This is a genomic window from Pseudomonas sp. AC070 (assembly GCF_979258635.1).
Genome location: NZ_OZ409871.1, coordinates 1,735,310 through 2,184,748 on the forward strand (window position 1 = coordinate 1,735,310; position 449,439 = coordinate 2,184,748).

Here is a 449,439-nt window from a genome sequence, read left to right on the forward strand (position 1 = left end):
AGACCAGTTGTTCGGTAAAGCCAGCGACAAAACCCTGGCCTCGGTGAAGGCCAAGGGTGAGCAGGTGTACGAGGCAGCGAAAGAGCAGGCCAAGCCGGTTGCCCAGGCAATGAAAGGCAAGGCCGACGACGCCAAGAACACTGCGCCTGCGAAGGATGAGGCGGGTACGGACTTGTCTGCCGGGTTGGGCATTCGCCCCTGAGGCGAAAACCACCAGGGCGGATTTATTCCGCGGCGCTGCGTTTGGCGTCGTGAACTAAATCCGTCCTTTTTTATGCGCGCGCTGGCAATGCCAAACGTGGCTTGCCCAGCACCCGCGTGGCCACCCACGAGGCTGCCGGGCGGGACAACAAGCGCACGCCCAAGCACGTCAGCTTATTGAACAACCCCGGCACCACGGTGCGCTTACCGTCGAGCATCGCCTCGATGGCGGCGTGGGCCACGAAGTCGGCGCTCTTGGTCGAGGCGTTGGCGATCCACGAATAATCGCCTCCGCCTGAGCTGGCATGAAACGCGGTTTCGGTGCCGCCGGGACAGATGCACGTCACCGACAGCGACGTACCCCGGTGTTCGTCATGCAGGGCTTCGCTGAAGTTGCGCACGAACGCTTTCGAGGCAGCGTACAGCGCCATATTCGGCACCGATTGATAGGCGCCTGTGGAGGCGATATTGACCATGTGCGCCGGCGCCTTGTTGCCGCTGTGAGCATCGACGAAGCAGCGCGCCAACGCCACCAGCGAGGTCATGTTCAGTTGCATCAGCTCCGCATCGCGCGCCCAGTCGACCTCGTCGAAGCGGCGGAAGTAACCGAACCCCGCATTGTTGATCAGGATGTCTACCGGGCCGTTCACTGTGGCGGCGCGCCACAACGCTTGAGCCGCATCGGGCTGGCCGAGGTCGGCGGTAATGATCTCGACGTTGACGCCAGTACAAGTGGCGGCCACTGCCTCCAGTGCGTCGCGGCGTCGGGCCGTGAGCACCAGGTTGATGCCCCGTTTAGCGAGCGCTTGCGCGATGGCCGCGCCAATGCCGCTGGACGCGCCAGTGACCAATGCGCGCGTGCCGAGGGTAGCGGTTGTATTCATATGCTTCTCCACTGATGGGCCTCGGTAATCCGCGACCCGCCGCGCTAAATGACCTGAACCACGACCTTGCCCTTAACGCGGCCGCTGTCCGAATAGGCCAGGGCTTTTTGCGTATCGGCAAAGGCAAACACGCTGTCGATCGTGGGCCTGATAACGCCGCTGTCTACAAGCGTCGCCAGCTCACGCAACTGCCCGCCATCGGCACGCATAAACACAAAGCTGTAGGCAACGCCGCGCTTTTTCGCCTTGCGCCGGATGCCGGAACTGATCAACCGCAGCACCTGCTTCAACGGCCAGGCCAGCCCGCGTGCGGCGGCGAATGCTGGCGTGGGCGGGCCGGAAATGGAGATCAGGTGGCCGCCGGGTTTGAGGATCTGTAGCGACTTGTGCAGCTCGTCGTTGCCGAGGCTGTTGAGCACCACGTCGTAGTCGTGCAGCACGGTGGCGAAGTCTTGGGTTTTGTAGTCAATCACCAGGTCCGCGCCCAAAGCCTTAGCCGAGGCGACGTTGGCGGTACTGGTGGTGGTCGCCACAAACGCGCCCAGGTGCTTGGCAAGTTGAATGGCGACCGAGCCGACGCCACCGGAGCCGGCTTGGATAAATACTTTCTGGCCCTTCTTCAACTTCGCGGTCTCGACCAGCACTTGCCAGGCAGTCAGCCCCACCAGCGGCATGGCAGCGGCTTCGATCATGCGCAGGCTTTTAGGCGTGTGCGCCACAGACGAAGCCTTCACGGCAATGCGCTCGGCGAAGGTGCCGATGCGGTCATCGTCGGGGCGTGCGTACACCTCGTCGCCCGGCTTGAAATGCTTCACCTTGGCGCCGACGCGCAGCACTTTGCCGGCCACGTCATTGCCCAGAATCAGCGGCAGACGGTAGGGGAGAATCAACTTGAATTCGCCACTTTTGATCTTGCCGTCCAGCGGGTTAACGCCGGCGGCGTGCACCTCAATCAGTACGTCATCGTCGCGTACTTCAGGCTCGGGCATGTCGGCGAGGCGGCCGGGCTCTTTCTTGCCGTAACGATCAATGGTGAACGCCTTCATGGTGACTACTGCTCTCTGGACGGGTAAGTGGAATGCGGGTCGGCACGCGGGGAGGCGTTATCAGTTTTCTCTGAGATCGAGCGCTTGCGTCCAGGCCGATTTCTGCTGGTTGTGCAGCATCGTTGGCTGACTCATTTCGCCGTTCCCGTTGTGATGAGAAAAAGCCGCTGAACCTGACGGTCAGCGGCACATGCGGTTAATGATGTTGTTCGTAATCTAAGCTGTCAATGGTTTTGATTGTGTCCGACATCAAAAAGTGTGTTCTATCACGGCGCATTGCTTGCGCGGGCTTCCTCCAGCAATTGCTGAATCACCTGCTCCTGCTGCTCGTAGCGGCCTTCGCCGAAGTGACTGAAGCGCACCTGGCCTTTGACGTCGATGAAGTAATGGGCGGGCCAGTACTGATTATCGAAGGCGCGCCAGATCGCGTAGTTGTTGTCGATGGCCACCGGGTAGGCGATGTCGCGTTTTTGTACTTCGCGCTGCACATTGCTGATGATTTTTTCAAAGGCGTATTCAGGTGTGTGCACGCCGATGACCACCAGGCCTTGGTCTTTGTATTTCTTCGCCCACTGATTCACGTAGGGCAGGCTGCGTTTGCAGTTGATGCAGTCGAAGGTCCAGAAGTCGACCAGCACCACCTTGCCGCGCAGCGACTCGGTAGTAAGCGGCTCGGCGTTCAGCCACTGCACGGCGCCGTTTAGCGACGGCATCGGCTGGCTGGCGTCCGCCGGCATCAGCGAGACGGCATTGGCTTTGCTGATGACGTAGTCGATGAGCTTCGGCGCGTTCTCCAGCACGCTCTGTTCGATTGCTGTGCTGCGTTGCGACGACGCCTGTTCATAGAGGTAACGGTCGGCGCCGGTGGCAATCGCGACCGTGGCCAGCAACGCCGCCACACCGGTGGCGCGTCGCAGCCACGAAGTAATCGGCAGCAGCGGTTTTAGCCGCGTGACCAAGCCGCGTCCGGCTACCAGCAGCACACCGAGCGAACAGGCACTGCCGGCGCCGTAGGCCAACAGCAGCAAACTGGTGTGCGTGTTGGCGCCTTGCAGCATGGCGCTGGACAGAATCGCGCCCAGAATCGGCCCCGCGCACGGCGCCCACAGCAGGCCGGTGGTAACGCCGACTGTCAGCGCTGCAAACGGTCCGCCATTGCCGCCGGAACCGAGCCGGTTGGCCAACGCCACAAAGGGCGTGGCCAGCCAGCTGCCTAGCCGGGCAGAAATCAGCGACAGGGCGAATACGCCGAGAATTACCAACGCCACCTGGCGCCCGGCGACGTTGGCTTGCGCCACCCATTCACTGCTGACCACCGCCAGGCTTGAGACCAGGGCGAAGGTCAGCGCCATGCCCGTTAACACCAAGGCGATAGAGCGGCGTGAATGGCTGATGCCGGCAAACAGCAGCGGCACAACCGGAAGAATGCAGGGGCTGAGGACGGTGAGCATCCCGCCCAGGAATGCGATAAGCAGCATGGCGCTACCTCTGAGTTAAAAGACCAAGCCTGAAGGGGCGCGAGCGGCGATTAGTTGCCGCTGTTGCAAGCGTCGGCGAGCTTGCTGTACGTCAGCGCGCGCTTGTCGCCCATGGAATCGAGGTAAACCATCTGCGCGCTGACTACGCCGCAGGAGTGGCTGCTTTCTTCGCTGACGGACAGCACGCGGTCGATGTCCAGCTGGGTGCCGTAGGTGTAGGTTTCGCTGGCAACGTGGCTGGCGGCACTTACGCCCTGGGCCAAGGCGGGGAGGGCGCCGGCGCTCAGAACGGTCAGCAGGCAGGCGGCGGAAAGGGCTTTGAAGTTCATGGTGGTGTCCTTTGCAGTCAATGAGTTCGATGTGGTTTGTCGAGGCCGGATGTGTGCGCTCGATGGGGCTCATTGAATGCCGGTGAGGTATCTCGCCTGTGTCGAGAAACCCGCCCGTTAAATTCATTACGTGTCTGAGGTCGGCTGAGATACACAGCGATACAATCGCCACCGTTTTTGCTGGCGTCCACGTGCGCGGTTCGGTAGATAGACTGAGCACGCCCGCAGCAGCCGGCACTTCACCCCATGCGCATACTTCGGAGAACAAGGAATGGCACACACCGATCACGTATTGATCGTGGATGATGATCGTGAAATCAGGGAGCTGGTCGGCAACTACCTGCAAAAGAACGGCTTGCGCACCACCGTGGTTGCCGACGGCCGCCAGATGCGCGCGTTTCTGGATGCCAACCAGGTCGACCTGATCGTGCTCGACATCATGCTGCCGGGCGACGACGGCTTGCAGCTGTGCCGCGAATTGCGGGTGGGCAAACACAAGGCCACGCCGGTGCTGATGCTCACCGCGCGCACCGATGAAACCGACCGCATCATCGGCCTGGAAATGGGCGCCGACGACTACCTGACCAAACCCTTCGCCGCCCGTGAACTGCTGGCGCGCATCAACGCCGTGCTGCGGCGCACGCGCATGTTGCCGCCCAATCTGGTGGTGACCGAAAGCGGTCGGCTGCTGCGCTTTGGCCGCTGGCGCCTGGACACCACGGCCCGCCATCTGCTCGACGACAACGACACCTTGGTCGCCCTCAGCGGCGCTGAATACCGCTTGTTGCGCGTGTTCCTCGATCACCCGCAGCGCGTGCTCAGCCGCGACCAACTGCTCAACCTGACCCAGGGCCGCGAAGCCGATCTGTTTGACCGCTCCATCGACCTGTTGGTCAGCCGCCTGCGCCAGCGCTTGCTCGATGACGCCCGCGAACCGGCTTATATAAAGACGGTGCGCAGCGAAGGCTATGTGTTCACCTTCCCCGTGGAGTTGCTTGAGGAGCAGGTATGAGGCGAGTGCTGCACTGGCCGCACACATTGGCCTCGCGCTTGTGGCTGATTTTCCTGATCGGCTTGGTATTGGCTCAGGCGCTGACCTTCGGCGCGCAATATTACGAGCGCTACCAAAGCACCAAAGACGCCATGCTCGGCAACTTCGAACACGACACCGCCACCTCCATCGCCATTCTCAACCGCGTGCCCGCCGCCGAGCGTCCGGCCTGGACCAAACGCCTGCAGCGTCGCAATTACGATTACCTGCTGCGCGAGCACGACGCCGGCATACCGCTGACCTCAGACGACCTGGCGGCCACTGTCGCGCAGTCACTCGAAGCCTCGCTGGGGCGCGACTATGACCTGACCATCGTGCAGATTCCCGGCCCGCGCGAACACTTCCAAGCCCAACTGCAACTGGCCGATGGCAGCCCCGTCACCATTGATGTGCGGCCCACCGTTCGACCGCTGGCGCCGTGGTTGCCGGTTGTATTGTTTGGCCAGCTGGTTCTGATGATTATCTGCACCGGGTTGGCGGTGGGCATTGCCACCCGCCCGCTCAGTCGTCTGGCCGAGGCGGTGGAAAACCTCGACCCCAACGCCCACCCCGTGCCGCTGGATGAAAACGGCCCCCGCGAAGTGGCGCACGCTGCCCGTGCCTTCAACACCATGCAGGCGCGCATCGCTGACTACTTAAAGGAACGCATGCAACTGCTGGCGGCGATTTCCCACGACCTGCAAACGCCCATCACGCGCATGAAACTGCGCGCCGAGTTCATGGCCGACTCGGCCGAAAAAGACAAACTCGACAGCGACCTCAACGAAATCGAGCACCTGGTGCGCGAGGGCGTCGCCTATGCGCGCAGCGTGCATGGCGCCTCGGAAAACAGCTGCCGCATCAACCTCGATTCGTTCCTCGACAGCCTGGTGTTCGACTACCAAGACACCGGTCACGACGTCAGCCTGAGCGGCAAAAACGGCGCCGTTGTTGAAACGCGCCCCCATGCCCTGCGGCGCATTCTGGCGAACCTGGTGGACAACGCCCTCAAGTACGCCGGCACGGCTGAGCTGGAAATTGCTGGCACCGAGCAGACCGGCCTATCGATCAGCGTGCTCGACCGGGGCCCCGGCATTCCTGACGAGGCGTTGGCCGACGTCACCAAGCCGTTCTACCGCGTCGAAAGCTCACGCAACCGCAGCACCGGCGGCACCGGCCTGGGCTTGGCCATTGCTCAGCAATTGGCCGTGGCCATTGGCGGCTCGCTGCGAGTCAGCAACCGCGACGGCGGCGGCCTTTGCGTCACCCTGACGCTGGCCGCCACGGCCTGAGCGTTTCCTGCCTGCGCCGCCCTTAGGAAAGGGCGCGCGGGTAGGGTTTTGTAAGCCACTGTATCCAACGCCCCTCCATACGCATGCGCTTGCATAACGGCGCCTTGCCGACATAGCCGGTATACACGCGCCAGCAAGAATTCTCCCCGTCGACTCGCTACTCGGACAGCGAGCCAAAACAAGGAGAACTTGCTATGAACAACCCACCCCACAGCCTTCGAGGCTGGACGCTTTTCGGTTTTATCGCCGCCTTGGTTGTGGTGATGAGCGCCCTGGCCGTAGCCGCCCAACCTGAACTGGTTGAAGGCCTGCGCAGCGCCATCCGCGCCACCGCCCGTTCCTCGTTCGTGCTGTTCGTTGTTGCCTTCACCGCCTCGGCCTTCGCCGTGCTGGTGCCCTCGCCGCTGACCAAATCGCTGGTGCGTGAGCGCCGCTTTATCGGCCTGGCGTTTGCCTTTTCCCATCTCGTTCATGCGGTACTCATTTACTTCTACGGGCAAGTGAACACCGAGTTCTGGCCGGGCCGCACGGTGGCCAACAACATTCCGGGCAGCACCGCGTACGTGTTCATTCTGCTGATGGCCCTGACCTCGTTCAAAGGCCCTGCGCGGCTTATCGGGCCCAAGGCCTGGAAGGCGCTGCACGTGACCGGCATGTGGATCATCGCCGCGGTGTTCACCTACTCCAACTTCAAACGCATCCCCATGAGCGACTGGTACGTGCTGCCGTTCGGCATCGCTTGCGCCGCCATTGCCATTCGCTTGGTCGGCAAGCTGGCCCAGGCCAACAGCCGCCGCCAAACCGCCATTCGCCGAGCCGCCGTCGCCTCCTGACGAGCCCGTTATTCGCAATCTTATGTAATCGCTTGAACCGATCTTTTCGATCATCAACCTGAGGAAATTGTAATGAGCAAAATCACCCACGCACTTCTGGCCGTTAGCGCAGCGTTCGCCACCTTGGCCGCCGACTTCACCCTGGCCGACACCGCGCCAACCCGTGGCAACAGCTACATCACCACCCGCGACGGTGTGCAGCTGTACTACAAAGATTGGGGCCCCAAAGACGGCCAGGTCGTCACATTCAGCCACGGCTGGCCGCTGAACTCCGACAGTTGGGAATCGCAAATGCTGTTCCTGGCCGACAAAGGCTACCGCGTGATTGCCCACGACCGTCGCGGCCACGGTCGCTCCAGCCAGCCGTGGGAAGGCAACGACATGGACCACTACGCCGACGACCTGGCGACTGTGATTGAAACGCTCGATCTCAAAGACGTAACTCTGGTTGGCTTCTCCACCGGTGGTGGCGAAGTGGCGCGCTACATCGGTCGGCACGGCACCAAACGGGTGAAGAAAGCGGCACTGATCAGCGCTGTTCCGCCGCTGATGCTGAAAACCGCAGACAACCCAGGCGGTTTGCCGATGGAGGTGTTCGACGGTCTGCGCAAAGCGTCGTTGGAAAACCGTTCGCAGCTTTACCGCGACATCGCCAGCGGCCCGTTCTTTGGCTTCAACCGCGAAGGCGCCAAACCCTCGCAAGGGCTGATCGACTCGTTCTGGGCGCAGGGCATGCAAGCCGGCCACAAAAGCACCTACGACTCCATCGCCGCGTTCTCGGCCACGGACTTCCGGGCGGATCTGGCCAAGTTCGATGTGCCGACCCTGATCGTTCACGGTGATGCCGACCAGATCGTACCGATCGATGCTTCAGCCCACGCCGCTGCCAAGCTGATCAAAAACGCCAAACTGATCGTGTACCCCGGCGCACCTCATGGTCTGGCCGACACCCACAAAGACCGTCTCAACCAAGACTTGCTGGCCTTCCTGCAACAAAAGTAACGAAAGCGCCCCGCGAAAGCGGGGCTTTTACCAGGCTAGCCGCTCTGCAACGAGGGTTTCGTAGCCCCGCCTCACGCCCGTGACGCGGGGTTTTTGTGTATGCAGAATCTTCTTGCTGGCGTTAATCGTCGTAAATAGCGCTTAAGTTTTTACTGAACTGTTGACCTTTGACCTGTCTATGCCATGAGATACGCACGCTGGCCAGGCGAACCCAGATGATTCGCTTAAATGAAGGTGGCTTTGACAGCCCGGAGTAGTGCAACACATGCAACTGACTGAAAACGAAATGCGCCGCGCCCTTGGATTGGAGCCGGTGGTTACTCCAGTCAAGGAAGACGTGAAGAAAAAGAGAGTGGAGCTTCCCCACACGCTGATTACCTACAGCGTGCGAAAAGCCAGCGGCGGGCCAGCTTTTAAATACCAACACAAATCGCGTTCCATCAGCACCGACATCGCCAAGCTTGAAGCCGAGCAAGAAATCAAACGGCAAGGGTTGGTGGTATGGGCATTGCTGGATGTGGAACAGTTTTCGTAGCGCCGGAACGATCAGCACCATTGCCGTTTCCAGGCTCGGCCAATCGCGGCTAAAGCCGCTCCCACACAAGCAACTACGACTTCATCTTTCTGTGGGAGCGGCTTTAGCCGCGATTCCCGCAAACGCTATCAATCCCCCTGACTTACCCCCCACAAATCCCCTGAATAATCTGCGGCCACAACGGCTCGGGCAGGTCGTGGGCCATGTCGGGGATCAACTGCAACCGAGCCCCATGAATCGCCCGTGCAATCGCGCGGCCGCAGGCAGGGCGCACCAGTTTGTCTGCCAGCCCGTGAATGACGACCGTGGGCGCCTGCACGCGTTTGCAATACGGCCGCAAATCGCCGCTGCCCAGCACCGCCGCGAATTGCCGGGCGGTGGCCTTGAAGTCAGCGCCACGGGCGATTTGCAGGCGAATCAAGGCATCCAGCTCCGCCTCCGGCATCGGATACGCCGCGCTGCCAATGGCGCAAATCAGCTCGCGCTGGCGCTGCACAATCACGTCCTCGCTGGCGCCCGCAGGCGGTGTCGACACCAGTTTCAAAAACACGCTTGGCGCCGGTGGCGGCAGCAGCGGTTGGTTCGTCGAGGAAAACAGAATGGTCAGCGCGCGCACTTTGTCGGGGTATTTGCCGGCAAATATCTGCGCAATCATGCCGCCCATCGAAGCGCCGACAATGTGCGCGGAGGGCACCTCCAACGCGGCCATCAGCTGCGCCACGTCGTCAGCCATGTCTTCGAGCGAATAGGGCGTCGACGACCGTAAGCCCAACTGCGCGCGGGCAAACAGTTTCCACTGCGCGGTGGTGTAGGGCTTGCTCACGCGGCTCGACAGGCCGACATCGCGGTTATCAAAGCGAATCACCCGCAAGCCGCAATCGACCAGGCGCTGGCAAAAGCCGTCGGGCCACAACACCAACTGCGCGCCTAACCCCATGATCAACACCAGCGGCGGCGCGGCGCTGTCTCCCCAGTCTTCATACGCCAGGTCAACGTCGTTGCAGTGGGCAATGCCGGTACGCATGGGGGTCCTTAAATGCACGAATCGAAGGGCCACACGATGCATGAAGTGCCGGGGCAATTTCCAGCGGGGGCGCTGGCAAGCAAAAACCTATGCAAAAAATGAAATTTGTATAAGTATTCGAGCTGTTCCCGTTGCCGCCAAACCGGCCTTACCCAGAAAAAATCATGAGGACGTCGACCATGCGTGTCGCACTAATAATGCTGTGCTGCCTGTTGTTCAGTGGGTGTGGCGGGGTGGGCGTTGAGCACTACGCACAAGAACGCCCACAGCTGGACTTGCCCGGTTACTTCTCCCAGCCCGTGCAGGCGTGGGGCATTTTTCAGAATCGCTCGGGGGAGGTGGTGAAGCGCTTCACCGTGAATATCAGCAGCCGCCGCGACGGTGAAAAGCTGATTCTTGACGAGCGCTTCCTCTACAGCGACGGCACCCGCCAACAACGCGTCTGGACCCTGGTGCCAACCGGCGACGGCCACTGGCGCGGCACCGCTGGTGATGTGGTTGGCGAGGCCGACGGCGAGATCGCCGGCAACGCCTTGCGCTGGCGGTACAAGCTGAACCTGGACGTTGACGGCTCCACCTGGGTGGTCGACTTCGACGACTGGATGTACCTCATGGACCAAGACACCCTCATCAACCGCTCCAGCATGAGCAAGCTCGGCGTCGAGCTGGGCCAGGTGACCCTGTTCTTTCGCCGAGGCGCACCGCTCGCGCAGAACTAACCAATACTGCCAATAAAATTCGCCAGCTCCGGAGTTCCCGGTGCCTGGAACAGCTCCTTGGGCGCGCCCACTTCGTGCACGCGCCCTTGGTGCATAAACACCAGCTTGTCGCCGACCTCGCGGGCAAAACGCATTTCGTGGGTGACCATAATCAGCGTCATGCCTTCCTTGGCCAGCTCGCGCACCACGCTCAGCACCTCGTTGACCAATTCCGGATCGAGCGCCGAGGTGATCTCGTCGCACAGCAGCACGCGTGGCGACATGGCCAAGGCGCGAGCAATGGCGACGCGCTGTTGCTGACCGCCAGACAACTGCTCGGGAAAGGCATTGAATTTGTCCGCCAGGCCCACGCGCTCGAGCATTTTTTCCGCGAGCCGGCGCGATTCAGCGCGGTCGGTTTTCTTCACCACCTGCGGTGCGAGCATCACGTTTTCGCCGACGCTCAAGTGTGGGAACAGATTGAATTGTTGAAACACCATGCCGACTTTTTGCCGTAGCGCGCGCAGGTCGGAGCGCTGGGCGTCGAGGTATTGGCCGTCCACTTCAATCACGCCATCGTTGATCGACTCCAAACCATTGAGCGTGCGCAGCAGCGTGCTTTTGCCCGAGCCGCTGCGCCCGATAATGGCCACCACTTCACCTTCCTCCACCTTGAGGTCGACGCCCTTGAGCACGTGGTTTGAACCGTAATACTTGTGCAGGCCCGTAATACTAAGCAGCGACATGCAACCTCCTTTCTAGGTAGCGGGCGCCCATGGAGAGCGGGAAACACAGCAGGAAATAGCCGAGGGCAATTAGCGAATAAACGAGGAAAGGCTCGAAGGTGGCGTTGGCGATCATGCTGCCGGTCTTGGTCAGCTCGGTAAAACCGATGATTGAGGTCACCGCTGTGCCTTTAACCACCTGCACCGAAAAACCCACGGTCGGCGCCACGGCAATGCGCAGCGCTTGCGGCAAAATCACATAGCGCAGTTGTTCCAATCGATTCAGCGCCAGGCTCGCCGACGCCTCCCATTGGCCCTTGGTGACCGACTCGACGCAGCCTCGCCAGATTTCGGCGAGGTACGCGCTGGTGAACAGCGTCAGCGCCACGGCAGCGGCCAGCCAGGCCGACACATCCACGCCCAGCAAGGCGATGCCGAAGAACACTAGAAACAGTTGCATCAGCAACGGCGTGCCCTGGAACAACTCGATGTAACCGCGCGCCAAAACACGCAACGCGGTCAGTTGCGAGATGCGCGCAAGCATCACCAGCAGCCCCGCCACGCCGCCACACACAAAAGCCACCAGCGACAGCAGCACCGTCCACTGCAGCCCGGTTAGCAGGTTGCGGATGATGTCCCACAGGGTGAAATCCATCAGCGTCTCCCCACAATCACGTGGCGGCCAACCAGGTTCAGCAACTGACGCAGGGCGATGGCCATGCACAGGTAGAGCAGGGTGGTCAGTAGGTAGGTTTCGAACGCACGAAAGTTGCGCGACTGAATAAAGTTGGCGGCGAACGACAACTCCTCGGTGGCAATTTGTGAACACACCGCCGAGCCGAGCATCACGATAATGATTTGGCTCGACAGCGCCGGCCACACCTTGGCCAACGCCGGGCGCAGCACCACATGGCGGAAGATTTCATAGCGGGTCATCGCCAGCGCCGACGCCGCTTCGATTTGCCCGGCCGGAATAGCCTGGATACCGGCGCGGATAATTTCCGTGGAGTAGGCGCCCAGGTTGATCACCATCGCCAGCGACGCCGCTTGCCACTCCGTCATGCGCACGCCGAGCGAGGGCAGCCCGAAAAAGATAAAGAACAGCTGAACAATAAACGGCGTGTTGCGGATCAGCTCCACATAGGCGCTGAACAACCAATTGAACGGGCGCACCTGCCAGGCGCGCATTACCGCGCCCAGTACGCCGATGCCCACTCCGGCGAATACGCCGATGGCCGTCAGCTCCAGGGTGAATAACGCGCCCTTGAGCAGCTGATCGCTATGGGCCAACACCGCCGCGAAATCAAATGAATAAGCCATCGGCTGCGGCCGCTCAGAGGTCAGCGGGCAGCGGTTGTTTCAGCCACTTTTCAGCAATGCCATTGAGGCTGCCGTCGGCCTTGGCGGCGGTCAGAATGCCGTTCACTTTTTCAAGCAGCGCCGGTTGCTCTTTGGCCAGGCCGACATACACGGGCGAGTCTTTGAGCTTGAGTTTCAGCACCGGCACTTTCTTCGGATTCTTCTCGGCAATGGCGCTCATCACCACGCTGCCGCTGGCGATCAAATCGACCTGACCGGACAGGTAGGCGGCGATGGTCGAGTTGTTGTCTTCAAAGCGCTTGATGGTGGTGCCTTCGGGCGCCACGGCGGACAGTTCCATGTCTTCGATGGCGCCACGGGTCACGCTGATGGTTTTGCCCTTGAGCGCATCGGTGCTGGCGATGTCGGCTTCAGCCGGGCCGAACACTGCGAGGTAAAACGGCGCATAAGCCTTGGAGAAATCGATGACCTTTTCGCGCTCCGGGTTTTTGCCCAGGCTGGAAATCACCAAGTCCACTTTGCCGGTGGTGAGAAAAGGAATGCGGTTGGTGCTGTTCACGGGCGTGAGGGCCAGCTTCACCCCGAGTTTGTCGGCAATCAGTTTCGCTGTGTCGATGTCCAGACCACGCGGCTGCATGTCGGGTCCCACCGAACCGAATGGCGGGAAGTCTTGCGGCACCGCCACCTTCAATGTGCCGCTGGCCTGGATGTCGGCAAGCGCATCGGCATTCGCCGCCGAGTGCATTAACGCGCCGCTGGCGAGAAGGGCGGAGAGCAGCAAATGACGAACTGTACGCATGGGAAAAACCTCGTGGCGTCGCAATAAAGTGTGCAAAGGCGATAGCACGGGACATGCCACTTTTGCCGAAACGAAGGGCAAATTGCCTGCGCTCGTTGCGAATCAAGGTCTTACTGGTCTGAACAGTTGGCGCTTCCTGATTAGGCCGACAAGTTTTAATCGCACCCTTGCAGGGCGTGGGTTTCAGCCAGGGTGCCAGGCTGGTGCGTGACTTGCCTGGTGGATAAAAACCAGCGTAAAAAGCAGCAACTCCTTCCGACTGGTCTGAACAGATGGCCGATACAGCAGTGCGTGGCGCGGTGCCCGAGCAGGCCCTTCAGGCCATTCAAAAACTGATTCGCGAGGGCGGCTATCAAGCTGGAGATGCCTTGCCCTCGCAACGCGATTTAGCCGAGCGCCTGGGCGTTAGCCGCGCCTCATTGCGCGAGGCGTTGTCCTCATTGAGCGCCCTGGGCGTGGTCAGCGTGCAAGCGGGGAAGGGCGTGTACGTGCAAGCCACCCGAGCCGCCAACAGCCCGGCCGCCCGCGCGTTTTCCTGGCCCTACGCCGAGCAGGTTTCGGCCGCCGACACCTTCCAGCTTCGCTATGTACTCGAAGGCTTCGCCGCCGGCCGAGCCGCCAGCACCCTGACCGCACTCGACATCGACGAGCTGCACGACAACGTAGAAGCCATGCGCCTGGAACTGCGTGCCGCCAACTTCGAAGCGGCCGCACGGTTGGACTTCGAATTCCACCGACGCCTGCTCCAAGCCAGCGGCAACCTGGCCATTGAACACATCATCAGCGCCAACGAAACCGTGTTCCTCGAAAGCCAAAAGCTGCCCTTCATTCGCCCTGAACGGGCCATGGAAACCTGGCAGGAACACCGCAAAATCCTCCGCCAGCTCGCCCGCCACGCCAACGAGCCTGCACGTAAAGCCATGCAGGAGCACATTCGCAATGCGGCGTCGCGCACGGGGATTATTTTTCCGATTTGAGGGGCAGAAAAAAGCGGCCGACAGCCCCCTTCGTGAATACAGCGCGAGTTTTGAGCCTTTAACAACTCTGTACCGTTTTACTCTCGCTCTGTTGCCGCACCCTCAATCCACAATAAACAACCTGGCGCCGGTGGCAGTCGACGACCGATGCGCCTCCGCATGATCTGCCACCTGATAGCTCATCCCGGCGCTCAGCATAAACGTGCGGCCATCCTCAAGCTCAGTCTCAAGCTGCCCGTCCAGGCACAGCAAAATGTGACCCTTGTGGCACCAATGATCGGCCAGGTAACCGGCGCTGTATTCAACCATTCGCACTCGAACGCTGCCGAACTGGCAGGTGCGCCAGTAGGCCGTACCGGTTTCGCCGGGATGAACGCTGGGTTCGATTTGGGACCAGTCGGTGGTGCCAAAAGGGATGTCGGTGAGTTGCATAGGTGCTTCGCCTGTGGGAGGAAGCCGAAATCCTATCGGGGCGGCGAAGCGGGCAATAGATACAGATCCGGCTGATTACGCCAATACTTCGGCAGCAGCGGCGCTTCGTGTTCCTGGCGGCTTGGCGGGCGGCGACATAGCGCTATTCGAACTGCGGCAAATCATCCTCAATCGCCCACCAGTTGGCTTTCGACCCAGTATGAAAATGCGCCTCGGGCTTAACCGAAACCGGCTCATTGATCAGCCCGACTCGAATGCGCAGCACGCCGGGCAGGCTGTCTCTTTTGCTGTAAATCGGCGAACCGCAGCGGCTACAAAAGGCGCGTTGTTTGCCGGGCGAGGACTCGAAAACAGTAATCAGCTCGGCGCCGCTCAGCAGATGAAAAGCGGTTGTGCTAACCGGCGTATTCGTCGCGAACGGTGTGCCCTGTGCTTTGCGGCACTGGGAGCAATGGCATAGCTGAATAGGCTCCAGTTCGGAGTCAATGCGGAACTGGATTCCGCCGCATAAGCACGTGCCTGTGTACATCGGTGTCTCCCGGTTTCACGAGAAGGGTAAAGATGGGGTTGATCAAGCCACTCTCTCCCGGAAATAACTAAGGGAGAGCGTCTGTCATTCAACTCGCCATAGAGCTAATAAAGGTCCCGATTTGCCCTCATTCCGAACTCCCTATCAAGCCGCCGGATGGTGCACGGAAAAACGATTCGCTCGCTGCAGCGCATTTAAATGCGCCAGAACCACTCCAATACGTTGTTTTGGCGCATTAAATTGCGCTAAGCCGCCGCGCGGCCGCCGTTCAATTTCCCTAGCAAGCCGATGTAACGCTTAACCCACTAGCGCAGGTGTTACGGGCCACCGGCGCCAGCCTCGGTCTCTTCCACTGCCTGCCAACTGCTGTCGGGGTCGAAGCGGGTCATGGTTTGGGCTTGCTTGCCGCTGTCAGAGCCCAGGTCTTTTTCGAACACGGTGCCTTCGTGGCTGATCATAAAACTCATCACGCCGCTGTCGCCGTAGGTGACCGGCCAGGCGATGAGGGCGAAGCCGCGGCTCATGTTGGGACCCAGCCGGTAGTCGTAGGCGCCGCCGGGTGCCGATGGCCCTTGTGCGATGAGGATGCGGTAGTGGTAGCCGTGCCAGCCGCCGTTGGGTAGTTCGTCGCCGAACAGTTGGCCCAAAGGGCTGTCGGGTTCGCCGTTTTGTTCGGGCCAATACAAGCCATCGTGCTGACCCGCGCTGCTGACGAATTTCTGCGCGTATTCGAGCACGCCGTCGCCGTCGTGGTCCGCTTCGGCGTAGTCCACCTGCGCGTCGTGGTAAGCGCGTACGGCCTGTAAAACGGCTTCTTCATTGCGCCCAATCCGACGTTGGCGAATAAGCGGCACGCCGGCTTTGGTGTCGAAGCGCCAACCTTGTTTGTCGTGAACCAGCGGCAGTGGCAATTCCCAGCCCTGTTCGCCAACTGCCAGCAGCGAGTAGCCCTGCGCCTGGCTGCGTATTTCATGCTTGGCGCGGTACAGGCTGAGAAACGCTTCGACGTCTTCTCGCTCCACGCCCACCAGTGGAATGTAGTGGCGCCAGTCGTTGCCCAGCAGCGCGGCCAGGCGTTGCTCGTCGGCTCGCTCAGTGCCGAGCGCGGCAACGAACGCGTCGACAGCGGCTTGCGGGTTTTGGAACGGTTGCTGCGCGTGCGCCCACGAGGTTGTCAGTGCCAACACCGTGATCAGCGCAAAACGTATGGCTGTATTCATGCCGGACTCCCTGTCAGCGCCGCCGGGCGCCACCGCGTGAAGAGGATGCCGCCGGGCGGCTGACAGGCTGGCCACTGGCACGGGCTGACGGTGGGCGCCGTGCGGCGGCCTGGCTGGTTTGCCCGCGTTGTTGGTAGGCACGGTCACGCTCGGGCGAACGCGCGCCGGTGAACGCGTTGTCGCGGGTACTTCGGGTATCCGAGCGCTGTGTTTCACGGCGTGGCGTGGAGTCTGAAGTGCGCAGCGTGCGATCTGCAGTCTGGGCGCGGTCACGCGCCTGACGATTGGTGGTCGCTGGGGTTTCGAAACCGCGCTTCTCCAGGCTTTGCCGGGCACGGTCGCGCTCGGCGGCACGCGCTGTATCGCGTCCGCGCAGGGCTTCGCGCTGGTCACTGTTGGCCAGCCGCTTGCCGTATTGCTCGCGGCTGGCGCGGTCGCGGTAGGGCACGCCGTCACGGTGCACCGGGTCGTGTTTCCAGGTTTTGTCCTGAATGTTCAGCTGACGGTTGTCGTTGATTGTGTTGTAGCGGTTTACGTCGATATCGATGTCGTTGCTGCCCCAGTCGCAGTCGCCCCAGAGCGAATCGATGACGGCCACGCCCACGGCAAAACCGATGCCGGCTGCCACCGCGCCGCCCAGGTAATAACCAGGCGGCGGTGGGTAATACACCGGTGGGTAGGCGGGGTAGGGCCAGGTGCCATACACCACGGTCGGGTTGTAGGTCGGCACGTAAACCACTTGCGCGTCGGCGGACTCGATAATGATGGTTTGGCTGCTCGATGCGTTGGCAGTGGTTGCCGGCTGCTCGCTGACCGTCTGTTTATCGTTGGAATTGAGGTTGCCGGCATCTTTAGCCTGCCGACGCAGGCGCTGTACCGACTCCATCACCGCGTCGGGCTGTGCCAGAAAGGCATCGCCAACCCGCTGCACCCACGCGGGGTCCTGTTCGAGCGTGGCCAGCAGCGCCGGGAATGCCACCAGTGACTGCACGCTGGGGTCCCACGGTTGGCTGGCGACCTGGCGCACCGCATCGTCGCCTTTGGCCGCCGGGTTGGTCTTGGACCAGGCGGCCGCATCGGCGACATCGCCGGGGTAGGTGGCGGCCATCAACACCTGCGCGAGCAAAGCGTCGGGGTACAGGGCTAGCGGTGCGAGCATCTGATCCAACTCCTGCTCGGCGAACGCAGGCTCTGAGCTCGCGGCTGCACCGGGCTCGGCAGCCCATAGGGAGAACGGCCCGGCAGACAACACGAGCACTAACGACCACATCGAGATGCCGCGAAGGACATACATGACGATTCTCCTTGTGCCAGGCAGCACGGTCGGTGGCGCTTCGCTGGTGCCCTTCAAGGCTGCTGGTGGCGGCAATAGCGCAGCGTGTTCAGCAGTGGGCTAAATCGGTCTAGCACAGCTACGCGCACCGTGCCGCAAATAAGGCGTGTGGCGAACACTGTTGAAAGCGGGCAGGGGCGGTCTCCATTGGGCACCGTGGCCATCTCCGGTAGCGTTTGGCGCTGAAAAAAATTTTCCAGCGAATGGCCAAAACTGTACCTAAGCTCCTTCGGACACGCGTCGGCGGCCGACGGTAACTCGCTTCAACCCACCCGTTGCCGACAGGTAAACAATCCTGATTCTGGAGCGGCCAAGCGTTGGGCGCCGGGCAATTTCAGGGCAAGCGAAAACGGGGTGGTTCACCCGCGCGAAGGGTTCAGTTCAGTAGTCGGGCCTCGATTAAAAAAGGAGAGCAAATCGATGAAAGCCGCTTACAGATGGACCCAGATCGCAACCGTTACCGCCTTGCTAATCGCCGGTATCACAACCGGCCACGCCGAGAATATTCCGCTGTACGCCACCTTTGAACAGGGCCAGGTTGTGACCACCGTAGTGTCGGTGGATGCGGCCAACCATGTTGTCGTGCTGAAGGGCCCGGATGATCGCCCCGTGACCCTGCAGCTCGGTGACGACGCCAAAAATCTCGCCCAGCTGAAACCCGGCGACACGGTGAAAACGGTGGTCACCCGCTCGGTGGCCACGATGCTCGACACCGAAGTGGACAAAGCCCCCGGCAAGGCCTCAGAGCAAAACGCCGAGGTGCGTGCCGCCCAAGGTAATCCTCATCCGGGTGGCTACGCCTATCGCCAGGTTCAGGTGCAGCTGAAGATCAAACACATTGATGTCGGCAAGAACCAAGTCACCTTCGAAGGGCCCGCAGGCGCGCAGAAAGTGGTCGACGTGCTTGATCCAAAAAATCAGGCGCGGCTCAAAGACCTGAAAGTCGATCAGAGTGTCTGGGTCACCTACACCGATACCCTGGAAGTCACCACCCAGCGCTAACCGCCGTTACGGTTGCGTCGCCCTTGAGACTCTGGATCCCCGCGTGCGCGGGGATGACGGTGGGGTGTGGGAGTTACTCGTCATTCCCGCGCAGGCGGGAATCCAAAGTCGGGAGTCCAGCGCGCCGCGCAAGCCCACACGCCGCCCTGTGGGAGTGGCTTTAGCCGCGATGCTTTTGATTCCGTGCGTTGCAGGAATCGCGGCTAAAGCCGCTCCTACAGTCCGCGTTGATTTGGAGATTCTGGATCCCCGCGTGCGCGAGGATGACGGTGGGGTGTGGGAATTACTCGTCATTCCTGCGAGGGCGGGAGTCCAGGATCGCAGCTCCAGCGCGCCGCGCCAGGCCACACACCGTCCTGTGGGAGCGGCTTTAGCCGCGATGCTTTTGATTTCGTGCGTTGCAGGCATCGCGGCTAAAGCCGCTCCTACAGTCCGCGTTGTCTTCAAGATTCTGGATCCCCGCGTGCGCGAGGATGACGGTGTGGTTTGGGAATTCCTCGTCATTCCCGCGAGGGCGGGAGTCCAGGATCGCAGCTCCAGCGCGCCGCGCCAGGCCACACACCGTCCTGTGGGAGCGGCTTTAGCCGCGATGCTTTTGATTTCGTGCGTTGCAGGCATCGCGGCTAAAGCCGCTCCTACAGTCCGCGTTGTCTTCGAAATTCTGGATCCCCGCGTGCGCGAGGATGACGGTGGGGCGTGCGAATTCCTCGTCATTCCCGCGAGGGCGGGAGTCCAGGATCGCAGCTCCAGCGCGCCGCGCCAGGCCACACACCGTCCTGTGGGAGCGGCTTTAGCCGCGATGCTTTTGATTTCGTGCGTTGCAGGCATCGCGGCTAAAGCCGCTCCTACAGTCCGCGTTGACTTCAAGATTCTGGATCCCCGCGTGCGCGAGGATGACGGTGTGGTTTGGGAATTCCTCGTCATTCCCGCGAAGGCGGGAATCCAGAATTGCGAATTCAGCGCTCCGCTCAAGTCCCCACGCCGTCCTGTGGGAGCGGCTTTAGCCGCGATGCTTTTGATTTCGTGCGTTGCAGGCATCGCGGCTAAAGCCGCTCCTACAGTCCGCGTTGACTTCAAGATTCTGGATCCCCGCGTACATGGGGATGATGGTGACTCGTCATCTATCGACTTACCCATTCTGCTAACCTCGCCCAACCGTCAGCCTCACCATACGACCGCCTCCCATGACTATCGCAGACAACCTCTTAGCCTTCACTTTCGCCGCCACGCTGTTGACCATCACGCCGGGGCTCGACACGGCGCTTATTCTTCGCACCGCCACCGTTGAAGGGAGGCAGCAGGGCTTTCGGGTGGCGCTGGGGATTAACCTCGGTTGCTTGCTGTGGGGCGCGGCGGTGGCGTTTGGGTTGGGGGCGTTGATCGCGTTGTCGGAGTTGGCGTTTAACGTGTTGAAGTATTGCGGTGCGGCGTATCTGGCGTGGCTGGGGCTGACCATGCTGTTGCGGCCACGGCGCTCGTTTGCAACGGCGGATGCAACCTCGGATGCCCGAACCAATTGGTTGCTCAAGGGCATGATGGGCAACGTGCTGAATCCCAAGGTCGGGGTGTTTTATGTGTCGTTCCTGCCGCAGTTCATTCCGCAAGGCCAACCGATGATCGCGTGGACCTTCGGCCTGGTCAGCATCCATGTGGTGCTGGGTTTGCTGTGGTCGACGGCGTTGATCACGGCGACGCAGTCATTGGCGGTGTGGCTGCGCCGGGAGCACGTGGTGGCCTGGATGGATCGGGTGACCGGCGTGGTGTTCGTGCTGTTTGCCGTGCGCCTGGCGCTTAGTCGGCGCTAAGGGTTGCCCGCGCTTCAAGCGCGCGGTAGTGGGCAATTTTCTCCTTCAGGGCGGTCATCGCCTGTTGCATGGCTGCGATTTGCGCCTGCACATCGGCTAAATGGTTTTCCAGCATGTGTCGGCGTTCGGGAACGGTGTCGTCCCCGGCGCTGCGCAGGGCGGCAAAGGTTTGCATCTTGCCGATGGACATGTGCGTGGTGCGCAGGCGCAGCAGGAATTCCAGCCACGCAATGTCGCTGGGCGCGTACAGCCGTTGCCCGCTCGCCGCGCGGGCAACGGGTGCCAGCAGTCCGATCTTTTCGTAGTAGCGCAGGGTGTAGGCGGTGAGGCCCGTGCGCTTGGCGACGTGCTCGATCGTGTGGTGTGCATCCATAAGCGCGATCCTCGGTCCTGGGTTAGCAAAGCGGCGGCGCCGCTTATTTCGGGCTTGCCGTCGCGACGGTAATGCCCCGTTTGGCAAACACTTCACGGGCGGCGCTGATGCCATTCAGTGCGCTGGGAAAGCCTGCATACACCGCCATCTGAATAATAATTTCAACGATCTCTTGCGGTGTGCAACCCACATTCAGCGCGCCCTCGATATGCACTTTGAGTTGCGGTTGCGCGTTGCCCATGGCGGTGAGGGCCGAGATGGTCGCCAGCTCGCGCGTGCACAGCGCAAGGCCGGGCCGCGAGAACACATCGCCATAGGCGAAATCGACAATCCAGGCGCCGAGCTCGGGGGAGATGTCGCTCAGCGAATTCACCACCGTGTTGCCGGCTGCGCCGGTGATTTTTTCCAGGGTTTCGATGCCCTTTTCGCGCCGAGCGTCCGGTTCGCTGGCCTGCGCGGACATGCCAATTGCGGACAGCATAAGGCCGGTCGCGACGTTAAGTGTGGTTGATGCCATGACAGTGCTCCTCTGGTTAAACCGCGCAACGGCAGAGGCCGTTTTTGGCGGTGCAACACGGAGGCTATTGGTTAGAGCGCGCTCTAAGTCAAGGGGCGAAAAAAACCACGCCGTACGCCGTGGCCGCGTCAGGCAACTGGGGCGCCAACAATGGCATGAATGGAGCGCAATAAGCGCCGCAGGCAGTCTCTTGTCAGTGAAAAAAGTCGAGCTACAGTCGGCATGGATCCATCCAATAACAAGAAAAAGGACCTTCAATGAAGCGCGTTTTAAACCCGCTCGCCGCAGCGTGTCTGCTGGCTGGCGCCGTCTCGTTTTGCCCCGCCCAAGCCTCCCCCTATTCTTCCCTCATCGTCTTCGGCGACAGCCTGAGCGATGCCGGCCAATTTGCCGATCCCGGCGGCCCGGCCAATGCCACGTTGCGCTTCACCAACCGCACAGGTCCGACCTACCTGGCGGGAAGTGGCGAAGAGATTGGCGCGTCTGCGCCCATGCTCCTCGGCGGGCGTCTTGGCATCGGTGGCCTCGGCCCTTCAACCTCGCCGGTGTATCAGGCCAATGGCTGGGTCGACGGCGATAACTGGGCAGTCGGCGGCTATACCACCAGCCAGATTTACAACTCCATCACCTCGGTCTCCGAGACCGTCATTCCACCGGGCGGCCCCGGCGCTGGGGTAGTGCTCAGAAACCGTCCGGGCTACTTGGTGGATACGGGCTTTCGCGCCGATCGCAATGCGCTCTACTACATCACCGGCGGCGGCAACGACTTCCTGCAAGGACAGGTAGTCAGCGCGGCGACTGCCCGTGCATCGGCGGGTCGTCTGGTGGATAGCGTCGAGGCGCTGCAGCAGGCTGGCGCTCGCTACATCATGGTTTGGCTGCTGCCGGACGTGGGCAGAACCCCGGCCATTTCGGGTACGCCGTTGGCAGGCACCATTTCCCTGCTCGGCGGCACGTTCAACACGGAGCTGGTTAGCCAACTGGCTGGCATCAATGCCGAAATCATTCCACTGAACGTGCCGTTGAACCTTGCCGAAACGCTGGCCGATCCAGGGCGCTACGGGCTGGCTGTCGGGCAGAACCTGACCGGCACCTGCTTCGACAGCTGCGCGGTGCAAAACCCGATTTATGGCATTAACGGCACCAACCCCGATCCCACCAAGCTGCTCTATAACGACGGCGTGCACCCGACCATTACCGGCCAACGGCTGATCGCCGACTACGCCTATTCGCTGCTGGCAGCGCCGTGGGAACTCAGCCTGTTGCCGGAGATGGCTCACGACGCATTGCGTTCGCACCAGGACCAATTGCGCGCGCAGTGGCAGGCTGATTGGCAGGCGTGGCAAGCGGTCGGCCAGTGGCGCTCCTTTGTCACAGCAGGCGGTCAGCGGCAGAGCTATGACGTCTATGAAAGCGACGCCGATGGCGATGGCTACAACCTGAACGTCGGTGGCAGCTACCGTCTCAACGACGCCTGGCGCGTCGGCCTGGCAGGCGGGTTTTACCAGCAAGACATGGAGGCCGGCGACGCCGATTCCGACTACAACCTGCGCAGCTACCTGGCCACCGGCTTTGCCCAGTATCAGCAAAACCGCTGGTGGGGCGAGCTGGCTGCCAGCGTCGGCTACCTGGACTTCAATGACCTCAAGCGCCAGTTCAACCTGGGCCCGGCTACGCGCAGCGAAAAGGGCGACACCGATGGCGAGCTATGGGGCCTGAGTGGCCGTGTGGGCTACGACATTGCCCCAAACGCCGACAGCCAGTGGCACCTGAGCCCCTTCGTCAGCGCCGACTACGCGCGGGTCGAGGTGGACGGTTACGCCGAGAACAGCGTGAGCTCCACTGCGCTCAACATCGGCGACCAGAAGCGCGACTCCAAACGCCTGGGCGCCGGCTTGCAGGGCGTGTTCAACCTCAACGCGCAAACCCGCCTGTTCGGTGAAGCGGCGATGGAGCGCGAGTACGAGGACGATGCCACCGACGTGGACATGGCCCTGCGCAGCCTGCCGACGCTCGGCTACACCCTGGAAGGCTACACGCCGGACGACAAAACCTGGCGTGCCAGTGTCGGCGTCAGCCATTCGCTCGCCCCCGGTTTGTCGCTGCGCGGTGCCTACAGCTACCGTGGCGCCGACGACAGTGACCAGCAGGGCATCAACCTGTCGCTGGCTTGGGATATTTGAGTTTGCTGCGGGTTGCGGGTCAGCCGACGCGGATCAACCGCGCGCGGCTGACCTGCTGCCGAGCCAGTGTCAGAGGTTGTCTGGCGAGTGGCTGCCCAGCATGTCGCTGGCCAAATCGGCCAGTGCACGCAAGCGATCCATTTGCCGCATATCGTGGTGATACCCCATCCAGATTTCCCGCGACGGCGGCGTCTCACTCAGTTCGATGCGCCGCAACGTGGGCACCTGGTCGCCTAGCGAACGCGGCAGCACAGCCAGGCCCAAACCGAGGGCGCACAGCTGCGCTTGCACCGTGCGGCTGCTGCTGGTGAAGACGTTTTGCGCAGCGGGGAACATGCGCTGCAGCCATTGCACGTCCGGGTAATGCGCCTGGGCGGTGTTCATCAGAATCAGCTTGCAGCCGCTGCCATCTGCCGGCGGCATCGCCGTTGCCGAAGCGCTGGTGTACAGGCCATACGGCATGGTCATCAGCCGACGCTGAACGATGTCCGGCTGGTCGAACGGCACGATGCGAAAGGCGATATCGGCTTCGCGGCGAGTCAGGTCGGAAAGCCTGTGCCCGGCAAGCACTTCCGGCACCACAGCCGGATACCGCCGTACCAACTCCACCAACACCGGCGCCAGCACATAACCGGCAAACCAGTCGGCCGATGAGATGCGCAATAAGCCTTCGGGGTGTTCAGCGCTGCCGTCCACTCGGCGGGCAATGGCCAGTGCGCTGCGTTCCATTTCTTCGGCCAGGCACAGAATCCGGTCACCCCTATCAGTGGGCACCAGGCCTTCGGGTGTGCGTCGGAAAAATGGCTGCCCGCTGGCCTGTTCCAGGGCTTGCAGGCGTCTGCCCACGGTCGGGTGACTGACCCCCAATTGCTTGGCCGCCGCGCCCAGCGAGCCCGCCCTGGCAATGGCCAGAAAAAACCGCACGTCATCCCATTCCACGCTGTACCCCTTACAAAAATGCACACGCAATGTGCAGCGTTGGCAGTGCCGCCAGCCCTGTGCTGCGGCTGACAATGCGCTCCAGTTTCAGCCGGCACTGCCGCAGTTCGTGCCTTCAAAAGCGCCGGCGCAGTGTACGTAGCTGTACGCCGGGTTCGCCAGATAACAGTGGGCGGCGAGCCAGCCATTGAGCCTTTTTTGTGGAGCCTGCCATGTCCTTTGCAACCCCAACAACCCGCGCAGCAGCACCCCATCGGTGGCTGGCTTTTGCCGTGCTGTTGGCCGGCGCGTTCTTGCCGCCTTTGGATTTTTTCATCGTCAATGTGGCGTTGCCCTCGATTCGCAGCGGGCTCGGCGCCAGCCCGGCGCAAGTGCAGTTGGTGATCTCGGCATACGCCGCAACCTATGCGGTTTTCCTGATTACCGGCGGGCGGCTGGGCGACCTGTTTGGCCGACGCCGGGTGTTTCTGTCGGGCATGGCAGGCTTCGGCATGGCCTCGCTGATCTGCGGCCTGGCCACCACGCCAACGTTGCTGATAGCGGGCCGGGCCCTGCAAGGGCTCAGCGCTGCCGCCATGGCGCCGCAAGGCCTGGCCTCCATCCATGCGCTGTTTCCCGAACAGGAACGTGCCCGGGCCTTGGCGGTATATGGCGCGGCGCTGGGCTTGGCCGCTGTGCTCGCCCAGGCGCTCGGAGGGGGGCTGATTGCCGCGAATCTGTTTGGTCTGCACTGGCGGATCATTTTTCTGATCAATCTGCCCATCGTGGCGGCGGTGTTCATCGCCGGCATTCCATTTTTGCCTGATACCCGCAGCCCGACGCCGCTGCCATTGGACCGCCTGGGCGTGCTGCTGTGCGCCCTCACGTTGGGGCTGTTGGTGGTGCCGTTGGTGGAGGGGCGAGAGTGGGGCTGGCCTTGGTGGCTGTGCGTGATGTTGCTCAGCGCGCCGGTGTTGGCGATGGCCTTCTGGCGCTATGAAATTGCCTTGGAGCGGCGCGGCGGCACGCCACTGGTAAGCCCACAGCTGAGTCAATCGCCGGGGTTGCTGGCGGGCCTGACCGGGGTGCTGCTGTTCTATGTGGTGTCGGCCTTTTTCCTCACATTTTCGGTGTACCTGCAAGACGCCCTCGGCGCTACGCCGCTGGTCACCGGCCTGATGTTTGTGCCGTTCGGCATTGGTTATGTGATCGGCCCGTTGACCACACCGGCGGCCATCCGCCGATTCGGCCGTTATGTGCCGGCCTTGGGCATGGCCTTGGAAGTGCTCGGCTGTTTGCTCTTGAGCGCGGCGGTGGCCGCTGCGCCGCCCGGTAAAAGCCCGGCCTATGCGGTGGTCGTGCTGGCTGTCGGGCTGCTGGGTTTTGGCCAGGGCTGGGCGCTGCCCACATTGATTCGAACGGTCATCGACCGCGCGCCGGCCGGTGGCGCTGGCATGGCGGCGGGCTTGGTCAACTCGGCATTGCAGATCAGCGCGGCATTGGGTGTCGCGGTGTTGGGCGGGCTGTTTTACGCGGTCGCCGCGCCGGCTAACAGCGCCGCGTCATTTGCCGACGGCTTCGTTGCAGCGCTGCTGGGCATCGCCGTGTGCCTGAGCATTGCCGCCTGCCTTTCGGTGTATGCCGCCAGACCCCGTTCGCAGCCCAATCAACTTTCGTAAAACCATCAACGCGTCAAAAGGAGCTCTGTTATGTCGGGTAAATTTTCCGGTCAGGTCGCCGTGGTCACGGGCGGCTCAACGGGCATCGGCTTTGCCATCGCCGCTGCGCTTATCGCCGAAGGCGCCGGGCGTGTTTATCTCACCGGCCGCTCGGCGGCGACCCTCGAAACGGCCGCGCGCGCTCTGGGCGAAAAGGCCGTCGCGGTGGTTTCCGATGTCACCCAACAGGCCGACCTCGATGCCCTCAAAGCCTTGGTTGAAACGCAGGACGGCCGCCTCGACGTGGTGTTCGCCAACGCGGGCATCTGCGAGAAAAACTCGTTGGGCAGTACCAGCGAAGCCAGTTACTACAGCCTGTTCGACATCAATGTGAAGGGCGTTTTTTTCACCGTGCAAACCTTGCTGCCCCTGCTCAAAGACGGCGCCGCTATCGTGCTCACCGCGTCCATCTGTTCCAGCAACGGCATGGAAGGCCTCAGTTTGTACAACGCCTCGAAAGCGGCGGTGCGCTCGTTTGCTCGAACCTGGGCCAATGAATTAAAGGACCGAAAGATTCGCGCCAACGTGCTCAGCCCTGGCTTCACGCGAACGCCCCTGATGGACAACGGTTTGAAGATGGACAAGCGCCAGATCCAGGCGCTAAGCGAGCACGTCGCGCACATCGTGCCCTTGGGCTACATGGCGCAGCCCCATGAAATCGCCTCCGCCGCCTTGTTTCTTGCCAGCGCCGATGCCGGCTACGTGAATGGCGTGGAGCTGATGGTCGACGGCGGGCTTTCACAAATCTGACAGGGCGAGGCGGCTGTCATCTGTCTCGGTTAACGGGCGGTCGCGTGGTGCGCCAACCGTTTCACAGCGACAGCCCGCCGCTATACAGCCCATAGGCAGCGAGCGCCGCGGCGCCGATAACGGCGGCAAAAATGAGCTTCTCGATGGTGGTAAACACAGGTTCACCTTGCTCACGTTTGGCCTTGGCAAACAGCAGCACGCCGGGTGCGTACAGCAGCGCCGACAGCAGCAAGTATTTCACCCCGCCGGCGTACAACAACCACACGGCATAGACCAAGGCGATGGCGCTGACGATCAGGTCTTTACGGCGCGCGCCGGCGTCTTGCTCGTAGGTTTCGCCGCGCTGGCTGAGCAGCAGCGCGTACGCCGCCGACCACAGGTACGGCACCATGATCATCGACGAGGCGAGGTAGATCAGGCTGGTATAGGTGCCGGCCGAGAACAGGGTGATCAGCAAAAACAGCTGGATCATCGCGTTAGTCAGCCACAACGCATTCACCGGCACGTGGTTGGCGTTTTCCTTTTTCAGGAAGGCCGGCAGGGTGTTGTCTTTGGCGGTGGAGAACAGAATTTCAGCGCACAGCAGGGCCCACGACAGCAACGCACCCAGCAGCGAAATGGCCAGACCGACGCTGATGAATAACGCGCCCCATGGCCCGACAACGTGTTCCAGCACAACGGCCAATGACGGGTTCTGCAACGCGGCCAATTCCGGTTGGGTCATGATGCCCAGCGACAGCAGATTGACCAGCACCAACAACGCCAGCACGCCGAGAAAACCCAGCACCGTGGCGCGGCCGATGTCCGAGCGTTTCTCGGCCCGCGCCGAATACACGCTGGCGCCTTCGATGCCGATAAACACGAACACCGTCACCATCATCATGTTGCGCACCTGGTCCATCACGCTGGTGAAGTTGGGGCTGCTACGACCCCAGATATCGCGGGTAAAAATGTTCGCATCGAAGGCCACAAAGGTGATGCCGATGAAGGTCACCAGCGGCACCACCTTGGCCACGGTGGTCAGCTGGTTGATGAACGCTGCCTCCTTGATGCCCCGCAGCACCAGAAAATGCACCGACCACAGCAGCAACGACGCGCAGCCGATGGCGATAGGCGTATTGCCTTGACCGAATACCGGAAAGAAATAACCGAGGGTGCTGAACAGCAACACGAAGTAGCCGACATTGCCCAGCCAGGCGCTGATCCAATAGCCCCACGCCGAGGAAAAGCCCATGTAGTCGCCAAAGCCTGCTTTGGCGTAGGCGTAGACGCCGGAGTTCAGTTCAGGCTTGCGGTTGGCCAGGGTTTGAAACACCAGCGCCAGGGCCAGCATGCCAACCGCCGTGATCGACCAGCCAATGATGATCGCCCCCACGTCGGCGCGCTCAGCCATATTCTGCGGCAGCGAAAAGATCCCGCCGCCAATCATCGAGCCCACCACCAGCGCCACCAAAGCGCTCAATCGAAGCTTCTGCGTCGGTTCTGACATCGCCTGTCTCTCTGCTCGCGCGCTCTTACCATAAGAGCGGCGCCACCCTGGTTTAACCAAGCACAGAAAGTACAAACGTGCCGAATAAATTGGCAGGGAATGCCCAGACAGCCGCGCAACGCCGTACCTGTAGGAGAGGCTTCAGCCTCGATAGCTGCAAACGTTATTCTCCAAGCTCAGCGCCGACTCGCCCGCTCCCGGCACGCCTGCCCAAACGCTTCAAAAATCACCGCGTAATCCGGGTTATCGGTCACCTGCCATTCCGGGTGCCACTGCACGCCCAGCGCAAACGCGCGGCTGCCTTCCACCGACAGCGCTTCCACCAAGCCATCTTCTGCCACCGCCTCGATACGCAAGCCGCTGCCGACGTCGGCAATGCCCTGGCCGTGCACCGAATTGACCTTCAGTACACCCTTGAGTCCCAACTGCTCCAGCACGCCGCCCGGTTGCACGGTGACGGTATGAATACGCGCGTATTGCGCTTCGATGGGTTCGTCGTCCGGCGGTTCGTGCTGCAGGGGCGAGCTTTTTAGCGACTGATGCAACGTGCCGCCAAAGGCCACGTTCAGCTCTTGCAAACCGCGACACGCACCCAACACTGGCAGCCCGGCGTCTATCGCGGCGCGCCACAAGGCCAGCGCTTGTCTGTCGCGTGCGTCATCGTGCTCGGTGCCGGGCGCGCTCGGTGGGCCACCGTAATGATGGGGTTCGATATTGGAGGGCGCGCCGGTGAAAAACAGCCCGTCGAGCGAATCGATGATATCGGCCAAGGCCAGTAAATCCGGGAACTGCGGCAGTATTAGCGGCATCCCTTTTGCCGTGGTGGCAATGGCTTGTGAGTTCTTGTCGTCGTTGATTTGCACCGCGTGTGGGCCGATCTGATACGAGCAGGCCGTAACGCCAATCACTGGAAGACGCGGCATAACTCCCCCTGTTTTTTTCGTTGCGCGTAACCGTTTGGATTACGTGAACGGCGAAAGCGCACAAGGTTTCTGCGCAGCGACTAAGCGCTTCACCGAAATAAATCCGGCCCGACTACTGCTGCGCTCCGGCAAACCTTCCCATGCGCTACTACGCTGGTGAGCGACCTAAATCACCCGCCAGGCCGGCGCCTGGCATTTACGGAGAACGCGGCATGCACATCGACTTGAGCGGCAAGACAGCCTTGGTTACCGCCTCCACCGGCGGCATCGGTTTCGCCATTGCAGAGGGCCTGGCGGCAAGCGGCGCCAGCGTGATTGTTAACGGCCGCAGCGATGGCTCCGTACAGAAAGCGTTGGCCCGCCTGCGCGAAACGGCGCCGAACGCCACCCTCACCGGCGTGGTCGCCGACCTGGGCGATGCCAGCGGTGCCGACGCCTTACTCGCCGCGCTGCCCGCCGTCGACATTCTGGTCAACAACGCCGGCATTTATGGGCTGGTGGATTTCTTCGAAACCGATGACGCCTGCTGGGAAAATTATTGGCAAACCAACGTCATGTCCGGCGTGCGCCTGAGCCGCGCGCTGGTGCCGGCCATGGTTGAGCGCAAGTGGGGCAGGGTGGTGTTTATCTCCTCCGAATCGGGCCGCAACATTCCGGCCGACATGGTCCATTACGGCGTCACCAAAACCGCCCAGCTCGCCGTCTCGCGCGGCCTGGCCAAACGCGTGGCCGGCAGCGGCGTTACCGTGAACAGCGTATTGCCGGGCCCGACCTTATCCGACGGCCTGGCCACCATGCTCGAAGAACAGCGCGCCAAGTCCGGCAAAAGCATCGAAGCCGTCGCCGCCGAATTCGTCATGGCGCACCGGCCAACTTCACTCATCCAGCGCGCGGCCTCGGTAGAGGAGGTGGCCAATATGGTCGTCTATCTGTGCTCGCTTCAGGCATCTGCCACCACCGGTGCGGCTTTGCGGGTGGATGGTGGGGTGGTGGACGATATTCTCTAGCCCTCCCGCTGCCACACCGGCGCACTCAAATGCTCGGCGAAAAAGTCGGCCAGCGCTTTCACCTTCGCCGGCCGGGTGCGTGAGGAGGGCGTCACGAAATACAGGCCGCCGCGCGCCATGTGCCAGTGGGGGAGCAGGGCGACGAGGCGGCCGTCGGCGAGGTATTCGCTGGCGATGAATTCTGGCAGTTCAGCGATGGCCAGCCCTTCGAGTAATACCGGCAACAGCGCGTCGGAGTTAGTGACGCGCAGCGGGCCGGTCGGCACCACGTCTTCTTCGCGTCCGTCGTCGTGGGTGAAGCGCCACACTTGGCTGCGTGCCCGGTAGGCGTAGCTCAGGCACGGACGGTTGGCGAGGTCTTGAGGGTGTTGCGGGTGGCCGTGGGCTTGCAGGTACGCGGGGGCGGCGACCAGGTATTGCGCGACGCCGCATAAGCGCCGGGCCACCAGCGACGAGTCGGGCAGTACGGCGATGCGCAAGGCGGCGTCGAAGCCCTCGGCGATCAGGTCTACCGAGGCGTCGGACAGGTGCAGGTCTACCGAGAGCTCGGGAAACTGACGCAACAAGGTTGGCATCAGCGGCGCGACCCAGCGCAGGCCGAAAGCCATTGGTATGGCCAGCCGAACCTGGCCCCGCGGCTGTACCGACAGTTCTTGCGCTTCGCTTTCGACTTCTTCGGCTTTCCGATAAATATCGCCGGCCTTGGCGGCCATGCTGGCGCCGAATTCTGTCAGCGAAAGCTGGCGCGAGGTGCGGTTGAACAGGCGCCCGCCGAGCCGCTCTTCCAGCCGTGCCACGGCTCGCGACACGGTCGGCACCGACACGCTCATTACCCGCGCCGCGGCGGCGAACGAGCCTTCTTCGGCCACCTTGGCAAACATTGCCAACCCTTCGAAATCGGGAAGTCTGCTCATTTCAATTCTGCAATGATGGCTTTCATACAATTCTATTTTGAAAGGATGCTCGCGTCGATACGCTTCTCCCACACCGCAACTCACTCACTGCAAACGGGAGAAACACCATGACCAATAAACTCGAAGGCAAGATCGCACTCGTCACCGGCGGCACCTCCGGCATCGGCCTGGCCACTGCCAAACGCTTCGCTCAGGAAGGCGCTCACGTGTATATCACCGGGCGTCGCCAGGCAGAACTGGAGGCTGCCGTAGCGGCAGTCGGCAACGCCACCGGCGTACAAGTGGATTCCACCCAACTGGACCAACTCGATGCCTTGTACCGCCGCATCGGTGAGGCTCACGGCCGCATCGACGTACTGTTTGCCAATGCCGGCGGTGGCTCGATGGTGCCGCTGGGCGAGATCACCGAACAGCACTATGACGACACCTTCGACCGCAACGTAAAGGGCGTGCTGTTCACTGTGCAAAAAGCGCTGCCACTGCTGGCAGACAAGGCGTCCGTCATTCTTGCCGGCTCCACGGCAGGCAGTTCCGGCACGGCGGCGTTCAGCGTGTACGCCGCCTCGAAAGCCGCCGTTCGCTCGTTTGCACGTAACTGGATTCTGGATCTGAAAGACCGTCACGTGCGCATCAACACCATCAGCCCGGGCGCCACCCGCACGCCGGGCCTGGTCGACCTGGCCGGCCCGGACGCCGCGCAACAGCAGGGCCTGCTCGACTACTTGGCATCGCAAATCCCGATGGGGCGCGTGGGTGAAGCAGAGGAAATTGCCAGCGCGGCACTGTTCCTGGCCTCGGATGACGCCAGCTTCGTCAATGGTATTGAGCTTTTTGTCGACGGTGGTCAGGCGCAGGTCTGAATAGCGGCGCCCGACCGCATCCACGGTCGGGCGGCTCACCAAAGAACCTCTGAACTCCCGCTCGCTGCGCTGGCTCTTAAACCTTAGGACCCCAACCTAACAATAAGACCTGAAGGATGCGGCGATGAATTCAGTGGAGCGTGCCTACCAGCCTGGCGAAGTATTTGAAACGGACCTTCCTTCCCGGCTCGACCGGTTGCCTTGGGGGCGCTTTCACACGTTGTTAGTGTTCGCCTTGGGCATCACTTGGTTGCTCGATGGTTTGGAAGTAACCCTGGCCGGTTCTGTCTCCGGCGCGCTGAAAGACAGCCCGCAACTGCACATGGACAACGCCGATATCGGCCTGGCCGGCGGCGTGTACATTGCCGGCGCGGTGCTTGGCGCACTGCTGTTTGGCTGGCTCACTGACCGGCTGGGACGGCGCAAGCTGTTCTTTATCACCTTGTGGTTGTACGTGGGCGCCACGGCGGCGACGGCGTTTTCCTTCAACCTGGAAACCTTTCTGTTGTTCCGCTTCCTCACCGGCATGGGCATCGGCGGGGAGTACACAGCCATCAACTCGACCATTCAGGAGTTCACCCCGGCGCGCTATCGCGGTTGGGTTGACCTCACCATCAACGGCACCTTCTGGTTGGGCGCAGCACTGGGCGCGGGCGGGGCGATTGTGCTGCTCGACCCGCAAGTGGTGGGCGGCGACATGGGCTGGCGCCTGTGCTTCGGCATTGGGGCGGTGTTGGGGTTGGTGATTTTGGTGATGCGCTTGTGGCTGCCGGAGAGCCCGCGCTGGCTACTTATTCACGGCCAGCCCGACGAGGCACGGCGCATTGTTGAAGGCATCGAACAACGCATGATCGAGCACGGCCACACGTTGCCGGCCATCACCAGCGCACCGCTGCGCTTGCACGCCCGCGACCACACGCCGTTAAGCGAAATTTTCCACACCCTGTTTCACACCTTCCGCCAGCGCTCCTTGGTCGGCTTGACGCTGCTGACTGCGCAAGCGTTTTTCTACAACGCGATTTTCTTCACCTATGCGCTGGTGCTCACCGACTTTTACAACGTGCCGTCCGAGCATGTGGGCTGGTACGTGTTGCCGCTGGCCTTGGGTAATTTCTGCGGTCCGCTGTTGCTCGGCCGGTTGTTCGACGTAGTCGGGCGCCGCGTCATGATCAGCGCCACCTATGCGATTTCTGGCGTGTTGCTGGTCATCAGCGGTTATTGCTTCCAGCAAGGCTGGTTCGACGTCACGCAACAGGCCATCGCCTGGATGGTGATTTTCTTCTTCGCTTCGGCCGCTGCCAGCTCGGCGTACCTGACCGTGGCGGAAACCTTTCCCTTGGAAATTCGCGCCCTGGCCATCGCCGTGTTCTATGCATTCGGCACCGGCCTGGGCGGCATCATCGGCCCAACGCTGTTCGGCGAACTGATTGAAAGCGGTGAGCGGGGCAACCTGTTTATCGGCTACCTGATCGGCGCCGGGCTGATGGTGATGGCGGCGGTGGTGCAGGCCATCTGGGGCGTGGCGGCGGAGCGTCAGTCGTTGGAAACAGTGGCGCGGCCGTTGTCGCAAGCCAAGGACTGAGCGCGCCGTTCGCTGGCGCTCAAGGCCGCGCGCGAAAACGTGTGGCCCATTGCTGAACACGGGCGTGCTCGGCCAGAAAGTCGACAAACGCCCGGGTTTTTGCTGGCAGCAATTTCTGGCTGGAGAAGTACAGCGAGATCTGCCCGGCATCCACGTACCAGTCGGGCAGCAGCCGCTGCAGCCGACCGTCTTGCAAATAGGGCAGCACATCGGACACCGCCAGCAGCGCCACGCCCAAGCCCAAGAGAGCACTCTGGCACAGGGCCTGCGGGTCGTTGACCAACAGGCGCGGCGACAATTCAAGCGGCACCTGTTGGCCTTTCGGGCCTTGCATTAACCAACTTCGAACTTTGCCGGTTTGCACTGAGCGCATGGCCAAGTGGTCGAGTTTGCTCAGGTCTTCCAAACGCTTGATGCGGCCGCGTGCTTCCACATGGTCTGGCGCCGCAACCAGAATTAAATGAGCCGGCGCCAATTCGCGCGCCACCAGCCCGGGCGCCAATTCCAGGCCGCCACCAATCGCCGCATCGAAGCCTTCGGCGACCAGATCGACCTGGCGATTTTCCAGGTACCACTCCGGAACGATGCCCGGATAGCGCTGCAAAAACGCCGGCATCAACGGCAGCAAAATGTCCCGCCCAAACCCCGGCGCCGCCGACAGGCGCAGCACGCCGGCTGGCTCGCCGGCATTTTGCGTGACGTCGGCAATGGCCGCTTGAACGCTCTCCAGGCCGCCGCCTACGGTCAGTAAAAAACGCTCGCCGGCTTCGGTAAGCGTGATGCGCCGGGTGCTGCGTTGGAACAGGCGCACGCCGAGGTTGGCCTCCAGCTGCGCGACGTTACGGCTGACCGCCGCTGGCGTCAGCCCCAGGCGCCGCGCCGCCGCTGAAAAGCTTCCGCTTTCAGCGCTGCGTACGAATGACAACAGGTTGGCAAAGGTTTCCACGGCTTATAGCCTTCAAGTTTTACTTGAAAGCAATACTAGTGATTACCCGCTACTGACGAAAGAACAAAAAGCGTCTTATAGCCTCACTTAACCCATCACGAGGCTTTAACCATGACCACTGACACACGCTCACTCACCGGCAAAATCGCCATCGTTACCGGCGGCTCACGCAGCATCGGTGCCGCCATTGCCAAGCGCCTGGCCGCCGACGGCGCCACAGTCGCCATCACCTATAACGCCTCGGCAAGCAGTGCTGAAGCCGTGGTCGCCGCCATTATCGCCGCGGGTGGCCAGGCCGTTGCGCTGCGAGCTGATGCCGGCGATGCCAACACGGTTCGCGCCGCCATCGAGGACGTGGCTGAGCGTTTTGGTCGCATCGATATTCTGGTTAACAACGCCGGCATCAGCGTGCTCGGCGCACCGCAAGACATCGCCTTCGACGACTTCCAACGGATTCTGGCCGTCAACGTGACCGGCGTATTCGTCGCCACGCAGCAAGCGCTCAAACACATGGCTGAGGGCGGCCGCATTATTCACATCGGCAGCTCCATGGTGCAGTACGCCGCCTTCCCCACGGCCTCGGTGTACACCCTGACGAAAGGCGCAGTGGCCGGCTTCAGCCGTGGCTTGGTACGCGACCTGGGGCCGCGCGGCATCACCGTGAACACCGTGCACCCAGGTCCAACAGACAGTGACATGAACCCCGCCGACGGCGCCGTCGCCGACTTTGTTCGCCCCAACATCGCCGTGGGCCGGTATGGCGAAGGCAAAGACATCGCCAGTGCGGTGGCTTACCTGGCCAGTCCCGAGGCCGGCTTTGTCAGCGGCGCTGAGCTGCTTGTAGATGGTGGCTTCACCGCCTAATGACGCAACCTTCCACGTCGTCAGACGGCGACGTTGCAACCTTCCGAACAGGTGATCCATGAACGATTCAACGGCAACACCCGAAACCGATTTCGACGCGCTGCTGCGCGCCAACCTTGAGCGTGTATTCAATGAACGCAACGCCGCCACGCGCGCCAGCGCCGTGAGCGACCTGTTCGCCAGCGCGCCGACGCTGTATGAACCGGCCGGCATCGTCCACGGCCAAGCCGCCATCAGCGAAGTGGCGGGCGCGTTGCTTGAACAGTTTGGCCACGACTTCGCCTTCACCCCAACCGGCCCCGCAGTTGGGCACCATGGCTTGGGCCACTTGCGCTGGCAGGCCGGGCCGAAAAATGGGCCGGTGGTGGTGAGCGGCGTGGATGTGGCGCGCATCAGTGACGGCAAAATTACCGAGCTGTGGGTGCTGTTGGATGCGCCGGTGTAACCACCAAAAAGCCCGGCGTCGGCCGGGCTTTGCGTGGGGCTTTAGCCGAGGTTTACACCCTGAAGCGGCTCACCAGCCCATTCAGGCTGGTCGCCAGGTGGGACAGTTCCTGACTCGCAGCCGTGGTTTGGTTAGCGCCGGCAGAGGTTTGCACGCTGAGGTCGCGGATGTTGACCAGGTTTCGATCAACCTCGCGAGCCACCTGGGCTTGCTCTTCCGAGGCGCTGGCAATCACCAGGTTCCGTTCACTGATCTGGCTGATCGCATCGGTGATGCGCTGTAAGGCACCGCCGGCATCCTGAGCAATTTCAAGGGTCTGGCGAGCACGCTGGGTGCTGGTTTCCATCGCACTCATGGCGCCGGCCGAGCCTTGCTGAATGGTGCCGATCATCTGCTCGATTTCCTGCGTCGAGGTTTGCGTGCGGTGCGCCAAGGCGCGTACTTCATCGGCCACCACCGCAAAACCGCGCCCGGCTTCACCTGCTCGCGCCGCTTCAATGGCGGCGTTGAGTGCCAACAGGTTGGTTTGTTCGGCAATGGCACGAATCACGTCGAGCACTTTGCTGATGCTACTCACGCCGTCGCCCAGGTTTCTCACTTGTTCGGCGGTACGGGTGACGTCGTCCGACAGCAGGCCGATGGAGTCTACGGTTTTGGTGACCTGTTGCTGACCATGCTTGGCGGTCTGGGTCGATTCTTTGGACGCTTCGAAGGTGGCGACGGCGTTGCGCGCTACCTCATCGACCGCAGCGGTCATTTCATTCACTGCCGTGGCGGCTTGGTCAATCTCGTTACTTTGCTGGTGCAGCCCGCGCGTGGAATCTTCCGTGACCGCGTTGAGTTCTTCGGCGGCGGAGGCCAACTGATTGGAGGAGTCGGCGATGGCGGAAATGGTTTGCTTCAGGTTTTGTTGCATCACCTTCAGCGCGGCCAGTAATTGCGCGGGCTCGTCGGTGCCGGTCGCCTCGAACGACTCGGTGAGATCGCCTTTGGCAATTACCTGTGCCACGGCCAGGGCTTCGGTTAATGGCCGGGTAATACTGCGGGTGAACAGCAGCGCCATCAAACCGGTGAGCACTGCGGCCACCACGATAAACACCATCACGCCACTCATGGCGGCGGCATATCCGTCGTCCGCTTTTTTATCGGAATCGGCGGCGCCGTCTTGGTTGATTTTGATCAGCTGCGCCATCTGCACGCCCAATTCATCTGAGGCTTTTTTGTAGTTACCGCCTAACAGTGCACGCATTGCGTCGGGCTGGTTGGCGTTGGAAAGCTGCACCAGCTCGCGGTTGGCTCCTTTGTAATCGCCGACCACGCGCTGAAAGCTTTGGTACTGGGCGCGCTCCTGGTCATCGTCGATCAGTTTTTCATAGCGCGCCAATGCCTGATCGACCTGGCCGCTCAGCTCATCAATACGCGCCACCGTTGCAGCGAGTTTGTCTGCGTCGCGGTCAACCAGCAGGCGGTAGGCCGTGATGCGCAGGCGCAGCATGCTTTCGTTCACGCTACTGAGCGCCGAAAGGCTTGGAATGCCTTTGTCGGAGAGGTCTTCGCCTTGTTGACGTACGGATTTGAGCTGATACATGGCAAACAAACCCAACAGAATCACCAGCACTCCGATGAGGGAAAAACTAATGACGGCTCGAGGGGCAATTTTTAGCTGACGCATGGAGGGAGGCTCTCGATTTGTTTTTGGCGTATGCAAATTATCGTCCGGCCGGAAATAAGCATTAGTGCCGTCTGGCGGGACATGACGGTGCGTGTGCAACAACCATGGATCAGCGCGAAGGCGCCTGGCCTAGCGCGGCGTGCCCGCAGTTGGGTGCACTGAATGAATTAATTGGTCTATCGCCGATCTACGTTTGCGAGCCCAATCGACAGGAAGTGCTGCGTTGAACGAACCCGATATCCGTACATTTATTGCCCGATGGGACTCGCTTGGCCTGGCTCCGGCTGCCCCTTGGCAGGTGACACAGGCGTGCGAGGAACACGTAGGGGCGCTGCTGGCGCGGCTTCCAGAGGGCTATCGGCGCTACGCAAATTGCGCCATTCACGAAACCGCCACCGTCGAAGAAGGCGCCGTGCTCAAGGGCGCCATCATTGTTGGCAAAGGCGCGTTCGTAGCGGCGGGCGCGTACTTGCGTGGGGGCGTTTTCCTTGGCAGTCATTGCATCGTCGGGCCCAGCTGCGAGATCAAAAGCAGCTTTATGCTGGCGGGCAGCAAGCTGGCGCATTTCAACTTTGTTGGCGATTCAGTGATAGGCGAGGGCGTGAATATCGAGGCCGGCGCGATCATTGCCAACTACCGCAACGAGCTGGACGGTGCGGATATCAAAATTCGCGACGGCGATCGGGTGATCGACACGGCCGTAAACAAGTTCGGCGCGCTGGTGGGCGATGGCAGCAAAATCGGTGCAAATGCCGTCATCGCTCCGGGCGCTTTGCTCCTGCCCAACAGCCGGGTGCCCAGGCTGGGGCTGGTTGACCAGTTCGCCTACGATTAAGCGCGGCTGTTGATCACACGCTCGCGAGCACGCTCGCTCCTATAGAGACCGCGTTTGACCGGCTCTTCATATCTCCACGCAAGGATCGCCCATGAGCTTATTCGACAAACTGCGCAACGCACTTCGCCCCTCCACAGCACCGACCGCCGGGCAGGCAAGCTGCCTAGCGGAGCCCTCTCTGGTAGACAGTGCCGACGAAGCGCGCAGGGCCACTCATGCCGCAATGGATCGCCACTGGCAGGGTGTGGGAACGGTAGAAAAGGATGTGCTGGGGTATTTTCTCAGCCCTTCATTCACAGGCGGGCCGGCGTGGCCGTCAACACGCCAGGCGTATCGCGTGGTGCGCCGTGGCGAGCGAATTATTCTGGCCACCGACGGCCTGAGCGACCCGTTCGATGACGCCGAAGGCTTGGGCAACGGCTTTGAAATGGAGCTGTTTGTTGAAACCGCAGACATCAGCGCGGCGCATCGCGGCACGCCTGGCGATGTGTCGAGCTTGAGTGCTTCGTGGGCCTTTGAGCTGCTCGAACACGTCGCGCAGATTGTGGCTGACGCCGGTGGTATTACCGCGCAGTTGGAGCAGTACGGCGCGTTGTCGATGGAGTTGCCGGGCGTCAGCCAGTCGCGCGCAATCGGCGCCGCGCTACCGGCCCGTTTCGTGACCGATGACGACGCCTTGGGCGTGCTGCTCGGCGGTCCGAAACCGGACTTCAACGACTCGCTTGATGACATGCCGCTGTCGCCGGTCAAGCTGGTGCCCATCGTGGTGCTAACGGCGAAGGAGCTGGAGTTTGTGCGCGCAGGCGGCGGTAAGGCGCGCGCTGAGTTGGTTGAGCGATTGGTCGCCGCAAGCGTCGGGCATGTGAGTGATTTGCAGCGAGACAGCGTGGTTTAAAGGTTGCGCACGGGTTCGAGCTCAAGCGGGCGCGTGCGCTGCGACGTCGGTGCATGTTTTTTCGACATTTACTGAGCACGGCTGCGCTGCTAAAGAAGTTTCCCGAGAGCCCTACGCCTGCCTAAAATTTTTCCTACAAACGAATTGCACATCTTCGTTAAAGCTAAACGCATCAGCGCGAGCAACTGCTTGGTGCGAGTTCAGTTATAAGGAAAATCAGATGGCAAATTCCACGTGGTTAATGTTCCAGGCATTGCGGCAGAACTCTGTAGAGAGCCGTCGGGCCTACACGCTGCTCATGGAGCTGTCGCGCTACGCTCAAGACAACGAGACCGCGACACGCATCTGGAACGCAGCCCAGGGCTTGATGGAAAACGCCGGAACGCTCAGCCGGATTTCCCGGGAACTGCAGTCGGGAGTGCTGTGCCGCAGAAATTGCCTGAGCCGCGTTCCGTCGCTGGACTCGTTAGGGATGTTCAGCGCAGCGGCCTTGCAGCAGCCGCACGCGGCAGTGCAGGACCAGTCGTCTCAGGATCGGTAAGCAGCGAGCAGGTTCGGGACCGGCCTTCAGCGTTTCAATGACATTGGACGTTCGCCACCCTCAGTCAATCCGAATCCGCGTCGAACCACGTTTAGAAAGGCGCCGTAAGGGCGCCCCAGTACCAGCATGATTACGCTTACGCCCAGGGTGCCGCGCAACACGGCCTCGCCGTCGGCGCCGGCCAACCCGAGCAACGCGGCATAGATGGGCACATGAAAACTCAACAGGGCGAAGGAATCCCAGGCCAGCTGCGACAGACGACCAGCGCCGGCGAAGCGCATCACCCAATCTCGCCACAGGCCATAGGGCCGTCCGCAAAACACCATCAATGCAGCGCCAATAAGTCGGGCCTCCAACACCTGTTGCCAGCTCATGCCCGCGACGAAACGCTCATTGATGATGCCGGTGGTGGTGAAGAACAGCAGCAGAGCAAGCGTGTCCGCCACAAAAGATCGCCACTGAGCGCGGTTGGCGTTGGGTGAGTCAGACAACGTTTACGTTCCCCGTTTGCAAAAAGTCGCTCGTAATGGAGTCGACGCAAACGGCGAACGTTCCCGGTAAAACGGCAGGGCCTGTTAGACGGCTTGTCGGTTACCGCTACCCCCTCAATATTTCTCAGCCACCATCCTGAACGGATAAGGCGCCGCCTTGTACTTGCCGATCTGCCCACGCTTGGGCAGTTTCACCGGCTGTTTGTCGACCACGGCTTTATAGGGAATTTGCTTGAGCAGGTGGCTGATGATGTTCAGGCGTACGCGCCGTTTGTCTTCGGAGCGCGCCATGTACCAGGGCGCCCAAGAGGAGTCTGAAGCGGCGAACATGTCGTCGCGGGCGCGGGTGTAGTCGTCCCAGTGGCCGTAGGATTTCACGTCCATGGCGGTGAGCTTCCACAGTTTTCGGCCATCGGTGATGCGTTCTTGCAGGCGCCGGGTTTGTTCTTCGGCGCTGACTTCCAGCCAGTACTTGAGAAGAATGATGCCCGACTGCACGAGCATCTTTTCAAACAGCGGCACCACTTTCAAAAACGTGTGCGACTGCTCGTCGGTACAAAAGCCCATGACCCGTTCCACGCCGGCGCGGTTGTACCAGCTGCGGTCGAAGATCACCACTTCGCCAGCGGCGGGCAAATGGGTGATGTAGCGCTGGGCGTACATCTGGCTTTTTTCCCGCTCGGTGGGCGCCGGTAGCGCCACCACACGAAACACGCGCGGGCTTACCCGTTCGGTCAGCGCCTTGATGGTGCCGCCCTTGCCGGCGCCGTCGCGGCCTTCAAAAACCACGCACACTTTCAAGCCTTCCTGCTGCACCCACTGCTGCAACTTCACCAATTCCACGTGGAGCTTTTTCAGCTCGGCGTCGTACACCTTGCGTTTGAGCCGTTCGCCGCCTGCGGTCGATTCGGCGCTGGGTTTTTTCTTCGCGTTGGCCATGGTGATTCCTCCGCCGGGGCTGTTAATGGAAGGGGAAGATGTAGTTCATCCAGGCGGCCATGCGCAGCAGAATCTTGCGCATGATGGCCACGTGGTGGAAATGCTCGCTGTAGAGCGCCGCCTGACCGTAAGCGCCGCCTGGCATGCGCGCGGCGTACTCGGCGTAGGCGGGGTCGGTGATTTCGATGATCACCGGCACGCGCCCCGGTGGCGGCGAGCCGCTGTAGCTGATCAAGGTGCCCGAGGGTTGCACCTGGCCCTCGCCAATTACGCCGAGCACTTGCTTGACCTTACCGGCGAATACCTTTCCGGGAATGCCATCGAACGCCACTTCGGCTTCGTCGCCGGCGCTCAAGCGCAGCTGGCTGTTCTGGCGCATCCATGCGGTGAAGTACGGACCTTCATCCGGCACGAACACCATCGAGGGGCGCAGCGGCAGTTGGCTGGCCATCATGCCGGGGCGCAACGACACATGGGTGACGAAGCCACGCGCTGGTGCGCGCACCACGGTGTTGTCCAGTTCGAACTGAGCCAGGCCCAACTGCGCTTCAAGGTTGTCGACTTGCGCGGTGGCGAGGTCGACGTTGCGGCGGTTGCCCACTTCGCGTTTAACCAGTTCGCTGGCGCGGTTCTGGTCGGCGCGCGCAGACACCAGTTGCGCCTTGATGGCTTTGACCCGCCATTCAAATGGCTTGGGATCGATGCGAAACAGCACGTCACCTTTTTCGATCATGCGGTTGCCTTCCACCGGCACCTCGATGACCTTGCCCGTGACCACCGGAATAACCGGCGTGGTGACGAAATACGAGCGCGCCACCTCGGAGTAGGGGTGGTTGTAATTCATCACAAAAATCAGCGCACCGATCAGCAAAATGCCGCCGAGCACGGCGGTGGGCACGGTCCATTTGTTCAGGGGAATTCGGAAGATTTTGAAGATGGCCACGCAGATCGCGGTGTACGTCAGGATCAGCAGCAAGTCCATGGCTAAACGTCCTTGTCGATGGCAGCTTGGGTCGGCGTAGGAGCAGGAACCTCCACCTGCGGCGGCTCAGGTTCAGCCGCGTCGCGCTCGAGCCGCTCTATGCGTTCGCGCAGTTCGCTCAGTTGCAATTCCAAGTCGGACGAGGGCAGCGCGGCACCGGTTGCCGGGTTGAAACCCCAACCGCGGTCGCTGCGGTACAACATGGCCCAGATCCATAAAAACGGCCAAAGCGCATGCAGGGTAAACAGGCTGACCCAACCTGCTGCATGAATGGCGTCCTGGTGCGGGTGGTTACGGTGTACGGCGATTTCGTACGGAATGTCGTGCATCACGATAATTCCGTAGAACAGCACCAAGCCCGCAAAAAACAGAATTCCCAATGCGATGTAATCAAGCATACGCAGCCTCCAGCCCCGTCCCTTGTAGGACCAATGCTGGCTGAGTATGGACGAGCGTTTCATTTTTGCCGGCTGGGCCGATTTATTTGTTAACGCCCGCCTGTGACCCGCCGCAGGCTTAAAACTTATCGATCTGCGCGTACACCTGAAGCCACTCGCCTTTGGCGGTGGCACCGGCCGCTGGCGGAGCGGCGGCATCGTCCTTGGCCACCTCGTTAAGCAGCGACAGTTTGGTGGTGTCGGCGCTGAGCAGCTTCACCGCGTACTGCTTCCAGATGGCCTTGCCTTCTTTATCGGTGGTGGCGGCCAGCACCCGGGCTTCGGGTTCTTCCAGCTCCGGATAGTCGACGGCGTCGGGCGTTTTAAAACCTGCGTTTTCCCAATCGGCCAGCTCGATGGTCAGTGACGAAGTGGTGTAGTCGAGCGTGGATTTTTCGGCCTCGCTCATGCCCGTCAGCAGTTTGAGCTGGGCTTTGAGCATCATCGGTTTGGTGTCGTTGTCGTTGTCGTTCTTGATTTCGGCGTCGTTGATGCGCTTGTAGGTTTCGTCCCAGAAACGCGAGTCGCCGGCGTCCATTTCACGCATGGCGGCGGCGATTTCGCTGGTGGTGTAGGTGCCGGTGTCGTCGTAGCTGATGGTCGACAAGGTTTGCCGGCTCAGGCCTGAGAAGGGGTTGTCGGCTTTGTCCAAAAGAAACTGGTTGGCCTGCTCGACGAGGGCCAGACGCGTTGGGTCTTCACTGGCGGGCTTCTCTTTGAACACCTCGGCGTCTTTGCCTTCGGCCAGAATCTGCTGGTTAACCGAGGCCAGCAATTCGGCCGGCAGCGGCTTGGAGCGCCAGCCATCAAGCCGTTTGGGTTCGTCAGAGTAAGGGTCTACTTTTGGCGTGGTGCCGATGGACAAGGTAATGCCCACGGTCGGCATTTTGTTCTCCGGCAGCGGCGCAATTTTGCTCGCGTTCGGGTCAGGCGCTTTGCTTAGCAAGCGCGTGTAAAAACGGTTTTCCAGTTGCTGGAATCCCGCGCTACGAATGCCTCGGTCCATCACGTTGAGCTTCCTTTTAACGTGGTTCTGAAGACCGTATCGGCCAAGCTTCAGCGGCCTTGAGCACCGCATCGGCGCGGCGGCGTTTTGCTGACCCGCTTATGGCTCTACAAAAAACTCAAAATCGCGCGCGATGGTGCCATCGTCGCGGTAGCTGATGTACACCACTTGGCCGTCGCTGCCAGCGACAAACGCATACGGCCATTTGCCGTTGGCTTTATGCATTTGCTCATACACCGGCATGAAGAAATCCAACGTTTGGCCTTGCGGGTCGTACGGCAAATCGACAAAGAAAATTGGATAGTGGCCGCCATTGCACAGCTGCAAACGGTTCAGCTTGATGCCGTTTTTCTCCAACACCAACCGCGTTGGATGCTGCCAGGTAGTGAGGTCCACATCGTGGCAGTCGCTCGCCAGCTTGGTATAAAGCTCGGTTTTTTCAAGGGGTGTGCCAGCCATCGCCAGGCTCGGCAGCAGGAGAAGCAACGAGAGGAAACGCGGCACGGTGGTGCTCCGGAAGAGGGCGTTTGGGGGAGGGCGGATTGTAGTGGGATCTGGGAGTGGAAACTGAGCGAGTTTTGGAGGCAGGCAGTAGGTTCGGTCGGGAGCGGGCCATTCACAGAAATCCGCTTTATGCGCCACCTTACTTAACCGGCACTGGATTCAGAACTCGCTCCATCACAATCGTTTTTTCCTGCCCGTGGAGCACCTCACGGACCGCCCGGTACCCAAGCTGCGCGTAAAAACGCTCAGCGGTAAGCGAGGAGGGGACGCTCAACTTTTCGATCCCTGAATCCCGAGCAGTTCTTTCAACGACCTGCATAAGGGATTTGCCTATGCCTCGGCCGTGGCATCGCGGATGTACAAACACCGAGCGAATCACATCGCCGTCCAGGCTGGCGGTTCCCACGATGTGCTCGAACTCCAAGGCCACGAACACCGTTCGTCTATTGATGAGCGCCGAGACTCCCATTGGCGAAAAACTCAGTTCGACCTGCGCGATGACGGTCGGCGAATAATCCTGCGCATTGGCAATTCGCAGGGCGGCGATGATCACCTGGCTTACTGCCTCGGCATCTTCTGGTCTGGCACGTCTGATTTCGGTTGCCATGGTCTGGCCTATTGATGAACGTGATCGCTGAAGAGGAAATGTACCCGTTGCGCTTCAGGGTTGCGTTATAAAGTGCGCCAATCCGGATCAGCATCGATTCACTAGTAAGGAAGGAACCTATGGCTCTTAGCGACTATTGGAACGGCCCAGCACATCGTCAGCGCGCGGATGATTTGGACAGCCAACTTACGGTTGTTCAAGCGCGCTATGCGCAGTTGCAAGAAGTCAGTCGTAAGACCGGCGCCTTGGCGGCTTTTGAAATACAGCAGTTGATCGAAAAGGAACTGAGCCGCCTTGCTTCCGTTCGCCATGAAATCAAACAAGCGGAACAAAACAAGGGCGCGATAGCGCGACAGGCAGATGACCTGCGCGCGCAGATCCTCGTGTGGGAGGAGACGATACTTCTGGAAAGCTTCGCGCTGTACGAGCCCAAGTTCAAACTCAATGCCAGTCACGAATACAAGGCCCGCCTGGACATCACCCGCGAGCGCCAAAAGGCAATGATCAAGAGCGGTGAAGCAGCCGTAGGAAACATGGACTGGACTGTGAGCGGAAGCAAGACTCAAGGCCGCAAGCTCGTAAACGACATGATCAAGCTGGTAATCCGATCGTTTAATAACGAGGCGGATTTTTGCGTAGACAGCGTCAAGTTTGACAACGTTGAGCTCGGCGAAAAACGGATTCTTAAATCATTCGAAGCCTGCAATCGCCTCGGTAAGGTGATGAGCGTAGAGCTGTCCAGCAAGTACCTGACCCTCAAACTCGACGAGCTGCATCTTGCTCATGAGTTTCAACTCAAAAAACAGGAAGAAAAAGAAGAAGCCAAGCGAGCGCGGGAAGAACTGCGAGAACAGCAGAAACTTGAGCAGGAGATTCGGGCCGCGCGCGAGAAAATCGCTAAAGAGCGCAAGCACTTTAGTGCCGCGCTGCGCGACCTTCAGGCGCGTTTAGACAAAGCCGTGACTGACGAGGAACGCGTGCCTTTAATGGCCAAACTCGCCGAGGTAGAGGCTGGCCACGCCGCATTGGAAAGCGAGGAGAAGCTAATCGATTATCGCGAGCAGAATGCCAAAGCCGGCTACGTTTACGTCATTTCAAACGTCGGTGCGTTTGGCGAAGGCGTTTATAAAATTGGCATGACTCGCCGTTTGGAGCCTATGGACCGTGTCGATGAACTCGGCGACGCATCGGTACCATTCTGGTTCGACGTGCATGCGATGGTTTTTTCCGACAACGCGCCCGCGCTTGAGGCGAAGCTGCATGAACGCTTCGCCAAAGGTCGTCTGAATAAGGTCAACGGACGAAAGGAGTTCTTCCGGGCGGATATCGCTGAAATTGAAACAGTCATCCGCGAGAGCTACGACGCTGCGGTTGAAGTTACTTACGAAGCGCCGGCTGAGCAGTATCGAGAAAGCCTGCGCATGACGTTGCCCGCACCGGCTATTCAAGAGTCCGAACATGCCGCAGCAAAAGGACATAGCTTGTCGGATAAACACAGCGCTTTCGTCCTGAGCTAGCAGACGAGGAGTCTGCTTCTCTTTGCCAGGAATAGCTAACGAGCTCCCGAAATTACTTCGGTTTGATCGGGAGCGTCAGATGGGTTTTACGCACGATCAGGTTGGTATCGGCCGTTATTTTGTAGAGGGTGGCGTCTACCCGTAGGAATACGTAATTTTCAGTCGCGAGAATTAAGTCGCCTGTTAGTGGGCCTTCGTTCGTGGGTATTTCGAACGATTTTTCTAGCGCCTTTATTTCGCTTTTGTCGACGTTCAACGCCGGTGCGATGCCTTCAAAGGCCACCTCTTTCCCGAGTATGTATGCAAGCACGGGGGCAAACAGCGCGAGGGCGAACGCGGTGGCGATACACCAAGACAGAAAATTTCTCTGGTTGTTGGAGCCTTCCCTAATCGTCAGCGCTACCAAGGTGGTGCACGCGACCATAAGGCCACCGCCCACAATGCAGCTAGCCAAAATGCCGGATGTCGCAGGTTTCAGTACCAGTGCATATCCAGTGGCCAACAGGTCGGAAATGGAAAAACTGATCTCGGACCGTTGGATTCCGTAAGCCTCCATCACCCCTAGTCGGCGCATATAACCGGCGATGAGCAGGCAACCGTTAGTGACTGCCACAAGCATGACGCCCAGCTTGAACCACGCATCGAAGCTGATAAAAGCGGGCGGCGTTTCTGGTTGTGGAATCGCGACCGCAGATGCCGGGATGGCGTTGGGTAGGTTTACGAGCTCAACACGCACTACGGCATTTTTCTTCTTCCAGAACATTTGCACCTTCCGTTGGTATGGGCTTCCTAAGTTGGCGGTGACAATACCCGGGCTTGATCAAGGTGGAAAATAGCTGAGTCGGTAAGAGGGCTGGGTGCGCGCTTAATTCCTAGTCCGTGCAGTGCAAACGGAACGCAGCAGCCCTCAGTGCGACGACACAAACGGTGAAGCCGTCGTCGGCGCCGGCAAGGCATACGCCTGTTTTTCATCCACGCCACTTCGGCCAATGGGGTGCGGCCGAACACGCGCTTGAAGTCGCGGCTGAATTGCGAAGCGCTTTCGTAGCCGACCAGGTACGCCGACTTCGCGGCAGTAAGGTCGTTGCGCAGCATCAGTAGGCGTAACCGGCGTTATTTACCAACACATCCACCGGGCCGTACTGCTTTTCCACGTCTGCGACCAGGGCATCGATGACATCAAAGTCAGTCACATCCAACAGCACCGCGTGGGCGCGCTCGGGGGCTAGCGCAATAAAAGCCATTCGCGCCGATTCGCTGCGAACGGTGCCGATTACCCAGTGGCCCTGAGCGAGCGCTTCTGTGGCCAGCGCTTGACCAAAGCCGCTGCGGGCGCCGGTGATAAAAAGGGTTTTTGCTGCATGCATGGGCCGCACTCCCGAGGAACAAAAGGTGCAGCCATGCTAGGGCGAGGAGGGCAATGACACGCTGCCGGATCGGATTCGACTATTGCCTAATCCTCTCAAGTCGTTCCATGCGTGCCGCCCCCCGCAGCAAACGCCGCGCCCTCGATGTGGTAGACGCTGGGTTCGTCAGAGAAATAATCCTCCAACCCCTGCATAAACAACCGATGGTCTTCACTCGCCTCGAAGCCCGGCGTGTAGTCTTCGAGCGACGCCCATTGCACGATCAGGTTGAACACCGCCGGCTGTTCAATGCCTTGGGCCAGCAGGTGGCCGCCGTAGCCCTTGGTGCGTGTGAGTAGGGGGGCGACGCTTGCAAATGCACGTCGGAAACTGTCGATGCGGTCTGGGTGGACCGGCAGCAGAGCGATCTCGTAAATCATGGGGTACCTCCAATAGACGCAAGCGCGCTTAGGCAATGAGCGATGGCTCGACGGCAATCACGATTTTTCCTCGAAGACCGTTGTTCCGACCTTCCAGCCGGGCATGGGCGGCACCGAGGTCGGCCAGCGAATACACGGCGCCCACGTGAGGTCGCAGCTGACCGCGTTCAACCAACGCGCTCAATTCGTCGAGCTTGCCGCGATTTTGTCGGGTGAAAACGAAGTGGTAGCTCGCGTTTTTGCCCCAGGCTTGAATCACGTTTTGCGGCTTGGCGATGTCGACAATCGACACCACACGGCCCAGTTGGGCGAGCACATCGGGGCTGCGGGTGAGCGTGTCGCCGCCGATGGTGTCGAACACGACGTCGACGCCGTGGCCCGCCGTTTCGCGGTTGATGGCGGCTACGTAATCTTCTTTCTCGTAATCGATAACCACATCGGCGCCCATGCTGCGCACGAACTCGGCGTTTTCCTCACGTGCGGTGGTGTACACCTTCGCGCCAATGGCTTTTGCCAGTTGAATGGCCACGTGGCCGACACCGCCCGCGCCGCCGTGGATAAGCACGCTTTCGCCCACTCTCAGCGCTGCGCGCACCACTAAGGCTTCCCACGCCGTGCCACCCACCAGGGTGAGGCTCGCGGCTTCCAGATGGCTCAACGATGCTGGCTTCTTGCCGATGATGGCTTCGGCCGCCACGTGGTATTCGGCGTAACTGCCGGGGCCGTCAAAAATTTGCGGCGTGTACCAAACCTCATCGCCCGGCGCGAAGCTCGTCACGCCCGGACCTACGGCTTCGACAACGCCTGATACGTCGTGACCGGTTATGGCGGGCAGGGGCACCAGGTCGGCGTAGTCGCCACGGCGAACCTGGTAGTCCAAGGGGTTAATGGAGGTGGCATGCACCCGCACCAGCACCTGTCCGGCGCCGGGTACGGGTTTGGGCACTTCGCTTAATTGGAACGATTGCGGGCCGCCGAAGGCGTTGAGCAACATTGCTTTCATGGTGAATCCTCGTATCTAGATAAAGGGATATCGAGGAATCTCGATATCCATGGGCAAAAAAATTAGAGACCTGTGCCTATGGTCTCCGCCAGAGCACTGATGTTTGCTTCATTGCGCTTGTAGTACGTCCACTGACCGATGCGCGTGGCGTCGACCAGACCGACTCGTTGCAACGTCGCCAAATAAGCCGACACCGTTGACTGCGAAAGGCCGATGCCTTCCTGAATGCTACTGACGCAAACGCCAACCGTGTGAACGTCGCCCTCATCTTGCGCAGGGAAATGTTTCTCCGGGTCCTTTAGGCCTTTCAAAATTTGAAGGCGTATTGGATTGGAGAGGGCTTTGAAGATTTCGACGAGTTCCATGGGGAGAGGAGGATATCGAGATTATTAGATATGTCAATACGGTGGGGGTAATCGTTTGGGCGTGGGGTTCGCGGTCTGAGGATAGGGCGGGAATCTTTGTTTTCAGGGTTCGCCACCAAGGTGGCTCCTACAGAGCCATTAGTCTTCGGTACAAAGGAGGCGAAACCGCCGTAGGCGCTAGCGTGCTAGCGAACCCCGCGAACTAAAAATCACCCCCCACGCACCCGCTCATCCCACGGTGTAGGCGAGGGAAACAGCTCCTCCAAAAAACCCACAAACGCCTTCACATTCGGGCTGCCGCGCCGGCTTTCCGGCCATAAAGCGGTGATGAACGAACGGTCTACCGCGTGCTCGGGAAACAGCGGCGTCAGCTCCCCGCGCGCTACATACGGCGCGGCGACATAGGTGGGCGAAATGCCAATGCCGCCACCGGCTGCCACCACGGCGGCGACTGCATCGCTGGCATCGATGGTAATGCCCGATTCCGGCACCCATTCGCTGACGTTGCCCTCCACATTGAACGGCCAGCGCAAGGCCAGGCCGGAACTTTGGTAGCGGAAGTTCACGCAGTCATGTTGTTCCAGCTCGCTCAGGTGCAGCGGTGTGCCGCGCCGGGCCAGATACTCGGGCGAAGCGAAGGCGGCGATGCGATGGGGCGCCAATGTTTTCGAGATCAATCGAGAGTCCGCCAGGTTGCCGACACGCACGGCCACGTCGATGCCTTGCTCGATGATGTCGGCGAGCGAGTCGCCCAGGCGCAGGTCGATGGCGAGCTTGGGGTAGCGCTGGCGAAATCGCGGTAGGGCCGGAGCCAGGATGTTCAAACCAATCGGTGGCGGCGCGGTGATTTTCAACGTGCCCGACGGTTCGGCACGCGAGGCCACGGCGGCCTGATCGATGGCTTCCACTTCTCGCAAAATGCGCAGGGCGCGCTCGTATAAATCGCGGCCTTCGGGCGTGAGCGTGAGCGAGCGGGTCGTGCGGCTAAACAACTTGAGCGCGAAGTGCTGCTCAAGGCGCTGCACGCTTTTGCTGATGGCCGAAGGCGACACGGACAAGTCCCGCGCGGCGGCCGTGTAGCTGCCCAGCGACGCGGCGCGGGCAAAGGCAATAAGACCGGTCAGGCGGTCTAACCCTATTTGTTCCTTCATGGCATCAGTAAAGCGACTTACGGCCTAATTATCAATCTTCGCGCTTACCTTTAGGCTTTCTTCCATCGACGCCATCCGGGCGTTCAAGGAGATAGACATGACCCCAACACCTGCTCTCAACAGCGCGCTTCCCAGCAACCTGCACGACCGCACCGTGGTGATTTTCGGCGGTACCTCCGGCATCGGTTTAGCTGCCGCCATTCAAGCCAAAGCCAGCGGCGCTCATGTAACCGTGATCGGCTCCAATGCCGCCCGTGCCGAACAGGCCGCCCGCGACAACGGCCTGGACGCCTGGCGCGCCGCCGACGTGACCGACAGCGCCGCCATTTACACCGCACTGGCAGATGTCCCCCACGTCGATCACCTGGTTCTGCTGGCCGGCACCTACGTGGTGGGCAACGTGCTGGACGCCGACATCGGTCTGCTGCACCGCGCTTTTGACGAGCGCATGTGGGCGTCCGTGCATGCCATTCGCGCCTTGGGCGAGCGCCTGGCCAAAGACGGCTCCATCACCTTCATTTCCGGCATGTTGTCCGAGCGCCCAACGGCCCACGGCAGCGCGGTGTTGGCGGCTGCGTCGGCGGCGATGGAAGCCTTGGCCCGAGGCCTGGCGTTGGAATTGGCGCCGATTCGGGTGAACACCCTGTCGCCCGGTCCAATCGACACGCCCATCTTCAGCAAAGCGCTGGGCGAAGGCCGCGATGCGTTCGTGAGTGCTCTGGAACAAACGCTGCCGTTGCGCCGTCTCGGCACCGCCGAAGAGGCGGGTGCGGCCACGGTTTTCCTGATGACCAACGGCTTTATGAACGGCGCCACGCTGAATATCGATGGCGGCGCGCGGTTGGTCTGAGGAAGCCAGCCAGGCGGTGGACGAGGCGTCAGCGCGTCATGAGAAGCTCGTTTTGCCAAGCTGCTCACGACGGGGCTGGAACCAAAGGGACAGATGTGCAGCTCGGGCAAGCGCTGCCTGTTGAAAAATGGTTTTTGTCTGCCGCTGTTAACGAGGCCCCTTGTTCTCCGACAAACAATTCCCCCCATCGACCACCAGCACCTCGCCCGTTATATAGCTCGACTCAGGCGAAGCCAGAAACGCCACTGCTGCAGCAACTTCTTCCGGCCTGCCGGCGCGCCCAACTGGCACGTACTGCGCCGCAACCAGTTCCTCAGCGGTGCTCGACTGGGTAGCAATCCATCCAGGCGCCACCGAGTTCACGGTGATGCCATACGGCGCCACTTCCAACGCCAGGCTCATGTTCATACCCACCATGCCGGCTTTCGCTGCTGCATAGGCCGCCTCGCCAGGGTTGCTGACGCGGGTGCCGGTGGTGGAGCTGATTTGGACGATACGTCCGTACCCACGGTGCTTCATGCCCGGCAACACCGCGCGCGTTAGCAGAAACGCCGTGGTGAGGTTTCGCGCAATCGAGGTGTTCCAGGCCTCGAGGCTCATGTCGGCCAGGTCAGCGAAGTCCTCAGCTTCGCCCAGAACGGCCATGCCAGCGTTGTTCACCAGCACATCGATGCGTCCCCAAAGCGATTGAGCCCACGCCACCAATTCGGCGACTTGCGTGGCTTGCGTGAGGTCGGCCGGGCGACCTTCTACCTCGTAGCCTTCACTGCGCAATTGCGCCACGCGCTCATGGATGCGCGCGCTGCTGCCGGTGACGATCAACTTCGCCCCCGCGTCGCCAAGGCGCTTGGCGATGGCAAAGCCAATGCCGTGCTCGCTGCCGGCGCCGCTGACCAGCGCGACTTGACCGCTGTGGTTGTCGTTCACTGTTTGCTCTCTGGAAATAGGTAACGGTCGAGAACGCCGCAAAGCCTTAGCTCAATATTGCTCGGCGAATGTGCGCATCGATGGTCTGTAAAAACTAGAAACTGCGATCATGACGTCGTCGTTTAGCCGATGCTGAAGTCCAAAACGTTACGCAGCCCATTGCGGTTGCGGCGGTAGAACTCGGTGTAACCGCAGCGCGCGCAGGCGACGAAGGTTGAAGTGAGCGGCCAACATACCGAGAAATGCGCCGAGGTGGGACAGGTTTTTTAAAGCAAGCGGCGCGCGTAATCCGTCGTTACGTAGCAATGGCTTTTAAGCTCGCCGGCTTTTTTCAGGGAAGGGATTCCAGATGGTTATGTTCTTGGTGTTGTCCGGGCTCGGACTCATCATCGCGATGCAGATCGCGATTGTCATCGTCGCGTCGAAACACTCGGTTCTGCACGCGTTGCTCTGCTTTGTTATCCCTTTTTATGTCTACGTGTATGGCAGGAATCAACCTGAGGCCAAGCCATTCCTGTGGCTGTGGTATCTGGGCGTGGCGCTGCTTGGCGGGAGCGCAATCGCAAGCGCTTAGTCGCCGGCCCACAGACTCAGGTAGCGGACAATCAACGCCAGTCCGCTGGCCAGTACCAACCACGTCACTAGCCGGATAAACGCCTCGCGCGACAGTCGCCGCGTGAGCTGCCGCCCCGCCCAAAGCCCTGCTGCCATCACCGGCAGCAACACCAATGCAAGCAGCAACAACGCGCTATCGGCGTACACGCCCGCCAGCAGAAACAACCCCAACCGCACCACGGTGCTGCAACTGATCAGCGCACTCTGCGTGGCCCGCGCCTGTTCGCTGGAGTCGAGCCGCGCGTTCAAATACAGCGCATACAAAAAGCCGCCGCTGCCAAACAACGCGCCAAATAATCCACCTACCGAGCCGGCCGGCAGCGCCCACCAGGGGTTGAGCTGAGCCGGTCGGCTTTTCACGGCCAAGCTGTACAGCGCGTAACCGCTGACAAACAGGCCCATCAGCAACAGCAGCACATCCGCCTTGAGCCGCAATAAAAACACCACGCCCACGGTGCAGCCGACTGCCATGCACGGCAGCAATCGGAACAGTTCATTGCGCGCCACCGCCTTGCGCGCGGGCAGCCAATTGCCGAAGGCGGCGACGAAGTCCAGCAGCACCAACAAGGGGATGATCCGCGACAGCGGCATAAAGTGAATCAGCACCGGCCCAGCCACTAACGCCGTGCCGAAACCGGCAACTCCAAACACCACATACGCCGCTGCAATGCCCGAGACGATTAAAAGCCAATCGAGGGCAGAGAAGGGCAGTTGAGCGAGGACAGAGGCGAGCATGGAAAATCCACGGTGAAAGGAATAGCGCACAGGTTAGCCAATGGCGAGCTATGCCGACTAATATGCAAAATCCTTACAAGTCATCTCGAAATGAGATAGCCGCCATGACCTCGCTTCGTCAGTTGCGTTACTTCACCGAGATCGCCGAATGCGGCAGCTTCACGCTCGCGGCGCAGCGCCTGTTTGTCGCCCAGTCGGCGCTGAGCCGGCACATCAAGGAGCTTGAACAGCACCTCGGCACCTCGCTGTTTGAGCGCACGGCGAGGCAGCCGCGTCTGACGCCTGCGGGCCAGGCCTTCTATGAACGTACGCGCCATGTGCTGGCCGAGCTGGAGAAAGCCGAGCGCCTCGCCCAGCAAGTTGGCGAGGGTTTACGCGGCAGTGTGCGGCTTAGTCACTCCAGCACGGTGCCGATTACCGGCCTGCTGCTCGAACGCATCAGCGCCTACCTGAGCGACAACGCCGACGTCTCGCTGGACATCGCCCAGCAATCTTCCGAAGCCCAACTGCAGGACATCGCCGACGGTACGCTCGACGTGGGCCTGCTGCGTTTGCCAGTGCTTCGCCAGCACGACGGTGTAGAGATTCACCCACTGTTCGACGAGCCGCTGTACCTCGCCGTTGCCGCTGCCCATCCGCTCGTGGGCGCCAAGAGCGTGCCCCTGCATCAGCTCAGCGAAGAACGGTTTATCTCCATTCCCCACGGCCAGCGCGGGGGCTTGAGTTACCTGTCGGCGGCGTTGTGCATGCAAGCCGGTTTCTTCCCGCGCGCGGCGCAAGTGGTGTCGCGTAAAACCACGCAGTTGCAGTTGATTCAGGCAGGTTTTGGCGTGGCGTTGCTGCCGCACAGCATGCGCGCGTTGGCACATGAGTCGGTGGCGTTTGTGCCGCTTAGCGATGAGGGGACGGCGAGCACCGTGGCGTTGGCGTGCGCGGCGGGGAAGGGGGAAATGGTGGGGCGATTTGTGTCGGTGATGCGAGGCATGGTGGCGGGGTAAAACTGGATGTTTTTTCGAGTGTAGATGAGCAAGATGTTTGCCGCCGCAGACGCAAACGGCACGATCCATTTCTTTCGAAGACGCAAGCCGTGATCTGGATGGGGATGCGTTCTGAATCGTGCCAATTTTTCCAATATGCCTGGGTTTATGGATAAGCGAGCAGTGGCGATGGGCGTCGTAGCTGCGGCAGTTGCTTATGTCCTTGCTCGGCTGCTTCTGTCGACTAAGACCATCGTTATTTCACACATCGATTCGCAACTGACATGGACCCTCGTGGGTGGGTTGTACGAGTTGGCGCGAGCGCTTCCCTGGCTAGTAGGTGGCGCTGTGACGGGATATGTGTGCAACCACAAGCCTATCCAAAACGGTGCCATCACCGGCGCGGCTTTTACATCGCTGTTCTGTTTGCTGGGACTGGTTCTGATGAAACTTGACCCCGATGCAGAGCGCGTCCGGCTGGCTCAAATAGGCTATCTCTTGGTCAGGATTGCCGAGTCGGTTGTGTTTTTTACTTTGTCGTCTTGTTTCGGGTTTTTGTTGCAGACGCAACAGCACCGGCCGCGAGGAGAATAGCGCTGACGTTGGTCGGCGCGCCTGTTCTGCCATCCGTCGCCGGCCAATGCAATCTCCCTAAACCTCTGCGCCTCACCGCCTTTCTACACCTGATGTCTCGAACCAGAAGGTGAACGGTATGAAAGCGATCAGAATCTCCCAATTCGGTGGCTCGGATGTCATGTCTTTTGAAGACGTGGACATGCCGCAGGCCAATTCCGGCGAGGTGTTGGTACGCGTCGTGGTGGCGGGTACCAATCCCGTTGATTACAAGATTCGCCAAGGCGAATTTCCGGACATTACCGAGAAAGACTTGCCGCTTACGCTGGGCCGCGAAGTCACTGGAGTCGTCGAGCAACTGGGCGATGGTGTCACCGATTTCAACATCGGCGACCGGGTGTTCGGCATGCTCGGCGCTGACGGCAGCTTCGCCGAGTTCGCCGCAGTGGCGGCAAAAAATCTGGCGAAAATTCCCGCGTCGCTCAGCTGGGAAAAGGCTGCCGGCCTGCCGCTGGCCGGCCACACCGCTTGGCAGGCATTGGTCACCCACGGCAGCCTGGAAGCCGGGCAAAAAGTGTTGATTCATGGCGGCACCGGCGGGGTCGGGCACTTGGCGGTGCAATTCGCCAAAATCAAGGGCGCGAAGGTGTACGCGACGGCTTCCACCGACAGCCTCACGTTTCTCAAGTCGCTCGGCGTAGACCGCGCGATTGATTACAAGCGGGAGCGTTTCGAAGACATTTGCCAAGACTTCGACCTGGTCATTGACCTCATCGGCGGCGAAACCCAGGCCCGCTCGTGGCAGGTGCTGGGCGAGGGCGGGCGGCTGGTGTCGACCCTACAAATGCCCGACGCCCATCACCCCGATGCGGCCGGTAAAACCGGCACGCGATTTATGGCCGAGCCCAACGGGCTGGAACTGACGCAGATTGCCGGGCTGGTGGAGGCCGATGACGTGTCGGTGGTTATCGCCAAGGTTTTTGACCTGCCGCAGGCGGCCGAGGCGTTGGACTTTCTTGCCAACGAGCACGTGCATGGCAAGGTGGTGTTGCGGGTGAATGGCGACGATTAATAAGGTGCCTGCTCCTTGCGTTCAGGCATTTGGTTGCACTAGGCAAACAAGCTGGAGGTTTCGGCGACAGTAGTTGCGTGCACCTCGCCACACTTAAAGCACGCAGCTGCCGCAGCATTCACCCATGCCTCTGCTGCGGTGCCCATCTGAACGCCTGTGCAAGCAGTTACGCCGCGTGCTGTCCGGACTGCGGTGCGAGTGTTACGGAGCCAACGGCGCCGCCGCGTTGAACACTCCGTTTTCTTACTCGAATCATTCAACCTCAGCACATTGGTCTTTCACCGTTGTCCGCTAAAGCGGACATCTTCACGCGCCCTGACCGCTTACCGTGTCTCACCTCCGCGAAGAAGACAAAGCCATGCTGCGTTCGATGCACGCCATCGCCATTTTTTGTTTCGTTTCAGCACTGCCCGGCTGTCAAAGCGAGACACCCGCCATGTACATGTACTCAGTCAGCCCCACCAATCCTATGAAGCCTTTGACACAAGATTTTGGATTGTTTGAGGACGCAAACCGATGCAGCAAATTCGCAGATTGCGAACTCAGCACGGTCTTCCCCGAAACTGCCCTGACACCGAGTCCTGAAACGGGCTGCGAGTCTCTTTCTGTTGTCTCAATGGGACCGGCCTTGCGCCCGGCCGGCGTCAGTGCGTATGCAGAAGCAAAAGTATGGGTGGCCCTGATTTCCCCGGCGCGGGTGGGGCGTGCAAAGGCTGCGCGCGTCGTTGGATCGACCGATTCCAGGTTTGACGAAGCCGCCTACAAAGTGGCGCGCTCGTATGTATTCACGCCGACGCGATGCGCTGGGGTTGGGTACGAGGAGTACGTGATCGCCCCTGTGTTCTTCGGGCCTGCTTGACGATGGACGAGGCCAAGGAATTGAACAGCACTATCTCCACGACGTTGGCGCAGGCGCCTGCCAAAGCGCCCGCCAAGACACAGCGCGAACGAGACATCGCAGGTAGCGGGGAAGCCCAAATCTGTAGGAGCGACTTTAGTCGCGATGCTCTTGATTTAAAAACATCGCGACTAAAGTCGCTCCCACAGGGGGCGGCCGAAAATCGCACCGCTATTGATGCCTACAACGCATTCGTGCAAGCGCAAGGCGTGTTCAGCGATAGCGTGCGCAGCTTCTGAGGCCTCGGTTCGCCACGCAAAAAGCTAAAGGCCGTCATTGCTGTTCGATACTCAACGCTCCGCTCTACCCATTAGTGCCGCGAGAACCGCACCGTGTCCCAGCTCATCGCCTGCCTCAAACACTGGGCCCATCGCCTGAAAACCAACTTGGTCTTGCTCTGGCTGTGCTGCCGCGATGCGGCCATGCCGTGGCTGCCGAAGGTGGTGGCCTTGGCCACGCTGGCGTACGCGGCCAGCCCCATCGATTTGATTCCGGATTTCGTGCCGGTCGTGGGTTATTTGGACGATTTGCTGTTGTTGCCGTTGGGCATTGCCTTGGCGCTGCGCCTGACGCCGGCTGCCGTGCTGGAGCGTTGTCGGCCGGCTGCCGAGGCGATGGCGGGGCAGCGGTTGGCGCTGAAGGGGCGGTGGTTAATGGCGGGTTTGATTGTGTTGAGTTGGCTCGCGCTGGGCGGGTGGCTCTGGTGGTATGGCGGGCGGTGGTTCGTCAACTGAGCGGCCGATGGCTGAGCGCAAATCCCTGGGTGAAATGCCGAAGCGCGCGCGAAAACTCACGGCAAATCGGGACGCCGAGGCGTAGCCGTTGCATGCGGCGACGTCGCTCACTTGTCGGCTGGTGGTTTGTAGCAAATGCAGGGCGGTGCCCAGGCGAATTTCTTTGAGAATTTCGCGAAAGCTGCGCTGTTCGCTGTTCAATTGCCGGCGCAATGTCGAGGCGCCGAGGTGCAGTTTTCGCGCGGCGCTTTCTACGGTCCAGTCGCTACCGGGCGCGCTCATGATCAGTTGCTGCAAGCGCTCGCTTAGCGGGTCGTGACGGTCTTCGAAAAGCGGGCCGGCCAAGCCCGCTAGCCCCAAGCCAAGCAACACCGCCTCGCCATACAAGGTGCGCAGGGCGTCCGGGGCGCCGGCGTTCACGGCCTGTAAAAGGTGATTCCAGGCTTGGCTGGTGTGGGCGTCGAGCGGCACGCTGAGGTCGTGGGCCGAGCTGCGATGGACGTCCAGTTGCTGCCGGTAGCGCGCGTGAAAGTCGCGCAATAGCTCGGTCGGAAAGCTGATGGCATCGGCAATGTAGTGGCCGTGCTTGCCGGGAATATTGGTGACCGCCAGTTCATAACCTGCCGGCAACAGCACCAGATGCTGAGGCCCGCCGCGCATTTCTTTGCCGTCCCAGTGCACCACTTTTTCGCCCTGTCGAACGCGGCACAAGGTGGTGACGAATACGGTGACTCGCTGCAACGCATGGTGCTGGCGAGCCTCGATTACGCAGGCAGAAATTCGGCTTTCCTGGTGTTGAATGCCGGCAGAAGAGGGCATGGCAGTTAGCGTCCGTACACGGGGGTGAGCGTGGCCTTTTCCAAGACATTGGCGTTGAGCATGTAGCCCACTAGCGCGCCGCTGGCCTGGTCGTCGAGCGGCAGTTTATCCACTTTCAATGCCCACACGGTGAATTGGTAGCGATGGGGTTTGTCGCCCACCGGCGGGCACGCGCCACCGAACTGCGCGGTGCCGTAATCGCTGCGCCCTTGCACAGCGCCGGTCGGCAAGGTGCTGGCGTTGGCGGCTGCCGGTAACGCGTTGGCGGTGGCGGGCAGGTTGAAGACCGTCCAGTGCCACCAGCCGCTGCCGGTAGGGGCGTCGGGGTCGTATACGGTGATGGCGAAACTTTTGGTGCCCGCTGGCGCATGACTCCATGTCAGAGCAGGCGAGACGTTGCCGCCTTCACATCCGAACCCCTCATACACCTGGCGCGTCTCCAGGCGGCGGTTGTCGGCGATGTCCGGGCTGCTCAGGGTCAAGCCTTGGGCCTGGGCCAGGCTGGCGGCGGTGAAGGCGATTGCGCCGATCATAGTACGACTGGTCATAGGCTCACTCAGGGTCGTTGGATGAGCCTCGATGTTAATAATCGCGCCGCACCTGCACTGTGCCGAAACGCTCGGCCCCTGTGCGCAAACGCTCGCTGTGAGCGCGCGGCTGTTTAGAGCATGCGTTTGAGTACGGTGTCGCGCCTGTAGAGGTGGTGCCAAAACGCTGCCGCGATATGCAGGCCAATCACGTAATAGAAGGCGGTGCCGACGAACACATGGGCGCCTTCAATGCTGTGGGCCAGCGCTTTGTTCAGAGGAAAAGGCGAGGCGATAGTCAGGCTGCCCAGCGGCACACCGCCACGTTCCAGCAGCACCACCGCAAGGCCCATCAAGGGCTGGGCCAGCAAAAATATATACAGGGCGATATGGGTGAAGCGCGAGGCCCGGCGCACCAGCGATGTCAGCGGCGGCTGCACCGGTGGCGTCGCGTGTCGCCGACGCGCCAGCAGCCTGGGCACGACCAGCGCCAACACCAGCAAGCCGACCCAAAAGTGCCCCTGGATAAACAGCGTTTTCAACGTGCTGCCTTTGGGAAACCAGCCCCGGCCCTCAATGAATAGGTAAGCCGCTATCACCAGCCCGGCCATCAGCCAATGCAGGCGCCGCGAGGTGCTGCTGTAGCGCGGCACTGCCGCAGAGGCGTGGGGTGACGATGTGTGTGCGGTGCTGCGGATGAGATCGGCCATATGCCCTCTACGCGTAAGGCCACCGGAGTGGCGCTGTGGATAGAGGGCATTGTTACGGCGTTGGCTTAATGAAGTCTGAAGATCAACGGCTGTGACGTCAGGCGGTGCGCGGTATCGACAGCGTGGCTAGTAGGCCGCCGTCGGCGTGGTTGCGCAGCTCGATGTCACCGCCCAGGCGCTTGGCGATCATTTCGACAATGGACAACCCCAGTCCTGCGCCGTTGGGGTTATCGCGGCTGTAGAACCGCTCGAACAGGCGCTCGATTTTGGCCTCGTCGATGCCCGGTCCCCGGTCGCGAACGCTGAGCTCGAATGCTGTGTCGGCGGTATGCACGAGCTGCACCGTGACCTCGCCACCGGCCGGCGAGAAGTTCGCCGCATTGGTGACCAGATTTTGCAGGGCGATGCCAATGGCTTGCGCGTCGCTGGTGGTGTCGTAATCACCAGCGGCGACTTCCAGCGAAAGCTCCAAGCCACGGTCCAACAGCAGCGGCGTCAGCTCAGCGAGTGTCTCGCGCACTACGTTTTCAATATTGACCCGGTGCCAGTCTTCGCGGGCTGTCTGCGGCTCTACGCGGGCCATGGTCAGCAGCTGATTGACCACGCGGGTCAGGCGGTCTACGCCGCCGAGCAGAAACTGCAGCGCTTGTTCGCGCGTTTTGTCGTCGTGCGCTTCCAGAGCGTTTTGCACATGTATTCGCAAAATTGCCAACGGCGTGCGCATTTCATGGGCGGCATCGCCGATGAACCGCCGCTCGCGTTGCAGCAGGTGGCCGATCTGCGACAGCAGGCGGTTGAGCGCCGCTTGCATGGGTTCGAGCTCGCGCGGCAAGGGCGTTAGCAGCAGCGGTTCAAGCGATTCAGCATGGCGGGCGCGAATCACTTGCGCCATGTTCTGCAGTGGCCTGAGGCCCCAGCCAATGGCCAGCCACACCAGCACGGCCAACAGCACGATACCGATCAGGTTGGGAATCAGGGTGTGGCGCACGATGCGGTTGACCAGGTCTTGGCGAACGTCATCGCGCTCGCCCACCCAGATGCGCAAACCGTGCGCGTCGTCGGGCAGCAGAAAACCGTGCCAGCCGGCACCGGCCACGTTCAGTTCAGCAAAACCGGGCGTGCTCGGCGGTTGCTCGAACACCGGCGCACTGGCCGAACGCACCAGGCTGTTGCCGTGCAGGTCCCACACTTGAAAAGCCATTTTGCCTTCATAGGGATGGCCCACTTTGTGCCGGCCTGCCTGGCTCAACGCGCTATTGAAGGCCTCGTAGAGTTGCTGACGCTGTTCAGCGGGCAACGGCATTTGCAACACGCCCTGCAACAGCCTGGCGCTTTGCGCGAGTTGGGCGTCGTAGATTTCGGTGATTTCATGGCTACTGTCGTGGAAGTTGTAAACCGTGATGGTCGAGGTGCCCAGCACCAACAACACCAGTACCAACCACAGCGTGCGATGGCGCAGTGAGGTCATCTCAACGCTCCACCAAATAGCCAATTCCGCGCACGGTTCGAATCAGTTCTGCAAACAGCTTTTTGCGCAGGTGATGAATGTGCACCTCAAGGGTGTTGCTCTCCGCTTCTTCGTCCCAGCCATACAGCAGTTGGGTAAGGCGTTCACGGGTGAACACCTTGCCTGGCTGAGCCAGCAGTTCATGCAGCAGTACATATTCCTTGGGCGTCAGCACCACCGCCGAGCCTTGGTAGCGCACTTGCTGGGTGGCTGGATCAAGACTGACGCCCGCATGTTCGACCACCACTTGTGCACGTCCAGTACTGCGGCGCAGCAGGGCGCGCAGGCGAGCTTTGAGTTCGTTGAGGTCGAAGGGTTTGACCAGGTAATCGTCGGCGCCGGCGTCCAGGCCGGCAACGCGGTCTTCGGTGTCGTCGCGGGCGGTGAGAATCAGCACCGGCAGGTTGCAGCCCCCGGCGCGTATTTGCTGCAACACCTGAATGCCGCTCAGCCGGGGCAAGCCCAGATCCAGCACCAGCACATCAAAGGTTTCGCTGAGCAGGGCGTGTACGGCGCTGGCGCCGTCTTGCAGCCAGTCCACGGTGTAGCCCTCGGCCCGCAAACCGGCGCGTACGCCCTCACCGAGGGCGGTGTCATCTTCGACCAGCAACAAGCGCATGGGTGTCCTTAATGACAGGTGGGCGATCAGTCGAGCTTGTGCTCAACGTCCTTGAGTAAAGCATCGATATCACGTCGCCGGCCTTCGTCAGCCAGTTCTCGGCCGGGGCGCGGCGCCGCCAGTTTAGCGCTGAGCAGGGCGGCTTTGGCTTGCGGGTATTGGCCTTGTCGGTACAGGTGGTCGCCCCAGAAGTACAAGCTGTCGATGCCGTTGGGGTTTAGTTGCAGCGCATGGCGTAGCAGTGCGTCGGCTTTGTCGGCGTCACCGAATCCAATCGGCCAGCCCGGCACGCGGTCGTAGAGGGCGGCAAGGCTCGTGTAAGCCGAGCCTTGCAGGGCCGAAGGGTCGAGTTCCAAGGCTTTTTCCAGCGAGGCCTTCGATTGCTTGGCTTTGCCCAGCGCGCCCAAGCCGCCTTGGGCGCCGGCCCAACTGCTGACCACGATGCCGTTCCAGATCCAGGCTTCAGCCGCTTCAGGTTGCTCGGTCACAAACGCCTGGGTCTGCGCCGCCAGCTTTTCGAACTCGGCGGTTTTTTGCGCCGCCGGGGTGTTGTATTGCACTTGGGCCCAACGCTGCTGAATACCCAGCAAGCGTTGGCTGCCAGTTTCGTCCAGGGCCCAGGCTGACGCCTGAGCAAACATGCCGAGCAGGGCGACGGTGGGCACTAACCAGTGGGTTTTCATCGTGGGGGATTTTCCTGTGAATGAATAAAGCTGCGAATGACCGGCAGTTTTTTGCGCAGGGCGCGGTCAACCACGCTCGGGAGCAAACCGTTCAGGCGCACGAAGAGTTTTTCCGGCCAGCCCAGGTACAGCTCACTGAGGTTTTTCTGAATGGCGCCCATCACCGCCTGTGCCACGCGCTGGGGTTCGTCGACGCTGGCCTTCAGGGCCTGGTTCAGCGCCATGGCTGCGGCGCTGTTCATGCTTGTGCGGGTGGCGCGTGGTGCCACGTACAGCACGTTGACGTCGGTGTCGGCCAGCTCGCGGCGCAGCGCTTCGGAAAACCCGCGCAGGGCGAACTTACTTGCGCAATACACCGCGTAACCGGGGTAACCGATGGAGCCGTAAGTCGAGCCCACGTTCACTACCAGCGCATGGGGTTGGCTGCGCAGCGTTGGCAGCATGGCGCGCGTCAACTGCAAGGTGGCGATGACGTTCACCGTCAGCATGTCGGCGATGGCGTGGTCGTCGAGCTGTTCGATCAAGGCAAAGCGGTTTACCCCTGCGCCGTTGAGCAACAGGTTGATACCGCCCATGTGCCGCGCCGCCTCGACGATGGCGTGGCGCCCGGCCGGCGTGCGCAGATCCGCGACAACCTCGTGCAGGGTGTGCGGATAACTGGCGCGCAAAGCCGCCAGTGCCGCCGGCTGGCGCGTGACCGCCAACACGTGGGCGCCGCCTGCGCAGAGCTGCTCTACCAGTGCCAAGCCGATGCCGCCGGTGGCCCCGGTCAGCACCACACGGCAATCAGACAGTTGCATGACGGGCCTCGCTGACGCCCGTTTGCGCCTGAGCGCGGGGCAGGGTGCGGAACATCTCGGTGTAGAGGTGATACACCACTTTGCTGGCATGGATGACGGCCGCTTTGTCTTCCGGCGTTTCGAGCCGGTTCATCAGGTCGCGGTAGGTGTCCATGTGGCCGATGTCCAGCGCGCCGTGCGAGGCCAGGTAGCTGAAAGCCGTGGCTGGCAGCGACAGGCGTTGCTGGATGGTGATCGCGGCCTGGGTAGCCAGCGCGATGCTGGTGCCTTCGAGCACGTTGACCATACCGAACAAGCCAACCGGGTTGCCGCGTGCGATCAGGTCGTACAGAAAGCTCACCATCAATTCGATGGGCAGCGAAGGCGTGCCGTCGCGCACCCGCTCCGCGTCGCCGCCGCTGGCGCGGATGTCGTTCAGAATCCACTGTTCATGGCCGTACTCTTCCTCGATGTATTCGCACACCGCACCGCGCAGCCATTCCAGCCGGCTGGGCAGCCGTGCGCCGCAGGCCATCATCAGCGGCACGGTATGACGGACGTGGTAGTACGCCTGGGTTAGAAACGCGCGGTAGCCGTCCAGGCTGACATCGCCGGCCAGGGCGTCGCGAATGACCGGAACGCTGAACAGCGTCTGGCGTTCGTGCGCGGTTGCCGCTTGTAGTTCGTCGAAAAATGTCATGGCGTAAGCCTCACTCGGTAACCAGTGCGGAAAGGGCATCGCGGTAGCGCGACAAAATGGCGTCCCGACGTAACCGGCCATTGCTGGTGAGCAAACCGTTATCGGGGGTAAACGGGGCGGGCAGGCGCTGCCAGGCGTGAACCTGGGCGTAGTCCGGCAGTTGCGTATTGGCGTGGGCGACGGTGGCGGCCAGGGCCTCGTCATCGCAGGAGGGGTCCAGCGGCCAGAGCAACGCCAGGTTGTGGTTCAGGCCTTCGCCGTGCACAAACGCCTGGGCGATGGTGCCGCGCTGCGTCAGCTCGGCCTCGACCCAGTCGGGATTAACGTTGCGGCCAAAACTGGTGATGAACTGGTGCTTCTTGCGGCCCTTCAAAAACAGGTAGCCGTCAGCGTCGAACTCGCCGATGTCGCCGGTGGGCAGCCACTCATCGCTGAAGGGCGCTTCGCCCAGATAGCCCAACAGGGCCGAACCGCTGACCAGCACTTCGCCGTCCTCGGCAATGCGCACCTGCACGTGCGGCAATGGCTTGCCGACGCTGCCGGGGCGGTTGTGCGCCGGGCGGTTCAGGCACACCACCGAGGCGCATTCGGATAATCCATAGCCTTGGTAAACCGGCAAATGGACGGCGGCGGCGCGGGCCAGCAAATCGGCCGACACCCGTGCGCCGCCCACCGCCACAAAGCGAAACAGCTCGGCCGACACCAGCTTGCGTTCAATGGCCGTGACCAGCCCCAGCAGCAGTTGCGGCACCAGAATCAGGCTCTGCGCGCCGCTCATGACCATGGTGCCCAGCAGGCGCGGCCATTGCACACCCGTGGCACCGGTGATGCCCATTTGCTGCTGCGGCGAAAGGGTGATGCTCGCGCCAGCAACCAGCGCGGCATAAATGCCCAGGTTTTCCAGCAATACCGCCAGCGGCAACACGGCCAGGTAGCGTTCGGGCGCGGCGGCGCGGCTGGCGCTTTCCAGTTCGCGCGCCACCCGCAGCAAGGCGTCTGCGCTCAGGCACACGCCTTTGGGCGTGCCGGTGGTTCCCGAGGTGTAGGTGATTTTTGCGGTGCCTTCGGGAATGAGCGGGTCGGCAGTCTGGGTGCGGCGCCAGAACACGCCCTCGCGATGAAAGCCGGCATCTTCCATGTGCTCGGTCATTGCTTCATCAGCCATGGCGATATCCACCTGGCTCTGATTGAAACAATGCACACGCTGCGCCTGGGTGAAGAAGGGCGCAAGAATCACGCTGGGCACGCCGGCGAACAATGCCGCCAGGTCCCACAGCACCGCTTCGGGGCTGTTTTCCATCACCAGCGCAAACACCTTGCCGTTGTGGGCCTGAAGCAGGGCCCGGCGTTGCTCAATGGCGTCCCACAGGTGCACATAATCGAAGCGGCTGGTCGGCCCTCGAAGCGCACACACGGTCGGGCGAAACAGCCCATGGTTTTGCAGCGCACTGCGCAACACGGCCAATTCATGCTGCATGGCAGTGCTCCGCATTAAAGAAAGGAAAACCCAGGCGTGCGAGCACACCGCTGGTTTCCAGCTGTTCCAGGCCAAAGCGGATATTGCCGGCGTACACATGGGGATGCTGGGCGTAATAACTGCCCCAGGCGTGTTCATCCAGGCCGAGCATTTTCGGGTCGGCCTCGCACAGCAGCAGCGGCTCCAGGCCCAGGCGCTGGAAGCTGTTGATCAACGTGGCAGCGCCGGTGAACACCACCCACTCCAGCCCGTGACGGGCCAGCAGCCAGGTCATGGCCACAATAATCAGCCGGGCGCTGCCGGCATTGCGCGCCGCCAGGTTGCCCACCTCGACCACACTGCGTCGCTCCACCGTCTCACCGGCGATCAGCGAAATCACGTGCTCCACTGGGTTTTGCAGGTACTGCTCGATAAACAGTGGCGCGGCCGCGCCCAAACGGCACCCCACCGCCGCGCAGAGCTGATGCTGGCGGTCATGCAAGGCCATCAGCTCAGGCATGAATTGATGAATGTCGGCGTGATGCACCGCCGCGAAGCGCTCTTGAATAAACCCCTCGATCAACGCGCGGTCAGCCTCGTGTTCACGGACCAGAGACAACGCCAGCGGACGCTTTGCATCCGGGCCAAAACTCAACGGAAACGAACTGTTCCACTCGGTATCAATCATCGACATCCCCTCCAGCGGTCATTCGATGGAGGCACTATCAACAACCAACCTTAATGAACTCTGAAGATTCGCCGCGCCGCGCTGTTGAAATTGACGCCCCGGGGAAAACGCCGCTCTGTCGCCAGCACCGGGCCGGCCAACGCTACAATACCGGCCATCCGTTCCTCCTTATGCCCGGAGCCCAGCCGCCCATGTTCACCCTCGTACACCTGGACAACCCGCCGCCCGAGTCGCTGAAAAGCCAGGTGTTGCAGAGGGTGGTCGACTACTTCACCGATATCAGCCCGGTGCCGCTAACGCCTGAAAATCCGCTGTTTCAGCTGTACCAATACGTGATCGGCTTTGAGGTGCACTTGTATCTGCAGGCCATGGGCGAGGCGCAACCGAGTGCGCCGCGGTTGGTGTTGGCCTTGGATGACGAAGACCCGTCACAGGTGTTGGGCTTTGCCTTGTATTTGCCCAGCCATGACGACGCCCAAGCCTGCACGCTGGCGTATATGGCAGTACAAGCCAACTGTCGGCGGCGCGGAATGGCGCGAGCCATGGTGGCGAAAATCATCGAGCAGCGCCCGCATATGGAGTTGGCGTGCGTGGCCAGTCAGGTGCCGGCCTTCGAGGCGATGGGCTTTCGCGTGCTGGCCGCTCAGGGCCCACAGGTGCTGATGAACACTCGCGCGCAGCGCTCCAGCGGCATGGTGGCGGTGCAAGATCAGGCGCCCATCTATCAGTCCAAAGAGGTGCGGCAAATTCATACGTATCTGCTTAAACAGCACGGCGACACCGCCATGCGCGAGGCGGAGTATGAGCGCGACCGCTTGCTCGATCAGCTCGCCGAGGACGCGCAGGCGCTCGTCAAACAACGGTTCCCCACGTTTCACTGAGCACGGTTGCAGTAAGTTCACTCGCCAACCGGCTGTTGGTCGGAAGTGTCGAACCGGCGCTCCAGGCAACCGCTCGTACGTACACAACGTCGTCACTCGCTGCTAAGCGCGACTAATGCCGACGACGTCTTTACGAACGACTGCCGGAGTTTCGCCATGTGTAAATGTATTGTTCAACACGCTTCATCCACGGATTTTTCTGAGTTATTTGCACATACCGAAACTCGCTTGGTCAGCGGCGAATCCAGGGCCATGGGCAGCCGGCATTCGGCGGCTACGTTCGCGACATCCGGGCAGAAAAAAAGCGTGATCAAACCCAATATGCCGGTCAGCGTTTTGCGCCAGCGTGACGGTGAGATCGAAAGCGTGAAAGTGCGCTGGGGCTGGTCGCCGGTGTGGGCCATGGGCACCATGCCGCCGCGTACGCAGATTCCGTTGCACCTGGTGATGCGCTCGAAAGTGTTCGACCGCGTGCGCAGCAATGGCCGCGTATTGGTGCCGGTGGACGGTTGGTACGACTTGCCCGCCGACGCGCCGCTCGATCAGCCGCTGCGCCTGAGCTACACCACCTCGCGCCGCTCCACGCCGTTGTTCCTCGCCGGCCTGGCGCAAATCAGCGAAAAGCCCAGCGGCTGTGACGGCATGGCGTTTATGACCTACAGCCACAATGATTACTCCCAGCGGCTGCTGGCCTTCACCGCCGAACATGCCATGCAGTGGCTGGACCCCGATCTGCGCTGGGAGCAGGCCCAGCATATGGCCTTGCATATGGCGGTGGATGAGCCTCAGCTTGAGCACGTACTCACCTCGCCTCGGCAGCTTCAGGCACGGCGCTGAGTGCGCCTGCTTAAGGGTTAATCGGGCACGGCTTTTTTGTCCCGTGCCCGGTCCCACAAACGCACTTCAAGGCTGTTATGCACGGCGGTCGCACAGACCGCCGCCTGGCCCGTCGCGACACTGATTTGCTTCAGCGAATCCACCACATCCCCCACCGCGTACAGACCGTCGACCGTGGTGCGTTGGTGCGCGTCCACCTGCAGCGAACCACCGTCGGTGGCCTGCGCGCCGAGGTGGGTGGCAAGCTCCGAACACACCTGTGAACCCAACGAGGGGTAGACGATATCGAAGTGAAATTGCTCGCCCTTGCAGGTGACCACACGCACCTGTTCGCCGACGATTTCGATGTGCTCCACCCGGTCGCTGATGAGGCGTATGCCCGTGTGCCGCGCCACCGCTACCGCTTCCTCGCAGGCCTGGCTGTCGCCGTGCACCAGCACCGTAACGCGGTCGGTGAAGTTGCGCAGAAACAGGCCATGACTGATCGCGCAATGGGCCTCGCCATACACCGCCACGTCGTCGCCATCCATCTCATAACCATCGCAAATCGGGCAAAGCCTGATCGACGCTTGCGCCACGCCGTCGTAGGGCCGGTCCATGTCCGGCAGGGTATCGACGATGCCTGTGGCCAGCACCACACGCCGTGCCGTAATTACCCGGTCGTTGAGTTGGGCGGCAAACCCGGTTTTGGTTTTCTCCAGGCTACGCACACAGCCGGGTTCAATCGCAGCGCCATACCGCGTGGCCTGTTCGCGCAGACGGGAGAGCAGGTCATTGCCCGAAATGCCGGGCGGGAAGCCTGGGTAGTTATGCGACAGCGGAATCAGACTGGCGCGGCTGCGGCCGCCGTCGGCAACCAATACGCGCCGGTGGTAGCGGCTCAGATAAACCGCCGTGGTCAGCCCGGCCGGGCCTGCGCCGATGATTAAACAATCCAGCTCGGCATGCCCGGTACCGACCGGAGCGGATTCGGGTTGATCAAACAGGGCGGTGTAGTCGTGTGCATCTGCGCTCATCAGCCGGTCCTCGCCAGTGCGTCTTAGCAAGGGACCTTCAGCTAGCGACGGGCGATTGGTCGAGACGACAAGTGGCTGATCAGCATTGGGTGTGCGAACCCATCGCGACTGAAGTCGCTCCCATACAAACCACTGCATCCTGTAGGAGCGGCTTTAGCCGCGATGCTTTTGCCAGTTACCCGTCAGCCCAGCTTCTGCCAAAACGCTTCAGCCGACGGACTGATGGGCGCGACAGGGCGGGTGATGTGGATATCCAGCGGTATATCCCAGCGCTCATCAAGGGCGCGCTTGAGCCGCGCGTCGACGATTTCCTGCTCGGTCAGGCTTTTGGGCAACCAGGCGATGCCTTTGTTTTCCAGCGCCATGGACATCAGCACGGCGGCCAACGGGCTGCTGAACAGCGGTTCCAGTGGAGGCGCTTGCTCGCCGAGCAAGCGGTGGCTGACGATTCGCCCCAGGCCCGACTCTTCGGTGTAGGCGAGGTAGGGCAGGGCGCTGGCGCCGTCGCCAAACTCGGCCGAAGCGCCCATCAGCGGCATCAGCACGTCGTGACCTATCACCTTGCTAACGTACTGCTCCGGCGGCAGCAGCGGCGGCACGTCAGGGTGCCGATGGCAGAGCAGAAACTGCACTTGGCCGTGTACCAGCATGTGCTCGCACACCGCCATGCTGCCGGAGTCCAGGCGCACCGCTTCAATGGGCGCGCCTTTGTCGGCGCTGCGAATCCAACGCGGGAAAAACGTAAACGACAGCGAATGGGTGGCGGCAAACAGCAGGGTTTTTGCGGCTTTGCCGGCCACTTCCTGAGCCTCGGCGCGCAGGCGATAAAGCCGGCTGGCGGCGTCTTGGGCGCTGGCCAGAATGTGTTTGCCCGCCTCGGTGAGCGTGGCGCCATGGGGCGTGCGAACGAACAGTTCGACGCCCATCCAGGTTTCCAATGAACGCACCCGGCGACTGAACGCCGGCTGTGTAATGTGCCGCGCTTCGGCGGCGCGAACAAAACTGCCGTACGCAGCCAGCGCTGCAAAATCTTCGAGCCAGACGAGTTCCATTGGGGCAATGCCGTTTGTGCATGGGGTGCCGCATTAATAGCATTGGGCGTGCTCCGGAGCCACGTTTACGGTGACCTCCTCAACAACAAGAGGAGCGCGCCATGCGTATCGTCGACATCCGCGAAAAAACCGTTTCCATTGCCTCGCCCATTGCCAACGCCTACATCGACTTCTCGAAAATGACCTGTTCGGTCGTGGCGGTGGTTACCGATGTGATCCGCGACGGCAAGCCGGTAATCGGTTACGGCTTCAACTCCAACGGCCGCTACGGTCAGGGCGCGCTGATGCGTGACCGCTTCCTGGCGCGCATCACCGAAGCCGACCCGGAATCGCTGATCGACAAGGAACACAACAACCTCGACCCGTTCGCCATCTGGAAAACCCTGATGACCAACGAGAAGCCCGGCGGCCACGGCGAGCGCTCGGTGGCGGTAGGCACCATCGACATGGCCGTGTGGGATGCCGTGGCGAAAATTGAAGGCAAGCCGCTGTACCGCCTGCTCGCTGACCGTTACCGCAACGGCCAGGCCGACGACAAGGTCTGGGTGTACGCGGCCGGCGGTTACTACTACCCAGGCAAGGACGACACCAAGCTGCAAGACGAAATGCGCAGCTACCTCGACCGCGGCTACAACGTGGTGAAGATGAAAATCGGCGCGGTGCCGTTGGCCGAAGACATTCGCCGTATCGAGTCGGTGATCAAGGTCGTAGGCGACGGCAGCCGTCTGGCCGTGGACGCCAACGGCCGTTTCGACCAACGCACCGCGATTGCCTACGCCGAAGCGCTCAAGCCGTACAACCTGTTCTGGTACGAAGAAGCCGGCGACCCGCTGGACTACGCCCTGCAAGCCGAGCTGGCCAATCACTACGAACTGCCGATGGCCACTGGTGAAAACCTGTTCTCTCACCAGGACGCGCGCAACCTGCTGCGCCACGGCGGCATGCGCGCCGACCGCGATTACGTGCAGTTCGACTGCGCGCTGTCGTACGGGCTGGTCGAGTACATGCGCACGCTCAAGGTCATGGAAGAACTGGGCTGGTCGTCGCGCCGCGTGGTGCCCCACGGCGGCCACCAGATGTCGCTGAACATCGCTGCCGGTTTGCACCTGGGCGGCAACGAATCCTACCCGGATGTGTTCCAGCCCTTCGGCGGGTTTGCCGACGGCATTCAGGTGCAAGACGGCTACGTCGGCCTGCCGGATATTCCAGGCGTGGGCTTTGAGGCCAAGTCGGCGCTGTACGCGGTAATGCGCGAACTGGGCGAGGGCTGATCAAGCATTTCCACTGCCTCGCCACACGCGTGGCAGTGGCGTTTTTAGCGCGCCGCACAGGCGCCCGGTCACACCCACCGAACACAACAATAAAACGAGGTGCATGATGCAAACGTCCAGAACTCGCTGGTACGGCCAGCTGTATGTTCAGGTCCTGATCGGTATCGCCATCGGCGCGGTACTGGGTTACGTCGAACCGCAATTCGCAGCCCGCCTGCAACCCTTGGCAGACGGCTTTATCAAGCTGATCAAAATGCTTCTGGCGCCGATTATTTTCGGCACCGTGGTGGTCGGCATCGCCAAAATGGGCAGCATCAAGGAAGTGGGGCGCATCGGCGTCAAGGCGCTTATCTATTTTGAAATTCTTTCCACCATCGCCCTGGTCATTGGCCTGGTGGTGGTCAACGTGCTCAAGCCCGGCGTGGGCATGAACATCAACACCGAATCGCTTGATGGCAGCGCCATCGGCAAATACACCCAGGTCGCGAACGAGCAGGGCGGCGCGGTGGATTTCTTTCTCAACATTATTCCGCACACCTTTATCGACGCCTTCGCCAAAGGCTCGATGCTGCAGGTGATTTTGATATCGGTGCTGATGGGCGTGGCGCTGGTGCAGATGGGCGAGGTGAGCAAGCCGCTGATCAACACCATCGACTTGTTCCTGCAAGGGCTGTTCAAAATTGTCGCCATGGTCATGCGCCTGGCGCCGCTCGGCGCCGGTGCCGGCATGGCGTTCACGATTGGCAAATATGGCATTGGCACTTTGCTGTCGCTGGGCCAATTGCTGGTCGCGCTGTACCTGACCACGCTGGTGTTTGTGGTGCTGGTGCTGGGCACCGTGGCCAGGTGGTCGGGGCTGCCGTTGCTGCAATTTTTGCGCTACTTCAAAGATGAAATTCTGGTCACCCTCGGCACCTGTTCAACCGAAGCGGTGCTGCCGCGCATGATGGTCAAACTGGAAAAACTCGGCTGCAAGAAATCGGTGGTGGGCATGGTGCTGCCGACCGGCTACACCTTCAACGCCGACGGCACCTGCATTTATCTGACCATGGCGGCGATCTTCGTCGCCCAGGCCACCAATACGCCGCTGACCATGTGGGACCAGATGGTGCTGCTGGGCGTGTTGCTGCTGACCTCCAAAGGTTCGGCCGGGGTAGCCGGCGCAGGCTTTGTGACCTTGGCCGCGACGCTGACCACCATTCATTCCATTCCGCTGGTGGGGCTTGTGCTGCTGCTGGGCATCGACCGCTTCCTCAACGAAGCGCGGGCGGTGACCAACTTGATCGGCAACGGCATTGGCACCATCGCCATCGCCAAATGGGACAACTCATTCGACCTGGCCACGGCCCAGCGTGAAGTGGCGGCGCACAAGCAGGAAAGCGCGCGAGCCAAGGAACTCACCGCCCCGTAGGAGCCAGCTTGCTGGCGAATCCTGGAAACCCCGGTTGTACATTCGTTTCCAGGGGTTCGCGAGCGAGCTCGCTCCTACAAAAGCGCGGTGCTTGGTGCCTTAGCGGTTACGCCCCAGCGCCTCATGGCTGCTTACCCAATCCCCGGCCAGAATCGCCGAGGTCAGTGACACATCGCCGGCCAGCACCACGGCGGCGATGATTTCCGCCAGCTTGTCGGCTTTACCTGCGCCGTAGCAGTCGAGCATTTGCAGGCATTCGCGCTGGGTTGGCAGGCTGGTGCCGCCGCCATGGGTGGCGCAAATGACGGCGGGCAGGGTGACCGACCAGTAGTAATCACCGTTATCCAACAGTTGGCCGTAGGTAATGCCGCCATGGGATTCGGCCACGTTGGCGGCGTCTTGCCCGGTGGCGATAAACAGTGCCGCCAAGCCATTGGCCGAATGCGCACCGCTGTACGCCGCGCCGGCTTGAATGGCGCCCACGGCGGCAATTTGCCGGTAGCGATACAGGTTGGCGGGGTCCACGCGCAGCAGCTCGTGGGCCACCTCGCGCTTGAGGGTGAACTCGGCGATCACCCGTTTGCCACGGGTCTGGATCATGTTCATGGCCGAGTGTTTTTTGTCGGTGTCGATGGCGCCGGAAAGAATGTAGCGCGGCTTTAACGGGTGGTTAGCCTTGATCCATTCGCAGGCAGCGTAGGTCGCTTTGCTGGTCATGTTCTGCCCGGCGGCATCGCCGGTGGTGTAGCAGAAACGGGTGTAGAGCATGTTCGCCACCGGGTACTGCTCGATCTCGAACAGCTTGCCGCTGCGGGTGGTGGTTTCGGTGACGGCCTTGATGGTTTCAAACTCGCTCACCAGCCAGGCGCCGAACTCGCGGGCTTGCAGGGCATCGTTGAACATAAACACCGGCGCGCGCTGCATGGAGTGTTTAACCACGGTGGTTTTTACCCCTCCCGAGGCGCTGATGGCGCGCATGCCACGGCTGTAGCTGGCCAGCAGCGTGCCTTCGGTGGTGGCCATGGGAATGTAGAAATCGCCTCGCGCATGTTCGCCTTCGATACGCAGCGGGCCGGCCAGGCCGAGGGGCATTTGCACCACGCCGATAAAGTTTTCGATGTTGCCGCGCGTGACTTCCGGGTCGATGGCGTACTGGCCGACGGTGTCCAGCGCCGCACCGGTTTGCGCCTTGATGAACTCGCGGCGCACGGTGGCCTGTTCGGTGGAGTAATCGTTGTCGGGGTGACGGGGAATCGGAACGCCTCTGGACATCATGCTCTCCTGCATAGTCGTGCTCAGTGCACGGTCGGTCGAATCAGCCTAGGTGAAAATCCGTGCCCCGCAGTGTGCCCAACGGCCAGCGCACCGGCTTGCCCGACTGCGCCAATCAGGTGATCCAGCGCGTCAATCTGCACAGCGTCCAACGCTCGGTTTTCCGAACGCGGTCCGATGAAGTATTCGGAAAGTCGGACGTTTTACGTAGGATAATTCCAGTTTGTTAAGTAAATAAATATATAAAACAACATGTTAAGTGAGTTTGTCGGCCTTGGCACAAGACATGCTCTATCCCCAATGACTGCTCGTTGCGCCAACCGCTGAAGGTGGCGAGCCGGCAACGCACAAAAGGGCCAGCGAACTGGCTCCATAAAAAAAACAACATTGAGGAAATTTGATGCGCATCGTCCCCCATCTCCTGGGCGCAGCTATGGCCGCCGCTCTGCTTGCTCCCCACGCTGTTGCCGCTGAACTGACCGGCACCCTGAAAAAAATCAAAGAGTCGGGCGTGATCACCCTCGGCCACCGCGACGCCTCGATTCCGTTCTCCTACATCGCCGACGCCACCGGCAAGCCGATGGGCTACTCCCACGACCTGCAACTGAAAATTGTCGAAGCGCTGAAGAAAGACCTCGACATGCCCGACCTCAAGGTCAAGTACAACCTGGTCACCTCGCAAACCCGTATTCCGTTGGTGCAGAACGGCACCGTGGATGTGGAATGCGGCTCCACCACCAACAACGTGGAACGCCAGCAGCAGGTTGACTTCTCGGTGGGCATTTTCGAAATCGGCACCCGTCTGCTGTCGAAGAAAGACTCGGTGTACAAAGACTTCGCCGACCTTAAAGGCAAGAACGTCGTGACCACCGCCGGCACCACGTCCGAGCGCATTCTCAAGTCCATGAACGCCGACAAGCAGATGGGCATGAACGTGATCTCGGCCAAAGATCACGGCGAATCGTTCCAGATGCTGGAGTCGGGTCGCGCCGTGGCGTTCATGATGGATGACGCCTTGCTGGCCGGAGAAGCCGCCAAGGCCAAGCGCGCCGATGATTGGGCCGTCACCGGCACGCCGCAGTCGTACGAAATTTACGGCTGCATGGTGCGCAAGGGCGATGAACCCTTCAAAAAGGCCGTCGATGACGCCATCGTCGGCGTGTACAAGTCGGGCGAAATCAACGCCATTTTCGAAAAATGGTTTATGAAGCCCATCCCGCCAAAAGGCCTGAACCTGAACTTCCCAATGAGCGAAGAACTCAAGGCCCTGATCGCCAACCCGACCGACAAAGCGGCTGACGACAAAAAGTCCTGATCCCTCTCTGACCGTACCTCCCGAGTGCGCCAAGCGCTCGGGAGAGTGCTGCGTGCCGTTTGCGCGGACCGCGGCGAGCCTGTGTCTATCGAACGATCTGAGGGGAGACCCGAATGAATTACAAATGGGACTGGAATGTGTTCTTCAGGTCCACCGGCGTGGGCAGCGAGACCTATCTCGACTGGTTCATTTCCGGCTTGGGCTGGACCATCGCCATTGCCGTCGTGGCCTGGATTGTTGCGCTGCTGTTGGGCTCGGTGCTGGGCATTATGCGCACCGTGCCGAACCGGCTGGTGGCCGGCATCGCCACCTGTTACGTCGAGCTGTTTCGCAACGTGCCGCTGCTGGTGCAGCTGTTTATCTGGTACTTCCTGGTGCCCGATCTGCTGCCGCAAAACCTGCAGGACTGGTACAAGCAAGACTTGAATCCCACCACCTCGGCTTACCTGAGCGTGGTCGTTTGCCTGGGCCTGTTCACCGCCGCGCGGGTGTGCGAACAAGTGCGCACCGGCATTCAGGCGCTGCCCCGTGGCCAGGAATCCGCCGCGCGAGCCATGGGCTTCAGCCTGGCGCAAATCTACTGGAATGTGCTGCTGCCGCAGGCTTACCGCATCATCATTCCGCCGCTTACTTCCGAGTTCTTGAACGTGTTCAAAAACTCCTCAGTCGCGTCCTTGATCGGCCTGATGGAACTGCTCGCGCAGACCAAACAGACCGCCGAGTTTTCTGCCAACCTGTTTGAGGCGTTCACCCTCGCCACGCTGATTTACTTCACCTTGAACATGAGCCTTATGTTGCTGATGCGCATGGTGGAGAAAAAAGTCGCGGTACCGGGTTTGATTTCCGTAGGGGGTAAGTGATGGAACTCGACTTCTCGGGCATCGTTCCGGCCTTGCCGGGCTTGTGGAACGGCATGATTCTGACCCTGCAACTGATGGCGCTGGGCGTGGTCGGCGGCATTATTCTTGGCACCGTGTTGGCGCTAATGCGCCTGTCGCACAACAAGCTCTTGGCCAACTTGGCTGGTGCCTACGTCAACTACTTCCGCTCGATTCCGCTGCTGCTGGTCATCACCTGGTTCTACTTGGCGGTACCGTTTGTGCTGCGCTGGATCACGGGCGAAGACACGCCCATCGGTGCGTTCGCCTCCTGCATCGTGGCCTTCATGATGTTTGAAGCGGCGTACTTCTGCGAAATCGTCCGCGCCGGCGTGCAGTCGATTCCCAAGGGCCAGATGGGCGCGGCGCAAGCACTCGGCATGACCTACGGCCAAGTGATGCGCCTGATTATTCTGCCTCAGGCCTTTCGCAAGATGACCCCGCTGCTGTTGCAGCAAAGCATCATCCTGTTCCAGGACACCTCGCTGGTGTACGCCGTCGGCCTGGTCGACTTCCTTAACGCCTCGCGTGCCAGTGGCGACATTATCGGGCGCTCCAACGAGTTCCTGATCTTCGCCGGGGTTACCTATTTCACCATCAGCTTTGCCGCCTCGCTGCTGGTCAAGCGTCTGCAAAAGAGGTTCGCCGTATGATCTCCATCAAGAACGTCAACAAGTGGTATGGCGACTTCCAGGTGCTGACTGATTGCAGCACCGAAGTCCAGAAAGGCGAAGTGATCGTGGTGTGCGGGCCGTCGGGCTCGGGAAAGTCCACCTTGATCAAATGCGTCAACGCGCTGGAGCCGTTTCAAAAGGGCGACATCGTGGTCGACGGCACCTCCATCGCCGACCCGAAAACAAACCTGCCGAAACTGCGCTCCCGTGTGGGCATGGTGTTCCAGCATTTCGAACTCTTCCCGCACCTGACCATCACCGAAAACCTGACCATCGCGCAGATCAAAGTGCTCGGCCGCAGCAAGGAAGAAGCCACCGCCAAGGGCCTGCAATTGCTTGAACGAGTCGGCCTGTCGGCGCATGCCCACAAACATCCGGGCCAGCTTTCCGGAGGCCAGCAACAGCGCGTGGCGATTGCCCGAGCGTTGGCCATGGACCCCATCGTCATGCTGTTCGACGAACCGACGTCGGCCCTCGACCCGGAAATGGTCAACGAAGTGCTCGACGTCATGGTGCAACTGGCCCAGGAAGGCATGACCATGATGTGCGTAACCCACGAAATGGGCTTCGCCCGCAAAGTGGCCGACCGCGTGATCTTCATGGACGCCGGCAAAATCATCGAAGACTGCAAAAAAGAAGAATTCTTCGGCGACATCAACCAGCGTGCGGAACGGACGCAGCACTTTTTGAACAAAATTTTGCAGCACTGAGGCTATCTGCGGGCTGGCCGATAATCGCTGATATCCGCTTGCTACGCCTTGATGCAAGCAGAGCAGCGCAGACACCCCTTGCATTGCTTGACGTGCCACTCTGGATTCCCGCCTTCGCGGGAATGACGAGGATACCCATGAAAACTTCCGTCATTCCCGCGTATGCGGGAATCCAGAATGACCAGTCGAGCGAGGCAAGAGCCCCGGCACCGCTCTGCTTTTCCCACAGTAAGAGGCGTAGCGAGCGGACGTCAGCCGTACCCGGCCAGCGCGCAGGAACCGCAGCGTACGCAAGTACGTGAGGATTCCGAGCACTGCCCGGGTGCGGCTGACGTTCGCGCAGTAGCCGTAGCTAGGTGCACCAAAAGGTTATGTGATGAAATGCGACTCCCCCCGCACCCTGTCGCCACTCGCCGTGAAACCCCGTCTGATCCGCCACCTCTTTCTGCCGCCACTGGTCATCGCCCTGATGATCGGCCTGGGCTTTGTCGGCTTCTGGGCCAGCGAGCACGTGGGCATTCGCAGCCTCAGCGAAAACGGCCAGCGGCAGCTGGAACTGCATGCCCGCGCGGTTGAAAGCGAGATCAGCAAGTACACCTATTTGCCCAGCCTGTTGGAGCTTGAGTCCAGCGTCTCCGAGCTGCTGGCCGACCCCACGCCAGAGCATCGGCAAACCGTCAACGATTACCTCGAAGGCCTGAACCGCCGCAGCCGCAGCCGCGCCATTTATGTGATGGACACCACCGGCCGCGTGATGGCCACCAGCAACTGGCGCGATGTCGATAGCTACCTGGGCGAAGACCTGTCGTTTCGTGCCTATTTCCAAAGCGCCATTCGCAGCCAGCCGGGGCGTTTCTACGGCATCGGCAGCACCAACGGCGAACCGGGTTATTACCTGGCCCATGGCTTGGAAGAGCACGGCAAAGTCATTGGCGTAGCGGTGGTGAAAGTACGCCTGGAACCGCTGGAAGAGCGCTGGCAGCGCGCACGGTTGGAAGCCTTTGTCAGCGATGAAAACGGCATCATCATCTTGTCCAGCGATCCGGCGCGGCGGTTGAAGTCGGTGGTGCCGCTGAGTGACGAGACCAAGGAAAAACTCGCCCGCAGCCTGCAGTACTACTGGTTTCCGCTTAACGAGCTGCAACCGCTGGACCGCGAAACGCTGGCCGAAGGCGAAGAGAAACTCACCTTTCCCGCCAACACCGAAGTGGCGGGAGACGACGGCAATATCAGCTACCTGGCGCAAACCCGGCCGCTCAGTGACACGCCGTGGAACTTCACCTTGCTCACGCCCTTGCAGGACCTGCGTCGCCAAGCCATCAACCAGGGCATTTTGCTGGCGGTGGGGTTTGCCTTCGTGGCGTTTCTGCTGATCGCCTGGAACGAGCGGCGCAAGGTCATCGCCACCCGGCTCGCCGCCCGCGAAGCCTTGCAGGAAGCCAACAACCAACTGGAGCGTCGGATTACCGAACGCACCGCCGACCTGCGCGCCAGCAACGAACGGCTCAAGGGCCAGATTCGCGAACGGCGCCAGGCCGAAGAGACGCTGCGCCGTTATCAGGACGAGCTGGTGCAGGCCGGCAAGCTCGCCGCCATCGGGCAAATGTCCACCAGCATCGCCCATGAGTTGAACCAGCCGCTGGCGGCGTTGCGCACCTTGTCCGGCAACACCGTGCGCTTTCTGCAGCGCGGGCAGTTGGACGTGGCCAGCACCAACCTCACCACCATCAACGAACTGATCGACCGCATGGGCCGCATCACCGCCAGCCTGCGCTCCTTCGCCCGACGCGGCGACGACAAGGGGCAGGCCTCGCTCGGCAAAGCCGTGGACGCCGCGCTGCAATTGCTCGGTGGCCGGCTGGACGACATGCGCCCGACCGTGCACCGCGACTTCGCCGATGTGCAGCTGCTCATCAACCAAACGCGCCTGGAACAGATTCTGGTCAACCTGATCGGCAACGCCCTCGACGCCATGCAGGCGCAACCGCAGCCCGAGCTGTGGCTGGAAGGTCAGGCGCAGGACGGCAAATACCTGCTGCGCGTGCGCGACAACGGCCATGGCATCGATGACGAAGCGCGTAAGCATTTATTCGAACCCTTCTTCACCACCAAACCGGGCGAGCAGGGCCTGGGCCTGGGCCTCACGCTGTCGGCCAGCTTGGCCGCCGCCACAGGCGGGCATCTGGGCGTTGAACACCCGGCCGAGGGTGGCACCACCTTCGTTCTCAGCTTAGCGTTAGCGAGCCCCCACCTTGGCGAGCCTTTATGAACCCTGAACTCAGCGTGCTGATTGTTGAAGACGACCCCCACGTACTGCTCGGCTGCCAGCAGGCGCTGGCCCTGGAAGACATTCCCTGCACCGGCGTTGGCAGCGCCGAGGAAGCGCTGGAGCAGGTGGGCGAGAACTTCGCCGGCATCGTCATCAGCGACATTCGCCTGCCAGGCATCGATGGCCTGCAACTGCTCACCCAGCTCAAAGCCCGCGACCGCAGCCTGCCCGTGGTGCTGATCACCGGCCACGGCGACATCTCCATGGCCGTGGACGCGATGCAGAAGGGCGCCTACGACTTTATGGAGAAACCGTTTTCGCCAGAGCGCCTGGTGGACGTGGTGCGCCGGGCGCTGGAGCAACGCAGCCTGGCGCGCGAGGTGTCGTCGTTGCGTCGGCAACTGGCCGAACGCAATTCATTGGAAGGACGGATCATCGGCCGCTCGCCGGCCATGCAGCAACTGCGCGAACTGATCGCCAACGTCGCCGACACCTCGGCCAACGTGCTGATCGAAGGCGAGACCGGCACTGGCAAAGAACTGGTTGCCCGCTGCCTGCACGATTTCAGCCGCCGCCACAGCAAACAGTTTGTTGCGCTGAACTGCGGCGGGCTCCCGGAAAATCTGTTCGAAAGCGAGATATTCGGCCACGAAGCGAACGCCTTCACCGGCGCCGGCAAACGCCGCATCGGCAAAATCGAACACGCCGACGGCGGCACCTTGTTCCTTGACGAAGTGGAAAGCATGCCGCTGGCGTTGCAGATAAAACTGCTGCGCGTGTTGCAGGAACGCACCCTTGAACGACTGGGCTCAAACCAGAGCGTGGCGGTGGACTGCCGGGTGATTGCCGCGACCAAAGCGGACCTCGACGAATCGAGCAAAGTTGGCGAATTTCGTAGCGACTTGTACTACCGCCTCAACGTCGTGACGCTGGAACTGCCGCCACTGCGCGAGCGTCGTGAAGACATCCTGCAATTGTTCGAGCATTTTTTGCAGCAGTCGTCCCTGCGCTTCGACCGCGCCGCGCCGGAGCTGGATAACCAGACGCTGTCCCACCTCATGAGCCACGACTGGCCCGGCAACGTACGCGAACTGCGCAACGTGGCCGAGCGCTTTGCCCTGGGTTTGCCCGCGTTCAAAAAAACCGGAGCGGGGAGCGCGCAGCCGTTGGCGTTTTCTGAAGCGGTGGAGGCGTTTGAGCGCAATTTGTTGAGCGATGCGTTGCAGCGCAGCGGGGGGAATTTGAGTCAGGCGAGTTTGGAGTTGGGGATGGCTAAGACGACGTTGTTCGATAAGGTTAGGAAGTATGGGTTGGGGCAGTGAGGGTTTGTGGGGGTTGGGTTTAGAGGCGCGTAAGGCTTGAAATTCTGGATCCCCGCGTTCGCGAGGATGACGGGGGGGTGGTTGCAGACTCATGTTTTCTTACACCAATCGCGCGAAAAACCTCCGTCATCCTCGCGAACGCGGGGATCCAGAATAGTGCAGGAAAACCACGTACTCGGCACAACCACGCCCGCCCACAAAAAAGCCTCACTTCCCAAACCGCTCCACCAACTCCCCCGCAAACGCCTTCAACCCCGCAAACTCCTTAAAGTCCGGCGAATAATCCATCTGCTTCGGCCACTGCTCAGCCGCCACCTTGTGCCAATACAAAATCGCGTCATGCCCGGCCACCGAGTCGGGCATCTGGCGGCGCGTGTATTCCCACGGCTCGCCGTTGGCCCAGCGCCATTCGCGCTTGACGTCGTCCGGCTCGTCGTCGGTGGAGACCATCACCAGTTGGCCGTTATCAAAGGTGTAGAAATAGCGCAGGTAGGTTTCATCGTCCGTGCCGCTCAGCCAAATGGTGCACACCTCGCCGTTTGGCTTGCTGGTCACCCGTATTTCCACTTCGTGCCGGTAAGGCCAGCCCAACGAGACGGGCAGGGTGGCGAGCAGGTCGCGGCTGAGGTACTGCTGGTTATCGGGCAGTCGGCACAGGGTGGTGTGGTCGCCGCGTGCGGGGTTCCATTGCCAGCCGTGGTCGCGGGTGGGAATGGCGGTAAATACGTTGAGCATCTCACTGCTAAACATCTGCTGGTCGTCACCGAAATGGCCGCGCACCCGTTGCATCACAGTGGCCTGGTTGGCCCAGGTGGTTTCGTCGCCCACGTGCAGCCCGCATTGCGCCGTGGCCGGGTTGGCCTTGGCGCCGCGTGAATAGCTGAACACCATGCCTTCGGCAAGCACTTCGCCGGCTTCGACTTCTTCATCCCAGCACGACAGTCGCACGTCCAAACGCTCCATCGGGCAGCCTTTGGCACAGGTGGTGTATTCCACCACCACGTCCTCGATACCAAAGACGCCGCCTTTGTCCTCAACCACTGGGGGGAAATCCAGGTTCAACGTGCGCGCATCGGCTGCCCGCATTTGCGCGGCCGGCAGTGTTCTGGACACACTTCGGTCGTACGTACTGGTGCAGCGTCGCAATGTCCACCCCGAGTTGAAGGCGCCTGAGCTTTTGCAGTTATCGCTCGAGGTGGTGGTTTCAGTGGTATTCGGCGCGCCTCGTTCCAAGGGCGCGTAACTCACCCACACCTTTATCCGCCATTGACCGACAGGCACGGCGTTGGGGTCCAAGGTGCGCAAGGTGATGCGGTGGTTTTCGGGGGCTACCGGCGTGGCCGCGTGCAGAGCCGGGGCGCTGAGGGCAATGACCGTGAGCAGCGCCAGGCGCAGCAGGGCAAGGGACTTCAAGGGCGAGCGCTGCGCGCGTCGCGTTTCTGCAGAATCTGCGAGGCTTCTGTGAACGCGGCCTGGAAGGTTTCACCGCCCACCCATTGCACCGCCGCGTCTTCCTCTTCGTTGTGGAACAGCCCGCGATAAACGATCAACAACCCCATCATGAAATCCGTGGCTGGCTCTTCAGCTTCCTCAGCCACCACCAGTTCCAGCACCGGGTACTGCAAGAACACCAGACACATCGCCAACAAGCTGATGCCTTCTGCCGCCTTCATGGTCTGGAACAGATCATCGAACAGCGCCGGGTCGAAACCGTTTTCTTCGATGTCTTTGAAGTCGAACGTGCTCAGGTCGATTTCCACATCATCGAACGGCTCGTTGATCGCCGGATTAGCCAGCAGCGGGTGCACCACCGAGGGTTTGCCCTTGCCTGAGCGATTCTGTTTGGCCTTGGCTTTGGCCCGCTGGGCACGTTTCTGTTGTTTGTCGGCTGAGGCCATGGGCGCGAGTTCCTGTCTGGGGCGGCCACCGAAGTGGCAGAAGAAGGCGCTCAGTGTAATTAATCCTGGCGCCTTCTGTTGCCCCGAAGCTGAAAACGCATCCGCAATTGTCAGGCTTGCACCCGGCAATCGCGGCCAGCGCTTACTGGTTCTCTACGCTTTTCACCGCCTTGAGAATCACCTCGGCCACCTCGGCAGGCTGCGATTGCTGCGGCACGTGGCTGGTGTTCAGTTCGCTCAGCTGGGCGCCGATGCGCTTGGCTGAAGAGCGCTGAACGTCGGGGTGAATCATCCGGTCGCTGGTAGCCAGCACGTACCAGGACGGTTTGGTTTTCCACGCGGCAACGGTGGTGCGCTCGTCAAAGGCCGAGGCTTTGATCGGCCCCTGGGTGGCGGTCATGATGGCGGTTTGCGCGGCCGGCAGGTCCTGGGCGAAGTCTTTGGCCATGCCTTCGGGGGTCAGGTACAGGTAGCCGCTGGCGTCTGGCTTGATCTGGCTGATGCCCGGTGGCGTTGGCGCGCCTTTGCCTTGTTCGCCGGTGGCCTGGCCGGCATCCGGCGCAAACGCGGCGACGTAAACCAGTGCACTGACGTTGCTCTGATTGCCGGCCTCACTGATAACGGTGCCGCCCCAAGAGTGGCCCACCAGCACCACTTTTCCGGGCTGGTTGCGCAACACGCGCTGGGTGGCGGCCACGTCGTCGGTCAATGAGGTGAGCGGGTTCTGTACCACGGTCACGGCAACGCCTTTGGCTTGCAGCAACGGAACCACTTTTGCCCAGTCCGAACCGTCGGCAAATGCGCCGTGTACGATGACCACCGAAGGCGCGGTATTCTCGGCGTGGCTTGCGGTGGCGAAGGCGCCGGCGATAGCGAAGGCGGCGATGGCGGATTTCAGCTTGAACGTTTTCATGGGGTGATCTCCTGTTTGGGTAGCTCCAGTTTGCTGACCGACCCGGTTGTCAGGTATCGGTCATTTATCCGACCCAGGGAGTTTTTTTCATGGAAAGCGCAGGGCAGTTCGGCATTTCGTTGGGCGCAGCGCTCGATGCCATTTCGCAGGTCGGCGACCTCAGCATGGGCCAGCCCCTGGGCCATTCGCAGCGCGTAGGTCGCCTGGCGCGGCAGTTGGCGCAGGCCGCAGGTGAGGCGGGGGCGCAACTGGCCGCCGTGGAACAGGTGGCGCTGCTGCGCTGGTCGGGCTGCACCGCCAACGCCGAAGATTTCACCCATTTGCTGGGCGATGACGTGGCCGGTCGCCGCGCCATGCTCGACAACACGCTCAGCGCCGACGACATGCAGGCTGTGCACCAGGCCGCGCCGCTCGCCGTGGTGCATTGCGAAGTGGCCGGCGAAATCGGCAAAACCCTCGAACTTGGCAGCGAGGTGGAAACCGCCTTGCGCCGGGTTTTCGAAACCTACGACGGCAGCGGTCGGCCGCTGGGTTTGAGCCGTGAGCAGACTCCGCAGGCGGCGTATCAGGTGGTGCTGGCCGGCGACCTCGAGATTCTCAGTCGGGCGCATGGCGTGGACCATGCGCTGCGCTGGATCGGTCAGCAAGCCGACAAACGTTATCCGGCCGCGCTGGCGAACGTGGTGGTGGAAAAAGGTGCCCAGTGGTTGAGCCAACTGCACACCCCGCCGGGCGCTACCCGCCATGCCGGGGCTCAGCGCCCGGTGTGCATGACGCTGGTGGGCGACATGATCGATCTCAAGTTGCCGTTTCTCGCCGGCCATTCACGGCAAGTGGCCCATGTAGCCGTGGAAGCGGGGCGTCTGTGGGGTTTGTCCCAGCCAAGCCTCACGGACCTGGGCAGGGCCGCGCTGATTCACGGGCTGGGGCGGGCAGCGGTGGCCAACCATGTGTGGAACACGGCGGGGCCGCTGCCTTATGGCGCGACGGAGCGTGTTCATCTGGTGCCGTACTGGACGCAGAAAGCCACGCGCGAAATCGACGAACTGCGCGTGCCTGGCAACATTGCCGCGCATGCCTATGAGCGCCTCGACGGCAGCGGTTATTTTCGTGGCGCGCCGGCCGAATCGCTGTGCCCGGAGAACCGTTTGTTTGCCGCCGCCGTGGCGTGGGTGGCATTGCGCGGCGCCCGGCCGTGGCGCGCCGCCCACAGTGAAAGCGACGCCGCCGCACTGCTCAAGGACGAAGCCCGACGGGGATTGTTCGACGGCGAAATCTGCGACGCGGTCATCGCCGCCGCCCGTGGCGAACGCAAATTTGCACAGGCAAAAAGCGCGCTGCTCAGCCCGCGCGAATGCGACATTCTCTTGGCCATCAGCAAAGGCGGCAGCAACAAGGAAGTGGCGCGCTTGCTGGACATCAGCCCGAGCACCGTGCGCACGCACATGGAAAGCATCTTCCGTAAATTGGGCTGCTCCACCCGGGCAGCGGCGACCTTGAAAGGGCTGACGCTGGGTCTGATCGCCTGATCAGGGCGGCGCCATGGCGATAAAAGCCTTGAGCGCGGCGCAGGGATCAAAACCGGCACGGAATTCACCATCGATGGCGGTACGGTTCCAACGGCTTAAACCTCTGGATGAAGCACCTGCACCGCCCGCAGGTGCTTCGCTTGCACCTCAATCCAGCTCGATGCCCAGCAAGCGCTTGCACTGGTTCCCCGCGTGCATGTCGCGCTCCAGTTCTCCGCCCTGCGGCCAGGTGCGCGGGTAGGAGATTTTGAGGATGTTCAGGTCTGGCACCAGGTGGTGCTGCACCTGCTCGGGGTTGGCGCCGTAGAGTTCGGCGAACGCTTGGGGCGCCAGTTTTTCGCTGGTGGCGTATTTGCTGAAGCTTTCTCTGCTGTCGAAGAAGATGTCGACGGTGACCCAGAAAGGCCCGGCATTTTTCGAGCGTATGTGGCGGCTTACGTCGTTGAGGGTGGCCATTAGTTGGTCTCCGCTGAGTGGGCGAGGTCGATCCATTTGCTGCGTACCAACTCATGCCCGTCGTCGGTATGAACCACGTGGTTGAGTTTGAATTCGTACACAGCGCCGCGTTCGAGTTCGGCGGGGGAGAAGGGGAAGCCGTGGCTTGGCAGCTCACGGTTACGCTCCAGCGGCCAGTGGAAGAACCACGGGTTGCAGGTTTTGGCGATGCGTGTGGCCAGGGCCTGGGTGGCTGCCGTGGCAACGAACAGAATGCCCACTTCCAGCGGCGCTGGCGTACCGGCCGGGCGCTTCATGCCGGACACCGCGTTCCAGCCATACACGCGCAAAGAGATGTTGAAATCGCCTGCTTCGTCACCCATTACGGCGTGCACACGGCCGGTCAGCGCGGCGTGCATGCGGTCGTGGAATTCGTCGAGGCGGCCCAGAATTTCCGGGTCTTCGATGCCGATCAGCATCAGGGTCTGGAAGCGGCCGGCCGCTGCACCTTCGAGCTTCATGGTGTAGGGCTTTTCGATCCAGCGCGAGCCGGTGACACGCACCACACGCTCATTCTTCTGCACGTATTTGGCGTCGGTCACGTCGAGCACGCCGCCCGGTTCGGTGAGCAGGAAGGGGTTGGAGTTTTCATAGAGCATGTGGGCGCACACGGTTTCCGGCGCGCAGGTGTTGTTCGCTTGCAGCGGTTCCACCTCGAAGCCGTCGGCGTCGATGGTGATCAAAATGCCGTTGCCATTGGTGGGGTCGACGGTGCACTGCGCGCCGCATTCGGCAATTTTTGCCGCGTGCCAGGCCGGGCCGGCCGGTGCCCCTTTGAGCATGGCGTAGCAGGCGATCACGGCGGTGTCGGTGGTACGCCCGCCGAGCACAATGTCGGCGCCTTCGCGCAGCGCGGCGATGTAGGGTTCCACGCCCATGGAGGCGACGATGCGTTCGCACGAGTCGATCAACTCATCGGTAATCGGCCCCAGCGGCGGCAGTTCGGTGATTTTGCCGGCGGCGTGTTTGGCTTTCAGGGTGGCTTTGTCTTGCTCGCAATAGAGCACGGCGATCTTCGGGGTCAGGCCTTTTTCGCGGGCAATTTCCACAACGATTTCACGCATCCAGTCCAGGGCCGCGTCGGTTCCTGACTGGCCACACGAACCGATGATCAGCGGGATGTTCGCCTCGGCCTGAGCCTTCATCAGTATTTCCAGTTCCTGCTTGATCGTGGCGCGCGGGTATTTGCCGACACCCTGAATCATGTAGGCCGCGCCGCTGTCGGTGGAGCCTGCATCGCTGGCGATGGCCTGGGCGCCGAGGGCGATGCCCAGGCGCACTTCTTCTTCGCGGATACCGGAGCCGATCGAGCCGCACGGGATCAGAATCTTGACTGGGTTTTCCATCACTGCTTCCTAAGGTTTCTGCGCGTCGGTGCGCGCGTTGAAAAAAAGCCGCCCGGGGCGGGGCGGCAAAGTCTCTGGCGTCAGGTCGATGAAGGCGCCAGAGATACGGAGCGCATTGCCAACTCAGCGGATGCCCATGGCCCTGAGAGCGGCGGGGGTGAAGTCGGAGGTCTTGGCCTTGAGGCCGAACTGGTAGGCGTTTTTCACTTTGTTGAACATGTAGTTGCCCAGGTAACGCCCGGAGATCAGGTCGTAGGTCAGCTCACCGGCGGAGATCTGCGTCTGCACGTCGTAGAACGGCAGGATGTGGTTCTCCGATACGCGCCACAGGTTGCCGCGTGCGTCGTAGTGGTCGGCCTCGACGATGGTCCAGCTGTCTTCGTCAATAAACAGATGGCGTTTGGAATACACGTGACGCTGGCCTTCTTTCAGCGTGCCGATGATTTCCCACACCCGGTGCAGCTCGTAGCGGGTTTTGTCCTGGTTGAGATGACCGGGGGTGATCAGCTCGTCGTAGCTGTTGTTGGGGTCGGCCAGGCGGAAGCTGTTGTAGGGCACGTACAGCTCGCGCTTGCCCACCAGCTTCCAGTCGTAACGATCGGGCGAGCCGTTGAACATGTCGGTCTGGTCGGTGGTGCGCAGATTGCCCGGGCCGGGGCTGTCGTACGCCACCTGCGGGGCGCGCCGCACTCGGCGCTGGCCGGAGTTGTACTGCCAGGCCATGCGCGGTTCCTTTACCTGGTTGAGGGTTTCGTGAACCAGCAGTACGCCGCCTACGTCCCGCGCCGGGGCGATGTTTTCGGAGGTGAAGTAGTAGAGGATGTTTTTCGATTTGCTCGGGTCGTAGTCCAGCAGTTCCTCGCTGTAGGCCAGGCGGTCACGCTCGGTTTTCCAAGTGTATTGGCCGTTGGGCGTGGTCATGAACGCCGTGGTTTCGCGGGTAAAGCTGCCGCCGCGATAGCGCGTGATGTGGTTCCACAGCACTTCCAGCCCGTTCTTTGGAATCGGGAACGCCAGCGGGCTGGTGTAGTTCTCCAGACCATTGCCGCCTTCCACCACGGTGGTGGTTACCGCGTTTTTGCCCGCGGCGTCATAGGCTTTTTGCGGCCACGCCACGCTGCGATGGGTCGGGTAAACCGGCAGCTTGTAAGTGCTCGGGTAGCGGGCGAACAACGCTTGCTGGCCGGGCGTTAGTTGCGCGCGGTACTGGTCGAGGTTCTGCGCGGTAATGGTGAACAGCGGCTTCTCGCTGGCGAACGGATCGGAGCGAAAACCGTCGGTGCTGGTGCCGGCATTTTTCGGCAGGCCGCCCGTCCATTCCGGAATGGTGCCGGCGGCATTGCCGGCGCGCTCGGCGCCTACCGGAGTGAGCGTGCTGCCGAGCTGGCCGGCTTGCGCGGCGTCGACGGCGGCAAACGCCGGGTTGATCAGCAGGGGCAGGCAGAGCGAGAGCGCGTAGCGCGATAGATAGTTTTTTGTCATGGGTAAGTCCTCAGAACGTCACGCCAAAGCTGGCGCTGACGAAATCCCGATCACCATTGGTGGTGTAATCGCCGCCGAAGTAGTCGGTGTAACTGATGCTGGCTTCGTAGTTGTTCAGGTACTTGGCGCTGAGCCCGAGGCTCACAGCCTTGCTACCTTCGGTGAAGGTCGGGCTGTTGCCGTCCACGTCATGCGACCAGGCCACGCTCGGGCTCAGATCCAGTCCGCCGATCACGCCGGGATAGGTGAGGCCGGCACGCAGGCGATAACCCCAGGCATTGCGGGTAAAAAAGCCTTTGTTGTTGCAGTACTCGGGGCGACCGCTGAGCAGGGTTCGGCACAGGTCGTTGCCGTCTTCGTCGAAGTATTCGCCGGGGCCGAAATGGCTGGCGCGGCCGAAGCGGTACTCGCCGTAGTCACCCTCGTTGATGCCATTGAGGTGGGTGAAGCCCACTTCGCCGACCAGGCTCAGACGGCTGGCGCCCAGAATCTGGTCGAAGGTCTGGGTGATGCTGGTCTGGCCCTGAGTCATGGGCACGCGGGTGTAGCCGTGAATTTCGTCGCCCGGCACGCCGGAGTTGGGAATCACGCTGGGCACCACCGGGGCCAGGCGCAGAGTGGCGTAGGTGAGGTCGTCGATGGCCAGCGGCATGTTCGGCCGGTAGCTCAGCTCGCCTTCCACCGAGGCCGTGCCAAAGGTGGTGTTGAAGCTCAGGCCGTACAGGCGGATGTCTTCCGGGTATTCCAGGAAGTACTTGGCATTGGCGGCACCGAAGCCGGGCGCAGCGAACGGGTTCGGCGCCGTGCTGATTTCCGAGCTGCCGACCGGCGTGCGGCTGTGGTAGTTCAGGTAGTAGGCGCTGATTTCGGTGTCGTTAAGCTCCGGCACAAACCAGCGCAGGGCCACACCGAACTGGCCGCTGTCGCGGGCGTCGCGATCACCGCCGCGTGGCAGGTAAATGGTGTTGCCGTTAAGGCCGCTGTTGTCCGACTGACCGGGCTCGATGTCCATGCCGCGCACCACGTAACGGTCATCGCAGCCGTCGGCAACGATGTCGGAACTGGCGAAAAAGGTGCCGCAGTTGTCGGCGACGGTCTGGTCCCACTCCAACTGATAAAACGCCTCGACGCTGACTGCTTCAGCCAGGGTTTGCTGCAGGTAAATCATGTTCACCGGCAGCAAGCCTTCCTTCAGCTCGGAACCGGGGCGGCGCAGGGCGTTGGCATCCAGCGGGTTGATGCTGTTGATGCCGCCGCTGATAAAGGTGCTGCCACCCCAGCTGACCACCTGCTTGCCGACGCGCGCGGAGCCGGGCAGATCGCCGAGTTCGTAGTTGTGGTAAACGAACGCATCGAGCAATTCCACGCCGGAAGATTGCGCACCGCGTTTGCGGTTGTCGTCGCGAATGTCATACAGGCCGCGGCTTTCGTCTTTGAGCTCGAAGTCGTACCAGTACTTGCCGCGCAGAAACACGCCGGAGTCGCCGTACTTGAGTTCGAGGTCGTGAATGCCCTTGAAGATCTTCGAGAAGGTTTCACCCTTCTTGAAGTTCAGGCGGGCATCGTCGGAGGTGCGCGAGTCGCCCTGGCCGCCGTTGCCCTGGGCAATGAAATCCGGGTCTGGCGCGCGTACCGCCCAGCTGGCGCCGACGGAAAGGGCAGAATCGAGCTGGCCTTCCACTTCACCGATATTGAAATTGACCGCGTGGGCGCCGGCCATATAACTCGCCGTTGCCATTGCCAGAACGGCTGCGCCAGGCAAGCCAGGCCGCTTGATGGTTGCTTTCACGTCTCTTCACCTTTGTTTTTGTTTTCGATGCGGAGCGCGGCAGAGCCGTGTTCCGAGACATCCTTAGGCTTGGTGATCGTCATATATGTACGAAAATAATCTACATATACAAACTGATCTCCATGAAGACGCTATACGTACGCCAATACGTTGTAAATCTGTACGGATTTTGTGCATGCGTCGGCCGGTGGGCGCTCGCAAGCAAACGTCACCCCTCTCCCACGAGTGGGAGAGGGGCTGGGGGAGAGGGGCTTTTCAGGCGAGGCGAGTGAAGGGACTTACCCCGGCAATGCGCCGGTATAGCGGGCGCGGTGGCGCACCAGCGGTTGTTGGTTGTATTGCTCGCTGGCGTGGGCAAACCAGCCGATCAGCCGGGCGACGGCGGCAAGTGCCAGTTCCTGGCCGCCGAGGTTAAGTTTGCGACCGACAAAACTCACCAGCAGGATGAATTCCACCGGCCGCTGCACCAGTTCTTCGGCTACGGCCATGGCCTTGAGCAGGCTGCGGTATTCGGCGTCGTCGGCGAACATCGAGTCGAGGGTTTTCTTCAGGCTGATGGCGCGTGGGTCAGCGGTGGTATGCACCAAGTGGGCGGTGTGGGCATTGGCGCAAAAGCCCGGTATATCGCCGCCCTGGCTGTAGTAATGAAGAATCGGCTCGGCCGGGTCCTTGGCATTGCAGATATCGTCGAGCAAATGGCTTACCGCCTCATTGCGCCCATAGGCGACCCGTCTCCCGCGCGCCGTGGCAAGGCCGGTGATGGCGGCGTAGTAGGGCGTGACACCAGTGTTGGCAGCGGCGCGCACGCTGTAGGTGGAGTGGTCCAGTTCATGGTCAATGCACAAGATCAACATGCGCCGGATCAGGTCGGCCAAGCGTGGGTCGCCACCGCACGAGGCGGCGATGAATTCATGCAGCGGGCGCGTGTCCGGCACGTTGCTGCCCACCACCAGGGCGGCGAACCAGCGAACCACGTCGGCGCCGGTGCGCGCGTAGCCTTCGGGCGAAAGATCAAAGGCTTTCGGGTTGGCGCGCTCCACCAGCGGAAACAGGGCAATGGCTTTTTCGATCACCGTGGTATGGGCATACAACGCCAGCAACTGGTCAATGCCGGCCGGCATGTGCGGCAGCGTGGTGCCGAACGCGCCGGGCACCTGCCAGAACATTTCCGCCACTTGCTCGACCGTGGCGGTTTCCACCAACTCGTGGATGTCGCGGCCGCGGTAGTAAAGGCCGTCTTCGGTGAGCAGGGTCAGCGAGCTGTAGGAATCGACACTGCGCTTGGCCCCCGGCTCGCCATTTTTCGGGCCTTTGACCAGGCGCTGTATGTCCGCCGCCCAGTAGCGGCGCTTGCGCGAGCCTTCAACCTTGAGCGAGCGAATATTCTTGCGGCCAACGTAGGCGTACAGCGTGGGCAGGTTCACGCCGAGCAGGGCGGCGGCCTCTTCGGCGGAAAGATAAAGCTCGTCGGGTTGAGTCATGGCGGCCTTGTTTGACGGTGCGGTGAAGGGGGTGAGGCGTCTAGGTCGGCGTTCTCGGCTTGCGGGGAATTGCCGCAGCTTTGCGAGTGACCCACCTGCACGAGGGGTGTACAAAACAAATACAGATTTACTCGTAAAAAATCAATGTGTAGGTTTTGCCCAACGTTGCATCTGGCGCTGCCTGCACAGGGTGCACGTTCCCTTCCTGAAGGCTCTACATAACAAGGATAAGAGAATGGCTTGGGTTGGTTTTGCGATGGTTTCTGTGTTCATGGCGCTGATCATGACGCGGCGCTTGTCGGCGATTGTCGCCCTGATTCTGGTGCCGGTGGCATTTGCCCTGGCGCTGGGGCTCGGTTCGCAGATGGGCACCATGGTGCTGGACGGCGTGCTCAAGGTGACGCCCACCGCCATGATGTTGATGTTCGCCTTGCTGTACTTCGCGGTGATGTTTGACGCCGGGCTGTTCGAGCCGGCGGTGAAGCGCATCATCCGCTGGGTCGGCAACGACCCGCTGCGCATCACCCTCGGCACGGCGGCGTTATCGACTGTCATTTCCCTGGACGGCGATGGCGCGACCACCGTGCTGGTGGTGGTGACGGCGTTTCTGCCGGTGTACCTGCGCCTGGGCATGAACCCGCTGATTCTGGCGGTGATGCTGCTGCTGACCAACACCGTGATCAACATTGTGCCGTGGGGCGGCCCGACTGCCCGTGCGGCCAGCGCGCTGCACGTGGATGCCATGGACGTGTTCGTCGGCCTGATTCCGGCCATGCTTATCGCCCTGGTGTACGCCTTTGCTGCCGCCTGGTGGCTGGGCAAGCGCGAACGGCGGCGTCTTGGCTGGCAGCCGGGGCAAACCGACGACACGGCGCCCGCCCTGGAGCGCAAGGTCAAGGACAGCCATCGCCCGCGTCTGTTCTGGGTGAACCTGGCGCTGACCGTAGGCTTGGTGGTCAGTATGGGCATGGGCCTCGGGCCGCTGCCGGTGCTGATGATGATCGCCCTGGCCCTGGCGCTGGTGATCAACTACCCGCGTCTGGCCGACCAGAAAGAACGCATCGCCGCCCATGCCGACAACGTGCTCAACGTGGTGGCGCTGATCTTCGCGGCCGGCGCCTTCACCGGCATTCTCGCCGGCTCGGGCATGGTCGATGCCATGTCCAAGGCGTTCCTCGATGTGGTTCCGGCAAACGCCGGGCCGTACATGAGCGTGATCACCTCGCTGGCGGCGATTCCGTTTACGTTCTTTATGTCTAACGACGCCTTTTTCTACGGCATCTTGCCGATCCTCAATGGCGCGGCGCAGCAGCATGGCGTTGACCCGCTGCTGATCGCCCGCGCTTCGGTACTCGGCCAGCCGGTGCACGCATTGAGTCCGTTGATAGCCGCGCCGTATCTGCTGGTCGGCCTGCTCAAGCGCGACATGGGCGAGCTGCAGCGTTACTGCCTGCTGTGGGCGCTGGGCTGTTCGGCGGTGCTGATTCTCTCGGCGCTGGTTACCGGCGCAATTCTCTAGTTCTTCTCCCTTGCTTAGCCATTCCCCGTCCGGTCCGGGCGGGGAGTCGGGGGCGGCTTGCTCCGCGAAAGGCCGCTGTCGAGGCGGCGAATGTCCTGTAATGAGGCGATAACCATGCCCGAACACCTCTCTCGTAACGTCGTCATCACCCAGCGCTTTTTCGACCCGCAAAGTTTGGCCTGGCTGCGCAGCCAGGGCTGTACGGTGCAGATTGCCGAGCTCTGCGAAGGGCAGGGCGACGGTGACCTGAGCCAGGCGCAACTGGTTGCGCTGCTCGCTGAGGCCGATGGCTGGATTGTCGGTCACGCCCATATCACCGCCGGGTTGTTGGCGCAGTTGCCACGCTTGCAGGTGATCTCCCGGCGCGGCGTGGGCTACGAACGCGTCGATGTCGATGCCGTGCGCGCCAGCGGCAAGGTGGCGACCATCGCCGTTGGCGGCAATGACGCCAGCGTCGCGGACCATGCACTGGCGATGATGCTGGCGCTGGGCCGGCGTCTGGGCGAGTCGAAGGCGCGCATGGTCAATGGCGAGTGGACCATCGTGCTGGGCAGCGATCTGTACGGCAAAACCGTCGGCATCATCGGCCTTGGGCGTATTGGCCGTGGCGTGGCGAAACGCCTGGCCGGTTTCGATGCCCGCGTGCTGGCGTATTCGCCAACGCTGGACTGGCGTTACGCAAACGAAACCGGCGTGACCTTTGTCGACCTCGACACATTGCTGGCCGAGAGCGACTACGTAACGCTGCACGCGCCGCTGGTGGAAGAGACCCGTCTGCTGATCGACGCCCAGGCGCTCAACCGCATGAAACCCACGGCGTTTCTGATCAACACCGCACGAGGTGGCCTGGTGGATGACCGCGCGTTGCTGGAGGCTTTGCTCGACGGGGCCATTGCCGGCGCCGGGCTGGATGTATTTCTCAGCGAAAACGACCCGACTTATCGACCCATCACCGAAGCGCTGCTGGCGTTGCCCAATGTGGTGGCCACGCCCCACAGCGGCGCCTCTACCCACGAAGGCTTGCAGCGCACCAACCGGGTGGCGGCGCAATGCGTGGTGGCGGTGCTTGATGGCGACACGCCGCCGCCGGCCTGCGTGATCGCCGATGGTCGTTGCAGCGATGCGCGAGGGCAATGACATGACCACACGCCCGCGCACCCTCTACGAAAAACACATCGACAGCCACACCGTGTGCCGCCTCGACGACCACGGCCACGTACTGCTGTATATCGACCGCCAGGTGGCCAACGAGTACACCAGCCCGCAAGCCTTCAGCGGCTTGCGCGAGGCGGGGCGAGCCGTGTGGCGGCCCACGGCGACGCTCGGTGTGGTCGATCACGTGAACCCGACAGCGCCTGAACGCATCGCCACCATGCCGGATGCCGGCGGCGCGCGGCAGGTGTCGTACTTCGAAGAAAACTGCCGCGACTTCGGCCTGGAATTGTTCGACGTGCTCGACAAGCGTCAGGGGATTGAGCACGTAGTGGCGCCGGAGCAGGGCTTTATTCTGCCGGGCATGGTGGTGGCCGCAGGCGATAGCCACACCACCACGTACGGCGCGCTGGGCGCCTTTGGTTTCGGCATTGGCACCTCGGAAATCGAACACCTGCTCGCCACCCAGACGCTGGTCTACAAAAAGCTGCGCAGCATGCGCGTGACGGTGCAAGGCAAGCTGGGCGCCGGCGTTACCTCGAAAGACATCATCATGGCGCTGATCCAGCGTATCGGCGCTGCCGGCGCCACCGGTTTCGCCATCGAATTCTGCGGGCCGACCATTGCCGCGCTCAGCGTCGAGGCACGCATGACCATCTGCAACATGGCCGTCGAAGCCGGCGCCCGCGGCGCCTTTATGGCGCCGGATGACAAGGTGTTTGCCTACCTGCAAGACAAACCACGGGCGCCGCGCGGCGAGCTGTGGGAGCGCGCCCTGCTCACGTGGCGTGAGCTGTTCAGTGATGCCGGTGCGCAGTACGACGCAGAGGTGCTGCTTGACGCCAGTGCCTTGCAGCCCATGGTGACGTGGGGCACCAGCCCCGATCAGGCCGCCACCATTGGCGAGCACGTACCGGACCCGGCCCATGAACCGGACCTTATCCGCCGCCAGGATTTACAGCGTGCCCTGCGCTACATGGGCCTGGAAGCCGGGCAGCCATTGGCGCAAATTGCCATCAGCCACGCCTTTATCGGCTCGTGCACCAACGCCCGCATCGAAGACCTGCGCGACGCGGCGCGCGTGGTGCGCGGTCGCCGTGTCGCCAGCCATGTGCGGGCGATGATCGTGCCGGGTTCGACGCTGGTGCGCGACCAGGCCGAAGCCGAAGGGTTGGCCCAGGTGTTTCGCGACGCCGGCTTCGAGTGGCGCCAGTCCGGCTGCTCCATGTGCCTGGCCATGAACGATGACGTACTCGCCCCTGGCGACCGCTGCGCGTCGAGTACCAACCGTAATTTCGAGGGCCGTCAGGGGGCCGGCGCGCGTACCCATTTGATGAGCCCGGCGATGGTGGCTGCGGCTGCCATTTGCGGGCACCTCATCGACGTTCGTTCGCTTATTGCCGAGGCCTGATATGCAACCGTTCACCATCGTCAGCGGCATTGCCGCGCCGCTGCTTGCCGCCAATATCGACACCGACGTGATCATGCCCAAGCAGTTTCTCAAAGGCATCGACCGCAACGGCCTGGATCGCGGTTTGTTCTTCGACCTGCGCTTTCTTCCAAACGGCCAGTCGAACCCGGAATTTGTGCTTAACCGGGCACCGTGGAATCGGGCCAGCTTTCTTGTGGTCGGGCCTAATTTTGGCTGCGGCTCCAGCCGCGAGCATGCGGTGTGGGGCCTCAAACAGCTGGGGTTTCGCGCGCTGATCGGCAGCCGTTTTGCCGGCATTTTTTTCGATAACTGCCAGCGCAATGGCGTGCTGCTGATTGAACTCGATGAGGGTGAAGTGCAGCGCATCGGCGCAGCCGTCAGCAAGCCCGAGGGTGCACATCTGAGCGTGGATCTGGCCCATCAGCAGATTCAGCTGAGCGACGGCTCCTGCGTCGCATTCGACATCGATCCCCTGCGCAAAGAGGCGCTGCTGCTGGGCCTGGACGCCATCGGCAGCACCCTGCAACGCACTGCGCAAATACGTGAGTTCGAAGCCGCGCACCTGAGCGCCAATCCGTGGCTGGCCTGAGCGCCTTCGCCGATGAAAAGGAGACGTGTATGAACACCCCGACCCTGGCCCGGCGCCTGGCGCGTTATGCCTGTGAACTGCAAGCAAATGAGCTGCCCGAGCCGGTACTGGCCTGCGTGCGCCAACGGGTTCTGGACAGTCTGGCCTGCGCCCTTGGGGCCTATGACGCAGGCCCGGTCAAGGCTGCGATAGCCCTGGCAGCGCAAACCCCGCAAGCATCTTCCAGCCTGTTCGATACGGCGCTGAAAACCACGCCGGAGCTGGCGGCTTTTGCCAACGGCACCATGGTGCGTTTTCTCGATTACAACGACGGCTACATGGGCCGCGAACCGGGCCACCCCAGCGACAACATTCCCGCCTGCCTGGCCCTGGCAGAAGCGCAGGGCGCCAGCGGTCGCGAGCTGATGGCGGCCATTGTGGTGGCCTACGAAATACAGATGCGCCTGCAGGATGCCGCCAGCCTCAACAAACGCGGCTGGGACCATGTGAATTACATCAACGTGGCCATGGCTGCTGCGGCGTCACGGCTGCTGAAACTCGACGAGACGCGTACCGAGCAGGCGATCAATATTGCCCTTAGCGGCCACCTGGCCATGCGTCAGGTACGCTCGGGTTCGCTATCTGACTGGAAGGGTTGTTCGGCCGCTAATGCCGCGCGCAATGCCATATTCGCCGCGAGCCTGGCGCGCCATGGCATGACCGGCCCGTCGCCGGTTTTTGAAGGCGACATGGGCGTGTTCAAACAGGTGACCGGCGAGTTCGAGCTGAATGTCGAGCACTTCGGCAATGCCGCCAACGGCCAGTTCGCGATACTCAAATCGCTGACTAAAACCTTCCCCACCAATGGTGAACTACACACTGCCGTGTGGGCCGGCATTGACCTGCGCGCGCAGATTGCCGATGTAAATTCGATTGCCGCCATTCATATCGAAACCTCTGAATTCAACCGCCGCGTGCTGGCCGACTCGCCAGACAAGTGGCGACCGCAAACCCGCGAAACCGCCGACCACAGCTTGCCGTACAACGTGGCGCGGGCGTTGCTCGATGGGGACATCACGCTGAATTCGTACTCACCGGAGCAGATCGCCGACCCGCGCGCCATCGCCCTGATGAGGTGCACCACGGTCAGCGAAGATGCGGCCCTGACGGCGCTGTTTCCGCGGTACCTGGCCAACCGGGTAACGGTGACGCTGGCTTGCGGCGAACAGCGCGTCAGCGAAATACTCAGCGGCCCCGGCTCGCTGGAAACGCCCATGAGCGATGCCGACTTCGAGCGCAAATTCCGCCGCATGGCAGACCTGCATATCGACGCCGCCGCCCAGGAGCGTGTGCTGGGGTTTGTCGCCAATCTGCATGAGCAGACCGACTACGCCCCGCTATTCAGCGCGATGGCGGCCGCCTGACCGGCAGCACCTGGGCAATACCGAACACCACCTCCATCACGGTAAAACCCAGCACCAGAAAGCTTGCGCCATGCACCACGGCAACCACCTGCCACACGGTAAACAGCAGCCGCGCCAATGCGTCGTACAGGCCGACGCTGCGGCTGGGGTTTCGCAGGCGCCACAGCGACCACACCACCACCACGCTGCCCAGCAGGTTGGCCAGCAACATGGCGTCGCCAGCCAGTGTCGGCGTGGGCCGGGTGAGTGCGAGCGCGTGCGACAGCGCCGCAAACACGTCGAACAGCCAGGTGGCCGTCCAGGGCGTTACAAATGCCAGCATCACCAGCAAGTCGTAGCCGGCGCTGGCGCGCACGATGTTCAGATTGTTCTTTACGCTAATCATGGCCTTCCCTCACAGTTCGAGCCCGCAGGCTAAAGCCTGGTCCTAGGTCCAGAGTCAATACGGGCACGTGCTATGAAAATCGGAGAAGTGGCAACGCGTACCGGGGTGTCGGTGGATGCGTTGCGATTTTATGAAGCCAAAGGCCTGATCAAGCCGCAGCGCGCCGCCAACGGCTACCGCTTTTATCCCGAGCAAACGCTGGAGCTGGTGGGCTATATCAAGCTGGCGCAGCAGCTCGGTTTTTCCCTGAAAGAGATCGGCGAGAACCTGCCGCTGTTATGGAACAGCGAGTCGGCCTCGGCGCAGCTCTTGGCCGACTTGTTCCGCGAGAAAATCGCCTTGCTTGACGAACGCATCGGCCAGATGCACACCCTGCGCAATCTGCTCGCCGAGCGTGCCGAACAGGTGTGCCCGTTATTGGCGATAGATGAAAACGTTAAGTAATTGACTGCGCTGGCGTTTCAGGGTGTGATCACAAATTCTCCCAACCTTTTCGATAGGCGACTGTCGGAGCCTCAACGCCTCCCGATTTAATCCTTTTTTCCTGTGCCCTAAGGGGCAGCTCAGGTGTGCAGTCGTCCATGAACATCTCTTCGTCTCATCCGCCAGCAACCATCGACGAGCCGGCATCGGCACTTGATCCGCTAGAGCGTTTGCAATTGGCCCTGGATGCGGGGGCAATTGTTGGAACGTGGGTGTGGGACATTCCCAACGACCAGATCAATGCCGATGAACGCTTTGCCCGAACCTTTGGTGTGCCTCCCGAGCAATGGGCGAGAGGCCTTTCTCTGGAGCAGGCCACCGCTTCCATTCACCCCGAAGACCGCCCGCGTGTGGAAGTCGCCATTAGCGAGGCGATGCAGCGCGGTGGCCCATACCGGTGTGAATACCGCGTGCAGTCCAGCGACGGCTCGTACCGCTGGGTGGAAGCCAGCGGCCACGCCCAGTTGGATGCCCATGGCAACGCGGTGCGCTTCCCCGGTGTGCTGATCGACATCGAACCGCGCCGCCGCGCCGAGGCCGAGCGCGATCGGGTGTCGAGCCTGCTGGAAGTGTTTGCCGCCGCCGTTCCCGGCGTGGTTTACGCCAAAGACCTCGACGGCCGAATGCTGGTGGCCAATCAGGGCACGACCGAACTGATCGGCAAGCCGCCGGCTTTTTACCTGGGGAAAACCGACCTCGAGTTTCTAGAAGACAAAGAACAGGCCCGCCAGATTATGGAGAACGACCGGCGGATTATGCGCAGCGGCAAAGCTGAGCAGATCGAAGAATATGTCGACATGCCGGACGGCTCTAAAACCGTGTGGCTGTCGATTAAGGCGCCGTTGCTAAACGAGGCCGGTGAGGTGATCGGTTTGATCGGCTCGTCCATTGATGTCACCGCGCGCAAGAACGCCGAAGCCGCGATTCAAGAGCTTAACCGCACCCTGGAGCAGCGCGTCGCCGAAGCGGTGAGCGAACGGGAAATCGCCGAAGCCGCGTTGCGCCAGTCGCAAAAAATGGAAGCGGTAGGGCAGCTCACCGGCGGCATTGCCCACGACTTCAACAACCTGCTGGCCGGCATCAGCGGCAGCCTGGAATTGATGAAAATGCGCGTGGCCCAAGGCCGCGTCGCCGACATGGAGCGCTACATCGCCATCGCCCAGGGCGCGACCCAACGTGCTGCGGCCTTGACCCATCGCCTGCTGGCGTTTTCGCGTCGGCAAACCCTGGCGCCGGTGTCCACCGATGTGAACGGCTTGATTGGTGGCATGGAAGAATTGATCCGCCGCTCCGTGGGCCCCGCCATCGATGTGAAGGTGCGGTTGGCGCCGGACCTGTGGGCCGCGTTGGTGGACCCTGCCCAGGTGGAAAACTCGCTGCTCAACCTGTGCCTCAACGCCCGCGACGCCATGCCCGAAGGCGGCAGCATTGCCATCGAAACCCACAACTGCCTGCTTAAGCCAGGGCCGGAGCTGGACCCTGGCTTAGCCGAGGGCGAATACCTGGCCATTTGCGTCAAAGACACCGGCGTGGGCATGCACGAGGACGTGCTGGCGCGCGCCTTCGAACCGTTTTTCACCACCAAAACCACCGGCGAAGGTTCCGGGCTTGGCTTGTCGATGATCTACGGTTTCGCCCAGCAGTCAGGCGGGCAGATTCGGGTGGACTCCGTGGTCGGGCAGGGCACCACCGTGCGCCTGTATTTGCCCCATCACGTCGGCGCCGCCGCTGTGTCTGAAGGGCCGTCGACGCTGCTCCAGGCCGGCCAGGTGGCGCCGGGCAAATCGATTCTGGTGGTCGAGGACGAGTCCTCCATTCGCCTGCTGGTCACCGAACTGCTTACCGGTTTGGGCTACGACGTGATCGAAGCCACCGACAGCAACGCCGGGTTGAACCTGCTCAATTCCGATGCGCGCATCGACCTGTTGGTGACCGACGTCGGCCTGCCCGGCGCCGTTAATGGCCGGCAGATGGCAGACATGGCCAGGCGCAACCGGCCGGGTTTGCCGGTGGTGTTTATGACCGGTTACGCCGAAAGTCATGTGCTGGAGCAGTGCCATTTGCAGGCCAACACCGAAGTGCTGACCAAACCGTTCGCACTGGAAACGCTGCTGTCGTGCGTTAAGGCGCTGGTGCGCGAATCGGCTGAGCGGTGCGTGTGATAGCCGTTGTGGCCTGGCGAAACAACCCAGGCCAGGCCTGTTGCCAGCAGCACTGATGGTCGAACCCAGGCTCAACCTGCACAGACCCTGGGGCGATAGCGGCAGCAAATTGCTCTGTCAGGGCAGGCGGCACGATGGCATCTTCGTCGCCTGCGAAGTGCACTTGCGGCAGGCTGCGCAACGCGTCTGGCTGGTCCATCGGATCTAACGATTCGCGCAGCGGGCTGATGCGGTGATAAGTCGTCCACGCGTTGTGGTCGATATTGCCGGCTACTGTAATCCAACCGACAACATCGGTTCGCCGCTCGGCGAGCAGCGCGGTGACGGCTGCGCCTCCGGAATACCCCACCAACACCACACCCTGCGTGCCGGCTTGCTCAATCAGCACGTCCAGCGCGTGGTTCATGCTGTCGATTACCGGCGCGGCGAAGCGCTGGTGGGTCCAGTAGCCCGAGGCGCAGCGAGCGTCTTGAACGTATTGGCAGGGACGACCCAGATAGGCGGCATTGCCTTGCGGTTGCGCCAGGGCCAATTGCAAACCAACAGGTGTGACCGGCGTGGGGTCGCTGGAGGGCAGGGTGGCGGTCAACCACGCCAGGCCATCCCCTTCGATATAAACGGTGAGGGGCTGGCCCTGTTGCAGGTTCGGCTTTACCCAAGCCATGACGTCAAGCACGCCGGGAATGTGCGCGGCTCGCCAATGCTGTGCAGCGGCCAGCGCTTGCGCGTTAGCCACGCGCGAATCGTGACTCGGCACGCTGGCGCAGGCACCGATAGCCGTCAGGCACAACAGGGTGACAAGCCGAGCGAACCCACGCGCTGCAAGCACCGTGACGCGCTCGGCTCTGCCGACTAGAACAACCAACTCACCTTCACCGACGCGGTCTGGTTGTCGAAGTCTTCACGCACTTCGGCGTCGTAGCGCACGCTTAATTCAAGGGTGTCGGTCACCTGGCCGATTACGCCGAGCCCGCCACGGGTAATCCATGGGTTGGGATCAATACCGCGGGTGGAAAAGCTGGCCGACGGCGCGCCGGCATAGGCCGACGTAATGCTGGCCTGGTCGTTGATGAAGTCGTAGCCCACACCCAGATTGCCCACCACTTTGGTGCGGGTGGCCACTGCATACGCCAGCTTGCCGTCCATGCCGAGCACGAAAGCTTCGCTGCTGTTGCTGTCGACGTCGAGGTTGAGCGCCCCGGCGCCGTCTTCTTTGTAGGAGTCGGTATTGAGGTAGGTGTAATCGGCGCGTACCGACGGGGTGAACACGGTGGCTTCGGACAATGCCAAGGCATGAGCCAGTTCGGCGCCGAGGTGGCCGCTCCAGCTGTCGAAATCGGACTTGGCTTTACGGTCCAGGCCGCCGAAGTTGATGGTGCGTTCGCCGTCGGTTTTATAGAAACCGGCGTCGGCTTGCAGGTTGATGCTGGTGCGGTCGTCGAGGTCGTAGCCGCCGTAGATCACGGCGTTGTAGCCATCGACATCGGCGCTCTGGTGCGCGGCATTGCTGGTGACGTCGATGGTGGAATAGGCGAATGCAGCGCCCAGGCGGGTTTTGTCTTTCTGGCCGTCCACACCCACGATCAAACCGTGGGAGCGGGCATCGAAGCCGAACACACCGTCGTGGTCATCCTGGTTGGCCCATGAACCGAACGGTTTCAGCCACACCACCTCATTGCCAAGAAAGCCGTCACCGGACGACAAGCCCGTGTCGCCTTCCTGACGCGAGCCGATTACGTTGTTGACGCCGTTGAGGCTGCTCAGAATCGCCTGCGAGCCGGCTGCTGCGCTAAGCGGCACGGTTTGGGTAATGGCGTCGGACACTTCTTCAGCGCTGCCCAACGAGCCCAGCGCGGTGATCACCGTTTGCATGTCGCCGGTGGCGCCATTGGCGATCAACTGGCTGAACACCGCCGCTGCGCCTTCGGCCGATTTGTTGTCGGTGCTGATGACCGCGTCATCGGCGGTATTGGCGGTGGCGCCAAGAATGCGCAGGTCGATGGCATTGCCACGTTGTTCGGCGCCGAGGTTAAACAAAAAGCTGTTGTCGATGACGGTCAGGGTGCTCGCCGTCAGGGTGCCGCCTGCGGTGATCACATCGGAGAACACCGTGCCGGCGGCAAGCACTGGCGAATTAACAACGTTCACATCGATGACGCCGCTGGCGCTGAGGTTGACGTTGCCGCTTGCCGCCAGCTTGCCGTAGCTGTTGGCGCTGGCCAGACCGATACGCAACACGCCGCCTGTGGCCTGCACGTAGTTGCCGGCGAGGCTGAGGGTATCGCCTGCGTCGATAGACAGCGTGCCGGCGTTGTTCAACGTGTTGCTGCTGATTTGCATGCCGCTGCGGGCATTCAGCTGGCTGCCGGCGCGAATGTTGAGTTGATCCAGCGTGAGGAAGTCGCCCTGCGCCGTGAAGGTGTTGAGGTTAACGCCGGTGCCGATGTTGAGGATGCTGCCGGCGGCGCCCACCACATTGCCCGTGACCGTGCCGCCACTGAGCAGGTCGAGCCGGTTGATGCCCAACAACACGTCGCCATTCAGCGCGCCGCTGTTGCTGACGACGAAGGCGTTGGCGCTGTTGGCCAGCTCCAGCGCTTTGCTGGCGGTAATGGTGCCGCTGTTGCTGAGGGCGGTGAGGGTCGAGCCGCTCGTCACGCTCACACCCACCCGGTCTGCTGTGATGCTGGCGTTGCTGTTGTTAACGATGTTGCGGATGGTCGATGCGCCTTCAAGGCTTATCGCCACACCGGCATCACTGCCGCCAATTGAGCCGCTGTTGATCACATCCTGGGTAATCGTTGCGTTATCGAGTCGTAGCGCCATGAGGTCGGCGTTGGCAAAGATGTTGCCGGTGTTGCGGATATTGCCGTTTATGGTCGAGCCGATGACATGCAAACCGCTGCCGTTTTCGCCGCTGATAGCGCCGATATAGCCTTCGTTGAACACGTCGCCGTTGAGGGTCGCAGTGTTCTGAATCATCAGTGCATTTTGGCCTTGGCCGCTGAGCAATTCACCGCTGGCGCCGTTGTGAATGTCGCCGGTTACGGTTGAAACATTTACGTGCAATGCGTGGGTGAAATGCGAGGTGACCGTGCCGGTGTTTTCGATATTGCCGGCGTTCGCCGTGGCAAAAAGGAAGATGCTCTCCTGGCCCGTTTCGAGGGTGCCAGAGTTCTTGATCGTGGCGACCGAAGCGTCGTTATCCAGGCGGATGGCCGAGACGTTCGAGAGAATCAGCCCGCGGTTTTCCAGGCTGCCGGTGATCGTCCCGCCCGATGCCCATAATCCGTAATCACCCATTAGGCTGCCAGTATTGGCGTTCAGGATGCCGCCAGCGCCGATCGAGGCGTTGTTTACATGAATACCTTCTGACGCATTGATGTGGCCCAGGTTTCGAATGCCGTCTTGCACCGTCGAGCCTTGAACACTAATGCCAATACCTTCGGCCGCGTTGCCGCCGCCACCGCTGATCGAAGCGCCAGTGGAGTTCTGGATGGCCCCAGTGACCAAGCTTGTCGACACATCAATGGCGTTGCCCTCAACTGCGGAAACGTCTTTGTTGTTGATAAGGCTACCGAACAAGCTGGCGCCATCCAGGCTGATGGCTTGGGAACTGGCGGAATTACCGGTGGCGGCAATGGTTTTATTGTTGGTGACATCGCCGTTTACCGTGCCTTGTACCAGCAGCGCAGTATCGGTGGACTCGATGCGGCCGTTGTTAAGCACTTGACCGCTGCTGCCGCCGTTAGAAATGACGAGCGCCGGGGTTGAAGCCGTGACGATCTCGCCGCTGCCGGTCACCTCGACGCTCTCGCCACTGCCCACCGTGCATGTGCTATCAACCGAAAGATTATCCACCAACAGTTGCCCGCCGCTGGGCGACGGACAAGCAACGGCCCATGCGCCGCTCGATGCGCTCAACGCGGCGGCAGTGATCAACAGAGCAAGGGATTTTTTCGGGAAAGCGAACGGAGTGGCCATAAACGTCCTTGAGAGGCGCAACTCCATTAAGGATGCGCTAGAGGGAAAAGCTGGTCCTGTTCTGGCGTGGTCATGGCAAAACCACACCGACCGCTTCCCTCCCTACAGGCTCGCGCTGACCGCAGAGTAGCGTAAATGTTCCGCCGTCTAATACGTTTTTTTCCGTGGCTTACCGCAGCGGCGTGTGGCCCGTCTTAAAACCTGTAAACGAGCTTCAATTTGCCCATCAACTCCAGCGCATTCGCCAGCCCCAGGCCGTTCATGGGCAGGCAGGCGAAGGCCTGGTATTCGTCGAGATGGGTGCCGAGGGCCAGCAGTTTCAGGTCGTGGGCATCGAGCTGGGCGTTGAAGTACTGGAGCAGGGCGCGTTCCCAGTCGTCGGCGCGGTTGATAGCGGCGATCTGTTTGCTATCCGGTGGGGTTATTTCGATGCTCAACTCGCGCAGCGGGGCGAGGGCGTTGACGGCGGCGATGCCGTAAGTCGTCCATTCTTTCCATTCGAATTCGGCCAGTTGGTTGCTCTGGGCAAGCGCGGCGGCGAGCTGGCTCCAGGCCCAGTCCCAGGCGTCGCTTGCTGGCGGTAACTGTTCTACCAGGGCCTGGGCGCGGTCTTCGTCAAACAGGGTGAAGAACAGGTCGGCGAGGGTATCGGCTGGGTCGAACGGTTCGGTTGGCGTTTCGGGGTCGAGGTCCTGGCTCAGGCGCTGCCACAGGGTGGCCAGCTCCTGCCAGTCGTCCTCGTCCATGTCGTCATCAATCACTTGCGCTTTGTGGCCGCGCTGGTAGTTGTCCAGCCGGGTCATCTGTACGCGCAGCGCGCCGTCGGCGATGTCGACGGCATAGCTGCGGTTGTCCATGAAATTGGTCTGGAACACGATGCGCTCAGGGTAGATGTCATGAACGATGCTTTCTTCGGCATCAAAATACGCGGCGCCCTCGGTGTTGCCGTGGGCGGTGACGATGCGCTGAAAGGCAGACCGATCGACGGGGTTCATGCTGTTCACGGGGTCCGGAAGAGGGCGGCAACGGGTAAGACGTGCGCGGTAGCCGAACAGTTCGTTTGGCTCCATCAAGTATTTTTCGGGCGTGCCGATAACCGTAAATCCACCCAGCACTCGCGGAATTCGGCACATGCTAAAAACTATCCAGGCGCGTTACACGGCCACGCTCGTCCTCTTTGTTTTGTTGATCGGCGCACTCACAGCCGTGGGTATCAACCTATGGATCAAGCCGGACCTCACCACCATCGACCAGCGCCAGTTGGTCGATCAGGCCGCGCAGATTGGCGATGTGATCAAAACCGAGCTGGCCCGTGTGCAGGCGCAGCAACGGGTAATCACCGAAACCGTGCCGCAACTGGATAACGAAAGCATCGACCGCCTGCTGCCCAATCTGGTCAACCAGTACGGCGAAGCCAAAGTGTTTGGCGGTGGCATCTGGCCGCTGCCCAACAAGCGCGAAGAAGGGCGAGCCAAATACAGCACGTTCTACCACCGCGACAGCAGCGGCAAACTCATCGTCAACACTCACTGGAACTCGCCCGAGTCGCTCAATTACTTCGAGCAACCGTGGTTCCTTGGCGGCTTGAAAGCGCCGGCCGGCCAATGCAACTGGGCCAACGCCTACCGCGACGACGCCAGCCCCGAGCCGCGCACCAACTGCGCCATGGCCATCAGCAAAAACGGCGCGGCGTTCGGCGTGTCGACCATCGACGTGACGCTGGGCTTTTTCAACGACCTGGTGGCGCAGAAAGAGCGCGAGATTCAGGCGCTGATCATGATCGTCGAGAAAGACGGCAAAGTGCTCAGCAACCAGCCGGAGATTTCGGGCAACAACGTGCTGAAAAACGTCTCCGACCTGGCCCAGCAATACCCGTTTGCGGCGGCCGTGCAACGCGCGCTTCAAGGCAATTCTTCCAATGGCGTGAGCCAGAGCAACTACGAGGACACCAGCGGCGACGACTTCAGCCTGTTCCTGCAACCCATCGAAGGCACGCCGTGGACGCTGGCCGTGGCGCAGAAAACCAGCCTGCTGACCGAGCAGAGCAGCAAAGTGCTGACCACCCTCGCGGCGCTGCAAATTCCCATGGTTATTGTGCTGTTGCTGGTGACCGTGTTCGCCCTCAGCCAGTTGATGAACCGCCTGAACGTGCTGCGTGCCAACATCGATAAGCTCTCGGCCGGTGATGCCGACCTGACTCAACGCATCGTTATTCGCGCCGAAGACGAAGTGGGCGCGGTGGGCCATTCAGTGAACCGCTTTATCGTCTATCTGCAGAAGATGGTGGGCGAGGTGTCGGAGTCGTCTTCGGTTATTGCTCAGGGTATCGAGCAGTTGCGTGGCCAGTCGCGTGGCACCAATCAGATTCTGATTCGTCACGCTAGCGAGACTGATCAGGCCGTAACCGCCATCACCGAAATGAGCTCCACGGCTGACGAAGTGGCCCGCAGCGCTGCACAAACGGCTGCGATGACCCAAACCGCCAACGAAAACGCCCGTCACTCGAAAGTGGTGGTGGACGACGCCTCCAATAGCGTGCGCGAACTGATCAGCGAAGTAGAGCTGGCGACGGCCAAAGTGCGCTCCATGGAACAGGACGCCGAGCGCATCAACTCGGTACTGGGCGTGATCGGCGAAATCGCCGGGCAGACCAACTTGCTGGCGCTGAACGCCGCCATCGAAGCCGCCCGTGCCGGCGAACAAGGCCGAGGCTTTGCCGTGGTGGCTGACGAAGTACGCGCGCTGGCTGGCCGCACGCAAACCAGCACCTCGGAAATCAACGAAATGCTCGCCCGCCTGCAACAAGGCGTGGGCGCTGCCGTGGTCGCCATGGAGAAAACCAAACAGAGCTGCCAGGCCACCGTCGACAAAACCTCGAAGGTGAACGAAGGCCTGGACGTGATGGCCGAGTCGGTGGTGCGCATTAACGACCTGAGCACCCAGATCGCCACCGCCGCCGAAGAGCAGAGCGCGGTGAGCGACGAGATCAACCGCAACATGGTGGCGGTGCGGCATATCGTTGAAGAACTGGTGGCCGGTGGCACCGAAAGCGAGCGCAGCACGGCGGCGCTGGCAGCGTCGAACGACAAGCTGATTGCCGTGGTGCGGCGCTTCAAGGTGTAACGCCCGACCCTCTCCCCCAGCCCCTCTCCCGCGAGCGGGCGAGGGGAGACCAGCGGGATCGCCTGACTCTCAAGCGTCGCAGTCCGTCCTCTCTCCCGTTTACGTGAGAGGGCTAGGGAGAGGGCAAGCAGCGCGCACGGCTTTTCCCTCATCCCCAGCCCCTCTCCCGCGAGCGAGCGAGGGGAGACCAGCGGGATCGCCTGACTCTCACACGTCGCGATCCGTCCCCTCTCCCGTTTACGGGAGAGGGCTAGGGAGAGGGCAGGGTTGCGCGCACGACCAGCCTGCCATTCCCCCAACCGCTACAAACTCGCCAAATACTGCTTGGGCGTCATCCCTGTGCGTTCTTTGAAGCAGCGGTAAAACGTCGACAGCGAGTTGAATCCCGCCGCATAGGCCACCTCATCCACACGCGCCGTTGCTGTGTTGGCGTGCACCCGTTCCAGCACTTCATCCAGCCGCAGCTGGTTGAGAAAGGCGTAAAAACTCTGCCCGCGCACCTGGTTGAGAAAAAACGAAATCTGGTTGCGCGTATAGCCGGTGGCCGCTGCCACCTGCGCCAGGTCCAGCGTCGGGTTCAAGTACGGTTTGCTCTGGCGGAAATACTCTTGCAGGTCATTGGCCAGCGCGCCCACCTGCCGGGCCGACAAGCCCAGGCGACTGACCGGATCGGCGCCTTCGCGAACGGCCGGTTTGCTGGCCACGTTGCTGATAAGCACCGCGTATTCGTTGACCTTGAAAATCAGCCCGTCGCGGACCGACAGCGCCTCGATGGCGTTTAGCGACACCAAGCTGTCGCTGCCATTGAGCGTGACCTGATATTGCAGCACGGCGGTGTCGCCATCGATGAGTAAGCGCTCGGTGTACGTCTGCAATTCCTGTACGCCGACCGGCATGCTGGCGGCCAGATAAGCGCGCAAATCCGCGTGGGCGATTCGCCGGTTTTGCAGTTTGTCGTGGTAGTCGATGGCCGGGTCGTACAGCGCCATCAGTGCGTCCAGGTCGCGGTTCTGCCAGGCGCGGTGGTAGGCCAGAATCACCGCGTGCGTGGCCGCGCCAGCGGGGTCGGGTTGGAACACGGGGGAAGTGGGTAAATCCGGGACGTTCACTGCTAACTCCAGCACACAAAATAGACCCAACGCGCCAGCCACTCGGCACGCCAGAGCGCGAGTATTCCAGAACTGCCGCTTTTCCGCCCGTGCCCGCTGGAAAGCATGGTGCCTCGTCAACGGCGGCGGGTTTGCTTTAGAACGTGCACATCCTTTTGCGATGGAGCCACGCGCATGACCGCCATTTCCGCCCAGCAGGCGTTGTCTGCCGCCCGACCCTATCCGTATTGGCAAGACACCCTGACGCGCGCTGCCACGGCGCCGCGATTGGCGGGCAACATCCGCGCCGACCTGGCCGTTGTCGGCGGTGGTTTCCTCGGTTTATGGACCGCGCTGCTGGCGCTGGAACGCTGGCCAGACGCCAACGTGGTGGTGCTTGAAGCGGGTCAGTGCGGCACCGAAGCGAGCGGTCGCAACGGCGGTTTTTGCGCGCCGAGCATTTCCCACGGCGTGTCCAACGCCTTGCGCCGCTGGCCAAACGAAGCCGAAAAGTTGATCCGCATCGGCCGGGAAAACCTCAGCGCTTACGCCGACGACGTGCAGCGCTTCGGCCTGGACGTGGAGTTCGAGCTGGCCGGCAAACTCAACGTCGCCAGCCAACCGTGGCAGGTCGAAGGCCTGCGTTCGATGCAGCGCAATTACCAGCACTTTGGCGTGGCGTGCGAGTTTCTTGAGGGCGACGCGCTGCGCGAAAAACTCAATTCGCCCGCCTATGTGGCCGGCGTATTCGAGCCTAACTACGCACTGATCAACCCGGCCAAAATGGTCGCCGAGCTGCGGCGGGTATGCCTGGAACGAGGCGTGAAACTGTTTGAAAACTCGCCCGTGACCGGCTTGCGCAGCGACGCCAATCAGCAACTGCTGGAAACCGGCTTGGGCACCGTGCGCGCCAGCAGAGTAGTGCTGGCCACCAATATCGCGCCGCCGCTTCTGAGCAAACTCAAAGCCGCCGTGGTGCCGATCTACGATTACTCGCTGGTCACCGAACCGCTGAGCGACGTCCAACTGGCCGCCATCGGCTGGCGCGAGCGCTACGGCATTGCCGACAGCGGCAACCAATTCCACTACCTGCGCAAAACCGCCGACAACCGCATGCTGTGGGCCGGTTACGACGCCATCTACCACTTCGGTAGCCGCCGCGATGAGGCGCTTACCCAACGCCCGGAAAGCTTCGAGCGCCTGGCCGAGCAGTTCCAGGCCACCTTTCCGGCGCTGGCAGGGGTGAAATTCACCCACGCCTGGGGCGGCATCATCGACACCTCGGCGCGCACCACGTTGTTCTGCGGCACCGCCGCCAACGGCCAGGTCGCCTACGCCCAGGGCTTTACCGGCCAGGGCGTATCGGCCACACGGTTTGCCGCGCTCACCGTGCTTGACCTTCTCGAAGGCCTGCGCAACGAGCGCACGCAACTGGCCATGACCGCCACCGCGCCATTTCCTTTTCCGCCCGAACCGTTGCGCTACGCCGGCATTCGCCTTGCCCAGCGCGCGCTGGCCCATGAAGACCGTACGGGCGAGCGCAGCCTGTTGCTCAAGGGCTTCGATGCCTTGGGCGTCGGCTTTGATTCCTGACTTTCTCTAACCCACGGAAGCGACCATGACTACGCCTGCACCCCAACACGTTATCGACTTCGCCAACCCGCAACTGGCGCCCGTCGAGTTCATCACCGACGACCCCAAAGCCGTCGACACGCCGTACACCGCCCGCAGTTGGCGGCACTTTGTGGAGCCGAGCAAGAAAGCCACCGGCGGCATCTGGGAAGCACCGCCGCACCTGGAACGCTGTGAGTGCGACTACGACGAACTGTGCCATTTGCTCGAAGGCCAGGTGCGCCTGACCGACAGCGCGGGCGTAAGCCAGCAGTTCTCAGCCGGCGATACCTTTGTGGTGGCGGCGGGGTTCAAAGGCACCTGGGAAAACCTCACGAAAGTGCGCAAGGTATTTATGATTTTGCGGGCCTGAACTTGCTCGCGAAATCGTTGGACCTGTGGGAGCGGCTTTTAGCCGCGATGCTTGTTCAGCCCCGCAATACCAGCGCCAAATCCGGGTAGCGCGCACAGATAAAGTCCACAAACGCGCGCACCTTTGGCGCCGCCAGCCGCCGTGACGTGTGCAGCACCCACAACTCGGCGTCGGCGCGCGACACAATTCCCCACTGCACCAACTCACCGCGTGCCAACTGCTCCCACGCCATGGACTGCGGAATCAACGCCGCGCCAGCGCCGGCAATCGCCGCATCGCGGATCATCAGAAACGAAGAAAACTTCAGCCGTGGAATCGGCTCCAACAATAAGCGGCCATTGTCGAGATTCCACTGCGTCTGCTGAAAATTGCTGAACACCACACTGGCAACCGGCTGCACGGCGTCGGCCGTTGGCGCGGGCATGGCAATGTGCGGCGCCGCCACCACCACCAGTCGATCCTTGGCAAAACAGCGGCCGACCAGGTTGCTGTCCGGGCTGGGGTTGATGCGGATGGCCACATCAAACTGCTCCTCGACAAGGTCAACCAGGCGGTCTTCGGCCACCACGTCCAGCGTGATTTCCGGATAAGCCGCGCAGAACTCGGCGCCAATGCGGCCCATCGCCAACTGCGAAAACAGTGCCGGCGCCGCCACGCGCAAGCATCCACGGGGCGTCGACAAACCTTCGCGCGCCGCCGTCATCGCCTCGGCCACTTCCCCCAGCGGCCCCTCGGTTCGCGCCATCAGCAACTCGCCGGCCTCGGTCAGCTTCAACCCTCGCGCGCTGCGCTCCACCAGGCGAACGCCCAGTTGCTCTTCCAACTCGGCGATGCGCCGCGACAACGTGGCTTTGCTGCGACCACTGGCGCGGCTGGCCTTGCCCAAGCCTTCGTTACTGGCGACGAGGGCGAAATCGATAAGCGCATTAAGGTCCATGGCTGTTCCAGATATGAAACGGGGAGTCTCGATGGTGGCGTCTTCGTTTTGATTTCGCAACGACCTACTGTGGCGTCAACGCAGCAAGGTCAGCCGATGTTGCCCGCGTACCCCTTCATTCAAGCGGAGATACACCATGAGCATTCTCATCACTGGCGCCACCGGCACCGTCGGTTCCCTGATCATCCAGCGCCTCAGCGACGCGGGCGCCGAGGTTCACGCCCTGGTTCGCCAAGCCGGCAAAGTCCCATTCCCAGCGGGCGTTAAAGAAGTGGTCGGCGACCTCACCGACGTCGCTTCCATGCGCGCCGCCCTGGCCTCGGTGCGCACCTTGTTCCTGCTTAATGCCGTCACGCCGGACGAAGTGACCCAAGCTCTGATTACCCTGAACCTGGCCAAGGAAGCAGGCATTGAGCGCATCGTTTACCTGTCGGTCATCCACGCCGACCGCTTCACCGATGTGCCGCACTTCACCGGCAAACACACCGTGGAGCGCATGATTGAAACCCACAACCTGGCCGCCACCGTGCTGCGCCCGGCGTACTTCATGCAAAACGAATACACCGTGCAGCAAGCCATCGAACACTACGCCGTGTACCCCATGCCCATTGGCGCGGCAGGCGTGGCCATGATCGACGCGCGCGACATTGCCGACATCGCCGTTGCCGAACTGCTGCGCCGCGACCAGGCCGCCACCGCGCTCGACAGCCTGACGCTCGAACTGGTCGGCCCGCAGGCATTTACCGGCAACGAAGTGGCCGCCATCTGGAGCGAGGCACTCGGCCGTCCGATCGCCTACGGTGGCGATGACGTAGCCGCCTTCGAACAGCAGATGGGGGCCTTTATGCCCGGCTGGCTGGCCTACGACCTGCGCCTGATGATGGCCGCCATCCAGACCTATGGCATGCAAGCGGCGCCGGGTGCCTTGGAGCGCCTGGAAAGCATCCTCGGCCGACCGCTGCGCCGCTACGAAAGCTTCGTTGGCGAAGTGGTTGCCGCAAGCCGAGGCTGAATAGCGGGGCAGGGGAGACACGCCAGAATTCGCGCGAAAACGTAGAGCAGTTAACCCCGCGCGCTTTCAACCAACCGCTGTTTTCCACCATCATGCAAGCCCGCCGCGCACCCGCGCGGCGCGCCTGTTTCTCCGTTGCAAGGATGCCCACATGAAAGATTGGCCAGACCGTCGCCTCACCGATTTGCTCGGCGTGCAGCACCCCATCATTCAAGCGCCCATGCTCGGCGCTGGCGCTGCCTTGATGGCGGGCGCAGCACAAGCCGGTGCACTGGGTTCGCTGGCTTGCGCGACGTTGACGCTTGCCCAAGTCGAGAGCGAAGTAGCCGCCTTTCGCGCCGCCACCGACGCACCGCTGAACCTCAACTTCTTCTGCCACCAACCCGCCCCGACAGACGACGCCGCCCAGGCCCGCTGGAAAGCGCTGCTGGCCGACTACTACCGCGAAGTGGGCGCCGACTTCGACGCCCCCACGCCCGTCTCAAGCCGCGCACCGTTCGACGAAGCGAGCTGCGCCTTGGTGGAAAAACTGCGCCCTGAAGTCGTCAGCTTCCACTTCGGCCTGCCCGCCGAACCGCTGCTAAACCGCGTCAAAGCCACCGGCGCCACAGTGCTGGCCTCGGCCACCACGGTTGAAGAAGCGCAATGGCTGCACGCCCACGGCTGCGACGCCATCATCGCCATGGGCTATGAAGCCGGCGGCCATCGCGGCATGTTCCTGCACACCGAACTGACCACCCAAATCGGCACCTTCGCCCTGGTGCCGCAAATTGTCGACGCCGTCACCGTGCCCGTCATCGCCGCCGGCGGCATCGCCGACTCGCGCGGCATCAACGCCGCCTTCGCCCTCGGCGCCGCTGGCGTACAAATCGGCACCGCCTACCTCTTTTGCGACGAAGCCAACCTCACCCCACCGCACCACACCGCCTTGCGCACCGCGAGCGCCAGCGACACCGCGCTCACCACCCTGTTCACCGGCCGCCCGGCGCGCGGCATCGTCAACCGCCTGATGCGCGAACTGGGGCCGCTAAACCCGAGTGCACCCGCGTTTCCCACAGCCGGTGGCGCGTTGGTGCCGTTGCGGGCCAAGTGCGAAGCGCAAGGGGTCGGGGACTTCAGCAACTTGTGGGCCGGGCAGGCGTTTGCCTTGAGTGCGGGGAGGAGAGGGCGGGTGACGGCGTTTGAGTTTACCCAGGGGTTGGTGCGAGGCTGCTTGACCACGTCGGGCTGAAGCCCGTGTAGCAGTCAATTCGCCGCAGTAATGGCAATTGAATATTACGGGCGATTAAGCGAGCATCGCCCGCGCTGTACCGATAAAACCCATGACAACAGGACGTCTTCATGCACCCCATCAAAACGCTACTCGCCTTCACCGCACTGGCCCTGACCGGCTGCGCCAGCGGTCCTACCGTGCCGCCGCCCACGTTCCCGGGCATCGAACAGTCAGACAAAATCACCATCGAAGACCTGCGCCCCAAAACCGAGTCTGAGAAAGAGATTTTCAGCCTGATGATCACCAGCGACGCCTACGCCATTTACCGCGTCGCCGATGACGCAACCAAACCGACCGGCCCACGTCTTCTCGCACACCGCGCGTACGAGTCGTTCCCGGAATTGGCCAGCCAGCCCACCATCAAAGTGCTGCACTTCGTCACCTACGCCAACCTGCAATCGCAACTGCGTAAAACCTCGATCGTCGCCGGCCTTACCGGCCCGATTGGTGTGGCGGTGATGGGCACGCCTGACTACCCATCGAGCCAAGTGGTCACGACGCCGGTAGACAGCGGGCAACTGGAAAAAACCGCTGGCGACGAGGAATACACCCGCGCCTACTTCACCGAGCAAGAAAACCCCAGCAAGTCGCCGGTGAACGTCATCTACATCGAAACCGAAATGCTCGGCAAACGCGTAGCCAGCCGTTGCCTGGTGCCGCCCGTAACAGGCAAACCCAACCTGTTTTTGGTGGAAGCGTTTGATATGTGCATCGCAAATCACCTGGCGCTGAATAAGGCGGCTGGTGCGCAGACGGCGGCTAAATAAGTGCTTTAAGGGGGGGGGCGGTCTTTTAGGCCGCTCTTGAGAGGGCAGGTAATTTCCGCGCGGCCCCAGCATGTCGCATCAATTAAAAAACTGACAGAAATTTAATCGGGAAAAGGAGACGGATTTATTAATCGACTCTAATTTAGAGTAGTTAAATATGTCCCCTTTTTTGTTCATGATAGATAGTTCGGTGAATGAGCTCCGCTACCCGGACTGATGGCCTGCCGTTCAAGGCTGAGACCGATGCGGCCGGGACAGACTATTAAGCAAGCATAGTCTGTCCACTCTGATGCGTTTTTAGGGTGTTTGCAGCGCCTCTAACGTCCAGTCGCCACCTTCATATTTCCGCAAATGTAAATATATTACGCCTGATGAGAGCTCTCCCTTCACGGTTGATTTTATGGATGCTCTTTCTATTCCTCCTCGTAAGGAGTAACCCACACCAAAAAACGACATGCTGGTCGTTTCTATTTTTCCGTACTTCCTCTGAACCGCTGAGGAGGACTTTATTTCTCGCTCGGCAAACTCCCAGGCTTTACCATTTTTCAGATGAAAAAACGTAAACGTGTAAAAACCGCCCCCAAGCACTAAAGCTAAGCAGGCAAGAATAATCATTTTTTTAATAAAAGCTGATTTCAACGCCAACGCTCCCATCAGATTTAATCCCACCTCTGTCAACGCTTACCTCTACGCCGGTTGCCCCGCTGGCGTATATATCATCTGGTGCATTTCTATTGTTTTGTAGCCCGGCTTCGACGCCCGCCACTCCTGCCACAAATGGGGTGGAGAAATTTATCTCACCATACGCTCCGGCACTGACCCCTCCGATTCCGCACATATTTTCTTCTGAGCCCGGTCGCCCTCCTAATGGATCGTGTGCCGCTCCTCCGCCTAAACCATAACCGAACTTTATGGTTAAGAACTTACCCCCAGTTTTTGGATCAACGCCAAAGTTGACTCCCGCTCCCCCTCCCCGATAGTAACCAGTGCTTATCGACCATAACCCTCTTGGGTCAACAAATAGAATTGGGTTTCCGTCCACATAGCCGTAAGTATTCAACCCACCCCGCAATCCAATCGGATCACTCTGCACATACCGCCCGGTATTCGAGTGGGAAAAGGGGACAGATTGAACCACCCCCGATATTTCGGACACCCATGAAAGGGGACAATCCCCGAGGAGGTGTTTGGTGGAACAACGTAATCGGTTCACAGCAGAGTTCAAGCGCGAAGCTGTCCGTCTTTTGAAGACATCCGGCAAGCCAGCCGCCGTCGTCGCTCGCGAGTTAGGCATCCCACGCAACCGGCTCTACAAATGGGCCCAAGACATGCAAGACAAGGGCGATCAAGCGTTCCAAGGCAGTGGCCGACCGAAAGCCAGCAGCGATGAGCTAAGCACCTTGAAACGTGAGAACGCGCGGCTCAAGGAAGAGAACGAGATTCTAAAAAAGGCGGCGGCGTACTTTGCACGAGAGCTGTCGTGAAGTACGCCTGGATCAGAAGCCAAAAGACTTCCTCGGTGCGCAAGATGTGCCAGGTACTCTCGGTTTCCACCAGTGGTTACTACGCTTGGGCCGGACGTAAACCAAGCGCCCGCAAGCTAGAAAATGCCCGACTGTTGAGCCAAATACGGCTGTTGCATACGCAAAGTCGAGAGGCTTATGGAACAGAGCGGATATGGCATGCGCTGCGTAGAAAGGGAGAGACGTGTGGGCGAAATCGAGTGCAACGGTTACGTCAGATCAACCAGATCCAGAGCCGCCGTCGGCGGCGTTATGTGCACGCAAGAGCGCCTTATCAACGTCAGGCAGTTGCACCAAACAAATTGAAATGGCCATTTGTCAGCCCCGGTCGTGATCGAGTTTGGGTAGCGGACATAACCTTCATACCGACTCGTCAGGGCTGGTTGTATTTGGCGGCAATACTGGATTTGTACACCCGCCGAATCGCGGGCTGGGCAATGGGCGAGCGAGCCGACCAACAATTAGCCAGCGCAGCCTTAAACATGGCCTTGCAAGGGCGCAGGCAAGCGCAAGAAACGATTCACCACAGCGATCAAGGCGTGCAATACACCAGCAACGCTTACCGGCAGCAGCTTGAAACCGAACAGTTAGTGGTTAGCACCAGCCGCAAGGGGATGCCGTATGACAACGCCGTTATGGAGAGCTTTTTCGGCTCGTTGAAACAAGAACTGACGCACCACGAAGACTTCGCAAGCCGTGACCAGGCACGCGTTCAGGTGTTTGATTACATCGAAGTCTTTTACAACCGCCAGCGGATACACAGCGCCCTGGGATACCGCACACCGCTGGAGTTCAGTGCGATGAATGAAGTACGTAATTAAACTGTCCGAGAAATCGGGGGTGGTTCAGATTTATTATTCGGCTCTAATTTAGAGTGGTTTAATAAATCTGTCCCCTTTTTTGTTCCGCACACAAAAAAACTATGGCTTCTTATATCCCTCTACAGCGTTCTTCAACTCTTGCACACAGACTTCCCCTCGCATACACGCTGCATCAACTGCGTAAGATTCACAAAAGGTCGAAGCCTTGAATCGGCGGGAGGCGAGACAACCCGCTCACTCATAATTACTTGCCCTTGAACAAAGGAATTAAAAATGAACAAATTTCCGTCTAGAACCAAGCGCCGTTCACTTGTTTGCCGTACGGCTAACCGATGCGGCCAAGTCGAAAAGAGGACAGATTTATATTCAGCTCTAATTTAGAGTGATTTAATAAATCCGCCCCCTCTTTGCCCATCCCTCTTCTTGTCACTTATTCAAAATATCCCAACTGCCAGGAAGCACCAAAATGCTTCTGTTTTTTTCGCCCTTAAGTTTTTCTCTAAGTCCAGCCTTGCTGTTAAATTCAGAAAGAAGATTCAAAGATTTTTCTACGAGCAGAGAAATGATTTGGAATCGAGCTTCAAAACTCATCGCGCTGTCGAGATCCAACGCCAAAGAGGCTTTTTCATTCTCGTCAACAGACGCCACTGAATTAAATCTAAACTGAATATGGCATGCATTTGACTTCACCTTGCTTTCAACCTCAACCGCGCCAAGGAAAACCCCAAAATTTATGTAAAACTGATTTCCATATTGAGACTTTTGCAAATTTATAATTTGCAAAACGTCATTAGTTCTCAGGTACCAGCTTTGACCTTTTTTCTTAAAGCCGCGCTCAGTCACTACTGAATTTATAATTTCTACTAATTCCTTCAAAGCCCCTCCTAATCGTATGTAACGACTCTAGTACTATAATCTTCGCCTAGCTCTCGCCGATATTGTTCAAGCTGCTTTTTTCCGAGCTCAATCGCTCTCGGATTATTTGGCTTTAGTTCGACAATCTCTTTTTTCTCGATATTGACTGCGTCTGGTCGCCTACCGCTAGGCAAGCGAAGCTCCTTTATGTAGCCATCCCCATACTCCCAGTCTTTATGTATTTGCCTACCGCGTGCCGCCGCCGCCGCCACTTTAGGGTTCTGCGCCCCCCTTCCCGGAGACATCCGAGGAAACGGCGGAATAGGTAACCGAAACTCTGGCGGACAATGTTCGCCTACCGCCTCATCATTTTTAAACCAGTTTTTGGCGCTCGCTCCCCCCCCGAATGGATCAAGCAGGGGAATACGGTCTTCCGCCAGCCCGTAAGTATCGGAAGCACTGAGCGGATTTCCGTCTACATACCCGTAACTATTTAGCCCACCCTCAAGCCCAATCGGATCACTCTGCACGTACCGCCCGGTGTTGGGGTCGTAATCCCTGAAGTAGTTGTAATTCAGCGCACTATGCCCGTCGTATTGCTGCCCTGGTAACCGCAGCGGGATATCCAGGTGGATGCCATCACCATCCGCGTCGCTGTTTGGCAACCCCACCCCAAACACGTCGCTGTTCCATGTCCACAACAGCGTTTGCGCTTGGTTTGTCGCCATACGGGGAGCGTTGAGGTGGTCGCTGTGCAGGTAATACTGGCTAGTGCTCGTTACCGCACCGGTGGTGCTGTACCTAAACTCGAGTCCAGCCAAGGGCATTCCGTCGAGCCAGATCCAGTACTGCGCGAGCGAAATTTTACCTTGGTTGTTGTAGCGCACTTGCCCCAGCAGTTGCCCGTCTGCGCCGTAAAGAAAGGTGACGGTGTAATCCAGTGCTCCGTTTAGGTAGGCGCGTTTAACTGTACGTTGGCCGAGGGCGTTGTAGCGGTAGTCTGCATATACAACGGTGGGGTTGAGGGTTTGGGTTAAGCGGCCTTGTTCGTCATAAACGTAGGTGCGCGTTGTGTTTTGTTTAAGTGTATTACCGGCCGCGTCCAAGTTGACCGTGGTTGCGTCCAGTTGCTGCAAACGGTTGCTGTCTGACGAGATGCTTAATGTTTGCGTGCCGTTTGGAGTCTCGGTGCCGTTGGCGTTAATGGTGAGGCTTTGACGTTGGGTGCGGTTGCCGGTGGCGTCATAGCTGTATAGGCGGCGGTTTGTAGCAGTTTTCTCCACCGTTAGGCGATCAAGCGGGTCGTACTCAAACCGCATCGGCCCGAAGAACGTGTGGTCGCGGCGGGTGATATTCCCGTTTGCATCGTACGGTAGTTTGGTTTGCCAAACGCCCACATCTTGCTGAGTGAGCTGGTAGTCGAGGTCGTAATTTCTGCTCAACTGAATGCCATTGCCCCATGTCAGACTTTTCAATGGCCCGAACGGCATGTAGCTGATGTTGCTGGCAATACTGGTGGCGGGCTGGCTGCCGATAGCCAAACTAACGCCTGTTACCTGGCCCGCCGCATTGCGCGGGTACGTCACCACAAACCCCGGGTAACCAATGCCGCTCAAACGGTTCGCGCCGTCGTAGCTGTAGGCCAGGTTTTCGAAGCGGTCGACGTTGTTCACTTTCACCGAGCGGGACTGGCTGACCAAGTTGCCGCGTGCGTCGTACATAAAGCCGATCAGGCCGGATGAATCCAGCAGTGCCGTTAAATGCCCGATGCCCTTGTTGCCTTCGGCGGTCATGTCGTAGGCGTAGGTCACATCCAGCGCGGGCTTGGCTGGATAGCGCCTGGCAGTGATGCGATTGAGGGCATCGTAGGTGTAAGTGGTGACCACGCCACGGGCGTCGGTTTTCTTGGTGATGTTGCCAGCGGCGTCGTGCTCGAACGTGCTGGTTCCGCTGTCGGGGCTGATTTGCTGGGTGAGGTTGCCCAGACCGTCGTAGCGGTATTGCGTGGTGACGCCGCGCGGGTCTTGCACTTTGGTGAGGTTGTCTTGGGCGTCGTATTCATAGCCGGTTACGCCGTTCAATGGGTCGGTGTTTTGCACCAGACGATTGAGGGCGTCGTAGGCTTTGTTGTTGCTGTTGTTTAGCGGGTTGGTGCTGAGGGTTGGGTTGTCGTTCAGGTCGTATTGCTGACGACTGTTCTGACCCGCGGCGCCGACTGAGCGCAGCAAGCGACCAAGCTCGTCGTACACCCACTGGTGCTGTTGGGTGAGGTTGTTGCTGGCATCTTTCAGGCGTTGGGCAGTGCGATTGCCCATGGCGTCGAGGTCGTATTCCACCTTGTCGCCGAGGTTGTTGGTCACGGCAACCAATCGGCGCGCATCGTCCCAGGTGTAGGTCAGAGAACTGCCGTCGCCTTGGGTGAGTTGCGTGATGTCACCAACGGCGTTGTAGGCGTAGGTGGTGGTAAAGCCGCTCCGGGTCACGCTGCTCAGCCAGCCTTGCGGCGTATAGGCGAGGGTGCTGACCACGCCGTTGGCATCGGTGATGGTTTGCGGACTACCGAGAACGTCAAAGTTGCTCAGCGACGTGACGTGGCCGAGGGCATTGGTGACTGAGGTGAGATGGCCTTGGGCGTCGTAGGCGTAAGTGGTTACGTCCGACACATCGGTGCGGGGGCCGTCGATGGTTTCCACCAGGCCGAGCGCGTTATAGGTGTAGGAAACGCTACGTTCTACAGCCTGAACCTGGCCGCCAAACAGGGCACTACTGAGGGCAAGCGAAAGCAGGCTCGCGCGGGAAAAAAGGTGATTCATAAGTCCGTCCTTGGCTTAAAGCGCAGTTTGCGTGCGGCTGGTTTGGCGACCTTGTGCGTCGTAGGTGTAGGTGGTGACTTGGCCGCCTTCGGTGACGGTTAGCGGCAAAAAAAACGTTGGGTGCCAGGTGGTTGTGGTGGTGCGGGCTTGGGGTGTGCCGGTGGCTTCGGTGCGGGTGGTTTCGAGGCCTCGGTCGTTGTAGGTGTACGTGGTGATGAAGCCTTTGGCATCGGTTTGGGTGAGGACTTGGCCGCGGTCGTTATAGGTAAAGGTAGCGTTGCTGGCGGGGCAATTGGCGGAGGGTTCCCCCACAACAGACACAATGTATTTAACTCCCCGGATTACCTGATAGCGATACAGCGTTTTTTTGCTTAACTCGTTGGTTACAGTCGACGATCCGTCGGTTCCGTAGCTGATGTAAATCTTGCCAATGCCGTTGGCCATTTCACTGGATATAGCGCGACCCTGATCGTCGTAAGCCCAAGTCACGGAGCGTACTCCGCGCTCATCAGTAATGCCGGTTAGCAGGTTAGGTTTACCGGCTGCTTCATAGTGATAAGTGCGACTTTCAGTCTGGCCGTTTCGAACACTGTTGAGTCGATAAAACTGGCCGGCGCTGTTATACGCATATGTAATATCGAGGCCGGCAGCATGCAGCTCCGCTGGGCGAAGTTGACTGTCTTGAGAATATGCCAAGGCATTACCGAGGTTGTCTGTCACAGTTACTGGAGTGACGCTTGTTACCGTGCCGTAGGTGAGTGTCTGGGTATTGCCGTTAGAGTTGGTTATAGCGATTAACCGACCACTGCTATCAAACGTCTGGCTTTGGTTGGCTGGCGATTTGTAAAGCCAGTTACCTCCAGATCGCACCAACTTACCCAATTCTTCCCCCTTAGGCACACCGACGTTATTTGCAACGACAAAGGCTGCTTGGCTGCCATCGGCGCGCGCCACCGTAACTGCGGATCCATCCATCTCTAAATGGGCGGAGTAGGTATGGCTCCAGAGACCGCTGACACTGTTGTAGTAGCGAGTAAAAGAAATAGGTGAGGCGCCCGTGGGAGCAAAGTCGGTTTCTTCCTGGAATGTATTGCCTATCGCGAAGTTGATCGGGTCACTCACGAGTTTGGTCGGGGTATTACTGGCGGCCGTTGAATTACATATCTGAGGGTTATCCGGGTTACCCTGCTGCTTTTCAACCTGAGAAATAGAGTCGTCTTGGCATGTTTTACTAGCAGGATTTAGGCTGGTGCCTGAAGGGCACTCATCTCCTTCTCTGAATATCCGTGTGCCGCCATGCCCAACAGCCTGCCCGGTACTTGTTGAAAAACTTTGGTAATGACATTCGTATTGCGGAACATTTCCCTCTGTAGCATTCACTAAATAGTGCAGCTTATATTCATACAGCCCCCCACCAGTCCCACGATCATTTATATACTTCAAGAAAGTATCGCATGCGACCTCAGGAGTGGCATTTTTTGCGTGGGGCTCAGACCAATTTCCGTCCCAGTACCAGGTATACGGAGCCGCTAGGACGCTTGAACAATAGCCAAGGCTGATAAAAGCGAAAAGCCCAGCCAATAATTGGTTTTGTCGTTTCATATCAAATCCATATGCAAAAATTAAACGCCCAGAGTTCCGACTCAAACTCTCTAAAAAACGAACGATGTTCTAAGTACAAAACGAGGTTATTCGTTGTCTTTAAAAACCATCGCCGTGCCTTCGATACGTCCCGACATGGGGGGACTATCGAGAACTTGAAGGTGGTATTGGCCAAAAGCCATCTGAAGATCATCCTTGATCATAAAAAAGCGCATCCGTAACTGAGATGTCCATCCTAGAGCGCTCTGTTTTCCATCATCGCATCGACGCCCACAAGCCAACCGCCGAGACTTTGTGACGGTCTTCAACAAATATAAGGGAAAAGGGGACAGATTTATTATTCGGCTCTAATTTAGAGTGGTTTAATAAATCTGTCCCCTTTTTTGCTCATACGTATTCAGCCCCCCCTCAAGCCCAATCGGGTCACTTTGCACATATCGCCCCGTATTCGGGTCGTAATCCCGAAAGTAGTTGGAAACTAATCGACAATTGAGATACCGCATCTCTTAAGAGTCGGGCATCTCAATCTGCTACTCCTTAATTATGGAGTTTCCATATCGCTTACGGGAGCTCCTCAACACTCTTAAAAAGAGCCACAAATTCTGCGCCCCAGCTCGGCTCAATAATTAGCAAAAAAACCTCTTTCTTTTTAATTCTTAGCGCTATTTCTTGTAGTTTATCACTCCGCAAAAAGCTCGAAGAGTCAACTAAACTTGATGCCCACACAAGCTTTTCAGAGACAACGCCTGCGGCTGTCTGATCATCAAGAACATACAATCTGGAAACTATATTTTTTGCTATAAAGTCCACGATTCTAAAAAACTCACAACCAAAAACACTCAATGTAACAATCTCACCGTTAACGAGCTCAAAAACAAGCGACAAACTACTTTCAGAAACCACTTCAATCGATCGAAAAATCGAGTCGTGATAGTTCTTTACTATTGAATTATTCATTTTCTCGCGCTCATCAAGAATCAATGTCCGGGTTAAATGGGCGGCCACTTCCTCGCTCCGGTTCGCCATTTTCTTTGCGCCCCCAGTCATGTACGTGCGGAACTCCCTGACCATGATCATGATCCCAATCGATATCTTTAACGGGCTTGCCGTCCTCGCCATACCAACGTTCCTGCCCGCTTCCCGGATTTTTGTATTTTGATCCAGGTTCGCCCTCATTTGGAGTTTTAAGCTGACATCCGCCTGCACAATCATCCAGTTCGGGGCTTGCGAGCGACGTGTTCGGCACCATCATGCATATAGCACCAACTCCAGCTGGAATCGCTATGATCCCGGGGATTTTAGGAATACTGATAAGCCGTGGCAGTGCAGGTATTAGCCATCGCGGCAAACGGAATGATATCAACCCGGATCTGTCTGTGAAGGCGATTGGATTCCCCTCTACATACCCATACGTATTCAACCCTCCCTCTAGCCCAATCGGATCACTCTGCACATACCGCCCCGTGTTCGGGTCGTAATCCCTAAAGTAGTTGTAGTTCAGCGCGCTATACGCCTCAAACATCTGCCCTGGAAAGCGCAGCGGGATATCCAGCACTACGCCATTGCCATCCACATCACCATTCGGTGCGCCCACGCCAAAAGCATCGCTGTTCCAGCTCCATTGCAGCACTTGCGCCTGGTTGGTGGCCAAGCGGGGGGTGTTGAGGTGGTCGGGGTGCAGGTAGTAGGTGTTGGTGCTGGTGACTGCGCCGTTGGTGTCGTATCTGAATTCCAAGCCAGCCAGGGGCATGCCGTCTAGCCAGATCCAGTATTGCGCCAGGGCTTTTTTGCCGAGGTTGTTGTAGCGAACCTGGCCTAACAGCTGGCCGTCGGCGCCGTAGAGGTAGGTCATGGTTTGGTCCAGCGCGCTGCCGAGGTAGGCGCGGCGGCTGGTGCGTTGGCCGAGGGCGTTGTAGGTGAAGTCGGCGTACAGGGCGGTGGGGTTGAGTACTTGGCTGAGTCGGCCTTGTTCGTCGTACACGTGCACGCGGCTGGTGCTTTGTTGAAGCGTATTGCCGGCGGCATCGAGGGTAATGGCAGCGCCGCTGCTGGTTTTTAGGCGGTTGCTGTCGGTGGCGGTTACCAGGGTTTGGGTGGCGGTTTTGCTTTCCACGCCTGAGGCGTTGGTGGTGTAGCCCAGGCGCTGAAGGCGGTTGCCCGTGGCGTCGTAGCTGTAGGTTTTGCGCTGGGTGGCGGCTTTTTCTTCAGTGAGACGGTCAAGGGCGTCGTAGCTGTAGTTGAGCGAGCCGAACAGGCTGTGTTGATGGCCTTTGATGTTGCCGTTGGCATCGAAGCTGTAGGTGCTTTGCCAGGAGCCGACGTTTTGCTGGGCAAGTTGATAGTCCTGGTCGTATTGGCGGCTTAGCTGAATGCCGTTGCCCCACGTCAGACTTTTCAGCGGGCCGAACGGCAGATAGCTGATGTTGCTGGCACTGTTAAAGAGCGAAGAAGAAAATCAATTAGCGACTCTGAGTTAGAACGATCCAGATAAATTTACTTTTTTGTCAGCGGAATAGGGGTGGGTTTATTAACCGAAGGTATTTAGGGTGGTTAAATAAATTCGTCCCCTTTTTTGCACTGAGATGTAGCTGTTCAAGCTTCATTTTTATTGTTCGCTTGTCTCATTGTGACTTCAAATTCTGATAAGTCTACAGACTCAAGAAAGCTAACAGCTCTGTCTGTGTTTGGAGTGGTAGATATCACACCAAATCCAACGTCGTCGTGAGGATAGAGTAAGACTTCATTGTGCTCCAAATGAATAAAAATATGGCCCCGAATCCCACCTAAAGCCATTACCGAAAAGCATGCCCCATAAAGTCCTTTCTCCGTCGTGGGGGACAGAGCGATTTTTTGGAAAGTTTCAGGTTCGCAGTCTCTCCTTAGCACAAACGGCGGAAGAGACGTTAACGCTGGAGATAAAATTTGCCTTATTTCATCGGATGAATATTCGTAATTTATTTCTAGATCAGAATCGTTGCAACTCGTCCACAGGGAGCTAAAGATTTCAACGGGGAAAAGTTGGTCTTCGAAATGAGACCATAGGAAATTTAGCGCGATGTTAGCTCCTCTTTTGATGTTCTTGTTTTTATATGCGAAGAACCCACAATATCCTTTGGAGCAGGTGTAGCTATTCAGATCTACTTGTTTGGTAATTTCCATTTTGCGCTCACTTGTCAACTTTTATAATTTTGCCGCCTGCCGAAACAGTTATTTTGTTGCCTGGCTTCGGTGGTACTCCGGGTTTAGGTCCTACTTTCCATTCTCCACCTTCTGAGCCGGAGTGATTGGTGTTACTTGGCGACCATATCTCGCCAGTTAATGTGTTCTTTTTGTCTCCATTTCCTGCTGAAACGAAATCGTCCGGGTGGGTGGATGGTGTTCTTACGATGTCGTCAGGGTCGGAATTAGAGGCCTTGGTTTTCGGCTTATCTGTTCTGTCTTTCGCGTAATAACAGCCTCCGGTTGGGCATTCACCATTTCCCAGCTTCTCTGAATAGACCATACAGGCGAGACCAGAACCAATCGCCGCCGCACCGCTGCTGATCCCAGGAATAACTATTTCTGGCAACCACCAAACTGTTGGAATGTCGAACAGGTTAGCGCTGAGGCCGTAAGGATCGGAATAAACTATTGGGTTACCTTCCACATACCCATACGTATTCAACCCACCCTCAAGCCCAATCGGATCACTCTGCACGTATCGCCCAGTATTCGGGTCGTAATCCCTAAAGTAGTTGTAGTTCAGCGCGCTATACGCCTCAAACATCTGCCCTGGAAAGCGCAGCGGGATATCCAGTACTACGCCATTGCCATCCACATCACCATTCGGTGCACCCACGCCAAAGGCATCGCTGTTCCAGCTCCATTGCAGCACTTGCGCCTGGTTGGTGGCCAAGCGGGGTGTGTTGAGGTGGTCGGGGTGCAGGTAATAGGTGTTGGTGCTGGCGACTGCGCCGTTGGTGTCGTATCTGAATTCCAAGCCAGCCAGGGGCATGCCGTCTAGCCAGATCCAGTATTGCGCCAGGGCTTTTTTACCGAGGTTGTTGTAGCGAACCTGGCCTAACAGTTGGCCGTCGGCGCCGTAGAGGTAGGTCATGGTTTGGTCCAACGCGCTGCCGAGGAATGCGCGGCGGCTGGTGCGTTGGCCGAGGGCGTTGTAGGTGAAGTCGGCGTACAGGGCGGTGGGGTTGAGTACTTGGCTGAGTCGACCTTGTTCGTCGTACACGTGCACGCGGCTGGTGCTTTGTTGAAGCGTATTGCCGGCGGCATCCAGAGTAATGGCAGCGCCGCTGCTGGTTTTTAGGCGGTTGCTGTCGGTGGCGGTTACCAGGGTTTGGGTGGCGGTTTTGCTTTCCACGCCTGAGGCGTTGGTGGTGTAGCTCAGGCGCTGCAGGCGGTTGCCCGTGGCGTCGTAGCTGTAGGTTTTACGCTGGGTGGCGGCTTTTTCTTCAGTGAGACGGTCAAGGGCGTCGTAGCTGTAGTTGAGCGAGCCGAACAGGCTGTGTTGATGGCCTTTGATGTTGCCGTTGGCATCGAAGCTGTAGGTGCTTTGCCAGGAACCGATGTTTTGCTGGGCCAGTTGATAGTCCTGGTCGTATTGGCGGCTTAGCTGAATGCCGTTGCCCCACGTCAGACTTTTCAACGGCCCGAACGGCAGATAGCTGATGTTGCTGGCAATACTGGTGGCGGGCTGGCTGCCGATAGCCAAACTAACGCCTGTTACCTGGCCCGCCGCATTGCGCGGGTACGTCACCACAAACCCCGGATAACCAATACCGCCCAACCGGTTTGCACCGTCGTAGCTGTAGGCCAGGTTTTCGAAGCGGTCGACGTTGTTCACTTTCACCGAGCGGGACTGGCTGACCAGGTTGCCGCGCGCGTCGTACATAAAACCGATCAGGCCGGATGAATCCAGCAGTGCCGTTAAATGCCCGATGCCCTTGTTGCCTTCGGCGGTCATGTCGTAGGCGTAGGTCACATCCAGCGCGGGCTTGGCTGGATAGCGCCTGGCAGTGATGCGATTGAGGGCATCGTAGGTGTAAGTGGTGACCACGCCACGGGCGTCGGTTTTCTTGGTGATGTTGCCAGCGGCGTCGTGCTCGAACGTGCTGGTTCCGCTGTCGGGGCTGATTTGCTGGGTGAGGTTGCCCAGACCGTCGTAGCGGTATTGCGTGGTGACGCCGCGCGGGTCTTGCACTTTGGTGAGGTTGTCTTGGGCGTCGTATTCATAGCCGGTTACGCCGTTCAATGGGTCGGTGTTTTGCACCAGACGATTGAGGGCGTCGTAGGCTTTGTTGTTGCTGTTGTTTAGCGGGTTGGTGCTGAGGGTTGGGTTGTCGTTCAGGTCGTATTGCTGACGACTGTTCTGACCCGCGGCGCCGACTGAGCGCAGCAAGCGACCAAGCTCGTCGTACACCCACTGGTGCTGTTGGGTGAGGTTGTTGCTGGCATCTTTCAGGCGTTGGGCAGTGCGATTGCCCATGGCGTCGAGGTCGTATTCCACCTTGTCGCCGAGGTTGTTGGTCACGGCAACCAATCGGCGCGCATCGTCCCAGGTGTAGGTCAGAGAACTGCCGTCGCCTTGGGTGAGTTGCGTGATGTCACCAACGGCGTTGTAGGCGTAGGTGGTGGTAAAGCCGCCACGGGTTACCGAGGCGAGCCAGCCTTGTGGGGTGTAGGCGAGGGTGCTGACCACGCCGTTGGCATCGGTGATGGCTTGCGGATTACCCAGAACGTCGAAGTTGCCCAGCGAGGTGACTTGGCCAAGGGCATTGGTGACGGAGGTGAGATGGCCTTGGGCGTCGTAGGCGTAAGTGGTTACGTCCGACACATCGGTGCGCGGACCGTCGATGGTTTCCACCAGACCGAGCGCGTTATAGGTGTAGGAAACGCTACGTTCTACAGCCTGAACCTGGCCACCAAACAGGGCACTACTGAGGGCGAGCGAAAGCAGGCTCGCGCGGGAAAAACGGTTATTCATAAGTCCGTCCTTGGCTTAAAGCGCACTCTGCGTGCGGCTGGTTTGGCGACCTTGCGCGTCGTAGGTGTAGCTGGTGACTTGGCCGCCTTCGGTGACGGTTAGCGGCAAAAAGAAGGTTGGGTGCCAGGTGGTTGTGGTGGTTCGGGCTTGGGGTGTGCCGGTGGCTTCGGTTCGGGAAGTTTCGAGGCCTCGGTCGTTGTAGGTGTACGTGGTGATGAAGCCTTTGGCATCGGTTTGGGTGAGGACTTGGCCGCGGTCGTTGTAGGTGAAGGTGGAGTTGCTGGCGGGGCAGTTGGGGGAGGGTTCGCCTTCGATCGAAACGATGCGCTTAACGCCTTGGATAACCTGGAACTGGTACACCGTTTTCTTCCCAAGTTCATTAGTAACGGTCGAACTGCCGTCCGGGTTGTAGCTAATCAACTCTTTTCCTGCGCCTCCTGGACCCTCGCTCGAGATCGCCCGGTCTTGACCGTCATAAGACCAACTCCTATAGCGAACGCCCCGCTGATCAGTTATTCCGGTTAGTAGATCACCGTTGTTCGGATCTTCATAATGGTAAAAGCGAGTTTCTGTTTGAGTATCTTGAGTTTTAGATACGCTTTGCAGACGCCGATAAATGCTATACGTATAGTTAATAGTAGTTGCGCCTGCTGTCATGCTTAAAGGCTGGTGGGTGCTATCTTCCCTAAACTTTAGCTCGTTATTCATCGAGTCCGTCACCGTAATAATACGTTGTTGTGACGGTGAGGGTTCGGAGTAAGACAGCGTTTGTACACCACCTAGAGGATCAGCTATTTTTAACAATTGACCGTTCTGGTCAAAACTCATTTTTTGGTTGTTTTTCGTAGCGTATTCCCACCCTTCAGGCGTGCCTTTTAAGCTGCCAACGTCCTCTTGGCTGCTGCCGTTAAGATGATAGAAAACTTCACGGCCGTCCGATCTGACGACCGTTACTCCGTCGCTCAGAACTCGCAAATGCGTAGAATAGTTATGTCTCCAGTTTCCATCTAAGTTGTTGTAAGCTCTGGAGAACCCAAAAACAGCTAATCCGGGGATCTTATAATCGTATTCTTCTTGGAAAATACTTCCTATAGCAGGATTCACCAGCGAGCTTCCTGTTTTACACGCCTCCGTCGCTAGCTGACCTTTCTGTTTGCCAGCTAGAGGACCAACGCATTCTCCCGTCTCTGGTTTGTAGCTAGCACCTGGCAAGCAGGAGTTGCCGTTCCGAAAAACTGCATCATTATAGGAGGCCCAATATTGACCGTCTGGGGAATAGCCAGTGTAATTGCAGCGTGCCAAACCCATATACTCGTCATAGGGGGAGACGCTATCGTAAATTCCATAAAAGCCTTGATACGGCCGATTTTGTGATTTTTTTACCTCATATTTACAGGCCTCTACCAGTGAAGAGAAATGCAAGTCGTGTCCATAGGCCGGTATGTACCAATAGTATTCTGTAGCGAAGGCGCCATTTGGTAAGTGCAAAATAAAGATTATCAGCGCTTTCGAGAAATTCCTGCCAAACGCAGATTTGATTGTAAAAGTTGAGACGTTCATTTTTTTGATCATTCCATAATCATCTCGAATTCACGCTTTGGCTAATTTTCCGGCCTTGCGTGTCGTAACCATAGGTAGTTACCTGACCGCCTTCGGTCACGGTTAGCGGTAAGAAGAAGGTTGGGTGCCAGGTGGTTGTGGTGGTGCGGGCTTGCGGTGTACCGGTGGCTTCGGTGCGTGTGGTTTCGAGGCCTCGGTCGTTGTAGGTGTAAGTGGTGATGAAGCCTTTGGCGTCGGTTTGGGTGAGGACTTGGCCGCGGTCGTTGTAGGTGAAGGTAGAGTTGCTGGAGGGGCAGTTGGAGGTGGGTTCGCCTTCGATCGCAGTGATGTGTTTGACGCCCTGAATCACTTGGTAGCGGTAGGTGGTTTTTTTGCCAAGTTCATTGGTGACGGTGGAGGAACCATCGACGTTATAGGTGATCGCAACTCTCCCAATGCCGCCGGCTTGTTCGCTAGAGGTAACCCTATTTCGATCATCATAGTCCCAAGTAGAAGTACGGATGCCGCGTTCATCAATGATGCCTGTAAGGGTGTTCGGCTTGCCGGCGTCTTCGTATAGATAAGTGCGACTTTCAGATTCACCATTGCGAGTGCGATCAGCCCGATAAAGCTGACCACTGCTGTTATAGTTGTAAATTACATCAAAACTAGCTGTGTGCATTTCTCCGGGTCGGAAATTGGAGTCTTGGGTAAACCAGAGATTGTTCCCGAGATTGTCAGTTACGGTGACTTTTGTGACCGGTTCTGTCGGGCCATAGATGAGAGTCTGTGTAAGTCCATGTAGATTCTCCGTGGCGATGAGTTTGCCTTCGCCATCGAATGTCTGAGTATCATTGCTCGGCGAGGTATATACCCAGGTGGCGCCTATTTTTTTTAAAAATCCCAGTCGATCATGCTCCGCGACGGCCACGCCGCCTATCATGGAAAATGTTGATTGTTTGCCACTTGCCTCCACCAGCGTAGCACTAGGGGGATCAAAGACAATATGGGTTGAGTAGGTGTGATTCCATAGACCGTTATCGCTATTGTAATGACGAATAAATGAAACGGGCGAAACTCCAATTCCAGAGTAATCGGTTTCAGTCCGATATGTGTTTCCTATTGCGGAGTTAATAAGCAGCCCGCCTGCGTTATCTGGATTTGTTTCTAAAGCTGCACAGGCCTGAACGCCTTGTGGGTTGCCCTTTTGCTTTACCTCATTAGATACGGTTGGATCCTGGCAGTAATGAATTTCAGCGTTCAATAATTGCCCTTCGGGACAGGTTTCGCCTTCTCGAAATATCCGCCTGCCGCCATGCCCAACATACATCCCCGAGGATTTTTCAAATGACTGAGCATGGCATTCATATTGAGGAATTCCTCTCTCCGTAGCATTTGCTAGATATTGGAATTTTGCTTCATAATTACCGCCAGCAATATTCAAATATTCGAGGAAATTTTCGCATGCTGCCGCAGGCGTTGCATGCTTAGCATGCGGTTTATGATCCAAATTGTTAGCATCCCAATACCATGTAAATGGGGCGCCCCTAACCTCAGATCCTCCGAGCATAGATAAAAACAAGAGAAAAACATGTTTTGCATCAAATCGAAATTTCACAATTATCTCTCTATGCATCAACTTGGCAGAAGGGAATGTCGGTATTACGATTTAGCAATTTTTAAGCATGATTTATGTGATTCAATTTATAAAGTGGTTTATAAAACCTCAGATGGCTTCAAGGGAGAAAGGAGGACAGATTTATTATTCGGCTCTAATTTAGAGTGGTTTAATAAATCTGTCCCTTTTCGCTTTTCGATCTGAGCTAGGAAGAGCATATGAAGAGAAAAACGCGTCATTGAATACTCCATTTCCACGTCGAACACGTTCCGTTGTTACCGGCGATTTTAGACACCGGCCAGATGCCCCCGCGGACACTACTGAACCCCCCTCCCGTTGTCCACGCTCCGCCAGCTCCCCCGGCCAATTCTGTGAACGACCAACAGAAATCTCGCCACCCTCTTTACGCATTCCCTGCGGGATATGTCTTGCAACGCAGCTTCGCTTTAAAAACCCGTTGCAGGGTAGGGGAGTGGCTTCTATAGTCCCGCCGTCGCTGCCAATTCAGCGACCGGGTTTGGCGATCCGTAAGGAACAATTGCGCACAGGCGCTCCCATAATTCAGCAGCGCTTTTTTTGTGTCTGCTGATACGTGTTATGGCGGCTGTGCGCGGGATACCTTCGGGTATGCCGGGTTCCTTTTGTTCCCCGGTTCGCCAACCTGCGCACAGCTGCCACCCAATTCGTTTGGCGACGAGTCGTGGCGGGTTTCTTGAACAAAAGGACCTTCACTAATGAATGACACTTTAAAAGTCACCACCCACCAACCCTTCGACAATCTCGATGACATTCCGCTGTTCGCGGTCAATGCCGGCGTGCCGGTTGAAAATGCGCTGGAGCGTGCGGCGGATTTGATGTTGTACGTCCAACGCCTGTCGGCTGCCGATGCGTTTATCGACAGAAGTCAGGAGTCGGCCATCGTGCAAACCCTAAGTGAAATGGCTAAGGCGCTGACCAAGGCTTGCCAGGGTAGAAGGGCGGCGTAGGATTTGCCGTTGCGTGCAAGAAGGGGAACGAGGTGTTCCCCTTTTTAGTGGCTGGGATTTGGCTGGCGCTATGAATTGCCAGCGTGGTCGATTGGCGTCTGGTTTGCGCAGGCGGGTGAGCCAGGGTGGTGGGGTGCATACCAATCGCGCACCGATCCGAGATTCTGGATTCCGAATTGTCGGACCACCGCCTGCGCGGGAATGACGGAGGTGTTTGCGTAATCTTCCGTCGCACCGCCGAAGGCGGCGAACCGCCTGTACTTAATACCGCCGCGTCGTCAGCAACTCTTCCAACACCCGCGTCACCACCCGAAACGGCATGGACATATGGTCTTCGCCGCTTTCAACGTGGAAGTCGCTACGCAGCCCGTATTGCGACAGCGCTTCGAGGCGCCGTTGCAGGGCGCGGGCGTCTTGCAGTTCCTGGGGCATTTCGCGGTCGCCGACGAGCAGGGTCAGGCTGCTGTGGGTGAGGTTTACTTTGCCGTCGTGGGCGCGTTGGGTGAAGGCGCGTTCGGGCTCGAGCAGAAAGCGGTCGCGCCACCACAGGCTTGGGCTCACGGCCACGGTGTGTTGGAACAGGTGCGGGCGGGTGAAGAGGGTGTAGATGCCGAACATGCCGCCGAATGACCAGCCGACCAGACTGCGTTGGTCTTGGTCGACTTTGAAGCGCTCGCTCACTTTGGGCATCAGGCGTTTTTCGATGAAGTCGAGAAACAGGTCCTGGCCGCCTTGGGGTGGGTCGTTGCGGTCGGCCGGTTGCGGTGGCGAGAGGTCGAAGGCGCGGCGGTTGAAGTCGTACGGTGTGGTGCTGGGGTAGCCGATGGCGACGATGATGGCGCTTTTCATGCGGTCTTGGGCGCGCTTGGCGGCATGGAAGGCGGGGAAAAAGGCGTTGCCGTCGACCACGTAAATCACCGGATAGCCACCGGTGTAGGGCACATCGCCCTCCGGCAAGCTGATCATGATGCGGTAGTCGCGGCCCTCGGCGCTTTTCATTGCCCATTGCTCGGTGCCGTCGAGGGTTACCGGCTCGGCCATGGCGCTGCCAAGTAGCAACGCGGCGACTAGCAATACGGCGCTACGCAGCGCGTTCAGGCGGCTCACCAGCTGTAGCTCAGGCTGGTGACGACGCTGCGCGCTTCGCCGCGGTAGCAGTAGCCGTCTTGGCAGTTGATGTAGCGGCGGTCGGTGAGGTTGCGCGAGTTCAGGGCCAGGCGCACGCCGTCCAGGCCGCCGCCGAAGTCGTAGTGCACGCCAGCGTCGAACAAGGTGTAGTCCTCGTTTTTGCTGGTGTTCATGTTGTCGCCGTAGGTGCTGCCGGTATAGCGCGCGCCTGCGCCAAAGCCCAGGCCGAAGGGCAGGCTGTAGTCGAGCCACAGCGAGGCGAGGTGGCGAGGCACGTCTTTGGGTTCGTTGCCTTCGTCGCCGGCGATGCTTTTGGTGATTTCCGGGTCGTTGAAGCTGTAGCTGGCGTTCAGGCTCAGGCGCTCGGTCAGGTCGGTGACGGCTTCCAGTTCCAGGCCGCGCGAAACTTGTTCGCCGGTTTGCGTGCTCTTGAGTGGGTCTACGGCATCGCGGCTCACGACGTTTTGTTGGGTGAGGTGGTACAGCGAGGCGGTGAGCATCGTCGTGGTGCCGGGCGGTTGGTATTTCAGGCCCACTTCGTATTGCTTGCCTTCGGTGGGCGCAAACGGCTCGCCATTGGCTTGGGTGTCGGTGGACGGCTGGAACGACTCGGCGTAACTCGCGTAGGGCGCCAGCCCGTTGTCGAACAGGTACAGCACGCCCAGTTGGCCGGTGGTGGCGGCGTCGCTGTCTTTGCGGTTTTCGTTGCCGGGCAGGTTGCCGTTGTTGCGCGTGTGCACCCAATCGCGGCGCAGCCCGGCGGAGAGGCGCCAATTGCCGATTTCCAACTGGTCGTTGATGTAGGCGCCGGCGCGGTGGATCAGGCCGTCCTGGTCGACGATCGGCGAGGTCGGTGTGGACACGGGCTGGTGGTAGTCCGGCGAGTACAGGTCAATCGACGGGCCGGGGCCGGAGGCGTACAGCAGCGAGGTGTCGATCCAGGCGTAGTCGACGCCGGTGATCAGCGTGTGTTGCACCTCGCCCGTGGCGAAGCGGCTGATGAGGCGGGTGTCGGTGGAGAGCGATTCCATGTCTTCGTACACGCCAACGGCGTAGCGCTCCAGCGTGCGGCCGCCAACCAGGCCAGTGGGTTGCAGGTACTGGTTGGTGGTGTCCACCTGGCCGTAGCGCAGGTTTTGTTGAAGGCTGAAGGTGTCGTTGAAGGCGTGTTCGAATTCGTAGCCGATAGTCCATTGGCGCTGTTCGAGCTTGTCGAAATATTCGTCGCCCTGCCAGAAGTCGGTGAGGTGGTCGCCGTCCTGGTAGAGCATCGGCGAGGCGGCTGTTTCCCGTTCCTGGTACTGAGCGAGCAGGGTCAAGCTGGTGTCGGGGTCGATTTGCCAGGTGAGCGACGGCGCGATCAGGCGGGTGTCGTTGTTCATCTGCTCGATGGAATATTCGGCGTCGCGGTACACGCCCACGGTGCGGAACAGCACGTCGCCGTCGTCGTCGAGTTTGCCGCCGATGTCGAACTGGCCTTGGCGGTGGTTGTAGTTGCCGTCCTGAATTTCAACTTGGTTTTTCGCCTCAAGGCTCGGGCGTTTGCTCACGCGGTTGACCATGCCGCCGGGGCTGATTTGCCCGTACAAAACGGACGCCGGGCCCTTGAGCACTTCGATGCGCTCCAGGTTGTAGGCTTCGGTGGAGTACAGCGACAGCCAGCCGCTGCCGGGCTGGCGCAGGCCGTCGAGGAAGTCGGCCGATTGAGTGGTTTCAAAACCGCGCACGCTGATCATGTCGAAGCGCGGGTCCAGGCCGGAGCTGCCCACGCGCACGCCGGCGCTGTAGGCCACGGCATCTTCCACGCGGTCGACTTTGCGGTCGGCGATCTGCTCGGCGGTAACCACGCTGATGGCCTGTGCGGTTTCGAGAATGGGTTTGTCGGTTTTCGTCGCACTGCTGGCGTTGCTGGCGAAGTAGCCGGGCACCGGGGCGAAGGCGCTTTGCATGGCGCTGGCGTCGATGCTGGTGGGGTTCAGTTGCAAGGCTTCGCCGCTGGCCACTTGTTCAACGGTGAAGGTGCCGTTGTCGGTGATGCGCAATGCCAACCCGCTGCCGCTAAGTGCCTGCTGGGCCGCGGCCTCGGCACTGAATTCACCCTGTACCGCAGCGCTGCTGCGACCGCGCACCAGGGCTGGGTCGGCGACGATGGTACGACCGCTTTGCCGAGCGATTTGGCGCAGGGCTTGGTCCAGCGGCATGGCGGCCAGGTCGTAGCGTTGCAGCGTTTGGTCGGCATGGGCGACGGCTGAACCCAGGGCGATGACGCCGCCAGAAAATGCCAGGGCAACGGCCATGGCCAAACGCGCGGCGCGGGGTGAGGAAGAACGCATGGCAGAGACTTTCCTTGCAGGAGAGAGTGGGAACTTCCTCCTCTGTCGCGCGAGTTCGAAAAACCCCTCACGCGATTTGAATTTATTTTCAGCAGGCGCGCGTCAGGCCAGGTCGATCAAGCTGACCGGGCCGTATTGCACGACGGTGATGGGCAGCACCTGGGCGAGCGATTGCAGGGTGCGGTCGCTGTCGTCCAGGGCAAACACGCCGAATACGCGAAGGCTCGCCGCTTCCGGTGAAACGCGCAGCAGCCCGTAGCGGTAGGGCCGCAGGGCGTCGACCACGGCGCCGAGGGATTCGTCGTCGATGTCCAGTCGGCCATCGAGCCAGGCGTCGTTGCGGGCGCGGCTGGGCATGGCGGCGAGGGTTTGGTTGGCGCTGAACAGCACGCTTTGGCCGGCGCTGATTACAGCCTGATGCCCGTGCTGATCGAATACCTGCACGCTATTTTCTTGCACGCTGACCAGGGTTTGCTCAGGCAGCTGACGCACCACAAAGCGCGAGGCGAGGGTGCTGATGCGGCCCTGGGCGGTGATTACTTCGAAGGGCCGCAGCGGGTCGGCCAATGCCTGAATGCTCAGCTCGCCTTGCTTCAGTGTGACCTGCCGCGTGCGGGTGCTGAACAACACGTTGGCGGCGCTGCGGGCGTTAAGCGTGAGCGTGCTGCCGTCGTCGAGGCGCAGCTGTTTGCGCTCGGCGGTGCCGGTATAAAAATCGCTGAACAAGCCTTCCAACGGCATGCGCCGCTGCAACGCCAGCACCCCAGGCAAGCCGGCCAGCAGTAGCAATGCTGTGCCGCCGCGCAGCAGGCGCCGCCGCTCATGGGAAATGCCCGAGCTGCGCAACACGCGGGCGGCAACCGGCGCGCTGCCGGGCAGTTGCCGCTGCACGTCGGCGAGCTGATTGAACGGCGCCTGCACCGCGCCGCTGATGGTTTCCCAGGCGCGGCGGTGGGCGTTATCGGCGGTTAGCCAGGCGTTGAAGGCGGCTTGATCGTTGGCATTGGCGCGACCGGAGTCGAGAAATACCAGCCAGTCGATGGCAGCCTTAATAGCCGGCGTCAGGCTCGGGTGCGACGGCGTCACGACAAAGTCGCCAAATAGCACTGGGTAACGGCCCGCTTGATCCAGCGCTCCACGGTGGCCAGCGAAACGCCCAGTTGCTCGGCGATTTGCGGGTGGGTCATGCCGTCGAGGCGATTGAGCAGAAAGGCGTGGCGCACTTTGCTCGGCAAGTCATTAAGCATGGCGTCGATCACCGCCACGGCTTCGCGCAGCAAGGCGAAATCTTCTTCCGACGGCACCACGGTTTCCGGCAGGCTGGCCAGCGCTTCGAGGTAGGCGCGTTCTAACTCATTGCGGCGCCAGAACGAGCAGAGCACTCGCTTGGCAACCACGCAGAGGAAGGCGCGCGGCTCGTCGATGACCGCGGCTTGCTGAGATTTGAGGGTGCGCACGAAGGTGTCTTGCGCCAGGTCGGCGGCATCGGCGTGCGAGCCCAGACGACGCAGCAACCAGCTCTGTAACCAGCGGTGGTTTTCCGCGTACAGGGTATGGAAGGGGTCTTGAGAGGCGACGCGCAGGTCTGGCACAAATGCACACGGTTAGTAATTAGCAATGTTTCGCATTTTCGACAACTGCTGGCTAATTTGCAACTGCGGCGGACGGGGCGCGTGGTTAGGTAGCTTTTGCCTTGTCGACCAGTTGCTGCAGCCACGCGGCGTCTTGCGCATTAACAACGCCGTACTGATCGGGCGGCGCGAAGGCCCAGTGGTGTGCTGCTTCGGTAAGACGCTGAAGCTCGTCGGTGCTCAGCCAGTAGGGGGTGTTTTGCACAGGAATGGGCGCGCCCTCCAAGCGTTGGCCGAGGGTCAGGTTGGTTCTGGGGGCGAAGGCGATAGCGACTTGAGCACTGGCTTGCAGGTGCTGTTCAGGCGCCGGCTGTTTGGCTTCGCGGGCGTAGGTGAAGGTGCCGGGGTAGTGTTTTTTTAGCACCAGCCAGCGGCCCGCGGTTGTGGTTGCGAGCAGCCATTGGGTGATGCCGCTGTCGTAGGCGTCTTCCAGGCGCTCGCCGTTCCAGATGCTAAGGGTGTTGCAGTCAGGGTCGTAGGCGTTGGACCACACATTGGTGGCGGTCACTAACGTGTGGCGCTCCAGTTCAACCTCGCCGCGCTCGGGCAAGGTTCGCCAGTACCGTTTGGTCGCGTCGCGCTTGGCGTGGCGGATGTTGAGCAGCACCCAAGCGGCGGTGAAGAGCAGGGTGGCCGGCACTAGCCAGACGTAAGTCGTGGCGAGGAGGTGGTCGATGTCTAGACGTGCGTCGAACAGGGTGCGGTAGAGCAACAGGCCGACGATGTAGGCGAGGAACGGCAGTATCGGGCCGAAGCACAGCGGCGCTACGCAGACGGTGAGCCAACTGAAGCGTTCGCTGGCGGCGCATTCCTGAGCCCGGGCGTGTTCTTCCGGGAGCATGGGCGCGGTGTCGCGAGGGGGTAGGGTGGGGTTTGGGGTGTGGAAGTGGGCTAGGGGGTTGGGCATATAGGGGAACGGGCGGTGGCCTAGGTGGGCGTAGCGTAGCAGCGTGGGCGGGGATGGGGCTTCGCCTTTGCGAGAATGACGTAGGTTTTATTGAGTTTTCCGTTCTCTCCCTTGAAGGCGGTGGTTCGACGATTGGGATCGAGGCTCGCGGAGTTATCTGCGTCTCCTGAAAGATTCTGGATCCCCGCCTTCGCGGGGATGACGGAGAACTTTTCAGCGTTTTTCGTCAGGTCCGACGGATGAAAGGGGCAAAAACATCCGTCATCCTCGCGAACGCGGGGATCCAGTATTGTGAGTCGATCGCCGATCTCCACGACCCGCGCAAATTCCCTCCCAGCAACCAACCCCCACGCTACATTTGTGCCTTATTACTGCGTTATCTTCAGCCCCCTCACACCGGCCCCAATCCCGACGCTCCCATGACCAACCCCACGCCTCAGCCCACCCCCATCCCCCTATTCCAAGCCCTGCTCTTCTGGCTAAAACTCGGCTTTATCAGTTTCGGCGGCCCGGCCGGGCAGATCGCGATCATGCATCAGGAGTTGGTCGAGCGCCGACGCTGGATTTCCGAGCGGCGTTTTCTGCATGCGTTGAATTACTGCATGGTGCTGCCCGGCCCCGAGGCGCAGCAGTTGGCGACGTATATCGGTTGGTTGATGCATCGCACCTGGGGCGGGGTGATTGCTGGCGGGCTGTTTGTGTTGCCGTCGCTGTTTATTTTGATTGCGCTGTCGTGGGTGTACATCGCCTTTGGTGAGGTGCCGGTGGTGGCCGGTTTGTTCTATGGCATCAAGCCGGCGGTGACGGCGATTGTGGTGCAGGCGGCCCATCGCATCGGCTCGCGGGCGTTGAAGAACAATTGGCTGTGGGGCATTGCCGCTGCCTCGTTTGTGGCGATTTTTGCCTTGAGCGTGTCGTTCCCGTTGATTGTGCTGTCGGCGGCCTTGCTGGGTTACGTGGGCGGGAAAGTCGCGCCGAACGTGTTCAGTGTCGGCGGCGGGCATGGGGCGGCGAAGCAGTCGTTCGGGCCGGCGCTGATTGATGACGACACGCCCACGCCCGAGCACGCGCGCTTTCGCTGGTCGCGCCTGGTTGTGTTGCTGGTAGTGGGCGCTGGGCTGTGGGCGTTGCCGATGGGGTTGTTGACTGCGCTGTATGGCTGGCACGGCACGTTCACGCAGATGGGTTGGTTTTTCACCAAGGCGGCGCTGCTGACATTTGGCGGCGCGTACGCGGTGCTGCCGTATGTGTATCAGGGCGCGGTGGGGCATTACGGCTGGCTGACGCCCACGCAAATGATCGACGGCTTGGCGCTGGGCGAAACCACGCCGGGGCCGCTGATTATGGTGGTGGCGTTTGTCGGGTTTGTTGGCGGTTATGTGCAGCCGGTGTTTGGCGCCGACCATGCGTTTCTGGCTGGGGCGCTGGCGGCTGCGCTGGTGACGTGGTTTACCTTTCTGCCCTCGTTTCTGTTCATTCTGGCGGGTGGGCCGTTGGTGGAATCGACGCACAACGAGCTGAAATTCACCGCACCGTTAACCGCGATTACCGCAGCGGTGGTGGGTGTGATTCTCAACCTGGCGGTGTTTTTTGCCTATCACGTGTTGTGGCCCAAAGGCTTTGACGGCTCGCTGGATTGGCCGTCGGCGGTTATCGCGGTCGCAGCGGCGGTGGCGCTGTTTCGTTTCAAGTGGGGCGTGATTCGCGTGCTGTTTAGCTGCGCAGTGGTGGGGTTAGGGGTTTACCTGCTGCGCCATTAACGCCAAGGAGCCAATACAAATTCCGCAATACTTGGCCAGCGGTGCGACGGTTTCTTATTGGGTAGGATGGCCGCCCGAAATCACTCTTGGCCTTTATGAACACGCTTCAGGAACCTCCCAGTTTTAGCCACACCCGTTTAACGCCTCGTTCTGCCCCGCCGCGCCATCGCGCCGCTCACCTTCGCCCTTCTTCGATGCAGGTTCTCTAAACATGGAATGGATAGCTGACCCCACGGCCTGGCTAGGCCTGCTCACGCTTATTGTTTTGGAACTGGTGCTGGGCATCGACAACCTGGTGTTTATCGCCATCCTCGCCGACAAGCTGCCGCCGGAGCAGCGCGACCGGGCGCGGCTGATCGGCCTGTCGCTGGCGTTGATCATGCGCCTGGGCCTGTTGGCGAGTATTTCCTGGATGGTGACGCTCACCGAGCCGCTGTTCGAGGTGTTCGACAAGAGCTTCTCGGGCCGTGATTTGATCATGCTGTTCGGCGGTATCTTCCTGCTGTTCAAGGCGACCATGGAGTTGCATGAGCGCCTCGAAGGCCACATTGCCGAACGCTCGGCCGGCGCCGGTTACGCGCTGTTCTGGCCCATCGTGGCGCAAATCGTGGTGCTTGATGCGGTGTTCTCGCTGGACGCGGTGATTACCGCCGTCGGCATGGTGGAACACCTGAGCGTGATGATGATTGCGGTGGTGGTGTCCATCGGCGTGATGATCGTGGCGAGCAAGCCGCTGACCGCGTTTGTTAACGCACGCCCGACGGTGATCATGCTGTGCCTGGGCTTCTTGATGATGATCGGTTTCAGCTTGGCGGCCGAAGGCTTGGGTTTCCACATTCCCAAGGGTTATCTGTACGCGGCCATCGGTTTCTCTATTGTGATCGAGCTGTTCAACCAGTTGGCGCGCCGTGGTCGCCAGCGCTCGGCGCAAGGCAAGCTGCCGCGCCGTGCCCGCACCGCTCATGCGGTGATGCGTTTGCTCGGCGGGCGTGAACTGACCGTGGACGAAGTGGGCGAGGAAATCGCCGATCTGGTGCAGGGCGATGACCAGCAGCCGGCGTTCAACCGCCGCGAGCGGGTGATGATCAGCGGCGTGTTGCAACTGGCCGAGCGCCCGGTGCGCGCGGTGATGACGCCGCGCGCCGAGGTGCTGTATCTCGACGTGGCCGACAGCCCGGAAGACATCCGCCACAAGCTGATGAACTCGTCGTACTCGCGCCTGCCGCTGGTACGCGAAGGCCATATCGACGAGCCGCTGGGCTTTGTGCATAAGAAGGAGTTGCTCAAGGAATTGCTCGCCGGCCACTGGCCGGACCTGCACACCATGGCGCGCCAAACCATTAACGTGCTGGAGCACTTCACCGTGCTCAACGCCCTGGAACAGATGCGCAAAGAGTCGACGCACATCGCCTTTGTGGTCAGCGAGTTCGGCGATTTCATTGGCGTGTTGACCATGACTGACATCCTCGAATCCATTGCTGGCGAGCTGCCTGATGCCAGCGAAGTGGACGGCCCGGACATTGTCGCCGACGGCGATGCCTTCTTGGTCAGCGGTGCGCTTAACCTCAGCCTGGTGCAGGAACGCATCGGCTTTGCTGCCAGCGCCACCGACGATTACCAAACCGTGGCCGGCCTGGTAATGAGTCTGCTGGATCGCTTGCCGGTGATTGGCGATGAGGTGGAGTGGGGCGGTTGGTCGCTTTCGGTCACTGAGGTGTCGGAGCGCCGGGTGACGCGGGTGCGTTTGGCCCGCCAGTAACCGCAGTCGAACAAGCACGAGCCCCCGCCGAAACGCGGGGGCTCGTTTGTTTTAGCCGAGGCTAAAGCGCGCCGTGTTGTCGTTCAGCGCGCGGCTGCCTTGGCTTAAACGGTCGGCCGCCTGATTGACCGCACGGGCGCCGTCGAGCAGGCGGATGGCGGCTTGGTCCACTTGCTGAATGCTGCCGCTGACGGCGTCGGCCGTGGTGGCTTGTTCTTCCACGGCGGTGGCGATTTGCGCCAGGGTGTCGCTTACGCCCTGAACCGCGCTGGCGATTTCCCCGAGGCTCACGCCCAAACCGGTCACGGCAGTGGCATCGCTCTGCGCTTGGCCGCACGCCGCTTCCATCAGTTCCACGGCCTGGCGCACGGTGCTGCGTAGGCTTTCCACGGTGGTGGCGATTTGCAGCGTGGAGGCTTGGGTGCGTTGCGAAAGGCTGCGCACCTCATCGGCCACCACGGCAAAGCCGCGGCCCTGATCGCCGGCACGGGCCGCTTCGATGGCGGCGTTCAGTGCCAGCAGGTTGGTTTGCTCGGCGATGCCGCGAATGCTGTCGACCACCGAATGAATCTGTTGGCCCTGATCGCTGACGCGCCCCAACGCTTCGGCGGTGTCGCTCAGGCGCTGGTTGAGTTCCTGAATGCTGGCAGTGGTGCGTTCGCTGTCGCGGTTGCTGGCTTCGGCAATGGCGCGGGTCTGGCGCACGCTGGCCGAAGCTTGTTCGCAGCTTTTCGCCACGCCGAGCGAGGTGGCGGCCAGTTGCGTGGCGGCGGTGGCGATCTGGCTGATCTGATGTTGCTGCGCTTCCACTTCGCCGAGGGTGTCGGTGGAGTGGGAATTTAGGGTGATCACCGCGTCGCTGAGTTGGTACGTCTCGTGGTTTACGCCCAGCAAGCTGGTACGCAGTTGCACCACGGCGACGTTCAGCGCGGCGCTGATGGCGGCCAGTTCATCGCGCCCTTGCACCGCCACTTCCACGCACAAATTGCCGTCGCGCAGCGACTGGGCAAGGGTGGTAATGCCACTGGCGCTGCGGCGAATCGAGCTTTGCAGACACACAAACAAATACACGGCCGCCAGCAACAACAGGCCAAACGCCACGGCCACTGGAATGGCTTGGGCAATGGCGCGGTTGTGGTAGAAATCCAGGCGCGCGTCCAGCGATTGCAGCGACTGTTGGCGCAGTACCGAAAGGGTGCTGAGCAGGCTGTCCATGGTGCGCTGGAACGTCGGGCCTTTCATGCTGATGGTGTCGCCGAACAAGCCGTCATCCAAGGCCTTGAGGTCGGCGTTGAGGGTTTGCTGGGTGGCGCCGTATTGGTCGGCCCACGCGCTGAGTGCGGCCGGCAGCTTGGCTTGCAAGGTGGCGCCGGTTTTGTCCAATTGCGCGCGGGCGTCATTGATGCGGGCGCGCAGGTCGCGCAGTTGCAGGCGGCTTTGCAGGCTGAACTGACCCGCCGCCACCGACGCTTCGCCCATGCTCGCCAGGCGACCGACGCGTTCGATCATTTCGGGAGACTGTTGCGTGGCGATCTGCATCAGCAAATAACCTTCCACCGACGGGTCGAGCGTCAAGCCGCTGTCGATCGCGATCTGGTCGCGCAGGCCTTGCAAACTCGCCTTCATGGCGGTGCAGCGGTCGAGCGCATCGGGCCACCAGCCCACGGTGCGAAGGCTGGCTAATTCCAATTGCGCGGCGCCGGTTTGCAGGTCTTGCAGGCGCTTTTGCACGTCGTCGCTGGCGCCTTCTGCGCGCAGCGTTTCGGCGAAGCTGTCCATGGCCGAGCGCAGCGCCGGCATGGAATTGTCGAGCTGAGTGATGGCTTGTTGCGCATCGGCACCGGGCACGCGTGCGGTGTCCACGGCTTTCCAGCGCGCAGCCAGGTTGCGCCGGGCCGACAACTGCTCATCCACCGCATCCAGCGCGAGCAATTGGCGCACGCCGCTGTGTTCCTTGGCGATCACAGCGAGCTTGGCTTGAAAGGTTTGGCTGACCATCCACAAGCTGCCCGCCAGCGGCAGGGCGAATAGCAGGAACAGCAGTTGGAATTTGCGGGCAAAGCCGAAGCGGCTCAGAAGATGGATCCCTGGGGATAAAACGGACTGCATGAACGACGACTCCTCAAAGGATCTTGCCAGCGTTCCGTTGTACAGAACGCTGTTAGGGCTGCCGGTGCTGGCAATGAGCCATTTAACTAGCAAGTTCCGGACCGCGCCGCTGCGGCGTCGATGCAAGGCGCGGCCAACGGTGCGGCGCAGGCTGGCGCGTCGTTTTGGTGCGCGCGGGCGAAAACGCAGCGCGGCGGTGCACCCGTTTGTGTCACTGAATGACACAGCGGCGCGCGCGCTTTACCCTCGGCACCTCATTCTCAGGGAGTTACTCATGCCGCAGTTTTTCTGGTTGCACGAGCACATGGAGCATTGCCCCACCATGGCCGCCTGGCTGTACGAGCAGTTCAGCTACGAGTACGTGGGCCAGTCGTTGGCTGATTGGCAGCACGAATTTGCTGCCGGCCAGCACAATGGCGACTGGCCGAGTGTGGTGGCTGTCGACAACGGCCAACTGCTGGGCGGCGCGGCACTGGCCAGCGACGATCTCCCCGGCCGTGACGACCTCGGGCCGTGGTTGGCCTGCGTGTTCGTAACGCCGCAGGCGCGCGGCCAGGGCATCGCTGAAGCATTGGTGGACAAGGTGTGCGAGCGGGCGCGAGTCGAGGGGGTGCAACGCTTGTATTTGCACACTCAGGACCGCGCCGACTATTACGCCAAACGCGGCTGGGTGACGGTTGAACAGTTCGAGCGCTGGGGAAAGCCCCAGTCCCTGATGTCCCACGACCTTTAATCTGCGCTAGGCCAGTAACCGCGCCAGTTCCGCTTGCAGATTCGCCCGTGCTTTGGCTTCCCACAGCGTGCGAATTTCGTCATGGCTGTAGAGGTAGGGCATCGCCATTAAGGTGTTGAGCACCTTGGCGCGGCCGGCGTTGAACAGCGCCTCGGGCACCCAGGCAAATTCGGCGCGAATGGCTTCGGTGTAGGCGTGGTAAGCGTCGGCGGGCAGAGCGAGTACCGATAAATCGAGATCCACCACCAGCCCCGCGTCATCCGCTGCGGCGGGCTCAACGTGGGCGGTGGCGAGAATGTGCCGGCGCACGCTGGCGATGTGCTCGGGCAAGCCGGCCTCACGCAGCCAGGCTTCGGCCAAGTCGGCGCTGGCGGCTTCGTTGTCCTGGCGCTGGGTGTGGTAGATGGCGTCGTGCGTCCACAGGGCAAATTCCACCACGGGCAGATCGCCAGCCAGGTGCTGGAAATGGTCGAGGTGCTGCAAGCAGGCGTTGATATGGGCGCCGTTGTGGTAGTGGCGCTGCGGTTCAGCGTAATGCGCGGCGAGGGTGGCGAAACTGCCTTCGGGCGCAACGGCGCCGAGCCGTTCCCACAGCGTTTGCCAGCGCTGGGCCGAGAGCGTGGCGTCTGTCATGCCGAGGCCTCGACAGTCTTTTCTTCAAAGGCGACTTGCGCGGCGTTGAGCGCTTCGATGTTGCGCTCTACCCAGTGATCCAGTGCCCGAATCGGTTCGCTCAGCGACAAACCCAACGCCGTCAGCGAGTACTCCACACGCGGCGGTACTTCGGGGTAGGCGGTGCGCGTGACGAGGCCGAATTTCTCGAGCCGGCGTAGCGTCTGAATCAGCATTTTCTCGGAAATACCGTCGACGTGCCGCCGCAGCTCAGCGGTGCGGCGCGTGCCGTGGGCCAGGGTGTGAATCAGCAACAGTGCCCATTTATCAGCCAGCACATCGAGGACATAGCGCGCCGGGCAGGTGACGCTGAATACATTGCCGGCACGGCAGGCGGCGTGGTCGTGCTGATCGAGCATAAGGGCGCTTCCAAATTAGTCGGGGATATCAAATGCATACTTACCGCAAGGTGGGTACTTGTGCCAGAGAAAGCAATCGCTAAGCTCAGTGCACGCGTGCTTCCCACGCGCCTGCCATGCTCCATTACTGAGTGAAGGATTGCTTATGAAACTGTATTTCTCTCCAGGTGCCTGCTCGTTGGCTCCCCATATCGCCTTGCTGGAAGCCGGCTTGGCGTTCGAGACCGAAAAAGTCGACCTTAAAGCCAAGGTCACAGCCAGCGGCGCCGACTTCACTGCCATCAACAAAAAAGGCTACGTGCCTGCGCTGACGTTGGATAACGGCCAGTTGCTGACCGAGGGCGCGGCGCTGCTGCAATACATCGCCGACCAGAGCCCGCAAAGCGGTTTGGCACCGGCTGCTGGCACCTTCGCGCGCTATCAGTTGCAAGAGTGGCTGACCTTTATCGGCTCGGAAATTCACAAGCCCATGGGCTCGATGTTTAACCCGGCGCAATCGGCCGACTGGAAAGCGGCCGTCAGCGCCACGCTGACCAAACGCCTGGACTACGTAGCCGCTCAGTTGGCCGATAACGACTACCTGCTCGGCAACCAATTTACCGTGGCCGATGCGTACCTGTTCACCGTGCTCAACTGGGCCAACGTGGTCGGTTTTTCCCTGGCGCCGTGGCCGGCGGTACAAGCGCTTTCGGCGCGCGTTGCAGCGCGGCCAAAAGTGGTCGAGGCGCTAAAGGCCGAAGGGTTGGTATAAGCGCGACGGTAACGATGCTGCGAGCGTGTGACTAGCTGCCGTGCCGGGCGGTCGCCTCAGGCGCTTGGTAAACACACACCTGATTGCGCCCGCGACTCTTGGCCTCGTACAACGCGGTATCGGCTTGCTTGATCAAGTCGGGCACGTTGTCCTGCTCGGCTTCTTGGGCGTACACCACCGTGACGCCGAGACTCACCGTCACGATTTGCAGAGGGCTGGCCAGGTGTTCGCGGGCCAGCTCTTGCACCGCCTTGCGAATCCCTTCCGCCATTTTCAAGGTGTTGGCCTGGTCAGAGCCGGGTAGCAACAGCATCATTTCTTCGCCGCCATAGCGAGCGGGCAGGTCTTCGGCACGGCGCGCCCAGGCCGCCAGCACTTTTGCCACGGCCTGAATGCACGCATCGCCGGCAACATGGCCGTAGCGGTCGTTGTAGAGCTTGAAGTGGTCGATATCCAACATGATCACGCCCAGCGGCGCCTGAGTGCGGCGCACGCGACCCAATTCCTGAGGCAGTACTTCGTCCAGCCGGCGGCGGTTGGCCAGGCCCGTCAGGGCGTCTTCTATCGAGAATTTCTGCAGGGCTTCGTGGGCATCGTGGCGTTCTTTTTCGGCCAGTTCGCTGCGCGAAATCTGCTGCAGCAGCACGCGGGCAAAGGCCAACATGCTCAAGCCAATGAGCGCGAACACCACGCTGGCAACGATCAATTGCCGCCACCAGGGCAAGCGAATGGCTTTGGCGGAAATGCCGGAAATGGCCACCAGCGGGAAGTCGCTGAAGCGTTGATAGCTGTACATGCGTTCCTTGCCGTCGACGGACGATTCGATAAGCGCCGAGCCTGAATCCTGCCGCGTCAGATACTCGGTAAAAATGGGGCCATGACCAATGCTGGTGCCGATCAGTTCAGCGACGTAAGGGCGGCGGACCAGGATCGTGCCGTCGCTATAAGTGAGGGTGAAGGCGTCTTCCTTGCTGGTGCGAAACTGGGCGTAAAAGTCATTGAAGTAACTGAGCTTGAGCGTCGCCAGCGCAACGCCGGCAAAGCTGCCGTCCGGATTATTGATGCGCCGCGACACCGGAATGATCAGCTCGCCGGTAGAGCGGCTGGTGATGACCTTGCCGATGTGCACGCCGCGTTCGGTATGGGTGCGGTGGTAGACGAAATATTCGCGGTCAGCGTTGTTGGCGTTGGGCGCAATGCTGTCTTTATCGGTGACCAGCCATTCGCCGTCAGGGCCATAGATAAACAGCCCATGCAACTGCGGCAGGATGGTCATCTGCCCTTTGAGATACAGCTGCATCCGCGTGGCATTCAGGCCGGACAAGCTTTCCCACTCGCTGCGTTCGACAATGCCCAACAGCAAAGTGTCGGCCTGGCGAATGGCGCCGCGCACTTCGGTTTCAGCAGCGCGCGTGAGATTGGTGGCCGCTTGGCGGGCCTGGAAAAATGCTTGGCGATACGACTGATATAGCTGCCAGCCTTCCAGGGCCAGCACCACGGTCAAACCAAAACACACCAGGCCGTAGGTGAGGCCGCGTAGCCGATCGATGTGTAATGTTTGCGTGCGCTGCATAGCACGGAGTGGCCTGTTCTAGGGCTGAGTGATGCAAGCGTAGCCCAGCGAGCGGGCATTGGAGACGCGCCCGCGACGCGTGAAGGTGAACACGCCCTAACCGCGCACCAACTTTCGCAGCGCAAACCGATTGGGATGACAGGCTTCGGCGACATCCCGCGGCACCGGCAGCGGTTCGTTGTTCAGCCAGGCAGCAAGCAGTTCGCCCGCCAGCGGCGCGGTAATCAGCCCGCGTGAACCGTGCCCACTGTTCACGTACAAACCGGGCAGCCACGGGCAGGCGGTGTCGGGGTTTTGCCGGGCGTCTTTGCGCAACACGGCGTAGGCGCTGGCAAAGGCGTCAGCGTCGGCGACCGGGCCAACGATTGGCAAATAATCCGGGCTGGTGCAGCGAAAAGCGGCGCGGCCTTGCAGCTCGTCCACCGGCAATTCGCGGGCATCCAATCGCTCAGCCAGGTCGCTGGAAATGTCCTCGAGCAGCTGCAAATTGCTCACGTGCTCGGCTGCTTTCACGGTCAGGTCGTCGCTGTGAAAGTCGAAGCTGGCGCCCAGGGTGTGTTCGCCATCGCGCGCTGGCGCAACGTAGCCTTCGGCGCACACCACAGTGCTCAGCGAACGGCTCTGCGGTGTTTGTGGCAGGCGCGTGATTTGGCCGCGAATGCGTTTAAGCGGTAGTGATGCGGTGGGCGCAAACGCGCGCACATCGGCGGCGCCGGCCAGCACCACGACGCTGGCGCTGGCAATGTCATGCTCGCCGTCGCGGGCGTGCCATTGGCCGTTGTGCGGGTGCAGTTCGAGCACGTTGTGATGGGTGAGCAATTGCACGCCAGGGTGTTGGGCCAGCAACTGGCACAACGCCGGCGGATGCACCCAACCACCGTTCGGATAGAACAGCCCGCCGCTGGCCAATGCGATGCCGGCGTGTTGCTCGGCCTGTTCCCGGTTCAGCGAATGCAACAAGTCGGCGGGAAACGCGGCCGCAAGCTTCGCCTGGCGCGCGGCTTCTTTATCGTCGAAGGCCAGTTGCAGCACGCCGCAAGCGTCCCAATCCTGCCCGCGCTGCAAGCGTTGGATTTGCCGACGGGTATGGCCGAAACCCGCCACGATCAAGCGCGACAACGTGGTGCCATGGGCGGACAGCTTGAGGTACAGCACGCCCTGCGGATTGCCCGACCCTTCTTGCGCCACCTCGCCATGGCGCTCCAGCAGCGTTACCTGCCAGCCGCGCGCTGCCAGGCTGTGTGCGGTGGCGCAGCCGGCCAGCCCGGCGCCCACCACCAGGGCCGTGCGCGGGCCGCCGAGCGGCGCGGGGCGGGCGTACCAGGCGGGCGAGGGAGGCGTAGCAGGCGCGTCTTCCAGGCCAATGAAATGACCTTTCAGCACTTCCCATTTATGCCCCAGGCCAGGCACACGCTTGAGTTTGAAACCGACCGCTTTCAGCGCCCGGCGCACCACGCCCGCCGTGGTGAAGGTGCCCAGCGTCGTGTGCGGCGTCGACAGTCGCGCCAGTTCGCTAAACAGTTGCGGCGACCACATGTCCGGGTTTTTCGCCGGCGCGAAGCCGTCGAGAAACCAGGCGTCTATTTCAGCGTCGAGTTGTGGGAGCAGCTCCATTACATCGCCGATCAACAGCGTCAGCACCACGCGGCCGCCGTCGAACAACACGCGCTGGAAACCGGGGTGCAAGGCCACGTATTGATCCAGCAATGGCTCGGAAAATGGCTGCAACGCTGGCCACAGCGACAGCGCCCGTTGCAGGTCAGCGTGGCTGAGTGGGTATTTTTCGACACTGACAAAATGCAGCTGCGCCCCGGCCGGTGAGGTGCGCGCAAACAACTCCCAGGCGCAGAGAAAATTCAGACCGGTGCCAAAACCGGTTTCGCCAATCACCAGCTTGCCGTTTGGCGGCAGGGCGGCGAAGCGCGCGGGCAGGTCGTTGTTATCAAGAAAGACGTAGCGTGGTTCATCAAGCCCGGCGCTGTTGGAGAAATACACATCGCCATAGGCCCGCGAATGCGGTTGGCCGAGTTCATCCCAATCGAGCTGGGCGGTGCTGGTTGCGGGGGAAAGAGGGCTGTCGGACATGATCGGTTCTGGCGCGGCAAGGCGCGCATTCTAGCCGATCCTGCCGCCGGGCATGGCTAGCGCGGCGCAATCCGCTAGGCTGTGCCAATCACGTTAACGAATGGAGCGAGGTTTTATGTTTGAGTCCGCCGAAATTGGCCACGCCATTGATAAGGAAGACTACGAGGCGGCCATTCCTGCGCTGCGCGAGGCGCTGCTCGAAGCGCAATTCGAATTGCAGCAGCAGGCGCGTTTTCCGGTGATCGTGCTGATCAACGGCATCGAGGGCGCTGGCAAAGGCGAGACGGTCAAACTGCTCAATGAGTGGATGGACCCCAGGCTGATTCAGGTAAACACCTTCGACCAGCAAACCGATGAGGAACTGGCCCATCCGCCGGCCTGGCGCTACTGGCGGCAACTGCCGCCCAAAGGGCGCATGGGCATCTTTTTCGGCAATTGGTACAGCCAGATGATTCAGGGCCGGGTGCATGGCCATTTCAAAGACGCGGTGCTCGACCAGGCCATCATCGGCGCGGAAAACCTCGAACGCATGCTGTGCGACGAGGGTGCGCTGATTTTTAAATTCTGGTTCCACCTGTCGAAGAAACAGATGAAAGCGCGCCTGAAGAGTCTGAAAGACGACCCCGAACGTAGCTGGCGATTGAGCCCGTTGGATTGGCAGCAATCGGAAACCTATGACAGGTTTGTGCGCTTCGGTGAACGTGTGCTGCACAAAACCAGCCGCGATTACGCTCCTTGGTACGTGGTGGAAGGCGCCGACGAGAACTACCGCAACCTGACGGTGGCGAAAATTCTGCTTGAAGGGCTGCAAGCCGCGCTCAAGGTCAAAGAAAGCACGCAACGCCATCCCCACGCTGGCCCGGCCTCGGTCAGCATCGACAACCGCAGCCTGCTGGGCAGCCTCGATCTCACCCAACAGTTGGAAAAAGAGCAGTACCAGAAACAACTGGCAGCCGAGCAGGCGCGCCTGGCTGGGCTGATGCGCGACAAACGCTTTCGCAAGCATTCGTTGGTCACTGTGTTCGAAGGCAACGACGCGGCTGGCAAAGGCGGCGCCATTCGCCGAGTGGCGGCGGCGCTCGACCCGCGCCAATACCGCATCGTGCCCATCGCCGCGCCCACCGAAGAAGAACGCGCGCAGCCTTACTTGTGGCGCTTCTGGCGACACATTCCGCCGCTCGGCAAATTCACCGTATTCGATCGTTCCTGGTACGGCCGCGTATTGGTCGAGCGGGTTGAGGGTTTTTGCACCCCGGCAGACTGGCTGCGCGCCTACGGTGAGATCAACGACTTCGAAGAACAGCTGACCCGCGCTGGCGTGGTGGTGGTGAAGTTCTGGCTTTCCATCGACTCGGAAACCCAACTGAAGCGCTTTCAGGAGCGTGAGGAAATTTCCTTTAAACGCTTCAAAATCACTGAAGAAGACTGGCGTAATCGGGAAAAGTGGCCGCAATACGCCGACGCCGTGGAAGACATGGTTGACCGTACCAGCACGCAGTTGGCGCCCTGGACCTTGGTGGAGGCCAACGACAAACGCTTCGCCCGGGTAAAAGTGCTGCGCACCATCAACGACGCCCTTGAGCGCGCGTTGCACAAGGACTGATCAGCAGCACCCGTGTAGGCGTTGAAAAGGGCAGGATCGCTGCGCATACACGGGATGAATAATCATCGCCGTGGCGCTTGCGGCGGTTTTATCCTAGCGGCCAGCTGCACTCCAGCCCTGATCTTTCCCGAACAAAAACGAGGTGCGTGATGCGTGAAGTAGTGATCGTCGACAGCGTGCGGACTGGCCTGGCCAAGTCCTTTCGCGGCAAGTTCAACCTGACCCGTCCGGACGACATGGCCGCGCATTGCGTCAATGCCCTGCTGGAACGCAACAAGATCGACCCGGCTTCGGTAGAAGACTGCATCGTCGGTGCAGGCTCCAACGAAGGCGCGCAGGGTTACAACATTGGCCGCAACGTGGCCGTGTTGTCGGGCCTGGGCACTCAGGTGGCCGGCATGACCCTAAACCGTTTCTGCTCCTCGGGCCTGCAGGCTATCGCTATCGCCGCCAACCAGATTGCCTCGGGCTGCAGCGACATCATCGTCGCCGGCGGTGTTGAGTCGATCACCATGACCCTGAAAAGCGTCAACACCGACAATCTGATCAACCCGCTGCTCAAAGTTAGCTCGCCGGGCATCTACTACCCGATGGGTCAAACCGCCGAGATCGTCGCCCGCCGCTACAACGTCACCCGCGAGCAGCAGGACGAATACGCCCTGCAAAGCCAGCAACGCACCGCGCGCGCCCAGGCTGAAGGCCTGTTCGACGACGAAATCGTACCGATGGCCGTCAAGTACCAAGTGGAAGACAAAGCCACTGGCGAAAAATCCATCGTTGAGGGCGTGGTCGATCGCGACGACTGCAACCGTGCCGACACCACCCTGGCCAGCCTGCAAGGCCTGAAGCCAGTGTTCGCCGAAGACGGTTCGGTAACGGCCGGCAACGCCTCGCAGCTGTCGGACGGCGCCTCCATGACCTTGGTGATGAGTCTGGATAAAGCCAAGGAACTAGGCCTGGAACCGCTAGCGTATTTCCGCGGTTTCACCGTTGCGGGTTGTGAGCCAGACGAAATGGGCATCGGCCCGGTGTACTCGGTGCCCAAACTGCTCGAAGCCCGTGGCCTGGAAGTGGACGACATCGACCTGTGGGAACTGAACGAAGCGTTCGCCTCGCAGTGCCTGTATGCCCGTGACTTCCTGAAAATCGACAACGAAAAATACAACGTCAACGGCGGCTCGATCTCCATCGGCCACCCGTTCGGCATGACCGGCTCGCGCCAGGTCGGCCACCTCGTGCGTGAATTGCGTCGTCGCGGCAAGCGCTACGGCATTGTGACCATGTGCGTAGGCGGCGGTATGGGCGCCACCGGCCTGTTCGAAACCTACAAATAAGGTTTCGCCGCCCATAAAAAACCGCGCTTCGGCGCGGTTTTTTTATGCGGTGTTAATTCCCGTCCCTCAGGTGGCGAATTCCTGTAGGAGAGGCTTCAGCCTCGATTCCCTGCGCGACAACGGTGATGTCGAACCTAGTGATCGAGAGTCCCATGCCGATCCATAAACGTGCGGCTCTCGATAATGTCATCGCCCTGCAATTGCCGGCGCACGTACATGGCAATTTCCCGCTCGGCATCCACGCGAGTGAAGTACGGGCCTTCCAACGTGCCTTCGCGGGTGGCGAAAAAATACTGACCATTCACCGCGCTCACCCGCTCACTGCGGTAATGGGTAGCGGCGGCGGCATCCTGCGTACGTTGGCTGAACATGGGTGGGGCTCCATAGGCGAGTCGGATTGTGTGAGTGTAATCACACTTTGCCTATTCGCCACGTTGGCCGATAAATGGTGGCCTTTTCCAAGCAGATCGCCACCAAATACGTTATTTCCACTTAATTGACGTCAGCGTAATGGCGTTTTCCAGGTCGGGGCGGCGAGCCATACAGTTACGGCGCTCAACTGTTCCTGTGTTTGCGGGTGGACGGCTGCCTAGAATGCGGGCTTTGCCAGCGTTTGCTGCGCTCTGCTCACTTGAGGCTGCCATGCACACTTCTTCCGGCCGTTGGGTTTACGGCCTGACGCTTGCCCTGATTACCGCCGTGCTCTGGGGCGTTCTTCCTATCAAATTGAAAGAAGTGCTGGAGGTCATGGACCCCATCACCGTGACCTGGTATCGCCTGATCGTTTCCGGCTCGCTGCTGCTGGTGTACCTGGCGTTGACCCGCCGCCTGCCCGATTTCAAATTGCTCGGCGGCAACGGCCGGACGTTGCTGGCGGTGGCCGTGCTGGGGCTTATCGGCAATTACGTGCTGTATCTGATCGGCCTGAAAGTGCTCAGCCCCGGCACTACGCAATTGGTGATTCAGGTGGCGCCGATTCTGTTTCTGCTGGGCAGCGTGTGGCTGTTCCATGAGCGCTTTAGCGTCGGCCAGGCGATTGGCCTGGCGGTGCTGATTCTCGGTTTTGGGTTGTTCTTCAACCAGCGCCTGCATGAGCTGCTGACGTCGCTGGGCACCTACACGGTCGGCGTGCTCACCGTATTGCTCGCTGCCTTCGTGTGGACCTTTTACGGCCTGGCGCAAAAGCAGCTGCTGACCCGCTGGAATTCCATGCAAGTGATGATGGTGATTTACCTGGCGTGCGCAGCGCTGCTCACGCCGTGGGCGCATCCGGCGCAGGTGCTGCAACTGAGCGCGTTGCAGTTCTGGTTGTTGATTGCCTGCTGCCTGAACACGCTGGTGGCCTACGGCGCGTTTGCCGAGGCGCTGGCGCATTGGGAAGGGTCGCGGGTGAGTGCAACGTTGGCCATCACGCCGCTGGTAACCTTTGCCTCGGTGGCCGCCGCCGCGCAGCTATGGCCTGAACATGTTCATCCTGAGCAGATCAATTGGCTGGCGTATGTCGGTGCGGTGCTGGTGGTGTTGGGCTCGGCGGTGACGGCGATTGGGCCGTCGTTGATGGCCAACCTGCGGGCACGGCGGGCGACGGGGGAGTAGGGCTGCGGTCGCTTCACTGTTTGCACATTCCACTGTGAGAGCGGCCGGCCTGCACTCCGGTTCAGCCGGAATGCTCTCTCGAAAAGCATCGCGGCTAAACCGGATCGCCGGCCGGCCGCTCCCACAGGGTGTTTTTCAAATCTTCAAATCTTCGAGCCCAACAACTCGGCCTTGCGCAACCATGCCTGGCGCTGCGTTTCAGTTGACGGCCGAATGGGTGAGAACTGCGCCAGTCGGCGGGTTTTGATGCCGCAGAAGCCCAGAATAGTGCGGGTCATTTGCCGGTGCGCCGGGGCGCCGTAGATCCAGCGGAAGTACCAGGGCGGTGTGTCCATGGTCACCAGCAGATCGGCCGTGCGGCCGGTCAACAGTTTGTCCCACAGTTGCGAGCGGTTGCGGTATTTGAAGGCGAAGCCGGGCAGAAAAGTGCGGTCGAAAAAGCCTTTGAGCAGCGCCGGAATGCCGCCCCACCACACCGGGTAAACAAACACCAAATGCTCGGCCCAGTGAATCTGGCGCTGGGCTTCAAGCAGGTCGGCTTCCAGGGTCTGGCTTTGGTCGTAACCGTCGCGCAGGATCGGGTCGAATTGCAGCTCGCCGAGCTTCAGCTGGCGCACCACGTGGCCCTGGCCACGGGCGCCGACGGTGTATGCCTCGGCCAAGGCGTTGCAAAAACTGTTGCCCTTGGGCGTGCCCAAAATCAGCAGTATTCGCTTGCCGTCGCCCTCCAATGGCGTGGCGCCGCTCCTGACCTCATCACTCATGGCTACCAGCCTCAAGCATGCTTTCCGGTCGCACCCATTCGTCGAACTGCTCGTTAGTGACGAAGCCCAGCGCCACCGCCGCTTCGCGCAACGTCGTGCCTTCGCTGTAGGCCTTTTTGGCGATTTGTGCGGATTTGTCGTAACCGATATGCGGATTCAGCGCAGTCACCAGCATCAGCCCGCGTTCCAGGTGCGCAGCCATTTGCGTGGCGTCCGGCTCCAGGCCTTCCACGCAGTGCTTCTGGAAATTGCGGCAACCGTCGGCCAGCAGGCGAATGGATTGCAGCAGGTTATGGATGATCACCGGCTTGAACACGTTGAGCTGCAGATGGCCCTGGCTGGCGGCAAAAGTGATAGTGGTGTCGTTGCCCATCACTTGGCAGGCGAGCATCGACAGCGCTTCGCACTGGGTCGGGTTGACCTTGCCGGGCATGATCGAGCTGCCCGGCTCGTTGGCCGGCAGGCGCACTTCAGCAAACCCGGCACGCGGGCCGGAGCCGAGCAGGCGCAGGTCGTTGGCGATTTTCATCAAGGCCACGGCCAGGGTTTTCAAGGCGCCGGCCAGGGTCACCAGCGGCTCGTGCCCGGCGAGTGCGGCAAACTTGTTCGGGGCAGAGGCCAGCGGCAAGCCGGAAAGGGCGGTCAGCTCGGCGGCGATGGCTTCGGCGAAACCGTGCGGAGAGTTGAGTGCGGTGCCAACGGCGGTGCCGCCTTGCGCCAGCTCACACACGGCGGGCAGGGCGGCGCGGATGGCGCGTTCGGCGTAGCCCAATTGGGCGACGAAGGCGGAAAGCTCCTGGCCGAAGGTGACGGGTGTGGCGTCCATCATGTGCGTGCGCCCGGTTTTCACCAGATGCATGTGCCGCGCTGCCTGTTCGGCAAGCCCGCCCGACAGCTCGGCAATCGCCGGCAGCAGGTCGTGGGTAATCGCTTGCGCGGTGGCAATGTGCATGGCGGTGGGGAAGGCGTCATTGGAGCTTTGCGAGCGGTTTACGTGGTCGTTCGGGTGCACCGGCACCTTGCCGCCGCGTCCTTTACCGGCCAGCTCGTTGGCGCGCCCGGCAATCACTTCGTTGACGTTCATGTTGCTTTGCGTGCCGCTGCCGGTTTGCCACACCACCAGTGGGAATTGGTCGTCGTGCTGGCCGGCGAGCACCTCGTCGGCGGCTTGTTCGATCAGGCGGGCGATGTCGGGCGGCAGGTCGCCGATGCGGTCGTTCACCCGCGCGGCGGCTTTCTTGATCAGCGCCAGGGCGTGCAGCACGGCCAGCGGCATGCGTTCCTGGCCGATCGCGAAGTTGATCAGCGAACGTTGCGTCTGGGCGCCCCAATACGCCGCTTCAGGAACGTCGATGGCGCCGATGCTGTCGGTTTCAATGCGATTCATGGTTCTTCTCCGCGGACTGTTCCGGCAGTTTAGGCGTTGCTCTGGCGGGCAGGTTCCCTGTAACGCACATAAAACGTTACGGCGCTTCGCTGAGCGCCGCTGTGTGAGTTACCAGCGCGCGTTGGTGGTGCCCAGCCAACCCAGGGCGCCGTCTACCGGCACGCGCTCGCCTTTTGGCCCGCGCAATACGCCGTCGAATTGGCCGAACCATTGGCGGGTTTCGGCATAAAAGGGGCCCACCTTCGGCCGCGCCACATGTTGCTGGCGCGGGGTGAACACCAGCGCCACGCGGTCATCGTCAGTATTTAACTGCCAAGGCGCGGAGGGATTGTGCGGGTTGCCGGTGATGGTCACGGCGCTGCTGACATGCTGCAGCTCGCCGCCAAACCACAAGGCGTTTTCCGACAGGCCAGTGTTGTCCGTCCAACCAGAACCGAAGTTCCCGGCAATACCGCCCGGCGCGGCGAAGGCGGCGCGGGTCCAGTGGGTATTGAGCGGCCACACGCCGCGGCCGAAGTCCAGCGCGGCAAAGCTGTTGCCGGGTACGCAGTGGTATTGCGTGGTGCCCAACTGCACGTCACCGCTGGCCGGCAGCCCCACATGCCGGGATGTGGCGTGGAAGCCACCTTGAGCAAACGGCACCACCAGGTTGACTGAGTCGAGGTGGCCGGGGCGCTGCACATCTAACGCCACTTGCAAGGTTTGCCCGCCAATGTCCGGCACAGTGGCCACCAGACGGGCGCGGCCGGGGTGCTCGTCTACGCGAATGTTCAGGCGCGAGTGCTGGAAGACGTGACCCTGCAAGGGTGTGTCAGGCATCTCGCAGCCGCGCGCCAGGGGCCGCAGCTGCGTGTGGGCGACGGCATGACCGGTTTGCAGGTCGAGAAAATAGACGGCGCCGTAACCGATGTAATCGAGGTCCGCCACGGTGAGCGCCATCATCCAGTCCGGCGTGGTGATGCACCAATGGTTCCAGCGTTTGCGGCGGCCATAGTGCCCGGGCAGGGCGCAGTTCAGGTGGGGGCGGCTCGACCAGCCGATGGCGTTCGGCAGGAGCCTGCCCTTGGCGTCGCATAAAGGCTGCCAAGGGTCGGAGACGAGGGCGGTACTGAGGTTGGTCATCGAACACGTCCGTGTGTTGCTCAATGGGGTCTGGCGAAACCGGGCCGGTGAAACGGGGCGCATTTTCTGGCGCGTATCGCGGCGGGTAGCCAATTTGTTGGCGCGAAGAATGCACCGTCGAAGGGGCGTGCTGCAAGTGCTGGCAATACGCTTGCGGACCAAAGGAGTCTCCTCAACGGCTGTCAGGATTTTCCCGCTGGCTTGCGCAGTGCAACCGCTGCGCTTGAGCCGTGTCCAAGCAACGCGCAGAATGCCCAGCCTCCGGGATTTGCCTTTACTTCTCTCTTTCTATCCGCTTTCAAAACCAAGGAAACACCTAATGACCCCGATTCGTACCCTTTGCACTGCCGCCTTTATGGTCTGCCTGAGCGCCAACGTATTCGCAGACGCTAAAAGCCACGCCGCCAACGCTGAAACCTTCCTGAAACTGGCCCACGCCGACAAACTCACCGCCCCGATCTACGCCCAAGTTGATCAACTCTTCGATCAACGCTTCGTTCAGGCCCAAGCGCCAGAAACCAAAAAAGCCCTTCTGGAAACCTACAAAGCAAAAGCCAAGGCTTCGCTCGACAAAGCTGTCGCCTGGGACAAGCTCAAGCCCGACATGGTCAAGCTCTACACCACCAACTTCAGCGAGCAGGAACTCAAAGACCTGATCGCCTTCTACCAGTCGCCACTGGGCAAGAAAGTGCAGGAAACCATGCCGCGCGTAACCGCACAGTCCGCGCAAATGGCCCAAGCCAAGCTGGAAGGTGCTGTTCCGGAAGTGAACAAACTGCTGGCCGACATGACCAAAGAAATTGCCCCGGCCGACGCCAAAGCCGCGCCAGCCCCCGCCAAAAAGCCTTAATCGGAGCCCTGTATGAGCATGCGTGAACGCATTCAAACCACCCTGGCGGCGCTCGACCCTTCGTTCGTCGACGTGCAGGACGAAAGCCACATGCACAGCCGTGGCCTGGAAACCCACTTCAAAGCCGTGGTGGTGACGCCAGCCTTTGTTGGCCTGAATGCGGTCAAGCGCCACCAGAAGGTGTACGCCACATTGGGCGACCTGATGGGCCAGTTCCACGCTTTGGCGCTGCATACCTATACACCCGAAGAATGGGCCGCCACCGGCGCCGCCCCAGCTTCGCCTACCTGCGCAGGCGGGCACTAACCCGCCGCGCAGCTCCCGGAACCAGAAACCGCCGCTTGAGTGATCAAGCGGCGGTTTTTTTATGGCCGCTAGCAAACTACCTGTGGGAGCGACTTCAGTCGCGATTCCTGGAAACAACGCTCTAATGCCAGACCGAATAACGGCCATCGCGACTGAAGTCGCTCCTACAGGGGACCGTGCTAAACGCAGCATGGCCGACGCCCAGAAACTCGCATAAAATGCGCGCCGCGCCAGCCGGCGCCATTTTTAACACCGATCCGGTCCGCCCTTTGCGAGGGTGACCACCTGGAGAACTCCCCATGACCCACCCCATCGTCGTGGCGGCGCTGTACAAGTTCGTCACCCTGACTGACTACGAAGCGCTGCGTGAACCGCTGTTGCAAGCCATGCTCGACAACGGCATCAAAGGCACCTTGTTGATCGCCCTCGAAGGCATCAACGGCACCGTTTCCGGTAGCCGCGAAGGCATCGACGGCTTGCTGGCCTGGCTCAAGCGCGACGAGCGTTTTGTCGATATCGACCACAAAGAATCGTTCTGCGACGAGCAGCCGTTCTACCGCACCAAGGTCAAGCTGAAGAAAGAAATTGTCACCCTCGGCGTGCCCGGCGTCGACCCGAACCAGCAAGTGGGCACTTATGTAGAGCCGCAAGACTGGAACGCGCTGATTGACGATCCCGAAGTGCTGCTGATCGACACCCGCAACGACTACGAAGTGGCCATTGGCACGTTCGAAGGCGCGCAAGACCCGAAAACTAAAAGCTTCCGCGACTTTCCCGCCTATATCGAAGCCAACTTCGATCCGGCCAAGCACAAGAAAGTCGCCATGTTCTGCACCGGCGGCATTCGCTGTGAAAAGGCCTCGAGCTACATGCTCAGCCAAGGGTTCGACGAAGTGTTTCACCTCAAGGGCGGCATTCTTAAGTACCTGGAAGAAGTGCCGCAGCAAGAAACGCGGTGGAAGGGCGACTGTTTCGTCTTCGACAACCGCGTCACCGTGCGCCACGACCTGAGCGAGGGCGAGTACGACCAATGCCACGCGTGCCGCATTCCCATTTCCATCGCCGACCGTGAGTCTTCGCACTACGTGCCTGGCGTCAGCTGCCCGCATTGCTGGGACAGCCTCAGCGAGAAAACCCGAGCCGGTGCCCGCGAGCGGCAAAAGCAGATCGAACTGGCAAAAGCCCGTAACCAACCCCATCCTTTGGGCTACAACCCACGGGAAAAAGGCCGCGACTAATCACGCGGCCTGCGCCTTAACCTTCAAGATCGTCCCGGCAATTGGAGCCCACGCATGCACGCACGTCTGATCTATGTGATGGACCCGATGTGTTCCTGGTGCTGGGGCTTCGCTCCGGTATTCGACGCGCTGGCGCAGCAAGCGCTGGCCGCTGGCGTTAGCAGTCATCTGGTGGCCGGCGGCTTGCGCGCTGGCACGGCCGCCGCGCTGGAACCGACCACCAAGCGCTACATCCTCGAACACTGGCAATCGGTGCACGCCAGCACCGGCCAGCCGTTTACCTTTGAAGGCGCCCTGGCCGACGGCTTCGTGTACGACACCGAACCCGCCTGCCGCGCCTTGGTGGCCGCACGCAATCTGGATGCCGAGAGCGCCTGGCCGCTGGTGAAATTGATTCAACACGCCTTCTACGTCGAAGGCCGCGATGTCACCCAGGCCGCTGTGCTGGTGGAACTGGCCGAACGGGCCGGGCTGCCCCGCATCGAATTCGCTGCCGCCTTCGACAGCGCTGCCGAGTTGGCCGCCACCGCCGCCGATTTCGAGTGGACGCAAAACCTCGGCATCGCCGGTTTTCCCACCGTGCTGGCCGAGCGCAACGGGCAATTGGCGTTGCTCACCAATGGTTATCAAGCGCTGGAACAACTGGCGCCGCTGCTGGCGCGCTGGTTGGAGCACGGCGCCCATGCTTGATCGCCTGAGCTGGGAAGAAATTCACCGTCTGGCCCTGCGCCATAGAAAGTCGTTAATCCTCGCCAACCTGGTCGCCGTATTCGCCACCCTGTGCAGCGTGCCGATTCCGTTGCTGCTTCCATTGCTGGTAGACGAAGTGCTGCTCAAGCAGGGCGATGCGGCGCTGAAAGTGATGAACCACGTACTGCCCGAGACCTGGCAAAGCGCGGTTGGCTACATCGGCCTGATGGTGGCGATCACCTTGCTGCTGCGCGGTTCGGCGTTGATTTTCAACGTGCTCCAGGCCCGACTGTTTGCGCGGCTGTCGAAAGACATCGTGTACCGCATTCGCGTGCGCCTGATCGAACGCCTCAAGCGTATTTCCCTCGGCGAATACGAAAGCCTGGGCAGCGGCACGGTGACCACGCACCTGGTCACCGACCTCGACACCCTGGACAAATTTGTCGGCGAAACCCTCAGCCGTTTTCTGGTCGCCATGCTCACCCTGACCGGCACCGCCGGCATTCTGATGTGGATGCACTGGAAGCTGGCGCTGCTGATTTTGCTGTTCAATCCGCTGGTGATTTACGCCACGGTGCAGCTTGGCAAACGGGTCAAGCACCTGAAGAAGCTGGAGAACGACAGCACCTCGCGCTTCACCCAGGCGCTGACCGAAACCCTGGAAGCCATTCAGGAAGTGCGCGCCGGCAACCGCCAAGGCTTCTTCCTCGGCCGCCTCGGCCAGCGTGCGCAGGAAGTGCGCGATTACGCCGTGGCCTCTCAGTGGAAAAGCGACGCCTCCAGCCGCGCCAGCGGGTTGCTGTTCCAGTTCGGCATCGACATTTTTCGCGCCGCGGCGATGCTCACCGTGCTGTTTTCCGACTTGTCGATTGGCCAGATGCTCGCGGTGTTCAGCTACCTGTGGTTCATGATCGGCCCGGTTGAGCAACTGCTGAACTTGCAATACGCCTATTACGCCGCGGGTGGCGCGCTAACGCGCATCAACGAGTTGCTGGCGCGCGCCGACGAGCCGCAATACGCCGGCGGCGCCAATCCCTTTGCCGGCAAACCCACCGTGGGCGTCGAGGTGCGTGGGCTGAACTTCGCCTACAACGACGAACCGGTGCTCGACGGCCTTAATCTGCGCATTTCGCCCGGCGAAAAAGTGGCCATTGTCGGCGCCAGCGGCGGCGGCAAAAGCACCTTGGTGCAGCTGCTGCTGGGCCTGTACACCGCGCAAAGCGGCAGCATTCGCTACGGCGATAAAAGCCTGGAAGAGATCGGCCTGGAAACCGTGCGTGAACACGTGGCCGTGGTGCTGCAACATCCGGCGCTGTTCAACGACACCGTGCGCGCCAACCTGACCATGGGCCGCGAGCGCAGCGACGAAGCCTGCTGGCGCGCGCTGGAAATCGCGCAATTGGCGCACACCATCAAAGCCTTACCCAAAGGCCTGGACAGCATCGTCGGCCGCTCCGGCGTGCGCTTGTCTGGCGGGCAACGCCAGCGCCTGGCCATCGCGCGCATGGTGCTGGCCGAGCCGAGCGTGGTGATTCTCGACGAAGCCACCTCCGCCCTCGATGCCGCTACCGAATACGCCTTGCACCAGGCCCTCGGCCAGTTCCTGCAAGGTCGCACCACGCTGATCATCGCCCACCGGCTCTCGGCCGTTAAGCAAGCGGATCGGGTGTTGGTGTTTGACGGCGGGCGCATTGCCGAAGATGGCGACCATCAGCAGCTGATCGCCGAAGGCGGCCTGTACGCCAAGCTCTACGGCCACCTCCAGCACTAAGCGCCGGGTTTACAACGGCGCCGGTTGCGCTTGCGGCTGCCAGGTGCGCTCGCGCAAACCGATAGGCTTGAACGGATCCACCAGCGTGCCGGCCACCATGGCCGCCAGAATCTGCGGCGCCGGTGGAATTTTCGACAGGCCGAACAGCACCTGATCCCGCAGCATCGGCAGCACCCGTGAGTCCGACTGATAAAACGGCGTGAACGCCGCCGACAGGGCCTGGAACGTGCGCACATGGCGGCGGCGCGAAGCGGCGTAGCGGGGCAGGGCGCTGGCCAGGTCGTCGCTGGTATTCAAGGCATGCACCAACGCGCGGGCATCGAGCAACGCCATGTTGGCACCCTGGCCCAGTTGCGGGCTGGTGGAATGGGCGGCATCGCCGATGATCGCCAGGCTGCGGCCCACCGGCATGGCCAGGGTGTGATGGCCGTAGCGGGCGAGGGTCATGTCGTCGAAACCATTGATCTGCTTCAGGTACGACTCGCAGTCGGGCCACAGGCTGGCGATGCCGTCCTTCCAGCGCTCAATGCCCGCGCGCTTTAACGTCTCGACCTGATCCGGCTTGGTACTCCAGAAAAACGCACTCATCGGCGCGCTCGAAGGCTGCGCTTTGCCAATCGGTAGCACGCCGATCATGGTGGTGGCGCGCTGATAACGCTGCACCAGCGCGGTGCTGGTCTGCGCGGCGGCGTCGGCTTGCAGCGAGGCCCAGAACGCGCCGTACAGCAGCGGTTTGGGCTCGCTCGGTTGCAGGCAGAACGCCTTGAGCCGAGAGCGCGAACCGCTGGCATCAACGACTAAATCGAACGGCCCGGCCCTGCGCTCGTTGGCGCCGACCAGCCAGGCCAAGTCGCCTCGGGTTTCCAGGCTTTCCACATCGAGACCGGTTTCTACCGCAATGCCTTCAGCCGTGACGGCCTGAAACAACACATGGAAAAGGGCGGCGCGGTGCACGGCAATGCCATGGCGGCCGCCCTTGATGGCGGCGTAACCGACGTCGAGCACCGTGCGCCCGGTCAGCGCGTCGGCGCCGTATAACCGGTCGATGCGGCTCCCCAGGTGCGAGATGGCCTCGAACAAGCCCAAGTCGTCGAGAACGGTGAGGCCGGTGGGCTGCAAGATCAGCCCCGAGCCCACGGGCGAGGCGTGCTCGAAGCGTTCGAACACCGTCACCTGATGGCCGCTGCGATGCAGATACAGGGCGGCGGCAAGACCAGCAGGGCCGGCGCCGACAATGGCAATACGCAGGGGCTTGATCACGGTAAGTCTCCGGCCCGACTACGGTGGGCCTGTCCTTGGAAAGGGGAGCTGCACGGCAGCGCTGCCGTTATACCGGTAAACCGCCTAAGGGGTAAGCCTGGGGTTTGGCGACTTAATCACAGGCAAAAAAATTGGCCAGAAGGGCGAACCCCGCTGGCCATGTTCTAACGCGTTGCGGCATTAGCTGCCGCCACCGGCACCGCCACCACCTGTGCCGCCGGAACCGCCAGCGCCACCACCGGTTCCGCCCGAGCTGCCGCCCATGCCGCCGCCAGTGCCGCTGGTGCCGGTGCCGCCTGTACCGGTGCCGCCGGAGCCAGTGCCACCGCTGCCCGAGCTGCTGCCGCCGCTGCCACCGCTACCGCCTGGTACGGTTGAGCCAGTGCCAGTTCCGGTGCCGGTGCCTGTGCCGGTCGCGCCGGTTCCCGTGCCGATGCCGGTGCCACCTGTGCCGGTGGCGCCTGCGCCTGAACCGGTGGTGCCAGTGCCGGTGCCAATGCCGGTGCCCGTGCCCGAGGTGCCGTTACCGGTCGCGCCTGCCGCGCCACCCGGGGCGCCAGTGCCGGTGCCGGTGGTGCCTTGGCCGGTGGCGCCAGTGCCGGTGCCCGTGCCCGGTGCGTTGGCGCCGGTTGCCGAGTTGCCGGTGCCTTCACCGGTGGTGCCGGCTTCCGGTGCGCCCACGCCGTTGCCTGGGGTGACGGTCGCGGCCATCACCAGCGAGGCGGAGGAGGCGGCCATAATCCCGCTGAGTAACAGGGCAGTAAAAGGTAATTTGCTCATCGTTGATGCTCCATTTCTGTGAGTTACCTAGAAGTGGAGTGGTGGCGTTTCGCCGATGTTCGATAAACAGGACCAATGGTCAGAAACGACCGGGGCGCCCAATTGGCGCCCCGGTGATGTAACGGATCAATCAATGCCACCAGCGTGGCTGACCCCAACGTTGCTCTTCGCTATCGAGTTTTTTGTCGACGGCTTGGGTGGTGTCATCGGCTTTGGTGGTTTTGCTTTGCTCGGTGGTTTGCTTGGCAGTGGCAGCTTGATAGTCGTGGTTGACGTCGGCGCCAGCGAAGGCGGTGCCGGTTAACAACGCGGTGAGCAAAGATGCGGTAACGAGGGTTTTCATGGTGTGTTCCTCAAGGGGTTGTGAGTGACTTCGGGGCCAAGTTTCCGTGCTCGCCGCCGCCTTGAGAAACGCATGGTGTTGGTAGTTGATATCGCTGAAATTGATGGAGCCTACACGCGGCGCGCCAGAGCGCTGCGGCGCAAATGCTTACGCAAACCGACGCGGCGAAAACGGCGCCAAGGACACCGACGGGGCTACGCCGCTGGCCTGTTCAGCCACCAGTTTGCCGGTGATCGAGGCCAGGGTTAAGCCGACGTGGCCATGGCCGAAGTTGTAAAACACCTGCGGCATCAACCGCGCCGCGCCCACCACCGGTTTGCTGTCGGGCATGGATGAGCGAAAGCCCATCCACTGCGAACTCGACTCGTGCTGCAGATTGAGGAAACGCCGCGCGCCATTGGCCAAGTAGTGATAGCGGCGCGGATCCGGCAGCGCCGCCGTACCGGCAAATTCCACCGTGCCGGCCACCCGCAACCCCTGCGCCATGGGCGTCAGGTAAAAGCCACCGGCGCCCCAGCACACCGGCCGGTTCAGCAGCGCGCCGGCTTGCTCGAACAGCACGTGATAACCGCGCTCGGTGTCTTGCGGCAGGGTGTCGCCGAGCGTGCCGGCGAGCTGTTTGGACCAAGCCCCGGTGCACAGGGAAAGGCGGTCGACCGTCAGCGTTTCGCCACTGGCCAACCGCGCCACCACCTGCTCGGCGCAGGCGGGGCTGCGTTCAACCGCGAGTAACTCGCCGCGCAGAAAGCGGCCGCCGTGCTGAAGAAAACGCTCGAACAACCGCACGCTCAGTGCATACGGGTCGAGCGTGCGGCTCACCCCCGGCAGCTCCACGCCCAATGCCGCGCGCGCATTCAGCGCCGGCTCCAAAGCATGCAGCTCCGGATTCTCGACCAGGCGAATCGGCACCTCGAACGCCTGGTGATACGCCACCATTTCCTGGGCAACAGGCCGCTCGTGGGCCTCGAACACATACAGCGAGCCGTCGTGGCGAATCAGATCGTGCGCCTGCGCGTCATCAAACAACGTGGCCCAGGCCTGCATGCACGGCGTAAGCAAGGTGCGCAAATCTTGACTGATTGCGTGCACACGCTGCTCGCTGGAGTGGCGCAAAAACTGGCACAGCCACGGGGCGATTTTGCCCAAATAGGCCGGGCGCACCCGCAACGGCGAATCTCGTTTGAACAACAGCGCCGGCGCCTGCCGCCAAATGCCGGGCGTCGCCACCGGCTCTACGGCGTAGGTGGCGAACGTACAGGCATTGCCAAACGATGTGGCGGTGCCGGGCGGTTGCCGATCCAGCAGCGTTACCTGCCAACCAAACCGTTGCAACCACAAGGCGGTGGCGATGCCCACCACACCCGCGCCCACCACCAACGCCGTTCCGCGCGACTCTGCCATGTCCGTTCCCCTTATGCGCCTACTGCATGCTCATGCAAGCCCGCGCTGGCGTGAAGGGAGCGAAAATAGGCAAAACCAGCGGTACACTCCAGCGCTAATAACTCATGCACCTATTCGCTAAACGCATAGACGGGCCTGCCATGGAATCCATCCGCCGATTGCCCTCGCTGCCAGCGCTAAACGCCCTGGTGCAGGTCGCCGACACCCGCAGCTTCACCGACGCCGCCGCGCGCCTGTACCTCACACAGAGCGCCGTCAGCCGGCAGATTCAACAGCTCGAAGAGCACTACGGCGTGGCGTTATTCGAGCGCAGCAGCCGACAAGTCGCCCTGACCGCCAGCGGCGAGCAGGTGCTGGCGGTGGCGCAACGCCTACTCGCCGAGCTGGCCGCGCTGGAGCGTTCACTGCTGCCGGCCAACGCCGAGCGGCCGTTTCGAATCCGCATCTTTGTGTCGTTGGCCGTGCGGTGGCTGCTGCCGCGCCTGACCAGCTTCTACGCCGCGCACCCGCGCCTGGCGCTATCGATTGAAACCGTGGGCGGTGAAGCGGTGAACACCGATGGCGATTGCGACGCTTACGTGCTGTACCTGCGCGACGGGCTGGATGACCGGGAATTGTTGCCACTGTTTGACGAATACCTAATCCCCGTGTGTGCGCCGACACTTGCCACAGGACTGCCACCGCCACGTTCAGTCGCCGAGCTGGCAGACCATGCGCTGATCCACGGCTCGCCGAGTCGCTTCGAGTGGACCACCTGGTTGCAGGCACACGGCGAAGAGGCCGGGCACGGCTTTCAGCATCTCCAGTTCAATCTGGACGATCTGGCATTGGACGCCGCGAGCCGCGGATTGGGCGTGGCGGTGAGTGATCAGGTGTTGGCGCAGGACGCGTTGGCTCGGGGCAGTTTGCTGGTGCCGTTTGGGCAGCCATTAAAGACGGGCGGGGTGTATGCGCTGTGGTTGAGTGCGCAGGGGGCGGCGCATCCGGCGCGGGAGGTGATTCTGGAATGGTTCGAGGGGCAGTGCTGACGATTAGAAGCCCCTCGCCCCCAGCCCGGCCGGCGTAGCGGAGAAGGGGTGGCGTTTGTACGACCGTCGCACGCGGTCAGTCCCCTCTCCCGCTCGCGGGAGAGGGCTGGGGTGAGGGGCCCTTGATTTTCACAAGAAAACGTCAAATCGCCCGCCCCAACCCCCGCCGAACCGGCTCCACCGCCGGATCATCCGCCGGTGCCACCAGCGCATAGTTGTACTCATCGCTGGACCAATAATCCGCCTGCAATTCCCCATCGCGCCGCGCGCCACGGTCGAGCAAGTAGTGCTGCGGGCCTGGCGGGCGAATATAAAAACTTACTTTGCGGCCATTGCGATCCTCATACACCAACATCGCCGCCGCGCCCTGTTCGGTGCTGATCATTCGTCCGCCCACGGGCGTAAACCCGGCGCCGGCCAGATCCGGAATGCGGTCGGCGCGGGCGAAGTGGCGGTCGAGCCAGCTTTGCGCATCGGTGCTGGTCGCCAGTGTCCAGTCGGTGGCCATGCCGTCTTTAAGGGCAAACATGCGGTAAGCCTGAACGGCGTCGGCCATGGGCAACATATGGCTGGCCAGGTTAACGGTGCGCGCCTGCCAGCCGCCCAAGCCGCCCAGGCTCACGGCCACAACCAGCGCCGCCGCCGTCGCCCACTGCCGGCCGCGCTGACGCTGCCGGTTGTGGCGAATGGCGGCGGGGTCCAGCTGCGGGTTGGGCGCCAGGTGCAGGCCGCCGCTCAGAGCAGCGCGCAGCTTCTGCGCATCCAGTTGCCAGGCGCGTACCTGCTCGGCCAGTTCCGGATGGGCGCTGAGGTAACGCGCGACGCGGTCGCGGTCGGCCTCGTTGAGCTGGCGGTCAACGTAGGCATGCAGGTCGTGTTCGGATGGAGGCAACTCGTTCATTTCAACACCCGTAAGGCTGGTGAGGTGATTTCGCCGTCGCTGAGCTGGCGCAACGCCTGGCGCGCGCGGGACAAACGCGACATCACGGTGCCAATCGGCACATTGAGAATCTCGGCAATTTCCTGATAACGCAGGCCTTCCACCGTTACCCACAACAAAAGCGCCCGCTGCTCATGGGGCAGGCGTTCGAAGGCAGCGAGGGTGCTTTGCGCCACAACCGTGCGCTCGGCGGACGGCGCGTAATGGTCGTCCTGGCTGCCGGTGAACAGTTCCAGCACACGCTTGTAGCGGCTGGCGCTGCGGTGCGCATCGAGAAACTGGCGGTACACAATCGCAAACAACCAAGCGCGCAGGTCGCCCTCGGGCTGCTTGCCGGCCCAGGCGCCCAGGGCTTTTTCCAGGCTGGCTTGCACCAGGTCATCGGCGCTGGTGGGGTTGCGGGTCAGCGACTGGGCGAAGCGCCGCAGTCGAGGCAGCAGGTCGCGCAGTTGGTCATCGATACCGTGCATGGCGGTGCAGGTTCCAGAACGTGGCGTTAAAAAAATAGCGTGTGGGACGGGAGACGACGCAGGGCCGACTTTATTCCCGCCACCACACAAAAATAAATAATTCGTTGCCAGGGAATAAACCCGAAGGCGGGGCGTCTGACTGCACCTTCGCCTGATTCTGGAGTTCCCCATGGCACCAAACGACCCTCAACCGCGGCCGCCCCTCAGCCCGCTCAGCCTGGCCTTGCGCTTGGGCGCCATTGGCGCGGTGGCGCTGCTGCTGGTGGGCGCGCTGGCCTATACCGGTGGCTATTTCAGCCCCGAGCGCCTGACCCCCGACCGCGTGGTCGACGTGTTGGAAAAGAACAACGGCGAGCATCCGGGCTTTCGCCGCAACCACCCCAAGGGCGTGTGCGTAACAGGCTACTTCGAGAGCACCGGCGCGGCGGCTTCGCTGTCGTCTGCCGAGGTCTTCAGCGCCACGCGCACGCCGGTGCAGGGGCGGTTTTCCTTGCCCACCGGTAACCCGTATTCACCAGACAGCGCGGCACCGCTGCGCAGCATGGCCTTGCGCTTTCAGCAGGCCAACGGTCAGCAATGGCGCACAGGCATGAACAGCATGCCGGTGTTTCCTGTCGGCACGCCCGAAGCGTTTTTCGGCTTGCTGCAAGCCACCGCGCCAGACCCCGCTACCGGCAAACCCGACCCGCAAAAAGCCGGCGCCTTCTTCGCCTCGCACCCGGAAACCGGCGCGTTTCTGGGCTGGGCGAAAAACGCCAAACCGGCTGCCAGTTTCGTCACGGAAACCTACAACAGCGTGAACGCCTTCTACCTCACCAACGCCGCTGGCCAACGCCAGACCGTGCGCTGGAGCATGGTCGCCACCACGTCGGCAGACAGCGTGGCGCCGCAGGCTGAGGACTATCTGCTGCCTGACTTGCAACAGCGCCTGGCCGCTGGCCAGCAGCGTTGGGACCTGGTGCTGACGCTCGCCAACCCCGGCGACCCGAGCAACGACGCCAGCAAAGCCTGGAGCGGCGAACACCGCACCGTCACCGCCGGCACGCTGGTTATCGAACGCGAGCAAGCGCAAGACAGCGGCGAGTGCCGCGACATCAACTACGACCCGCTGATTTTGCCCAGCGGCATCGAAGGCTCCGACGACCCGTTGCTCGCCGCCCGTTCCGCCGCCTACGCGGCTTCGTATAAACGCCGCACGGGTGAAGTCAGTTCCTTGCCTGCCAGTGCTTCGCAGGAGTCCCGCCCATGAGCGCTCAACATTTTTCTTTGCCCGCGCGCTTACTGCATTGGCTGATGGCGGTGATGATCCTCGCCATGTTGTTTGTGGGAGTGGGCATGGTGGCGTCGGTGTCGGAGCGGCATCAGTGGCTGCTGAATCTGCACAAGCCGTTGGGCATCGCCATTTTGCTGCTGGTGATCGTGCGGCTGGTGGTGCGCTTCAGCTCCACCACGCCGCCGTTGCCAGCCGACTTACCCGCCGTGCAGGCGCTAGCCGCCAAGCTGTCGCACGTGCTGCTGTATGCGCTGATGCTGGCCTTGCCATTGGTAGGCTGGGCGATGATTTCAGCAGCGGGCGATCCGGTGATGCTGGGTAGCAACCTTCAATTGCCAGCGTTGCTTGGCGCCGATGCGCCGACCTTCGCCGTGCTGCGCAAAGCTCATCGTTACCTCGCCTATTTGCTGTTCGCCACGGTGCTGCTGCATTTGGCCGGCGCCTTGTTTCACGCCTGGGTGCGACGTGACCACGTGCTGCACAGCATGGCGCGCGGGCCGAAGTAAGGCGCTATTGAATGCCCCACTGGCCGCCGGCTTTTTCGCAATCGGTGCGCGCCTGCGACGCGTCTTTGAGGTCGTAGTAATAGGTCAGCACCTTGGCGCCTTTGGGGATATTCACCGAGTCGGCATTTTTGTCTTTGCTGCTGGAGCGCTGGTTCGCCAGTGCTTCCTGAGTGAGCGTGGCGGTGCAGGTGCCGCTGGGTTTTGTCGGGCAGCTGGCGACTTTGTGCTTGTTGGTGGCCAGGGTTTCTTTGCTCTCGTTGCTGCACGACCAGTCGAGACTGCCAGCCGGCGCGCCTTGGTACTCGTAGCAGGTTTTACCTTCCACCATCGGCACCGCCGCGCTCTGTGCGCGGGTGTCGACCATGCAGGCTTCGGCCCACACGCCAGTGGAGGCAACGCTGGAAAAGAGCAGGGCAAGCAGTCTGGCTTTCATGGCGGGCGGCCTTTGTTGTTGTGGTGTTGAGTTGTGAAACAGCCGTCGCGCTTTGGTTCAGCGGGTTGGATGAATGGTCAGCGGCGCGTCTACACTGCAAGCCATTCAAACCCCGCGGAGTTCTTCCATGACGTTGCTCACCCGTGTGCTGTTGGTGTTGTCGCTGTTGGTGCCTGGCTATCAGGCGTTCGCACAGACCGATGCGGCGTATCAACAAGAAGCCCAACACGCCAAGGCGCTGCTGCTCAAAGCGGTGGACTACTACGAGAAAAACGGCGACGCCGCGCTGGCCGCCTTCAGCCGTCAGGGTGAATTCGTCACCGGCCAGTTGTACGTGTACGTGGTCAACACCCAGGGCGTGATGCTCGCCAGTGGTGGCCCCTCGGTGATGCTGGTGGGGCGCGACGTATCCGCCACTCTGGACGCCTACACCAAAACCGCCTTCGCCCGCGCCATCAGCGAGCCGGAAGGCGAAATTCACGAAGCCGAATACCGCTGGGTCAACCGCCAGGACGGCAAAGTCGAGCGCAAGCACACCTACTTCCAACGCATCAACGACCGCATTCTCGCTGTCGGTTACTACCTGCCACGGGCCAAGCCTGAAGAAGCGAAAAAACTGCTCACCGAAGCGGCGGCCGCCATCGACAAAGACGCGAAAACCACCTTCACCGCCATCAACGACCTGGACCCGCGCTACCTGCAAGACGACCTGTACGTATTTGTGGTCGACCTCACCAGCAAACGCTTCGTCGCCCACGGCTACAACCGCCGCCTGATCGGCACCGACTTCGCCAACCTGAAAGCCCCCGACGGCGCCGCCATCGGCCAACGCATGCTCGACGCCATCGCCACCGACGGGCATGGCGAACTGGAATACCTCTGGCGCAACCCCGTCACCGAACGCAACGAACACAAACATGCGTACCTGCAAAAGGTCGGCAACTACCTGGTGGCAGTAGGGTATTACTCGCGCTGAACTGCCTTTTGTAGGAGCGGCTTCAGCCGCGATTGGCCGGGCCTGGAACCGGTGGTATCCGCCTAAAAGCATCGCGGCTAAAGCCGCTCCTACAGGTCTGAGCAGGGCAGGCCGGGGCGCGTTTAGGCGGCGGCTTGTGCCATTTCGTCCTCTCTACGAATCTCTTCCAGCATCGCTTGCGCGGCCGGCGACAGGCTGTGCCCGGCGCGCATGACTACGCCGTAGGCCGATTGCTGGGCGGGGCGATCGCTGGCCAGCGGCAGAATGTCGAGGCGCCCGGCCGCGACGTCTTCGGCCACCACGTCCCAGGGCGACAGGCTGATCACGTCGCTGCAGGCCACCAGCGCTTTGAGCACCATAAAGTTGTCGCACTCGATGCCCAACAATTGCTCGCGGCCGCTGACTTGGCGCAGGGCGGTTTCAACTTCCTCGGGCAACAACGTACCCGCCAGCGGGTAGGCGGCGAGGGCTTCGGGCGTGAGGTCGCGCTGTTGTAGCAGCGGGTGACCGGGGCGGCAGAAGAACACGCCGGTGCGCGGTTTAAGCGGTTCGATGGTCAGCAGCGGGTCGCCTTGCAGTTCGCGGCAGTCGGCTACAAATAGCTCCACGCTTTCATCGAGCAGGCGCCGGCGCAGGCTGCGCCAATCGCCGATGGCCAGCTGTACGCGGATTTTCGGGTACTGGCTCACCAACTTGCCCAGCGCCCGAGGTATCAGGTGCGCAGCAGGGTAGGGGCCGGCGCCCAGGCGCAGCTCGCCAGCTTCCAGGTTGCCCAGCTGGCTTACGGCGTTGTGCAGCGAGCGGTTGGCTTCCAACAACCGGCGCGCGTGTTCCAGTACCAACTTGCCGTGGGCCGTGAGCACCGCCTGGCGCGGGCCACGGTCGAGCAGTTGGCAGCCCAGGCTGGCTTCCAATGCTTGCACGCTGCGCGACAACGCCGGCTGGCTGAGATTGACCGCCTCGGCCGCGCGGGCGAAGTGGCCGTGTTCGGCAACGGCAACAAAATGGCGAAGCTGGCGCAGGTCATTCATGCGGTTCTCGCATCGGAAAGTGGATAATTTTGCATTGGAATTATCAGTTTGCCTTTGCCAAGGTGCACGCGTCCATAACAACAAAAGACATTTCCCATGCGCGCACTCACTCGCTTCAGCGGCCTGCTGCTGGCCGCCGCCTTGCCGTTGTCTGCCCTGGCAGCGCTGCCTGCCGAAACCATCCAGCCGTCGATCAACCCCGAGCTGGCCGAGCACACCAAGGTCTTCAACAAGCAAATCTACAAAGTCACCGACTCGGTGTATTCCGCCGTGGGCTGGAGCATTGCCAACAGCGTGATGGTGATCGCCCCGGAAGGCTTGATCATTTTCGACGCCGGCGAGTCGCCGGAAGAGTCGGCCAAGGTGTTCGCCGAATTCCGCAAAATCACCGACAAACCGGTGAAGGCCATCGTCTACAGCCACTTCCACCCCGACCATATCAACGGCGTGAAAGGCTTCGTCTCCGAAGAGCAGGTAAAAAGCGGCGAGGTGCAGATTTACGCCCACGAAACCCTGCTGGAAAACGTGGTGACCCAGGGTGCGCTGGTAGGCCCGATTCTGGCCATGCGCTCGGCTTACACCTTTGGCGCGGCGCTCAATGCGGCCGACCGTAAAGACATGAATGGCGGCATCGGCCCGATTGCCGTGGGCGGGCAGAGCACGTTCATCGCGCCCACCGTCACCTTCAAAGACACGCTCGACACCACCATTGCCGGCCTGCGCGTGCAACTGCGCTGGGCGCCAAGCGAGGCGCCGGACGAGATTGTCATGTACCTGCCCGACAGCCGCGTGCTGCTCAGCGCTGAAGTGGACCAAGGCCCGACCCTGCCTAACATCCACACCCTGCGCGGGGCCAAATTCCGCGACCCGGTGGCGTGGGTGAACAGCCTCGATTTACTGCGCGAGTACCACGCCGACTACATGGTGCCGTCCCACGGTCGCCCGGTCAGCGGCGCCGACAACGTGGAAGACGTGCTGCGCATGACCCGCGATGGCATTGCCTACATTCACGACCAAACCGTGCGCTGGATGAACAAAGGCCTGACCCCGGACGAGTTGGTAGAGAAGGTGAAGCTGCCGCCGCACCTGGCCGGCTACACCCCGTATTTGCGTGAGTACTACGGCACCGTCAGCCACAGCGTGCGGCAAATTTACGAAGGTTATCTGGGCTGGTTCAAAGGCGACCCGGTGGACCTCAACCCGATACCTCCGGTGGAAAAAGCCACGCGCATGGTCGAGCTGATGGGCGGCCACGACAAAGTGCTGCTGGCCGCTGGCGACGCCTATTTGAAAGGCGATTACCAATGGGCTGCCGAGCTGGCGACCTACGTGATTCGCATCGACCACGACGACACACTGGCGCGTGACATCAAGGCCCGCAGCTTCCGCAAACTTGGCTACGCGCAAATGAACATCAACTGGCGCAACTGGTACCTCACCAGCGCCATGGAACTGGAAGGCACCCTGGGCGAAGCCCAACTCACGGAAATGGCCAAGCGCTTGCGCGGCACCTTTCTCTCGCCCGACATGCTGAAAAACCTGCGGGTGAAGGTGTTCCTGCAAAACTGGATCACCCGTGTCGACCCGGACAAAGCCGACGACGTGAACCTCACCCTCGGCTTCAGCTTCCCCGACATCAACGAGCAATGGGCGCTGGAAATTCGCCGTGGCGTGGTGCAACTGCACCGCGGTATTCCAGACGGCACGACGCTGAAGCTGACCCTCGACAAAACCTACCTGGACACCGTGATCAGCGGCCAGAACAGCCTGCTCAAGGGTGCGGTGTTGGGCGACGTCAAGGTGGACGGCGACCTGCTCGACATCAAGACGTTCCTCGGCTGCTTCGACTTCGCCGACAGCCCCATCAACCTGACCCTGCGCTAATCCCGGCCAAACAAAAGTGCGGGAGAAAAAGCCGGCCTGAATCCGTAGGTTGGGCTGAGCTAAAGCGAAGCCCAACATGCCGTTTAAGCCTGTGGTGAGCCGTTCTGTTTGATGTGGCGGGGGACGTCACGTTGGGCTTCGCGTTCCGCTCAACCCAACCTACGGATGTTTTCCATGCATGTGATGTCGTTCTTGAAAGGCGCTCTGGCCATGTTCTGGCTGATGGCCCTGCTCAATATCCTTTACCCGTTCGGCGAGCCGTTGCATCGCCCGCTCTTGCTGCTGACCGGCGTGTTGCTGTTGGCCCATGCCGGCGAGGCGCTGCTGTTTAACAACCGCCTCAAGCAGCAGGCGTTTCCCTGGCTGGAGCGTACGCAGGTGCTGCTGTTTGGCTTTCTGCATTTGCGCGGGTTGACGCGCTAGTTACAGCTTTCCGTCCGCCGCGACCTGCATAAACGCCGGCTCGAAGCGCAGCTTGATATTGGCCGGGCTGCCGTTGACCACGCCGTTGGCGAACGACACGCCGATACTCTGCGCGCTGGTGGCTTTGCCGAGCATGCCGTGGCTAAAGGCGAAGTCTGTCAGGCGCTGCAGGGCGGCGGGCAGGGCCGGGCTTTCGGCGAAGGCCACGGCGCTTCGCGGCGTGTAAAACGAGCGGGTCTTGCTCAGTTGTTCGTGATAGGCGGGCAGGTCGGCGCCGGCACTTTTGGCAATGGCCGCCAGCATAGCGGCGCCTTTGTCGTCGCTGGCGCTCATGCGTTTGGTCAGCTCGAACCAGGCGCCCGTCAAGGCGCGACCCAGCGCCGGGTTGGCGCGCAAGGTGTCGGTGTTCACCGCAAACAGGTGCACCACTTCGCCGGGCAGACGGTGCGAGCTGAACACCAGTGTGCGGTCGCTGCCGGCCTGGAGCGGCGCCAACGCCGGGTTGGACAGGGCGACCGCGTCGCCGCTGCCGCTGGCAAAGGCGGCGCCTTCGTCGGTCAGCGGCGTGAGGGTCACGTCGTCTTCGCTCAACTGCACCGACTCCAGCGCGCGCACCAACACGTAGTGCGCCACCGAATTTTTCTGCACCTGCACGGTTTTGCCTTTGAGGTCTTGCGCGCGCTGATTGCGACCGCGCAGCAGCACGCCGTCATTGCCGGCCGAGAAGTCGCTGAGGATCAGCGCGGTGGTGTCGATGCCGGCGGCAGCAGGCACGGTCAGCGCCTCCAGGGCATTCATGGTGCAGCCGTCGAACTGGCCGGCGGCGTACTGCTTGGCGGCATCGCTGCTGGAGTCGACGCGCACCACATCAATGCTGATGCCGTACTTCTTCGCCCAGCGCGCCAGCACGTTTTGCTGCGCTGCATAGCCCCACGGCAACGCGCCCGAGTAGTCGCTCCAGCACACGCGAAAGTGGTCCTTGGCCACGGCGCTGGTGCTGCTGCCCAGCGCGGCCAGCAGCAGAAAAAAGGCCGTGGCCAGGGAAGGGGAAGGGCGCATGAAAAGCTCCAGCAACAGAAAAAAGGGCGGGCCACTCGGCCGCGCCGCGAGCTTATCGCAGGGCCATCATCGACGTTGGTCGCAACGCAAAAATTGCGAACACGTGCTTACCTCTACAGGCCAAACGCAACCCAGCACAGCCGTGCAATTCGTCGTCACATTGCAGGCACATAGTAGCTGGCGGTACAGGCGCTACCGGCGCCCTGTTCAGATGAAAAACGGACCCTTCAGGAGAGATGCATGAGCACATTCACCACCACAGACGGCACCGAGATTTACTACAAAGATTGGGGCAGCGGTAAGCCGGTGCTGTTCAGCCACGGCTGGCCGCTGGACGCCGACATGTGGGAATACCAAATGGAGTACCTGAGCTCCCGTGGCTACCGCACCATCGCCTTCGACCGTCGTGGCTTCGGCCGTTCGAGCCAGCCGTGGACCGGCTACGACTACAACACCTTCGCCGACGACATTGCTCAGTTGATCGAACACCTGGACCTCAAAGAAATCACCCTGGTGGGCTTCTCTATGGGTGGCGGCGACGTCAGCCGTTATATCGGCAAATACGGCACCGCCCGTGTCGCCAAGCTGGTGCTGCTGGGTGCGGTAACGCCGATCTTCGGCAAAAGTGCCTCGTTCCCTGAAGGCGTCGACGCCTCGGTATTCGACGGCATCAAAGCCGGCCTGCTCAAAGACCGCGCGCAGTTCATCGCCGACTTCGCCGCGCCGTTCTACGGCACCAACCAGGGCCAAGTGGTTTCCGAGGGCGTGCTGACGCAAACCCTGAACATCGCCTTGCTGGCCTCGCTCAAAGGCACCGTGGATTGCGTAACGGCGTTCGCCGACACCGACTTCCGCCCGGACATGGCCAAAGTCGACGTGCCGACCCTGGTGATTCATGGCGACGGCGACCAGATCGTGCCGTTCGAAACCACCGGCAAGCTGGCCGCGCAGCAGATCAAAGGCGCTGAGCTAAAAGTGTACAAAGGCGCGCCCCACGGTTTCGCCGTGACCCACGCCCAGCAGTTGAACGAAGATCTGCTGAGCTTCATCGCCGGCTAATCTGCCGCACGGGCACCTGCCGTAGGCGAACACCCCGTACGGGGCATTAGCCTACGGACGCTGCCCGTGCGCTGCGCCCGTCAGTTCTGAGAATGCGCTGGAAACAGGCCGGAGCCTTTAGCGTGTATCTGCTTTGCGGTACAACGAGCGCCCCTTCATTTTCCAGAGCAGCACCATGGCTTTCGACTGGCACTCCGAACCCCTCACCACCGGAACCCCGTTGCGCAAAAATTTTCGCGTCACGCAAAACGTCCGCCGTTTTTTCATTGAGCACTGCGGGGAACAATTCACCCTCAATCGCGAATTCAGAGCCTGGATCCGCAGCGGCGCGCCGCTGACCCTGGGCGAAGTGGTCACCGAATGGAACCAGCGTTTCGGCAAGCCATAGTCAAGCTCTTCAGAGTTGTCATCCCCTGGCCTTGAGGCAGAATAGGCAGCCTAAGCATGTGGCCCCTGCGCCGCGCGCTCACCTGCCAACGCTATGAGGCCAGCATGATCGAAGTCACCGAGGCGTCCATCGCCGACCTGCGCGCCGCGCTCGAAAACGGCCGCACCACTGCCGTGGAACTGGTGCAGGCATATCTCGCCCGCATCGACGCCTACGACGGCGCCAACACCGCCACCGCCCTCAATGCCGTGGTCGTGCGCAATCCCGCTGCGCTTGATGAAGCCCACGCCTCAGACGCCCGCCGCGCCGCCGGCAAAACCCTCGGCCCGCTCGATGGCATTCCCTACACCGCCAAAGACAGCTATTTGGTCAAAGGCCTGACCGCCGCCTCCGGCAGCCCGGCATTTGCCAACCTGGTGGCCCAGCGCGACGCCTTCACCATTGAGCGCTTGCGAGCAGCGGGCGCCATTTGCCTGGGCAAAACCAACATGCCGCCCATGGCCAACGGCGGCATGCAACGCGGCGTCTATGGCCGTGCCGAAAGCCCGTATAACGCCGCTTACCTGACCGCGCCGTTCGCCTCCGGCTCCTCCAACGGCGCCGGCACCGCGACGGCAGCTAGCTTCGCCGCGTTTGGCCTGGCAGAAGAAACGTGGTCCAGCGGTCGTGGTCCCGCTTCCAATAATGGGCTGTGCGCGTACACGCCGTCGCGCGGGGTAATTTCCGTGCGCGGCAACTGGCCGCTGACGCCGACCATGGACGTGGTGGTGCCGTACGCCCGCACCATGGCCGACCTGCTGGAAGTGCTTGAGCAAATCGTCGCCGAAGACCCCGACACACGTGGCGACCTCTGGCGTCTGCAACCGTGGGTGCCAATCCCCAGCGTCGCCGAAGTGCGCCCGGCGTCTTACCCCGCGCTCGCTGCTAGCCCCCAAGCTCTGGCCGGCAAACGCCTTGGCGTGCCGCGCATGTTTATCAACGCCGACCCCGAGGCCGGCACCAGCGAGGCGCCAGGAATCGGCGGGCCGACCGGGCAACGCATTCACACGCGGGCTTCGGTGATCGACCTGTGGCAACAAGCGCGCCAGGCGTTGGAAGCGGCGGGTGCCGAAGTGCTTGAAGTGGACTTCCCGCTGGTCTCCAACTGCGAAGGCGACCGCCCCGGTGCGCCCACCGTATTCAACCGTGGGCTGGTGTCGCCGGAGTTCCTGCACCACGAACTGTGGGACTTGTCAGCCTGGGCCTTTGACGAGTTTCTACAAGCCAACGGCGACCCGGCACTTAACCGCCTGGTGGATGTAGACGGCGCAAAAATCTTCCCCCACGACCCCGGCACCTTGCCCAACCGCGAGGGCGATCTGGCCGCCGGCATGGATGAATACGTGCGCATGGCGGAGCGAGGCATCACCCCGTGGGATCAAATTCCGACCTTGCCGGACGGCCTGCGCGGCCTGGAAAAAACCCGGCGCATCGACCTGGAAGACTGGATGGATTCCCTAGGGCTCGACGCCGTGCTGTTCCCCACCGTCGCCGATGTTGGCCCGGCAGACGCCGACGTCAACCCGGCCTCGGCCGACATCGCCTGGAGCAACGGCGTATGGGTCGCCAACGGCAACCTCGCCATCCGCCATCTGGGCGTACCGACGGTTACTGTGCCCATGGGCGTAATGGCCGACATCGGCATGCCGGTTGGCCTGACCTTCGCCGGCCGCGCCTACGACGACCCGGCGCTGCTGCGCCTGGCCTCGGCGTATGAGGCGACAGGCAGCAAACGAATGATCCCGCCACGTACGCCAGTCTTGAAATAACAAAAAACCTGTAGGAGCGGCTTTAGCCGCGATGGGGCGGGCCTGCAAACCAGGCTCTGAACCTCCACGCCGCCCCCGTAGGAGCTAGCTTGCTAGCGAACCCTGTAAACGAAGATCGAGAATTTCGTTTGCAGGGTTCGCCACCAAGGTGGCTCCTACAAAAATGGGTTCACGCCATGTCACTTAGGCTGAATTCTTCCCCAAGAAAATCAATCAACGTACGCACCGACGGCAACAACCCGCGCCGCGAGGGAAAGATGGCGTGCACGATGCCGCATTTCGGCGTCCACCCCGGCAGCATTTCCACCAGAGTGCCGGCCGCCAAATCGTCCCGTACGGCCACCTTCGGCAAATGCACAATCCCCACGCCTGCCAGCGCGGCGTCGCGTAGGGCGCGCAGGTCGTCGGTGACCATGCGCGGGCGGTGGTTGATCTGCAGGCTCGCATCTTCGCTGTTGAACAGCTCCCACTGATACTCGCGCTGCTGCCCGCCCCAGAACAGGCTCGGCAGGCGGCTTAATTCTTCCGGCGCAAAACCCACGTCCAGACACTGCGCGTACTGCGGATGGCCGACCAGGCATTGCGTGCTGTTGCCCAGCACCTTCATCACCATGTCGGTGTTTTCCAGCGGCGGGAAGCGCACGCGCAGGGCGATGTCGAAGCCTTCGTGCAGCACGTCCACGCGGCGGTTGGTGGCTTCAATCGCCAGCTCCACCAATGGGTACTTGAGCATGTAGTGCGTCAGCATCGGGCCCACCCACGAGTTCAGCAGCGTAGTGGGGCAGGCCAGGCGCACCAGGCCGCGCGGCTCGCTGCGGTTGCGCTCGATAACCTCGGCCGCACTTTCCGCCTCCACGCGCATGGCCACGCAGCGCTGGTAATAGGCCTGGCCGATTTCCGTTAACGCGTTGTGCCGGCTGGTGCGGTGCAGCAGGCGCACGCCCAGGCGTTCTTCCAACTGCGTAATACGCCGACTGAGTTTCGACTTGGGCATGTCAAGCGCGCGCCCGGCAGCGGCGAAGCCACCGTGTTCCACCACTTGGGTGAAGTAGTAGAGGGTGTTGAGGTCTTCCAACATCGTTCTCCAAATAGAACGCTAGAGGCAATTTTTGCAGTCTAGTGCAAAAAGGGTGTCGATTTTAAGCTTTACCCATACCGCAGCGAACACAAACGCAGCGGCAAACGAAACACACCCTTACCGCCGACTAACCGGCACCCAATCAGAAAGCGAGGAACGCACCATGACTACTTCTTACAAATACAACCGTCTCGACAAAGACAACGCCGTGGTTCTGCTGGTCGACCACCAAGCCGGTTTGCTCTCCCTGGTTCGCGACATCGAACCGGACAAATTCAAAAACAACGTGCTGGCCGTTGCCGACCTGGCCAAGTTCTTCAAGCTGCCCACCATCCTCACCACCAGCTTTGAAACCGGCCCTAACGGCCCGCTGGTGCCAGAGCTGAAAGAAATGTTCCCCGAGGCGCCGTACATCGCTCGCCCTGGCCAGATCAACGCCTGGGACAACGAAGATTTCGTTAAGGCCATCAAAGCCACCGGCAAGAAACAACTGATCATTGCCGGCGTGGTAACCGAAGTGTGCGTAGCGTTTCCGGCGCTGTCGGCCATCGAAGAAGGCTTCGACGTGTTCGTGGTCACCGATGCCTCCGGCACCTTCAACGAAATGACCCGCGACGCCGCCTGGGACCGTATGTCCGCCGCCGGTGCGCAATTGATGAACTGGTTTGGCGTGGCTTGCGAGCTGCACCGCGACTGGCGCAACGACATCGAAGGGCTGGGCACCTTGTGCGCCAACCACATTCCGGACTACCGCAACCTGTTCACCAGCTATAACGCGCTGACGGCCAAGAAATAAGGAGGGCGGGTTAGGAACAAACCGGGGCTCAAATGAGCCCCGGTTTTTGCCTTTTTGTAGGAGCGAGCTTGCTCGCGAATGGGCGCGACGCGGTTCTCCTGAATACGCTGCGTCGCCTTCATTCGCGAGCAAGCTCGCTCCTACGTTGTAGACGGCGTCGCCGGCCTCTATCCGGAAAACACCAACGAAAACACTGTGCCTTCCGCATCACTGCGCACCCGAACCTCGCCGCCATGCGCCTGCATGATCGACCGCACAATCGCCAACCCCAACCCGCCCGAATCCCCCGGCTGTGCGCGCGACGGATCGCAGCGGTAGAAGCGTTCGAACAGATGCGGCACATGCTCGGCCCCAATCGCTGGCCCCAGGTTATGCACGCTCACTTCAACCTCAGCGCCAACCGCGCGGGAACTCAACGTAATCGGCTGACCCACCTCGCCATAGCGCAAGGCGTTCGCCAGCAAGTTCGCCAGCGCCCGGCGCAGCAAATCCGGGTCGGCCAGCGCCGTGCCGTGGGCTTCATTGCGCAACACCACCTCGCGCTCTTCGGCCATGCCCTCGAAGTATTCGCATAACTGCTCGCCCAGTGCGTGCAAGTCCACCGGCTGACGATTGATCACCGCCTGCTCGGTGCGCGCCAGAAACAACATGCTGTCGATCATGCGCGCCAGCCGTTCGTATTCTTCCTGGTTCGACACCAGCAAATCTTCGTACACCGCCACGCTGCGTTCACGTTGCAGGGTTTGCTGGGTGTGGCCCATCAGGTTACTCAGCGGCGTGCGCATTTCGTGGGCCAAGTCTTCGCAGAACCGCGACAGTTGGCCGAAGCCGCCTTCAAGACGCGCGAGCATGTGATTAAGCGCCTGGCTCAGCGCCTGCAATTCCGCCGTGGTCTGGAACTCGTCCAGCCGCAGGTGCAAATGCTGGCTGTCGATCGCCGCCGAGCGTTGCGCCAATTCCCGCACAGGCCGCAGCCCGCGTTGACTCACCAGCCAGCCTAGGCCGAACGCCAGGACCATGCCGGCGCCCAGGGCCAGCCACAGTTTCAGCCGATACGCCGCCAGCATCTGTTCACGCTCGGTGAGCAGCTTGCCGGCAATCAGCGTGAGCTGTCGGTCACCACGGGGCATGCTTTGCCAGGCTAGACGCAGCGGATTGCCCGCCGGGTCGTCGCCGAGCTGGGCCGTGGCGGCGGCAGGCAGAGCAGGGCGGGGCAAACCGGGCGGGTTGATTTCGATGAGCACGCGGCCAGCGTCGTCCACCACCCACAGCACATTGTCGCGATTGCCCAGCATGTTCTCGTACAACTGCGGCCTTTCACGCAGCGCCTCGATGCTCTGGCTGTCGCCCAGAATCGCCTGCATCCGCTGCACCCGGCCCAGCAGCGCCTGGTCATCGCGCCAGGCAATTTCCCGTTGCAGCGAGTGGTACAGGTAAAAGCCGATGGCGCCCAATAACAGCGCGCTGACCAACGCAAACATCAGCGCCAGCCGCACACTCAGCGCACGCGGCGCCCAGCGCTTCAAGGCTGCACCGCCAGCGTGTAGCCCATGCCGCGCACGGTGTGGATGAGCTTGCAGGTGAACGGGTCGTCCACCTTAGCGCGCAGGCGGCGGATGGCGACGTCCACCACATTGGTGTCGCTGTCGAAATTCATCTGCCACACCTGCGAAGCAATCTGCGCCCGCGACAACACTTCGCCCTCGCGGCTAATCAACAAATGCAGGAGGGCGAATTCCTTGTTCGTCAGCGTCAGCCGCTGGCCCTGGCGCGTGACCTGGCGGCGCAGCAGGTCGAGGTGCAAGTCCGCCACCAAGAACTGCTCCACTTCGCGCGGCGGACCTCGGCGCAGCAAGGTACGCACCCGTGCCAGCAATTCGGCATAGGAAAACGGCTTCACCAGATAATCGTCAGCGCCCAACTCAAGGCCTTTTACCCGGTCTTCCACCGCATCGCGGGCGGTCAGAAACAGCACCGGCGTTTGCTGCTTGCGGCGGATGATTTGCAGCAATTGCCAGCCGTCGATGCCGGGCAACTGCACATCCAGAATGATCAGATCGAACGTTTCTTCTTGCGCCAGGTGCTGGCCGTCCAGGCCGTTGTGCGCGACCTCCACCAGATAGCCCGACTCACTCAGCCCCTTACGCAAGTAATCGGCCGTTTTCACTTCGTCTTCCACCAGCAAAATACGCATGGGTTCCTCCACCACAGGCGCATAAGGCTAGGCGTTTGCGCGCCGTTGTCCCATTACAAATTCGTAATGCAGGCGTAATCGGCGCGTGGGGCAGGGCGCCGCACCATGGCGGCCACTTGTCACCGACCGGAAAACGCCATGCTTAGCCGAATCGCCCCACTCACACTGCTCACACTCGCCTTTAGCGCTACCACCATGGCCGCCCCGGCTGCCGCGCCGGTGGCCCAACGCGCCGACGTCACCCTGGCCCTGGCCAACCAACTGCTCGACACCACACTCGCCACCTGCCACGGCCTCGGCCAAACCGCCGTGGCGGCCGTGGTGGATCGCGGCGGCAACCTGGTCGCGGTGCAGCGTGACGACAACGTCGGCCCGCACAACACCCTGGCCGCGCAACGCAAAGCCTTCACCGCGCTATCGACTAAAACCGCCACCAGCGCCCTCGCCGAACGCGCCCGCAGCAACCCCGACGCCGCCAACCTCACCACCGTCAGCGAACTGCTGCTACTGGGCGGCGGGCTGCCCTTGCGCGTCGGCGACCAAGTGATCGGAGCCATCGGCGTAGCAGGTGCGGGCGGCAGCGCCAACGACGAAGGCTGCGCCCAGAAAGCCATTACCCAACACCTACCTACCCAGCCATAACCCAGGAGCTCACCCATGAAACGCCTCACCACCTTGCTCGCCAGCCTGGCCCTCAGCGCCGTCGCCAGCCTCACCCACGCCGCCGACAACCCCTTGAGCGTGCACGTACTCAACCTGCAAGACGGCCTGCCGTCCTCGGACGTGCGCGTAACCCTGGAACAACAAACCGGCGCCACCTGGACCCTGCTTAACAGCGGCACCACCAACGAACAAGGCCGCATTCCCGCCCTATACCCCGAAGGCAAAAAACTGGAAAAAGGCACCTACCGCGTCACCTTCAAAACCGGCGACTGGTTCCGCAGCCACAACGCCGCCACGTTCTTCCCCGAAGTGCCCGTGATCTTCGCCGTGGACGGTGCCGTGGCGCATTACCACATTCCGTTGTTGTTGAGTCCGTATGGGTTTTCGACTTATCGCGGGAATTGATGGAAGCAAAAAGCCCCGCAGAAGCGGGGCTTTTTGTATGTAGCCGGGAAGCACAAGAGGCCGTTTATGCTTTGCATGTAAGCCATCACCAATGCCGATTGTGAGTAATGTCGCAACAGTGGCCCTTCCGTCAATCAACGGTCGCCGTTCGGCTGTTTCTCCGGTTTAATCCGCGCCTCGTTTTGCCAATCATCGCCAGGGATTGAACGCCAGGCTGCACAAAGGGATTGCTTTGTATGTTTACTCGCGCTGCTGTACCGGTTTTTCTAGCTGTTGTGTCGCTGGCCGGTTGTTCCGGTATTCCGTCGGTTCCCTATGTAGAGCCTGCTGCCGATCAAGGCACCGCCCGTATTCGAGTCATCAGCAACTCCACGGTGTTTGGCGATAGCGTGGTGGGCTCGTGTGCCCCTTCGCCTCGGCACAAGATGGTCGAGGCCGGGCGCTTTTCCGAAGATGGCAAGGCCGCCGTCAACTACCCGCAATTTCCAGCAACCCCCGTCGATCTTGGCGTGCCCAACAGCCTGGAGCCGGAACTGATGCAGTATGTCGGCGCGGTGCGCATGGCCGAGGGTTTATACACCAAGGTGGCCACCGAGTACCGGGTGCGCACCGATGCGCCGTTCCAACTGGCCACCCTCGGCGCGGCCGTGGGCAGTTATGGCAGCACCTATTCCACCTGCCCGGCGGTGGCGCGGGTCTATACGCTGCAGCCCGGCAAGGACTATCAGGCCATCGTAGGGGTGGGTCGCATGCCGTTTGGCGATAACGCGCTGACTTGCTTCTTCGGACTGTTCGAGCTGGTGCCGTTGTCCGGCGCCAAGTTGGCCCTGCCCAAAGCCGTGGAAAGCAAAGAGCCGCCCGCCAGCTTGTGCAACTAAATCGTGTGCGAATCGTCAGGAGGCCACGCACGCTCCACGCCCGGCCGGGCCCGGCTGGTTCAGCGCTGGTCGGGCGCGAAGTGATTTATCGCGGAAATTGACCAACGCAAAAAGCCCCGCAGAAGCGGGGCTTTTTAATGGCTGGGCACAGCGACGAATTCGCCCGTAGGTTGCGGTTGAGCGCAGCGAAGCCCAACGAAGTGCCTGCGGTGGGCTCTAATTCAGCAAGTCAGCAGAACCTTATCTAAACGATTCGGGTATGACCGGAATTTCTGACACAACGCCATTCTTCATCTTGAAGCTGACGGCGCGGCTTGAGCCGGTAAACCCATTCGCCCGGCTCCATACCCACATCTGCTCGTTGCCGCGTGTGGTGACCATATAAGGCCGCCCCATAGCCTGAGTGAGCTGAGCTTCAGTCATGCCGACCTGAACCTTACGGGCATTGTCGTAGCTGAAGTTGGTTCCCGCGCAGCCCGACAGTGCAGCTATGAGCAAAAGGATCACTATTGCTCGCATCATTCGTATTCCTGCCCAGTGAAATCGAATGTCAAACAAACTGGCTATACGCCCAAATCAACACGCCCCAGAGAGAGAGCCCCAACGCCAGGCATACAAAATTAGCCGCCGAGTAGCTACTATTTTCACGTCCCTGCGGGTCGCCACTGGCGACGTTGGCTTTGCGTTGCAAGCCTACCAACGGCACCACGCTGAGCAGGCCGAACATATCCACCGCAATGGACCCTACCAACGGCAACTCCACATAACTGGTCGCTCGGCTAAGCACGACGCCAACCACCGTGATCACCACGTACCAAGTGGCGGCATCGTCATAGCGGGGCGTTTGCAATTGCTGTGCATCGAGTTGCGCAGTCATTCGCCGCGACAACGCGTGAACGAAGAACACCGAGAAAAAGGCGCGCGCAAAGGGCCAGATTCCTTCCGGCATGCTGCTGCGTTGGCTGGCCCATTGCTTATAAAACCAATACAGCTGATACGCCCCAAACGTGCCGAAAAACATCACCAGCATTTTTGGAATGGATGTGACGAAGAAGCGCCCTTGCTCGGTCGTTTCGAGAAGGGCGGCAGCGGGGGTTTGGTAGATGTTTTCCATGACCGATCCTTGGTTATACGTTTTTGGGCCTTGCGCGATGGCTAAAGTAATCGGCGATAGACCTATCGGCAACTGTCGCGCGCGCCACTAGCGAAAGGCCAAGCCAAACCGCGAATTAGGTTGCGGTTGGGCGCAGCGAAGGCCAACAAACTCACAACCAGCGGGAACGGACCACGTTGCTTGGTGTTGTTGAGATCGATAGCTGCACGCAGTGCTTAGGAGTGTTTGGCCTGCCGAACATTTGCCGTGATAATCGCCGGCCTTTACGGATGAACTCGAGGAATGTGGCATGCGCTCCCAATTACGCGAGCTGGTCAAAACAGGGTTGTTATTGGCCGTTGCACTGGTATTGGCCGCGTGCGCCATTCCCTACCAAAAACCTGAAGACGTCATCCGTATTCAGCATGATTTGCAGCTAGCGCAAAAGCCCGCCGTCCTAGTGCCGTTGAAATGGGCCTACCTGATGTATGACTCTGAGAAGGGGTTGGAAACTAGAGACGCTGTTGCTCTATTTCAGCCAGGCCTGCTCACCCTGATCGGTTATGAACACGGCCGCTATATGCGTCAGGCAGAGTTCGCTAGCGACGCGGTGGATTGCGCCCATATTTTCGAAGGTCCCACCAGCGAGCGCCCGGTATGGTTGTTGATGGCCGAACGTGGTGTTTTTTTGGCTACTACCGATGACCGCGGCACTATCGACAAAATAATGCACGCCCGGCTTGTTCAAAGCCTGAGCGCAGCGGGTTTTCGTATTCACACAGACGCCGAAGGCAAAGCCTTCCGAAGTACCGGCAAAACTGAGCGCCAGATCGTCCTGCAACCGGGGTACGGCAAGCGCGCTGAAGAAATCGAACTCGTGCGACCTTTCAACGTCTGCGCGGCGCAATAAAACGCTGCGCAGGACGGCCAACCGTTAGCGCAACGCGCGGTGGGCAGAGGAACCCAAGGAAGATAAATAACGGGGACGGGCCGGTGGTTTGTTGAGGCGACTTGCAACCAAACGTGCTCTGCCACCTAACTCGACACGTCAACGAGCCGAGGCAGAAAGGCTCTTGGTCTTGGCATCCAGCACCGTTGTCCGCAACGTCGCCAACGTTTCCTTACCCGCCGGAAAATCAAACACGCCGCTTTCCGACAGCGTCATCACCCGTTCGCCGTTGTTCAACGTGAGCTCCATAAACGCCAGATGCTCGGACCACGAGCGATAGCGGCGCGTCATGAAAATCGCGTGCCGCGAGGTCACCGAACGCACCTGCGAAAGCGCAATGCGGCGGTGTTCCGTGCCGGTCACCACCAGCTCATCGCCATGCACCAGCACGGGCACACTGCGCTTTACCCAGAACCACTCAAAGGCAAAACGCCCCGTCATCAGCAGCATAAAAAGCGCCAGCACCTTGGCCTCGCCGTTGGGCTTTTCCAATAGAGCCATTACCGTCATGCCGCTGATTACCACCAGCAGCACCAGGGTAATCAGGCGATAGAAATACACCTTATGAAACTCGGAAAGAGTGAGTAAGCGCAGATCCATGGGGCGGCTTCCTGGGCAAGCACAGTGAAAAAACCAAACGAACGGCGATTGGAACAGACAACCGTCGGCCTTGCGCAGCCATGTAATCAAACTGTGGCCTGGCGCCTATATTTCCCGGCATCCGGGCCGCTTGGGCTATCATCCGCGCCCCTTATCGCCCACCGCACGCGCAGGTCCTCATGCCCGGCAACGCCCTTTACACCGACCTGTCCGGCTACTACGACCTGATGTGCGCCGACATCGACTACCGCGCCCAAAGCCACAGCGCCCATCGCCTGCACCAACTCTTCGGCAACGCCGGCAAGCGCCACCTCGACCTCGCCTGCGGCACCGGCCCCCACGTGCGCCACTTCCTCGACGCCGGCTACCAAAGCGCCGGCCTCGACATCAACCCACCCATGCTCGACAAAGCCCGACTGCGTTGCCCCGAAGCGCACTTCAGCGCGCAAGACATGTGCGCCTTCACCGTGGCCGAACCGGTCGACCTCATCACCTGCTTTCTGTACTCCATCCACTACAGCGCCACTCTCGAGCGCCTCACCGCCTGCATTGCCGCTGCCCACAACGCCCTGGCCGCAGGCGGCGTGTTCTGCTTTAACGCCGTGGACAAAAACCACATCGACAACGCCTCCTTCGTCTCCCACACCGCCCGCCACGACGACAGCCTGTTCGGCTTCAGCTCGTCGTGGAGCTACCCCGGAGTAGGGGAGCGGCAATCGTTGAAACTGCGCATAGAACGGACCGTGGGCAAGGGCGCAATGCAGGTGTGGCATGACGAGCACGCGATGGTGGCGGTGAGCTTTGCTGAACTGGAGGCGTTGTTGGAACGGTACTTCGAGGTGCGGGTGATGGCGCACGATTATCAGAAGTTGGTGGAGTGGGATGGGGTGGTGGGGAATGCGTTGTTTGTATGTGTGAAACGGTGAAAAAGAGGGGAGCCGCCACGTTCAGGAAGTGCTAGAACTCAGTCGGGTACCGACGGTTTTGATCCCGTTGATGCCGATGTTTCTTTCACCTGTCCCTCGGAGTTGATATGCCCCCCGAAGTGCAAAAACTGCAAGACGCCATTGAATCCATTCCAGGCGTTACCGATGCTGTGATCGAAAAGATCGACCTTGCCGACATTCCCGAAAGCCTCTTCAGCCTGCCTCCCTACGGCGACCTGCCATTGGGCGCGCTACGCCGCACCCAAGGCGGCGCGCCGGACGAAGTGTTGATCGCCGTGAATTTCGGCATTTCCCGCGACGCCAAGGGCCTCGACGCCCTCGAATTTATCGCCTGGTGGGTGCGCGACAGTGCACGCGGCGGAAATCCGATACAGATTCGCGCGTTGGCGCTTCCGCCGATTGGCGACCAGTTTGGGACAACACTTCGGTTTGTTATCGACTACTTCTATGTGGATCCCGAGCAGGATATTGGGCAGCTCTTGGCCACGGTGGGGGAGTTGGCGAATGGGTTGAGTGGGTTGGTGGAGATGAACTCGAAGGTGTTGGGCGGGTGACGGCTGTTCGCTCGGTAAATCCATCTTCCGAATGGACTGCGCTTGATATGGAAAAACTAGCGTTGGCCCTCTCGATGATCATGTTGGTGGGCTGCATGCCTTATCAGACCGTAACGTCGCCTGATCCGAACTGGATGCGGTTGGGTGGAGAGGCGCCTGAAGGTTATCCGCGGACGTTTGTTGAGCGCTTTGACGGCAAATGCTCGATGGTTACGGAGTCTTGGTCTGAGGGGCGGATTAATGGTCGGGGGTTGTGGACTAAACATCAGGAGCGAAGAGCGGTGGATTGTCCGTAGGGGGGCTTGGGTAGAAGCTGGACACTCATTATCTGATGAGAAAGGGGGCGCATTTCTCGAGGGCCTGGATTTAGAGTCGCTTAATAAACCTTTTCCCTCTTCTCACACGTCGTCTTTGAAAAAGACCAAATCCAGCCCCTAAAACACAAAACCCCGCCAGCGCGGGATTTTGTAGTTACGGGTTATAGGCCGTTATCAAACCAGACGCCTAGCGACCTTCCAGCTCAAGCAGCAGCCTGCACCTTCGCTTTAGGTTCGCGAACCGCCTTAGCACGCGCTTGCGCCTGAGCCATAAACTCGGGGTCTTGCACTTGGCACGCGTCGACCACGGCGCGGGCCATTTCGGAGAGGTATTGCAGGGTAGTCCTCTCGGCTGCTTCATTAATCGCGCCGCGGCTGACGATCAGGGTTTCGAGGCAGAGCAATAGATCGGCTGCTTGCTCCAGCGCGTGCTCCACCGGGATGCCGGCGTTTACGGAGAACAATGTTTTCCTGTCGACGTGGCAAAAGGCGCGGCGGTCGGTGACAGCAGTGTTTTGGATGTTCATGGTTGCACCTCTAGGGAAGAGGCAAGAGGGGAGTGGGTGATGCGGTGGGTTAGTGCGAATTGGTGTGGCATTTCCATATACCTCTACTTGATATCGTTCTTGGCGAAGGCGCCGGGAGTTAAGAAACCCAAGTAGAAGGCCGGACATATTTCCCTTGCGGGTCTTTTATTCGTCCACTCCCGGCATCAAGCAGATTTAATCCCCACGAAAAAACTGTAGGCATTAAAAAGCCGCGTCTGTCGGGAGCGGTTAGGCCGCTACTTAGCGTTTCTTAGGCGCTGGGGAGGGACGTTATGGGGGCAGGAGAACATGGTCAACGCAGGCATTGCGCCATTGTTTTGCTAACTGAGGTTAGCGAACGGCACTCTACGCAAAGTGCCGCGCGGTGTTGGCATACTGGCACTTGAAATGAACCGTCCGAGATCCTACAAGAACTTCGGTAACTTCCGTTGCAAAACGTTATTGCTGTTGCGGTAAAAATCTTATTATTTTCACTAATGGCATCGCTTTGTATGCCGCAGTCACAGTTTTCTATGTGGCAAAAAACCACGCTGCGTTCGCCGGCCAGGATGACCTACAATTAGCGTAGTAACAAATATATATCCCTCTCTGGGTAAAAAGAAGTAGAGATGTTATTTAATTATTAAAATTATAGTTTAAAAGTTCACTATTCAATATGATTTTCTCAATCTCGTCATCCGTAAAGCCTATATCTCGAATAAAATTTAGAGTCATTAGGTCTGTAAGTTTTTTATTTAAAAAATATAGTTCAACCCCTGTAGCAGCTTTCCCTTTGATGTCGTCGTTGTAGTGGGTTAGATAATTACGTGTATGTGTGGTTTTCTCCAAAAATACGGTCGTGTCGAACTTGCAAAAATGTATGAAGGGGTTTAGTAATTCATTAATTCGCTGCTTGAAGCTGAGATCTTTGTTTTGGGATATATTTCTTTGGTAGGACTCTGCAGCCTGCGATAATGATAGGTAGACGCTTTCGGCGTATTTATGAACTCCGGTAATTGCCGAAAAATACAATCTCATAGCAGGTTTGGATTGCTTGTAAATTTCAAACCATTTGTTTATACGGGTGCCTATGTCGTTCCTAATGTCGGAGAGGGTAAATAAAGCATCTTTATCTTTTTCTATCATCTCGCTGTCTTCGAATGGAAGGCTCTCATAATACCATTGGACGATCGTATTCGATTGGCTGCTTTTTCCGCTTTCACCCTCACAAAAAAGTTTTGCTTTTACGTTTTTTAGAGTTAGAGTTTTTTGAGTTGCCAGCATCAAGAAGTGTTGGAGTGTGCTCATTATCTCTATTGAATCATCGATTTGTATAGGCGAGTCAGGATGCACTTTGAATGCTGTGATTTGCTTCGTTTTTATTTCCGTTTTGAATTGCAGTGGGTAATTTGCATTGAATACAATTTCTAATTTTCCAAGATTATGTAGGTGGGCTTCAATTGGGTCGGGTAGAGTATAGTCAATGACAAACCGCTTTTGATCATGCGGAAGAGATAGTTTGTAGCCGCTGATGTCCACCCAAGAGGAGATATCTTCAATTTCAAAGTAAATCGACTGATATGTGATATTTGGTTTTTCCTCTTCTGACGCAACACCTAGTAGCGTAGTGAAAGGTTTTATAATTGAAAAGCTTATGCCGTTGGTACTGTGTGTTCTGTTTTTATAGTGGCAACCATACAAGGTGGCACAGTTGTCCTTGTCGATTTGTCCATACATAAGGAAGTTGCTTTCAATCTCGAAGTTGAAAGCGTCGGTAACATCGGTGGAAAGAGATCCAATGATTTCGAGCTCTGATGTGCCGCCGTCCGTTATCTTTAGAGTTCCGTGGACTTTGTGATCTTCATTTCCGGCTCTCCAAAAAAGTCCTTTTCGTATGATAGTTTCGACAATTCTCATTTGGCGTTCCTTGTGAATTGCGCTGATGCAGAGAGGAGAAAAAATTTATCTTGGATACTTTCCACTCGCCCAAGCAGCTACCGTGTGAGGGTTGTGAAGATAAATTACTAGTCCCCTCTATACAATCTTCTTCATTTCGACAAAGTTTATTGCTGCGAAGCTAACGGCGCGTCAAGTGCCTTAATGCTGTCAACTTTTCCGAAGCCCGCAATCGCAAGCATTCTGTAGAGGAATCCAGTAGGGTAGTAGTAGTCGCCATATCTTTCAATGTTTCGTACTAAATCGATAAAGTGCTTTGAGTCTGCGAAGTAGTTTGGGTATGCCTCTTTTAGATTGTGAAGAGAGCTTACGGAAATAAGCGCTACGATATCCGAGGAGCTTTTTCTAGTTTTCTTTTCGAGCTTCAGGTATTCGGTAGTGGCTTCAAAAAACTGATGGGGCTTAAATTGTTTAATTGTTATGTGTTTCGATTTTTTTGTCAGTGATAGAAGATTGTACTCGCCAGAATAGTAGGTGTCTGGAGAGTCGATCTGGTCAACTAAGCTAGAGAATTTTTCAAACTTTTCTTTTACCTCCATCTTTCTTAGTAGAGTCATAAAGGTATTTAGATTGTCACTAGCAGAAGGCAGTACTCCATTTTCAAGTTTTGCGATCTCTACGCTCGCCGCTTTAAAAAATTCCTTCCATTCCTCTTTTCCACTGTCGCTCTTTAAGTTTTGATTGGTAAACAAATCTACTATTTCAACTGCGGTAGCCCACGCATGTTGAGATTTCGTTCTTAGCTGGATTTCAATTCTGAATTGAGTCTGGGCCGTCGTTACTGGGTACACGATGTGAATACCACGATAGCCGTCTGGTTTAGGTTCTTTAATATAGTTCTTATGCTTTATCTCTCCGCCTTTATTCAGCTCACGATAAACGCGTTGAAGACTTTTTGGGTTTTTAAGAACTGCGCGGCATCCGCCGATGTCTTGCATGTTTCTAAGTTTCATTTCGTCGTATCGACGAAGCTTGGCTATTATCGATGGTGTTCTCTTTAAACGTTTGGCTATTAACGCGGATGCATCGTGCTTCGTGCATTCTCGCGTTAACATGTTTGTCACGCTCTCTAGAGCTGGCGCATGAGCTGATCGCCAATAGGACAAAACTTCCATGCTTTGGTTGTATTCATCTGTGTCTTGGCCAACTGACTGATTCAGCAAAAATTCTCCGGCCTTTTGGATTTGTTTTTTTGAGTATCTCGAACTTACTTCTAGAGATGTATTTTCGGTCATTTTATGCGATGAAGGCTTCACTCTTTCAAGTGAAGCCTTCATTCCTGATATCCATATTGTTTAGTCGCGTAAGTTTCTATTCGCTTACTGGTTCGTGAACCATCAATCCCAGCTCAAGGCCCCACCAGTCTGATATTCAATAACCCGAGTCTCAAAGAAGTTCTTCTCCTTCTTCAAATCCATAATCTCGCTCATCCAAGGGAACGGGTTAGTAGTCCCTGGATACTCTTCCTTCAAGCCAATCTGCGACAGGCGACGGTTGGCGATGAATTTGAGGTAGTCCTCCATCATCGCGGCGTTCATGCCCAATACACCGCGAGGCATGGTGTCGCGGGCGTATTCGATTTCCAGCTGCGTGCCCTGGAGAATCATTTGGGTCGCTTCATCTTTCATCTGCGCGTCCCACAAGCTCGGGTTTTCGATTTTGATCTGGTTGATCACGTCGATGCCGAAGTTCAGGTGCATGCTTTCGTCGCGCAGGATGTATTGGAACTGCTCGGCGGTACCGGTCATTTTGTTGCGGCGGCCCATGGAGAGAATCTGGGTGAAGCCGCAGTAGAAGAAGATGCCTTCCAGTACGCAGTAGTAGGCGATGAGGTTGCGCAGGAATTGGCGGTCGGTTTCCGGGGTGCCGGTTTCGAATTTCGGGTCGGAGATCGAGCGGGTGTATTTGAGGCCCCAGCTGGCTTTTTTAGCGACCGATGGGATCTCGTGGTACATGTTGAAGATCTCGCCTTCGTCCATGCCCAGCGATTCGATGCAGTACTGGTAGGCGTGGGTGTGGATCGCCTCTTCGAAGGCCTGGCGCAGGATGTACTGGCGGCATTCGGGGTTGGTGATCAGGCGGTACACGGCCAGTACCAGGTTGTTGGCAACCAGGCTGTCGGCGGTGGAGAAGAAGCCGAGGTTGCGCATGACGATGCGGCGTTCGTCTTCGCTGAGGCCGTCGTTGCTCTTCCACAGGGCAATGTCGGCGTTCATGTTTACTTCTTGCGGCATCCAGTGGTTGGCGCAGCCGTCGAGGTATTTCTGCCAGGCCCAGTCGTATTTGAAGGGTACGAGTTGGTTGAGGTCGGCACGGGCGTTGATCATTTGCTTGTCGCCGACGTGCACGCGGGCGCTGGTGCCGGCCAGGTCGTCGAGGCCTTCCTGGATGTCCAGGTCGTTCAGGGCGGATTTGGCGCGGGCCACGGCGTCGGAGTCGTTGGCATCTACGGCGCGGGCTTCGAGGGCGGCGTTACCGCCGACTTGGTTGAGCTTGTCGAGGCTCATGTCGTTGACGGCGGCGTTGGTGGAAGGGGCAGCGGCTTCGGCGCTGTCCTCTTTGTCGAATTCATCCCAGCTCAGCATGTGTTTGCTCCCGGCTTTGGGCCGTGCGCCTGGGGCGGGCGGCCTTTGTGAGTTTCTAAGTCTAGTTCGATGCTTGTGCACGCAAAGCAGGGACTGACTTTTTTGGTTTTTACCGGCCCTGGCGGTGGGTTGCTGGGGACGGTGTGTTGTTTGTTTGGGGATTGGCGGTGGATTCGCCCCTCTCCCTAGCCCTCTCCCCGGAGGGGCGAGGGGACGGAATTTGGTGGCCGGGGAGGGCGGGGGTGGGCCGTCCTCTTTGGCTTGGCTTGAAATTCTGGATCCCCGCCTGCGCGGGGATGACGGTGCTCTTATTAGGTCCACCGTCATTCCCGCGCAGGCGGTGGTCCGACATTTCGGAATCCAGAATCTCGCGCGGGACTACCTTATTGGCAGGCTTCGCAATCCGGCTCGTCGATGGCGCAGGCCTTCGGAACTGGTGCTGGGCCGGCTTGTTGGGCTGGTGCTGCCGACTGAGCCGATGCCGCGCTTTGGCTTTCGCCGCCACCGCTCGACACGGCGTTTAGTTTGCCGGTGTTGATGGTGGATTTTTCGGTGCTGGTGGCGGCCAGGGCACGGAGGTAGTAGGTGGTTTTCAGGCCACGGTACCAAGCCATGCGGTAGGTCACGTCCAGTTTCTTGCCGCTGGCGCCAGCGATGTAGAGGTTCAGGGACTGGGCCTGGTCGATCCATTTCTGGCGACGGCTGGCGGCGTCCACGATCCACTTGGTGTCGACTTCAAACGCGGTGGCGTAGAGGTCTTTCAGTTCTTGCGGAATACGCTCGATCTGTTGCACCGAACCGTCGTAGTACTTGAGGTCGTTGATCATGACCGAGTCCCACAGGCCGCGGGCTTTGAGGTCGCGTACCAGGTAGGGGTTGATCACGGTGAATTCGCCCGAGAGGTTCGATTTCACGTACAGGTTCTGGTAGGTCGGTTCGATCGACTGCGACACGCCGGTGATGTTGGCGATAGTGGCGGTCGGTGCGATGGCCATGATGTTGGAGTTACGGATGCCTTTCTGTACGCGCTCACGAACCGGCGCCCAGTCCAGGCTTTCGGCCAGGTCGACGTCGATGTATTTCTGGCCGCGTTGCTCGATCAGGATTTGCTGCGAGTCGAGCGGCAGAATGCCTTTGCTCCACAGCGAGCCCTGGAAGGTCTCGTAGGCGCCACGCTCATCAGCCAGGTCGCACGAGGCTTGGATGGCGTAGTAGCTCACCGCTTCCATGGAGCTGTCGGCGAACTGCACGGCAGCGTCCGAGCCGTATGGAATGTGCTGCAGGTACAGCGCGTCCTGGAAGCCCATGATGCCGAGGCCAACCGGGCGGTGTTTGAAGTTCGAGTTACGCGCTTGCGGCACCGAGTAGTAGTTGATGTCGATAACGTTATCGAGCATGCGAACGGCGGTGTTCACGGTGCGTTGCAGTTTGGCCAGGTCCAGCTTGCCGTCGACGATGTGGTTCGGCAGGTTGATGGAGCCCAGGTTGCAAACGGCGATTTCGTCCTTGTTGGTGTTCAAGGTGATTTCGGTGCACAGGTTCGAGCTGTGAACCACGCCCACGTGCTGCTGCGGGCTGCGCAGGTTGCATGGGTCTTTGAAAGTCAGCCATGGGTGGCCGGTTTCAAACAGCATGGAGAGCATCTTGCGCCACAGATCTTTGGCCTGGATGGTCTTGAACAGTTTGATTTTGCCGCCGTACTGGGTCAGGGCTTCGTAGTACTCGTAGCGCTCTTCGAAGGCTTTACCGGTCAGGTCGTGCAGGTCTGGCACTTCGCTTGGCGAGAACAGGGTCCACGGGCCGTCGTCGAAGACGCGCTTCATGAACAGGTCTGGAATCCAGTTGGCGGTGTTCATGTCGTGGGTGCGGCGACGGTCGTCACCGGTGTTCTTACGCAGCTCGATGAACTCTTCGATGTCCATGTGCCAGGTTTCCAGGTAGGCACACACCGCGCCTTTGCGCTTGCCGCCCTGGTTTACCGCTACGGCGGTGTCGTTGACTACTTTGAGGAACGGCACAACACCTTGCGATTTGCCGTTGGTGCCTTTGATGTAGGCGCCCAGCGAGCGAACCGGTGTCCAGTCGTTGCCCAGGCCGCCGGCGAATTTGCTCAGCAGGGCGTTGTCGCGAATGGCGTCGTAAATGCCGCCCAGGTCGTCCGGCACGGTGGTCAGGTAGCACGAGCTCAGCTGTGCACGCAGGGTACCGGCGTTGAACAGGGTAGGGGTGGAGCTCATGTAGTCGAACGACGACAGCAAGTTGTAGAACTCGATGGCGCGGTCTTCTTTCTGCTTCTCTTCAATCGCCAGGCCCATGGCCACGCGCATGAAGAACACTTGCGGCAGTTCGAAGCGGATGCCGTCTTTGTGAATGAAGTAGCGGTCGTACAGGGTTTGCAGGCCCAGGTAGGTGAACTGCTGGTCGCGCTCGTGGTTGATGGCTTTGCCCAGTTTTTCCAGGTCGAAGTCTTTCAGCACGGGGTTGAGCAGTTCGAACTCAACGCCTTTTTCGATGTAGGCCGGCAGCGCTTTGGCGTACAGGTCGGCCATCTCGTGGTGGGTGGCGCTGGTGGCAACACCCAGGAAGCCCAGGCCTTCGGCGCGGATGTTGTCCATCAGCAGGCGGGCGGTCACGTAGGAGTAGTTCGGCTCACGCTCAACCAGAGTACGGGCGGTCATCACCAGGGCGGTGTTGACGTCGTTCTGGGCCACGCCGTCGTACAGGTTTTTCAGGGTTTCGCGTTGGATCAGGTCGCCGTCCACTTCAGCCAGGCCTTCGCAGGCTTCGGTGACGATGGTGTTCAGGCGGCCCATGTCCAGCGGCGTCACGCTGCCGTCGGGGTGGGTGACGCGAATGCTTGGGTGCGGCTGTGCGGGCTCGTTGCTGCCACGTACGGCGCGCTCTTTGGTGCGGGCGTCGCGGTAGATCACGTAGTCGCGGGCCACTTTCTGCTCGCCGGCACGCATCAGGGCCAGTTCAACCTGGTCCTGGATTTCTTCGATGTGAATAGTGCCGCCAGACGGCATGCGGCGCTTGAAGGTGGCGCTGACTTGTTCGGTCAGGCGTGCAACGGTCTCGTGAATGCGCGACGAAGCGGCAGCGGTGCCGCCCTCAACTGCGAGAAAGGCCTTGGTGATGGCTACGGTGATTTTGTCATCGGTATACGGCACCACAGTGCCGTTACGTTTGATCACGCGCAGCTGGCCAGGGGCGGTGGCGTTCAGGTCCTGAGTGGTGTCAGGCACTTGAGGCGCTACGGCCTGGGGGTTCTCGCGAGAGAGGTCGGTCTGCATGAATGTCTCCGTGTTCTGCATTTATCTAAGTTTGGACACTGTCTGGTGAAGCCGTTCATTCCGTGTGTCTTAGAGCCCAAGGGCCCAAAGCCAGGTATTTCAATAACCACATGCCACAAAACAGATGGCCCTGCGCCTGGCGCGCCCGGGGAAACGGGGAGGCCGGCAGCAAGGCGTTCAACAGGTCTGAGGGGTACTGCTCAAGCTCATCCCTGGCTCAAAAAGCAACGTTCGTTGGTTAAAACGTAACCACAATACCTAGTGGTGTGTGCCTGGAGGCTTTACACCGAAGCGGGCCGTTCGTCGAGCATAATTTCGGCCAGCTTTCCCATCTGCTGCCGAGGCGGCAAATGGGTGAATTTCTTAGCGCTAGTGCCACCGGTGGCAGGCCAGCGAACGGGCCGTTGCGTTTCATTCTTCTAGTGTCCGGTAACGGGTCAAAACCCAACATGTAGGTGTTTGGCGCGATGGGGATACAAGATAGAGCGCTCACCGACGCATTGCAAGGCGACTGTTACACACAACCTGTGGATAAAGCTGTGGGTTACTTTGGGGTAACTTCGTTGAGCCCGCGTAGTCAGCGGCATTGACCATATTCCGCCATTCGTCGCTGATGAAATGCTGCGTTTTGTAGGGCGAGTCCTACATCGCGCGGTGTCGAGGCTAACACTATATGTTGTGTTTTTTGTTGCAGGGGGGCGGGGGTTTGTGCGGGGGTTGGTCGGGTGGCGAGGCGCGGCTTCCCCCCTCTGCCTAACCCTCTCCCCGAGGGGCGGGGGGGATTGATCAGCGGGCGGTTCGGCCCAGCTCGCCCGTGAACGAGAGAGGGCAAGGTCCTACGCAGGACTTAGCCGATATACAATGCCGCCCTTTCGCAGTTGCGCCCTCATTTAGTAGGAGTCAGTGGTGGAGCAAGAAGCCTGGCACATCCTTATTGTCGAAGACGACGAGCGTCTGGCCGAGCTCACCCGTGAGTACCTGGAAGCCAATGGCTTGCGCGTGGCCATTGAGTCGGACGGGGCGAAAGCGGCGGCGCGCATTCTGCGGGATCAACCCGATCTGGTGGTGCTCGACCTGATGCTGCCGGGCGAAGACGGCTTGTCTATTTGCCGCAAAGTGCGCGGCAGCTACCACGGCCCCATCCTCATGCTCACCGCGCGCAGCGACGACATGGACCAGGTGCTCGGCCTGGAAATGGGCGCCGACGATTACGTGTGCAAACCCGTACGCCCGCGCGTGCTGCTGGCGCGCATTCGTGCACTGCTGCGGCGCAGCGAGGGCGCCAGCGAACCGGTGCCGGCCGACGCCCAGCGCCGCTTGCAGTACGGAGTGCTGGTGATCGACAGCGCCATGCGCGAAGCCTGGCTGCGTGAGCAGAGCATCGAGCTGACCAGCGCGGAATTCGATTTGCTCTGGCTGCTGGCCTCCAACGCCGGGCGCATTCTGTCTCGCGAAGAGATTTTTACCGCCCTGCGCGGCATTGAGTACGACGGGCTCGACCGTTCCATCGACGTGCGCATTTCCCGTATTCGGCCGAAAATCGGCGACGATCCGATGCACCCACGGCTGATCAAAACCGTGCGTAGCAAGGGTTACCTCTTTGTAGCTGAGGCGGCAGAAGCGCTCGCCAGCTAACGGGCGGCGCTTCTTTATATAAGAACAAACCCAGGACGCCCGGCATGAACTCGATTTTCCTGCGCATTTACGGCGGCATGCTGGCCGCCTTCGTGCTGGTGGCGTTGCTGGGCGTGCTGAGCCTGCACTGGCTCAACGAGGCGCGCGCCGACCAGTACCGCGAACGCCTGGCGCGCGGCACCTTCAGCCTGATGAGCGACAACCTGGAGAGCATGACGCCCGTGGAGCGCCGCCGCGCGGTGATCGTCTGGGGGCGTTTACTCGGCATTCCTTTGGCGCTTGAGCCGTTAGACGCGCAGGTGCTCGACAGCCGCGCCCGCAGCCGCCTGCTCGACGGCCAGGTGTTGGTCGAGCAAACCGGCCCGCACGCGGCCAAGGTCTACGGCCTGGTCAGCGAAGCGGAGCAACTGGTGCTGGTAGGCGAGGTGCAGCAGATCAGCGAACAGCTGGCGCGCGCCACGGTGTACTTGCTCATCGATGAGCTGATTCGCTATCCCATCGCCGAACAGCCGCAACGCCTGGAGGCGCTGGCCGCCGCGAAGTCGTTCGGCTTTAACTTGCGCCTGGTCAAACCGGTTGATGCGGAGCTGGACGACGACCAGCGCCGCCGCATCGACGAAGGCGACACCGTGATGGCCCTGGGCAAAGAGGGCGATTCGATTCATGTGTTTTCCGGCGTGGCCGGCACGCCGTGGGTGCTGGAAATCGGCCCGCTGTACCAGATGAACCCCTATCCGCCGCAACTGTTGTTCTTGATCGGCGCCATCGGCCTGAGCTTGATCGGCTTGATCGTTTACCTGCTGGTGCGCCAGTTGGAGCAGCGCCTGCTTGGCCTGGAAGAAACCGCCACGCGCATTGCACTGGGCAAGCTGGAATCACGGGTGCCAGCCGGTGGTGCCGATTCGGTGGGGCGGCTGGCCGCGGCGTTCAATGCCATGGCCGAGCATTTGCAGCGCTCGCTGACCATTCAGCGCGAGATGGTGCGCGCCGTTTCCCACGAACTGCGCACGCCGGTGGCGCGCTTGCGCTTTGGCCTGGAGATGATCGGCGACGCGCAAACCGACGCGGCGCGGCGCAAATATATGGATGGCATGGATGGCGACATTCAGGACCTGGATAAATTGGTCGACGAAATGCTCACCTACGCGCGCCTGGAGCAGGGCGCCCCGGCGCTGAACTTCCAGCCCATCGACCTCGACGCCTTGCTCGATCAGGTGATCGACGAGCTGGCGCCGCTGCGTCCGGGTGTGCGCGTGGAACGCGGGCCGAGCATTCCCGCCGTCGATGGCAGCGGCGCGCTGGTGGAAGCCGAGTGGCGCTACCTGCACCGCGCCCTGCAAAACCTGGTGAGCAATGCCATGCGCCATGCCGAGTCGCGGGTGCGCCTGAGTTACCAGGTGGGCCTCAAGCGCTGCCGTCTGGACGTGGAAGACGACGGCCCGGGCATTCCCGAAGCCGAGTGGGAGCGGCTGTTTACACCGTTCCTGCGCCTGGACGACAGCCGCACCCGCGCCTCGGGCGGGCACGGCCTGGGGCTTTCCATCGTGCGGCGGATTATTTACTGGCACGGCGGCCGGGCGCAGATCAGCCGCAGCGAAGCCTTGGGCGGCGCCTGTTTCAGTCTGGTGTGGCCGCGTAAACAATGAGCTTGAGCGAACGCTTATTTGCCGGGCGCCTTGCCGTGTTCGCGCCGACCGTGGCGGACGCAGGCGGTTTGAGCCTGAGCGAGTTCTTGCAGCCCGAAGGTTTGCAGCAGCGGTTGCGCGCCATTTACGGCGACGCGTTGTTCGCTAACCAGCGCGCGGTGCTGGTTTCGCAGTATTCCAAGTATTACTTCATGGCCTTGCTGCCGCCCGTGCTGGTGGCCACGCTGGTGCACGGCTGGCGCTTGCCGTTGTCTGGCCTGCGCGTGGCGCTGGATGAGCGCGGGCTGCCCAGCGCCATTCACTTCGCCAACGATGGCGAGCCGGGCACGCAGGCCAAATGTTTTGCCGATTTGATGGAGCGCCACCTGCCCGACGTGATCGAGACCCTTGCAGCGTTCGGTCAGGTGCCGGCTGCGGTGCTGTGGGGGAACGTCGGCGATTACTTTGAAAGCACGTTGCAGACCCTCGGGGCGCTGACCGAGGCCGAGCTGGACGGCGGTTTCGCCTGGCTTCGCGATGCTGAAAGCCCGCTGTATAAGGCCGTGGCGTATACGCCGCGTCGTCAGCGCCGCACCTGCTGCCTGGCGTATGAAGTGGAAGGCATCGGCCACTGCGAGCATTGCCCGATGCGCGGCCGCTAAGCCGACACGGCGACTAGGCTCAGCAAGCGGCCGTCGAACTGGCCGAATTGGCCGACTAACTCCGCACCGCTTTTCCATTCTTCCGACAGATCAGTCAGCAGCCGCAGCCGTGCGCTGCCGGCGGCATCCCACTCCAGCACTTCGGCGTGTTCAAAATAGAAGCGCTGCAAGGTGAGCGGGTACAGCGCTTTGAAAAGGCTTTCTTTCAGGGAAAACGTCAGCGTTACCAGCAGGCCCAACTGCTCCGGATCGAGCACGCTGGCGCGGCGCAGTTCGGCGGGTGTGAGGATTTCTTCTTGCAAGCGGGCGGCGCGGTCGTGGCTGAGCAGGTTTTCCACATCCAGCCCCAGCCCGCGCCAGTGGCGGCTGTCCGCGACCACAGCGGCTGCCCATTGCTTGCCGTGGGTAATCGAGCCGCTGATGCCGGCCGGCCATTGCGGCGCGCGGTCGGCGCCAACGGCGGGCACGATTTCGCTGCCATTCAAGCGACGCAACGCCTCGCGGGCACACACGCGGCCGGCGAGAAACTCGGCCTGGCGCTTGGCGACACCGTGCGTGGCCGGAATATGGCTGCGTTGAAAATCGTCGGGCTGCACCCGCGCGGGGTCGAACGGGGTGCTGACGAATTGACTGTTTGGCAATGGCTGCGGCAAGGGCCAATGGTCGTTGAGCGGGCCACAACAGGCGGGGAGGGAGTAGGTGTGCATCGCGGCATTCTGCCGGGTCGCGGCGCGGCGGGCCAGCGTTGCGCGGCGCTTTGGGCGCGGGCACTTACATTTCTTTGCACAACCGTAACAAAGCGACACGGATTGTACCGGCCACATTTGCCAGACTGCGGCCGCGTTTCTCGGAACGCAGGTGAGGTTGTAGTTTGGCGCTGACGCTTCGAGGCGTAGCGCGCCAAACCTTAGTCACTGATTAAGTGCGGGAGCCCGTTTGGGCTCCCGTTTTTTTTTGCCTTGGGCGATCATTCGCACCTTTCTGTTGTGCGCAAAGGCTGGCCATGAAACCCGAAGACCTGCTGCTACTCGTCACCCGCGAGATGCCTTACGGCAAATACAAAGGCCGACTGATCGCCGACTTGCCCGGCCATTATCTCAACTGGTTCGCCCGCGAAGGCTTCCCTAAAGGCGAGATCGGCGCGCTGTTGCAATTAATGCAGGAGATCGACCACAACGGCCTGGGCGAATTGTTGACGCCGCTGCGCAAGAAGCCGCGTGGCAGCGGAAACCCCAAACCTCTGTAGGAGCGGCTTTAGCCGCGATGCTGTTGAACACGTTTTGCCGCAAACACTAGGTTTTCAGACCTGGCCAATCGCGGCTAAAGCCGCTCCTACAGTTGAAGTGAAGGGGGTGGCTAACCTACCAATCCAACGTCAACTGACTATGAAACTCCCGCTCAACCCCACTCAACGGGTCGATAAACCGTAAGCTCTGCGCCAGTAACTTCAGCGGGTTGCTGTAGTCATCCACCGAGTCTTCCACCAGCACTGGGTAAAACGGATCGTTGCAAATGCCAGCGCCGAGTGCGGCCATGTGCAGGCGCAGTTGATGTTTTTTGCCGGTCACCGGGTACAAGCCGTAGCGCCACAACTCGCCGTTGCGCTCGCGCACGTCCATCAGCGTTTCGCTGTTGGGCGCGCCGTCGCCTTCCTTCATCAAAAAGAACGGCTCGCCAGCCACCATGCGGGTTTTGTGCAGGTGGGGAAACTGCACATGGGGCAGGGCGGGGGCGATGGCTTCGTAGGTTTTGTGAATAGCGCGGTCGGCGAATAAACGCTGATATGCGGCGCGGGTTGTTGGCTGAACGGAGAACAACACCAGGCCGGCGGTGAGCCGGTCGATGCGGTGCAGCGGCACCAGGTCATGGCTGTTGAAACGCTTGCTCAAGCGCGCGAGCAAGGTTTGTTCAACGTACTCGCCAGCAGGCGTTACCGAGAGGAAGTGCGGCTTGTCGGCGACGATTAAATGCTCGTCGGCATACAGCACGGTTTCCTCGAACGGCACCGGGGTTTCGTTCGGCACTTCGCGAAAGTAATAAATGCGCAGGCCCTGTTTGTACGGGTGCCCCGGGCCGATGGGCTGCTCGTGCTCATCCAACACCTTGCCGCGCGCCATGCGTTCCAGCCAGGTGTCGCGGCTAATGGCCGAGAAATGCGCGCACAGGCAATCCAACACCGTGAGCCACGGGCCGGCGGGAAGGTACAAGGTGCTGCGACGGGCGGGGTGGGACATGAAAAAGCGCCAGAAAAAGAGGCGGAATTCTACCTGTGTTTGCGCAAGATTTTGCGGGACCCGCAACCTGTAGGAGAGGCTTCAGCCTCGATTCCTGGAAAAGGGACTCCCAAGTCATTAATCGAAGGTGGGCGTATCGAGGCTGAAGCCTCTCCTACAGGTAGGCGGGGCGGGTGCGCCGTTTAGCTTTCCTGCGCGCGATACGCGCCGGGCGTTAACCCGGTCCATTTTTTGAACGCCCGATGAAACGCCGACGGTTCGGAAAACCCGAGCTGCTCGGCGATGTCTTGAATGGCCAGGTTGTCGCGGCCCAGGTGGTAAATCGCTAAATCGCGGCGCAGGTGGTCTTTGAGTTCTTGAAAGCTCGAGCCTTCTTCGCGCAGATGTCGGCGCAGGGTTTGTGGGCTCATGTGCAGTTGTTGAGCCACGGTGTCGAGGTCGGGCCATTCGCTGCAGTCGCGCCCGAGCAGGCGGCGGATTTGGCTGATCAGGCTGTCGCCGCCATCGGGCCGGGCGAGCAGGTCGGCGGGCGAGTGTTCGAGGAAATGCTTGAGCGTGCGTTCGTCTTGCAGCAACGGCATCGCCAGGTATCGCGCCTGAAACAGCAGGCTGGTGCTGCCGGCCGAAAAGCGCCGCGCGTTTGGAAACAGCAGGTCGTACTCGGCGCTGTGCTCCGGTTCGGCGTGGCGAAAGGTGGCTTCTTGCAGGCGAATGCGCTGGCCGATCAGCCAACTGGCCAGGCGGTGCCAGATCACCAGCAGGCTTTCCACTAGAAAGTGGTCCGGGTCGAGCAGGTTGCTGTCATCGACCGTGAGCCGCGCCCATTCACCTTCGCGGCTGAGGGTGATGTTCGGTGCGTCGTCAAACAGGCTGTAAAACAGGGTGCCGCGCAGCAACGCTTTTTCCAGCGTGTGGCAGTGGATCAGGGCGTAACACATCATCGCGAAGGTGCCGGGTTTGCTGCGGCTGCGGCCAAAGCCCATGTATTCGTCGGCGAGCGTTTCCCACAGCAATTGCATCAGCCGGGCGAACTGTTCCGGTGCCACGCGGGCGCGCGGCTCGCCGAGCAGCGCTGGCTGGATGTTCGCCTCGCGCAGCAACGCCGTGCAGTCCACACCCTGGCGCTCGGCGCCACGCAGGGCGGCACGAACGAAATGGCTGGCGATTGTGCGTTCACGCATGGACGGGGCTCGGCAGAAAAGGCCGGTCGATGGTAAGCACGGCGTTGCAGCGGAACAAGGGTTGTGTCCTTGGCTATGCTTTTTGTAGGCGGTTTTCCCCCAGCCGTGCGGCGGTGGCGGGGGATATCCGCCAGTGGCTGGCGGAAAGCCGCCAAAAGCGACGCCATTTTGCTCGGGTTTTGTTTGCAACTCGCTGAATTTAAAGGGATTGGAGCGCTTTCGTAAGGATGGCATGACCTCTGCAATAGGCAATCAAGGCTTGCAGCTATGCAGGCTGGCCAACAACAAATCCCTCCGGTTCAGGAGGGTTAGCGCACAGGCAGCGCGCGCGTTTGGAATGACGCCGTGCAGTCGTTGAGGAACATGCCATGACCCGCAAACCGTTCTATAAGGTTCTTTATGTTCAAGTGCTGGTAGCCATCGCTATCGGCGTGTTGCTTGGGCACTTCTACCCAGACACTGCTGTTGCCCTCAAGCCGCTCGGCGACGGGTTCGTCAAGCTGATCAAAATGATCATCGCCCCCATAATTTTCTGCACCGTGGTTACCGGTATTGCCGGCATGCAGAGCATGAAAGCAGTCGGCAAAACCGGCGGTTACGCGCTGCTCTACTTCGAAATCGTTTCCACCATCGCCCTGCTGATTGGCCTGTTCGTGGTCAACATCGTGCAGCCTGGCGTTGGCATGCACATCGACCCCGCGTCGCTGGATACCTCGGGTATCGCGGCTTACGCAGCGGCCGGTGAAAAACAAAGCACCATCGAGTTCATCATGAACGTGATTCCGGCCACGGTGGTCGGTGCCTTTGCCGGTGGTGACATCCTGCAAGTGCTGTTCTTCTCGGTCCTGTTCGGCTACGCCTTGCACCGCGCGGGTGACTACGGTCGTCCGGTGTTCGATTTCATCGAACGCATCTCGCAAGTGTTCTTCGGCATCATCGGCGTGATCATGAAAGTCGCACCGCTGGGCGCCCTGGGTGCCATGGCCTTCACCATCGGTAAATACGGTGTGGGTTCGCTGGTGCAGTTGGGCTACCTGATGGCCTGCTTCTACATCACCTGCCTGCTCTTCGTGCTGGTGGTACTGGGCGGCATCGCGCGCTTCCACGGCTTTAGCATTCTCAAGTTCGTGCGCTACATCCGTGAGGAACTGCTGATCGTGCTCGGCACGTCGTCTTCGGAAACCGCGCTGCCGCGCATGATCGACAAGATGCAGAAACTGGGTGTGAACAAGTCGGTGGTGGGTCTGGTGATTCCAACCGGTTACTCGTTCAACCTCGACGGTACCTCCATTTACCTGACCATGGCCGCCGTGTTTATCGCGCAAGCCACCGACACGCCGATGGATATTTCCCATCAGGTTGCCCTGATTCTGGTGCTGCTGATTGCTTCCAAAGGCGCAGCGGGCGTGACCGGTAGCGGCTTTATCGTGTTGGCGGCCACCTTGTCGGCCGTCGGCCATCTGCCGGTTGCCGGTCTGGCGCTGATTCTCGGCATCGACCGTTTTATGTCCGAAGCCCGCGCCCTGACCAACCTCGTTGGTAACGGCGTGGCGACCATCGTGGTCGGCAAGTGGTGTGGCCAGGTTGATAACGAAACCCTGCAGCGCGAGCTGGAACAAGGCGCTACCGCTGAAGTGGTGGCGGTTGAAGGCGAGAGCAAGCCTGCGCATGGCTAATTAGGTTTTACGGTTTACTGCCTCTTCACGAGAGAGGAAGCTTTTACAGCCCGTCCTATGACGGGCTTTTTTTTCCTTTGATTTTCGTAGGAGCCAGCTTGCTGGCGAACCCTGCACACCTCGGCTGGGTTTGGCGTTTCCAGGGTTCGCGACCAAGGTCGCTCCTACAGTCGAGCTCGCCTTTTCCAGGAATCGCGGCTAAAGCCGCTCCCACAAATCAACATATCCTTATGCAATAAAAGTCCTTGGCGACTTTTGCTTATGCCCTTATCTTCTCGTCACAACTTGTTATAACAAGTGCCGAAACAGCGACGAGAAATCCCATGGCCGAGTTAATTCCCCTGTCCCCCGTTCCCTTGTACAGCCAGCTTAAAGACGTGCTGCGCGCACGCATTCTCGATGGCACGTACCCGGCACTTAGCCGCATGCCGTCCGAAAGCGAGCTGGGCACGGCCTTTGCGGTTAGTCGCATTACGGTGCGCCAGGCCTTGGGTGATTTGCAGAAGGAAGGGCTGATTTTCAAGATTCACGGCAAGGGCACATTTGTGGCCAAGCCCAAGGCGTTTCAGAACGTCAGCACCTTGCAGGGCCTCGGTGAGTCGATGCGGCAGATGGGCTACGAGGTGATCAACCGTCTGCACAGCGTCAAGCATGTGCCGGCCTCGGTGTTGGTGGCCGAGCGGTTGCAGGTGGAAGAGGGCGCGCCGGTCACCGAAATCAAGCGCGTGCGCTTGGTGAACCGCGAACCCATTTCCCTGGAAGTGACCTACGTGCCGGCCCATCTGGGCGAGCGGCTGGAGAAGGCCGATCTGGTCACCCGCGACATCTTCCTGATTCTGGAAAACGACTGCGGCATCGCCCTGGGCCACGCCGATTTGGCCATTGACGCCATTCTCGCCGACGCCGATTTAACCCGCGCGCTGAACGTGGAAGAGGGCGCACCGATCATGCGCATCGAACGCCTGACCCACGATGCCGACGGCACGCCGCTGGATTTCGAACACCTCTATTACCGCGGCGATGCCTTCCAGTACCGCCTGCGCATTGACCGCCACAAAGGACGTCACGCATGAGCCAGTACCAAACCCTCGAGCGCGAGTACGACATCGTCATCATCGGCGGCGGCACGGCCGGCCCCATGGCGGCGATCAAGGCCAAAGAACGCAACAAAAACCTGCGCGTGCTGCTGCTGGATAAAGCCAACGTGAAACGCAGCGGCGCCATCTGCATGGGCATGGACGGCCTCAACAACGCCATCATTCCCGGCCACGCCACGCCCGAGCAGTACACCAAGGAAATTACCGTGGCCAACGACGGCATCGTCAACCAGGCCGCCGTGTATGCCTATGCCACCCACAGCTTCGAAACCATCGAGCAACTGGACCGCTGGGGCGTGAAGTTCGAGAAGGACGAAACCGGCGACTACGCGGTGAAAAAGGTTCACCACATGGGCGCCTACGTGTTGCCGATGCCAGAAGGGCACGACATCAAGAAAGTGCTGTACCGCCAGCTCAAACGCGCCCGGGTTGAAATCACCAACCGCGTAATCGCCACCCGTTTGCTTACCGACGCCGACGGCACGGTTAACGGCGTGATGGGGTTCGACAGCCGCACCGCCGATTTTCATCTGATCAAAGCCAAGGCCGTAATTCTCTGCTGCGGCGCGGCCGGGCGCCTTGGTTTGCCGGCCTCCGGTTACCTGATGGGCACCTACGAAAACCCCACCAACGCCGGCGACGGTTATGCCATGGCCTACCACGCCGGGGCCGAGCTAGCGAACCTGGAGTGCTTTCAGATCAACCCGTTGATCAAGGACTACAACGGCCCGGCGTGCGCCTACGTCACCGGCCCGCTGGGCGGCTACACCGCGAACAACAAAGGCGAGCGCTTTATCGAGTGCGACTACTGGAGCGGGCAAATGATGTGGGAGTTTCACCAGGAGCTGGAAAGCGGCAATGGCCCGGTGTTTCTCAAGCTCGATCATCTGGCTGAAGAAACCATCCAGAACATCGAAGAGATTCTGCACAGCAACGAACGCCCGAGCCGCGGCCAGTTCCACGCCAACCGGGGCACCGACTACCGCCAGAGCATGGTGGAAATGCACATCTCGGAAATCGGCTTCTGCTCCGGCCACAGCGCCTCTGGCGTGTGGGTGAACGAGCGCGCCGAAACGTCGGTAAAGGGCTTGTACTCGGCTGGCGACATGGCCGCCGTGCCGCATAACTACATGCTCGGCGCCTTCACCTACGGCTGGTTTGCCGGCCACAACGCCGCCGATTACGTGGCCGAACGCGACTTCACTGCGCTGGATGACGAGCAAATCGAGCGCGAGCGTGCGCGGGTGTACGCACCGCTGCTGCGCGAGCACGGCCTGCCGCCGGCGCAGGTGGAATACAAGCTGCGCCGCTTCGTAAACGACTACCTGCAACCGCCGAAAGTGACCAAGAAAATGCAGCTGGGGCTCGACCGTTTCGCCGCCATCGAGCACGACCTTGATCAGCTCAAGGCCAACAACCCGCACGAACTGATGCGCGCCCTGGAAGTAAGCGTGATCCGCGACTGCGCCGAAATGGCCGCCCGCGCCTCGCTGTTCCGCACCGAAAGCCGCTGGGGTTTGTACCACCATCGCGTCGACCACCCGCAGCGCAACGACGCCGACTGGTTCGTGCACTGCCACCTGCACAAAGGCGCGGACGGGCGCATGACCAGCTTCAAGAAACCGGTGGAACCGTACCTGATCGCCCTCGATGACGAAGAGCAGCAGGCCTACAACCGCCTGCGCGTAAAGGCCGAAGCGGCCGCCTGAACCTAACGAGAGAGCCAGAGGCTCCGAGGACACCGTGTCATGGCCTATCAGCCCCAGGAAATTTTCTTCCGCAGCAACGCGCCAGTGACCATCGACGAAGACAAATGCATCGCCGAAAAAGGCTGCACCGTCTGCGTCGAGGTCTGCCCCATGGACCTGCTGGCCATCAACCCAGCCACGCAAAAGGCCTACATGGCGTTCGACGAGTGCTGGTATTGCATGCCCTGCGAAAAAGACTGCCCGACCGGGGCGGTGAAGGTTGAGATTCCGTATTTGTTGAGTTAATCCCGACGCCGCCACAGCCCCTGTAGGAGAGGCTTTAGCCTCGATGCTTTTAAGAGGCGCGTCGGCTCAACACAAAAACCTAAAAACAAACCTCCGTCATCCTCGCGCAGGCGGGGATCCAGAATCTCCGATCTATCCGAAATTCTGGATCCCGAATCGTCGGACCGCCGCCTTCGCGAGGATGACGGTGAAAAGTCAGATGACGGTGAAAAGTCAGATGACGGTGAAACGCCAGATGACGGTGGAAAAGCCAGACGACGGCGGAAAAAGTTTAGAAATTGCCATCCGGAAAAAACCGGACGCCTTGCCCGCAAAACCCCCTCGTTTCCCACCACCAAAACCGTGGCGGAGACGATTCAAAAACAACCAAAGATTCGAGGGGAAACACCCATGCACTTACGCACTCTCGCCAGCCTGGCGCTGGCCATCGGCCTGGCTTCCACCCAGGCCCACGCGGAAAAAATCCGTATCGCCATCGGCACCCAGGACACCACCATCAACTGCGCCACCGGCGGCCTGCTGATTCGGGAGTTGGGCCTGTTGGACAAATACCTGCCGCACGACGGCAAGTACAAAGACGCCACCTACGAGGTGGAATGGAAGAACTTCACCAGCGGTGCGCCGCTGACCAATGAAATGGTCGCCGGCAAGCTGGATTTCGGCGCCATGGCGGATTTCCCCGGCTCGTTCAATGGCGTGGCGTTTCGCGATGCCGGCAAGCAGAGCCTGTTTATCAGCGTGTTGTCGGGCAGCACCACGGGCAGTGGCAACGGCATTGTGGTGCCGGCCTCGTCCAGCGTGCAGTCGTTGGCGCAGTTGAAGGGCAAGACCATTTCCGTGCCGTTCGCCTCCACCGCCCACGGCATGTTGTTGCGCGCCGTCGCAGCTCAAGGCTGGGACCCGGAAAAAGACGTGAAGATCATCGCCCAGGCGCCGGAAATCGCCGGCTCGGCCCTGCGCAGCAACCGCATCGAAGCGCACGCCGACTTCGTGCCGTTCGCCGAGTTGTTCCCCAACCGGGGCTTCGCTCGGAAAATTTACGACGGCTCACAAGCCAACGCGCCCACGTTCCACGGCGCCCTTGTGGCGGCCGATTACGCCAAGCAGTACCCGGAAATCGTCACCGCTTATTTGCGGGCGAGCTTGGAGGCCGACCAGCTGATTGCCGCCGAGCCGGAGAAATACAGCGAGCTGATCGAGAAGGTCACCGGCGTCGAAGCCGAGGTGAATTACCTGTTCCACGGCCCGCTCGGTTTGCAGACGCGCGACCTGACCTGGAAGCCGGAATACCGCAAAGCGGTGGCCACGGCGATCGACACGCTCAAGCTGCTGAAGAAGACCGATAAGGGCCTGGATGTCGACAAGTTCGTCGACGACCAGTACATCCGCGCGGCGTTTAAACAGTCCGGCCAGGACTACGACAAAGCGCTGGCCAACTACGCCCCGGCGCCGCTCAAGGCCAACGACGCGATCACCGGCAAACCGATCACCGACTTCAAACGCCTGGCGCAAATCTGGGTACGCGGCGAAGACAAAGTGCGCCACTACAGCTCGCCGGAAGAAGCGCTCAAAGCCCTGGCTGCGTTGGAAAAAGAAGGCAAAGACATCCGCGCCATCTACGCCCAGGCGGCCGACAGCGGCATCAAATTGCTCGCCAGCCAGGCGTGGTTTGTGCGCAACGACAAGGGCGAGGTGAATGCGTTTTTGCTGAAGGATCAGGCGGTCGCGTATGCCAGCGCTAAGGGCGGCACGGCGTTGGATTTTGCCAGTGTTAACCAGCAGTCCGTCGCGGGGCTTTGAGTTCGCCGAGACCGCGCATGACGTGAATTCAGGGTCCCGAATCGTCGGACCACCGCCTGCGCAGGGATGACGGAGTCATTTCATCCAACCACCGTGATTCCGGCGCAGGCCGGAATCCAGAATCTTGTAGGAGTACGCAGTGAACCGTTCCACCCTTTACCGCTGGCCCCTACGCCTAATCTCACTGGCCGCCTGCCTGCTGTTCTGGCACGTCGCCGCCAGCCACCACCTGGATTTCGGCTTGCTGACGTTCACCTACGTGCCCACCCCAAGCGCCGTGGCTCAAGCCGCCGTGGCGCTGGTGGAGAGCAGCAAGTTGTGGGCGCATCTGTCGAGCAGCCTGATGCGGGTGTTCGCCGGTTACCTGGCGGCCGCGTTGTTCGGCGTGCTGCTGGGCGTGGCCATCGGCCGCTGGAAGTGGGCGCAAGACACGCTGTTGCCGCCGCTGGAAGTGCTGCGGCCGATTCCGGCGGTGGCGTGGATTCCCCTGGCGATTCTGATGTTTCCCTCGTCCGAGCTGTCGATGGTGTTTATCACCTTCACCGGCGCGCTGTTCCCGGTGCTGCTCAATACCGTGCACGGCGTCGAGGGCGTTGACCCGCGTTTGATTGCCTCGGCGCGCAGCCTGGGGGCGGGGCGTTGGGCCATTTTGCGGGAGGTGGTGTTGCCGGGCGCGGCGCCGAGCATCGTCACCGGTTTGGCTATCGGCATGGGCACCTCGTGGTTCTGCCTGGTGACGGCGGAAATGATCTCCGGGCAGTTCGGCATCGGCTACTACACGTGGGAGTCCTACACCATTCAAAACTACCCGGACATTATCGTCGGCATGCTGCTGATCGGCGTGCTGGGCATGGGCAGCAGCGCCCTGGTTAAACGTTTGGGCGCCCTGGTGACGCCCTGGTATCGGGGGAACAATGGATGACCAGTCACGAACATTTTCTGGCGGCCGGGCGCATCGATGTCGAGCGCCTGACCATTCGCTTGGGGCGGGGCGCGCAAGCGTTCGAGGCGGTGCAAACGTTGGATTTCAGCGTCGCGGCGGGCGAGTTTGTGTGCATTCTCGGGCCGTCGGGTTGCGGGAAATCGACCTTGCTCGGCGCCCTGGCCGGGCACTTGCAGCCCAGTGCCGGCGTGTTGCGCGTGGATGGCGAGGTGGTCGATGGCCCCTCGCCAACGCGCGGCATGGTGTTTCAGCACCACACCCTGCTGTCCTGGCGCAGCGTGCTCGATAACGTCGCCTTCGGCTTGAAGATGCAGGGCCTGAACAAGACCGCGCGGCGCCAGCAAGCGCAGGATTTTTTGCGTTTGGTGGGCCTGCAAGATTTCGCCAGCCGTTGGCCCAATCAGCTTTCCGGCGGCATGCAGCAGCGCGCTGAAATCGCCCGCGTGCTAATTAATCGGCCGCGCCTGTTGCTGATGGACGAACCCTTTGGCGCCCTCGACGCGCAAACCCGTGGGCGTATGCAGGAACTGCTGCTGGACATCTGGGGACGCATCCGCACCACCGTGGTGTTCGTCACTCATGACATCGACGAAGCGCTGTTTCTGGCCGACCGCATTCTGGTGATGAGCCCGCGTCCCGGCCGTTTTATCGAAGACCTGCGCGTGGACTTTTCCCGCCCACGCCGCGCCGAGCTGCTGACCAGCCCGGCCTTCACCCACCTCAAACGCCACTGCCTGGAACTGCTGCGCCACGAAGAAGGGCGCGAGCTGCCTCGGCTTACGCCGCTGGGTTTGCCCAGCGATCATCCGCCTCTGCGAATAGCCCTATGACTGATCTGACAGAACTGCACACCGACAACCCCGACATTCTTGCCCTGCAACCGCGCCTGGACAGCAGCGATGCCGGCGTACGCCGCATCGCCCTAATCGAGTTGGCCGACCTCGAAGACCCGGACGGCCTGCCGTGGCTGACCCGCGCCCTGGCCAGCGATAGCGCTGCCGAGGTGCGCAGCGAAGCCGCGCGCTTGCTCGAAGCCTGGGAAGAAGACGAGGTGGTGAACGCGTTATGCGCCGCCCTGGCCGATGCCGACGAAGCGGTGCGCGGCGCGGCGGCGCAAAGCTTGAGCGAGCTGAAAACCCTAGAAGCCGGCCGCGTGGTGCTGCCGTGGGCCGCCCATGGCGATGCGTTTGTGCGCGCCAGCGCGTTGCGTGCATTGCGTGAACTGCGCCTGCCGGAAAGCGCGCCGGCCGCCGTGTTGGCGCTGAACGACAGCGATGCTTTTGTGCGCCGCGAGGCGGTGGGTATTCTGGGTTGGCTCAAGCAGCACAGCGCGTTGCCCGAGCTGGCGCGCCTGGCCAGCGGCGACCCGGACGCCGAAGTGCGCCGCGCCGCCACCGGCGCCCTCGGGCTGGCCAGCGATGTCAGCGTGCTCCCTGCGTTGCAGGCGGCGTTGGTGGATCCGGCCTGGCAAGTGCGTGAAGAGGCGGCCACCACTCTCGGCAAAGTCGGCGCTACCGATGCTGGCCCCAGCCTGATCGCCGCCTTGCAAGACGACTACTGGCAAGTGCGCCTGCGTGCCGCGCGGGCCTTGGGAAAATTGCGCTTTGCCGGGGCCTTGGCGGCGCTGGTCGAGGTGCTGGGCCATTCCATCAGCAACCTGCGCAAAGAGGCCGCGTTGGCGTTGGGCGACTTGGCCGACGGCGCCGCACTGCCCGCGTTGCAAGCCGCCGAGCACGACAGCGATCCGGAAGTGCGCAAAGCCGTACGCATCGCCATCGCCCAGCTTCAGGTGCAGGCGTAATGGACGCGCCCGTGGCGTTGCGCAATCGCCGGCAAGAACGGCAGTTGCTGATCGAGTGGACGGTCGGCATTGCCGTTGAGTTGAGCCACGCTAAGTTGCGCGGCGCCTGCCCGTGTTCCGGCTGTAAGGCCGCGCGAATGGGCGGGCGCATTGCGCTGGTGGACGAAAGCGTGCAACTGACCGGTATTCATCCGCAGGGCTACGGCGTGCAGCTGGTGTTCAGCGACGGGCACGAGCGCGGCATTTATCCGTGGGACTATCTGCGTGGTTTAGCGTGACGGCGGCTTTGGCGCGACGCGATTGACGCGTTAACATCCGGCGCTTCGAGGTTTTGGGAAGTACCGCAGCGTGAGCACGCCAATCATCACCACCGAAGGCCATGAAGCGCTCAAGCAAGAGCTGGATTATCTCTGGCGCGTGAAACGGCCAGACACCACGCAAAAAGTCACCTGGGCGGCCTCGCTCGGCGACCGCAGCGAAAACGCCGACTACCAGTACAACAAGAAACTGCTGCGCGAAATCGACCGCCGCGTGCGTTATTTGCGCAAGCGTTTGGAAGACATGCGCGTGGTCGCCTATTCGCCAGAACAGGAGGGCCGCGTGTTCTTTGGCGCGTGGGTAGAAATTGAAAATGACGACGGCGAAACCAAGCGTTTTCGCATCGTCGGCTACGACGAAATTCACGGCCGCAACGACTACATCTCCATCGACTCCCCGATGGCGCGGGCGCTGCTGAAGAAAGCAGTGGGCGACGAATTTATGGTGCAGACGCCCGAAGGCGAGAAGTGGTGGTGGGTGAATGTGATTGAGTACGTGAAGCCCGAATAGCGCTGTTCTGTAGGAGCGAGCTTGCTCGCGAACCCTGCAAACATCGATAACCGGTGCTGGCGCGGTTCGCGAGCAAGCTCGCTCCTACAGGGCTGACGTTAGCCCTCGCGCAATACCGTCAACGGGCTGGCAATCAAGGCGCGGCGGGTGCCGATCACGCCAGCGGTTCCGACCAGCAGGGCGCCGATCAGGGGCAGTATCAGCAGCCACCAATGCGGCGCCCAGGCCATGTCGAAGGCGAAGCGGTAGAGCAGAAAGCTCACCAGTTCGCTGCCCAGCGCGGCCAGCAAACCGCTGGCAATTCCCAGCACGCCAAACTCCGCCAATCGCGCCCGTTGCAGCACTTTGCGCTCGGCACCCAACGCGCGCAGCAGGGCGCCTTGGCGGATGCGCTCGTCCAGCGTGGCCTGCAGGCCGGCGAACAGCACGGTGAGCCCGGCCGCCAGCACGAACAACAGCACGTACTCCACCGCCAGCGTCACCTGGGCAAGGATGCTGCGCAGTTGCGCCAGAATCGCTTCAATCTGCAGCAGGGTCACCGCCGGAAACGCCCGCGACAGTTCCACCAACGCCTGCTCTTGCTGCGGCGGCAGGTAGAAGCTGGTGAGGTAGGTCACGGGCAGGTCTTGCAGCGTGCCGGGTTCGAAGATCATGTAGAAGTTGGGCTGGAAGGTGTCCCAGTCAACTTCACGCAAGCTGGTGACCACTGCGTCGCGGTCGAGCCCGCCAACGCTAAAACGCAGGCGGTCGCCGAGTTTCACTTTCAGGCTTTCGGCCAGCTTGCTTTCAATCGACACGCCCGGCATGTCGCCCTTGGGCTCGGCACTCCACCAGCTGCCGGCCACCAGTTTGTTGCTCACGGGCATGTCGGCGGCCCAGGTCAGGCTCAGGTCGCGGCGCACGGCGCGGTCGCCGGTGGAGTCTTTGCTCACCACTTGTTTAACCGGCTGGCCGTTGATAGCGATCAGGCGACCCGGCACCACCGGATACAGCGGAGCAGGGTGGGGTGAGAGCTTCGCCAGGTGCGCGGCGAAGGCGTCTTTGTCGCCGGGCAGCACGTTGAGGGCGAAGTAGTTGGGAGCGTCTTTGGGCAATTGCTGTTGCCAGTTATCCAGCAGCTCGCCACGCAGCAGGGCGATAAGTGCCATGGACAGCAGAATCAGGCCGAAGGCCAGCGACTGTCCGGCTGCAGCCAGCGGATGGCGCAGCAGTTGGCCGAGACCCAAGCGCATCGGCAACGGCGCGCCGGCCAGCAGGCGACGCAAGCCTTGCAGCCCGAGCACCAGTGCGCCGCCCAATACCAAGGCGGCGACAAGACCGCCGCCGAGCAAGGCGAGGGTCAGCGGCAGGTCGAGGCTCAGGCGCCACATAATCAAGGTCAGCGCGCCCAGCGCCGTGCCGTAAACCAGCCAGGAACTCGGCGGCACGGGCATCAGGTCGCGGCGTAGAACCCGCAGCGGCGGTACGCGGCCCAACGCCGCCAAGGGCGGCAGGGCAAAGCCGGCGAGGGCGACCAGGCCGGTGGCGATACCGGCGACGGCGGGCATAACGCCGCCGCTGGGCACGGTAGCCGGCAACAAGCCGCCGAGCAGATGGAACAGGCCCAATTGCCCAAGCCAGCCAAGCAGCGCGCCTAGGCCCGCAGCCAGCAGACCGAGCATGGCTAACTGCAAGGTGAACACGGTGAGCGCTTCGCGGCGCGACAAGCCCAGGCAGCGCAGCAGGGCGCTGGCGTCGAAGCGTTTGGCGGCAAACCGCGCCGCGCACAAGGCCACGGCGACGCCGGCCAGCAACACGGCGGCCAGGCTGGACAAGTTCAGGTAGCGCTCGGCACGGCCCAGCGCGCCACCGACCTGGCGGTTGCCGTCGCGCGCGCCTTCAATTTTCTGATTGGCCGCGAGCATGGGTTTCAGCGCTTGGCGGTAGCGCTCAAGGTTTTCTGCGCTGCCGGTCCACAGTTCGGCATAGCGCACGCGGCTGCCGGGCTGAACCACGCCAGTGGCGGCCAGGTCGTCCATGTTCATCAAAAGGCGCGGCGTGAGACTGTAGAAGTCGCCGGCGCGGTCGGGTTCGTAGGTGAGCACGCGGCTCAGGCGCAAGGTTTTCGCGCCCACATCCACGCTGTCGCCCACCGTCACGTTCAGCGCCACCAGCAGCCGCGCTTCCACCCAGGCTTCACCAGGCGCCGGGCCGCCGCCGGTGGTTTCTTCGGCGTAGGGCGCGGGGGCGCTTTTCAGTTGGCCGCGCAACGGGTAACTGCTGCTTACGGCTTTAACGCTGGCTAGCTGAATGCCTTCGTCGGCGGCGATTACGCTGGAGAATTCCACCAGCTGCGCGTGTTGCAACTGCGCTTGTTTGCCGGCGTCGAGTTGCGCCTGTGTGGCGGGCGAGCTGCCGGTGAGCAGCATGTCAGCGCCAAGAAATTCGGTGGCGCGCAGTTGCATGGCGGCGTTCAGTCGCGCGCTGAAAAAGCCGATGGCGGTACTGGCCGCCACGGCAATCACCAAGGCGAAAAACAACACGCGCAACTCACCCGCACGTGTGTCGCGACGGAGCTGGCGGGCGGCGAGGTTGAGCAGACGGGAGAAGGGTAGGCGCGTCATCACGCCTCCGCTGTCTGCACGATATGCCCGGCTTCCAGGCGAATGCGGCGATGGCAGCGCTGCGCCAGGCGTTCGTCGTGGGTTACCAGCACCAGGGTGGCGCCGCGTTCCTGGTTGATTTCAAACAGCAGGTCACTGATGTGCTCGCCGGTGTGGGTGTCGAGGTTGCCGGTGGGTTCATCGGCAAACAGCACGGCGGGCTCGGCGGCAAAGGCGCGGGCGATGGCCACGCGTTGTTGCTCGCCGCCTGAGAGCTGACGCGGCGTGTGGGTCAGGCGTTTGCCCAGACCCACGCGCTCGAGCAAGTCGCGGGCACGGTCGCGGGCGTCACGCCGGCCTTCAAGCTCCAGCGGCAGCATCACGTTTTCCAGCGCGTTGAGGCTGTCGAGCAATTGAAACGACTGGAATACAAAGCCCACATGCTCGGCCCGCACGCGAGCGCGCTGGTCTTCGTCGAGGGTGTTGAGGGTGTGGCCGGCGAGGATGATTTCGCCGCTGCTGGGCAGGTCGAGGCCCGCCAACAAGCCGAGTAAGGTGGATTTTCCCGAACCGGAGGTGCCGACGATGGCAAGGCTGTCGCCGCGCAGCAGGTCGAGGGAGAGGTCGTGCAGGATGGTCAAATCGCCTTCCGCGCTAGGAACCACTTTGCTAAGGTTCCGCGCAGTAAGAATGCTCGCAGTCATGGAGATTCCAATGCGTACATGGTGGGTAACGAGTGCCCTGGTGGTAATGCTTTGGGCACAAGGGGCGGTGGCAAGCACGGTGCTGGTCGTCGGCGATAGTATCAGCGCCGGTTTGGGCCTGGAAACCAGTCAGGGCTGGGTCAACTTGTTACAAAAACGCCTGCAAACCGATGGCTTCGACGACAAAGTGGTCAATGCCTCCATCAGCGGCGACACCAGCGCAGGCGGCCTCGCGCGGCTGCCCGCGCTGCTCTCAGAGCATAAGCCGAGCGTGGTGGTGATCGAGTTGGGCGGTAATGACGGGCTGCGTGGCCAGCCGCCGGGCCAATTGCAACAGAACCTTGCGGCGATGGTGGACCAGGCCCAGCAGACCGGCGCCAAGGTGCTGATGCTCGGCATGCGCCTGCCGCCCAATTATGGCGAGCGCTACAACAAGGCATTCGCCGCGACCTTCACTGAGGTGGCGGCGCAGAAGCAGGTGCCGCTGGTGCCGTTCTTCCTTGAAGGGGTTGGCGGCGTGCCGGAGCTGATGCAGGCCGACGGCATTCACCCGGCTGCGGGTGCGCAATCGAAGTTACTCGACAACGCCTGGCCGGCGCTGAAGCCGTTGTTGTAGGGCGATACGCTTGGCTGTTTTCGGCGTCGTTGTTCGGACGCGGCTGATGGACGGAGCGTTTAAAAAGGTCTGCTGAGAAGGCTTTTTTATGCGCCACCTTTCGGCTAAGGTGGCGCCGTCTCCAGGAGCCTTCAATGCCGCGCCCCGCTTGGTCTTTACACGCTTACCAACTGATCGAACCCGACGAGCAACTCGACCTGTTCGCGTGCCGTGAAGTGCGTGTGCATCTGGTGGCTCGCCAGCTTGAATTGAGCGGTCATGCCGACCGCACGTTATGCGGCGGTTTGCTGCCGGCGCAGCCCAAATGGGTGAATCTGGAAAAGCCGCTGCTGCGCGACAAGCGCCTGTGCACCGCGTGCTATGCCACGCTCCAGGCCCAGCGCGACGGCGACCGCCCGCGCTGGCCGGGCGTTTAGGCCACTCCCGGCCGCCCGTGAGCGCGTGTACAATCGCGTTCTTTTCTCACTCGCTATTCAGCCAAGGATCACCGGATGTTGTCGCGCGCTCCTGCAGTCGCCCGTTCCCTGTCACTCGCCGCGCTGTTCGCGGTCGGCCCTGCCGCAGCACTGGAATTCCCGCTGCCGCCACCGGGCGAAGACATCATTGGCCAGGTTCAGGTCATCACCGCCAAGTACGAAGACACCTTCGCCGACATCGGCGTGGCGAATGATCTGGGCTATCTGGAAATGGTCGCCGCTAACCCTGGCGTTGACCCGTGGTTGCCAGGCGTAGGCACGCAAATTATTTTGCCGACCCGCTTCGTGCTGCCGCCGGGCCCGCGTGAGGGCATCGTGATCAACCTGGCTGAGTACCGCCTGTATTACTTCCCGAAAGGGCAGAACGTGGTGCACACCTACCCGTTGGGCATTGGCCGTGAAGGCTGGGGTTCGCCGATCAACGTCACCACCATTACCGCCAAAACCGCCAACCCGGCGTGGTACCCACCGGCCTCGATTCGCGCTGAACACGCCGCCGACGGTGATCCATTGCCGAGCGTGGTGCCGCCAGGTCCGGACAATCCGCTCGGTCCGTTCAAATTCAACCTCGGCCTGCCGGGTTACCTGATTCACGGCTCGAACAAGAAGTTCGGCATCGGCATGCGCGTGAGCCACGGTTGTTTCCGCATGCTCAACAACAACGTGTTGGAACTGGCGAAGCTGGTGCCAGTGGGCACCAAAGTGCGCATCCTCAACGACCCGTACAAATTCGGCGTGAGCAACGGCAAGGTTTACCTGGAAGCGCACACGCCGCTGGACGACAACGGCAACCCGTCGGTCGTGGACAAACACACCGCCGTGATCAACGCCCTGCTCAAACGCGAAGACCTCACCAACAGCGTGAGCCTGGACTGGGAAGTGGTGCGCGACGTGGTCGCCGCCGAAGACGGCCTGCCCGTGGAAATCGCCACGCCCGGCTCGGTCGTCGCCAACACCGCGCCGGTTGTGCAGTAAGCCGCCACACAACAAAAAGCCCGCTGCCGGTTAACCCCGCAGCGGGCTTTTTGTTGCGTGTCGGAAAATCGAGAACCTGTAGGAGCGGCTTTAGCCGCGAGCTTTTGATTTTCCCCTCTCAGCCATCACGCCGCTCCAGATCGAGCGAGCTAGAGCGGGGCAAGGCGAAAAGCGCTTTTCAAGCGCAGTTGGCTGTAGCCAATGAGCATTGAAAAGTGATTTTCAACGCAGCCCCGCCGACGCGCAGCCGATCGCTTTTTTACACGCGAAAAAAAGCCGGGCACTAGGCCCGGCTCAGCGCAATTACTTGCGGCTTGCTTTTTCCAGCATACGAGCAGCACGCTCGTTAGCTTCGTCAGCAGTTTGCTGAGCTTTCTGAGCAGCGGCCAGAGCTTCGTCAGCTTTGCGGTAGGCTTCGTCAGCACGAGCTTGAGCGCGAGCAGCAGCGTCTTCGGTAGCGGTCAGACGAGCTTCGGTTTCTTTGGTGGTGCTGCTGCAGCCGGTTGCCAGAACGGCAGCCAGAGCCAGAGCGGAAAGTTTCAGAACGTTGTTCATTGTGTTCCCCTTAAGGTGCATTTTTTCCATAAAGCGAATTGCCCCGAGCTCGAGGTAATTGGCCGGTCTACATACTACTCATTACTTGTAGTAAGTAAACGGACGCAGCGCCAGCGTTCCACTTTTTTTGGCGAAATTGAGTGCTATGTAAGCAAGCGGTAATAGTGTTGGATGAAAAGTATCCAGTTGCGGCCGCGACGTGTGCATTTACGACACCTAAAACGCCGCGCTCAGGGTTAATGTCCAGGCCACACTTTGGCACACCGTACGCCTTGTTTTTCCATCAACTAGCGGACAACAAACGCTTCGTTTTAAGTGTTGTTTCGCGTCTTTTAAACGCCGTGTCACACCGCCCATTTTCAGCAGTAGCTGGCACTTTGCCGGCCTGATAAGCTGCGCCGCACAAGACCTACAGCATCGTGCGTGTCGTGACAAAAAGGACGTCGGCGTGGCCAGAATCGTTAAATGGGGTTTGCTTTCGGTAATTGCCCTTGCCGTATTAATCAAGCTCTCGCTGTGGCTATCGGTGCGTTCGATCATGAACGATGCGATTGCGCAGTTATCGCCTTATATGGATATCACTTACGGCGGCATTACCTCCTCGTTCGATGGCCGCGTGGGTTTGGAAAACCTTACTGTGCGTGTGCCCATGATGGGCGACAGTGTTCGGGTTCAGCATGCGCAATTGAAGTTCAACGGCTTGGGTGAACTGTTGCGCTTCAAGGAAAGCCTGGCCGAGGGCAAGTTTCCGCAGCAATTGGCGGTAAACCTTAAAGGCCTGGCGCTCCATGTTCACGGCCCGTTTATGCAGCAGCTGTACGACGCGCCATCCAAGCGCAGCCTGTTCACGGCCATGAGTGAAGTGAGCTGCGGCAAAGTGCGTTTTATTGGCACCACGGAACTGTTGGACATGGGCTACCGCACCTTCGAAAGCGATGCAGAGTTCTCGTATCAGTTCGAGCCTGCGAAAAAGACCGTGCACTTTTCCATGACCGCCGACACCCGCGACATGGCCGAAGTAAAGCTGACCCTGGCCTTGGCCAATATGTCCGATAGCCCCGGCGACATGCGTGTGCATCCGCCGGAGTTGTCGTTGGTGGCCGTGGAAATCAATGACAACCAGTACCAGCGCAAGGTGCAGGAATACTGTGCCGGAAAGTTGGGGCAGACCAGCGAGGTCTACCTGAAAACAGCAGTGGAGCAGTTCGACAAAGTGATGCGCAGCCAGCGCGTGGCGTTGGACCCTGCGGTGCTCGATGCGTATGGCCGCTACCTGAAAGACCCGCAGTCGTTGCGGCTTGAGCTGAATCCGAACGCCGGTCTGAGCTGGGATGGCCTACAGTTCTTCGAAGCCAATGACGTAGTGGGCATGTTGCACCCGGCACTGTTGGTGAATCAGCAAGCGGTCTCGCCGGTGAGTTTCACCTGGTTCGACCCGAACGCGCGCAAAGAGCCGTTGCCCAATGAAATGATCGTGGCAGAAAAAGTTGAGTCAAATGCCGCGACACAGCAATATGAGTTCGTGAGTGTCGCCAGCCTGCCCGAATACGCTGGCAAGCGTTTGCAGTTCATTACCCACGACGGTACTTATTATCAGGGTGTGCTGCGCAAAGTGGAGAACGGCAAAGCCTACCTCAGTGTCCAATTTGGCTCGGGGTCGGCGGAAATGTTTCTGCGCTTGGATAAGATCGATAAGGTAAGGGTCATGTTCTAAGACCCGCTGAGGAGTTGTGATGAGCGAGGCGCTGTCTATCAACCATGACCAGGCAGGTCATCAATTCGAGACCACCGTGGATGGTGATCGTGCTTACCTTGCCTATATGGATCTGGGTAAGCAGACGCTCGATATCTACCGCACGTTTGTGCCCAACTCGTTGCGCGGCCGTGGCATTGCCGCCGCATTAACCGAGCGCGCGTTGGAGTATGCCGAACGTATGGGCTACACCGTGATTCCATCGTGCTCGTACGTTGAGCGCTATATGGAACGGCGCAATCGGCACTGATTTCTGCAGTTATAAAAACGCCGGGCTAAGCCCGGCGTTTTTATGTGCGCGGTTTGAATCAGCCGCGTTGACGCTGGGGCAATACGTTTTTGAGTTTGCTGTGCATGCCTAGCAAGGTCTTCTCGGTGGTGTCCCAGTCGATGCAGGCATCGGTGATCGACACGCCGTATTTCAACGCATTGAGGTCTTTAGGGATCGACTGATTACCCCAGCCCAAATGACTTTCCACCATCAGGCCAACAATCGACTGGTTACCTTCCAGAATCTGGTTGGCAACGTTTTCCATCACCAGCGGTTGCAGCGCCGGATCTTTATTGGAGTTGGCGTGGCTGCAGTCGACCATGATGTTCGGGCGAATGCCGGCTTTGGTCAGTTCCTGCTCACACACGGCCACGCTCACCGAATCGTAGTTCGGCTTGCCGTTACCGCCGCGCAGCACCACGTGACCGTAGGCGTTGCCTTTGGTGGTGACGATGGACACGCCACCTTCCTGGTTGATGCCGAGGAAACGGTGAGGGCTGGATACCGATTGCAGGGCGTTGATAGCAACGGTCAGGCCGCCGTCGGTGCCGTTCTTGAAGCCCACTGCCGACGACAGACCCGAAGCCATTTCGCGGTGGGTTTGCGATTCGGTGGTGCGCGCGCCAATGGCCGACCAACTGATCAGGTCTTGCAGGTATTGCGGGGAAATGGGGTCGAGCGCTTCGGTGGCGGTGGGCAAGCCCATTTCAGCCAGGTCGAGCAGCAGCTGGCGACCAATGTGCAGACCGTCCTGAATCTTGAAGGAGTCGTCCAGGTACGGATCGTTGATCAAGCCTTTCCAGCCGACGGTGGTGCGCGGCTTTTCGAAATACACGCGCATCACCAGATAAAGCGTGTCCGACACCTCGGCGGCCAGCACTTTCAAGCGCTCGGCGTATTCGTGGGCCGCTTTGATGTCGTGAATCGAGCAAGGGCCTACCACCACGAACAGGCGGTGGTCCTTGCCGTCGAGAATATTGCGGATCACCTGACGGCCTTGCACCACGGTGTGCAGGGCGGCTTCAGTCAGCGGAATGTCACGCTTGAGCTGGTCGGGGGTGATGAGGGTGTCGTTGGAGGCGACGTTAAGGTCATCGATCGGTAAATCAGCCATCGTGCTACTCGTTGGTCAGGTCGTCAGTCAGGTCACGGAGTTGGCCGTCAGCCTTTGGCGACAGAGCGCGGAGCGTAACGGGGGTGGGAACCTTAGCGCGTACGGCCCGCCTCGACAATGGGGCGGTCGTGCTTATAAGCGCCAATAGACAGGCCGAGCGGGGCGGTATCGGGGCGACTATTAATGCAGGCCGCTAAAGGTTGAGAACGTTGCCGCGTGTTCGGCGATCCATTCCTTGGCGATGGCTTCCACCGGCAGCGGCTGACCGAGCTCCTGTTCGCGCAGATGGCGGTAGTGTTCGATCTGGCACACCTGCTCGACCATGCGCGCGCGAAACAGCGTTTCTTCGTCCACAAAGGCGATGCCGACCAGGTAATCGGTGGGCTGCTTCTTACACCAGGCCACCGCACCGCTGTAGCGGGCCTGATCGCCCAGCAACGGAATGCGCAGCTCCACCGCCGTGCCACGGCGAAAACCTTTGGGGGAATTGCAGGCCACACCGCCGAGGCTGATATTGTTCAACCGCTGACGAGGCAGGAAGGCGTGCTTGCGCTGAATCAGCTCAACTGGCATATCACTGGGATGACGCAAAAACTGACGCATTACCAAAAAACTCCACACGTTCGGATGATGGCTCATGGACATCACTGCTAGCAGTATAGCCACGCAATCCGAGCTGACCGATTTCGACGCGGATCGTCTGTTGCTCGATTGGCCGGGCGTTTCACTGCTGATATTTACCAGCATAGGTTGTGCCAGTTGCCGCTTTGCCCGCCGCGAGCTGCCGGGCATGGCGCTTCCGTTGGCGCGCCTGTGCTGGGTCGATGCCGCCAACAATGGCGGTTTGGTCGAGCGTTATGAGGTTTTTCACCTTCCCGCGCTGTTTGTGGTGCGCGATGGTCAATTTTTCGGCGCGGTGCAATCGCGCTTGCAGCCTGTAGAGCTAAAGGCCGCTATTAATGCGGCCTTAGCCCGTTTACCTGAGGAGCTTCCCTGATGGCGTTTTCCCCTGACTCCGGCACCGGCCCACGTATCGGCATCATCGGCACCGGCGCAATTGGCGGCTTTTATGGGCTGATGCTGGCGCGGGCCGGCTTCGACGTGCATTTCCTGCTGCGCAGCGAATACGCCGCAGTGGCCGAACGCGGCCTGCAATTGAACAGCGCCGTGCATGGTGCACTGCAGCTTGAAAACGTTCAGGCATATTGCAATGTCGCTGAGATGCCAGCGTGCGACTGGCTGCTGGTCGGCGCCAAGAGCACCAGTAACGCCGAGCTGGCCCCGCTGATTGCCCAGGCCGCTGCGCCCGGCGCAAAGGTGGTGCTGCTGCAAAACGGTCTGGGGGTGGAAGAGGGCCTGCAACCGTTGTTGCCCGACTCGCTGCACTTGCTGGGCGGCCTTTGCTATATCTGCGTTCACCGCTCGGGGCCCGGAGTGATCGAGCACCAGGCGCTTGGCGGCGTAAACCTGGGTTACCACAGCGGCCCGGCAACGTCCGCTGAGGCTCAACTGGCCATCGCCGAGGAGGGCGCCGCGCTGTTCAAACACGCCGGGCTCGATTCCACCGCCATGCCCAACCTGGCCCAGGCGCGCTGGCAGAAATTGGTGTGGAACGTGCCCTACAACGGTCTTTCGGTGGTGCTGAACGCCGGCACCACGGCGTTGATGGGCCACAGCGACACCCGCGCGTTGATTCTGGCGATCATGAAAGAAGTGATCGAAGGCGCCGCCGCCTGCGGTTACGCCATTCCCGAGGTGTTCGCCGAGAAACTGCTGGCCTCCACCGACCGCATGCCTGACTACTTGCCAAGCATGTACCACGACTTTGTTGATAAACGTCCGCTGGAGTTGCAGTACATCTACGCCGAGCCGCTGGCCGCCGCCGAACGCGCCGGGGTCGAGCTGCCGCGCATTCGCGCTCTGGCGCAGCAATTGGCATTTATCGACGCGCGCAATTACTGATCAACCGACCCGGACTGAGGCATTTATGAGCAAAGGGCTGGCGGACAAACTGGTATTGGCAATTTCCTCGCGGGCGCTGTTCGACCTGCGCGAAAGCCACCGCATTTACGAAAGCGAAGGCGTGGAGGCTTATCGCCAATACCAGATCGAGCACGAGGACGAAGTGCTTGAGCCGGGCGATGCGTTTCCGCTGGTGCAGAAGCTGTTGGCGCTGAACACCACCCTCGGCCAGCAGCGCGTCGAGGTAATCCTCGTCTCGCGCAATAGCGCCGACACCGGCCTGCGCGCGTTCAACTCCATCAGCCACTACGGCCTGGACATCACCCGCGCCGCCTTTGTTGGCGGCCGCAGCCCGGACCCATACCTGGCCGCCTTTGGCTGCCACCTGTTCCTTTCCACTCACGCCGAAGACGTGCGCAGCGCCCTGCGTTCGGGTTTTGGCGCGGCGACCATCCTCTCCGGTGGCGCGCGGCGGGCGGCCAGCACGGAACTGCGCATCGCCTTCGACGGTGACGCGGTGCTGTTTTCTGATGAGTCCGAGCGCGTTTATCAGGCCGGTGGGCTGGTGGCGTTCCAAACCCACGAGCGCGAGTCGGCGCGTGAATTGTTAGGCGGCGGGCCGTTCAAGCCATTCCTCGCTGCGCTGCACAGCTTGCAGCAGGAATTCCCGCCGGAAAATTGCCCGATCCGCACGGCGCTGGTAACGGCTCGGTCCGCGCCGGCGCACGAACGGGTGATTCGCACCCTGCGTGAATGGAACATTCGCCTGGACGAGTCGTACTTTCTCGGTGGCCTGGAGAAAACCGCCATTCTGGAAACCTTCGGCGCCGACGTGTTTTTTGACGACCAACCGGGCCACTGCGAGAAAAGCCGCGAAGTGGTTGCCACCGGCCACGTGCCGCACGGCATTAGTAACGAGCCACAGCACTAGTCTCCCGGCCGTTTTGCTGCCCGTTCGTCTTGCACTACTAACAGCGGCTGGATTTATAGCCAGCACTGCTAAGCTCAACCCAGGCCGTTAAGAATGCAGTTAGGAGGCCGCATGATTCGATCGATTCTTTACGCCACCGATTTAGGCCTTTACGCCCCGTATGTGTTGCAACACGCCCTGGCCATGACGCGCGCCTTCAAAGCGGATTTATATGTCGTGCACGCCGTGGAGCCGTTGGGGTTGTTCGCCGAATCGGTATTGAAAACCTACCTGGATGAAGCCGTGCTCACCGAGATTCGCACCAACGGCCTCAGTGGCGTACTGGCCAGCATTGAACAGCGAGTGTTTGAAGGCTTCAGAGATGAAATGGGCGACGCCCAGCAAGACATGCAAATGGTTCGGGCGGTGCGGGTGGTGCAGGGCGACCCACCGCAAGTGATTCTGGCCGAGGCGCAGCGCTTCAATGTGGATTTACTGGTGATCGGCAGCCACAGCAGCCATACGGGGGCGCAGGACATTCCCTTGGGCAGAACCGCAACGCGCCTGGTGCAGCTCGCGGAAGTGCCGGTGTACCTGGTGCCGATGCTGCAGCACCGCACGCGGGCCGATTTCTAAGAAGCGTTTTGCTGCACTGCGCACACGCATGGGGCTGCGTATGCTAATAAAATAGTCTAGATTTAGCCTTCTAACCTCTACTATGGTTATATAACGCCTTTGGCGTCTGCTGCATCGCCTTTTCGCTTTGAGGGATATCTATGAAGCTCCAGCAACTGCGCTACATCTGGGAAGTCGCGCACCACGATCTCAACGTGTCCGCCACGGCGCAGAGCCTGTATACCTCGCAGCCGGGTATCAGCAAGCAGATCCGCCTGCTGGAGGATGAATTGGGTGTCGAGGTTTTCGCCCGCAGCGGCAAGCACCTGACCCGCGTGACGCCGGCAGGCGAGCGCATCATCACCACCGCTGGCGAAATTCTGCGCAAGGTCGAAAGCATCAAGCAGATCGCCCAGGAATTCTCCAACGAGAAAAAAGGCACGCTCTCCATCGCCACCACCCACACCCAGGCGCGTTACGCCTTGCCGGCGGTGATCAGTAACTTCATTAAGCAATACCCCGACGTGGCCCTGCACATGCACCAGGGCACGCCGATGCAGATTGCCGAAATGGCCGCCGACGGCACCGTCGACTTCGCCATCGCCACCGAAGGTCTGGAGCTGTTCAACGACCTGATCATGATGCCGTGCTACACCTGGAACCGCTGCGTGGTGGTGCCCCAAGGCCACGCGCTGACCAAGCTGCCCAAGCTCACGCTGGAAGCCTTGGCCGAATACCCCATCGTGACCTATGTGTTCGGTTTCACCGGCCGTTCCAAACTCGACGAAGCCTTCAGTCATCGCGGCCTGACGCCGAAAGTAGTGTTTACCGCTGCCGACGCCGACGTGATCAAAACCTACGTGCGCCTGGGTCTGGGCGTGGGCATCGTGGCCAAGATGGCGGTCGACGCCAAGCTTGATCCGGATTTGGTGGTGCTGGATGCCAGCGAATTGTTCGAGCCAAGCGTGACCAAGATTGGCTTCCGTCGCGGCACGTTCTTGCGCGGCTTCATGTGCGACTTCATCGAAAAGTTCGCCCCGCACCTGACCCGCGACGTCATGGCCAAAGCGGTGCAATGCCACAACAAAGTGGAGCTTGAAGAGTTGTTCCACGGCGTTGAGTTGCCGGTGCACTAAGCCCGGTACACAGATGAGAAAGGCGCCTTGATCGGCGCCTTTTTTATGGGCGAAGGTTCGTGATGCGCCCGTAAGTGGCCGGCGCAAAGCGCGTGCTCAAGCCAATCAGCACCACGGCGCCGAGCGCCATGATCATCCAGGCTTGCGTGAGGTCGGCAAAGCGGTCGCGCAGCACGCCGGCCAGCAGCGGCATGAAGCTGGCGATGATGTAACCGCCGCCTTGAACGAAGCTGGCCAATTCGCCGGCGCGGCTTGGGCTATCGGCGTGGTCCAGCGCCACGATCAATGACAGGGGAAACAACGCGCCGATGCCGCAGCCGAGCAACAGGCACGCCGGCAGCGCCAAGGGCAGGGGCGCGATGATCAGGCAGAGCAGGCCGGCCAGCAGCATCAGCAGCACGCTGTACAACGGCACACGACGATCCGGGAAACGGCCGACCAACGCCGACACCGCCAGGCCGGCGACCACTTCGGTTAGCGTCAACGCGCCGAGCAGAAAACCCGCGGCGGACGGTTGCCAACCGAGGCCGGTATAAAAGGGCGGCAGCCACGCGAGCACCAAGGTGTACGCGCCCGTGCCGATGCCGAAAAACACCATCAACTGCCAGGCTCGGCCGTTGCGCCAGAACGCAGGCGGCGCGGAGACGGTCAAGGCTTCGTGCGTGTGATTCACCCTCTGCTGGCGGGACGCGACATACCACAGCGGCACCGCCAGCACGGCCGGCACTGCCCATACCGCCAGCGCCATTGGCCAACCGCCGACCGCCGCCAAACCCGCTACAGCCGCGGCGGCAACTGCCGCACCGGCCATGATGCCGGTGGTGTACAGCGCCATGACATTGCCCGCCCTCGCGCCAAAGCAGCGCTTGATAAACGCCGGTAACAAGGTTTGCACCAGCGCGATGCCGGCGCCCGCCATCACGGCGGTGGCGAGCAACCCATAGCGGCCCGAGGCCGCCAGTCGCAGGCCGCACGCCAGCGCAATCAGCGCGATACCTAAACCAATGCCGTTGCGTTCACCCAGCCAGCGCCGCAGCCGCCCTCCGGCCAGGGCGCACACGCCCATCACGAACACAGGCACGGTGGTCAACAGGCTGGCTTGGGTGGAACTCATGCCGGTGGCCGATTCGATGCTGTCTAGCAATGGACCGATGGCGGCTAAAGCCGGCCGCAGATTCAACGCGAGCCCGATAACGGCCAGCACAATACATAGGTGGGTACGCGGGGTTACGCTCATGCCTTCTATCTCGTCGTAAAGTATCTCGACATCAAGATTAAAGTTCGAGCGTGCCATTGCGCAAGGCATTAGTATTAGCTTTATATCGAGATGGTTTTATCAAGCGAGGTCCGAATGAACGATCGAGCGCAACAGGCAGAAGCAGAATGGCGGCGCGAACGTCCGGATATCGACGCAGCCGTAATGGTCACCGTTGGGCGATTACTGGAAGCGGCGCAGTTGATGGAGCGGCAGATACTGTCGCCATTGGCGGCGCAGTTCGGGCTGCAAAAAGGCGAGTTCGACGTCATCGCCACGTTGCGCCGAGCGGGCGCGCCGTACCAATTGATGCCGACTGAACTCTACGAAGGATTGATGCTGTCATCCGGCGCCATGACCAGCCGTCTCGACCGCCTGGAACGCAGCGGCCTGATCGAACGCCTGCCATCGCCCAGCGACCGGCGCAGCACCCTGGTGCAGTTGACCCCGTCGGGCCTGGCCCTGATCGATAAAGTGCTGCCCTTGCATGTCGGCAACGAACAGCGCGCGCTTGAAGTGCTGGCGCCAGCGGAGCAGACGCAGCTAAGCGAATTGCTGGGCAAGCTAATCAGCGGGTTGCGCGGCTAAAGCCCCCACAGACACCTCGGTCCCTGTAGGAGCGGCTGGGCGGCATTCCGATTAGCCGCGAGCTTTTTAAATTTTCAGCCGCCTCGCAAATCGAGGTCGAGCGCCACAAAAGCAAAAAGCTCGAGACTAAAGTCTCTCCCACAGACACCTCCGTGCTTGTGGGAGCGGCTTCAGCCGCGAGCTTTTGTTCCTGCTTTTAATGGTTAATGTGCAAGCCACACTCGCGATTATCCTCACCTTTCGTGGGATCAAAATAATCAAAGTTATTCGGCAAATTATGCTGGGTCAGGTACTGATAAAGATCCTTCGACGACCAGTGCAGCAGCGGGGCAACTTTGATCAAGCCATCCGGGTTGATGCTGATCGGCTCCATCTGTGCGCGCACGGCGGTGTCGGTGGCGCGCAGGGCGGTGAACCACACTTGCGGGGCGGTTTCACGCAGGGCGCGGGTGAAGGGTTCCAGTTTCACTTCTTCGGTAAAGGCTTCGTGACGCGGATCGTCCAGTGCTGGCACCGGGCCTTCCAGCGCTTCGCGGTGGGCGCGGCTGCGTTTGGGCAGGTAGGTGATCAGGTTCAGGTTCAGCGCGCGGGTCACTTCATCGGCGAATTTGTAGGTGGCTTCGGTGTTGTAACCGTTGTCCATCCAGATGATCGGAATGTCCGGTTTCACCTGGCTGACCATGTGCAGAATCACCGCTTCGAAGGGGCGGAAGTTGGTGGTGCAAATGGCCGTCTTGCCCAGGCCAAGCGCCCACTCCACCAGCTTTTCCGGCTGGTTGGCGAATTCGGCGTTCAACTTGTCCAGATCAAGATCCATGAGGGGCTCCAGGTTCATTTCGGCGGGGAGGGCGATGGTAGCAAAAAGCGCTGCGAGCCTGCAGCGCGCCGTGGTGATAGGCACTATCAGCGTGGTTGAACATCGCCAGGCGCCGCGTTGCGTGGCCGCAGGCAAGCGGCTAGAGTGCCGCCTTCTTTTCTGAATCCTGTTTAGGAGTGCCCTGTGGAAATCGCCTGTCTCGACCTGGAAGGTGTGTTGGTCCCAGAAATCTGGATCGCCTTCGCGGAAAAAACCGGTATCGACGCGCTAAAAGCCACCACCCGGGACATTCCCGATTACGACGTGCTGATGAAGCAGCGCCTGCGCATTCTTGATGAGCACGGCCTGAAGCTCGCCGACATCCAGGAAGTGATCGCCACCCTCAAGCCGCTGGAAGGCGCCGTGGAGTTCGTCGACTGGTTGCGCGAGCGTTTCCAGGTGGTGATTCTCTCGGACACCTTCTACGAATTCTCCCAGCCGCTGATGCGCCAACTGGGCTTCCCGACCCTGCTGTGCCACAAGCTGATCACCGACGAAACCGACCGCGTGGTGAGCTACCAACTGCGCCAGAAAGACCCCAAGCGTCAGTCGGTGCTGGCATTTAAAAGCCTGTACTACCGCGTAATCGCCGCTGGCGACTCGTACAACGACACCACCATGCTCAGCGAAGCCAACGCCGGCATCCTGTTCCATGCCCCGGAAAACGTGATCCGCGAATTCCCGCAGTTCCCGGCGGTGCACACGTATGAAGACTTGAAGAAAGAATTCTTGAAAGCGTCGAACCGCGAGCTGAGTTTGTAAGACCCAGCACCTGTTGGAGAGGCCGATTAACCTCGATGCTGCTAACTGAAAAGCTTCGAGGCTGAAGCCTCTCCCACAGGGTTGTTTGTTGGCTACAACCCTTCCAACGTCTGCAACAACACCCGCACCTTGGTGATCGATTCGTTGTATTCCGACCGCCACTGCGAGTCGGCGACGATGCCGCCGCCGCCCCAGCAATTCACCGTCCCGTCTTTGATCAGCAGGCTGCGGATCGCAATCGAGCTGTCCATTTCTCCGCGCACGTCCACAAACAATAACGACCCGCAGTAGATCGCCCGCTGGGTCGGCTCCAGCTCGTCGATGATTTGCATGGCGCGAATTTTCGGTGCGCCGGTGATGGAGCCGCCGGGGAAACTGGTGGCAAGTACGTCCAACGCGTCGTTGCCTGGCGCCAGGGTGCCGGTTACGCAGCTCACCAGGTGATGCACGTTGGGGTAGCTCTCTAGTGCGAACAACTGCGGCACCCGCACCGAGCCGGTGGCGCAGCTGCGGCCGAGGTCGTTGCGCAGCAGGTCGACGATCATCAAATTCTCGGCGCGGTCTTTGGGGCTGGCGAGCAGATCGTCGGCGAAGGCTTGGTCTTCGGCGGGCGTCTGGCCCCGGGGCCGGGTGCCTTTGATGGGGCGGGTTTCGACCTGGCCGTTGTGTACTTGCACGAATCGCTCGGGCGAAAAACTCACAATCGCCTCGTTATCGCCCAGTGCCACGTAACCGGAAAACGGCGTAGGGCACGCCTGGCGCAGTGCTTGGTAGGCACTCCACGGGTCGCCCTGGCACGGCGCGCGAAAGCGTTGGGCGAAGTTCACTTGGTAGCAATCGCCGGCGTGGATATACGCCTGAATGCGCTCGAACGCCTGGTGGTAATCGGCTTCGCTGAGGTCGGCGCTGAAGTCATCGCTCAGGCTGAACGGTGCGCTGTTGGCCGGCGCGTCACCGCCAAACAAGGCGATCAAACGCTGGCGCTCAGCCTCGGCCAGCGCCGGGTGAAACAGCAACTGGCTGCTGCCGATGTGGTGGTCGCTAATCAGCGCCCAGCCGTACAAACCCAACTGCGCGTCGGGCAGGTGCAGGTCATCGCGTGCATTCGCCGGCAATGCCTCCAAGCGGCGGCCGAAGTCGTAACTCAAATAGCCCATCAAGCCGCCCGCGAAGGGCAGTTCATAACCGGCTGGAACCTCGGAGGGGCCCAGTCGAGCTAGGGCCGCGCGCAGGCGCTGGATAAAGTCGTTGGCCGATTCGTCAGCGGCCGGTGCCAGCGCTGCCAATGGCCAGGCGCTCATAAGGTCATAGCGTGCACGCTGGGAAGTCGGCCGACCGCCGTCGAACAGCAGCGCACCAGGCGCCTGGCGGATGTAGGAAAAGTACTCGGCTGGGTCCGCCCGATAGGGCAGCGGATGCAACGAACAGGTAGGCATGGGCACAGTCAGTCGGGCGCGGGCGCCGATTGTAGAGGGCCGCCAGCATTGATCCTAGAGCGAGTGAGTGGGTTTACTCGGAGATAGCGAGCTGATTAGTATGGACAGATCCCAAGGGTACGAAATTTCCTATCAGAATAATAATTTTCAAGGGATCCAGGTCATGGATGAAGTGCACAATCCAGCCGCCGGTAGCCTCCTTCGTTCGAAGTTGCGACCTCCTCATGTTCCCGCTGATTATTTGCCGCGCCCGCACCTTAAAGCCGCGTTGGCCGGTAATCCACATGCTCGGCTAATTCTCCTGTCGGCCCCCGCCGGCTTTGGCAAAACCAGCGCCCTGGCTGCGCTGGCGCAGAGCTATGCCCATGCAGGCAGCGCCGTCGCGTGGTTCTCTCTGAGCCCCGAAGACGACGACCCTTCGCGTTTTTTTCAGCAACTTATCGATGCCTTGCGCGCCGCCATTCCTGGCGTCGGCCAGGATGCCCTCGCGTACCTGCAAAACACCATGCGCGTGCCCGCCGCCGCCCTGATGGAAAGCCTGTTGGCCGACCTCGCGCAGCGCGAGCAGCCGCTGCTGCTGGTGCTAGACGACCTGCATCTGGTGCAGGACGCCGAGCTGTTAAGCAGCCTTAATCGCCTGATCAAACTGGCCCCGGCGGGCTTTGTGCTGGCGGTGGGCAGCCGTTCCACGCCGTCGCTGAACCTGGCGACCTGGCGCGCCAAGGAAGTGCTGTTGGAAATCGGCGCGCCGGAGCTGCGCATGAGCAAGGCTGAAACCCGCGAGTACCTCGACCGTGGCGGCCTGCATCTGGATGAAGTGGCCCTCGACGCCCTGCATTCACGCACCGAAGGCTGGGTGGTCGGCGTGCACCTGGCCAGCCTGTGGCTGCGCCATCAGCCACAAGCCTGCGAGCAGATGGTGGACTTGGGCGGCGACCAGGTTGCTGTCGGCGACTACCTGCTGCGCAGCGTCTTCGAGCAATTGAGCGCCGAGATGCAAGACGTGCTCTTGGCACTGGGCGTGGCCACGCAACTGAGTGGCGACCTGGCCAACGCCCTGACCGGGCGCCAGGATGGCCAAAAGCTGCTGGAAAAACTCGAAGCCATGCAGCTGTTCTTGCTGCCCCTGGACCGCGAACGCCAGTGGTACCGCTTCCACAACCTGTTCGCCGATTTCCTCCGCTCGCGCCTGAAAGAGCGCGACCCCGACCGCCTCAGCCAACTGCATTTCAACGCCAGCCTGTGGTTCACCAACCACCACATGCAAAACCTCGCCATCGAGCACGCCTGCCTGGCCGACGACCCGCAAATGCTCGCGGCGTTGGTGGATGGCTGTGGCCTGGAACTGATCAACCGTGGGCAGCTCAACCTGATCTACCGCTGGCGCCAACGTGTGCCGGATGAGATTGCCGAGCGCTTCCCGGTGTTGGTGCTGGCCGATGTCTGGAGCCGCGCCGCCGAGCTGTCGCTGCCCGAAGCCAACGGCATGTTGGATGAGCTGCTGGCGCGCTGGGGCAAGCACAAATCCGAAGGACCGCTGAGCGACAAGGTGCTGGCAATTTTGGCGATCAAAGCCGTGCTGGCCCTGCAAAAAGACGACCTCGATACCTGCGTCGCCCTGGCCCGCAAAGTGGAAGCGCAGCTCGGCCAGCACACCGCGTTCCTTGAAGTGGCGCTGCTGATTATCGGCGCCCTGGCCCTGGTGATGCTGGCGCAGCCCGAGCAGGCGCGGCGCTTGCTGGCCTTGGCCCAGCAGCGCAAGCACTTCCTTGAAGGCCGTTACCTCGACATGCAACTGGCCAATGTCGAAATTCTGCTGTGCTTGGAGCAAGGCCAGGTCAAGCAGGCGCAGTTGTTGTTCGATCAACTGCGCGCGCGGCTGATTCCCTGGTTTGGCGAAAAGTCCCGCGCGCTGGCGCTGCCCACCATCACCGAATCGCTGGTGGCCTATCAGCAGGGGCGCTTCCAGGCGCTGGAGGAAAACCTCGGCTGGGCGCTGGGCAAGCTCGACGTCATCAACCCCATCGACCTTTACGCCCAAGGCATGCTCAGCCTGGCGCGCACCCAGCGGATTCTGGAAAAACCCAAAGACGCACAGAACACCCTGGTGTTGATGCAAAACCTGGCGGCGCGCAATCAGTCGTGGCGCTTCTACGCCCAGGCGGCCGGGGAGGAAATCGCCCTGATTCTGCAAGAGCAGGCCACCGACCGCATCAAGCGCGCCGAGGCGCGTTTTCAAGGCGTCGACTGGCCCAAACTCGCCGCGCCCTATAAAGCCATGAGCTTCAACCCGGTGTTGTGGGTGCAGGGCCTGACCCGCATCCGCCTGCAACAGGCCCGCGCCCACTACAGCGAGGCGCTGCATGAAATCACCCAACTGCGCAGCCAATTGCAAAACGGCTGGCATGGCCTGCAACGCCTGCGCCTGGAATTGCTCTCAGCCCTCAGTTATCAGCGCCTCGGCTATCAGGAGCGGGCGCAATCGCTGTTGGTGCAGTGCCTGATCAGCGCCGAGCGCGAAGGGGTGCGCAGTCTGTTTATCGAGGAAGGCGAGGGCATTCGCCTGCTGCTGCAAAACCTCGAAGCGGCGGAGCGTCAGCCGGCGCTGCAAGGCTTTATTCGCGGGCTGCTGGCCGTGTGGCCGGGGCAGGACGCGCGCAAGTCGCTGGAAGTGCTGGAAGAAGGCCTGACCGAGCGCGAGCGCGATGTCGTGTTGCTGGCGGCCAAGGGCATGTCCAACGAAGAAATCGGCCAGCAATTGGCCTTGGCGCTGGGCACGGTGAAATGGCACCTGCACAACATTTACGAAAAGCTCAAGGTGCGCAATCGGACGCAAGCCATCCGCCGCGCCCGTGAATTGGGGCTGCTGCAATGAACACTTCTGTCACCGGTTCACTCGCTCATTTGCCCACTTTGCCGTTGCTGCGCACCAAGCTGTTTCCCGCCGATGCGGGCGGTCGGCCGCAGTTGCTGCGCCAAGCCCTTATCGAACGGTTGTACGCCTCGCGCTCGCAGCGCCTGGTCATCCTTAGCGCGCCGGCCGGCTTTGGTAAAAGCACGGTGCTGGCCCAGTATCGGCAGCGTTTGCTCAGTACCAATGCCCGCGTGGCGTGGTTGTCTTGCGATGAAGCCGACAGCGAGCCGCAGCGCCTGCTGCAATACCTGGTGGCGGCGATTAACGCGGTGGCACCGGGCTTTGGCACGAACACGGCGAGCCTGTTGCAGGGCGATGTGAGCTGGCCGCAAGAGGCGCTGATCGATGCCTTTCTCGCCGACCTCAAGCGCCTGGACGGCGACGTGTACATCATGCTCGATGACTTCCACCACATTCGCCACGCGGCCATGGGCCCGGCGGTGCGCTACCTGATCGAGCATTTGCCGACCACCGTGCACCTGCTCGCCAGCACCCGTTATCAGGCGCAATTGCTGGTGGAAGAACCGTCCCTGAAACCCTGGACGCTTTGGCTTAAAGCCGAAGACCTGCGCCTGAGCTTTGAGGAAACCGCGGCTTATTTCCGCGAAGTGAAACAGCTGGTGCTCAGCCGCGATGAACTCACCCTGCTGCAAAACCGCACCGAGGGTTGGATTACCGCCTTGCACCTGGCGGCGCTCGCCTTGGCGCGTCACCCCGACCGCGCGGCGTTTCTCGCTGGGCTTTCCGGTACCGAGCGCAATATCGCCGATTACCTGGCAGAAGATGTGGTTGCCAGCCTGCCGGACAGCTTGCAGCTGTTTCTGGACCACACCTCGGTGCTCGATGAATTCAACGCCGAGCTCTGCAATGCCTTGACCGGGCACCGCGACGGCATCGAGATGTTGGCGCGGCTGCAAACCGAGCAACTGTTCATCATTCCGCTGGACGAGCACGGCGAGTGGTTCCGTTATCACCACCTGTTCGCCGAATTCCTCCAAGGCCGCCTGGCCAAGCACGGCGACCCCACCACCTTGCTGCATTCGGCCGCACGTTGGTGCGAAAGCCACGAGTTGCCAGACCGCTCGATCAAATATGCCCTGCGCGCTCGCGACTATGCGTTCGCCGCCGAACTGCTGGAACGCCAGGGCGCCAAGCTGATTGCCAGCAACCGCGTGTACGGCATTCTGGCGATTCTCAAAAGCGTGCCCACGGATGTGATTCGTGAGCACCCGGTTTTTCAGATTTTCTATGCCTGGCAGTTGGCGTTTGAGCAGAAGTTCGCCGACGCCGAAGCCTTGATCGAAGAAGTCAGCACGCGCCTGCTGCAAGGGCGTGGGCAAACTCTGCACTTCGCGTTGGTCGAGTTGCTCGCCGCCGCGCAAGTGCTCAAGGCGTTGGTGCTGCTGTATCAAGACAAACTCGAAGCCTGCCTGAAAGTGGCGCGCCATTGGCTGGGCATGGCGCCGGACAACCAGCCGGTGTTTCGCGTCAGCCTGTCGTGCGTGCAGGCGGCGGCGTACGCCTTGCTCGGGGACTTCGGCGAGGCGGCGAAATCCATCGCCCTGGCGCGGGAAAATCTGCGCCAAACCGAAAGCGAATACCTGCACGCCATGACCAGCCTGATCGAGTCGCTGATCTGCAAAGAAAGCGGTGAGCTGGAGCGCGGCCGTGAGCTGGCCGAGGCGGCGCGCAGTCGGGTGGAGCGCGTGTTTGGCCGGCGCAGCCGGGTGGGCGGGCCGCTGGCGTTGGCCTATGCCGACTTGCTCTATGAGCAGGACCGCCACGCGGCGATCTTGGCCGAGCTGCCACTGGCGACAACGTGGCGCGATGTGGCCACGCCCACCGAATTGATCAGCCGGGGCAAGTTGGTGATGGCCCGCGCGCGGTTTTTTGCCGGCGAGCCGGAGCAGGGTTTGGCTCAGCTGGACGAATGGCTGGGGGAATTGCATGGCGCCGGTTACGAGCGCGTGTTCGCCCTAGGCATGAGCTGCAAAGTGCAGTTCCTGTTGTGGCTGCAGCGGCCCAACGAAGCCGAACGCATTTGCCTGCAAATGCAGCAGCACCTGGCCGTATTGCCGCCCGGGCGCTATCTGGATGCGGAAACCGCCCTGGCGTTGTCGGAAGGGCGCCTGGCCTTGTGCGAGCGCCGCGCGGACAAAGCGCAGGCCAGCCTGGAAGCCTGCCTGGCCAAACAAACTGCCGAGCACCAGCGCGACCGTCGCCTGCGCTTGTCGCTGTTACTTTCTGTGGCGTACTGGCGCAAAGGTAACAGCGAAAAAGCCTTCGCCCTGTTCCAGCCCACCCTCGAAGACGCCTGGAACAGCGGTTACCGGCGCCTGTTTCAGGACGACGCTTTGTGGCTGCTACCGCTCTGGGACGCCTGGCGCGCGGCAGAACCCAAACGCGCCGCGCCCTGGCAAGGGCTGGCCGAAACCTTGCGCGAGCAATGCCGTCGGCTGTCGGTAGACCCGGAAAGTTTCAATGAAAATCAGGACGTTAGTCACCGCGAGCGGGAGATTCTGCGCTTCGTGGCGGCGGGGCTTTCCAACCGCGACATCGCCCAGGCGGTGCACCTCTCCGAAGCCACCATCAAGTGGCATCTGCATAACCTCTTTAACAAGCTCGGCGTGCGTAGCCGAACCCAAGCCGTATTAAAAGGCAAAAGCATGGGGCTACTTAGCGAAGCCTGAGCCAGAGCGGTGCGGGGCAATGTGCTACCGCTTTCTGGCGCATGGCCATCGTCCATCCCTTGGATGGGCTGGCAGCCGGGTCTGCACTCAGTAGCTTTGTCACAGGGCGCGAAGCATCACGCTTCATGAATCCAGGTCTGTCGTTACCAGGAAGGGCGCGACAGGCATGGGGATCGACGCGAGTTGATCCAGTTGTCGGTTACAGGAGTGGCCGGCAACACCCGGGGATACCCACCTGTGATCTTGGAGATAAAAACAATGAAAAGTTTCAAACAGCTCGCTCTTGCTGCAGCAGTACTGGCTGCACCTTTCATGGCTCAGGCCGATCTGCGCGCAATGGATGATTCCGCGCTGTCGAGCGTAACCGGCCAGGACGGGATCAGCATCTCCGGTAACTTCGGCGGTAGCGTTGGTAACGTGAAATACACCGACAACGACACCGGCGGCGGTAGCTTGAACATCACCAACGTAGGCTTCACCGGCTTCACCATCTCCGACGCCAACCCGCTGAAAATCGACGTAGTAACCACCTCTATCGGTGGCACCGACACTCAGCAACTGGCCATCAGCCTGCCAAACATGACCGGTACCGTGTCGGTCGGGGGTATCTACGGAGGCGGTACGTACGCCAACGGCGCAACCACCGGCGCGGCCAGCATCGGCTCGCTGGCGATCTCCGATATCAACATGGCGGGCACCACCGTCAAGGTATGGGGACACTGAGTTAGCAACACCCCTTGCTAACCCGAAGCCTTATCGGTACGCGCCGGTAAGGCTTTTTCCAATGCTCAGATTTAAAACGCGTCGAGCGACGGTCAGGCTTTTTAACGAGGCATGCCCTAAGCGCAGACAGTTTTTGGACCTGTAATGATCGAAATTCTTATCGGCAGTCTTTTGGGCGTACTGGGTTTCACCGAAGCGGTGGACACCAAACCGCCGGCCCAAGGCACGGTCAACCTGACCCAACAGCTCACCCCGGGCATGCCCATGCGCGAGTCGGTGACGCTGGAGCCGATGAGCCAACTGCAATTTCGCAACGTCATCCGTCAGGCCTACGACTACAGCTGTGGTTCGGCGGCGCTGACTTCCATGCTCGACTATTTCCTGGGCCGCGACTTACAGGAACGGCAAGTCATGGAAGGGCTGTTGCGCTACGGCGAGGCCGACAAGATTGTCGAGCGGCGGGGCTTTTCCCTGCTGGATATGAAGCGTTTCGTGGCCGCGCTTGGCTACAAAAGCGGCGGCTTCCGGGCGGCGTTTTCCGACCTGGACGAGCTTGAGCACCCGGCCTTGGTGCCCATCGAATACGCCGGCTTCAAGCATTTTGTGGTGGTTCGCGATGTGTACAACGAGCACGTGTTCGTCGCCGATCCGGCGCTGGGCAACATCAGTTTCACCCGCGCGCGCTTTGAAGAAATCTGGGACCAGAACGTGTTGTTCGTGATTTACCCCAGCGGCCAGGAACCGAAAAACGCCATGGCCCTGACCGAGAAAGACCTACGTCTGGTGGATGACCGCACCGTAAGCCTGCTGGCGTTTCGCGAGTTTCCCCAGATAACCAAATTCACCACGAACCAGGCCGACGAACTGGGTTCGGGCGGCGACATTCGCCACATCCGCCGCAAATAGCAGCACCTGAAAAACATAAAGACCAACACGTACGGCAAGACCTGCCCGGCATAACAAAAAAATAACTGGGGATTGGCGTCATGGGGATTAAGGGAGTGGCCTGCGTGGCCATGCTGACGCTAACGCTGAGCCCGCCTGCCTGGAGCGATGAGCCGACGGTAGACGAAGCCCGCGAAGCCTTGAGCAAAAAAGACGACGATGCCGACAGCTCAAAGGCGTTGGCCGAGGTGTTTCAGGCCGCCGAGAAAAGCTACACCTTGCTCAAGCAAGGCGAACGCACGTTGACCTACGGCTTCGACTATTCGCTGCTGCGCGATACTCAGATCACCACGTACCGCACCGGCAATAACGTGTACAGCGTGATCGGCGAAAGCGAAGCGCAGCACACCTTCACCAACTCGTTCACCTTTGACTACGGCGTGTGGGACAACCTCACCTTCAGCATGCGCATTCCGCTGATCGCCAAGTACGACACTGAGCGCGACCTCAACGTCTACAGCCTCGGCGACCTGTCGGCCAGTCTGCGCTGGCAGCCGTGGGCCTCGCACCGTGGCAAGCCGGTGACCACCTTGTACGGCACCATCGGCTTGCCGACCGGCACCAGCCCGTACGAAATCAACCCCGAGCACGACCTGTCGACCGGCAACGGTTTCTACAGCCTCGGCGGCGGGGTGAACGTGTCGTATGTAATCGACCCGGTCGTGCTGTTCGGCTCGGTCGGTTACACCTACAACGTGCCGGCCAATGTCGACCAGGAGCGCGGCGGGCGGCATCTTGAAAAGGTCGATCCGGGTTCGAGCATGTCCATGAGCATGGGCTTTGCCTACGCGCTGTCGTACGACGTGTCGTTGTCCACCTCGTACCAAATGGCGCAGACCTTCAAGCCGACCTACACGTTTTCCGATACAACGCTGGAGGGCAAAGAGCAAACCAGCGCCTTGATGAACTTCTCGCTGGGCCTGCGCACCTCGCCCAATTACATCGTCAACATCAATGCCGGGTTCGGCATGACGGAAGACTCTCCCGACGTACTGCTGGGGGTGTCGATGCCACTGGATATTCAGGGTTTAAAGGCCCAATAAGCCAGGAGCGACCACCGTCATGACGATCAGAACGTCGCCGCAGGTGTGGGCGATTTCCGGGCTCTGCTGGCTTGCTGCCGGGATTTACACCGGCTCGGTGCAGGCGCAACTGGCCAACGATTTGACCATCGGCAACCCCAAAGCCATGGCCATGGGCAATGCCGTGACCGCCGATTCCACCGGCATCGACGCCGTGCATTACAACCCGGCGGCGCTGACCAAACTTAAAGGCCGGCAGAGCACCATCAAGCTGCTCAGCGGCGTGATGGACATTCGCGCCAAGTTCAAAGCGCCGCCCGGCTACGGCAGCAACGCCTTGGGCTTCGACGACGACCCGATAAAAAACTCCAGCAGCCGCACGCTCACGCCAGTGATGTACTTGCCAGGCATGGGCGGCATGACCGAGCTGCCGGTGCTGATGGCGCCACTGGCCGGGGTTTCCATCAACCCGCCCGGTTCCAAATTCACCTTTGCCACCAACATTTATGCACCGATGGCCCTCGGGTATTCGCGCGACTCGGGCGACGACGCCGGGCGCTACCAGGGCAAGGAAGTGGCGCTGCAACGCATCACGTATTTCTCGCCGTCTGTGGGCTATCAGGCCAACGACACGCTGGCGCTGGGGTTGTCGGTGGGGTTCTCGCACCAGGCGATGGCGCTGAATCAGGATTTTCGTAATCCGGGGATGCTGACGGGCGTGGTGCGGATGCTCAACAAAGCCGTCTGCCAGCCTGGAATCGACGACATCCTCAGCCCGTTGATCAACCTGTGCGGCGGCAAGATCGGCCCCTACAGCACCTTGGCCAACATGGACCTGGACCTGCAACAGAGCCTGTCGCCAACCTACAACCTTGGCGTGTTGTGGGAACCCACCGACTGGTTCGCCTGGGGCGCGACGTACCAGAGCGAGGCGCGTATGCACCTTCAAGGCAAATACCGCATGGAATACAGCAAAGACTGGCAAGGCTTCTGGTCCGGCCTGCAAGGCTCGGTGTTCGGCCAGGTGCTCAGCCCGCTATTCCCTTACGGCAACGCCAGCGAAGAAAGCGGCAACGCCTCGCTGAACATGGTGCTGCCCGACAACTTCAGCACCGGCATCAAGCTGCGGCCCTTCGACAAATGGCAGTTCAACCTCGACGCCAAGTGGAGCGACTACAGCGATTGGAACAAATTTGAAATCGAGTTCGACCGCGAGCTGGACTTGCTGCGCATCGCCAAGATTTTCGGCGGCGGCAACGCCACTGACCACTCGATCATTCTCGACCGTGGCTACCAAGACACCTGGAGCTTCGCCATCGGTGCCCAGTACGACATCAGCGACCGCCTGGCCCTGCGCGCCGGCTACGAATACCGGCCCTCGGCAATTCCTAAAGATAAAGCCGACGTGCTGGTGCCCATCGGCGACGCCAACCTCTACGGCCTGGGCTTCGGCTACCGCTGGGACAAAGACACCACTATCGACTTCGGCTTCAACTACTTCGTGTCCAAACAAAGCATTCCGGCGGGCACCAGTTGCAACGTCAACTGCACCGGCATCGACAACCTGGTCTACAACCCGTACGCCGACCTGGACATCGACACCACCGTGAAGGCGTACATCATGGCCCTGACCTACACCACCACCTTTTGAGGTCTGCTTATGCCGCGCATCGCTCTGCTCGCCGCACTGCTGCTGGCCGCCACCGCCGAGGCCGCGCCTGGCCGCTACCTGACCTGGGTGGATGACCAAGGGCGCGTGCACAACACCTTCGTCGACAACCACTACAGCGAACAGCAACGCCAGGCCGCCAAGCGCATCACCCAAAGCGACCAGGAACGCATGAGCCAGAACGCCAGCACAGCAGGCACGACCTGGCCTGGCGCGAAAACCAATAACGAAAGCAAACGCCGCTACTTCACCTGGGTCGACGCCAGCGGCAACCTGCAAAACAGCTTCTACGCCGGCGCCCAGGCAGCGGGCGCCAAGAGCGACAGCCTGTTAGCCAACGGCGAGCGAAGCAGCGACTACATCGACGCCGACGTGCTGGAAGGGCGCAACTTCGCCCGCCCGGAAAACGGCACGCCGTATTACACCTGGGTTGACGAGCAGGGGCGCATGCGCAACTCCGCCGTGCCGGGCAGCAACGCACCGCAGCGCGTGGAAGCCCCCTCTAACGTGCGCTACAGCGATGGCCGACAAATCGAATTCAACAACAAAGGCAGCGTGCTACCCGGCCTCGACGGTCAGCCCACCGCCGCCATGCAAGCGCTGCTGGCTGGCAGCGGCGCGGGCGACAGCGAAGGGCTGTACCAAAACCTCGTACAGCAATGCTGCGGCCAACTGGCCGAAGGCGACTTCACTGAACTGTCGAGCGACGAACCGCGCTACGAAGAACTCAACCGTTTCTCCCCCAGCTTCAACTTCCCCATGGGCCGCAGCTACTACGCCGCCATGAAACTGCCCGCCGCCGGCCGCACCTATGGCCTGCGCGTGCGCAGCTTCGCCAACAAAAAAGTCGTCTACCCCTCGCTGCTCTTCCTCGACGAAGCCAAGCGCCCAACCCGCCTGGTCAGCGATGCCGTTTACCAACTGCACGGCGAAACCTGGTACCGCTACGCCTTTATCGAAGGCACCGTTCCGGTGAAAGCCGCGCAAGGCGAGCGCTACGTACTGCTGCTGACCACCGAAGAAGACAAACACCTGCAAACCCTCGACAACAAACCCTTCAAACGACCGTTGCAAGACCTGGCACTGGACGAAGCCGGTATGCAGAGCCACGCGCACAGCGACGAGGGTGGGTTTGAGTTGGCGATCGTTAAATAGCGGCCCGGGCAAGATTTTCGTTTGCAGGAATCGCGACTAAAACGGAACGCCGCCCGGTCGCTCCCACAGTTCGCACAAACTGTAGGAGCGACTTTAGTCGCGATGCTTTTGATCTGGCCTTTGATCTCGCTCGTGATCTACCCGCCCCATTCATCGCAGGCCGAGTGGAGTCGCCGCGTAGGGGGTTGAGCGGCCGGGAGCCGCGAAAGGAACATCGGGCCATGGATGGCCCGTTGTGACGGCCCCCGGAGCGGCGACGGAGTGAGGGAAGTCGCAGCGCAGCGGAGACCCAAGGTAGGGGCAAGCGCTTTGGTTACTTTCCCGCGACTGGGAAAGTGACTCGCGCGTAAGGCGCGAAACAAAACGTTCAGCACACGCGGTAATGAATACGGTAGGCCAAATCAGTCGAACGACTGGAAATTCTGGATCCCCGCGTTCGCGAGGATGACGGAGTTAGGTTGAGATGCGCGTAAGGCGCGAAACGAAACGTTCAGCACGCGCGGTAATGAATACCTCCGCAGAACCACCGTGTAAGGCTTGAGATACTGGATCCCCGCCTACGCGGGGATGACGGAGGCTAGGGCATCCACTATGTGGAGCTTCGCCGCGCGAGGATGACGCTGGCCATCCTGTAGGAGCGACTTCAGTCGCGATGCTTTTGACCGCCATAAAAAAGCCCCGCAATCGCGGGGCCAAGGTCTTGCTTAGCACACACAGAATTCAAACCTACGCGGCATGCGCCCCTTGCGGGCTACGCGGATGCTGCGCCTGCAAATACGCACTCAACCGGCCTTGCTGCCCCGGCGTCATAAACAACCCCAACTTGCTGCGCCGCCACAGAATGTCTTGCGCCTCGCGCGCCCATTCCTCACGGCACAAATAATCCACTTCACGCGCATACAACCCGGCGCCCAGGTGTTCGCCCAAATCCTCCAGCGAGCAGGCGCCATCGAGCAGGGCAAAGCTGCGGTTGCCATAGGTGCTGGCCCAACGCCGTGCCACCTGGGTTGGCAACCAGCCGTACTGACTATTCAGCGCTTCGACCAGCGCGCTGCGGCTGCTCATTTGCTCACCACCGGGCAACGGCGAGGCGGCGGTCCAGCTGGCGGTCATGTTGCTGAAGAAGGGCGCCAGTTGGCTCATCGCCGACTCGGCCAATTTGCGGTAGGTGGTCAGCTTGCCGCCAAACACCGACAGCAACGGCGCGTCGCCCGGCTGCGCAGACAACGCCAGCGTGTAGTCGCGGGTGACGGCGGAAGGGTCGTCGGACTCGTCGTCACACAGCGGCCGCACGCCGGAATAGGTGTGCAGGATGTCGGCTTGGCTGATGGACTTTTTGAAGTGGGCGTTGACCACGTCAAGCAGGTACTGGGTTTCTTCCGGGCTGATCGCTACTTGCGACGGATCGCCTTGGTATTCGCGGTCGGTGGTGCCGATCAGGGTGAAGCGCTCGAGGTACGGAATGGCAAACACGATGCGCCGGTCTTCGTTTTGCAGGATGTACGCCTGCTCGCCGTCGTACAGGCGCGGCACGACGATATGGCTGCCTTGGATCAGGCGAATGCCGTAGGGTGATTTTTGCTGCAGGTCGTCTTTGATAAAGCGCGCCACCCAGGGGCCGGCGGCGTTGACCAAGCCGCGTGCACGGATAGAGAACAGGCTGCCATCGGCACGTTCCAGGTGGATATGCCACAGGCCTTTACTGCGCCGGGCGCTGACGCAGCGGGTGCGGGTGTGAATGTGCGCGCCTTTTTCACGGGCGGCCATGGCGTTCAGCACCACCAGCCGGGCGTCGTCGACCCAGCAATCGGAGTATTCGAAACCGCGCGCGATTTCCGCTTTCAACGGGCTGCCGGCACCGAAGCGCAGGCCACGCGAGCCGGGCAACTTTTCCCGCTTGCCGAGGTGGTCGTACAAAAACAGGCCCATGCGAATCATCCACGCCGGGCGCAGGTGCGGGCGATGGGGCAATACAAAACGCATGGGTTTAACGATGTGCGGCGCCTTGGCTAGCAGCACTTCGCGTTCGGCGAGCGCTTCGCGTACCAGGCGAAATTCGTAATGTTCGAGGTAGCGCAGGCCACCGTGGATAAGCTTGCTACTGGCCGAGGAGGTGTGTTGCGCCAGGTCGTCCTTTTCGCAAAGGAACACCGACAAACCTCGGCCCGCTGCGTCTGCGGCAATGCCCACACCGTTAATGCCGCCGCCGACTACCGCGAGATCATAGATTTCGGCAACCGAGCTGGTGGGGTTCTGCTTCGCGTGCATGGCAAGCCTCTGAAGTCGAAAGTGAACGTAGGAATGTTCGTTTTCGAAAATGGTAGCGGAATGTTTTGCCACTGACCAGTCGGGCGTGCGATTGCACGCCGAATGGCACCAGAGATTGCCGAAGGGCGGGGTTAAACCAGCTTGAGCTGCACTTTGTGCTGGGCCAGCAGACGGGCCAGCGCGGGGGAGGGTGTGTGGTCGGTAAACAATTGGTTGACCAGGCTGATGGAACCCAGGCGCACCACGGCGTTGCGGCCGAACTTGCTCGAGTCGGCAGCCAGCAGCACTTGCCGGGCGTTGTCGATGATGGCTTGCGACACGCGCACTTCCTGATAATCGAAGTCGAGCAGGCTGCCGTCGTCGTCGATGCCGCTGATGCCCATAAGGGCGAAGTCCACTTTGAATTGTTGGATGAAATCCACCGCTGTCTGCCCGACGATGCCGCCGTCGCTGCGCACCGTGCCGCCGGCCACCAGCACTTCGAAGTCGGCTTTGTCGCTGAGCTGCGCGGCCACGTGCAGGTTGTTGGTGATTACTTTCAAACCACGGTGATTGAGCAGCGCGCGGGCAATGGCCTCGGTGGTGGTGCCGATGTTGATAAATACCGAAGCGTGGTCCGGCACCTGGGCGGCAATCGCCTCGGCGATGCGCTGTTTCTCGTCGCGCATCAGCCCGGCGCGCATGGCGTAGGCGGTGTTCTGGGTGCTCGACGCTTCGCTCGCCGCGCCGCCGTGGGTGCGCCGCAGCAGGCCTTGTTCGGCGAGCTGATTGATGTCGCGGCGGATGGTTTGCGGGGTGACGGCAAAGGCTTGGGCCAGCTCATCGATGCTGACGTAACCGCGTTCGCGGGCGAGGTCGAGAATGTCTTGCTGCCGGGGCGCCAGGGTCATTAAGGGCTTCCTTTTTTGCGCCGCATTATAGGCGCTCGGGCATCGGCTGGGGCGCCGTCTACGGGCGCTCGACTTTTGCCGGGTCTGCCTCTAAGGTACGCGAACTTTGTCGGAATTTTCACATTCGAACATGACCCCAGCCATCGACCTGTTAAAAAAAGTCGGCGCCGCGCACCGCGTGCTGAGTTACAGCCACGACCCGAAGGCCGCCTCCTATGGCTTGGAAGCAGCGGAAAAACTCGGCTTGGAGCCGGCCCAGGTGTTTAAAACCCTGCTGGCCGCGAGCGAGAAGGGCGAGTTGCTGGTGACGGTTGTGCCGGTGGCAGGCACGCTGGATTTGAAAGCCCTGGCGCACGCTGCCGGGGTGAAAAAGGCCGACATGGCCGACCCGGCCGCCGCTCAGCGCTCCACGGGTTATTTGCTCGGCGGCATCAGCCCGCTGGGGCAGAAGAAGCGCCTGCGCACGTTTATCGACGACAGCGCCAGACAACATCCCCACATTTATGTAAGCGCCGGCCGCCGTGGCCTGGAAGTGGAATTAGCTGCCGAGGTATTGGCGGCGCATTGCCAGGGGCAATTTGCGGCCATTGGCCGCGAGTAAACGGTCGGTCCGCGGCGTCGCCTTGGCGATGTCCCCACCCAAAATAACAAGGAAGCGCAGATGTCCCAGTACCTTCTTGCCATCGATCAAGGCACCACCAGCAGCCGCGCCATTGTGTTCAGTGCTCAGGGCTCGCCGGTGTCTCGCGCTCAACAAGAATTCAAACAGTATTTCCCCAAAGACGGCTGGGTTGAGCACGACGGCGAAGACCTTTGGCTCAGTACCCTGAAGGTCTGCCGCGAAGCACTGCGTCAAAGCGGCTTGCAGGCGTCTGAAGTGGCTGCCATCGGCATCACCAATCAGCGCGAAACCACCTTGGTCTGGGACGCCGCCACCGGCACGCCGATTTACCCGGCCATCGTCTGGCAAGACCGCCGCACCGCCGATTACTGCGCAGGCCTGAAAGAGGCGGGGCACGAGGCAACCGTGGCGGCGAAAACCGGCCTGGTGATCGACCCGTATTTTTCCGCCACCAAGCTGCGCTGGATTTTGCAGAACGTGCCCGGCGCCCGTGAGCGTGCCGAGCAGGGCGAACTGCGCTTTGGCACGGTCGACAGCTTTTTGCTCTGGCGCCTTACAGGCGGCAAGTCGCACAAAACCGACGCCAGCAACGCCTCGCGCACCATGTTGTTCAACATTCACACCCAGCAATGGGACGCCGACCTGCTGGCGCTGTTTGACATCCCGGTCAGCGTGTTGCCGCAAGTGTTGGACTGCGCCGCCGACTTCGGCGTAACCGAGGCCAATTGGTTCGGCAGCAGCATTCCCGTGCTGGGCATGGCGGGCGACCAGCAAGCGGCGCTGGTGGGGCAGGCATGCTTCCAGCCGGGCATGGTGAAAAGCACGTACGGCACCGGCTGCTTTATGATTCAAAACACCGGCAAGCAGCCGGTGGTGTCGCAAAACCGCTTGCTGACCACCGTCGGTTATCGCCTGAAGGGCGAAGTGACGTACGCGGTGGAAGGCTCGATTTTCGTCGCCGGTGCGGCGGTGCAATGGCTGCGCGATGGCATTAAGTTAATCAGCCACGCCCGTGATACCGAGGCGCTGGCCGAGCAAACCGGCGACGCCAGCGGTGTGTTTTTGGTGCCCGCATTCACGGGGCTGGGCGCGCCGTATTGGGACCCCAAGGCCCGTGGCGCAATCTTCGGCTTGACCCGCGACACCGGCATCAAGGAAATCGTCACCGCCGGCTTGCAGTCGGTGTGCTACCAAACCCGCGACTTGCTTGAAGCCATGCGCCAAGACGGCGCCGCCGCCCCCAGCGCCTTGCGCGTAGACGGCGGCATGGTCGAGAACAACTGGGTGATGCAGTTTCTCGCCGACATTCTCGGCGTGCCGGTAGAGCGCCCGGAAGTGACCGAAACCACGGCATTGGGCGTGGCCTATCTGGCCGGCTTGCAAGCGGGGATCTATCCCGACCTCGACGCCATCGCCCAGCACTGGCACCGCCAGCATCTGTTCGGCCCACGCATGGCCACCGCGCACCGCGAGAAGCTCTACGCCGGTTGGCTGGACGCGGTTAAGCGCGTGCGCAGCGACGGCTGATACGCGCGCTGTTGCGCTGGAAAAAGCGCCGGCTGTATCAGGCCGGCCGCTGACAATCTGGGTATCGTGAGCGCCTTCATCCGCTAGGAGCGCGCCCATGTCCCTCGACTTTCACCAGATCGACGCTTTTACCCAGCAACCGTTTGCCGGCAACCCGGCCATTGTTTACCGGCTGGACAGCTGGCTGGACGAGGCGCGCATGCAGGCCATCGCCGCCGAGCACAACCTGGCGGAAACCGCGTTCGTGGTGAAAGAGGGCCAGGCCTGGCACATCCGCTGGTTCACGCCCACCTGTGAGGTGCCGTTGTGCGGCCATGCCACGCTGGCCACGGCCTTCGCGTTGTTCACCGTGCATGGTGAAACCGCCGATCAACTGAATTTCACCTGCCAGTCCGGCGCGCTGAGCGTGAGCCGCGAGGGCGAGCGCTTGGTGCTGAATTTTCCAAGCCTGCCGGGCGAAATCTTTGAGGCGAGCGCGGCCATCAAGGCAGCGGTGAACGGGCCGATTGTCGAGGTGCTCAACACGGGTAAGGAATTGTTGGTGGTGCTCGAAAGCGAACAACAGGTGCGCGACTGCCAGCCGAACTTGGCGGCCGTTGCGCAGCTGCCGTGGCTGGGCATGATCGTCACCGCGCCCGGCGAGCGGCATGACTTCGTCTCCCGCTATTTCGCCCCGGCCATCGGCATTGACGAAGACCCGGTGACCGGCTCGATCCATTGCAGCCTGATTCCCTACTGGGCAGAGCGCCTGGGCAAAACCCGGTTCGACGCGTTCCAGTGTTCGGCGCGCGGCGGCGAGCTGTTCTGCCGACTCGACGGCGAGCGCGTCAGCATTGGCGGCCACGCCGTATTGGTGGCCAGCGGTTCGTTGCATCTGTGACCGCGTGCCGCTGAGCAACCGGGCGAGGCGCGGGGGGCTGGTTATACTGGCCTAACGTTCCTTATGGAGAAGGACTGCTAATGCCGTCTCGCCACCAGCTGCTGCGTGTGCGTCGAATCCTCTTAGCCAGCAGCGCTTCGCTGGGCTATCTGTTGCTGTGCTGGTTGGCGTTTGCCGGCGGGTTTATGCAACTGACTCTGGCCGGCATGCTGCTGCTGACCATCGCCGTGGTCGCCAGTACCGCCGGTTTCCTGGCCCTGACCTGGTTCAACCTCAACCTGCGTTTTCGTGATCCCAGCCTGACGGTGCCGCAGATGGGCTGGGCGATTGGCGTGATCTTCGTCAGCGTTTACTACGCCGACAGCCTGCGTTCGCTGTTTCTGATGATGGTGTTGGTGGTGCTGATGTTCGGCGCTTTCCGGCTGACGTTGGGCGGTTTCGTGCGTGTGGGGCTGTTCACCATCGGCTGTTACGCGGTGCTGATGGCCGCGCTGCTGTATCGCGGCGTGCGCTTCGACTGGCACGTGGAGGCGATTCGCGCCCTGGCGTTTTTCGTGCTCACCGGTGGCGTGTCGATGCTGGGCCTTGAGATGAGCCGGCTGCGCAATATTCTGCAGGAGCGCAACCGCGACCTGCAGGTGGCGCTCGAGCGCATTCAGCAGTTGGCGATCACCGACGAGCTGACCGGCTTGTACAACCGGCGCTTTGCCAACGACATTCTCGATCAGCAAAAAGCCCTGGCTGATCGCGGCACCTACGATTTTGTGGTGTGCATGCTCGACTTAGACTTCTTCAAACACGTTAACGACGCCTACGGCCATCCCGGCGGCGACGCGGTGCTGTGCCAGTTGGCGACGATTCTGCAGCGCATGGTGCGAGACGTGGATTTTGTCGCAAGGATGGGCGGCGAGGAGTTTTTACTGGTGCTCTCGAACACCAACGAAGCGGGCGCCGCCTACGCCATGGAGCGCTTGCGCCAGGCGCTGAACACTACGCAGTGGGAAGGCTTCCCACAGTTGCGGCTGACATTGTCGGTGGGCATCAGCCGCTACGTGAGCCCGGAACCGTGGCAAACCACCTTGCAGCGCAGCGACACCGCGTTGTATCAGGCCAAGGACAGCGGCCGCGATCGGGTGGTCGTGCTTTAGAGCTGACTGCCGGGTGCGGCGAAGGTGACCACCTGCTGCGCCGCCACCCGCACGCCAACGTACTCGCCGGCTTGGCGCTGCACGTGGCTGGGAAATAACGCGTCCACATGCGCACCCGTGGCCAACCGCAGGCGATACAGGGTGTTGGCACCCTGAAAGCTGCTGCTCAACACCTGCGCCTGTTGGTCGCCCTGCTCAGTGAAGGTGAGGTCGTCGGGGCGCAGCAACACGTCCACCGGGCTGCCGCTGGGCCAGTCGCGGGCCTGGCAACTGACAACGCCCAGTTCGGTTTGCACCGACTCGCGGCTGAGCAGCTCGCCGCGAATGAAATAACCCTGGCCGATAAAGCTCGCCACGAAGGGCGTTTGCGGGCGGTGATAGAGGTTGTACGGCGTGTTCCATTGCTCCAGGTGGCCTTCCTTGAATACGCCAACCTGATCGCTGACGGCGAACGCTTCTTCCTGGTCGTGGGTGACCAGAATGGCGCTGGTGCCGCGCGCTTTGAGAATCTCACGCACTTCCTGGCTCAAGCGGCGGCGCAGTTCGTTGTCGAGGTTGGAAAACGGCTCATCGAGCAACAGCAACTGCGGTTCCGGCGCCAATGCGCGAGCCAGCGCCACACGCTGCTGCTGGCCGCCCGACAATTCATGGGGAAAGCGTTTGGCCAACGTCGAGAGCTTCACCAGTTCGAGCAATTCTGCTGTGACCTGGGCGCAATTGGCCTGCTGGCGAATGCCAAAGGCGACGTTGTCGGCAACGGTTAAATGCGGGAACAGCGCGTAGTCCTGGAACACCATGCCGATGCGGCGCTTCTCGGGCGCCAAGGTGAAGCCGGGGCGCGAGAGTAGGGTGTCAGCGAGCTGGATGTCGCCACTGAGCACCGGCTCAAACCCGGCGATGGCACGCAGCGTCGTGGTTTTGCCGCAGCCAGAAGGACCAAGCAAGCAGCCGATTTCACCTTCGTGCAGCGTGAGATCCAGCTGTTGCACCACGAGGTGGTCGCGGTAGCCGCAGCTGAGGTTTCGCAGGGCCAGCAGTGGCGCCGCACTCATGCCGGGCGGTAGCCGGGCTCGACCAGCATTTCCAGCAGCGCCTTCTGCGCGTGAAGGCGATTTTCAGCTTGGTCCCACGCGCCGGAGCGCGGGTCGTCGAGCAAGTCTTCGCTGATTTCCTCGCCACGGTGGGCGGGCAGGCAGTGCAGGAACAGCACGTCGCTGGCGGCTTGGTCGAGCAGGGCGCGGGTGACTTGATAGGGAGTAAACAGCGCGAGGCGTTCGGCGGCTTCTTCTTCCTGCCCCATGGAGGTCCAGACGTCGGTGCTCACCAGATGGGCGCCGGCCACGGCCTCGCGTGGGTCGCGCACGATGGTCACGCGGCTGCCAGCGGCGGCCAGGAAGCTGGCGTTGGGCTCATAGCCTTCAGGGCAAGCCACGCGCAAGTGGAAATCAAACTGCTGGGCGGCTTCGATGTAGCTGTTGCACATGTTGTTGCCGTCGCCAATCCAGGCCACGGTTTTGCCCTGAATCGGGCCGCGCAGTTCCTGGTAGGTCTGCATGTCGGCCAGCAATTGGCAGGGGTGCAAATCGTCCGACAAACCATTGATTACCGGCACGCGCGAGTGGGCGGCGAATTCGGTCAGGGTGCTGTGGGCGAAGGTGCGGATCATCACGGCATCAAGCATGCGCGACATGACGATGGCGGCATCGCTAACCGGCTCGCCGCGTCCGAGCTGGGTGTCACGCGGCGACAGGAAAATGGCCTGGCCGCCGAGCTGGATCATGCCGGCTTCGAACGAGAGGCGCGTGCGGGTGGAGGCTTTTTCGAAAATCATGCCGAGCACGCGGTTTTTCAGCGGCTCAAAAAGGATGCCTCGATTGCGCAGGCTCTTCAGCTCGATGCCACGACGGATCAGGCCCAGCAACTCATCGGGCGTGCAGTCCATTAGCGAGAGAAAGTGTCTTGCGCTCATCATTAACTACCTTTTGTACAACGATTGCGCTGGTGAACAAGCCGGGCCTTTTCGGGAAAAGGTTTTCACAAGAAAAAAGGGCTCTACCAGCGGCTGTGGGCCGCACGGTGCGACGAAATGGGGAGGCGGGATCTTATAAGGAAATGTCGCGCCGTGTCATCTTTGGCACGAATCGCGTTTATACGAGATGTCTCCAGCCGTTATGCCTTACGGCCTGACCCGTTTTTCAGGCATAAAAAAACCCCGCCGAAGCGGGGTTCTTTTTGAAGCGCGGGGAGTCTTAAACTACCTGTACTTCTTCAGCTTGCATGCCTTTCTGGCCTTTAGCGGCCACGAAAGATACGGTCTGACCTTCTTTCAAGCTTTTGAAGCCATCGGATTGGATAGCTTTGAAGTGCACGAACAGGTCAGCGCCGCCGTTGCTTGGAGTGATGAAGCCGAAGCCTTTTTCATCGTTGAACCATTTAACGGTACCAGTTTCGCGATTAGCCATGGTGTAGATCCTTGAACAGAGTGGATTGCGGCGGGCTACAGGCCCTGCCAGTACTGAGTGCAAAGAGTTATCGGAATACGTGTAGATGGTTGGATCGAGATCTAAACACCAAGTTGCGATTCGCGGTACACATGCAGCACAGTGGCCTAAAGATACGCACTTTGTTGGAGTAATGCGACTAGCGAAGCCTCTGTAATCGATATAAATGGCATATATCTGCCGAAACGCGGCTCCGTTGGCAGTTAAAAACGCTGTAAGGACCGCTTGAAGAACGGTATGGATTCTCCTGATGGGCCCCAATTCATGGGGCTTTAGCCTATGGTGCCGCTGCCGGTTGCGCTCCATAGTCAGCACTTAACGACCGGATGCGTCGTCCCAAATAAAAAATGAGGCCAGGCCGTGACCAAGACCCTCCATCACCGTGCGTGCCATTTATGCGAAGCCATTTGTGGGCTGAGCATCGAGACCGAAACCCAGCCCGACGGCACCCAGCAGATCCTTTCTATTAAAGGCGATGCCCTGGACAGCTTCAGCCAAGGCCACATCTGCCCCAAAGCCGTTGCGCTGCAAGATATCCAGCACGACCCCGACCGCCTGCGTCAGCCCATGCGTCGAGTGGGCAGCGAATGGCAGGCCATCGAGTGGGACGAAGCCTTCGAGCTGGTCGCCAGCCGCCTCGCCGATATCCAAGCGCGTCACGGCCAGAATTCCGTGGCGGTGTATCAGGGCAACCCGAGCGTGCATAACTACGGGCTGATGACCCACAGCAATTACTTTCTCGGCCAGCTGAAAACGCGCAACCGTTATTCGGCAACGTCGGTGGATCAATTGCCTCATCACCTCACCAGCCATTTGATGTACGGCCATGGCCTGCTGATTCCGATCCCCGATATCGATCACACCGACTTTATGCTCATCCTGGGCGGCAACCCGCTGGCGTCCAACGGCAGCATCATGACAGTGCCCAACGTGGAAAAACGCCTGAAAGCCATCAAGGCGCGCGGCGGCAAAGTGGTGGTGGTCGACCCGCGCCGCAGCGAGACGGCGGGTATTGCCGACCAGCATATTTTCGTCCGTCCGGGGCAAGACGCCGCGCTGCTGTTCGGCGTACTCAATACATTGTTTGAAGAAGGGCTGACCCGCGTCAGCCATCTGCCCATCGACGGGCTCGACGAGGTGCGCGGCGCCGTGGCGGCTTTTACCGCCGAGGCCATGAGTGCGCGCTGCGGCGTGCCGGCAGAGACCATTCGCCAACTGGCGCGAGACTTTGCCGCCGCCGATTCAGCTGTGTGCTACGGCCGCATGGGCGTTTCCACTCAGGTGTTTGGCACGCTCTGCCAATGGGTGGTGCAACTGATCAACCTGGTGACCGGCAACCTCGATCGCGTCGGCGGGGTGCTGTGCACCGAGCCAGCGGTGGATTTGGTGGCGACCACTTCGGGTGGCCATTTCAATCGCTGGCAGAGCAGGGTGTCTGGCTTGCCCGAGTACGGCGGCGAATTGCCAGTTTCAGCGCTGGCCGAAGAAATGCTGACGCCGGGAGAAGGGCAGATTCGCGCGCTGGTTACGGTCGCGGGCAATCCGGTGCTGTCGACACCGAACGGCCGCCAGTTGGAACAAGCGCTCGATGGCTTGGAGTTCATGCTGTGCATCGACTTCTATATCAACGAAACCACCCGTTACGCCGACCTGATTCTGCCGCCGACCGCGCCGCTTGAGCACGATCATTACGACACCACCTTCAACGTATTCGCCGTGCGCAACGTCACTCGCTTCAACGAACCGGTGCTGGCCAAACCGCAGGGGGCGTTGCATGACTGGGAGATTTTCATCGGACTGGCCAAGGCATTTGCCAGTAAAACCGAGGCAACGCTGAAGCCAACCATGGAGCCGGCGAAGATGATCGACATGGGCCTGCGCATGGGCCTGTATGGCGACAACTCCGAGCACAAACTGTCCGTCGCTATGCTGCGCGACCATCCCCACGGCATCGACCTGGGTGCCTTGAAGCCCAATCTGTTGGCGCGGTTGAAAACGCCGAGCAAAACCGTGCTGGCAGCGCCGCGAATTTTGCTCGATGACATCGCCCGTTTCGCGGCGCAGCCGGTACCGCAAGCCGGTGAGCTGGTGCTGATCGGCCGCCGCCATGTACGCAGCAACAACTCGTGGATGCACAACTATCACCGACTGGTGAAAGGCAAGCCGCGTCACCAATTGCTGATGAACCCGCAAGACATGGCCAGTCGCGCGCTCACCGACGGGCAGCGCGTCAGCGTGCGGTCGCGCGTGGGCATGATTGAAGTGGAAGTGGCCAGCAGCGACGACATGATGCCGGGTGTGGTGAGCTTGCCGCACGGCTGGGGCCACGGCCGGCCGGGCGTGCAGATGGCGATTGCCAGCGCGCAACCAGGCGCCAGCGCCAACGACCTGACCGATGAACGCCACCTCGACGTGCTGTCTGGCAATGCGGCGCTCAATGGCGTGCCGGTTGTGGTAGCGGCGGCGTAGGCCTGATAGGTACGACGATAGGAGGGTCGCGCCAAGTGCGCGGCTTTCCGATACAATGCGCGTCACCGTGTCGGCCCGTGAGTCGGCGAGTTTGACAGTCAGATAGGCCTTAGTGCTGAGGTACCCATGGATATCATCGAAACTATCAAAGAGCAGATCGCGAACAACGCCATCTTGCTGTACATGAAAGGCTCGCCGAACGCCCCGCAGTGTGGCTTCTCGTCGAAAGCCGCTCAGGTTGTCATGGCATGCGGCGAAAAATTCGCCTACGTCGACATCCTGCAAAACCCCGAAATTCGCGCCAACCTGCCGAAATACGCCAACTGGCCAACCTTCCCGCAACTGTGGGTCGGTGGTGAGTTGGTTGGCGGCAGCGACATCATGGTTGAGATGTTCGAAAACGGTGAGCTGCAAACGATGGTGAAAGCCGCCGCTGCCAAAGCCGACGCTTGATTAGCTGACGCGCAATAAAAAGCCCCGCCGAAGCGGGGCTTTTTATTGCCTGACGATTTACTCGTCCATCTGAGATTGCAGGTAATTCTGCAGGCCGACTTTGTCGATCAGGCTGAGTTGGGTTTCCAGCCAGTCGATGTGCTCTTCCTCGGAGCAGAGGATGTCTTCGAGCAGTTCGCGGCTGGCGTAGTCGCCAATGCTCTCGCAGTAGGCGATGGCTTCCTTAAGGTCGATGTGCGCTTTGTGTTCGATCTTCAGATCGCACTCGAGCATCTCTTTGGTGTTCTCGCCGATCAGAATCTTGCCGAGGTCTTGCAGGTTCGGCAGGCCTTCCAGGAACAAGATGCGCTTGATCAGCTTGTCCGCGTGTTTCATCTCGTCGATGGACTCGTGGTACTCGTGCTCGCCCAGTTTTTTCAGGCCCCAATCTTCATACATGCGCGCATGCAAGAAGTATTGGTTGATGGCGACCAGCTCGTTGCCGAGGATTTTGTTGAGGTGCTGGATGACTTTCTTGTCGCCTTTCATGTCTGCGGCCTGCCGTGCAAGGGGGTTATAGCGTGAGAGTCTGCCCCCGCATGTTTAAGGTGTCAAATGTAAGTAATTGAATTTAAACAGAAAATAAACCCGAATAAGAATGTTTAGATTCCGCGTCTTGGCGCTAACTAATTGAATTTCAGGCATAAAAAAACCGGACACGCGGTCCGGTTTTCAGAAACTGACTACTTTAAGCCGCAGAAAATTGTGCATATCCAAGGGCGGCCTGGCTGCTTTGCACTTCGGTAAGCGCTTCGCGTACGACTTTCTTGGCCAGCGTCGCGCATTTGCCGCACTGGCTGGCGACTTCCAGCGACTCACGAACGTCGCGGTAGCTGCAGCAACCTTCGTAGATTGCATCGCGGATCTGACCGTCGGTAACACCCATGCAGAGGCATACGTACATATAAGGCCCGAACTCAAAGTGACTTGATGCGGGGGATATTAATGTTAATGAGAATGCTTGTCAAAACTCGACGGGGACGATTCCTACGCTTACTGATGAACGGTCTTATCCTCAAATGCCGGGCACAAAAAACCCGGCGCAGCGGCCGGGTTTTCTAAAGCGGAGCGGGGCAGCGATCAATCGTCGAAATCCTGCCAGCCGCCCATTTCCTTCCAACGGTTAACGATGCCGCAGAACAGCTCGGCGGTTTTCTCGGTGTCGTACCGGGCGGAATGCGCCTCACGGCCGTCGAAATCCATGCCTGCCGCCTGACACGCGCGCGCCAGCACGGTTTGCCCGTAGGCGAGGCCGGCGAGGGTGGCGGTGTCGAAGCTGGAGAAAGGGTGGAACGGGTTGCGCTTCAGATCATTGCGAGCCACGGCCGCATTGAGAAAGCCCAGGTCGAAACTGCTGTTGTGGCCCACTAGAATGGCGCGCTTGCAGCCGTTGGCTTTTAGCGCTTTGCGGATGCCACGGAAGATATCCGTCAACGCCGCTTCTTCGCTCACCGCCATACGTAGCGGGTGGTCGAGCTTGATACCGGTGAACTCCAGCGCGGCAGCCTCGATGTTGGCGCCTTCAAACGGCTCGATACGGAAGAAGTAGGTGTGCTCCGGAAACAGAAAGCCTTTTTCGTCCATGCCAACGGTGACGGCTGCAATTTCCAGCAGCGCGTCGGTGGCCGAGTTGAACCCGCCGGTTTCCACATCGACCACCACCGGCAAATAGCCGCGAAAGCGCGCGGCCATGGGGTGGCGCGAATTGCTGCTGCCGCCTTCCGGTTCGTCGTCGTAGTTGTCTTCACTCACGCGGTTTGCTCCAGCAAGCGCCAGCGCAGTTTTTCACCGGCGCGCAGCGGGACGACACTGTGCTCGCCAAGCGGCAGGCTGGTCGGGGCAGTCCATTCTTCACGGACCAAGGTAATGGTGTCGGTATTTCGCGGCAGGCCGTAGAAGTCCGGGCCGTGCTGGCTGGCGAACCCTTCAAGCTTGTCCAGCGCGTTACGTTGCTCGAACGCTTCGGCGTACAGCTCAATCGCCGCGTAGGCGGTGTAGCAGCCGGCGCAACCGCAGGCAGCTTCTTTGGCGTGTTGAGCGTGCGGCGCCGAGTCGGTGCCAAGGAAAAACTTGGCACTGCCGCTGGTGGCGGCGTCCAGCAGGGCTTCCTGGTGCACGTTGCGCTTGAGGATCGGCAAGCAGTAGAAGTGCGGGCGAATGCCGCCAACCAGCATGTGGTTGCGGTTATAGAGCAGGTGATGGGCCGTGATCGTCGCGCCGACGTTGGCCGGGGCGCTGTTGACGAACTGCACGGCATCGCCGGTGGTGATGTGTTCGAACACCACCTTAAGCGTAGGAAAGCGCTCGACTACACGGGTCAGGTGCTCATCGATAAACACCTTCTCGCGGTCGAACACGTCGATCTCGCCGCGCGTCACTTCGCCGTGCACCAACAGAGGCAGGCCCACTTCAGCCATGGCTTCAAGCACGTGGAAAATTTTGTCGACGCTGGTCACACCAGAGTCGGAATTGGTCGTGGCGCCGGCTGGATACAGCTTGGCAGCGTGTACGAACCCAGATGCCTTGGCGCTGCGAACGTCGTCCGGGCTGGTGAGGTCGGTGAGGTACAGCACCATCAGCGGCTCGAAATGGCTACCGGCGGGGCGGACGGCAAGGATGCGCTGGCGATAGCCGTCGGCTTCAGCGGCGTTGCGCACCGGCGGCACCAGGTTCGGCATGATGATGGCGCGACCGAAGGTGCGCGCGACGTCGGCGACCGTATGGGGCAACACCGCGCCGTCGCGCAGGTGAATATGCCAGTCGTCCGGACGCAGCAGGGTGAGGCGGTCAGTCATGGGGGGCGATACCAGATCAGCGAAATTTGTGCGGTGAAAACTGCTGCGAATCCTACCGGAAAAGCCTGGTAGCGGCACCCGCTATCAAGTTTTCCCAACGCCAACCGATACCCCCATCAGAACGCCGTAATTCTTCATGGAGCCTACCGTGCGCCAGCGCTATCTCGCCTTGTTCAGCTTATTCGCCAGCCTGCCGGCCATGGCGATCACCTTCCAAACGCGCCTGGAAAAGGTTGAATGGAAGGTCGACGGCGATCAGTTCGAGTGCCGCCTGTCGCAGGACATTACTGATTTCGGCCAAGGCCAATTCGTACGCCGTGCCGGTGAACAGGTCACCTTCCGCCTGCAGGCCCGCGAGCGCTGGCTGGGCGCGGGTTCCGCCACGCTGATTGCGGCCGCAGCGCCGTGGCAGCCGGGGCGCGGCGACGTCAATCTGGGGATCGTCACCGTCGACAACGGCGCCACGCCGTTCAACAGCACCCAGCAACAAGGCGCGCGCATGCTTACCAGCATTCTGGAAGGCCGCAGCCCCGTGGTGCGTCATCGCATGCCGGACGGCGGTGAGGGCGTTGAAGTTCGCCTGCTGCCAGTCAAGTTCAACAAGGCCTACCACGACTATCTGGACTGCACGACCAAGCTGCTGCCAGTGAATTTCGACCAGATCAAACAAGTGCAAGTCGCCTTCCCAGGTGGCGGTGCGGACCTCGACGATCTTTCCCGCGCCAAGCTGGAAATAATCCTGCAGTACCTCAAGGCCGACCCCAGCGTTAACCACATCGAGCTGGACGGCCATTCGGATAACGGCGGCAACCGGCTCACCAACCTGGATATGTCCCGCCGTCGCGCGTTGGCGGTGCAGGAATATTTCAAGGCCAATGGCATTCCTGAAAGCCAGGTCATCGTTCGCTTCCACGGTGAGCGTTATCCGTTGGTACCCAACACCAATGTCGCTAACCGTGCGAAAAATCGCCGGGTGACCGTGCACTTGTCCCGCGAGCCAATGCCGCCAGCACCGACCACGCCCGCGAGCGCGCCGATAAAACCTGCTGCCACGTCCTGATTACAGGTTGTGCGCTTCCCGTCGTTTAGACGAAAGAATCCGTCGCTTCATCGTCATTAGCTGTCGCGCCTCTGTAAATTGTGCGGCGCGGCCAGTAGAATCGCGGGTTTTCCGTAGAACCCCGTGGAGTGATGGCATGGCGGACGTAAAGAAGGTTGTCCTGGCGTATTCCGGTGGCCTGGACACTTCGGTGATTCTCAAGTGGCTGCAAGACACCTATCAATGTGAAGTGGTGACATTCACCGCCGATCTCGGTCAAGGCGAAGAAGTTGAGCCAGCCCGTGCCAAGGCACAGGCCATGGGCGTCAAGGAAATCTTCATCGACGACCTGCGCGAAGAGTTTGTTCGCGACTTCGTTTTCCCCATGTTCCGCGCCAACACCGTGTACGAAGGCGAGTACCTGCTGGGTACTTCCATTGCCCGTCCGCTGATCGCCAAGCGTCTGATCGAAATCGCCAACGAAACCGGCGCTGACGCCATTTCCCACGGCGCCACCGGCAAAGGCAACGACCAGGTTCGCTTCGAACTCGGCGCTTATGCGCTCAAGCCTGGCGTAAAAGTGATCGCTCCGTGGCGTGAGTGGGATTTGCTCTCGCGTGAGAAGCTGATGGACTACGCCGAAAAGCACGCCATCCCAATCGAGCGTCACGGCAAGAAGAAATCGCCGTACTCCATGGATGCCAACTTGCTGCACATCTCCTACGAGGGCGGCGTGCTGGAAGACACCTGGACCGAGCACGAAGAAGACATGTGGAAATGGACCGTCTCGCCTGAGAACGCTCCAGACAAACCGACATACCTGGAACTGACCTACCGCAACGGTGACATCGTCGCCCTCGACGGCGTGGAAATGTCCCCGGCCACCGTGCTGGCCACGCTGAATAAAATCGGCGGCGAGAACGGTATCGGTCGTCTCGACATCGTTGAAAACCGCTACGTGGGTATGAAATCCCGTGGCTGCTACGAGACGCCCGGCGGCACCATCATGCTGCGTGCTCACCGCGCCATTGAATCGATCACCCTGGACCGCGAAGTCGCTCACCTCAAAGACGAGCTGATGCCCAAGTACGCCAGCCTGATCTACACCGGCTACTGGTGGAGCCCGGAACGTCTGATGCTGCAACAGATGATCGACGCCTCGCAGGCCCACGTGAACGGCGTGGTTCGTCTGAAGCTGTACAAAGGCAACGTCATCGTCACTGGTCGTAAGTCTGAAGGCTCGCTGTTCGACGCCAACATCGCCACCTTTGAAGAAGACGGCGGCGCGTACAACCAGGCCGACGCGGCTGGCTTTATCAAGTTGAACGCCCTGCGCATGCGCATCGCCGCCAACAAGGGTCGCAAGCTGTTCTGATAAGCTTTTGCGGCTGACCAAACCCCGGCCACGAGCCGGGGTTTGCATTTATAAGCCTGTCACAGGCAACCGATGAGGAACGACTGATGAGACTGCTGCACACCATGCTGCGCGTCGGCGATATGGACAAATCCATCGCGTTTTATACCGAGGTGCTGGGCATGACCCTGCTGCGCCGCAAAGACTACCCCGACGGCCAATTCACCCTGGCATTCGTGGGCTACGGCAACGAAGCGGACAACAGCGTGATCGAGCTGACCCACAACTGGGGCGTCGAGAGCTACGAGCTGGGCACCGGTTACGGCCACATCGCCCTGGAAGTAGCCGACGTCTACAAAGCCTGCGAAGACATCCGCGCCCGTGGCGGAAAAATCACCCGCGAGCCAGGCCCGATGAAGCACGGCACCAGCATTCTGGCCTTCGTCGAAGACCCGGATGGCTACAAAATTGAACTGCTGTCGCCCTCGCGCGGCGACTAAAAGATGCCCTGTAGGAGCTAGCTTGCTAGCGAACCCTGCAAACGCTGATTTCCGAGTTTCCAGGGTTCGCGACCAAGGTCGCTCCTACAAAAGCGAGGCAGCGCCCAATAAAAAGCCCGACATCAAGTCGGGCTTTTTATTGGCTGATCACAGATCAAAATCGTATTCGGCCAGTTGTTTGTGCAACCGTCGCTCTTCCAAGAGGTTGTCGATGATGCGGCGCTTGGTCAGGTTGGTTTTTGCCACCTCAACCGGTGCTTCCACCACTTCCTCGCTTTCGTCACTTACCACGTCTTCGTCGAGTTCCAGTTCTTCTTTGCTAGTGCTCATTGACGTCCACTCCGGCTACAGGGCCATTGGCGCACCTTATATAGGCAAATTCGGGACGGGTAAAAAAGATTTTTTCAATCGAGCGATAGTAGGAACATTAAAAAGTCAATCGTCCGAGGTTTTGGCTTTGTACTCGCACAGGTCTTCAATCCGACAGCTACCACACCGTGGCTTGCGGGCGAGACACACATAACGGCCGTGCAAAATCAGCCAATGGTGCGCATCCATCAGAAAATCCTTGGGCACAAACTTCAGCAGTTTCTTTTCCACCTCCACCACGTTTTTGCCCGGCGCGATGTTGGTGCGGTTACTGACGCGGAAAATGTGCGTGTCCACCGCCATCGCCAACTGCCGGAACGCGGTGTTGAGAACCACGTTGGCGGTCTTGCGGCCCACGCCCGGCAAGGCTTCCAGCGCTTCGCGATTTTCCGGTACCTGGCTGCCGTGTAGCTCGATAAGGCGCCGGCAGGTTTCGATCACGTTCTTGGCTTTGCTGTTGTACAGGCCAATGGTCTTGATGTACTCGCTCAACCCGTCCACGCCCAGCGCGTAAATCGCCTCCGGGGTATTGGCCACCGGGTACAACTTGGCCGTGGCTTTGTTGACGCTAACGTCGGTGGCTTGCGCCGAAAGAATCACCGCAATCAGCAGCTCAAACGGCGTGGTGTAGGCCAACTCGGTCTTCGGCTCGGGGTTGTCTTCGTGCAGGCGGCGAAAAATTTCGTAGCGTTTAGCGGCGTTCATCGGCGGTCGGGTCGGCAGAAAGAGAAGAGGGAAACACTGATCGGGACAACGCCCACAGCGCGCCCAGCACTATAAACGCGCCAGGTGCCAGGGCGAAAAGCGGCAATCCGCTGAAGCCGGGAACAGACCAGCCAGAAGCGCTTGGGCCAAACAACCACTCGGCATGGCTGAGCAGCGTGCCGAGGCCGAGCAATTCCCGCAGCGCGCCGAGCAGCAGGGCGACCCCGCTGAACAGCAAACCGTGGCGCAGCCCTTGTAGCGCGTTTGCCGGGGCCTGCACTACGGCGAGCAGAAGCAGCGGCAAAAAAATTCCCAAGGCATTGCGCAGCTCCAGTGCTCTGGCCTGCATGAGCAAGTCTGCGACGCTCAGCAGGGCGCACGCCGCGAGCAGCAACACTGCGCGCACTAACGTGGCGTCCAATCGGCGCAACAGCCCGGCCAGCACGCCCACAGTGATCAGCAGCGGCAGCGCCACGATGCTCAGCCCCAGGCTTTTAATCAGCAAATCGCTGGCACCCAGCAGCGGCGCCAGGGCCAGCCAATTAAGCGGCCTCATGGCGCCACCCCTTGAAGCAGGTGAGCTTTATGCGCATCGAAATACCGCAGGCCCTGTTGCACGGCCTGGCTGACCGCGCGGGACGTCACGGTGGCGCCCGCCATCTGGTCGAATGGGCCACCATCGGCTTTCATCCGCCAATCGGCATCACCGGCGCTGCGACCGAAAAAACCGCGCAACCACGGGCTTCTCGCCGCGTTGCTGAGGTCTGCCAGGCCTGGCGTTTCTCGTTCGCTCAGCACCTTGACGGCCAATAACTGCCCCGACGGCGCGATGGCCAACAGCAACTCGATGCTGCCTTCGTACCCTTCGCCGCGCGTTGGAAGCAGCACCGCGACGGGCACGCCGCTCAAGGTGGCGAGGTAGCCAAACGCCGGCTCCGGCAGGCGCAGTTGCTCTCTATCGGCCAAGGCCATCGGCGCCGCAGTCGGGTGATTGTCGTAGCTGCCGGGCGCCAGTAAATCCAACAAGGCGCGCTCGCTGGCGGCCTGCCGTTCCCTGGCGATCTGGTCGCCGAGCAGGTGCTGAACGCCCACCACGGCAGTCATCAGCGCGAGCAATAACGCGCCGATGACCAGCGCATTGCGCTTAGTCATTCGCCACCTCCGCTAAGGGTTTCGCTGCCCGCCGCTCGATCATCGGTACCAACAGGTTCATACCGAGTACGGCGAAGGCCATGCCGTCAGCGTAGTTGCCCCACGTGCGGATTACGTACAGCCACAGCCCAACGCCGACGCCGAACCAGAGGCGGGCGCGGTCGCTACTCGCGCCGGACACCGGCTCGGTGGCGATAAAAAATGCGCCCAGCATCGTGGCGCCGGAGAACAGATGAAAAAACGGCGAGCCGTTGGAATCCGAGCCGGAGCCGTTCCAGCACAGCAAGCTGGCCACAAATAACGCCCCGAGCACGCCCACCGGGGTGTGCCAACGAATGACCTTGCGCTGAATCAGCAACAGGCCGCCAAGCAGAAACGCCACATTCACCCAGCCGGCCTGCCAATGGCTGAACGCTGGGTTGCTTTGGAACAGTTCGTCCACCGTCAGCCGGTCGTTGTGCTTGAGGCTGTCGAGCACCGTGGCCTGGCTCCAGCCGTCCACCGGCACCGGCCCGATAAAAATGTGCTGTAGCCCGGCAAACAAACCGTGGGCATCGCCCGGCGCGGGCCACTGCGTCATCTGCGCGGGAAAGGCCAGCAGGGCGAAGGCATAGCCGAGCATGGCCGGGTTGAACGGGTTTTTACCGAAGCCGCCGAACAGCGCTTTGCCGACAACATGAGCAAACGCCGCTGCACTGACGCTCAGCCACCACGGCGCGTACGGCGGCAGCGCCAACGCCAGCAAGGCGGCGGTCACCAGCGCGCTGCCATCACCCAACCACCCGGCATCGCCGAGCGAAAAGTGCGCTGCTCCTTGCGCACGTCGCGCCAGCGCTTCACACGCTACTGCCGTGGCTAGGCCGAGCAGCAATTGCAGCAACGTGCCCCAACCGAAGTGCCAGCACAGCACCAGCGCACCGGGCACGCAGGCGAGCAACACCCATTGCATGCCAGGGCGCGGGTCGAACGCGGGGTTAGCCGGGCTGGTAGGCATCGAGCTTTTCCTGCGCCTGGTGCAGACGTTGCTGCGCCTTGGCCAGCGCCGCCTCATCGACTGGCTGACGACGCTGCAACTTGCTGACCTCCGCGCGGGCCATCACCAAGTCGGTTTTCAGGTCGCGCAAGCCGGTGTCGATAGGGCGCTTGTCGATGCGCTGCAGGTCTGGCGCCGGCTTGTTGCAGGCGTCTTCGGCCTGGTGCAACGCCGTTTCGGCCGCCAGCAGAGCCGCTTGCAACGGTTTCAATTCGCTTGCCCCGGCGCCGCTGCCTTCGGCGGTTTTCAGCGCCGCGCGAGCGACGGCGAGATTGACCTTGGCTTTCTTCAACGCCACCTGGCTGTCTTCGCTGGCCGCAGGCTTGGCCGCTTGCAGCGCTGCTTGTGCGGCTGCGGCCGCCTGGCCCAGTTCCTCAACCTGCTGCGCCAGCTCCGGTGTGCCGTAGGTGGCGAGCTGTTTTTGCGCCTTGCTGTAGGCCACCTGCGCCATGGCCGCTTCGATTTTCAGGCGCTTGACCCGCTCATCGAGGCTGGCGGATTTCTGTGTTTTCACTCGCTCGATGGCCGCTTGCACCGGATCCAAGGCCATCGATTGAGGCTGTGCCTGACGCTCAGCGCGGGCTGCACGGTCGCGTTGGCGACGCGCTTCTTCCCGTTGCAAGCGAGCCTGGTGGTTCTCATGGCGCCAGCGGAAATGATCAGCACGCAGACGCTGCTCCTGCGCGGCGGGTTCGCGCAGCGTTCGCAGGTCGATGCAATCAACCGGGCAGGGCGCCACACACAATTCGCAGCCGGTGCATTCGTCCGTGATCACGGTGTGCATCAGCTTGGCCGCGCCGACAATGGCATCCACCGGGCATGCCTGAATGCACTTGGTGCAGCCGATGCATTCGGCCTCGCGAATAAACGCCACTTGCGGGGCAATGGGCGGCAGTTCCGGTGGTAGCACCGGCACCTTCAGCAACTGCGCCAAGGCTTGAATGGTGGCCTCGCCGCCGGGCGGGCATTTGTTGATCGCCTCACCCTGGGCGATGCCCTCGGCGTAAGGCTTACAGCCGGGGTGCCCGCATTTTCCGCACTGGGTTTGCGGCAACAAGGCGTCGATGGCGGTGATCAGGCTGCTCATAGCGGCGCCAGCCCTTGCAGACCGAGCAGCACAACGCCGATCAAACCCGCGCCAATCAACAACAGCGGCGCGCCGCGAAAGGCCACTGGCACAGCGTCGTGATCAATGCGCCCAAGCAGATCGCCCAGCACCTGCAACGCCAACCAGAAACCCAGTCCACCGCCAATGCCTTGCGCCACGGCCAGCGCGAAGGTGTGAGGCTCGGCCAGCAAGATGCTTGCGAGCGCGGCGGCGCTGGGGATAAACAAGGGCGAAGCGTCGTGAGCACGCTCGCTCCGACGGAAAACCGAAACCGTTAGCCAGGCGAGCGCGGCCAGCATTGGCACGTACACAAACAACCGCAGGTAATCGAGCTTAAGCGGCAGCAATACGCTGTGAAACAGCAGCCAACCCAGCGGCGTGGCGAGGGCAATCAACACCGCGCTCACCTGTCCCAACTGCGCCATGCGCGCTGGGTGCGTGCCCACGGCATCGGCGCCAGCAGGCAGCAGCACCAGCAGGTTGTTCACCAGGGCGGCGCCAAGCAGGGCGAGGAAAAAAGCAGTCATTACGCGCGGGTGTCGTTGTGTTGCCAGAGAGGGGCGCCATTATCGGGGATGGCGCGGTCTCAGTACACCATGCACGAGGCGTTGATCAGCCCTACACACAAAGCGGTTCCGCCAAGAAAAAGCCCGTGGGCAGTGCTGTCTTCACCAATACCTGCGCGCAGCTCGGGCAACAGCCGCGACACCAGCAAATACACCAAGGCCTGCACCACGAGCGCCACCAAGCCCCATACCAGCATATCGAGCAGGCTCACGCTGTGAGCGATGGCGCTGGCCAGCGGCAGCGCGAAACCGAGCATGCTGCCCAGCAGCGCCAGCGCGGCGGATAGGTTGCCTTGACGAATCAGCTTGAGCTCCGGGTAGGGCGTCAGGTGCAGGTAGATAAAAACGAAGGCGCCGAACAAACCGAGCGCTACGGCGAAATACACAAAAAAGGCGGGCAGGTTAGTCAGTAAAGCCATAACGGAAATGCTCCTGAACGGCGAAAGGGCGCGGGCGCCTCAGTCGACAAAGTAATGAGGGACGAAACGGCTGCTGTCGCGTGTGATCAGGCTGGCGTCTTCGCGAATGCCCAGCCCTGCAGCCTGATCGCCGACCATCCAGCTGCCGAGCACGGTATAGCTGCCAGCAAACTTGGCCAGCGGCGCGTAGGTCTGGTAGATAAAGCGGCCTTCAGCATGGGGGCCATCGCTTTCCTGCGAGTGTTCTCCCGCCACAATCCGAATGTTCTGGCCTTCGCGCGAATACAGCGGCTTGCGCACATAGCGCCCCGGCAAGTCTTCCTCGAAGCTGGCGGCCAGCAGGTTCGGATGGTCAGGGTTAAGCCGCCAAAGAATCGGCAGCATGGCTTTGCTCGACATCAGCATCTTCCACGCCGGCTCCTGAAAGCGCAGGGCGCTGCTGGCCAGTTGGTCGCTAAACTCGTCTTGCAGCAGCCATTCCCACGGGTAGAGCTTGAAGCAGCGCGTGATGGGCTGATCGTCCAGGTCGACAAACTGCCGGCCATCGAAACCGATGGCTTCCACTGGCAAGTAGCGCGTGTCCAGCCCGGCCTGAAGCGCCACGTCCTGCATATAGCGGGCGTTGCCGGTGTCTTCTTCATGGCCGTCGATCGCTGCGAAATGCACCCGCTGGCCCGCTGCAATCTCGCGCCAACGCGCGATCAATTTTTCGTGAATCGAGTTGAACTGGTCGGCTTCGGGCAGCACGTCGCGCAGCCAATACCACTGCACCACGCTCGCCTCCAGCAAGCTGGTGGGCGTGTCGGCGTTGTATTCCAAGAGCTTGGGGTCGCCCTGACCATTCCAGGAAAAATCGAAGCGGCCATACAGCGCCGGCTCCTCACATTGCCAGGACTCCGTGATCAAGTGGATGGCGTGGGGCGGCAGGTCGAAGGGTTCGAAGTAGCGGTTTTCGATCACCCAGGCGACAGCGCTCAGGTAGCGCTGGTGCAGGTCTTTGCTGGCCTGCTCAAGCGTTTCGACCTCGGCCAGGCTCAGTTCATAGGCCACCGACTCGTCCCAGTACACGCCGTCGATGCTATGGAAGGTAAAGCCCAGTTCTTCGCAGCGCTGCCGCCAATCGGGGCGCGGCGTGAAGGCGATCCGCTGCACTAACCACCTCCGGAAAAGCGTGCGCCGGATCGGCCAAAGCCACTGCGCGTAACCAACTCGTTGCCCGCAATCAGTTGGCGCTGTGCCGTGGCAGGGCGCGCTCCGGTTTCGTAGCTAGGACCGTAGTAGTCGGTGCGGTTGCGGCTGCCCCAGCCGATTCCGCCGCCACCACCCGTGCCCGTGCCGGAGGCCGGCTCGCAGTAACTGCTGTTTTGCCAGTCGCGTTCGCAATCGGCGCGGCTGGCATAACGGTCGCGATAAACGCTGTTGTGGTGAAGCAAGCTGAACAGCATGCCGCCTGTAACCAAGGTCACGATTACGGCTTCAGATTTTTTCATGATGTGCTTCCGTGCGAGCCCAGGCGGGCCCAATGTTATTTCAGCCTTTAGTTGTCCGCTGCTGCCCGCGCCGCGTCACCTTGCGCCACAACCAGCGCACCAGCAGCGCTAGCGGGAAGAGCACGATCAGGAACGGAATGCTGTAGCCCAGCACTTCCAGAGCTTTGGCGGTGCCGTCGGTGGCGTTGTCGAGCAGGTTGCCGAAGGCTTCGCCGATGCGGCTGAAGCGGTCCTCGCGTTGTGTTTCGGTGCGGAAGGAGAGGGTCAGCAGGTTGGTGTTGATGCGCCGTTGCTGCTGCGCGGCCTCCTGGGAGGTGGCGTCGAGTTGAACTTGCACCTCGGCCATTTCGCGGGCGAGGGCGAGCATGTCGCTGACGCTGAGGTCTTTGCGGTCTTGGAATTGTTCGAGGGTTTTATATTGGCGTTGCAGCCGCTCGCGCACTTGGTTGTTGTCGGAGACGGCCTGGGCGAGGTCTTCTGCATGGGTGGTGCGGCTGACTAGCTTGCCGCCTTCGCCCGCGAGGGACACGAGCTTTTCAACACCGTCGGGCACGATGCGAACGCGCAGTTGCCCGGCGTTGTAGCTGCTCTCGCCTTGTTCAATGCCAAGCAGGTCGCAGGCGCCAAAGCGGCCGCTGGTGCAGGCTTCACGCGTATCGGCCAGGCGCTGGCGCACGGCTGCTTCGTCCAGTTCAAGGGTGACGTAGTGCTCGTAGGCGAGGAACGCACCGGCTTTGGCTTTCTCGCCCTGAACATCGGCGCTGCCCGACACGGCGTTCTCGCTCGAGTAGCCGTCTTGTTTGCCGCAGCCCGCCAGCGCCAAGAGCAGAAGGGGAACAATCCATAAAGCTTTCATCGTCGCTTCCTTGCAAATAAAAAAACGGGGCTGATCGCTCAGCCCCGTCTGATGGTGACGTTACTTAACGCGCTGCCCCGGTTTGGCGCCGCTGTCCGGGCTGAGCAGGTAGATTTCCTCGCCGCCAGGGCCGGCGGCGAGCACCATGCCTTCGGACACGCCGAATTTCATTTTGCGTGCCGCCAGGTTGGCCACGTAGAGGGTCAGGCGACCTTCCAGTTTGCTTGGGTCCGGGTAGGCGCTTTTGATGCCGGAGAATACGTTGCGCTTGGCATCGCCAATGTCGAGGGTCAGGCGCAGCAGCTTGTCGGCGCCTTCAACGAATTCGCACTTTTCGATCAGGGCAATGCGCAAGTCGACGGCGGCGAAGGCGTCGAAACCGATTTCAGCCGCCAGCGGGTCTTTGCTCAGTTCGCCATTGCCAGCGGCTGCGGGTGCAGCGGCTTCGCTGCTGGCCAGGTCTTCTTTCGAGGCGTCAGTCATGGCTTCCACGGCTTTAGGGTCGATGCGAGTGAGCAGGGGCTGGAACGCATTGAGCTGATGGTTAGCCAGCAGCGTTTTGTGGTCGTCCCAGGTCAGCGGCGGTACGTTGAGGAAGGCTTCGGCATCGCGCGCCAGGGTTGGCAGTACGGGCTTGAGCAGAATCACCAACTGGCGGAACAGGTTGATGCCCAGGGCGCACACGGCCTGCACTTCGTCTTGCTTACCTTCCTGTTTGGCCAGAGCCCACGGCGCTTTGTCGGCGATCCAGGCGTTGGCGCGGTCGGCCAGCGCCATGGTTTCGCGCATGGCGCGGGCAAAGTCGCGCGCTTCATAGGCTTCGGCAATGCTTGGGGTCGCGGCCAGGAAGGCGTCGGTCAGTTCAGGCGCGGCGTTGGCATCCACCAGTACGCCGCCGTTGCCTTTGTGAATAAAGCCGGCGCAGCGGCTGGCGATGTTCACCACTTTGCCGACCAGGTCGGAATTGACCTTCTGCACGAAATCTTCGAGGTTCAGGTCGAGATCGTCCACGCCACGGCTGAGCTTGGCCGCGTAGTAGTAGCGTAGGTATTCCGGCGACAGGTGATCAAGGTACGTGCGCGCCTTGATAAAGGTGCCGCGCGATTTCGACATTTTCTGGCCGTTAACGGTCAGGTAGCCGTGCACGTTGATGCCAGTCGGCTTGCGGTAGCCGGCGCCTTCGAGCATGGCCGGCCAGAACAGGGCGTGGAAGTTGACGATGTCTTTGCCGATGAAGTGGTACAGCTCGGCGGTCGAATCCTTGTTCCAGAAGGCGTCGAAATCCAGCTCTGGCGTGCGGTCGCACAGGTTCTTGAAGCTGGCCATGTAGCCAATCGGCGCATCCAGCCACACGTAGAAATATTTGCCCGGCTCGTCCGGAATCTGGAAGCCAAAATACGGCGCATCGCGGGAGATGTCCCACTCCTGCAAGCCGGAATCCAGCCACTCGGCCAGCTTGTTGGCCACCGCGTCGTGCAAGGTGCCGCTGCGGGTCCAGCTTTGCAGCATGGCCTGGAATTCAGGCAGCTTGAAGAAGAAGTGCTTGGAATCTTTCAGCACCGGCACGGCGCCGGAAATGGCCGAGCGCGGGTTCTTTAGTTCGGTAGGCGCGTAGGTGGCGCCGCATTTTTCGCAGTTATCGCCGTACTGGTCTTCGGTGCCGCATTTCGGGCAGGTGCCCTTGATGAAACGGTCGGCCAGGAACATGCCTTTTTCCGGGTCGAAGTACTGCGTGACCGAACGGGTGGCGATGTGGCCTTTGTCGCGCAGGGCCAGGTAAATCGAGGTCGACAGCGCGCGGTTTTCTTCCGAATGGGTCGAGTGGAAGTTGTCGAAATTCACCAGAAAGCTGGCGAAGTCGGCGCTGTGCTCGGCTTTGACGTTGTCGATCAACTGCTGCGCGGTGATGCCTTCTTTCTCGGCGCGCAACATGATGGCCGAGCCGTGAGCGTCGTCTGCGCAGACATAAATGCATTGATTGCCGCGGTGCTTCTGAAAGCGCACCCAGATATCGGTCTGGATGTACTCGAGCATATGGCCAAGGTGAATGGAACCGTTGGCATAGGGCAGGGCGCTGGTGACGAGGATTTTGCGGGGCTCGGACATGGTAATCGGCTGCACTGGCATTACGAGGGAAGTCGGCAACTATAAAGGCGTGGCGGTTTTTTTTCACCCGTGGCGCGGCTCAAGCCGCTCCTACAGACCGCACCGTTGTGTAGGAGCGGCTTCGGCCGCGATGCTTTTAATCCACACACTATTGGCTTGAAGTAAGATGCCCGCCTGTTTTGCTCAGTCTTTCGGAGTTGCCCCATGAGCACCGTTACCCGCCAGCTGGTCGAAGCGACCCTGCGCCAGTTCACTGATCCCAACCTCAATCAAGACCCCGTCAGCGCCGGTTGCCTGCGCGATGTCAGCATCGACGGCGCCAAGGTGCGCGTGCGCCTGGAACTGGGTTACGCCGCCGACCTGTTCAAGAACGGGTGGGGGCAAATGCTGCAAATGGCCCTGGAAAACGTCGACGGTATCGACAGCGCGACGGTGCAGATCGACACCCACATTGCCGCCCACAAAGCCCAGGCTCAGGTGCCCGGTTTGGCCAATGTAAAAAACGTGATTGCCGTGGCCTCGGGCAAAGGCGGCGTGGGCAAGTCCACCACCGCTGCCAACCTGGCCCTGGCCCTGGCGCGTGAAGGCGCCAAGGTCGGCATTCTGGATGCCGATATCTACGGCCCCAGCCAAGGCATCATGTTTGGCATTCCTGAGGGCACGCGCCCACAGGTGAAAGAGCAGAAGTGGTTTGTACCGATCAAGGCCCACGGCGTTGAAGTGATGTCCATGGCGTTCCTCACCGACGACAACACGCCGATGGTCTGGCGCGGCCCGATGGTGTCCGGTGCGTTGCTGCAACTGGTCACGCAAACCGCGTGGGGCGACCTGGATTACTTGGTGGTCGACATGCCGCCCGGCACCGGCGACATCCAACTGACCCTGGCGCAGAAAGTGCCGGTGGCCGGCGCCGTGATTGTTACCACCCCGCAAGACCTGGCCCTGCTGGACGCCCGCAAAGGCGTGGAAATGTTCCGCAAAGTGAACATTCCGGTGCTGGGTGTGGTGGAAAACATGGCCGTGCACATCTGCTCCAACTGCGGCCATGCCGAGCACCTGTTTGGCGAGGGCGGCGGCGAGAAACTGGCGGCGCAGTACGACGTTGATCTGCTGGCCTCGATGCCGCTGTCCATGGCTATTCGCATGCAATCAGACGGCGGCAAACCCACCGCCATTGCCGACCCCGAAAGCCAGATCGCCATGCTCTACCAGGAAGTCGCCCGCGCCGTCGGCGCGCGAATCGCCCAAAGCGGGCAGAGCGCGCCGGGTATGCCGAATATCGTAATTTCCGACGATTGAGCGTCGAGCGGTCGGATTCATTTCCAACCCTCGATACTGTAGGGCGACTTCAGTCGCGATCCCTGAAAACGGTGGCCTAGCGTCGACCGCGTAACGGCCATCGCGACTAAAGTCGCCCCCACAGTTCCGGCGCGTGCCACGGAGTGTGTGGCGGGGCGGATTGCGGCTTCAGGCGTGCGCCCCTTTGAACCTCGCCGTGGCTCCCGGTAAGATGCGCACACTTTTTCACCTCGCTATTCAGGACACCTCGCCATGAGCATCAAATCGGATAAGTGGATTCGCCGCATGGCCCAAGAGCACGGCATGATTGAGCCCTTTGTGGAGCGTCAGGTGCGGGCCGAAGGCGCTAATGCGCTGATCTCTTACGGGGTGTCCAGCTACGGTTACGACGTGCGCTGCGCCGATGAATTCAAGGTGTTCACCAACATCAACTCGGCAACCGTCGACCCGAAGAACTTCGATGAGAAGAGCTTCGTCGACGTGAAAAGCGACGTCTGCATCATTCCGCCAAACTCGTTCGCGTTGGCACGCACCGTTGAGTTCTTCCGCATTCCGCGCGACGTGCTGACCATCTGCCTGGGCAAAAGCACCTACGCGCGCTGCGGCATCATCGTTAACGTCACGCCGCTGGAGCCGGAATGGGAAGGTCACGTGACGCTGGAGTTCTCCAACACCACCACCTTGCCGGCGAAAATCTACGCCAACGAAGGCGTGGCCCAGATGCTCTTCCTGCAATCGGATGAAGCGTGCGAAGTGTCGTACAAAGATCGCGGCGGTAAGTATCAAGGCCAGTTGGGCGTGACCTTGCCTAAGGCTTGATAGCGTTCAGCGGAAATAAAAAAACCGGGCCCTGTGCCCGGTTTTTTATTGGGTCGAGAAGTTCGTTTGCAGGAATCGATTATTTCAGGTTGCCGCTCAAAAACTGCCGCAAGCGCTCGCTCTGCGGATTATCCAGCACATCCTTCGGCGCGCCTTGTTCTTCGATTTTGCCTTGGTGCAAAAACACCACCTGGCTTGCCACCTGACGGGCGAAGCCCATTTCGTGGGTCACCAAAATCATGGTGCGGCCTTCCTCGGCCAGCGCCTGAATCACTTTCAGCACTTCGCCCACCAGCTCGGGGTCGAGGGCGGAGGTGGGTTCGTCGAAGAGCATGATTTCCGGTTCCATGGCCAACGCCCGGGCAATCGCTACGCGCTGTTGTTGACCGCCGGAAAGAAACGCCGGGTACTGGTTGGCAACGCGCTCCGGCAAACCGACTTTTTCCAGATAGCGTCGCGCGCGGGTTTCCGCTTCTTCCTTGCTCACACCCAGCACCCGGCGGGGCGCCATGGTGATGTTTTCCAGCACCGTCATGTGGCTCCACAGGTTGAAGTGCTGGAACACCATGGCCAGGCGGCAGCGCAGGCGTTGCAGTTCGTCTTCGTCGGCCACGCGCATGCCGCCACGGTCGGCGACCATGCGCACTTGCTGGCCGTCCAGGCTCATGGCGCCGTCGTTGGGCTGTTCGAGGAAGTTGATGCAGCGCAAAAACGTGCTCTTGCCCGAGCCGCTCGCGCCGATCAGGCAGATCACGTCGCCACTTGCGGCCTTCAGCGAAACGCCTTTGAGCACTTCATTGTCGCCATAGCTTTTATGCAGGCCATCAATGGTCAGTTTGTACATGGACGAAAAACCTCAAGGCGAAAGTAGGTAGCCGCTGCGGAAGGCCTGGCTGCCGGCCACGTGGGCGATGGCCATGCCGGCCGTGGCCATGCGGCGCATCGAACGGGCGTAGAGCAGGCCCGCCGTGCTGCAATAAATGGGCGTGACGCTGTCGCTGATCGGGTCGATGACGTCGGCGATCTGGTCGCCGGCTGCCATCACTTGGCCTGGCGCGGCGCAAAAAACCAGCAAGCCGCCCACCGGCGTGGTCACCGGCTCTACGCCGGCGAGCGGCGTGGCCGGTTGGCGCAGCGCGGGCAGGGCAGGGGCGTCGCCGGCCAACACGCCAACGTGGGTCAGGTAATTAAGAATGGCCTGGGAATCGGCCGCCGCTTGCGCGTGGGAAACGTCCAGCACGCCACGGTGTTCCACTGTCACGGCAATGGCGCCCTGGGCAATCGGGAAGCGCTCGCCGAAGCGCTGCTGCATCTGTAACCAAAACAGGCTGAAGCTTTCATCGAACGACTGGCCGCCGGAATCGCTGGCCAGCAGGCTGGCGTCAGCGCCGATATAGCGCGACAGCGGTTCGACCCGCTCCCAGGCTTCGGGCGTGGTGTACAGGTGCGCCACCGCTTCGAAGTCGCAGTGCAAATCGAGCACCACATCGGCCTGACAGGCCAGGCGTTGCAAGGTCAGGCGTTGCGACTGCAATTGCGTGGTCGGCGTGGCGTGGGTAAGCGCCTGATGCAGGCTGGCGCGGATCAGTTGCAGGTTGTGCGCAGCGTCGTCGTTGAGCAGCGACTCCACTTCGTCGCCCACGTGCTGGCTGACGTTGATAAAGGCGCGGTTAAAGTTCTCGCGCGTTTCCAGCTCGTAGCGGCCCAGCGGCATATCCATGATGACTTGCGCCTGGCCGATGGGATTGGCCACCGGCACCAGGGTCACTTCGCCGAGTATTTGGCCCGCGTTTTCCAGCTCGCTCAGGCGCTGTTTCAGGTGCCAGGCCACCAACATGCCGGGCAACTCGTCGGCGTGCAGCGAGGCCTGAATGTAGGCGCGTTTGGCCGCCTTATCGACCGAGGCCGATCCGAAATGAAAGCTGTGAATCTGCCGCGCGGTGCCAGGCACCGGGGCGAGAAGCTCGTGTTGTTGATGACGCATGGGCAACCCTTAATGCGCAGGACCGAGGAAGGCCAGCCAGCGTTTTTCCGCCAAGCGAAACAGGCCTACCAGGGTGAAGGTGATGGCCAGGTAGATCAGCGCTGCGATGCCGAACGATTGAAAGGTCAGGAAGGTGGCCGAGTTTGCATCCCGCGCGACTTTGAGAATGTCCGGCACGGTGGCGGTGAAGGCCACGGTGGTGGAGTGCAGCATCAGAATCACTTCGTTGCTGTAGTACGGCAACGAACGGCGCAGCGCCGAGGGCATGATCACGTAGGCATACAGCTTCCAGCCATTGAGGCCGTAGGCCTTGGCCGCTTCGACTTCGCCGTGGTTCATGCTGCGAATGGCACCGGCGAAAATCTCGGTGGTGTAGGCGCAGGTGTTCAGCGAGAACGCCAGAATGGTGCAGTTCATGGCGTTGCGAAAGAACGAGTCGAGCATCGGCACTTCACGCACCGCTGCGATGCTGTAGATGCCGGTGTAGCAAATCAGCAACTGGATATACAGCGGCGTGCCACGGAACAGGTAGGTGTAAAACTGCACCGGCCAGCGCACCAGGCGCGAGGGCGAAACGCGGGCAATCGACAACGGAATCGAGACCATAAAGCCGAAAAAAATCGACGCGCTGAGCAGCCACATGGTCATGGCCAGCCCGGTGATATTCACGCCATCGCTGTAGAGAAACGGTCTCCAGTATTCCTGCAGTAACTCGATCATCGCACCGCCTCCCGCGCGCCAGCCGCGTAGCGCCGTTCGAGCCGTCGCAAGACAAAGTTCGAGGCACTGGTGATCGCCAGGTAAATCAGCGCCGCCAGTACCAGAAAATAGAACAGCTGATAGGTGCTCTTGCCGGCGTCTTGCGCGGCTTTCACCACGTCGGCCAGGCCGATGATCGACACCAGCGCCGTGGCTTTGAGCATCACCATCCAGTTATTGCCGATGCCCGGCAGGGCGAAGCGCATCATTTGCGGGAACACCACATAGCGAAAGCGCTGGCCACGTTTGAGGCCATAGGCCGTGGCGGCTTCGATCTGCCCACGGGGCACAGCGAGAATGGCGCCGCGGAAGGTTTCGGTGAAATACGCGCCGTAGATAAAACCCAGGGTGATAACCCCGGCGGCGAAGGGATCGATCTCGATGTAATCCCATTCCATCGCGTCGGTGAACGACGACAGCCAGGTTTGCAGGCTGTAGAAAATCAGCAGCATCAACACCAGGTCGGGCACGCCGCGAATCAGGGTGGTGTACAGCTGCGCCGGAATGCGCAAGGCGCGCAGGCTCGACAGTTTGGCGCTGGCGCCGAGCAGGCCGAGTACAACGGCCACCAGCAGCGACAGAACCGATAATTTGATGGTCATCCAGGTGCCAAGCAGCAGCAGCGGGCCGAAGCCTTTCAAGCTGAAGGCCGACAGCCCGAGAAATTGCAGCAGGTTTTCGAACATGAGTAACGCTCATCGCTAAACAAAACGCCCACCCGTCTGACGGGGTGGGCGGTTACTGGGCCGTTATTGCGACGGCCCGCTCGGCTTATTTATTGCCGAGGTACAGATTCAGCTCACCGAAGTGCTTCTTCTGGATTTCGGCGTATTTGCCGTCGTCGTGCAGCGCTTTGATGCCTTTGTTCAGCAGGGCTTTGAGCTCGTCATTGCCTTTGGAGATGCCGATAGCGGTTTTGGCTGGCAGCAGTTCGCTGTCGATGGCCTCGCTCACTTCGTAGTCAGCGCCTTGTGGCGACTTCAAGAAGCCCAGCTCGGCTTGCAGCATGTCCTGGATGGAGGCATCCAGACGGCCGCTGGTGAGGTCGGCGTAAACCTGATCCTGGTTCTGGTAGGCCTGAGTTTTCACACCGGCTTTGTCCAGCACGGCCTTGGCATAGGCTTCCTGAATGGTGCCTTGCTCGTAGCCCACGGTTTTGCCTTTGAGCGACGCTGGGTCAGCAGTCAGGCCAGCGCCTTTCTTGAACACCAGCGAAGTTGGGCCGGAGAACAGTTCGTCCGAGAAATCGATAACTTTTTCGCGGGCCGGAGTGACGGTCATGGAGGAAATCACGCCGTCGAACTTGCGTGCTTTCAAACCAGGGATCATGCCGTCGAAATCGCTTTCAACCCATTTGCACTTCACTTTCAGCTCAGCGCAGATGGCGTTGCCCAAGTCGATGTCGAAGCCAACCAGGCTGCCGTCAGCGGCTTTGGATTCGAAGGGAGCGTAGGAAGGATCGACACCGAAGCGGATTTCTTTGAATTCTTTGGCTTGCAGCGCACCGGCGCCAATGCAAAGGGCCAGGGCAGAAAGAGTCAGCCATGCTTTCTTCATTGCTTGTGTCCTTAGTGTGTAGATCACGTGAGATAACGCGGAAGTACGACGGGAAACAGTCCCGAACGAGTGTATGCCAGCAATTTTCGAACCACTGTACCGTTATCGACATATTGGATCAGAAAGCCGCCGCGCCTGGCTATCCACCTGCCCCGTAAAACCTTGGCAACTAACGATAATTTTTCATCGCACCGAAACGGTGCGCCAACACGGGGCATTCGGTAACAGGCTGGTGCGTAGCGGTAGCGAATGGCGCTTCGAGGCGCAGGTTTTCCAACCTTTGGCGGGTGCAATTACACAGAACGAAACCCTGCCACCGGCCTCTACACCTCACGGGCTCGCCATCACGGCCACACGCCATAACGGCGGGCCATGGACCCACCGCCGCCAGCACCGTTAAGATTTGCCCCTGTCCTTTTCACCCCCCCAGCTCCGCGGAGCCTGCATGCCCCAGTTAAAGCGCAAGCCAGATCCCTTGATGAGCGACGACCGCTACCGGATGTTGCTCGATGCGGTCACTGACTACGCCATTTATATGCTCGACGCCAACGGTCTGGTCAGCAGCTGGAACGCTGGCGCCAAGCGCTTCAAAGGCTACGAAGAAAGCGAAATTCTCGGTCAGCACTTTTCCCGCTTTTACACCGAAGAAGACCGCGACAGGGGCATGCCCCAGCGCGCGCTGTCGACGGCCGAGATGGAAGGGCGTTTCGAAGGCGAAGGTTGGCGGCAACGCAAGGATGGCGAGCGCTTCTGGTGCCACGTGGTTATCGACCCCATTCGCGACGCCGACGGCACCCTGATCGGCTACGCCAAAGTCACCCGCGACCTCACCGAACGCAAACTCGCCGAAGAATCGCTAAAGCAGAGCGAGCAGCAGTTCCGCTTGTTGGTCGAAGGCGTCACCGATTACGCCTTATATATGCTCGACCCCACAGGCGTGATCACCAATTGGAACACCGGTGCCCAGCGCATCAAGGGCTACACGCCGCAGGAAATCATCGGCAAGCACTACTCGTTGTTCTTCAGCGCCGAAGACGCCGCTAATGGCGAGCCGCAACGTGGCCTGAGCCGCGCCGTGAGCGAGGGCCGTTTTGAAAGCCAGGGCTGGCGCATCCGCAAAGACGGCACGCGGTTTTGGGCCAGCGTGGTGGTCGACCCCATCCGTAACGACCTGGGCATGCTCATCGGCTTCGCCAAAATCACTCGCGACATCACCGAAACCATGGAAGCCCAGCGCGCGCTGGAAAAAGCCCGTGAGTCGCTGTTCCAGGCGCAGAAAATGGAATCGCTGGGCCGCCTCACGGGCGGCATCGCCCACGACTTCAACAACCTGTTGATGGTGGTGCTGGGCAGTCTGGAAGTGGTGCGCCGCCGCGTACCCAACGACCCGAAAGTGCTCAACCTGCTCGACAACGCCATTCAGGGCGCCCAGCGCGGCGCCACGCTGACCCAACGTATGCTGGCCTTTGCCCGCAGCCAGAAATTGGTGGTTGAAGCACTCGACGCGCCAGCGCTGGTGCGCGGTATGTCCGACATGCTGCAACGCGCGCTGGGTCCGCAAACCCGCATTGAAGTGCGCTTTCCGCTGCGTTTGAGCCCGCTATTGGCAGACAGCAATCAGCTGGAAATGGCCTTGCTCAACCTCGCCGTCAACGCCCGTGACGCCATGTCCAGTGGCGGCCAGATTGTGATCGCCGCGCGTGAAGAAGAACTCGCCGACGACGACGGTGAACTCAAAGCCGGGCGGTACGTATGCCTGTCCGTCACTGACAGCGGCGAGGGCATGGACAGCGAAACGCTGGAACGCGCCCGGGAACCCTTCTTCACCACCAAGGGTGTCGGCAAAGGCACTGGCCTGGGGCTGTCGATGGTGCACGGTTTTGCCCAGCAATCGGGTGGGCGACTGCTGCTGAGCAGCGTGCTGGGGCAGGGCACTACCGCAGAAATGTGGTTGCCGGTCGCCGACGGTGAGGTGGCGGATCTGAACGCGCAAACCGCGCTGGCGCCGATCGCCTCCGTGCTGCAACCATTGAACGTGCTGGTGGTAGACGATGATCCGCTGGTGCTGCTGAGCACGGCGGCCATGCTCGACGACTTGGGCTGTACCGCCGTACAAGCTTCGTCCGCCGATCAGGCGCTGCACCTGCTCGCCAACAGCGCGCGCATTGACGTGGTGGTGACAGACTTGGCCATGCCCGTGATGACCGGTGCCGAACTGGCCCAGCACATCAAACAACGCTGGCCCACTTTGCCTGTGCTGCTCGCCAGCGGTTACGCCGACAAACTCAGCGAAACCGACGCCGCCTTGCCCCATATAGGCAAACCGTTTAGCCAGTCGGAATTGGTGCAGGCACTGCTTGAATTGTGTCCCTAGTGGATTGACCCGTACGCACCGCTGAAGGGTGCGCTGGCAGGTGGTGCACTAGCGGCTTGGAAAAGGGTTGGTTGTAAAGCTTCAGAACGTTCCTGGGCCAATAACCGAATGCTCCCATGGCGTCGCGTGTCCCTGACTAAGAAGACTGCCGGCAATCAAAATCGCCGGAGTCTGAACGATGAACCCACTAGATATGCCCCGAACCCTTTCATGCCAAAAGGGGCGACCGCCGGGGCGCCAGCTATTGCTGGCGGCATTGATCAATCTGACGGTTATGCAAACGTATGCCGTCGCGGCGCCCACCGTTATCACCGGGCAAACCATCGATACCAGTGCCGGCCAATCACCGGGAGTCTCGGTCAATGCCGGCGACGTGGTGGAGGTCACCCACTCAAGCATCACAACGCGCGGCCATGCTTCTGCGGCCCTCAAGTCAGAGGGCACGCTGACTGGCAGCAGCCTCACTTTGCGCACTACCGGCTCCACTGCCTCAGCGGTAGAAGCCAGCAACGGCGGGCGCATCGACCTCATACAAGTGCAGATCAGCGCGGAAGGCTCAAGCGCTATCGGCGTGTCGGCGACGGACCGCGCACGCATCTCGCTGAACAACGGCAGCGTTTTTACCAGCAAGACCATGGGCTACGGCGTGTTTAGCGATACGGCTTCCCGGGTGGAGCTGGAAAACGTAACGGTCTCTACGGCCGGTGGGTCGGCCATTGGTTTAGGCGTTTTCGACAACGCAGGGGTGGCGCTGACCCAAAGCGCAGTCGAAACCTCAGGTATCGAAGCCCATGCCCTGATGCTCATGGGCACGAGTGCTGCGATGCCGGCAACCGCCAACATCGTCGATAGCCGCGTAACCACACGTGGGGATTTTTCGATCGGCATCAATGTTAATTCCGACGCCACGGTTCAAGTCAGCGGCAGCCAGATCAACACCTTGGGTGAAGACGCCCACGGTGTGTGGTTAGCCAGCGTAGATACCACGGCCAATCTCGAGGACGTGATCATTCGCACCGAGGGCAATGGCGCGGTCGGAGTCTCCAGCCAAGGCGGCACGGCGACCTTGCGCAACGTAACCATCACGACCTTGGGCGAGCAAGCCCATGGGCTATATAGCCAAGGCGATACCGCCAGAATCGATGCCACCGGTATCGCCATTTCCCTTGATGACGCCGGTGTTGGAGCGTTTGCCGTATCGGGCGGCATGGTCACGCTCAACAGGGGCACGGTTAATACCCGCAATGGCGGGGTCGGCTTGATGGCGGCGATAGATTCGCGCATTGCCGCCACCGACATGGACGTGACAGCCCAGGGTGACGGCGCGGCCGCCGCCCTAATGAACCGAGGCGCTACGCTAACGCTGGAAAATGTTCGGGCAAGTGCAGCCGGCGTGGACAGCATTGCGCTGGGCTCCATAGGCACCGCCGATGACCAGTTGAACCAAGCGACGGTCGAGGGCGGCAGCCTGACCGCTGCGCAAGGTTCGGCCATCGCCGTAATTGGCGGGAAACTCGACGTGACACTGAGCAACACCACCGTCAGCGGGCAGCGACTGCTCGACATCAGTGAGAACCTGGTCAACGGCGCCAGCGTTGCCCATGGCGCCGTGCGGGTATTGGCGCAGAACAGCGTGCTGACAGGCGACGTCCAGGTGGCTGGCGCCAGCACCGGAGATTCCGAGCTGAATCTGGATAACTCGACACTCACCGGCGCTGTCCAGCACCTTGATCGCCTCGATGTGCTGGACACCAGTCGCTGGAACGTCACCGGCGACTCCACGCTCGTCAACTTGCATAACAGCGGCACCGTGGCGTTTCAACCTGGCACGACCTTCAAAACGCTGACCGTTGAGGGTGATCTCACCGGCTCAGGAATTTTCGCCCTCAACACCGATTTGGCCGCCGAACGCGGTGATCTGCTCAAGGTGCTCGGCGCCGTGCAGGACAACCAGACGTTAATGATCGCCGACTCCGGGCGTGAGCCGGGCGCTGCCAACGGCGAACTGTTGGTGGTGGACGGCAACGGAGGCGCGGGGCAGTTTGCCCTGGCAGGTCGGCCGTATGTGGATGCCGGCGCGTTCCGCTACACCCTGGAGCAGGAAGGCGACGACTGGCTGCTGCGCAACACCTCGATTAACGCCGTCGACAGTATCTCCGACGGCAGCAATGTGGCGCTGGGCAATCAGGTGGCGGCTGCCGTGCTCTGGGGCGCGGAAATGAATGCGCTAGTCAAACGCCTGGGTGAGTTGCGCATGGGCGATGACCGAGGTGGCGTGTGGACGCGAGGCATTGGCAAGACCTTCAACGTCGCCAATGGCCACAGCCGCGCATTCACCCAGCAAGTGCGTGGAGTGGAAGTGGGGGCCGACCAGGCCATCGACATGCCAGGCGCCAAACTGTACCTCGGCGCCATAGTCGGCGCGGCGACATCAACGCAGCATTTCGGCGCAGGCGCGAACGGCGAAATCAATAGCCGTCTGCTCGGCGTGTACGCAACGTGGATGGACGAACGCGGCTATTACCTCGACAGCGTGGCGAAGTACAACTGGATGGAGAACGAAGTTAAAACCCAGGCCAATACGGGCAAACGCATCAAAGGCAGTTATCGCGCCAGCGGGTACGCCGCCGATATCGAATTTGGCCGGCAGATTTCCTTACAGCACAACTGGTTTATCGAGCCGCAGGTGGAGCTGACCTACACCCACATAGGCGCCGAGCGTTACACCGCAAGTAACGGACTGCATGTGGCACCTGGCGACGCCAGCTCGTTGCAAGGCCGGGTTGGGGCATTGCTGGGCAGAACGCACACGCGGTCCAATGGCCTGGCGTTTCAGCCTTACGTGAAAGCCTCGTATGTGCACGAGTTCGCCGGTGAAAGTTCGGTTGAAGTCAACGGCTACACCTTGGGCAACAAGGTGGCTGATGCTCGCGTCGAAGTCGGCTTTGGCGGGGTGTTGCAGGTGAGTCAGGCAACCAAGATTTCTCTGGATGTCGAACATGCGCAAGGCCGTCAGGTGGACCAACCCTGGGCAGTCAATCTGGGTGCGCGGTATCTCTTCTAACGCCAGGGCAGGGCGGCTGACGAACACCGTCGTCAGCCGCCCTGCACCGCTGCTGGTTACACCTTCGGCGGATTGGTTTCGCGTTCTGGATGGCGGTGTTTAGCCACCGCTTCCACGAACGATTTCACCAAGCCTTTATCGGCCGCCTTCGCCACGATTACGCCCGGCACACTGCTGCCGATATCGATATTCGCCTGTTGCAGCAAGGCACTGCCGCCGCCTGCGCTGGCGATGGTTTTGCCATGGCGGAAAGCGTCGCGCAAAAACTCCAATGCGCGGCCGTCTGCTTTCAGCGCTTCAATGGCCGCTTGGCCATTGGGCACATACACCGCATCGAACAACGGCGAGGGTTGATTCTCTAGCGACGCATCGGCCACCACTTCGCCGCCTGCCGCGCCTGTGAACGCACCCACCCGCGGGCCTACCAAACGCACTACCGCGTCTTCGGCAATCAAGCCATCGGCGACAGTTTTCACGCTGGCCTCATCAATGCCGTTGGCTACCAGAATGGCGATCTGCCGCGTCTTGATGCTGCCGTCCCCCGGCCGCGCCAACAACGACAATGCCGGCGACAGTTCAACCTCGGGTTTCACCGGCGTTACCAGCGCTTTCGGCAACGGTTCCGGCAGTGGCGCGCCCAGCCCATCAGCGACACCTTGGGCCAGTTTTTCCGAGATGTTGCGCAGCTGCGCCAACATGCGCGTGCGCACGGCCGGCACGGTCACTTTGCTCAGTTCGAAACGCAGCGCGTCAATGATGTGCTGCTGTTCGAACGGCGCCTGGCTGTTGAAGAACAGCGTGGCCTGGTTGTAGTGCTCAGCGAATTTCTCCGGCTTGCCACGCACCTCGTCGCCTTGCACCGGCTCGGGGAAGGGTACAAAACCCATTTCGCCGGTCTGGAACGGGCAGCCGCCGGCCAGGGAGTTCGGCTCATACGCCACACGGCCACGGTTGATGGTTTGCCGATGCATACCATCGCGCTGGTTGTTGTGCACGGGCGCCAGCGGCGAGTTGATTGGAATTTCGTGAAAGTTGGCGCCGCCCAGGCGACTGATTTGCGTGTCGACGTACGAGTGAATTCGGCCAGCCAGCAACGGGTCGTTACTGAAGTCGATACCCGGAATCACGTGGGCGGCGCAGAACGCCACCTGCTCGGTTTCGGCAAAGAAATTGTCCGGGTTGCGATTGAGCACCATGCGCCCCACCGGCCGCAACGGCACCAATTCTTCGGGAATCAGTTTGGTCGGGTCGAGAATGTCGAAACTGAAGGCCTCGGCCTCGGCTTCGCTGACCACCTGCACACCCAGTTCCCACTCGGGATAAGCGCCGGCCTCGATGGCTTCCCACAGGTCGCGGCGGTGGTAATCCGGGTCGGCGCCGGAGACCTTCACCGCTTCGTCCCACACCTGCGAGTGCGTGCCGAGCAGTGGGCTCCAGTGGAACTTCACGAAGTGCGATTCACCGCGCGCATTGACGAAGCGGAAGGTGTTTACCCCGAAGCCTTGCATCATCCGGTAGCTACGCGGAATGCCACGGTCAGACATCACCCACATGATCATGTGAGCCGCTTCTGGCGACAGCGAGATGAAGTCCCAGAAGGTGTCGTGCGCCGACGCCGCTTGCGGCATGCCGTGGTGCGGTTCGGGTTTTACCGCATGCACCAGGTCGGGGAATTTCATGGCGTCCTGAATGAAGAACACTGGAATGTTGTTGCCCACCAGATCCCAGTTGCCCTGGTCGGTGTAGAACTTCACGGCGAAACCACGGGCATCGCGAGCGGTATCTTTCGAGCCACGTTCACCGGCTACGGTGGAGAAGCGCACAAACACCGGCGTTTGCTTGCCGGCTGCGGCGAATGGCGCAGCGCGGGTGATGTCGCTGAGGTCTTCGTAGGCTTCGAAGAAACCGTGAGCCGCTGAGCCACGGGCATGCACGATGCGCTCTGGAATGCGCTCGTGGTCGAAGTGGGTGATTTTCTCGCGCAGGATGAAATCTTTCAGCAGCGCCGGGCCACGCAGGCCGGCTTTCAGCGAGCTTTGGTTATCGCCCACCGGTACGCCCTGGTTGGTGGTCAACCCTTGGCCAGCGCTGTCTGCTTGCACCCGAGGCAGCTCGCCACTATTGGCATTGAAGCCCGGCTGCGCGGCGCCGATCTTCTCGTTGATATTGTCTTCACTCAAGGTGCTGGCGCCGACCACCGGTGGCGCGGCGACCGTTTCACCTGGGCTTGGCCGGGTGGAGGCAGCGCCGTATTCCTTGGCTTTGTTGGCATTGAACGGGCAGGCGGCGACCGTTTGTTGCACCGCCTCGGCCTGAGCGGCTTGCGCCGGTGTGGCGCTGGCGGGTTGGCCGGCGGTGGCCGGTGGTTGTGGCTGCTTGGCTTGTTTGGCGGAAGGTTTTCCGGCGGCGGGGTTTTTCGGCGTAGCCATTAGATGCTCCTGATCAGGTAGGTCCTTAGGGCGCGAGCGACCGTTACGGCGGGTTCCTCGCTGAAATCCGTTTAAGCCCCACGGTGGGCTTATGGGTTATCGAGAGCCGGCGGTACGCAGAGGTTCAGGGAATCTTGCTATCAGGTTGATTGAATGGCGCTATCAAAACGACGTTGCCGGCTCCTCCGTAGGCGCCAGCTTGCTGGCGAACCCTGGAAACGAAGTTCTTTCCCGTGCGAGCGAAATTCGCCAGCAAGCTGGCTCCTGTAGCGCAGAGAGAAAGTGTCCAGGCGAGCAATCGCCATGGCACTGCCGTGCTATCAGACCAAATGCGGGGCAGGGCGGCTGAACCTCGCCTAGGCTGATCTGCACCTTTTGCGAAACCCGCGAGGTTTGGCCGTGAAACGATCCTTTCCCGCCGCCTGTGTGTTGCTTCAGGAGCATTTCGCACCCCTTGGCCTGGAAGCCAGCATGGACAGCACCCATTCGATGCTGGTGCGTATCTACCAACCCGACAGCGGCGCCACGCTGCTGTCCATCGCCGGCATCGCCTGCAGTGCCAGCCTGCACCGCGATGACATCGAACGGATCATCGATGAAATCGAATCCGACATCCGCCTGTTACAGCCGCAATTGCTCAAGCAAAGCCTGGCGTTGTACTCGGTGGGATAAGCGCGCGTGCACTGCCATTACCCAGACGATTCGCCGGCTTGCATAAGCCGCTCCAGCCTTGCGCCGTGCCGTATTCCCCTTGAACTTTCCGGCCACGGGCAGCCCTATTAAAAAGGCCTGCCATAGAGGCGTCTTTGCGCTTTAAACTCTGTGCCCAGCCGTTTGCCTGCTGCGCGTTATTTTTTGCTTTCCACCGATCACAAGGCCGTCGATCAGGAACTTTTCCCGTCGCCCGCCTCACTGCCTGAGGTCTTCATGAGCGACACCCCAGAACCGCGCGATTCGGATTCGCCGTCATTGACGCGCAGCCATCTCACGTTTCCGGTTGTAGGCATTGGTGCCTCGGCAGGTGGTCTGCAGGCGCTCATTAAGTTCTTCGAGCAAATGCCCAGCGACTGCGGTATGGCCTTTGTGGTGGTCATGCACCTGTCGCCTGAACACGAAAGCCAGCTCGCCTACATTCTGCAAAAAGCCACGGCCATGCCGGTGCATGAAGTGGCCGAGGCCATCGCCATCGAGGCCAACACGGTGTACGTGATTCCGCCTGGCATGGACCTGTCGATGAACGACGGCTATCTGCGCCTGGCCACGCCGCAACGCACCCGTGGCATGCACGTCACCATTGACCTGTTTTTCCGCGCCTTGGCTGAAGTGCATCAAACCCACGCCATTGCCATGGTGCTCTCCGGCTCCGGCGCAGACGGCGCCGTGGGGCTGGCGCGCATCAAGGAGAAGGGCGGCATCACCCTGGCGCAGTCCCCCGACGAAGCCGAGTTCGCGTCGATGCCGCGCAGCGCCATTGAGTCGGGTGTCGTCGATATCGTGCTGCCGGTAGCCGAATTGGCGGCGCGCCTGGTACACCTGAGCGCCAACATCCAGGAATTGCATATTCCCCTCGCGCAGGCCCCGGACGAGGTGCGCAAGGAGCCGGACGCGCAACTGGCCAAATCTAGCGAAATTGCCCTTCGCGACATCCTCAGCCTGCTGCGAGCGCGCACTGGTCACGATTTCAAGCACTACAAACAAGCCACCGTGTTGCGTCGAATCGAGCGGCGCATGCAGGTCAACGGCATCAGCGATATGCCGGCCTACGCCACGCTGCTTAACGAGCACATGGAAGAAACCCCGGCGCTGCTGGATGACATGTTGATCGGCGTGACCAACTTCTTTCGCGACGTGGAAGCGTTCGAAGCGCTGGAGCGCGAGGTGATCCCCGCGCTGTTCGACAAACCCATCGACGGCGACGGCGACGCGCAGATTCGCGTGTGGTCCGTGGCCTGTTCCACCGGCGAAGAGGCGTATTCGTTGTGCATGCTGCTCAGCGAGCACGCCGAGCAAACCATGAGCAACGCCGAGCTGCATGTGTTTGCCACCGACATTGACGACAGCGCCCTGGCCATTGCCCGCTCCAGTCTGTACCCGGAATCGATTCTCACCGACGTCAGCCCCACGCGCCTGCGCCAATTCTTCACCAAGGAAGCGGCTTACTACCGGGTGAAGAAAGAGGTGCGCGAGAAAATCCTGTTCGCCACCCACAATATTCTGCGCGACCCGCCGTTCTCGCGGCTGGACATGATCTCGTGCCGCAACCTGCTCATTTACCTCGACCGCGACATTCAGGCCGAAGTGCTGCGCATGTTCCACTTCGCCCTGAACCCAGGCGGCCTGCTGTTTCTTGGCAGCTCGGAAACGGCTGATGCGTGCCCAAATTTGTTCGCTGTGGTGGACAAGAAAAATCGCATTTACCGCGCTAAAAATTCTTCGCACAAACGGCCGAGCATGCCCATCAGCACGTTCTCCGGCCCGTTGCCGATGCCCGTGCCGCGAGGGCTGAATGTGCCGCAGCGCAAACCCTCGTTTGCCGATGTGCACCAGCGTGTGCTGGAGCAGTACGCGCCGCCGAGCGTGATCGTCAATTTCGATTCCGACATCGTGCATATGTCGGCCCGGGCCGGCGAATTCTTGCGCTACATCGGTGGCGAGCCAACGCTCAACTTGCCTGCGGTCGTGCACCCGGAACTGCGCCTGGAACTGCGCACCGCGCTGTATCAGGCGATCAAGACCGGCAAGAGCGTGGACGCCCGCCGCGTGAAGCTGGAGCAGGGCGGCAGCGCCAGTTACGTGAACATGGTGGTCAAGCCGTTCCGCGATACCGAGTCGGCCAGCGACTACGTGCTGGTGCTGTTCGACAAGGTTGATGACAGTCTCGATCCGGGCCCGCTGCAACGTGGTGCCAGCAAAGATTCCGTGCTGACTCATCTGGAAGCCGAGCTGCAACAAACCAAAGAACAACTGCAACAAACTATGGAGCATTCCGATGCTTCCACCGAAGAACTGCGCGCCTCGAACGAAGAACTGCAGGCCATCAACGAAGAACTGCGCTCGGCCACCGAAGAGCTGGAAACGAGCAAGGAAGAGCTGCAGTCGATCAACGAAGAATTGGTGACGGTGAACGCCGAGCTGAAGGTCAAAGTTGACGAAGCCAGCAAGATCACCGACGACCTGCAAAACCTGATTTCCTCCACCGATATCGCGACGCTGTTTGTCGACCGGCAGATGCGCATCAAATGGTTTACCCCGCGCACCGGCGACATCTTCAACGTCATTCGCAATGACGCCGGTCGCTCGATACTCGACATCACCCACCGCCTCGATTACCCCGACCTGATCAGCGATGCCACGCGCGCCTTTGAAGAACTGCGACTGATCGAACGGGAAGTCACCAGCGCCGATGGCCGCTGGTACCTGGCGCGGTTTCTGCCGTACCGCACCACCGACGACCGCATTCAAGGCTCGGTGCTGACCTTTATCGACATCACCAGCCGACGCTTCGCCGAAGAAAAAATGCGCGCCGGCGAAGCCCACACCAAATTGTTGGCCCAGAGCATCAAGGCCTACGCAATCGTCACGATGGACTGCGCTGGCATCATCACTTCATGGAATGGCGGGGCTGAATTGCTGTTCGGCCACCTAGCCAGCTCGGTGATCGGCAAGTCGCTTGACTTGCTTTACCGGCAAGAAGACCGCGCTCAGGGCTTGCCGGAGCGCGACCGCCAACGCGCCGAGCGTGAAGGCCAACTCAGCGAAGCGCGTAGTTTCGTTTGCAGCAACGGCACCCACGTTCCCAGCCATTGCCTGCTGCAGCCGATGTTCAACAGCACGTTGCATGGTTTTGCGCTGGTGGCGCACGACCTCACCGAGCAGCAACGCCGCGCCGACGAAAGCGAAAACCTGCTGTTCACCGCCCAGGCTAGCAACGAGCGTAAAGACGAGTTTTTTGCCGTGCTGTCCCACGAACTCAAACACCCGCTGAACTTGATTCAACTGAACATGGACGTGATGACCCGCACGCCATTGTTCAAAGCCTCGCCGCCGCTTAACCGGGCTGGCGATGCCATTCAGGCCGCCGTGCGCAACCAATCGCGGATTATCGACGACCTGATGGACGTCTCCCGCGTGCGCACCGGCAAGCTCAACCTGAGCATGGCCGTGCGCGACTTCAGCGACTCCGTGCGCAACACCTTCGACATGTTCAAGCCCATCGCCGAAGGTGACCACATCGAGCTCACGTACCGCGACGAGGGCGAGCATCTGTTCGTCAACGCCGACAACACGCGGCTTGAGCAAATGATCTGGAACCTGCTCAACAACGCCCTGAAATTCACCCCGGCTGGCGGGCGCGTGAGTCTGGCCGTGAGCCGTGATGGCGACGCCGCCCGGCTCGATGTGGTCGACACCGGCCAAGGCATCGACCCGGATTTTCTCGGCAAGGTGTTCGACCTGTTCGGCCAGGCCGATATGCAACACGTGCACCGCTCCAAGAACGGCCTGGGCATTGGCCTGGCGCTGGTGCATCAGCTGGTCGAAGCCCACGGCGGGCGCATTGAAGCGTTCTCCGAAGGGCGAGGGCGGGGCGCGCGTTTCAGCCTGTGGCTGCCCATCTGCCTGCAAACCGAGCTGCAACTTAAAACCGGCATCGAGGCCGTCGCCGCAGCGGGCAGCCTGAGTGGCGTGCAGGTATTGGTGGTCGACGACTCGCCCGATATTCTCAACGTCATGGAAATGCTGTTAGAAGGCGAAGACGCCACCGTGACCACCGCCGAGAATGGCGAGCGTGGCCTGACGTTGGCCAAAGACAACCGCTACGACCTGATTCTCTCGGACATCGGCATGCCCCTGCTCGACGGCCACCAAATGATGCGCGCCATCCGCCACGACAGCGCCAACCCGCACACGCCCGCCGTTGCGTTATCGGGATATAGCACCAAGCAGGACGTGGACGATGCGGTGGCGGCCGGCTTCAACTTGCACCTGCAAAAACCGGTGGCCATGGACACGCTGCTCGAAGCCGTCGCCACGTTGCTGAAAAAGCCCCATTGAGGCGCTAGCACTACGCCGTTAAGGAGCACGCGTGTCGGTTTATCTGGTGGTACTGCTCGCGGCGCTGCTGCACGCCAGTTGGAATGCCATCGTCAAAGGCGGTACCGACAAACTGCTGAGCACCGTATTGCTCACCGGCTGCGGCGCGCTGATGGCGCTGGTGCTGCTGCCCTGGCTGGTGCAACCGGCCGCGGCGAGCTGGCCGTTTCTTGGCGCCTCGGTAGGCTTGCAGGTGCTGTATTTCGTGCTGGTCGCGCGGGTGTATCAGCTGGCCGACATGAGCCAGACCTACCCGATCATGCGGGGCACCGCGCCGTTGCTGGTGGCGCTGGTCAGCGTCATATTCCTTCAAGAACAGCTGCCGCCACTGGCGTTGCTGGGCATCGGGCTCATCTGCCTGGGCATCCTGGCCATGGCTTTCTCACGGCACGCCGGCCGGCAGACGCCGACCCAGCGGCTCGGCTTGCTGCTGGCGCTACTCAACGCCGGCGTCATCGCCGCGTACACCTTGGTCGACGGCCTTGGCGTGCGGCGTTCCGGTGCCCCGGTGGCATACACGTTATGGCTGTTTCTATTGACGGGCGTGGTGCTGGTGACGTGGGCAATGCGGGTTCGGCGCCGCCCCTTGTTGAGGTACGCGGCCACATACTGGCGGATGGGAGTAATCGGCGCGGTCGGCACCTTGGCCTCGTACGGCCTGGCGCTATGGGCCATGACACAGGCGCCGATGGCCGTGATCGCCGCGCTGCGCGAAATCTCGATCCTGTTCGGCGTGCTGATCGCCGGGCTCTTTCTAAAAGAACGCCTCAGCCCCGCGCGCATCGTTGGCGCCAGCATCATCGTCGCGGGCGCCGTGGTGTTGCGTTTGGCCTGAGGCGCTGCCTTTGAACTAGCGGTCTTGCGCTTCTTTTGCGTCCATTTCCGCATTGCGCTCATGGACCTTTCTGAGTTGCTCGTCCGTGAGGGGCAACTTCTTCGCCGTGTCGCGCAACATCATCAAACCGCCGACAATCGAGCCAAGCGCCAACGCCAAAATCAGCCAGGCATACCAAGGCATAACGTTCTCCTTAACTTTATACGCGGGGCAGAGATGCCAACCGCTGTGCAGGTTGGATCATCCACCCTTGAGAGCGTTCAGCCAATGTATTGAAGGCCGCGTCGCACCCCGTCCCCCGGGCCACCTACAATCCTGTAGGAGCGGCTTTAGCCGCGATGCCCTTGATCAAATTCGCCTACACGCGCTCACAAAGCAAAAACCGCTGAAACTCCCGTCCCGCACCGCTTTCTCGCCGCACTACCGTACCAATCACCTACGCGATGTAAGCCTTTCGCTATCCGACTTGTGAGTGATGTCGCAATAGTGGCCATCCGGTCAATAAAGCGTCGCCAAAATTTTGCGTGTCCTGTTTAATCCGCGCCTTCACGTTTTCCAAACCTTATCTTCAAGGGATTGAAGGCTTATGCCCGCGCTACGTTTTAGGGTGCTGCTGTGCACCTTGTTAGCTGTTTGCTCCACCGCATTCGCCGAGCTGCCAGCCGACCGCGACCTGATCCGCGACCGTCAGGAACGTGTGCTGCAAGAACAGCAACAGCGCCTGCAAGACCTGCGACAGCTGCCCGGCAAAAGCGCCGAGGCCACGGCGCCGGCCATCAACCCGGATGAGCAGTGCTTCGCCATCACCCGCATTACCTTGCAAGGCGCCACGCTGATTTCCCCCAGCCGTCAGGCCGAACTGCTGCGCCCCTACGAAGCCCAATGCCTGGGCAGCACACAGCTCAACGCGCTGCTGAAAACCGTCACCCAGTACTACCTCGACCACGGCTACGTCACCTCGCGCGCCTACCTGCCGCAGCAAGACCTGGCCGATGGCACGCTGGAGGTACTCGTTGTAGAAGGTCGCCTCGAAGGGCTGGAGCCATCCGCTATCGCCAGTCCGCGTGAACTGAACATGGCGTTTCCCGGCACACCGGGCGAGGTGCTCGACCTTCGCCAACTGGAGCAACTGGTCGACCAACTCAATCGCCTGCCATCGCGCCCGGCGCAGATGGAACTGGTGCCCGGCAGCGAAGTGGGCGGCAGCCGCGTGCGCTTGCAAGGCGAGCGCGGCAAACCGTGGCAAGCCAACCTCAACCGCCACAACGACGGCCAGAGCTCGACCGGCGAACAGCAGTGGGGCGCCGGCTTTACCTGGGACAGCCCGCTGGGCCTTGCCGACCAACTGAGCCTGCGCGGCGGTGGCGACACCGTGAGCGACCACTGGAAACACTCCGCCAACCAGAGCGTCGGCTACAACGTGCCGTACGGCTGGTGGTCGTTCAATTACAGCTACAGCCAGAGCTACTACCGCACCCGCAGCGCCGGCGCGGGCTTTGTGTTCGGCTCCGACGGCGACAGCAAAACCCACAGTCTGCGCGCCGAACGCGTGTTGCACCGCGATGACGTGAGCAAGACCGCCGCCAATTTCGGCGTAAGCCATCTGCAAACCCGCAACTACCTGAACAACAACCTGATCGACGTCTCCAGCCAGCGCCTCACCGAAAACCAACTCGGCTTCAACCACGGCCGCCGCATCGGCAACGCCTTCGTCAACCTCGACGTCGGCTGGCAGCAAGGCACCGGCGCATTCGATGCCCAGGCCGAAGGCAACCCTCACCACAACCAGCCGGTGGCCCGTTACAACAAATACAGCCTCACTGCGAGCTACCTACAGCCCTTCACCCTGTGGAATGAAAACTTCAGCGTCGACAGCCTGGTCAACGGTCAGCGCAGTGAAGACGTGCTGTTCAGCCCGCAGCGAATCAGCCTGGGCGGCCTCAGCTCGGTGCGCGGCTTTAAGGAGCAATCACTGTCCGGTGACAGCGGCGCCTACTGGCGCAACCAGGTGCGCTGGCGCCGCCCCATCGCCTTTGAACCGCTGCGCCCATTGCTGCAGGAATACGGCGTGGCGCTGGCCTACGACCTCGGCGTCATCCACGGCAACGGCCACAACGGCACGCAGCACGGGCGCCTGTCCGGCAACGCCGTGGAGTTCAGCACGCGCGGTCGCAACGTAGCGGCCAGCGTAACGTTCGCCCGCTCGCTGGAACGCCCCGACGCCATCGAGCGCCAGGAGCACCCCATCTATTTTCGCGTCGACCTTTTTTTCTAACCGTTTACCCAGGGAGTTTCACCGCATGTTGATGAATAAAACCGTGGCTTCTCCAGCGCTGCTGGCGCTGTTGGTAATGGGGCTGGCCGGCTGCGCCACCGAGTCCTCGCGCAGCGTGCCTGTGCAGCAAGTAGTCAGTGCCACCACCGCCTACAACGGCACCCGTAGCCCGATTGCCGTGGGCAAGTTTGATAACCGCTCGAGCTACATGCGCGGCGTGTTCTCGGATGGTGTGGATCGCCTGGGCAGCCAAGCCAAAACCATCCTTATCACCCACCTGCAACAGAGCAACCGCTTCAAGGTGCTGGACCGCGACAACATGGGCGAAACCCTTCAGGAAGCCCAAATCAAAGGCCAGGTTCAGCGCCTGAGCGGAGCCGACTACGTAGTAACCGGCGATGTCACCGAGTTTGGTCGCAAGGAAGTGGGCGACCACCAACTCTTCGGCATTTTGGGCCGCGGCAAAACCCAGGTTGCCTACGCCAAGGTAGCGCTCAACATCGTCAACATCTCCACCTCCGAAGTGGTGTATTCGGCCCAGGGCGCCGGCGAGTACTCGCTCTCCAACCGCGAAGTGGTGGGCTTTGGTGGTACCGCCAGCTACGACTCCACGTTGAACGGCAAGGTGCTCGACCTGGCCATGCGTGAAGCAGTGGACAAACTCGTAGGCGCAGTCGATAGCGGCGCATGGAAGCCGTAACGCTGAGCAACTGAAGCATTTAAAACAGGGAAAGCAGGGAATGAATTTGATGTTTTCAGGCCAGGGCATGGCCGCCATGTTGCTGGTCGGCAGCATGGCATTGGGCGGTTGCGCGCAGCAGCCAGCGCTGTACCAGTGGGGCAACTACCAACCCCAACTGCGTGAGCATTTCAACGGTGGCTCGCCCGAAGCGCAGCTGGACGTATTGAAAGCCGATCTGCAGAAAATCCAGGCAAAAAACGGCGCGATACCGCCCGGTTTTTACGCGCAAATGGGCTTGCTGTATTCCAGCCTGGGTGACGAGGAACTGACGATGCGTTCCTTCGAGAACGAGAAGGCATTGTTCCCGGAGTCGGCGCCGTACATGGACTTCTTGATGAAGAAGAAAACCCCGGAGGCTAAATAATGGCGCGCTACTACCGCACCTGTGCATGGCTTGTGGCACTGGCACTGTTGGGCGGCTGCGTCGCACCGCCCAAGAGCCTGGATTATTCGGCGTACAAACAAGCGCGGCCGCGCTCCATTCTGGTACTGCCGCCGGTAAACGAATCGCCCGACGTGAAAGCCACCTACGGCATGCTCTCGCAAGTCACCGTGCCGCTCGCCGAAGCCGGTTACTACGTGGTGCCGGTCGCGCTGGCCGATGAAACCTTTCGCCAGAACGGCCTGAGCACCGCCAGCGACGCCCACCAAGTGGCCCCCGCCAAACTGCACGAGATTTTCGGCGCCGATGCCGGCCTGTACATCACCGTGAGCCAGTACGGCACCCAGTACCTGATTCTGAGCAGTGCCACCACCGTAACCGCCAGCGCCAAGCTGGTAGACCTGAAAACCGGCACCACCTTGTGGACCGGTTCGGCCACGGCCTCCAGCAACGAAGGTAACAACAACTCCGGAGGCGGGCTGGTTGGCATGCTGGTGACGGCTGCGGTCACGCAGATCATCAACAGCTCCATGGACGATGCGGCGTACCCCATCGCCGGCACCACCAGCGGCAGGCTGCTCTCCACGGCCAAAGGCTCAGGCCTGCTGTATGGCCCGCGTTCGCCCAAGTACCAAAGCGACTAACCCGTTTATGTGCTGCAAACACCGCCCCGCAACTCCATGCGCGGACGGTAATTGGATGGTTTGGTTTAAAAGCCCCTCACCCCCAGCCCCTCTCCCGCAAGCGGGCGAGGGGTGACGATTGCCCGGGACTGACTCGGTCTGCCCCCTCTCCCGCTTGCGGGAGAGGGCTGGGGTGAGGGGCCTTTAATTTTCAACACTAGACATCAGATCGCTCGCCGCAAACCCCGCTTGTGCGCGCCGCCTACGCACCTTGGAAGTGAGGCAACGCCTTCACCGGTAGCGCCCTTCAAACACCGATAAAAGAGTACCGAAATGGACGTTCGTAGCCCGCTGTTCCAAAACATCGCCTGCATCCTGATGGGGGTGATGTTTCTAAACCCTATTGTCAGCACCGCTGCAGAGCTGACGGTGGACGCGGCGGCGGGCGGCAACACGAGCCTTGGTAATGCGCAAAATGGCGTGCCGGTGGTGAACATCGCCACGCCTAACGGCAGCGGTTTGTCCCACAACAAATTTACCGACTACAACGTCGGCCAGAACGGCCTGATCCTCAACAACGGCACCGCGGCGTTCAACGAAACCCAACTGGGCGGCGTGATTCTCGGCAACAGCAACCTCAACGGTCGTGCCGCGAACCTGATCCTCAACGAAGTTACCGGCGGCAACCAGAGCCAGCTCAAGGGCTACACCGAAGTGGCCGGGCAGGGCGCCCATGTCGTAGTCGCCAACCCTCACGGCATCACCTGCGACGGCTGCGGCTTTATCAACACCCCGCGCGCCACACTCACCACCGGCACGCCGGTTATCGACAACGGCAAGCTCGACCACTTCGACGTCAACGGCGGCGAAATCAACATCGAGGGCGCCGGCCTTAATGCCTCGAACATCAGCCAGTTCGACCTCATCACCCGCAGCGCCAAACTAAACGCCGAGCTGCAAGCCCAGCGCCTAAACATCATCGCCGGCCGCAACGAGGTGGATGGAACCACCTTGGCCGCCACCGCCAAGGCTGACGACGGCAGCGCCAAGCCGCTACTGGCCATCGACAGCTCCGCGCTCGGCGGCATGTACGCAGGCGCCATCCGCCTGGTCGGCACCGAAGCCGGGGTGGGCGTAAAACTCGCCGCCGACATGGCCGCCAGCGGCGGTGATATTCAAATCGACGCCAACGGCAAACTCACCGTCGCGCGCGTCGCCAGTGCCGGCAGCGTGAGCGCCACCGCCAAGCACATCGAGCTCACCGACAGCGTGTACGCCACGCAAAACGCCACGCTGACCGCCGACCAGATCGACATCGCCAGCAGCCTCGCCAGCGGCGCCAACCTGAGCCTCACAAGCGCCGCCATCACCAACAACGGCAGCCTCGAAGCCGGGGTGAAAGCCGACGGCAGCGGCAACAGCGCCGCACTGCTCGATATCCAAGGCGGCACGCTAAACAACAACGGCAGCGTCAGCTCCCAAGGGCGCTTGAACACCGATCTGCAACGTCTGAACAACGCCGGCAAAACCATCCTCGCCGTGGGCGATGCCAGCGTAAGCGCCACCACCCTCGACAACCGTGGCGGCACGCTCGTCGGCCAACAAACCCTGACCGTCACCGCCGACAACCTTGACAACCGCGCCGGCACCCTCGCCAGCAACAAAGCCCTGAGCCTCACCCTGACCGACACCCTCAACAACAGCGCCGACGGCCTGCTGCTGAGCAAAGCCGATGGCCTGACCCTCACCGCCAAAACGCTGAACAACGCGGGTGGCACCGTACAGGCCGACGGCAACACGCTGACCGTTGTCACCACCGATACCGACAACAGCGCCGGCAACCTGCAAGGCGACAGCATCAACCTCACCGCCACCGGAACACTCATCAACAACGCCGGCCGCATCGCCGCCACCCAAGGCCAACACACCGTCACCGCAGGCGCCCTCAGCAACCAGGGCGGCAGTCTGCTGGCCAAAACCGAGCTCACCGTTAACGCCGCCAGCTTCAACAACAGCGACGGCACCGTTGGCGCCAACACCGTCGACCTGAACCTCAGCGGCCACCTCAACAACGCCGATGGTCTGGTCGAATCCGCCACCGCCTTGCAGCTCAAAGCCGGCAGCGTCAGCAACAGCGGCGGCAAACTGCGTGCCCTCGGCAGCAGCGGCACCAGCGCGTTCGAAATAGGCGGGCTGTTCAGCAACGATGGCGGCTTGGTCGAAGTCGGCAACGCCACCCTCAGCCTCACCAGCGCCAGCCTCAGCAACGAGCTCGGCACCGTGCGCCACCTCGGCAACCAGTTCGCCCTGGCGCTGGCCGACGTCGGCAACGCAGGCGGCAGCTTTATCACCAACGGCGAGCTGACCCTCAACGTCGCCAACTGGACCAACACCAGCCAGCTGCAAGCCAACAGCATCAGCCTCAACGTCGGAAACTTCAGCCAAACCGCCACCGGCAAGCTGCTCTCCAAACAAAGCATCACCGCCACCGGCGACACCTGGCAGAACGACGGCAGCATCGAAACCGACGGCGCCCTCAGGCTCACCCTCACCGGCGCCTACAGCGGCAACGGCGCGCTGCTCAGCCAGGGCGACCTGACCGTAGTCGCCGCCAGCGTCGACACCGGCGCAGACGCACAATGGAAAGCCGGTGGCGACGTCGACTTCAGCGTCGGCGGCACCCTCATCAACCGCGGCAACATCACCGCCGCCCAACGCCTGCTCGCACGCGCCAGCACCCTCAACAACTACGGCACCTTTGGCGCGGCCACCACCATGCGCATCGAAGCCGACAGCTTGCTTAACGACGGCGGATTGATCTTCAGCGGCGCTGATATGGCGTTGCGTACGGGGAGCTTCGTTAACCGGTTGGCCAACGTATACAGCCTCGGCAACCTCGACATCGCCGCCAACGACGCCGGCGATGCCGCCACCCTGGTGGAAAACCGCTCCGGCACTCTGGAAAGCAGCGGCAACCTGAGCATCCACGCCACCACCGTCAGCAACATCCGCGACGTACTGAAAACCACGCAAAGCAAATACAGCGCGCGCATTACCGAGCTGCCGTGCAGCCGTTACTACGGCGCCAGTGACTGTGACGGCAAGCGCAATGGTGTGTGGGAAATAGAAGAATTCGACCGCCTCGCCGTCAGCGCCGACAGCACCGCTGCGTCGTCTCTCACCGCAGGCGGCACGCTCAACCTGCGCGGCACCACGCTCACCAACCAGAGCAGCTCCATCAGCGCAGGCAGCGACCTCACCGTGCGCGTGGCCAACCTGCAAAACACCGGCATCGAACCCGGCGAAGTGCGCACGTATCGCGTGTTCAAATCCGAGCGCACCGACAACATTGGCAGCTGGCAACGCGAAGCCCAGCAATTCACCGCCACGTACTGGAACAAGAGCAGCGTCGACTCCAACAGCCTGATCGCCGCGCTCGCCCACTTCATTGGCCGTACCGAACGCGAGAACGAGGCTTTCCGCGTCATCACTCCAATGCCCAGCGGCGACCTCAGCTACTCCGGCATCATCCAGACAGCCGGAGCGGTCGACATCACCGCCCAGGCCGACTTCGACAGCAGCGTAGTGCGCCCCACCTTCGCCTACGTCGCCGGTGGCAACACCGCCGACACCAGCAGCGCCGGCAGCAACTTCGCCACCGCCATCAGCATCAACCCGCAGCTACCGCCCGACACCACCCAACAAGCGGTCACGCTGCCCACCTTCACCTTGCCCCAAGGGCAAAACGGCCTGTTCCACGTCAACACCGACAACAGCCACCCGTACCTGATCGAAACCAACCCGGCGTTCGCCACGCTGCGTGGCTTTCTCAGCTCCGACTATTTGCTCAACGTCATCGGCTACAACCAGGACGTGACCCAGCGCCGCCTCGGCGACGGCCTGTACGAACAACGTCTGGTGCAACAAGCCATCGTCCAGCGCACCGGCAAACGCTTCCTCGACGGCCTGGCCTCCGACGAAGCGCAATTCAAATACCTTATGGACAACGCCATCGCCAGCAAAGCCGCGCTCAACCTGGTGCCCGGCATTGCCCTGAGCGCCGAGCAAGTGGCCGCGCTCACCCACGACATCGTGTGGATGCAAGAACAAGAAGTGAACGGCCAGAAAGTGCTGGTACCGGTGCTCTACCTCGCCCAGGCCACCGACCGCGTAGCGCCCACCGGCGCCCTGATCCAGGGCCGCGACGTCACCCTGATCGCCGGCAGCGACCTCACCAACAGCGGCACCTTGCGCGCCACTAATGCCCTAAACGTCAGCGCCAACAGCATCGCCAACAGCGGCCTGATGCAAACCAACGAACGCCTGTCCTTGCTCGCCACCGACAGCATTCGCAACGCCCAGGGCGGCATCATCGCCGGCAAAAACGTCAGCGCCATCGCCCTCACCGGCGACATCACCAACGAACGCAGCGTCACCACCCACCAATCCGCCCAAAAGGGCTTCGAACGCCGCGAAGACTTCGTCGACAACGCCGCCGGCATCGAAGCCAGCAATGCACTGACCTTGTCCGCAGGACGCGACATCGTTAACCAGGGCGGCAGCCTGAAGGCCGGCGGCAACGCCGACCTGAGTGCCGGGCGCGATCTGCTGATCGTTAGCCAGAGCGAGACCGACGTCGCCAACAACCGCAATCGCAAGGGGTATAGCAATCGCGAGCAGGTGAAGCAGTTTGGTTCGGTGGTGGAGGTGGGAGGGGATTTGAAGGCTGAGGCGGGGCGAGACCTCGCTGTAGTGGCAAGCAGCGTCAAGGCAAAAGGCGACGTTGATCTGTCGGCAGCAGGCGAAATCACGATTGCTGCCGCGGCCAACGAAAGCACGAGCGACTCATATCGAAAGAGTGGCGGTAAAAAAGTCACCTCGCAGGACAGCGTCATACGCCAACAGGCGGCTGTGATTGAAGCGGGCGGCGACCTCAACATCAACGCGGGCAACAACCTTGTCGTAAGCGCGAGCGAGCTTAAAGCCGGCGACGAGGCGTTCCTCTATGCCGGTGACAAATTGGCGCTGCTGAGCGCAGAAAACAGCGACCACCACCTGTTCGATATGAAGAAGAAAGGCGGGTGGGGCGCCAAAGAAAGCCGAAAAGACGAAACCACCAGCGTGCGCAACGTCGGCACCACCATCGTCACCGGCGGCGACTTGAGTCTTGTAAGCGAAGGCGACCAGCTCTACCAGAAAGCCAGCCTGCAAAGTGGCGGTGACCTGACACTGGACAGCGGCGGCGCGATTACTTTCGAAGCCGTTAAAGATCTGGAGCAGGAAAGCCACGAGGAAAGCAAAAGCGACTGGGCTTGGACCAGCTCCAAGGGTAAAGGCGACACCGATGAGACCCTGCGCCAAAGCTCAATGGTCGCCAAGGGAGACGTCGTTATCCGGGCCGTCGATGGGCTGAACATCGACATCAAGCATATCGACAGAAAGACCGTCAGCCAGACCATCGACACCATGGTGGCGGCAGACCCAAGTCTTGCCTGGATCAAAGAGGCGGAAGCGCGCGGTGACGTGGATTGGCGTCGTGTTAAGGAAATCCACGAGTCGTTCAAATACCAAAACTCCGGCCTTGGTGCTGGCGCTCAACTGATCATCGCTATTGTCATGGCCGCCGTGGTAGGTCCTGCCGCATTGGGCGCGCTTGCCGGCGCAGGAACCACGCTCGCCGCAGGCGGTGCGGCAATTGCCACAAGCGCGGCAACCAAAGCGACTGTTAGCGTCATCAACAATCGCGGGGATCTGGGCCAGGTGGCGAAAGACGTTACCTCGAAGGAAAGCCTTAAAGACTATGCGGTAGCGGGTGTTGCAGCTGGGCTGACTGCTGGGGTGTACGACAAGCTGACAGGCACCCAAACCAACCCGAACATCGACAAAATAAATACGACGAGCCTCAATACGGTCGGTGGGGTTGGCCGCTTTGCTGCAAATCAGACGCTGCAGAGTGTAACCACCGCAGCGCTGAACCAAGCCGTAGGTCGGGACGTCGATTACGGCGATGCCCTCAAAGGCGCCCTCTTAAGCACCTTAAACGCAGTGGCCTTCAGCGCCGTTGGAGATTTCGCCAAAGATCAAAACTGGGCAGACGGAAGTCCTCAGAAGATCGCTTTGCACGCCATGGTTGGCGGAATGCTCAACAAAGCAGCGGGCGGCGACTTCAAGACTGGAGCCCTGGCCGCAGGCGCGAACGAAGCGCTGGTCGCTCAACTTGATCAATTGGTGCAGAACGATCCGAATTTACTGCTGATGTCGTCGCAGCTGGTAGGCGTTGCGGCTGCGGCCACGGTGGATGGAGATTTGCAGCAGGGGGCGGGGATTGCTAAGGACGCGACTAACTATAACTATCTGCTTCATCGAAAGAATGCTGAAAAGGCGATTGAAGATGCTAAAGGGCGCTGCGCAATTGACGCGCGTTGCCCGGATGGCGGCCAAGGCGTTGACCCTTCAAGTGTTCTCGCAGCTCTGGACGCGCTCGCCTCGAAGGATGAAGCCGCTGTTTTAAAACTCGACGCGGAGTCTCTGCGCTTCGCTGCGTATATGTTGCGCAGTGATGAAGATCTGCACTACGAGATCTTTCTTCCGGAGACAGCGGAGGAGACTTCGCTTAATGTCTCGAAGTGGCTGATAGACATCTTTTATCCTGGGATCGGAGGGAAAGCCAAAACTGCGAAGGTTGTTGGTGAGGTCTCGAAAGAAGCAGCGGAGAGCATTGAAAAAAAATTTGCTGAAGCGTTGGCAGAGAATTCGACTCAGAAGGCGGCTGCTGGAAACCCGGTTCTAGGTAAACCAAGAGTAGGAAGCGCAAATAAACCTGCCGATGGCCAGCATGGGTTTAACGACATTATCGATAACTATGCTGTTAACGCTGTCAAATTTGAAATACCAACCAAAGGTCCGGGTGGCGAAGTGGTCAGGCTGTCGGAGCTAAGACAGCTTGAAGGTAGCAACAACGGAGTAAGTGGGGTATTTGAATGGATCGTTGATGGAGGGAATGTAACTCATCGGCGCTTTATTCCGGGCGGGAAAGTCACGGGGCTGCCAAATCAGGTCCCCAAAAAATAGGAGGAAAAAATGTCTCCGTTCAAGATACTGATTGGATTAGGTTTGATGTGTTGGTCGACGATTGTTCTGGGATTTAGGAGGGGATGGGTAAAAAGGGGGGACGTTTTTGACTATGCTATCAGTCTGCTTATGAGCGGCGAAGACGCGAACAGTGGCGATGTTTCTGTTATTGCGGGCGGAGAATATCTGAGCGACGAGGAACTGCTCGGCTTGATGCTCAAGCAAACAGAAAGGCCGGATAGTGTTGCTGATTTGGATAAATGGCGATTGGCTTTTTTATCATGTATCGAAGCCTCAAACGATACCGATGATGAGAAAATAAGCCGGCTTCAGGAAGTCTACGCAGATTTCGACTATCCGGAGGATATGGCTTCTTGCAGCATATATTCCCAAGATGGTTTGCCACCACTAATTGCCATGCATAACATTATTAAGTTTTTAAGAGGTAAATATTTGCTTTAAAATACTTAAAACCCCATCACGAAGGGCGACTGGGAGAAATAGAAAAGCAGAAAAGGGGACATTAAGCAGCTCTAATTTACGAGCTACATTGTTCGGTTTCGTTTCGATAGGTAGATACAGCTATCGCAAATGCTGCCAACTATAGTGGCTTTTACAATAAGGCCAGTGCTATGATCCGGAAATTGCTGAGGGGCATCTATTTCATAATGGGAATAAACGAACTGCTGTTGAAGTTGTTGACCAACTAATAATGAAGAACGGAGTCCATGGTCCTCCAAAAAGATTGATATGGAACGTTATAGATAGAGTCGCAACAGGCGAATTGAAAAATGTTCAAGATATCTCACAAGCACTAAGAGGGTTGAATTAATGTCTGTGAGTGAGTTTTCAGATAAGTACGCAGCACGATTTGGTTTTCCAAGCATGAGTAGTGTTAGCCTGGAAGAATTTATGCAGGTATTAGAACTGGTAGCCACGAAATACAGAGGATTTTTTTTATTAAAAGTAGATGGTGAGAGAGTGGCGGACATCTATACTTTTGTCCTGAATCTATCTTCAAGCCACGACGTGGTAATCAGGAAGGATACTGACATTATGCGAGCCGGAATGGATTTTGTGTTTTCTGAATTAGAATGCGCTGGCATATATCCATGATGGTATTTGAAAAACGGGACAGATTTATTAAACAGCTGTAATTTACGAGCTACATAGATCCAGCATCAACGCGGGCGGTTAGAAGGAACCGATCGGTTTGTTGATGAGATTGAATATCCAAGAGGGCTACGTTGAAAGGGCCGGGGCGGCCGAAATTAGAGTATTTTAATAAATCTGAACCACCCCCCTTTTCTGCTGATACGTCGTTACCGCCATCAAACCGTCTAGTCAACAAATGAAGAATTTTGGACTATGAAAACTATCGATAGCTTGGGTATTTTTTGGTCGTTCTCAGACCCGGAGAGCGGGCAGGTATACCAGGACGAAGTAAACGGGCTGGTTTTTTATGCGTACTGGTCTGGTGCGGTTCCCGAGTCTATAGATATACAAAGTTTTATTGATATTTGGTGTGGGCGCGCGGAGGCGAAAGCGCGGCGCTGGCAGTCCCTGACAAACTGCAGTTTATCCATCGATGTAAAGGTCAACGATTGGCCGGTTCCTGCCGATTGGACCAATTATATAAACAGCTCGCTAAGGTGGTTCTTGAATCGCGACGCCACGCTGTCGTGGTGTGGGAGTGAAATTAGTAGTCCTTCCCTTGATGTTTTTAGCGGTAATCCGTCTGGCTCCGTATATGCAGTGCTTTGTGAAAGAAAGGGATTTTATGTAGGATCGCAACTAGATGAAGAATACAAAGATGTTGACCAAAATATATTGCTCTCCTTTAATTCTTTTCTTATGAAAAAGTAAAAATATATAGTGAAGAAAAGGGGGCGGATTTATTAAACAGCTCTAATTTACGAGCTACATAGACCTAGCATCAACGCGGGCGGTTAGAAGGAACCGATCGGTTTGTTGATGAGATTGAATAAACGAGCCATCAGTAAAATCAGATTTTCTGGAGAATGAAATGTCTGCTACCCAAATTGGCTTGGCGGAAACGACCTATCTGATTAATAAGCTTTCGACCATAGTTGATTTTAAAAAAGATTTACCTCTAAACCTTTTCAAAGGAGAAACGTATAAGTTTTGGTTCTTCGAGAGGCCACTTTTTGGCTATACGGATCTCGTTCAGGGCCTCGCTTTACGAAGCCACATCGATTATGAAACCGATCTATTAGTGAAGTTTTCGGGCAGCGAGATTGCTGAAAACTTGCTTTATTGCGTGGATCGGGAGAAATCTGACGCGAAAATCGAGTGGCTGTCCAGAAATTCCCTTGATTTTTTTTGTGGGAAGGTCGGATATCCTATCGTGCTATTTAATCGAAGCTTCGATTGGGTTGCGTTTGAAAGTGCGTTTGAGGAGTTTGGTGTTATCGCGGTCAAAGAGGCCGCCTCAGAATCAGGGTTTTGTAAATACTTAAATCAAGAATTCATTTCCTTTGACGATTTTTTGAGTTTGGCCAAAGGGACGAATTCGGAAGGTCTGATGGCGAAGGAGTTTCTAAAATATTATGGATGAGAAATGGGGGATCTATTAAACAGCTGTAATTTAAGAGCTAGATGGACCCAGTATCCAGCACGGGCAGTTTACAGGAACTGATCGGTTTGTTCATGAAATTGAACATCCATCAGGGCTGCGAGTTGAAAGGCGAGGGCCGGGGCGGCCGAAATTAGAGTGGTTTAATAAATCTGTCCCTTTTTCTTGAAAAAAGCTGCAAAACAACAAGTTGCTTAATCCAGAAGGGAGGAAGTTGTTTTATTTGCGCCAAATGTAACTAGTGCACAGCAAATAAGGGCTTACGGAAATGCTGGTATAAAAATTGTGAGTAGCATGGAAGAACTTATGGCTTACGGGAAAAGCAGAGGGGGGTTGTAATGAGTGACTCAGCAATGATCGTTTCCTCTCATGAAGTTACAGAAGAGGAGTTTCATTCACTAATTAATTCTCTGGGCGGTGATTTAATTCGTCCATTTCGCGGTTCGGTCGCATGTGATGAATCGACCGTTTGGGTTGGATTAATATATGAAGATGAATTTCGAGATTTTTATGAGGAAAATTTGTTAGATTGGGAGGCGTATTTAAGAGGAGCGCCTAAAGCGATAATAGAAATGCGACTAGATCACGCGCCCAAAGCGCGCGATTTATGCTTGCAAGTCGCTTCTGAATTCGGAAAAAGGTGGCCTTCTTTGTTAGTTGATGTCGACGGTGTTGATGTCCCGTACTGCGTATTGGCGGAAAGGTTGCGTAAAGAAAAATAAGTAAAGAAAGGGGCTCAAAAAAAGGGAAAAAGGGGGCAGATTTATTAAACAGCTCCGATTTACGAGCTACATAGGCCCAGCATCAACGCGGGCGGTTAGAAGGAGCCGATCGGTTTGTTGATGAGATTGAATATTCAAGAGGGCTACGTTGAAAGGGCCGGGGCGGCCGAAATTAGAGTAGTTTAATTAATCTGTCCCCTTTTTTCAGATCGCAACCGCCATTGAAACGATTTTTTTCAAAAGGCCGATGGGTCAGTAGTCCGTTATAACCGACCATAGGGGCAGCAGATATGCCAAAATTTGGATGTGTATGTGGGTGTGTAATAAACTTATCCGGTGAAACCGGAGCCGCAGAATTTAGTCTGGTTCCCGAGAAGAGAATCGATGAATTAGGTGTTCTACTCGCAGCCGGCGCATTATCCGAAGAACGATTTTACGAAAAGATCTCCGAAGGTTCTTCTGTGGTTTATATTTGCCCTAAGTGTGGCCGACTACATATAGATGAGGGCGGCGGGATGTTTCGTTCATATATCAAGGAAGTAAATAAATAAAAATGCAGAAAAGGGGGCGGATTTTTTAAACAGTTCTGGTTTTTTGGAACAGGTGGATTAAAGATCGTGGAATTTCTTAAACAAGTTGGCATGTTGTTGCCAGGTAAGATCGAACGTGTTTCTTGGGATGGCGAAGCGCTCGAACTGGCATGCTCAACATTAAGTTAGAAATAAAGGGGGTAGGTGTTTATTTTGGTGGCCAATAACGGAGCGAAAATAGAAAAGGGAAAAAGGCGGCGGATTTATTAAACAGCTCTAGTTTACGAGCTACATAGACAGAGCATCCAACGGCGCGCAGTTAAAAAGGAGCCGACCGGTTTGTTGATGAGATTGAACATTTATCAGGATCGCGTTGAAAGCCGAGGGCCAAGGCTGCCGAAATTGGTGTAGTTTAATAAATCTGTATCCTTTGTCCCGCATAGGTGAGTAGAAAATGAGTGAGCGTCATATTGGATGGGAACATCGAGGCAAAACCATCAAGGATCTAATAGCCGAGCTCAATTCTTTTGAGGATAAAGATCTGAAGGTTGAGCTCTCGTTAGATGGTGGGTCTAGGAGCAGACCAATAAGTTTAGTTGGGAAGAAAGATGGTAAATGCATGCTAATTTTTATTCCGGAATGAGAAAGAGGGGGTGGATCTGCTAAATCTCTCTAATTTACGAACTGCTGACCAGAAGAAAATCCGTCTTCTTTTTCTTACTGTCCCTTTTTCTTACTGCATACCCAAATGAAAGGAAAAGACATGGGTAATCCGGAGAGATTAATTCGAGCCGCTTTGGAAGAACTCTCGGGCTGTTTTGGCGATGAGACTGAAACGAATGTTCGCGAATTGCTATCCTCTGGCGAATCAGGGGTGGCTCTAGAAGTGTTATGCATTCAGTTAGTCGAGTTTGATATTGCTGTTCCGATGACTGTAAAGGAGCAGCTCTCACTAGGGGCAAAAACCATGGGTATGAATATTCGTGAGTTGACTGAACTAAGAGTATTAAATTAAAAATTTAAAAATGCTTGAAAAAAAGGAGGAGGATTCATTAAGCAGCTCTAATTTACGAGCTAGATGCAGAAAAAGGGACAGCTTTATGAAGCTGCTCTAATTTCGGCTCGGATAATGGCCCAGGAAAATCGTTCCACCTTATTGAGTTCTGCCAGCGATACTTACAACATCACTTTCCGCCGTATTCATAATCTCTTTTTAACGTTTCCCCACAGGACTCCCATGTACTCCCCCCGCGAAGCCACCAAAGACCACCTCTACACCCATTCTTTCGTATCACTCCTACTGCTGATCCCGCTGGCCTTGCTGATGCTGATGTCCAAAGGCGACGGCATTCCGCATTTGAAGTTGTTGCTGGCGAAGGGTACTGCGCAGGGAGTGGTTGGGGTTGTCGAGCCGCATCCGACTTTTCGCGACTATCGCCTTGTTCACTATCGTTTCACTACGGCCGATGGGCGCGTGATTGAGAGCGGGTATTCGCAGAACGACGTTAACCACCCGGCGGTTTATTCTCCGGGGCAGCCGGTCCAGATTGTGTACTCACGGTGGTTTGATGATGCGGACGCCATCGAGGCCGTGTTTGAGCGAGGCACGACTGGCTTTTCTATCTTTGTTACCTGCTTGGGGTTGATGTTGCTCTGTGTGCTGTATTCCTTCTGGAGTTTGAAAAAGCTGATGAAGCACACTGAGGAAGAGCGGTTTTATTGAGCTCGCCACCACCCTTTCGTTTAAGTCCGTCCATCAGGCCTTCCATGAAAAGCTACGTTTCCTTCGTTATTTCCCTGGCATTAGGCGCTTGCCTCGCAAGCTGCTCGAGCTTCAATTACAGCGACTACCAAGCCAACTTAACGCCTGACGCGATGCAGCCGTACGACCTGTCTCGCGGCGCTGCGGCTTCCCCAATCATCTATTTCGACACCTACACAACCCGTGAAGCCGGCCTCTCGGTGCATCGCTTGTTAATCGCCACGCACCTCGACGGCCAGTTGCTGCCCGCTGCTGCGGTCAGCCCTGCGGCTAAAGGTTTTCAGGCGCTGAAGGTTTCGCCGGGCAAGCATTCGTTGCAGTGGTGCTGGCTGTCGAAAAACGCCATTGGGCCGGGCAGTGAGCGCTGTGGTTTCGAGGCGGACGGCGTGGTGTTCAAGGCGGGGCAGCGGTATGTGGTTCGGTGGAGCGACGCCAAGTCGTTCGAGGGCCAGGCGACGTTTGTTCGGATCAATTCGCGGATTGAAATCCTCGACAGTGGCGAGGTCATTTTCCGTCAGTTGCAGTCGAACAGCGGGTCGTATTAGCGGCCGCTCAGTACGTCCAGCGGGTATTCGATGACCACGTACAGCCGGTCGATATCGCGCCCGGCTTGGGCGTCGTTGCCGCGATGAGTGACGTAGGAAACGCTCAGGGCCAGGTCTTTGGCGGCGCCGGATTGCACGCGGTATTTGCCTTCGATGTCGCGTTCCCAATGTTTGCCGCCGTCGCCCTGGTTGGGGGCGTAGGCGGCGAGGTCGGCATCGTAGGGGTTGTAGGCGCCGCCTTGGGGGGCGTGGGTGCCGTCGATGTTGCTGCCGCGTACGTAGCGGGTCATGAAGGTGAGGCCGGGCGTCAGCAATTGGCTGAGGTCGAGGTCGTAGCGCAGTTGCCAGGACTGTTCGTTGGCGCCGTTGAAGTCGGCGTATTTGATGGAGTTGGCGAGGTAGATGGAGTCGCCGCCCACGAAGTCGAACGGGGTGTCGCCGCTGATTTTCTGGTAGCCGAGGCTGAAGGCTTGTTCGCCGATGCTGAGTTTGCCCAGCAGGCTGGCGGCGGTGGTGTTGATGGCGCCGGCCCGTTCGGCGCCGGTGCCGAGGGTGCGATAAACATTGGCGTCCCAGTTGAGGCGGCTGCTGGCGCTCAGGGTTTGTTTGAGGTGCAGGTTGCCGTAGTACTGGCGCCAGGTGTCGCTGAGTTCGCTGGCGTACACGGCGCCGCCCCAGGTGTCGTCGCCGATGCTTTGCAGGCCGAGCAGGGTGATGCTCTGGTGGCGGGTGCTGGCGCCATAGCCGTCGAAGTCGCTGCGCGAGCTGCTTTCGTCCTGGTTCTTAAAGGCGTTGAAGTGGCCGGCGGTCCAGCTCAAGCGCGCGCCGGCTTGGCCTTGGAGCAGGGCACCGGTGGCGTATTCGGGTTGCAGGCGTTTGTCGGCGGTGTCGAATACCGGGGTTTCCACTTCCATTTCGCCCAGTTTCAAACGGGTGTCGCCCAGGCGCAGTTTGAGCGCGCCACCGGCGCTGGAGTAGTTGTCGGCGGCTTCGCCGGAATCGCCGACTGGCAGCAAGCCGGTGCCGGCGCGACCGCCGCCGCTGTCCAGGCGCACGCCGACAAAGCCATGGGCGTCTACGCCAACGCCCACTGTGCCGGTGGTGTAGCCCGATTCGAAACGCCCGATAAACCCTTGCGCCCACTCGCGGTTGTAGCTGTTACCGCTGTGGCCGGTGCGGGTGTCGTTGTTGAGGAAAAAGTTGCGGCTGAGCAGGTTGAGCGTGGCGTCGTTCAGCAACGGCGAAACGTCGGCCTGTGCGGCGGCGGCCCAGGTGGTGGCCAGTAGCGGTGTGCAGAACAGCAGGGTAAACCGCATGGCGGAACTCCAGTGGTAAAGCTGGAGTATCCGGGCAAGGACAGGGGGCTGGATTGAAGGGCTGTGCTGTTGCGCGGTTCAGCGCTGGGGTTTGCGCTTACTGCGGGGTCATTAGTTGCGTGCGCAATTCTTCCGACAGCCCGTCTTTGGCCACCCACAAGCCCAGGTACGCCCGGGCAAATTCTTTGTCGCCGTTGCGGTAGACCTTCTGGCCGTTGAGCTCCAGTACCAGACCTTCTTCGGCGGTGTAGGTGAGGGCGTAGCGGTCGCCGGGGTTGATGTCTTTGAAGGTGGCTTGCAGCGGTTCGATGTCGGCGCGCAGTGCTTGCAGGCGCTCGGCTGGCTGCTGGCGTTCGATGGTGGCCCAGGCGGCTTTGATCACGTCGTCGCGGTCGATGGCGCGCAGGTAATAAAGCTCCAGGCGCTGGTTGCGCATTTGCGTGACGGCCTCACTCGGGGTTACGCCCGGCTCGGTGTAAAAAGCGGCGGCGTATACGTCCACCCACAAATAATTGAGTACGCCCTGGCTCTGGCGTTGCAGGCTTTGCCGTTCGTTGGGGAAGGCGGCTTGTTGCAGCGGTTCGCTGGCCCACAGCAAGGTGCTGGTGAGCAGAAGTAGCAGGGTGGCGGTCAGGCGCATGACAAAGCTCGTGATGGCAGAGGCGGTGCCAGCATACGGGTTTGTGGATGACAGTTGCGCGCCGGTTTCTGTTGCCAAACGCGACGGCTGTTGGTCGCGGTGGCGGCTGTCGAGCGGCTATCCTTGCGCCTTCTTGTTTGCTTGCCGAGCGCTGCCGTGTTTCGTCATCTGTTGCCGCTAGTGCTGTGCGTTTGTTTGCTGGGCTGCGGGCCGCAGGTGTCCGAGTTTGGCGGCCCGACTATGGGCAGTCATTACACGGTGAAGTATGTGCCGGGCGAGAACACGCCCGCCGCGGCGGTTGTGCAGGCGCAGGTGGAGGGGTTGTTGGCGGAGGTCGATCAGCAGTTTTCAACCTGGCGCGCAGACTCCGTGGTGTCGCGCTTCAATGCCTTGCCCGCCGGCAGTTGCGCGGCGGTGCCCGAGTCGGTGTTGGCCCTGGTGCGCTTTGCCGATTCGCTGTGGAAAGACAGCAGCGGCGCCTTCGATATCACCGTTGAACCGCTGATGAACCTGTGGGGGTTCGGGCCGCAGTCGCGCAGCCACGAGGTGCCGTCGGCGCCGCAGATTGCCGAGGCGAAGACGCTCGTGGGGCAAAGCCATCTGCGCATCGACGGGCACCAGCTGTGCAAAGACCTCGCCGTGCAACTGGACCTCAACAGCATCGTCGCCGGCTACACGGTCGATCGTATCGCCGAGCACCTGCGCTCGCTGGGTATCGACAGTTACCTGCTCAATGTCACGGGCGAGTTGAAAGCGGCGGGGCGCAAGCCGGATGGCGAGGCGTGGAAGGTGGCCATCGAAGCGCCGCGTGAAGACGTGCAGGTGCCCGAGCGCGTGTTGGCGCTGGACGGTTGGGGCGTGTCCACGTCGGGCGATTACCACACCTATTTCGAGCGTGACGGCCAGCGTTATTCCCACACGCTGGACCCGCAAACCGGCGCGCCCATTACCCATCGGTTGGCAGAAGTGACGGTGCTCGATCACTCGACCCTGCGCGCCGACGGTCTATCGACTTTACTGATGGTGTTGGGGCCGGAGCGCGGCATGGCGTTTGCGCAGCAGCATGGCATTGCGGCGCTGTTTGTCAGCCGCACGGCGAGCGGTTTTGTCAGCCAGGCGAGCAGCGCCTTCAGCCGCGAATTTGATGTTCCTGCGACGCCGTAGGCTGTATCGCGCCATGTAGTGCAGACAATGCTCGCCTACCGCGCGACCAATCGCTAATGTGCGCAACGCAAAGCCGCAGTTAAGCTGCGCACCTATTTCGAGTTGTCGCGAGTCGCGTTACGAGGTCCACGTAACGAGGCGGTCGCGGTGTTGCCACGGACGCACAGGCGTCCTGGTCTGTACCAGAGGAGTGAACATGGCGGTCTACAACTACGACGTGGTGGTATTGGGTTCGGGCCCGGCAGGGGAAGGCGCAGCGATGAACGCCGCCAAGGCCGGGAAAAAAGTGGCCGTGGTCGACAACCGTCGCGAGGTGGGCGGCAACTGCCTGCACCTGGGCACCATCCCGTCCAAGGCCCTGCGTCACTCGGTTCGGCAGATCATGCAGTTCAACACCAACCCGATGTTTCGCCAGATTGGCGAGCCGCGTTGGTTCTCCTTTCCCGATGTGCTGAAAAGCGCCGAGCGGGTGATTTCCAAACAGGTCACTTCGCACACCAGTTACTACGCGCGTAACCGTGTCGACCTGTTCTACGGCACCGGCAGTTTCTCCGATGAGCAAACCATTGAAGTGGTGTGCCCCAACGGCGTGGTGGAAAAACTGGTGGCCGCGCAAATCATCATCGCCACCGGCTCGCGTCCGTATCGCCCGGCGGATATCGACTTCCACCACGAGCGCGTTTACGACAGCGACACCATCCTCACCCTGAGCCACACCCCGCGCCGCTTGATCATTTACGGCGCCGGCGTGATCGGCTGTGAATACGCTTCGATTTTCAGCGGCCTGGGCGTGTTGGTCGACCTGATCGACAACCGCGACCAACTGCTCAGTTTCCTCGACGGCGAAATCTCCGATGCCTTGAGCTACCACCTGCGCAACAACAACGTGCTGGTGCGTCACAACGAGGAATACGAGCGCATCGAGGGCATGGACAACGGCGTGGTGCTGCACCTCAAATCCGGCAAGAAGATCAAGGCCGACGCCTTGCTCTGGTGCAACGGCCGTACCGGCAACACCGACAAACTCGGCCTGGAAAATATCGGCATCAAGGTCAACAGCCGTGGCCAGGTGGAAGTGAACGAGCACTACCGCACCAGCGTGTCGAACATTTATGCAGCCGGTGACGTGATCGGTTGGCCGAGCCTGGCGAGTGCGGCGTTCGACCAGGGTCGTTCGGCGGCGGGCAGCATTATCGAGAACGGCAGCTGGCGCTTTGTCGATGACGTACCCACCGGCATTTATACGATTCCGGAAATCAGCTCCATCGGTAAAACCGAGCAGGAACTGACGGCGGCAAAAATTCCGTATGAAGTGGGCAAGGCGTTTTTCAAAGGCATGGCGCGCGCGCAAATCGCCATCGAGCCGGTGGGCATGCTCAAGCTTTTGTTCCACCGCGAAACCTTGCAGATTCTTGGCGTGCACTGCTTCGGCTATCAGGCCTCCGAGATTGTGCACATCGGCCAGGCGATCATGAACCAGCAGGGTGAGGCCAATACCATCAAGTATTTCGTCAACACCACCTTCAACTACCCGACCATGGCCGAGGCGTATCGGGTGGCGGCGTTCGACGGCCTCAACCGGCTTTTTTGAGCGGCACCGACCGGTGGCCTGAGCCGGTCGGGGAGCAGGACTGTTTCGGGGTCAGCGATTCGCGAGAGTGGCGCTGGCCAAACCGGGAAAGTCTGTAATCAGGCTGTCCACCCCGAAATCAGCGAGCCGGCGCATCAGTGCCGGTTCGTTGACCGTCCACACCGACACATGCAGCCCTTGTTTCTGCGCTTTGATCAGGCGCTCCGGCGTGCACAGCGTCCAGTTCAACGCCAGCAGGGAACAGCCATAGTTCTGCGCCACTTTCAGTGGATCGAGCCAGGCGTATTCGGCCACCAGGCCGCGCGCCAAATCCGGCGTCAGGCGCACCAGCGCACGCAACACTTCCCGCGAACTTGAGGTGACCGTGACCTTGTCCAGCAGGTTGTACTGCTGCGCCAACTCACGAATCGCCAGCACAGTGCGCGCTGCCCGCACGCGCGAGGCGCTTTTCACTTCCAGTTGCCAATGCTCAAAGTCGCACTGCTCGAACAACTCGGCCAGGCGCGGAATCGGCGTGGGTTGCACCCAGCCGGGGCCGCCTTTGCGGGCGTCGTAGGTCACCAGCTCGGCGGCGTCGTGTTCCACCACTTTGCCGCGATGGCCAGTGGTGCGTTTCAGCGTCGGGTCGTGAATCACCATCAGCTCGCCGTCGCGAGACAGGTGCAGGTCGAGTTCGCAGCGGCGCACGCCGTGTTTGAGGCACTGCTGGAAACTGGCCAGGGTGTTTTCCGGTGCTTCGCCCTTGGCGCCGCGGTGGCCGTAGATCAGGGTCACGGTTGCTCCTTGCTGATGAATGCTTAGTTGGACGCCGGTGCCGGCTGGGCCGCGCGCGGCTCATGGTGACGCACGCTGTCGACTACATGGGTGTTTTCGAAATAAACGCTGAAGTCGCGGTAGTCCCAGCGCGTGATCGGCGGGTTGCCGACCGGTTTGTGTTCTTCATCCGGCAACCCGAACTGGTCGAGCACGCTGCGCTGCAATTGGCCGCGAACGGGCAGGGGCGTGTTGCTGGCACCTTGCTCGCCGATGGGAATTTCCAGGGTGTCGGCCTGCGCGGCCAAGGGCAGCGCACCGAGTAGCAGGCTGAAAAGAAGAGCGGGGCGGGGCATGGTTTTTCTCTCGTGCGGCCGTTAGCTGAGGGGCGTTTCGCGGGCTTGGCGACGTTCCATCGCCTGCTTTTGCAGAATATGCCGGGCCAGTAATTGCCGTTGTGCGTCGGTTAGCGCTTCGAACTCGGTGCCGATTTCGTATTGGCCGTTGGGCTGCTGTCGGCAATGCACCACCTGCGCCCGCAACAGCAGTCCGAGGGCTTGCGGCATCAGCACCATTTTCACCGCCAAGTGGCTACCGGCGGGTACGGGCTGGCCATGCTCGAAGCTCACGCCGCCCTCCGACAACGTCACCCGTTTCGGCGCGCCCACTTCACGCACCAGGTTCTGCGCCAGGGCTTGGCCGAGCAGATCGATACGCTTGTTGACCACCTTCAGGTAGCTGGCAAGGGTGCGATCACGCTCGCCAATATGGCGCAGCAAGTGCTGGGATTCGAAGTCGGAAAGGTGCAAATCGCTGAGCAGATTGAACAGCGGCGAGTCGTCGTGCAGGGCCTCGCTGGCCACCGCTTCGGCGCCGGACAGCAGGCTGAATTCCAGTGCGATCGTATCGGCGATGCGATAGTATTCGCGGCGGTCACTTTCATCGTTAGACGTCATGGCGAACCCATGGCAGCGGTGGTTGTCTGAGCCTGAGCTCAGCGCAGTGTGCCCAAAGTGTAAGGCCGCTAGCCGAGCCTCGCCACTGTTGGATTTTGTACAGCAGGATGCCCCTTCCTTCGCAGCGAAACCTCATTTTCTATGTTCAGACCGCTGTCCGTTTTTATCGGCGCACGTTACACCCGTGCCAAACGCCGAAATCATTTTGTTTCGTTCATCTCGCTAACCTCGATGATCGGCCTCGCCCTGGGCGTGGTGGTGATGATTGTGGTGCTCTCGGTCATGAACGGTTTCGACTATGAAATGCGCACCCGCGTGCTGGGCATGGTGCCCCACGCCACGGTCGAGTCGCCGGAGCCCATCAGTGATTGGCCCGCCATGGCCGACAAAGTGCTGCAGCACAAGCAGGTGGTCGCCGTTGCACCGTTCACCCAGATGCAAGGCCTGCTGACCCACGAAGGCAAGGTGCAGAAGGTGTTGATCAACGCCATCGACCCGGTGGAAGAGAGCAAGGTCTCGATCATCGACAAGTTCTTCAAAGAGGGCAGCCTCGACACCCTGAAGACCGGCGAGTTCGCACTGATCATCGGCGACAAGGCCGCCGCCAAATTGGGCGTGAAAGTCGGCGACAAAGTGACCTTCGTGGCCCCGGAAGTCACCGTGACCCCGGCCGGCATGTTCCCCCGTCTCAAGCGCTTCACCGTGGCGGGCATCTTTCATGTGGGCGCCGGGGAAATCGACGGTTTCCTGGCCCTGGCCAACATTCACGACATCGCTCGCCTGCACCGTTGGAAGCCGGACCAGGTGCAAGGCTTGCGACTGAAATTCGCCGACCTGTTCCAGGCGCCGCGCACCGCGTGGGAAATCGCCGGCCAGTTGGGCGACCGCGATTACTACGCCCGCGACTGGACCCGCACCCACGGCAATCTGTACCAGGCCATCCGCATGGAAAAAGCCATGATCGGCCTGTTGTTGCTGCTGATTGTGGCGGTGGCCGCGTTCAACATCATTTCCACGCTGGTGATGGTGGTCACCGACAAGAAAGGCGACATCGCCATTCTGCGCACACTCGGCGCCACGCCCCGGCAGATCATGATGATCTTCATGGTGCAGGGCACGGTGATCGGCGTGGTCGGCACCGTGATCGGCGCGCTGCTGGGCATTGTTGCGGCGCTGAACGTGAGCAGCTGGATTGCCGGCGTCGAGCGCCTGTTGGGAATCAAATTCCTCAATGCCGACGTGTATTTCATTGACTATCTGCCTTCGCAATTGATGGCCCAGGACGTGCTGCTGGTCTGCGGCGCGGCCCTGGTGCTGAGTTTCCTCGCCACTCTTTATCCGGCCTGGCGCGCGGCGCGCACCCAGCCTGCGGAGGCCCTGCGTTATGAGTAATGTCGCCATGCAAGCAAAGCAAAACAACGCCGTTCTCAGCTGCCGCAACCTGGGCAAAAGCTACGACGAGGGTCCGCAATCGGTCACCGTGCTCGCCGACCTGCAACTGGAGCTGTACCCCGGCGAGCGCGTGGCGATTGTCGGCAGCTCGGGCTCGGGCAAAAGCACCTTGCTCAACATGCTCGGCGGGCTGGACACACCGAGCACCGGCAGCGTCTGGTTGGCAGGCGAGGAATTGTCGGCACTGAGCGAAAAGAACCGTGGCCTGCTGCGCAACCGCGCGTTGGGTTTCGTGTACCAATTCCACCACTTGCTGCCCGAGTTCACCGCCCTGGAAAACGTCTGCATGCCGCTGTTGATCGGCAAGGTAGCGATTCCCGAAGCCCGTCAACGCGCGACCAAATTGCTCGAACGCGTGGGTCTGGGGCATCGCTTGGCGCACAAACCGGCGGAGCTGTCGGGCGGTGAACGTCAGCGTGTGGCCATTGCTCGCGCGCTGGTCAACAACCCCGGCCTGGTGCTGCTCGACGAGCCCACCGGCAACCTCGACCACCACACCGCGCAAGGCATTCAAGACCTGATGCTGGAACTGAGCCGCGACTCGAAAACCGCCTTTCTGGTGGTCACCCACGACCTGCAACTGGCCCAGCAAATGGACCGCGTGTGGCGTCTGGAAGATGGCAAGTTGGTGGCCGCCTGATGTTCCGCCCGCTCAGTGTATTCATCGGCCTGCGTTACACCGGCGCCAAGCGCCGTAACCACTTCATCTCGTTTATTTCCCTGACCTCCATGATCGGCCTGGCCCTCGGCGTGCTGGCCATGATCGTGGTGCTGTCGGTAATGAACGGCTTCCAGAAGGAAATGAGCTCGCGCATTCTCGGCATGGTGCCCCACGCCACCATCGCTGGCGTGCAGCCCATTTCAGACTGGCGCCAGATCGCCGACCAGGCCCTGAAAAACCCGCAAGTAACCGCCGCCGTGCCGTTCGCCGAGCTCGAAGGCATGCTTTCGTACAAGGGGTTGATGCAGCCGGTGCAAATCAACGGCATCGACCCCAAGGAAGAAACCAAGGTGTCGATCATCGGCCAGCACATCGTGCAGGGCAGCCTCAACGACCTGAAACCCGGTGAGTTCGGCGTGGTGATCGGGGAAATTACGGCGCGGCGTTTTCGCCTGAACGTGGGCGACAAACTGACCCTGATCATCCCCGAACTGAGCACCGCGCCCGGCGGTATTACCCCGCGCATGCAGCGCCTGAACGTGGTCGGCGTATTCAAAGTCGGCGCCGAGCTGGATGGCTCCATGGCGCTGATCAGCATCGCCGACGCCAGCCAATTGCAGCGTATGCAAAGCGGCCAGGTGCAGAGCGTGCGCCTGGCATTGAAAGATCTTTACCAGGCGCCACAAGTGTCGGCAGCGGTGGCTCAGCAGTTGGGCGAAGGTTACCGTCCGAGCGACTGGACGCTGACCCAAGGCAGCCTGTTCAGCGCCATGAAAATGGAAAAAACCATGATCGGCCTGCTGCTGTTGCTGATCGTCGCGGTGGCGGCGTTCAACATCATCGCTACGTTGATCATGGTGGTGGCCGACAAGGGCGGCGACATCGCCATCCTGCGCACCCTGGGCGCCACGCCCGGGCAGATCATGGGCGTGTTTATGGTGCAGGGCACCGTGATCGGCGTGATCGGCACCGTGGTCGGCGGCGTGCTGGGCGTGTTGGCGGCGTTGAACGTAAGCGCGCTGGTGGGCTGGATCGAACGCATCAGCGGGCAGCAGATTTTTAGCTCCGACGTCTACTTCGTGAGCAATTTGCCGTCTGAACTGCAAGGTCTGGACGTGGTGCTGATTTGCAGTGCGGCGTTTATTTTGAGCTTTCTGGCGACGGTTTATCCGTCGTGGCGCGCGGCGCAGATCCAGCCGGCTGAGGCGTTGCGGTACGAGTGAGTTTGTGGGGTTTTTGGTTAGTCGGGGATCGGCGCTCGACGCTCAATTCTGGATTCCCGCCTTCGCGGGAATGACGGTGACAAGGGTTTATCCCACCTTTCCCCCACACCACCGTCATTCCCGCGCAGGCGGCGGTTCGACGGCGCGAATCCAGGCTAATAGACAGTATCGACGCACCGGACAAAACCAACATTCCAACGGGCCACCAAACCCCAACCGAACCCACCCCCGCCCCCTAAAACCGATACTCCCCCCCCTGAATCCCCGCAAACACCCGCCCATCCAACACCTCAAACCCACCCCCACCCGGCAACCGCACATACAACGGGTCACTCACCCGCGCCGGATCAAACCCCGTCACTTTCAAATCATTCTTCTTGTACTTAAACGTCCCCGTCGTCTCCACCTCGCGCAGCAGCCGCACAAATAACGGTGCCGCGTAGGCCGGTAGTTCGCGGTCGAGATGTTCGGCCAACGCCACGCCATCCAACTGCTGCCCCGGCGCCAAGCGCAAGGCCGCCATGCCGCAGCGGCCGTTGGTGCCGGGAATTTCCACGCCATACACCACGGCATCCTCAACGCCGGCAAACGCGCCCAGGGCGTTTTCCACTTCGGTTGTGGAGACGTTTTCGCCTTTCCAGCGGAAGGTGTCGCCCAGGCGGTCAACGAACTGGGTGTGTTTGAAGCCGATGTCGCGCATCAGGTCGCCGGTGTTGAACCAGGCATCACCTTTCTTGAACACGTTGCGCAAGATCACCGCTTCGCTTTTTGCCGGGTCGGTGTAGCCATCGAAAGGCCACTTGGCGCTGATTTCGGTGATCAGCAAACCGGGCTCGCCCTTGTCGGCCTTTTGCAGAAAGTTTTTCTGGGTGCGCAGCGGCCGGTCGTTTTCCAGGTCGTAGCGCACGATGGCGTAGGTGGCCGGCGAGTAGCCGACGGTATTGTCGAAATTGAACACGTTGGTAAAGCCGATATTGCCCTCGCTCGAGGCGTAGAACTCGGTGATGCGCTGGATGCCGAAACGCTGTTTGAACTCGCCCCAGATCGAGGGCCGCAAGCCGTTGCCGATCATGCAGGTAAGGGTGTTGCCGTGTTCTTCCGCGCAGGGCGGTTGGTTGAGCAAATAGCGGCACAGCTCGCCGATATAGCCGAAGCAGGTGGCGCGGTAATGCTGCACGTCTTTCCAGAAGGCGCTGGCGGAAAAACGTCGGCGCAGGGCAATCGCCGCGCCGCCTGCCAGGGCCGCGCTCCAGCACACGGTGACGGCGTTGTTGTGGTAGCAGGGTAGCGTCAGGTAGAGCACGTCTTGGTCGGTAAGGCCGAGCCCGGAATGACCAAAGCCGCCGTAGGCTTTTATCCACTTGCCGTGGCTCATGATCGAGGCTTTCGGCAGGCCGGTGGTGCCGGAGGTGTAAATCAGAAAGCACGGGTCTTTCAGGCGTACTTTGGCGCTGTCGGCGACGTTGGTGTGTGGCTCGCTCCAGGCCAGGTCCATGAGGTTTTCCCAGCCGTGTGGGGCGCTGCTCGGCACGTTCAGGCTGTCGCCATCGCTCAGCCAATAACAGTGGCGATCACTGCCGTGTACCTGCTCGCGCACGGCCTCGAACGGCTCGCGCAGTTCTTCGCCAATCACAAAATGGCTGGGCTTCACCAGGTTCAGGCTGTGCACCAACACCTGCCCGCGCTGGGTGGTGTTGACCAACGCGCCCACCGCGCCAAGCTTGGCCAGGGCGGCCAACAGCAACAGCACCTCGATACGGTTTTCCAGCATCACCGCCACCACGCTGCCGTGGCTGACGCCTTGTTTTTTCAGGGCGCGGGCCAGGCGGTTGGCCCAGGCATTGAACTGCGCGTAGGTGAGTTGGCGCTGTTCTTCCAGCACGGCGGGGCGCTGCGGGTACAGGTCGGCGGCGCGCTCCAGGGCCCAGGCCAACGACAGATTTTTCTCCCGATTGCGAATGCCGGCGTAATACAAACCCCGCAACATGCGCGGCACGCGGCCAAGGGTGGCGGGCAGATGGGCAATGAAACGGGCAGGGGTGATCAGGTCGGCTTGGCTCATGTTCGCGTCGTTATGCTGTTATCGGGAACGAACCTCACTCTAGTGGCCGCGTACCGCTTGCACTATGACCGTGGTGCGCCGAGCGGCGGGCAGATGGGCAAATAGACGGGGCAGACGCTCAGCATCCGTCTATACATCAGAGCAGGTTGCCGGAACCTGGGCGCAACCACCGAGCCATTAAGGAGAGCGGCATGGGCAGGGTGTTTCACGTTCTGGTGCTGCTGATGATGGCGCTGCTGGGCAGTGGGGCCGGCGTGGCTGCCGAGGCCGAGCAAAGCATCGACCCCACGGCGACGGCTACCGACACGACCGCTACCTTGCAGGTGGCCAACCGCACGGTGATGGTGTTTCGCGCCGTGCTGCTGGGCGAGTCACCGGCCGTGCGCGCGGCGCGGGCCAAAGCATCGGTTGAAGAAGTGCTGCAAGACGGTTTCGATGCGCCCGTCACCGTGCAGCCCGTGCAGCGCAGTTTCATCGTGCTGCTCAACGGCCGCCGCAGCTTTATGGTGACGCCGCTGGATGTCGACCCGTTGGAGGCGCACAGCACCGAAGAAGCGGCCCGGCAGGCGGCCGAGCGGTTGCGTCAGGTGGTGGCTGAAACCCGTGAAATCCGCTCCTGGAGCGCCATGCTCAAGGCCTTGGGCTACAGCGTGGCGGCCACGGTGTTGTTCGTGCTGCTGCTGTGGGCCATCCATTGGCTGCGGCGCTCGCTATACAAAGCGCTGCCCATGCTGATGCAGCAAAAGGCCCGCGACCTGAAAGTCGGCGGTGCGCAGATTCTTGACCTGCGTTTTCTCTTCACTCTGGCCAACCGCCTGCTAGACCTGCTGCGCTGGACCCTCGTGCTGCTGCTCGCCTACGAATGGCTGAGCTTTGTGCTGTCGCAATTTCCCTATACGCGCCCTTGGGGCGAGCGCCTCAACAGCTACCTGCTCGACCTGCTCAGCTATGTGCTGCAAGGCGTGGTCAATGCCGTGCCGGGACTGCTGATTGCCGTGCTGATCTTTTTTATTGCGCGCGGCATCAGCGCCTTTGCCCAACGCTTGCTCAAGCGCGTGGCGCTGCAAAGCCATAGCGTGGAATGGCTCAACGAAGAAACCTTGCAACCGACCACACGTTTGACCTCGCTGGGCATCTGGCTGTTCGCCCTGGCCATGGCCTATCCGTACCTGCCGGGCAGCGGCACGGAGGCGTTCAAGGGGTTGTCGGTGCTGATTGGGTTGATGATTTCACTCGGCGCGTCGAGCCTGGTGGGTCAGGCGGCGTCGGGGCTGATCCTCACCTACACGCGCACCCTGCGCATCGGCGAGTTCGTGCGCATTGGCGAGCACGAAGGCACGATCACGGAAATGGGCATGTTCACCACGCGTATCCGCACCGGCCTGGGCGAGGTGCTGACGCTGCCCAATTCAATGATCACCGGCGCGGTCACGAAGAACTACTCGCGGGCTGTGCAGGGCACCGGTTATATCGTCGACACGGTGGTCACCATTGGCTACGACACGCCATGGCGGCAGGTGGAGGCCATGTTGATCGAGGCGGCGCGGCGCACCGATGGCATTGTCAGCGACCCTGCGCCGCTGGTGTTCCAGACATCACTGTCGGATTTCTACCCCGAATACCGCCTGGTCGCCCAAGCGATCTTCACCTTGCCGCGCCCGCGTGCGCTGCTGATGTCGGCGCTGCATGCGCATATCCAGGATGTGTTTAACGAATACGGCGTGCAGATCATGTCGCCGCATTACCTCGGCGATCCGCCCGACGCCAAGCTGGTGCCGCCGGAAAACTGGTACACCGCCCCCGCCCGGCGACCGGTGCCGGGCGAGGGCGGTGGCGAGGCTAACGGTCAGTCGACAAACAAGTCCTGAATCAGCGGGCCGCCGTCCGGGTCGAAGCGGTAGTGCTCGAAATCGGTGTGGCCCTGCTCGCGCAGAATGTCTTCATCGATCAGCAAGCGGCCGGTGATGGCGCGGCCGCTGCTGGCCAGAATGGCGTGTGCGGCGTCGGCCATAATCGCCGGCACGCGCGCACGCTTGAAGGCCTCGCGGCTGCCCAGTTCGAACTCGATGGCGGCGGTGGCGATCATGGTTTTCGGCCACAGCGAATTGACGCTGATGCCGTACTTGGCAAATTCCTCGCTCATGCCCAGGGTCAGCATGCTCATGCCGTATTTGGTCACGGTGTAGGGGCCGTGCTGGGCGAACCATTTGCTGTCCATGTTCAGCGGCGGCGACAGGTTCAGAATGTGGCCCTTGCTCTGTTTCAGATAGGGCAGCGCGGCCTGGCTGCAGACCATCACGGCGCGGGTGTTGATTTGAAACAGCAGGTCGAAGCGCTTGGGTTGCAGGTGCTCGACGCCGATCAACTTGATGGCCCCGGCGTTATTGACCAGCGCGTCGATGCCGCCGAAATGCTCGGCCGCCTTTGCCATGGCGGCGGCCACAGCGGTTTCGTCGCGCACATCCAACTGCAGTGCCAGGGCTTTGCCGCCCACAGCTTCAACTTCGGCGGCGACGCTGAAAATCGTGCCTTCTAGCTTGGCGTGGGCCTCGGCGCTTTTCGCTGCAATCACAATATTGGCGCCATCGGCGGCGGCCTTCAGCGCAATTTCACGACCGATGCCACGGCTGGCGCCGGAGATAAACAGGGTTTTGCCGGATAGGGACATGGGCGTGGATCTCCTGGGTTTTTTGTTGTTGTTCGTTGTAGATCAACCGCATCGCGGCTAAAGCCGCTCCCACAGAAAACACGCGTACCTGTAGGAGCGGCTTTAGCCGCGATGCTTTTTAGTCGCTTACCTCAATCTCCACCAACACCTGCCGCCCCTTCACCTGATCGCCCTTATTGGCCTGCACTCGCCGCACCACGCCATCGCTGGTGGCTTTAAGCGGATGCTCCATTTTCATCGCTTCGAGCACCACCAGCAGTTGGCCTTTGCTAACGTGCTCACCTTCGCTGACCAGCACTTCGACGATGGCGCCATCCATAGGCGCTTTCACCACGCCGGAAGCCGCAGCACCGGCAGCACTCACCGGTTCGTGGGTGACGTCGAGCAGTTCGAGGTTGCCGGCGTGGCCGTATAGCCACAGCTGCTGAGCGTTGTGGTGGTAGGCCAGACGCTGGCGCACGCCGTCGATGTTCAGCGTGGCCCAGCGCCCGTCATTGCTGAGCAGCTGCAACTCAACCTGCTGCTCGCCGACCTGCGCGAGCAAACGCGGTTGCGGGCCGGACTGTTGCACGCTGAGTTCCACCGGGTATTTGTGTTCCCCGTGTTTGAGCACAAAACGCCACGGCGCATTGCCGGCGTTGCGCCAGCCAGCCAGCTCGGGCTGGTGCGCGCGGGCCTGGGCGCCGGCTTGGTAGAGCAGGGCGGCGGCGCTGGCCAGTTCGGCGGCGCCGGGTGCTTGCGGGCTCAGGCTTGGGTCGGCATGGAAGTGTTCGGCAATAAACGCGGTGGTGGCGTTGCCGGCGGCGAACTGCTCGTGGGCCAGCAGGTTGGCCAGAAAGCGCTGGTTCCCGTTGACGCCCAGCAGCACGCAATCTTCGACGGCCCGCACCAGCTTGCGCCGCGCTTCGTCGCGGGTGGCGCCATAGGCGATGACCTTGGCTAGCATGGGGTCGTAGAACGGCGTGATGCGCTGGCCCTCGACCAGGCCGTGGTCGATGCGAATGCCGTCGAGCAGCGCCGGCTCCCAGCGCAGCACGGCGCCGGTTTGCGGCAGAAAATTATTCGCCGCGTCTTCGGCATACAGGCGCACTTCCATGGCATGACCCGTGAGGCGGATGTCTTCCTGGCGCAGCGGCAATGGCTGCCCGGCCGCGACTTGCAGTTGCCAGGCGACCAGGTCCTGGCCGGTGATCAGCTCGGTGACCGGGTGTTCTACTTGCAGGCGGGTGTTCATTTCCAGAAAGAAGAACTCGCCGCTCTGGTCGAGCAGAAACTCCACCGTACCAGCGCCGACGTAATTCACCGACGCCGCCGCTTTTACCGCCGCCTCGCCCATGGCCTGACGCAGTTCGGGCGTCATCACCGGGCAGGGCGCTTCTTCGACGACTTTTTGGTGGCGGCGCTGCACCGAGCAGTCGCGTTCGCCCAGGTACACGATGTGCCCGTGCTGATCGCCGAATACTTGAATTTCCACATGCCGTGGCTGCAACACGGCGCGCTCGAGAATCAGCTCGCCGGAGCCAAACGCGTTTTGCGCCTCGGAGCGCGCGGTGCGAATTTGCGCCACCAGTTCGCTGGCTTCGGTGACCAGCCGCATCCCCCGACCGCCGCCCCCGGCGCTGGCTTTGATCATCAGCGGATAGCCAATGCGCTCGGCTTCGCGGCTGAGGGTGGCGTCGTCCTGCTCGGCGCCTTCGTATCCTGGAATGCACGGCACGCCGGCTTCGAGCATGGCGATTTTCGACAGGCGTTTGCTGCCCATCAGGTGAATGGCTTCAACGGTCGGCCCGATAAACACGATGCCGGCCGCTTCGCAGGCCTGGGCAAACGCGGCGTTCTCGGAGAGAAAGCCGTAGCCCGGATGCACCGCATCGGCGCCGGTTTTTTGCGCGGCGGCGATGATGGCGTCAATCGACAAGTACGACTGATTCACCTGCGCCGGGCCGATGCACACGGCCTGGTCGGCCAACTGCACATGGCGCGCGTCGGCATCGGCTTCGCTGTACACCGCCACGGTGCGGTAGCCCAGAGCGTGAGCGGTGTGCATGACGCGGCAAGCGATTTCGCCGCGGTTGGCGATGAGGATTTTGCTGAAGGCTGGCATGTTAGTGGGCTCCTTTTCTTATTGTGTTTGCGCCGACCCTCACCCCCAGCCCCTCTCCCGGCGACGGGAGAGGGGAGCAGACCGAGTCGCGGTCAAGCTCCCTCTCCCCTTGTGGGAGAGGGCTGGGGTGAGGGGTAAAAGCAGTCACACCGCCCACCCAGGCTTACGTTTCTGCATAAACGCCATCGTCCCTTCCACCCCTTCCTCGCCCACCACGGCCGCCGCAAACAGCCCGGCTGCGTCGTCGAGCAAGCTGTTCAGCGGCTCCCGTTCGGTGGCCAGCAGCAGCGCTTTGGTCGCCGCATTGGCGCCCGGGGCACATTGCCGAACCTGGTCCAGCACCTGCGCCAACCGTTGCTCCACCTCGGCGTCACACACATGCACCAGCCCCAGTCGCAACGCCTCTTCACCATCAAACCGCGCGGCCGTCAGGGCTAGGCGGCGGGTGTGGGTGAGGCCGATGCGCTTGACCACAAACGGCGCGATCTGCGCGGGAATAATGCCCAGGCTGGTTTCCGGCAGGCCGAATTTGGCGCTCGGGTGGGCGATGGCGATGTCGGACACACACGCCAGCCCGAACCCGCCGCCGAGCACCGCGCCTTCGAGCACGGCAATCACCACTTGCGGTGCGTTCTGCGCTTCTTCCAGTAAGGCACCAAAGGCGCGGTTGAGCTGGCGGTAGGCGTCTTCACCTTCGGTTTGCGCACGGGCGCGAGCGCCGGCCATGTCTTTGATGTCGCCGCCGGCACAGAAATGCTCGCCGGCACCGCGCAATACCAACGCACGAATGCTGGCGTCGGCGGCGCTGGTGCGTAGCACGGCGCGCAGCTCCTCGACCATCGCCAGGCTCATGGCGTTACGCACCTCGGGCCGGTTGAGGGTGATGATCAGCACGCCATCGGCGTGGTCGAGCAGCAGGGTGGTCACGGTGGGTAACGTCATGGTTCAGCCCTTCTTTTTGCCCGGCAACGTGCCCATCAGCTTGCTGATGATGCCCAGCATGATTTCGTCTGCACCGCCGCCGATGGAGACCAGGCGCACGTCGCGGTAGGCGCGGGCGACGGGGTTGTCCCACATGTAGCCCATGCCGCCCCAATATTGCAGGCAGCTATCGGTCACTTCGCGGCCCAGGCGGCCGGCTTTGAGCTTGGCCATGGAGGCGAGTTTGGTGACGTCGCGGCCTTTGATGTATTGCTCGGTGGCTTGGTAGACGAGGGCGCGCAGGCACTCGATTTCGGTGCTCAGCTCAGCCAGGCGAAAGTGAATGACCTGGTTGTCGATCAGCGGCTGGCCAAAGGTTTTGCGCTCTTTGCAGTAGTCGATGGTGCTGTCGATGCAGAACTCCAGGCCCTTGATCATGTTGGCGGCGCCGAATAGACGCTCTTCCTGGAATTGCAGCATCTGCATCATAAAGCCGGCGCCTTCATGGCCGATGCGGTTGCGCTGGGGCACGCGTACATCGTCGAAAAACACCTGGGCGGTTTCCGAACTGCGCATACCGAGTTTGTCCAGGTGCGGCGACACGCTGATGCCTGGGGTTTTCATCGGCACCACGATCAGCGATTTGTTGACGTGGGGTTTGTCGTCCGAGGTATTGGCCAACAGGCAAATGAAGTCGGCCGACGGCGAGTTGGTGATCCACATTTTGCTGCCGTTGATCACGTAGTCATCGCCGTCTTTGCGGGCGGTGGTTTTTAGCCCGGCGACGTCGGAGCCGGCGCCTACTTCCGACACGCCAATGCAGCCGACCATGTCGCCGGCAATGGCCGGGCGCAGGAACTCTTCGCGCAGCTCATCGGAGCCGAAACGGGCGAGCGCCGGGGTGCACATGTCGGTTTGCACGCCGATAGACATCGGAATGCCGCCGCACTGAATGGTGCCGAACTCTTCCGCGGCCACCACCGAGTAGCTGTAATCCAGGCCCATGCCGCCGAATTTTTCCGGCTTGGAAATGCCCAGCAAACCGAGGTCGCCGGCTTTCTTGAAGATGTCGTGGATCGGGAAGCGCCCGGCCTTTTCCCATTCATCAACGTGCGGATTGATTTCCTTGTCGACGAAATTGCGCACCGTGCGGCGAAGTTCTTCGTGTTCCTGGGTGATGATCATTGTTGTTGTTCTCCACGCGTGAATTTCGGTCTGTTTGAGAGCGGCGTTAGCGGCGGCCCTCACCCTAGCCCTCTCCTGGAAGGAGAGGGGACGATGCGATTAAAACCGCGCCACGCCAAAGGTATTGGCCTTCAACGGCCGCACCTCGGCTTCGGCGCAGATATCCAGCAGAAAACCCAGCAGCTTGCGCGTGTCGCGCGGGTCGATCAGGCCGTCGTCCCACAGGCTGGCGGTGCCGTAGAGCGCGGTGGATTGGCTGTCGAGTTTCTGCGCGGTCACGGTTTCCAGCATGTCGAGCATCTTCGGGTCGGCTTCTTTGCCTTCTTTGCGGTGTTTGTCTTCGGTGACGATGCGCAGCACTTTGCCGGCCTGGGCGCCGCCCATGACGGCGGTGCGGCTGTTGGGCCAGGCGAAGATGAAACGCGGGTCCAGGCCACGGCCGCACATGGCGTAGTTGCCGGCGCCGTACGAGCCGCCGACCACGATGGTCAGCTTGGCCACGCGGGCGTTGGCCACGGCTTGAATCAGCTTGGAGCCGTGCTTGATCACGCCTTGCTGTTCCGATTCGGTGCCGACCATAAAGCCGGTGGTGTTGTGGAAGAACAGAATCGGCGTATTGCTTTGGTCGCACAGCTGAATGAACTGCGCCGCCTTGGCTGCGCCTTTCGGCGTGATCGGGCCGTTGTTGCCGATAAAGCCGCAGGCCAGGCCTTCGATGTGCAGGTGGCCGCAAATGGTCTGGTTGTCGAACTCGGGTTTGAAGTCCAGGTATTCGGAAGCGTCGGCGATGCGGGCGATGATTTCGCGCACGTCGTAGGGCTTTTTCGCATCGCTGGGAATCAGGCCCAGCAGCTCGTCGGCCGGGTACAACGGCTCACGCACCGGCTTGCGCGGGCGGTGCGGCAGTTGGGCGTTCCACGGCAGCATGGCGATGATTTCGCGGGCGATGCGCACGCCGTCGGCGTCGTTTTCGGCCAGGTATTCGGCGGTACCGGCGGTTTGCGCGTGCATCTCGGCGCCGCCCAGTTCCTCGTCGGTGGCCACTTCGCCCGTGGCGGCTTTAAGCAGCGGCGGGCCGGCGAGGAACATTTTCGCCTTGCCACGCACCACCACGGTGTAGTCCGACAACCCCGGCTGATACGCGCCGCCAGCAGTGCTGGAACCATGCACCACCGTGATTTGCGGCAAGCCCATGGCTGACATCCGCGCCTGGTTGGCAAAGCCGCGCGCGCCTTCGACGAAAATGTCGGCAGCGTAGTTGAGGTTGGCGCCGCCGCTTTCGGCGAGGGTGACCACCGGCAATTTGTTTTCGAAGGCGATCTGTTGCAGGCGCAGGGTTTTCTTCAACCCGCTGGGGGAAATGGTGCCGCCCTTGATCGCGCTGTTGCTGGCATTCACCAGGCAGCGCACGCCAGCGATATAACCGATGCCGGAAATGATGCCGCCGCCGGCCTGGGTGCCGTCTTTGTCGTCGTGCAGTTTGTAGCCGGCCAGTGAGGCCAGTTCCAGAAACGGTGCGCCGGGGTCGAGCAGCAGGTTCAGGCGTTCACGCGGCAGTAACTGGCCGCGTTTGTCGAACTTGGCTTTGGCTTCGGCAGCCTTGTCCAGCACTTTTTGTTCCACCTCGCGGAACCCGGCGATGGTGGCCAGCATGGCCTCGCGGTTGCGGGCGAAATCTTCGCTGTGGGCGTCGAGTTCGGATTGAATCACCGGCATGACTTACTCCTTGTTATCCGCAGGTTTCAGCACGTCGGGCAGGTAGGCGCGGTGAAAGCCGTTGTACGACTCGGCGCTCTTGGCCTTGCCCAGCGTCCACGCGCGGCTGCCCTGGCTGGCGGCGCCGTCGATGCGCACGGTGTTGCCGCTGATGAAGTTGGCGCCCGGCGTAAGCAGAAAGACGATGGCCGAGGCCACTTCCGATTCGGTGCCGATGCGTTGCAGCGGTACGTGATCCTTGAGCGAGCGGATCATGTTTTTCATTGAGTCGGGGTAGGTGTCCATGCCGCTGGAGGCGATCCAGCCCGGCGCCACGGCATTGACCCGCACGCCGGCGTAGCCCCATTCCACGGCGGCGGTTTTGGTGAAGTTTTCCATGCCGGCGCGGGCGGTGCCGGAGTGGCCCATGCCGGGCATACCGCCCCACATGTCGGCGAGCATGTTGACGATGCTGCCACCGTGTTTGCTCATGCTCTGGGTGAACACCTCACGGGCCACCAGAAAGCCGCCCACCAGGTTGGTGCGCACCACGGTTTCAAAGCCTTTCTGATTGATCGACACCAACGGCGCCGGGTATTGACCGCCGGCATTGTTGACCAGGTGATGAATGCGCCCGTGCTCGGTCAGCACCTCGGCGACCATCTGCTTGACCACCTCTTCTTCACGGATGTCGCACGCCTTCCAGCTGGCGCTGCCGCCATCGGCAATGATCTCTTCGGCAGTGGCCTGCAGCTTTTCCCACTTGCGCCCGATCAGCACCACATGGGCGCCGAGAAATGCCAGCTCATGGGCCGTGGCGCGACCGATGCCGCTGCCGCCGCCGGTGACCATGATGGTTTGGCCGCTGAAGAGGGTGGGTTTGTAGATGGAGTCGTAGGTCATGTAATGGTCCCGGATTTGTAGGGCATTACCCTGTAGGAGCCAGCTTGCTGGCGAAGCGGCGAAGCGGCGAACAAAGAGCTTCGCCAGCAAGCTGGCTCCTACAGGGCCGGAGTCGAATTTAGAGAATCTGCCAACGCCTGCGGCACCGGCACCGGGAATTCCAGCAGTTGCTGGGCAAAGGCTTTGCCTTGCGGGTCGATGCGCAGGCTGGCGACACCGCCACCGCCGAGGGCGTTTTCCAGCAGGAAGTTGAAGCCGTGGCAGCCAGGCAAGTACCAGCGGCTGACGCGCCCGGTCATGGGGTCGAGTACGTGGCGCATCCAGTCGACTACCGCTTCCACGGTCAGCGCCGCCGCGATCCAGGGCAGGTACTCGGCCTCGCGGGCCATGACGCCAATGTTGCTGTGGTTGCCTTTGTCGCCGGAGCGCGCCACGGCCAGTTTGATCAGCGGCACGCTGGCGTCGGCCAGCTCCACCGCCACGGGCGCTTCCTCACCTTCGCGCAGGTCGGCGATGTTCAGCGAGTCGACCTCGGGCAGGGTCACGGGGTGGCGTTCGCCATTGATGTCGACGCTGAGCGCGCACGCGGTTTTGTCGGTCAGAAACGAGAACAGGCGAATCACCGGGTACACGGTCGGACGGCCGCCAACGATGCCGGTCAGGCCCGGCGCCATGCCGGTCGCGGCCTGGGCAATTTCGCGGGAGAACAGAATCAGGGCTTCTTTCTTGGCGTGGCGCACGGCCAGTTTCACCACCACTTCGCGGCTGTCGTGGCGCTGGCCATGGGGGCCATACGTGGCTTCGCTGCCGAGCAATTCAACGTGGGTTTCCACGTAACCGGGCCAGCCACGGTCGGCGAACATTTCGGCGGTTTTATTGAGAATGGCCTGGCTGACACGCTCGGCTTTTTTCACCGCATCGATGCCGGCAATCAGGCAACTGGCGGTGCAGCGGAAACCGTCGGGGTAGGTGGCCGACACTTTGTACTGCGGCGTAGGCGGCAGGCCTTTGGCGCCCTGAACCTGCACGCGATCAGGGTCGACCTGGCTGAGCTGCACGTGGGTGAAATCGCACACCACATCGGGCAACAGGTACGCGCGGGGGTCGCCGATTTCGTAGAGCATTTGCTCGCCAACGGTAAATGGCGTGACCAGGCCGCCGGTGCCGGCTGGTTTGCTGACCACAAAGCTGCCGTCGGCGACCACTTCAATCAGCGGAAAACCGATGTGCTCGTAGTCCGGCACGCTTTCCCAGTCGGTGAAATTGCCACCGGTGCACTGCGCGCCGCATTCAATGATGTGACCGGCGAGGGCGGCCTGGGCGAGTTTGTCGTAGTCCTGCCAGCTCCAGCCGAACTCGTGCACCAACGCGGCGCTGACCACGGCGCTGTCGACCACGCGGCCGGTAATCACGATGTCGGCGCCCAGGACCAGCGCTTCGACAATGCCCGGCGCGCCCAGGTAGGCGTTCACCGACACGCACATCGGCGGCAATGGCTGCTCGGTGAACATTTCGCGGGCGCCGGCTTTATAGAAGTCGGGAAGTTTGCTTTGCAGGTTGTCGCCATGCAGCACGGCAATTTTCAGCGTCACCCCGGCTTTCTCGCAGGCCGCGGCCAGGGCGGTGGCGCAGGCTTGCGGGTTAACGCCGCCGGCGTTGCTGATGACGCGGATTTTCTTGTTGGCGATGGTGTGCAGCAGCGGGGCGAGCACCTCGATGAAGTCGCCGGCGTAGCCTTGCTCCGGGTTCTTCATACGCGCGCCGGCCATGATCGACATGGTGATTTCGGCCAGGTAATCGAACACCAGATAATCCAGTTCGCTGCCATTCACCAATTGGGCGGCGGCGGTGGAGGTGTCGCCCCAGAACGCGGAAGCGCAGCCGATGCGTACGGTTTTAGTCATTGGAATTGTGCCCGTTTGCCGATCGATGTGCCGACCATACCAAGCAAGCGCTTGGTTATGGAAGCCCTGTTTTTGTCTTTCTCAACGAAAGCACGGCCAAGCGCTTGCTTGGTAAACCCTTCACGCTTAAATTTCACCAATGCCGACAAGCACTTGCCATCTTTAAGGCCGGGCGTTGGGCTAGGGGGAATACGCGTGGATGAGCAACAAGCCCAAACGGTGATGCACGAACTGGTGGTCGCCGGTCAGGTAACCGACCCGGACAGCGCGCGCGGCAAACTGCTGCAAACCGCTGCCCACCTGTTCCGCAGCAAAGGCTACGACCGCACCACCGTGCGTGACCTGGCAGGCGCGGTGGGCATTCAGTCGGGCAGCATCTTTCATCACTTCAAGAGCAAGGACGAGATTCTTCGTTCCGTGATGGAGGAAACCATCCGCTACAACACCGCCCTGATGAACGCCGCCCTGGCCGACGCCAGCGACGTGCGCGAGCGAGTGTTAGCGCTGATTCGCTGCGAGTTGCAGTCGATCATGGGCGGCACCGGCGAGGCCATGGCGGTGTTGGTGTACGAATGGCGCTCGCTGTCGCCGGAAGGGCAGGCGTACATTCTGGATTTGCGTGATACGTATGAGCAGATTTGGCTGGCCGTGCTGCAAGAGGCCAAGGATGCCGGGTATTTCAGCGGGGATCCGTTTGTGCAGCGGCGGTTTCTGACCGGGGCGTTGTCGTGGAGTACGACGTGGTTTCGGGCGGATGGGCCGATGAGTCTGGATGAGTTGGCGCAGGAGGCTTTGAGTTTGGTGATTAAGGGGTAGGGCGTGTATCGCGGCGCTGTATGTTTACACCGCGCTATCTGCAAACCTCCGTCATCCTCGCGAACGCGGCGGTCCGACGATTCGGGATCCAGAATCTTCAGTCGTACGGCTGAATTGGCCTCTCGTATTCATTACCGTATTCGCTGAACGTTTTGTTTCGCGCCTTACGCGCGAGGGCCCACGTAGGTTGGGTTGAGCTGCAGGCGAAGCCCAACATTACGCCGCCCCGAATCCAGACCTCCGTCATCCTCGCGCACGCGGGGATCCAGAATTTTGAGCCTTACGCATGTGGCATGGACGGAGGTATTCATTACCGCATCTGCTGAACGTTTTGTTTCGCGCCTTACGCGCGACCTACTTTTCCAGTCGCTGAAAAGTAGGCAAAAAGCTTGCCCCTACCTTGGCCTTGCGCTGCGCTCCAGGTTCCCTCATTCCATCGCCACTCCGGGGGCCGTCACAACGGGCCATCCATGGCCCGATGTTCCTTTCGCGGCTCCCGGCCGCTCAACCCCCTGCGCGACGACTCCATTCGGCCTGCGATGAACGGGGCGGGTAGATCACAAGCAAAATCAAAGGCTTAGATAAAAATATCGCGGCTGAAGCCGCTCCTACAGACGGCATATTTTCTGTAGGAGCGGCTTTAGCCGCGATGCTTTCCTGCCTTCACACCTCTTGTCGGTCGCCATTGACCAGCCCCCTCGGATTTAGGTTTACTGTATACCCATACAGTAATTTCCGATTGAGCTTTACCATGCTTCCTACCTCTCCCTCTCTTGCTGACTCCGCTGTGGCAGGCAATGTCGTCTCTCTTGATGCGTTGCTGGAGCGTCGTCGTGTGTGGAAGGGCCGCGCCATGCCGCAGCAGGCGGGGCATATCGCGACGGGGCATGCGGGGCTCGATGCGTTGTTGCCGACCGGCGGCTGGCCAGAAGGGGCGTTGAGTGAAATTTTGCTGGGCGCGCCCGGTGTTGGCGAGTTGCAGCTGCTGTGGCCGACCCTGGCGCGCTTGACCTCAGCCGGTGAACGCGTGGTGTTGGTGGCGCCGCCGGGGGTGCCGTTTCCGCAGGCGTGGCTCGCTGCCGGGGTGGATTTGCGCTGGGTGAGCATCATTCAAGCCAATGGCCGCGATGCGTTGTGGGCGACGGAGCAGTGTTTGCGTTCGGGCAGTTGCGGGGCGGTGGTGGGCTGGCCACAGCAGGCCGATGACCGCGCGCTGCGCCGGTTGCAGGTGGCGGCGGAAACCGGGCAAACCCTGGCGTTTGCGTATCGCTCGCTGAAAGAGGCGGTGAACCCGTCGCCGGCCGCGCTGCGCATTGCCATCGACACCCAGCCGGCGCAGTTGCGGGTGCTCAAGTGCCGGGGCGGGTTGGCGCCGGCCATGCCTGTGCCTTTGGCGCGTTGAGGCGGTTATGCGTTGGGTGTGCATTGTGTTGCCGCAGTTGGCGTTGGATGCCGTGCTAAGGGCTCGCGATAACCCCGAAGCGCCGCTGGCGTTGATCAGCGGCACGCCCCAGCGCCGGGTGCTGCAAGCGGTGAACGACGCCGCCCGCGAGCTGGGCTTGAAACCGGGACAAAGCCTGACCACCGCGCTGGCCCTGAGCCGTGAATTCATTCAGGTGGAATACGACCACAGCGCAATCGCCAAGTGGCATCAGTTCCTCGCCGCTTGGGCGTATTCCTTCAGCTCGCAGGTCAGCTTGCGTTACCCGCGTGCCGTGCTGCTGGAGATCGAGTCCAGCCTCGCCCTGTTTGGCCCGTGGCCGCGTTTTGAGGCGCGCTTGCGCAGCGAGTTGACGGCCCTGGGTTTTCGGCATCGCCTGGTGGCCGCGCCCAATCCGGTGGCCGCGCGCATGCTCGCCAACGCCTATGACGGCTTGGCCGTGAGCGACAGCCAGGCGCTGCACGAGGTGCTCGGCGCCATGCCGCTCAATCGCCTGGGGCTGGACAGCAAAACCGCCAGTTCCCTGGCACGCATGGGCCTGCGTCGTCTGCACGATGTGCTGGCGCTGCCCCGGCATACCTTGGCCAAACGCTTCGACGCCGCGCTGCTGTTGCACCTGGATACCTTGCTCGGCCAGCGCGCGGTGGCGCTCGATTGCTACCAGCCGCCGGAGCATTTCGAGATACGCATCGAGCTGAACTTCGATGTGGAATCGACCCAGGCGCTGCTCTTCCCCCTGCGCCGTTTAACCGCCGACCTGGCGGCTTTTCTGGCCGGGCGTGACAGCGGCGTGTTGGGGTTTGTGCTGCACCTGGAGCATGTCGACGGCAGCCGCGGCCAGGTAGACGTCGGTCTGCTCAGCGCCGAGCGCGAGCCGAACCTGCTATTTGAACTGGCCCGTGGTCGCCTGGAGCGGCTGGTGGTGCATGCGCCGGTGCGGGCCATCAGTTTGCAAGCCAAGGATTTGCCCGCCTTTGTGCCCGAGCACCGCGAGCTGTTTGACGAGCGCCCGCAACAATCGGTGCCCTGGGCGCAACTGCGCGAACGCCTGCGCGCGCGCTTGGGCGATGACGCCGTGCACGGCATTCAGGCACACGCCGATCACCGGCCTGAATGCGCCTGGCTGGCCAACGACAGCAGCAAAACGCCGCCAGTGACCGCCAACGCCGCGCGCCCCGGCTGGTTGCTGACCGAAGCACAGCCGCTGCGCGAGCGGGCGCCGCAGGTGCTCGCCGGCCCCGAGCGCATTGAGTCTGGCTGGTGGGACGGTGGCGACATCCGCCGCGACTATTACCTGCTGCAAACCCGCAGTGGCCAGCGCGTGTGGGCCTACCGCAGCGTCAGCAGCTGCGAAGAAGCGGGGCCGTTTATGGTCCAGGGCTGGTTTTCATGAGCGCCTATGCCGAGCTGCATTGCCTGAGCAATTTCAGTTTTCAGCGCGGTGCTTCCAGCGCCAAGGAACTGTTCGAACGGGCCAAACGCCACGGCTACCAAGCGCTGGCGATTACCGATGAATGCACCCTGGCCGGCATTGTGCGGGCCTGGCAGGCAGCCAAGGAAACCGGGCTGCCGCTGATTATCGGCAGCGAATTCAGCCTGGAAGACGGTCCGAAAATTGTGCTGCTGGCGGAAAATCTCAGCGGCTATCAACACCTGTGCCGGCTGATTACCCAAGGCCGACGCCGCAGCGGAAAAGGCCAGTACCGCGTGCTGCGCGAAGATTTCGACGGGCCTCTGGATGGCCTGTGCGCCTTGTGGCTGGCCGACTTGGCAGACGATGTCGACGAGCAGGGCGCCTGGCTGCGTGAGCGTTTTGCGCCAACGCTGTGGCTGGCCGTGGAGCTGCATTGCGGGCCAGACGATGACCGTCGGCTACAGAATTTGCTGAGCCTGGCCGAGCGCTTGAATATTCCCGCCGTCGCGACCGGCGATGTGCACATGCACGCCCGTGGCCGCCGCGCCCTGCAAGACACCATGACCGCCATCCGCCACCACTGCACGGTGGCCGAGGCCGGGCTGCGTTTGTTCGCCAACGGCGAACGGCACCTGCGGCCCTTATCTGCACTGGCGGCGTTGTACCCACCGGCGCTGCTGGCCGAAACCGTGAACATCGCCGCGCGCTGCACGTTCAGCCTCGATCAACTGAAATACGAATACCCGCGCGAGCTGGTGCCAGAAGGCCACAGCGCTAGCTCCTGGCTGCGTCACCTGACCGAAAAAGGCATGCGCTGGCGCTGGCCCGAAGGCATTCCGCAAAAGGCCATCGACCTTGTGGAACGCGAGTTGGCGCTGATCGCCGAGCTCAAGTACGAAAGCTATTTCCTCACCGTGCACGACATCGTGCGCTTCGCCCGTGGTGAAGGCATTCTCTGCCAGGGCCGTGGCTCGGCGGCCAACTCGGCGGTGTGTTTTTCCCTGGGCATCACCGAAATCGACCCGGCGCGCATGAACATGCTGTTCGAGCGCTTTCTTTCCAAAGAACGCAACGAGCCGCCCGACATTGACGTCGACTTCGAACACGACCGCCGCGAAGAAGTGCTGCAATACATCTTCCAGCGCTACGGCCGGGGCAGGGCGGCGCTCACCGCCGTGGCCAGCACTTATCACGGCGCGGGCGCGGTGCGTGACGTCAGCCGCGCCCTCGGTTTGCCGCCCGACCAGATCAACGCCCTGGCCGACTGTTGCGGACGCTGGAGCAAAGACGGCCCGCCGCTGGACGACCTGCGCGAAGCCGGCTTCGACCCGACATTGCCGGAACTGCACCGGGTGCTGGCGTTAACGGGCGAGCTGATCGGCTTTCCCCGCCACTTGTCCCAACACCCTGGCGGCTTCGTGATTTCCGAACAGCCGTTGAGCACCCTGGTACCGGTGGAAAACGCCGCCATGGCCGACCGCACCATCATTCAATGGGACAAAGACGACCTCGACCTGGTGGGCCTGCTCAAGGTCGACATTCTCGCCTTGGGCATGCTCAGCGCCATTCGCCGCACCTTCGACCTGATCAACTACCACCGAGGCCAAAAGTGGACGCTGGCGACCCTGCCCGCCGAAGACCCGGCCACCTACGAAATGATCAGCCGCGCCGACACCATCGGCGTGTTCCAGATTGAATCCCGCGCGCAAATGGCCATGCTCCCGCGCCTGCGCCCGAGAACGTTCTACGACCTGGTGATTCAGGTCGCCATCGTGCGGCCGGGGCCGATTCAGGGCGACATGGTGCATCCGTACCTGCGCCGGCGTAATAACGAAGAGGAAGTGACCTATCCCTCCGAGGCCTTGCGCGCCGTGTTTGAACGCACCCTGGGCGTGCCGTTGTTTCAGGAGCAGGTGATGGAGCTGGCGGTGGTGGCGGCCGGTTATTCCCACGGCGAGGCCGATCAGCTACGACGCTCCATGGCCGCCTGGAAACGCCACGGCGGCCTGGAACCGCACCGTGAACGGCTGACCTGCGGCATGCTCGAACGCGGCTACAGCGCCGAATTTGCCGCGCGCATTTTCGAGCAGATCAAAGGCTTCGGCAGCTACGGCTTCCCCGAATCCCACGCCGCCAGCTTCGCCTTGCTCACCTACGCCAGTTGCTGGCTCAAATGCCACGAGCCGGCGGCGTTTATCTGCGCCCTCATCAACAGCTGGCCCATGGGCTTCTACAGCCCCGACCAACTGCTGCAAGACGCCCGCCGCCACGGCATCGAAATTCGCCCCGTCGATGTGCAGGTCAGCACCTGGGATTGCTCCCTGGAATTTGCCGACGACGACCCGCAGCGCAGCGGCGACCCGGCCATTCGCATGGGCATGCGCATGATCAAAGGCCTGCGCCAGGACGACGCCGAGCGCGTGATTGAAGTGCGGGCGCGCGGGCCGTTCGTAAACGTCAGCGAACTGATCCAACGCGCCCACCTCGACGCCCGCGCCCGCGAACAGCTCGCCGACGCCGGCGCCCTGCGCAGTCTGGCCGGCCACCGGCACAACGCCCGCTGGGCCGTGGCCGGCGTGGAAGCCCAGGCGCCGCTATTCGCCGACTTGCCCCTGGTGGACGACAGCGTCGCGCTGCCTGAGCCGAGCGTGGTGGAAAACGTGTGGGTCGACTACGCCACCTTGGGCACCACCCTCGGCCCGCACCCCTTGCGCCTATTACGCAGCGAACTGCGCAACCGCCGCTGCCGCAGCTCGGCGGAACTGGCCGTTACCGAAGACGGCAGCAACGTACGAGTCGCCGGCCTGGTCCGCGGCCGCCAACGCCCACAGACCGCCAGCGGCGTGATATTCGTCACCCTCGAAGACGAATTCGGCATGGTCAACGTCGTGGTCTGGAACGACCTCGCCGAACGGCAGCGGCGAGTGCTCGTCGGCTCCAGCCTTATGCAAGTGGAAGGCAAACTGGAAGCCAAAGATGGCGTGCAACACCTGATCGCCAAACGCCTGTACGACCTCACGCCGTTACTGAAAGGGCTGGACGTAAGCAGTCGGGATTTTCACTAAGCCCACAAGCATCGCGGCTAAAGCCGCTCCCACAAGAGCACCGCAAACCGTAGGAGCGGCTTCAGCCGCGATGTTCTTGATCTGCCGCTTGTGATTCACCGCTTGTGATCTACCCGCCCCATTCATCGCAGGCCGAGTGGAGTCGGTGCGTAGGGGGTTGAGCGGCCGGGAGCCGCGAAAGGAACATCGGGCCATGGATGGCCCGTTGTGACGGCCCCCGGAGCGGCGACGGAGGGAGGGGAGTCGGAGCGAAGCGTAGACCCAAGGTAGGGGCAAGCGCTTTGGTTACTTTGCCGCAACTGGGAAAGTGACTCGCGCGTAAGGCGCGAAATAAAACGTTCAGCGCACGCGGTAATGAATACCTCCGTCCGGACCAGATGCATACGACTCAAAACTCTGGATCCCGAATTGTCGGACCACCGCGTGCGCGAGGATGACGGAGGTTTGGTTGAAACGCGCGTAAGGCGCGAAAAGAATGTTCAGCGCACTCAGTAATGAACACCGCTGCACTTCACATTGGTGTACGGCTGGAAACTCTGGATCCCGAATCGTCGGACCGCCGCGTGCGCGGGGGTGACGGAAGTTCGGCGTCGAGCGGGGTGGTGGAGCGGCGGATTAGCGGGGGCACCTTACCCGCGGAAATACCGCTGCGGCACAAACGGCGTTTTCGCCACCTTCATCGGCACGCGCTTGCCCCGCACCAACGCCCATACCGTGTTCTCCAGCGCGTTGTGCCCCGCATCCACATACCCCATCGCCAACGGCGCACCCAGGCTCGGCCCAAAGCCACCGCTGCACACACGGCCAATCACCACCCCATCGGCATCAACAATCTCGCAACCCTCACGCACCGGCGTGCGCTCTTGCGGCAGCAGGCCGACGCGTTTGCTCGCCACGCCATCCTGCTGTTGCGAAAACACCCGCGCCGCCCCAGGGAAGCCGCCGGCCCGGGCGCCATCGGCACGGCGCACTTTGGAGATGGCCCACAGCAACCCGGCTTCAATCGGCGTGGTGTCGGTGTTCATGTCGTGGCCGTACAGGCACAGGCCGGCTTCCAGGCGCAGCGAGTCGCGGGCGCCAAGGCCGATGGCCTGTACTTCCGGCTCGGCCAGCAGGGCGCGGGCGAGGGTGTCAGCCTGGTCGGCGGGAATGGAAATCTCGTAGCCGTCTTCGCCGGTATAGCCCGAGCGGCTGACGAAACAATCCACGCCCAGCAGCGTCACCGGGCGGAAGTTCATAAAGGTCATGCCAGCCACTTCCGGCGCCAGGCGTGCCAGCACCGTGACGGCGGCCGGGCCTTGCAGGGCGAGCAGGGCGCGGTCGAAGTGGGCGATCACTTCGCACTGGCCGCTCAGGTGCTGTTGCAGGTGGGCCAGGTCCTGGTCTTTGCAGGCGGCGTTGACCACCAGAAACAGCGTGTCGTCCCCAAGGTTGGCGACCATCAGGTCATCGAGAATGCCGCCGTTTTCGTTGGTGAACATGGCGTAGCGCTGCATGCCCACGGGCAGGTCGATGATGTCTACCGGCACCAGGGTTTCCAGGGCGCGGGCGGCGTTGGCGCCGCGCAGCACGATCTGGCCCATGTGCGACACATCGAACAACCCGGCCTGGTCGCGGGTGTGCTGGTGTTCCTTGAGCACGCCGAGCGGGTATTGCACCGGCATGTCGTAGCCAGCGAACGGCACCATGCGCGCACCGAGTTCCAGGTGCAGGGCGTGGAGAGGGGTTTTGGCCAGGTTTTCGGTGGACATGGGTTTGCTCCTGAATGAGGGTGATTGGAGTGGGCAAGGGCCCCTCTCCCTAACCCTCTCCCGCAGGCGGGAGAGGGGACTGATCTATGGGGTATTCGATTTATCTGCCAGGTCGCCAATCTGCTCCCCTCGCCCGCAAGCGGGAGAGGGGCTGGGGGAGAGGGCAGCAGGCGACGCGGTGTTCAACATTCAATAATGTTCACCGCCAACCCGCCCCGCGCCGTTTCTTTGTATTTGTTGTTCATGTCGGCGCCGGTCTGGCGCATGGTGCGGATCACTTTGTCGAGGGAGACGAAGTGCTGCCCGTCGCCACGCAGGGCCATGCGCACGGCGTTGATGGCTTTCACCGAGCCCATGGCGTTGCGTTCGATGCACGGCACCTGCACCAGGCCGCCGATGGGGTCGCAGGTGAGGCCGAGGTTGTGTTCCATGCCGATTTCCGCAGCGTTTTCCACTTGCGCCACGCTGCCGCCCATCACTTCGCACAAGGCGCCAGCGGCCATGGAACAGGCCACGCCCACTTCGCCCTGGCAGCCGACTTCGGCGCCGGAGATGGAGGCGTTTTCTTTGTACAAGATGCCGATGGCCGCGGCGGTGAGCAGAAAGCGCACCACGCCGTCGTCGTTGGCGCCGGGAATAAAGCGCACGTAGTAATGCAGCACCGCCGGCACGATGCCGGCCGCGCCGTTGGTGGGGGCGGTGACCACGCGGCCGCCGCTGGCGTTTTCTTCGTTGACGGCCAGGGCGTACAAGTTCACCCAGTCGAGTACCGACAACGCATCGCGCAGCGAGGCTTCCGGGCTGTTGCGCAATTGCCGGTACAGCGCGGCGGCGCGTCGCTTGACCTTGAGTCCGCCGGGCATGATGCCTTCGTTGTGGCAGCCGGCTTCGACGCAGTTCTGCATCACTTGCCAGATATGCAGCAGCCTGGCGCGGGTTTCGGCTTCCGGGCGCCAGGCGCTTTCGTTGGCGAGCATCACTTGGCTGATCGACAGGTTATGGGCGGAGCAATGGCCCAGCAGCTGTGCGCCGGTGGTGAACGGATGGGGCAGCAGGGTGCTGTCTTCAACAATGCGGTCGGCGCCGGCGGCGTCTTCGTCCACCACAAAACCACCGCCGACCGAGTAGTACTCGCGGCTGCGCAGTTGCAGACCAGCCTCGTCGAAGGCGCGGAAGATCATGCCGTTGGGGTGCTGCGGCAAGGGTTTGCGGATCATCGCCAGGTGCTGTTTTTCCACGAAGGCGATGGATTTTTCGCCTAGCAGATTGAGCTGGCCGCTTTTACGAATGGTTGCCAGACGGGCGTCGACGGTGGCGGTGTCGACGGTGTCGGGCTGTTCGCCTTCCAGGCCGAGCAGCACCGCTTTGTCGCTGCCGTGGCCTTTGCCCGTGGCGCCGAGCGAGCCGTACAGCTCGACTTTCACGCTGTGGGTGGCGCCGAGCAGGTCGTCGCGGCGCAGCCCTTCGGCAAACCGCGCAGCGGCGCGCATAGGCCCGACCGTGTGGGAGCTGGAGGGGCCGATGCCGATCTTGAACAGGTCAAACACGCTGAGTGCCATACAGACCTCGGGTTATGCGGCGGGGCGTATCGCGGCTGAACCGGAATGCCGGTTCAGCATTCCGGTTCAGCCGCGATTGCTTTATTACTCAGCGTATTCGCTGATCGACGGGCAGGAGCAGACCAGGTTGCGGTCGCCGTACACGTTGTCGATGCGCGCCACGGGCGGCCAGTACTTGGCTTCGATCAGGCTGGCCACCGGGTAGGCGGCTTGCTCGCGGCTGTACACGTGCGGCCATTCGCCGAGCAGTTCCTGAGCGGTGTGCGGGGCGTTTTTCAGCGGGTTGTCCTGGGCGTCTGCTTCGCCGCGTTCGATGGCGCGAATTTCGTTGCGGATGCTGATCATGGCGTCGCAGAAGCGGTCCAGCTCTTCCTTGGATTCGCTTTCGGTCGGCTCGATCATCAGGGTGTTGGCCACCGGGAACGACATGGTCGGGGCGTGGAAGCCGTAGTCGATCAGGCGCTTGGCCACGTCATCCACGCTGATGCCGCTGGTTTCTTTCAGCGGGCGCAGGTCGAGGATGCATTCGTGCGCCACCAGGCCATTGCTGCCGGCGTACAGCACCGGGAAGTGCTCTTCGAGGCGGTTGGCAATGTAGTTGGCGCTGAGAATGGCCAGCTGCGAGGCGCGTTTGAGGCCTTCGCCGCCCATCATTTTCATGTACATCCACGAAATCGGCAGGATGCTCGCGCTGCCAAACGGCGCGGCGCTGACAGCACCTTCTTTGCGCTCCATGTGGCCGTGGCCTGGCAGGAATGGCGCCAGGTGCGATTTCACGCCAATCGGGCCAACGCCCGGGCCGCCACCACCGTGGGGAATGCAGAAGGTCTTGTGCAGGTTCAGGTGCGAGACGTCGCCGCCGAACTTGCCCGGCGCGCAGAGGCCGACCATGGCGTTCATGTTGGCGCCGTCGATGTACACCTGGCCGCCGTTGTCGTGAATGATCGCGCAGATTTCGCGGATTTCTTCTTCGAACACGCCGTGGGTGGACGGGTAGGTGATCATCAACGCGGCGAGGCGATCTTTGTGTTCCAGGGCCTTGGCGCGCAGGTCTTCCACGTCGACGTTGCCACGGGCGTCGCAGGCGGTGACCACCACGCGCATGCCGGCCATGTTGGCGGTGGCCGGGTTGGTGCCGTGGGCCGAGGAGGGGATCAGGCAGATGTCACGTTCGCCCTGGCCACGGCTGGCGTGGTAGGCGCGAATGGCCAGCAGGCCGGCGTATTCACCTTGCGAACCGGCGTTGGGTTGCAGCGACACGGCGTCGTAACCGGTGGCAGCGCAGAGCATGGCTTCCAGTTCGTCGGTGAGCTGCTGGTAGCCCTGGCTTTGCTCGGCTGGCACGAAGGGGTGCAGGGCGCCGAACGCGCTCCAGGTGACGGGCTGCATTTCGCTGGCGGCGTTGAGTTTCATGGTGCACGAGCCCAGCGGGATCATGGTGCGATCCAACGCCAGGTCTTTGTCCGCCAGGCGGCGCAGGTAGCGCATCAGCTCGGTTTCCGAGTGATAGCGATTGAACGACGGGTGCTGCAGGAAGCTGGACGAACGCAGCAACGACTCCGGCAGTTGCAGGCCGGTGTTGGCAGAGAGGGCGGCGAAATCGGGCAGCGCCTGGCCGTCAGCGGCGAACAAGGCCCACAGGGCTTCGATGTCGGCTTGAGTGGTGGTTTCGTCGAGCGACAAGCCCAGTTGCGCGGCATCGATCTGGCGCAGGTTGATCTGCGCGGCCCACGCCTTGGCGTGCAGCTCGGCGGTGCGGGCGCCGGTGTTCAGGGTCACGGTGTCGAAAAAGTGCTGCTGCGCGACCGGCAAGCCCAGCTGGGCCAGGCCTTTGGCCGCGATCACAGTGAGCACGTGCACGCGCTTGGCGATGTCGGTCAGGCCTTGCGGGCCGTGGTACACGGCGTACATCCCGGCGATGTTGGCGAGCAGAACCTGCGCGGTGCAGATGTTGCTGGTGGCCTTCTCGCGGCGTATGTGTTGCTCGCGGGTCTGCATGGCCAGACGGAAAGCCGGCTTGCCGTGACGGTCGATAGACACACCGACCAACCGGCCTGGCATATCGCGTTTGAAGGCATCGCGGGTGGCGAAGTAAGCGGCGTGCGGGCCGCCAAAGCCCAGCGGCACGCCGAAGCGCTGCGCGCTGCCCAAGGCCACGTCGGCATCGAATTCGCCGGGCGGGGTGAGCAGGGTCAGGGCCAACAGGTCAGCCGATACGGCCACCAAGGCGCCAACGGCGTGGAAGCGCTCGACCAGGGCGCGGTAGTCGAAGATGTCGCCATTGCTGGCCGGGTATTGCAACAGGCAACCGAAGTAGGCGGCGAAGTCTTCAATGGCGGTTTCGTCGCCCACCACCACCTCAATGCCCAGCGGCTCGGCGCGGGTGCGCAACACGTCGAGGGTTTGCGGGTGGCAGTGTTGGGAAGCGAAGAAGGCTTGGCTGGCTTTGTTTTTCGCCAGGCGTTTGCAGAAGGTCATGGCTTCGGCAGCGGCGGTGGCTTCGTCGAGCAACGAGGCGTTGGCGATTTGCAGGCCGGTGAGGTCGCAAATCATGGTCTGGAAATTGAGCAGCGCTTCCAGGCGGCCTTGGGAAATTTCAGGCTGGTAAGGCGTGTATGCCGTGTACCAGGCCGGATTTTCCAGCAGATTACGCAGGATCGGGGCCGGGGTCAGGGTGCCGTAGTAGCCCTGGCCGATGTAGGTTTTGAACTGCTGGTTCTTGTCGGCGATGGCTTTGATTTCTGCCAAGGCGGCGGTTTCGCTCAGGCCTTCGGGCAGGTTCAGCACGCTGGTGCCTTTGATGCTGTCCGGAATCACGCTGGCGCTCATGGCTTCCAGCGAGTCGTAGCCCAGACGCTCCAGCATGGCGGCGATATCACGCTCACGCGGGCCGATGTGACGGGCGATGAATTCGTTACGGGTGTCGAGGGAAATAGTCATTAGCGTCGTCTCAGGCGTCGTCGTTGGCTTTCAGCAGGCGGTCGTAGGCGGCTTGGTCGAGCAGCGAGGCCAGCACGCTGTTGTCGGCCAGCTTCATGCGGAAAAACCAGCCGGCGCCAAGGGCATCTTCGTTCACGGTTTCCGGCGCGTTTTCCAGGGCGGCGTTCACTTCGATCACTTCGCCGTCCACCGGCATGGCGATGGTGCTGGCGGCTTTCACCGACTCCAGTACCGCCACTTCGCTGCCCACGGCATGGGCGCCGAGCTCCGGCAATTGCACAAACACCACATCACCGAGGGCTTCTTGAGCGTAGGGCGTAATGCCGACGGTAACCAGGCCGTCACTGTCCAGACGCAGCCACTCGTGTTCGCTGGTGAATCGCAATTCGCTCATGTCGCTTCCTATGGTCAAGGGCGTGCCTGCTTTTATGAAGACTAGCGAGGCATCGCTTGGAGTAATGGCTATGGCTGTTAGCAAGGGCGGTGCCAGGTTGGGTGTGCGCAAGCAGGGCGCGGCTTTGCGGGCTGTGGGGAATTTCAGCGGCGGCGGATGTGGAATGAAAACGATACGGTCACGTGGCGGTCGCACGCTAGATTGCTTTCGGGCCTTGAAATGCCTAGTGGCAGCATGCGCTGTAACGAAGTCGTTCCGGTGTATTGATATCGTTACGGATCGGGCGCAGGTGGAACCCGAGCGGGCAGGGGCAGTCAGTAAAAGTCCTGCCCTTGGAAAATAGGATGTTTGCCATGCAACAGCTCTCTCGCTCTTTGCTCGCCGCCGCTTTGACCGTGTGCGCCCTGGGCACCGCTCAGGCTGCCGATTCGGTCACTGTCGATCTCAACCAGGCCACGGAAAAAGGCGCCGGTGCGGCGGTGGGCAAGGTGGTGGTCACCGAGTCGGAGTACGGATTGGTCTTCACCCCGACGCTGACGGGTCTGCAACCCGGCGTTCACGGCTTTCACCTGCACATGAACCCGAGCTGCGACGCCGCCGAAGTGGACGGCAAACTGACGCCGGCCGGCGCGGCGGGTGGGCATTGGGATCCGAAGAAAACCGGCAAGCATGGGTATCCATGGGAAGACGCCAACCACTTGGGCGACCTGCCGGCATTGTTCGTGACAGCTGATGGTAAGGCCACGCAACCGGTTTTGGCGCCGCGTTTGAAGAACCTTTCTGAACTGAAGGGCCATGCGTTGATGGTGCATGCGGGCGGCGATAACCACGCCGATCACCCGGCGCCGTTGGGAGGTGGCGGGGCGCGGTTTGCGTGTGGGGTGATTAAGTAAATAGACGTTTGGGCTGACCCTCTCCCCAACCCTCTCCCGCAAGCGGGAGAGGGGGCTTGACGGAGTTTTATCAGCAGAACGCGTTTTAGCTCCCCTCGCCCGCTTGCGGGAGAGGGGCTGGGGGAGAGGGCTGCGCGTTACGCCCCCTTACCAATCCCATACTTCCTAAGCCGCTTGGCAATCGCCGTATGCGACGTCATCAACCGCGCCGCCAACTGCCGGCTCGACGGATAGCTGCTGTACAGCTTCTCCAATAACCCCCGTTCGAACCCGTCCACCGCTTCCTCCAGACTGCGCACCTCGCCATCGCCCGGCGCGGCCACGGCTGTGCTGGCGATGTCCAGATCACCCACGTCCACCAACGGGCTGTCGCACACGGCGGCGGCGCGGAAGATGACGTTTTGCAGTTGCCGCACATTGCCCGGCCACGGGTTGCTAAGCAGCGCCGGGTAAGTACCAGGCGTAAGGCGGCAGATGGGGCGCTGAATCTGGGCGCAGGCTTGCTGCATAAAGTGGCGGGCGAGCACCAGAATGTCGTGGCCGCGCTCGCGCAGCGGCGGTACTTCCAGGGTCAATACGTTTAATCGGTAAAACAGGTCTTCGCGAAAGCTGCCCTGGCTGACCATGTGTTCCAGGTCGCGGTGGGTGGCGCTGAGGATGCGCACGTCCACTTTCATTTCCCGATCGCCGCCCACGCGGCGAAAACTGCCGTCGCTGAGAAAACGCAGCAGCTTTGCTTGCAGGTAGGGCGACATCTCGCCGATTTCGTCGAGAAATACCGTGCCTTGGTGCGCCAGTTCCAGCAGACCGGGCTTTCCGCCCCGTTGCGCGCCGGTAAAAGCGCCGGGGGCATAGCCGAACAGTTCGCTCTCGGCGAGGTTTTCCGGCAGTGCTGCGCAGTTCAAGGCCAGAAACGGTGCATTACGGCGTGGACTCAACGCATGGCAAGCGCGGGCGACCAGTTCTTTGCCGGTGCCGGTTTCGCCGCGAATCAGTAGCGGCGCATCAAGGGTGGCGATGCGCTGGGCGCGGGCTTTGAGGTTGCGTACTGGCTGCGAGTCGCCAAGCAGCGAGTCGAAGCCTTCGGCGTGATCGTGATGCAGCGCCGACAGCCGCTCGCCGATGCGGTTGGGCAGGTACAGCGTGAGCAAGCCGCCGGCCAGGTGCGGTTGCTCGCTGGCCAGGTTGTCGGTGATGGGCATGGCGTCCAGCAGTAGCGCCTGACCTTTTAACGACACTTCGCGCATGGGCAGGCGAAAGCCGTGGTCGATCAATGCTTGTTGCAGGCCTTCGTCGTCGAACAAGGCAGTCAGCGGTTCGCCCGCCGCTTCATGGCCGCAGAGCGCGGTGAGCGCCGGGTTGGCCAGCAGCACATGGCCGGAATCATCGACGGCTAGCACCGGGTCGGTCATCGCGGCCAGCAGGGCGTCGAGCTGCAGGCGGCGGCGCTGGCCGGGCAGGATGTCGACCACGTTCATGCTCTGCACGCCGTTTATCTGCAGTAACGCGTCGCGCAATTCTTCGAGCACTTGCGGGCTCAGGGTCGGGGCGTCGATGTAGACGTTGGGCGGAATCATCTCCACGGCATCCAGGTTGAGATTGCGCCCGCCGAGCAGGGCGAGTACTTCCTGGGTGATACCAACGCGGTCGATAAAGGTGACGTGAATGCGCATGCGGGTGGCGGCGTCTGCATGAAAAATGGCCGGGCAAGTATGCCCGTTTACCGCCCGGCTTGGCCAAGCCGGCAATGCTGATCGCCGGCCATGCCGCAGCGCGGGTGGCTTGCGCTACAATGCGCGCCGATTTCGACCACTGAACACATCACCGACCTTCGAGACCCGTCGCCCATGTCCGCCTGCCAGACTCCCATCATCGTCGCCCTGGATTTCCCCACCCGCGAAGCTGCATTGCAGCTGGCCGATCAGCTCGATCCTGCGCTGTGCCGGGTCAAGGTCGGCAAGGAGTTGTTCACCAGCTGCGCCTCGGACATCGTCACCACCCTGCGTGACAAAGGCTTCGAGGTGTTCCTCGACCTGAAATTTCACGACATTCCCAACACCACCGCCATGGCGGTAAAAGCTGCCGCCGAGATGGGCGTTTGGATGGTCAACGTTCATTGCTCGGGCGGCCTGCGCATGATGGCGGCCTGCCGCGAAACGCTGGACAAGTTCAACGGCCCGACGCCGCTGCTCATCGGCGTTACCGTGCTGACCAGCATGGAGCGTGAAGACCTGGCGGGTATTGGTCTGGACATCGAACCGCAAGAGCAGGTATTGCGCTTGGCCGGGCTGGCGTCGAAGGCGGGCATGGATGGCCTGGTGTGTTCGGCGCAGGAAGCGCAGGCGCTGAAAGCCGCGCACCCGAACCTGCAACTGGTGACGCCCGGTATTCGTCCGGCGGGCAGCGCGCAAGACGATCAGCGCCGCATTCTCACGCCGCGTCAGGCGCTGGATGCCGGTTCGGATTATTTGGTTATTGGTCGGCCGATTAGCCAGGCCGCGAGTCCATCGCAAGCGCTGGCGGCGGTTGTGGCTGAGTTGGCGTAATCCGCCAGACCCCAACCGAATCGTAGGAGCGAGCTTGCTCGCGAAGCGGTGCCAAGGCCAGCGGCAATGTCGGCCAGGGCATCCATTCGCGAGCAAGCTCGCTCCTACAGTGCAGATAGCGCGCCCTTAGCCCTCAACAAACTCAAAGGCCGCCAACGCAAACCCCTGATCGTCCACCTGCAACGCCCAGCCCTGTTTATCCCAATCGCCCAACACGATTCGTCGTGCCGCTTCGCCGTCTACTTGCAAACGGTGAACGGCGGGGCGGTGGGTGTGGCCGTGGATCAGGGTGCGCACGCCATATTGCGCCATCAGGCGCGGCACTTCTTCGGGCGTGACATCGACGATATCCGCCGCTTTCATTCGCGTTTGCGCGCTGCTTTCCTTGCGCAGTTTGCGCGCCAGCCGTTCGCGGGTGCGACGGGGCAGGTTGCGCAAGATGAACAGGGTCAGCGGGTGGCGCAAGTAGCGGCGCAGGCGCATATAGGCTTCGTCGCGGGTGCACAGGCTGTCGCCGTGCATCAGCAAAACCGGTTCGCCGCCCAGCTCGATTTTCGTCGGGTCGGCCAGCAACGTGCAGCCGGCGGCGCGGCAAAAACCTTGGCCGAGCATGAAATCGCGGTTGCCATGCATCAGGTAAATGGCGGTGCCGCTGTCGCTCAGTTCGCGCAGGGCTTGAGCGATGGAAGCCTGGAACGGGCTCATGGCGTCGTCGCCGATCCACGCTTCAAAGAAGTCGCCAAGAATATAAAGAGCGCCGGCCGTGCGGGCGCGGCCAGCAAGAAAATGCACAAACGCCCGGGTAATGTCCGGGCGTTGTTCTTCAAGGTGCAGATCCGAGATCAGAAGAGTGATCAAACGGCTTACTCGGCAACGATCTCGGCGCGCTCGATGATCACGTCATCAACCGGAACGTCCTGGTGGCCGGACTTCATGGTGGTGGCCACGCCTTTGATTTTGGTGACCACGTCCATGCCTTCAACCACTTCACCGAATACGGTGTAGCCCCAGCCCTGAACGGTCGGCGCGCTGTGGTCGAGGAAGTTGTTGTCGGAAACGTTGATGAAGAATTGCGCGGAGGCCGAATGCGGCTCCATGGTGCGGGCCATGGCCACGGTGCCTACTTTGTTGGAGAGGCCGTTGTTGGCTTCGTTCTTGATAGTGGCGCGGGTGGCTTTCTGCTTCATGCCTGGCTCGAAACCGCCGCCTTGAATCATGAAATTGCTGATAACGCGGTGGAAAACGGTGTTGTCGTAGTGGCCAGCCTTCACGTATTCCTCGAAGTTGGCAACGGTCTCTGGCGCTTTGTCAGCGAACAGGTTCAGGGTGATAACGCCGTGGTTGGTGTGCAGCTTGATCATTGGAAAAATCCACTCTGTCGAGAAATTCGAAGGCCTGTCAGGGGGTTGACAGCTTCGGCTATGATAAGCGCTTTGTTTTGGTCGGCCTACCCTGGCTGCGCACCTGTACGTTCAAGGATCCTATGAGCAAGCCTACTCACGACTCCGCTGCCGTTCCCGCCGCTGACGGCAAAGCCGCCCCGGTTGTACCTGCCAATTTCCTGCGCCAAATCGTTCAGGCTGATCTCGACTCCGGCAAACACACCCAGATCGTCACCCGCTTTCCGCCGGAGCCCAACGGCTACCTGCACATTGGTCATGCCAAATCGATCTGCGTGAACTTCGGCCTGGCCGAGGAGTTTGGTGGCGTGTGCAACCTGCGCTTCGACGACACCAACCCGGCCAAGGAAGACCAGGAATACATCGACGCCATCAAGAGCGACGTGCAGTGGCTGGGTTTCCAGTGGAACGGCGACGTGCGTTATGCCTCGCAGTATTTCGACCAACTGCATGACTGGGCTGTTGAGCTGATCAAGTCCGGCAACGCGTATGTCGATGACCTGAGCCCCGAGCAAGCCAAGGAATACCGCGGCACGCTGACCGAGCCTGGCAAGAACAGCCCGTTCCGTGACCGCTCGGTTGAGGAAAACCTCGACCTGTTCGCGCGCATGAAAGCCGGTGAATTCGAAGATGGCGCTCGCGTGCTGCGCGCCAAAATCGACATGGCGTCGCCAAACATGAACCTACGCGACCCGATCCTGTACCGCATCCGTCACGCCCATCACCACCAGACCGGTGACACGTGGTGCATCTACCCGAACTACGACTTCACCCACGGTCAGTCGGACGCCATCGAAGGCATCACCCATTCCATTTGCACCCTGGAATTCGAAGGACATCGCCCGCTGTATGAATGGTTCCTGGACCACTTGTCGGTGCCGGCCACGCCGCGTCAGTACGAGTTCTCGCGCCTGAACCTGAGCTACACCGTGACCAGCAAGCGCAAGCTCAAGCAACTGGTTGACGAGAAGCACGTTAATGGCTGGGACGACCCGCGCATGTCGACGTTGTCGGGTTTCCGTCGTCGCGGTTACACCGCTGCGTCTATCCGCAAGTTCTGCGAAATGATCGGCACCAACCGTTCCGACGGCGTGGTCGATTTCGCCATGCTCGAATTCGCCATTCGTGACGACCTCGACCACAACGCGCCGCGCGCCATGTGCGTGCTGCGTCCGTTGAAAGTGGTGATCACCAATTACCCGCAAGGTCAGGTCGAAAACCTTGAGCTGCCCTGCCACCCGAAAAACGACATGGGTGTGCGTGCCTTGCCCTTCGAGCGCGAAATCTACATCGACCGCGACGACTTTATGGAAGAGCCGCCAAAAGGCTACAAGCGCCTGGAACCGGGCGGTGAAGTGCGCCTGCGCGGCAGCTACGTGATTCGCGCCGACGAAGCGATCAAAGACGCCGACGGCAATATCGTCGAGCTGCGTTGCTCGTACGACCCCGACACCCTCGGCAAGAACCCGGAAGGCCGCAAGGTCAAAGGCGTGATCCACTGGGTGCCGGCAGCGGCGAGCATCGAATGCGAAGTGCGCCTGTACGACCGCCTGTTCCGCTCGCCGAATCCGGAGAAGGCAGAAGAGGGCAAAAGCTTCCTCGACAACATCAACCCCGATTCGCTGCAAGTGCTCACCGGCTGCCGCGCCGAGCCGTCGCTGGCCCAGGCCAAGCCGGAAGACCGCTTCCAGTTCGAGCGTGAAGGTTACTTCTGCGCTGATATCAAAGACTCGCAACCTGGCCGGCCGGTGTTCAACCGCACCGTGACCCTGCGCGATTCGTGGGCGTGAGGACATAACGTGCTTTCGATTTACAACACGCTGACCAAAACCAAAGCGCCGTTCAAACCTCTGGACGGCAATAAGGTGCGCATGTACGTGTGCGGCATGACCGTGTACGACTACTGCCACCTCGGCCACGGCCGCAGCATGGTGGCGTTCGACCTGATCACCCGTTGGTTGCGTTTCAGCGGCTATGACCTGACGTACGTGCGCAACATCACCGACATCGACGACAAAATCATCAACCGCGCCCGGGAAAACGGCGAGAGCTTCGACGCCCTGACCGCGCGCATGATCGATGCGATGCACGAAGACGAAGCGCGCCTGAACATCAAAAAGCCGGACATGGAACCGCGTGCCACCGACCATATCGACGGCATGCACGCGATGATCCAGACCCTGATCGACAAGGGTTACGCCTACGCCCCCGGCAATGGCGACGTGTACTACCGCGTCAACAAGTTCCTCGGCTACGGCAAGCTCTCGCGCAAGAAGGTGGAAGACCTGCGCATCGGCGCCCGTATCGAAGTGGACGAAGCCAAGGAGGACCCGCTGGATTTCGTGCTGTGGAAAGGCGTGAAGCCGGGCGAGCCGAGCTGGGAATCGCCGTGGGGCGCGGGTCGTCCGGGCTGGCATATCGAATGCTCGGTGATGTCCACTTGCTGCCTGGGTGACACCTTCGACATTCATGGCGGCGGCAACGACCTGGAATTTCCGCACCACGAAAACGAGATTGCCCAGAGCGAGGCGGCCACCGGCCAGCCTTACGCCAACGCGTGGATGCACTGCGGCATGATCCGGATCAACGGCGAGAAAATGTCGAAGTCGTTGAACAACTTCTTCACCATTCGCGACGTGCTGGAAAAGTATCAGCCCGAAGTGGTGCGCTACCTGTTGGTATCGAGCCACTACCGCAGCTCGATCAACTATTCCGAAGACAACCTCAAAGAAGCCAAGGGCGCGCTGGAGCGGTTCTACCACGCGCTAAAAGGGTTGCCCTCGGTGCCGGCTGCCGGTGGTGAGGCATTCGTTGAACGCTTCAGCGCCGCCATGAACGACGACTTCGGCACGCCGGAAGCGTGCGCCGTGTTGTTTGAAATGGTCCGCGAGATCAACCGCCTGCGCGACAGCGACGCTCAGGCCGCTGCCGGTTTGGCCGCGCGCTTGAAAGAGCTCGCCAGCGTGCTGGGCGTGTTGCAGATGGAGCCGGACGACTTCTTGCGTGCCGGCGCCGAAGGCAAAGTGGACGCCGCGCAGGTAGACGCCTTGATCGCCGCGCGCCTGCAAGCGCGTGCCGACAAGAACTGGGGCGAATCCGACCGCATCCGCGACCAGCTCACCGCCATGGGCGTGGTGCTGGAAGATGGTAAGGGCGGGACCACCTGGCGCTTGGCGGATTGATCGTTAGCGCATCACAAAAAACCCGCCGATTGGCGGGTTTTTTGTGGGCGGATTTTTTCGCGATCCTGTAGGAGCGACTTCAGTCGCGATCCCTGGAAAAGGTACTTCGGCGACGGACCGCATAACGGCCATCGCGACTAAAGTCGCTCCCACAGTTTAAAAGGCCGGGCGTTAGCGCCTCACCACAACCCAACCGTGTAACTCACAATCAACCGGTTCTCATCGAGATCATTGCCAAAGTTCGACCGCGCTGTGGCGTTGCGCCATTTCACGCCGAGGTTTTTCAACGGGCCGTCCTGGAACACGTAGGCAATGTCCATGTTGCGTTCCCATTCTTTGCCGTCGTTGTCGCCGCCTGCACGCTCCACATCGTCGCCGTTGAGGTAGCGGGTCATAAACGTCAGGCCGGGAATGCCGATGGCGGCGAAGTTGTAGTCGTACCGCAGCTGCCAGGATTTTTCGTCTTTGTTGGCGAAGTCACCGATCTGCACGTAGTTGACCAAGAACGGATCGGTGACGTTGACGTAGGCAAACCCGGTGTCCCCACTCATGCGTTGGTAACCGGCGCCAAAGGCGTGGCCACCGAGGCTGTAGGTGAACATGGCGCCCAGGGCGTTGTTATCGACATTACTGCTGCCGTCGTCGCGAGAGCGGGCGTAGCGGATGTCGGATTTCAGCGACTGTTTGTCCGCCAGTGGCAGCACGTGGGTGAGGTTGACGATGTGCTGTTTATAGAACTCGTCCAGGTTGCCGTAGCTGTAGGCGGTGGTGAGCTGGTCGTTCCATTTGTAGCTGCCAGAGGCGAAGTTGAATTCATCGCTGGTCAGCCCGGCCGTGGCGACGATGTTGCGCCGGCCGCCGCCGTTTATGACCATTTCTTCGTAGTCGGACGAGTCGCGGTAGTTCACCCGCTTCAGTTGGCCGGCATCCAGGGTCAGGTTGTCGATGTCCAGCGAGTTGAGCTGGCCGCCCTGGAAAATCTGCGGCAGCAGGCGCGAGTCGTTGGCTTGCAACACCGGCACCTTGGGCATCAGCGCGCCGACTTTCAACGTGGTTTTCGAGGCTTTCAGTTTTGCCGTGACGCCCAGGTCGCCGTAGGTGTCTTGCGCCTCGCCGGTGTCGCGGTCTACTTGCAACAGGCCGGTGCCGGTGCGGCCACGGCCGGAATCCAGTTTCACCCCCAGCGTGCCCAACGCGTCGACGCCAACGCCAACAGTGCCGTCGGTATAGCCCGATTCATAGCGCAGCAAAAATCCCTGCGCCCATTCTTCAGACTTGCTGCGAAATTCGCCGGGTTTGCCCGTCACGCCCGGTGGGTTGGGGCTGCCGTCCTGGCGATAGTCGCGGTTCATATAGAAGTTGCGCAGCTCCAGGCTGGCTTTGCTGTCTTTGATGAAGTCTGCGTAGGCAAGCGTGGGAAGGGTTAGCGAAGCGCCAACGGTAGCCAGGGCTACAGCGTTGGCGAGGTGAGCTTTGCTCATTATTGTTTTCTCCTCGTGTGCGGATCGGTCGGTGGTGGTGTGACCGTTTTGTGACCGCGTGTGAATCTAAGCACGGGGAAATCAATAGCGCCTTGTAGACCTTAGTCGGCCGGGCGCCGGGGCCAAATCGAGCCGCCGTTTCGTCCGCCCGCTAAGCCGCATGCTAGGGCTTCCGCTATAGGATTTTTCCTAAATAGCCTTAGGACCATCGGTCGGCCGTGTGGCGAATTGCCCTCAACTTTTGGCAAACGGTGTCGTCAACCTTGCAGATGTCTCGTCGAGGAAAACGACCATGGCTACTTCATCTGCTGCTTTTCTGCCGACCAACCTGCGCACTGGAAATGTGGGCGCTTCGTCCGCTGGCGCCGGTGCCATCGATCCGCAGAAAACCTTGGCCAACCGTCTGGCCGACCGTTTGGGCCTCAAGCCCGGCGACCTGAACGACAAAGCCAGCAACTACACGCCCGACAAAGTGGCCGACCGAATTCTTGGCTTTGTGGAAGGCGGTATCAAAAGCAAAGCGGCCTCTGGCGCCGACAACGCCGAGCTGCAAGACATGCTCGAGCAGGCACGCAAAGGCATTGAAAAAGGCTTCGCTGAGGCGAAGAAAATTCTCGATGGGCTGGGTGTGCTGGGCGGCAAGGTCGCCGCCGACATTGAAGAAACCTACAGCAAAATTACCGCGGGTTTGGACAAGCTCGGCGAAAGCCTAGGCGTGCCTGCCAGCGGCACCCAACCGGGTGAAAGCACCTCCATTACCGGCGACTACAGCGACCGCAATTACCAAGCGCAGGCGCAGAGCTTTGACATGAGCCTGACCACGCTGGACGGGGACAAAGTACGCATTCTGGCCGCCAATGCGTCGTCCAGCGAGAGCACTAAATCTGCAGACGGTTCATCGACCAAAACCATGCAGGTGGCCGGCTATTCGGTGGAAGTGGACGGTGACCTGAACGAAGAAGAAATGGCCTCGCTGAAAGATTTGTTCAGCAAGGTTTCCGACATCTCCGACAAGTTCTATTCCGGCGATCTGCAAGGCGCGTTTGACCAGGCGGTGAAGCTGGATATCAACGGCACGCAGCTGGCGAGCATGTCGCTGAACATGACCACTGCCAGCGTGCGCGCGACAGAAACCTACGGCTCGGTGGCCGGCGGCAGCAAAGCCGGCGCCAGCAACAGTGCGCTCAACGACTACGCCAAAAGTTTGGTGGACGGTCTGCAGACAGCCAGCGGCTTGTCGGATAATCCGGCGAAGGTGATGTCGGACCTGCTCAAAGGCGCGTTCAGTCTGGATGACCGCTTCGACCAGGAAGATCTCGACAAGGCGCAAACCCTCAACGACCGCCTGCTTGAGGGCCTCAAAGGCCTGATCACGCCGCAAGCGCAAGCCACCACCGCGACGGCCGCTGCCAGCGGTCAGTGAGTGGGCTAAACTGCGCCTCATCTTTTTGCTTGAGGCGCAGTCATGCTTCCCGAATGCCAACTCTTCGGCACCCTGGGTTGTCACCTATGTGAAGTGGCCGAGGCGCTACTGATGCCGTTTGTTGAACACGGTTTGCTGGTCGAACTGGTCGACATTGGCGAAGACGAAACGCAGGTGGAAACCTACGGCCTGCGCATTCCGGTGCTGCGCCGCTGCGACACCGGTGCGGAGTTGAACTGGCCGTTCGATGCCGACCAAATTGTCGCCTTTCTTCAGTAAGCGTTAGTCGTCGCGCGACTCGCCGCGACGGCGAGGAGAGGCGGGCGTGTCCTGAAAGACCTCGGCCACTTCGCAGGCCATTTTCTCGGTGGGCATCGGGCCGGCCACTTGCTCGCCAGCGGCCGAACACACCCACCAATTGCCCGCGCCGATCTGCTTGATCACATAACCGTTTACGGTTTTTTCCGCGCTCATTGTTTGCTCTCTTTTAAGAAGAAGTGGGCTGGCTGCACAGCATCCAGTAAAGGCCAAAACGCGGCCAATAAAAAACCCGCCAAGAGGGCGGGTTTTTCAGGGATTGGTCGGAGAGACAGGATTCGAACCTGCGACCTTCTCGTCCCGAACGAGACGCGCTACCAAGCTGCGCTACACTCCGAATGAGGCCAGATTTTACTGAAAAAGTTTTAGTGCACAAGGGGTTAGGCGGAAATTTTTCTTGGCCGCGCTAGCCCCTTTTTAGCGGGCGGGGCGCAGCCTCAGAGTTCTTTCACCGTGCGCACTTGGTCTTTGTTGACCTTGGTGCGCTTGCCGTCGAGCTGCTCGAATTCGTAGAAACCGGAGTCGCTGTCGTACTCGGGTTGGTCAACGGTTTGAATCTCGCGACCGTCGTTCAAGGTGATCACTGACGGCGACGAACAGGCGGCAAGGGCAACAAGGCCAGCGGCCAAAACAAGGGCGGGAATAATCCGCTGCTTCATGGGTTTTCTCCGGTGTGTGCAGACCGATGTCTGCGCATAGGGTTCATGCTTTTTTTTCACGAAGCATGAGACGCAAGCGAAGCGGCCAAGTTCAGTGGTGCAGGCCAAGTTGTGGGAGCGACTTTAGTCGCGATGGCGTTTATTCGGTTTTCCAAGAGAACACATTTTCCAGGAATCGCGACTGAAGTCGCTCCTACAGAAACGCCGTGGCCTATGAGTGTTCGAAACCTGACTGGCGCTCCGTCTCGTGCAGCAGCTCAGGCGTATTCAAATTCGCCAAACGCTGGTCGTCCTCGGCCAAATCCAAATACACCGCGCCTTGAATCTCAAACGCCTGCCTTGGGCTGCGCTTGCCGGCTTGCCAGGCCTGTTCAACGCCAGCGGCGATGGCGGTGGGCACCACGCTGAACAGCGGTTCCCATTGCGCGCCGCGACGCAGCATCAGCGGCTTTTGTTGCTGATGCGCGGCGGCACGCATGGCGGCAATCAGCGCCAAATCAATTAGCGGCGCATCGCACGGCAACACCAGCAACCAGTCATGTTTCGCCACCGCCAAGCCGGCGCGAATGCCGGCCAGCGGGCCGCAGAAATCGGCGTTGTCATCACTTACCAGCCGATCGGCATAAGGCGCGTAGGCGGCGTGGTTGCGGTTGCAGGAAATAATCAGATCATCGGTGAGCGGCCGGGTGAGGGCGTGCAAATGAGCGATCAGCGGCTGGTTGCGCCAATGCACCAGGCCCTTGTCCTGGCCGCCCATACGCTGGCCACGGCCACCGGCTAATAGCAGAACGGAACAGGCGGGCAGGGTGGGCAAATCGGTCATGCAGGCTTCCGGCGCGAGAGAGGCGAGGGCTGTGATATAAACACCGACCTGCCTCCCCCACAACCGGATTTGAGCCTATGAACACCAAGGCTGATGCACACTTTGTGCCCCTGAATATCGCCGTTCTCACCGTCAGCGACACCCGCTCGCTGGAAACGGACACCTCGGGCCAATTGTTTGTCGACCGCCTCACCGCCGCTGGCCATAACCTCGCCGCCCGCGTGCTGCTGAAAGATGACCTCTATAAAATTCGCGCCCAGGTCGCCACCTGGATTGCCGAAGACACGGTGCAAGTAGTGCTCATCACCGGCGGCACCGGCTTCACCGGCCGCGACAGCACCCCGGAAGCCGTGGCTTGTTTGCTGGATAAACAAGTCGACGGCTTCGGCGAGCTGTTCCGCCAGATATCCGTGCCGGATATCGGCACCTCCACCATTCAATCCCGCGCCCTCGCTGGGCTTGCCAATGGCACGTTGGTTTGCTGCCTGCCGGGCTCGACCAACGCCTGCCGCACCGGCTGGGACGGCATCCTCGCCGAGCAACTGGATAACCGTCACCGCCCATGCAATTTCGTGCCGCACCTCAAACAAGCCGCGCCCTGCGAGACGCGCGGATGACTGAGGGCAAACGCAGCGCGCTGCTGCCGGTCGAGCAGGCCCTTGAGCGTTTGCTGGCGCTGGCCGAAACCACGCCCATCGCCGAAACCGAGCGCGTGGCGCTGGCGGATGCCCACGGTCGGGTGTTGGCCGAACCGTTGATCGCCACCCTGGATCTACCGCCCTGGCCCAACAGCGCCATGGACGGTTACGCCCTGCGCGTGGGTGATTGGCACGGCGAGCCAATACCCGTGAGCCAACGCATTTTCGCCGGCCAGGCGCCGCAACCGCTGCAGCCCGGAACTTGCGCGCGGATTTTCACCGGCGCACCGGTTCCCGCGGGTGCCGATGTGGTGGAAATGCAGGAAAACGCCGAGGTGCTCGAAGACGGCCGCGTGCGTTTTACCGAGCCGCTGAACGTCGGCCAGAACATTCGCCCGCAAGGCCAGGAGACGCGCCTCGGCGAGGCGGTGCTGGTCGCCGGCACGCGTTTGAATGCTATCAAGCTCGGCCTGTGCGCCACCCTTGGCGTGGCGGAACTCACCGTGGTGCGCCGCCCTCGTGTGGCCGTGCTGTCGACCGGCGACGAACTGATCGAGCCGGGCCAGCCGCTTGGCCCAGGGCAGATCTACAACAGCAACCGCACCTTGCTGTGCCAATGGCTGCGGCAAGTGGGTTGCGAGGTGGTGGACGGCGGCATCCTGCCGGACAACCTCGAGCAAACCCGCGAGCGCCTCGGCGGTTTTGAACGGGTGGACCTGATTCTGTCTACCGGCGGCGTGTCGGTGGGTGAGGCGGATTTCCTCGGCCATGCCTTGCGCGAAGAGGGCGAACTGACGCTGTGGAAACTGGCCATTAAGCCGGGCAAGCCGTTGACGTTTGGCCATTTCCGTGGCGTGCCGGTGATTGGTTTGCCGGGCAACCCCGCTTCGACCTTGGTGACCTTTGCGCTGCTGGCACGGCCGTATTTGCTGCGGCGCATGGGCGTGAGCGAAGTCACACCGCTGCGGTTTCCGGTGCCGGCCGGGTTCGTATGGCGTACTGCCGGCGAGCGCCGCGAATACTTGCGGGCGCGTATCGAAGACGGCAGGGCGGTGCTTTACAGCAACCAAAGCTCGGGCGTGCTGCGCAGTGCGGCGTGGGCTGAAGGGCTGGTGGAAGTGCCGGAAGGGCGGACGTTGGGGGAAGGGGATAGTGTGAATTTTATTCCGTTGAGTGAAGTGTTGAATTAGTGGCGCGGGAATGACGGTGGTGTCTGGAAAAACCTCCGTCATCCTCGCGAACGCGGCGGTCCGACGATTCGGGATCCAGAGTCTCCCGCTGGGCAAAGCAATCGAGGCGATTGGTGATCTATTCCGACGCAGGAAATGTGGCGAACCCGCAACCGCACTTCGATCCGAAACTCTGGATCCTCGCGTTCGCGAGGATGACGGTGGTGTCTGGAAAATCCTCCGTCATCCTCGCGAACGCGGGGATCCAGAATCTCAAGCCGAACAAACTAACCGAAGCCACCCGTCATCCCTTCCGACGCCGCTCCCGATACTCCCCCGGCGTCATCCCCGTCCAGCCTTTAAAGCTGCGATGAAACGACCGTGATTCGGTAAACCCCAGGTAATACGCAATGTCCTGCACCGGCAACGTACTGCGCGTCAGGTAGTGCTCAGCCAGTTCCTGTCGCAACTGGTCGAGAATTTCCTGATAGCTGGTGCCCTCCAGTTGCAAATGCCGTTGCAGGGTGCGCACGGTCATGTCGAATTTTTCTGCCACCCGTTCCTTGCGCGGCAGCCCATCCTTGAGCAGCAAACGCAGGGCGTTTTTCACTCGTAGCGGTAGCGGCTCGCCTTCGTCCAGCCCGGCCATCAGGGTCAGGGCGTGTTCTTCCAAGGTGCGCAGCAAGTTGGCGTCGGCCTGGCGCAGCGGCACGTTGAGGTATTCCATCGGCACCAGCAGGGCATTGACCGGCTGTTCGAAGTGCACCGGGCAGCCGAACACGTGCTCGTACTCGGCCAGCTCGGTGCCGGGTGGCTGTGGATGCTCGAACCACACGGCCTGGGGCGAGCGGTCCATGTCGGCGATCCAGCGCGCGTACAGCAGCCAGGACGTCAGCACGTTTTCGACCATGTGCCGGCGGATTTCAGCGGGCTGGTGCCTGCAACTCCAAATCAGCCGCAGGTGGTCGCCCGCCGGTTCCAGGCGGCTGACGCCCATGTCGCCCACCAATTTTTCGTACGGCACGATGCGGCTCATGGCTTCGCCCAGCGTCGCGCAGTTCATGGTGATGTAGCCCAGCACGCTCCACGACCCCGGCTGAGTAAAGTGCCCGGCATGCAGCCCGAACAGCGGGTCGCCGGACTCGCGCAGCAAATGCTCGAGGAGTTTTTCGTGGGCTTCGCTGGGCAGACGCCGGCTGTTGTCGTCGAGGTCGTTGGCGGTCAGGCCGGCAGCGGCGAGCGCGGCGGCCGTGTCCACGCCCAGGTGCTCGGCGTGGCGCAGGTATTTGAGCAGGGCGGGAACGGAGGTGTAGCCAAGTGCTTGCATGGCGTTTTTCTTGTTCTGGTGGACTGTCTTGATTGGCCACTTTGGCTGTCTTGTTTCGACAGTGTTCTTCCCGAGCGGCTGGCTAGTATAGGCAGCCAGATCACGTGAAACCTACTGCGCTTGGCCGGGCTGCGTTAAAAACCGACTCGCAATGCTCATTGGCTACAGCCAACTGCGCTTACTCGCCGGTTTTTGCCTTGCGCGGCCTTCGCTCGCTACGGTTTCACGCGATCTGGAGATCAATCCGAAACTGGCACAAGGAGACAGCAATGCGGCGTTGGAACGGTTGGGGTGACGAGGCCACGGTGGTGGAGTTGCCGGCGCACGGCGGTGCGTTTCTCGCTGAGTTGATTGGCCCCGGTCAGCCATTGCCGGATGCCACTCTGGCGCAGGTGCTGGCCCAGGTGCCGGTCTCGCGCCTGGCCATTCACCCGTTGGTGAGCAGCGATGCCGAGGTACGTGTGCGCCACGCCCGTGGCCAAAGCCTGCCGGATTGGCTGGCGATGCGCGAAGGGCGCTTCGAGGTGTTTCCCGATGGCGTTGCCTTCCCGGAAACCCCGGCGCAAATTCGCGAGCTGCTCGCCTGGGCAGCGGCCCACGACGTGCTGGTGATTCCCTACGGCGGCGGCACCTCGGTGGCGGGGCATATCAATCCGCAAGCCGGCGACAAGCCAGTGCTCACCCTGTCGCTGGAGCGCATGAGCCGCCTGCTGGAACTGGACGAGCAGAGCCTGATCGCCACCTTCGGCCCCGGCGCCAATGGCCCGCAAGTGGAAAGCCAGTTGCGCGCTCGCGGCTACACGCTGGGGCATTTTCCGCAGTCGTGGGAGCTCTCGACCCTCGGCGGTTGGGTGGCCAGCCGTTCCAGTGGCCAGCAGTCGCTGCGCTATGGGCGCATTGAGCAGCTGTTTGCCGGCGGAACGATGGAAACCTTTGCTGGCACCTTGCAGATTCCTACGTTTCCAGCCTCAGCCGCCGGGCCGGATCTGCGCGAAATGGTGCTGGGTTCCGAAGGCCGTTTTGGCGTGATTTCCTCGGTGCAGGTGCGGGTCACCAAACTGGCGGTCGACGAGAAATTCTATTCCGTGTTTTTACCTTCGTGGCCGCAGGCGCTGGAGGCGATTCGCACGTTGGGGCAGGCGCGGGTGCCGCTGTCGATGCTGCGTTTGTCCAATGCCATCGAAACCAAAACCCAGCTGGCCCTGGCCGGCCACCCCGAGCAGATCGCCTGGCTGGAGAAATACCTGGCCCTGCGCGGCGCGCGTGACGGCAAGTGCATGCTGACCTTTGGTGTCACCGGCAATCGCGCGCAGAACGCGCTGTCGCTGAAGCAGGCGAAAAAGCTGCTGAAGGGTTTTGGCGGCGTGTTCACCGGCACCTTGCTGGGCAAGAAATGGGCAGAGGGGCGTTTTCGTTTCCCGTACCTGCGCGAGGGGTTGTGGCAGGCCGGGTACGCCGTCGACACGCTGGAAACGGCCACCGACTGGGCCAATGTGGACAGCCTGCTGAATAAAATCGAAGCCAGCCTGCGCGGCGGTCTGACGGACGAAGGCGAGCAGGTGCATGTGTTCACTCACTTGTCCCACGTGTACGGCGAGGGTTCGAGCATCTACACCACCTACGTCTTTCGCCCCGGTACCGGCTACGCCACCACCCATGCGCGCTGGCAGAAGCTCAAGCATCTGGCCAGCAGCACGGTGGTGAATAACCGCGGCACCATCAGCCATCAACATGGCGTGGGCCGCGATCATGCGCCGTATTTACCAGTGGAGAAGGGCGAGCTGGGCATCGCCGCGCTGCAGGCCATGGCTGATCATTTCGATCCGGACCAACGCCTTAATCCGGGTGTGTTGCTGAAATGACTGCCCCCCAGTGGAACGCCGCCTGGCGTGCCTCGGCGCTGGCGGAGCTGGCTGCGCGCGAGTGGGATGTGATTGTGGTCGGCGGCGGCATCAGCGGTGCCGGCATTTTGCGCGAGGCGGCGCGGCGCGGTTGGCGCTGCCTTCTGATTGAGCAGCGCGATTTCGCCTGGGGCACCTCAAGTCGCTCGTCGAAGATGGTCCACGGCGGCCTGCGGTATATCGCCAAAGGCCAGTTCAAGCTGACCCGCGACTCCGTGCACGAGCGCCAACGCTTGCTGGGCGAGGCGCCGGGTTTGGTCGAGCCGCTCAGCTTTGTGATGCCGCATTACCACGGCCAATTTCCTGGCCCAACAGTGTTCAGTGGCTTGCTGCGGGTGTACGACGCGCTGGCTGGCAAACGTAACCATCAGTTTTTTAGCAAAGCCGAGCTGGGCTACCTGGCACCCGGTTTGAAGAACGACGCGCTACAGGGCGGCACACGGTTTTACGATGCCGTCACCGACGACGCCCGCCTGGTGATGCGCGTGCTCGGCGAAGCGCGGGCCGACGGCGCTGAAGCGCTCAATGGCCTGAAGGTGGTGGAGCTGAATCGCGTGGATGGCCGTGTGGTCGGCCTTACGGCCGAAGATGGCGAGAGCGGCAAGCACGTGCACTTCAAGGCCGGGGTGGTGGCGCAGGCCACGGGCGCCTGGGCCGACCGCTTGCGCAGCACGCACACCGACGAGCACATCCGCCCGTTGCGCGGCAGTCATTTGCTGGTGCCCGCCTGGCGCTTGCCGGTGGCTCACGCGTTCAGCTTTATGCATGCCAGTGACCGGCGGCCGGTGTTTGTCTTTCCGTGGGAAGGCGCGACCGTCATTGGCACCACCGACCTCGATCACGCCGACGACATCGATCAGGAAGCCCGTATCAGCAGAGTCGAAGTCGATTACCTGCTCAGCGCCTGCGAGCAGCAGTTCCCCCAGGCCAACATTGGCGCAGCAGACGTGCTGTCGACCTGGGCCGGCGTGCGGCCGGTGGTTACCAGCGGCGCGGGCAGCCTGAAACCGTCGGATGAAAAACGCGAGCATGTGCTGTGGACCGAACCCGGCGCCGTGACGCTGGCCGGCGGCAAGCTCACCACCTTTCGCTTACTGGCTTTGGAAGTGCTCAACGCTTGCGCGCGGATGCTGGGCAAAACCGTCAGCGATAACGGCAGCGCCGTATTCCGGCCGATGCCGAGCGTGATGCTGGCCGGGTTGGGCGCTATGCAACAGCGGCGCCTGGCGGGTCGCTACGGTTGCCAGTTGCCGTTGTTGCAACCGCTGCTGGAGCAGGTCGGCACTGAAAGTGTCGGCGCCACCGACACGCTGTGGGCCGAACTTGCTTTCGCGGCTGAGCACGAGCTGGTGCTGCACCTGGATGATTTGCTGCTGCGTCGCACGCGGCTGGGCTTGCTGCTGGCCAACGGCGGCGCCGCGTTTTTGCCGCGCATTCAGCAGGTCTGCCAGGGGCGCCTCGGCTGGAGCGATGAGTGCTGGCAGCAGGAACAACAGCAGTACCTGAGCCTATGGCAGCGCTGCTACAGCCTGCCGGCACAAGAACAATAAAAGGCCCAAGCCATGAGCGAAAAAAGTTACCTGCTGGCCATCGATAACGGCACCCAGAGCGTGCGCGCCTTGCTGTTTGATTTGCAGGGCAATCTGCTCGGCAAGGGCAAGGTCGATTTGCAGGCGTATTACTCCACGCAACCCGGCTGGGCCGAGCAAGATCCCGAGTATTACTGGCAGAGCCTGGGCGAAGCGTGTCGGCTGCTATGGCAGCAGGTGGACATCGACAAGCGCCAGATCAAAGGCGTGTCGCTGACCGCCCAGCGCGGCACCATCATCACCGTCGACGCCCAAGGCACGCCGCTACGTCCGGCCATTCTCTGGCTCGACCAGCGCCGCGCCGAGGTTCGCGGCGCAATCAAGGGGCCGTGGGGCTGGCTGTTCAAGCTGATTCGCGAAGAGGCCACCGTTGATTATTTCCGCGCCCAGGCCGAGGTGAACTGGTTGGCGCAGCAGGAGCCGGCTCTGTGGGCCAAAACCGACAAAGTGCTGCTGCTCTCCGGTTTCCTTACCCACCGTTTGTGCGGGAAGTTCGTGGATTCGGTGGCGTGCTGCGTCGGTTACCTGCCGTTCGATTACAAGCGCCTGAAATGGGCCAGCCGCCGTGATTGGAAATGGCAGGCGATGCCGGTGCGTGAGCAGCAATTGCCGGAATTGGTAAAGCCGGGTGAACGCCTGGGCGTGATCAGTGCCGAGGCCAGCCGCCATACCGGCATTCCCGAAGGCCTGCCGTTGATTGCCGCTGGCGCGGACAAAGCGTGCGAAGTGCTGGGGGCGGGCGGGGTGGAGCCGAGTACGGCGTGTTTGTCGTATGGCACCACAGCAACCATCAACACCACGCGGCGTACTTACCTGGAAACGGTGCCGCTGATTCCACCGTTTCCGGCAGCGATTCCCGATCACTTCAATACCGAGGTGATGATTTATCGCGGCTTCTGGATGGTCAGCTGGTTCAAGCAAGAGTTTGGCCTGCGCGAGATGCAGCGCGCCAACGAACTGGGCGTCGAGCCCGAAACGTTGTTCGACGAACTCGTGAACAGCGTGCCGGCCGGATCCATGGGGCTGATGCTGCAACCGTACTGGACGCCCGGCATTCGCGAGCCGGGGCTGGAGGCCAAGGGCTCAATCATCGGTTTTGGCGACGTGCACACCCGCGCGCACATTTACCGCGCCATTCTCGAAGGGCTGGCGTATGCGTTGCGTCAGGGTAAGGAGCAGATCGAGAAGCGCTCGGGCAGCACGATCACTCGCTTGCGCGTATCAGGCGGCGGTTCGCAAAGCGATGCGGCCATGCAACTGACGGCGGATATTTTCGGCCTGCCCGCCGAGCGCCCTCACGTTTACGAAACCTCGGGGCTGGGCGCGGCCATCGATTGCGCCGTGGGGTTGGGCCTGCATCCAGACTTTCCCTCCGCCATCGCCGCCATGACCCGCGTGGGTCGCGTGTTCGAGCCCAACCCGTCGGCGCAACGAATCTATGAACGCTTGTACCGCGAGGTGTACCAACGGATGTATAAGCAACTCAAACCGTTGTACCAAAGCATTCGCAGCATCACCGGCTACCCGTCCTAGGCGTGTCACAGCGACGTCGTCACGTCTGGGTGGCCTGGCGGGCCACTAAAGGATTAATTGATGAACGAGCGCAAAGCCTTACTGATTCTGCATGGCAAACAAGCCCTCAACGAAGACGTGCGCGCCGCCGTACAGGCCCAGCGCGATGCCGGCTGGGACTTGGCCGTACGCGTGACGTGGGAGGGCGGCGACGCTCAGCGTCTGGTTGGCGAGGCGCTGGCCGCCGGTTATCCAACGATCATCGCGGGCGGCGGCGACGGCACCCTGCGTGACGTGGCCGAAGCCATGGCCCTGGCCGACAGCGATGCCAGCCTGGCGCTGCTGCCGCTGGGCACCGCCAACGACTTCGCCCGTGCCGCCGGCGTGCCGCTGGTGCCGCTCGAAGCGTTGGCGTTGCTGGACGAGGAGGCGCTGCCGATTGATATGGGCGAGGTCGACGGGCAGCTATTCCTGAACATGGCCACGGGCGGCTTCGGTTCGAAAATCACCGCGAATACGCCGGAAGAACTCAAGCGCGTGTTGGGCGGGGCGGCGTACTTGCTCACCGGGCTGACGCGGTTCTCGGATGTGCACGCCGCGTTCGGGCGCTTCAAAGGCCCCGACTTTTCCTGGGAAGGCGACTTTCTGGCCTTGGGCATCGGCAACGGTCGCCAGGCCGGCGGCGGCCATATGCTCTGCCCGCAGGCGTGCGTGAACGACGGCCTGCTGGACATCTGCATCGTGCCGGCGCCGCAAGACGTGGTCGGCACCCTGGGCACGTTGCTGTCGGGCGGCATCCTTGGGCTGGAGAGCGTGTCGATCAATGCGCGCCTGCCCTGGATCGAGGTCGAAACCCCGGAAGGGCTCGACCTCAACCTCGACGGCGAGCCGCTGGAAAGCCGGGCGCTGCGCTTCAGTGCCCGGCCGGCGGCATTGCGCGTGCACCTGCCGCCGGGTTCACCGCTGTTGGGCCAGGCACTGCTACCCTGATTAGAGGTCGTGGACGCGCCCATCAAGGCAGCGCAGACTCGGCGCTGTGCTGGTGCTTGCAGTGATGGCACGGCATGATGGCACCCTTTGGCGCGGACACATTTCAGTTGTGTCACATGCAGCCGATAAGGTTGCAAGCAACAGCTAGACTCGACAGACACAACAGGAGCACAGCATGGCCGGCATTCTCGACTCAGTGGACCAACGCACCCAGCTAGTGGGTGAGAACCGCCTGGAAATTCTGATGTTCCGCCTGGCAGGTCGGCAGCTTTTCGCCATCAACGTGTTCAAGGTGCAGGAAGTTTTGCAGATGCCAAAACTGACCCTGATGCCGCACCGCCATCCTTTCGTGTGCGGCGTGGTCAGCCTGCGCGGCCAGACGCTGCCAGTCATCGACCTGTCCCAAGCCATCGGCATGCGCCCCATCGTGCCGGATGAGCGCAGCACCATCATCGTTACCGAATACAACCGCTCCGTTCAGGCCTTCCTGGTCGGCGGCGTTGACCGCATTCTCAACCTCAACTGGGACTCCATCCTGCCGCCGCCCGGTGGCGCCGGCCGCCAGCACTACCTGACGGCCATCACCAAGGTGGAAGAGCAGTTGGTGGAAATCATCGACGTGGAGAAAGTGCTGGCCGAAATCGTGCCGTACAACGCCACCATTACCGGCGACCGCCTCACCGACCCGGTGCTGGAAAAAGCCCGTGGCCGCGAAGTGCTGCTGGTAGATGACTCCAGCGTCGCCCTGGCGCAACTGCGCGATACCTTGTCCCAGCTCGGCCTCAAACTGCATGTGGCCACCGACGGGCTGAAAGGTCTTAATCAGCTGAAAAAGTGGGCCGACGAAGGCCACGTGATGACCGACAAGCTGCTGATGATCTTCACCGACGCCGAAATGCCGGAAATGGACGGCTACCGCCTCACCACCGAAATTCGCAGCGACCCGCGCCTGAAAGACCTGTACGTGGTGCTGCATACCTCGCTGTCGGGCAGCTTTAACGAAGCGATGGTGAAGAAAGTGGGCTGCGATAACTTCCTGTCCAAGTTTCAGCCGGACAAGTTGGTAGACGTGATTCGCGAGCGGTTAATGCTCGACGAGTAACGATTTGCTGCGCGTCGGCCCTCCGGCGTTAAAAAGCCCTGCTGAAATGCTCATTGGCTACAGCCAACTCCGCTTTCAGCAGGGCTTTTTGCCTTGGATGGCTCTAGCTCGCTAAATCGTTAGAACGTAGCGAACGGCTTTCCCGGGCTCGGCCATTGCGATTAGCCGCGATGCTTTTTGCCCCTTGAGCGCCACCCCACCCATTCCGTATAACGGTCGCCTGTGCCTTCTTTCAGGACCTCGTTATGCGTCTCTCCGCGCTCTACCGCTTTCCGTTGAAATCCGCCATTGGCGAGAGCCTGCCGCGCGCGCAGATCGATAGCATCGGCATGGTCGGGGACCGTCGCTGGATGTTGGTGGACGCCAGCAACGGGCGGTTTTTCACGCAGCGGGCGATAGCGCATATGTCGCAGCTCTCGGCGCTGTGGAACGCCCAGGGCGGCCTCACGTTAAACGCCGAAGGTTTCCAAGCGCTGGATGTGCCGGTGCCCGACCCGGACGCTAACGTGCGCGGCGCGTTTATCTGGAGCGACAACATGGTGGTGCCGGATGCCGGCGACGAAGCAGCGGACTGGCTCAGTCGTTTTCTCGGCAAAGCCTGCCGCCTGGTGCATGTGCCGGTGGAACGCGCGCGGGATATTCCGGGCAGTCTCGGGCCAACCGAGAAAGTGGGTTTCCCCGATGGCTTTCCGTTGCTGCTGATTGGTCAGGCCTCGTTGGACGATTTGTCCGCCCGTGTTGGCCGTCCGCTGGAGATGCTGCGCTTTCGCACCAATCTGGTGGTGGAAGGCAGCGAGCCCTATGCCGAAGACACTTGGAAACGCATCCGCATCGGCACCACGGAGTTCCGCGTGGTTAAAGGCTGCACCCGCTGCATCATGACCACCATCGACCCGCAAACCGGCCAGCGCAGCCCGGACCGCGAGCCGCTCACCACCCTGAAAACCTACCGCGAGCGTGAAGGTGAAGTGTATTTCGGTCAGAACCTGATTAATCAAGGGGCAGGGGAGATTGCGGTGGGGATGGATGTAGAGGTGTTGGAGTAACCCGCGGCGCTTCACTCGGGTTGGTTGCCTTCGAGATTCTGGATCCCCGCCTGCGCGGGGATGACGGAGTCGGGTTGAAACTCTCTGCCAAAAGCCTCAGCGCCAGCACCTACTCCTTGTGGGAGCGGCTGGGCGGCATTCCGATTAGCCGCGATGCTTTTGATTGAAAGTGCATCGCGGCTAAAGCCGCTCCTACAAGTACGTGGGTTTACTGATCGTCAAAGAACCGCTCATGCCAGTCCACTAGCGGCTGTGGCGCGTTCAGTTTGAAGCCGTAGATCACCGCATACGACAACACGTTCTGCACGTACTGGCGGGTTTCGTCGAACGGGATGGTTTCCACCCACACGTCATACGCCAAGTGGTTTGAGCCTTTCAGCCATTGGCGCACGCGCCCGGGACCGGCGTTGTAAGCGGCAGAGGCGAGTACGCGGTTGCCGTTGAATTGGCCATGTACCTGGCTCAGGTACGCGGCACCGAGCTGCACGTTTTTGTCCGGGTCCAGCAACTGTTGCGGGGCAAACGGGATGCTGAATTTGCGCGCGGTTTCTTTGGCCGTCGCCGGCATCAGTTGCATCAGCCCGCTGGCGCCGACGCCCGAGCGGGCGTCGTCCATAAACGCGCTTTCCTGACGCGTAATCGCAAACACCCAACTCGAGTGCAGGCCGCGCACTTTGGCTTCGCGCACCAGAGTGTTGCGGTGGGCCATGGGGAATCGTACGTCGAGGTCGTCCCAGTACTGCGCCTGGCTGATGGTGCGAATGGCCGGGAAGTACCACTGTTTCTCATAGGCCAAACGCGCTTGCGCCACCAACTCGTCGCGGCTGAACAAGCGGCTGACGTGGTACCACTCGCGGCGCCCGTCGACGATCTGGCCCCGATCATGAAATTCCAGCGCACGGCGAATGCCCGGCGTGTTGCGCACTTTCTGCACCAGTTTCGGGTCAAGCAGCAGCGGCTTGTTGGTCAACTGGTACGGCGTTTTCAGCTGGTCGGCGGCCATAAAGCCGTAGAAATCGCGTTCTTTCGACACCGGCTGATACAGCACCATCGCGCCCGCGTTGTTTGGCTCGGCCAATTGCTGACTTCGGGCCTGCCAGTAGCGCCAGCGGTTGGTGTTGGCCAGATCAGCCGGCATGCGGCGGATCAGCTGGTTGGCTTCGCCCCAACGGCCCAGGCGCAGCAGCAGACGCGCACGCCATTCGGTGACGGTGTTGTCGCGCAGCTCCGGGTCGTATTGGGTCATGATCGGCAGGGCGCGATCATCAAAGCTTTTGGCCAGGGTCAGGCCGATTTCACGGGCGATGGCCACTTTTTCTTCCATCGAAAACGGCAAGCGCTGGGCGTAGTCGTTAAGCAGGCTGATGGCTTTTTCCGGGTCCGCTTTGGCCAGGCGGCGCAGGCCAATGCTCACCACGTCGGCCATGGTCTGGCTGGGCGGCGCGAAGCGGCCAGTCTGGGTCAGCATGGTCGGCTTTTGCGCCACGTCGATCATCAGTTTGCCCTGGGGTGCCAGGGTCGTAAGCGTCTGGGTCAGGTGCGTGGCCAGGCTGTAATTGCGCGCTTGCACAGCAAGCTTGAGGCGTTTCCAACGCATGGTTTCGGTGAGCTGGCCGGCGTTGGCCCACATGTTGAACAGCGGCTCGCAGGCGTCGGGCTGCGACTTGCCCACCAGCCAGAGTTTCTCCGCACTGGCGTAGCCTTCGGCGGTCAGGCCATGGATGAGTTGGTACTGGCCGTTGAGGCAGTCCAGCTCGGTGAAATTCATTTTCGGGTCGTAGTACTTAACAAACGGCTTCCAGTCGCCACGCTCAGCCAGCCAGCGCAACCAGCGCAATTTCATCCAGTTGGCTTGCGGCAGGTCGCCGTGCTCGGCCAGAAACTTCTCGATTTCGGCATTGCTGGCGCTTTTCAGTCGGGCGGTCAGTTCGTCGTAGGCCAGATAAGGCTCAAGCGGATAGTCGGAGAGGGCGTTGGCGTACAACCGATAGGGGCCGCTGTCGCCCTTGGCGAGCGCGCGTTTGGCCTCGTCATAAAACAGACGCTGCTGCGCCAGACTGGTGGCCGCAGAGGCGTTGAGGGTGACCGAGGAGAGAAGCAGGCAGGAAAACAGGCAGAGCAGACGACCGCGCATGACACTTCCGAGCTGAAAATTCTGAAAGGCGCGCCGATGACTGGGCGCTCAAGGTGGGTAGCTTAGCCTTTTGCCGGGCGGTCGAGAAAGCGAAAGCACGATGTGCTGGTCGGGCGGTTTTGGAGGAGCGAGTTCAGCCGCGCTGCTTTTCACAAGGCGTTTGCAGCAATCGCGGCTGAAGCCGCTCCCACAGAGACCGCTTGCGCAAAAAAAAATGCCACCCGGCCAGGGGCGCAACTCGGTAGAATGCGCGCCCAGTTTTGCCAACGCGAATAGCGTGTGGCGAAGAGTTTTCCAGCGGCTGTCGTGCATCGCGCCACGGCCGCAGCTATTCCCTCGAGGCGACCATGCTGCTCAAGTTCACTGATGTTTCCCTGGCCTATGGCGCAATGCCGCTGCTGGACAAGATTTCCTGGCAGATCGCCCGAGGCGAGCGGGTGTGCATCATTGGCCGCAACGGCACGGGTAAATCCAGCATGCTGCGTATCGTCAAAGGCGATCGTTTGCCGGACGACGGCAGCGTATGGCGCGCCCCCGGTCTGAAAATCGGCGAGCTGCCGCAGGAACTGCCGGTGGCCGATGGCCGTACCGTGTTCGACGTGGTGGCCGAGGGCCTTGATGGCGTTGGCGCGCTGCTCGCCGAATACCATCACTTGAGCATGAACATCGTCACCGACGAAGACCTCAACAAGCTCATGCACGTGCAGCAAGAACTCGAAGCCAAAGACGGCTGGCGCTTGCAGCAATTGGTCGACAGCACTTTGAGCCGCCTGCAATTGCCGGCTGACAAAACCTTGGCCGAACTGTCCGGCGGCTGGCGTCGCCGCGTGCTGCTGGCGCAGGCGCTGGTGTCCGAGCCGGACTTGCTGCTGCTCGACGAACCCACCAACCACCTGGACATCGGCGCCATCGCCTGGTTGGAAGATGCCCTCAAAGACTTCCAGGGCGCCGTGCTGTTTATTACCCACGACCGGTCCTTCCTGCAAAACCTGGCGACGCGCATTCTCGAACTCGACCGTGGCGGCCTGATCGACTGGAACGGCGACTACGCCAGCTTCCTGGAGCACAAAGAACAACAACTGGCGGCCGAAGAAACCGCCAACGCCTTGTTCGATAAGCGTCTGGCCCAGGAAGAAGTGTGGATTCGCCAGGGCATCAAAGCCCGCCGCACCCGTAACGAAGGCCGAGTACGTGCCCTGAAAGCGTTGCGCGTTGAGCGCAGCGAACGCCGCGAGCGCACCGGCAAAGCGAATATTCAGTTGGATACTTCGGAGAAGTCCGGCAAGCAGGTGATGGTGCTGGACAACGTCAGCTTCGCCCACGCCGGCGGCCCGATGTTGATCAAAGACTTTTCCATGGTGCTTCAGCGCCAGGACCGTATCGGTCTGCTCGGCGCCAACGGCACCGGCAAAACCACTTTGCTCAAGCTGATGCTGGATGACCTGCAACCGACGCAGGGCAAAGTGGAAGTGGGCACCCGTCTGGAAGTGGCGTACTTCGACCAGCTGCGCCATCAGTTGGACTTGGAAAAAACCGTGATCGATAACGTGGCCGAAGGTCGCGACTTTATCGAAATCGACGGCCAGAACCGCCACGTGCTCAGTTACCTCGGTGATTTCCTGTTCAGCCCGCAGCGCGCCCGGACGCCGGTGAAAGCCTTGTCGGGCGGTGAGCGTGCGCGTCTGTTGCTGGCTAAGCTGTTTAGCAAACCGGCGAACCTGCTGGTGCTGGACGAACCGACCAACGACCTCGATGTAGAAACCCTCGAGCTGCTGGAAGAAGTGCTGTCCAACTTCGCCGGCACCGTGCTGATGGTCAGCCACGACCGGGCGTTCCTCGACAACGTAGTGACCAGCACGCTGGTGTTCGAAGGCGAAGGCAAGGTGCGCGAATACGTGGGCGGTTATCAGGACTGGCTGCGCCAAGGCGGTTCGCCGCGCTTGCTGGGCGTGGGCGAAAGCAAATCCGGCAAACCGGAAACCACTGCACCTGCACCCACCGCCGCTGCGCCGGCTGCCGCACCGGCACAGGAGCCTGCGAAAAAGAAATTGAGCTACAAGCTGCAGCGTGAACTGGAAAGCCTGCCGGGCCTGATCGACGCGCAGGAAGCCAAGATCGCGCAGGTTAACGAAGAAATTGCCGGGCCGACTTTCTACCAGCGCCCAGCCGCCGAAACCGCCGCGGTGTTGGCCAAGCTGGAAACGCTGCAGCAAGAGTTGGACGCGCTGTTGGAGCGCTGGGCAGAGCTGGACGCCTGATCTGTTTGTCGGAGACCTGAATGGCCATCGAGTACCGGATTTCCCTCGACGATAGTCACGAGTTTGGCTATCGCATCGAACTCAACCGCGAGTACGACCAAGAGCGCGCGCTACTGGCGCCGGCCTGGACGCGGCTTGAGTACCACCAATGCAGCAACTGCCCGCTCAAGCGCGAGCAGTACAGCCACTGCCCGGCAGCGGTGGATTTGCACCGGGTAATCGAGGATTTCCAAGGTTTGCCAGCGTTCCAGAAAGCGCATTTCTGGGTGCGCACGCCTGAGCGCGAATACAGCAAGCAAGTCGGCCTGGAGGAGGGCTTGCGCGCCTTGCTCGGGCTGATCATGCCGACCAGCGCCTGCCCAGTGCTGAGCAAGCTCAAGCCGATGGCGTTCAACCATTTGCCGTTTGCCAATAACCAGGAATTTATTCTGCGCGCGGTGTCGCTGTACCTGTCACGGCAGTATTTCAACTTCCGTGAAGGGCGGCATGCGGATTGGGAACTGAAGGGCTTGGTGCGACTGTTCCAGCAATTGCAGCTGGTCAATCAGGCGTTCTGGCAGCGCATTCACGACGTGTGCGAAGGCGACTCGAACCTTAAGGCGTTTCTGACGTTTTTCTCGATGTCGACCAGCATCACCCACTCGCTGGAAACCCAGTTGCAGAAGATTCGGCCGATGGTGATGAGCGCGGGGGATTTGCCGGAGTAGGGCGTTGCAACTTGGGACTTGTGGGAGCGGCTTTAGCCGCAATTGGCCGGGCCTGGAAAAGCCCTTGTCTGCTCAAGAGCATCGCGGCTAAAGCCGCTCCCACAGGGTTTCGGTGTCTGGGTTATTCCGGCTTTTTCAGCCGCACGGCCAGCACATCACACGGTGCACCGTGCAGTACGTCATTGGCAGTGGAACCCAGCAACAGCGCCAGGCCGTGACGGCCATGACTGCCGACCACAATCAGATCAGCGCCTTGCTCGGCGGCCAGGCGGTGGATTTCCTGGCGCGGTTGGCCGTAGACGAGGTGGCGCGTGTCGGGGCCCAGTTCGGGATATTTAGCGGAGTAGCTGTCCAGTCGCTCGCGGGCTTGTTCGAATTGCTGCTGTTGCAGGGTGGACAGGTCCATCGGTACGTCGCCACCAAAGGCCATGGCCATCGGTTCGACGATGTGCACCAGCGACAGCTTGGCTTGGCTGGCGGCGGCGAGCGCATAAGCGCGCTTCATCACCGGGTCGCATTCTTCGGAAAGATCCAAGGCAACCAGAATGTGCTGATAGGGCATGACGGTGACTCCTCCTGAGGCGAATGATCAAAGTATGGCTGTGATTGTTAGCTAAATGCAGCACTTTTAATGGTGAGATTTAACGTATGACCGTGTGGATCGTGGTGCTGCTGATTGCCGTTGTGCTGAGCCCGTTGGCCTGGCTGCGCCCCTCGCGGCGTCAACAAGGGCGTATGGCCATTCGCATGGCCGCGCGCAGTCAGGGGCTGGGGATGCAGTTGTCGCGTCAGGAGTGGCCGCACTGGCTGCCTGAAGAGCCGCCCAGCCCTTGCCCGCAATACCACCGGGCCCGCCGCCGGGGTGCGAGCGATAGCTGGTGTTACTGGCAGATGAGCGCGGGCAATTGGGTAAACCAATGGCGTGAGCCCTGCACCGACGCAGCGCTGCTGGCGCACCTGCACACGCTGCCGGCCGACGTTTATAAAGTCGAAGCAACGACGCAGATGATTTCCCTGTGTTGGGGCGAGGCGGGTGAGGTGCAAGGCCTCGAGCCCGTAGCGGCGGTGTTGAAGGCGTTGGCCTGACACACCGGCTTTTGTAAGAGCCAGCTTGCTGGCGAATCCTGCAACCACGATCCGCGAACGGCGTTTCCACGGTTCGCCAGCAAGCTGGCTCCTACGGTTTGAAAACGCGATAAAAAAAGCCCGAAAACATATTCGGGCTGGGTTGGCCAGGCAGGCCGGAAAGTTGGGTGCTGTGGTCAAAGCTTGGCGGCCAGGTACTGCGCCGAAACTCCTTCCAAACCATCAATAATGCTGTCTGAGTACTTACTGACCACGAAAGGTACAGAGTTCTCGTTGTAATTTTTCAGCGATTTTTCGATGTAGCGCCATTTGGTGTTGATGCCGTTGAGCGATTCACGGATTTGCGCGGTGTTTTGTGGCGACTGCTCAAGCGTAGTCAGCTTGCCGGCGAACTGGGTGACCAGGTCGTCGATGGTCTGGTTATCACCCGCAGCGCTGCCAATAAAGGTGCCGCCCACCGATGCACTGCGCGAAGCATAGTCCACGGCGATGGCTTGCATGAGCAAACTTTGCTCGCGGCTCTGCTGAGTCATTGGCGGCACAATCTGGCCGCTTTCTTGTTGAATTTTTCCGTACAGCTCGTTGCTCAGTGCCATCAGCTGCTGATTGCGAGTGGCCAGGTCGGCTACGGGCTGCAGGTCGGTGAAACCTTGGGTTTTCATGGCGGTGGTGAGGCTTTTCAACTCGCTTTCATACGCACCGAGCTGTTGCGCGAGTTGCGCGCGCATGGCCTTGGAAGCGTCGCCAGGAAGGTCGGTTAGCTCGGCCAGACGCGCGTTGGCGTTTTGTACCGATTCTTCAATCAAGCGCGCGTAGCGCTGATCGCCGTCCATGCTGTTGTACATGTAGAAGTCACCCAGACTTTTCTGCGCAGCCAGGCGTAGCTGATGCAATTTCAGCAGGGCGTCGGTTCCGGCGGCGGGGGTGGCGGCGTGGGCGCTTAAGGGGAGAAGGGCGGTCAGTACGAGGCTCAGCAGTATGGCAAGCGGACGGCTCGTCATGGTTACTCCGTGGGGCTTCATTGTTTTTGTTTTTGTCACGCGTTGGCAGCGTGTTGGGGCGACTGTACCTGCGCCGTTTGGCTTTTACTAGCGCTCACCGGCATCACAATGATGGCATTTCCCTACAGCGCAGTAGGCGCGTGCTAGAGCAGTTGGAATGTTTTCCCTGACAGCACGGTCGATATTTCCCTACGAGGTAAGACGAAATATCGCTCCAATTGACAAGCGCAATCTTTTCTACGAAGGTGTGCGCACCCGAATCAAACGGGCGTATGAATCAAGTGTTTGCTTTGTGCAGCACGGTTCATAGGCCGCCCGAATATCGCGTCGGCGGGTGTGTCAGGCTGTTCGAGACTATTCTCGACGGTCCTGCTGCGGACCAGTCCGCTGCTTGGCGTCCGACGTGTACGTTCAGCTTCCATACCGTGGAGATCAGTTGATGATTTACGAAGGTAAAGCCATCACGGTTAAGGCTCTTGAGAGTGGCATCGTCGAATTGCAATTCGACCTCAAGGGTGAGTCCGTCAACAAATTCAACCGTCTCACACTGGCCGAACTGCGCCAGGCCGTGGACGCCATCAAGGCCGACGCGTCTGTTAAAGGCGTAATTGTCAGCAGCGGCAAAGACGTTTTCATCGTCGGCGCCGACATCACCGAGTTCGTCGACAACTTCAAAATGTCCGACGAAGAGCTGGTAGCCGGCAACCTTGAAGCCAACAAAATCTTCAGTGATTTCGAAGACCTTGGCGTTCCGACCGTTGCGGCCATCAATGGCATCGCATTGGGCGGCGGTTTTGAAATGTGCTTGGCTGCGGATTACCGCGTCATCGCTAGCAGCGCCAAAGTCGGCCTGCCAGAAGTCAAACTGGGCATCTACCCGGGTTTCGGCGGCACCGTTCGTCTGCCGCGTGTTATCGGTACCGATAACGCCATCGAGTGGATTGCTGGCGGTAAAGAAAACCGCGCAGAAGACGCCCTGAAAGCAGGCGCTGTCGATGCCGTAGTCGCTCCTGAAAAACTGCAAGCAGCCGCTCTGGACCTGATCAAGCGCGCCATTTCTGGCGAGCTGGATTACAAGGCCAAGCGTCAGCCGAAGCTGGAAAAAATCAAGCTCAACGCCATCGAACAAATGATGGCCTTCGAAACCGCCAAAGGTTTCGTCGCTGGGCAAGCTGGCCCGAACTACCCGGCGCCGGTTGAAGCGATCAAAACCATCCAGAAAGCGGCCAACTTCGGTCGTGAAAAAGCCCTGGAAGCAGAAGCAGCCGGTTTCGTGAAACTGGCCAAAACTTCTGCTTCGCAGAGCCTGGTTGGCCTGTTCCTGAACGATCAGGAACTGAAGAAAAAAGCCAAAGGCTACGACGCTGTCGCCAAAGACGTGAAACTGGCCGCCGTACTCGGCGCCGGCATCATGGGTGGCGGTATTGCTTACCAGTCGGCCGTCAAAGGCACGCCGATCCTGATGAAAGATATCCGCGAAGAGGGTATCCAGATGGGTCTGGCCGAGGCGTCCAAATTGCTGGGCAGCCGCGTCGCCAAAGGTCGTCTGACCGCTGCCAAAATGGCTGAGGCACTGACTGCCATTCGCCCAACCATGTCCTACGGCGACTTCGGTCACGTCGACATCGTGGTTGAAGCTGTGGTCGAGAACCCGAAGGTCAAGCAAGCCGTATTGGCCGAAGTGGAAGCCGTGGTTAAGGAAGACGCCATTCTGGCCTCCAACACCTCGACGATCTCGATCAGCCTGCTGGCCAAGGCGCTCAAGCGTCCTGAAAACTTTGTTGGCATGCACTTCTTCAACCCAGTGCACATGATGCCGCTGGTTGAAGTGATTCGTGGCGAGAAGTCCAGCGAAGTGGCTGTAGCCACCACCGTTGCCTACGCCAAGAAAATGGGCAAAAGCCCAATCGTGGTCAACGACTGCCCAGGCTTCCTGGTTAACCGCGTGCTGTTCCCTTACTTCGGCGGCTTCTCCAAGCTGATCAGCGCTGGCGTCGACTTCGTGCGTATCGACAAAGTCATGGAGAAATTCGGCTGGCCCATGGGCCCGGCTTACCTCTCCGACGTAGTCGGCATCGACACCGGCCACCACGGCCGTGACGTAATGGCTGAAGGCTTCCCGGACCGCATGGCTGTTGAAGGCCGTACCGCGGTAGACGTGATGTACGAAGCCAACCGCCTGGGCCAGAAGAACGGCAAAGGTTTCTACGCCTACGAGATGGACAAGCGTGGCAAGCCGAAGAAAGTGACCGATCCGGTTGCCTACGAAGTGCTCAAGCCCGTCATCACCGAACAGCGTGAAGTGACTGACGAAGACATCATCAACTTCATGATGATTCCGCTGTGCCTGGAAACCGTTCGTTGCCTGGAAGACGGCATTGTCGAAACCGCAGCTGAAGCCGATATGGGCTTGATCTACGGCATCGGCTTCCCTCCCTTCCGTGGTGGTGCACTGCGTTACATCGATTCCATCGGTGTAGCCGAGTTCGTCGCCCTGGCTGACAAATACGCCGACCTGGGCGCGCTGTACCACCCCACCGCGAAGCTGCGTGAGATGGCCGCCAACGGCCAGAGCTTCTTCGGTTAAGCGCGTAACGCATAGAGCGAGAGTGAATTTATGAGCCTGAATCCAAGAGACGTGGTGATTGTCGACTTCGGTCGCACCCCGATGGGTCGTTCCAAAGGCGGCATGCACCGCAACACCCGCGCAGAGACCATGTCTGCGCAACTGATTACCGGCGTGCTGGCACGCAACCCGAAGCTGGATCCAGCTGAAGTGGAAGACGTGATCTGGGGCTGCGTAAACCAGACCCTGGAACAAGGTTGGAACATCGCGCGCATGGCGTCGCTGATGACCCCGATCCCGCACACCAGTGCTGCACAAACCGTCAGCCGCCTGTGCGGCTCGTCGATGAGCGCACTGCACACCGCCGCTCAAGCAATCATGACCGGCAACGGTGACGTGTTCGTCATCGGCGGCGTGGAGCACATGGGCCACGTCGGCATGATGCACGGCGTGGATCCAAACCCGCACCTGTCCCTGTACGCCGCCAAGGCCTCGGGCATGATGGGCTTGACCGCTGAAATGCTCGGCAAAATGCACGGCATCAGCCGTGAAGCGCAGGACGCATTCGGTGAGCGTTCCCACCGTCTGGCCCACAAGGCTACCGTCGAAGGCAAGTTCAAGGATGAAATCATCCCGATGCAAGGCTACGACGAGAACGGCTTCCTGAAGGTGTTCGACTACGACGAAACCATTCGTCCGGAAACCACCGTCGAAAGCCTGGCTGCTCTGAAGCCTGCGTTTAATCCGAAAGGCGGCACCGTAACTGCCGGTACTTCGTCGCAAATCACCGATGGTGCTTCGTGCATGATCGTGATGTCGGCTCAGCGCGCTCAAGACCTCGGCATTCAGCCGATGGCCGTGATCCGCTCGATGGCAGTGGCGGGCGTTGACCCGGCAATCATGGGTTACGGTCCAGTACCGTCGACCCAGAAAGCGCTGAAACGCGCCGGTCTGACCATCAACGACATCGATTTCTTCGAGCTCAACGAAGCTTTCGCCGCACAGGCCCTGCCAGTGCTGAAAGACTTGAAAGTGCTCGACAAGATGGACGAGAAGGTTAACCTGCACGGCGGCGCCATCGCCCTGGGTCACCCGTTCGGCTGCTCTGGTGCGCGCATTTCCGGCACCTTGCTGAACGTAATGAAGCAGAATGGCGGTACCTTCGGCGTGTCGACCATGTGCGTCGGCCTCGGCCAAGGCATCACCACCGTCTTCGAACGCATCTAAGGGAACGCTCGGCAACGAGCGGACTCCACATGCGAGGCGGTGAACAACCGGGGCCCTGTGCCCCGGTTTTTATTTTTGTCAGACCACGCTTTTATTTTTTATCGACATGAGGAAGCTTTGATGCACGTACAACCCGGCCTCTATCGTCACTACAAAGGTCCCGAGTACCGCGTGTTCGGTGTCGCGCGGCACTCCGAGACCGAAGAGGAGGTGGTCGTGTACCAAGCGCTATACGGCGACTACGGCCTTTGGGTGCGGCCGCTGAGCATGTTTACCTCCACCGTCGAAGTGGACGGCGCGACTATGCTGCGCTTTGCTCTGATCGAGGCCGAACCGGATCGCTTCGTGCGGCCTTGAGCTGACATCAGACGTGATCCGCCCTTGACCTCACCTTAGTCGCCACTATATATAGCGGTGCCGCGAAAGGCGGCCCCCGCCATTCAGTTCTCACATTCAGGAAATTTCCGATCCATGGGCAAATCGCTGGTCATCGTGGAATCCCCGGCCAAGGCCAAGACCATCAACAAGTATTTGGGCAACCAGTACGTGGTGAAGTCGAGCATCGGCCATATCCGTGACCTGCCTACCAGCGGTTCGGCCAGTGCAGCCAAAGAGCCAGTCAAACGGGGCAAGGCTGCTGCAGCCGAAGCGCCGGCACTGAGCGCCAAGGACAAAGCCAAGCGCCAACTGGTGGCGCGCATGGGCGTGGATCCGGAGCACGGCTGGAAAGCCAAGTACGAAATTCTTCCTGGTAAGGAAAAGGTCGTCGAAGAGCTGCGCCGTCTCGCCAAAGATGCTGACACCATCTATCTCGCAACCGACTTGGACCGCGAAGGGGAAGCCATTGCCTGGCACCTGCGCGAAGCCATCGGTGGTGACGACAGCCGCTACAAGCGCGTGGTGTTCAACGAGATCACCAAGAAGGCCATTCAGGAAGCGTTCTCCAAGCCGGGCGAGTTGGACATCAACCGCGTCAACGCCCAGCAAGCACGCCGCTTCCTCGACCGCGTTGTGGGCTACATGGTCTCGCCGCTGCTTTGGGCGAAAATCGCCCGTGGCCTGTCGGCCGGCCGCGTGCAATCGGTAGCCGTGAAACTGGTGGTGGAGCGTGAGCGCGAAATTCGTGCGTTCAACCCTGAAGAATATTGGGAAATTCACGCCGACCTGGGCACCGCCAAAGGCGCCAACGTGCGCTTTGAAGTGGCCCGTGAAAACGGCGAAGCCTTCAAGCCGCTGAACAAGCAGCAAGCCGATGCGGCACTGGCCAAGCTGAAAAGCTCCAGCTACAGCATCGTCAAACGCGAAGACAAACCGACCAGCAGCAAGCCGTCTGCGCCGTTCATCACGTCCACCTTGCAGCAGGCCGCGAGCAACCGCCTGGGCTTCGGCGTGAAGAAAACCATGATGATGGCCCAGCGTCTGTACGAGGCTGGCTACATCACGTATATGCGTACCGACTCGACCAACCTCTCGGCCGATGCCGTGACCATGGTTCGTGATTTCATCGAAGGCGAGTTCGGCAAGAAGTACCTGCCGGCCAAGCCGAACGTGTACAGCAGCAAAGAGGGTGCTCAGGAAGCGCACGAAGCGATTCGTCCGTCTGACGTCAACCTCAAGCCGACCCAGCTGTCTGGCATGGAGCGTGATGCCGAGCGTCTGTACGAGCTGATCTGGCGCCAATTCGTGGCCTGCCAGATGCCGCCGGCCGAATACCTGTCCACCACCGTCAGCGTCAAAGCCAGCGAATACGAACTGCGCGCCAAAGGCCGCATTCTCAAGTTTGACGGTTACACCCGCGCCATGCCGCAAATCAGCAAGCCCGGCGATGACGATGTGCTGCCCGACATGAGCGAAGGCGAAGCGCTGAAGCTGATCCAGCTCGACCCGAGCCAACACTTCACCAAGCCGCCGGCACGCTACTCCGAAGCCAGCCTGGTTAAAGAGATGGAAAAACGTGGCATTGGTCGTCCTTCGACCTACGCAGCGATCATCTCCACCATCCAGGAGCGCGGCTATGTGGCGTTGCACAACCGTCGTTTCTACTCGGAGAAGATGGGCGATATCGTTACTGAGCGCCTGAGCGAAAGCTTCTCCAATCTGATGGACTACGGCTTCACCGCCGGCATGGAAGAGAACCTCGACGACGTCGCCCAGGGCGAGCGCGAGTGGAAAAACGTGCTCGACGAGTTCTACGGCGACTTCAAGAAAAAACTCGAAGTGGCCTCGGAAAGCGACAACGGCATGCGTGCCAACCAGCCGACGCCTACCGATATCGCCTGCCGCGAGTGCGGTCGGCCGATGATGATTCGTACCGCGTCCACCGGCGTGTTCCTCGGTTGTTCGGGCTACAGCCTGCCGCCGAAAGAGCGCTGCAAATCGACCATTAACCTGATTCCCGGCGACGAAATCGCCGCAGATGACGAAGGCGAGTCGGAATCGCTGGTTCTGCTGGGCAAACACCGTTGCCCGATCTGCAGCACCGCGATGGATGCTTATCTGCTGGACGAAACCCGCAAGCTGCACATCTGTGGCAACAACCCGGATTGCGCTGGCTACGAGATCGAGCAGGGCAGCTACCGCATCAAAGGCTACGAAGGGCCGAGCCTGGAGTGCGACAAGTGCGGCAGCCAGATGCAACTGAAGACAGGCCGTTTCGGCAAGTTCTTCGGCTGCACCAACCCTGAATGCAAGAACACACGGAAATTGCTGCGTAGCGGCGAGCCAGCGCCACCCAAAATGGACGCGGTGAAAATGCCGGAGCTCAAGTGCGAGAAGGTGAACGACACCTACGTGCTGCGCGACGGCGCCAGCGGCTTGTTCCTTGCCGCCAGCCAGTTCCCGAAAAACCGCGAAACCCGCGCGCCGTTGGTGCTGGAGTTGATCCCGCATAAAGACGAGATCGATCCGAAGTACCACTTCCTGATGTCGGCGCCGAAGAAAGACCCGGATGGCCGTCCTGCGGTCGTACGCTACAGTCGCAAGACCAAAGAGCAGTACGTGCAAACCGAAGTGGAAGGCAAGCCGACTGGCTGGCGTGCGTTCTACGACGGCAATGCCTGGAAAGTCGAAGACAAGCGTTAATCCCTAGCACGCGCGCCAGTTGCGACTGGCGCGCGTATGGTGAGTCTGTCTGCCGTGGAGGGTGCCGCAATGGCCCATGAACTCTATACCCGCACCAATCAAAAATTGTTCTTCGCCGGTTTGTCGCTGGAAGCCTGGCGGCGTGCCGAGGAAGGCCAGGCGGTCAACGCGCCGGCGCTGATTTTGGCCGAGCGTGAGGCGTGCCTCTTTCATCTCTATGGCGCGCTGCTTGGTTTGTGCCATGAAGTGGCCGGCTACTACCGCTTCGACGAGGTGAACGTGCCTCGTGTGGAAGCGATTCTGACGCCGGCCGTGTTGAGCGCTACGCCCAGTCCGGAACTGGCGGAGCTGGTGGAATTGGCTCAGCAGTCCGAAACCTGGCTGGCGCAAATGATCAGCGCATACCAGGCACTGTTCCTGCCGCCCAAAGCGCCCGCAAAGGCCAAACTCGACCCGACGCTACCGTTGATCGAAGCCTACAGCCTGGATGAGGAGCAACCGCTGCTGCCTCGAGCAGAGCTCGAAAGCTGGCGCCAGCACCTGAAAACCCTGGCTTTGCGCTTCCGTGAAACGCTGAGCGAGTGCTGAGTTTTTCTGGCCGTTGCGTCAAGCGAGTGGATGGCTGGGCTAGGGAAGAGGGCCGACGGGCTGATACACTGCCGGCCTCACGTGGAGATTTAAGTTTATGCCTACATCCTTTCTAGAAATTGTCGAGTTGCCCGACGGGCGAATTGCCCTGCGTCGCGCCGAGGATGAAGAGGCGTTGGTGGTATTGGATTTCTCGGCGGATGCCAAGGCATTCCTTCAAGGCCACCACGTTGAAGTGGCCAAAGCCATGCTCAACGTCGGCGTTCAAATGGCCGGCCGCTTGGCAGAAGGCGACTTTGAAAAAGACGAAGGCCCGCGCGTTCTGCATTAATTGCTGAGCCGAACCCGGCCCTATAAAAAAGGCACCTGAGCAGGTGCCTTTTTTATAAGACCGGGAACGAGCGCACGGCTTGCCGGTTGGGTTGACCGAGCATGCTGCGGATCACGCATCGCGGCTAATCGAAATGCCGTCCAGCCGCGCCTACAAAAACATCACAGGTTCAAAACCATCGGTTGGCTTACCCAATACGGCGCAATCCAACCCAATCAGCCGACGCCACTAATCCAGCCGACGCAACTAGCCCAAGCTGATGTTCAAGCTCTGCGCTTTACCCGTGCGCGCTGCCGTGGCGAGCTGGTCGCGGGCAGGGCGATGCAGCGGATGCAGCCAGCTCACCACCGTGTGGCTACGGCCCAGTCGCAGCGCTTCGCAGGCTAGCTCCAATGGGCTTTGCCCCGAGCGCGGTTGCAGTAACAGAATGCGCTCGCGGTTCAGGCCCGCATCGCGTAGCCAGGCCTGAGTCAGGCTGGCGGGCGGGGCGATCAGGGTCAGCCAGCGAGCGTCTTGCTCCTGGCTCAGTTCGCGCAGGATCGGCGCCAGCAGGTGCAGGCAGTTCCCGGCAGCACCACGCAGCAACAGCTCGCTGAATGTCTCTGGTTCTGGCTCTTCGAACCAACCGGTTTCAACGATATCGGTCAACAACGGCGCCGACGATTGCGTCAGGAAGGCGTCGAACAATGGCAGTTGGGTACGGTCCAGCGCTTGTGGGAACTGCATACAGCCTCCTCAGCGGCGAATAACGCCGACACTCAATCCTTCGATCACCAGATCCTGTTCGGTCAGGTCGATTTCGATGGGGGCGAACTCGGGGTTTTCGGCGATCAACCAGACTTTGTCGCCTTCACGTTTGAAGCGTTTCACCGTCACCTCATCGTCGATGCGCGCCACCACAATCTGGCCGTTGCGGGCCTGCTGGGTGGTGTGCACGGCAAGCAGGTCGCCGTCGAAGATGCCGATGTCTTTCATGCTCATGCCGCGAACACGCAACAGATAGTCGGCGCGAGGGTGGAAGAACTCGGGGTTAATGCGGCAAGATTCTTCGACATGCTGCTGCGCCAGAATCGGCGCACCGGCGGCAACGCGGCCGATAATGGGCAAGCCGGTTTCTTCGTCGCTGCTCGGCTCGAAACCGGGAATGCGAATGCCACGGGAAGCGCCGGGCGTCATCTCAATAGCGCCTTTGCGCGCCAGGGCCTTCAGGTGTTCTTCCGCAGCATTGGGCGATTTGAACCCAAGCTGTTGCGCAATTTCAGCGCGGGTGGGCGGGTAACCGTTGTCTTCAAGGCATTGCTTGATGAAGGCGAGAATCTCGGCTTGGCGTGGCGTGAGTTTGAGCATGTCCGGCCTCTGTCTTTTTATACAGTGACTGGGATTATATACAGTGATCGGCGCTTGGCAATGCTTCTGTGCGTTGCGGCTGTAAAGTTTCTGCTTTCATAAGTGAAATTCGTAAGCGAAAGTGATAGTTACAGCGCAACGTGACTGGCCAGCCAAATTACGGTTGCTGCGACTTGACAACTTCACCGCTTGAAACGTATGTTTCAAACAAGTGTTTGTCAGGTGATTCCCATGGCTCAGTCAGAAACAGTCGAACGCATCCTGGATGCCGCAGAGCAGCTCTTCGCGGAAAAAGGTTTTGCCGAGACATCCCTTCGGTTGATCACCAGTAAAGCTGGCGTCAACCTGGCCGCTGTGAATTACCACTTCGGTTCCAAGAAAGCGCTGATTCAAGCGGTGTTCTCCCGTTTCCTCGGGCCATTCTGCGCCAGCCTCGAGCGCGAGCTGGACCGCCGCCAAGCCAAACCTGAGAGCAAAGCCAGTCTTGAAGAGCTGCTGGAAATGCTGGTGGAGCAAGCCCTGGCGGTGAAGCCGCGCAGTGGCAATGACCTGTCGATTTTCATGCGTCTGTTGGGCCTGGCTTTCAGTCAGAGCCAAGGCCATTTGCGTCGTTATCTGGAAGACATGTACGGCAAGGTGTTCCGCCGCTATATGCAATTGGTCCACGAAGCGGCGCCGCGTATTCCACCGATTGAGCTGTTCTGGCGCGTGCACTTTATGCTCGGCGCGGCGGCGTTCAGCATGTCGGGTATCAAGGCGCTGCGGGCGATTGCCGAGACCGATTTCGGCGTGAGCACCTCCATCGAGCAGGTGATGCGCTTGATGGTGCCGTTCCTAGCCGCCGGCATGCGTTCGGAAACCGGCGTTACCGACGACGCCCTGGCCAGCGCCCAGCTGCGCCCGCGCACCAAAACCTCCGCGCCGGCACTTCAGCCCAGCAAGGTGTAAAACCCTCAAATCGCCTGCTGCCAGCAGCGGGCGTGATCGGCTAAGCTTGCCGCCCATGACGATCCTCGACTCGCTGCACATTTCCATCGCTGACCAGCTGCTCTACGGTTTTGCCGAAGGGCACCTGGTGTTGCGCTTGCCCGTTTCTACGGCATTGAACGGGGCAGGGGAGCAGAACGGTTCGAACTGCACGCCGCGCGGCCTGCACCAGGTGCGCGCGAAAATCGGTGACGGTTTGCCCTTGGGCGCGGTTCTGCGTGGCCGGCGCTGGACTCAGGAAATCTGGTCCGCCGAACTTGGCGCGCAATTCCCGGGCCGCGACTGGATCCTCACCCGCATTCTCTGGCTCAGCGGCTGCGAGCCGGGCGTTAATCGCCTCGGCCCGGTCGATACGTTCCGCCGCTACATCTATTTACACGGCACGCCCGACAGCGAGCCCATGGGCGTGCCGCTTTCCCATGGTTGCATCCGCCTGCGCAACACCGATGTGCTGGAACTCTTCCCCCGCGTGCCTCTCCATTGCCCGGTAAAAATTGACGAAGCCGCCTGCCCGCAGTGGGCGACGGCCGCTCTCAGCTAAGGATTTGTTATGACTGTTGGCCTGCAAGGCTCATTGATGCTGGATATCGGCGGCACCTGGCTGACCGCTGAAGACCGCCAGATTCTGCGTCAGCCCGAAGTGAGCGGCCTGATCTTGTTCGCGCGCAACATTGAAGACCCGCGCCAGGTGCGCGAACTGTCTGCCGCCATCCGCGCTGTGCGTCCCGACCTGCTGTTGGCGGTCGACCAGGAAGGCGGCCGGGTGCAGCGGCTGCGCCAAGGTTTTGTGCGCCTGCCGGCCATGCGCGCCGTAGCTGATAACGCCAACGCCGAGCGCTTGGCTGAGCAGTGCGGTTGGCTGATGGCCACTGAAGTGCTGGCCGTGGGGCTCGATCTCAGTTTCGCCCCGGTGCTGGATCTGGATTACCAGCGCAGCGCCGTGGTGGGCAGCCGTTCGTTCGATGGCGATCCGGCGCGCGCTGCGCTGTTGGCGGGCGCCTTTATTCGCGGCATGAATGCGGCCGGTATGGCCGCCACCGGTAAACACTTTCCGGGTCACGGTTGGGCGGAAGCTGACTCGCACGTGGCCATCCCCGTGGACGAGCGCAGCCTGGACGATATCCGCGCCAACGACCTGCAACCCTTCGCCCGCCTGAGCAAGCAACTGGCTGCCGTGATGCCCGCCCATGTCATTTACCCGCAGGTAGACGACCAGCCAGCCGGTTTCTCGCGTCGCTGGCTGCAGGAAATTCTGCGCGGCGAATTGCAGTTCGACGGTGTGATTTTCAGCGACGACCTGTCCATGGCCGGTGCACACGTGGTCGGCGATGCCGCCAACCGTATCGAGGCCGCGCTAACAGCGGGCTGCGACATGGGCTTGGTGTGCAACGACCGCGCCGCCGCTGAGCTCGCCCTGAGCGCCTTGCAGCGCCTTCGCGTAACGCCGCCGACCGGGTTAGCGCGCATGCGTGGCCAAGGTGTTTCGAGCACCGACTACAAACAGAACCCCCGTTGGTTGCAAGCGGTTGGCGAGCTGCAAGCGGCACAGCTCATCTAGGGCAGGCCTTCTTTTCCCAGGAAATATGACATGACCGTTTTCGCAATTATTGGTGGTACCGGCCTGACCAAACTGGAAGGCCTGACCATCAGCGCCGTGCTGAATATCGAAACCCCATACGGCGCGCCGTCGGCGCCGATCTTGCGCGGCAACTATGCCGACCGCGAAGTGCTGTTTCTCGCGCGCCACGGTCATCCGCACCGCATTCCGCCGCATCAGGTGAACTACCGCGCCAACATCTGGGCGCTTAAACATGCCGGCGCTGAAGTCATCGTCGCGGTGAACGCAGTCGGCGGCATTCACGCCGCCATGGGCACCGGCCACTTTTGCGTGCCGCATCAAATCATCGACTACACCCATGGCCGCGAGCACACCTTCTTTGCCGGTGAGTTGGAGCACGTTACCCACATCGATTTCAGCTACCCCTACAACGACATCCTGCGCGACCAACTGGTCGAAGCCCTGGCTGCCGAAGGCGTGGCCTACAGCAGCCACGGCGTGTATGCCTGCACCCAGGGGCCGCGTCTGGAAACCGTGGCGGAAGTGGCGCGTTTGGAGCGCGATGGTGCGGACATCATCGGCATGACCGGTATGCCCGAAGCGGCCCTGGCCCGTGAGTTGGAGCTTCCCTACGCGTGTTTGGCCCTGGTGGTGAATCCGGCGGCGGGCAAGAGTCACGCGATCATCACCATGGCCGAGATCGAGCGCGCGCTGGACAACGGCATGGACAAAGTGCGCGCCACCTTGGCTCGCGTGTTGGCCGGCTAAGGCGTCGCAGCAGCCGCTCTGTAGGAGCCAGCTTGCTGGCGAAGGTGCGGTCACCGTCTGCAATCTGTGACTACGTCGTTCGCCAGCAAGCTGGCTCCTACAAAATCGCGGGATGACGCAAGCCGTCTGCAATGCAGCTAATCTCCAAACGACTCTGGAATATTCCTCAGGTTGTTTGAACGGATGTGAGGGAACCGGCATCCATGCTCTAGCTTTATGACTGGTTCAATCGGAGGACTCGAGATGAACAGTGCCGCAGTTGATGAGCACGCCTTTCGCCGAATGCTGACCCGCAACCTGGCTTTGCCTATTGGTTCGGGTGTTCTGGGTACGGGGCTGTTTATCGCCCTGGTCGCCTACCTGTTGTATGTCCTCAGTTGGGTGGAGCACACGGACCAGGTCATTGCCCAAGCGAACGAAGGGTATCGGCTAACCATCGACCAGCAATCGGGCCTTCGCGGCTATCTGATTGCCGGCGAAACCGAGGTGTTGGCGCCATATGAAGAAGCGCGCAGCCGCATCGGCAGCCATATGGATGGCCTCAAACAGTTAGTCGCCGACAACCCCGCGCAGCTTGAACGGGTACGCGACATTCGGGATTTGCAGGAGCGCTGGGCCGTAATGGCCGCCGACTTGATCACGCAGCGCCAAGCCACCAATGCGCCGCCGGCCTCGGTGAAAGTCGCCGGCGGATCATTGATGACCGCCATCCGCAAACAATTCGCCGATTTCATTGCCACCGAGCAGCAGCTGCGCCACGACCGCAACGAGCGGGCCAGTTTCATGGCGATTCTCACCATCAGCGTGTACGCGATATTCAACCTGTCATTCAGCGGCATCCTCGCGTTCTTCGGCCGCCGCGAGTTGGTCCGGCTGTCGCGGTTTTACAGCACCCTCTTGCAACAGCGCGAAGTCGTGAACGAGCAATTGCAGCAACAGGCCTGGCAGCGCGAAGGGCAGTCGCAACTGGCTGAACGCATCATCGGCCAGCCCAACACCGCCTCTATCGGCATGACCGCACTGACCTTTCTCGGCCATTACCTGGATATGGTCGTCGGTGCGTTTTATGTGCGCCAAGACCACGGCAAATTGGAACGCGTGGCGGATTACGGCTTTGATGCCGAGCACCAAGCCACGCCGCAAGCATTTAGCGACGGTACGGGCCTGGTCGGCCAGGTGGCGGTAGAGCGGCGCGCCCGGGTGATTCCGGGGCTTAATGCCGGTTATTTAAAGGTCAGTTCCGGGCTGGGCCAGGACGCGCCCATGGCCGTGATGCTCGCGCCGATCCAGAACAATGGTGACGTCAACGGCGTGCTCGAGCTGGGCTTTATGCGCGAGCTGAGTGAGCGCGAACAGACCTTTGTGCAGTCGATTACCGATGGCCTGGGCACGTCCATCGATGTCGCCCGTTATCGCCAGCGCCTGCATGAATCGCTGCACGAAACCCAACAGCTCAATGAAGAATTGCAGGTTCAGCAGGAAGAGCTGAAAAGCGCCAACGAGGAATTGGAAGATCAATCGCGCCTGATTCAGGAATCGCAGGTCAATCTGGAACAGCAGCAAGCCGAGCTGGAGCAGACCAATGACCAGCTCAACCAACAAACGCAGTTTCTCACCCGCCAGCGCGATGAACTGGACGAGCGCAACCATGCCCTGGCCCAAGCCCGTGCCGAACTGGAACAACGGGCCGCCGAACTGGAACGCGCCAGCACCTATAAATCCGAATTCCTGGCCAATATGTCCCATGAATTGCGCACGCCGCTGAACAGTTCGCTGATTCTGTCGCGGCTGCTGGCTGACAACGCCAAGGGCAATCTGGACGAACAACAAACCAAGCACGCCGAGCTGATTTACTCCTCGGGCAAAGACTTGTTGGCCCTCATCAACGACATTCTCGACCTGTCCAAAGTCGAGGCCGGGCACTTGGAAATTCGCCCTGAAGAAACCTCGCTGAAACGTTTGGCCGATGGGCTGGAACGGTTGTTCCAGCCGCAAGCGGCAGAGAAAGGTCTGCACTTCGACGTGCGTGTGGCGAGCGATGCGCCCGTGCATTTTGTCAGCGATGCGCAGCGCGTTGAGCAGGTGGTGAAAAACCTGCTCTCCAACGCCTTCAAATTCACCAAGTCTGGCAGCGTCAGTTTGCGCATCGAGCCGGCTGACGCCGGCGTGGCCTTTGTGGTCAGCGACACGGGCATCGGAATCAGCCCTGAACAGCAAGGCGTCATTTTCGAGGCCTTCCGCCAAGCCGATGGCAGCATCAATCGGCACTTCGGTGGCACCGGGTTGGGACTGTCCATTTCGCGCAATCTTGCCGAGGTGTTAGGCGGACATATTTCGGTGCAAAGCGAGGCGGGCAAAGGCAGCCGATTCACGCTCTGGCTGCCGCTCAACTACGCCGAACCGATGGCGGGGCGCGCGCTTGATGTGGGGCGGCTGTTTATTAACAGCGAGCCTGTGAGACGGACTGCAGCCAGCGACAGCAAAGCTGCCGAAGCCACTCGAAACGAGCCACCTGCCCGCCCGCAAGCGCACTTCCCCGACGACCGCCACAAGCCCGACATGCCCGGCCGCTGCGTGCTGGTGATTGAGGACGAAGTGAAGTTCGCGCAAATTCTCTTCGACCTTGCCCACGAGCTTCATTACCGCTGCCTGGTGGCCCACAGCTCGACGGAGGCCTACGAACTGCTGGCCGTTAACCAACCGGACGCCATTTTGCTGGACATGCGCTTGCCCGACGAACCTGGCCTGTCGCTGCTGCAACGCCTGAAAGAAGATCCACGCACGCGGCATATTCCTGTGCATGTTATTTCTGCCGACGATCGCACCGAACTGGCCCTGCATCTGGGCGCCGTCGGCTATGCGCAAAAGCCGACGACGCGCGAGTCGCTGGTTGAGGTGTTCTCATTACTTGAGGCGCGCCTGACCCAGAAGGTGCAGAGGCTGCTGATTGTCGAGGGCGACGCCCGGCAGCGCGACAGCATCGCCCAACTGGTTGATGACCTCGACATCGAAGTGACCGCTGTTTCCCATGGCGAGCAGGCCCTGGCGCTGCTGCACCAAACCCCGTTCGATTGCATGGTCATCGACCTGGAGCTGCCGGACATGCACGGCAACGAACTGCTGACGCGCATGGCCAACGAGCACATCGACGCCTACCCGCCGGTGATCGTGTATGTGTCTCGCCCACTCACACGCGGCGAAGAAGAGAGCCTGCGCAAGCATTCGCGGTCGATCATCATCAAAGGCGCACGCTCGCCGGAGCGTTTGCTGGATGAAGTGACGCTGTTCCTGCACAAAGTCGAAAGCCCCAACGGCCGTTCACGTCGCTCGCCCAACAAGGGTGCCGTGAACCGCGATGAGGTCTTCCAGAACCGCCAGGTGATGGTGGTGGATGACGACATGCGCAACGTGTATGCGCTGATCAGTGCGCTGGACGAGAAGGGCGTGACGGTGATCAGCGCCGGCAATGGCCAGGAGGCGCTGGACAAACTCGACGAGAATCCGGACATCGATCTGGTGTTGATGGACGTGATGATGCCGGTAATGGACGGCTACGAAGCAACCCGGCGCATTCGCCAGGATTCGCGCTTTACCAAGCTGCCGATTATTGCCGTGACGGCCAAGGCCATGAAGGACGATCAGGAGCAGTGCTTGAAGGCCGGGGCCAGTGATTACCTGGCCAAGCCGTTGGATCTGGAGCGGTTGTTTTCGTTGATTCGGGTGTGGTTGCCGAGATCGGATATGGGCTGAGGGTCGGCTGACGACTGACGGTTCTAGGGAGTACCGTAGGAGCGAGCTTGCTCGCGAAGCTCTGCGTTTTCAGGGTTCGCGAGCAAGCTCGCTCCTACAGGGCGGCGTCGGTTATTCGGTGACCTTCTGTTCGGCCACGGCCCTCTTGGGCTTGGGCGCAAACCTTGCCGCCAGGCGCATCGAGCCCACTACCAGGCGCTGATACAGCGATGGCAGCAGCCGTTGCATACCGTCCAACGCCCAGGCATCGGCACCAATCAAGATGCGCCGGTTATTGCGCAACACGCCGCGCAGAATCACCTGCGCCGCTTTGTCCGGCGTGGTGCGCAGCAGCTGGTCGTTGAACTGCTGGCGTGCTTGGTCGGCGGCCTGGCCGGTGACGTTGCTGAGGCTGTCGTTCATGCGGGCGGTCTTGGCGATATTGGTTTTGATCCCACCCGGGTGCACACAGCTGGCCGACACCGCGCCGCCGGCCATATCCAATTCCTGACGCAGCGATTCGGTAAAACCGCGCACGGCAAACTTGGTGGCGTTGTAGGCGCTCATGCCAGGCTGCGAAAACAGGCCGAACACGCTCGACACGTTGATGATGTGCCCGTCACCCGAGGCTTTCAGGTGCGGCAGGAAGGCTTTGCTGCCGTACACCACGCCCCAGAAGTTGATGTTCATGATCCATTCGTAGTCGGCGTAGTCGTTGCCTTCCACGGTGCCGCCCTGAGCGACGCCGGCGTTGTTGAACACCAGGTTTACGCGGCCGTGGTCGAGCACCACCTGGTTGGCCCAGGCGTGCACGGCGTCGCGGTCGGCGACGTTGACCTGATTGTCGGTAACGGTCACGCCCAAGGTGCGCGCGGTGGCAGCGGTTTCAGCCAGGGCTTCGCTGTTCACATCGGCCAGGGCCAGATGGCAGCCCTGACGGGCGAGGGCGTAGGCCAGCGCGCGGCCGATACCAGAACCTGCGCCAGTGATGGCGGCCACTTTGTTTTCGAAGGACTTCATGCTGCCACCTCGCTGGTTTGCGCCACGGCGGGCAAATAGCCTTGGGCGGGATGCGCTGGCTGGGCGCGATTGAAATGATAGGCCGCCGGGTCGAAGTTGCGCGTCAGCAGGCGGAAGCGCCAGGTGAACCCCGGCCATACGGTGCAGTTACGGCCACTGACCGGGTGCAGATACCAGCTCATGCAGCCGCCCGCATTCCACACGGTTTTGCCCAGTTGGCCCTGGATTTTGGCGTTGAAACGGTCTTGCACGTCGCGCTTCACTTCCAGGCTTTGCAGGTTGCCCTGGTCCAGCACCTTCAAGGCGCCCAGCACGTAGTTAATCTGCGACTCGATCATGTACACCATCGAGTTATGGCCCAGGCCGGTGTTCGGGCCCATGAGGAAAAACAGGTTAGGGAAGCCGGCAGTCAGCGTGCCTTTGTAGGCTTGTGGGCCTTCGGGCCAGGTGTCGAGCAGGTCGACGCCTTCGCGACCGAAAATCACGCCACGGGGCATGGGGTCGCTGGGGGTGAAACCGGTGCCGAAGATGATCGCGTCGACCGGCCGCTCCTGGCCGTCGGCGGTCACGATGCTAGTGGCGCGAATTTCTTGAATGCCGTCGGTGATGACGTCGACGTTCGGCTGGGTGAGGGCTGGGAAGTAGTCGTTGGAGATCAGCACGCGCTTGCAGCCCATGGTGTAGTTGGGCGTGACTTTGGCGCGCAGCACCGGATCTTTGATTTGCTTGTTGATAAACGCTTTGCCCACCCACTGCGCCAGTTTCATGATGCGCGGCAGCAAGGCGAAGCCAATCACGCGGCTCTCCAACATGGCGTAAATCACGCCACGCCATAGTTTTTGCGCGAGCGGGAAGCGCTTGAAGCGCTCACGCTCTTTGTCGCTGATAGCGCGGTCTGGCTTGGGCATGATCCACGGGGCCGTGCGCTGGTAGAGATCCAGCTGGCCGACCTGTTTCTGAATTCGCGGTACGAACTGGATGGCCGAGGCGCCGGTGCCGACGACGGCAATGCGTTTGCCGGTGAGGTCGTACTCATGGTCCCACTGCTGGGAGTGGAACACCTTGCCGGTGAAGCGTTCGAGGCCATTGAGGTGCGGAATCGACGGCGTCGAAAGCGCGCCCATGCCCGACACCACGAATTGCGCGGTGTAGTGGTTGCCGGCGGTGTCGTGAATGCGCCACAGCTCGGCTTGATCATCCCAGCGCATGCCCGCCACTTCGGTTTGCAGCAAGGTGTTGTGCTGCAAGCGGTACTTTTCCCAGCAGCCTTCGAGGTAGCTTTTGATTTCCGGCTGGCGGGCGAACATGCGCGTCCATTGCGGATTGGGCTCGAAGGAAAACGAGTACAGGTGCGATTGCACGTCGCAGCCACACCCTGGGTAGTTGTTGACGCGCCAGGTGCCGCCAACGCCGGCTTCCTTCTCGAACATCAGAAAGTCGTTGTCGCCTTGCTGCTTCAAGCGGATAGCCATACCCAGCCCGGAAAAGCCGGTGCCGATGATGGCAATTTTCGTGTGCCGCACGGCGCCGGGCGTGGCGTCGGTAGGCGTGGCGTTTGCGGGTGAAACGGCAGGTTGTGCGCCCATGAACAAGCTCCTGTTATGATTGTTGTCGCTGTCTACAGTTGTCTACTTGAGCAATACTGCTACTGTGCATACCGACGTATACAGTCGTATACCTTGGCGTTATGTATACACCCGTATACCGGAAACTCAACCCAATCTTCCGTAGGGCGATGAGCTGCGATGACCACACCGGCCGAACAAACCGCCACAAAAACCGTTACCGCTCAGGGCAAGCGCCTGCTGCTGGACGCCGCGCTACGTTTGGCGGCGGTCAGTCGCAGCCTCAGTGGCTTGGGTTTGCGCGAGCTGGCGCGCGAAGCCGGGCTTAACCCGAACACCTTCTATCGGCACTTCAAAACCGTGGACGACCTGGGGCTCGAGATGATTACCGAGATGGGCGCACGCATCCGCCAACCGCTGCGCGACTTGCGTTTCGAAGCGGCCCAGCGGGCAGGCCAGGACGCCGAGGTGAAGCTGGTGTTTGGCGTTGATCTACGCCGGGGTCAGCGGGTTTGCCAGGAAACCGTCGAGCTGTTCTTCGACTACGCCGCGCAGAATCCGCAAGCTTTTATCGTCGGTGTGCGCGAGCTGCACGGCAGCTCAAAGCCGCTGCGCGATGCGCTCGAACAGATGATGGAAGACTTCGCCCTGGACATGGCTGAAGACCTTGAAAAGCTGCAACTGCTGCCGAATCTTGAACCGTCGGCGGTGCGGCAGGTGTCGTCGATGATCAGTCGGCAGTTGTTCCAGCAGTCGTTGGATTACATCGAACAGGTCGACCGCCGTCCTGCTATATGCGCCGAGGCGCAGGCACAGATTCTGATGATGTTTGCGGGGGCGACGGTGTTGCAGGCGGTGGGGGAGTTGCGGTTGAGCGGCGATTGAAGCCTTGACGTAAAACGTTCCCTCTGCCGCAGGCGGGCAGAGGGGGCCGATTGGCGATAGGCGGACGTAAGCGTTAACCACTAAACCCCAACCGATCTTTCCAGCGCTGTTCCAGCACTTTGGTGTCGTGGTCAAACGGGTGGAAGCCGGGGCGGTAGTAGTCGAGGTACGGCAGAATCAGCTTGGTCAAAAAGCCGTTGCGCAGGCTGAACAGGGTGCGCAAACCCCGGCCCCAGCTACGCAGGTTGAACAGCTGACGGTCTTTGCGCAGCAGGTGCACTTGGAACCAGCCGATCACGCCAAAGAAAATCACGGTCGAGATTGCCATCATTGCCACACGGGTGAAGTAACCACCGCCTACCGCTTGGTAAGCGTCGTAGCACACGGCTTTGTGCTCGTTCTCTTCAATCGCGTGCCACATCCACAACTGGTACATCTTCGGGTCGTCGATCTGCGTGGTCAGGTCTTCGCGCAGCAGCAACTGCTGGGCCATGGTCGCGGTGAAGTGTTCCAGGGCGCAGGTGGCGGCCAGGCGTTGCTTCTTGGTGGTGATTTTGGTCACCCACTCCAGCAGCACCTTGATGCGCAGCTCAAGTTTTTCCAGGTTGATGTCGTGCTTGGCGGCGTATTCGTTGTAGGTCGCATGCTCTTTGGAGTGCATGGCCTCCTGGCCGATGAAGGCGCTGATGTCTTTCTTCAGCTGCGGCTCGGTGATGGTGTCGCGCACGGCACGCACGCTGTCGACGAAAAACATCTCTCCATAGGGGAACAGTGACGACAGGTTGTTCATGAAATGCGTCATGAACGGGTCGCCGCTCCACCAGTATTTTTCAGTTTGCGAGAAGCTGAAATCCATGCGCCGCACGGGAAAGCTGGCGTTGGGTTTGGTCAGTTTGGAAGGCGTTGGAATCGCGTTCATAAAGGCTCCGGGGACCGCCGACGGCGATCTCTTGTTGTTGTACGGCTTGGGCGGAATCACTGGTTGCTATCACAGCCGATTGCTTTCAATGATTGGCCCAAGCTGGCAACACGAACACCCAACCTAAGTGCAGCGCCCCGGGCAACAGGGTTGGCCGGGGCGCGCGCAGAGGTAACAGGTAGAGCCCGACGGTTAGCGGTCGGAGAGGGCGAAGCGGGTGAGACAGAAGGTGGAAATGCCGGCGTCTTGCAGTTTTTGCGAGCCGCCGAGTTCTGGCAAATCGATAATGGCAGCCGCTTCGAACACCGTGGCGCGCATGCGTCGCACCAGTTTCGTGGCCGCCAGCAGCGTGCCGCCCGTGGCGATCAAGTCATCGAAAATAAGCACCGAGTCGCCTTCACACAAGCTGTCGGCGTGCACTTCAAGAAACGCTTCGCCGTATTCGGTTTGATAGGCCTCAGCCAACACGTTGGCCGGCAGCTTGCCTTGCTTGCGGAACAGCACGAGCGGCTTGTTGAGGGCGTAGGCGATGATCGAACCGATCAGAAAACCACGGGCATCCATGGCGCCGATGTGGCTGAAGTCGGCCTCGACATAGCGTTGCACAAAGCTGTCGGCAACCATGCGCATGGCTTTTGGCGACTGGAACAACGGGGTGATATCGCGAAAAATCACGCCGGGTTTCGGAAAATCCGGCACGGGGCGAATCAGGGATTTGATGCTGAAGTCGTCGGAGATCATCGCGGGGGGCCTGCTAGCGTGACAAAAGCGCGATTCTAACAAGCCGCGCGCGGTGTTTACTCGTCGAGATTGCCGCCTGCGAGGGCGCACAGCTGAGCGGCATCGAGAATCTGCACTTCCTTGCCGTCGGCGGCGATCAGATTGCTCTGCTGGAACCGGGTAAATACCCGCGACACGGTTTCCACCGCGAGGCCTAGATAGTTGCCGATTTCGTTGCGCGACATGGCCAGGCGGAACTGGTTGGCCGAGTACCCGCGCGCGCGGAAGCGGGCAGACAGGTTGACCAGAAACGAGGCGATTCGCTCATCCGCGGTTTTCTTCGAGAGCAACAGCATCATCTGCTGATCGTCGCGAATTTCCCGGCTCATGATGCGCATCAGTTGGCGACGCAGTTGCGGCAGTTGCAGCGACAGGTCGTCCAGTTTTTCGAAAGGGATTTCGCACACCGTGGTGGTTTCCAGCGCTTGTGCGGAATTGGGATAGGACTCTTCGTCCATGCCCGACATGCCCATCAGTTCGCTCGGCAGGTGGAAGCCGGTGATTTGCTCATCGCCGGCATCCGAGACGCTGAAACTGCGCAGGGCACCGGAACGAACGGCGAACACCGAAGTGAAGGCGTCGCCCTGGCGGAACAGAAATTCGCCCTTCTTCAAGGGGCGGCCGCGTTTGACGATATCGTCCAACGCATCCATGTCTTCCATATCCATCGACAACGGCAGGCACAAACCGCTGAGGCTGCAATCTTTGCAATGCACAGCCGGCAGGCCGCGGGCTTTAATCATTTCGCTCATTGTGAGGGATCCTTAATTAGCCAAGCACGCACAAAGCGTAAGGGTATCAGCTTAGGCCACAGACGGGCCATGCGCCTAAAGTTCGCCGGCCTCTCGCCGACATCCTTGTGTCGCTATGAGGGAGAAGGGAAATGTTGCCGATCAACAGCAGCGCGGTCATCGGGCATCTGGCTCAACAAGTTGCCGCCAAGGTGGCGCGCGATCCGGATGCACCGGCAGACATGCAAACCGCTTTGGAAAGCATAAAAGTGACCCTGTCGGAGCGGGCTAAGCAAATCAAAGAGGCGGGTGAAAAGAACAAAGACATTGATGAAAGCAGCCTGCCGGATAACGTGAAACAGGCGCTGAAAATGATCCGCGAATTGCGCCAGCAACTGGCCGAGAAACAGGCCGAGCTTCAAGCGCTGATGGCCGACCAAGATCTATCTGACGAAGAAAGAATGCAAAAGGCTCAGGGCCTGCAGAGTGAAATTGCCTCGATCACTGGCGCGATTTCCACTGCCAATGGCGCGCTGCTTCAAGCCATTCATGACGCGGCCTTGTCGCCTGATCAGCTGCAGGAAATGTCCGGTCTGATGATGGCTTGATTCGCCAATCAGTGATGCATGGCGTGGCCCATTAGCCACGCTTGATGCGGGCCCGGCAGGGTCCACAGTCCAAACACAATCACCAACACGCCACCGGCGACCCGCACGTTGCGCTTGCGCAGCACTGCGGTGAGGCGTTCTGCCGCCATGCCGGTGGCCAGCAGCACCGGCCACGTGCCCAAGCCGAAAGCGAGCATCAGCAAGCCACTGTTTAGTGCATTGCCCTGGCTCGCCGCCCACAGCAAGGTGCTGTAGACCAACCCGCAAGGCAACCAACCCCACAGAGAGCCGAGCAGCAAGGCGCGCGGCACACTCGAAACCGGCATCAAGCGGCTGGCGAATGGTTGGATATGACGCCACAAGCCGCGCCCTAACGCTTCAATGCGCGTAAGACCGCTCCACCATCCCGCCAGATACAAGCCCATGGCGATCAGCAACAACGCCGCGATAACTCGCAACACCATCACCGCAGGGCTATTTGCCACGGCCCAGCCCGCCATGCCGATCAGCAAGCCCGCGCAGGCATAACTCAGGATGCGACCGAGGTTATAAGCCAGCAACAAGCGAAAGCGCCGGCTACGTTGTTCCGGGGGAATGGCGAGGGTCAGCGCCCCCATCAAGCCGCCGCACATGCCCAGGCAATGCCCGCCGCCAAGCAGGCCAAGAATGACGGCCGATACCAATAACGGAGCGAGCTCAAGCACGGGGCGGTTCCTGGTCGTCTTTGTCGACGTCGCTGTGGCCGCTGGCCTGATCGACGCCGGCCAGGTGATTGGGGTCCTGGTCGTCAAACAGAATGCTGTGCGCCGGGCCGTCGAGGTCGTCGTATTGGCCGCTGTCGACTGCCCAGAAAAAGATGTAAATGCACACCGCGACGATCATCAGGGCGATTGGAATCAACACGTACAAAGCGGGCATACAAGCTCCGGGTGCGAATGGGCGGTCAGGCGACAACCGCTGGTTGCGGCGCGGCGCGGTGACGGGTCAGGCGCAGGGCGTTGAGCACCACTGTCAGCGAGCTGACCGACATGCCGACTGCGGCCCACACCGGCGTTACCCAGCCCAGGGCGGCGAATGGCAACATCAGTCCATTGTACAGACAGGCCCACAGCAGATTCTCGACGATCACGTGGCGGGTGCGGCGGGCGAGGGTGAAGGTTTGTACGAGCGCGTCCAGACGATTGGATAACAACACCGCGTCGGCACTGGTTTTCGCCAAGTCGGTGGCCGAGCCCATAGCCACACTGATATCCGCCGCTGCGAGCACCGGCACGTCATTGACGCCGTCGCCCAGCATCAGCACTTTTCGACCCTGGCCATGCAGCGTTTGCAGCATCGCCAATTTGTCATCGGGGCGCAGGCCGCCATGGCTTTCGTCTATACCCAATTCGGCCGCCACGCTGCTGACCATCGGCGAGGTGTCGCCAGACAACAGCAGTGTTTTCCAGCCTCGCGCTTTACAGGCAGCCAGCAGCGCAGGCGCATCGGCGCGCAGTCGGTCGTCGAGTACAAACCAGGCGATTGGCCCTGCGCTGTCACCAAGAAGCAGCCATTGTCCGGCTTCGTCGGGCATGGCGGGCACAGGTTGCCCACTCAACTGGGCGACGAAATCCGCGCGACCGATGCGCAAATGCCGACCCTCTACCGTGCCTTCCAAGCCAAGGCCCGGCACGCTGACGACATTCTCTGCCGCCGCTGGGGCGCGGCCGAAGGCGCGGGCAATCGGGTGTTCGGAATGGTTTTCCAGGGCAGCCGCCAGGGCCAGGCAAGCGTCGTCGCTTTCGCCGGTTAACGGACGGATCGCACGCAAGGTTAAGCGGCCTTCGGTGAGCGTTCCGGTTTTATCGAAAATCACCGTGTCGATCTGATTGAGGCCTTCCAGCACATGGCCGCGTGTCAGCAGCAGCCCCAGCTTGTGCAGCGTGCCTGTGGCGGCGGTGAGTGCGGTTGGGGTCGCTAGCGACAGCGCGCAGGGGCAGGTGGCGACTAACATGGCCAATACCACCCAAAACGCGCGGCTTGAATCCAGGTGCCACCACACCGCCCCAATCACGGCCACGGCCAACAGCGTTGCCAACAGGAACCACTGCGCAGCGCGGTCGGCCATTTCCGCCAGCCGCGGCTTGTCAGCCTGGGCGCGGTCGAGTAGGCGAACAATTGCGGAAAGGCGAGTGTCCGGCCCTAAAGCCAGCACCTCTACATGCAGCGGGCCTTCCACGTTTAGCGTGCCCGCCGTGACAGGGTCGCCGACGCCGCGAGGCAGTGGCAGGTATTCGCCAGTCAGCAAGGATTCGTCGACGCTGGATTGGCCCTGGGTGATGCGGCCGTCTGCCGGCACGACGGCGCCTGGTTGAATCAGCACCTCTTCGCCCACTTGCAATTCGCGCAGCAAAATTCGCTCGCTTTGGCCGGACGCATCCACCCGTAAGCAAGACGCCGGCAGCAGATTGACCAGCTGTGCGGTGGCCGCCGCCGTACGCTGGCGGGCGCGGCGTTCAAGGTAGCGGCCGGCCAGCAGGAATAAGGCGAACATGCCGACAGCGTCGAAGTACAGTTCGCCAACGCCAGTGATCGCCGTCCAGATGCCCGCTACGTAAGCGCTGCCAATGGCCAGCGACACGGACACATCCATGGTCAGATGGCGGGTGCGCAGGTCACGGAAAGCACCTTTGAAAAACGGCGCGCAGCTGTAGAAAACGATAGGAGTCGTCAGAAACATCGCCACCCAGCGCATGATTTGATGCAGCTCGGGGCTCAGGTCGATATTGAATTCCGGCCAGGTGGCCATGGTCGCCATCATGGCCTGGAACCACAGCAGGCCGGCCACGCCCAGTTGCCGCAGGGTCAGACGGTTCTCGGCAGCTAATTGTTCGGCGGCGCGGTCGGCCTGATAGGGGTGCGCTGCGTAACCGATGTGGCGCAGCTCGCTGAGCAAGGCGCTGAGCGGTAACTGGCTGTCGGCCCAACGCACCTGCAAACGGTGGTTCGACAGGTTGAGGCGAGCTTCGGCGACGGCGGGTAATTGTCTGAGGCGGTGTTCGATAAGCCAGCCACACGCGGCGCAGCTGATGCCTTCAAGCAATAAGGTGGTTTCCGCGAGGTCAGCCTGATGGTGAACGAACGCCTGCTGCACATCGGCGCGGTCGTACAGTTCCAGCTCGTCTTGCAATTGCTGCGGCAATGCCTGCGGGTTAACGGACGCTTCGCTGCGATGGCTGTAATAGCTTTCCAGGCCGCCCGCGACAATCGCCTCTGCTACGGCCTGGCAACCGGGGCAGCAAAATTCGCGGCGCTCGTTAAGTACGGTCGTGCAAAAACGACTGCCGGCGGGAACCGGCAGGCTGCAGTGGTAGCAGGGGAGGAGAGCGCTCATTCAGCGGGTCGACTATGGCTTAGCGCTGTTCTGCTTCGGCGCCAGGAATGGGTTCGTCGCCCAGCTTGAGCTCAACGCCGGGGCCGACTTTTTCTTCTTCAAACAGGCGCCAGGTTTGCTCGCCTTGCTGACCGAGCAACTCAACGAATCGGCGGCCTTCAACGGCTTCGGGCAGTTGCCCGATGTAGCGATTGGGTTCGCTGCTGCTGCGTTTGAGCGTCAGATGGCGATCTTTCTCGGCTTGGGTCGGAGAAATCAGGTTCATTTCAATGGTGTCGGGACGGCTGTCGCCGGAGAGGATCAAGCTGACTTCGCCGGTCACCTCGTCCAATTGGGCACGCGCTTCGAGGTGTAGGTCTTTGGCCAAGCGCTCGCGGTCGAGCGAGCGGCTGATGCCTTTGCCGGCTTCGTAGTAGTTGTCGGTAACCAGTGTGTCCTGGCCCTCGGCGGCAATAAAGACCATGTGCATGGTCAGGCCCACCGAGGTGGCCAGCATGCCGATGATGATCCAGGGCCACATATGTTTGTACCAGGGACTGCTTGCTGTTGCGGGCATCGATTTAAGACTCTCTGTGAACGGTGGCCCAGCTCGATGGAACGGCCGAGTGGGCGCTAGTGTAGGCAGCAATCGGCTCAGCGCATATGCGGGCCAATGAAGCGGCTCTTGGTTTCGATATGGGTGCCAGGGTCGTCTGCATTTTCCAGCACGAAAATCACTTCATTGGTGCTTGAAGGCAGTTTTTCAGGTGCCACGGACAGTTCAATTGGCTGGGTGATGATCTCGCCCGCGTCCACGTTGAACTCGCGCTTGCCGGCCAGTTGCAGATCATCCAGACCTTTGGCGCTGAGAACGTAGGTGTGCGGCTGCTGGTCCTTGTTCATGATTTTCAGGTTGTAGACGTTTTCGATGCGGCCTTCGGCGTTTTCGCGGAATAGCACGCGGTCTTTGCTGACATCGAAACCCACCAACGGACGCAACACAAAGGCAGTGGCGAGTAGGCCCATCATGGCCATCAGCGCAATCGCATAGCCAATCAAGCGCGGCCGCACGAGGTGGGTTTTCTGACCCGACAGGTTGTGTTCGGTGGTGTAGCTGATAAGGCCGCGCGGGTATTCCATCTTGTCCATGATGGTGTCGCAGGCGTCGATACACGCGGCGCAGCCGATGCATTCGATTTGCAGGCCGTCGCGGATGTCGATGCCGGTGGGGCAGACCTGAACGCACATGGTGCAATCGATGCAGTCGCCAAGGCCTTCGGCTTTGTAATCCGCATTCTTTTTACGCGGTCCACGACGTTCCCCGCGACGTGGGTCGTAGGAAACGATCAGCGTGTCTTTGTCGAACATCACGCTCTGGAATCGTGCGTAAGGGCACATGTAAATGCACACCTGTTCGCGCAGCCAGCCGGCGTTTCCGTAGGTGGCCAGGGTGAAGAACCCGACCCAGAAATAGGCCCAGCCGTCTGCTTCACCAGTGAAAAATTCGATGGTCAGATCGCGGATTGGCGAGAAATAGCCGACGAAGGTCAGGCCGGTCACAAAGCCGATTAAGAGCCACAGGCTGTGTTTGCTGAATTTGCGCAGGAGTTTGTTGGCGCTCATGGGCGCTTTGTCGAGTTTCATGCGCTGGTTGCGATCACCTTCGGTGACTTTTTCGCACCACATGAAAATCCAGGTCCAGACGCTCTGCGGGCAGGTGTAGCCGCACCAGACGCGACCGGCAAATACGGTGATGAAGAACAAGCCAAACGCGCTGACGATCAGAATGCCGGATAGCAGGATGAAGTCCTGTGGCCAGAAGGTCGCGCCGAAAATGTAGAACTTACGCTCCGGCAGGTTCCACCAGACGGCCTGATGACCAGCCCAGTTGAGCCATACGGTGCCGAAGTAGAGAAGGAAAAGGCCGGCGCCGCCGAGCATGCGCAAGTTGCGGAAAAAACCGGTAAAGGCGCGGGTGTAGATTTTTTCCCGGGAGGCGTAGAGCTCTACGGATTTATCCGCAGGCTTGGAAGACGGAGTGATGTCTTGAACCGGAATCTGCTTACTCATCGATACGTACCACGGCAGTGGAGAAAGCCTCGTCGATGCTTGCCGACGGAGGTCAAAGCGACTAGTGCGCTCTAAATTATACGCGCTGAATGCAGGGTTATTGCTGCGACGTGAGGTCGCGTGAGTCTGAAATGATGCAGGGGAGGGCGCAGCGAGGGGGTTGCATCAGGAGTCTGCCGTGTAGGCAGACTCCTAAGCAATGACATCGAATTACTCGGCTTGCTCTTTTTCAGCGTCCGATTTGTTGCCATGCGACAGGCTATAAACGTAAGCCGCCAACAGGTGAACCTTGTCTTTGCCTTGCAGTTGCTCTTGAGCAGGCATCACGCCCTGACGGCCGTAACGAATGGTCTGCTGCAGTTGAGCAAAGCTTGAGCCGTAGATGAATGCCGCTGGGTGAGTCAGGTTCGGCGCGCCCATTGCTGGCGTGCCTTTGCCTTCCGGACCGTGGCAAGCCACGCAGTTGGCTGCAAAGATTTTCTGGCCGTTGGCTGGGTCCGCTTTGGCATCTTCCGGGAGCTTGCGGCCGTCCAGTTGAGTCAGTACGAAGGCTGCAACGTCGCGAACGCCTTGATCGCCAATCACGGTGCCCCAAGCCGGCATCACAGCGTGACGACCGCCGAGAATCGTGGTCTCGATGGTGGCCGCTTCGCCGCCCCAGCGCCAATCAGCGTCGGTCAGGTTAGGGAAGCCGTAGTTACCTTTGGCGTCCGAACCGTGGCAGACCGAGCAGTTGGAAGCGAACAGGCGACCGCCCATTTTCAGCGCTTGCGGGTCTTTGGCTACTTCTTCAATCGGCATTGCTGCGAACTTGGCGAAGATTGGGCCGAACTTGGCGTCAGCTTTTGCCATGTCCTTTTCCCACTCGTGCACACCGGTCCAGCCTGGCTGACCGTTCGAGAACTCTTGTTTAGTCTCGTTGTTCAGGTAGGAATAGCCCGGCAGCACGCCTTTCCAGTTGCCCAGGCCAGGGTAGAGGACCAGGTAACCGAGGGCGAAAATGATGGTCAGCACGAACAGCCAGAACCACCATTTCGGCAGCGGGTTGTCGTACTCCTCGATGCCATCGAAGGAGTGGCCGACGGTTTCGTCGGTGGTTTCAGCACGTTGGCCTTTGCGCGTGGATAGCAAGATCCAAGTCAGCGTGGCGATGGTGCCCAGGGTAAGTACAGTGACGTACAGACTCCAGAAGACGGTCATTCTTTGTTACTCCTAGAAGCTTGCTCTTGCTCGACGTGCTTAATGGCTTCGGGATCATCCGCGAACGGCAATAGTGTGGCTTCGTCGAAGTCTTTCTTGCGTCGGCCGCTGAATACCCAGAGAGCCAAGCCTACGAACGCCACCATCACTACTACGGTGCCAAGACCGCGAATCATCCCGATGTCCATACCCGTCACCGTTTGCTTTTGATGATGGTGCCAAGCCCTTGCAGGTAGGCGACCACGGCATCCATTTCAGTTTTGCCTTTGACCGCTGCTTGAGCGCCAGCAATGTCTTCGTCGGTGTAAGGCACGCCCATGGAACGCAGTACTTCCATTTTCTTGGCGGTGTCTTTGCCGTCGAGCTTGTGTTCAACCAGGAACGGGTAGGCCGGCATGACCGACTCCGGTACCACGTTGCGCGGGTTGTAGAGGTGCGCGCGGTGCCAGTCATCAGAGTAACGACCGCCAACACGGGCCAGGTCCGGACCGGTACGTTTGGATCCCCACAGGAACGGGTGGTCCCATACGCTTTCGCCAGCGACCGAGTAGTGACCGTAACGTTCGGTTTCGGCACGGAACGGACGAATCATTTGCGAGTGGCAGCCCACACAGCCGTTGGCGATATACACGTCGCGACCTTCCAACTCCAGGGCGGTGCGCGGCTTCATGTTTTCCACCGGCTTGTTGGTAACGTCCTGGAAAAACAGAGGAACGATCTGGGTAAGGCCGCCAATGCTGACGGCGATAACCATGAAGAAGGCCAGTAGGCCGATGTTCTTCTCGACTACGTCATGATTTCTCATCAATGAGCTCCAACTACAGCGATCTGAGCGGCGGCTTCGGCTTCAGCTGGCTGGGAGGCGCGCACGGTACGGAAGGTGTTGTAAGCCATCAGCAACATGCCGGAGGCGAAGAACGCACCGCCCATTGCCCGCACGATGTAACCCGGATGGCTGGCTTGCAGGGCTTCAACAAACGAATAGGTCAGGGTGCCGTCTTCGTTGATTGCGCGCCACATCAGGCCTTGAGTGATGCCGTTTACCCACATCGAGGCGATGTACAGCACGGTACCGATGGTGGCGAGCCAGAAATGCGCGTTGATCAAGCCAATGCTGTGCATTTGTGGACGGCCCCAGAGTTTCGGGATCATGTGGTACAGGGCACCGATGGAGATCATCGCCACCCAACCCAAAGCACCGGCGTGTACGTGGCCGATGGTCCAGTCGGTGTAGTGCGACAGGGAGTTAACGGTTTTGATGGCCATCATGGGACCTTCAAAGGTCGACATGCCGTAAAACGCCAACGAAACGACCAGGAAGCGCAGGATTGGGTCGGTGCGCAATTTATGCCAGGCGCCCGAGAGGGTCATCATGCCGTTGATCATGCCGCCCCAGCTTGGCGCGAGCAGGATGATCGACATGGCCATACCCAGCGACTGAGCCCAGTCCGGCAATGCGGTGTAGTGCAGGTGGTGCGGACCGGCCCAGATGTACAGGGTGATCAGTGCCCAGAAGTGCACGATGGACAAGCGATAGGAGTAGATCGGACGCTCAGCTTGTTTCGGAACGAAGTAGTACATCATCCCGAGGAAGCCGGTGGTCAGGAAGAAACCCACCGCGTTGTGGCCGTACCACCACTGGATCATCGCGTCGGTAGCGCCGGAGTACAGGGAGTACGACTTGAACAGCGACACCGGCAGCGACATGTGGTTAACGATGTGAAGCATCGCCGTTACCAAAATGAAGGCACCGTAGAACCAGTTGCCGACATAGATGTGCTTGGTTTTACGCTTGATGATGGTGCCGAAAAACACCGCAGCGTAGGTCACCCAAACCACCGCCAGCAAAATGGCCAGCGGCCATTCCAGCTCAGCGTATTCCTTCGAGGTGGTGTAACCGAGCGGCAGGGTGATACCCGCGCCGACGATAACGGCTTGCCAGCCCCAAAAGTGGAAGGAAGCCATGCTGTCCGAGATCAGACGCGTCTGGCAGGTACGTTGAACAACGTAGTAGGACGTTGCGAAAAGAGCACAGCCACCGAAGGCGAAGATCACCAGGTTCGTATGCAGGGGGCGCAGGCGACCAAAGCTCGTCCATGGCAGACCGAAGTTCAAATCCGGCCAAACCAGTTGCGAGGCGATGAATACGCCCATGCCCATGCCAAGGATCCCCCAGACCACCGTCATGATGGCGAACTGGCGGACCACCTTATAGTTATAAGCAGTCGGACGGATTGCTGTGCTCATTCTAAGGTTCCACGGTTTAGGGTGTTTTTTAGGGGGTAAAAATCGGCGGCAAGTATGTAGAAACGACGTAGTCATTGCAACGTCACAGGCCGCTGCGATAAGGCTTTCAAGCACATGAAACCAAGTATTTCGCCCTCTAAATGAGGTTGGTTCTCAGGTGTTCGCCCTTATCCCTAACCGTCCAATTATGTGTTGTGTGCCTCATAGCAAACACTGACGGCTAATGCGCCAGCATAGTTGAACAAAACTGACCTTGACGGTTATCAAACCTTGGGGTGCGACACTGAGTCGCAGCCGTTGCGCAAGCGAGGTTGTCCGTTCGGTCAACTCGCTCGATCAGAGGAGTTGCGGTGTTTATGGAGCGTCATCGGAAGAACACGACCCGCAGTCCGTCGCGCCATGTTCTTCCGTTGGCCGCTGTTATTGCGGGTGAGACAAGCTCAACACGTAAGCGGCCAGCACATGGACTTTGTCGTTGCCCAGGTATTGCTCTTGCGCTGGCATTTGGCCGTTGCGGCCATGGCGGATGGTTTGCTGCAGCTGCACCAGGCTGCTGCCGTAAATCCATCCAGTTGGGTGGGTGAGATCAGGAGCGCCCATCGCTGGCGTACCTTTACCTTCCGCGCCGTGGCAGGCCTGGCAGGTGCTGGCGTAAACAGTAGCGCCTGCGGCGAGATCGGCATCGCTGTCGGCCGGGGCGGGGAGACCTGCCAGCGTAGTGCGCACGTAAGCCGCGACGTTTTTAACCCCCGCGTCGCCAATAACGGGGCCCCAGGCAGGCATGGCGGCCATGCGGCCATGAAGGATGGTCGCTTTCACTGTTTTGGCATCACCGCCCCAGCGCCACAGCGTGTCGGTCAGGTTAGGGAAGCCGACGGTGCCTTTGGCGTCGGAGCCATGGCACACCGAGCAGTTGGTGGCGAACAGGCGACCGCCGATTTTCAGCGCCTCAGGATCTTTGCTTAGTTCATCGAGCGGCGTGGCGGCGAGACGGGCGAATAGCGGACCGTATTGCGCGTTGGCTTTGTCTATTTCCCGTTGCCATTGATTCACCTGAGTCCAGCCGTCGCTATAGCCCGGCAGTATGCCCTTCCAATTTCCGAGGCCCGGATAAAGCAGCAAGTACAGAAACGCAAACAGGATGGTGCCGACGAACAACAGAAACCACCAACGGGGCAGTGGGTTGTCGTATTCCTCGATGCCATCAAACGCATGGCCCATGGTTTTGTCGCCGCCGTTTGGCGTTTCGCCGCTGCGGGTTGAAAACACCAGCCAGAGCAGCGCTAACAGGCTGCCCAGCGTGAGCACACATACGTACCAACTCCAGAATACTGTCATGTCCGAATCCCCCTCGCTCAGCGCTTGTTCTTGATGGCGGTGCCGAGCATTTGCAGGTACGCAACCAGCGCGTCCATCTCGGTTTTGCCTTTCACCGAGGCGCTGGCACCTTCGATATCTGCATCGGTATAAGGCACGCCCATCAGGCGCATCACCTTGAGTTTCGCGGCCGTGTCTTGGCCATCGAGCTGGTGTTGCACCAGCCACGGATATGCCGGCATTTTCGACTCGGGCACCACGTTGCGCGGGTTGTACAAATGCGCGCGGTGCCAGTCATCCGAGTAGCGGCCGCCGACGCGGGCAAGGTCCGGCCCGGTGCGTTTGGAGCCCCACAGAAACGGGTGATCCCAGACGCTTTCACCGGCTACGGAGTAATGGCCGTAGCGTTCGGTTTCAGCACGGAAGGGGCGGATCATCTGGGAGTGGCAACCTACGCAGCCTTCGCGGATGTAAATGTCGCGCCCTTCAAGTTGCAGCGCTGTGTACGGCTTCATGCCGTCCACCGGTTTATTGGTCACGTCCTGGAAGAACAGCGGCACGATTTGCGTCAGGCCGCCGATGCTGACCGCCAGCACCATGCACAGCACCAGCAGGAATACGTTCTTTTCGAGTACTTCATGTTTGCTCATGGCCGCTTCTCCTCAAGCCATCTGCGCGGCGCTGGCGATTTCCGCCGGCTGCGCGCTGCGCACGGTGCGCCAGGTGTTGTAGGCCATCAGCAGAACGCCGATGAGGAAAATGGAACCGCCGACCATCCGCACCACGAAGCCGGGATGGCTGGCTTCCAGCGCTTCCACGAAGGAGTAGGTGAGCGTGCCGTCGGCGTTGATGGCGCGCCACATCAGACCCTGGGTGATGCCGCTGACCCACATTGAGGCGATGTACAGAACCGTGCCGATGGTCGCGAGCCAGAAGTGCGCGTTGACCAGGCCCATGCTGTGCATTTGCGGGCGGCCCCAGAGTTTCGGGATCATGTGGTATAGCGCGCCAAAACTGATCATTGCCACCCAGCCGAGTGCGCCGGCGTGTACGTGGCCGATGGTCCAGTCGGTGTAGTGGGAGAGGGCGTTGACGGTTTTGATCGCCATCATCGGACCTTCAAAGGTCGACATGCCGTAGAAGGCCAGCGAAACCACGAGGAAGCGCAAGATTGGGTCGTCGCGCAATTTATGCCAGGCGCCCGAGAGGGTCATCATGCCGTTGATCATGCCGCCCCAGCTCGGAGCCAGCAGTACCAGCGACATCACCATGCCCAGCGATTGGGCCCAATCCGGCAAAGCCGTGTAGTGCAAGTGGTGGGGACCGGCCCAGATATACAGGGTGATCAATGCCCAAAAGTGCACGATGGAAAGACGATACGAGTAGACCGGGCGGTTGGCTTGCTTGGGCACGAAGTAGTACATCATTCCCAGGAAGCCCGCGGTGAGGAAAAAGCCCACGGCGTTGTGTCCATACCACCACTGAATCATTGCGTCGGTGGCGCCGGAATAGAGCGAGTACGACTTGGTCAGGGTGACCGGCACTTCCAGGTTGTTGACGATGTGCAGTACCGCGACGGTGAGAATAAATGCACCGTAAAACCAGTTGCCGACATAAATATGCTTGGTTTTACGTTTGAGCAGCGTGCCGAAGAACACCACTGCATAGCCAACCCACACTGCAGTAATCAGCAGGTCGATGGGCCATTCCAGTTCCGCGTATTCTTTTGAGCTGGTGTAGCCCAGCGGCAGGCTGACGGCGGCGAGCACGATCACCAGTTGCCAGCCCCAGAACGTCAACGCGGCGAGGCGTGGCGCGAACAGGGCGGTTTGGCAGGTGCGTTGGACGGTGTAGTAGGAGGTGGCGAATAACGCGCAGCCGCCAAAGGCGAAGATGACGGCGTTGGTGTGCAGGGGGCGAAGGCGCCCGAAGCTCAGCCAGGGCAGGTCGAAGTTCAGTTGTGGCCAGACCAGTTGGGAGGCGATGAATACTCCCAGGCCCATGCCGACAATGCCCCATACCACCGTCATGATGGCGAACTGGCGAACCACTTTATAATCGTAAGCGGTCGTGGTTGTTGTGCTCATGTCAGGCCCATCCGCGGATTTCTCTAGTTGTTGAAGGCGGCGCAAGCATGGCGAAACGGATAAGCGGTGATATTGATCTGTATCAATCGGTTTCCGTCGATGGAATACCCACCCCGTTGATGTGGAACAAACCGCAGGGGGCGGCCTTCGCGACGTTGGTCCTTGCCCATGGTGCGGGTGCGCCGATGGACAGCCCGTTTATGACGTCCATCGCCACCCGCCTCGCGGCGCTGGGCGTGGCGGTGGCGCGTTTCGAATTTCCTTATATGGTTCAGCGCCGTCTCGACGGTGGCAAACGGCCGCCTAACCCGCAGGCGCGTTTGCTTGACAGTTGGCGCGAGGTGCATGCCGGCGTGCGCCAACAGGTCGCAGGACCGTTAGCAATCGGCGGCAAATCCATGGGCGGCCGTATGGCTAGCTTGCTGGCCGATGAGCTGCAGGTGGATGCACTGGTCTGCCTGGGTTATCCGTTCTACGCCGCCGGTAAACCGGAAAAGCCTCGCGTTGCGCATTTGGCCGATTTGCGCACGCCAACACTGATCGTCCAGGGCGAGCGCGACGCGCTGGGCAACCTGGCGACGGTTGAGCAGTACAGCCTGTCCGCGGGAATTGAACTGTGCTGGCTCGCGGCAGCCGACCATGACCTTAAACCGTTAAAAGCGTCCGGCTTCACCCACGACCAGCACTTGCACAGCGCCGCCGCCAAGGTGGCCGAATTTCTGCGCTAGGCGCTGCGTCACCGGGTCAGGAAAAAAACAAAGGTCAAATCCCCACGCCAATTGGCTAAACCGGCACATTCAGCGGCTTCCGTCCTGCGGCCTACATCCCCTACCATCGGTTACGCATTTTTCTGTCCGAGATTTCTATGACTTTTTCCGAGTTGATCCAGGCCGTTCGCATTAATCCTCAAGCCGTCGTGGTGCCCGCTGAATGGGGCCAGGGCCGCGCGGGCTTTGGTGGGTTGGCGGCGATGCTGGTGTACGAAGCCATGCGCGCGGCGGTGCCGGAAGGCCGCCCGGTGCGCTCCTTGGCCATCACGTTTGTAGGACCTCTGGCAGTGGATACACCGGTCAGCCTCGAAGCCGAAGTGCTGCGCGAAGGTAAAGCCGTTAGCCAGGTGCTTGGCCGCGCGGTCCAGAACGGTCAGGTGGTGACCATTGTGCAAGGCAGTTTCGGCGCCTCGCGCGAATCGGCTATCAGTGTTCAGGCCGAGCCAGCGCCGAGTATGAAGCCGGTCGACGACTGCCCTGAATTGCCCTATGTGAAAGGCGTAACGCCAGAGTTCACCCGCTACCTGGCCATGCGCTGGGCCATTGGCGGCATGCCGTTCAGCAACAATCCGTCGCGCGAAATGGGCGGTTATGTGCGCTTGCGTGGTGAGGAAACGGTCAGCGCCGTTGATGAATCGCACCTGCTCGCCCTGGTCGATGCCTGGCCGCCAGCGGTATTGCCGCATCTGCGCACGCCCGCGCCTGGCAGCTCGCTGACCTGGACCATCGAGTTCGTGCAGCCCGCTCCCAAGCTGACCACCGACGACTGGTGCTTGTACCGCGCGCAGATCGAGCACGCCCGCGACGGCTACGGCCACATCGCCGCGCAGCTGTGGACCCCTTCTGGCGAGCTCGTCGCATTGAGTCGCCAGACCGTTACCGTCTTCGGCTAACCCCTAGTCCGTCGGCAGCTCCATGGGCGGCAACCGCCGTTTCACCGGGGTTTTCTTGACGATGGCGGTATTGGTTTCGGCGTAGTGATTGAGCCGGTCGAGCAGGGTGTCCAACTGCTCCATCGAGCGCACGTGCATGCGTGCATAGAAGCAGTCCTCGCCCGTCACCTTGTCGCACTCGGTGAACTCGCCAATGGCTTGAATTTGCCGCTCCACTTCCTGCAAACGCCCGGGTAACGGGCGTATCCGCACGATGGCCTGAAGCTGATAGCCGAAGGCCTTGGCGTCGACATCCACGGTATAGCCGCGCAACACGCCGCGCTCCTCCAGCCGACGCAGCCGCTCTGCGACGCTGGGCGAGGTCAGCCCGGTAATTTGCGCGAGCGCTTTCAGTGAGCGCCGCGAGTCTTCCATCAACGCTTCAATCAGTTGCTGATCAATCTTGTCGGTCATGGCGTTGTGCTCGAAAGAAAGGCGGAGTGGCGACACCACCCACGATTAAAAAGGCATACGCCTATATACGCCTTTCGTTTCGTCTGGAGAACCGGCATAGCGGCCGGCGATACTGTTGCCACTGATTTGAGGAGGCCGCTATGCACGACACACAACGACGCGGGATGGTGGAAATGGTCGCCGCCATGCTCATTTCCGGAACCATCGGTTGGTTTGTTCTGATCGCGGGGCGGCCGGTGCTGGAGGTGGTGTTCTGGCGCTGCCTGATCGGCGCCGTCACGCTGCTGGTGATTTGCGCCGCCATGGGCTTTTTGCGCGCCGGCGCATTAACCCGTGCGACCTTTGCCTTGGCTGTGCTCAGCGGCGTGGCCATTGTCGGCAACTGGTTGCTGCTTTTCGCCGCTTACTCAGGTGCCTCGATTGCCATCGCCACGGCGGTCTACAACGTGCAGCCGTTTATGTTGGTGGGCCTGGCAGCGCTGTTTCTAGGCGAGCGGATTACACGCGTGAAAATCACCTGGCTGAGCGTGGCGTTTCTCGGCATGTTGGCCATCGTCAGCGCCCATGGCGCGGGCGCGGGCGCGGGCACGGGAAGCGGCGCAAATTACCTGCTTGGCATCGCTCTGGCGTGCGGCGCCGCGTTTCTCTATGCCATTGCGGCGCTGATCATCAAGCGCCTCACTGGCACGCCACCGCACCTGATCGCTCTGATTCAGGTGTGCACCGGCGTGCTGATGTTGGCGCCGTGGCTGAACACCGAGGCGCTGCCGACCGCCGCCGTGGCGTGGGGCAGTTTGCTGACGCTGGGCGTGGTGCACACCGGCGTGATGTATGTGCTGCTCTACAGCGCCATTCAGCGACTGCCGACGGCGCTGACCGGGGCGTTGTCGTTCGTGTACCCAATCGCGGCGATTCTGGTTGACTGGGTGGCCTTCGACCACCGCTTAAGCCCGCTGCAATGGCTCGGCGTCAGCATGATTCTGCTCGCTGTCGCCGGCATGCAACGTGGCTGGGCGCCGCGCCGCTGGAAAAGCGCGGCAGCGGCGTAAGCGCCGAGACACCATCAAAACCAGGCGCGAATCCCTAGTACCAATCGCGCCTCGGCGTCGTCGTCTTCCGTGGGTGTATTGCCATGGCTTTTATTCAACGTAAGGCCCACGTATGGCGCGAATTCGGGTCGCACCTGATAGCGCAAACGCAGCCCCACTTCCGTGTTACTTAGCCCTGAACCCACCTCACGCGTGTCATCGTTTTTGCCATAGATATTCGCCTCGGCCAGCGGCTGAAGAATCCAGCGGTTGGTCAGCAGCAAGTCGTATTCGGCCTTCAAACGCAGGGCGCTCTGGCGGTTTTCGCCGAGGTAGGCGGTGGCCTCGGTTTCCAGGCCGTACAGCGGCGTGCCCTGGACGCCAAGCGCCGCCCAGGTTTGCACCGGGCCGGGTTTGAAGTCTTGCCTGACACCGAGCACTACGTCCCACCAGGGGCTGACCGCATGGCCCCACAGTGTTTGCAGTTCGGCTTTGTCGGTGTGGCCATCAATACGCTCACCTTCGCTGCGCAGCCACAAGCGGTCGACGTCGCCGCCAATCCAGCCATCCACATCCCAGGCCAGGGCATTGCCGGCGTCGAGGTTTTGCCATTCCAGGCGGTCGATTAGCAGGTAGTGATTCAGCCCTTGCGCGTGGCTGTCATGGCCGCTGTGCAGGGGCGGGAAGGCGGCCAGACGGTCGGCCTCGGTGACAGCGCGAATCGGCGTTCGGCTCTCGTCAGGGGTCGGTAACGGCGTGCTTCCAGCGCTCATGTCGTGGCTCATCGTGCTGTGGTCCATGCCCGACATATCCATGCCCGGCATGCTCCCGTGCATCGAGTGGTCCATCGTCTCGGCGGCGTGGGCGCTGGTGGCCAGGGCGGCGGCCAGGGTCAGTGAAATAAACGGCTTCATGTCGGCTGTCCTTCTTCCACGCGCACTTCGCGCATCATGCCGGCGCTCATGTGCATCAGCAGGTGACAGTGATAAGCCCAGCGGCCGAGGGCGTCGGCCGTGACGCGGTAGCTACGTTTGGCGCCGGGCGGCATGTCGATGGTGTGTTTGCGTACCTGGAAATTGCCGTGCTCGTCTTCCAGATCGCTCCATAAGCCATGCAGGTGAATGGGGTGACTCATCATCGTGTCGTTCACCAACACAATGCGCACCCGCTCGCCATAGGTGAGGCGAATCGGCTCGGCCGCCGAAAACGGCACGCCATCGAACGACCAGGCGAATTTCTCCATATGCCCGGTGAGGTGAATTTCGAGTGTGCGGCTGGGTTCGCGGCCGTCGGGGTCGGCGAAGCGGCTGCGCAGGTCGCTGTAGCGCAGCACGCGACGGCCGTTGTCACGCAGGCCCAGGCCCGGGTCGTCGAGCTTGGCGCTGGGCTGCATGGTTTGCATGTCCACCAGCGGGTTGTCGGTTTCGCTAGGCGGATGGCTTTGCATGCCGGCCATTGCCGAGTGGTCCATGCCGGCCATCTGGCTGTGGTCCATGGTCGCCATGGCGCCGTGGTCCATGCCCATATCGGCCATGGTCAGTTGCGGGCTTGGGTCCAGCGGCGGCAGCGGCGCGCGCAGGCCTTGGCGCGTGGCCAAGGTGGCGCAGGCATAGCCGCTGCGGTCCATGGCCTGGGCGAATACGGTGTAGGCCTCGGCGTGTTGCGGTTGCACGATCACGTCATAGGTTTCCGCCGGCGCCAGGCGTAATTCATCGACGGCAACCGGCTCGACGTACTGGCCATCGGCGGCCACCACCGTCAACTGCAAACCGGGAATGCGCAGGTCGAAATAGGTCATGGCGCTGGCGTTGATCAGGCGCAAGCGCAGGCGTTCGCCCGGTTGGAACAGACCGGTCCAGTTGCTATCGGGCGCATGGCCATTGACCAGATAGGTGTAGGTCAGGCCGCTGATGTCGGCGATATCGGTGGGCGTCATGCGCATCTGCGCCCAGCTCAGGCGCTCGCTGAAGGTGGCGCGCCAGCCATCGCGGCCCACATCCTCAATAAAGTCGCCGAGGGTGCGTTTTTGGCCGTTGTAATAGTCGGCCTGCTTTTTCAGCGTGGGCAGCAGTCGATCGGGATTTTCGTCGGTCCAGTCGCTGAGAAGCAGCACATGTTCGCGCTCGTAGAAAAACGGCTCTGGATCACGCGGATCGATCACCAGCGGCGCGTACAGCCCAGCCTGTTCTTGCACCCCGGAATGGCTGTGATACCAGTAGGTGCCGTGCTGTTGCACGGTGAAACGGTAGGTGTACTGACCATTCGGCTCGATGCCGTCGAAGCTCATGCCGGGCACGCCGTCCATGTTGGCCGGCAGCAAGATGCCGTGCCAATGCAGCGAGGTCACGTCGCTCAGGCGGTTGTTTACCCGCAGCGTCACGGTGTCGCCTTCACGCCAGCGCAGCAAAGGGCCGGGCAGGGTGCCGTTAATGGTGATGGCGCTACGCGGTGCGCCAGTGAAATTGACCGGCGTTTGCCCGATCACCAAATCGAATTCTGTGCCGCTAAGCGTGGCCGATTGCGTGGTGGCGCCCTGTGCCCATGCGGGTTGCCGCCATAGGCCCAAACCGCTAAGTACGGTGCCGGCGGCCAGGCTTTTTACAAAGGTGCGTCTGCTCGTCATAGGTGGATGTCCCGATCTCAACGTGGTGACTGCGCAGGGCGCGCAAAGCCCTGCGGGCGGCAGCCTCCGGCTTGTCACGGTGGCAAGGTCAAGACTCGCCGGTTGCCGTTGTAGGGTTTTTCCGCTAGCGTGCGTGAAATTATTAGCGATTAATTTCACGCGTGTGAATTTGGATGTCCTATGTTTCAGCGTTCCGCCCAGCACGTTGACAGCTACTACGCCTACAGCTGCGCCCACCTGCTAAAGCCTCGCGCCCCGTTACAGGGTGAGCACAGCACCGAGGTGGCAGTGATTGGTGCCGGTTTCAGTGGCCTGCACACGGCGTTGCGCCTGGCGCTGGCCGGCAAGCGTGTGACGCTGATTGAAGCCAGTCGTGTGGCCTGGGCAGCCAGTGGACGCAACGGCGGTCAGGCGATTCTCGGTTGGTCGTGCGACATGCCGCCGCTGGAAGCTGCATTAGGGCTGGAACGTGCGCGGCGCCTATGGGACAGCATGCGCTGGGCCGCGCAAGAGCTGCGCGTGTTGCCCGGCCGCCACGGCTTCGACTGCGACTACCGCGCCGGCCACCTGTGGACCTCCGTATTAGCAAGACGCACCGCCATCCTTCACGAATGGCAGCACGAGGCCAGTCACAAGTGGGGCCACGATGCCCTTCAATTTATTCCCCGCGAACAACTGCCCAACTGGGTCGCCAGCGAGCGTTACCAGGCGGGCTTGTACGATCCCGAAGGCGGCCATCTCAATCCGCTGAAACTGGCCCTGGGGCTGGCCGCCGCGATTGAAGCAGCGGGGGGACAGATCTACGAGCACAGCAAAGCGCTCAGCTACCGGCAGGAAGGCGGCGGTTACGTGGTGAAAACGGAGCAGGGCAGCGTGCGTGCCGACGTGTTGGTGCTGGCCTGCAATGCCTACATCGATGAACTGGACCCGCAGCTGGCCAAGCGCGTACTGCCAGTCGGCACGTATCAGGTCGCCACCGCCGCACTGGACGAGGCTCAGGCCAAGGCGCTGCTGCCGACGGATGCGTGCGTCACCGACAACCAGTTCGTGCTCGATTATTTCCGCTTAACGCCCGATCACCGCCTGCTGTTCGGGGGCGGCTGCACCTACCTCGGCGGCATGCCAACCGACATCGCTGGCGCTACCCGACCGTTTCTCGAGCGGGTATTCCCGCAACTGGCCGGCGTGCCCATCGAATTCGCTTGGGGCGGTCATATCGACATCACCCTCAAACGCACGCCAGACATCGGTCGCGACGGCAACCGCTACTGGCTGCAAGGCTATTCCGGGCATGGCGTGCTGCCCACGCTGGCAGGCGCGCGGGCCGTCAGCGAGGCGATTCTGGGCGACGACGATTTGCTCAGCCTTTACCAAGGCCTGAACAACCCGGGTTTCCCCGGCGGCCGCTACCTGGCGGCGCCATTGGAAGCGGTAGGCAAGGCCTGGTATCGCCTGCGGGACAGCCTGTGAAGGAGCGCACCCCGATGACCAAAGATGAAGAAATTGCCGCGCTGGCGATTCTGATTCACGACCTGCGCAAGCATAAGAACTACACCCTCAAAGAGCTGGCCGACAAAATCGGCCGCTCGGTGGGGTTTGTTTCGCAAGTTGAGCGCGGTTTGTCGCGCCCAACTGTGGCCGATCTCACCGCTATCAGTCAGGCGCTGGGCGTGACCACCACGTATTTCTACAACCTGGCCAAACCCAAGCAGGTGCCGTGGGTAACCCGGCCGGACGAACGCCGCACTTTGTACTTCGCCAATGGCATTACCGACATTCTGGTATCGCCCAACATGTCGGCCAGTTTCTCCATGCTCGAGAGCTTGCTGGAGCCGGGCTCCAGCTCTGGTGAACGAACGTTGAGCGACATTTCCGAGCAGGGCGGTTACGTGCTGGAAGGCGAACTGACGTTATGGCTCGCCGACTCCGACGAACCCGTCACCTTGCGCGCCGGCGATGCCTTCCAGCTCGACCGCCATGCCCATTGCCGTTACGGCAACCGCTCTGAACACCCCACCCGCGTGCTGTGGGTGTACACATGATCAACGCTGAAGGAAGCCCCGTTATGACCGCCGTTCCCGTGAGCGCCGAGCACGCCGACCTGTTGGCCGAAGTGCGCGCGTTTCGCCAGCGCCACCCCGAGGTGCGTTATGTCGACCTGATCTGCCTGGATATTCCAGGGCACTTCTACGGCAAACGCTACCCGATCGACATGCTCGAAAAAGTCGCCGCGGGCAGCGCTCTCAAACTGCCGCAGAACTGCGTGCTGCTGGGCGTGCAGGGCGGCTTGTTCAAGATTGGCGACTACTGCTTCCACGACGGCGACCCCGATGCCGAGCGCCGCCTGGTGCCGGGCACACTTAAATTGGTGACCTGGGAAGCGCAGCCAGTCGGGCAAATGTTGATCACCTCCGACGGCACCGCGGCACCGATTGAATTCGAGCCTCGCGAAGTGCTGGCGCAGGTGCTGCAACGCCTGCGCAGCAAAGGCATTCATCCGGTGGTGGCGTTTGAGTTGGAGTTTTACCTGTTCGACAAAAAGCTGCGCGACGGCCTGCCGCAATTCCCCCGCGACGCGCTGAGCGATGACGGCGACGACATGCCGAATATGCACATCGAACGCCTCTCGCGTTTTGCGCCGGTGCTCGACGAGATGGTGGAGACCGCCCGGTTACAAGGCATCGACACCACCGTGATTACCGCTGAGCTAGGCCCGGGTCAGTTTGAAATCAACTTCGGCCACCTCGACGATGGCCTCAAGGCCGCCGACTGGGCCGCCTTGTTCTGCCGCAGCACCCGTGGCGTTGCACTCAAGCACGGCTATCGCGCCAGCTTTATGGCCAAGCCGTACCTCGAACACCCTGGCAGCGGCATGCATGTGCACGTCAGTTTGTATGACGCCGAGGGCAACAATTTGCTGGCCGCCAACGAGCAGCGAGCCATGCGCCATGCCGTGGCCGGCTGCCTGGAATTGCTGCCGCACTGCATGCCGATTTTTGCGCCGAACCAGAATGCCTACCGCCGCCTGGGCGGCACGGTGAACGCCGCCACCCGCGCCAGTTGGGGTTACGAAGACCGCGATGCTTGCGTGCGCATTCCTGAATCGGACGCGAAAAATCTGCGCATCGAGCACCGTATTTCCGGCGCCGACGCTAACCCGTATCTGGTGCTGGCGGCCATTTTGGTTGGCCTCGAACAAGGCCTGGCCAACGGTCGCGAGCCGATTGCGCCGCTCAACAAAGACCGCAACAGCGGCCTGGATTTCCCCCTGGATATTCTCCAAGCCGTGCGGGACATGCAGCAGCAACCCGAGCTGCGCGCCGGCCTGGGCGCCGAATTTGTCGACGTGTACTGCGAGAACAAGCGCCAAGACCACCTGGCCTTTCTGCAAGAAATCAGCGCCCGCGAATACCGCTGGTTCCTCTAATTTTTCAACCGGGCGCATCGCGCCGGGCCGTAAGGAGTGCGTATGAGCAAGTCAGCCAACAACCCGAAAACACTGGAATGGCAAGCCCTGAGCGGCAGCCATCACCTGGCTCCATTTAGCGATTACAAACAGCTGAAACAGGTCGGCCCGCGCATCATCACCAACGCCGATGGCGTGTACCTGTGGGACAGCGAAGGCAACAAGATTCTCGACGCCATGGCCGGCCTCTGGTGCGTGGCCATCGGTTACGGCCGTGACGAACTGGCCGATGCAGCCGCCAAGCAAATGAAGCAGCTGCCGTTCTACAACACCTTCTTTATGACCGCGCACCCGCCGGTGCTGGAGTTGGCTAAAACCATCGCCGAGCTGGCGCCGCCGCACATGAATCACGTGTTCTTTACCGGCTCGGGTTCCGAAGGTAACGACACCATGCTGCGTATGGTCCGTCACTATTGGCAGGTGAAGGGCAAGCCGCAGAAGAAAGTCATCATCGGTCGCGTCAACGGCTACCACGGTTCCACCGTGGCCGGCGCCGCGCTGGGCGGTATGCAAGGCATGCACGAGCAGGCCGGCACGCTTCCCGACATCGTGCATATTCCGCAGCCTTACTGGTTCGGCGAAGGCGGTGACATGAGCCCGGCCGAGTTCGGTATCTGGGCCGCGGAGCAGTTGGAAAAGAAAATTCTCGAAGTCGGCGAAGACAAGGTCGCGGCGTTTGTTGCCGAGCCGATTCAAGGTGCCGGCGGCGTGATTATTCCGCCCGACACCTACTGGCCGAAGGTGCGCGAGATTCTCGCCAAGTACGACATTCTGTTCGCCGCTGACGAAGTGATTTGTGGCTTCGGCCGCACCGGCGAATGGTTCGGCAGCGACTACTACGGCAACACGCCCGACCTGATGACCATCGCCAAGGGCCTGACCTCCGGTTACATCCCCATGGGCGGCCTGATCGTCAGCGACAAGGTCGCGCAAGTGATCAACGAAGGCGGCGATTTCAACCACGGCTTCACCTATTCCGGTCACCCGGTGGCCGCCGCCGTGGCGCTGGAAAACCTGCGGATCATTCGCGAAGAAAAGATTCTGGAAACCGTGCGGGCCGAAACGGCGCCGTATCTGCAACAGCGTCTGCGTGAACTGGCCGATCACCCGCTGGTGGGCGAAGTGCGCGGGTTAGGCATGTTGGGCGCTATCGAGCTGGTGAAAGACAAGGCCACCCGCGCGCGGTACGAAGGGAAGGGCGTGGGCATGATCTGCCGTGGGCATTGCTTCAACAACGGCCTGATCATGCGCGCCGTGGGCGACACCATGATCATTGCGCCGCCGCTGGTGATCAGCAAAGCCGAGATTGATGAGCTGGTGGAGAAGGCGCGTAAGTGTCTGGATTTGACCTTGGCTGAGCTGGTTTAGCCATGGCTGACCTGTGGGAGCGGCTTTAGCCGCGATTCTTTTTCAGAGCAAGAGCATCGCGGCTAAAGCCGCTCCCACAGAACCGAGTCATCGGAAATAACAAAAAGCCCGCCAATTGGCGGGCTTTTTGTTGTGGGCAAAACCTTACGGCTTAGCCGGTTCTGCCGGTGCCGAGCCGGTGTTTTCCACCCAGCCACCGCCCAGCGCTTTGTACCAATTAACCTTGCTGGGGCGCGCGTTTGGATTTGCGTGGGCTGTACACAACTAGTCCGCAAAAACACCGTCATTCCCGCGCAGGCGGGAATCCAGAGTTTTGAAGGTTACGGTGTCGTTTGAAATATCACCGAACCTGGATTCCCGCCTGCGCGGGAATGACGGATGGAAGATTCAACGGTCGTGACACCGGCCAAAAAAAGCCCGCCAATTGGCGGGCTTTTTGTTGTGGGCAAAACCTTACGGCTTAGCCGGTTCAGCCGGTGCCGAGCCGGTGTTTTCCACCCAACCACCGCCTAGCGCTTTGTACAAATTAACCTCGCTGGTCAGCTGCGCCAACCGGTCGGTAATCAGCGCTTGTTGCGCGCTGAACAACGAGCGTTGGGCGTCGAGGAAGGTCAGGTTGCTGTCGATGCCGGTGCGGTAACGACGTTCAGCCAGGCGGTAGTAATCCTGGTTGGCGGCAACGAAGTCACGTTGGGCCTGCAACTGTTGGTTGTAGGTTTGGCGTGAGGCAAGGCCGTCGGACACTTCCCGGAAGGCGGTCTGAATGGACTTCTCATACTGAGCCACGCGAATATCTTTCTGGATTTTCGAGTAGTCCAGACTGGCTTTTAGGCTGCCGGCGTTAAAGATCGGAATGCTGATCGACGGCGAGAAGTACCAGCTGCCCGAGCCGCCTTTGAACAGGTTGGACAAATCGGCACTGCTGGAGCCGGCATTGGCCGTCAGGCTGATGCGCGGGAAGAACGCAGCCCGCGCGGCGCCGATGTTGGCGTTGGCGGCTTTGAGCAGGTACTCGGCTTCAAGAATGTCTGGGCGACGCTGGAGCAAATCGGACGGCAAGCCGGCGGGCAACTCCTCCAACAAATCGTCGGCCAATGGGCTGCTGGCGTTGAGGTTGTCCGGCACCGAGGTGCCGAGCAACAGTGCCAGGTTGTTGCGGTCTTGCGCGACCAGGCGCTGGTATTGCGCCAGGGCCACGCGGGCGCTTTCCACCGAGGTGCGTGACTGGCTGAGGTCCAACGCCGAGGCCACGCCCACTTCGTTGCTGCGTTGAGTCAGGCGGAAGCTGTCTTCGTAGGTTTTCAGGGTTTCTTCGGTCAGGCGGAGCAGTTCCTGGTCGGCGGTCAGCGTCAGGTAGGCATTGGCGACGTTGGCTACCAGGCTCAACTGGGTGCTACGACGTGCTTGCTCGCTGGAGAAGTAAGTCTGCAACGACTCTTCATTCAGGCTGCGCAGGCGGCCGAACAGGTCCAGTTCATAGGCGCTGATGCCGATGGTGGCCGAGTATTGGCCGCTGGTGGTGGCCGTGCCGGTTTGCGACAAATCGCCCGGCGTGCGTTGGCGCACGCCGGTGCCGTCGGCGCTGACGTTGGGCAGCAGTTCCGCACGTTGAATGCGGTACTGCGCGGCGTAGGCGTCGAGGTTCAATGCGGCCACGCGCAGGTCGCGGTTGTTTTCCAGCGAGGTCTGAATCAGCTGCTGCAGCGCCGGGTCGTGGAAGAACTGGCGCCAGCCTTGTTCGGCCTGCGCCACGCGCGCCGACTCCGCTGGTCCGTACGCCGGGCCTTGCGGGTAGGTGGCGGCAACCGGCGAAGCCGGCTGCTCATAGTCAGGAATCAGCGAGCAGCCGCCCAGAATCAGGCTGGCAATCGCGAGGGACAGTAGGGACTTGCGCATTAGTGGCCAGCCTCATTGCGTGGGGTTTCGGTCTGCTTGCCTTTGAACAGCGAGGAAATCGTGACGAAGAACAACGGCACCCAGAAAATTGCCAGCACGGTGGCGGTGATCATGCCGCCGATTACGCCGGTACCGATGGCGTGTTGGCTGCCCGAACCGGCGCCGGTGGAGATGGCCAGCGGCACTACGCCGAGGATGAACGCCATCGACGTCATGATGATCGGGCGCAAGCGCATGCGGCAGGCTTCCAGGGCGGCGTCGACCAGCGACTTGCCTTGTTCGTGCAGCTCTTTGGCGAACTCGACGATCAGAATGGCGTTTTTCGCCGCCAAACCAACGGTGGTTAACAGGCCCACCTGGAAGAACACGTCGTTTGACAAGCCGCGCAAGCTGGTGGCCATCAACGCACCGATGATCCCCAACGGCACTACCAGAATGACCGCCACGGGAATCGACCAGCTTTCGTACAACGCGGCCAGACACAGGAACACCAGCAGCAGCGAGATCGCATACAGCGCCGGTGCTTGCGAGCCGGACAAGCGTTCTTCGTACGACAGGCCGGTCCAGGAATAACCGACGCCCGCCGGCAGTTTCTTCGCCAGCGCTTCGACTTCGGCCATGGCCTCACCGGTGGAGTAGCCCGGCGCCGGCGAACCCATGATTTCCATGGCTTCTACACCGTTGTAACGGGCCAGTTTCGGCGAGCCGTAAATCCACGAACCGGAGGCGAAGGCGGAGAAGGGCACCATCTGCCCGAGGTTGTTGCGCACGTACCATTTCTGCAGGTCTTCAGGGGTCATGCGCGATTTCGCTTCGCCCTGGATGTAGACCTTCTTCACCCGACCACGGTCGATGAAGTCGTTGACGTAGCTACCGCCCAAGGCAATCGACAAGGTGTTGTTGATGTCCGAGAGGGTGATGCCCAGGGCGCTGGCGCGCTCGTCGTCGATAGTCAGCTGGAACTGCGGTTCATCGTTCAGGCCGTTGGGGCGCACTTGCATCAGTTTCTTGCTTTGTGCGGCCATGCCGAGGAACTGGTTACGCGCTTCCATGAGCTTCTCGTGGCCAACGCCACCGCGGTCTTGCAGGAATACGTCGAAACCGGTGGCGTTACCCAGCTCCAGTACCGCAGGCGGGGCGAAGGCGAACACCATGGCGTCGCGGAAGCTGAAGAAGTGCTGCTGGGCGCGTTGGGCGAGGGCGAACACGGTGTTCTCGGCGGAACGCTCGCCCCAGGGCTTGAGCATGATAAAGGCCATTCCCGAGCTCTGACCGCGGCCGGCAAAGTTAAAGCCGGTAACGGTAAACACCGAGTTCACTGTGTCGGCTTCGTCTTTAAGCAAGTACGCGCGCATTTCATCGACCACCACCTGGGTGCGGCCGGCACTGGAACCCGCCGGGGTTTGCACCTGGGCGAACAGAACGCCTTGGTCTTCTTCGGGCAGGAACGCAGTCGGAATGCGGGTGAATAGCCAGATCATGCCGACGATCAGTACGGCGTAGGCCAGCAGGTAAGGAACTTTATTGCGCAGCATGCTGCTCACACCGCGCTCGTAGCCGCGCACGCTGCGGTCGAAGTTGCGGTTGAACCAGCCAAAGAAGCCACGCTTGGGAACGCCTTGGGTGCCTTCTTTATGCGGCTTGAGCATGGTGGCGCACAGGGCCGGGGTGAAGATCAACGCCACCAGCACCGAGAGGCCCATGGCCGACACGATGGTGATGGAGAACTGCCGGTAAATCACACCGGTAGAACCGCCGAAGAACGCCATTGGCAGCAATACGGCCGACAGCACCATGGCGATACCGACCAACGCGCCCTGAATCTGGCCCATGGATTTCTTCGTCGCTTCTTTGGGCGACAAATGCTCCTCGGCCATCACCCGCTCGACGTTTTCCACCACCACAATCGCATCGTCCACCAGCAAGCCGATGGCCAACACCATGCCGAACATGGTCAGGGTGTTAATGGTGAAACCGGCGGCGGCGAGAATGCCGAAGGTGCCGAGCAAGACCACCGGAACGGTGAGGGTGGTGATGATGGTGGCCCGCAGGTTTTGCAGGAACAGGTACATCACCAGGAACACCAGCACCACGGCTTCGATCAGGGTGTGCACTACGCCTTCGATCGAGGCGGTGACCACCGGCGTGGTGTCGTATGGGTACACCGCTTTCATGCCTTGCGGGAAGAACGGTTCCAGGTCGGCGATGGTGGCGCGGATGGCTTTGGCAGTGTCGAGTGCGTTGGCGCCAGTGGCCAATTTGATCGCCAGACCGGAAGCCGGCTTGCCATTGAACTGCGCGCTGATGCTGTAGTTTTCGCCGCCCAGTTCAACCGTGGCGACGTCGCCGAGGCGTACCTGCGAGCCGTCAGTGTTGACCTTGAGCAGAATGTTTTTGAATTGCTCGGCGCTCTGGAAACGGGTCTTGCCGATGATGGTGGCGTTAAGCTGTTGGCCCTTCACGGCCGGCAAACCACCCAACTGGCCAGACGAGACCTGCACGTTCTGCGCGGCCACGGCGGTTTTCACATCCACGGGCGTTAGCTGAAATTTGTTCAGCTTGGCCGGGTCGAGCCAGATACGCATGGCGTACTGGGCGCCGAACACCTGGAAGTCACCCACACCGGCGGTACGCGAGATGGGGTCTTGCATGTTGGAAACGATGTAGTTGGCCAAGTCGTCCTTGGTCATGCTGCCGTTTTCCGACACCAGGCCGATCACCATCAGGAAGTTTTTCACCGCCTTGGTCACGCGAATACCCTGTTGTTGCACTTCTTGCGGCAGCAGTGGGGTGGCGAGGTTGAGCTTGTTCTGCACCTGCACCTGAGCGGTGTCAGGGCTGGTGCCCTGGTTGAAGGTGGCAGTGATGGTCATGCTGCCGTCGGAGTTACTTTCCGAGGTTACATAACGCAGGTTGTCGATGCCGTTGAGCTGCTGCTCGATGATCTGCACCACGGTGTCCTGCACGGTTTGTGCGGACGCGCCTGGGTAGGTCACCTGAATGGCGATGGCCGGTGGCGCAATCGCCGGGTACTGGTTAATCGGCAATTTCAGGATGGACAAGGTGCCCACCAGCATGATCACCAGGGCAATTACCCAGGCGAAAATGGGGCGGTCGATAAAGAATTTCGACATGAATTACTTCCCTTCGCCTTGGGCTTGTTCGGTGGCCGGGGCCGCCGGCTTGGCTTCGCCGCCGTTGGCCGGAGCGCCGCCGTTTGCTGGGGTGACGTTGGTGGCTTCGGCCACTTTCACTTCCACGCCCGGCTTCACGTATTGCAGGCCTTCGGTGATCAGGCGATCGCCGGCTTTGAGGCCGTCATTGATCAACCACTCGGAACCCAAAGTGCGCTCGGCTTTCAGCTCACGCAGTTCGACTTTGTTCTCAGCGTTTACAACCAGCGCGGTCGGCAGGCCTTTGAGGTCGCGGGTGATGCCTTGTTGCGGGGCAAGAATGGCGTTTTCGTTCACGCCGGCTTGCAACTGGGCGTGCACGAACATGCCGGGCAGCAACTGGTGTTTCGGGTTGGGGAACACAGCGCGGATAGTCACCGAGCCGGTGCCTTCGTCCACCGACACTTCCGAGAATTCCAGCTTGCCTTCCTGCTCGTAGAGGCTGCCGTCTTCGAGCACCAGCTTGACCTTGGCCGCGTTGTCGCCGGCTTTTTGCAAGTTGCCGCTTTCCAGTTCACGACGCAGCTTGAGCAGTTGCGCGGAGGATTGGGTGACGTCGACGTAGATCGGGTCGAGCTGCTGGATGGTCGCCATGGCATTGGTTTGGCCATTGCTGACGAGCGCGCCTTCGGTCACAGCCGAACGACCGATACGGCCGGCAATTGGTGCGAGCACTTTGGTGTAGCGCAGATTGATCTCGGCGCTTTGCAGAGCCGCTTCGGCTTGCAGGCGCTGGGAAACGGCGTTGTCGTATTCCTGACGGCTAACGGCCTGTTCGTTCACAAGCTGCTTGTAGCGATCCGCCAGGGACTTGGCCGATTGCAGGGTCGCCTGCGAGCTTTTCAGCGTGGCTTCGTATACGGAAGGGTCGATTTGGTACAGCTGCTCGCCGGCTTTGACCTCACGGCCTTCGGTAAACAGACGCTTGAGAATGATGCCGTTCACCTGCGGGCGAACTTCAGCAACGCGGTAAGCGTTGGTGCGGCCGGGCAATTGGCTGACGAGGGAATAGGCTTGCGGTTTCAAGGTCACCACACCCACTTGAGGGGTCTGTTGTGGCGGCGCTTCTGCTGCTTTTTCGCAACCGGTGAGCAACAAGGTTGCCAGGGCGAGGGCGGAAACCAGAGCGGGGTGGGCTGGCTTGAATTGCATGAAAGGCCTCATGTCGATCAGCGCTTGGGAAGGCGCCGGTACGATTGGTTAGTTTTTAAGCGTTTTGGGTAGGCGGCTGATCAAAGCGTGATCAAAAAATAAGGATTTTCTTGTGGATAGGTAGGATGCTAAGAAATATACTTACATTCACGGTTGTTTGTAAACGCCTAAAACCCACTGTTACATAAGCTTTTTTCAAGCTTTGCTTTTAACTGACACGACGCTGACATTCGGCTTACGTGTCGATAACCCAGGGCTGTATTGGCATGGTCAGACGCACCAAAGAAGAAGCACAGGAAACCCGTAGCCAGATTCTCGATGCCGCCGAGCAGGCGTTTTACGAGCACGGTGTCGGGCGGACAACGCTGGCCAAAATTGCCGATGTGGCCGGCGTGACGCGCGGCGCTATCTATTGGCATTTCAGCAACAAGAGCGACGTGTTTCAGGCAATTCTCGAGCGCGCGCACCTGCCGTTCGAAGAACTGGCCAAGGCCAGCGAAAGTGCCACCGAGCCTGACCCATTGGGTCGCCTGCGCGAATTATTGGTTCAGCTGTTCAGACAAACTGCCAATGACGCCCAGGTTCGCCGCATCAACGAGATTCTGTTCCACAAATGTGAATACACGGCGGAACTCAACGACCTGCGCCAACAAATGCAAGACAACAGCATCGACTGCGACCAGCGCATCGAACTGACCCTGCGTAACGCCATCAACAAAGGCCAATTGCCCGCCGACCTGAACACCCAGTGGGCGGCCACATGCTTGCATTCGTTTATTGATGGCGTGCTGGCGAAATGGTTGTTGGCGCCGAAAAGTTTTGCCATGGGCAAAGAGGCGGAGCGGCTGGTGGATGTGGCGCTGGATATGTTGCGGTTGAGTCCGGGGTTGCGCGGCTGACTCATCGCGGCTAAAGCCGCTCCCACAGGTCGTGCAAGATGTGGGAGCGGCCGGGCGGCGATCCGCTTTAGCCGCGATGCTCTTTGGGTTAGCGCCGAACCTGCTTCAACGTCTCAGCAATCAAAAACGCCAACTCCAACGACTGATCGGCATTCATCCGCGGGTCGCAGTGCGTGTGGTAGCGATCCGACAGCCCATCTTCAGTAATCGGCCGCGAGCCGCCGATGCACTCAGTGACGTTCTGCCCGGTCATTTCAATGTGGATGCCGCCGGCATAAGTGCCTTCCGCTTCGTGGACCTGGAAGAACTGTTTCACCTCCGCAAGAATCTGCGCGAAGTCGCGGGTTTTGTAGCCGCTCGATGCCTTTATGGTGTTGCCGTGCATGGGGTCGGAACTCCACAGCACGTGACGGCCTTCTTCTTTAACGGTGCGCAGCAAACGCGGCAGGCCGGCTTCGACTTTGTCGGCGCCCATGCGCACGATCAGGTTGAGGCGACCCGGATCGTTGTCAGGGTTGAGGATGTCGATCAGGCGGATCAGATCTTCGCTGCTCATACTCGGCCCGCACTTCACGCCGATCGGGTTGCCCACGCCACGCAGGAATTCCACATGAGCACCGTCTACCTGACGGGTGCGGTCGCCAATCCACAGCATGTGTGCCGAACAGGCGTAGTCGCCGCCGGTGAGGCTGTCGCGGCGCACGAACGCTTGCTCGTAATTAAGCAGCAGCGCTTCGTGGGCGGTGAAGAAACTGGTTTCGCGCAGTTGCGGCGAGGTGTCCATGCCGCACGCGCGCATGAAGGCCAGGGTTTCGTCGATGCGGTCGGCCAACTGGTTGTACTTCTCGCCGAGCGCCGAATTCTCGATGAATTCCAGGTTCCACTTGTGCACTTGATGCAGGTCGGCGAAGCCGCCTTGAGCAAAGGCGCGCAGCAGGTTCAGGCTGGCGGTGGACTGGTGATAAGCCTGCAGCAAACGCTCAGGATCGGGCACGCGGCTGGTGGCGTCGAAGCCGATGCCGTTGACGATGTCGCCGCGGTAAGCGGGCAGGGTGACGCCGTCGATGGTTTCATCATTGGCCGAACGCGGCTTGGCGAACTGGCCGGCCATGCGCCCGACTTTCACCACCGGGCTGCCGGCGGCGAAGGTCATCACGATCGCCATTTGCAGCAGCACTTTAAAGGTGTCGCGAATTTTTGCCGCGCTGAACTCGGCAAAACTCTCAGCGCAATCGCCACCTTGCAGCAGAAACGCACGGCCCTGAGTGACCTCGGCAAACTGGCGGCGCAGCTCGCGCGCTTCGCCGGCAAACACCAACGGCGGATAACTGGCGAGGGTTTGCTCAACCTGGCTCAGGTGGGCGGCATCTGGGTACTGCGGCTGCTGCTGGATGGGTTTAGCTCTCCAGCTGCTGGGGCTCCATGGTTGCGACATCGACGTTCTCGGCTCAAGCGAATTAGGCGGACGGGCATGGTAACCGATCGGCTTGCGCCCACAAGCGCAGCGCCTGTCGATAGGCGCGATAGAGCCGCTGCATACGCCTGCTCATGAGGCATTCACGGTTGCGCTTAACGCGTCTGTTTGTTCAGCCGACAGGCGCAACGCGGCGCTGTGTTCGGCGATGCTCTGGCGGTAGGTGTCTTTGTGCACGTAGTACGCCATGCGCTCCAGCTCGAGATAACGGTAACCGCCGTCTAACCGGATACTGGCGCGCTCGCGCTTCACCGTTTTAAACGCCTCGGCGGCCGCGCTGCCTGCCTGCACCTGACGAATAAACAGCGCGACCAATTCCGCCTGCTCGGCGCGACCCTGCCAGCCCAGGCCAGATGCTTCGACCATGCCCATCATGAACAGGTCGTCGTGCTCGGGGTGGAACACGTTCAAGTACAGCTTCGGTGCGCCAGCGCCTTCGGGCCAGTTGAGGTGGTCGCGCGCAATAAAGGGATAGTCCAGCTTGTAACCGGTGCCTTGCAGAATCAGGTCGTACTCGGCGTACTCACCGTCGGTGAAGGTCACCGTTTTACCGTCGATGCGCGCGACGTCGCGCCGCGCCGTGATATCGCCGTGGCCGAGGTGATGCAGCACCAGCGAATTCACCACCGGATGCGATTCGTACAGCTTGTAATCCGGGTCGGGCAGGCCGTACTGCGAGGGCTTGCCGATCAAGGCGCGAATAAGTAATCCGTCGATGCGCTGCTTCAGCGCGCGGGGTAATTTCACGGCGCCGCCAAAGGTGTCGATGGGGCGCCCAAGCAGAAATTTCGGCAGGAAGTAATAGCCACGTCGTACCGATAAATCCACCGAAGCGGCGCGGTGCACGGCGTCTACGGTGATGTCGCAGGCGGAATTGCCGCAGCCGACAATCAGCACACGCTTGCCAGCAAACACCTCGGCCGAGCGGTAGTCGCTGGAGTGCATCAGCTCACCGTCGAAGGTGCCCGGCAGTTGCGCCAGGTTTGGGGTGTGCAAGGTGCCATTGGCAATCAGCACACCCTCGAACTGCCATTCGCGGGTAACGCCGGCCTTTTCGGTAAACACTGCCCAGCCTTTTTCCCGGCGCTCCAGGCGCAGCACGCGGGTTCCGAATTGAAAATGTTCGTATAGGCCAAAGTGGCTGGCGTAGTCGCGAAAATAGCGGCGCATTTCGCTGTGGTGCGGGTAGGGCGCCACGTTGTCGCCCATGGGGAATTCGCTGAACTGCGTAGTGCTTTTGGACGAAATCAGATGAGCCGATTCGTACATGGTGCTGTGTGGGTTATCGATATCCCACAAACCGCCGACGTCGTCGTGCAGCTCGAAGCCGACAAAGGCGATGCCGTGCTTTTGCAGCTGGCGTGCCGTGCACAAACCCATTGGGCCCGCGCCGATAATGGCGTACATCGCGTTCTCCCTGGCACATCGCGGCCTGCGACCTGCTCGTTGTTGTTCTGGTTGAGGGGGCTTGAAAGTGGGCGAATTATTGCGTGACCGGTGCGGGGCTCTTCAATGACAATCGGCGCCTTTCCCTGCCGCGCGCTGGTCGGGGATGTCATAAACGCTGGAGACCGCAATGCCAGAACAGCCGCCACGGGACGAGCTGACCGAAGAGCTGCTATTGGCCGAAGTGCACGACGAATACGGCGTGATCAAGGTCATGCAGGTGGGCGACTACCGCTTCCTCGAATTCGGCGACGCCATTGAGCAAAGCTGCGTGTTCCTGCCCGACCCCACATGGCTGGAGTACGACTACACGCGGGCCATGTTTATTGGCGCGCTGTGCCACGAGCAGCCAGAGAGCGCGCTTTTTCTTGGCCTCGGTGCCGGCACCTTGACCCAGGCTTGCCTGCGTTTTCTGCCGCTGGATGACGTGGAAGCTATCGAACTGCGCCCCGATGTGCCGCGCCTGGCCATGGAGTTTCTGGGCCTGGACGACGATCCGCGTCTGTATGTGCGCATTGGCGATGCCATCGAACTGCTGGAAAGCGCCGAGTCGGCCGACCTGATTTTCGTCGACTTATATACCGACACTGGCCCGGCCGTCGGCCATCTGGCCTGGCGTTTTCTCGAAGGCTGCCAGCAGCGCTTGAACCCAGGCGGCTGGCTGGTGATCAACCAGTGGGCCAGCGACGACGGCAAGCCGCTGGGCGCGGCGCTGCTGCGCGGGTTGTACCACCGGCATTACTGGGAACTGCCGGTGAAGGAGGGCAACGTGATTCTGATCGTGCCCGCCGATCTGGATCAGCAACTGGATACCGCCGCGCTCAGCAAACGCGCCGAGGCATTACAGGCGCAGTTGGGGTATTCGCTGCAACCCTTGATCGACCTGGTGCGCCCAGCCACCTGACTCAGCAGCCCTTGAACGCGCCGGGCCGACGCTCTTGCATGGCGCGCACGCCTTCCTGTGCGTCGTCGCTGGCCATCAGGCGGCGCATGGTGGTGGGCAGGGCGGCAGCGGCTGCCACTTCGCCTTCGGCCACTGCCTGACGCGCCGACGCCAAGGTGGCCTGCACGCCCAACGGCGCCTGGGCCGCCACCCGTTCTGCCAGGTGCAGGGCGCGCGGCAACAGGTCTTCGCTGGCCAACACTTCTTGCACCAAGCCCAAGCGGCAGGCCTCGTGGGCATCGAATTCATCGCCAGTCAGCAGCCAGCGCATGGCGTTGCCCCAGCCGGCCGCCTGGTGCATGCGCAGGGTGGCGCCGCCGAACGGGAAGATGCCGCGCTGCACTTCCATTTGCGCAAAGCGCGTGTTGCTGGCGCACAGGTTGATGTCGGAGGCGAGCATCAGTTCGATGCCGATGGTGAAGCAGTAACCCTGGGCGGCGACGATCACCGGCTTGCTCACACGCGGGCCGCCAAACACGCCCCACGGGTCGCAACCGCCTTCGGGAATTTGCCAGCCGCTGGCAAACGTGGCGGCGACGTTGGCCAAGTCCAGCCCGGCGGTGAAATGCTCGCCATGGGCGAACACCAACGCCACGCGCATGTCGCTGTCACGCTCAAACTCGCCATACGCCAGTGTCAGGTCGTTGAGCAGCGCCAGGTCGAAGGCATTGCGTTTGGAGGGGCGGTCGAGGCCGATCAGCATGATCGCCCCGCGTTTTTCACGGCTGACGCGCCCGGCGCTGGTGCTGTTCATGGCGAATTATCCTTATGGCTGGCGGAAGTGGCTGGTGCGGTATAGCTGGCCTGGTGCAGCCGGTCAAACCGCTGCGCGGGTGGCGCTGAAGGTGTCTATCTCGGCGACCGGCTGGCGGAGTGTAAGGATTTTCTTAGCGAAACTTACACCGAGGTCAAGTTTTTCCGGTATAGTGCGCGCCGGCTTCAAACGGCCGTGTTCAGGTTTTGCAGGTTTTTCCCAGAGCGAGCTCTGGGTGCAGTTCACCAAGTGAACGTCCTGGATATCTTCTTTTTTCATTAATACGTTTTCGCAAATCCCCGCCTACAGGGCTGCCAGGGTTACCTTCGGGTCTTACACGGCATGCGCAGCTTTGGAACATGGGTCTTTGCGGATGCACTTTGAGGCAGACCCATGACCCAGGTATCCGGCGGCTTCGCCGCGCTCGGACTTAACCCCAATATTCTCGCTGCAGTAATCGCTACCGGTTACGAAGAGCCTTCGGCTATTCAACTGCAAGCCATTCCAGTTATTCTCGCCGGCCACGACATGATCGGCCAGGCGCAAACCGGTACCGGCAAAACCGCCGCGTTCGCACTGCCAATTCTCACCCGCATCGACCCGGCCAAACGTGAGCCACAAGCGCTGATTCTGGCGCCAACTCGCGAGCTGGCTCTGCAGGTGGCTACCGCTTTTGAAACCTACGCCAAGCAAATGCCAGGCGTGAACGTGGTTGCCGTTTACGGCGGCGCACCGATGGGCCCACAACTGAAAGCCATCCGTAATGGCGCTCAGATTGTTGTGGCGACTCCGGGTCGTCTGGTTGACCACCTGCGTCGCGACGAGAAAGTGCTGTCCACTATTCAGCACCTGGTACTCGACGAAGCAGACGAAATGCTCAAGCTGGGCTTCATGGACGACCTGGAAGTTATCTTCAAGGCCATGCCCGCTACCCGTCAGACCGTGCTGTTCTCGGCCACCCTGCCGCACTCGATTCGCGCCATCGCTGAAAAGCACCTGCGTGACCCGAAGCACATCAAAATCGAAACCAAAACCCAGACCGTGACTGCCATCGAGCAAGCGCACCTGCTGGTTCACGCTGACCAGAAGCACGCGGCTGTATTGCGTCTGCTGGAAGTGGAAGATTTCGACGCGCTGATCGCCTTCGTACGTACCAAGCAAGCCACCCTGGATTTGGCCGCCGCGCTGGAAGCCAAAGGCTACAAGGCTGCTGCCCTGAACGGCGACATTGCCCAGAACCAGCGTGAGCGCGTAATCGACTCGCTCAAAGATGGCCGTCTGGACATCGTGGTTGCCACCGACGTTGCCGCCCGTGGTCTCGACGTACCGCGCATCACCCACGTAATGAACGTGGACATGCCGTACGACCCGGAATCCTACGTTCACCGTATCGGTCGTACCGGCCGTGCGGGTCGTACCGGTCGCGCCCTGTTGCTGGTAACGCCGCGTGAGCGTCGCATGCTGCAAGTGATCGAGCGTGTAACCGGCCAGAAAGTTGCCGAAGTTCGCCTGCCGAACGGCCAGCAAGTGCTGGACGCACGCATCAAGAAGCTCACCAACGCCCTCGCGCCGCTGGTGGCTGATGCTGAAGCCAGCCATGGTGATCTGCTCGACCGTCTGACCGCCGACATTGGTTGCAGCCCGCGTGCGCTGGCCGCTGCGCTGCTGCGCAAAGCCACCAACGGCCAAGCGCTGACCCTCGCCGAAGTTGAGCGTGAACAACCACTGGTGCCCAACAGCGCACCGCGTGAGCGTTCCGAGCGTCCTGCCGGTGAGCGCAGCGAGCCGCGTGAACGTCGCGCGCCAATGCCGTTGGCCGAAGGCCGTGCCCGTTGCCGTACCGCCCTGGGCGCACGTGACGGTATCGCTGCGAAGAACTTGCTGGGTGCCATCCTTAACGAAGGCGGCCTGGCCCGCGAAGCCATCGGCCGCATTCAAGTGCGCGACAGCTTCAGCCTGGTTGAGCTGCCGGAAGAAGGTCTGGAGCGTTTGCTGACCAAGCTGAAAGACACTCGCGTAGCCGGTAAGCAGTTGAAGCTGCGTCGTTACCGCGAGGACTAAGAGGGTTCGCCTTCTGGTCCGCTAAACAAAAAGCCCGCTGCGAAGCGGGCTTTTTTGTGCCTGGCAATTTTCAGTCGCTCAGCTTCAACGTCAAGCTCAATGCCGCCACGCCTACCAACAAGCCCGCCAACACCAGCAAGGCGACGGTCAGGCTGCTGCCGTGGGCGATAAAACCGATAAACGCCGGGCCCAGCAAAATGCCGCCGTAGCCAAGCGTCGAGACCGCTGGAATGGCGACGTTTTCGGCCATCACCTTTTGTTTGCCGATTAGGCTGAACATCACCGGCACCACGTTCGAGCAGCCGGCGCCCACCAGCAAAAAGCCCACCAGCGATAACGGCCACGACGGGCTCATCGTCGCCACCACCAAACCGGCCGCAGCCATTAATGAACCCAGCAGCACCACGCGTTGGCGGCCCACGCGGTGCACCACGACGTCGCCGGTCAGGCGGCCGACGGTCATGGCGCAGGCAAAGGCGACGTAGCCGATACCCGAGTGGGCTGAGGTCAGGCCTTTGCTTTCGGTGAGAAATACGGCGCTCCAGTCGAGCATCGCGCCTTCGGCCAAAAACAAAACGAAGCACACCGCGCCAATCAGCAGCACCACGCCGTGGGGAATGGCAAACGCCGGGCCGTTGCTGGTGCTGCCGAACGGCAGCAAGTCGCGGGCGCAGTGCAGCAGCACGGCAATCACCGCCGCCACCACCGCGAGCGAGGCCTGCAGCGGGCTGAAGTCCAGCGCCAGAAGTACGCTGACGCCCGCCGCGCCGACAATGCAGCCCACGCTGAACAAGCCATGAAAGCCCGACATCAAAGGCGTTTCGCTGTTTTTTTCCACCATCACCGCTTGCAGGTTAATGGTGCAATCCATGCAGCCAAGCCCGGCGCCAAACAGCGCGAGGCTGACGGCCAGGAACGGCCAGGAAGAGAACACCGTTAGCAGCGGCAGCATCAGGCACACCAGTGCCGCCGCGCCGACGATTAGCCGTCGGCAGCCGACTCGTGCCGCCAGCGCACCGGCCAGTGGCATGGTCATCAGCGAGCCGGCGCCCAGGCACAGCAACAGCACGCCCAGCGAGCCTTCGGTCAGCCCGGCCCGCGCCTTTGCAAACGGCACCAACGGCGCCCAGGCAGCCATGGCGAAACCGGCGATAAAAAAGGCCCAGCGCGTCGAGCTTTTCTGACGCACGTGAGAGGGAAGATTGAGGGCAGATTCAACAGCAGACATCAGCGTTCCAAGTCCGAGAAGTACGCGGTGTAGACCCGCCGAGCGCCGGGCGCGTTCAGTCTGCCGGCGTGGCTAACGCTTGATCGCCGTCAGGGCAATCAGGCGCGAGACCACCAGCGCCAGGTACATGACTCCGGCGAATTCCTCAATCATTACCAGCGAACGGGCCATGGGCGTAAGCGGAATGATGTCGCCCAGGCCGACGCCGGAAAGCGTGGTGAAGCTCAGGAACAACAACTCCATCCAACTGCGCGCCGCCTCGGGATTGATCAGCGCGCCAAAGCTGCCCGGCAGCAGCAGTTGGCAGAAGGTATAGAGGTGCGCGAACGCCCAGGCGAGCAGGGTGAAGGTGGCGCCAACGGCGTACAGCTCATCGGTGGTGGCGTGGTAGTCAGCGTTCATATAGGCAATCAGGCTGCCGGTCGCATAAAAATAAAACAGCGCTTCGAGCAGGGCGATTGACGACTCCAGGCTCACCCCCGGCGTCAGCCGGTTGACCACCGACAAACCCACCAGCACCGTCGCCAACACCACCGCTACCCAGGTGTGTGAAGAGCTGCGTTTGACCACATGCAGCGCCAGGCCGAGCACCACCAAGCCGAAGGCGCCAAACAGCGCGCGGCCCAGCGGGGTGTCTTCCATCCACGGGTAAAGCAGCAAACCGAGCAGTTGCACGAAGAGCAAGCCGGCGCAGGGATAGCGAACGATGTACTGAACGGGGCGCATAAAGGGCCTGTGCGAATGAGCGGTGAATGGCAGACAACAGAAAGCGAAGCGATATCCCGGGCATGAACGGCTCCACGCCACAGGGCATTATTCGCCGTTAATCAGCACCTGACCCTGCTTGACCCAGCCGGAGTACACCGCACCGTTCTTGGTGGTGTAGCTGACCTCGGCCCAGCCAAAGCTGTGAATGTTGCTCACCGTTACGGCGTCGCCGGGCACGATGTACGCCTTGCGGTCGGTGCAGCTGTCATTCGGTGCGTCGTGGAAATACAGACGGCCTTCACCGGTGATCTTGCCGGGCAGCGGCGCGGGCAATTGTTGGTCCAGCGAGGCGTTTTCAGCGAGCACTTCGCAGTCCACCGGCTCGGCCGGCGTGCCGCTGACAAATTCCACTTCCTGCAACAACAGCGGCGTGTGGTGGTGGCCGGTCAGTGCCCCGGTGATGGTTCCCTTGAGGGTGAGCTTGCCTTCACTCATCAGGTACGGCCGCAACTGGTCGTAGCCTTTCTGGTCGAGGATCAGCTGCAAATAGTCCAGGCGCTGGTCGGGGCTGGTGTCGAACTCATCGTTGGCAACCATGCACAGCGGCTCGGGCACGGCGAGGTAAAAGCCGACCTCGGCTTCATCACCTTGGGTAACGTCCTCATAATTTGGCGAGCCTGGAAAGGTGTCGGGGTACAGGGTGCCCGTCAGCGTGACGGTTTCGGTTTCAAACGCATGGCAGTCGCCAGCCAGGGCAATAGAAGGCAGCAGCGGTGCGCCGGCAAAGGCGAGCAGGGCGCACAGGCGCAAATGGGAACGCATGGTGGGTCGTCCGTGATAGCGGGTGAGTAGGCAAACGGCAGCGAATTAGACGCGGCAGGCCGGGGGCTGCACAAGGTGAATGTGCTGGGAGTGTGATGATTTACGCCAGTGACAAATCAGCCATTCGGACAGTGGCCTCGCCGGTTTTTTTCGGGTTTACTGCGCGCCCTAAAAATTCGCTGACCCCTGCGCTTGACGGTTGCCCAGGTGTTTTTCCTCCGGTCTGCGCTATATGCGGCCGGTTTTTATCACGGAGCTGGTGGCATTTCCGCCTTTTTCCGTACTTTGCCGCCGAACGCTGTGCTTTCGATGGCTATGCTCAAGCGAGTGGCAGTAAAAAAGTGACCATCGCCCCAGGCTGGCATGTGCTGCTGACCGTGGCTAAAACAATAAAAAATGCCCGCCGTTTCTCGAAGCGCGCGAGCAAACGGAGTGACCTATGGCTAGTGAACAATTCGACGTGTTGATTATTGGTGCCGGGCTATCAGGTATCGGTGCGGCGTACCGACTGCAGACGCACTGCCCAGCCAAGCGCTACGCCATCCTCGAAGGGCGCAGCGACATCGGCGGCACCTGGGACCTGTTTCGCTATCCGGGGCTGCGCTCAGACTCGGACATGTTCACCCTCGGTTACCCCTTCCGACCCTGGCAAGACGCCAAAGCCATCGCCGACGGCGCCTCGATTCTTTGCTACATCAAAGACACTGCCCGCGAATTCGGCATCGACCAGCACATCCGCTTTAACCAGCGCGTGGCCTCGGCCAGTTGGTCGTCCCACGAGGCGCTGTGGACCGTGCAGGTGCACAACGCGCAGAACGGCGGCTGCAGCGTATACCGCTGCAAATTCCTCTACGTGTGCAGCGGCTATTACGACTATGCCGGCGGCTACACGCCGGAATTTCCCGGCCGCGAGCAGTTTAAGGGTCAGGTTATTCACCCGCAGAAGTGGCCGGAAAACCTCGACTACACCGACAAGAACGTCGTCATCATCGGCAGCGGCGCCACCGCCGTGACGCTGGTGCCGGCCATGGCCGCGCAGGCCCGCCAGGTCACCTTGCTGCAGCGTTCGCCCAGCTATGTCGCCTCGCTGCCAGCCAAAGACGCCATTGCTGATGTGCTGCGCAAGTATTTGCCGGAACAGCGCGCCCATCGCCTGGCGCGCTGGAAGAACGTGTTGTTGACCTTGGGCTTCTTCCAGTTTTGCCGCCGTGCGCCCAACCTCGCACGCAAAATGCTGCGCCACGGCGTGAAGCGCGAGTTGCCGGCTGACTACGCCGTCGACACCCATTTCAACCCGGCTTACCAGCCGTGGGACCAGCGCTTGTGCATGGCGCCCAACGGTGACTTGTTCAAAGCCCTGCGCAGCGGCAAAGCGCAGATGGTCACCGACCATATCGAACGCTTCACCGAAACCGGTATTCGTCTGAAGTCGGGTCAGGAACTGGCGGCCGACATCATCGTTACCGCCACAGGCCTGAAGTTGAAGGCTTGCGGCGGCATGGCCCTGGTCGTGGACGGCAAGTCCGTGGATATCGGCGACACGCTCGCCTACAAAGGCGTGATGCTCGGCAACGTGCCCAACTTCGCCCTGTGCGTGGGCTACACCAACGCCTCTTGGACGCTGCGTGCTGACCTCGCTTCTAGCTACGTGTGCCGTGTGCTGAATTACATGGACGAGAACGCCTACAAAATGTGCGTAGCGCAGCAGGTGGGTGGCTCGCTGGAGAAACGCCCGCTGCTGGATATTTCCGCCGGCTATGTACTGCGGGCGGCGGACGTATTGCCCAAGCAAGGCCCCGGCGCACCGTGGCAGCTGAAGCAGAACTACATTCTCGACCTGTTCAACCTGCGCTACTCGCCAGTGGAGGACGGCACCCTGACGTTTCGCCGCGATCCCGCCCTAGGGATGGCGCCGCCTGTGGTTGAGCGCACCGTTTCAGCGGCGTGACGGTGGCCGCCTCTACTGCCGAAAAGCATCGCGGTTAAAACCGCTCCCACAGGGGCCGTTGCCTTCTGTAGGAGCGGCTTCAGCCGCGATTCCTGGAAACGTCGCTATCCCAGGCCATTCACACCTTCACGCCTTGTTCCCGCAAGCGCTTGTACAAGGTGTTGCGGCTAAGCCCCAGGCTACGGGCGAGGTGGGAGATGTTCCCGCCGCATTGTTCGTATTGGCTTTTCAGATCGGCATCGCTGGTGGCGTGGTATTCCACCATTGGCGGCGTCTCGCTGCCTGGCAGGTCGGCGAAAAAATCGTCGGGTAAATGCTCGGGGCGTATGGGTTGATCGTCGGCCATGGCCAGGGCGATCTGCAGCACGCTGCTCAGTTGGCGCAGGTTGCCGGGCCAGGGGTGGCGCAGCAGCAGTTCCATCACTTCGTTGCTTAACCCGGCCCATTGGTAGGGCTCGCGGTGGTGCTCCCAGAGGCGTTGGATCATCGCCTGTTTGTCGGTGCGCTCGCGCAGCGGCGGCAGTTCGAGGTTGAGGCCGCTGATGCGGTAGTAGAGGTCTTGGCGGAACAGGCCGCTGTCGACGTCTTGGCGCAAGGCGCGGTTGGTGGCGGAGATCAGGCGGATGTCCACTGGGTACAACTCGCTGCTGCCCAAGGGCTGCACGCAGCGTTCCTGGAGCACCCGCAGCAGCCGCGCTTGTACGCGCAGTGGCATGTCGCCGACTTCGTCGAGAAACAGCGTGCCTTTGTGGGCCTTGCGGATCAGGCCGATGCTGCCTTTCTGGTTGGCACCGGTGAAGGCGCCTTTTTCGTAGCCGAACAATTCCGACTCCACCAGCTCGGCAGGAATGGCCGCGCAGTTCACGGCGATCAGGCTTTGCTGCGCCCGTGAGCTGGCCTGGTGCAGGGCTTTGACGAACACCTCTTTGCCAACACCGGTTTCGCCGTACACCAGAATGGGAATGTCTTTCTCCAGCAAGCGCTCAGCCTGGCGCACGGCCTTGTCGACGCGCGGATCGCCAAGGTTGATGGCGGCCAGGGTGAAGGGGCTTTGCGCCGCGGGTGCCGGGGTTGGTGGCGGGCTGAGCGGCGCGGTGCGGAAGTCTCGCGCCTGAATCGGCACCGGTTGCTGCGGACGCTTGAGCTGGGCATGGAAGCGAAAACGCCCGCCCGCGCGCAGGTTGAACGGCAAGTCTTGCGGCTGGTTCAGCAGCTGTTGCAGCGGTATATCGAACAGACGCTCGATGTTCACCGCTGCCAGGCTGATGCCGAGCAGGCTGTCGGCACGCCGGTTGGCCGACACCACTTGGCCGCTTTCGTCGAACACCACCAGGCCGGCCCACGGGCTGTCGAGGTTGTTCAGGCTGGTGTTGAAGGTCAGCTGGAAATAGCGCTGCTGGAACAGGTTGAGGATCAGCCGGTTCTCCACCGACTGGCTCATCATTTTCACCATGCCCAAGGTGTGCGAGGGCGGCAGGTAGCTGTCGCTGGAGACATCGAGCACGGCGATCATCTGCCGCTGCTCGTTGAAAATCGGCGAAGCCGAGCCGGTCATAAACCGGTTGGCTTTAAGAAAGTGTTCGTCGTGCTGAATGTGCACCGGCTGCGCGCAGCTCAGTGCGGTGCCGATGGCGTTGGTGCCGGTGTACCGCTCCAGCCAACTGGCGCCAGCGACAAAACCGGCGGCATGGTTGGGCTCGATAAAACGCTGGTCGCCCCAGCTCTGCAGCACCTGGCCTTGGTTGTCGGCCAGCATGATCAGGCAGTTGGAGTTGGCGAGAATGTTGCCGTAGTAGGGCAGCACTTCTTTATGGGTGGTTTGCACCAGCGCGTGCTGACTCTCCAGCAGTGCCGACACCTCGCCCGCGCTCGGTTGACTGAACGTCGGCGCGCTCTGGTGCGTGAGGCCGAAACTGCGGCAGCGCGTCCAGGAGTCTTGAATGATCGTGTCGTGGGGCAGGGCGGCTTCGGCCATGACGGGTCTCGCGTGGAGTTGTTTTTATTTTCAGCCAGCAATCGACCGGTCTTCGCCGGGTCGGTTCAGTGTCGTTGATGACTGTTCAAAGTCAACAGTGGCGACTGTTCAGTTGTTCACAGATGGGTGTTCACAGGTGTTCAAACTGACCCTTCTTGCTCTCTTCGATATTTCGATGATGCTTTTTAAAACAGCAAGTTGAGAGCGTTAATCGCGGGTTGGCACAGAATTGGCTCTAGTTTGGCGAATTGAGAGTGAGGGTGCCAGAGCCAGGCAAGGCGAACGCAAGCTCAAGGGCGCAGCGTACTCCAGTACGTGAACCCCTGAAGCAAGCGTTCAACGCGGTCTGGCCGACGTACCCTCGGTCGAACCAACGTAGAACAACAAGAAAAGGACACTTATGTCTTTAGTGCTCGAACACGTCACCCGTGTGGTCGATGGCGAGTTGCACATCGACGACGCTTGTTTAAGTTTCGAACCGGGTTCGTTCAACGTGCTGCTGGGTCGGACCTTGTCCGGCAAAACCAGCCTGATGCGCTTGATGGCGGGCCTCGACAAACCCAACAGCGGCCGCATTTTGATGAACGGCGCCGACATGACAAACGTGCCGGTGCGCAAGCGCAACGTCTCGATGGTGTACCAGCAGTTCATCAATTACCCGACGCTGACGGTGTTCGAGAACATCGCCTCGCCGCTGCGCCAGGCCGGCCTAAAGGACGCGGAAATCGCCGACAAGGTGCACGCCACGGCGAAGATGCTGCGCATTGATGCGTTGCTTAGACGCCACCCGTTGGAATTGTCTGGCGGCCAGCAGCAGCGCACCGCCATGGCCCGCGCACTGGTTAAAGATGCGTCGCTGATTCTGTTCGACGAGCCGCTGGTGAACCTCGATTACAAGCTGCGCGAAGAGCTGCGCCAAGAAATGCGCGAGCTGTTCCAGGCCCGCCACACCATCGCTATTTATGCCACCACCGAGCCGAACGAAGCGCTGGCCTTGGGCGGCACCACCACCATCCTGCATGAAGGGCGTGTGGTGCAGAGCGGCAAAACCGCCGACGTTTACCACCGTCCACAACAGGTGCTCGCCGCCGAACTGTTTTCCGAACCACCGATTAACCTGATGCCCGGACGCATCAGCGGCACCGAGGTGAGTTTCGCCGAGGCGGTGCACTTTCCGCTGAATCCGGATCTGCAAAACATCGGCGAAGGCGAGTACCGCTTCGGTGTGCGACCCAGCCATATCGGCTTGGTGCCGTCCAACGACGATGACCTGGAATTGGCGGTAACCGTCGAGCTGGCGGAAATCAGTGGCTCGGAAACCTTTCTGCATGTGCGCAACGAGCAGTTTGTGTTGGTGCTGCATTTGCCAGGCGTGCATGAGTACGACGTCGACACCCCGATCCTCATCTATATCCCCACCCACAAGCTGTTCGTATTCGCCGCCGATGGCCGCCTAATTCAGGCCCCCAGTCGCCGTGTTGGGAGGGTTGCCTGATGGCCGAGATTCGTTTGCACCATTTGGCTCACAGCTACAGCAAAACCCCGAGCGGGCCGGACGATTACGCCATTCGCGAGATGAACCATATCTGGGAGCAGGGCGGCGCCTACGCGTTGCTCGGGCCGTCCGGGTGTGGCAAGTCGACCTTGCTGAATATTATTTCCGGGCTGTTGAGTCCGTCCGAAGGCGAGGTTCAGTTCGATGGCAAGGTGGTGAATCTGCTGCCGCCTGAAGAGCGCAACATTGCCCAGGTTTTCCAGTTTCCGGTGGTGTACGACACCATGACGGTGTTCGACAACCTGGCCTTCCCGCTGCGCAATCAGGGGCTGAACGAAGCCAAGGTGCTGAGCAAGGTTAATGAAATCGCCGAGGTGCTGGATCTGCACCCGTTGCTGCACAAAAAGGCCAAGAACCTTACCGCCGACGAGAAGCAAAAGGTTTCCATGGGCCGGGGTTTGGTGCGTGACGATGTGTCGGCGATTTTGTTCGACGAGCCGCTGACCGTGATCGACCCGCACTTGAAATGGAAGCTGCGTCGCAAGCTCAAGCAGATTCACGAGCAGTTCAACATCACCATGGTGTACGTCACCCACGACCAGCTCGAAGCCTCGACCTTCGCCGACAAGATTGCCGTGATGTACGGCGGCCAGATTGTGCAGTTCGGCACGCCGCGCGAGTTGTTCGAGCGCCCGAGCCACACCTTTGTCGGCTACTTCATCGGCAGCCCGGGTATGAACCTGATCGACGTCACCCGCTGCGACGGTGGCGTGCGCTTTGCCAACACCGTGCTTCCGCTGAGCGCCGCGCTGAATCAACGCCTCGCCGCGCTGCCGGATGCGACGCTGAAAGTCGGTATTCGCCCCGAGTTCGTGCACATCTGGGATGGCCCTTATAACGACGCGTTGTGTGGCGACGTCGCCCATGTTGAAGATTTGGGCACCTACAAAATTCTGACCCTGACGCTCGACGGGCAAAAACTGAAAGTGCGCTTGCAGGAAGACCAGCCGGTGCCGCAGCAGAAGGTGTACCTGAGTTTTCCGGCGCAGTGGCTGATGGTGTATGCCGACGACTATCTGGTTGAAGCAGCGGTAGACGCGCCTGCGGAGGTGACGCCATGAAGGTGCAAAACAACAAGGCTTGGTGGCTGGTACTGCCGGTATTTTTGCTGGTGGCGTTCAGCGCCATCGTGCCGATGATGACGGTGGTCAACTACTCGCTGCAGGATATTTTCGACCAATCCAGCCGCTACTTTGTCGGCGCCGATTGGTACCGCCAGGTATTGGCCGACGACCGTTTGCATGACTCGTTGCTGCGCCAGTTCATCTTCTCGGCCTGCGTGTTGCTGATCGAAATTCCCCTCGGTATCGGCATCGCGTTGTGCATGCCCACCAAGGGCAAAATGGCCTCGCTGGTGT

At 60.8% G+C, this 449,439-nt stretch carries 406 protein-coding genes, 1 tRNA gene, 1 other RNA gene and 7 pseudogenes (2 of these 415 only partly in view); 201 read left to right on the forward strand and 214 right to left on the reverse strand.

Translation table 11 applies throughout. The annotated features are described in order from the left end of the window. A protein-coding gene (locus ACZZ0Q_RS07810) for a DUF3618 domain-containing protein (protein ID WP_463539461.1) crosses the window boundary here: on the forward strand, positions 1–202 show its 3' portion. The gene continues 641 nt to the left of window position 1, outside the view; only the last 202 of its 843 coding nucleotides appear in the window; the start codon falls outside the window, past its left edge; the stop codon is at positions 200–202. A 70-nt stretch (positions 203–272) separates the two neighbouring features. Here the strand turns inward: ACZZ0Q_RS07810 and ACZZ0Q_RS07815 are convergent, their stop codons facing one another. From ACZZ0Q_RS07815 to ACZZ0Q_RS07830, 4 genes are all read right to left on the reverse strand, one after another. After that, entirely contained in the window at positions 273–1,085 is an 813-nt protein-coding gene (locus ACZZ0Q_RS07815) for an SDR family NAD(P)-dependent oxidoreductase (protein WP_463539460.1), read from the reverse strand. A gap of 44 nt (positions 1,086–1,129) precedes the next feature. Then, on the reverse strand, positions 1,130–2,131 hold the full coding sequence (locus ACZZ0Q_RS07820; RefSeq protein WP_463539459.1) for an NADP-dependent oxidoreductase: 1,002 nt from the start codon (positions 2,129–2,131) through the stop codon (positions 1,130–1,132). A gap of 266 nt (positions 2,132–2,397) precedes the next feature. Beyond that, the gene (locus ACZZ0Q_RS07825; RefSeq protein WP_463539458.1) at positions 2,398–3,609 is read right to left on the reverse strand and encodes a cytochrome c biogenesis protein DipZ; all 1,212 of its coding nucleotides are present in this window, start codon (positions 3,607–3,609) and stop codon (positions 2,398–2,400) included. Positions 3,610–3,659: 50 nt separating this feature from the next. Further along, complete coding sequence (locus ACZZ0Q_RS07830; RefSeq protein ID WP_463539457.1) at positions 3,660–3,938, reverse strand: DUF2790 domain-containing protein; 279 nt, start codon at positions 3,936–3,938, stop codon at positions 3,660–3,662. A 271-nt stretch (positions 3,939–4,209) separates the two neighbouring features. Between ACZZ0Q_RS07830 and ACZZ0Q_RS07835 the strand changes: the two genes are divergently transcribed. The 5 genes from ACZZ0Q_RS07835 (at position 4,210) to ACZZ0Q_RS07855 (ending at position 8,630) form a co-directional block, all read left to right on the forward strand. Continuing rightward, positions 4,210–4,950: a response regulator gene (locus tag ACZZ0Q_RS07835; protein ID WP_122493599.1), complete on the forward strand. Its 741-nt coding sequence runs from the start codon at positions 4,210–4,212 to the stop codon at positions 4,948–4,950. Then, entirely contained in the window at positions 4,947–6,260 is a 1,314-nt protein-coding gene (locus tag ACZZ0Q_RS07840; protein ID WP_463539456.1) for a sensor histidine kinase, read from the forward strand. The genes ACZZ0Q_RS07835 and ACZZ0Q_RS07840 overlap by 4 nt, the downstream gene beginning before the upstream one ends. A 194-nt stretch (positions 6,261–6,454) precedes the next feature. Next, entirely contained in the window at positions 6,455–7,093 is a 639-nt protein-coding gene (locus tag ACZZ0Q_RS07845; RefSeq protein WP_463539455.1) for a ferric reductase-like transmembrane domain-containing protein, read from the forward strand. Positions 7,094–7,165: 72 nt separating this feature from the next. Continuing rightward, complete coding sequence (locus ACZZ0Q_RS07850) at positions 7,166–8,095, forward strand: alpha/beta fold hydrolase (RefSeq protein WP_463539454.1); 930 nt, start codon at positions 7,166–7,168, stop codon at positions 8,093–8,095. 265 nt (positions 8,096–8,360) lie between these two features. Next, positions 8,361–8,630 (forward strand): hypothetical protein, encoded by a 270-nt coding sequence (locus ACZZ0Q_RS07855; protein WP_206000595.1) that lies wholly within the window; start codon positions 8,361–8,363, stop codon positions 8,628–8,630. 142 nt (positions 8,631–8,772) lie between these two features. On the opposite strand, the gene ACZZ0Q_RS07860 is transcribed toward ACZZ0Q_RS07855, so the two are convergent. Further along, positions 8,773–9,654, reverse strand: coding sequence for an alpha/beta fold hydrolase (locus ACZZ0Q_RS07860; RefSeq protein WP_463539453.1), 882 nt, complete (start codon positions 9,652–9,654; stop codon positions 8,773–8,775). A 179-nt stretch (positions 9,655–9,833) separates the two neighbouring features. On the opposite strand from ACZZ0Q_RS07860, the gene ACZZ0Q_RS07865 reads away from it, so the two are divergent. Further along, complete coding sequence (locus ACZZ0Q_RS07865) at positions 9,834–10,373, forward strand: DUF3833 domain-containing protein (protein WP_463539452.1); 540 nt, start codon at positions 9,834–9,836, stop codon at positions 10,371–10,373. On the opposite strand, the gene ACZZ0Q_RS07870 is transcribed toward ACZZ0Q_RS07865, so the two are convergent. From ACZZ0Q_RS07870 to ACZZ0Q_RS07885, 4 genes are read right to left on the reverse strand one after another with little or no spacing between them, the layout of a single operon-like run. Further along, entirely contained in the window at positions 10,370–11,098 is a 729-nt protein-coding gene (locus ACZZ0Q_RS07870) for an amino acid ABC transporter ATP-binding protein (protein WP_122493593.1), read from the reverse strand. The two genes, ACZZ0Q_RS07865 and ACZZ0Q_RS07870, sit on opposite strands and share 4 nt — an antisense overlap. Further along, entirely contained in the window at positions 11,085–11,735 is a 651-nt protein-coding gene (locus ACZZ0Q_RS07875) for an amino acid ABC transporter permease (protein WP_206000607.1), read from the reverse strand. Before ACZZ0Q_RS07875 ends, ACZZ0Q_RS07870 begins: the two co-directional genes overlap by 14 nt. After that, a complete protein-coding gene (locus ACZZ0Q_RS07880) occupies positions 11,732–12,397 on the reverse strand; it encodes an amino acid ABC transporter permease (RefSeq protein ID WP_463539451.1) in 666 nt (221 codons plus the stop codon). The genes ACZZ0Q_RS07875 and ACZZ0Q_RS07880 overlap by 4 nt, the downstream gene beginning before the upstream one ends. A gap of 13 nt (positions 12,398–12,410) precedes the next feature. Continuing rightward, on the reverse strand, positions 12,411–13,196 hold the full coding sequence (locus ACZZ0Q_RS07885; RefSeq protein ID WP_122493590.1) for a transporter substrate-binding domain-containing protein: 786 nt from the start codon (positions 13,194–13,196) through the stop codon (positions 12,411–12,413). Positions 13,197–13,468: 272 nt separating this feature from the next. On the opposite strand from ACZZ0Q_RS07885, the gene ACZZ0Q_RS07890 reads away from it, so the two are divergent. Next, a complete protein-coding gene (locus ACZZ0Q_RS07890; RefSeq protein ID WP_122493589.1) occupies positions 13,469–14,173 on the forward strand; it encodes a FadR/GntR family transcriptional regulator in 705 nt (234 codons plus the stop codon). A 102-nt stretch (positions 14,174–14,275) separates the two neighbouring features. On the opposite strand, the gene ACZZ0Q_RS07895 is transcribed toward ACZZ0Q_RS07890, so the two are convergent. The 4 genes from ACZZ0Q_RS07895 to ACZZ0Q_RS07910 form a co-directional block, all read right to left on the reverse strand. Further along, positions 14,276–14,605, reverse strand: coding sequence for a DHCW motif cupin fold protein (locus ACZZ0Q_RS07895; RefSeq protein WP_463539450.1), 330 nt, complete (start codon positions 14,603–14,605; stop codon positions 14,276–14,278). 142 nt (positions 14,606–14,747) lie between these two features. Next, the gene (locus tag ACZZ0Q_RS07900) at positions 14,748–15,134 is read right to left on the reverse strand and encodes a GFA family protein (protein ID WP_463539449.1); all 387 of its coding nucleotides are present in this window, start codon (positions 15,132–15,134) and stop codon (positions 14,748–14,750) included. A gap of 317 nt (positions 15,135–15,451) precedes the next feature. Then, a complete protein-coding gene (locus tag ACZZ0Q_RS07905; protein WP_463539448.1) occupies positions 15,452–16,354 on the reverse strand; it encodes a DUF2950 domain-containing protein in 903 nt (300 codons plus the stop codon). 13 nt (positions 16,355–16,367) lie between these two features. Continuing rightward, the gene (locus ACZZ0Q_RS07910) at positions 16,368–17,648 is read right to left on the reverse strand and encodes a DUF3300 domain-containing protein (protein WP_463539447.1); all 1,281 of its coding nucleotides are present in this window, start codon (positions 17,646–17,648) and stop codon (positions 16,368–16,370) included. A 459-nt stretch (positions 17,649–18,107) separates the two neighbouring features. Between ACZZ0Q_RS07910 and ACZZ0Q_RS07915 the strand changes: the two genes are divergently transcribed. Beyond that, the gene (locus ACZZ0Q_RS07915; protein WP_463539446.1) at positions 18,108–18,689 is read left to right on the forward strand and encodes a hypothetical protein; all 582 of its coding nucleotides are present in this window, start codon (positions 18,108–18,110) and stop codon (positions 18,687–18,689) included. Between the two features lie 1,184 nt (positions 18,690–19,873). Next, positions 19,874–20,494, forward strand: a complete 621-nt coding sequence (locus ACZZ0Q_RS07920; protein WP_463539445.1) for a LysE family translocator — start codon at positions 19,874–19,876, stop codon at positions 20,492–20,494. Here the strand turns inward: ACZZ0Q_RS07920 and ACZZ0Q_RS07925 are convergent. Then, positions 20,481–20,867: a MerR family transcriptional regulator gene (locus tag ACZZ0Q_RS07925; protein WP_463539444.1), complete on the reverse strand. Its 387-nt coding sequence runs from the start codon at positions 20,865–20,867 to the stop codon at positions 20,481–20,483. The two genes, ACZZ0Q_RS07920 and ACZZ0Q_RS07925, sit on opposite strands and share 14 nt — an antisense overlap. Positions 20,868–20,910: 43 nt before the next feature. Next, a complete protein-coding gene (locus ACZZ0Q_RS07930; RefSeq protein ID WP_463542216.1) occupies positions 20,911–21,330 on the reverse strand; it encodes a carboxymuconolactone decarboxylase family protein in 420 nt (139 codons plus the stop codon). A gap of 311 nt (positions 21,331–21,641) precedes the next feature. On the opposite strand from ACZZ0Q_RS07930, the gene estP reads away from it, so the two are divergent. After that, positions 21,642–23,567, forward strand: a complete 1,926-nt coding sequence (gene estP / locus ACZZ0Q_RS07935) for an esterase EstP (protein ID WP_463539443.1) — start codon at positions 21,642–21,644, stop codon at positions 23,565–23,567. Between the two features lie 69 nt (positions 23,568–23,636). Here the strand turns inward: estP and ACZZ0Q_RS07940 are convergent, their stop codons facing one another. Further along, positions 23,637–24,506 (reverse strand): LysR family transcriptional regulator, encoded by an 870-nt coding sequence (locus ACZZ0Q_RS07940; RefSeq protein ID WP_463539442.1) that lies wholly within the window; start codon positions 24,504–24,506, stop codon positions 23,637–23,639. Between the two features lie 212 nt (positions 24,507–24,718). Between ACZZ0Q_RS07940 and ACZZ0Q_RS07945 the strand changes: the two genes are divergently transcribed. Both ACZZ0Q_RS07945 and ACZZ0Q_RS07950 read left to right on the forward strand, forming a co-directional pair. Further along, positions 24,719–26,164 carry an MFS transporter gene (locus tag ACZZ0Q_RS07945; protein WP_463560436.1) on the forward strand — a complete coding sequence of 482 codons (1,446 nt, stop codon included), beginning with the start codon at positions 24,719–24,721 and terminating at the stop codon, positions 26,162–26,164. Between the two features lie 30 nt (positions 26,165–26,194). Next, on the forward strand, positions 26,195–26,953 hold the full coding sequence (locus tag ACZZ0Q_RS07950) for an SDR family NAD(P)-dependent oxidoreductase (protein ID WP_463539439.1): 759 nt from the start codon (positions 26,195–26,197) through the stop codon (positions 26,951–26,953). 61 nt (positions 26,954–27,014) lie between these two features. On the opposite strand, the gene arcD is transcribed toward ACZZ0Q_RS07950, so the two are convergent. Beyond that, a complete protein-coding gene (arcD, locus tag ACZZ0Q_RS07955; protein WP_463539438.1) occupies positions 27,015–28,442 on the reverse strand; it encodes an arginine-ornithine antiporter in 1,428 nt (475 codons plus the stop codon). A gap of 176 nt (positions 28,443–28,618) precedes the next feature. After that, on the reverse strand, positions 28,619–29,365 hold the full coding sequence (locus ACZZ0Q_RS07960) for a gamma-glutamyl-gamma-aminobutyrate hydrolase family protein (RefSeq protein WP_463539437.1): 747 nt from the start codon (positions 29,363–29,365) through the stop codon (positions 28,619–28,621). A 212-nt stretch (positions 29,366–29,577) separates the two neighbouring features. Here ACZZ0Q_RS07960 and ACZZ0Q_RS07965 point away from each other — a divergent pair, with 212 nt between their 5' ends. After that, positions 29,578–30,372: an SDR family NAD(P)-dependent oxidoreductase gene (locus tag ACZZ0Q_RS07965; RefSeq protein ID WP_463539436.1), complete on the forward strand. Its 795-nt coding sequence runs from the start codon at positions 29,578–29,580 to the stop codon at positions 30,370–30,372. Here the strand turns inward: ACZZ0Q_RS07965 and ACZZ0Q_RS07970 are convergent. Further along, a complete protein-coding gene (locus tag ACZZ0Q_RS07970; RefSeq protein WP_463539435.1) occupies positions 30,369–31,286 on the reverse strand; it encodes a LysR family transcriptional regulator in 918 nt (305 codons plus the stop codon). The two genes, ACZZ0Q_RS07965 and ACZZ0Q_RS07970, sit on opposite strands and share 4 nt — an antisense overlap. A gap of 107 nt (positions 31,287–31,393) precedes the next feature. Between ACZZ0Q_RS07970 and ACZZ0Q_RS07975 the strand changes: the two genes are divergently transcribed. Beyond that, complete coding sequence (locus ACZZ0Q_RS07975) at positions 31,394–32,146, forward strand: SDR family NAD(P)-dependent oxidoreductase (protein WP_463539434.1); 753 nt, start codon at positions 31,394–31,396, stop codon at positions 32,144–32,146. Positions 32,147–32,270: 124 nt separating this feature from the next. Further along, positions 32,271–33,728: an MFS transporter gene (locus ACZZ0Q_RS07980; RefSeq protein WP_463539433.1), complete on the forward strand. Its 1,458-nt coding sequence runs from the start codon at positions 32,271–32,273 to the stop codon at positions 33,726–33,728. Positions 33,729–33,747: 19 nt separating this feature from the next. On the opposite strand, the gene ACZZ0Q_RS07985 is transcribed toward ACZZ0Q_RS07980, so the two are convergent. Further along, entirely contained in the window at positions 33,748–34,674 is a 927-nt protein-coding gene (locus ACZZ0Q_RS07985) for a LysR family transcriptional regulator (RefSeq protein ID WP_463539432.1), read from the reverse strand. Positions 34,675–34,785: 111 nt separating this feature from the next. On the opposite strand from ACZZ0Q_RS07985, the gene ACZZ0Q_RS07990 reads away from it, so the two are divergent. Together ACZZ0Q_RS07990 and ACZZ0Q_RS07995 are read left to right on the forward strand one after the other, a co-directional pair. Then, positions 34,786–35,538, forward strand: a complete 753-nt coding sequence (locus tag ACZZ0Q_RS07990; RefSeq protein WP_463539431.1) for an SDR family oxidoreductase — start codon at positions 34,786–34,788, stop codon at positions 35,536–35,538. A 58-nt stretch (positions 35,539–35,596) separates the two neighbouring features. Further along, positions 35,597–35,983, forward strand: a complete 387-nt coding sequence (locus ACZZ0Q_RS07995) for a nuclear transport factor 2 family protein (protein ID WP_463539430.1) — start codon at positions 35,597–35,599, stop codon at positions 35,981–35,983. Positions 35,984–36,035: 52 nt separating this feature from the next. On the opposite strand, the gene ACZZ0Q_RS08000 is transcribed toward ACZZ0Q_RS07995, so the two are convergent. Continuing rightward, positions 36,036–36,899: a methyl-accepting chemotaxis protein gene (locus ACZZ0Q_RS08000; protein WP_463542215.1), complete on the reverse strand. Its 864-nt coding sequence runs from the start codon at positions 36,897–36,899 to the stop codon at positions 36,036–36,038. Beyond that, positions 36,891–37,655: pseudogene (locus tag ACZZ0Q_RS08005) on the reverse strand (MCP four helix bundle domain-containing protein); the annotation flags it as partial. The pseudogene ACZZ0Q_RS08005 and the gene ACZZ0Q_RS08000, both read right to left, overlap by 9 nt. Before the next feature lie 223 nt (positions 37,656–37,878). Here ACZZ0Q_RS08005 and ACZZ0Q_RS08010 point away from each other — a divergent pair. The 3 genes from ACZZ0Q_RS08010 to ACZZ0Q_RS08020 all read left to right on the forward strand — a co-directional run bounded on the left by ACZZ0Q_RS08010 (position 37,879) and on the right by ACZZ0Q_RS08020 (position 39,926). Further along, entirely contained in the window at positions 37,879–38,490 is a 612-nt protein-coding gene (locus tag ACZZ0Q_RS08010) for an LbetaH domain-containing protein (protein WP_463539429.1), read from the forward strand. Positions 38,491–38,581: 91 nt separating this feature from the next. Beyond that, a complete protein-coding gene (locus tag ACZZ0Q_RS08015; protein WP_463539428.1) occupies positions 38,582–39,385 on the forward strand; it encodes a suppressor of fused domain protein in 804 nt (267 codons plus the stop codon). 220 nt (positions 39,386–39,605) lie between these two features. Beyond that, positions 39,606–39,926, forward strand: a complete 321-nt coding sequence (locus tag ACZZ0Q_RS08020; RefSeq protein WP_463539427.1) for a hypothetical protein — start codon at positions 39,606–39,608, stop codon at positions 39,924–39,926. A gap of 26 nt (positions 39,927–39,952) precedes the next feature. Here the strand turns inward: ACZZ0Q_RS08020 and alaE are convergent, their stop codons facing one another. The 7 genes from alaE to ACZZ0Q_RS08055 form a co-directional block, all read right to left on the reverse strand. Further along, positions 39,953–40,417: an L-alanine exporter AlaE gene (gene alaE / locus ACZZ0Q_RS08025; RefSeq protein WP_463539426.1), complete on the reverse strand. Its 465-nt coding sequence runs from the start codon at positions 40,415–40,417 to the stop codon at positions 39,953–39,955. Positions 40,418–40,531: 114 nt separating this feature from the next. Beyond that, positions 40,532–41,356, reverse strand: coding sequence for a polyphosphate kinase 2 (ppk2, locus tag ACZZ0Q_RS08030; RefSeq protein WP_463560438.1), 825 nt, complete (start codon positions 41,354–41,356; stop codon positions 40,532–40,534). A gap of 22 nt (positions 41,357–41,378) precedes the next feature. Then, complete coding sequence (locus ACZZ0Q_RS08035) at positions 41,379–42,338, reverse strand: HlyD family secretion protein (protein WP_463539425.1); 960 nt, start codon at positions 42,336–42,338, stop codon at positions 41,379–41,381. A gap of 2 nt (positions 42,339–42,340) precedes the next feature. Then, on the reverse strand, positions 42,341–42,736 hold the full coding sequence (locus ACZZ0Q_RS08040) for a DUF3302 domain-containing protein (protein ID WP_463539424.1): 396 nt from the start codon (positions 42,734–42,736) through the stop codon (positions 42,341–42,343). 118 nt (positions 42,737–42,854) lie between these two features. Next, the gene (locus tag ACZZ0Q_RS08045; protein WP_463539423.1) at positions 42,855–43,784 is read right to left on the reverse strand and encodes a hypothetical protein; all 930 of its coding nucleotides are present in this window, start codon (positions 43,782–43,784) and stop codon (positions 42,855–42,857) included. A gap of 96 nt (positions 43,785–43,880) precedes the next feature. Beyond that, entirely contained in the window at positions 43,881–44,285 is a 405-nt protein-coding gene (locus ACZZ0Q_RS08050) for a hypothetical protein (protein WP_463539422.1), read from the reverse strand. 139 nt (positions 44,286–44,424) lie between these two features. Next, positions 44,425–44,892: a GNAT family N-acetyltransferase gene (locus ACZZ0Q_RS08055; RefSeq protein WP_463539421.1), complete on the reverse strand. Its 468-nt coding sequence runs from the start codon at positions 44,890–44,892 to the stop codon at positions 44,425–44,427. A 119-nt stretch (positions 44,893–45,011) separates the two neighbouring features. Between ACZZ0Q_RS08055 and ACZZ0Q_RS08060 the strand changes: the two genes are divergently transcribed. Continuing rightward, entirely contained in the window at positions 45,012–46,409 is a 1,398-nt protein-coding gene (locus ACZZ0Q_RS08060; protein ID WP_463539420.1) for an SNIPE associated domain-containing protein, read from the forward strand. 52 nt (positions 46,410–46,461) lie between these two features. On the opposite strand, the gene ACZZ0Q_RS08065 is transcribed toward ACZZ0Q_RS08060, so the two are convergent. From ACZZ0Q_RS08065 to ACZZ0Q_RS08095, 7 genes and pseudogenes are all read right to left on the reverse strand, one after another. Continuing rightward, positions 46,462–47,172, reverse strand: a complete 711-nt coding sequence (locus tag ACZZ0Q_RS08065; protein WP_463560440.1) for a hypothetical protein — start codon at positions 47,170–47,172, stop codon at positions 46,462–46,464. A gap of 144 nt (positions 47,173–47,316) precedes the next feature. Continuing rightward, positions 47,317–47,513, reverse strand: a pseudogene (locus tag ACZZ0Q_RS08070) (helix-turn-helix domain-containing protein); the annotation flags it as partial. After that, positions 47,507–47,776 (reverse strand): annotated as a pseudogene (locus ACZZ0Q_RS08075) (SDR family NAD(P)-dependent oxidoreductase); the annotation flags it as partial. The pseudogenes ACZZ0Q_RS08070 and ACZZ0Q_RS08075, both read right to left, overlap by 7 nt. Before the next feature lie 95 nt (positions 47,777–47,871). Then, the gene (locus tag ACZZ0Q_RS08080; protein WP_463560442.1) at positions 47,872–48,195 is read right to left on the reverse strand and encodes an antibiotic biosynthesis monooxygenase family protein; all 324 of its coding nucleotides are present in this window, start codon (positions 48,193–48,195) and stop codon (positions 47,872–47,874) included. A 28-nt stretch (positions 48,196–48,223) separates the two neighbouring features. After that, the gene (locus tag ACZZ0Q_RS08085; protein WP_463539418.1) at positions 48,224–49,198 is read right to left on the reverse strand and encodes a zinc-dependent alcohol dehydrogenase family protein; all 975 of its coding nucleotides are present in this window, start codon (positions 49,196–49,198) and stop codon (positions 48,224–48,226) included. 62 nt (positions 49,199–49,260) lie between these two features. Beyond that, positions 49,261–49,563, reverse strand: a complete 303-nt coding sequence (locus tag ACZZ0Q_RS08090; RefSeq protein WP_463539417.1) for an ArsR/SmtB family transcription factor — start codon at positions 49,561–49,563, stop codon at positions 49,261–49,263. A 209-nt stretch (positions 49,564–49,772) separates the two neighbouring features. After that, positions 49,773–50,714, reverse strand: coding sequence for a LysR family transcriptional regulator (locus tag ACZZ0Q_RS08095; protein ID WP_463539416.1), 942 nt, complete (start codon positions 50,712–50,714; stop codon positions 49,773–49,775). A 97-nt stretch (positions 50,715–50,811) separates the two neighbouring features. Here ACZZ0Q_RS08095 and ACZZ0Q_RS08100 point away from each other — a divergent pair, with 97 nt between their 5' ends. After that, positions 50,812–51,564 carry an SDR family oxidoreductase gene (locus tag ACZZ0Q_RS08100; RefSeq protein ID WP_463539415.1) on the forward strand — a complete coding sequence of 251 codons (753 nt, stop codon included), beginning with the start codon at positions 50,812–50,814 and terminating at the stop codon, positions 51,562–51,564. A gap of 147 nt (positions 51,565–51,711) precedes the next feature. Here the strand turns inward: ACZZ0Q_RS08100 and ACZZ0Q_RS08105 are convergent, their stop codons facing one another. Further along, positions 51,712–52,491, reverse strand: coding sequence for an SDR family NAD(P)-dependent oxidoreductase (locus ACZZ0Q_RS08105; RefSeq protein ID WP_463560444.1), 780 nt, complete (start codon positions 52,489–52,491; stop codon positions 51,712–51,714). Positions 52,492–52,613: 122 nt separating this feature from the next. Next, a pseudogene (locus tag ACZZ0Q_RS08110) lies at positions 52,614–52,694 on the reverse strand (zinc ribbon domain-containing protein); the annotation flags it as partial. A 146-nt stretch (positions 52,695–52,840) separates the two neighbouring features. Between ACZZ0Q_RS08110 and ACZZ0Q_RS08115 the strand changes: the two are divergent. Then, a complete protein-coding gene (locus ACZZ0Q_RS08115; protein WP_463539414.1) occupies positions 52,841–53,065 on the forward strand; it encodes a hypothetical protein in 225 nt (74 codons plus the stop codon). Here ACZZ0Q_RS08115 and ACZZ0Q_RS08120 read toward each other — a convergent pair. Continuing rightward, the gene (locus tag ACZZ0Q_RS08120; RefSeq protein WP_463560445.1) at positions 53,062–53,841 is read right to left on the reverse strand and encodes a sulfite exporter TauE/SafE family protein; all 780 of its coding nucleotides are present in this window, start codon (positions 53,839–53,841) and stop codon (positions 53,062–53,064) included. The two genes, ACZZ0Q_RS08115 and ACZZ0Q_RS08120, sit on opposite strands and share 4 nt — an antisense overlap. Positions 53,842–53,945: 104 nt before the next feature. Between ACZZ0Q_RS08120 and ACZZ0Q_RS08125 the strand changes: the two genes are divergently transcribed. The 6 genes from ACZZ0Q_RS08125 (at position 53,946) to ACZZ0Q_RS08150 (ending at position 58,095) form a co-directional block, all read left to right on the forward strand. Continuing rightward, entirely contained in the window at positions 53,946–54,839 is an 894-nt protein-coding gene (locus ACZZ0Q_RS08125; protein WP_463560446.1) for a LysR family transcriptional regulator, read from the forward strand. A gap of 168 nt (positions 54,840–55,007) precedes the next feature. Then, the gene (locus tag ACZZ0Q_RS08130) at positions 55,008–55,412 is read left to right on the forward strand and encodes a hypothetical protein (protein WP_463539413.1); all 405 of its coding nucleotides are present in this window, start codon (positions 55,008–55,010) and stop codon (positions 55,410–55,412) included. A 118-nt stretch (positions 55,413–55,530) separates the two neighbouring features. Next, positions 55,531–56,463 carry an NADP-dependent oxidoreductase gene (locus tag ACZZ0Q_RS08135; RefSeq protein WP_463539412.1) on the forward strand — a complete coding sequence of 311 codons (933 nt, stop codon included), beginning with the start codon at positions 55,531–55,533 and terminating at the stop codon, positions 56,461–56,463. A 358-nt stretch (positions 56,464–56,821) separates the two neighbouring features. Further along, the gene (locus tag ACZZ0Q_RS08140; RefSeq protein WP_463539411.1) at positions 56,822–57,322 is read left to right on the forward strand and encodes a hypothetical protein; all 501 of its coding nucleotides are present in this window, start codon (positions 56,822–56,824) and stop codon (positions 57,320–57,322) included. 2 nt (positions 57,323–57,324) lie between these two features. After that, entirely contained in the window at positions 57,325–57,600 is a 276-nt protein-coding gene (locus tag ACZZ0Q_RS08145) for a type II toxin-antitoxin system CcdA family antitoxin (RefSeq protein WP_122496464.1), read from the forward strand. 93 nt (positions 57,601–57,693) lie between these two features. Then, complete coding sequence (locus tag ACZZ0Q_RS08150; RefSeq protein WP_463539410.1) at positions 57,694–58,095, forward strand: YkvA family protein; 402 nt, start codon at positions 57,694–57,696, stop codon at positions 58,093–58,095. Here ACZZ0Q_RS08150 and ACZZ0Q_RS08155 read toward each other — a convergent pair. The 10 genes from ACZZ0Q_RS08155 to ACZZ0Q_RS08200 form a co-directional block, all read right to left on the reverse strand. Next, a complete protein-coding gene (locus ACZZ0Q_RS08155; RefSeq protein WP_463539409.1) occupies positions 58,012–58,914 on the reverse strand; it encodes a helix-turn-helix transcriptional regulator in 903 nt (300 codons plus the stop codon). The genes ACZZ0Q_RS08150 and ACZZ0Q_RS08155 overlap by 84 nt on opposite strands. Before the next feature lie 5 nt (positions 58,915–58,919). Then, complete coding sequence (locus ACZZ0Q_RS08160; RefSeq protein WP_463542214.1) at positions 58,920–59,447, reverse strand: kinase inhibitor; 528 nt, start codon at positions 59,445–59,447, stop codon at positions 58,920–58,922. 128 nt (positions 59,448–59,575) lie between these two features. Further along, a complete protein-coding gene (locus ACZZ0Q_RS08165) occupies positions 59,576–60,151 on the reverse strand; it encodes a cytochrome b (protein ID WP_463539408.1) in 576 nt (191 codons plus the stop codon). A 97-nt stretch (positions 60,152–60,248) separates the two neighbouring features. Continuing rightward, entirely contained in the window at positions 60,249–61,619 is a 1,371-nt protein-coding gene (locus ACZZ0Q_RS08170; protein WP_463539407.1) for an ATP-binding protein, read from the reverse strand. Position 61,620: 1 nt separating this feature from the next. Continuing rightward, entirely contained in the window at positions 61,621–62,277 is a 657-nt protein-coding gene (locus ACZZ0Q_RS08175) for a response regulator (RefSeq protein WP_463539406.1), read from the reverse strand. 26 nt (positions 62,278–62,303) lie between these two features. Continuing rightward, positions 62,304–62,960 (reverse strand): tetratricopeptide repeat protein, encoded by a 657-nt coding sequence (locus tag ACZZ0Q_RS08180; RefSeq protein ID WP_463539405.1) that lies wholly within the window; start codon positions 62,958–62,960, stop codon positions 62,304–62,306. Beyond that, positions 62,957–63,760 carry an SDR family oxidoreductase gene (locus tag ACZZ0Q_RS08185; protein ID WP_463539404.1) on the reverse strand — a complete coding sequence of 268 codons (804 nt, stop codon included), beginning with the start codon at positions 63,758–63,760 and terminating at the stop codon, positions 62,957–62,959. The genes ACZZ0Q_RS08180 and ACZZ0Q_RS08185 overlap by 4 nt, the downstream gene beginning before the upstream one ends. Further along, entirely contained in the window at positions 63,747–64,439 is a 693-nt protein-coding gene (locus ACZZ0Q_RS08190; protein ID WP_463539403.1) for a TenA family transcriptional regulator, read from the reverse strand. The genes ACZZ0Q_RS08185 and ACZZ0Q_RS08190 overlap by 14 nt, the downstream gene beginning before the upstream one ends. Before the next feature lie 10 nt (positions 64,440–64,449). Beyond that, positions 64,450–65,916, reverse strand: a complete 1,467-nt coding sequence (locus ACZZ0Q_RS08195; RefSeq protein ID WP_463539402.1) for an AMP-binding protein — start codon at positions 65,914–65,916, stop codon at positions 64,450–64,452. Next, complete coding sequence (locus tag ACZZ0Q_RS08200; protein ID WP_463539401.1) at positions 65,906–66,583, reverse strand: thermostable hemolysin; 678 nt, start codon at positions 66,581–66,583, stop codon at positions 65,906–65,908. The genes ACZZ0Q_RS08195 and ACZZ0Q_RS08200 overlap by 11 nt, the downstream gene beginning before the upstream one ends. 191 nt (positions 66,584–66,774) lie before the next feature. Between ACZZ0Q_RS08200 and ACZZ0Q_RS08205 the strand changes: the two genes are divergently transcribed. After that, positions 66,775–67,464 (forward strand): GNAT family N-acetyltransferase, encoded by a 690-nt coding sequence (locus tag ACZZ0Q_RS08205; RefSeq protein ID WP_463539400.1) that lies wholly within the window; start codon positions 66,775–66,777, stop codon positions 67,462–67,464. A 252-nt stretch (positions 67,465–67,716) separates the two neighbouring features. Continuing rightward, on the forward strand, positions 67,717–68,301 hold the full coding sequence (locus tag ACZZ0Q_RS08210) for an SOS response-associated peptidase family protein (RefSeq protein ID WP_463560448.1): 585 nt from the start codon (positions 67,717–67,719) through the stop codon (positions 68,299–68,301). Between the two features lie 17 nt (positions 68,302–68,318). Here the strand turns inward: ACZZ0Q_RS08210 and ACZZ0Q_RS08215 are convergent, their stop codons facing one another. Both ACZZ0Q_RS08215 and ACZZ0Q_RS08220 read right to left on the reverse strand, forming a co-directional pair. Next, on the reverse strand, positions 68,319–69,317 hold the full coding sequence (locus ACZZ0Q_RS08215; protein WP_463560449.1) for an NAD(P)/FAD-dependent oxidoreductase: 999 nt from the start codon (positions 69,315–69,317) through the stop codon (positions 68,319–68,321). 182 nt (positions 69,318–69,499) lie between these two features. Further along, positions 69,500–70,369: a LysR family transcriptional regulator gene (locus ACZZ0Q_RS08220; protein WP_463539397.1), complete on the reverse strand. Its 870-nt coding sequence runs from the start codon at positions 70,367–70,369 to the stop codon at positions 69,500–69,502. 101 nt (positions 70,370–70,470) lie between these two features. Between ACZZ0Q_RS08220 and ACZZ0Q_RS08225 the strand changes: the two genes are divergently transcribed. Next, complete coding sequence (locus ACZZ0Q_RS08225; RefSeq protein ID WP_463383187.1) at positions 70,471–71,640, forward strand: mandelate racemase/muconate lactonizing enzyme family protein; 1,170 nt, start codon at positions 70,471–70,473, stop codon at positions 71,638–71,640. A gap of 106 nt (positions 71,641–71,746) precedes the next feature. Beyond that, a complete protein-coding gene (gene dctA, locus ACZZ0Q_RS08230) occupies positions 71,747–73,051 on the forward strand; it encodes a C4-dicarboxylate transporter DctA (protein WP_463539396.1) in 1,305 nt (434 codons plus the stop codon). A gap of 99 nt (positions 73,052–73,150) precedes the next feature. Here dctA and ACZZ0Q_RS08235 read toward each other — a convergent pair whose 3' ends face one another. Continuing rightward, complete coding sequence (locus ACZZ0Q_RS08235; protein WP_463539395.1) at positions 73,151–74,323, reverse strand: hydroxymethylglutaryl-CoA reductase; 1,173 nt, start codon at positions 74,321–74,323, stop codon at positions 73,151–73,153. 400 nt (positions 74,324–74,723) lie between these two features. Between ACZZ0Q_RS08235 and ACZZ0Q_RS08240 the strand changes: the two genes are divergently transcribed. From ACZZ0Q_RS08240 to ACZZ0Q_RS08255, 4 genes are all read left to right on the forward strand, one after another. Beyond that, positions 74,724–75,638, forward strand: coding sequence for a glutamate/aspartate ABC transporter substrate-binding protein (locus tag ACZZ0Q_RS08240; protein WP_463539394.1), 915 nt, complete (start codon positions 74,724–74,726; stop codon positions 75,636–75,638). 113 nt (positions 75,639–75,751) lie between these two features. Continuing rightward, complete coding sequence (locus ACZZ0Q_RS08245) at positions 75,752–76,498, forward strand: amino acid ABC transporter permease (protein WP_463539393.1); 747 nt, start codon at positions 75,752–75,754, stop codon at positions 76,496–76,498. After that, a complete protein-coding gene (locus ACZZ0Q_RS08250) occupies positions 76,498–77,169 on the forward strand; it encodes an amino acid ABC transporter permease (RefSeq protein WP_463539392.1) in 672 nt (223 codons plus the stop codon). The genes ACZZ0Q_RS08245 and ACZZ0Q_RS08250 overlap by 1 nt, the downstream gene beginning before the upstream one ends. Then, the gene (locus tag ACZZ0Q_RS08255; protein WP_122494931.1) at positions 77,166–77,900 is read left to right on the forward strand and encodes an amino acid ABC transporter ATP-binding protein; all 735 of its coding nucleotides are present in this window, start codon (positions 77,166–77,168) and stop codon (positions 77,898–77,900) included. Before ACZZ0Q_RS08250 ends, ACZZ0Q_RS08255 begins: the two co-directional genes overlap by 4 nt. A gap of 220 nt (positions 77,901–78,120) precedes the next feature. On the opposite strand, the gene ACZZ0Q_RS08260 is transcribed toward ACZZ0Q_RS08255, so the two are convergent. Continuing rightward, positions 78,121–78,200: non-coding RNA, sX9 sRNA (locus ACZZ0Q_RS08260), on the reverse strand. A gap of 76 nt (positions 78,201–78,276) precedes the next feature. Between ACZZ0Q_RS08260 and aauS the strand changes: the two genes are divergently transcribed. Both aauS and aauR read left to right on the forward strand, forming a co-directional pair. Beyond that, a complete protein-coding gene (aauS, locus tag ACZZ0Q_RS08265; RefSeq protein ID WP_463560451.1) occupies positions 78,277–80,169 on the forward strand; it encodes a two-component sensor histidine kinase AauS in 1,893 nt (630 codons plus the stop codon). After that, positions 80,166–81,491 (forward strand): two-component response regulator AauR, encoded by a 1,326-nt coding sequence (aauR, locus tag ACZZ0Q_RS08270; protein WP_463560453.1) that lies wholly within the window; start codon positions 80,166–80,168, stop codon positions 81,489–81,491. The genes aauS and aauR overlap by 4 nt, the downstream gene beginning before the upstream one ends. 207 nt (positions 81,492–81,698) lie before the next feature. Here the strand turns inward: aauR and ACZZ0Q_RS08275 are convergent, their stop codons facing one another. The 3 genes from ACZZ0Q_RS08275 to ACZZ0Q_RS08285 all read right to left on the reverse strand — a co-directional run bounded on the left by ACZZ0Q_RS08275 (position 81,699) and on the right by ACZZ0Q_RS08285 (position 84,302). Further along, positions 81,699–82,904, reverse strand: a complete 1,206-nt coding sequence (locus tag ACZZ0Q_RS08275) for a hypothetical protein (RefSeq protein ID WP_463560455.1) — start codon at positions 82,902–82,904, stop codon at positions 81,699–81,701. Continuing rightward, on the reverse strand, positions 82,901–83,389 hold the full coding sequence (locus tag ACZZ0Q_RS08280) for a hypothetical protein (protein ID WP_463539389.1): 489 nt from the start codon (positions 83,387–83,389) through the stop codon (positions 82,901–82,903). The genes ACZZ0Q_RS08275 and ACZZ0Q_RS08280 overlap by 4 nt, the downstream gene beginning before the upstream one ends. Before the next feature lie 142 nt (positions 83,390–83,531). Next, the gene (locus tag ACZZ0Q_RS08285) at positions 83,532–84,302 is read right to left on the reverse strand and encodes an alpha/beta hydrolase (protein ID WP_122450345.1); all 771 of its coding nucleotides are present in this window, start codon (positions 84,300–84,302) and stop codon (positions 83,532–83,534) included. A gap of 89 nt (positions 84,303–84,391) precedes the next feature. Here ACZZ0Q_RS08285 and ACZZ0Q_RS08290 point away from each other — a divergent pair, with 89 nt between their 5' ends. Further along, positions 84,392–85,831: an HD domain-containing phosphohydrolase gene (locus tag ACZZ0Q_RS08290; protein WP_463539388.1), complete on the forward strand. Its 1,440-nt coding sequence runs from the start codon at positions 84,392–84,394 to the stop codon at positions 85,829–85,831. A gap of 147 nt (positions 85,832–85,978) precedes the next feature. Here the strand turns inward: ACZZ0Q_RS08290 and ACZZ0Q_RS08295 are convergent, their stop codons facing one another. The 5 genes from ACZZ0Q_RS08295 to ACZZ0Q_RS08315 all read right to left on the reverse strand — a co-directional run bounded on the left by ACZZ0Q_RS08295 (position 85,979) and on the right by ACZZ0Q_RS08315 (position 92,424). Next, positions 85,979–86,287 carry a DUF4387 domain-containing protein gene (locus ACZZ0Q_RS08295; protein WP_463539387.1) on the reverse strand — a complete coding sequence of 103 codons (309 nt, stop codon included), beginning with the start codon at positions 86,285–86,287 and terminating at the stop codon, positions 85,979–85,981. Continuing rightward, the gene (locus ACZZ0Q_RS08300; protein ID WP_463560457.1) at positions 86,287–87,672 is read right to left on the reverse strand and encodes an acyclic terpene utilization AtuA family protein; all 1,386 of its coding nucleotides are present in this window, start codon (positions 87,670–87,672) and stop codon (positions 86,287–86,289) included. Before ACZZ0Q_RS08300 ends, ACZZ0Q_RS08295 begins: the two co-directional genes overlap by 1 nt. 123 nt (positions 87,673–87,795) lie before the next feature. After that, complete coding sequence (locus tag ACZZ0Q_RS08305) at positions 87,796–89,154, reverse strand: DUF1329 domain-containing protein (RefSeq protein ID WP_463539385.1); 1,359 nt, start codon at positions 89,152–89,154, stop codon at positions 87,796–87,798. Positions 89,155–89,164: 10 nt separating this feature from the next. Beyond that, positions 89,165–90,943 (reverse strand): DUF1302 domain-containing protein, encoded by a 1,779-nt coding sequence (locus tag ACZZ0Q_RS08310; RefSeq protein WP_463539384.1) that lies wholly within the window; start codon positions 90,941–90,943, stop codon positions 89,165–89,167. 278 nt (positions 90,944–91,221) lie between these two features. Beyond that, a complete protein-coding gene (locus ACZZ0Q_RS08315; protein ID WP_122494950.1) occupies positions 91,222–92,424 on the reverse strand; it encodes a citrate synthase in 1,203 nt (400 codons plus the stop codon). A 235-nt stretch (positions 92,425–92,659) separates the two neighbouring features. On the opposite strand from ACZZ0Q_RS08315, the gene ACZZ0Q_RS08320 reads away from it, so the two are divergent. The 5 genes from ACZZ0Q_RS08320 (at position 92,660) to ACZZ0Q_RS08340 (ending at position 98,519) form a co-directional block, all read left to right on the forward strand. Next, on the forward strand, positions 92,660–93,943 hold the full coding sequence (locus ACZZ0Q_RS08320; protein WP_122450355.1) for a citrate:proton symporter: 1,284 nt from the start codon (positions 92,660–92,662) through the stop codon (positions 93,941–93,943). Between the two features lie 114 nt (positions 93,944–94,057). Next, positions 94,058–95,080: a phosphoglycerate dehydrogenase gene (locus tag ACZZ0Q_RS08325; protein ID WP_463539383.1), complete on the forward strand. Its 1,023-nt coding sequence runs from the start codon at positions 94,058–94,060 to the stop codon at positions 95,078–95,080. 1 nt (position 95,081) lies between these two features. Further along, a complete protein-coding gene (leuC, locus tag ACZZ0Q_RS08330; protein ID WP_122496470.1) occupies positions 95,082–96,506 on the forward strand; it encodes a 3-isopropylmalate dehydratase large subunit in 1,425 nt (474 codons plus the stop codon). A 1-nt stretch (position 96,507) separates the two neighbouring features. Next, entirely contained in the window at positions 96,508–97,116 is a 609-nt protein-coding gene (leuD, locus tag ACZZ0Q_RS08335) for a 3-isopropylmalate dehydratase small subunit (RefSeq protein ID WP_463539382.1), read from the forward strand. Positions 97,117–97,145: 29 nt separating this feature from the next. Further along, the gene (locus ACZZ0Q_RS08340; RefSeq protein ID WP_463539381.1) at positions 97,146–98,519 is read left to right on the forward strand and encodes an MmgE/PrpD family protein; all 1,374 of its coding nucleotides are present in this window, start codon (positions 97,146–97,148) and stop codon (positions 98,517–98,519) included. Here the strand turns inward: ACZZ0Q_RS08340 and ACZZ0Q_RS08345 are convergent. Continuing rightward, the gene (locus tag ACZZ0Q_RS08345) at positions 98,497–98,904 is read right to left on the reverse strand and encodes a hypothetical protein (RefSeq protein ID WP_463539380.1); all 408 of its coding nucleotides are present in this window, start codon (positions 98,902–98,904) and stop codon (positions 98,497–98,499) included. The two genes, ACZZ0Q_RS08340 and ACZZ0Q_RS08345, sit on opposite strands and share 23 nt — an antisense overlap. 72 nt (positions 98,905–98,976) lie before the next feature. Here ACZZ0Q_RS08345 and ACZZ0Q_RS08350 point away from each other — a divergent pair, with 72 nt between their 5' ends. Next, entirely contained in the window at positions 98,977–99,348 is a 372-nt protein-coding gene (locus ACZZ0Q_RS08350; RefSeq protein WP_463539379.1) for a MerR family transcriptional regulator, read from the forward strand. A gap of 137 nt (positions 99,349–99,485) precedes the next feature. Next, positions 99,486–101,549 (forward strand): hybrid sensor histidine kinase/response regulator, encoded by a 2,064-nt coding sequence (locus tag ACZZ0Q_RS08355; RefSeq protein ID WP_463539378.1) that lies wholly within the window; start codon positions 99,486–99,488, stop codon positions 101,547–101,549. Here the strand turns inward: ACZZ0Q_RS08355 and ACZZ0Q_RS08360 are convergent. From ACZZ0Q_RS08360 to ACZZ0Q_RS08370, 3 genes are all read right to left on the reverse strand, one after another. Next, on the reverse strand, positions 101,509–102,285 hold the full coding sequence (locus ACZZ0Q_RS08360; protein ID WP_463539377.1) for an alpha/beta fold hydrolase: 777 nt from the start codon (positions 102,283–102,285) through the stop codon (positions 101,509–101,511). The genes ACZZ0Q_RS08355 and ACZZ0Q_RS08360 overlap by 41 nt on opposite strands. Before the next feature lie 116 nt (positions 102,286–102,401). Next, a complete protein-coding gene (locus ACZZ0Q_RS08365) occupies positions 102,402–105,533 on the reverse strand; it encodes an autotransporter family protein (RefSeq protein ID WP_463539376.1) in 3,132 nt (1,043 codons plus the stop codon). A 194-nt stretch (positions 105,534–105,727) separates the two neighbouring features. After that, positions 105,728–106,528: a DUF6630 family protein gene (locus ACZZ0Q_RS08370; protein WP_463539375.1), complete on the reverse strand. Its 801-nt coding sequence runs from the start codon at positions 106,526–106,528 to the stop codon at positions 105,728–105,730. A gap of 136 nt (positions 106,529–106,664) precedes the next feature. Between ACZZ0Q_RS08370 and ACZZ0Q_RS08375 the strand changes: the two are divergent. After that, positions 106,665–107,798 (forward strand): annotated as a pseudogene (locus ACZZ0Q_RS08375) (HAMP domain-containing protein); the annotation flags it as partial. 15 nt (positions 107,799–107,813) lie between these two features. Then, on the forward strand, positions 107,814–108,656 hold the full coding sequence (locus ACZZ0Q_RS08380) for a methyl-accepting chemotaxis protein (RefSeq protein WP_463542213.1): 843 nt from the start codon (positions 107,814–107,816) through the stop codon (positions 108,654–108,656). A 302-nt stretch (positions 108,657–108,958) separates the two neighbouring features. On the opposite strand, the gene ACZZ0Q_RS08385 is transcribed toward ACZZ0Q_RS08380, so the two are convergent. Next, positions 108,959–109,690 (reverse strand): helix-turn-helix domain-containing protein, encoded by a 732-nt coding sequence (locus ACZZ0Q_RS08385; RefSeq protein WP_463542212.1) that lies wholly within the window; start codon positions 109,688–109,690, stop codon positions 108,959–108,961. Between the two features lie 249 nt (positions 109,691–109,939). On the opposite strand from ACZZ0Q_RS08385, the gene ACZZ0Q_RS08390 reads away from it, so the two are divergent. Both ACZZ0Q_RS08390 and ACZZ0Q_RS08395 read left to right on the forward strand, forming a co-directional pair. Then, positions 109,940–111,337 (forward strand): NAD(P)/FAD-dependent oxidoreductase, encoded by a 1,398-nt coding sequence (locus tag ACZZ0Q_RS08390; protein ID WP_463539374.1) that lies wholly within the window; start codon positions 109,940–109,942, stop codon positions 111,335–111,337. A 25-nt stretch (positions 111,338–111,362) separates the two neighbouring features. Further along, positions 111,363–111,728 (forward strand): cupin domain-containing protein, encoded by a 366-nt coding sequence (locus ACZZ0Q_RS08395; protein ID WP_463539373.1) that lies wholly within the window; start codon positions 111,363–111,365, stop codon positions 111,726–111,728. Positions 111,729–111,783: 55 nt separating this feature from the next. On the opposite strand, the gene ACZZ0Q_RS08400 is transcribed toward ACZZ0Q_RS08395, so the two are convergent. Further along, positions 111,784–112,665 (reverse strand): LysR family transcriptional regulator, encoded by an 882-nt coding sequence (locus tag ACZZ0Q_RS08400; protein ID WP_463539372.1) that lies wholly within the window; start codon positions 112,663–112,665, stop codon positions 111,784–111,786. Between the two features lie 136 nt (positions 112,666–112,801). On the opposite strand from ACZZ0Q_RS08400, the gene ACZZ0Q_RS08405 reads away from it, so the two are divergent. The 3 genes from ACZZ0Q_RS08405 to ACZZ0Q_RS08415 all read left to right on the forward strand — a co-directional run bounded on the left by ACZZ0Q_RS08405 (position 112,802) and on the right by ACZZ0Q_RS08415 (position 115,717). Then, complete coding sequence (locus ACZZ0Q_RS08405; protein ID WP_463539371.1) at positions 112,802–113,677, forward strand: SDR family oxidoreductase; 876 nt, start codon at positions 112,802–112,804, stop codon at positions 113,675–113,677. Between the two features lie 151 nt (positions 113,678–113,828). Then, positions 113,829–114,908: an NAD(P)H-dependent flavin oxidoreductase gene (locus ACZZ0Q_RS08410; RefSeq protein WP_463539370.1), complete on the forward strand. Its 1,080-nt coding sequence runs from the start codon at positions 113,829–113,831 to the stop codon at positions 114,906–114,908. A gap of 110 nt (positions 114,909–115,018) precedes the next feature. Beyond that, positions 115,019–115,717 (forward strand): hypothetical protein, encoded by a 699-nt coding sequence (locus ACZZ0Q_RS08415; RefSeq protein ID WP_463539369.1) that lies wholly within the window; start codon positions 115,019–115,021, stop codon positions 115,715–115,717. Between the two features lie 297 nt (positions 115,718–116,014). Here the strand turns inward: ACZZ0Q_RS08415 and ACZZ0Q_RS08420 are convergent, their stop codons facing one another. After that, positions 116,015–116,371 (reverse strand): hypothetical protein, encoded by a 357-nt coding sequence (locus tag ACZZ0Q_RS08420; protein ID WP_463539368.1) that lies wholly within the window; start codon positions 116,369–116,371, stop codon positions 116,015–116,017. Continuing rightward, complete coding sequence (locus ACZZ0Q_RS08425) at positions 116,337–117,011, reverse strand: RHS repeat-associated core domain-containing protein (protein ID WP_463539367.1); 675 nt, start codon at positions 117,009–117,011, stop codon at positions 116,337–116,339. Before ACZZ0Q_RS08425 ends, ACZZ0Q_RS08420 begins: the two co-directional genes overlap by 35 nt. Here ACZZ0Q_RS08425 and ACZZ0Q_RS08430 point away from each other — a divergent pair. Further along, a complete protein-coding gene (locus ACZZ0Q_RS08430) occupies positions 116,908–117,201 on the forward strand; it encodes a transposase (protein ID WP_463549378.1) in 294 nt (97 codons plus the stop codon). The genes ACZZ0Q_RS08425 and ACZZ0Q_RS08430 overlap by 104 nt on opposite strands. Next, positions 117,198–118,061 carry an IS3 family transposase gene (locus ACZZ0Q_RS08435; protein ID WP_463539365.1) on the forward strand — a complete coding sequence of 288 codons (864 nt, stop codon included), beginning with the start codon at positions 117,198–117,200 and terminating at the stop codon, positions 118,059–118,061. The genes ACZZ0Q_RS08430 and ACZZ0Q_RS08435 overlap by 4 nt, the downstream gene beginning before the upstream one ends. Before the next feature lie 426 nt (positions 118,062–118,487). Here ACZZ0Q_RS08435 and ACZZ0Q_RS08440 read toward each other — a convergent pair whose 3' ends face one another. The 10 genes and pseudogenes from ACZZ0Q_RS08440 to ACZZ0Q_RS08485 all read right to left on the reverse strand — a co-directional run bounded on the left by ACZZ0Q_RS08440 (position 118,488) and on the right by ACZZ0Q_RS08485 (position 132,468). Further along, positions 118,488–118,937: a DUF4304 domain-containing protein gene (locus ACZZ0Q_RS08440; protein WP_463539364.1), complete on the reverse strand. Its 450-nt coding sequence runs from the start codon at positions 118,935–118,937 to the stop codon at positions 118,488–118,490. 8 nt (positions 118,938–118,945) lie between these two features. Beyond that, positions 118,946–121,729: an RHS repeat-associated core domain-containing protein gene (locus ACZZ0Q_RS08445; protein WP_463560459.1), complete on the reverse strand. Its 2,784-nt coding sequence runs from the start codon at positions 121,727–121,729 to the stop codon at positions 118,946–118,948. A 15-nt stretch (positions 121,730–121,744) separates the two neighbouring features. Further along, entirely contained in the window at positions 121,745–123,331 is a 1,587-nt protein-coding gene (locus ACZZ0Q_RS08450) for a DUF6531 domain-containing protein (RefSeq protein WP_463560461.1), read from the reverse strand. A 389-nt stretch (positions 123,332–123,720) separates the two neighbouring features. Next, positions 123,721–123,804: pseudogene (locus ACZZ0Q_RS08455) on the reverse strand (RHS repeat-associated core domain-containing protein); the annotation flags it as partial. Between the two features lie 88 nt (positions 123,805–123,892). Further along, entirely contained in the window at positions 123,893–124,336 is a 444-nt protein-coding gene (locus ACZZ0Q_RS08460; RefSeq protein ID WP_463539361.1) for a hypothetical protein, read from the reverse strand. Further along, positions 124,302–125,444: an RHS repeat domain-containing protein gene (locus ACZZ0Q_RS08465; protein WP_463560463.1), complete on the reverse strand. Its 1,143-nt coding sequence runs from the start codon at positions 125,442–125,444 to the stop codon at positions 124,302–124,304. Before ACZZ0Q_RS08465 ends, ACZZ0Q_RS08460 begins: the two co-directional genes overlap by 35 nt. Before the next feature lie 479 nt (positions 125,445–125,923). After that, positions 125,924–126,490, reverse strand: coding sequence for a hypothetical protein (locus ACZZ0Q_RS08470; protein WP_463539360.1), 567 nt, complete (start codon positions 126,488–126,490; stop codon positions 125,924–125,926). Between the two features lie 7 nt (positions 126,491–126,497). Continuing rightward, a complete protein-coding gene (locus tag ACZZ0Q_RS08475) occupies positions 126,498–129,311 on the reverse strand; it encodes an RHS repeat-associated core domain-containing protein (protein ID WP_463539359.1) in 2,814 nt (937 codons plus the stop codon). A gap of 15 nt (positions 129,312–129,326) precedes the next feature. Continuing rightward, positions 129,327–130,883, reverse strand: a complete 1,557-nt coding sequence (locus ACZZ0Q_RS08480) for a DUF6531 domain-containing protein (RefSeq protein ID WP_463539358.1) — start codon at positions 130,881–130,883, stop codon at positions 129,327–129,329. A 7-nt stretch (positions 130,884–130,890) separates the two neighbouring features. After that, complete coding sequence (locus ACZZ0Q_RS08485; protein ID WP_463560465.1) at positions 130,891–132,468, reverse strand: DUF6531 domain-containing protein; 1,578 nt, start codon at positions 132,466–132,468, stop codon at positions 130,891–130,893. A 734-nt stretch (positions 132,469–133,202) separates the two neighbouring features. Here ACZZ0Q_RS08485 and ACZZ0Q_RS08490 point away from each other — a divergent pair. Then, positions 133,203–133,454, forward strand: a complete 252-nt coding sequence (locus ACZZ0Q_RS08490; RefSeq protein WP_463539355.1) for a DUF3077 domain-containing protein — start codon at positions 133,203–133,205, stop codon at positions 133,452–133,454. 261 nt (positions 133,455–133,715) lie between these two features. On the opposite strand, the gene ACZZ0Q_RS08495 is transcribed toward ACZZ0Q_RS08490, so the two are convergent. The 5 genes from ACZZ0Q_RS08495 to ACZZ0Q_RS08515 all read right to left on the reverse strand — a co-directional run bounded on the left by ACZZ0Q_RS08495 (position 133,716) and on the right by ACZZ0Q_RS08515 (position 139,453). Then, positions 133,716–134,561: an alpha/beta hydrolase gene (locus ACZZ0Q_RS08495; protein WP_463539354.1), complete on the reverse strand. Its 846-nt coding sequence runs from the start codon at positions 134,559–134,561 to the stop codon at positions 133,716–133,718. Beyond that, positions 134,558–136,915, reverse strand: a complete 2,358-nt coding sequence (locus tag ACZZ0Q_RS08500) for a TonB-dependent siderophore receptor (protein ID WP_463539353.1) — start codon at positions 136,913–136,915, stop codon at positions 134,558–134,560. Before ACZZ0Q_RS08500 ends, ACZZ0Q_RS08495 begins: the two co-directional genes overlap by 4 nt. A 102-nt stretch (positions 136,916–137,017) precedes the next feature. Next, positions 137,018–138,001: a FecR domain-containing protein gene (locus ACZZ0Q_RS08505; protein ID WP_463539352.1), complete on the reverse strand. Its 984-nt coding sequence runs from the start codon at positions 137,999–138,001 to the stop codon at positions 137,018–137,020. Then, positions 137,998–138,507, reverse strand: a complete 510-nt coding sequence (locus ACZZ0Q_RS08510; protein ID WP_463539351.1) for a sigma-70 family RNA polymerase sigma factor — start codon at positions 138,505–138,507, stop codon at positions 137,998–138,000. Before ACZZ0Q_RS08510 ends, ACZZ0Q_RS08505 begins: the two co-directional genes overlap by 4 nt. A gap of 85 nt (positions 138,508–138,592) precedes the next feature. After that, positions 138,593–139,453 (reverse strand): hypothetical protein, encoded by an 861-nt coding sequence (locus ACZZ0Q_RS08515; RefSeq protein ID WP_463560467.1) that lies wholly within the window; start codon positions 139,451–139,453, stop codon positions 138,593–138,595. 419 nt (positions 139,454–139,872) lie between these two features. On the opposite strand from ACZZ0Q_RS08515, the gene chrA reads away from it, so the two are divergent. Together chrA and ACZZ0Q_RS08525 are read left to right on the forward strand one after the other, a co-directional pair. Continuing rightward, positions 139,873–141,213 (forward strand): chromate efflux transporter, encoded by a 1,341-nt coding sequence (gene chrA / locus ACZZ0Q_RS08520; protein WP_463539348.1) that lies wholly within the window; start codon positions 139,873–139,875, stop codon positions 141,211–141,213. Positions 141,214–141,424: 211 nt separating this feature from the next. After that, entirely contained in the window at positions 141,425–142,972 is a 1,548-nt protein-coding gene (locus ACZZ0Q_RS08525; RefSeq protein ID WP_463539347.1) for a TerC family protein, read from the forward strand. Positions 142,973–143,023: 51 nt separating this feature from the next. On the opposite strand, the gene ACZZ0Q_RS08530 is transcribed toward ACZZ0Q_RS08525, so the two are convergent. Then, positions 143,024–145,081 (reverse strand): methyl-accepting chemotaxis protein, encoded by a 2,058-nt coding sequence (locus ACZZ0Q_RS08530; protein WP_463560469.1) that lies wholly within the window; start codon positions 145,079–145,081, stop codon positions 143,024–143,026. 274 nt (positions 145,082–145,355) lie between these two features. Here ACZZ0Q_RS08530 and ACZZ0Q_RS08535 point away from each other — a divergent pair, with 274 nt between their 5' ends. Next, positions 145,356–145,814 carry a GNAT family N-acetyltransferase gene (locus ACZZ0Q_RS08535; RefSeq protein WP_463539346.1) on the forward strand — a complete coding sequence of 153 codons (459 nt, stop codon included), beginning with the start codon at positions 145,356–145,358 and terminating at the stop codon, positions 145,812–145,814. Positions 145,815–145,820: 6 nt separating this feature from the next. Here ACZZ0Q_RS08535 and ACZZ0Q_RS08540 read toward each other — a convergent pair whose 3' ends face one another. Together ACZZ0Q_RS08540 and ACZZ0Q_RS08545 are read right to left on the reverse strand one after the other, a co-directional pair. After that, positions 145,821–146,447 (reverse strand): HD domain-containing protein, encoded by a 627-nt coding sequence (locus ACZZ0Q_RS08540; protein ID WP_463539345.1) that lies wholly within the window; start codon positions 146,445–146,447, stop codon positions 145,821–145,823. Beyond that, complete coding sequence (locus tag ACZZ0Q_RS08545) at positions 146,444–146,845, reverse strand: winged helix-turn-helix transcriptional regulator (protein WP_463539344.1); 402 nt, start codon at positions 146,843–146,845, stop codon at positions 146,444–146,446. The genes ACZZ0Q_RS08540 and ACZZ0Q_RS08545 overlap by 4 nt, the downstream gene beginning before the upstream one ends. A gap of 145 nt (positions 146,846–146,990) precedes the next feature. Here ACZZ0Q_RS08545 and gstA point away from each other — a divergent pair, with 145 nt between their 5' ends. Beyond that, positions 146,991–147,596, forward strand: coding sequence for a glutathione transferase GstA (gstA, locus tag ACZZ0Q_RS08550; protein WP_463539343.1), 606 nt, complete (start codon positions 146,991–146,993; stop codon positions 147,594–147,596). A gap of 31 nt (positions 147,597–147,627) precedes the next feature. Here the strand turns inward: gstA and ACZZ0Q_RS08555 are convergent, their stop codons facing one another. Together ACZZ0Q_RS08555 and mnmC are read right to left on the reverse strand one after the other, a co-directional pair. After that, positions 147,628–149,169: a sensor domain-containing diguanylate cyclase gene (locus ACZZ0Q_RS08555; RefSeq protein ID WP_463539342.1), complete on the reverse strand. Its 1,542-nt coding sequence runs from the start codon at positions 149,167–149,169 to the stop codon at positions 147,628–147,630. Between the two features lie 96 nt (positions 149,170–149,265). After that, the gene (gene mnmC / locus ACZZ0Q_RS08560) at positions 149,266–151,254 is read right to left on the reverse strand and encodes a bifunctional tRNA (5-methylaminomethyl-2-thiouridine)(34)-methyltransferase MnmC2/FAD-dependent 5-carboxymethylaminomethyl-2-thiouridine(34) oxidoreductase MnmC1 (RefSeq protein WP_463539341.1); all 1,989 of its coding nucleotides are present in this window, start codon (positions 151,252–151,254) and stop codon (positions 149,266–149,268) included. Between the two features lie 115 nt (positions 151,255–151,369). On the opposite strand from mnmC, the gene pap reads away from it, so the two are divergent. Both pap and ACZZ0Q_RS08570 read left to right on the forward strand, forming a co-directional pair. Further along, positions 151,370–152,857 carry a polyphosphate:AMP phosphotransferase gene (pap, locus tag ACZZ0Q_RS08565; RefSeq protein ID WP_463539340.1) on the forward strand — a complete coding sequence of 496 codons (1,488 nt, stop codon included), beginning with the start codon at positions 151,370–151,372 and terminating at the stop codon, positions 152,855–152,857. 149 nt (positions 152,858–153,006) lie between these two features. Continuing rightward, complete coding sequence (locus ACZZ0Q_RS08570) at positions 153,007–154,191, forward strand: thiolase family protein (protein ID WP_463539339.1); 1,185 nt, start codon at positions 153,007–153,009, stop codon at positions 154,189–154,191. A gap of 134 nt (positions 154,192–154,325) precedes the next feature. On the opposite strand, the gene ACZZ0Q_RS08575 is transcribed toward ACZZ0Q_RS08570, so the two are convergent. Then, positions 154,326–154,562, reverse strand: coding sequence for a DUF6316 family protein (locus ACZZ0Q_RS08575; RefSeq protein ID WP_463539338.1), 237 nt, complete (start codon positions 154,560–154,562; stop codon positions 154,326–154,328). A gap of 271 nt (positions 154,563–154,833) precedes the next feature. Between ACZZ0Q_RS08575 and ACZZ0Q_RS08580 the strand changes: the two genes are divergently transcribed. Beyond that, positions 154,834–155,787 carry a DMT family transporter gene (locus ACZZ0Q_RS08580; RefSeq protein ID WP_463560471.1) on the forward strand — a complete coding sequence of 318 codons (954 nt, stop codon included), beginning with the start codon at positions 154,834–154,836 and terminating at the stop codon, positions 155,785–155,787. A gap of 143 nt (positions 155,788–155,930) precedes the next feature. Here ACZZ0Q_RS08580 and ACZZ0Q_RS08585 read toward each other — a convergent pair whose 3' ends face one another. From ACZZ0Q_RS08585 to ACZZ0Q_RS08595, 3 genes are all read right to left on the reverse strand, one after another. Then, on the reverse strand, positions 155,931–156,551 hold the full coding sequence (locus ACZZ0Q_RS08585) for an NAD(P)H-dependent oxidoreductase (protein WP_122495039.1): 621 nt from the start codon (positions 156,549–156,551) through the stop codon (positions 155,931–155,933). After that, positions 156,544–157,938, reverse strand: coding sequence for a class II fumarate hydratase (locus ACZZ0Q_RS08590; protein WP_463539337.1), 1,395 nt, complete (start codon positions 157,936–157,938; stop codon positions 156,544–156,546). Before ACZZ0Q_RS08590 ends, ACZZ0Q_RS08585 begins: the two co-directional genes overlap by 8 nt. Positions 157,939–158,046: 108 nt before the next feature. Beyond that, positions 158,047–159,060, reverse strand: a complete 1,014-nt coding sequence (locus tag ACZZ0Q_RS08595) for a DUF2804 domain-containing protein (protein WP_463560473.1) — start codon at positions 159,058–159,060, stop codon at positions 158,047–158,049. Between the two features lie 319 nt (positions 159,061–159,379). Between ACZZ0Q_RS08595 and ACZZ0Q_RS08600 the strand changes: the two genes are divergently transcribed. From ACZZ0Q_RS08600 to ACZZ0Q_RS08620, 5 genes are all read left to right on the forward strand, one after another. After that, a complete protein-coding gene (locus tag ACZZ0Q_RS08600) occupies positions 159,380–159,910 on the forward strand; it encodes a DUF2059 domain-containing protein (RefSeq protein ID WP_122495045.1) in 531 nt (176 codons plus the stop codon). 12 nt (positions 159,911–159,922) lie between these two features. Continuing rightward, the gene (locus tag ACZZ0Q_RS08605) at positions 159,923–160,216 is read left to right on the forward strand and encodes a BolA family protein (RefSeq protein ID WP_463539336.1); all 294 of its coding nucleotides are present in this window, start codon (positions 159,923–159,925) and stop codon (positions 160,214–160,216) included. 299 nt (positions 160,217–160,515) lie between these two features. After that, positions 160,516–161,454: an oxygen-dependent tRNA uridine(34) hydroxylase TrhO gene (trhO, locus tag ACZZ0Q_RS08610; RefSeq protein WP_463539335.1), complete on the forward strand. Its 939-nt coding sequence runs from the start codon at positions 160,516–160,518 to the stop codon at positions 161,452–161,454. 54 nt (positions 161,455–161,508) lie between these two features. Beyond that, the gene (locus ACZZ0Q_RS08615; protein ID WP_463539334.1) at positions 161,509–162,144 is read left to right on the forward strand and encodes a DsbA family protein; all 636 of its coding nucleotides are present in this window, start codon (positions 161,509–161,511) and stop codon (positions 162,142–162,144) included. Further along, entirely contained in the window at positions 162,137–163,915 is a 1,779-nt protein-coding gene (locus ACZZ0Q_RS08620) for an ABC transporter ATP-binding protein (RefSeq protein WP_463539333.1), read from the forward strand. The genes ACZZ0Q_RS08615 and ACZZ0Q_RS08620 overlap by 8 nt, the downstream gene beginning before the upstream one ends. 9 nt (positions 163,916–163,924) lie before the next feature. Here ACZZ0Q_RS08620 and ACZZ0Q_RS08625 read toward each other — a convergent pair whose 3' ends face one another. The 4 genes from ACZZ0Q_RS08625 to ACZZ0Q_RS08640 form a co-directional block, all read right to left on the reverse strand. After that, entirely contained in the window at positions 163,925–165,175 is a 1,251-nt protein-coding gene (locus ACZZ0Q_RS08625) for an FAD-dependent oxidoreductase (protein WP_463539332.1), read from the reverse strand. Positions 165,176–165,355: 180 nt separating this feature from the next. Continuing rightward, positions 165,356–165,955, reverse strand: coding sequence for a hypothetical protein (locus ACZZ0Q_RS08630; protein ID WP_463539331.1), 600 nt, complete (start codon positions 165,953–165,955; stop codon positions 165,356–165,358). A gap of 130 nt (positions 165,956–166,085) precedes the next feature. Next, positions 166,086–166,298, reverse strand: a complete 213-nt coding sequence (locus tag ACZZ0Q_RS08635) for a hypothetical protein (protein WP_463539330.1) — start codon at positions 166,296–166,298, stop codon at positions 166,086–166,088. A gap of 147 nt (positions 166,299–166,445) precedes the next feature. Beyond that, positions 166,446–167,699 carry an NAD(P)/FAD-dependent oxidoreductase gene (locus ACZZ0Q_RS08640; protein WP_463539329.1) on the reverse strand — a complete coding sequence of 418 codons (1,254 nt, stop codon included), beginning with the start codon at positions 167,697–167,699 and terminating at the stop codon, positions 166,446–166,448. Positions 167,700–167,839: 140 nt separating this feature from the next. Here ACZZ0Q_RS08640 and ACZZ0Q_RS08645 point away from each other — a divergent pair, with 140 nt between their 5' ends. Beyond that, positions 167,840–168,727: a LysR substrate-binding domain-containing protein gene (locus ACZZ0Q_RS08645; RefSeq protein WP_463539328.1), complete on the forward strand. Its 888-nt coding sequence runs from the start codon at positions 167,840–167,842 to the stop codon at positions 168,725–168,727. Between the two features lie 142 nt (positions 168,728–168,869). Here ACZZ0Q_RS08645 and ACZZ0Q_RS08650 read toward each other — a convergent pair whose 3' ends face one another. Further along, complete coding sequence (locus ACZZ0Q_RS08650; RefSeq protein ID WP_463539327.1) at positions 168,870–169,628, reverse strand: anti-sigma factor family protein; 759 nt, start codon at positions 169,626–169,628, stop codon at positions 168,870–168,872. After that, positions 169,625–170,137, reverse strand: coding sequence for an RNA polymerase sigma factor (locus ACZZ0Q_RS08655; protein WP_463539326.1), 513 nt, complete (start codon positions 170,135–170,137; stop codon positions 169,625–169,627). Before ACZZ0Q_RS08655 ends, ACZZ0Q_RS08650 begins: the two co-directional genes overlap by 4 nt. A gap of 169 nt (positions 170,138–170,306) precedes the next feature. Here ACZZ0Q_RS08655 and ACZZ0Q_RS08660 point away from each other — a divergent pair, with 169 nt between their 5' ends. Continuing rightward, positions 170,307–171,386: a catalase family peroxidase gene (locus tag ACZZ0Q_RS08660; protein ID WP_463539325.1), complete on the forward strand. Its 1,080-nt coding sequence runs from the start codon at positions 170,307–170,309 to the stop codon at positions 171,384–171,386. Then, entirely contained in the window at positions 171,383–171,916 is a 534-nt protein-coding gene (locus tag ACZZ0Q_RS08665; RefSeq protein ID WP_463539324.1) for a cytochrome b, read from the forward strand. Before ACZZ0Q_RS08660 ends, ACZZ0Q_RS08665 begins: the two co-directional genes overlap by 4 nt. A 4-nt stretch (positions 171,917–171,920) precedes the next feature. Here ACZZ0Q_RS08665 and ACZZ0Q_RS08670 read toward each other — a convergent pair whose 3' ends face one another. Next, entirely contained in the window at positions 171,921–172,349 is a 429-nt protein-coding gene (locus ACZZ0Q_RS08670) for a hypothetical protein (RefSeq protein WP_463539323.1), read from the reverse strand. A 127-nt stretch (positions 172,350–172,476) separates the two neighbouring features. On the opposite strand from ACZZ0Q_RS08670, the gene ACZZ0Q_RS08675 reads away from it, so the two are divergent. Next, complete coding sequence (locus ACZZ0Q_RS08675) at positions 172,477–173,325, forward strand: cache domain-containing protein (RefSeq protein ID WP_463539322.1); 849 nt, start codon at positions 172,477–172,479, stop codon at positions 173,323–173,325. Positions 173,326–173,447: 122 nt separating this feature from the next. Here ACZZ0Q_RS08675 and ACZZ0Q_RS08680 read toward each other — a convergent pair whose 3' ends face one another. Continuing rightward, the gene (locus ACZZ0Q_RS08680) at positions 173,448–174,356 is read right to left on the reverse strand and encodes a LysR family transcriptional regulator (protein ID WP_463539321.1); all 909 of its coding nucleotides are present in this window, start codon (positions 174,354–174,356) and stop codon (positions 173,448–173,450) included. 96 nt (positions 174,357–174,452) lie between these two features. Between ACZZ0Q_RS08680 and ACZZ0Q_RS08685 the strand changes: the two genes are divergently transcribed. Together ACZZ0Q_RS08685 and ACZZ0Q_RS08690 are read left to right on the forward strand one after the other, a co-directional pair. Continuing rightward, positions 174,453–176,240, forward strand: coding sequence for an alkyl/aryl-sulfatase (locus ACZZ0Q_RS08685; RefSeq protein ID WP_463539320.1), 1,788 nt, complete (start codon positions 174,453–174,455; stop codon positions 176,238–176,240). A 174-nt stretch (positions 176,241–176,414) separates the two neighbouring features. After that, positions 176,415–176,663: a DUF1145 domain-containing protein gene (locus ACZZ0Q_RS08690; RefSeq protein WP_463539319.1), complete on the forward strand. Its 249-nt coding sequence runs from the start codon at positions 176,415–176,417 to the stop codon at positions 176,661–176,663. On the opposite strand, the gene ACZZ0Q_RS08695 is transcribed toward ACZZ0Q_RS08690, so the two are convergent. After that, positions 176,664–177,722 carry a putative urea ABC transporter substrate-binding protein gene (locus tag ACZZ0Q_RS08695; RefSeq protein WP_463539318.1) on the reverse strand — a complete coding sequence of 353 codons (1,059 nt, stop codon included), beginning with the start codon at positions 177,720–177,722 and terminating at the stop codon, positions 176,664–176,666. 240 nt (positions 177,723–177,962) lie between these two features. Here ACZZ0Q_RS08695 and ACZZ0Q_RS08700 point away from each other — a divergent pair, with 240 nt between their 5' ends. From ACZZ0Q_RS08700 to ACZZ0Q_RS08710, 3 genes are all read left to right on the forward strand, one after another. Continuing rightward, entirely contained in the window at positions 177,963–178,781 is an 819-nt protein-coding gene (locus ACZZ0Q_RS08700; protein ID WP_463539317.1) for an alpha/beta fold hydrolase, read from the forward strand. 175 nt (positions 178,782–178,956) lie between these two features. Continuing rightward, positions 178,957–179,169 (forward strand): DUF6434 domain-containing protein, encoded by a 213-nt coding sequence (locus tag ACZZ0Q_RS08705; RefSeq protein WP_463539316.1) that lies wholly within the window; start codon positions 178,957–178,959, stop codon positions 179,167–179,169. 104 nt (positions 179,170–179,273) lie between these two features. Further along, entirely contained in the window at positions 179,274–180,977 is a 1,704-nt protein-coding gene (locus tag ACZZ0Q_RS08710; protein ID WP_463542209.1) for an amidase, read from the forward strand. Between the two features lie 169 nt (positions 180,978–181,146). On the opposite strand, the gene ACZZ0Q_RS08715 is transcribed toward ACZZ0Q_RS08710, so the two are convergent. Further along, positions 181,147–182,055 (reverse strand): LysR substrate-binding domain-containing protein, encoded by a 909-nt coding sequence (locus ACZZ0Q_RS08715; RefSeq protein ID WP_463539315.1) that lies wholly within the window; start codon positions 182,053–182,055, stop codon positions 181,147–181,149. A 163-nt stretch (positions 182,056–182,218) separates the two neighbouring features. Between ACZZ0Q_RS08715 and ycaC the strand changes: the two genes are divergently transcribed. Continuing rightward, complete coding sequence (gene ycaC / locus ACZZ0Q_RS08720; protein ID WP_463539314.1) at positions 182,219–182,851, forward strand: isochorismate family cysteine hydrolase YcaC; 633 nt, start codon at positions 182,219–182,221, stop codon at positions 182,849–182,851. 167 nt (positions 182,852–183,018) lie between these two features. On the opposite strand, the gene ACZZ0Q_RS08725 is transcribed toward ycaC, so the two are convergent. Together ACZZ0Q_RS08725 and ACZZ0Q_RS08730 are read right to left on the reverse strand one after the other, a co-directional pair. After that, the gene (locus tag ACZZ0Q_RS08725) at positions 183,019–184,377 is read right to left on the reverse strand and encodes a heavy metal sensor histidine kinase (RefSeq protein ID WP_463539313.1); all 1,359 of its coding nucleotides are present in this window, start codon (positions 184,375–184,377) and stop codon (positions 183,019–183,021) included. Further along, a complete protein-coding gene (locus tag ACZZ0Q_RS08730) occupies positions 184,374–185,045 on the reverse strand; it encodes a heavy metal response regulator transcription factor (RefSeq protein ID WP_463539312.1) in 672 nt (223 codons plus the stop codon). The genes ACZZ0Q_RS08725 and ACZZ0Q_RS08730 overlap by 4 nt, the downstream gene beginning before the upstream one ends. 138 nt (positions 185,046–185,183) lie before the next feature. On the opposite strand from ACZZ0Q_RS08730, the gene ACZZ0Q_RS08735 reads away from it, so the two are divergent. From ACZZ0Q_RS08735 to ACZZ0Q_RS08745, 3 genes are all read left to right on the forward strand, one after another. Then, positions 185,184–185,687, forward strand: a complete 504-nt coding sequence (locus tag ACZZ0Q_RS08735; protein ID WP_463539311.1) for a GlcG/HbpS family heme-binding protein — start codon at positions 185,184–185,186, stop codon at positions 185,685–185,687. Between the two features lie 15 nt (positions 185,688–185,702). After that, the gene (uraH, locus tag ACZZ0Q_RS08740; protein WP_463539310.1) at positions 185,703–186,113 is read left to right on the forward strand and encodes a hydroxyisourate hydrolase; all 411 of its coding nucleotides are present in this window, start codon (positions 185,703–185,705) and stop codon (positions 186,111–186,113) included. Between the two features lie 236 nt (positions 186,114–186,349). Next, a complete protein-coding gene (locus ACZZ0Q_RS08745) occupies positions 186,350–186,991 on the forward strand; it encodes a hypothetical protein (protein ID WP_463539309.1) in 642 nt (213 codons plus the stop codon). 240 nt (positions 186,992–187,231) lie between these two features. Here ACZZ0Q_RS08745 and ACZZ0Q_RS08750 read toward each other — a convergent pair whose 3' ends face one another. Further along, entirely contained in the window at positions 187,232–187,513 is a 282-nt protein-coding gene (locus ACZZ0Q_RS08750; protein WP_463539308.1) for a hypothetical protein, read from the reverse strand. A 28-nt stretch (positions 187,514–187,541) separates the two neighbouring features. After that, entirely contained in the window at positions 187,542–188,105 is a 564-nt protein-coding gene (locus ACZZ0Q_RS08755; RefSeq protein ID WP_463539307.1) for an MFS transporter permease, read from the reverse strand. A gap of 289 nt (positions 188,106–188,394) precedes the next feature. Between ACZZ0Q_RS08755 and ACZZ0Q_RS08760 the strand changes: the two genes are divergently transcribed. Continuing rightward, positions 188,395–188,994 (forward strand): hypothetical protein, encoded by a 600-nt coding sequence (locus tag ACZZ0Q_RS08760; RefSeq protein WP_463560475.1) that lies wholly within the window; start codon positions 188,395–188,397, stop codon positions 188,992–188,994. 138 nt (positions 188,995–189,132) lie between these two features. Here ACZZ0Q_RS08760 and ACZZ0Q_RS08765 read toward each other — a convergent pair whose 3' ends face one another. After that, the gene (locus ACZZ0Q_RS08765; RefSeq protein ID WP_463560477.1) at positions 189,133–189,633 is read right to left on the reverse strand and encodes a hypothetical protein; all 501 of its coding nucleotides are present in this window, start codon (positions 189,631–189,633) and stop codon (positions 189,133–189,135) included. Between the two features lie 179 nt (positions 189,634–189,812). Here ACZZ0Q_RS08765 and ACZZ0Q_RS08770 point away from each other — a divergent pair, with 179 nt between their 5' ends. Both ACZZ0Q_RS08770 and ACZZ0Q_RS08775 read left to right on the forward strand, forming a co-directional pair. Beyond that, a complete protein-coding gene (locus tag ACZZ0Q_RS08770) occupies positions 189,813–190,559 on the forward strand; it encodes a class I SAM-dependent DNA methyltransferase (protein WP_463539303.1) in 747 nt (248 codons plus the stop codon). A gap of 107 nt (positions 190,560–190,666) precedes the next feature. Further along, complete coding sequence (locus tag ACZZ0Q_RS08775; protein ID WP_463539302.1) at positions 190,667–191,134, forward strand: hypothetical protein; 468 nt, start codon at positions 190,667–190,669, stop codon at positions 191,132–191,134. 520 nt (positions 191,135–191,654) lie between these two features. Here the strand turns inward: ACZZ0Q_RS08775 and ACZZ0Q_RS08780 are convergent. The 5 genes from ACZZ0Q_RS08780 to ACZZ0Q_RS08800 all read right to left on the reverse strand — a co-directional run bounded on the left by ACZZ0Q_RS08780 (position 191,655) and on the right by ACZZ0Q_RS08800 (position 199,812). Beyond that, positions 191,655–191,978: a DUF3077 domain-containing protein gene (locus ACZZ0Q_RS08780; RefSeq protein ID WP_463539301.1), complete on the reverse strand. Its 324-nt coding sequence runs from the start codon at positions 191,976–191,978 to the stop codon at positions 191,655–191,657. A 636-nt stretch (positions 191,979–192,614) separates the two neighbouring features. Continuing rightward, entirely contained in the window at positions 192,615–193,895 is a 1,281-nt protein-coding gene (locus ACZZ0Q_RS08785; RefSeq protein WP_463560478.1) for an ApeA N-terminal domain 1-containing protein, read from the reverse strand. A gap of 146 nt (positions 193,896–194,041) precedes the next feature. Beyond that, complete coding sequence (locus tag ACZZ0Q_RS08790) at positions 194,042–195,211, reverse strand: RelA/SpoT domain-containing protein (RefSeq protein ID WP_463539299.1); 1,170 nt, start codon at positions 195,209–195,211, stop codon at positions 194,042–194,044. 60 nt (positions 195,212–195,271) lie between these two features. Further along, positions 195,272–196,519 (reverse strand): ribonucleotide-diphosphate reductase subunit beta, encoded by a 1,248-nt coding sequence (locus tag ACZZ0Q_RS08795; protein WP_122450433.1) that lies wholly within the window; start codon positions 196,517–196,519, stop codon positions 195,272–195,274. A gap of 383 nt (positions 196,520–196,902) precedes the next feature. Next, positions 196,903–199,812 carry a ribonucleoside-diphosphate reductase subunit alpha gene (locus ACZZ0Q_RS08800; protein ID WP_463539298.1) on the reverse strand — a complete coding sequence of 970 codons (2,910 nt, stop codon included), beginning with the start codon at positions 199,810–199,812 and terminating at the stop codon, positions 196,903–196,905. Positions 199,813–200,718: 906 nt separating this feature from the next. On the opposite strand from ACZZ0Q_RS08800, the gene ACZZ0Q_RS08805 reads away from it, so the two are divergent. Genes ACZZ0Q_RS08805 through fhuF form a run of 3 tightly spaced genes read left to right on the forward strand, consistent with a single transcriptional unit; the run spans position 200,719 to position 203,734 of the window. Beyond that, positions 200,719–201,447, forward strand: a complete 729-nt coding sequence (locus ACZZ0Q_RS08805) for a response regulator (protein WP_463539297.1) — start codon at positions 200,719–200,721, stop codon at positions 201,445–201,447. A gap of 44 nt (positions 201,448–201,491) precedes the next feature. After that, complete coding sequence (locus ACZZ0Q_RS08810; RefSeq protein WP_463539296.1) at positions 201,492–203,093, forward strand: ATP-binding protein; 1,602 nt, start codon at positions 201,492–201,494, stop codon at positions 203,091–203,093. Then, positions 203,090–203,734, forward strand: coding sequence for a siderophore-iron reductase FhuF (gene fhuF, locus ACZZ0Q_RS08815; protein ID WP_463539295.1), 645 nt, complete (start codon positions 203,090–203,092; stop codon positions 203,732–203,734). Before ACZZ0Q_RS08810 ends, fhuF begins: the two co-directional genes overlap by 4 nt. Here fhuF and ACZZ0Q_RS08820 read toward each other — a convergent pair. Next, positions 203,731–204,441 carry a 4'-phosphopantetheinyl transferase family protein gene (locus ACZZ0Q_RS08820; protein WP_463539294.1) on the reverse strand — a complete coding sequence of 237 codons (711 nt, stop codon included), beginning with the start codon at positions 204,439–204,441 and terminating at the stop codon, positions 203,731–203,733. The genes fhuF and ACZZ0Q_RS08820 overlap by 4 nt on opposite strands. Before the next feature lie 296 nt (positions 204,442–204,737). Between ACZZ0Q_RS08820 and ACZZ0Q_RS08825 the strand changes: the two genes are divergently transcribed. Then, entirely contained in the window at positions 204,738–204,980 is a 243-nt protein-coding gene (locus ACZZ0Q_RS08825) for a DUF3820 family protein (protein ID WP_463539293.1), read from the forward strand. Positions 204,981–205,095: 115 nt separating this feature from the next. Here ACZZ0Q_RS08825 and ACZZ0Q_RS08830 read toward each other — a convergent pair whose 3' ends face one another. Together ACZZ0Q_RS08830 and ACZZ0Q_RS08835 are read right to left on the reverse strand one after the other, a co-directional pair. Further along, entirely contained in the window at positions 205,096–205,968 is an 873-nt protein-coding gene (locus ACZZ0Q_RS08830) for a pseudouridine synthase (protein WP_463539292.1), read from the reverse strand. Between the two features lie 182 nt (positions 205,969–206,150). Further along, the gene (locus ACZZ0Q_RS08835; protein ID WP_463539291.1) at positions 206,151–207,149 is read right to left on the reverse strand and encodes an AraC family transcriptional regulator; all 999 of its coding nucleotides are present in this window, start codon (positions 207,147–207,149) and stop codon (positions 206,151–206,153) included. A gap of 368 nt (positions 207,150–207,517) precedes the next feature. Between ACZZ0Q_RS08835 and ACZZ0Q_RS08840 the strand changes: the two genes are divergently transcribed. The 10 genes from ACZZ0Q_RS08840 to greB all read left to right on the forward strand — a co-directional run bounded on the left by ACZZ0Q_RS08840 (position 207,518) and on the right by greB (position 217,288). Further along, positions 207,518–208,825, forward strand: a complete 1,308-nt coding sequence (locus ACZZ0Q_RS08840) for a dicarboxylate/amino acid:cation symporter (protein WP_463539290.1) — start codon at positions 207,518–207,520, stop codon at positions 208,823–208,825. Positions 208,826–209,148: 323 nt separating this feature from the next. Continuing rightward, positions 209,149–209,898 carry a GntR family transcriptional regulator gene (locus ACZZ0Q_RS08845; protein WP_463539289.1) on the forward strand — a complete coding sequence of 250 codons (750 nt, stop codon included), beginning with the start codon at positions 209,149–209,151 and terminating at the stop codon, positions 209,896–209,898. Continuing rightward, the gene (locus tag ACZZ0Q_RS08850; protein WP_463539288.1) at positions 209,895–211,631 is read left to right on the forward strand and encodes a fumarate reductase/succinate dehydrogenase flavoprotein subunit; all 1,737 of its coding nucleotides are present in this window, start codon (positions 209,895–209,897) and stop codon (positions 211,629–211,631) included. Before ACZZ0Q_RS08845 ends, ACZZ0Q_RS08850 begins: the two co-directional genes overlap by 4 nt. Positions 211,632–211,670: 39 nt before the next feature. Further along, a complete protein-coding gene (locus tag ACZZ0Q_RS08855; protein WP_122450445.1) occupies positions 211,671–211,916 on the forward strand; it encodes a 4Fe-4S dicluster domain-containing protein in 246 nt (81 codons plus the stop codon). 390 nt (positions 211,917–212,306) lie between these two features. Next, positions 212,307–213,716, forward strand: a complete 1,410-nt coding sequence (locus tag ACZZ0Q_RS08860; RefSeq protein WP_463539287.1) for an ABC transporter substrate-binding protein — start codon at positions 212,307–212,309, stop codon at positions 213,714–213,716. Positions 213,717–213,855: 139 nt separating this feature from the next. Further along, positions 213,856–214,638 (forward strand): ABC transporter permease, encoded by a 783-nt coding sequence (locus ACZZ0Q_RS08865; RefSeq protein ID WP_463539286.1) that lies wholly within the window; start codon positions 213,856–213,858, stop codon positions 214,636–214,638. After that, positions 214,635–215,489, forward strand: a complete 855-nt coding sequence (locus ACZZ0Q_RS08870; protein ID WP_463560479.1) for an ABC transporter ATP-binding protein — start codon at positions 214,635–214,637, stop codon at positions 215,487–215,489. Before ACZZ0Q_RS08865 ends, ACZZ0Q_RS08870 begins: the two co-directional genes overlap by 4 nt. A 5-nt stretch (positions 215,490–215,494) precedes the next feature. Continuing rightward, positions 215,495–216,460, forward strand: coding sequence for a HEAT repeat domain-containing protein (locus ACZZ0Q_RS08875; RefSeq protein WP_463542208.1), 966 nt, complete (start codon positions 215,495–215,497; stop codon positions 216,458–216,460). Then, positions 216,460–216,738 (forward strand): DUF971 domain-containing protein, encoded by a 279-nt coding sequence (locus ACZZ0Q_RS08880; RefSeq protein ID WP_463539285.1) that lies wholly within the window; start codon positions 216,460–216,462, stop codon positions 216,736–216,738. The genes ACZZ0Q_RS08875 and ACZZ0Q_RS08880 overlap by 1 nt, the downstream gene beginning before the upstream one ends. Positions 216,739–216,808: 70 nt before the next feature. Then, entirely contained in the window at positions 216,809–217,288 is a 480-nt protein-coding gene (gene greB / locus ACZZ0Q_RS08885; RefSeq protein WP_463539284.1) for a transcription elongation factor GreB, read from the forward strand. 98 nt (positions 217,289–217,386) lie between these two features. Here greB and ACZZ0Q_RS08890 read toward each other — a convergent pair whose 3' ends face one another. Together ACZZ0Q_RS08890 and ACZZ0Q_RS08895 are read right to left on the reverse strand one after the other, a co-directional pair. Then, the gene (locus tag ACZZ0Q_RS08890) at positions 217,387–219,891 is read right to left on the reverse strand and encodes an ABC transporter permease (protein WP_463539283.1); all 2,505 of its coding nucleotides are present in this window, start codon (positions 219,889–219,891) and stop codon (positions 217,387–217,389) included. After that, a complete protein-coding gene (locus ACZZ0Q_RS08895; protein ID WP_463539282.1) occupies positions 219,891–220,574 on the reverse strand; it encodes an ABC transporter ATP-binding protein in 684 nt (227 codons plus the stop codon). The genes ACZZ0Q_RS08890 and ACZZ0Q_RS08895 overlap by 1 nt, the downstream gene beginning before the upstream one ends. Before the next feature lie 10 nt (positions 220,575–220,584). Between ACZZ0Q_RS08895 and ACZZ0Q_RS08900 the strand changes: the two genes are divergently transcribed. The 3 genes from ACZZ0Q_RS08900 (at position 220,585) to ACZZ0Q_RS08910 (ending at position 222,641) form a co-directional block, all read left to right on the forward strand. Beyond that, positions 220,585–221,190, forward strand: a complete 606-nt coding sequence (locus ACZZ0Q_RS08900; protein WP_463539281.1) for an arylesterase — start codon at positions 220,585–220,587, stop codon at positions 221,188–221,190. Between the two features lie 134 nt (positions 221,191–221,324). Further along, entirely contained in the window at positions 221,325–221,606 is a 282-nt protein-coding gene (locus ACZZ0Q_RS08905) for a hypothetical protein (RefSeq protein ID WP_122450455.1), read from the forward strand. 75 nt (positions 221,607–221,681) lie between these two features. Further along, the gene (locus tag ACZZ0Q_RS08910; protein ID WP_463383072.1) at positions 221,682–222,641 is read left to right on the forward strand and encodes a L,D-transpeptidase family protein; all 960 of its coding nucleotides are present in this window, start codon (positions 221,682–221,684) and stop codon (positions 222,639–222,641) included. 303 nt (positions 222,642–222,944) lie between these two features. On the opposite strand, the gene ACZZ0Q_RS08915 is transcribed toward ACZZ0Q_RS08910, so the two are convergent. Next, a complete protein-coding gene (locus tag ACZZ0Q_RS08915) occupies positions 222,945–223,196 on the reverse strand; it encodes an Lpp/OprI family alanine-zipper lipoprotein (RefSeq protein ID WP_122450457.1) in 252 nt (83 codons plus the stop codon). Positions 223,197–223,644: 448 nt separating this feature from the next. On the opposite strand from ACZZ0Q_RS08915, the gene ACZZ0Q_RS08920 reads away from it, so the two are divergent. Further along, positions 223,645–224,910 (forward strand): hypothetical protein, encoded by a 1,266-nt coding sequence (locus tag ACZZ0Q_RS08920; protein WP_463539280.1) that lies wholly within the window; start codon positions 223,645–223,647, stop codon positions 224,908–224,910. Between the two features lie 19 nt (positions 224,911–224,929). After that, the gene (locus ACZZ0Q_RS08925; RefSeq protein ID WP_122450458.1) at positions 224,930–225,199 is read left to right on the forward strand and encodes a GNAT family N-acetyltransferase; all 270 of its coding nucleotides are present in this window, start codon (positions 224,930–224,932) and stop codon (positions 225,197–225,199) included. A 58-nt stretch (positions 225,200–225,257) separates the two neighbouring features. Here the strand turns inward: ACZZ0Q_RS08925 and ACZZ0Q_RS08930 are convergent, their stop codons facing one another. Together ACZZ0Q_RS08930 and ACZZ0Q_RS08935 are read right to left on the reverse strand one after the other, a co-directional pair. Next, positions 225,258–226,334: a 3-deoxy-7-phosphoheptulonate synthase gene (locus ACZZ0Q_RS08930; protein WP_463539279.1), complete on the reverse strand. Its 1,077-nt coding sequence runs from the start codon at positions 226,332–226,334 to the stop codon at positions 225,258–225,260. Positions 226,335–226,514: 180 nt separating this feature from the next. Continuing rightward, complete coding sequence (locus ACZZ0Q_RS08935; protein WP_463542207.1) at positions 226,515–226,937, reverse strand: PilZ domain-containing protein; 423 nt, start codon at positions 226,935–226,937, stop codon at positions 226,515–226,517. Positions 226,938–226,971: 34 nt separating this feature from the next. Between ACZZ0Q_RS08935 and ACZZ0Q_RS08940 the strand changes: the two genes are divergently transcribed. The 5 genes from ACZZ0Q_RS08940 (at position 226,972) to cysB (ending at position 230,957) form a co-directional block, all read left to right on the forward strand. Further along, the gene (locus ACZZ0Q_RS08940) at positions 226,972–227,331 is read left to right on the forward strand and encodes a YbbN family protein (protein WP_463539278.1); all 360 of its coding nucleotides are present in this window, start codon (positions 226,972–226,974) and stop codon (positions 227,329–227,331) included. Beyond that, positions 227,331–228,296: a putative 2-dehydropantoate 2-reductase gene (locus tag ACZZ0Q_RS08945; protein WP_463560481.1), complete on the forward strand. Its 966-nt coding sequence runs from the start codon at positions 227,331–227,333 to the stop codon at positions 228,294–228,296. Before ACZZ0Q_RS08940 ends, ACZZ0Q_RS08945 begins: the two co-directional genes overlap by 1 nt. Positions 228,297–228,321: 25 nt before the next feature. Continuing rightward, complete coding sequence (locus tag ACZZ0Q_RS08950; protein ID WP_122495183.1) at positions 228,322–229,227, forward strand: 5'-nucleotidase; 906 nt, start codon at positions 228,322–228,324, stop codon at positions 229,225–229,227. A gap of 111 nt (positions 229,228–229,338) precedes the next feature. Then, entirely contained in the window at positions 229,339–229,842 is a 504-nt protein-coding gene (locus ACZZ0Q_RS08955) for a universal stress protein (RefSeq protein ID WP_122495185.1), read from the forward strand. Positions 229,843–229,982: 140 nt separating this feature from the next. Continuing rightward, positions 229,983–230,957: an HTH-type transcriptional regulator CysB gene (gene cysB / locus ACZZ0Q_RS08960; protein WP_122495187.1), complete on the forward strand. Its 975-nt coding sequence runs from the start codon at positions 229,983–229,985 to the stop codon at positions 230,955–230,957. Between the two features lie 43 nt (positions 230,958–231,000). Here cysB and ACZZ0Q_RS08965 read toward each other — a convergent pair whose 3' ends face one another. Then, on the reverse strand, positions 231,001–232,194 hold the full coding sequence (locus ACZZ0Q_RS08965) for an MFS transporter (RefSeq protein WP_463539277.1): 1,194 nt from the start codon (positions 232,192–232,194) through the stop codon (positions 231,001–231,003). Between the two features lie 114 nt (positions 232,195–232,308). Between ACZZ0Q_RS08965 and ACZZ0Q_RS08970 the strand changes: the two genes are divergently transcribed. Further along, positions 232,309–232,800, forward strand: a complete 492-nt coding sequence (locus ACZZ0Q_RS08970; RefSeq protein ID WP_463539276.1) for a MarR family winged helix-turn-helix transcriptional regulator — start codon at positions 232,309–232,311, stop codon at positions 232,798–232,800. A 196-nt stretch (positions 232,801–232,996) separates the two neighbouring features. Here ACZZ0Q_RS08970 and ACZZ0Q_RS08975 read toward each other — a convergent pair whose 3' ends face one another. Beyond that, a complete protein-coding gene (locus tag ACZZ0Q_RS08975) occupies positions 232,997–233,617 on the reverse strand; it encodes a phosphoadenosine phosphosulfate reductase domain-containing protein (RefSeq protein ID WP_122495193.1) in 621 nt (206 codons plus the stop codon). 183 nt (positions 233,618–233,800) lie between these two features. Between ACZZ0Q_RS08975 and thrH the strand changes: the two genes are divergently transcribed. Further along, positions 233,801–234,418: a bifunctional phosphoserine phosphatase/homoserine phosphotransferase ThrH gene (gene thrH / locus ACZZ0Q_RS08980; protein WP_463539275.1), complete on the forward strand. Its 618-nt coding sequence runs from the start codon at positions 233,801–233,803 to the stop codon at positions 234,416–234,418. Between the two features lie 92 nt (positions 234,419–234,510). On the opposite strand, the gene pabB is transcribed toward thrH, so the two are convergent. Then, complete coding sequence (gene pabB / locus ACZZ0Q_RS08985; RefSeq protein WP_463539274.1) at positions 234,511–235,854, reverse strand: aminodeoxychorismate synthase component I; 1,344 nt, start codon at positions 235,852–235,854, stop codon at positions 234,511–234,513. A 163-nt stretch (positions 235,855–236,017) separates the two neighbouring features. Between pabB and ACZZ0Q_RS08990 the strand changes: the two genes are divergently transcribed. From ACZZ0Q_RS08990 to ACZZ0Q_RS09020, 7 genes are all read left to right on the forward strand, one after another. After that, positions 236,018–238,729, forward strand: a complete 2,712-nt coding sequence (locus ACZZ0Q_RS08990) for a LuxR C-terminal-related transcriptional regulator (RefSeq protein WP_463539273.1) — start codon at positions 236,018–236,020, stop codon at positions 238,727–238,729. After that, entirely contained in the window at positions 238,726–241,458 is a 2,733-nt protein-coding gene (locus ACZZ0Q_RS08995) for a helix-turn-helix transcriptional regulator (protein WP_463539272.1), read from the forward strand. Before ACZZ0Q_RS08990 ends, ACZZ0Q_RS08995 begins: the two co-directional genes overlap by 4 nt. A 258-nt stretch (positions 241,459–241,716) precedes the next feature. Beyond that, complete coding sequence (locus ACZZ0Q_RS09000) at positions 241,717–242,181, forward strand: DUF6160 family protein (protein WP_463539271.1); 465 nt, start codon at positions 241,717–241,719, stop codon at positions 242,179–242,181. Positions 242,182–242,325: 144 nt separating this feature from the next. After that, complete coding sequence (locus tag ACZZ0Q_RS09005; RefSeq protein WP_463539270.1) at positions 242,326–243,087, forward strand: C39 family peptidase; 762 nt, start codon at positions 242,326–242,328, stop codon at positions 243,085–243,087. 80 nt (positions 243,088–243,167) lie between these two features. Further along, complete coding sequence (locus ACZZ0Q_RS09010; protein ID WP_463539269.1) at positions 243,168–244,169, forward strand: transporter; 1,002 nt, start codon at positions 243,168–243,170, stop codon at positions 244,167–244,169. A 19-nt stretch (positions 244,170–244,188) separates the two neighbouring features. Beyond that, a complete protein-coding gene (locus ACZZ0Q_RS09015; protein ID WP_463560482.1) occupies positions 244,189–245,799 on the forward strand; it encodes an outer membrane protein transport protein in 1,611 nt (536 codons plus the stop codon). A gap of 9 nt (positions 245,800–245,808) precedes the next feature. Next, a complete protein-coding gene (locus tag ACZZ0Q_RS09020; RefSeq protein ID WP_463560484.1) occupies positions 245,809–246,972 on the forward strand; it encodes a MalM family protein in 1,164 nt (387 codons plus the stop codon). A gap of 726 nt (positions 246,973–247,698) precedes the next feature. Here the strand turns inward: ACZZ0Q_RS09020 and glpD are convergent. Both glpD and ACZZ0Q_RS09030 read right to left on the reverse strand, forming a co-directional pair. After that, positions 247,699–249,240 carry a glycerol-3-phosphate dehydrogenase gene (glpD, locus tag ACZZ0Q_RS09025; protein WP_463539267.1) on the reverse strand — a complete coding sequence of 514 codons (1,542 nt, stop codon included), beginning with the start codon at positions 249,238–249,240 and terminating at the stop codon, positions 247,699–247,701. Positions 249,241–249,371: 131 nt separating this feature from the next. Continuing rightward, the gene (locus tag ACZZ0Q_RS09030; RefSeq protein WP_122450480.1) at positions 249,372–250,130 is read right to left on the reverse strand and encodes a DeoR family transcriptional regulator; all 759 of its coding nucleotides are present in this window, start codon (positions 250,128–250,130) and stop codon (positions 249,372–249,374) included. 130 nt (positions 250,131–250,260) lie between these two features. Here ACZZ0Q_RS09030 and ybaK point away from each other — a divergent pair, with 130 nt between their 5' ends. The 4 genes from ybaK (at position 250,261) to ACZZ0Q_RS09050 (ending at position 254,307) form a co-directional block, all read left to right on the forward strand. Continuing rightward, entirely contained in the window at positions 250,261–250,731 is a 471-nt protein-coding gene (ybaK, locus tag ACZZ0Q_RS09035) for a Cys-tRNA(Pro) deacylase (RefSeq protein ID WP_463560486.1), read from the forward strand. A gap of 60 nt (positions 250,732–250,791) precedes the next feature. Beyond that, a complete protein-coding gene (glpK, locus tag ACZZ0Q_RS09040; RefSeq protein ID WP_463539266.1) occupies positions 250,792–252,279 on the forward strand; it encodes a glycerol kinase GlpK in 1,488 nt (495 codons plus the stop codon). A gap of 97 nt (positions 252,280–252,376) precedes the next feature. Then, a complete protein-coding gene (locus tag ACZZ0Q_RS09045; protein WP_463539265.1) occupies positions 252,377–253,159 on the forward strand; it encodes a PhzF family phenazine biosynthesis protein in 783 nt (260 codons plus the stop codon). A gap of 80 nt (positions 253,160–253,239) precedes the next feature. Beyond that, positions 253,240–254,307 carry a GGDEF domain-containing protein gene (locus ACZZ0Q_RS09050; RefSeq protein WP_463539264.1) on the forward strand — a complete coding sequence of 356 codons (1,068 nt, stop codon included), beginning with the start codon at positions 253,240–253,242 and terminating at the stop codon, positions 254,305–254,307. On the opposite strand, the gene ACZZ0Q_RS09055 is transcribed toward ACZZ0Q_RS09050, so the two are convergent. The 3 genes from ACZZ0Q_RS09055 to ACZZ0Q_RS09065 all read right to left on the reverse strand — a co-directional run bounded on the left by ACZZ0Q_RS09055 (position 254,304) and on the right by ACZZ0Q_RS09065 (position 256,769). Beyond that, a complete protein-coding gene (locus ACZZ0Q_RS09055; RefSeq protein WP_463539263.1) occupies positions 254,304–255,359 on the reverse strand; it encodes an ABC transporter ATP-binding protein in 1,056 nt (351 codons plus the stop codon). The two genes, ACZZ0Q_RS09050 and ACZZ0Q_RS09055, sit on opposite strands and share 4 nt — an antisense overlap. Further along, a complete protein-coding gene (argF, locus tag ACZZ0Q_RS09060; protein ID WP_463539262.1) occupies positions 255,356–256,276 on the reverse strand; it encodes an ornithine carbamoyltransferase in 921 nt (306 codons plus the stop codon). Before argF ends, ACZZ0Q_RS09055 begins: the two co-directional genes overlap by 4 nt. Positions 256,277–256,556: 280 nt before the next feature. Beyond that, positions 256,557–256,769, reverse strand: a complete 213-nt coding sequence (locus ACZZ0Q_RS09065; protein WP_108097521.1) for a cold-shock protein — start codon at positions 256,767–256,769, stop codon at positions 256,557–256,559. A gap of 399 nt (positions 256,770–257,168) precedes the next feature. On the opposite strand from ACZZ0Q_RS09065, the gene ACZZ0Q_RS09070 reads away from it, so the two are divergent. After that, positions 257,169–259,277, forward strand: a complete 2,109-nt coding sequence (locus ACZZ0Q_RS09070; RefSeq protein WP_463539261.1) for a molybdopterin oxidoreductase family protein — start codon at positions 257,169–257,171, stop codon at positions 259,275–259,277. 126 nt (positions 259,278–259,403) lie between these two features. Then, on the forward strand, positions 259,404–259,730 hold the full coding sequence (grxD, locus tag ACZZ0Q_RS09075; RefSeq protein ID WP_122450487.1) for a Grx4 family monothiol glutaredoxin: 327 nt from the start codon (positions 259,404–259,406) through the stop codon (positions 259,728–259,730). A gap of 57 nt (positions 259,731–259,787) precedes the next feature. Here the strand turns inward: grxD and bfr are convergent, their stop codons facing one another. The 4 genes from bfr to pyrC form a co-directional block, all read right to left on the reverse strand. Next, on the reverse strand, positions 259,788–260,258 hold the full coding sequence (gene bfr, locus ACZZ0Q_RS09080) for a bacterioferritin (protein ID WP_122495228.1): 471 nt from the start codon (positions 260,256–260,258) through the stop codon (positions 259,788–259,790). Between the two features lie 199 nt (positions 260,259–260,457). After that, on the reverse strand, positions 260,458–260,673 hold the full coding sequence (locus ACZZ0Q_RS09085; protein ID WP_463539260.1) for a bacterioferritin-associated ferredoxin: 216 nt from the start codon (positions 260,671–260,673) through the stop codon (positions 260,458–260,460). A 176-nt stretch (positions 260,674–260,849) separates the two neighbouring features. Beyond that, positions 260,850–261,521, reverse strand: coding sequence for a ribonuclease T (rnt, locus tag ACZZ0Q_RS09090; protein ID WP_463539259.1), 672 nt, complete (start codon positions 261,519–261,521; stop codon positions 260,850–260,852). Beyond that, positions 261,518–262,564, reverse strand: coding sequence for a dihydroorotase (gene pyrC / locus ACZZ0Q_RS09095; protein ID WP_463539258.1), 1,047 nt, complete (start codon positions 262,562–262,564; stop codon positions 261,518–261,520). The genes rnt and pyrC overlap by 4 nt, the downstream gene beginning before the upstream one ends. 148 nt (positions 262,565–262,712) lie before the next feature. Here pyrC and ACZZ0Q_RS09100 point away from each other — a divergent pair, with 148 nt between their 5' ends. The 3 genes from ACZZ0Q_RS09100 to gloA all read left to right on the forward strand — a co-directional run bounded on the left by ACZZ0Q_RS09100 (position 262,713) and on the right by gloA (position 265,457). Further along, the gene (locus ACZZ0Q_RS09100) at positions 262,713–263,624 is read left to right on the forward strand and encodes a flagellar protein MotY (RefSeq protein ID WP_463539257.1); all 912 of its coding nucleotides are present in this window, start codon (positions 262,713–262,715) and stop codon (positions 263,622–263,624) included. A gap of 136 nt (positions 263,625–263,760) precedes the next feature. Further along, positions 263,761–264,978 (forward strand): argininosuccinate synthase, encoded by a 1,218-nt coding sequence (locus tag ACZZ0Q_RS09105; RefSeq protein WP_108097514.1) that lies wholly within the window; start codon positions 263,761–263,763, stop codon positions 264,976–264,978. Between the two features lie 86 nt (positions 264,979–265,064). Next, complete coding sequence (gene gloA, locus ACZZ0Q_RS09110; RefSeq protein ID WP_122450494.1) at positions 265,065–265,457, forward strand: lactoylglutathione lyase; 393 nt, start codon at positions 265,065–265,067, stop codon at positions 265,455–265,457. A gap of 147 nt (positions 265,458–265,604) precedes the next feature. Here gloA and ACZZ0Q_RS09115 read toward each other — a convergent pair whose 3' ends face one another. From ACZZ0Q_RS09115 to metG, 12 genes are all read right to left on the reverse strand, one after another. Beyond that, the gene (locus ACZZ0Q_RS09115; RefSeq protein ID WP_122450495.1) at positions 265,605–265,787 is read right to left on the reverse strand and encodes a PA3496 family putative envelope integrity protein; all 183 of its coding nucleotides are present in this window, start codon (positions 265,785–265,787) and stop codon (positions 265,605–265,607) included. Positions 265,788–265,892: 105 nt separating this feature from the next. After that, entirely contained in the window at positions 265,893–266,531 is a 639-nt protein-coding gene (gene nth / locus ACZZ0Q_RS09120) for an endonuclease III (protein ID WP_463539256.1), read from the reverse strand. Next, the gene (locus tag ACZZ0Q_RS09125; RefSeq protein ID WP_463560487.1) at positions 266,518–267,087 is read right to left on the reverse strand and encodes an Rnf-Nqr domain containing protein; all 570 of its coding nucleotides are present in this window, start codon (positions 267,085–267,087) and stop codon (positions 266,518–266,520) included. The genes nth and ACZZ0Q_RS09125 overlap by 14 nt, the downstream gene beginning before the upstream one ends. Further along, the gene (locus tag ACZZ0Q_RS09130; protein WP_463539253.1) at positions 267,084–267,683 is read right to left on the reverse strand and encodes an RnfABCDGE type electron transport complex subunit G; all 600 of its coding nucleotides are present in this window, start codon (positions 267,681–267,683) and stop codon (positions 267,084–267,086) included. Before ACZZ0Q_RS09130 ends, ACZZ0Q_RS09125 begins: the two co-directional genes overlap by 4 nt. Beyond that, on the reverse strand, positions 267,676–268,677 hold the full coding sequence (locus tag ACZZ0Q_RS09135) for an RnfABCDGE type electron transport complex subunit D (protein ID WP_463539252.1): 1,002 nt from the start codon (positions 268,675–268,677) through the stop codon (positions 267,676–267,678). Before ACZZ0Q_RS09135 ends, ACZZ0Q_RS09130 begins: the two co-directional genes overlap by 8 nt. Next, a complete protein-coding gene (rsxB, locus tag ACZZ0Q_RS09140; protein ID WP_463539251.1) occupies positions 268,658–269,803 on the reverse strand; it encodes an electron transport complex subunit RsxB in 1,146 nt (381 codons plus the stop codon). The genes ACZZ0Q_RS09135 and rsxB overlap by 20 nt, the downstream gene beginning before the upstream one ends. Continuing rightward, positions 269,800–270,351, reverse strand: coding sequence for an Rnf-Nqr domain containing protein (locus ACZZ0Q_RS09145; protein ID WP_463560489.1), 552 nt, complete (start codon positions 270,349–270,351; stop codon positions 269,800–269,802). The genes rsxB and ACZZ0Q_RS09145 overlap by 4 nt, the downstream gene beginning before the upstream one ends. 59 nt (positions 270,352–270,410) lie before the next feature. Beyond that, on the reverse strand, positions 270,411–270,809 hold the full coding sequence (locus ACZZ0Q_RS09150; RefSeq protein ID WP_463539249.1) for a DUF350 domain-containing protein: 399 nt from the start codon (positions 270,807–270,809) through the stop codon (positions 270,411–270,413). Positions 270,810–270,848: 39 nt separating this feature from the next. Beyond that, a complete protein-coding gene (locus tag ACZZ0Q_RS09155; protein WP_463539248.1) occupies positions 270,849–271,961 on the reverse strand; it encodes a glutathionylspermidine synthase family protein in 1,113 nt (370 codons plus the stop codon). Next, positions 271,961–272,299 (reverse strand): hypothetical protein, encoded by a 339-nt coding sequence (locus ACZZ0Q_RS09160; RefSeq protein ID WP_463539247.1) that lies wholly within the window; start codon positions 272,297–272,299, stop codon positions 271,961–271,963. The genes ACZZ0Q_RS09155 and ACZZ0Q_RS09160 overlap by 1 nt, the downstream gene beginning before the upstream one ends. A gap of 40 nt (positions 272,300–272,339) precedes the next feature. Beyond that, complete coding sequence (locus ACZZ0Q_RS09165; protein ID WP_463539246.1) at positions 272,340–273,155, reverse strand: DUF4349 domain-containing protein; 816 nt, start codon at positions 273,153–273,155, stop codon at positions 272,340–272,342. 60 nt (positions 273,156–273,215) lie between these two features. Continuing rightward, positions 273,216–275,261 (reverse strand): methionine--tRNA ligase, encoded by a 2,046-nt coding sequence (gene metG / locus ACZZ0Q_RS09170; RefSeq protein ID WP_463539245.1) that lies wholly within the window; start codon positions 275,259–275,261, stop codon positions 273,216–273,218. Between the two features lie 204 nt (positions 275,262–275,465). On the opposite strand from metG, the gene apbC reads away from it, so the two are divergent. Continuing rightward, the gene (gene apbC / locus ACZZ0Q_RS09175) at positions 275,466–276,560 is read left to right on the forward strand and encodes an iron-sulfur cluster carrier protein ApbC (RefSeq protein ID WP_463539244.1); all 1,095 of its coding nucleotides are present in this window, start codon (positions 275,466–275,468) and stop codon (positions 276,558–276,560) included. Between the two features lie 252 nt (positions 276,561–276,812). Further along, positions 276,813–277,379, forward strand: coding sequence for a dCTP deaminase (gene dcd, locus ACZZ0Q_RS09180; protein WP_108097498.1), 567 nt, complete (start codon positions 276,813–276,815; stop codon positions 277,377–277,379). Between the two features lie 79 nt (positions 277,380–277,458). Here dcd and ACZZ0Q_RS09185 read toward each other — a convergent pair whose 3' ends face one another. The 5 genes from ACZZ0Q_RS09185 to ACZZ0Q_RS09205 all read right to left on the reverse strand — a co-directional run bounded on the left by ACZZ0Q_RS09185 (position 277,459) and on the right by ACZZ0Q_RS09205 (position 281,679). Beyond that, positions 277,459–278,223, reverse strand: coding sequence for an ATP-binding cassette domain-containing protein (locus ACZZ0Q_RS09185; protein WP_122495260.1), 765 nt, complete (start codon positions 278,221–278,223; stop codon positions 277,459–277,461). Between the two features lie 12 nt (positions 278,224–278,235). After that, the gene (locus ACZZ0Q_RS09190; protein ID WP_463560491.1) at positions 278,236–279,363 is read right to left on the reverse strand and encodes a succinylglutamate desuccinylase/aspartoacylase family protein; all 1,128 of its coding nucleotides are present in this window, start codon (positions 279,361–279,363) and stop codon (positions 278,236–278,238) included. A gap of 9 nt (positions 279,364–279,372) precedes the next feature. Next, entirely contained in the window at positions 279,373–280,083 is a 711-nt protein-coding gene (locus ACZZ0Q_RS09195) for an ABC transporter permease (RefSeq protein ID WP_463539243.1), read from the reverse strand. Then, positions 280,080–280,808, reverse strand: a complete 729-nt coding sequence (locus ACZZ0Q_RS09200) for an ABC transporter permease (RefSeq protein ID WP_122495266.1) — start codon at positions 280,806–280,808, stop codon at positions 280,080–280,082. The genes ACZZ0Q_RS09195 and ACZZ0Q_RS09200 overlap by 4 nt, the downstream gene beginning before the upstream one ends. An 85-nt stretch (positions 280,809–280,893) precedes the next feature. Continuing rightward, positions 280,894–281,679 (reverse strand): transporter substrate-binding domain-containing protein, encoded by a 786-nt coding sequence (locus tag ACZZ0Q_RS09205; protein ID WP_122495268.1) that lies wholly within the window; start codon positions 281,677–281,679, stop codon positions 280,894–280,896. A 445-nt stretch (positions 281,680–282,124) separates the two neighbouring features. Between ACZZ0Q_RS09205 and ACZZ0Q_RS09210 the strand changes: the two genes are divergently transcribed. Further along, positions 282,125–284,053 (forward strand): hybrid sensor histidine kinase/response regulator, encoded by a 1,929-nt coding sequence (locus tag ACZZ0Q_RS09210; RefSeq protein WP_463539242.1) that lies wholly within the window; start codon positions 282,125–282,127, stop codon positions 284,051–284,053. A gap of 274 nt (positions 284,054–284,327) precedes the next feature. Then, positions 284,328–287,117: an autotransporter outer membrane beta-barrel domain-containing protein gene (locus ACZZ0Q_RS09215; RefSeq protein WP_463539241.1), complete on the forward strand. Its 2,790-nt coding sequence runs from the start codon at positions 284,328–284,330 to the stop codon at positions 287,115–287,117. Between the two features lie 56 nt (positions 287,118–287,173). Here ACZZ0Q_RS09215 and ACZZ0Q_RS09220 read toward each other — a convergent pair whose 3' ends face one another. Beyond that, positions 287,174–289,546 carry a catalase gene (locus ACZZ0Q_RS09220; protein ID WP_463539240.1) on the reverse strand — a complete coding sequence of 791 codons (2,373 nt, stop codon included), beginning with the start codon at positions 289,544–289,546 and terminating at the stop codon, positions 287,174–287,176. A 399-nt stretch (positions 289,547–289,945) separates the two neighbouring features. On the opposite strand from ACZZ0Q_RS09220, the gene ACZZ0Q_RS09225 reads away from it, so the two are divergent. The 3 genes from ACZZ0Q_RS09225 (at position 289,946) to ACZZ0Q_RS09235 (ending at position 295,472) form a co-directional block, all read left to right on the forward strand. Continuing rightward, entirely contained in the window at positions 289,946–290,218 is a 273-nt protein-coding gene (locus ACZZ0Q_RS09225; protein WP_463539239.1) for a DUF1652 domain-containing protein, read from the forward strand. 255 nt (positions 290,219–290,473) lie between these two features. Beyond that, positions 290,474–294,598 carry a chemotaxis protein CheB gene (locus ACZZ0Q_RS09230; protein WP_463539238.1) on the forward strand — a complete coding sequence of 1,375 codons (4,125 nt, stop codon included), beginning with the start codon at positions 290,474–290,476 and terminating at the stop codon, positions 294,596–294,598. A 31-nt stretch (positions 294,599–294,629) separates the two neighbouring features. Beyond that, positions 294,630–295,472, forward strand: a complete 843-nt coding sequence (locus tag ACZZ0Q_RS09235; protein ID WP_463539237.1) for an EamA family transporter — start codon at positions 294,630–294,632, stop codon at positions 295,470–295,472. 15 nt (positions 295,473–295,487) lie between these two features. Here the strand turns inward: ACZZ0Q_RS09235 and ACZZ0Q_RS09240 are convergent, their stop codons facing one another. Then, the gene (locus ACZZ0Q_RS09240; RefSeq protein WP_122450515.1) at positions 295,488–295,655 is read right to left on the reverse strand and encodes a DUF2897 family protein; all 168 of its coding nucleotides are present in this window, start codon (positions 295,653–295,655) and stop codon (positions 295,488–295,490) included. A gap of 403 nt (positions 295,656–296,058) precedes the next feature. Between ACZZ0Q_RS09240 and ACZZ0Q_RS09245 the strand changes: the two genes are divergently transcribed. From ACZZ0Q_RS09245 to ACZZ0Q_RS09300, 12 genes are all read left to right on the forward strand, one after another. Next, a complete protein-coding gene (locus ACZZ0Q_RS09245) occupies positions 296,059–297,747 on the forward strand; it encodes a ShlB/FhaC/HecB family hemolysin secretion/activation protein (RefSeq protein ID WP_463560493.1) in 1,689 nt (562 codons plus the stop codon). Positions 297,748–297,778: 31 nt separating this feature from the next. Next, positions 297,779–298,447, forward strand: coding sequence for a CsgG/HfaB family protein (locus ACZZ0Q_RS09250; protein ID WP_463542205.1), 669 nt, complete (start codon positions 297,779–297,781; stop codon positions 298,445–298,447). A gap of 40 nt (positions 298,448–298,487) precedes the next feature. Further along, entirely contained in the window at positions 298,488–298,853 is a 366-nt protein-coding gene (locus tag ACZZ0Q_RS09255; RefSeq protein WP_463539236.1) for a DUF4810 domain-containing protein, read from the forward strand. Next, complete coding sequence (locus tag ACZZ0Q_RS09260; protein WP_463539235.1) at positions 298,853–299,515, forward strand: DUF799 domain-containing protein; 663 nt, start codon at positions 298,853–298,855, stop codon at positions 299,513–299,515. The genes ACZZ0Q_RS09255 and ACZZ0Q_RS09260 overlap by 1 nt, the downstream gene beginning before the upstream one ends. Before the next feature lie 312 nt (positions 299,516–299,827). Beyond that, positions 299,828–306,565 carry a two-partner secretion domain-containing protein gene (locus ACZZ0Q_RS09265; protein ID WP_463560495.1) on the forward strand — a complete coding sequence of 2,246 codons (6,738 nt, stop codon included), beginning with the start codon at positions 299,828–299,830 and terminating at the stop codon, positions 306,563–306,565. Positions 306,566–306,574: 9 nt separating this feature from the next. Continuing rightward, positions 306,575–307,027 carry a DUF2247 family protein gene (locus ACZZ0Q_RS09270; RefSeq protein WP_463539232.1) on the forward strand — a complete coding sequence of 151 codons (453 nt, stop codon included), beginning with the start codon at positions 306,575–306,577 and terminating at the stop codon, positions 307,025–307,027. 906 nt (positions 307,028–307,933) lie between these two features. Then, on the forward strand, positions 307,934–308,431 hold the full coding sequence (locus tag ACZZ0Q_RS09275; protein ID WP_463539231.1) for a hypothetical protein: 498 nt from the start codon (positions 307,934–307,936) through the stop codon (positions 308,429–308,431). A 160-nt stretch (positions 308,432–308,591) separates the two neighbouring features. Then, positions 308,592–309,143, forward strand: a complete 552-nt coding sequence (locus ACZZ0Q_RS09280; protein ID WP_463560496.1) for a hypothetical protein — start codon at positions 308,592–308,594, stop codon at positions 309,141–309,143. A 356-nt stretch (positions 309,144–309,499) separates the two neighbouring features. Beyond that, entirely contained in the window at positions 309,500–309,883 is a 384-nt protein-coding gene (locus ACZZ0Q_RS09285; protein ID WP_463539229.1) for a hypothetical protein, read from the forward strand. A 1,278-nt stretch (positions 309,884–311,161) separates the two neighbouring features. Continuing rightward, a complete protein-coding gene (locus ACZZ0Q_RS09290; RefSeq protein ID WP_463539228.1) occupies positions 311,162–311,428 on the forward strand; it encodes a MafI family immunity protein in 267 nt (88 codons plus the stop codon). A 114-nt stretch (positions 311,429–311,542) separates the two neighbouring features. Beyond that, a complete protein-coding gene (locus tag ACZZ0Q_RS09295) occupies positions 311,543–312,136 on the forward strand; it encodes a hypothetical protein (RefSeq protein ID WP_463560498.1) in 594 nt (197 codons plus the stop codon). A gap of 44 nt (positions 312,137–312,180) precedes the next feature. Further along, positions 312,181–312,720, forward strand: coding sequence for a hypothetical protein (locus ACZZ0Q_RS09300; RefSeq protein WP_463539226.1), 540 nt, complete (start codon positions 312,181–312,183; stop codon positions 312,718–312,720). On the opposite strand, the gene ACZZ0Q_RS09305 is transcribed toward ACZZ0Q_RS09300, so the two are convergent. Then, on the reverse strand, positions 312,717–314,036 hold the full coding sequence (locus ACZZ0Q_RS09305) for an OprD family porin (RefSeq protein WP_463539225.1): 1,320 nt from the start codon (positions 314,034–314,036) through the stop codon (positions 312,717–312,719). The genes ACZZ0Q_RS09300 and ACZZ0Q_RS09305 overlap by 4 nt on opposite strands. Positions 314,037–314,133: 97 nt before the next feature. Then, positions 314,134–314,676, reverse strand: a complete 543-nt coding sequence (locus ACZZ0Q_RS09310; RefSeq protein WP_463539224.1) for a chalcone isomerase family protein — start codon at positions 314,674–314,676, stop codon at positions 314,134–314,136. Positions 314,677–314,832: 156 nt separating this feature from the next. Here ACZZ0Q_RS09310 and ACZZ0Q_RS09315 point away from each other — a divergent pair, with 156 nt between their 5' ends. Continuing rightward, a complete protein-coding gene (locus ACZZ0Q_RS09315) occupies positions 314,833–315,840 on the forward strand; it encodes an FAD:protein FMN transferase (RefSeq protein WP_463539223.1) in 1,008 nt (335 codons plus the stop codon). Between the two features lie 196 nt (positions 315,841–316,036). Further along, a complete protein-coding gene (gene sthA / locus ACZZ0Q_RS09320; RefSeq protein WP_122450530.1) occupies positions 316,037–317,431 on the forward strand; it encodes a Si-specific NAD(P)(+) transhydrogenase in 1,395 nt (464 codons plus the stop codon). Between the two features lie 51 nt (positions 317,432–317,482). Here sthA and ACZZ0Q_RS09325 read toward each other — a convergent pair whose 3' ends face one another. From ACZZ0Q_RS09325 to ACZZ0Q_RS09335, 3 genes are read right to left on the reverse strand one after another with little or no spacing between them, the layout of a single operon-like run. Beyond that, complete coding sequence (locus ACZZ0Q_RS09325; RefSeq protein ID WP_122450531.1) at positions 317,483–318,205, reverse strand: glycerophosphodiester phosphodiesterase; 723 nt, start codon at positions 318,203–318,205, stop codon at positions 317,483–317,485. A gap of 23 nt (positions 318,206–318,228) precedes the next feature. Further along, positions 318,229–318,540 carry a phosphodiesterase gene (locus ACZZ0Q_RS09330; protein ID WP_463539222.1) on the reverse strand — a complete coding sequence of 104 codons (312 nt, stop codon included), beginning with the start codon at positions 318,538–318,540 and terminating at the stop codon, positions 318,229–318,231. A 21-nt stretch (positions 318,541–318,561) separates the two neighbouring features. Further along, positions 318,562–319,140 carry a PilZ domain-containing protein gene (locus tag ACZZ0Q_RS09335; RefSeq protein ID WP_463539221.1) on the reverse strand — a complete coding sequence of 193 codons (579 nt, stop codon included), beginning with the start codon at positions 319,138–319,140 and terminating at the stop codon, positions 318,562–318,564. A gap of 141 nt (positions 319,141–319,281) precedes the next feature. Here ACZZ0Q_RS09335 and ACZZ0Q_RS09340 point away from each other — a divergent pair, with 141 nt between their 5' ends. The 3 genes from ACZZ0Q_RS09340 to ACZZ0Q_RS09350 are packed head-to-tail and all read left to right on the forward strand — an operon-like array spanning position 319,282 to position 322,476. Beyond that, positions 319,282–320,532, forward strand: coding sequence for a lipoprotein-releasing ABC transporter permease subunit (locus ACZZ0Q_RS09340; protein WP_463539220.1), 1,251 nt, complete (start codon positions 319,282–319,284; stop codon positions 320,530–320,532). A gap of 7 nt (positions 320,533–320,539) precedes the next feature. Beyond that, on the forward strand, positions 320,540–321,232 hold the full coding sequence (lolD, locus tag ACZZ0Q_RS09345; protein WP_463539219.1) for a lipoprotein-releasing ABC transporter ATP-binding protein LolD: 693 nt from the start codon (positions 320,540–320,542) through the stop codon (positions 321,230–321,232). Next, the gene (locus ACZZ0Q_RS09350; RefSeq protein ID WP_463539218.1) at positions 321,232–322,476 is read left to right on the forward strand and encodes a lipoprotein-releasing ABC transporter permease subunit; all 1,245 of its coding nucleotides are present in this window, start codon (positions 321,232–321,234) and stop codon (positions 322,474–322,476) included. The genes lolD and ACZZ0Q_RS09350 overlap by 1 nt, the downstream gene beginning before the upstream one ends. A gap of 235 nt (positions 322,477–322,711) precedes the next feature. Here the strand turns inward: ACZZ0Q_RS09350 and ACZZ0Q_RS09355 are convergent, their stop codons facing one another. After that, the gene (locus ACZZ0Q_RS09355) at positions 322,712–324,538 is read right to left on the reverse strand and encodes a long-chain-acyl-CoA synthetase (protein ID WP_463560500.1); all 1,827 of its coding nucleotides are present in this window, start codon (positions 324,536–324,538) and stop codon (positions 322,712–322,714) included. 191 nt (positions 324,539–324,729) lie between these two features. On the opposite strand from ACZZ0Q_RS09355, the gene ACZZ0Q_RS09360 reads away from it, so the two are divergent. Continuing rightward, positions 324,730–326,406: a mechanosensitive ion channel family protein gene (locus ACZZ0Q_RS09360; protein WP_463539217.1), complete on the forward strand. Its 1,677-nt coding sequence runs from the start codon at positions 324,730–324,732 to the stop codon at positions 326,404–326,406. Here the strand turns inward: ACZZ0Q_RS09360 and ACZZ0Q_RS09365 are convergent. The 7 genes from ACZZ0Q_RS09365 to ACZZ0Q_RS09395 form a co-directional block, all read right to left on the reverse strand. Then, positions 326,385–327,206: an SDR family oxidoreductase gene (locus ACZZ0Q_RS09365; RefSeq protein WP_463539216.1), complete on the reverse strand. Its 822-nt coding sequence runs from the start codon at positions 327,204–327,206 to the stop codon at positions 326,385–326,387. The two genes, ACZZ0Q_RS09360 and ACZZ0Q_RS09365, sit on opposite strands and share 22 nt — an antisense overlap. A gap of 118 nt (positions 327,207–327,324) precedes the next feature. Continuing rightward, the gene (locus ACZZ0Q_RS09370; RefSeq protein WP_463539215.1) at positions 327,325–329,310 is read right to left on the reverse strand and encodes an acetyl/propionyl/methylcrotonyl-CoA carboxylase subunit alpha; all 1,986 of its coding nucleotides are present in this window, start codon (positions 329,308–329,310) and stop codon (positions 327,325–327,327) included. A 144-nt stretch (positions 329,311–329,454) separates the two neighbouring features. After that, positions 329,455–330,252, reverse strand: coding sequence for an enoyl-CoA hydratase/isomerase family protein (locus tag ACZZ0Q_RS09375; protein WP_463539214.1), 798 nt, complete (start codon positions 330,250–330,252; stop codon positions 329,455–329,457). Between the two features lie 3 nt (positions 330,253–330,255). After that, a complete protein-coding gene (gene atuD / locus ACZZ0Q_RS09380; protein WP_463383000.1) occupies positions 330,256–331,416 on the reverse strand; it encodes a citronellyl-CoA dehydrogenase in 1,161 nt (386 codons plus the stop codon). Positions 331,417–331,515: 99 nt separating this feature from the next. Continuing rightward, a complete protein-coding gene (gene atuC / locus ACZZ0Q_RS09385; protein ID WP_463539213.1) occupies positions 331,516–333,132 on the reverse strand; it encodes a geranyl-CoA carboxylase subunit beta in 1,617 nt (538 codons plus the stop codon). Positions 333,133–333,135: 3 nt separating this feature from the next. Continuing rightward, the gene (locus ACZZ0Q_RS09390) at positions 333,136–334,014 is read right to left on the reverse strand and encodes an SDR family oxidoreductase (protein WP_463539212.1); all 879 of its coding nucleotides are present in this window, start codon (positions 334,012–334,014) and stop codon (positions 333,136–333,138) included. A gap of 98 nt (positions 334,015–334,112) precedes the next feature. After that, positions 334,113–335,918 carry an acyclic terpene utilization AtuA family protein gene (locus tag ACZZ0Q_RS09395; RefSeq protein WP_463539211.1) on the reverse strand — a complete coding sequence of 602 codons (1,806 nt, stop codon included), beginning with the start codon at positions 335,916–335,918 and terminating at the stop codon, positions 334,113–334,115. A 195-nt stretch (positions 335,919–336,113) separates the two neighbouring features. Here ACZZ0Q_RS09395 and ACZZ0Q_RS09400 point away from each other — a divergent pair, with 195 nt between their 5' ends. The 4 genes from ACZZ0Q_RS09400 to ACZZ0Q_RS09415 all read left to right on the forward strand — a co-directional run bounded on the left by ACZZ0Q_RS09400 (position 336,114) and on the right by ACZZ0Q_RS09415 (position 342,654). After that, positions 336,114–336,734: a TetR/AcrR family transcriptional regulator gene (locus ACZZ0Q_RS09400; RefSeq protein ID WP_463539210.1), complete on the forward strand. Its 621-nt coding sequence runs from the start codon at positions 336,114–336,116 to the stop codon at positions 336,732–336,734. A gap of 751 nt (positions 336,735–337,485) precedes the next feature. Next, positions 337,486–338,136 carry a translesion DNA synthesis-associated protein ImuA gene (gene imuA, locus ACZZ0Q_RS09405; RefSeq protein WP_122450546.1) on the forward strand — a complete coding sequence of 217 codons (651 nt, stop codon included), beginning with the start codon at positions 337,486–337,488 and terminating at the stop codon, positions 338,134–338,136. A 7-nt stretch (positions 338,137–338,143) separates the two neighbouring features. Beyond that, complete coding sequence (locus ACZZ0Q_RS09410) at positions 338,144–339,568, forward strand: Y-family DNA polymerase (RefSeq protein WP_463539209.1); 1,425 nt, start codon at positions 338,144–338,146, stop codon at positions 339,566–339,568. Beyond that, a complete protein-coding gene (locus tag ACZZ0Q_RS09415) occupies positions 339,565–342,654 on the forward strand; it encodes an error-prone DNA polymerase (protein ID WP_463560502.1) in 3,090 nt (1,029 codons plus the stop codon). The genes ACZZ0Q_RS09410 and ACZZ0Q_RS09415 overlap by 4 nt, the downstream gene beginning before the upstream one ends. A 629-nt stretch (positions 342,655–343,283) precedes the next feature. On the opposite strand, the gene gcvT is transcribed toward ACZZ0Q_RS09415, so the two are convergent. The 4 genes from gcvT to gcvH all read right to left on the reverse strand — a co-directional run bounded on the left by gcvT (position 343,284) and on the right by gcvH (position 349,298). After that, on the reverse strand, positions 343,284–344,405 hold the full coding sequence (gene gcvT / locus ACZZ0Q_RS09420) for a glycine cleavage system aminomethyltransferase GcvT (protein ID WP_463539208.1): 1,122 nt from the start codon (positions 344,403–344,405) through the stop codon (positions 343,284–343,286). Positions 344,406–344,587: 182 nt separating this feature from the next. Next, positions 344,588–345,964: an L-serine ammonia-lyase gene (locus ACZZ0Q_RS09425; protein WP_463539207.1), complete on the reverse strand. Its 1,377-nt coding sequence runs from the start codon at positions 345,962–345,964 to the stop codon at positions 344,588–344,590. A gap of 84 nt (positions 345,965–346,048) precedes the next feature. Next, complete coding sequence (gene gcvP, locus ACZZ0Q_RS09430) at positions 346,049–348,904, reverse strand: aminomethyl-transferring glycine dehydrogenase (protein WP_463560505.1); 2,856 nt, start codon at positions 348,902–348,904, stop codon at positions 346,049–346,051. A gap of 10 nt (positions 348,905–348,914) precedes the next feature. Next, positions 348,915–349,298, reverse strand: coding sequence for a glycine cleavage system protein GcvH (gene gcvH, locus ACZZ0Q_RS09435; protein ID WP_463539206.1), 384 nt, complete (start codon positions 349,296–349,298; stop codon positions 348,915–348,917). A 353-nt stretch (positions 349,299–349,651) separates the two neighbouring features. Between gcvH and sodC the strand changes: the two genes are divergently transcribed. Then, positions 349,652–350,191 carry a superoxide dismutase [Cu-Zn] SodC gene (sodC, locus tag ACZZ0Q_RS09440; protein ID WP_463542203.1) on the forward strand — a complete coding sequence of 180 codons (540 nt, stop codon included), beginning with the start codon at positions 349,652–349,654 and terminating at the stop codon, positions 350,189–350,191. A 137-nt stretch (positions 350,192–350,328) separates the two neighbouring features. Here the strand turns inward: sodC and ACZZ0Q_RS09445 are convergent, their stop codons facing one another. Beyond that, complete coding sequence (locus ACZZ0Q_RS09445; protein ID WP_463560507.1) at positions 350,329–351,864, reverse strand: sigma-54-dependent transcriptional regulator; 1,536 nt, start codon at positions 351,862–351,864, stop codon at positions 350,329–350,331. 174 nt (positions 351,865–352,038) lie between these two features. Here ACZZ0Q_RS09445 and pyrF point away from each other — a divergent pair, with 174 nt between their 5' ends. Continuing rightward, positions 352,039–352,737, forward strand: coding sequence for an orotidine-5'-phosphate decarboxylase (gene pyrF, locus ACZZ0Q_RS09450; RefSeq protein WP_122495360.1), 699 nt, complete (start codon positions 352,039–352,041; stop codon positions 352,735–352,737). Positions 352,738–352,863: 126 nt separating this feature from the next. Here the strand turns inward: pyrF and lpxH are convergent, their stop codons facing one another. Together lpxH and ACZZ0Q_RS09460 are read right to left on the reverse strand one after the other, a co-directional pair. Beyond that, positions 352,864–353,592: a UDP-2,3-diacylglucosamine diphosphatase gene (lpxH, locus tag ACZZ0Q_RS09455; RefSeq protein WP_463542202.1), complete on the reverse strand. Its 729-nt coding sequence runs from the start codon at positions 353,590–353,592 to the stop codon at positions 352,864–352,866. Between the two features lie 8 nt (positions 353,593–353,600). Then, positions 353,601–354,098, reverse strand: coding sequence for a peptidylprolyl isomerase (locus ACZZ0Q_RS09460; protein WP_463539205.1), 498 nt, complete (start codon positions 354,096–354,098; stop codon positions 353,601–353,603). Between the two features lie 122 nt (positions 354,099–354,220). Between ACZZ0Q_RS09460 and ACZZ0Q_RS09465 the strand changes: the two genes are divergently transcribed. Both ACZZ0Q_RS09465 and cysS read left to right on the forward strand, forming a co-directional pair. Then, positions 354,221–355,927 carry a glutamine--tRNA ligase/YqeY domain fusion protein gene (locus ACZZ0Q_RS09465; protein ID WP_463539204.1) on the forward strand — a complete coding sequence of 569 codons (1,707 nt, stop codon included), beginning with the start codon at positions 354,221–354,223 and terminating at the stop codon, positions 355,925–355,927. Between the two features lie 9 nt (positions 355,928–355,936). After that, complete coding sequence (cysS, locus tag ACZZ0Q_RS09470; RefSeq protein ID WP_463539203.1) at positions 355,937–357,319, forward strand: cysteine--tRNA ligase; 1,383 nt, start codon at positions 355,937–355,939, stop codon at positions 357,317–357,319. Between the two features lie 179 nt (positions 357,320–357,498). Here cysS and ACZZ0Q_RS09475 read toward each other — a convergent pair whose 3' ends face one another. Beyond that, positions 357,499–358,800, reverse strand: coding sequence for an OprD family porin (locus ACZZ0Q_RS09475; protein ID WP_463539202.1), 1,302 nt, complete (start codon positions 358,798–358,800; stop codon positions 357,499–357,501). 292 nt (positions 358,801–359,092) lie between these two features. On the opposite strand from ACZZ0Q_RS09475, the gene ACZZ0Q_RS09480 reads away from it, so the two are divergent. After that, positions 359,093–360,223, forward strand: a complete 1,131-nt coding sequence (locus ACZZ0Q_RS09480) for a DUF5610 domain-containing protein (RefSeq protein ID WP_463539201.1) — start codon at positions 359,093–359,095, stop codon at positions 360,221–360,223. Between the two features lie 42 nt (positions 360,224–360,265). Next, entirely contained in the window at positions 360,266–360,502 is a 237-nt protein-coding gene (locus ACZZ0Q_RS09485) for a glutaredoxin family protein (protein ID WP_463382986.1), read from the forward strand. A gap of 3 nt (positions 360,503–360,505) precedes the next feature. Here ACZZ0Q_RS09485 and ACZZ0Q_RS09490 read toward each other — a convergent pair whose 3' ends face one another. The 4 genes from ACZZ0Q_RS09490 to mobA all read right to left on the reverse strand — a co-directional run bounded on the left by ACZZ0Q_RS09490 (position 360,506) and on the right by mobA (position 362,023). After that, positions 360,506–360,697 carry a hypothetical protein gene (locus ACZZ0Q_RS09490; RefSeq protein ID WP_122450560.1) on the reverse strand — a complete coding sequence of 64 codons (192 nt, stop codon included), beginning with the start codon at positions 360,695–360,697 and terminating at the stop codon, positions 360,506–360,508. Between the two features lie 104 nt (positions 360,698–360,801). Further along, positions 360,802–360,878, reverse strand: a tRNA-Pro gene (locus ACZZ0Q_RS09495). Between the two features lie 100 nt (positions 360,879–360,978). Further along, a complete protein-coding gene (locus tag ACZZ0Q_RS09500; RefSeq protein ID WP_463539200.1) occupies positions 360,979–361,200 on the reverse strand; it encodes a YgdI/YgdR family lipoprotein in 222 nt (73 codons plus the stop codon). 211 nt (positions 361,201–361,411) lie between these two features. Beyond that, complete coding sequence (mobA, locus tag ACZZ0Q_RS09505) at positions 361,412–362,023, reverse strand: molybdenum cofactor guanylyltransferase MobA (protein WP_463539199.1); 612 nt, start codon at positions 362,021–362,023, stop codon at positions 361,412–361,414. A gap of 77 nt (positions 362,024–362,100) precedes the next feature. Between mobA and moaB the strand changes: the two genes are divergently transcribed. Together moaB and ACZZ0Q_RS09515 are read left to right on the forward strand one after the other, a co-directional pair. After that, the gene (gene moaB / locus ACZZ0Q_RS09510) at positions 362,101–362,640 is read left to right on the forward strand and encodes a molybdenum cofactor biosynthesis protein B (RefSeq protein WP_463539198.1); all 540 of its coding nucleotides are present in this window, start codon (positions 362,101–362,103) and stop codon (positions 362,638–362,640) included. Then, positions 362,637–363,851, forward strand: a complete 1,215-nt coding sequence (locus ACZZ0Q_RS09515) for a molybdopterin molybdotransferase MoeA (protein ID WP_463539197.1) — start codon at positions 362,637–362,639, stop codon at positions 363,849–363,851. The genes moaB and ACZZ0Q_RS09515 overlap by 4 nt, the downstream gene beginning before the upstream one ends. A 283-nt stretch (positions 363,852–364,134) precedes the next feature. On the opposite strand, the gene gliR is transcribed toward ACZZ0Q_RS09515, so the two are convergent. Further along, complete coding sequence (gene gliR, locus ACZZ0Q_RS09520) at positions 364,135–365,157, reverse strand: AraC family transcriptional regulator GliR (RefSeq protein WP_463539196.1); 1,023 nt, start codon at positions 365,155–365,157, stop codon at positions 364,135–364,137. Positions 365,158–365,426: 269 nt separating this feature from the next. Here gliR and ACZZ0Q_RS09525 point away from each other — a divergent pair, with 269 nt between their 5' ends. From ACZZ0Q_RS09525 to ACZZ0Q_RS09550, 6 genes are all read left to right on the forward strand, one after another. Further along, positions 365,427–367,019: an FAD-binding oxidoreductase gene (locus ACZZ0Q_RS09525; protein ID WP_463539195.1), complete on the forward strand. Its 1,593-nt coding sequence runs from the start codon at positions 365,427–365,429 to the stop codon at positions 367,017–367,019. Further along, positions 367,016–368,608, forward strand: a complete 1,593-nt coding sequence (locus tag ACZZ0Q_RS09530) for a glycerol-3-phosphate dehydrogenase/oxidase (RefSeq protein ID WP_463539194.1) — start codon at positions 367,016–367,018, stop codon at positions 368,606–368,608. Before ACZZ0Q_RS09525 ends, ACZZ0Q_RS09530 begins: the two co-directional genes overlap by 4 nt. 12 nt (positions 368,609–368,620) lie before the next feature. Next, positions 368,621–370,180 carry an FGGY-family carbohydrate kinase gene (locus ACZZ0Q_RS09535; RefSeq protein ID WP_463539193.1) on the forward strand — a complete coding sequence of 520 codons (1,560 nt, stop codon included), beginning with the start codon at positions 368,621–368,623 and terminating at the stop codon, positions 370,178–370,180. Between the two features lie 60 nt (positions 370,181–370,240). Then, positions 370,241–371,149, forward strand: coding sequence for a lipid kinase YegS (gene yegS, locus ACZZ0Q_RS09540; RefSeq protein WP_463539192.1), 909 nt, complete (start codon positions 370,241–370,243; stop codon positions 371,147–371,149). 175 nt (positions 371,150–371,324) lie between these two features. Beyond that, a complete protein-coding gene (locus tag ACZZ0Q_RS09545; protein WP_463382976.1) occupies positions 371,325–372,251 on the forward strand; it encodes a chemotaxis protein CheV in 927 nt (308 codons plus the stop codon). Positions 372,252–372,496: 245 nt separating this feature from the next. Then, positions 372,497–373,297: an MOSC domain-containing protein gene (locus tag ACZZ0Q_RS09550; protein WP_463560510.1), complete on the forward strand. Its 801-nt coding sequence runs from the start codon at positions 372,497–372,499 to the stop codon at positions 373,295–373,297. Between the two features lie 208 nt (positions 373,298–373,505). Here the strand turns inward: ACZZ0Q_RS09550 and ACZZ0Q_RS09555 are convergent, their stop codons facing one another. Continuing rightward, positions 373,506–375,431: a transglycosylase SLT domain-containing protein gene (locus ACZZ0Q_RS09555; protein WP_463539191.1), complete on the reverse strand. Its 1,926-nt coding sequence runs from the start codon at positions 375,429–375,431 to the stop codon at positions 373,506–373,508. Between the two features lie 347 nt (positions 375,432–375,778). Between ACZZ0Q_RS09555 and ACZZ0Q_RS09560 the strand changes: the two genes are divergently transcribed. Together ACZZ0Q_RS09560 and ACZZ0Q_RS09565 are read left to right on the forward strand one after the other, a co-directional pair. Continuing rightward, the gene (locus ACZZ0Q_RS09560; RefSeq protein ID WP_463539190.1) at positions 375,779–377,689 is read left to right on the forward strand and encodes an ATP-binding cassette domain-containing protein; all 1,911 of its coding nucleotides are present in this window, start codon (positions 375,779–375,781) and stop codon (positions 377,687–377,689) included. Between the two features lie 20 nt (positions 377,690–377,709). Beyond that, on the forward strand, positions 377,710–378,396 hold the full coding sequence (locus ACZZ0Q_RS09565) for a DUF6901 family protein (protein WP_463539189.1): 687 nt from the start codon (positions 377,710–377,712) through the stop codon (positions 378,394–378,396). A 121-nt stretch (positions 378,397–378,517) separates the two neighbouring features. Here ACZZ0Q_RS09565 and ACZZ0Q_RS09570 read toward each other — a convergent pair whose 3' ends face one another. After that, a complete protein-coding gene (locus ACZZ0Q_RS09570) occupies positions 378,518–378,958 on the reverse strand; it encodes a universal stress protein (RefSeq protein WP_122450575.1) in 441 nt (146 codons plus the stop codon). 86 nt (positions 378,959–379,044) lie between these two features. Here ACZZ0Q_RS09570 and ACZZ0Q_RS09575 point away from each other — a divergent pair, with 86 nt between their 5' ends. Next, positions 379,045–379,482, forward strand: coding sequence for a hypothetical protein (locus ACZZ0Q_RS09575; protein ID WP_463539188.1), 438 nt, complete (start codon positions 379,045–379,047; stop codon positions 379,480–379,482). A gap of 176 nt (positions 379,483–379,658) precedes the next feature. Here ACZZ0Q_RS09575 and ACZZ0Q_RS09580 read toward each other — a convergent pair whose 3' ends face one another. Next, the gene (locus tag ACZZ0Q_RS09580) at positions 379,659–380,483 is read right to left on the reverse strand and encodes a hypothetical protein (RefSeq protein WP_463539187.1); all 825 of its coding nucleotides are present in this window, start codon (positions 380,481–380,483) and stop codon (positions 379,659–379,661) included. 439 nt (positions 380,484–380,922) lie between these two features. Here ACZZ0Q_RS09580 and fadB point away from each other — a divergent pair, with 439 nt between their 5' ends. The 6 genes from fadB (at position 380,923) to ACZZ0Q_RS09610 (ending at position 388,276) form a co-directional block, all read left to right on the forward strand. Then, on the forward strand, positions 380,923–383,070 hold the full coding sequence (fadB, locus tag ACZZ0Q_RS09585) for a fatty acid oxidation complex subunit alpha FadB (protein WP_463539186.1): 2,148 nt from the start codon (positions 380,923–380,925) through the stop codon (positions 383,068–383,070). 30 nt (positions 383,071–383,100) lie between these two features. Continuing rightward, positions 383,101–384,276: an acetyl-CoA C-acyltransferase FadA gene (gene fadA, locus ACZZ0Q_RS09590; protein WP_122495407.1), complete on the forward strand. Its 1,176-nt coding sequence runs from the start codon at positions 383,101–383,103 to the stop codon at positions 384,274–384,276. 120 nt (positions 384,277–384,396) lie between these two features. After that, complete coding sequence (locus ACZZ0Q_RS09595) at positions 384,397–384,633, forward strand: DUF1653 domain-containing protein (protein ID WP_463539185.1); 237 nt, start codon at positions 384,397–384,399, stop codon at positions 384,631–384,633. A gap of 114 nt (positions 384,634–384,747) precedes the next feature. Next, positions 384,748–387,357: a type I DNA topoisomerase gene (topA, locus tag ACZZ0Q_RS09600; RefSeq protein ID WP_463539184.1), complete on the forward strand. Its 2,610-nt coding sequence runs from the start codon at positions 384,748–384,750 to the stop codon at positions 387,355–387,357. 69 nt (positions 387,358–387,426) lie between these two features. Beyond that, on the forward strand, positions 387,427–387,945 hold the full coding sequence (locus tag ACZZ0Q_RS09605) for a DUF6586 family protein (RefSeq protein ID WP_463539183.1): 519 nt from the start codon (positions 387,427–387,429) through the stop codon (positions 387,943–387,945). A gap of 97 nt (positions 387,946–388,042) precedes the next feature. Further along, positions 388,043–388,276 carry a hypothetical protein gene (locus ACZZ0Q_RS09610; RefSeq protein ID WP_110614760.1) on the forward strand — a complete coding sequence of 78 codons (234 nt, stop codon included), beginning with the start codon at positions 388,043–388,045 and terminating at the stop codon, positions 388,274–388,276. A 246-nt stretch (positions 388,277–388,522) separates the two neighbouring features. Here the strand turns inward: ACZZ0Q_RS09610 and sulA are convergent, their stop codons facing one another. After that, positions 388,523–389,002 carry an SOS-induced cell division inhibitor SulA gene (gene sulA / locus ACZZ0Q_RS09615; RefSeq protein WP_463539182.1) on the reverse strand — a complete coding sequence of 160 codons (480 nt, stop codon included), beginning with the start codon at positions 389,000–389,002 and terminating at the stop codon, positions 388,523–388,525. Positions 389,003–389,011: 9 nt separating this feature from the next. Beyond that, positions 389,012–389,623 (reverse strand): transcriptional repressor LexA, encoded by a 612-nt coding sequence (gene lexA / locus ACZZ0Q_RS09620; protein ID WP_463539181.1) that lies wholly within the window; start codon positions 389,621–389,623, stop codon positions 389,012–389,014. 231 nt (positions 389,624–389,854) lie between these two features. Here lexA and ACZZ0Q_RS09625 point away from each other — a divergent pair, with 231 nt between their 5' ends. From ACZZ0Q_RS09625 to ACZZ0Q_RS09645, 5 genes are all read left to right on the forward strand, one after another. Continuing rightward, entirely contained in the window at positions 389,855–390,571 is a 717-nt protein-coding gene (locus ACZZ0Q_RS09625) for a TetR/AcrR family transcriptional regulator (RefSeq protein WP_463539180.1), read from the forward strand. Between the two features lie 55 nt (positions 390,572–390,626). Further along, positions 390,627–391,151, forward strand: coding sequence for a L,D-transpeptidase family protein (locus tag ACZZ0Q_RS09630; RefSeq protein WP_463539179.1), 525 nt, complete (start codon positions 390,627–390,629; stop codon positions 391,149–391,151). 21 nt (positions 391,152–391,172) lie between these two features. Further along, positions 391,173–392,168 (forward strand): beta-N-acetylhexosaminidase, encoded by a 996-nt coding sequence (nagZ, locus tag ACZZ0Q_RS09635; protein WP_463542201.1) that lies wholly within the window; start codon positions 391,173–391,175, stop codon positions 392,166–392,168. 30 nt (positions 392,169–392,198) lie between these two features. After that, positions 392,199–392,936 (forward strand): S-methyl-5'-thioinosine phosphorylase, encoded by a 738-nt coding sequence (locus ACZZ0Q_RS09640; RefSeq protein ID WP_463539178.1) that lies wholly within the window; start codon positions 392,199–392,201, stop codon positions 392,934–392,936. Positions 392,937–393,179: 243 nt separating this feature from the next. Continuing rightward, on the forward strand, positions 393,180–396,686 hold the full coding sequence (locus ACZZ0Q_RS09645; RefSeq protein WP_463539177.1) for a response regulator: 3,507 nt from the start codon (positions 393,180–393,182) through the stop codon (positions 396,684–396,686). A gap of 111 nt (positions 396,687–396,797) precedes the next feature. Here the strand turns inward: ACZZ0Q_RS09645 and ACZZ0Q_RS09650 are convergent, their stop codons facing one another. Together ACZZ0Q_RS09650 and ACZZ0Q_RS09655 are read right to left on the reverse strand one after the other, a co-directional pair. Next, entirely contained in the window at positions 396,798–397,685 is an 888-nt protein-coding gene (locus ACZZ0Q_RS09650; protein WP_463539176.1) for an SDR family NAD(P)-dependent oxidoreductase, read from the reverse strand. Further along, on the reverse strand, positions 397,682–399,271 hold the full coding sequence (locus ACZZ0Q_RS09655; protein WP_463539175.1) for a flavin-containing monooxygenase: 1,590 nt from the start codon (positions 399,269–399,271) through the stop codon (positions 397,682–397,684). Before ACZZ0Q_RS09655 ends, ACZZ0Q_RS09650 begins: the two co-directional genes overlap by 4 nt. 159 nt (positions 399,272–399,430) lie before the next feature. Here ACZZ0Q_RS09655 and ACZZ0Q_RS09660 point away from each other — a divergent pair, with 159 nt between their 5' ends. After that, positions 399,431–400,135 carry a TetR family transcriptional regulator gene (locus ACZZ0Q_RS09660; RefSeq protein ID WP_463539174.1) on the forward strand — a complete coding sequence of 235 codons (705 nt, stop codon included), beginning with the start codon at positions 399,431–399,433 and terminating at the stop codon, positions 400,133–400,135. Positions 400,136–400,208: 73 nt separating this feature from the next. Here ACZZ0Q_RS09660 and ACZZ0Q_RS09665 read toward each other — a convergent pair whose 3' ends face one another. The 3 genes from ACZZ0Q_RS09665 to fnr form a co-directional block, all read right to left on the reverse strand. Next, a complete protein-coding gene (locus ACZZ0Q_RS09665) occupies positions 400,209–401,054 on the reverse strand; it encodes a metal-dependent hydrolase (RefSeq protein WP_122450592.1) in 846 nt (281 codons plus the stop codon). Between the two features lie 192 nt (positions 401,055–401,246). Beyond that, complete coding sequence (locus ACZZ0Q_RS09670) at positions 401,247–401,795, reverse strand: adenine phosphoribosyltransferase (protein WP_463539173.1); 549 nt, start codon at positions 401,793–401,795, stop codon at positions 401,247–401,249. A gap of 56 nt (positions 401,796–401,851) precedes the next feature. Further along, positions 401,852–402,586, reverse strand: coding sequence for a fumarate/nitrate reduction transcriptional regulator Fnr (fnr, locus tag ACZZ0Q_RS09675; protein ID WP_463539172.1), 735 nt, complete (start codon positions 402,584–402,586; stop codon positions 401,852–401,854). Between the two features lie 131 nt (positions 402,587–402,717). Between fnr and ACZZ0Q_RS09680 the strand changes: the two genes are divergently transcribed. Then, positions 402,718–403,173 carry a hypothetical protein gene (locus ACZZ0Q_RS09680; RefSeq protein WP_463539171.1) on the forward strand — a complete coding sequence of 152 codons (456 nt, stop codon included), beginning with the start codon at positions 402,718–402,720 and terminating at the stop codon, positions 403,171–403,173. 8 nt (positions 403,174–403,181) lie between these two features. On the opposite strand, the gene ACZZ0Q_RS09685 is transcribed toward ACZZ0Q_RS09680, so the two are convergent. The 12 genes from ACZZ0Q_RS09685 to ccoN (ACZZ0Q_RS09740) form a co-directional block, all read right to left on the reverse strand. Beyond that, a complete protein-coding gene (locus tag ACZZ0Q_RS09685; RefSeq protein ID WP_463539170.1) occupies positions 403,182–403,877 on the reverse strand; it encodes a sulfite exporter TauE/SafE family protein in 696 nt (231 codons plus the stop codon). Further along, the gene (gene ccoS, locus ACZZ0Q_RS09690) at positions 403,870–404,091 is read right to left on the reverse strand and encodes a cbb3-type cytochrome oxidase assembly protein CcoS (RefSeq protein ID WP_463539169.1); all 222 of its coding nucleotides are present in this window, start codon (positions 404,089–404,091) and stop codon (positions 403,870–403,872) included. Before ccoS ends, ACZZ0Q_RS09685 begins: the two co-directional genes overlap by 8 nt. A 25-nt stretch (positions 404,092–404,116) precedes the next feature. Next, positions 404,117–406,546 (reverse strand): heavy metal translocating P-type ATPase, encoded by a 2,430-nt coding sequence (locus tag ACZZ0Q_RS09695; RefSeq protein ID WP_463539168.1) that lies wholly within the window; start codon positions 406,544–406,546, stop codon positions 404,117–404,119. Between the two features lie 19 nt (positions 406,547–406,565). Continuing rightward, positions 406,566–407,102 carry a FixH family protein gene (locus tag ACZZ0Q_RS09700; RefSeq protein ID WP_463539167.1) on the reverse strand — a complete coding sequence of 179 codons (537 nt, stop codon included), beginning with the start codon at positions 407,100–407,102 and terminating at the stop codon, positions 406,566–406,568. A 77-nt stretch (positions 407,103–407,179) separates the two neighbouring features. Next, positions 407,180–408,595, reverse strand: a complete 1,416-nt coding sequence (gene ccoG / locus ACZZ0Q_RS09705; RefSeq protein ID WP_463539166.1) for a cytochrome c oxidase accessory protein CcoG — start codon at positions 408,593–408,595, stop codon at positions 407,180–407,182. A 210-nt stretch (positions 408,596–408,805) separates the two neighbouring features. Then, the gene (gene ccoP, locus ACZZ0Q_RS09710) at positions 408,806–409,795 is read right to left on the reverse strand and encodes a cytochrome-c oxidase, cbb3-type subunit III (protein ID WP_122495453.1); all 990 of its coding nucleotides are present in this window, start codon (positions 409,793–409,795) and stop codon (positions 408,806–408,808) included. Beyond that, the gene (locus ACZZ0Q_RS09715) at positions 409,792–409,983 is read right to left on the reverse strand and encodes a cbb3-type cytochrome c oxidase subunit 3 (RefSeq protein WP_110614741.1); all 192 of its coding nucleotides are present in this window, start codon (positions 409,981–409,983) and stop codon (positions 409,792–409,794) included. Before ACZZ0Q_RS09715 ends, ccoP (ACZZ0Q_RS09710) begins: the two co-directional genes overlap by 4 nt. Positions 409,984–409,988: 5 nt before the next feature. Further along, positions 409,989–410,600: a cytochrome-c oxidase, cbb3-type subunit II gene (ccoO, locus tag ACZZ0Q_RS09720; protein WP_122495455.1), complete on the reverse strand. Its 612-nt coding sequence runs from the start codon at positions 410,598–410,600 to the stop codon at positions 409,989–409,991. Next, positions 410,600–412,042 (reverse strand): cytochrome-c oxidase, cbb3-type subunit I, encoded by a 1,443-nt coding sequence (gene ccoN, locus ACZZ0Q_RS09725; RefSeq protein WP_463539165.1) that lies wholly within the window; start codon positions 412,040–412,042, stop codon positions 410,600–410,602. The genes ccoO (ACZZ0Q_RS09720) and ccoN (ACZZ0Q_RS09725) overlap by 1 nt, the downstream gene beginning before the upstream one ends. 420 nt (positions 412,043–412,462) lie before the next feature. Continuing rightward, a complete protein-coding gene (ccoP, locus tag ACZZ0Q_RS09730; RefSeq protein WP_463539164.1) occupies positions 412,463–413,380 on the reverse strand; it encodes a cytochrome-c oxidase, cbb3-type subunit III in 918 nt (305 codons plus the stop codon). 17 nt (positions 413,381–413,397) lie between these two features. Then, entirely contained in the window at positions 413,398–414,009 is a 612-nt protein-coding gene (ccoO, locus tag ACZZ0Q_RS09735; RefSeq protein WP_463539163.1) for a cytochrome-c oxidase, cbb3-type subunit II, read from the reverse strand. Between the two features lie 12 nt (positions 414,010–414,021). After that, positions 414,022–415,446, reverse strand: a complete 1,425-nt coding sequence (gene ccoN / locus ACZZ0Q_RS09740; RefSeq protein ID WP_463539162.1) for a cytochrome-c oxidase, cbb3-type subunit I — start codon at positions 415,444–415,446, stop codon at positions 414,022–414,024. A gap of 47 nt (positions 415,447–415,493) precedes the next feature. On the opposite strand from ccoN (ACZZ0Q_RS09740), the gene ACZZ0Q_RS09745 reads away from it, so the two are divergent. Both ACZZ0Q_RS09745 and ACZZ0Q_RS09750 read left to right on the forward strand, forming a co-directional pair. Next, complete coding sequence (locus ACZZ0Q_RS09745; RefSeq protein ID WP_463539161.1) at positions 415,494–416,174, forward strand: alpha/beta family hydrolase; 681 nt, start codon at positions 415,494–415,496, stop codon at positions 416,172–416,174. A gap of 137 nt (positions 416,175–416,311) precedes the next feature. Beyond that, positions 416,312–417,109 carry an acyl-CoA thioesterase gene (locus ACZZ0Q_RS09750; RefSeq protein WP_463539160.1) on the forward strand — a complete coding sequence of 266 codons (798 nt, stop codon included), beginning with the start codon at positions 416,312–416,314 and terminating at the stop codon, positions 417,107–417,109. Positions 417,110–417,112: 3 nt separating this feature from the next. Here ACZZ0Q_RS09750 and ACZZ0Q_RS09755 read toward each other — a convergent pair whose 3' ends face one another. Further along, positions 417,113–417,562: an Lrp/AsnC family transcriptional regulator gene (locus tag ACZZ0Q_RS09755; protein WP_463539159.1), complete on the reverse strand. Its 450-nt coding sequence runs from the start codon at positions 417,560–417,562 to the stop codon at positions 417,113–417,115. Between the two features lie 140 nt (positions 417,563–417,702). Between ACZZ0Q_RS09755 and ACZZ0Q_RS09760 the strand changes: the two genes are divergently transcribed. Further along, positions 417,703–418,611, forward strand: coding sequence for a DMT family transporter (locus ACZZ0Q_RS09760; RefSeq protein WP_463539158.1), 909 nt, complete (start codon positions 417,703–417,705; stop codon positions 418,609–418,611). A gap of 14 nt (positions 418,612–418,625) precedes the next feature. On the opposite strand, the gene ACZZ0Q_RS09765 is transcribed toward ACZZ0Q_RS09760, so the two are convergent. Continuing rightward, positions 418,626–419,504 carry a copper resistance protein B gene (locus ACZZ0Q_RS09765; protein WP_463539157.1) on the reverse strand — a complete coding sequence of 293 codons (879 nt, stop codon included), beginning with the start codon at positions 419,502–419,504 and terminating at the stop codon, positions 418,626–418,628. Then, positions 419,501–421,213 (reverse strand): copper resistance system multicopper oxidase, encoded by a 1,713-nt coding sequence (locus ACZZ0Q_RS09770; protein WP_463539156.1) that lies wholly within the window; start codon positions 421,211–421,213, stop codon positions 419,501–419,503. Before ACZZ0Q_RS09770 ends, ACZZ0Q_RS09765 begins: the two co-directional genes overlap by 4 nt. Positions 421,214–421,393: 180 nt before the next feature. Here ACZZ0Q_RS09770 and ACZZ0Q_RS09775 point away from each other — a divergent pair, with 180 nt between their 5' ends. Genes ACZZ0Q_RS09775 through ACZZ0Q_RS09790 form a run of 4 tightly spaced genes read left to right on the forward strand, consistent with a single transcriptional unit; the run spans position 421,394 to position 426,047 of the window. Further along, positions 421,394–422,683, forward strand: a complete 1,290-nt coding sequence (locus ACZZ0Q_RS09775; protein ID WP_463539155.1) for an NAD(P)/FAD-dependent oxidoreductase — start codon at positions 421,394–421,396, stop codon at positions 422,681–422,683. A gap of 14 nt (positions 422,684–422,697) precedes the next feature. After that, on the forward strand, positions 422,698–423,255 hold the full coding sequence (locus tag ACZZ0Q_RS09780) for a helix-turn-helix domain-containing protein (RefSeq protein ID WP_463539154.1): 558 nt from the start codon (positions 422,698–422,700) through the stop codon (positions 423,253–423,255). A gap of 23 nt (positions 423,256–423,278) precedes the next feature. Continuing rightward, entirely contained in the window at positions 423,279–424,640 is a 1,362-nt protein-coding gene (locus ACZZ0Q_RS09785; protein WP_463539153.1) for a glutamine synthetase family protein, read from the forward strand. Positions 424,641–424,682: 42 nt separating this feature from the next. Then, positions 424,683–426,047, forward strand: a complete 1,365-nt coding sequence (locus ACZZ0Q_RS09790; protein WP_463539152.1) for an aspartate aminotransferase family protein — start codon at positions 424,683–424,685, stop codon at positions 426,045–426,047. 453 nt (positions 426,048–426,500) lie between these two features. On the opposite strand, the gene adeC is transcribed toward ACZZ0Q_RS09790, so the two are convergent. From adeC to ACZZ0Q_RS09805, 3 genes are read right to left on the reverse strand one after another with little or no spacing between them, the layout of a single operon-like run. Then, positions 426,501–427,943, reverse strand: coding sequence for an AdeC/AdeK/OprM family multidrug efflux complex outer membrane factor (adeC, locus tag ACZZ0Q_RS09795; protein ID WP_463539151.1), 1,443 nt, complete (start codon positions 427,941–427,943; stop codon positions 426,501–426,503). After that, entirely contained in the window at positions 427,943–431,077 is a 3,135-nt protein-coding gene (locus tag ACZZ0Q_RS09800; RefSeq protein ID WP_122495482.1) for an efflux RND transporter permease subunit, read from the reverse strand. The genes adeC and ACZZ0Q_RS09800 overlap by 1 nt, the downstream gene beginning before the upstream one ends. 3 nt (positions 431,078–431,080) lie before the next feature. Further along, positions 431,081–432,268 carry an efflux RND transporter periplasmic adaptor subunit gene (locus tag ACZZ0Q_RS09805; protein ID WP_463539150.1) on the reverse strand — a complete coding sequence of 396 codons (1,188 nt, stop codon included), beginning with the start codon at positions 432,266–432,268 and terminating at the stop codon, positions 431,081–431,083. Positions 432,269–432,534: 266 nt separating this feature from the next. Here ACZZ0Q_RS09805 and ACZZ0Q_RS09810 point away from each other — a divergent pair, with 266 nt between their 5' ends. Further along, the gene (locus ACZZ0Q_RS09810) at positions 432,535–433,167 is read left to right on the forward strand and encodes a TetR family transcriptional regulator (RefSeq protein WP_122495486.1); all 633 of its coding nucleotides are present in this window, start codon (positions 432,535–432,537) and stop codon (positions 433,165–433,167) included. 88 nt (positions 433,168–433,255) lie between these two features. Here ACZZ0Q_RS09810 and ACZZ0Q_RS09815 read toward each other — a convergent pair whose 3' ends face one another. Then, on the reverse strand, positions 433,256–434,602 hold the full coding sequence (locus tag ACZZ0Q_RS09815; protein WP_463539149.1) for a class II 3-deoxy-7-phosphoheptulonate synthase: 1,347 nt from the start codon (positions 434,600–434,602) through the stop codon (positions 433,256–433,258). Positions 434,603–434,713: 111 nt separating this feature from the next. Next, complete coding sequence (locus ACZZ0Q_RS09820; RefSeq protein ID WP_463539148.1) at positions 434,714–436,048, reverse strand: flavin-containing monooxygenase; 1,335 nt, start codon at positions 436,046–436,048, stop codon at positions 434,714–434,716. Positions 436,049–436,217: 169 nt separating this feature from the next. On the opposite strand from ACZZ0Q_RS09820, the gene ACZZ0Q_RS09825 reads away from it, so the two are divergent. Next, positions 436,218–436,991, forward strand: a complete 774-nt coding sequence (locus ACZZ0Q_RS09825; RefSeq protein WP_463560511.1) for a spermidine synthase — start codon at positions 436,218–436,220, stop codon at positions 436,989–436,991. Position 436,992: 1 nt separating this feature from the next. Here ACZZ0Q_RS09825 and ACZZ0Q_RS09830 read toward each other — a convergent pair whose 3' ends face one another. Then, a complete protein-coding gene (locus ACZZ0Q_RS09830; RefSeq protein WP_463539147.1) occupies positions 436,993–437,784 on the reverse strand; it encodes a crotonase/enoyl-CoA hydratase family protein in 792 nt (263 codons plus the stop codon). Positions 437,785–437,847: 63 nt separating this feature from the next. Then, positions 437,848–438,063 carry a hypothetical protein gene (locus tag ACZZ0Q_RS09835; protein WP_463560513.1) on the reverse strand — a complete coding sequence of 72 codons (216 nt, stop codon included), beginning with the start codon at positions 438,061–438,063 and terminating at the stop codon, positions 437,848–437,850. An 80-nt stretch (positions 438,064–438,143) separates the two neighbouring features. On the opposite strand from ACZZ0Q_RS09835, the pseudogene ACZZ0Q_RS09840 reads away from it, so the two are divergent. Continuing rightward, a pseudogene (locus ACZZ0Q_RS09840) lies at positions 438,144–439,845 on the forward strand (DEAD/DEAH box helicase). A 70-nt stretch (positions 439,846–439,915) separates the two neighbouring features. Here the strand turns inward: ACZZ0Q_RS09840 and ACZZ0Q_RS09845 are convergent. From ACZZ0Q_RS09845 to ACZZ0Q_RS09855, 3 genes are all read right to left on the reverse strand, one after another. Continuing rightward, complete coding sequence (locus ACZZ0Q_RS09845; RefSeq protein WP_463560515.1) at positions 439,916–441,073, reverse strand: MFS transporter; 1,158 nt, start codon at positions 441,071–441,073, stop codon at positions 439,916–439,918. A 72-nt stretch (positions 441,074–441,145) separates the two neighbouring features. Then, positions 441,146–441,799, reverse strand: coding sequence for a potassium channel family protein (locus ACZZ0Q_RS09850; protein WP_463539144.1), 654 nt, complete (start codon positions 441,797–441,799; stop codon positions 441,146–441,148). Positions 441,800–441,886: 87 nt separating this feature from the next. Continuing rightward, positions 441,887–442,603 (reverse strand): DUF4431 domain-containing protein, encoded by a 717-nt coding sequence (locus tag ACZZ0Q_RS09855; protein ID WP_463539143.1) that lies wholly within the window; start codon positions 442,601–442,603, stop codon positions 441,887–441,889. A gap of 439 nt (positions 442,604–443,042) precedes the next feature. On the opposite strand from ACZZ0Q_RS09855, the gene ACZZ0Q_RS09860 reads away from it, so the two are divergent. Beyond that, the gene (locus tag ACZZ0Q_RS09860) at positions 443,043–444,551 is read left to right on the forward strand and encodes a flavin-containing monooxygenase (protein WP_463539142.1); all 1,509 of its coding nucleotides are present in this window, start codon (positions 443,043–443,045) and stop codon (positions 444,549–444,551) included. A gap of 118 nt (positions 444,552–444,669) precedes the next feature. Here ACZZ0Q_RS09860 and ACZZ0Q_RS09865 read toward each other — a convergent pair whose 3' ends face one another. After that, entirely contained in the window at positions 444,670–446,526 is a 1,857-nt protein-coding gene (locus ACZZ0Q_RS09865) for a sigma-54-dependent Fis family transcriptional regulator (RefSeq protein ID WP_463539141.1), read from the reverse strand. 400 nt (positions 446,527–446,926) lie between these two features. Here ACZZ0Q_RS09865 and ACZZ0Q_RS09870 point away from each other — a divergent pair, with 400 nt between their 5' ends. The 3 genes in view from ACZZ0Q_RS09870 to ACZZ0Q_RS09880 are tightly spaced (each overlapping or abutting the next) and all read left to right on the forward strand, a layout consistent with a single transcriptional unit that may run on beyond the window. Further along, entirely contained in the window at positions 446,927–448,021 is a 1,095-nt protein-coding gene (locus ACZZ0Q_RS09870) for an ABC transporter ATP-binding protein (RefSeq protein WP_463539140.1), read from the forward strand. Beyond that, positions 448,021–449,142 (forward strand): ABC transporter ATP-binding protein, encoded by a 1,122-nt coding sequence (locus tag ACZZ0Q_RS09875; RefSeq protein ID WP_463539139.1) that lies wholly within the window; start codon positions 448,021–448,023, stop codon positions 449,140–449,142. Before ACZZ0Q_RS09870 ends, ACZZ0Q_RS09875 begins: the two co-directional genes overlap by 1 nt. Next, a protein-coding gene (locus tag ACZZ0Q_RS09880) for a carbohydrate ABC transporter permease (RefSeq protein WP_122495514.1) crosses the window boundary here: on the forward strand, positions 449,139–449,439 show its 5' end (the start). Its footprint extends 563 nt past the window's final position; only the first 301 of its 864 coding nucleotides appear in the window; the start codon lies at positions 449,139–449,141; its stop codon lies off the right edge, out of view. The genes ACZZ0Q_RS09875 and ACZZ0Q_RS09880 overlap by 4 nt, the downstream gene beginning before the upstream one ends.

Bases quoted from the DNA above. Each gene is read 5' to 3' on its own strand.
- ACZZ0Q_RS09265 (WP_463560495.1), top strand. From the start codon at position 299,828: ATGGACGTTCGTAGCCCGCTGTTCCAAAACATCGCCTGCATCCTGATG.
- ACZZ0Q_RS09570 (WP_122450575.1), bottom strand. From the start codon at position 378,958: ATGCCCTATCAGCACATTCTGGTTGCCTTGGATCTTTCCGAAGAATGC.
- ACZZ0Q_RS08445 (WP_463560459.1), bottom strand. From the start codon at position 121,729: ATGAATCACCTTTTTTCCCGCGCGAGCCTGCTTTCGCTTGCCCTCAGT.
- ACZZ0Q_RS08140 (WP_463539411.1), top strand. From the start codon at position 56,822: ATGCTGCGTTCGATGCACGCCATCGCCATTTTTTGTTTCGTTTCAGCA.
- cysB (WP_122495187.1), top strand. From the start codon at position 229,983: ATGAAGCTCCAGCAACTGCGCTACATCTGGGAAGTCGCGCACCACGAT.
- ACZZ0Q_RS09630 (WP_463539179.1), top strand. From the start codon at position 390,627: ATGACGATCCTCGACTCGCTGCACATTTCCATCGCTGACCAGCTGCTC.
- ACZZ0Q_RS09145 (WP_463560489.1), bottom strand. From the start codon at position 270,351: ATGACTGCTTTTTTCCTCGCCCTGCTTGGCGCCGCCCTGGTGAACAAC.
- ACZZ0Q_RS08125 (WP_463560446.1), top strand. From the start codon at position 53,946: ATGACCTCGCTTCGTCAGTTGCGTTACTTCACCGAGATCGCCGAATGC.
- dctA (WP_463539396.1), top strand. From the start codon at position 71,747: ATGCAAACGTCCAGAACTCGCTGGTACGGCCAGCTGTATGTTCAGGTC.
- ACZZ0Q_RS08155 (WP_463539409.1), bottom strand. From the start codon at position 58,914: ATGCCCTCTTCTGCCGGCATTCAACACCAGGAAAGCCGAATTTCTGCC.
- metG (WP_463539245.1), bottom strand. From the start codon at position 275,261: ATGTCCGAGCCCCGCAAAATCCTCGTCACCAGCGCCCTGCCCTATGCC.
- ACZZ0Q_RS08940 (WP_463539278.1), top strand. From the start codon at position 226,972: ATGGACATCACTGCTAGCAGTATAGCCACGCAATCCGAGCTGACCGAT.
- ACZZ0Q_RS08790 (WP_463539299.1), bottom strand. From the start codon at position 195,211: ATGAAGGCTTCACTTGAAAGAGTGAAGCCTTCATCGCATAAAATGACC.
- ACZZ0Q_RS08635 (WP_463539330.1), bottom strand. From the start codon at position 166,298: ATGAAAACCCTCGTTACCGCATCTTTGCTCACCGCGTTGTTAACCGGC.
- ACZZ0Q_RS09295 (WP_463560498.1), top strand. From the start codon at position 311,543: ATGGCCCAGGAAAATCGTTCCACCTTATTGAGTTCTGCCAGCGATACT.
- ACZZ0Q_RS09415 (WP_463560502.1), top strand. From the start codon at position 339,565: ATGAGCGCCTATGCCGAGCTGCATTGCCTGAGCAATTTCAGTTTTCAG.
- ACZZ0Q_RS08145 (WP_122496464.1), top strand. From the start codon at position 57,325: ATGGACGAGGCCAAGGAATTGAACAGCACTATCTCCACGACGTTGGCG.
- ACZZ0Q_RS08355 (WP_463539378.1), top strand. From the start codon at position 99,486: ATGAACATCTCTTCGTCTCATCCGCCAGCAACCATCGACGAGCCGGCA.
- ACZZ0Q_RS09875 (WP_463539139.1), top strand. From the start codon at position 448,021: ATGGCCGAGATTCGTTTGCACCATTTGGCTCACAGCTACAGCAAAACC.
- ACZZ0Q_RS08800 (WP_463539298.1), bottom strand. From the start codon at position 199,812: ATGCAGACCGACCTCTCTCGCGAGAACCCCCAGGCCGTAGCGCCTCAA.
- ACZZ0Q_RS08285 (WP_122450345.1), bottom strand. From the start codon at position 84,302: ATGAAAACGTTCAAGCTGAAATCCGCCATCGCCGCCTTCGCTATCGCC.
- leuD (WP_463539382.1), top strand. From the start codon at position 96,508: ATGCAACCGTTCACCATCGTCAGCGGCATTGCCGCGCCGCTGCTTGCC.
- ACZZ0Q_RS09555 (WP_463539191.1), bottom strand. From the start codon at position 375,431: ATGCGCGGTCGTCTGCTCTGCCTGTTTTCCTGCCTGCTTCTCTCCTCG.
- ACZZ0Q_RS08990 (WP_463539273.1), top strand. From the start codon at position 236,018: ATGGATGAAGTGCACAATCCAGCCGCCGGTAGCCTCCTTCGTTCGAAG.
- gliR (WP_463539196.1), bottom strand. From the start codon at position 365,157: ATGCAAGCACTTGGCTACACCTCCGTTCCCGCCCTGCTCAAATACCTG.
- ACZZ0Q_RS08615 (WP_463539334.1), top strand. From the start codon at position 161,509: ATGCACGCACGTCTGATCTATGTGATGGACCCGATGTGTTCCTGGTGC.
- pyrC (WP_463539258.1), bottom strand. From the start codon at position 262,564: ATGACTGACCGCCTCACCCTGCTGCGTCCGGACGACTGGCATATTCAC.
- ACZZ0Q_RS08780 (WP_463539301.1), bottom strand. From the start codon at position 191,978: ATGAACATCCAAAACACTGCTGTCACCGACCGCCGCGCCTTTTGCCAC.
- ACZZ0Q_RS09425 (WP_463539207.1), bottom strand. From the start codon at position 345,964: ATGGCACTCAGCGTGTTTGACCTGTTCAAGATCGGCATCGGCCCCTCC.
- ccoS (WP_463539169.1), bottom strand. From the start codon at position 404,091: ATGCCCGCTTTGTACGTGTTGATTCCAATCGCCCTGATGATCGTCGCG.
- mobA (WP_463539199.1), bottom strand. From the start codon at position 362,023: ATGACCGATTTGCCCACCCTGCCCGCCTGTTCCGTTCTGCTATTAGCC.
- ACZZ0Q_RS08410 (WP_463539370.1), top strand. From the start codon at position 113,829: ATGAAAGATTGGCCAGACCGTCGCCTCACCGATTTGCTCGGCGTGCAG.
- ccoO (WP_122495455.1), bottom strand. From the start codon at position 410,600: ATGAGAAATCATGACGTAGTCGAGAAGAACATCGGCCTACTGGCCTTC.
- gloA (WP_122450494.1), top strand. From the start codon at position 265,065: ATGAGACTGCTGCACACCATGCTGCGCGTCGGCGATATGGACAAATCC.
- ACZZ0Q_RS09275 (WP_463539231.1), top strand. From the start codon at position 307,934: ATGAAAACTATCGATAGCTTGGGTATTTTTTGGTCGTTCTCAGACCCG.
- ACZZ0Q_RS08500 (WP_463539353.1), bottom strand. From the start codon at position 136,915: ATGCGTTCTTCCTCACCCCGCGCCGCGCGTTTGGCCATGGCCGTTGCC.
- ACZZ0Q_RS07960 (WP_463539437.1), bottom strand. From the start codon at position 29,365: ATGCCGCGTCTTCCAGTGATTGGCGTTACGGCCTGCTCGTATCAGATC.
- ACZZ0Q_RS09365 (WP_463539216.1), bottom strand. From the start codon at position 327,206: ATGTCCCTATCCGGCAAAACCCTGTTTATCTCCGGCGCCAGCCGTGGC.
- ACZZ0Q_RS08320 (WP_122450355.1), top strand. From the start codon at position 92,660: ATGGCTTGGGTTGGTTTTGCGATGGTTTCTGTGTTCATGGCGCTGATC.
- ACZZ0Q_RS08730 (WP_463539312.1), bottom strand. From the start codon at position 185,045: ATGCGTATTTTGCTGGTGGAAGACGAAGTGAAAACGGCCGATTACTTG.
- ACZZ0Q_RS08840 (WP_463539290.1), top strand. From the start codon at position 207,518: ATGACCCGCAAACCGTTCTATAAGGTTCTTTATGTTCAAGTGCTGGTA.
- ACZZ0Q_RS07845 (WP_463539455.1), top strand. From the start codon at position 6,455: ATGAACAACCCACCCCACAGCCTTCGAGGCTGGACGCTTTTCGGTTTT.
- ACZZ0Q_RS09290 (WP_463539228.1), top strand. From the start codon at position 311,162: ATGAAAGGAAAAGACATGGGTAATCCGGAGAGATTAATTCGAGCCGCT.
- ACZZ0Q_RS08135 (WP_463539412.1), top strand. From the start codon at position 55,531: ATGAAAGCGATCAGAATCTCCCAATTCGGTGGCTCGGATGTCATGTCT.
- ACZZ0Q_RS09150 (WP_463539249.1), bottom strand. From the start codon at position 270,809: ATGGCTTTACTGACTAACCTGCCCGCCTTTTTTGTGTATTTCGCCGTA.
- grxD (WP_122450487.1), top strand. From the start codon at position 259,404: ATGGATATCATCGAAACTATCAAAGAGCAGATCGCGAACAACGCCATC.
- ACZZ0Q_RS09230 (WP_463539238.1), top strand. From the start codon at position 290,474: ATGAGCGACACCCCAGAACCGCGCGATTCGGATTCGCCGTCATTGACG.
- ACZZ0Q_RS09815 (WP_463539149.1), bottom strand. From the start codon at position 434,602: ATGTCGCAACCATGGAGCCCCAGCAGCTGGAGAGCTAAACCCATCCAG.
- ACZZ0Q_RS08315 (WP_122494950.1), bottom strand. From the start codon at position 92,424: ATGACTCAACCCGACGAGCTTTATCTTTCCGCCGAAGAGGCCGCCGCC.
- ACZZ0Q_RS09765 (WP_463539157.1), bottom strand. From the start codon at position 419,504: ATGAAGCCGTTTATTTCACTGACCCTGGCCGCCGCCCTGGCCACCAGC.
- ACZZ0Q_RS09580 (WP_463539187.1), bottom strand. From the start codon at position 380,483: ATGACGAGCCGTCCGCTTGCCATACTGCTGAGCCTCGTACTGACCGCC.
- ACZZ0Q_RS08515 (WP_463560467.1), bottom strand. From the start codon at position 139,453: ATGCCCAACCCCCTAGCCCACTTCCACACCCCAAACCCCACCCTACCC.
- ccoG (WP_463539166.1), bottom strand. From the start codon at position 408,595: ATGAGTAAGCAGATTCCGGTTCAAGACATCACTCCGTCTTCCAAGCCT.
- ACZZ0Q_RS08785 (WP_463560478.1), bottom strand. From the start codon at position 193,895: ATGAGAATTGTCGAAACTATCATACGAAAAGGACTTTTTTGGAGAGCC.
- ACZZ0Q_RS08365 (WP_463539376.1), bottom strand. From the start codon at position 105,533: ATGGCCACTCCGTTCGCTTTCCCGAAAAAATCCCTTGCTCTGTTGATC.
- ACZZ0Q_RS09220 (WP_463539240.1), bottom strand. From the start codon at position 289,546: ATGGCTACGCCGAAAAACCCCGCCGCCGGAAAACCTTCCGCCAAACAA.
- moaB (WP_463539198.1), top strand. From the start codon at position 362,101: ATGAACACCAAGGCTGATGCACACTTTGTGCCCCTGAATATCGCCGTT.
- gcvT (WP_463539208.1), bottom strand. From the start codon at position 344,405: ATGTCCACCGAAAACCTGGCCAAAACCCCTCTCCACGCCCTGCACCTG.
- ACZZ0Q_RS08405 (WP_463539371.1), top strand. From the start codon at position 112,802: ATGAGCATTCTCATCACTGGCGCCACCGGCACCGTCGGTTCCCTGATC.
- ACZZ0Q_RS09490 (WP_122450560.1), bottom strand. From the start codon at position 360,697: ATGAGCGCGGAAAAAACCGTAAACGGTTATGTGATCAAGCAGATCGGC.
- ACZZ0Q_RS08350 (WP_463539379.1), top strand. From the start codon at position 98,977: ATGAAAATCGGAGAAGTGGCAACGCGTACCGGGGTGTCGGTGGATGCG.
- dcd (WP_108097498.1), top strand. From the start codon at position 276,813: ATGAGCATCAAATCGGATAAGTGGATTCGCCGCATGGCCCAAGAGCAC.
- ACZZ0Q_RS08930 (WP_463539279.1), bottom strand. From the start codon at position 226,334: ATGGCTGATTTACCGATCGATGACCTTAACGTCGCCTCCAACGACACC.
- ACZZ0Q_RS09165 (WP_463539246.1), bottom strand. From the start codon at position 273,155: ATGAAAGCTTTATGGATTGTTCCCCTTCTGCTCTTGGCGCTGGCGGGC.
- ACZZ0Q_RS08835 (WP_463539291.1), bottom strand. From the start codon at position 207,149: ATGCGTGAACGCACAATCGCCAGCCATTTCGTTCGTGCCGCCCTGCGT.
- ACZZ0Q_RS08555 (WP_463539342.1), bottom strand. From the start codon at position 149,169: ATGCAGCGCACGCAAACATTACACATCGATCGGCTACGCGGCCTCACC.
- ACZZ0Q_RS07840 (WP_463539456.1), top strand. From the start codon at position 4,947: ATGAGGCGAGTGCTGCACTGGCCGCACACATTGGCCTCGCGCTTGTGG.
- ACZZ0Q_RS07915 (WP_463539446.1), top strand. From the start codon at position 18,108: ATGAAAGCCGCTTACAGATGGACCCAGATCGCAACCGTTACCGCCTTG.
- ACZZ0Q_RS08585 (WP_122495039.1), bottom strand. From the start codon at position 156,551: ATGAGTGATGAGGTCAGGAGCGGCGCCACGCCATTGGAGGGCGACGGC.
- ACZZ0Q_RS08525 (WP_463539347.1), top strand. From the start codon at position 141,425: ATGGAATGGATAGCTGACCCCACGGCCTGGCTAGGCCTGCTCACGCTT.
- arcD (WP_463539438.1), bottom strand. From the start codon at position 28,442: ATGTCAGAACCGACGCAGAAGCTTCGATTGAGCGCTTTGGTGGCGCTG.
- ACZZ0Q_RS09285 (WP_463539229.1), top strand. From the start codon at position 309,500: ATGAGTGACTCAGCAATGATCGTTTCCTCTCATGAAGTTACAGAAGAG.
- ACZZ0Q_RS08935 (WP_463542207.1), bottom strand. From the start codon at position 226,937: ATGCGTCAGTTTTTGCGTCATCCCAGTGATATGCCAGTTGAGCTGATT.
- ACZZ0Q_RS09775 (WP_463539155.1), top strand. From the start codon at position 421,394: ATGTTTCAGCGTTCCGCCCAGCACGTTGACAGCTACTACGCCTACAGC.
- ACZZ0Q_RS07930 (WP_463542216.1), bottom strand. From the start codon at position 21,330: ATGTCCGCGCAGGCCAGCGAACCGGACGCTCGGCGCGAAAAGGGCATC.
- ACZZ0Q_RS09115 (WP_122450495.1), bottom strand. From the start codon at position 265,787: ATGAGCACTAGCAAAGAAGAACTGGAACTCGACGAAGACGTGGTAAGT.
- ACZZ0Q_RS08690 (WP_463539319.1), top strand. From the start codon at position 176,415: ATGCATGTGATGTCGTTCTTGAAAGGCGCTCTGGCCATGTTCTGGCTG.
- ACZZ0Q_RS08580 (WP_463560471.1), top strand. From the start codon at position 154,834: ATGCACACTTCTTCCGGCCGTTGGGTTTACGGCCTGACGCTTGCCCTG.
- ACZZ0Q_RS08860 (WP_463539287.1), top strand. From the start codon at position 212,307: ATGCACTTACGCACTCTCGCCAGCCTGGCGCTGGCCATCGGCCTGGCT.
- ACZZ0Q_RS08575 (WP_463539338.1), bottom strand. From the start codon at position 154,562: ATGTTCAGCCAACGTACGCAGGATGCCGCCGCCGCTACCCATTACCGC.
- ACZZ0Q_RS09695 (WP_463539168.1), bottom strand. From the start codon at position 406,546: ATGAGCGCTCTCCTCCCCTGCTACCACTGCAGCCTGCCGGTTCCCGCC.
- ACZZ0Q_RS09525 (WP_463539195.1), top strand. From the start codon at position 365,427: ATGCGGCGTTGGAACGGTTGGGGTGACGAGGCCACGGTGGTGGAGTTG.
- ACZZ0Q_RS08100 (WP_463539415.1), top strand. From the start codon at position 50,812: ATGACCCCAACACCTGCTCTCAACAGCGCGCTTCCCAGCAACCTGCAC.
- ACZZ0Q_RS09530 (WP_463539194.1), top strand. From the start codon at position 367,016: ATGACTGCCCCCCAGTGGAACGCCGCCTGGCGTGCCTCGGCGCTGGCG.
- ACZZ0Q_RS08820 (WP_463539294.1), bottom strand. From the start codon at position 204,441: ATGCACACCTACTCCCTCCCCGCCTGTTGTGGCCCGCTCAACGACCAT.
- lolD (WP_463539219.1), top strand. From the start codon at position 320,540: ATGCAAGCAAAGCAAAACAACGCCGTTCTCAGCTGCCGCAACCTGGGC.
- ACZZ0Q_RS08695 (WP_463539318.1), bottom strand. From the start codon at position 177,722: ATGCGCCCTTCCCCTTCCCTGGCCACGGCCTTTTTTCTGCTGCTGGCC.
- ccoP (WP_463539164.1), bottom strand. From the start codon at position 413,380: ATGACAGTATTCTGGAGTTGGTACGTATGTGTGCTCACGCTGGGCAGC.
- ACZZ0Q_RS08605 (WP_463539336.1), top strand. From the start codon at position 159,923: ATGAGCATGCGTGAACGCATTCAAACCACCCTGGCGGCGCTCGACCCT.
- ACZZ0Q_RS08650 (WP_463539327.1), bottom strand. From the start codon at position 169,628: ATGAACGAGTTGCCTCCATCCGAACACGACCTGCATGCCTACGTTGAC.
- ACZZ0Q_RS08300 (WP_463560457.1), bottom strand. From the start codon at position 87,672: ATGGAAAACCCAGTCAAGATTCTGATCCCGTGCGGCTCGATCGGCTCC.
- ACZZ0Q_RS09760 (WP_463539158.1), top strand. From the start codon at position 417,703: ATGCACGACACACAACGACGCGGGATGGTGGAAATGGTCGCCGCCATG.
- ACZZ0Q_RS09460 (WP_463539205.1), bottom strand. From the start codon at position 354,098: ATGATCAAGCTGCACACCAACCACGGCGTTATCACCCTGAACCTGTTC.
- ACZZ0Q_RS09830 (WP_463539147.1), bottom strand. From the start codon at position 437,784: ATGAACAGCACCAGCGCCGGGCGCGTCAGCCGTGAAAAACGCGGGGCG.
- ACZZ0Q_RS07870 (WP_122493593.1), bottom strand. From the start codon at position 11,098: ATGTCGCTGCTTAGTATTACGGGCCTGCACAAGTATTACGGTTCAAAC.
- ACZZ0Q_RS09355 (WP_463560500.1), bottom strand. From the start codon at position 324,538: ATGAGCCAAGCCGACCTGATCACCCCTGCCCGTTTCATTGCCCATCTG.
- ACZZ0Q_RS08570 (WP_463539339.1), top strand. From the start codon at position 153,007: ATGCGTGAAGTAGTGATCGTCGACAGCGTGCGGACTGGCCTGGCCAAG.
- sthA (WP_122450530.1), top strand. From the start codon at position 316,037: ATGGCGGTCTACAACTACGACGTGGTGGTATTGGGTTCGGGCCCGGCA.
- ACZZ0Q_RS07980 (WP_463539433.1), top strand. From the start codon at position 32,271: ATGAATTCAGTGGAGCGTGCCTACCAGCCTGGCGAAGTATTTGAAACG.
- ACZZ0Q_RS09310 (WP_463539224.1), bottom strand. From the start codon at position 314,676: ATGCGCCTGACCGCCACCCTGCTACTTCTGCTCACCAGCACCTTGCTG.
- ACZZ0Q_RS08890 (WP_463539283.1), bottom strand. From the start codon at position 219,891: ATGACGCGCCTACCCTTCTCCCGTCTGCTCAACCTCGCCGCCCGCCAG.
- ACZZ0Q_RS09055 (WP_463539263.1), bottom strand. From the start codon at position 255,359: ATGAGTGCGGCGCCACTGCTGGCCCTGCGAAACCTCAGCTGCGGCTAC.
- ACZZ0Q_RS08240 (WP_463539394.1), top strand. From the start codon at position 74,724: ATGCGCATCGTCCCCCATCTCCTGGGCGCAGCTATGGCCGCCGCTCTG.
- mnmC (WP_463539341.1), bottom strand. From the start codon at position 151,254: ATGTCCGACAGCCCTCTTTCCCCCGCAACCAGCACCGCCCAGCTCGAT.
- ACZZ0Q_RS08295 (WP_463539387.1), bottom strand. From the start codon at position 86,287: ATGGCCACCCTCAACGACGTAAGCCGCCACATACGCTCGAAAAATGCC.
- ACZZ0Q_RS08905 (WP_122450455.1), top strand. From the start codon at position 221,325: ATGCCGCGCCCCGCTTGGTCTTTACACGCTTACCAACTGATCGAACCC.
- ACZZ0Q_RS08400 (WP_463539372.1), bottom strand. From the start codon at position 112,665: ATGGACCTTAATGCGCTTATCGATTTCGCCCTCGTCGCCAGTAACGAA.
- ACZZ0Q_RS08200 (WP_463539401.1), bottom strand. From the start codon at position 66,583: ATGATTGATACCGAGTGGAACAGTTCGTTTCCGTTGAGTTTTGGCCCG.
- ACZZ0Q_RS07995 (WP_463539430.1), top strand. From the start codon at position 35,597: ATGAACGATTCAACGGCAACACCCGAAACCGATTTCGACGCGCTGCTG.
- ACZZ0Q_RS09595 (WP_463539185.1), top strand. From the start codon at position 384,397: ATGCACGTACAACCCGGCCTCTATCGTCACTACAAAGGTCCCGAGTAC.
- ACZZ0Q_RS08325 (WP_463539383.1), top strand. From the start codon at position 94,058: ATGCCCGAACACCTCTCTCGTAACGTCGTCATCACCCAGCGCTTTTTC.
- ACZZ0Q_RS08215 (WP_463560449.1), bottom strand. From the start codon at position 69,317: ATGAGCGCAGATGCACACGACTACACCGCCCTGTTTGATCAACCCGAA.
- ACZZ0Q_RS07825 (WP_463539458.1), bottom strand. From the start codon at position 3,609: ATGCTGCTTATCGCATTCCTGGGCGGGATGCTCACCGTCCTCAGCCCC.
- ACZZ0Q_RS09360 (WP_463539217.1), top strand. From the start codon at position 324,730: ATGGGCAGGGTGTTTCACGTTCTGGTGCTGCTGATGATGGCGCTGCTG.
- ACZZ0Q_RS08380 (WP_463542213.1), top strand. From the start codon at position 107,814: ATGGTGGGCGAGGTGTCGGAGTCGTCTTCGGTTATTGCTCAGGGTATC.
- ACZZ0Q_RS07830 (WP_463539457.1), bottom strand. From the start codon at position 3,938: ATGAACTTCAAAGCCCTTTCCGCCGCCTGCCTGCTGACCGTTCTGAGC.
- ACZZ0Q_RS08760 (WP_463560475.1), top strand. From the start codon at position 188,395: ATGCGCTCCCAATTACGCGAGCTGGTCAAAACAGGGTTGTTATTGGCC.
- ACZZ0Q_RS08090 (WP_463539417.1), bottom strand. From the start codon at position 49,563: ATGGAACTCGTCGAAATCTTCAAAGCCCTCTCCAATCCAATACGCCTT.
- ACZZ0Q_RS08130 (WP_463539413.1), top strand. From the start codon at position 55,008: ATGGGCGTCGTAGCTGCGGCAGTTGCTTATGTCCTTGCTCGGCTGCTT.
- ACZZ0Q_RS07970 (WP_463539435.1), bottom strand. From the start codon at position 31,286: ATGAGCAGACTTCCCGATTTCGAAGGGTTGGCAATGTTTGCCAAGGTG.
- ACZZ0Q_RS09715 (WP_110614741.1), bottom strand. From the start codon at position 409,983: ATGGACATCGGGATGATTCGCGGTCTTGGCACCGTAGTAGTGATGGTG.
- ACZZ0Q_RS09625 (WP_463539180.1), top strand. From the start codon at position 389,855: ATGGCTCAGTCAGAAACAGTCGAACGCATCCTGGATGCCGCAGAGCAG.
- ACZZ0Q_RS09240 (WP_122450515.1), bottom strand. From the start codon at position 295,655: ATGCCTTGGTATGCCTGGCTGATTTTGGCGTTGGCGCTTGGCTCGATT.
- ccoN (WP_463539165.1), bottom strand. From the start codon at position 412,042: ATGAGCACAGCAATCCGTCCGACTGCTTATAACTATAAGGTGGTCCGC.
- ccoP (WP_122495453.1), bottom strand. From the start codon at position 409,795: ATGACCGTCTTCTGGAGTCTGTACGTCACTGTACTTACCCTGGGCACC.
- ACZZ0Q_RS08040 (WP_463539424.1), bottom strand. From the start codon at position 42,736: ATGCTTGATTACATCGCATTGGGAATTCTGTTTTTTGCGGGCTTGGTG.
- fnr (WP_463539172.1), bottom strand. From the start codon at position 402,586: ATGAGCGAAATGATTAAAGCCCGCGGCCTGCCGGCTGTGCATTGCAAA.
- ACZZ0Q_RS09185 (WP_122495260.1), bottom strand. From the start codon at position 278,223: ATGTACAAACTGACCATTGATGGCCTGCATAAAAGCTATGGCGACAAT.
- ACZZ0Q_RS08670 (WP_463539323.1), bottom strand. From the start codon at position 172,349: ATGAAAGCCAGACTGCTTGCCCTGCTCTTTTCCAGCGTTGCCTCCACT.
- ACZZ0Q_RS08490 (WP_463539355.1), top strand. From the start codon at position 133,203: ATGAATGACACTTTAAAAGTCACCACCCACCAACCCTTCGACAATCTC.
- ACZZ0Q_RS09245 (WP_463560493.1), top strand. From the start codon at position 296,059: ATGCCCGCGCTACGTTTTAGGGTGCTGCTGTGCACCTTGTTAGCTGTT.
- ACZZ0Q_RS08590 (WP_463539337.1), bottom strand. From the start codon at position 157,938: ATGAATCGCATTGAAACCGACAGCATCGGCGCCATCGACGTTCCTGAA.
- ACZZ0Q_RS09045 (WP_463539265.1), top strand. From the start codon at position 252,377: ATGTCCCTCGACTTTCACCAGATCGACGCTTTTACCCAGCAACCGTTT.
- ACZZ0Q_RS09755 (WP_463539159.1), bottom strand. From the start codon at position 417,562: ATGACCGACAAGATTGATCAGCAACTGATTGAAGCGTTGATGGAAGAC.
- ybaK (WP_463560486.1), top strand. From the start codon at position 250,261: ATGACCCCAGCCATCGACCTGTTAAAAAAAGTCGGCGCCGCGCACCGC.
- ACZZ0Q_RS07905 (WP_463539448.1), bottom strand. From the start codon at position 16,354: ATGAATACAGCCATACGTTTTGCGCTGATCACGGTGTTGGCACTGACA.
- ACZZ0Q_RS08745 (WP_463539309.1), top strand. From the start codon at position 186,350: ATGTTTACTCGCGCTGCTGTACCGGTTTTTCTAGCTGTTGTGTCGCTG.
- ACZZ0Q_RS09545 (WP_463382976.1), top strand. From the start codon at position 371,325: ATGGCCGGCATTCTCGACTCAGTGGACCAACGCACCCAGCTAGTGGGT.
- ACZZ0Q_RS08945 (WP_463560481.1), top strand. From the start codon at position 227,331: ATGGCGTTTTCCCCTGACTCCGGCACCGGCCCACGTATCGGCATCATC.
- ACZZ0Q_RS08235 (WP_463539395.1), bottom strand. From the start codon at position 74,323: ATGTCCAGAGGCGTTCCGATTCCCCGTCACCCCGACAACGATTACTCC.
- ACZZ0Q_RS07910 (WP_463539447.1), bottom strand. From the start codon at position 17,648: ATGTATGTCCTTCGCGGCATCTCGATGTGGTCGTTAGTGCTCGTGTTG.
- ACZZ0Q_RS09005 (WP_463539270.1), top strand. From the start codon at position 242,326: ATGATCGAAATTCTTATCGGCAGTCTTTTGGGCGTACTGGGTTTCACC.
- adeC (WP_463539151.1), bottom strand. From the start codon at position 427,943: ATGCGCAAGTCCCTACTGTCCCTCGCGATTGCCAGCCTGATTCTGGGC.
- ACZZ0Q_RS09250 (WP_463542205.1), top strand. From the start codon at position 297,779: ATGAATAAAACCGTGGCTTCTCCAGCGCTGCTGGCGCTGTTGGTAATG.
- ACZZ0Q_RS09650 (WP_463539176.1), bottom strand. From the start codon at position 397,685: ATGAAGTCCTTCGAAAACAAAGTGGCCGCCATCACTGGCGCAGGTTCT.
- ACZZ0Q_RS08035 (WP_463539425.1), bottom strand. From the start codon at position 42,338: ATGGACTTGCTGCTGATCCTGACGTACACCGCGATCTGCGTGGCCATC.
- ACZZ0Q_RS09745 (WP_463539161.1), top strand. From the start codon at position 415,494: ATGGCGAAACGGATAAGCGGTGATATTGATCTGTATCAATCGGTTTCC.
- ACZZ0Q_RS08055 (WP_463539421.1), bottom strand. From the start codon at position 44,892: ATGGCAACCGAAATCAGACGTGCCAGACCAGAAGATGCCGAGGCAGTA.
- ACZZ0Q_RS08870 (WP_463560479.1), top strand. From the start codon at position 214,635: ATGACCAGTCACGAACATTTTCTGGCGGCCGGGCGCATCGATGTCGAG.
- ACZZ0Q_RS08630 (WP_463539331.1), bottom strand. From the start codon at position 165,955: ATGAGCAAATTACCTTTTACTGCCCTGTTACTCAGCGGGATTATGGCC.
- ccoO (WP_463539163.1), bottom strand. From the start codon at position 414,009: ATGAGCAAACATGAAGTACTCGAAAAGAACGTATTCCTGCTGGTGCTG.
- ACZZ0Q_RS08540 (WP_463539345.1), bottom strand. From the start codon at position 146,447: ATGACAGACGCCACGCTCTCGGCCCAGCGCTGGCAAACGCTGTGGGAA.
- ACZZ0Q_RS09785 (WP_463539153.1), top strand. From the start codon at position 423,279: ATGACCGCCGTTCCCGTGAGCGCCGAGCACGCCGACCTGTTGGCCGAA.
- ACZZ0Q_RS09855 (WP_463539143.1), bottom strand. From the start codon at position 442,603: ATGCGTTCCCATTTGCGCCTGTGCGCCCTGCTCGCCTTTGCCGGCGCA.
- ACZZ0Q_RS07990 (WP_463539431.1), top strand. From the start codon at position 34,786: ATGACCACTGACACACGCTCACTCACCGGCAAAATCGCCATCGTTACC.
- ACZZ0Q_RS09800 (WP_122495482.1), bottom strand. From the start codon at position 431,077: ATGTCGAAATTCTTTATCGACCGCCCCATTTTCGCCTGGGTAATTGCC.
- ACZZ0Q_RS09560 (WP_463539190.1), top strand. From the start codon at position 375,779: ATGCTGCTCAAGTTCACTGATGTTTCCCTGGCCTATGGCGCAATGCCG.
- ACZZ0Q_RS08620 (WP_463539333.1), top strand. From the start codon at position 162,137: ATGCTTGATCGCCTGAGCTGGGAAGAAATTCACCGTCTGGCCCTGCGC.
- ACZZ0Q_RS08995 (WP_463539272.1), top strand. From the start codon at position 238,726: ATGAACACTTCTGTCACCGGTTCACTCGCTCATTTGCCCACTTTGCCG.
- ACZZ0Q_RS09660 (WP_463539174.1), top strand. From the start codon at position 399,431: ATGACCACACCGGCCGAACAAACCGCCACAAAAACCGTTACCGCTCAG.
- ACZZ0Q_RS09645 (WP_463539177.1), top strand. From the start codon at position 393,180: ATGAACAGTGCCGCAGTTGATGAGCACGCCTTTCGCCGAATGCTGACC.
- ACZZ0Q_RS08645 (WP_463539328.1), top strand. From the start codon at position 167,840: ATGGAATCCATCCGCCGATTGCCCTCGCTGCCAGCGCTAAACGCCCTG.
- ACZZ0Q_RS08755 (WP_463539307.1), bottom strand. From the start codon at position 188,105: ATGGAAAACATCTACCAAACCCCCGCTGCCGCCCTTCTCGAAACGACC.
- ACZZ0Q_RS09680 (WP_463539171.1), top strand. From the start codon at position 402,718: ATGTTGCCGATCAACAGCAGCGCGGTCATCGGGCATCTGGCTCAACAA.
- ACZZ0Q_RS08185 (WP_463539404.1), bottom strand. From the start codon at position 63,760: ATGCAACTGTCTGATTGCCGTGTGGTGCTGACCGGGGCCACCGGCGGC.
- ACZZ0Q_RS08765 (WP_463560477.1), bottom strand. From the start codon at position 189,633: ATGGATCTGCGCTTACTCACTCTTTCCGAGTTTCATAAGGTGTATTTC.
- ACZZ0Q_RS08710 (WP_463542209.1), top strand. From the start codon at position 179,274: ATGATCGAAGTCACCGAGGCGTCCATCGCCGACCTGCGCGCCGCGCTC.
- ACZZ0Q_RS09805 (WP_463539150.1), bottom strand. From the start codon at position 432,268: ATGCAATTCAAGCCAGCCCACCCCGCTCTGGTTTCCGCCCTCGCCCTG.
- glpD (WP_463539267.1), bottom strand. From the start codon at position 249,240: ATGCACGCGAAGCAGAACCCCACCAGCTCGGTTGCCGAAATCTATGAT.
- ACZZ0Q_RS09850 (WP_463539144.1), bottom strand. From the start codon at position 441,799: ATGCGCCCCGTTCAGTACATCGTTCGCTATCCCTGCGCCGGCTTGCTC.
- ACZZ0Q_RS08880 (WP_463539285.1), top strand. From the start codon at position 216,460: ATGGACGCGCCCGTGGCGTTGCGCAATCGCCGGCAAGAACGGCAGTTG.
- ACZZ0Q_RS09790 (WP_463539152.1), top strand. From the start codon at position 424,683: ATGAGCAAGTCAGCCAACAACCCGAAAACACTGGAATGGCAAGCCCTG.
- ACZZ0Q_RS09300 (WP_463539226.1), top strand. From the start codon at position 312,181: ATGAAAAGCTACGTTTCCTTCGTTATTTCCCTGGCATTAGGCGCTTGC.
- ACZZ0Q_RS09605 (WP_463539183.1), top strand. From the start codon at position 387,427: ATGGCCCATGAACTCTATACCCGCACCAATCAAAAATTGTTCTTCGCC.
- topA (WP_463539184.1), top strand. From the start codon at position 384,748: ATGGGCAAATCGCTGGTCATCGTGGAATCCCCGGCCAAGGCCAAGACC.
- ACZZ0Q_RS08290 (WP_463539388.1), top strand. From the start codon at position 84,392: ATGGAAAGCGCAGGGCAGTTCGGCATTTCGTTGGGCGCAGCGCTCGAT.
- ACZZ0Q_RS08175 (WP_463539406.1), bottom strand. From the start codon at position 62,277: ATGCGCTTGTTGCTGGTCGAAGATGACACCGCCCTCGGTGAGGGCGTA.
- ACZZ0Q_RS09860 (WP_463539142.1), top strand. From the start codon at position 443,043: ATGGCTAGTGAACAATTCGACGTGTTGATTATTGGTGCCGGGCTATCA.
- ACZZ0Q_RS08775 (WP_463539302.1), top strand. From the start codon at position 190,667: ATGCCCCCCGAAGTGCAAAAACTGCAAGACGCCATTGAATCCATTCCA.
- gcvP (WP_463560505.1), bottom strand. From the start codon at position 348,904: ATGACTATTTCCCTCGACACCCGTAACGAATTCATCGCCCGTCACATC.
- ACZZ0Q_RS09780 (WP_463539154.1), top strand. From the start codon at position 422,698: ATGACCAAAGATGAAGAAATTGCCGCGCTGGCGATTCTGATTCACGAC.
- bfr (WP_122495228.1), bottom strand. From the start codon at position 260,258: ATGAAAGGCGACAAGAAAGTCATCCAGCACCTCAACAAAATCCTCGGC.
- ACZZ0Q_RS08080 (WP_463560442.1), bottom strand. From the start codon at position 48,195: ATGATTTACGAGATCGCTCTGCTGCCGGTCCACCCAGACCGCATCGAC.
- ACZZ0Q_RS08900 (WP_463539281.1), top strand. From the start codon at position 220,585: ATGCGTACATGGTGGGTAACGAGTGCCCTGGTGGTAATGCTTTGGGCA.
- ACZZ0Q_RS09870 (WP_463539140.1), top strand. From the start codon at position 446,927: ATGTCTTTAGTGCTCGAACACGTCACCCGTGTGGTCGATGGCGAGTTG.
- ACZZ0Q_RS08115 (WP_463539414.1), top strand. From the start codon at position 52,841: ATGGTTATGTTCTTGGTGTTGTCCGGGCTCGGACTCATCATCGCGATG.
- ACZZ0Q_RS09390 (WP_463539212.1), bottom strand. From the start codon at position 334,014: ATGACCTACGACTCCATCTACAAACCCACCCTCTTCAGCGGCCAAACC.
- aauS (WP_463560451.1), top strand. From the start codon at position 78,277: ATGAAATGCGACTCCCCCCGCACCCTGTCGCCACTCGCCGTGAAACCC.
- ACZZ0Q_RS08770 (WP_463539303.1), top strand. From the start codon at position 189,813: ATGCCCGGCAACGCCCTTTACACCGACCTGTCCGGCTACTACGACCTG.
- ACZZ0Q_RS09655 (WP_463539175.1), bottom strand. From the start codon at position 399,271: ATGGGCGCACAACCTGCCGTTTCACCCGCAAACGCCACGCCTACCGAC.
- ACZZ0Q_RS08205 (WP_463539400.1), top strand. From the start codon at position 66,775: ATGTTCACCCTCGTACACCTGGACAACCCGCCGCCCGAGTCGCTGAAA.
- ACZZ0Q_RS09865 (WP_463539141.1), bottom strand. From the start codon at position 446,526: ATGGCCGAAGCCGCCCTGCCCCACGACACGATCATTCAAGACTCCTGG.
- ACZZ0Q_RS09550 (WP_463560510.1), top strand. From the start codon at position 372,497: ATGCGTCTCTCCGCGCTCTACCGCTTTCCGTTGAAATCCGCCATTGGC.
- ACZZ0Q_RS08060 (WP_463539420.1), top strand. From the start codon at position 45,012: ATGGCTCTTAGCGACTATTGGAACGGCCCAGCACATCGTCAGCGCGCG.
- ACZZ0Q_RS08700 (WP_463539317.1), top strand. From the start codon at position 177,963: ATGAGCACATTCACCACCACAGACGGCACCGAGATTTACTACAAAGAT.
- ACZZ0Q_RS08250 (WP_463539392.1), top strand. From the start codon at position 76,498: ATGGAACTCGACTTCTCGGGCATCGTTCCGGCCTTGCCGGGCTTGTGG.
- ACZZ0Q_RS09105 (WP_108097514.1), top strand. From the start codon at position 263,761: ATGGCGGACGTAAAGAAGGTTGTCCTGGCGTATTCCGGTGGCCTGGAC.
- ACZZ0Q_RS08955 (WP_122495185.1), top strand. From the start codon at position 229,339: ATGATTCGATCGATTCTTTACGCCACCGATTTAGGCCTTTACGCCCCG.
- ACZZ0Q_RS08165 (WP_463539408.1), bottom strand. From the start codon at position 60,151: ATGGCCGATCTCATCCGCAGCACCGCACACACATCGTCACCCCACGCC.
- ACZZ0Q_RS09030 (WP_122450480.1), bottom strand. From the start codon at position 250,130: ATGACCCTGGCGCCCCGGCAGCAAGACATTCTCGACCTCGCCCGCGAA.
- ACZZ0Q_RS08975 (WP_122495193.1), bottom strand. From the start codon at position 233,617: ATGGATCTTGATCTGGACAAGTTGAACGCCGAATTCGCCAACCAGCCG.
- ACZZ0Q_RS08245 (WP_463539393.1), top strand. From the start codon at position 75,752: ATGAATTACAAATGGGACTGGAATGTGTTCTTCAGGTCCACCGGCGTG.
- yegS (WP_463539192.1), top strand. From the start codon at position 370,241: ATGAACGAGCGCAAAGCCTTACTGATTCTGCATGGCAAACAAGCCCTC.
- estP (WP_463539443.1), top strand. From the start codon at position 21,642: ATGAAGCGCGTTTTAAACCCGCTCGCCGCAGCGTGTCTGCTGGCTGGC.
- ACZZ0Q_RS08600 (WP_122495045.1), top strand. From the start codon at position 159,380: ATGACCCCGATTCGTACCCTTTGCACTGCCGCCTTTATGGTCTGCCTG.
- ACZZ0Q_RS09020 (WP_463560484.1), top strand. From the start codon at position 245,809: ATGCCGCGCATCGCTCTGCTCGCCGCACTGCTGCTGGCCGCCACCGCC.
- ACZZ0Q_RS07850 (WP_463539454.1), top strand. From the start codon at position 7,166: ATGAGCAAAATCACCCACGCACTTCTGGCCGTTAGCGCAGCGTTCGCC.
- fadB (WP_463539186.1), top strand. From the start codon at position 380,923: ATGATTTACGAAGGTAAAGCCATCACGGTTAAGGCTCTTGAGAGTGGC.
- ACZZ0Q_RS08655 (WP_463539326.1), bottom strand. From the start codon at position 170,137: ATGCACGGTATCGATGACCAACTGCGCGACCTGCTGCCTCGACTGCGG.
- ACZZ0Q_RS09280 (WP_463560496.1), top strand. From the start codon at position 308,592: ATGTCTGCTACCCAAATTGGCTTGGCGGAAACGACCTATCTGATTAAT.
- ppk2 (WP_463560438.1), bottom strand. From the start codon at position 41,356: ATGGCCAACGCGAAGAAAAAACCCAGCGCCGAATCGACCGCAGGCGGC.
- ACZZ0Q_RS09515 (WP_463539197.1), top strand. From the start codon at position 362,637: ATGACTGAGGGCAAACGCAGCGCGCTGCTGCCGGTCGAGCAGGCCCTT.
- ACZZ0Q_RS08735 (WP_463539311.1), top strand. From the start codon at position 185,184: ATGCTTAGCCGAATCGCCCCACTCACACTGCTCACACTCGCCTTTAGC.
- ACZZ0Q_RS09845 (WP_463560515.1), bottom strand. From the start codon at position 441,073: ATGTCTGCTGTTGAATCTGCCCTCAATCTTCCCTCTCACGTGCGTCAG.
- ACZZ0Q_RS09270 (WP_463539232.1), top strand. From the start codon at position 306,575: ATGTCTCCGTTCAAGATACTGATTGGATTAGGTTTGATGTGTTGGTCG.
- leuC (WP_122496470.1), top strand. From the start codon at position 95,082: ATGACCACACGCCCGCGCACCCTCTACGAAAAACACATCGACAGCCAC.
- ACZZ0Q_RS08680 (WP_463539321.1), bottom strand. From the start codon at position 174,356: ATGAATGACCTGCGCCAGCTTCGCCATTTTGTTGCCGTTGCCGAACAC.
- ACZZ0Q_RS08395 (WP_463539373.1), top strand. From the start codon at position 111,363: ATGACTACGCCTGCACCCCAACACGTTATCGACTTCGCCAACCCGCAA.
- ACZZ0Q_RS08535 (WP_463539346.1), top strand. From the start codon at position 145,356: ATGCCGCAGTTTTTCTGGTTGCACGAGCACATGGAGCATTGCCCCACC.
- ACZZ0Q_RS08255 (WP_122494931.1), top strand. From the start codon at position 77,166: ATGATCTCCATCAAGAACGTCAACAAGTGGTATGGCGACTTCCAGGTG.
- ycaC (WP_463539314.1), top strand. From the start codon at position 182,219: ATGACTACTTCTTACAAATACAACCGTCTCGACAAAGACAACGCCGTG.
- pyrF (WP_122495360.1), top strand. From the start codon at position 352,039: ATGTCCGCCTGCCAGACTCCCATCATCGTCGCCCTGGATTTCCCCACC.
- ACZZ0Q_RS08210 (WP_463560448.1), top strand. From the start codon at position 67,717: ATGGGCAGCCGGCATTCGGCGGCTACGTTCGCGACATCCGGGCAGAAA.
- ACZZ0Q_RS08855 (WP_122450445.1), top strand. From the start codon at position 211,671: ATGGCCTATCAGCCCCAGGAAATTTTCTTCCGCAGCAACGCGCCAGTG.
- ACZZ0Q_RS08305 (WP_463539385.1), bottom strand. From the start codon at position 89,154: ATGACAAAAAACTATCTATCGCGCTACGCGCTCTCGCTCTGCCTGCCC.
- ACZZ0Q_RS07895 (WP_463539450.1), bottom strand. From the start codon at position 14,605: ATGCAACTCACCGACATCCCTTTTGGCACCACCGACTGGTCCCAAATC.
- ACZZ0Q_RS09330 (WP_463539222.1), bottom strand. From the start codon at position 318,540: ATGCCCCGCCCCGCTCTTCTTTTCAGCCTGCTACTCGGTGCGCTGCCC.
- ACZZ0Q_RS08085 (WP_463539418.1), bottom strand. From the start codon at position 49,198: ATGAAAGCAATGTTGCTCAACGCCTTCGGCGGCCCGCAATCGTTCCAA.
- ACZZ0Q_RS08825 (WP_463539293.1), top strand. From the start codon at position 204,738: ATGAAACCCGAAGACCTGCTGCTACTCGTCACCCGCGAGATGCCTTAC.
- ACZZ0Q_RS09340 (WP_463539220.1), top strand. From the start codon at position 319,282: ATGTTCAGACCGCTGTCCGTTTTTATCGGCGCACGTTACACCCGTGCC.
- ACZZ0Q_RS08180 (WP_463539405.1), bottom strand. From the start codon at position 62,960: ATGAAAACCCACTGGTTAGTGCCCACCGTCGCCCTGCTCGGCATGTTT.
- ACZZ0Q_RS07975 (WP_463539434.1), top strand. From the start codon at position 31,394: ATGACCAATAAACTCGAAGGCAAGATCGCACTCGTCACCGGCGGCACC.
- ACZZ0Q_RS08970 (WP_463539276.1), top strand. From the start codon at position 232,309: ATGAACGATCGAGCGCAACAGGCAGAAGCAGAATGGCGGCGCGAACGT.
- ACZZ0Q_RS08965 (WP_463539277.1), bottom strand. From the start codon at position 232,194: ATGAGCGTAACCCCGCGTACCCACCTATGTATTGTGCTGGCCGTTATC.
- gcvH (WP_463539206.1), bottom strand. From the start codon at position 349,298: ATGAGCGAATTGCGATTCACCAGCGAACACGAGTGGCTGCGTCTGGAC.
- ACZZ0Q_RS08170 (WP_463539407.1), bottom strand. From the start codon at position 61,619: ATGACCTCACTGCGCCATCGCACGCTGTGGTTGGTACTGGTGTTGTTG.
- ACZZ0Q_RS08480 (WP_463539358.1), bottom strand. From the start codon at position 130,883: ATGATCAAAAAAATGAACGTCTCAACTTTTACAATCAAATCTGCGTTT.
- ACZZ0Q_RS09640 (WP_463539178.1), top strand. From the start codon at position 392,199: ATGACCGTTTTCGCAATTATTGGTGGTACCGGCCTGACCAAACTGGAA.
- ACZZ0Q_RS08415 (WP_463539369.1), top strand. From the start codon at position 115,019: ATGCACCCCATCAAAACGCTACTCGCCTTCACCGCACTGGCCCTGACC.
- ACZZ0Q_RS07865 (WP_463539452.1), top strand. From the start codon at position 9,834: ATGCGTGTCGCACTAATAATGCTGTGCTGCCTGTTGTTCAGTGGGTGT.
- ACZZ0Q_RS09565 (WP_463539189.1), top strand. From the start codon at position 377,710: ATGGCCATCGAGTACCGGATTTCCCTCGACGATAGTCACGAGTTTGGC.
- ACZZ0Q_RS08545 (WP_463539344.1), bottom strand. From the start codon at position 146,845: ATGCTCGATCAGCACGACCACGCCGCCTGCCGTGCCGGCAATGTATTC.
- ACZZ0Q_RS08830 (WP_463539292.1), bottom strand. From the start codon at position 205,968: ATGTCCCACCCCGCCCGTCGCAGCACCTTGTACCTTCCCGCCGGCCCG.
- ACZZ0Q_RS08810 (WP_463539296.1), top strand. From the start codon at position 201,492: ATGAACTCGATTTTCCTGCGCATTTACGGCGGCATGCTGGCCGCCTTC.
- ACZZ0Q_RS09410 (WP_463539209.1), top strand. From the start codon at position 338,144: ATGCGTTGGGTGTGCATTGTGTTGCCGCAGTTGGCGTTGGATGCCGTG.
- ACZZ0Q_RS09125 (WP_463560487.1), bottom strand. From the start codon at position 267,087: ATGAGGCCGCTTAATTGGCTGGCCCTGGCGCCGCTGCTGGGTGCCAGC.
- ACZZ0Q_RS08640 (WP_463539329.1), bottom strand. From the start codon at position 167,699: ATGGCAGAGTCGCGCGGAACGGCGTTGGTGGTGGGCGCGGGTGTGGTG.
- ACZZ0Q_RS07815 (WP_463539460.1), bottom strand. From the start codon at position 1,085: ATGAATACAACCGCTACCCTCGGCACGCGCGCATTGGTCACTGGCGCG.
- fadA (WP_122495407.1), top strand. From the start codon at position 383,101: ATGAGCCTGAATCCAAGAGACGTGGTGATTGTCGACTTCGGTCGCACC.
- ACZZ0Q_RS08665 (WP_463539324.1), top strand. From the start codon at position 171,383: ATGAGCGCTCAACATTTTTCTTTGCCCGCGCGCTTACTGCATTGGCTG.
- ACZZ0Q_RS09335 (WP_463539221.1), bottom strand. From the start codon at position 319,140: ATGACGTCTAACGATGAAAGTGACCGCCGCGAATACTATCGCATCGCC.
- ACZZ0Q_RS09670 (WP_463539173.1), bottom strand. From the start codon at position 401,795: ATGATCTCCGACGACTTCAGCATCAAATCCCTGATTCGCCCCGTGCCG.
- ACZZ0Q_RS09610 (WP_110614760.1), top strand. From the start codon at position 388,043: ATGCCTACATCCTTTCTAGAAATTGTCGAGTTGCCCGACGGGCGAATT.
- ACZZ0Q_RS08420 (WP_463539368.1), bottom strand. From the start codon at position 116,371: ATGGGAGCGTTGGCGTTGAAATCAGCTTTTATTAAAAAAATGATTATT.
- ACZZ0Q_RS08845 (WP_463539289.1), top strand. From the start codon at position 209,149: ATGGCCGAGTTAATTCCCCTGTCCCCCGTTCCCTTGTACAGCCAGCTT.
- sodC (WP_463542203.1), top strand. From the start codon at position 349,652: ATGCAACAGCTCTCTCGCTCTTTGCTCGCCGCCGCTTTGACCGTGTGC.
- ACZZ0Q_RS09305 (WP_463539225.1), bottom strand. From the start codon at position 314,036: ATGCGGTTTACCCTGCTGTTCTGCACACCGCTACTGGCCACCACCTGG.
- ACZZ0Q_RS09665 (WP_122450592.1), bottom strand. From the start codon at position 401,054: ATGAACGCGATTCCAACGCCTTCCAAACTGACCAAACCCAACGCCAGC.
- ACZZ0Q_RS09535 (WP_463539193.1), top strand. From the start codon at position 368,621: ATGAGCGAAAAAAGTTACCTGCTGGCCATCGATAACGGCACCCAGAGC.
- ACZZ0Q_RS07860 (WP_463539453.1), bottom strand. From the start codon at position 9,654: ATGCGTACCGGCATTGCCCACTGCAACGACGTTGACCTGGCGTATGAA.
- ACZZ0Q_RS08595 (WP_463560473.1), bottom strand. From the start codon at position 159,060: ATGACCAACCTCAGTACCGCCCTCGTCTCCGACCCTTGGCAGCCTTTA.
- ACZZ0Q_RS09130 (WP_463539253.1), bottom strand. From the start codon at position 267,683: ATGACTAAGCGCAATGCGCTGGTCATCGGCGCGTTATTGCTCGCGCTG.
- argF (WP_463539262.1), bottom strand. From the start codon at position 256,276: ATGAGCGCAAGACACTTTCTCTCGCTAATGGACTGCACGCCCGATGAG.
- ACZZ0Q_RS09485 (WP_463382986.1), top strand. From the start codon at position 360,266: ATGCTTCCCGAATGCCAACTCTTCGGCACCCTGGGTTGTCACCTATGT.
- ACZZ0Q_RS09480 (WP_463539201.1), top strand. From the start codon at position 359,093: ATGGCTACTTCATCTGCTGCTTTTCTGCCGACCAACCTGCGCACTGGA.
- ACZZ0Q_RS09210 (WP_463539242.1), top strand. From the start codon at position 282,125: ATGCCCCAGTTAAAGCGCAAGCCAGATCCCTTGATGAGCGACGACCGC.
- imuA (WP_122450546.1), top strand. From the start codon at position 337,486: ATGCTTCCTACCTCTCCCTCTCTTGCTGACTCCGCTGTGGCAGGCAAT.
- ACZZ0Q_RS09465 (WP_463539204.1), top strand. From the start codon at position 354,221: ATGAGCAAGCCTACTCACGACTCCGCTGCCGTTCCCGCCGCTGACGGC.
- trhO (WP_463539335.1), top strand. From the start codon at position 160,516: ATGACCCACCCCATCGTCGTGGCGGCGCTGTACAAGTTCGTCACCCTG.
- ACZZ0Q_RS09750 (WP_463539160.1), top strand. From the start codon at position 416,312: ATGACTTTTTCCGAGTTGATCCAGGCCGTTCGCATTAATCCTCAAGCC.
- ACZZ0Q_RS08795 (WP_122450433.1), bottom strand. From the start codon at position 196,519: ATGCTGAGCTGGGATGAATTCGACAAAGAGGACAGCGCCGAAGCCGCT.
- ACZZ0Q_RS08120 (WP_463560445.1), bottom strand. From the start codon at position 53,841: ATGCTCGCCTCTGTCCTCGCTCAACTGCCCTTCTCTGCCCTCGATTGG.
- ACZZ0Q_RS08425 (WP_463539367.1), bottom strand. From the start codon at position 117,011: ATGCCTAACTCGCGAGCGACGACGGCGGCTGGCTTGCCGGATGTCTTC.
- ACZZ0Q_RS09770 (WP_463539156.1), bottom strand. From the start codon at position 421,213: ATGACGAGCAGACGCACCTTTGTAAAAAGCCTGGCCGCCGGCACCGTA.
- ACZZ0Q_RS08915 (WP_122450457.1), bottom strand. From the start codon at position 223,196: ATGAACAACGTTCTGAAACTTTCCGCTCTGGCTCTGGCTGCCGTTCTG.
- pap (WP_463539340.1), top strand. From the start codon at position 151,370: ATGTTTGAGTCCGCCGAAATTGGCCACGCCATTGATAAGGAAGACTAC.
- ACZZ0Q_RS07965 (WP_463539436.1), top strand. From the start codon at position 29,578: ATGCACATCGACTTGAGCGGCAAGACAGCCTTGGTTACCGCCTCCACC.
- ACZZ0Q_RS09445 (WP_463560507.1), bottom strand. From the start codon at position 351,864: ATGCGCATTCACGTCACCTTTATCGACCGCGTTGGTATCACCCAGGAA.
- ACZZ0Q_RS08390 (WP_463539374.1), top strand. From the start codon at position 109,940: ATGACCGCCATTTCCGCCCAGCAGGCGTTGTCTGCCGCCCGACCCTAT.
- ACZZ0Q_RS07945 (WP_463560436.1), top strand. From the start codon at position 24,719: ATGTCCTTTGCAACCCCAACAACCCGCGCAGCAGCACCCCATCGGTGG.
- ACZZ0Q_RS09260 (WP_463539235.1), top strand. From the start codon at position 298,853: ATGGCGCGCTACTACCGCACCTGTGCATGGCTTGTGGCACTGGCACTG.
- lexA (WP_463539181.1), bottom strand. From the start codon at position 389,623: ATGCTCAAACTCACGCCACGCCAAGCCGAGATTCTCGCCTTCATCAAG.
- ACZZ0Q_RS09195 (WP_463539243.1), bottom strand. From the start codon at position 280,083: ATGATCGAGTTACTGCAGGAATACTGGAGACCGTTTCTCTACAGCGAT.
- ACZZ0Q_RS08910 (WP_463383072.1), top strand. From the start codon at position 221,682: ATGTTGTCGCGCGCTCCTGCAGTCGCCCGTTCCCTGTCACTCGCCGCG.
- aauR (WP_463560453.1), top strand. From the start codon at position 80,166: ATGAACCCTGAACTCAGCGTGCTGATTGTTGAAGACGACCCCCACGTA.
- ACZZ0Q_RS09085 (WP_463539260.1), bottom strand. From the start codon at position 260,673: ATGTACGTATGCCTCTGCATGGGTGTTACCGACGGTCAGATCCGCGAT.
- sulA (WP_463539182.1), bottom strand. From the start codon at position 389,002: ATGCAGTTCCCACAAGCGCTGGACCGTACCCAACTGCCATTGTTCGAC.
- ACZZ0Q_RS08065 (WP_463560440.1), bottom strand. From the start codon at position 47,172: ATGTTCTGGAAGAAGAAAAATGCCGTAGTGCGTGTTGAGCTCGTAAAC.
- ACZZ0Q_RS08475 (WP_463539359.1), bottom strand. From the start codon at position 129,311: ATGAATAACCGTTTTTCCCGCGCGAGCCTGCTTTCGCTCGCCCTCAGT.
- ACZZ0Q_RS08190 (WP_463539403.1), bottom strand. From the start codon at position 64,439: ATGACATTTTTCGACGAACTACAAGCGGCAACCGCGCACGAACGCCAG.
- glpK (WP_463539266.1), top strand. From the start codon at position 250,792: ATGTCCCAGTACCTTCTTGCCATCGATCAAGGCACCACCAGCAGCCGC.
- ACZZ0Q_RS07890 (WP_122493589.1), top strand. From the start codon at position 13,469: ATGGCCGATACAGCAGTGCGTGGCGCGGTGCCCGAGCAGGCCCTTCAG.
- ACZZ0Q_RS08530 (WP_463560469.1), bottom strand. From the start codon at position 145,081: ATGCAGTCCGTTTTATCCCCAGGGATCCATCTTCTGAGCCGCTTCGGC.
- ACZZ0Q_RS09370 (WP_463539215.1), bottom strand. From the start codon at position 329,310: ATGCCAGCCTTCAGCAAAATCCTCATCGCCAACCGCGGCGAAATCGCT.
- ACZZ0Q_RS09065 (WP_108097521.1), bottom strand. From the start codon at position 256,769: ATGGCTAATCGCGAAACTGGTACCGTTAAATGGTTCAACGATGAAAAA.
- ACZZ0Q_RS07925 (WP_463539444.1), bottom strand. From the start codon at position 20,867: ATGGATGCACACCACACGATCGAGCACGTCGCCAAGCGCACGGGCCTC.
- ACZZ0Q_RS08280 (WP_463539389.1), bottom strand. From the start codon at position 83,389: ATGGCCTCAGCCGACAAACAACAGAAACGTGCCCAGCGGGCCAAAGCC.
- ACZZ0Q_RS09350 (WP_463539218.1), top strand. From the start codon at position 321,232: ATGTTCCGCCCGCTCAGTGTATTCATCGGCCTGCGTTACACCGGCGCC.
- ccoN (WP_463539162.1), bottom strand. From the start codon at position 415,446: ATGAGCACAACAACCACGACCGCTTACGATTATAAAGTGGTTCGCCAG.
- atuC (WP_463539213.1), bottom strand. From the start codon at position 333,132: ATGCCGGTGATTCAATCCGAACTCGACGCCCACAGCGAAGATTTCGCC.
- ACZZ0Q_RS08895 (WP_463539282.1), bottom strand. From the start codon at position 220,574: ATGACTGCGAGCATTCTTACTGCGCGGAACCTTAGCAAAGTGGTTCCT.
- fhuF (WP_463539295.1), top strand. From the start codon at position 203,090: ATGAGCTTGAGCGAACGCTTATTTGCCGGGCGCCTTGCCGTGTTCGCG.
- ACZZ0Q_RS08470 (WP_463539360.1), bottom strand. From the start codon at position 126,490: ATGGAAATTACCAAACAAGTAGATCTGAATAGCTACACCTGCTCCAAA.
- chrA (WP_463539348.1), top strand. From the start codon at position 139,873: ATGACCAACCCCACGCCTCAGCCCACCCCCATCCCCCTATTCCAAGCC.
- ACZZ0Q_RS09135 (WP_463539252.1), bottom strand. From the start codon at position 268,677: ATGCCTACCAGCCCGGCTAACCCCGCGTTCGACCCGCGCCCTGGCATG.
- ACZZ0Q_RS09000 (WP_463539271.1), top strand. From the start codon at position 241,717: ATGAAAAGTTTCAAACAGCTCGCTCTTGCTGCAGCAGTACTGGCTGCA.
- ACZZ0Q_RS09205 (WP_122495268.1), bottom strand. From the start codon at position 281,679: ATGAAGAAAGCATGGCTGACTCTTTCTGCCCTGGCCCTTTGCATTGGC.
- ACZZ0Q_RS08850 (WP_463539288.1), top strand. From the start codon at position 209,895: ATGAGCCAGTACCAAACCCTCGAGCGCGAGTACGACATCGTCATCATC.
- ACZZ0Q_RS08225 (WP_463383187.1), top strand. From the start codon at position 70,471: ATGCGTATCGTCGACATCCGCGAAAAAACCGTTTCCATTGCCTCGCCC.
- ACZZ0Q_RS07885 (WP_122493590.1), bottom strand. From the start codon at position 13,196: ATGCGTACAGTTCGTCATTTGCTGCTCTCCGCCCTTCTCGCCAGCGGC.
- gstA (WP_463539343.1), top strand. From the start codon at position 146,991: ATGAAACTGTATTTCTCTCCAGGTGCCTGCTCGTTGGCTCCCCATATC.
- ACZZ0Q_RS09190 (WP_463560491.1), bottom strand. From the start codon at position 279,363: ATGCGTCATCAACAACACGAGCTTCTCGCCCCGGTGCCTGGCACCGCG.
- ACZZ0Q_RS09010 (WP_463539269.1), top strand. From the start codon at position 243,168: ATGGGGATTAAGGGAGTGGCCTGCGTGGCCATGCTGACGCTAACGCTG.
- rsxB (WP_463539251.1), bottom strand. From the start codon at position 269,803: ATGAGCAGCCTGATCACCGCCATCGACGCCTTGTTGCCGCAAACCCAG.
- ACZZ0Q_RS08370 (WP_463539375.1), bottom strand. From the start codon at position 106,528: ATGAACCCCGTCGATCGGTCTGCCTTTCAGCGCATCGTCACCGCCCAC.
- ACZZ0Q_RS08020 (WP_463539427.1), top strand. From the start codon at position 39,606: ATGGCAAATTCCACGTGGTTAATGTTCCAGGCATTGCGGCAGAACTCT.
- ACZZ0Q_RS09500 (WP_463539200.1), bottom strand. From the start codon at position 361,200: ATGAAGCAGCGGATTATTCCCGCCCTTGTTTTGGCCGCTGGCCTTGTT.
- pabB (WP_463539274.1), bottom strand. From the start codon at position 235,854: ATGCCTACCTGTTCGTTGCATCCGCTGCCCTATCGGGCGGACCCAGCC.
- ACZZ0Q_RS08750 (WP_463539308.1), bottom strand. From the start codon at position 187,513: ATGATGCGAGCAATAGTGATCCTTTTGCTCATAGCTGCACTGTCGGGC.
- ACZZ0Q_RS09835 (WP_463560513.1), bottom strand. From the start codon at position 438,063: ATGAAAAAAGAAGATATCCAGGACGTTCACTTGGTGAACTGCACCCAG.
- ACZZ0Q_RS09475 (WP_463539202.1), bottom strand. From the start codon at position 358,800: ATGAGCAAAGCTCACCTCGCCAACGCTGTAGCCCTGGCTACCGTTGGC.
- ACZZ0Q_RS09820 (WP_463539148.1), bottom strand. From the start codon at position 436,048: ATGTACGCCATTATCGGCGCGGGCCCAATGGGTTTGTGCACGGCACGC.
- nth (WP_463539256.1), bottom strand. From the start codon at position 266,531: ATGAACGCCGCTAAACGCTACGAAATTTTTCGCCGCCTGCACGAAGAC.
- ACZZ0Q_RS08950 (WP_122495183.1), top strand. From the start codon at position 228,322: ATGAGCAAAGGGCTGGCGGACAAACTGGTATTGGCAATTTCCTCGCGG.
- ACZZ0Q_RS09810 (WP_122495486.1), top strand. From the start codon at position 432,535: ATGGTCAGACGCACCAAAGAAGAAGCACAGGAAACCCGTAGCCAGATT.
- uraH (WP_463539310.1), top strand. From the start codon at position 185,703: ATGAAACGCCTCACCACCTTGCTCGCCAGCCTGGCCCTCAGCGCCGTC.
- ACZZ0Q_RS08345 (WP_463539380.1), bottom strand. From the start codon at position 98,904: ATGATTAGCGTAAAGAACAATCTGAACATCGTGCGCGCCAGCGCCGGC.
- ACZZ0Q_RS07950 (WP_463539439.1), top strand. From the start codon at position 26,195: ATGTCGGGTAAATTTTCCGGTCAGGTCGCCGTGGTCACGGGCGGCTCA.
- ACZZ0Q_RS07900 (WP_463539449.1), bottom strand. From the start codon at position 15,134: ATGTACACAGGCACGTGCTTATGCGGCGGAATCCAGTTCCGCATTGAC.
- ACZZ0Q_RS08160 (WP_463542214.1), bottom strand. From the start codon at position 59,447: ATGATCGGCGCAATCGCCTTCACCGCCGCCAGCCTGGCCCAGGCCCAA.
- ACZZ0Q_RS09700 (WP_463539167.1), bottom strand. From the start codon at position 407,102: ATGCCCGCAACAGCAAGCAGTCCCTGGTACAAACATATGTGGCCCTGG.
- ACZZ0Q_RS08675 (WP_463539322.1), top strand. From the start codon at position 172,477: ATGACGTTGCTCACCCGTGTGCTGTTGGTGTTGTCGCTGTTGGTGCCT.
- ACZZ0Q_RS07920 (WP_463539445.1), top strand. From the start codon at position 19,874: ATGACTATCGCAGACAACCTCTTAGCCTTCACTTTCGCCGCCACGCTG.
- ACZZ0Q_RS09015 (WP_463560482.1), top strand. From the start codon at position 244,189: ATGACGATCAGAACGTCGCCGCAGGTGTGGGCGATTTCCGGGCTCTGC.
- ACZZ0Q_RS09395 (WP_463539211.1), bottom strand. From the start codon at position 335,918: ATGACTAAAACCGTACGCATCGGCTGCGCTTCCGCGTTCTGGGGCGAC.
- ACZZ0Q_RS07835 (WP_122493599.1), top strand. From the start codon at position 4,210: ATGGCACACACCGATCACGTATTGATCGTGGATGATGATCGTGAAATC.
- ACZZ0Q_RS08925 (WP_122450458.1), top strand. From the start codon at position 224,930: ATGAGCGAGGCGCTGTCTATCAACCATGACCAGGCAGGTCATCAATTC.
- ACZZ0Q_RS09575 (WP_463539188.1), top strand. From the start codon at position 379,045: ATGACCGTGTGGATCGTGGTGCTGCTGATTGCCGTTGTGCTGAGCCCG.
- ACZZ0Q_RS08450 (WP_463560461.1), bottom strand. From the start codon at position 123,331: ATGAAACGACAAAACCAATTATTGGCTGGGCTTTTCGCTTTTATCAGC.
- ACZZ0Q_RS09050 (WP_463539264.1), top strand. From the start codon at position 253,240: ATGCCGTCTCGCCACCAGCTGCTGCGTGTGCGTCGAATCCTCTTAGCC.
- ACZZ0Q_RS08000 (WP_463542215.1), bottom strand. From the start codon at position 36,899: ATGCAACAAAACCTGAAGCAAACCATTTCCGCCATCGCCGACTCCTCC.
- ACZZ0Q_RS09215 (WP_463539241.1), top strand. From the start codon at position 284,328: ATGCAAACGTATGCCGTCGCGGCGCCCACCGTTATCACCGGGCAAACC.
- ACZZ0Q_RS07820 (WP_463539459.1), bottom strand. From the start codon at position 2,131: ATGAAGGCGTTCACCATTGATCGTTACGGCAAGAAAGAGCCCGGCCGC.
- ACZZ0Q_RS08660 (WP_463539325.1), top strand. From the start codon at position 170,307: ATGGCACCAAACGACCCTCAACCGCGGCCGCCCCTCAGCCCGCTCAGC.
- ACZZ0Q_RS09200 (WP_122495266.1), bottom strand. From the start codon at position 280,808: ATGTTCGAAAACCTGCTGCAATTTCTCGGGCTGTCGGCCTTCAGCTTG.
- ACZZ0Q_RS08715 (WP_463539315.1), bottom strand. From the start codon at position 182,055: ATGTTGGAAGACCTCAACACCCTCTACTACTTCACCCAAGTGGTGGAA.
- ACZZ0Q_RS08705 (WP_463539316.1), top strand. From the start codon at position 178,957: ATGGCTTTCGACTGGCACTCCGAACCCCTCACCACCGGAACCCCGTTG.
- ACZZ0Q_RS08195 (WP_463539402.1), bottom strand. From the start codon at position 65,916: ATGCAGCATGAATTGGCCGTGTTGCGCAGTGCGCTGCAAAACCATGGG.
- ACZZ0Q_RS09160 (WP_463539247.1), bottom strand. From the start codon at position 272,299: ATGAAAAAATCTGAAGCCGTAATCGTGACCTTGGTTACAGGCGGCATG.
- ACZZ0Q_RS08015 (WP_463539428.1), top strand. From the start codon at position 38,582: ATGAGCTTATTCGACAAACTGCGCAACGCACTTCGCCCCTCCACAGCA.
- atuD (WP_463383000.1), bottom strand. From the start codon at position 331,416: ATGATCATCACCCAGGAACACGAAGAACTTCGCCGCACGGTGCGCAAT.
- ACZZ0Q_RS09255 (WP_463539236.1), top strand. From the start codon at position 298,488: ATGAATTTGATGTTTTCAGGCCAGGGCATGGCCGCCATGTTGCTGGTC.
- ACZZ0Q_RS08340 (WP_463539381.1), top strand. From the start codon at position 97,146: ATGAACACCCCGACCCTGGCCCGGCGCCTGGCGCGTTATGCCTGTGAA.
- ACZZ0Q_RS09825 (WP_463560511.1), top strand. From the start codon at position 436,218: ATGCCAGAACAGCCGCCACGGGACGAGCTGACCGAAGAGCTGCTATTG.
- ACZZ0Q_RS09375 (WP_463539214.1), bottom strand. From the start codon at position 330,252: ATGACGTTACCCACCGTGACCACCCTGCTGCTCGACCACGCCGATGGC.
- apbC (WP_463539244.1), top strand. From the start codon at position 275,466: ATGAGCACCGTTACCCGCCAGCTGGTCGAAGCGACCCTGCGCCAGTTC.
- ACZZ0Q_RS08095 (WP_463539416.1), bottom strand. From the start codon at position 50,714: ATGAAGGAACAAATAGGGTTAGACCGCCTGACCGGTCTTATTGCCTTT.
- ACZZ0Q_RS07880 (WP_463539451.1), bottom strand. From the start codon at position 12,397: ATGGCTTATTCATTTGATTTCGCGGCGGTGTTGGCCCATAGCGATCAG.
- ACZZ0Q_RS07855 (WP_206000595.1), top strand. From the start codon at position 8,361: ATGCAACTGACTGAAAACGAAATGCGCCGCGCCCTTGGATTGGAGCCG.
- ACZZ0Q_RS08685 (WP_463539320.1), top strand. From the start codon at position 174,453: ATGCGCGCACTCACTCGCTTCAGCGGCCTGCTGCTGGCCGCCGCCTTG.
- ACZZ0Q_RS08220 (WP_463539397.1), bottom strand. From the start codon at position 70,369: ATGGAACTCGTCTGGCTCGAAGATTTTGCAGCGCTGGCTGCGTACGGC.